This window comes from Isoptericola variabilis (assembly GCF_050311655.1).
GTDB lineage: Bacteria > Actinomycetota > Actinomycetes > Actinomycetales > Cellulomonadaceae > Isoptericola > Isoptericola variabilis.
Map to the genome: position 1 here is coordinate 1 of NZ_JBNOZM010000004.1, position 448,649 is coordinate 448,649.

419 protein-coding genes, 7 tRNA genes, 7 pseudogenes and 1 riboswitch (1 of these 434 running past the window's edge) are annotated in these 448,649 nt (G+C 74.2%); of the genes and pseudogenes, 261 read left to right on the top strand and 172 right to left on the bottom strand.

The genetic code is table 11. From position 1 onward, the window contains the following. Positions 1–972: 972 nt before the first annotated feature. The 4 genes from uraD to ACQP60_RS09785 all read left to right on the top strand — a co-directional run bounded on the left by uraD (position 973) and on the right by ACQP60_RS09785 (position 4,650). Positions 973–1,476: a 2-oxo-4-hydroxy-4-carboxy-5-ureidoimidazoline decarboxylase gene (gene uraD / locus ACQP60_RS09770; protein WP_429731430.1), complete on the top strand. Its 504-nt coding sequence runs from the start codon at positions 973–975 to the stop codon at positions 1,474–1,476. Next, positions 1,473–1,811: a hydroxyisourate hydrolase gene (gene uraH / locus ACQP60_RS09775; RefSeq protein ID WP_429731432.1), complete on the top strand. Its 339-nt coding sequence runs from the start codon at positions 1,473–1,475 to the stop codon at positions 1,809–1,811. The genes uraD and uraH overlap by 4 nt, the downstream gene beginning before the upstream one ends. A gap of 132 nt (positions 1,812–1,943) precedes the next feature. Next, positions 1,944–2,888 (top strand): factor-independent urate hydroxylase, encoded by a 945-nt coding sequence (gene pucL, locus ACQP60_RS09780; protein ID WP_429731435.1) that lies wholly within the window; start codon positions 1,944–1,946, stop codon positions 2,886–2,888. A 55-nt stretch (positions 2,889–2,943) separates the two neighbouring features. Further along, the gene (locus tag ACQP60_RS09785; RefSeq protein ID WP_429731437.1) at positions 2,944–4,650 is read left to right on the top strand and encodes a nucleobase:cation symporter-2 family protein; all 1,707 of its coding nucleotides are present in this window, start codon (positions 2,944–2,946) and stop codon (positions 4,648–4,650) included. An 80-nt stretch (positions 4,651–4,730) separates the two neighbouring features. On the opposite strand, the gene ACQP60_RS09790 is transcribed toward ACQP60_RS09785, so the two are convergent. Further along, on the bottom strand, positions 4,731–5,483 hold the full coding sequence (locus ACQP60_RS09790; RefSeq protein WP_429731440.1) for an IclR family transcriptional regulator: 753 nt from the start codon (positions 5,481–5,483) through the stop codon (positions 4,731–4,733). A gap of 109 nt (positions 5,484–5,592) precedes the next feature. Here ACQP60_RS09790 and ACQP60_RS09795 point away from each other — a divergent pair, with 109 nt between their 5' ends. The 15 genes and pseudogenes from ACQP60_RS09795 (at position 5,593) to ACQP60_RS09865 (ending at position 23,640) form a co-directional block, all read left to right on the top strand. Next, positions 5,593–7,071, top strand: a complete 1,479-nt coding sequence (locus ACQP60_RS09795; RefSeq protein ID WP_429731443.1) for an NAD-dependent malic enzyme — start codon at positions 5,593–5,595, stop codon at positions 7,069–7,071. Then, positions 7,068–8,324: a DUF6986 family protein gene (locus ACQP60_RS09800; RefSeq protein ID WP_429731445.1), complete on the top strand. Its 1,257-nt coding sequence runs from the start codon at positions 7,068–7,070 to the stop codon at positions 8,322–8,324. The genes ACQP60_RS09795 and ACQP60_RS09800 overlap by 4 nt, the downstream gene beginning before the upstream one ends. A 204-nt stretch (positions 8,325–8,528) precedes the next feature. Next, a complete protein-coding gene (locus ACQP60_RS09805) occupies positions 8,529–9,332 on the top strand; it encodes a hydroxypyruvate isomerase family protein (RefSeq protein WP_429732707.1) in 804 nt (267 codons plus the stop codon). Positions 9,333–9,369: 37 nt separating this feature from the next. Then, positions 9,370–10,257 (top strand): annotated as a pseudogene (locus ACQP60_RS09810) (2-hydroxy-3-oxopropionate reductase); the annotation flags it as partial. Between the two features lie 39 nt (positions 10,258–10,296). Further along, a complete protein-coding gene (gcl, locus tag ACQP60_RS09815; RefSeq protein ID WP_429731447.1) occupies positions 10,297–12,084 on the top strand; it encodes a glyoxylate carboligase in 1,788 nt (595 codons plus the stop codon). Positions 12,085–12,168: 84 nt separating this feature from the next. After that, complete coding sequence (locus ACQP60_RS09820; RefSeq protein WP_429731450.1) at positions 12,169–13,341, top strand: glycerate kinase; 1,173 nt, start codon at positions 12,169–12,171, stop codon at positions 13,339–13,341. Next, entirely contained in the window at positions 13,338–14,669 is a 1,332-nt protein-coding gene (gene allB / locus ACQP60_RS09825; protein ID WP_429731453.1) for an allantoinase AllB, read from the top strand. Before ACQP60_RS09820 ends, allB begins: the two co-directional genes overlap by 4 nt. Positions 14,670–14,729: 60 nt before the next feature. Further along, positions 14,730–15,206, top strand: coding sequence for a thioredoxin-dependent thiol peroxidase (gene bcp / locus ACQP60_RS09830; protein WP_429731455.1), 477 nt, complete (start codon positions 14,730–14,732; stop codon positions 15,204–15,206). Positions 15,207–15,327: 121 nt separating this feature from the next. Next, complete coding sequence (gene aceB, locus ACQP60_RS09835; protein ID WP_429731458.1) at positions 15,328–16,914, top strand: malate synthase A; 1,587 nt, start codon at positions 15,328–15,330, stop codon at positions 16,912–16,914. A gap of 173 nt (positions 16,915–17,087) precedes the next feature. Next, positions 17,088–17,384: an Asp-tRNA(Asn)/Glu-tRNA(Gln) amidotransferase subunit GatC gene (gene gatC, locus ACQP60_RS09840; protein WP_429731461.1), complete on the top strand. Its 297-nt coding sequence runs from the start codon at positions 17,088–17,090 to the stop codon at positions 17,382–17,384. 1 nt (position 17,385) lies between these two features. Then, entirely contained in the window at positions 17,386–18,891 is a 1,506-nt protein-coding gene (gene gatA, locus ACQP60_RS09845; RefSeq protein WP_429731464.1) for an Asp-tRNA(Asn)/Glu-tRNA(Gln) amidotransferase subunit GatA, read from the top strand. 23 nt (positions 18,892–18,914) lie between these two features. Further along, positions 18,915–20,420: an Asp-tRNA(Asn)/Glu-tRNA(Gln) amidotransferase subunit GatB gene (gene gatB, locus ACQP60_RS09850; RefSeq protein WP_429731467.1), complete on the top strand. Its 1,506-nt coding sequence runs from the start codon at positions 18,915–18,917 to the stop codon at positions 20,418–20,420. Beyond that, positions 20,420–21,004: a GNAT family N-acetyltransferase gene (locus tag ACQP60_RS09855; protein WP_429731470.1), complete on the top strand. Its 585-nt coding sequence runs from the start codon at positions 20,420–20,422 to the stop codon at positions 21,002–21,004. Before gatB ends, ACQP60_RS09855 begins: the two co-directional genes overlap by 1 nt. Positions 21,005–21,190: 186 nt before the next feature. Then, positions 21,191–22,030: a bifunctional allantoicase/(S)-ureidoglycine aminohydrolase gene (locus ACQP60_RS09860; protein WP_429731473.1), complete on the top strand. Its 840-nt coding sequence runs from the start codon at positions 21,191–21,193 to the stop codon at positions 22,028–22,030. A gap of 89 nt (positions 22,031–22,119) precedes the next feature. After that, entirely contained in the window at positions 22,120–23,640 is a 1,521-nt protein-coding gene (locus ACQP60_RS09865) for a peptide MFS transporter (RefSeq protein WP_429731476.1), read from the top strand. Between the two features lie 45 nt (positions 23,641–23,685). Here ACQP60_RS09865 and ACQP60_RS09870 read toward each other — a convergent pair whose 3' ends face one another. After that, positions 23,686–24,252 (bottom strand): DoxX family protein, encoded by a 567-nt coding sequence (locus ACQP60_RS09870; RefSeq protein ID WP_429731478.1) that lies wholly within the window; start codon positions 24,250–24,252, stop codon positions 23,686–23,688. Positions 24,253–24,524: 272 nt separating this feature from the next. On the opposite strand from ACQP60_RS09870, the gene ilvD (ACQP60_RS09875) reads away from it, so the two are divergent. The 8 genes from ilvD (ACQP60_RS09875) (at position 24,525) to ACQP60_RS09910 (ending at position 32,492) form a co-directional block, all read left to right on the top strand. Next, positions 24,525–26,387 carry a dihydroxy-acid dehydratase gene (gene ilvD, locus ACQP60_RS09875; protein WP_429731481.1) on the top strand — a complete coding sequence of 621 codons (1,863 nt, stop codon included), beginning with the start codon at positions 24,525–24,527 and terminating at the stop codon, positions 26,385–26,387. A 47-nt stretch (positions 26,388–26,434) separates the two neighbouring features. Beyond that, entirely contained in the window at positions 26,435–27,349 is a 915-nt protein-coding gene (locus ACQP60_RS09880) for a tryptophan 2,3-dioxygenase (RefSeq protein WP_429731484.1), read from the top strand. Beyond that, positions 27,346–28,341 (top strand): amidohydrolase family protein, encoded by a 996-nt coding sequence (locus ACQP60_RS09885; protein ID WP_429731487.1) that lies wholly within the window; start codon positions 27,346–27,348, stop codon positions 28,339–28,341. The genes ACQP60_RS09880 and ACQP60_RS09885 overlap by 4 nt, the downstream gene beginning before the upstream one ends. Beyond that, positions 28,338–29,576 carry a kynureninase gene (locus tag ACQP60_RS09890; protein ID WP_429731489.1) on the top strand — a complete coding sequence of 413 codons (1,239 nt, stop codon included), beginning with the start codon at positions 28,338–28,340 and terminating at the stop codon, positions 29,574–29,576. Before ACQP60_RS09885 ends, ACQP60_RS09890 begins: the two co-directional genes overlap by 4 nt. Next, positions 29,573–29,746 carry a hypothetical protein gene (locus ACQP60_RS09895; RefSeq protein WP_429731491.1) on the top strand — a complete coding sequence of 58 codons (174 nt, stop codon included), beginning with the start codon at positions 29,573–29,575 and terminating at the stop codon, positions 29,744–29,746. Before ACQP60_RS09890 ends, ACQP60_RS09895 begins: the two co-directional genes overlap by 4 nt. Continuing rightward, the gene (ilvD, locus tag ACQP60_RS09900) at positions 29,743–31,464 is read left to right on the top strand and encodes a dihydroxy-acid dehydratase (protein ID WP_429731494.1); all 1,722 of its coding nucleotides are present in this window, start codon (positions 29,743–29,745) and stop codon (positions 31,462–31,464) included. Before ACQP60_RS09895 ends, ilvD (ACQP60_RS09900) begins: the two co-directional genes overlap by 4 nt. Positions 31,465–31,535: 71 nt before the next feature. Continuing rightward, a complete protein-coding gene (locus ACQP60_RS09905) occupies positions 31,536–32,114 on the top strand; it encodes a pyridoxamine 5'-phosphate oxidase family protein (RefSeq protein WP_429731497.1) in 579 nt (192 codons plus the stop codon). A 54-nt stretch (positions 32,115–32,168) separates the two neighbouring features. Next, the gene (locus ACQP60_RS09910; RefSeq protein WP_429731500.1) at positions 32,169–32,492 is read left to right on the top strand and encodes a 4a-hydroxytetrahydrobiopterin dehydratase; all 324 of its coding nucleotides are present in this window, start codon (positions 32,169–32,171) and stop codon (positions 32,490–32,492) included. On the opposite strand, the gene pdxR is transcribed toward ACQP60_RS09910, so the two are convergent. Then, positions 32,431–33,918, bottom strand: coding sequence for a MocR-like pyridoxine biosynthesis transcription factor PdxR (gene pdxR, locus ACQP60_RS09915; protein ID WP_429731503.1), 1,488 nt, complete (start codon positions 33,916–33,918; stop codon positions 32,431–32,433). The two genes, ACQP60_RS09910 and pdxR, sit on opposite strands and share 62 nt — an antisense overlap. Positions 33,919–33,963: 45 nt before the next feature. Between pdxR and ACQP60_RS09920 the strand changes: the two genes are divergently transcribed. The 12 genes from ACQP60_RS09920 (at position 33,964) to ACQP60_RS09975 (ending at position 47,014) form a co-directional block, all read left to right on the top strand. Beyond that, positions 33,964–34,500, top strand: coding sequence for a carboxymuconolactone decarboxylase family protein (locus ACQP60_RS09920; protein ID WP_429731506.1), 537 nt, complete (start codon positions 33,964–33,966; stop codon positions 34,498–34,500). A gap of 114 nt (positions 34,501–34,614) precedes the next feature. Next, complete coding sequence (locus tag ACQP60_RS09925; RefSeq protein WP_429731509.1) at positions 34,615–35,952, top strand: VOC family protein; 1,338 nt, start codon at positions 34,615–34,617, stop codon at positions 35,950–35,952. Positions 35,953–36,084: 132 nt separating this feature from the next. Then, positions 36,085–37,104 (top strand): ABC transporter ATP-binding protein, encoded by a 1,020-nt coding sequence (locus tag ACQP60_RS09930; RefSeq protein WP_429731513.1) that lies wholly within the window; start codon positions 36,085–36,087, stop codon positions 37,102–37,104. Further along, entirely contained in the window at positions 37,101–38,189 is a 1,089-nt protein-coding gene (locus tag ACQP60_RS09935; protein WP_429731516.1) for an ABC transporter permease subunit, read from the top strand. The genes ACQP60_RS09930 and ACQP60_RS09935 overlap by 4 nt, the downstream gene beginning before the upstream one ends. A 288-nt stretch (positions 38,190–38,477) precedes the next feature. Next, a complete protein-coding gene (locus ACQP60_RS09940) occupies positions 38,478–40,316 on the top strand; it encodes an acetolactate synthase large subunit (protein WP_429731519.1) in 1,839 nt (612 codons plus the stop codon). 6 nt (positions 40,317–40,322) lie between these two features. After that, positions 40,323–40,844 carry an acetolactate synthase small subunit gene (ilvN, locus tag ACQP60_RS09945; RefSeq protein WP_429731522.1) on the top strand — a complete coding sequence of 174 codons (522 nt, stop codon included), beginning with the start codon at positions 40,323–40,325 and terminating at the stop codon, positions 40,842–40,844. Between the two features lie 86 nt (positions 40,845–40,930). After that, complete coding sequence (gene ilvC / locus ACQP60_RS09950; protein ID WP_429731525.1) at positions 40,931–41,959, top strand: ketol-acid reductoisomerase; 1,029 nt, start codon at positions 40,931–40,933, stop codon at positions 41,957–41,959. A 121-nt stretch (positions 41,960–42,080) separates the two neighbouring features. Next, positions 42,081–42,659, top strand: a complete 579-nt coding sequence (locus tag ACQP60_RS09955) for an ASCH domain-containing protein (protein WP_429731528.1) — start codon at positions 42,081–42,083, stop codon at positions 42,657–42,659. Between the two features lie 93 nt (positions 42,660–42,752). After that, the gene (locus tag ACQP60_RS09960) at positions 42,753–43,280 is read left to right on the top strand and encodes an ASCH domain-containing protein (protein ID WP_429731531.1); all 528 of its coding nucleotides are present in this window, start codon (positions 42,753–42,755) and stop codon (positions 43,278–43,280) included. A 100-nt stretch (positions 43,281–43,380) separates the two neighbouring features. Then, on the top strand, positions 43,381–44,424 hold the full coding sequence (locus ACQP60_RS09965) for a 3-isopropylmalate dehydrogenase (protein WP_429731534.1): 1,044 nt from the start codon (positions 43,381–43,383) through the stop codon (positions 44,422–44,424). Positions 44,425–44,642: 218 nt separating this feature from the next. Then, positions 44,643–45,800, top strand: a complete 1,158-nt coding sequence (locus ACQP60_RS09970) for a branched-chain amino acid aminotransferase (protein WP_429731537.1) — start codon at positions 44,643–44,645, stop codon at positions 45,798–45,800. 38 nt (positions 45,801–45,838) lie between these two features. Beyond that, positions 45,839–47,014: a winged helix DNA-binding domain-containing protein gene (locus tag ACQP60_RS09975; protein ID WP_429731540.1), complete on the top strand. Its 1,176-nt coding sequence runs from the start codon at positions 45,839–45,841 to the stop codon at positions 47,012–47,014. Here ACQP60_RS09975 and ACQP60_RS09980 read toward each other — a convergent pair. After that, positions 46,965–47,552 carry a DUF6069 family protein gene (locus tag ACQP60_RS09980; protein ID WP_429731543.1) on the bottom strand — a complete coding sequence of 196 codons (588 nt, stop codon included), beginning with the start codon at positions 47,550–47,552 and terminating at the stop codon, positions 46,965–46,967. The two genes, ACQP60_RS09975 and ACQP60_RS09980, sit on opposite strands and share 50 nt — an antisense overlap. Positions 47,553–47,826: 274 nt before the next feature. Between ACQP60_RS09980 and cimA the strand changes: the two genes are divergently transcribed. Further along, positions 47,827–49,476, top strand: coding sequence for a citramalate synthase (gene cimA / locus ACQP60_RS09985; protein ID WP_429731546.1), 1,650 nt, complete (start codon positions 47,827–47,829; stop codon positions 49,474–49,476). A gap of 24 nt (positions 49,477–49,500) precedes the next feature. Here cimA and ACQP60_RS09990 read toward each other — a convergent pair whose 3' ends face one another. Beyond that, positions 49,501–50,388 (bottom strand): MurR/RpiR family transcriptional regulator, encoded by an 888-nt coding sequence (locus tag ACQP60_RS09990; protein WP_429731549.1) that lies wholly within the window; start codon positions 50,386–50,388, stop codon positions 49,501–49,503. After that, on the bottom strand, positions 50,385–51,461 hold the full coding sequence (locus tag ACQP60_RS09995; RefSeq protein ID WP_429731552.1) for an N-acetylglucosamine kinase: 1,077 nt from the start codon (positions 51,459–51,461) through the stop codon (positions 50,385–50,387). Before ACQP60_RS09995 ends, ACQP60_RS09990 begins: the two co-directional genes overlap by 4 nt. Before the next feature lie 137 nt (positions 51,462–51,598). Here ACQP60_RS09995 and lplB point away from each other — a divergent pair, with 137 nt between their 5' ends. The 7 genes from lplB to murQ all read left to right on the top strand — a co-directional run bounded on the left by lplB (position 51,599) and on the right by murQ (position 59,939). Further along, positions 51,599–52,675 carry a lipoate-protein ligase small subunit gene (lplB, locus tag ACQP60_RS10000; protein WP_429731555.1) on the top strand — a complete coding sequence of 359 codons (1,077 nt, stop codon included), beginning with the start codon at positions 51,599–51,601 and terminating at the stop codon, positions 52,673–52,675. A 350-nt stretch (positions 52,676–53,025) separates the two neighbouring features. Then, entirely contained in the window at positions 53,026–54,330 is a 1,305-nt protein-coding gene (locus tag ACQP60_RS10005) for a sugar ABC transporter substrate-binding protein (protein WP_429731558.1), read from the top strand. 3 nt (positions 54,331–54,333) lie between these two features. After that, positions 54,334–55,305: a carbohydrate ABC transporter permease gene (locus ACQP60_RS10010; RefSeq protein ID WP_429731561.1), complete on the top strand. Its 972-nt coding sequence runs from the start codon at positions 54,334–54,336 to the stop codon at positions 55,303–55,305. Next, a complete protein-coding gene (locus tag ACQP60_RS10015) occupies positions 55,302–56,129 on the top strand; it encodes a carbohydrate ABC transporter permease (protein ID WP_429731564.1) in 828 nt (275 codons plus the stop codon). The genes ACQP60_RS10010 and ACQP60_RS10015 overlap by 4 nt, the downstream gene beginning before the upstream one ends. After that, complete coding sequence (locus ACQP60_RS10020; protein ID WP_429731567.1) at positions 56,126–57,703, top strand: glycoside hydrolase family 3 N-terminal domain-containing protein; 1,578 nt, start codon at positions 56,126–56,128, stop codon at positions 57,701–57,703. Before ACQP60_RS10015 ends, ACQP60_RS10020 begins: the two co-directional genes overlap by 4 nt. Beyond that, positions 57,700–58,968 (top strand): anhydro-N-acetylmuramic acid kinase, encoded by a 1,269-nt coding sequence (locus tag ACQP60_RS10025; RefSeq protein ID WP_429731570.1) that lies wholly within the window; start codon positions 57,700–57,702, stop codon positions 58,966–58,968. Before ACQP60_RS10020 ends, ACQP60_RS10025 begins: the two co-directional genes overlap by 4 nt. Beyond that, on the top strand, positions 58,965–59,939 hold the full coding sequence (gene murQ / locus ACQP60_RS10030) for an N-acetylmuramic acid 6-phosphate etherase (protein ID WP_429731573.1): 975 nt from the start codon (positions 58,965–58,967) through the stop codon (positions 59,937–59,939). Before ACQP60_RS10025 ends, murQ begins: the two co-directional genes overlap by 4 nt. 19 nt (positions 59,940–59,958) lie before the next feature. Here the strand turns inward: murQ and ACQP60_RS10035 are convergent, their stop codons facing one another. After that, entirely contained in the window at positions 59,959–60,732 is a 774-nt protein-coding gene (locus ACQP60_RS10035; RefSeq protein WP_429731575.1) for a YggS family pyridoxal phosphate-dependent enzyme, read from the bottom strand. Positions 60,733–60,841: 109 nt separating this feature from the next. Between ACQP60_RS10035 and ACQP60_RS10040 the strand changes: the two genes are divergently transcribed. Then, a complete protein-coding gene (locus tag ACQP60_RS10040) occupies positions 60,842–61,240 on the top strand; it encodes a YccF domain-containing protein (RefSeq protein WP_429731578.1) in 399 nt (132 codons plus the stop codon). Positions 61,241–61,249: 9 nt separating this feature from the next. On the opposite strand, the gene ybaK is transcribed toward ACQP60_RS10040, so the two are convergent. Beyond that, on the bottom strand, positions 61,250–61,750 hold the full coding sequence (gene ybaK / locus ACQP60_RS10045; RefSeq protein ID WP_429731581.1) for a Cys-tRNA(Pro) deacylase: 501 nt from the start codon (positions 61,748–61,750) through the stop codon (positions 61,250–61,252). 30 nt (positions 61,751–61,780) lie between these two features. Between ybaK and ACQP60_RS10050 the strand changes: the two genes are divergently transcribed. Next, complete coding sequence (locus ACQP60_RS10050) at positions 61,781–62,536, top strand: TSUP family transporter (RefSeq protein ID WP_429731584.1); 756 nt, start codon at positions 61,781–61,783, stop codon at positions 62,534–62,536. An 11-nt stretch (positions 62,537–62,547) separates the two neighbouring features. Here ACQP60_RS10050 and ACQP60_RS10055 read toward each other — a convergent pair whose 3' ends face one another. The 6 genes from ACQP60_RS10055 to ACQP60_RS10080 form a co-directional block, all read right to left on the bottom strand. Next, complete coding sequence (locus ACQP60_RS10055) at positions 62,548–63,024, bottom strand: hypothetical protein (protein WP_429731587.1); 477 nt, start codon at positions 63,022–63,024, stop codon at positions 62,548–62,550. Between the two features lie 88 nt (positions 63,025–63,112). Beyond that, on the bottom strand, positions 63,113–65,860 hold the full coding sequence (locus ACQP60_RS10060; RefSeq protein WP_429731589.1) for a DEAD/DEAH box helicase: 2,748 nt from the start codon (positions 65,858–65,860) through the stop codon (positions 63,113–63,115). A gap of 111 nt (positions 65,861–65,971) precedes the next feature. Continuing rightward, complete coding sequence (locus ACQP60_RS10065; RefSeq protein ID WP_429731592.1) at positions 65,972–66,715, bottom strand: lytic polysaccharide monooxygenase; 744 nt, start codon at positions 66,713–66,715, stop codon at positions 65,972–65,974. A 120-nt stretch (positions 66,716–66,835) separates the two neighbouring features. Next, entirely contained in the window at positions 66,836–67,573 is a 738-nt protein-coding gene (locus ACQP60_RS10070) for a lytic polysaccharide monooxygenase (RefSeq protein WP_429731595.1), read from the bottom strand. Positions 67,574–67,716: 143 nt separating this feature from the next. Beyond that, on the bottom strand, positions 67,717–68,463 hold the full coding sequence (locus ACQP60_RS10075) for a phosphotransferase (protein ID WP_429731598.1): 747 nt from the start codon (positions 68,461–68,463) through the stop codon (positions 67,717–67,719). A gap of 33 nt (positions 68,464–68,496) precedes the next feature. Further along, positions 68,497–69,504, bottom strand: a complete 1,008-nt coding sequence (locus ACQP60_RS10080) for an EamA family transporter (RefSeq protein WP_429731601.1) — start codon at positions 69,502–69,504, stop codon at positions 68,497–68,499. Between the two features lie 39 nt (positions 69,505–69,543). On the opposite strand from ACQP60_RS10080, the gene ACQP60_RS10085 reads away from it, so the two are divergent. Both ACQP60_RS10085 and ACQP60_RS10090 read left to right on the top strand, forming a co-directional pair. After that, complete coding sequence (locus ACQP60_RS10085; RefSeq protein ID WP_429731604.1) at positions 69,544–70,077, top strand: CGNR zinc finger domain-containing protein; 534 nt, start codon at positions 69,544–69,546, stop codon at positions 70,075–70,077. Positions 70,078–70,207: 130 nt separating this feature from the next. Further along, positions 70,208–70,660: a peptidoglycan-binding domain-containing protein gene (locus ACQP60_RS10090; RefSeq protein ID WP_429731607.1), complete on the top strand. Its 453-nt coding sequence runs from the start codon at positions 70,208–70,210 to the stop codon at positions 70,658–70,660. Here ACQP60_RS10090 and ACQP60_RS10095 read toward each other — a convergent pair. Further along, positions 70,638–71,576: a 3-methyladenine DNA glycosylase gene (locus tag ACQP60_RS10095; protein WP_429731610.1), complete on the bottom strand. Its 939-nt coding sequence runs from the start codon at positions 71,574–71,576 to the stop codon at positions 70,638–70,640. The two genes, ACQP60_RS10090 and ACQP60_RS10095, sit on opposite strands and share 23 nt — an antisense overlap. A 55-nt stretch (positions 71,577–71,631) precedes the next feature. Here ACQP60_RS10095 and ACQP60_RS10100 point away from each other — a divergent pair, with 55 nt between their 5' ends. Further along, positions 71,632–72,504, top strand: coding sequence for a PhzF family phenazine biosynthesis protein (locus ACQP60_RS10100; protein WP_429731613.1), 873 nt, complete (start codon positions 71,632–71,634; stop codon positions 72,502–72,504). A 21-nt stretch (positions 72,505–72,525) separates the two neighbouring features. On the opposite strand, the gene ACQP60_RS10105 is transcribed toward ACQP60_RS10100, so the two are convergent. The 4 genes from ACQP60_RS10105 to ACQP60_RS10120 form a co-directional block, all read right to left on the bottom strand. Further along, positions 72,526–73,431: a fructosamine kinase family protein gene (locus ACQP60_RS10105; RefSeq protein WP_429731616.1), complete on the bottom strand. Its 906-nt coding sequence runs from the start codon at positions 73,429–73,431 to the stop codon at positions 72,526–72,528. 76 nt (positions 73,432–73,507) lie between these two features. Further along, positions 73,508–73,708: a hypothetical protein gene (locus ACQP60_RS10110; RefSeq protein ID WP_429731619.1), complete on the bottom strand. Its 201-nt coding sequence runs from the start codon at positions 73,706–73,708 to the stop codon at positions 73,508–73,510. Continuing rightward, positions 73,705–74,178, bottom strand: a complete 474-nt coding sequence (locus ACQP60_RS10115) for a hypothetical protein (protein ID WP_429731622.1) — start codon at positions 74,176–74,178, stop codon at positions 73,705–73,707. Before ACQP60_RS10115 ends, ACQP60_RS10110 begins: the two co-directional genes overlap by 4 nt. Continuing rightward, positions 74,175–74,777, bottom strand: coding sequence for a TetR/AcrR family transcriptional regulator (locus ACQP60_RS10120; protein WP_429731625.1), 603 nt, complete (start codon positions 74,775–74,777; stop codon positions 74,175–74,177). The genes ACQP60_RS10115 and ACQP60_RS10120 overlap by 4 nt, the downstream gene beginning before the upstream one ends. A gap of 116 nt (positions 74,778–74,893) precedes the next feature. On the opposite strand from ACQP60_RS10120, the gene ACQP60_RS10125 reads away from it, so the two are divergent. Both ACQP60_RS10125 and ACQP60_RS10130 read left to right on the top strand, forming a co-directional pair. Beyond that, positions 74,894–75,904, top strand: coding sequence for a phosphodiester glycosidase family protein (locus ACQP60_RS10125; RefSeq protein WP_429731628.1), 1,011 nt, complete (start codon positions 74,894–74,896; stop codon positions 75,902–75,904). Between the two features lie 5 nt (positions 75,905–75,909). Further along, positions 75,910–76,878 (top strand): annotated as a pseudogene (locus ACQP60_RS10130) (glycosyltransferase family 2 protein); the annotation flags it as partial. A gap of 4 nt (positions 76,879–76,882) precedes the next feature. Here the strand turns inward: ACQP60_RS10130 and ACQP60_RS10135 are convergent. Continuing rightward, positions 76,883–78,106, bottom strand: coding sequence for a heparan-alpha-glucosaminide N-acetyltransferase domain-containing protein (locus ACQP60_RS10135; RefSeq protein ID WP_429731630.1), 1,224 nt, complete (start codon positions 78,104–78,106; stop codon positions 76,883–76,885). 91 nt (positions 78,107–78,197) lie between these two features. Here ACQP60_RS10135 and ACQP60_RS10140 point away from each other — a divergent pair, with 91 nt between their 5' ends. From ACQP60_RS10140 to ACQP60_RS10160, 5 genes are read left to right on the top strand one after another with little or no spacing between them, the layout of a single operon-like run. Next, the gene (locus ACQP60_RS10140) at positions 78,198–79,109 is read left to right on the top strand and encodes a class I SAM-dependent methyltransferase (protein ID WP_429731633.1); all 912 of its coding nucleotides are present in this window, start codon (positions 78,198–78,200) and stop codon (positions 79,107–79,109) included. Positions 79,110–79,135: 26 nt separating this feature from the next. Next, on the top strand, positions 79,136–79,390 hold the full coding sequence (locus ACQP60_RS10145; RefSeq protein WP_429731635.1) for a hypothetical protein: 255 nt from the start codon (positions 79,136–79,138) through the stop codon (positions 79,388–79,390). 7 nt (positions 79,391–79,397) lie between these two features. Then, on the top strand, positions 79,398–79,778 hold the full coding sequence (locus ACQP60_RS10150; protein WP_429731638.1) for a type II toxin-antitoxin system VapC family toxin: 381 nt from the start codon (positions 79,398–79,400) through the stop codon (positions 79,776–79,778). Between the two features lie 23 nt (positions 79,779–79,801). After that, positions 79,802–80,584, top strand: coding sequence for a fumarylacetoacetate hydrolase family protein (locus tag ACQP60_RS10155; protein WP_429731641.1), 783 nt, complete (start codon positions 79,802–79,804; stop codon positions 80,582–80,584). Between the two features lies 1 nt (position 80,585). Next, positions 80,586–81,176 carry an NUDIX hydrolase gene (locus ACQP60_RS10160; protein ID WP_429731645.1) on the top strand — a complete coding sequence of 197 codons (591 nt, stop codon included), beginning with the start codon at positions 80,586–80,588 and terminating at the stop codon, positions 81,174–81,176. Here ACQP60_RS10160 and ACQP60_RS10165 read toward each other — a convergent pair. Next, positions 81,149–81,853, bottom strand: coding sequence for a flavin reductase family protein (locus ACQP60_RS10165; protein ID WP_429731648.1), 705 nt, complete (start codon positions 81,851–81,853; stop codon positions 81,149–81,151). The genes ACQP60_RS10160 and ACQP60_RS10165 overlap by 28 nt on opposite strands. Before the next feature lie 80 nt (positions 81,854–81,933). Here ACQP60_RS10165 and gltX point away from each other — a divergent pair, with 80 nt between their 5' ends. The 3 genes from gltX (at position 81,934) to ACQP60_RS10180 (ending at position 85,587) form a co-directional block, all read left to right on the top strand. Then, positions 81,934–83,412 (top strand): glutamate--tRNA ligase, encoded by a 1,479-nt coding sequence (gltX, locus tag ACQP60_RS10170; protein WP_429731650.1) that lies wholly within the window; start codon positions 81,934–81,936, stop codon positions 83,410–83,412. After that, positions 83,409–84,149 carry an HAD family hydrolase gene (locus ACQP60_RS10175; RefSeq protein ID WP_429731653.1) on the top strand — a complete coding sequence of 247 codons (741 nt, stop codon included), beginning with the start codon at positions 83,409–83,411 and terminating at the stop codon, positions 84,147–84,149. Before gltX ends, ACQP60_RS10175 begins: the two co-directional genes overlap by 4 nt. 76 nt (positions 84,150–84,225) lie before the next feature. Further along, on the top strand, positions 84,226–85,587 hold the full coding sequence (locus tag ACQP60_RS10180) for a carboxylesterase family protein (RefSeq protein WP_429731656.1): 1,362 nt from the start codon (positions 84,226–84,228) through the stop codon (positions 85,585–85,587). Positions 85,588–85,644: 57 nt separating this feature from the next. On the opposite strand, the gene ACQP60_RS10185 is transcribed toward ACQP60_RS10180, so the two are convergent. Beyond that, positions 85,645–86,841: a YeiH family protein gene (locus tag ACQP60_RS10185; protein WP_429731658.1), complete on the bottom strand. Its 1,197-nt coding sequence runs from the start codon at positions 86,839–86,841 to the stop codon at positions 85,645–85,647. A gap of 69 nt (positions 86,842–86,910) precedes the next feature. Between ACQP60_RS10185 and ACQP60_RS10190 the strand changes: the two genes are divergently transcribed. Further along, positions 86,911–87,819: a LysR substrate-binding domain-containing protein gene (locus tag ACQP60_RS10190; RefSeq protein WP_429731661.1), complete on the top strand. Its 909-nt coding sequence runs from the start codon at positions 86,911–86,913 to the stop codon at positions 87,817–87,819. A gap of 9 nt (positions 87,820–87,828) precedes the next feature. Here ACQP60_RS10190 and ACQP60_RS10195 read toward each other — a convergent pair whose 3' ends face one another. Beyond that, positions 87,829–88,635, bottom strand: coding sequence for a class I SAM-dependent methyltransferase (locus tag ACQP60_RS10195; protein ID WP_429731664.1), 807 nt, complete (start codon positions 88,633–88,635; stop codon positions 87,829–87,831). 152 nt (positions 88,636–88,787) lie between these two features. Between ACQP60_RS10195 and ACQP60_RS10200 the strand changes: the two genes are divergently transcribed. From ACQP60_RS10200 to ACQP60_RS10210, 3 genes are all read left to right on the top strand, one after another. Then, positions 88,788–88,859, top strand: a tRNA-Gln gene (locus ACQP60_RS10200). Between the two features lie 79 nt (positions 88,860–88,938). Continuing rightward, positions 88,939–89,011, top strand: a tRNA-Glu gene (locus ACQP60_RS10205). A gap of 60 nt (positions 89,012–89,071) precedes the next feature. Then, a tRNA-Glu gene (locus ACQP60_RS10210) sits at positions 89,072–89,144 on the top strand. Between the two features lie 99 nt (positions 89,145–89,243). Here the strand turns inward: ACQP60_RS10210 and ACQP60_RS10215 are convergent. From ACQP60_RS10215 to ACQP60_RS10225, 3 genes are all read right to left on the bottom strand, one after another. After that, a complete protein-coding gene (locus tag ACQP60_RS10215; RefSeq protein ID WP_429731667.1) occupies positions 89,244–90,041 on the bottom strand; it encodes a PH domain-containing protein in 798 nt (265 codons plus the stop codon). 22 nt (positions 90,042–90,063) lie between these two features. Then, positions 90,064–90,231, bottom strand: coding sequence for a hypothetical protein (locus ACQP60_RS10220; protein ID WP_176168850.1), 168 nt, complete (start codon positions 90,229–90,231; stop codon positions 90,064–90,066). Positions 90,232–90,395: 164 nt separating this feature from the next. Next, positions 90,396–91,115, bottom strand: a complete 720-nt coding sequence (locus ACQP60_RS10225; protein ID WP_079574616.1) for an IclR family transcriptional regulator — start codon at positions 91,113–91,115, stop codon at positions 90,396–90,398. Positions 91,116–91,281: 166 nt separating this feature from the next. Here ACQP60_RS10225 and leuC point away from each other — a divergent pair, with 166 nt between their 5' ends. Both leuC and leuD read left to right on the top strand, forming a co-directional pair. After that, a complete protein-coding gene (leuC, locus tag ACQP60_RS10230; RefSeq protein ID WP_429731671.1) occupies positions 91,282–92,757 on the top strand; it encodes a 3-isopropylmalate dehydratase large subunit in 1,476 nt (491 codons plus the stop codon). 37 nt (positions 92,758–92,794) lie between these two features. Continuing rightward, complete coding sequence (gene leuD / locus ACQP60_RS10235; RefSeq protein ID WP_429731674.1) at positions 92,795–93,433, top strand: 3-isopropylmalate dehydratase small subunit; 639 nt, start codon at positions 92,795–92,797, stop codon at positions 93,431–93,433. Positions 93,434–93,469: 36 nt separating this feature from the next. On the opposite strand, the gene ACQP60_RS10240 is transcribed toward leuD, so the two are convergent. Next, positions 93,470–94,333, bottom strand: coding sequence for an LLM class flavin-dependent oxidoreductase (locus ACQP60_RS10240; protein WP_429731677.1), 864 nt, complete (start codon positions 94,331–94,333; stop codon positions 93,470–93,472). Positions 94,334–94,462: 129 nt separating this feature from the next. On the opposite strand from ACQP60_RS10240, the gene rnhA reads away from it, so the two are divergent. The 4 genes from rnhA to ACQP60_RS10260 all read left to right on the top strand — a co-directional run bounded on the left by rnhA (position 94,463) and on the right by ACQP60_RS10260 (position 98,215). Then, complete coding sequence (gene rnhA / locus ACQP60_RS10245) at positions 94,463–94,915, top strand: ribonuclease HI (RefSeq protein WP_429731680.1); 453 nt, start codon at positions 94,463–94,465, stop codon at positions 94,913–94,915. 52 nt (positions 94,916–94,967) lie between these two features. Then, positions 94,968–96,371 (top strand): dihydrolipoyl dehydrogenase, encoded by a 1,404-nt coding sequence (gene lpdA, locus ACQP60_RS10250; protein ID WP_429731683.1) that lies wholly within the window; start codon positions 94,968–94,970, stop codon positions 96,369–96,371. A 182-nt stretch (positions 96,372–96,553) separates the two neighbouring features. Continuing rightward, positions 96,554–97,345 carry a hypothetical protein gene (locus tag ACQP60_RS10255; protein WP_429731687.1) on the top strand — a complete coding sequence of 264 codons (792 nt, stop codon included), beginning with the start codon at positions 96,554–96,556 and terminating at the stop codon, positions 97,343–97,345. Positions 97,346–97,804: 459 nt separating this feature from the next. Further along, a complete protein-coding gene (locus ACQP60_RS10260; RefSeq protein ID WP_429731690.1) occupies positions 97,805–98,215 on the top strand; it encodes a hypothetical protein in 411 nt (136 codons plus the stop codon). 44 nt (positions 98,216–98,259) lie between these two features. Here the strand turns inward: ACQP60_RS10260 and ACQP60_RS10265 are convergent, their stop codons facing one another. Beyond that, entirely contained in the window at positions 98,260–100,044 is a 1,785-nt protein-coding gene (locus tag ACQP60_RS10265; RefSeq protein ID WP_429731693.1) for a SpoIVB peptidase S55 domain-containing protein, read from the bottom strand. A gap of 193 nt (positions 100,045–100,237) precedes the next feature. Here ACQP60_RS10265 and ACQP60_RS10270 point away from each other — a divergent pair, with 193 nt between their 5' ends. Continuing rightward, positions 100,238–100,708, top strand: coding sequence for a hypothetical protein (locus tag ACQP60_RS10270; RefSeq protein ID WP_429731696.1), 471 nt, complete (start codon positions 100,238–100,240; stop codon positions 100,706–100,708). 38 nt (positions 100,709–100,746) lie between these two features. On the opposite strand, the gene ACQP60_RS10275 is transcribed toward ACQP60_RS10270, so the two are convergent. The 3 genes from ACQP60_RS10275 to ACQP60_RS10285 all read right to left on the bottom strand — a co-directional run bounded on the left by ACQP60_RS10275 (position 100,747) and on the right by ACQP60_RS10285 (position 104,798). Next, positions 100,747–103,320 (bottom strand): DUF4268 domain-containing protein, encoded by a 2,574-nt coding sequence (locus tag ACQP60_RS10275; protein ID WP_429731699.1) that lies wholly within the window; start codon positions 103,318–103,320, stop codon positions 100,747–100,749. Between the two features lie 93 nt (positions 103,321–103,413). Next, complete coding sequence (locus tag ACQP60_RS10280; RefSeq protein ID WP_429731702.1) at positions 103,414–103,857, bottom strand: MarR family winged helix-turn-helix transcriptional regulator; 444 nt, start codon at positions 103,855–103,857, stop codon at positions 103,414–103,416. Next, a complete protein-coding gene (locus tag ACQP60_RS10285) occupies positions 103,854–104,798 on the bottom strand; it encodes an alpha/beta hydrolase family protein (protein WP_429731705.1) in 945 nt (314 codons plus the stop codon). Before ACQP60_RS10285 ends, ACQP60_RS10280 begins: the two co-directional genes overlap by 4 nt. 47 nt (positions 104,799–104,845) lie before the next feature. Here ACQP60_RS10285 and ACQP60_RS10290 point away from each other — a divergent pair. The 4 genes and pseudogenes from ACQP60_RS10290 to ACQP60_RS10305 all read left to right on the top strand — a co-directional run. After that, a pseudogene (locus ACQP60_RS10290) lies at positions 104,846–105,061 on the top strand (HNH endonuclease); the annotation flags it as partial. A gap of 66 nt (positions 105,062–105,127) precedes the next feature. Continuing rightward, on the top strand, positions 105,128–105,586 hold the full coding sequence (locus tag ACQP60_RS10295) for a very short patch repair endonuclease (RefSeq protein WP_429731708.1): 459 nt from the start codon (positions 105,128–105,130) through the stop codon (positions 105,584–105,586). Between the two features lie 26 nt (positions 105,587–105,612). Next, positions 105,613–106,362: a hypothetical protein gene (locus tag ACQP60_RS10300; RefSeq protein WP_429731711.1), complete on the top strand. Its 750-nt coding sequence runs from the start codon at positions 105,613–105,615 to the stop codon at positions 106,360–106,362. 4 nt (positions 106,363–106,366) lie between these two features. Beyond that, positions 106,367–107,125, top strand: coding sequence for a hypothetical protein (locus ACQP60_RS10305; protein ID WP_429731714.1), 759 nt, complete (start codon positions 106,367–106,369; stop codon positions 107,123–107,125). 18 nt (positions 107,126–107,143) lie between these two features. Here ACQP60_RS10305 and dcm read toward each other — a convergent pair whose 3' ends face one another. Next, positions 107,144–108,643: a DNA (cytosine-5-)-methyltransferase gene (gene dcm / locus ACQP60_RS10310; protein WP_429731717.1), complete on the bottom strand. Its 1,500-nt coding sequence runs from the start codon at positions 108,641–108,643 to the stop codon at positions 107,144–107,146. A gap of 451 nt (positions 108,644–109,094) precedes the next feature. Between dcm and ACQP60_RS10315 the strand changes: the two genes are divergently transcribed. After that, a complete protein-coding gene (locus ACQP60_RS10315) occupies positions 109,095–109,649 on the top strand; it encodes a DUF6999 family protein (RefSeq protein WP_429731720.1) in 555 nt (184 codons plus the stop codon). 38 nt (positions 109,650–109,687) lie between these two features. Next, complete coding sequence (locus tag ACQP60_RS10320; RefSeq protein ID WP_429731723.1) at positions 109,688–110,569, top strand: alpha/beta hydrolase; 882 nt, start codon at positions 109,688–109,690, stop codon at positions 110,567–110,569. A gap of 63 nt (positions 110,570–110,632) precedes the next feature. On the opposite strand, the gene ACQP60_RS10325 is transcribed toward ACQP60_RS10320, so the two are convergent. The 4 genes from ACQP60_RS10325 to ACQP60_RS10340 are packed head-to-tail and all read right to left on the bottom strand — an operon-like array spanning position 110,633 to position 115,469. Further along, positions 110,633–111,151: a gluconokinase gene (locus ACQP60_RS10325; RefSeq protein ID WP_429731725.1), complete on the bottom strand. Its 519-nt coding sequence runs from the start codon at positions 111,149–111,151 to the stop codon at positions 110,633–110,635. Between the two features lie 7 nt (positions 111,152–111,158). Continuing rightward, positions 111,159–112,097: an NAD(P)-dependent oxidoreductase gene (locus tag ACQP60_RS10330; RefSeq protein WP_429731728.1), complete on the bottom strand. Its 939-nt coding sequence runs from the start codon at positions 112,095–112,097 to the stop codon at positions 111,159–111,161. Further along, positions 112,094–114,409: an alpha-xylosidase gene (gene yicI, locus ACQP60_RS10335; protein ID WP_429731731.1), complete on the bottom strand. Its 2,316-nt coding sequence runs from the start codon at positions 114,407–114,409 to the stop codon at positions 112,094–112,096. The genes ACQP60_RS10330 and yicI overlap by 4 nt, the downstream gene beginning before the upstream one ends. 49 nt (positions 114,410–114,458) lie before the next feature. Beyond that, complete coding sequence (locus ACQP60_RS10340) at positions 114,459–115,469, bottom strand: LacI family DNA-binding transcriptional regulator (protein WP_429732709.1); 1,011 nt, start codon at positions 115,467–115,469, stop codon at positions 114,459–114,461. Between the two features lie 158 nt (positions 115,470–115,627). Here ACQP60_RS10340 and ACQP60_RS10345 point away from each other — a divergent pair, with 158 nt between their 5' ends. From ACQP60_RS10345 to ACQP60_RS10355, 3 genes are read left to right on the top strand one after another with little or no spacing between them, the layout of a single operon-like run. Further along, positions 115,628–116,833: a sugar ABC transporter substrate-binding protein gene (locus ACQP60_RS10345; protein WP_429731734.1), complete on the top strand. Its 1,206-nt coding sequence runs from the start codon at positions 115,628–115,630 to the stop codon at positions 116,831–116,833. Between the two features lie 46 nt (positions 116,834–116,879). Next, positions 116,880–117,830, top strand: coding sequence for a carbohydrate ABC transporter permease (locus ACQP60_RS10350; protein ID WP_429731738.1), 951 nt, complete (start codon positions 116,880–116,882; stop codon positions 117,828–117,830). 8 nt (positions 117,831–117,838) lie between these two features. After that, complete coding sequence (locus ACQP60_RS10355; RefSeq protein ID WP_429731741.1) at positions 117,839–118,660, top strand: carbohydrate ABC transporter permease; 822 nt, start codon at positions 117,839–117,841, stop codon at positions 118,658–118,660. A gap of 10 nt (positions 118,661–118,670) precedes the next feature. Here the strand turns inward: ACQP60_RS10355 and ACQP60_RS10360 are convergent, their stop codons facing one another. Continuing rightward, positions 118,671–119,099 carry a hypothetical protein gene (locus tag ACQP60_RS10360; protein WP_429731744.1) on the bottom strand — a complete coding sequence of 143 codons (429 nt, stop codon included), beginning with the start codon at positions 119,097–119,099 and terminating at the stop codon, positions 118,671–118,673. A gap of 566 nt (positions 119,100–119,665) precedes the next feature. Between ACQP60_RS10360 and ACQP60_RS10365 the strand changes: the two genes are divergently transcribed. After that, entirely contained in the window at positions 119,666–119,794 is a 129-nt protein-coding gene (locus tag ACQP60_RS10365; RefSeq protein WP_429731746.1) for a putative transporter small subunit, read from the top strand. Positions 119,795–119,863: 69 nt separating this feature from the next. Here ACQP60_RS10365 and ACQP60_RS10370 read toward each other — a convergent pair whose 3' ends face one another. The 7 genes from ACQP60_RS10370 to ACQP60_RS10400 all read right to left on the bottom strand — a co-directional run bounded on the left by ACQP60_RS10370 (position 119,864) and on the right by ACQP60_RS10400 (position 127,052). Then, complete coding sequence (locus tag ACQP60_RS10370) at positions 119,864–120,877, bottom strand: hypothetical protein (RefSeq protein ID WP_429731749.1); 1,014 nt, start codon at positions 120,875–120,877, stop codon at positions 119,864–119,866. After that, complete coding sequence (locus ACQP60_RS10375) at positions 120,874–121,476, bottom strand: DUF6318 family protein (protein WP_429731751.1); 603 nt, start codon at positions 121,474–121,476, stop codon at positions 120,874–120,876. The genes ACQP60_RS10370 and ACQP60_RS10375 overlap by 4 nt, the downstream gene beginning before the upstream one ends. A gap of 230 nt (positions 121,477–121,706) precedes the next feature. Then, on the bottom strand, positions 121,707–122,798 hold the full coding sequence (locus tag ACQP60_RS10380) for a glycoside hydrolase family 172 protein (RefSeq protein ID WP_429731754.1): 1,092 nt from the start codon (positions 122,796–122,798) through the stop codon (positions 121,707–121,709). 31 nt (positions 122,799–122,829) lie between these two features. After that, the gene (locus tag ACQP60_RS10385) at positions 122,830–123,726 is read right to left on the bottom strand and encodes a carbohydrate ABC transporter permease (RefSeq protein WP_429731757.1); all 897 of its coding nucleotides are present in this window, start codon (positions 123,724–123,726) and stop codon (positions 122,830–122,832) included. Continuing rightward, positions 123,723–124,646, bottom strand: a complete 924-nt coding sequence (locus tag ACQP60_RS10390; protein WP_429731760.1) for a carbohydrate ABC transporter permease — start codon at positions 124,644–124,646, stop codon at positions 123,723–123,725. The genes ACQP60_RS10385 and ACQP60_RS10390 overlap by 4 nt, the downstream gene beginning before the upstream one ends. After that, a complete protein-coding gene (locus tag ACQP60_RS10395; protein WP_429731763.1) occupies positions 124,639–125,952 on the bottom strand; it encodes an ABC transporter substrate-binding protein in 1,314 nt (437 codons plus the stop codon). Before ACQP60_RS10395 ends, ACQP60_RS10390 begins: the two co-directional genes overlap by 8 nt. A 74-nt stretch (positions 125,953–126,026) precedes the next feature. After that, positions 126,027–127,052, bottom strand: a complete 1,026-nt coding sequence (locus ACQP60_RS10400; protein WP_429731766.1) for a LacI family DNA-binding transcriptional regulator — start codon at positions 127,050–127,052, stop codon at positions 126,027–126,029. A 286-nt stretch (positions 127,053–127,338) separates the two neighbouring features. Here ACQP60_RS10400 and ACQP60_RS10405 point away from each other — a divergent pair, with 286 nt between their 5' ends. Next, complete coding sequence (locus tag ACQP60_RS10405) at positions 127,339–127,836, top strand: pyridoxamine 5'-phosphate oxidase family protein (RefSeq protein ID WP_429731769.1); 498 nt, start codon at positions 127,339–127,341, stop codon at positions 127,834–127,836. A 13-nt stretch (positions 127,837–127,849) separates the two neighbouring features. On the opposite strand, the gene ACQP60_RS10410 is transcribed toward ACQP60_RS10405, so the two are convergent. The 4 genes from ACQP60_RS10410 to ACQP60_RS10425 are packed head-to-tail and all read right to left on the bottom strand — an operon-like array spanning position 127,850 to position 130,550. Further along, complete coding sequence (locus ACQP60_RS10410; RefSeq protein ID WP_429731772.1) at positions 127,850–128,296, bottom strand: hypothetical protein; 447 nt, start codon at positions 128,294–128,296, stop codon at positions 127,850–127,852. Beyond that, positions 128,293–129,792 carry a glutamate/gamma-aminobutyrate antiporter GadC gene (gadC, locus tag ACQP60_RS10415; RefSeq protein WP_429731774.1) on the bottom strand — a complete coding sequence of 500 codons (1,500 nt, stop codon included), beginning with the start codon at positions 129,790–129,792 and terminating at the stop codon, positions 128,293–128,295. The genes ACQP60_RS10410 and gadC (ACQP60_RS10415) overlap by 4 nt, the downstream gene beginning before the upstream one ends. A gap of 19 nt (positions 129,793–129,811) precedes the next feature. Then, positions 129,812–130,105 (bottom strand): SHOCT domain-containing protein, encoded by a 294-nt coding sequence (locus ACQP60_RS10420; RefSeq protein WP_429731777.1) that lies wholly within the window; start codon positions 130,103–130,105, stop codon positions 129,812–129,814. A gap of 1 nt (position 130,106) precedes the next feature. Beyond that, complete coding sequence (locus ACQP60_RS10425) at positions 130,107–130,550, bottom strand: DUF6325 family protein (protein WP_429731780.1); 444 nt, start codon at positions 130,548–130,550, stop codon at positions 130,107–130,109. Positions 130,551–130,744: 194 nt separating this feature from the next. Here ACQP60_RS10425 and ACQP60_RS10430 point away from each other — a divergent pair, with 194 nt between their 5' ends. Then, positions 130,745–133,468 (top strand): cation-translocating P-type ATPase, encoded by a 2,724-nt coding sequence (locus ACQP60_RS10430; RefSeq protein WP_429731783.1) that lies wholly within the window; start codon positions 130,745–130,747, stop codon positions 133,466–133,468. A gap of 9 nt (positions 133,469–133,477) precedes the next feature. Here the strand turns inward: ACQP60_RS10430 and ACQP60_RS10435 are convergent, their stop codons facing one another. Beyond that, positions 133,478–135,100 carry an MFS transporter gene (locus ACQP60_RS10435; protein WP_429731785.1) on the bottom strand — a complete coding sequence of 541 codons (1,623 nt, stop codon included), beginning with the start codon at positions 135,098–135,100 and terminating at the stop codon, positions 133,478–133,480. A 153-nt stretch (positions 135,101–135,253) separates the two neighbouring features. On the opposite strand from ACQP60_RS10435, the gene ACQP60_RS10440 reads away from it, so the two are divergent. Beyond that, the gene (locus ACQP60_RS10440; protein WP_429731788.1) at positions 135,254–135,910 is read left to right on the top strand and encodes a hypothetical protein; all 657 of its coding nucleotides are present in this window, start codon (positions 135,254–135,256) and stop codon (positions 135,908–135,910) included. Here ACQP60_RS10440 and ACQP60_RS10445 read toward each other — a convergent pair. The 4 genes from ACQP60_RS10445 to ACQP60_RS10460 all read right to left on the bottom strand — a co-directional run bounded on the left by ACQP60_RS10445 (position 135,883) and on the right by ACQP60_RS10460 (position 141,498). Continuing rightward, entirely contained in the window at positions 135,883–138,645 is a 2,763-nt protein-coding gene (locus tag ACQP60_RS10445) for a winged helix-turn-helix domain-containing protein (RefSeq protein WP_429731790.1), read from the bottom strand. The genes ACQP60_RS10440 and ACQP60_RS10445 overlap by 28 nt on opposite strands. A gap of 142 nt (positions 138,646–138,787) precedes the next feature. Then, complete coding sequence (locus ACQP60_RS10450; protein ID WP_429731793.1) at positions 138,788–140,143, bottom strand: MFS transporter; 1,356 nt, start codon at positions 140,141–140,143, stop codon at positions 138,788–138,790. Positions 140,144–140,334: 191 nt separating this feature from the next. Continuing rightward, positions 140,335–140,958 (bottom strand): TetR/AcrR family transcriptional regulator, encoded by a 624-nt coding sequence (locus ACQP60_RS10455; protein ID WP_429731796.1) that lies wholly within the window; start codon positions 140,956–140,958, stop codon positions 140,335–140,337. Positions 140,959–140,991: 33 nt separating this feature from the next. Beyond that, the gene (locus ACQP60_RS10460) at positions 140,992–141,498 is read right to left on the bottom strand and encodes a GNAT family N-acetyltransferase (RefSeq protein WP_429731799.1); all 507 of its coding nucleotides are present in this window, start codon (positions 141,496–141,498) and stop codon (positions 140,992–140,994) included. Between the two features lie 103 nt (positions 141,499–141,601). Here ACQP60_RS10460 and ACQP60_RS10465 point away from each other — a divergent pair, with 103 nt between their 5' ends. Beyond that, complete coding sequence (locus tag ACQP60_RS10465) at positions 141,602–142,183, top strand: hypothetical protein (RefSeq protein ID WP_429731801.1); 582 nt, start codon at positions 141,602–141,604, stop codon at positions 142,181–142,183. A gap of 10 nt (positions 142,184–142,193) precedes the next feature. On the opposite strand, the gene ACQP60_RS10470 is transcribed toward ACQP60_RS10465, so the two are convergent. Then, positions 142,194–142,673, bottom strand: a complete 480-nt coding sequence (locus ACQP60_RS10470) for a pyridoxamine 5'-phosphate oxidase family protein (RefSeq protein WP_429731804.1) — start codon at positions 142,671–142,673, stop codon at positions 142,194–142,196. A gap of 146 nt (positions 142,674–142,819) precedes the next feature. On the opposite strand from ACQP60_RS10470, the gene ACQP60_RS10475 reads away from it, so the two are divergent. Next, positions 142,820–145,495 carry a right-handed parallel beta-helix repeat-containing protein gene (locus ACQP60_RS10475; RefSeq protein ID WP_429731807.1) on the top strand — a complete coding sequence of 892 codons (2,676 nt, stop codon included), beginning with the start codon at positions 142,820–142,822 and terminating at the stop codon, positions 145,493–145,495. On the opposite strand, the gene ACQP60_RS10480 is transcribed toward ACQP60_RS10475, so the two are convergent. Next, a complete protein-coding gene (locus ACQP60_RS10480) occupies positions 145,462–145,872 on the bottom strand; it encodes a VOC family protein (RefSeq protein WP_429731810.1) in 411 nt (136 codons plus the stop codon). The genes ACQP60_RS10475 and ACQP60_RS10480 overlap by 34 nt on opposite strands. A gap of 129 nt (positions 145,873–146,001) precedes the next feature. Between ACQP60_RS10480 and ACQP60_RS10485 the strand changes: the two genes are divergently transcribed. Further along, a complete protein-coding gene (locus ACQP60_RS10485) occupies positions 146,002–146,982 on the top strand; it encodes a helix-turn-helix transcriptional regulator (protein ID WP_429731813.1) in 981 nt (326 codons plus the stop codon). Between the two features lie 36 nt (positions 146,983–147,018). On the opposite strand, the gene ACQP60_RS10490 is transcribed toward ACQP60_RS10485, so the two are convergent. From ACQP60_RS10490 to ACQP60_RS10505, 4 genes are all read right to left on the bottom strand, one after another. Further along, a complete protein-coding gene (locus ACQP60_RS10490) occupies positions 147,019–149,508 on the bottom strand; it encodes an amylo-alpha-1,6-glucosidase (protein WP_429731816.1) in 2,490 nt (829 codons plus the stop codon). Positions 149,509–149,592: 84 nt separating this feature from the next. Next, positions 149,593–151,485 carry a right-handed parallel beta-helix repeat-containing protein gene (locus tag ACQP60_RS10495; protein ID WP_429731818.1) on the bottom strand — a complete coding sequence of 631 codons (1,893 nt, stop codon included), beginning with the start codon at positions 151,483–151,485 and terminating at the stop codon, positions 149,593–149,595. A 52-nt stretch (positions 151,486–151,537) separates the two neighbouring features. Then, positions 151,538–153,976, bottom strand: a complete 2,439-nt coding sequence (locus tag ACQP60_RS10500; protein ID WP_429731821.1) for a glycoside hydrolase family 95 protein — start codon at positions 153,974–153,976, stop codon at positions 151,538–151,540. Between the two features lie 306 nt (positions 153,977–154,282). Continuing rightward, entirely contained in the window at positions 154,283–155,020 is a 738-nt protein-coding gene (locus ACQP60_RS10505; protein WP_429731824.1) for a FadR/GntR family transcriptional regulator, read from the bottom strand. A 202-nt stretch (positions 155,021–155,222) separates the two neighbouring features. Here ACQP60_RS10505 and ACQP60_RS10510 point away from each other — a divergent pair, with 202 nt between their 5' ends. The 9 genes from ACQP60_RS10510 (at position 155,223) to ACQP60_RS10550 (ending at position 164,264) form a co-directional block, all read left to right on the top strand. After that, positions 155,223–156,377 carry a mandelate racemase/muconate lactonizing enzyme family protein gene (locus ACQP60_RS10510; RefSeq protein ID WP_429731827.1) on the top strand — a complete coding sequence of 385 codons (1,155 nt, stop codon included), beginning with the start codon at positions 155,223–155,225 and terminating at the stop codon, positions 156,375–156,377. Continuing rightward, positions 156,374–157,390 (top strand): hydroxyacid dehydrogenase, encoded by a 1,017-nt coding sequence (locus ACQP60_RS10515; RefSeq protein ID WP_429731830.1) that lies wholly within the window; start codon positions 156,374–156,376, stop codon positions 157,388–157,390. The genes ACQP60_RS10510 and ACQP60_RS10515 overlap by 4 nt, the downstream gene beginning before the upstream one ends. A gap of 47 nt (positions 157,391–157,437) precedes the next feature. Beyond that, the gene (locus tag ACQP60_RS10520; protein ID WP_429731833.1) at positions 157,438–158,898 is read left to right on the top strand and encodes a hypothetical protein; all 1,461 of its coding nucleotides are present in this window, start codon (positions 157,438–157,440) and stop codon (positions 158,896–158,898) included. An 88-nt stretch (positions 158,899–158,986) separates the two neighbouring features. Beyond that, on the top strand, positions 158,987–160,264 hold the full coding sequence (locus tag ACQP60_RS10525) for an ABC transporter substrate-binding protein (protein WP_429731836.1): 1,278 nt from the start codon (positions 158,987–158,989) through the stop codon (positions 160,262–160,264). A gap of 25 nt (positions 160,265–160,289) precedes the next feature. Then, complete coding sequence (locus ACQP60_RS10530) at positions 160,290–161,183, top strand: carbohydrate ABC transporter permease (protein ID WP_429731838.1); 894 nt, start codon at positions 160,290–160,292, stop codon at positions 161,181–161,183. Further along, positions 161,180–162,034 (top strand): carbohydrate ABC transporter permease, encoded by an 855-nt coding sequence (locus ACQP60_RS10535; RefSeq protein ID WP_429731841.1) that lies wholly within the window; start codon positions 161,180–161,182, stop codon positions 162,032–162,034. Before ACQP60_RS10530 ends, ACQP60_RS10535 begins: the two co-directional genes overlap by 4 nt. A gap of 41 nt (positions 162,035–162,075) precedes the next feature. Beyond that, a complete protein-coding gene (gene deoC, locus ACQP60_RS10540; RefSeq protein WP_429731844.1) occupies positions 162,076–162,780 on the top strand; it encodes a deoxyribose-phosphate aldolase in 705 nt (234 codons plus the stop codon). A gap of 51 nt (positions 162,781–162,831) precedes the next feature. Then, complete coding sequence (locus ACQP60_RS10545) at positions 162,832–163,770, top strand: ribokinase (RefSeq protein ID WP_429731847.1); 939 nt, start codon at positions 162,832–162,834, stop codon at positions 163,768–163,770. After that, positions 163,767–164,264 (top strand): RbsD/FucU domain-containing protein, encoded by a 498-nt coding sequence (locus ACQP60_RS10550; RefSeq protein WP_429731850.1) that lies wholly within the window; start codon positions 163,767–163,769, stop codon positions 164,262–164,264. Before ACQP60_RS10545 ends, ACQP60_RS10550 begins: the two co-directional genes overlap by 4 nt. 23 nt (positions 164,265–164,287) lie before the next feature. Here ACQP60_RS10550 and ACQP60_RS10555 read toward each other — a convergent pair whose 3' ends face one another. The 3 genes from ACQP60_RS10555 to ACQP60_RS10565 all read right to left on the bottom strand — a co-directional run bounded on the left by ACQP60_RS10555 (position 164,288) and on the right by ACQP60_RS10565 (position 166,894). After that, a complete protein-coding gene (locus ACQP60_RS10555; RefSeq protein WP_429731853.1) occupies positions 164,288–164,959 on the bottom strand; it encodes a DUF4287 domain-containing protein in 672 nt (223 codons plus the stop codon). Between the two features lie 220 nt (positions 164,960–165,179). Further along, positions 165,180–165,836, bottom strand: a complete 657-nt coding sequence (locus tag ACQP60_RS10560; RefSeq protein WP_429731856.1) for an NADPH-dependent F420 reductase — start codon at positions 165,834–165,836, stop codon at positions 165,180–165,182. Continuing rightward, positions 165,833–166,894: an LLM class flavin-dependent oxidoreductase gene (locus ACQP60_RS10565; protein ID WP_429731859.1), complete on the bottom strand. Its 1,062-nt coding sequence runs from the start codon at positions 166,892–166,894 to the stop codon at positions 165,833–165,835. Before ACQP60_RS10565 ends, ACQP60_RS10560 begins: the two co-directional genes overlap by 4 nt. Before the next feature lie 79 nt (positions 166,895–166,973). On the opposite strand from ACQP60_RS10565, the gene ACQP60_RS10570 reads away from it, so the two are divergent. Together ACQP60_RS10570 and ACQP60_RS10575 are read left to right on the top strand one after the other, a co-directional pair. Further along, positions 166,974–167,468, top strand: a complete 495-nt coding sequence (locus ACQP60_RS10570; protein WP_429731862.1) for a MarR family winged helix-turn-helix transcriptional regulator — start codon at positions 166,974–166,976, stop codon at positions 167,466–167,468. Between the two features lie 62 nt (positions 167,469–167,530). After that, positions 167,531–169,183, top strand: coding sequence for a DHA2 family efflux MFS transporter permease subunit (locus tag ACQP60_RS10575; RefSeq protein WP_429731864.1), 1,653 nt, complete (start codon positions 167,531–167,533; stop codon positions 169,181–169,183). Between the two features lie 108 nt (positions 169,184–169,291). On the opposite strand, the gene ACQP60_RS10580 is transcribed toward ACQP60_RS10575, so the two are convergent. Beyond that, positions 169,292–170,653 (bottom strand): MFS transporter, encoded by a 1,362-nt coding sequence (locus ACQP60_RS10580; RefSeq protein ID WP_429731867.1) that lies wholly within the window; start codon positions 170,651–170,653, stop codon positions 169,292–169,294. A 237-nt stretch (positions 170,654–170,890) separates the two neighbouring features. Here ACQP60_RS10580 and murA point away from each other — a divergent pair, with 237 nt between their 5' ends. The 3 genes from murA to ACQP60_RS10595 are packed head-to-tail and all read left to right on the top strand — an operon-like array spanning position 170,891 to position 174,051. Continuing rightward, on the top strand, positions 170,891–172,207 hold the full coding sequence (gene murA, locus ACQP60_RS10585) for a UDP-N-acetylglucosamine 1-carboxyvinyltransferase (RefSeq protein ID WP_429731870.1): 1,317 nt from the start codon (positions 170,891–170,893) through the stop codon (positions 172,205–172,207). Between the two features lie 39 nt (positions 172,208–172,246). Next, positions 172,247–173,005, top strand: coding sequence for a lysophospholipid acyltransferase family protein (locus ACQP60_RS10590; protein WP_429731873.1), 759 nt, complete (start codon positions 172,247–172,249; stop codon positions 173,003–173,005). Further along, positions 173,002–174,051 carry an NAD(P)H-dependent glycerol-3-phosphate dehydrogenase gene (locus ACQP60_RS10595; RefSeq protein WP_429731876.1) on the top strand — a complete coding sequence of 350 codons (1,050 nt, stop codon included), beginning with the start codon at positions 173,002–173,004 and terminating at the stop codon, positions 174,049–174,051. Before ACQP60_RS10590 ends, ACQP60_RS10595 begins: the two co-directional genes overlap by 4 nt. A 29-nt stretch (positions 174,052–174,080) precedes the next feature. Here ACQP60_RS10595 and ACQP60_RS10600 read toward each other — a convergent pair whose 3' ends face one another. Further along, entirely contained in the window at positions 174,081–174,779 is a 699-nt protein-coding gene (locus ACQP60_RS10600) for an AMIN-like domain-containing (lipo)protein (RefSeq protein ID WP_429731879.1), read from the bottom strand. Between the two features lie 112 nt (positions 174,780–174,891). Here ACQP60_RS10600 and ACQP60_RS10605 point away from each other — a divergent pair, with 112 nt between their 5' ends. Further along, positions 174,892–175,626 (top strand): HAD-IA family hydrolase, encoded by a 735-nt coding sequence (locus tag ACQP60_RS10605; RefSeq protein ID WP_429731881.1) that lies wholly within the window; start codon positions 174,892–174,894, stop codon positions 175,624–175,626. A gap of 16 nt (positions 175,627–175,642) precedes the next feature. On the opposite strand, the gene ACQP60_RS10610 is transcribed toward ACQP60_RS10605, so the two are convergent. The 3 genes from ACQP60_RS10610 to ACQP60_RS10620 all read right to left on the bottom strand — a co-directional run bounded on the left by ACQP60_RS10610 (position 175,643) and on the right by ACQP60_RS10620 (position 179,864). Continuing rightward, entirely contained in the window at positions 175,643–176,803 is a 1,161-nt protein-coding gene (locus tag ACQP60_RS10610) for a trans-sulfuration enzyme family protein (protein WP_429731884.1), read from the bottom strand. A gap of 101 nt (positions 176,804–176,904) precedes the next feature. After that, positions 176,905–178,500 carry a pyridoxal phosphate-dependent decarboxylase family protein gene (locus ACQP60_RS10615; protein WP_429731887.1) on the bottom strand — a complete coding sequence of 532 codons (1,596 nt, stop codon included), beginning with the start codon at positions 178,498–178,500 and terminating at the stop codon, positions 176,905–176,907. Continuing rightward, complete coding sequence (locus ACQP60_RS10620; RefSeq protein ID WP_429731890.1) at positions 178,497–179,864, bottom strand: MFS transporter; 1,368 nt, start codon at positions 179,862–179,864, stop codon at positions 178,497–178,499. The genes ACQP60_RS10615 and ACQP60_RS10620 overlap by 4 nt, the downstream gene beginning before the upstream one ends. 57 nt (positions 179,865–179,921) lie before the next feature. Here ACQP60_RS10620 and ACQP60_RS10625 point away from each other — a divergent pair, with 57 nt between their 5' ends. Both ACQP60_RS10625 and ACQP60_RS10630 read left to right on the top strand, forming a co-directional pair. Further along, the gene (locus tag ACQP60_RS10625; protein ID WP_429731893.1) at positions 179,922–180,881 is read left to right on the top strand and encodes an aldo/keto reductase; all 960 of its coding nucleotides are present in this window, start codon (positions 179,922–179,924) and stop codon (positions 180,879–180,881) included. A 51-nt stretch (positions 180,882–180,932) separates the two neighbouring features. Continuing rightward, a complete protein-coding gene (locus ACQP60_RS10630) occupies positions 180,933–181,565 on the top strand; it encodes a hypothetical protein (RefSeq protein WP_429731896.1) in 633 nt (210 codons plus the stop codon). 7 nt (positions 181,566–181,572) lie between these two features. Here ACQP60_RS10630 and ACQP60_RS10635 read toward each other — a convergent pair whose 3' ends face one another. The 4 genes from ACQP60_RS10635 to ACQP60_RS10650 are packed head-to-tail and all read right to left on the bottom strand — an operon-like array spanning position 181,573 to position 185,414. Continuing rightward, positions 181,573–182,781 (bottom strand): acyl-CoA dehydrogenase family protein, encoded by a 1,209-nt coding sequence (locus ACQP60_RS10635; protein ID WP_429731899.1) that lies wholly within the window; start codon positions 182,779–182,781, stop codon positions 181,573–181,575. 40 nt (positions 182,782–182,821) lie between these two features. Next, positions 182,822–183,883, bottom strand: a complete 1,062-nt coding sequence (locus ACQP60_RS10640) for a CNNM domain-containing protein (protein WP_429731902.1) — start codon at positions 183,881–183,883, stop codon at positions 182,822–182,824. Beyond that, a complete protein-coding gene (locus ACQP60_RS10645) occupies positions 183,880–185,280 on the bottom strand; it encodes a hemolysin family protein (protein ID WP_429731905.1) in 1,401 nt (466 codons plus the stop codon). Before ACQP60_RS10645 ends, ACQP60_RS10640 begins: the two co-directional genes overlap by 4 nt. Next, on the bottom strand, positions 185,277–185,414 hold the full coding sequence (locus ACQP60_RS10650) for a hypothetical protein (RefSeq protein ID WP_429731908.1): 138 nt from the start codon (positions 185,412–185,414) through the stop codon (positions 185,277–185,279). Before ACQP60_RS10650 ends, ACQP60_RS10645 begins: the two co-directional genes overlap by 4 nt. A 93-nt stretch (positions 185,415–185,507) precedes the next feature. On the opposite strand from ACQP60_RS10650, the gene ACQP60_RS10655 reads away from it, so the two are divergent. Both ACQP60_RS10655 and ACQP60_RS10660 read left to right on the top strand, forming a co-directional pair. Further along, positions 185,508–187,136, top strand: coding sequence for an AMP-binding protein (locus ACQP60_RS10655; RefSeq protein WP_429731911.1), 1,629 nt, complete (start codon positions 185,508–185,510; stop codon positions 187,134–187,136). Between the two features lie 43 nt (positions 187,137–187,179). Then, positions 187,180–188,361 (top strand): D-alanine--D-alanine ligase family protein, encoded by a 1,182-nt coding sequence (locus tag ACQP60_RS10660; RefSeq protein ID WP_429731913.1) that lies wholly within the window; start codon positions 187,180–187,182, stop codon positions 188,359–188,361. A gap of 19 nt (positions 188,362–188,380) precedes the next feature. On the opposite strand, the gene ACQP60_RS10665 is transcribed toward ACQP60_RS10660, so the two are convergent. After that, a complete protein-coding gene (locus tag ACQP60_RS10665; RefSeq protein WP_429731916.1) occupies positions 188,381–188,794 on the bottom strand; it encodes a VOC family protein in 414 nt (137 codons plus the stop codon). A gap of 75 nt (positions 188,795–188,869) precedes the next feature. Next, positions 188,870–189,355, bottom strand: a complete 486-nt coding sequence (locus ACQP60_RS10670) for a DUF3515 family protein (protein ID WP_429731919.1) — start codon at positions 189,353–189,355, stop codon at positions 188,870–188,872. A 52-nt stretch (positions 189,356–189,407) separates the two neighbouring features. On the opposite strand from ACQP60_RS10670, the gene ACQP60_RS10675 reads away from it, so the two are divergent. Further along, positions 189,408–190,427: a thiamine-phosphate kinase gene (locus ACQP60_RS10675; protein ID WP_429731922.1), complete on the top strand. Its 1,020-nt coding sequence runs from the start codon at positions 189,408–189,410 to the stop codon at positions 190,425–190,427. Positions 190,428–190,440: 13 nt separating this feature from the next. On the opposite strand, the gene ACQP60_RS10680 is transcribed toward ACQP60_RS10675, so the two are convergent. Together ACQP60_RS10680 and rpmB are read right to left on the bottom strand one after the other, a co-directional pair. Further along, on the bottom strand, positions 190,441–190,959 hold the full coding sequence (locus tag ACQP60_RS10680; protein ID WP_429731925.1) for a GNAT family N-acetyltransferase: 519 nt from the start codon (positions 190,957–190,959) through the stop codon (positions 190,441–190,443). A gap of 216 nt (positions 190,960–191,175) precedes the next feature. Continuing rightward, the gene (gene rpmB / locus ACQP60_RS10685) at positions 191,176–191,367 is read right to left on the bottom strand and encodes a 50S ribosomal protein L28 (RefSeq protein ID WP_069984843.1); all 192 of its coding nucleotides are present in this window, start codon (positions 191,365–191,367) and stop codon (positions 191,176–191,178) included. Positions 191,368–191,524: 157 nt separating this feature from the next. Between rpmB and ACQP60_RS10690 the strand changes: the two genes are divergently transcribed. Genes ACQP60_RS10690 through rsmD form a run of 3 tightly spaced genes read left to right on the top strand, consistent with a single transcriptional unit; the run spans position 191,525 to position 196,145 of the window. Beyond that, positions 191,525–193,261: a DAK2 domain-containing protein gene (locus tag ACQP60_RS10690; RefSeq protein ID WP_429731928.1), complete on the top strand. Its 1,737-nt coding sequence runs from the start codon at positions 191,525–191,527 to the stop codon at positions 193,259–193,261. Continuing rightward, positions 193,258–195,516 carry an ATP-dependent DNA helicase RecG gene (locus ACQP60_RS10695; protein WP_429731931.1) on the top strand — a complete coding sequence of 753 codons (2,259 nt, stop codon included), beginning with the start codon at positions 193,258–193,260 and terminating at the stop codon, positions 195,514–195,516. The genes ACQP60_RS10690 and ACQP60_RS10695 overlap by 4 nt, the downstream gene beginning before the upstream one ends. Positions 195,517–195,554: 38 nt before the next feature. Then, positions 195,555–196,145, top strand: coding sequence for a 16S rRNA (guanine(966)-N(2))-methyltransferase RsmD (gene rsmD, locus ACQP60_RS10700; protein WP_429731934.1), 591 nt, complete (start codon positions 195,555–195,557; stop codon positions 196,143–196,145). Here rsmD and ACQP60_RS10705 read toward each other — a convergent pair. Continuing rightward, positions 196,106–196,894: a GNAT family N-acetyltransferase gene (locus ACQP60_RS10705; RefSeq protein WP_429731937.1), complete on the bottom strand. Its 789-nt coding sequence runs from the start codon at positions 196,892–196,894 to the stop codon at positions 196,106–196,108. The two genes, rsmD and ACQP60_RS10705, sit on opposite strands and share 40 nt — an antisense overlap. A gap of 85 nt (positions 196,895–196,979) precedes the next feature. Here ACQP60_RS10705 and coaD point away from each other — a divergent pair, with 85 nt between their 5' ends. The 6 genes from coaD to mutM all read left to right on the top strand — a co-directional run bounded on the left by coaD (position 196,980) and on the right by mutM (position 200,705). Then, positions 196,980–197,465, top strand: coding sequence for a pantetheine-phosphate adenylyltransferase (coaD, locus tag ACQP60_RS10710; protein ID WP_429731940.1), 486 nt, complete (start codon positions 196,980–196,982; stop codon positions 197,463–197,465). A gap of 48 nt (positions 197,466–197,513) precedes the next feature. Beyond that, positions 197,514–198,083 carry a hypothetical protein gene (locus ACQP60_RS10715; RefSeq protein ID WP_429731943.1) on the top strand — a complete coding sequence of 190 codons (570 nt, stop codon included), beginning with the start codon at positions 197,514–197,516 and terminating at the stop codon, positions 198,081–198,083. Between the two features lie 203 nt (positions 198,084–198,286). Beyond that, positions 198,287–198,838 carry a YceD family protein gene (locus tag ACQP60_RS10720; protein ID WP_429731946.1) on the top strand — a complete coding sequence of 184 codons (552 nt, stop codon included), beginning with the start codon at positions 198,287–198,289 and terminating at the stop codon, positions 198,836–198,838. Positions 198,839–198,840: 2 nt separating this feature from the next. After that, the gene (rpmF, locus tag ACQP60_RS10725) at positions 198,841–199,035 is read left to right on the top strand and encodes a 50S ribosomal protein L32 (RefSeq protein ID WP_079574722.1); all 195 of its coding nucleotides are present in this window, start codon (positions 198,841–198,843) and stop codon (positions 199,033–199,035) included. Position 199,036: 1 nt separating this feature from the next. Further along, entirely contained in the window at positions 199,037–199,783 is a 747-nt protein-coding gene (gene rnc, locus ACQP60_RS10730) for a ribonuclease III (RefSeq protein ID WP_429731949.1), read from the top strand. Next, positions 199,776–200,705, top strand: a complete 930-nt coding sequence (mutM, locus tag ACQP60_RS10735; protein WP_429731952.1) for a bifunctional DNA-formamidopyrimidine glycosylase/DNA-(apurinic or apyrimidinic site) lyase — start codon at positions 199,776–199,778, stop codon at positions 200,703–200,705. Before rnc ends, mutM begins: the two co-directional genes overlap by 8 nt. Before the next feature lie 45 nt (positions 200,706–200,750). Here the strand turns inward: mutM and ACQP60_RS10740 are convergent, their stop codons facing one another. Further along, positions 200,751–201,698: an NAD(P)-dependent oxidoreductase gene (locus ACQP60_RS10740; RefSeq protein ID WP_429731955.1), complete on the bottom strand. Its 948-nt coding sequence runs from the start codon at positions 201,696–201,698 to the stop codon at positions 200,751–200,753. A gap of 138 nt (positions 201,699–201,836) precedes the next feature. On the opposite strand from ACQP60_RS10740, the gene gadC (ACQP60_RS10745) reads away from it, so the two are divergent. Genes gadC (ACQP60_RS10745) through ACQP60_RS10760 form a run of 4 tightly spaced genes read left to right on the top strand, consistent with a single transcriptional unit; the run spans position 201,837 to position 206,845 of the window. Then, entirely contained in the window at positions 201,837–203,333 is a 1,497-nt protein-coding gene (gene gadC, locus ACQP60_RS10745) for a glutamate/gamma-aminobutyrate antiporter GadC (protein ID WP_429731958.1), read from the top strand. 1 nt (position 203,334) lies between these two features. Then, on the top strand, positions 203,335–203,841 hold the full coding sequence (locus tag ACQP60_RS10750) for a hypothetical protein (protein ID WP_429731961.1): 507 nt from the start codon (positions 203,335–203,337) through the stop codon (positions 203,839–203,841). Further along, a complete protein-coding gene (locus ACQP60_RS10755; protein WP_429731964.1) occupies positions 203,838–205,208 on the top strand; it encodes a dipeptidase in 1,371 nt (456 codons plus the stop codon). The genes ACQP60_RS10750 and ACQP60_RS10755 overlap by 4 nt, the downstream gene beginning before the upstream one ends. Next, positions 205,205–206,845, top strand: a complete 1,641-nt coding sequence (locus ACQP60_RS10760; RefSeq protein ID WP_429731966.1) for a phytoene desaturase family protein — start codon at positions 205,205–205,207, stop codon at positions 206,843–206,845. The genes ACQP60_RS10755 and ACQP60_RS10760 overlap by 4 nt, the downstream gene beginning before the upstream one ends. On the opposite strand, the gene ACQP60_RS10765 is transcribed toward ACQP60_RS10760, so the two are convergent. From ACQP60_RS10765 to ACQP60_RS10790, 6 genes are all read right to left on the bottom strand, one after another. Then, the gene (locus tag ACQP60_RS10765) at positions 206,842–207,654 is read right to left on the bottom strand and encodes a hypothetical protein (RefSeq protein ID WP_429731969.1); all 813 of its coding nucleotides are present in this window, start codon (positions 207,652–207,654) and stop codon (positions 206,842–206,844) included. The two genes, ACQP60_RS10760 and ACQP60_RS10765, sit on opposite strands and share 4 nt — an antisense overlap. Continuing rightward, positions 207,651–208,568 (bottom strand): ABC transporter ATP-binding protein, encoded by a 918-nt coding sequence (locus ACQP60_RS10770; protein WP_429731972.1) that lies wholly within the window; start codon positions 208,566–208,568, stop codon positions 207,651–207,653. Before ACQP60_RS10770 ends, ACQP60_RS10765 begins: the two co-directional genes overlap by 4 nt. Positions 208,569–208,611: 43 nt before the next feature. Next, positions 208,612–210,372: a thiol reductant ABC exporter subunit CydC gene (gene cydC, locus ACQP60_RS10775; protein ID WP_429731975.1), complete on the bottom strand. Its 1,761-nt coding sequence runs from the start codon at positions 210,370–210,372 to the stop codon at positions 208,612–208,614. Beyond that, positions 210,369–212,156: a thiol reductant ABC exporter subunit CydD gene (gene cydD / locus ACQP60_RS10780; RefSeq protein ID WP_429731978.1), complete on the bottom strand. Its 1,788-nt coding sequence runs from the start codon at positions 212,154–212,156 to the stop codon at positions 210,369–210,371. Before cydD ends, cydC begins: the two co-directional genes overlap by 4 nt. An 88-nt stretch (positions 212,157–212,244) precedes the next feature. Further along, complete coding sequence (gene cydB, locus ACQP60_RS10785) at positions 212,245–213,294, bottom strand: cytochrome d ubiquinol oxidase subunit II (protein ID WP_429731981.1); 1,050 nt, start codon at positions 213,292–213,294, stop codon at positions 212,245–212,247. 28 nt (positions 213,295–213,322) lie between these two features. Continuing rightward, a complete protein-coding gene (locus ACQP60_RS10790) occupies positions 213,323–214,822 on the bottom strand; it encodes a cytochrome ubiquinol oxidase subunit I (protein WP_429731984.1) in 1,500 nt (499 codons plus the stop codon). Between the two features lie 451 nt (positions 214,823–215,273). Here ACQP60_RS10790 and ACQP60_RS10795 point away from each other — a divergent pair, with 451 nt between their 5' ends. Both ACQP60_RS10795 and ACQP60_RS10800 read left to right on the top strand, forming a co-directional pair. Beyond that, positions 215,274–218,789 (top strand): Rne/Rng family ribonuclease, encoded by a 3,516-nt coding sequence (locus ACQP60_RS10795; protein ID WP_429731987.1) that lies wholly within the window; start codon positions 215,274–215,276, stop codon positions 218,787–218,789. 112 nt (positions 218,790–218,901) lie between these two features. Further along, complete coding sequence (locus ACQP60_RS10800) at positions 218,902–219,480, top strand: thymidine kinase (RefSeq protein ID WP_429731990.1); 579 nt, start codon at positions 218,902–218,904, stop codon at positions 219,478–219,480. A gap of 22 nt (positions 219,481–219,502) precedes the next feature. Here the strand turns inward: ACQP60_RS10800 and ACQP60_RS10805 are convergent, their stop codons facing one another. The 3 genes from ACQP60_RS10805 to ACQP60_RS10815 all read right to left on the bottom strand — a co-directional run bounded on the left by ACQP60_RS10805 (position 219,503) and on the right by ACQP60_RS10815 (position 222,190). Continuing rightward, the gene (locus tag ACQP60_RS10805) at positions 219,503–220,606 is read right to left on the bottom strand and encodes a fatty acid desaturase family protein (RefSeq protein ID WP_429731992.1); all 1,104 of its coding nucleotides are present in this window, start codon (positions 220,604–220,606) and stop codon (positions 219,503–219,505) included. 91 nt (positions 220,607–220,697) lie between these two features. Continuing rightward, entirely contained in the window at positions 220,698–221,537 is an 840-nt protein-coding gene (locus ACQP60_RS10810; protein WP_429731995.1) for an inositol monophosphatase family protein, read from the bottom strand. A gap of 35 nt (positions 221,538–221,572) precedes the next feature. Beyond that, positions 221,573–222,190, bottom strand: coding sequence for a protein-L-isoaspartate O-methyltransferase family protein (locus ACQP60_RS10815; protein ID WP_429731998.1), 618 nt, complete (start codon positions 222,188–222,190; stop codon positions 221,573–221,575). A gap of 141 nt (positions 222,191–222,331) precedes the next feature. Here ACQP60_RS10815 and ACQP60_RS10820 point away from each other — a divergent pair, with 141 nt between their 5' ends. The 18 genes from ACQP60_RS10820 (at position 222,332) to ACQP60_RS10905 (ending at position 237,444) form a co-directional block, all read left to right on the top strand. After that, positions 222,332–222,541 carry a dodecin family protein gene (locus ACQP60_RS10820; RefSeq protein ID WP_429732001.1) on the top strand — a complete coding sequence of 70 codons (210 nt, stop codon included), beginning with the start codon at positions 222,332–222,334 and terminating at the stop codon, positions 222,539–222,541. Between the two features lie 234 nt (positions 222,542–222,775). Continuing rightward, on the top strand, positions 222,776–223,084 hold the full coding sequence (rplU, locus tag ACQP60_RS10825) for a 50S ribosomal protein L21 (protein WP_429732712.1): 309 nt from the start codon (positions 222,776–222,778) through the stop codon (positions 223,082–223,084). An 83-nt stretch (positions 223,085–223,167) separates the two neighbouring features. Next, positions 223,168–223,425: a 50S ribosomal protein L27 gene (gene rpmA, locus ACQP60_RS10830; RefSeq protein WP_429732004.1), complete on the top strand. Its 258-nt coding sequence runs from the start codon at positions 223,168–223,170 to the stop codon at positions 223,423–223,425. A gap of 94 nt (positions 223,426–223,519) precedes the next feature. After that, positions 223,520–225,037, top strand: a complete 1,518-nt coding sequence (obgE, locus tag ACQP60_RS10835) for a GTPase ObgE (protein ID WP_429732007.1) — start codon at positions 223,520–223,522, stop codon at positions 225,035–225,037. Between the two features lie 25 nt (positions 225,038–225,062). After that, positions 225,063–226,193 carry a glutamate 5-kinase gene (proB, locus tag ACQP60_RS10840; protein ID WP_429732010.1) on the top strand — a complete coding sequence of 377 codons (1,131 nt, stop codon included), beginning with the start codon at positions 225,063–225,065 and terminating at the stop codon, positions 226,191–226,193. Positions 226,194–226,278: 85 nt separating this feature from the next. Further along, positions 226,279–227,802, top strand: a complete 1,524-nt coding sequence (locus tag ACQP60_RS10845) for an alpha/beta hydrolase family protein (RefSeq protein ID WP_429732013.1) — start codon at positions 226,279–226,281, stop codon at positions 227,800–227,802. A 43-nt stretch (positions 227,803–227,845) separates the two neighbouring features. Next, positions 227,846–229,171, top strand: a complete 1,326-nt coding sequence (locus ACQP60_RS10850; protein WP_429732016.1) for a glutamate-5-semialdehyde dehydrogenase — start codon at positions 227,846–227,848, stop codon at positions 229,169–229,171. Between the two features lie 61 nt (positions 229,172–229,232). Next, on the top strand, positions 229,233–229,382 hold the full coding sequence (locus ACQP60_RS10855) for a hypothetical protein (RefSeq protein WP_380314886.1): 150 nt from the start codon (positions 229,233–229,235) through the stop codon (positions 229,380–229,382). A gap of 19 nt (positions 229,383–229,401) precedes the next feature. Further along, positions 229,402–230,019: a nicotinate-nucleotide adenylyltransferase gene (nadD, locus tag ACQP60_RS10860; protein ID WP_429732019.1), complete on the top strand. Its 618-nt coding sequence runs from the start codon at positions 229,402–229,404 to the stop codon at positions 230,017–230,019. After that, positions 230,012–231,136, top strand: coding sequence for a hypothetical protein (locus ACQP60_RS10865; RefSeq protein WP_429732022.1), 1,125 nt, complete (start codon positions 230,012–230,014; stop codon positions 231,134–231,136). Before nadD ends, ACQP60_RS10865 begins: the two co-directional genes overlap by 8 nt. Further along, positions 231,133–231,579 (top strand): ribosome silencing factor, encoded by a 447-nt coding sequence (rsfS, locus tag ACQP60_RS10870; RefSeq protein WP_429732025.1) that lies wholly within the window; start codon positions 231,133–231,135, stop codon positions 231,577–231,579. Before ACQP60_RS10865 ends, rsfS begins: the two co-directional genes overlap by 4 nt. Further along, positions 231,576–232,265: a histidine phosphatase family protein gene (locus ACQP60_RS10875; protein WP_429732028.1), complete on the top strand. Its 690-nt coding sequence runs from the start codon at positions 231,576–231,578 to the stop codon at positions 232,263–232,265. Before rsfS ends, ACQP60_RS10875 begins: the two co-directional genes overlap by 4 nt. A gap of 91 nt (positions 232,266–232,356) precedes the next feature. Continuing rightward, positions 232,357–232,429: transfer RNA gene (locus ACQP60_RS10880), tRNA-Ala, on the top strand. Positions 232,430–232,584: 155 nt separating this feature from the next. Next, positions 232,585–232,696, top strand: a riboswitch (TPP riboswitch). Next, positions 232,690–233,340: an ECF transporter S component gene (locus ACQP60_RS10885; protein WP_429732031.1), complete on the top strand. Its 651-nt coding sequence runs from the start codon at positions 232,690–232,692 to the stop codon at positions 233,338–233,340. (Overlaps the previous riboswitch by 7 nt.) After that, positions 233,291–234,808 carry an ATP-binding cassette domain-containing protein gene (locus ACQP60_RS10890; RefSeq protein ID WP_429732034.1) on the top strand — a complete coding sequence of 506 codons (1,518 nt, stop codon included), beginning with the start codon at positions 233,291–233,293 and terminating at the stop codon, positions 234,806–234,808. The genes ACQP60_RS10885 and ACQP60_RS10890 overlap by 50 nt, the downstream gene beginning before the upstream one ends. After that, a complete protein-coding gene (locus tag ACQP60_RS10895) occupies positions 234,805–235,500 on the top strand; it encodes an energy-coupling factor transporter transmembrane component T (RefSeq protein ID WP_429732037.1) in 696 nt (231 codons plus the stop codon). The genes ACQP60_RS10890 and ACQP60_RS10895 overlap by 4 nt, the downstream gene beginning before the upstream one ends. A 58-nt stretch (positions 235,501–235,558) precedes the next feature. After that, positions 235,559–236,167 carry a class I SAM-dependent methyltransferase gene (locus ACQP60_RS10900; protein ID WP_429732040.1) on the top strand — a complete coding sequence of 203 codons (609 nt, stop codon included), beginning with the start codon at positions 235,559–235,561 and terminating at the stop codon, positions 236,165–236,167. Between the two features lie 56 nt (positions 236,168–236,223). Further along, entirely contained in the window at positions 236,224–237,444 is a 1,221-nt protein-coding gene (locus tag ACQP60_RS10905; RefSeq protein ID WP_429732043.1) for an MFS transporter, read from the top strand. A gap of 10 nt (positions 237,445–237,454) precedes the next feature. On the opposite strand, the gene ACQP60_RS10910 is transcribed toward ACQP60_RS10905, so the two are convergent. After that, positions 237,455–238,225 carry an NAD(P)H-dependent oxidoreductase gene (locus ACQP60_RS10910; RefSeq protein WP_429732046.1) on the bottom strand — a complete coding sequence of 257 codons (771 nt, stop codon included), beginning with the start codon at positions 238,223–238,225 and terminating at the stop codon, positions 237,455–237,457. A gap of 121 nt (positions 238,226–238,346) precedes the next feature. Here ACQP60_RS10910 and ACQP60_RS10915 point away from each other — a divergent pair, with 121 nt between their 5' ends. Genes ACQP60_RS10915 through ACQP60_RS10930 form a run of 4 tightly spaced genes read left to right on the top strand, consistent with a single transcriptional unit; the run spans position 238,347 to position 243,448 of the window. Beyond that, positions 238,347–239,378, top strand: a complete 1,032-nt coding sequence (locus ACQP60_RS10915; protein WP_429732049.1) for a GlxA family transcriptional regulator — start codon at positions 238,347–238,349, stop codon at positions 239,376–239,378. Positions 239,379–239,410: 32 nt separating this feature from the next. Then, positions 239,411–240,658, top strand: a complete 1,248-nt coding sequence (locus ACQP60_RS10920; RefSeq protein ID WP_429732052.1) for an aspartate aminotransferase family protein — start codon at positions 239,411–239,413, stop codon at positions 240,656–240,658. A gap of 49 nt (positions 240,659–240,707) precedes the next feature. Further along, the gene (gene doeA / locus ACQP60_RS10925; protein ID WP_429732055.1) at positions 240,708–241,940 is read left to right on the top strand and encodes an ectoine hydrolase; all 1,233 of its coding nucleotides are present in this window, start codon (positions 240,708–240,710) and stop codon (positions 241,938–241,940) included. After that, positions 241,937–243,448 (top strand): aldehyde dehydrogenase family protein, encoded by a 1,512-nt coding sequence (locus tag ACQP60_RS10930; protein WP_429732058.1) that lies wholly within the window; start codon positions 241,937–241,939, stop codon positions 243,446–243,448. Before doeA ends, ACQP60_RS10930 begins: the two co-directional genes overlap by 4 nt. Here ACQP60_RS10930 and ACQP60_RS10935 read toward each other — a convergent pair. The 3 genes and pseudogenes from ACQP60_RS10935 to ACQP60_RS10945 all read right to left on the bottom strand — a co-directional run. Next, positions 243,391–245,217 (bottom strand): annotated as a pseudogene (locus ACQP60_RS10935) (rhamnogalacturonan lyase); the annotation flags it as partial. The gene ACQP60_RS10930 and the pseudogene ACQP60_RS10935 sit on opposite strands and share 58 nt — an antisense overlap. Before the next feature lie 105 nt (positions 245,218–245,322). Continuing rightward, a complete protein-coding gene (locus ACQP60_RS10940; protein ID WP_429732061.1) occupies positions 245,323–245,661 on the bottom strand; it encodes a cupin domain-containing protein in 339 nt (112 codons plus the stop codon). Between the two features lie 29 nt (positions 245,662–245,690). After that, positions 245,691–246,503 (bottom strand): HAD hydrolase family protein, encoded by an 813-nt coding sequence (locus tag ACQP60_RS10945; RefSeq protein ID WP_429732063.1) that lies wholly within the window; start codon positions 246,501–246,503, stop codon positions 245,691–245,693. Positions 246,504–246,632: 129 nt separating this feature from the next. Here ACQP60_RS10945 and ACQP60_RS10950 point away from each other — a divergent pair, with 129 nt between their 5' ends. Next, the gene (locus tag ACQP60_RS10950; RefSeq protein ID WP_429732065.1) at positions 246,633–247,271 is read left to right on the top strand and encodes a maleylpyruvate isomerase family mycothiol-dependent enzyme; all 639 of its coding nucleotides are present in this window, start codon (positions 246,633–246,635) and stop codon (positions 247,269–247,271) included. On the opposite strand, the gene ACQP60_RS10955 is transcribed toward ACQP60_RS10950, so the two are convergent. Continuing rightward, a complete protein-coding gene (locus ACQP60_RS10955) occupies positions 247,268–247,696 on the bottom strand; it encodes a VOC family protein (RefSeq protein ID WP_429732068.1) in 429 nt (142 codons plus the stop codon). The genes ACQP60_RS10950 and ACQP60_RS10955 overlap by 4 nt on opposite strands. 71 nt (positions 247,697–247,767) lie before the next feature. Here ACQP60_RS10955 and ACQP60_RS10960 point away from each other — a divergent pair, with 71 nt between their 5' ends. Then, positions 247,768–248,355: a TetR/AcrR family transcriptional regulator gene (locus tag ACQP60_RS10960; RefSeq protein ID WP_429732071.1), complete on the top strand. Its 588-nt coding sequence runs from the start codon at positions 247,768–247,770 to the stop codon at positions 248,353–248,355. Positions 248,356–248,385: 30 nt separating this feature from the next. Here the strand turns inward: ACQP60_RS10960 and ACQP60_RS10965 are convergent, their stop codons facing one another. The 3 genes from ACQP60_RS10965 to ACQP60_RS10975 form a co-directional block, all read right to left on the bottom strand. Continuing rightward, positions 248,386–250,014, bottom strand: a complete 1,629-nt coding sequence (locus ACQP60_RS10965) for a UxaA family hydrolase (protein ID WP_429732073.1) — start codon at positions 250,012–250,014, stop codon at positions 248,386–248,388. Further along, positions 250,011–251,045, bottom strand: coding sequence for a LacI family DNA-binding transcriptional regulator (locus tag ACQP60_RS10970; protein WP_429732076.1), 1,035 nt, complete (start codon positions 251,043–251,045; stop codon positions 250,011–250,013). The genes ACQP60_RS10965 and ACQP60_RS10970 overlap by 4 nt, the downstream gene beginning before the upstream one ends. Before the next feature lie 78 nt (positions 251,046–251,123). After that, complete coding sequence (locus ACQP60_RS10975; protein ID WP_429732079.1) at positions 251,124–251,834, bottom strand: rhamnogalacturonan acetylesterase; 711 nt, start codon at positions 251,832–251,834, stop codon at positions 251,124–251,126. 207 nt (positions 251,835–252,041) lie between these two features. Between ACQP60_RS10975 and ACQP60_RS10980 the strand changes: the two genes are divergently transcribed. The 3 genes from ACQP60_RS10980 to pntB are packed head-to-tail and all read left to right on the top strand — an operon-like array spanning position 252,042 to position 255,464. Then, complete coding sequence (locus tag ACQP60_RS10980; RefSeq protein ID WP_429732082.1) at positions 252,042–252,464, top strand: pyridoxamine 5'-phosphate oxidase family protein; 423 nt, start codon at positions 252,042–252,044, stop codon at positions 252,462–252,464. Between the two features lie 10 nt (positions 252,465–252,474). Beyond that, positions 252,475–254,043, top strand: coding sequence for a Re/Si-specific NAD(P)(+) transhydrogenase subunit alpha (locus ACQP60_RS10985; protein WP_429732085.1), 1,569 nt, complete (start codon positions 252,475–252,477; stop codon positions 254,041–254,043). Further along, complete coding sequence (gene pntB, locus ACQP60_RS10990) at positions 254,040–255,464, top strand: Re/Si-specific NAD(P)(+) transhydrogenase subunit beta (protein WP_429732088.1); 1,425 nt, start codon at positions 254,040–254,042, stop codon at positions 255,462–255,464. Before ACQP60_RS10985 ends, pntB begins: the two co-directional genes overlap by 4 nt. 42 nt (positions 255,465–255,506) lie before the next feature. Here pntB and mqo read toward each other — a convergent pair. The 6 genes and pseudogenes from mqo to ACQP60_RS11020 form a co-directional block, all read right to left on the bottom strand. After that, positions 255,507–257,066 (bottom strand): annotated as a pseudogene (mqo, locus tag ACQP60_RS10995) (malate dehydrogenase (quinone)); the annotation flags it as partial. A gap of 109 nt (positions 257,067–257,175) precedes the next feature. Beyond that, positions 257,176–257,892, bottom strand: coding sequence for a maleylpyruvate isomerase family mycothiol-dependent enzyme (locus ACQP60_RS11000; RefSeq protein ID WP_429732091.1), 717 nt, complete (start codon positions 257,890–257,892; stop codon positions 257,176–257,178). Then, entirely contained in the window at positions 257,889–258,584 is a 696-nt protein-coding gene (locus ACQP60_RS11005) for a pyridoxine/pyridoxamine 5'-phosphate oxidase (RefSeq protein ID WP_429732094.1), read from the bottom strand. Before ACQP60_RS11005 ends, ACQP60_RS11000 begins: the two co-directional genes overlap by 4 nt. Then, a complete protein-coding gene (locus tag ACQP60_RS11010) occupies positions 258,581–259,168 on the bottom strand; it encodes a TetR/AcrR family transcriptional regulator (protein ID WP_429732097.1) in 588 nt (195 codons plus the stop codon). The genes ACQP60_RS11005 and ACQP60_RS11010 overlap by 4 nt, the downstream gene beginning before the upstream one ends. Positions 259,169–259,201: 33 nt before the next feature. Then, on the bottom strand, positions 259,202–259,648 hold the full coding sequence (locus tag ACQP60_RS11015; RefSeq protein ID WP_429732100.1) for a DUF2809 domain-containing protein: 447 nt from the start codon (positions 259,646–259,648) through the stop codon (positions 259,202–259,204). Positions 259,649–259,660: 12 nt separating this feature from the next. Next, positions 259,661–260,896, bottom strand: coding sequence for a GNAT family N-acetyltransferase (locus ACQP60_RS11020; protein WP_429732103.1), 1,236 nt, complete (start codon positions 260,894–260,896; stop codon positions 259,661–259,663). Between the two features lie 61 nt (positions 260,897–260,957). On the opposite strand from ACQP60_RS11020, the gene ACQP60_RS11025 reads away from it, so the two are divergent. Next, a complete protein-coding gene (locus tag ACQP60_RS11025; protein ID WP_429732106.1) occupies positions 260,958–262,355 on the top strand; it encodes an MFS transporter in 1,398 nt (465 codons plus the stop codon). Here the strand turns inward: ACQP60_RS11025 and ACQP60_RS11030 are convergent. Next, the gene (locus ACQP60_RS11030; protein ID WP_429732108.1) at positions 262,339–262,803 is read right to left on the bottom strand and encodes a GNAT family N-acetyltransferase; all 465 of its coding nucleotides are present in this window, start codon (positions 262,801–262,803) and stop codon (positions 262,339–262,341) included. The genes ACQP60_RS11025 and ACQP60_RS11030 overlap by 17 nt on opposite strands. A gap of 37 nt (positions 262,804–262,840) precedes the next feature. On the opposite strand from ACQP60_RS11030, the gene ACQP60_RS11035 reads away from it, so the two are divergent. Both ACQP60_RS11035 and ACQP60_RS11040 read left to right on the top strand, forming a co-directional pair. Further along, the gene (locus ACQP60_RS11035) at positions 262,841–263,893 is read left to right on the top strand and encodes a DUF2804 domain-containing protein (protein ID WP_429732111.1); all 1,053 of its coding nucleotides are present in this window, start codon (positions 262,841–262,843) and stop codon (positions 263,891–263,893) included. 62 nt (positions 263,894–263,955) lie between these two features. Next, complete coding sequence (locus ACQP60_RS11040) at positions 263,956–264,528, top strand: hypothetical protein (RefSeq protein ID WP_429732114.1); 573 nt, start codon at positions 263,956–263,958, stop codon at positions 264,526–264,528. Here the strand turns inward: ACQP60_RS11040 and ACQP60_RS11045 are convergent. Then, on the bottom strand, positions 264,492–265,079 hold the full coding sequence (locus ACQP60_RS11045) for an HD domain-containing protein (RefSeq protein WP_429732116.1): 588 nt from the start codon (positions 265,077–265,079) through the stop codon (positions 264,492–264,494). The genes ACQP60_RS11040 and ACQP60_RS11045 overlap by 37 nt on opposite strands. Positions 265,080–265,169: 90 nt before the next feature. Between ACQP60_RS11045 and ACQP60_RS11050 the strand changes: the two genes are divergently transcribed. Then, positions 265,170–266,192, top strand: coding sequence for a Rossmann-fold NAD(P)-binding domain-containing protein (locus ACQP60_RS11050; protein WP_429732119.1), 1,023 nt, complete (start codon positions 265,170–265,172; stop codon positions 266,190–266,192). Between the two features lie 172 nt (positions 266,193–266,364). Continuing rightward, entirely contained in the window at positions 266,365–267,132 is a 768-nt protein-coding gene (locus ACQP60_RS11055) for an SDR family NAD(P)-dependent oxidoreductase (protein ID WP_429732122.1), read from the top strand. 90 nt (positions 267,133–267,222) lie between these two features. Here ACQP60_RS11055 and ACQP60_RS11060 read toward each other — a convergent pair whose 3' ends face one another. From ACQP60_RS11060 to ACQP60_RS11070, 3 genes are read right to left on the bottom strand one after another with little or no spacing between them, the layout of a single operon-like run. Further along, a complete protein-coding gene (locus ACQP60_RS11060) occupies positions 267,223–267,723 on the bottom strand; it encodes an SRPBCC family protein (RefSeq protein WP_429732125.1) in 501 nt (166 codons plus the stop codon). Next, positions 267,720–268,073 carry an ArsR/SmtB family transcription factor gene (locus ACQP60_RS11065; protein WP_429732128.1) on the bottom strand — a complete coding sequence of 118 codons (354 nt, stop codon included), beginning with the start codon at positions 268,071–268,073 and terminating at the stop codon, positions 267,720–267,722. Before ACQP60_RS11065 ends, ACQP60_RS11060 begins: the two co-directional genes overlap by 4 nt. Positions 268,074–268,124: 51 nt before the next feature. Further along, on the bottom strand, positions 268,125–268,970 hold the full coding sequence (locus ACQP60_RS11070; RefSeq protein WP_429732131.1) for a DUF2599 domain-containing protein: 846 nt from the start codon (positions 268,968–268,970) through the stop codon (positions 268,125–268,127). 81 nt (positions 268,971–269,051) lie between these two features. Here ACQP60_RS11070 and ACQP60_RS11075 point away from each other — a divergent pair, with 81 nt between their 5' ends. Further along, complete coding sequence (locus tag ACQP60_RS11075) at positions 269,052–269,924, top strand: siderophore-interacting protein (RefSeq protein ID WP_429732134.1); 873 nt, start codon at positions 269,052–269,054, stop codon at positions 269,922–269,924. A gap of 24 nt (positions 269,925–269,948) precedes the next feature. Here the strand turns inward: ACQP60_RS11075 and ACQP60_RS11080 are convergent, their stop codons facing one another. From ACQP60_RS11080 to ACQP60_RS11090, 3 genes are all read right to left on the bottom strand, one after another. Further along, positions 269,949–271,100 carry a M24 family metallopeptidase gene (locus ACQP60_RS11080; protein WP_429732137.1) on the bottom strand — a complete coding sequence of 384 codons (1,152 nt, stop codon included), beginning with the start codon at positions 271,098–271,100 and terminating at the stop codon, positions 269,949–269,951. Positions 271,101–271,140: 40 nt separating this feature from the next. Next, positions 271,141–272,064: an NADP-dependent oxidoreductase gene (locus tag ACQP60_RS11085; RefSeq protein ID WP_429732140.1), complete on the bottom strand. Its 924-nt coding sequence runs from the start codon at positions 272,062–272,064 to the stop codon at positions 271,141–271,143. Between the two features lie 74 nt (positions 272,065–272,138). Beyond that, a complete protein-coding gene (locus ACQP60_RS11090) occupies positions 272,139–272,849 on the bottom strand; it encodes a DUF981 domain-containing protein (RefSeq protein ID WP_429732715.1) in 711 nt (236 codons plus the stop codon). A 124-nt stretch (positions 272,850–272,973) separates the two neighbouring features. On the opposite strand from ACQP60_RS11090, the gene ACQP60_RS11095 reads away from it, so the two are divergent. Further along, the gene (locus tag ACQP60_RS11095) at positions 272,974–273,591 is read left to right on the top strand and encodes a TetR/AcrR family transcriptional regulator (protein ID WP_429732143.1); all 618 of its coding nucleotides are present in this window, start codon (positions 272,974–272,976) and stop codon (positions 273,589–273,591) included. A gap of 20 nt (positions 273,592–273,611) precedes the next feature. Here ACQP60_RS11095 and ACQP60_RS11100 read toward each other — a convergent pair whose 3' ends face one another. After that, entirely contained in the window at positions 273,612–274,595 is a 984-nt protein-coding gene (locus ACQP60_RS11100; protein ID WP_429732146.1) for a GlxA family transcriptional regulator, read from the bottom strand. Positions 274,596–274,719: 124 nt separating this feature from the next. Between ACQP60_RS11100 and ACQP60_RS11105 the strand changes: the two genes are divergently transcribed. Then, a complete protein-coding gene (locus ACQP60_RS11105) occupies positions 274,720–275,337 on the top strand; it encodes an isochorismatase family protein (protein WP_429732149.1) in 618 nt (205 codons plus the stop codon). A 9-nt stretch (positions 275,338–275,346) separates the two neighbouring features. Here the strand turns inward: ACQP60_RS11105 and ACQP60_RS11110 are convergent, their stop codons facing one another. Then, the gene (locus ACQP60_RS11110; RefSeq protein ID WP_429732151.1) at positions 275,347–276,564 is read right to left on the bottom strand and encodes an amidohydrolase; all 1,218 of its coding nucleotides are present in this window, start codon (positions 276,562–276,564) and stop codon (positions 275,347–275,349) included. Then, positions 276,561–277,793 carry a YncE family protein gene (locus tag ACQP60_RS11115; protein ID WP_429732154.1) on the bottom strand — a complete coding sequence of 411 codons (1,233 nt, stop codon included), beginning with the start codon at positions 277,791–277,793 and terminating at the stop codon, positions 276,561–276,563. Before ACQP60_RS11115 ends, ACQP60_RS11110 begins: the two co-directional genes overlap by 4 nt. 50 nt (positions 277,794–277,843) lie before the next feature. Here ACQP60_RS11115 and ACQP60_RS11120 point away from each other — a divergent pair, with 50 nt between their 5' ends. From ACQP60_RS11120 to ACQP60_RS11130, 3 genes are all read left to right on the top strand, one after another. After that, on the top strand, positions 277,844–278,488 hold the full coding sequence (locus tag ACQP60_RS11120; protein ID WP_429732157.1) for a GntR family transcriptional regulator: 645 nt from the start codon (positions 277,844–277,846) through the stop codon (positions 278,486–278,488). Between the two features lie 121 nt (positions 278,489–278,609). Continuing rightward, complete coding sequence (locus ACQP60_RS11125) at positions 278,610–279,779, top strand: sensor histidine kinase (protein WP_429732160.1); 1,170 nt, start codon at positions 278,610–278,612, stop codon at positions 279,777–279,779. Next, on the top strand, positions 279,776–280,405 hold the full coding sequence (locus ACQP60_RS11130; RefSeq protein WP_429732163.1) for a response regulator: 630 nt from the start codon (positions 279,776–279,778) through the stop codon (positions 280,403–280,405). The genes ACQP60_RS11125 and ACQP60_RS11130 overlap by 4 nt, the downstream gene beginning before the upstream one ends. 4 nt (positions 280,406–280,409) lie before the next feature. On the opposite strand, the gene ACQP60_RS11135 is transcribed toward ACQP60_RS11130, so the two are convergent. The 3 genes from ACQP60_RS11135 to ACQP60_RS11145 all read right to left on the bottom strand — a co-directional run bounded on the left by ACQP60_RS11135 (position 280,410) and on the right by ACQP60_RS11145 (position 284,029). Beyond that, positions 280,410–283,004, bottom strand: a complete 2,595-nt coding sequence (locus ACQP60_RS11135) for an ATP-dependent DNA ligase (RefSeq protein WP_429732165.1) — start codon at positions 283,002–283,004, stop codon at positions 280,410–280,412. 106 nt (positions 283,005–283,110) lie between these two features. Continuing rightward, on the bottom strand, positions 283,111–283,533 hold the full coding sequence (locus tag ACQP60_RS11140; protein ID WP_429732168.1) for a hypothetical protein: 423 nt from the start codon (positions 283,531–283,533) through the stop codon (positions 283,111–283,113). 73 nt (positions 283,534–283,606) lie between these two features. After that, a complete protein-coding gene (locus ACQP60_RS11145; protein ID WP_429732174.1) occupies positions 283,607–284,029 on the bottom strand; it encodes a VOC family protein in 423 nt (140 codons plus the stop codon). 49 nt (positions 284,030–284,078) lie between these two features. Here ACQP60_RS11145 and ACQP60_RS11150 point away from each other — a divergent pair, with 49 nt between their 5' ends. Next, positions 284,079–284,855 carry an SDR family NAD(P)-dependent oxidoreductase gene (locus tag ACQP60_RS11150; RefSeq protein ID WP_429732176.1) on the top strand — a complete coding sequence of 259 codons (777 nt, stop codon included), beginning with the start codon at positions 284,079–284,081 and terminating at the stop codon, positions 284,853–284,855. Positions 284,856–284,879: 24 nt separating this feature from the next. Beyond that, complete coding sequence (locus tag ACQP60_RS11155) at positions 284,880–285,164, top strand: glutaredoxin family protein (protein WP_429732179.1); 285 nt, start codon at positions 284,880–284,882, stop codon at positions 285,162–285,164. A gap of 4 nt (positions 285,165–285,168) precedes the next feature. Here ACQP60_RS11155 and ACQP60_RS11160 read toward each other — a convergent pair whose 3' ends face one another. Next, positions 285,169–286,020 carry an ABC transporter permease gene (locus tag ACQP60_RS11160; RefSeq protein ID WP_429732182.1) on the bottom strand — a complete coding sequence of 284 codons (852 nt, stop codon included), beginning with the start codon at positions 286,018–286,020 and terminating at the stop codon, positions 285,169–285,171. Further along, positions 286,017–286,967 carry an ABC transporter ATP-binding protein gene (locus ACQP60_RS11165; protein ID WP_429732185.1) on the bottom strand — a complete coding sequence of 317 codons (951 nt, stop codon included), beginning with the start codon at positions 286,965–286,967 and terminating at the stop codon, positions 286,017–286,019. Before ACQP60_RS11165 ends, ACQP60_RS11160 begins: the two co-directional genes overlap by 4 nt. A 112-nt stretch (positions 286,968–287,079) precedes the next feature. On the opposite strand from ACQP60_RS11165, the gene ACQP60_RS11170 reads away from it, so the two are divergent. The 3 genes from ACQP60_RS11170 to ACQP60_RS11180 are packed head-to-tail and all read left to right on the top strand — an operon-like array spanning position 287,080 to position 289,156. Continuing rightward, on the top strand, positions 287,080–288,210 hold the full coding sequence (locus ACQP60_RS11170) for a sensor histidine kinase (protein WP_429732188.1): 1,131 nt from the start codon (positions 287,080–287,082) through the stop codon (positions 288,208–288,210). After that, on the top strand, positions 288,207–288,881 hold the full coding sequence (locus ACQP60_RS11175) for a response regulator (RefSeq protein WP_429732191.1): 675 nt from the start codon (positions 288,207–288,209) through the stop codon (positions 288,879–288,881). Before ACQP60_RS11170 ends, ACQP60_RS11175 begins: the two co-directional genes overlap by 4 nt. 53 nt (positions 288,882–288,934) lie before the next feature. Beyond that, positions 288,935–289,156: an SCO4848 family membrane protein gene (locus tag ACQP60_RS11180; RefSeq protein ID WP_429732194.1), complete on the top strand. Its 222-nt coding sequence runs from the start codon at positions 288,935–288,937 to the stop codon at positions 289,154–289,156. 19 nt (positions 289,157–289,175) lie between these two features. Here ACQP60_RS11180 and ACQP60_RS11185 read toward each other — a convergent pair whose 3' ends face one another. Then, positions 289,176–289,481: a hypothetical protein gene (locus tag ACQP60_RS11185; protein WP_429732197.1), complete on the bottom strand. Its 306-nt coding sequence runs from the start codon at positions 289,479–289,481 to the stop codon at positions 289,176–289,178. Between the two features lie 80 nt (positions 289,482–289,561). On the opposite strand from ACQP60_RS11185, the gene ku reads away from it, so the two are divergent. Beyond that, positions 289,562–290,536 carry a non-homologous end joining protein Ku gene (ku, locus tag ACQP60_RS11190; RefSeq protein WP_429732199.1) on the top strand — a complete coding sequence of 325 codons (975 nt, stop codon included), beginning with the start codon at positions 289,562–289,564 and terminating at the stop codon, positions 290,534–290,536. Positions 290,537–290,560: 24 nt separating this feature from the next. Here the strand turns inward: ku and ACQP60_RS11195 are convergent, their stop codons facing one another. Next, positions 290,561–291,118: a TetR/AcrR family transcriptional regulator gene (locus ACQP60_RS11195; protein WP_429732202.1), complete on the bottom strand. Its 558-nt coding sequence runs from the start codon at positions 291,116–291,118 to the stop codon at positions 290,561–290,563. Positions 291,119–291,230: 112 nt separating this feature from the next. On the opposite strand from ACQP60_RS11195, the gene ACQP60_RS11200 reads away from it, so the two are divergent. From ACQP60_RS11200 to ACQP60_RS11240, 9 genes are all read left to right on the top strand, one after another. Beyond that, complete coding sequence (locus ACQP60_RS11200) at positions 291,231–292,808, top strand: MFS transporter (RefSeq protein ID WP_429732205.1); 1,578 nt, start codon at positions 291,231–291,233, stop codon at positions 292,806–292,808. Positions 292,809–292,917: 109 nt separating this feature from the next. Beyond that, on the top strand, positions 292,918–294,645 hold the full coding sequence (locus ACQP60_RS11205; RefSeq protein ID WP_429732208.1) for a metallophosphoesterase family protein: 1,728 nt from the start codon (positions 292,918–292,920) through the stop codon (positions 294,643–294,645). Between the two features lie 28 nt (positions 294,646–294,673). Further along, on the top strand, positions 294,674–295,399 hold the full coding sequence (locus tag ACQP60_RS11210) for a metal-dependent transcriptional regulator (RefSeq protein WP_429732211.1): 726 nt from the start codon (positions 294,674–294,676) through the stop codon (positions 295,397–295,399). A gap of 118 nt (positions 295,400–295,517) precedes the next feature. Next, positions 295,518–296,735, top strand: a complete 1,218-nt coding sequence (locus ACQP60_RS11215) for an MFS transporter (protein ID WP_429732213.1) — start codon at positions 295,518–295,520, stop codon at positions 296,733–296,735. A 62-nt stretch (positions 296,736–296,797) separates the two neighbouring features. Continuing rightward, complete coding sequence (locus ACQP60_RS11220) at positions 296,798–297,466, top strand: vitamin K epoxide reductase family protein (RefSeq protein WP_429732216.1); 669 nt, start codon at positions 296,798–296,800, stop codon at positions 297,464–297,466. A 43-nt stretch (positions 297,467–297,509) separates the two neighbouring features. Next, entirely contained in the window at positions 297,510–300,467 is a 2,958-nt protein-coding gene (leuS, locus tag ACQP60_RS11225) for a leucine--tRNA ligase (protein ID WP_429732219.1), read from the top strand. 1 nt (position 300,468) lies between these two features. Continuing rightward, the gene (locus ACQP60_RS11230) at positions 300,469–302,064 is read left to right on the top strand and encodes a DUF3375 domain-containing protein (RefSeq protein ID WP_429732222.1); all 1,596 of its coding nucleotides are present in this window, start codon (positions 300,469–300,471) and stop codon (positions 302,062–302,064) included. Continuing rightward, on the top strand, positions 302,061–302,858 hold the full coding sequence (locus ACQP60_RS11235) for a DUF4194 domain-containing protein (RefSeq protein WP_429732225.1): 798 nt from the start codon (positions 302,061–302,063) through the stop codon (positions 302,856–302,858). The genes ACQP60_RS11230 and ACQP60_RS11235 overlap by 4 nt, the downstream gene beginning before the upstream one ends. Next, entirely contained in the window at positions 302,855–306,292 is a 3,438-nt protein-coding gene (locus tag ACQP60_RS11240; protein WP_429732228.1) for an ATP-binding protein, read from the top strand. The genes ACQP60_RS11235 and ACQP60_RS11240 overlap by 4 nt, the downstream gene beginning before the upstream one ends. Positions 306,293–306,335: 43 nt before the next feature. Here ACQP60_RS11240 and ACQP60_RS11245 read toward each other — a convergent pair whose 3' ends face one another. Further along, complete coding sequence (locus ACQP60_RS11245; RefSeq protein WP_429732231.1) at positions 306,336–306,989, bottom strand: TetR/AcrR family transcriptional regulator; 654 nt, start codon at positions 306,987–306,989, stop codon at positions 306,336–306,338. A 195-nt stretch (positions 306,990–307,184) separates the two neighbouring features. Between ACQP60_RS11245 and ACQP60_RS11250 the strand changes: the two genes are divergently transcribed. Together ACQP60_RS11250 and ACQP60_RS11255 are read left to right on the top strand one after the other, a co-directional pair. Beyond that, positions 307,185–308,693: an MFS transporter gene (locus ACQP60_RS11250; protein WP_429732234.1), complete on the top strand. Its 1,509-nt coding sequence runs from the start codon at positions 307,185–307,187 to the stop codon at positions 308,691–308,693. A 9-nt stretch (positions 308,694–308,702) separates the two neighbouring features. Beyond that, complete coding sequence (locus tag ACQP60_RS11255; RefSeq protein ID WP_429732237.1) at positions 308,703–311,174, top strand: glycogen/starch/alpha-glucan phosphorylase; 2,472 nt, start codon at positions 308,703–308,705, stop codon at positions 311,172–311,174. 24 nt (positions 311,175–311,198) lie between these two features. Here ACQP60_RS11255 and ACQP60_RS11260 read toward each other — a convergent pair whose 3' ends face one another. After that, entirely contained in the window at positions 311,199–313,052 is a 1,854-nt protein-coding gene (locus tag ACQP60_RS11260; RefSeq protein ID WP_429732240.1) for a helicase HerA-like domain-containing protein, read from the bottom strand. Between the two features lie 148 nt (positions 313,053–313,200). Here ACQP60_RS11260 and aztD point away from each other — a divergent pair, with 148 nt between their 5' ends. The 5 genes from aztD (at position 313,201) to holA (ending at position 320,559) form a co-directional block, all read left to right on the top strand. Further along, positions 313,201–314,550 carry a zinc metallochaperone AztD gene (gene aztD / locus ACQP60_RS11265; protein WP_429732242.1) on the top strand — a complete coding sequence of 450 codons (1,350 nt, stop codon included), beginning with the start codon at positions 313,201–313,203 and terminating at the stop codon, positions 314,548–314,550. A 62-nt stretch (positions 314,551–314,612) separates the two neighbouring features. Then, complete coding sequence (locus ACQP60_RS11270) at positions 314,613–315,524, top strand: DegV family protein (RefSeq protein ID WP_429732245.1); 912 nt, start codon at positions 314,613–314,615, stop codon at positions 315,522–315,524. 82 nt (positions 315,525–315,606) lie between these two features. Then, on the top strand, positions 315,607–316,770 hold the full coding sequence (locus ACQP60_RS11275) for a ComEA family DNA-binding protein (RefSeq protein WP_429732248.1): 1,164 nt from the start codon (positions 315,607–315,609) through the stop codon (positions 316,768–316,770). A gap of 305 nt (positions 316,771–317,075) precedes the next feature. Beyond that, positions 317,076–319,391, top strand: coding sequence for a ComEC/Rec2 family competence protein (locus ACQP60_RS11280; protein ID WP_429732251.1), 2,316 nt, complete (start codon positions 317,076–317,078; stop codon positions 319,389–319,391). 139 nt (positions 319,392–319,530) lie between these two features. Further along, positions 319,531–320,559, top strand: a complete 1,029-nt coding sequence (holA, locus tag ACQP60_RS11285) for a DNA polymerase III subunit delta (RefSeq protein WP_429732254.1) — start codon at positions 319,531–319,533, stop codon at positions 320,557–320,559. 187 nt (positions 320,560–320,746) lie between these two features. On the opposite strand, the gene rpsT is transcribed toward holA, so the two are convergent. From rpsT to ACQP60_RS11310, 5 genes are all read right to left on the bottom strand, one after another. Next, positions 320,747–321,007, bottom strand: a complete 261-nt coding sequence (rpsT, locus tag ACQP60_RS11290) for a 30S ribosomal protein S20 (RefSeq protein ID WP_429732257.1) — start codon at positions 321,005–321,007, stop codon at positions 320,747–320,749. 227 nt (positions 321,008–321,234) lie between these two features. Then, on the bottom strand, positions 321,235–321,792 hold the full coding sequence (locus ACQP60_RS11295; RefSeq protein WP_429732260.1) for a type II toxin-antitoxin system PemK/MazF family toxin: 558 nt from the start codon (positions 321,790–321,792) through the stop codon (positions 321,235–321,237). Between the two features lie 35 nt (positions 321,793–321,827). Continuing rightward, positions 321,828–322,667, bottom strand: a complete 840-nt coding sequence (locus ACQP60_RS11300) for an alpha/beta fold hydrolase (RefSeq protein ID WP_429732263.1) — start codon at positions 322,665–322,667, stop codon at positions 321,828–321,830. A 53-nt stretch (positions 322,668–322,720) separates the two neighbouring features. Beyond that, positions 322,721–323,566: a maleylpyruvate isomerase N-terminal domain-containing protein gene (locus ACQP60_RS11305; RefSeq protein ID WP_429732266.1), complete on the bottom strand. Its 846-nt coding sequence runs from the start codon at positions 323,564–323,566 to the stop codon at positions 322,721–322,723. Between the two features lie 45 nt (positions 323,567–323,611). Continuing rightward, the gene (locus ACQP60_RS11310; RefSeq protein WP_429732269.1) at positions 323,612–324,166 is read right to left on the bottom strand and encodes a DJ-1/PfpI/YhbO family deglycase/protease; all 555 of its coding nucleotides are present in this window, start codon (positions 324,164–324,166) and stop codon (positions 323,612–323,614) included. A 155-nt stretch (positions 324,167–324,321) separates the two neighbouring features. Between ACQP60_RS11310 and lepA the strand changes: the two genes are divergently transcribed. Both lepA and hemW read left to right on the top strand, forming a co-directional pair. Next, the gene (gene lepA / locus ACQP60_RS11315) at positions 324,322–326,196 is read left to right on the top strand and encodes a translation elongation factor 4 (RefSeq protein WP_429732272.1); all 1,875 of its coding nucleotides are present in this window, start codon (positions 324,322–324,324) and stop codon (positions 326,194–326,196) included. Next, positions 326,196–327,464, top strand: a complete 1,269-nt coding sequence (gene hemW / locus ACQP60_RS11320; RefSeq protein ID WP_429732275.1) for a radical SAM family heme chaperone HemW — start codon at positions 326,196–326,198, stop codon at positions 327,462–327,464. The genes lepA and hemW overlap by 1 nt, the downstream gene beginning before the upstream one ends. A 27-nt stretch (positions 327,465–327,491) precedes the next feature. On the opposite strand, the gene ACQP60_RS11325 is transcribed toward hemW, so the two are convergent. Then, positions 327,492–327,989: a DUF4870 domain-containing protein gene (locus tag ACQP60_RS11325; RefSeq protein WP_429732278.1), complete on the bottom strand. Its 498-nt coding sequence runs from the start codon at positions 327,987–327,989 to the stop codon at positions 327,492–327,494. A 134-nt stretch (positions 327,990–328,123) separates the two neighbouring features. Here ACQP60_RS11325 and ACQP60_RS11330 point away from each other — a divergent pair, with 134 nt between their 5' ends. Next, positions 328,124–328,687 carry a DUF4282 domain-containing protein gene (locus ACQP60_RS11330; protein ID WP_429732281.1) on the top strand — a complete coding sequence of 188 codons (564 nt, stop codon included), beginning with the start codon at positions 328,124–328,126 and terminating at the stop codon, positions 328,685–328,687. Between the two features lie 18 nt (positions 328,688–328,705). Here the strand turns inward: ACQP60_RS11330 and ACQP60_RS11335 are convergent, their stop codons facing one another. The 4 genes from ACQP60_RS11335 to ACQP60_RS11350 form a co-directional block, all read right to left on the bottom strand. After that, positions 328,706–329,587 carry a DUF3097 domain-containing protein gene (locus tag ACQP60_RS11335; protein ID WP_429732284.1) on the bottom strand — a complete coding sequence of 294 codons (882 nt, stop codon included), beginning with the start codon at positions 329,585–329,587 and terminating at the stop codon, positions 328,706–328,708. A gap of 130 nt (positions 329,588–329,717) precedes the next feature. Beyond that, positions 329,718–329,921 (bottom strand): hypothetical protein, encoded by a 204-nt coding sequence (locus ACQP60_RS11340; RefSeq protein ID WP_429732287.1) that lies wholly within the window; start codon positions 329,919–329,921, stop codon positions 329,718–329,720. Positions 329,922–330,023: 102 nt separating this feature from the next. Further along, the gene (locus tag ACQP60_RS11345; RefSeq protein WP_429732290.1) at positions 330,024–332,867 is read right to left on the bottom strand and encodes a helix-turn-helix transcriptional regulator; all 2,844 of its coding nucleotides are present in this window, start codon (positions 332,865–332,867) and stop codon (positions 330,024–330,026) included. Positions 332,868–332,938: 71 nt separating this feature from the next. After that, positions 332,939–333,157: a hypothetical protein gene (locus ACQP60_RS11350; RefSeq protein WP_429732293.1), complete on the bottom strand. Its 219-nt coding sequence runs from the start codon at positions 333,155–333,157 to the stop codon at positions 332,939–332,941. A 307-nt stretch (positions 333,158–333,464) separates the two neighbouring features. Here ACQP60_RS11350 and hrcA point away from each other — a divergent pair, with 307 nt between their 5' ends. From hrcA to ACQP60_RS11415, 13 genes are all read left to right on the top strand, one after another. Further along, positions 333,465–334,562, top strand: a complete 1,098-nt coding sequence (gene hrcA / locus ACQP60_RS11355) for a heat-inducible transcriptional repressor HrcA (RefSeq protein ID WP_429732296.1) — start codon at positions 333,465–333,467, stop codon at positions 334,560–334,562. 73 nt (positions 334,563–334,635) lie between these two features. Next, positions 334,636–335,760 carry a molecular chaperone DnaJ gene (gene dnaJ, locus ACQP60_RS11360; RefSeq protein WP_429732299.1) on the top strand — a complete coding sequence of 375 codons (1,125 nt, stop codon included), beginning with the start codon at positions 334,636–334,638 and terminating at the stop codon, positions 335,758–335,760. Between the two features lie 102 nt (positions 335,761–335,862). Next, positions 335,863–336,642 carry a 16S rRNA (uracil(1498)-N(3))-methyltransferase gene (locus ACQP60_RS11365; RefSeq protein WP_429732302.1) on the top strand — a complete coding sequence of 260 codons (780 nt, stop codon included), beginning with the start codon at positions 335,863–335,865 and terminating at the stop codon, positions 336,640–336,642. Positions 336,643–336,699: 57 nt separating this feature from the next. Continuing rightward, positions 336,700–337,053, top strand: a complete 354-nt coding sequence (locus tag ACQP60_RS11370; protein ID WP_429732305.1) for a histidine triad nucleotide-binding protein — start codon at positions 336,700–336,702, stop codon at positions 337,051–337,053. 106 nt (positions 337,054–337,159) lie between these two features. Further along, complete coding sequence (locus tag ACQP60_RS11375) at positions 337,160–338,236, top strand: PhoH family protein (protein WP_429732308.1); 1,077 nt, start codon at positions 337,160–337,162, stop codon at positions 338,234–338,236. Continuing rightward, positions 338,233–338,685, top strand: coding sequence for an rRNA maturation RNase YbeY (gene ybeY / locus ACQP60_RS11380; protein ID WP_429732311.1), 453 nt, complete (start codon positions 338,233–338,235; stop codon positions 338,683–338,685). Before ACQP60_RS11375 ends, ybeY begins: the two co-directional genes overlap by 4 nt. A gap of 28 nt (positions 338,686–338,713) precedes the next feature. Next, positions 338,714–340,093: a hemolysin family protein gene (locus ACQP60_RS11385; protein ID WP_429732314.1), complete on the top strand. Its 1,380-nt coding sequence runs from the start codon at positions 338,714–338,716 to the stop codon at positions 340,091–340,093. Next, the gene (gene era / locus ACQP60_RS11390) at positions 340,090–341,079 is read left to right on the top strand and encodes a GTPase Era (protein ID WP_429732317.1); all 990 of its coding nucleotides are present in this window, start codon (positions 340,090–340,092) and stop codon (positions 341,077–341,079) included. Before ACQP60_RS11385 ends, era begins: the two co-directional genes overlap by 4 nt. Positions 341,080–341,170: 91 nt before the next feature. Continuing rightward, complete coding sequence (locus ACQP60_RS11395; protein ID WP_429732320.1) at positions 341,171–342,736, top strand: alpha/beta hydrolase family protein; 1,566 nt, start codon at positions 341,171–341,173, stop codon at positions 342,734–342,736. A 138-nt stretch (positions 342,737–342,874) separates the two neighbouring features. Continuing rightward, entirely contained in the window at positions 342,875–344,554 is a 1,680-nt protein-coding gene (locus tag ACQP60_RS11400) for a DUF7937 domain-containing protein (RefSeq protein ID WP_429732323.1), read from the top strand. A gap of 239 nt (positions 344,555–344,793) precedes the next feature. Further along, positions 344,794–346,575 carry a 2-isopropylmalate synthase gene (gene leuA / locus ACQP60_RS11405; RefSeq protein ID WP_429732326.1) on the top strand — a complete coding sequence of 594 codons (1,782 nt, stop codon included), beginning with the start codon at positions 344,794–344,796 and terminating at the stop codon, positions 346,573–346,575. A gap of 150 nt (positions 346,576–346,725) precedes the next feature. Next, complete coding sequence (gene recO, locus ACQP60_RS11410; RefSeq protein ID WP_429732329.1) at positions 346,726–347,457, top strand: DNA repair protein RecO; 732 nt, start codon at positions 346,726–346,728, stop codon at positions 347,455–347,457. A gap of 44 nt (positions 347,458–347,501) precedes the next feature. Further along, entirely contained in the window at positions 347,502–348,308 is an 807-nt protein-coding gene (locus ACQP60_RS11415) for an isoprenyl transferase (protein WP_429732332.1), read from the top strand. 68 nt (positions 348,309–348,376) lie between these two features. Here ACQP60_RS11415 and ACQP60_RS11420 read toward each other — a convergent pair whose 3' ends face one another. The 9 genes from ACQP60_RS11420 to ACQP60_RS11460 all read right to left on the bottom strand — a co-directional run bounded on the left by ACQP60_RS11420 (position 348,377) and on the right by ACQP60_RS11460 (position 356,316). Next, the gene (locus ACQP60_RS11420; protein ID WP_429732335.1) at positions 348,377–349,432 is read right to left on the bottom strand and encodes an iron-siderophore ABC transporter substrate-binding protein; all 1,056 of its coding nucleotides are present in this window, start codon (positions 349,430–349,432) and stop codon (positions 348,377–348,379) included. Between the two features lie 63 nt (positions 349,433–349,495). Further along, positions 349,496–350,386 carry an ABC transporter ATP-binding protein gene (locus tag ACQP60_RS11425; protein ID WP_429732338.1) on the bottom strand — a complete coding sequence of 297 codons (891 nt, stop codon included), beginning with the start codon at positions 350,384–350,386 and terminating at the stop codon, positions 349,496–349,498. After that, positions 350,383–351,465: a FecCD family ABC transporter permease gene (locus ACQP60_RS11430; RefSeq protein WP_429732340.1), complete on the bottom strand. Its 1,083-nt coding sequence runs from the start codon at positions 351,463–351,465 to the stop codon at positions 350,383–350,385. Before ACQP60_RS11430 ends, ACQP60_RS11425 begins: the two co-directional genes overlap by 4 nt. Before the next feature lies 1 nt (position 351,466). Next, positions 351,467–352,507, bottom strand: a complete 1,041-nt coding sequence (locus tag ACQP60_RS11435; protein ID WP_429732342.1) for a FecCD family ABC transporter permease — start codon at positions 352,505–352,507, stop codon at positions 351,467–351,469. Continuing rightward, positions 352,504–353,064, bottom strand: a complete 561-nt coding sequence (locus ACQP60_RS11440) for a DedA family protein (RefSeq protein WP_429732345.1) — start codon at positions 353,062–353,064, stop codon at positions 352,504–352,506. The genes ACQP60_RS11435 and ACQP60_RS11440 overlap by 4 nt, the downstream gene beginning before the upstream one ends. A 33-nt stretch (positions 353,065–353,097) precedes the next feature. Beyond that, positions 353,098–353,487, bottom strand: a complete 390-nt coding sequence (locus ACQP60_RS11445) for a Fur family transcriptional regulator (protein ID WP_429732717.1) — start codon at positions 353,485–353,487, stop codon at positions 353,098–353,100. 38 nt (positions 353,488–353,525) lie between these two features. Next, on the bottom strand, positions 353,526–354,467 hold the full coding sequence (locus ACQP60_RS11450; RefSeq protein ID WP_429732348.1) for a metal ABC transporter permease: 942 nt from the start codon (positions 354,465–354,467) through the stop codon (positions 353,526–353,528). Beyond that, complete coding sequence (locus ACQP60_RS11455; protein ID WP_429732351.1) at positions 354,464–355,330, bottom strand: metal ABC transporter ATP-binding protein; 867 nt, start codon at positions 355,328–355,330, stop codon at positions 354,464–354,466. Before ACQP60_RS11455 ends, ACQP60_RS11450 begins: the two co-directional genes overlap by 4 nt. Beyond that, entirely contained in the window at positions 355,327–356,316 is a 990-nt protein-coding gene (locus ACQP60_RS11460; RefSeq protein ID WP_429732354.1) for a metal ABC transporter substrate-binding protein, read from the bottom strand. Before ACQP60_RS11460 ends, ACQP60_RS11455 begins: the two co-directional genes overlap by 4 nt. Before the next feature lie 148 nt (positions 356,317–356,464). On the opposite strand from ACQP60_RS11460, the gene ACQP60_RS11465 reads away from it, so the two are divergent. The 4 genes from ACQP60_RS11465 to ACQP60_RS11480 all read left to right on the top strand — a co-directional run bounded on the left by ACQP60_RS11465 (position 356,465) and on the right by ACQP60_RS11480 (position 359,123). Next, the gene (locus ACQP60_RS11465; RefSeq protein WP_429732735.1) at positions 356,465–356,869 is read left to right on the top strand and encodes an alpha/beta hydrolase family protein; all 405 of its coding nucleotides are present in this window, start codon (positions 356,465–356,467) and stop codon (positions 356,867–356,869) included. Beyond that, a complete protein-coding gene (locus tag ACQP60_RS11470; RefSeq protein WP_429732720.1) occupies positions 356,848–357,219 on the top strand; it encodes an alpha/beta hydrolase in 372 nt (123 codons plus the stop codon). The genes ACQP60_RS11465 and ACQP60_RS11470 overlap by 22 nt, the downstream gene beginning before the upstream one ends. Before the next feature lie 20 nt (positions 357,220–357,239). Continuing rightward, positions 357,240–357,590: a YciI family protein gene (locus ACQP60_RS11475; protein WP_429732356.1), complete on the top strand. Its 351-nt coding sequence runs from the start codon at positions 357,240–357,242 to the stop codon at positions 357,588–357,590. Between the two features lie 141 nt (positions 357,591–357,731). Next, positions 357,732–359,123 carry a glycine--tRNA ligase gene (locus ACQP60_RS11480; protein WP_429732359.1) on the top strand — a complete coding sequence of 464 codons (1,392 nt, stop codon included), beginning with the start codon at positions 357,732–357,734 and terminating at the stop codon, positions 359,121–359,123. A gap of 82 nt (positions 359,124–359,205) precedes the next feature. Here ACQP60_RS11480 and ACQP60_RS11485 read toward each other — a convergent pair whose 3' ends face one another. From ACQP60_RS11485 to ACQP60_RS11495, 3 genes are all read right to left on the bottom strand, one after another. Beyond that, a complete protein-coding gene (locus tag ACQP60_RS11485; RefSeq protein WP_176168862.1) occupies positions 359,206–359,355 on the bottom strand; it encodes a hypothetical protein in 150 nt (49 codons plus the stop codon). Between the two features lie 111 nt (positions 359,356–359,466). Continuing rightward, a complete protein-coding gene (locus ACQP60_RS11490) occupies positions 359,467–360,381 on the bottom strand; it encodes an LLM class flavin-dependent oxidoreductase (RefSeq protein ID WP_429732363.1) in 915 nt (304 codons plus the stop codon). A 47-nt stretch (positions 360,382–360,428) separates the two neighbouring features. Next, entirely contained in the window at positions 360,429–361,379 is a 951-nt protein-coding gene (locus tag ACQP60_RS11495; RefSeq protein ID WP_429732366.1) for a LysR family transcriptional regulator, read from the bottom strand. Between the two features lie 144 nt (positions 361,380–361,523). Here ACQP60_RS11495 and ACQP60_RS11500 point away from each other — a divergent pair, with 144 nt between their 5' ends. From ACQP60_RS11500 to dusB, 8 genes are all read left to right on the top strand, one after another. After that, a complete protein-coding gene (locus ACQP60_RS11500) occupies positions 361,524–362,726 on the top strand; it encodes an NAD(P)/FAD-dependent oxidoreductase (RefSeq protein WP_429732369.1) in 1,203 nt (400 codons plus the stop codon). A 17-nt stretch (positions 362,727–362,743) separates the two neighbouring features. Continuing rightward, positions 362,744–364,087 (top strand): 2-oxoadipate dioxygenase/decarboxylase, encoded by a 1,344-nt coding sequence (hglS, locus tag ACQP60_RS11505; RefSeq protein WP_429732372.1) that lies wholly within the window; start codon positions 362,744–362,746, stop codon positions 364,085–364,087. Further along, on the top strand, positions 364,084–365,622 hold the full coding sequence (amaB, locus tag ACQP60_RS11510; protein WP_429732375.1) for an L-piperidine-6-carboxylate dehydrogenase: 1,539 nt from the start codon (positions 364,084–364,086) through the stop codon (positions 365,620–365,622). Before hglS ends, amaB begins: the two co-directional genes overlap by 4 nt. Positions 365,623–365,789: 167 nt before the next feature. Next, a complete protein-coding gene (locus ACQP60_RS11515) occupies positions 365,790–366,764 on the top strand; it encodes an ABC transporter ATP-binding protein (RefSeq protein WP_429732378.1) in 975 nt (324 codons plus the stop codon). Then, positions 366,761–367,570, top strand: a complete 810-nt coding sequence (locus ACQP60_RS11520) for an ABC transporter permease (RefSeq protein ID WP_429732380.1) — start codon at positions 366,761–366,763, stop codon at positions 367,568–367,570. Before ACQP60_RS11515 ends, ACQP60_RS11520 begins: the two co-directional genes overlap by 4 nt. A 56-nt stretch (positions 367,571–367,626) precedes the next feature. Continuing rightward, a complete protein-coding gene (locus ACQP60_RS11525) occupies positions 367,627–368,856 on the top strand; it encodes a sensor histidine kinase (protein ID WP_429732382.1) in 1,230 nt (409 codons plus the stop codon). Continuing rightward, a complete protein-coding gene (locus tag ACQP60_RS11530) occupies positions 368,853–369,458 on the top strand; it encodes a response regulator transcription factor (RefSeq protein WP_429732385.1) in 606 nt (201 codons plus the stop codon). The genes ACQP60_RS11525 and ACQP60_RS11530 overlap by 4 nt, the downstream gene beginning before the upstream one ends. A gap of 61 nt (positions 369,459–369,519) precedes the next feature. Then, entirely contained in the window at positions 369,520–370,761 is a 1,242-nt protein-coding gene (gene dusB, locus ACQP60_RS11535) for a tRNA dihydrouridine synthase DusB (protein ID WP_429732388.1), read from the top strand. Positions 370,762–370,781: 20 nt separating this feature from the next. Here the strand turns inward: dusB and ACQP60_RS11540 are convergent, their stop codons facing one another. Continuing rightward, positions 370,782–372,611 carry a glycoside hydrolase family 13 protein gene (locus tag ACQP60_RS11540; protein WP_429732391.1) on the bottom strand — a complete coding sequence of 610 codons (1,830 nt, stop codon included), beginning with the start codon at positions 372,609–372,611 and terminating at the stop codon, positions 370,782–370,784. Between the two features lie 119 nt (positions 372,612–372,730). Next, entirely contained in the window at positions 372,731–373,753 is a 1,023-nt protein-coding gene (locus ACQP60_RS11545; RefSeq protein WP_429732394.1) for a LacI family DNA-binding transcriptional regulator, read from the bottom strand. A 223-nt stretch (positions 373,754–373,976) separates the two neighbouring features. Here ACQP60_RS11545 and ACQP60_RS11550 point away from each other — a divergent pair, with 223 nt between their 5' ends. The 6 genes from ACQP60_RS11550 (at position 373,977) to ACQP60_RS11575 (ending at position 381,170) form a co-directional block, all read left to right on the top strand. After that, complete coding sequence (locus tag ACQP60_RS11550; protein WP_429732397.1) at positions 373,977–375,212, top strand: sugar ABC transporter substrate-binding protein; 1,236 nt, start codon at positions 373,977–373,979, stop codon at positions 375,210–375,212. Then, positions 375,212–376,789, top strand: coding sequence for an ABC transporter permease subunit (locus tag ACQP60_RS11555; RefSeq protein WP_429732399.1), 1,578 nt, complete (start codon positions 375,212–375,214; stop codon positions 376,787–376,789). The genes ACQP60_RS11550 and ACQP60_RS11555 overlap by 1 nt, the downstream gene beginning before the upstream one ends. After that, positions 376,789–377,673 carry a sugar ABC transporter permease gene (locus ACQP60_RS11560; RefSeq protein WP_429732402.1) on the top strand — a complete coding sequence of 295 codons (885 nt, stop codon included), beginning with the start codon at positions 376,789–376,791 and terminating at the stop codon, positions 377,671–377,673. The genes ACQP60_RS11555 and ACQP60_RS11560 overlap by 1 nt, the downstream gene beginning before the upstream one ends. Before the next feature lie 93 nt (positions 377,674–377,766). Beyond that, a complete protein-coding gene (locus ACQP60_RS11565) occupies positions 377,767–378,399 on the top strand; it encodes a hypothetical protein (RefSeq protein WP_429732405.1) in 633 nt (210 codons plus the stop codon). 54 nt (positions 378,400–378,453) lie between these two features. Further along, positions 378,454–380,361 (top strand): glycoside hydrolase family 13 protein, encoded by a 1,908-nt coding sequence (locus ACQP60_RS11570; RefSeq protein WP_429732406.1) that lies wholly within the window; start codon positions 378,454–378,456, stop codon positions 380,359–380,361. Between the two features lie 53 nt (positions 380,362–380,414). Then, positions 380,415–381,170 (top strand): metallophosphoesterase family protein, encoded by a 756-nt coding sequence (locus ACQP60_RS11575; protein WP_429732409.1) that lies wholly within the window; start codon positions 380,415–380,417, stop codon positions 381,168–381,170. On the opposite strand, the gene ACQP60_RS11580 is transcribed toward ACQP60_RS11575, so the two are convergent. Both ACQP60_RS11580 and ACQP60_RS11585 read right to left on the bottom strand, forming a co-directional pair. After that, on the bottom strand, positions 381,143–382,315 hold the full coding sequence (locus ACQP60_RS11580) for a serine hydrolase domain-containing protein (RefSeq protein ID WP_429732412.1): 1,173 nt from the start codon (positions 382,313–382,315) through the stop codon (positions 381,143–381,145). The two genes, ACQP60_RS11575 and ACQP60_RS11580, sit on opposite strands and share 28 nt — an antisense overlap. Next, positions 382,312–382,665, bottom strand: a complete 354-nt coding sequence (locus tag ACQP60_RS11585; RefSeq protein WP_429732415.1) for an antibiotic biosynthesis monooxygenase family protein — start codon at positions 382,663–382,665, stop codon at positions 382,312–382,314. Before ACQP60_RS11585 ends, ACQP60_RS11580 begins: the two co-directional genes overlap by 4 nt. A gap of 110 nt (positions 382,666–382,775) precedes the next feature. Here ACQP60_RS11585 and ACQP60_RS11590 point away from each other — a divergent pair, with 110 nt between their 5' ends. Together ACQP60_RS11590 and ACQP60_RS11595 are read left to right on the top strand one after the other, a co-directional pair. Then, complete coding sequence (locus ACQP60_RS11590) at positions 382,776–383,252, top strand: MarR family winged helix-turn-helix transcriptional regulator (RefSeq protein ID WP_429732418.1); 477 nt, start codon at positions 382,776–382,778, stop codon at positions 383,250–383,252. 48 nt (positions 383,253–383,300) lie between these two features. Then, entirely contained in the window at positions 383,301–384,593 is a 1,293-nt protein-coding gene (locus tag ACQP60_RS11595; protein WP_429732723.1) for a deoxyguanosinetriphosphate triphosphohydrolase, read from the top strand. Positions 384,594–384,603: 10 nt separating this feature from the next. On the opposite strand, the gene ACQP60_RS11600 is transcribed toward ACQP60_RS11595, so the two are convergent. Beyond that, the gene (locus ACQP60_RS11600) at positions 384,604–385,062 is read right to left on the bottom strand and encodes a VOC family protein (protein WP_429732421.1); all 459 of its coding nucleotides are present in this window, start codon (positions 385,060–385,062) and stop codon (positions 384,604–384,606) included. A gap of 92 nt (positions 385,063–385,154) precedes the next feature. On the opposite strand from ACQP60_RS11600, the gene ACQP60_RS11605 reads away from it, so the two are divergent. Further along, positions 385,155–386,078 carry a helix-turn-helix domain-containing protein gene (locus tag ACQP60_RS11605; RefSeq protein ID WP_429732423.1) on the top strand — a complete coding sequence of 308 codons (924 nt, stop codon included), beginning with the start codon at positions 385,155–385,157 and terminating at the stop codon, positions 386,076–386,078. A 21-nt stretch (positions 386,079–386,099) separates the two neighbouring features. Further along, complete coding sequence (gene dnaG, locus ACQP60_RS11610) at positions 386,100–388,055, top strand: DNA primase (RefSeq protein ID WP_429732426.1); 1,956 nt, start codon at positions 386,100–386,102, stop codon at positions 388,053–388,055. A gap of 15 nt (positions 388,056–388,070) precedes the next feature. Here dnaG and ACQP60_RS11615 read toward each other — a convergent pair whose 3' ends face one another. From ACQP60_RS11615 to ACQP60_RS11625, 3 genes are all read right to left on the bottom strand, one after another. After that, positions 388,071–388,607, bottom strand: coding sequence for a GNAT family N-acetyltransferase (locus tag ACQP60_RS11615; RefSeq protein ID WP_429732429.1), 537 nt, complete (start codon positions 388,605–388,607; stop codon positions 388,071–388,073). Positions 388,608–388,656: 49 nt separating this feature from the next. Next, a complete protein-coding gene (locus ACQP60_RS11620) occupies positions 388,657–389,433 on the bottom strand; it encodes an alpha/beta fold hydrolase (RefSeq protein ID WP_429732432.1) in 777 nt (258 codons plus the stop codon). A gap of 189 nt (positions 389,434–389,622) precedes the next feature. After that, positions 389,623–390,252, bottom strand: a complete 630-nt coding sequence (locus ACQP60_RS11625) for a TetR/AcrR family transcriptional regulator (RefSeq protein ID WP_429732435.1) — start codon at positions 390,250–390,252, stop codon at positions 389,623–389,625. A 69-nt stretch (positions 390,253–390,321) separates the two neighbouring features. Between ACQP60_RS11625 and ACQP60_RS11630 the strand changes: the two genes are divergently transcribed. Continuing rightward, entirely contained in the window at positions 390,322–391,509 is a 1,188-nt protein-coding gene (locus tag ACQP60_RS11630; RefSeq protein ID WP_429732437.1) for an FAD-dependent monooxygenase, read from the top strand. 4 nt (positions 391,510–391,513) lie between these two features. Here ACQP60_RS11630 and ACQP60_RS11635 read toward each other — a convergent pair whose 3' ends face one another. Further along, positions 391,514–392,962, bottom strand: coding sequence for an MDR family MFS transporter (locus ACQP60_RS11635; protein ID WP_429732440.1), 1,449 nt, complete (start codon positions 392,960–392,962; stop codon positions 391,514–391,516). Positions 392,963–393,052: 90 nt separating this feature from the next. After that, positions 393,053–393,865 (bottom strand): GntR family transcriptional regulator, encoded by an 813-nt coding sequence (locus ACQP60_RS11640; protein ID WP_429732444.1) that lies wholly within the window; start codon positions 393,863–393,865, stop codon positions 393,053–393,055. A gap of 144 nt (positions 393,866–394,009) precedes the next feature. Here ACQP60_RS11640 and ACQP60_RS11645 point away from each other — a divergent pair, with 144 nt between their 5' ends. From ACQP60_RS11645 to ACQP60_RS11675, 7 genes and pseudogenes are all read left to right on the top strand, one after another. After that, positions 394,010–395,440 (top strand): MFS transporter, encoded by a 1,431-nt coding sequence (locus ACQP60_RS11645; protein ID WP_429732446.1) that lies wholly within the window; start codon positions 394,010–394,012, stop codon positions 395,438–395,440. A gap of 53 nt (positions 395,441–395,493) precedes the next feature. Then, positions 395,494–396,465, top strand: coding sequence for a nucleoside hydrolase (locus ACQP60_RS11650; protein WP_429732448.1), 972 nt, complete (start codon positions 395,494–395,496; stop codon positions 396,463–396,465). Between the two features lie 43 nt (positions 396,466–396,508). Further along, complete coding sequence (locus tag ACQP60_RS11655) at positions 396,509–397,456, top strand: ribokinase (protein ID WP_429732451.1); 948 nt, start codon at positions 396,509–396,511, stop codon at positions 397,454–397,456. A gap of 402 nt (positions 397,457–397,858) precedes the next feature. After that, positions 397,859–398,866, top strand: coding sequence for a hypothetical protein (locus ACQP60_RS11660; RefSeq protein ID WP_429732454.1), 1,008 nt, complete (start codon positions 397,859–397,861; stop codon positions 398,864–398,866). A gap of 204 nt (positions 398,867–399,070) precedes the next feature. Further along, entirely contained in the window at positions 399,071–399,352 is a 282-nt protein-coding gene (locus ACQP60_RS11665) for a hypothetical protein (RefSeq protein WP_429732456.1), read from the top strand. Positions 399,353–399,532: 180 nt separating this feature from the next. Continuing rightward, positions 399,533–399,877, top strand: a pseudogene (locus tag ACQP60_RS11670) (tyrosine-type recombinase/integrase); the annotation flags it as partial. Positions 399,878–400,293: 416 nt separating this feature from the next. After that, a pseudogene (locus ACQP60_RS11675) lies at positions 400,294–400,704 on the top strand (tyrosine-type recombinase/integrase); the annotation flags it as partial. A gap of 75 nt (positions 400,705–400,779) precedes the next feature. Here the strand turns inward: ACQP60_RS11675 and ACQP60_RS11680 are convergent. Together ACQP60_RS11680 and ACQP60_RS11685 are read right to left on the bottom strand one after the other, a co-directional pair. Further along, a tRNA-Asn gene (locus ACQP60_RS11680) sits at positions 400,780–400,852 on the bottom strand. Positions 400,853–400,904: 52 nt separating this feature from the next. Beyond that, positions 400,905–401,417: a hypothetical protein gene (locus ACQP60_RS11685; RefSeq protein ID WP_429732458.1), complete on the bottom strand. Its 513-nt coding sequence runs from the start codon at positions 401,415–401,417 to the stop codon at positions 400,905–400,907. A 67-nt stretch (positions 401,418–401,484) separates the two neighbouring features. Between ACQP60_RS11685 and ACQP60_RS11690 the strand changes: the two genes are divergently transcribed. Next, positions 401,485–401,949, top strand: coding sequence for a hypothetical protein (locus ACQP60_RS11690; protein WP_429732460.1), 465 nt, complete (start codon positions 401,485–401,487; stop codon positions 401,947–401,949). Between the two features lie 42 nt (positions 401,950–401,991). Here ACQP60_RS11690 and ACQP60_RS11695 read toward each other — a convergent pair whose 3' ends face one another. Both ACQP60_RS11695 and ACQP60_RS11700 read right to left on the bottom strand, forming a co-directional pair. Beyond that, the gene (locus ACQP60_RS11695; protein ID WP_429732463.1) at positions 401,992–402,405 is read right to left on the bottom strand and encodes a PLD nuclease N-terminal domain-containing protein; all 414 of its coding nucleotides are present in this window, start codon (positions 402,403–402,405) and stop codon (positions 401,992–401,994) included. An 80-nt stretch (positions 402,406–402,485) separates the two neighbouring features. Then, positions 402,486–402,559 (bottom strand) — tRNA-Ile (locus ACQP60_RS11700). Positions 402,560–402,628: 69 nt separating this feature from the next. On the opposite strand from ACQP60_RS11700, the gene ACQP60_RS11705 reads away from it, so the two are divergent. Beyond that, on the top strand, positions 402,629–403,006 hold the full coding sequence (locus ACQP60_RS11705; protein ID WP_429732466.1) for a DUF488 domain-containing protein: 378 nt from the start codon (positions 402,629–402,631) through the stop codon (positions 403,004–403,006). Here ACQP60_RS11705 and ACQP60_RS11710 read toward each other — a convergent pair. Next, positions 402,970–404,151, bottom strand: a complete 1,182-nt coding sequence (locus tag ACQP60_RS11710) for an acyltransferase family protein (RefSeq protein WP_429732468.1) — start codon at positions 404,149–404,151, stop codon at positions 402,970–402,972. The genes ACQP60_RS11705 and ACQP60_RS11710 overlap by 37 nt on opposite strands. 81 nt (positions 404,152–404,232) lie before the next feature. Between ACQP60_RS11710 and def the strand changes: the two genes are divergently transcribed. Continuing rightward, on the top strand, positions 404,233–404,718 hold the full coding sequence (gene def, locus ACQP60_RS11715; protein WP_429732471.1) for a peptide deformylase: 486 nt from the start codon (positions 404,233–404,235) through the stop codon (positions 404,716–404,718). 171 nt (positions 404,719–404,889) lie between these two features. Then, positions 404,890–405,390: a DUF3145 domain-containing protein gene (locus ACQP60_RS11720; RefSeq protein WP_429732474.1), complete on the top strand. Its 501-nt coding sequence runs from the start codon at positions 404,890–404,892 to the stop codon at positions 405,388–405,390. Positions 405,391–405,460: 70 nt separating this feature from the next. Here the strand turns inward: ACQP60_RS11720 and ACQP60_RS11725 are convergent, their stop codons facing one another. The 6 genes from ACQP60_RS11725 to ACQP60_RS11750 form a co-directional block, all read right to left on the bottom strand. Next, positions 405,461–412,132: a choice-of-anchor G family protein gene (locus ACQP60_RS11725; RefSeq protein WP_429732477.1), complete on the bottom strand. Its 6,672-nt coding sequence runs from the start codon at positions 412,130–412,132 to the stop codon at positions 405,461–405,463. A 292-nt stretch (positions 412,133–412,424) separates the two neighbouring features. Next, positions 412,425–413,678, bottom strand: coding sequence for a beta-ketoacyl-[acyl-carrier-protein] synthase family protein (locus tag ACQP60_RS11730; RefSeq protein ID WP_429732480.1), 1,254 nt, complete (start codon positions 413,676–413,678; stop codon positions 412,425–412,427). 103 nt (positions 413,679–413,781) lie between these two features. Then, entirely contained in the window at positions 413,782–414,033 is a 252-nt protein-coding gene (locus ACQP60_RS11735) for an acyl carrier protein (RefSeq protein WP_079574895.1), read from the bottom strand. 137 nt (positions 414,034–414,170) lie between these two features. Then, positions 414,171–415,205: a beta-ketoacyl-ACP synthase III gene (locus tag ACQP60_RS11740; RefSeq protein WP_429732484.1), complete on the bottom strand. Its 1,035-nt coding sequence runs from the start codon at positions 415,203–415,205 to the stop codon at positions 414,171–414,173. Next, on the bottom strand, positions 415,202–416,182 hold the full coding sequence (locus ACQP60_RS11745) for an ACP S-malonyltransferase (RefSeq protein WP_429732487.1): 981 nt from the start codon (positions 416,180–416,182) through the stop codon (positions 415,202–415,204). Before ACQP60_RS11745 ends, ACQP60_RS11740 begins: the two co-directional genes overlap by 4 nt. A 126-nt stretch (positions 416,183–416,308) precedes the next feature. Then, complete coding sequence (locus ACQP60_RS11750) at positions 416,309–417,547, bottom strand: PucR family transcriptional regulator (RefSeq protein WP_429732490.1); 1,239 nt, start codon at positions 417,545–417,547, stop codon at positions 416,309–416,311. Positions 417,548–417,646: 99 nt separating this feature from the next. On the opposite strand from ACQP60_RS11750, the gene ACQP60_RS11755 reads away from it, so the two are divergent. Further along, positions 417,647–418,321, top strand: a complete 675-nt coding sequence (locus ACQP60_RS11755; RefSeq protein ID WP_429732492.1) for a hypothetical protein — start codon at positions 417,647–417,649, stop codon at positions 418,319–418,321. 96 nt (positions 418,322–418,417) lie between these two features. Here ACQP60_RS11755 and aceE read toward each other — a convergent pair whose 3' ends face one another. Then, complete coding sequence (gene aceE / locus ACQP60_RS11760) at positions 418,418–421,165, bottom strand: pyruvate dehydrogenase (acetyl-transferring), homodimeric type (protein ID WP_429732494.1); 2,748 nt, start codon at positions 421,163–421,165, stop codon at positions 418,418–418,420. A gap of 365 nt (positions 421,166–421,530) precedes the next feature. Here aceE and ACQP60_RS11765 point away from each other — a divergent pair, with 365 nt between their 5' ends. From ACQP60_RS11765 to ACQP60_RS11795, 7 genes are all read left to right on the top strand, one after another. Next, a complete protein-coding gene (locus ACQP60_RS11765; RefSeq protein WP_429732726.1) occupies positions 421,531–421,974 on the top strand; it encodes a DUF3052 domain-containing protein in 444 nt (147 codons plus the stop codon). Positions 421,975–421,989: 15 nt separating this feature from the next. Then, positions 421,990–422,466: a peroxiredoxin gene (locus ACQP60_RS11770; protein ID WP_429732497.1), complete on the top strand. Its 477-nt coding sequence runs from the start codon at positions 421,990–421,992 to the stop codon at positions 422,464–422,466. A 65-nt stretch (positions 422,467–422,531) separates the two neighbouring features. Continuing rightward, positions 422,532–422,608 (top strand) — tRNA-Val (locus tag ACQP60_RS11775). A gap of 156 nt (positions 422,609–422,764) precedes the next feature. Further along, positions 422,765–423,985, top strand: coding sequence for a tyrosine-type recombinase/integrase (locus ACQP60_RS11780; protein WP_429732499.1), 1,221 nt, complete (start codon positions 422,765–422,767; stop codon positions 423,983–423,985). 117 nt (positions 423,986–424,102) lie between these two features. Further along, entirely contained in the window at positions 424,103–424,330 is a 228-nt protein-coding gene (locus ACQP60_RS11785) for a helix-turn-helix domain-containing protein (protein ID WP_429732502.1), read from the top strand. A gap of 543 nt (positions 424,331–424,873) precedes the next feature. Then, positions 424,874–426,256: an MBL fold metallo-hydrolase RNA specificity domain-containing protein gene (locus ACQP60_RS11790; RefSeq protein WP_429732505.1), complete on the top strand. Its 1,383-nt coding sequence runs from the start codon at positions 424,874–424,876 to the stop codon at positions 426,254–426,256. Positions 426,257–426,338: 82 nt separating this feature from the next. Next, the gene (locus ACQP60_RS11795; protein WP_429732508.1) at positions 426,339–426,989 is read left to right on the top strand and encodes a response regulator; all 651 of its coding nucleotides are present in this window, start codon (positions 426,339–426,341) and stop codon (positions 426,987–426,989) included. A gap of 24 nt (positions 426,990–427,013) precedes the next feature. Here ACQP60_RS11795 and ACQP60_RS11800 read toward each other — a convergent pair whose 3' ends face one another. The 3 genes from ACQP60_RS11800 to ACQP60_RS11810 all read right to left on the bottom strand — a co-directional run bounded on the left by ACQP60_RS11800 (position 427,014) and on the right by ACQP60_RS11810 (position 430,230). Then, positions 427,014–428,621, bottom strand: a complete 1,608-nt coding sequence (locus ACQP60_RS11800) for a GAF domain-containing sensor histidine kinase (RefSeq protein ID WP_429732511.1) — start codon at positions 428,619–428,621, stop codon at positions 427,014–427,016. A 74-nt stretch (positions 428,622–428,695) separates the two neighbouring features. After that, the gene (locus ACQP60_RS11805) at positions 428,696–429,283 is read right to left on the bottom strand and encodes a DoxX family membrane protein (protein WP_429732514.1); all 588 of its coding nucleotides are present in this window, start codon (positions 429,281–429,283) and stop codon (positions 428,696–428,698) included. Continuing rightward, entirely contained in the window at positions 429,280–430,230 is a 951-nt protein-coding gene (locus ACQP60_RS11810; protein WP_429732729.1) for a universal stress protein, read from the bottom strand. Before ACQP60_RS11810 ends, ACQP60_RS11805 begins: the two co-directional genes overlap by 4 nt. Here ACQP60_RS11810 and ACQP60_RS11815 point away from each other — a divergent pair. Continuing rightward, positions 430,175–430,384: a hypothetical protein gene (locus ACQP60_RS11815; protein WP_429732738.1), complete on the top strand. Its 210-nt coding sequence runs from the start codon at positions 430,175–430,177 to the stop codon at positions 430,382–430,384. The genes ACQP60_RS11810 and ACQP60_RS11815 overlap by 56 nt on opposite strands. A gap of 199 nt (positions 430,385–430,583) precedes the next feature. Here ACQP60_RS11815 and ACQP60_RS11820 read toward each other — a convergent pair whose 3' ends face one another. Then, positions 430,584–431,540, bottom strand: coding sequence for an Acg family FMN-binding oxidoreductase (locus ACQP60_RS11820; RefSeq protein ID WP_429732517.1), 957 nt, complete (start codon positions 431,538–431,540; stop codon positions 430,584–430,586). A gap of 273 nt (positions 431,541–431,813) precedes the next feature. On the opposite strand from ACQP60_RS11820, the gene ACQP60_RS11825 reads away from it, so the two are divergent. From ACQP60_RS11825 to ACQP60_RS11835, 3 genes are read left to right on the top strand one after another with little or no spacing between them, the layout of a single operon-like run. Beyond that, on the top strand, positions 431,814–432,842 hold the full coding sequence (locus tag ACQP60_RS11825) for an Acg family FMN-binding oxidoreductase (protein ID WP_429732519.1): 1,029 nt from the start codon (positions 431,814–431,816) through the stop codon (positions 432,840–432,842). Beyond that, positions 432,839–433,765 carry a universal stress protein gene (locus ACQP60_RS11830; RefSeq protein WP_429732522.1) on the top strand — a complete coding sequence of 309 codons (927 nt, stop codon included), beginning with the start codon at positions 432,839–432,841 and terminating at the stop codon, positions 433,763–433,765. Before ACQP60_RS11825 ends, ACQP60_RS11830 begins: the two co-directional genes overlap by 4 nt. Then, positions 433,762–434,778: a zinc-dependent alcohol dehydrogenase family protein gene (locus ACQP60_RS11835; protein WP_429732525.1), complete on the top strand. Its 1,017-nt coding sequence runs from the start codon at positions 433,762–433,764 to the stop codon at positions 434,776–434,778. Before ACQP60_RS11830 ends, ACQP60_RS11835 begins: the two co-directional genes overlap by 4 nt. Before the next feature lie 8 nt (positions 434,779–434,786). On the opposite strand, the gene ACQP60_RS11840 is transcribed toward ACQP60_RS11835, so the two are convergent. After that, positions 434,787–435,311, bottom strand: coding sequence for a flavodoxin family protein (locus ACQP60_RS11840; protein WP_429732528.1), 525 nt, complete (start codon positions 435,309–435,311; stop codon positions 434,787–434,789). A 213-nt stretch (positions 435,312–435,524) separates the two neighbouring features. Between ACQP60_RS11840 and ACQP60_RS11845 the strand changes: the two genes are divergently transcribed. Beyond that, the gene (locus tag ACQP60_RS11845) at positions 435,525–436,136 is read left to right on the top strand and encodes a CBS domain-containing protein (protein WP_429732531.1); all 612 of its coding nucleotides are present in this window, start codon (positions 435,525–435,527) and stop codon (positions 436,134–436,136) included. Positions 436,137–436,425: 289 nt separating this feature from the next. Continuing rightward, on the top strand, positions 436,426–436,887 hold the full coding sequence (locus ACQP60_RS11850; protein ID WP_429732533.1) for a DUF305 domain-containing protein: 462 nt from the start codon (positions 436,426–436,428) through the stop codon (positions 436,885–436,887). Here ACQP60_RS11850 and ACQP60_RS11855 read toward each other — a convergent pair. Then, a complete protein-coding gene (locus ACQP60_RS11855; protein ID WP_429732535.1) occupies positions 436,877–437,806 on the bottom strand; it encodes a universal stress protein in 930 nt (309 codons plus the stop codon). The genes ACQP60_RS11850 and ACQP60_RS11855 overlap by 11 nt on opposite strands. Positions 437,807–437,825: 19 nt before the next feature. Then, entirely contained in the window at positions 437,826–438,356 is a 531-nt protein-coding gene (locus tag ACQP60_RS11860; protein WP_429732538.1) for a GyrI-like domain-containing protein, read from the bottom strand. Between the two features lie 227 nt (positions 438,357–438,583). Between ACQP60_RS11860 and ACQP60_RS11865 the strand changes: the two genes are divergently transcribed. Next, a complete protein-coding gene (locus ACQP60_RS11865) occupies positions 438,584–438,865 on the top strand; it encodes a dsRBD fold-containing protein (protein ID WP_429732541.1) in 282 nt (93 codons plus the stop codon). Positions 438,866–439,138: 273 nt separating this feature from the next. Beyond that, the gene (locus tag ACQP60_RS11870) at positions 439,139–439,561 is read left to right on the top strand and encodes a hypothetical protein (protein ID WP_429732544.1); all 423 of its coding nucleotides are present in this window, start codon (positions 439,139–439,141) and stop codon (positions 439,559–439,561) included. Between the two features lie 279 nt (positions 439,562–439,840). On the opposite strand, the gene ACQP60_RS11875 is transcribed toward ACQP60_RS11870, so the two are convergent. Beyond that, positions 439,841–440,518, bottom strand: coding sequence for a PAS and ANTAR domain-containing protein (locus ACQP60_RS11875; protein WP_429732547.1), 678 nt, complete (start codon positions 440,516–440,518; stop codon positions 439,841–439,843). Positions 440,519–440,842: 324 nt separating this feature from the next. On the opposite strand from ACQP60_RS11875, the gene ACQP60_RS11880 reads away from it, so the two are divergent. The 11 genes from ACQP60_RS11880 to ACQP60_RS11930 all read left to right on the top strand — a co-directional run. Next, the gene (locus ACQP60_RS11880; protein ID WP_429732550.1) at positions 440,843–441,628 is read left to right on the top strand and encodes a hypothetical protein; all 786 of its coding nucleotides are present in this window, start codon (positions 440,843–440,845) and stop codon (positions 441,626–441,628) included. Between the two features lie 23 nt (positions 441,629–441,651). Beyond that, on the top strand, positions 441,652–442,671 hold the full coding sequence (locus ACQP60_RS11885) for an SRPBCC family protein (protein WP_429732553.1): 1,020 nt from the start codon (positions 441,652–441,654) through the stop codon (positions 442,669–442,671). Between the two features lie 40 nt (positions 442,672–442,711). Beyond that, the gene (gvpJ, locus tag ACQP60_RS11890; protein ID WP_429732556.1) at positions 442,712–443,125 is read left to right on the top strand and encodes a gas vesicle protein GvpJ; all 414 of its coding nucleotides are present in this window, start codon (positions 442,712–442,714) and stop codon (positions 443,123–443,125) included. Continuing rightward, on the top strand, positions 443,122–443,886 hold the full coding sequence (locus ACQP60_RS11895; RefSeq protein ID WP_429732558.1) for a GvpL/GvpF family gas vesicle protein: 765 nt from the start codon (positions 443,122–443,124) through the stop codon (positions 443,884–443,886). Before gvpJ ends, ACQP60_RS11895 begins: the two co-directional genes overlap by 4 nt. Before the next feature lie 2 nt (positions 443,887–443,888). Then, positions 443,889–444,140: a gas vesicle protein GvpG gene (locus tag ACQP60_RS11900; RefSeq protein WP_429732561.1), complete on the top strand. Its 252-nt coding sequence runs from the start codon at positions 443,889–443,891 to the stop codon at positions 444,138–444,140. Further along, entirely contained in the window at positions 444,137–444,742 is a 606-nt protein-coding gene (gvpO, locus tag ACQP60_RS11905; RefSeq protein WP_429732564.1) for a gas vesicle protein GvpO, read from the top strand. Before ACQP60_RS11900 ends, gvpO begins: the two co-directional genes overlap by 4 nt. 47 nt (positions 444,743–444,789) lie before the next feature. Further along, entirely contained in the window at positions 444,790–445,221 is a 432-nt protein-coding gene (locus ACQP60_RS11910) for a gas vesicle protein (protein WP_429732567.1), read from the top strand. Continuing rightward, positions 445,218–446,156 (top strand): gas vesicle protein, encoded by a 939-nt coding sequence (locus tag ACQP60_RS11915; protein ID WP_429732570.1) that lies wholly within the window; start codon positions 445,218–445,220, stop codon positions 446,154–446,156. Before ACQP60_RS11910 ends, ACQP60_RS11915 begins: the two co-directional genes overlap by 4 nt. Beyond that, positions 446,153–446,488, top strand: coding sequence for a gas vesicle protein GvpK (gene gvpK / locus ACQP60_RS11920; RefSeq protein ID WP_429732573.1), 336 nt, complete (start codon positions 446,153–446,155; stop codon positions 446,486–446,488). Before ACQP60_RS11915 ends, gvpK begins: the two co-directional genes overlap by 4 nt. Then, on the top strand, positions 446,485–447,273 hold the full coding sequence (locus ACQP60_RS11925; RefSeq protein WP_429732576.1) for a GvpL/GvpF family gas vesicle protein: 789 nt from the start codon (positions 446,485–446,487) through the stop codon (positions 447,271–447,273). Before gvpK ends, ACQP60_RS11925 begins: the two co-directional genes overlap by 4 nt. Positions 447,274–447,355: 82 nt before the next feature. Further along, positions 447,356–448,649, top strand: partial view of an NAD-dependent epimerase/dehydratase family protein gene (locus ACQP60_RS11930; RefSeq protein WP_429732578.1) — the 5' portion only. It continues 293 nt past the right edge of the window; only the first 1,294 of its 1,587 coding nucleotides appear in the window; its start codon is at positions 447,356–447,358; the stop codon falls past the right edge of the window.

The following is a 448,649-nucleotide window of genomic DNA, read 5'->3' on the forward strand; positions in this document are numbered from 1 at the left end:
GGTGGGAGAGTAGGACGCCGCCGGACACCCATTCACGAAAGGCCCACCCCACCCCGGGGTGGGCCTTTCGCATACCCACCACCAGGCGCGCAGAGGCACCGACGCCGGGCGCGGGCGACGCACACCCCCTCGAGGCACGGACGACACCCTCGCCGGGCACCACGCACCTCACTGGTACCGGGCACTGCAGCCACCCGGGCACGGGCACCGCCGCTCGTCGGCCACACGACCGCCACGAGCTGAGGCGCGCCCACCTCGATCGCACCTGTATCGGCAGACAGACCGCTGCGATCCGAGGCCCGCCGACCTCGATGGGACCTGTATCGGCCAACCGACCGCTGCGACCTGAGGCGCGCCCCTTCGCTGCGCCCCGCCGACGGACATCGCACCTAGCAAGGCCCCGCTACCGCACCCCGCGCGGTCACGAGGACCAGGACCCCAGGCACAGTTTCGGGACCGCCGCGGCCGCACCCCATCGCCGGCGCCCGCCTTCCCGGAGCGCGCTGCGCGCGTCCCCGGCACGCGGCACGCGCGTTCCCTGATCCCGGCGCGGGCCGGCGCTGGCCTGGGGCTCGACATCGCGCCATCGCCCGGGCGCGCGCTGCCCGCACCTGCGCTCCGTGACGGGGCTCTGCCACCAGGCACACGCGACGGACTCGACCCACATGTGCACTCGCGGATGCGGTGTCCGGCCTGGCGCCGAGGGGCGGGCCCGTGCGGGACGCGCGGCCTCGAGCCGTGGGCAGCGCTCCGGATGCACTCTTCGCAGGGTCTTCACGTGCGGGTGTGGACGTGACCTCAGTGCGCTGACCTGGGGAGATGACGGGTTGCCTCGGGTGTGTTCGGCTGGAGCCGTGCGACGGGCCCGCACTGAGCGCAGACTCACTTGACATGGCACCGCGCCGAGGGCGAGACTTCACTGAACGGAAACCCGCTTCCGGTGGGCGGAATTCATCGAAGGAGGATCGCTCGATGGTGAGTGCAGGTCTCGAGGCCTTCAACGCGGCGGACGTCGATGCCGCTCGCGCTCGGGTGCTCTCGTGCGCCGACGTGACGCGATGGGCCGACGAGGTGGTCGCCGGGCGTCCGTACGCGGACATCGAGGCGGCACTCGCAGCGGCGCGCTCCGTGGCAGACCCCTGGAGCGAGGAGGAGATCGACTCCGCGCTCGCCCGCCACCCCCGTATCGGCGAGCGCGCCTCCGGGGACGATGCGGACGCGGCGCACTCGCGTCGGGAGCAGGCCGGGCTCGGCGACCTCAGCGGCTCCGTCGAGGAGCGGCTGCGGGCCGGCAACCGCGCCTACGAGGACCGGTTCGGCCACGTCTTCCTCATCCGGGCCGCGGGCCGCACCGCCGAGGAGATCCTCGCCTCGCTCGAGGAGCGCCTGGGGAACGATCCCGCCACCGAGCGACGCATCGCCGGCCAGCAGCTGCGGGAGATCGCCGTGCTGCGGCTGGAAGGAGAGCTCTCATGACCTCGCACATCACCACCCACGTGCTCGACGCCGTCTCCGGGCTGCCGGCGGCCGGCGTGGGCGTCTCCCTGTGGAGCGTCGACGCGGACAGCGCCACGCGCCTCGCCGACGCCACGACCGACGCCGACGGCCGGGTCAAGGACCTGGGCCCGGAGGCCCTCGAGCCGGGCACCTACCGCGTGACCTTCGCGACGGGCGACTACTTCGCGGCGCAGGGCGTCGCGACCTTCTACCCGTCGATCACCATCGACTTCACCGTCGAAGCCGGGCGCGACCACTATCACGTGCCCTGTCTGCTCAGCCCCTTCGCGTACTCCACGTACCGCGGGAGCTGACGGGTCGTCCCGACCCACCATCACAGGCCGCGGCACTGGCGCCGCGGCGTGCGTCATCGTCACCGGAGACGTATCGGGGGCCGCCATCGTGGGCGGTCCCGGGCAACGCAACAACAGATGAAGGAGTCAGCAATGACCGCCACCGCCACCGACGCCCAGGTCAGCACGGGCACGATCGTGCTGGGCGACAACCAGTACGGCAAGGCCGAGGTCCGCGTCATGAAGGTCGACCGCGACCAGGCGCGCCACCGCATCACCGAGCTCTCGGTGACCTCGCAGCTGCGGGGCGACTTCTCCGCCGCGCACATCGACGGCGACCAGGGGCGCGTCGTCCCGACGGACACCCAGAAGAACACGGTCTTCGCCCTCGCGAAGGACGGCATCGCGTCGCCCGAGGAGTTCGCGCTGCGCCTCGGCGAGCACTTCCTCTCGAGCTTCGACTGGATCGAGGGCGGCCGCTGGGAGGCCAAGGAGTACACCTGGGAGCACATCCCCTCGTCCCTCACCAACCACGTGACCGACGGCGAGCACGACCACGCGTTCGTCAAGGGCGGCACGGAGACCCGCACGACCGTGGTCCAGCGCGAGGGCGACGAGGTCTTCGTCGTCTCCGGCCTGGAGGACCTCAAGGTCCTCAAGTCCACGGGGTCCGAGTTCCACGGCTTCCCGAAGGACCGGTACACCACCCTGCAGGAGACCACCGACCGCATCCTCGCGACGTCGGTGACCGCCCGCTGGCGCTACACCTCGCTGGACATCGACTTCAACGCCGTCTACGACGACGTGCGTCGCATCCTGCTCGAGACGTTCGCCGACGTGCACTCGCTCGCGCTGCAGCAGACGCTCTACCAGATGGGTAAGCGGGTGCTCGAGGCGCACCCGGAGATCGGCGAGATCAAGTTCTCGATGCCGAACCTGCACCACTTCGTCGTGGACTTCGAGCCCTTCGGCCTGGAGAACCCGAACGAGGTCTTCTACGTCGCCGACCGCCCCTACGGGAAGATCGAGGCGGAGGTGAAGCGGGAGGGCGCCGACTCCGAGCCGCGCGCGTGGGCCACCGTCACGGGGTTCTGCTGATCCTGGTCCCTCGGAGCAGCGAGGCACCGTGCAGTCGGTTCGAAGGAGCATCGAGATGAGCACGACGACCATCGACGCGGCGGCCACGACCGGCACGTCGCAGCGCGGTCGACCGGAGGACGAGCGCTACCCGCTCGGCAAGACCTTCCTCTACGGCCTGCAGCACATCATGACGATGTACGGCGGCGTCATCGCGCCGCCGATCATCGTCGGGCAGGCGGCGGGACTGACCGGGGCGGAGATCGGCGTCCTGGTCTCGGCCGCGCTGCTCGTCAGCGGCCTGGCCACCGCGCTCCAGACGCTCGGCATCCGCTTCTTCGGGTCGCAGCTCCCGCTCGTCCAGGGCATCTCGTTCGCCACCGTGTCCACCATGGTCGCGGTGGCGAGCGGGGACGGCGGGCTCCCCGCCGTCTTCGGCGCCATCATCGTCGCCGCCGTCATCGGCCTGGCGATCAGCCCGTTCTTCGCGCAGGTCGTGCGGTTCTTCCCGCCGGTCGTGACGGGCACCATCATCACGATCATCGGCGTCTCGCTGCTGCCGACGGCGGCCGGCTGGATGATGGGCGGCGACGAGGAGGCGGCGGACTGGGGCTCGGTGCCCAACATCGCGCTGGCGCTCGGCACGCTGGTCGTGGTGCTGGCGCTCAGCCGGTTCCTGCAGGGCACGATCTCGCGGCTGTCCATCCTGTTCGGCATCATCCTCGGGACCGTGGCGGCGGTGCCGCTCGGCCTCGCGGACTTCTCGGGGGTCGGCGAGGGGGCGGCGTTCGCGCTGCCGACGCCGTTCGCGTTCGGCGCCCCGGTGTTCGAGATCGGCGCGATCATCTCGATGACGATCGTCATCCTCGTGATCATGACCGAGACGACGGCCGACCTCATCGCCATCGGCGAGGTGCTCGACACCAAGGTGGACGCGAAGCGGGTGGGCGACGGCCTGCGGGCCGACATGGCCGCGACCCTCGTCGCGCCGTTCCTCAACTCGTTCCCGGCGTCGGCGTTCGCGCAGAACGTCGGCCTGGTGGCGATCACCGGTATCCGCTCGCGGTTCGCTGTCGCGGCGGGCGGTGGGGTCCTGTTCGTGCTGGGGCTCTTCCCGGTGCTGGGGCAGGTCGTCGCGGCGATCCCGTCGCCCGTGCTGGGCGGCGCCGGCATCGTCCTGTTCGGGTCGGTGGCCGTGTCGGGGATCCGCACGCTGTCGCGCGTCGAGTACGAGGGCAACCTCAACCTCACGCTCGTCGCGGTGGCCCTCGGGTTCGGCATCATCCCGATCGCCGTGCCGGACTTCTACGACCAGTTCCCGACCTGGGTGGGCATGATCTTCCACTCCGGGATCGCGGCCGCCGCCGTCGTCGCCGTCCTGCTCAACCTCGTCTTCAACGAGATCCGCTGGGGCCGGCGGTCCAAGGACCCGTCGGTGTTCACCGCGGGCTCCTCGGCACGCCTCGTCGTGACGGAGGAGCAGGAGCAGCGCCGGGCGGAGTACTTCGCCCGGCTGGACGCCGAGCGTCAGGAGGAGCGTCGCCGCGCCCGCCTCAACGCGGACGTGCGGGCGCGGGTGCGCCACGGTCACGGCCGCCGGTCGGGCTGCGTGTCGGCGATCGACCTGGACGCCGACGGCGTGCCGGACGTGCTCCAGATCCGTGGAGGGGCGCGCGACGCGGTCGCGGCCCGCCGCCCCGACGCCGACCCGGCGGGGGAGCGCCCGACGGACAGCCACCCGGAGCTGGTGCCTGCGGGCGCCACCGAGCCGGGCGACGGGTGACCACGATGCCCGCCCCGGCACGACGCAGGGCGCGAGGCGGGGACCCCGCCTCGCGCCCCGCATCGGGTCGCCGCGCGCCGTCAGGCCGCGGAGAGCAGCTCCTTCGAGATGGTGTCGGCCACCTCGTGCAGCAGGGGGAGCGCGGCCTCGCCGAACTCGTAGGTCACGCGGGCCGCGGGCCCGGACACCGAGAGCGCGGTCGGGGTCGGCGCGTCCTTCACCGGGACGGCGAAGCACCGCACACCGATCTCCTGCTCGCCGTCGTCGACGGCGTAGCCCTGCTCGCGGATCGTGCCGATCTCCTTGAGGAGGTCGTCCACGTCCGTGATCGACAGGTCGGTGGCGGGCGGCATCCCGACGCGACCGACGATGTCGCGGATCGTCTGGTCCGGCAGCTCGGCGAGCACCATCTTGCCGACGCCGGTGCAGTGCGTGTAGACGCGCCGTCCCACCTCGGTGAACATCCGCATCGAGTGGGACGAGGACGCCTGGGCGACGTACACCACCATGTCGCGGTCGATCATCGCGAGGTTGGCGCTCTCGCCGAGCTCGCGGGCGAGGCGCTCGAGGTGCGGGCGGGCGCTGGCGCCGAGCTGGCGGCCGGCGCTCTCGCCGAGCCGGATCAAGCGGGGGCCCAGGGTGTAGCGGCGGTTCGGGAGCTGGCGGGCGTAGCCGCGGCCGACGAGCGTCCGCATCAGCCGGTGGATCGTGGGGAGCGGGAGACCGGCGGCGGCCGCCAGCTCGCTGAGCGCCGCGTCCCCACCGAGGTCGGTCATGATCTCGAGCAGGTCGATCGCCCGGTCCACCGACTGGACTCCGGTGCCGTTCGCCATGGGTCGTGTCCCCCTTCGCAAAGCCTCACGAACCGGTCCCGGTTCTAGAAACCATCCTTCCACATCTCGAAACTTCATGTCATCAGTGCCACGAAAGGAAACCCAGGCCATGGCGATGCCCAGCCCCAGCTACACGATCACCCTGCGCGTCGAGGCGCCCGCCTCGCAGCGCGCGACGAGCGAGATCGTCCACGAGATCGCGACGGCCGGCGGCTCGGTGATGGGCGTCGACATCGCCCAGTCGCACGCCGACACGATCGTCGTCGACGTCACCTGCGACACCGTGGACGCCGAGCACGGCGAGCGGATCGTCGAGGCCCTGGACGCCCTCGAGGGCGTGCGCGTGCTGAAGATGTCGGACTCGACCTTCCTCATGCACCTCGGCGGCAAGATCTCGGTCGCCCCCAAGGTGCCGCTCAAGACGCGCCGCGACCTCTCGCGGGCCTACACGCCGGGCGTCGCCCGCGTCTGCCTCGCGATCGCCGACCGCCCGGAGGACGCGCGCCGCCTCACCATCAAGCGCAACACGGTCGCCGTCGTCACCGACGGCACCGCCGTCCTCGGCCTCGGCGACATCGGCCCCGAGGCCGCCATGCCGGTGATGGAGGGCAAGGCGGCGCTCTTCAAGCAGTTCGCCGACGTCGACGCCTGGCCCCTCGCCCTCGACACGACGGACACCGAGGAGATCATCCGCACCGTCAAGGCGATCGCCCCCGGCTTCGGCGGCGTGAACCTCGAGGACATCTCCGCGCCCCGCTGCTTCGAGATCGAGAAGCGCCTGCGCGAGGAGCTGGACATCCCCGTCTTCCACGACGACCAGCACGGCACCGCCATCGTGGTGCTCGCGGCGCTCATCAACGCGCTCAAGGTCGTGAACAAGAAGATCGAGGACGTCCGCATCGCGGTCTCCGGCGTCGGTGCCGCGGGATCGGCCATCATCCGACTGCTGCTCGCCCAGGGCGCGAAGGACATCATCGGCTTCGACCGGCACGGGGCGCTCACGCCCGAGTCGGCGGGCGACGACGAGAACCGCACCTGGATCGTCGAGAACACCAACCCGTCCGGGTTCACCGGCACCCTCAAGGAGGGCCTCGTCGGGGCCGACGTCTTCGTCGGCGTCTCGGCCGGCAACATCCTCACGGGCGCGGACGTCGCGACGATGAACGAGGGCGCGATCGTGTTCGCCCTCGCCAACCCGACGCCCGAGGTCGACCCGATCGCCGCGGGCGAGACGGCCGCCGTCGTGGCGACGGGCCGCAGCGACTACCCGAACCAGATCAACAACGTGCTGGCGTTCCCGGGGCTGTTCCGCGGCCTGCTGGACGCGGGCGCCACGCAGATCACCGACGAGATGCTGCGCGTCGCGGCCGTCGCGATCTCGTCGGTGGTGAGCGAGGACGAGCTCAACTCCGCCTTCATCATCCCCGGCGTGTTCGACAGCCGGGTCGCCGAGGCCGTCGCGGACGCCGTCCGGGCCGAGGGGCTCAAGGAGGTCCCGGTCGCGGAGCACCGCGCCGACGACGCCGAGCACCTGGCCCAGCACCTGGGGCGCGCCCTGCACGCGGAGAGCGTGGCGGTGGCCCGATGAAGGCCTCGCTCGACCAGGCGGCGCTCGACGACGTCGAGCGCCGGCTCGCCGCGCACGACGCCCACCTCGAGCGGGCGTACCCGGGCGACGACGGCTCGCGCCAGCCCGTGCACACCGTGTACGTCCCCGCGCACCGGTACGTGGCCGGGCTCGCGCGGGACTGGGGGGCCCAGGCCCTCGCGGCCGTCGAGGCGCAGGGCACGGACGCGCTGCTGGACGCCGTCGGCGTGCGGGAGGACCTGCGCGAGGCCGTCGCGGCCCAGGTGGAGCGCAAGCTCGCCGCCGAGCCGATCGAGGACCTGCGCATCGACCTCGAGGACGGGTACGGCACGCACCCGGACGCCGAGGAGGACGAGGTGGCGGCCGCCGCGGCCGCCGCGCTGCGTGCCGAGCTCGACGCCGGGGGAGCGACGCCGTTCGTCGGCATCCGCTTCAAGTGCTTCGAGCGGCCGACGAGGGCCCGCGGCCTGCGCACGCTGGACGTGTTCGTCAGCACGCTCGCGGCGTCGGGGGACCTGCCGGACGGGCTCGTGCTGACCCTGCCGAAGGTGACCGGCGTCGTCCAGGTCGAGGCGATGGTCGCGGTCTGCGAGCGGCTCGAGGAGGCGAACGGCCTCCCGGCGGGGCGCCTGCGCTTCGAGGTGCAGGTCGAGACGCCGCAGTCGATCCTCGACTCCGCCGGCACCGCGACCGTCGCACGGATGATCCACGCGGGGGCCGGCCGGGTGAGCGGGCTGCACTACGGCACGTACGACTACTCGGCGTCGCTCGGCATCGCCGCGGCGTACCAGTCGATGGAGCACCCGGCGGCGGACCTCGCCAAGGAGGTCATGCAGCTCGCGGCCGCGGGGACCGGCGTCCGCCTGTCCGACGGCTCGACGAACGTGCTGCCGGTCGGCGACGACGCCCAGGTGCGCGCCGCGTGGGCGAACCACGGTCGCCTCGTGCGCCGCTCGCTCGAGCGCGGCTTCTACCAGGGCTGGGACCTGCACCCGGCCCAGCTCCCGAGCCGGTTCGCGGCGACGTACGCGTTCTACCGCGAGGGCTTCGAGTCGGCCGCCGAGCGGCTGTCGAACTACGTGAACGAGGTGGAGGGGGCGGTGCTCGACGAGCCGGCCACCGCCAAGGCGCTCGCCTGGTACCTCAAGCGTGGCGTCGACTGCGGCGCCCTGGGTGCCGACGAGATCCTCGAGCGCACCGGCCTGCGGCCCGCCGAGCTCACGGCGATCGTCACGCGTCCGCTCGGGGGCTGACGCCCGGGCATCCGCGCAGCGCACGGCCACGACGGCCCGGCAGGACGACGTCCTGCCGGGCCGTCGTCGTGTGCGCGGCGTCACGACCGCACTGCGGGACGGCCCCCGGCGGGGGTTGACCGAACCCGCGAACGCGGCGTAGCGTTTTCACAACAAGGAACCAATCTTCCATCTGGCGAAAGCGAGTCAGCGATGACGGACCAGATCCCCTACACCGTGAACTGCTCGATCCTCCTCACGGACCTGCCGCTCCTGGAGCGTCCGGCGGCCGCGAAGGCGGCCGGCTTCGACGGCGTCGAGTTCTGGTGGCCCTTCGCCACCCCGACGCCCGCGGCCGACGAGATCGACGCGTTCGTCGGGGCCCTGGCCGACGCCGGCGTGCAGCTCACCGGCCTGAACTTCGACGCCGGCAACATGCCGGGCGGCGACCGCGGCCTCGTCTCGTGGCCCGCGCGCTCGGCCGACCTGCGCGCGAACCTCGACGTCGTCGCCCGCATCGGCGAGCGCACCGGCTGCCGCGCGTTCAACGCGCTGTACGGCAACCGCGTCGACGGCGAGGACCCGGCCGCGCAGGACGCGCTCGGGGCCGAGAACCTCGCGCTGGCCGCCCGGGCGGTCGAGCGGATCGGCGGCACGGTGCTGCTGGAGCCGGTCTCCGGCACCCCCACCTACCCGCTGAAGACGTCGGCCGACGCCGTCGCCGTCCTCGACCGGGTGCGCGACGAGCACGGTGCGACCAACCTCGGCCTGCTGTTCGACGTCTACCACCTGTCGGTCAACGGCTCCGACGTCGACCTCGACCTCAAGACCTACGGCGACCGCATCGCCCACGTGCAGATCGCCGACGCCCCGGGCCGCGGCGCCCCGGGCAGCGGAGACCTGCCGATCCAGCGCTGGATCGGCGACCTCCGCGCCGCCGGCTACGCCGGCCCCGTCGGCCTCGAGTACAAGACGGCCGACGCCGACCCGTTCGCCTGGCTGCCCCGCGCCGAGCGCTCCGCGCGCTGAGCGCTCCGCACCGCAGCGACCCGCACCTTCCGAAAGGGACACGATCATGAGCACCATCGCCTTCATCGGCCTCGGCATCATGGGCAGCCCGATGGCCGTCCACCTCCAGAACGCCGGGCACTCCGTCGTCGGCTACAACCGCACGGCCGCCAAGGCCCAGCCCCTCGTCGAGGCGGGCGGCACCGCCGCCTCGTCCGTCGCGGAGGCCGTCAAGGCCGCGGACGTCGTGGCCGTCATGGTCCCGGACTCCCCTGACGTCGAGGGCGTCCTGGTCGGCGACGAGGGCGTCTTCGCCAACGCGCAGCCGGGCACGCTGATCATCGACTTCTCGTCCATCCGCCCCGACGTGACGGCCGAGCTGGCCGAGCAGGCGAAGGCCGCGGGCTTCCGCTACCTCGACGCGCCGGTCTCCGGTGGCGAGGCGGGTGCGAAGAACGCCGCGCTGTCCATCATGGTCGGCGGCTCCGCCGAGGACTTCGCCGCGGCGTCCGACGTGTTCGACGCGGTCGGCAAGACCGTCGTGCACGTGGGCCCCTCGGGCTCCGGCCAGACGGTCAAGGCCGCCAACCAGCTCATCGTCGCCGGCAACATCGCGCTGCTCGCCGAGGCCGTGATCTTCCTCGAGGCGTTCGGCGTCGACACCGAGGCGGCCGTCAAGGTCCTCGGCGGCGGCCTCGCCGGCTCCGCCGTGCTCAACCAGAAGGCCGAGAAGATGCTGGGCCGCGAGTTCGCCCCCGGCTTCCGCATCGACCTGCACCACAAGGACCTGGGCATCTTCACGTCCGCCGCCCGCGAGCAGGGCGTCGTCGCCCCCGTCGGGGCCGTCGTCGCGCAGCTCATGGCCGCGGCCCGCGCCGAGGGCGACGGGTCGCTGGACCACTCCGGCCTGTTCAACGCGATCGCGCGCCTGTCCGGTCGCGACTGACCGCCCCGAAACGACCCAGAAGACTCGAAGGAGAGCACCATGCCCCGCATGCGCGCGGTCGACGCCGCGGTCGCCATCCTGGCGAAGGAGGGTGCCACCGAGGCCTTCGGCCTCCCCGGCGCCGCCATCAACCCGTTCTACGACGCCATGCGCCAGCACGGCGGCATCCACCACGTGCTCGCCCGGCACGTCGAGGGCGCGTCGCACATGGCCGACGGCTACTCGCGCGCCGAGCGCGGCAACATCGGCATCTGCATCGGCACGTCGGGCCCGGCGGGCACCGACATGATCACCGGCCTGTACGCCGCGTGGGCCGACTCGATCCCGATGCTGTGCATCACGGGCCAGGCCCCGGTGGCCAAGCTCGACAAGGAGGACTTCCAGGCCGTCGACATCGCGTCGATCGCCGCACCGGTCACCAAGCTGGCGAAGACGGTCCTCGAGGCGTCGCAGGTGCCGGGCGTCTTCCAGCGCGCGTTCCAGCTGATGCGGTCCGGCCGTCCCGGCCCGGTGCTCATCGACCTGCCGATCGACGTGCAGATGACGGAGATCGAGTTCGACCCGGAGACCTACGAGCCGCTGCCCGTGGAGCGCCCGCAGGCCACCCGCGAGCAGGTCGCCAAGGCGATCGACATGCTGCTGGCCGCGGAGCGCCCGCTCATCGTGGCCGGCGGCGGCATCATCAACGCCGGCGCGGAGGCCGAGCTGGTCGAGCTCGCCGAGACGCTGGGCGTGCCGGTCGTCCCGACGCTCATGGGCTGGGGCGCGATCCCCGACGACCACCCGCTGACCGCGGGCATGGTCGGCATCCAGACGTCGCACCGCTACGGGAACGCGACGTTCCTGGAGTCGGACTTCGTGATCGGCATCGGCAACCGGTGGGCCAACCGCCACACCGGCGGCCTGACGACCTACACCGAGGGCCGCACCTTCGTGCACGTCGACATCGAGCCCACCCAGATCGGCCGTGTGTTCGCGCCCGACTACGGCGTGGTCTCCGACGCAGGCTCGTTCCTGCGCACCGCGCTCGAGGTCGCCGCCGAGCGCAAGGCCGCCGGCCAGGTGAAGGACTACTCCGCGTGGGCGGCGTCCGCGCAGGAGCGCAAGGGGAAGCTGCAGCGCAAGACGCACTTCACCGAGGTCCCGATCAAGCCGCAGCGCGTGTACGAGGAGATGAACAAGGCCTTCGGCCGCGACACGGTCTACGTCACCACGATCGGCCTGTCGCAGATCGCCGGCGCGCAGCTGCTGCACACCTACCACCCGCGGCACTGGATCAACGCCGGCCAGGCGGGCCCGCTGGGCTGGACGGGCCCGGCCGCGCTCGGCGTCTCGCGGGCGCTGCCCGCGGGCAACGTGGTCGCGCTGTCCGGCGACTACGACTTCCAGTTCATGCTGGAGGAGCTCGCGGTGGGCGCGCAGCACCACCTGCCCTACGTGCACGTCGTGGTGAACAACGCGTACCTGGGCCTGATCCGCCAGTCGCAGCGCGCGTTCGACATGGACTACCACGTGTCCCTGGCGTTCGAGAACATCAACATGTCGACCGGTGACGGCGAGCCGGAGGGCTACGGCGTGGATCACGTCAAGGTGGCCGAGGCGCTCGGCTGCAAGGCGATCCGCGTCACGGACCCGGAGGACCTGGGCGCCGCGTTCGCCAAGGCGCAGGCCATGACGGCGGAGTTCCGCGTCCCCGTGGTGGTCGAGGTCATCCTCGAGCGCGTGACCAACATCGCGATGGGCGCCGAGCTCAACGGCGTCAACGAGTTCGAGGACCTGGCCATCTCGGCCGAGGACTCGCCCACGGCGATCGCGCTGCTCGACTGAGCGCGACCGGCTGAGCAGTACCCGACGACGGCGACGGGAGAGACGATGACGACGAGCAGCGAGGGACGGGGAGGTGCGGCGACGATGACCACGACGACCACGACGGCCTCAAGGGCACGCGTGCTGCTCGCCCCGGACAAGTTCAAGGGTTCGCTGACCGCGGGGGAGGTGGCCGCCCACCTGGCGGCCGGCCTTCGGCGGGCCGTGCCCGGCGTCGTCACCTGCGAGCTCCCCGTGGCCGACGGCGGCGAGGGCACCCTCGAGGCGGCCCTCGCCGCCGGGTACGCCGCGGTGGACCTGGTGGCGACCGGTCCCCTCGGGGAGCCGGTCGCCACCCGGTACGCCCGGCGTGGTGGCACGGCCGTCGTCGAGATGGCGGCCGTGAGCGGGCTCGCGATGGTCGCCCCCGACCGGCAGACCGCGCTGGCGGCGACGTCGCGCGGTCTGGGCGAGGTCATCGCGCACGCCCTGGACGCCGGGGCGCGGGAGATCGTCGTCGGGGTGGGCGGCTCCGCCAGCACCGACGGGGGCGCGGGCATGCTGGCCGCGCTGGGCGCGCGGCTCGCGTCGGGAGCGGGGGACGTCGCCGACGGCGGCGGCCACCTGCACGAGCTGACCGACGTCGACCTCGCCGGCCTGCACCCGGCGCTCGCCGAGACGGAGATCGTGCTCGCGAGCGACGTGGACAACCCGCTGCTCGGCGAGCGCGGCGCGGCCGCGGTGTACGGGCCGCAGAAGGGGGCGGACCCGGCGACCGTGGCCGAGCTCGAGCTGGGCCTGGCGACGTGGGTCGACGTGCTCGCCACGGTCGGCGTGACCGGCGCCCGCGGGTACGCCGACGAGCCCGGCGCGGGCGCGGCCGGCGGCGTCGGCTTCGCCTGCCTGCTGCTCGGCGCCGAGCGCCGCCCCGGCGTCGAGGAGGTGCTGGCGCTCACGGGCTTCGCCGACCGGCTCGACGGTGTCGACCTGGTCGTCACGGGGGAGGGCAGCCTCGACCGGCAGTCGCTGCACGGCAAGACGCCGGTCGGGGTGGCTGCCGCCGCCGCGGCCGCCGGCGTCCCCACGGTCGCCGTGTGCGGACGCACCACCCTCAGCCCGGAGCAGGCGGCCGCCGCAGGCATCTCCGCCGTGCACGCCCTCACCGACGTCGAGCCGGACATCGCCCGCTGCATCGCCGAGGCCGGGCCCCTGCTCGAGACCCTCGCCGCGCGGCTGGCCGACCACCTGCCGGCCCTCAACACCTTGGAGAACGCATGACCCACGACCTCATCGTCCGCGCCGCCCGCGCCGTCACCCCTGAGGGGGAGCGCGCGGTCGAGGTGGGCGTGACCGACGGCCGGATCGCCGCCGTCGTGCCGCTCGGCACCGGACTCGCCGGCGCCGAGATGCTGGAGCTCGCCGAGGACGAGGTGCTGCTGCCCGGCCTCGTCGACTCGCACGTGCACGTCAACGAGCCCGGCCGCACCGAGTGGGAGGGCTTCGCCACCGCCACCCGCGCCGCGGCCGCCGGCGGGGTCACGACCATCGTCGACATGCCGCTCAACTCGCTGCCGCCCACCACCTCGGTCGCGAACCTCGAGGTGAAGAAGCAGCGGGCGGTGGACCAGGCGTTCGTCGACGTCGGCTTCTGGGGAGGCGCGGTGCCGGGCAACACGGCCGACCTGCGCCCCCTGCACGACGCGGGGGTGTTCGGTTTCAAGTGCTTCCTCGCCGACTCGGGCGTGCCCGAGTTCGGCCACCTGGAGGACGCGGAGCTGCGCGCCGACCTCGCGGAGCTCACGTCGTTCGGCGGGATGATGATCGTGCACGCGGAGGACCCGGGCACGCTCGAGGACGCCCCGCAGGAGCCGGGCCCCGCCTACAAGAGCTTCCTCGCCTCCCGCCCGGCCAAGGCCGAGTCGACGGCGATCGCCGCGCTGATCGACGCGGCCCGCGACACCGGCGCCCGCGCGCACGTGCTGCACCTGTCCGACGCGGACTCGCTCCCGATGATCGCGGCCGCCCGCGCCGAGGGCGTGCGCCTCACGGTCGAGACCTGCCCGCACTACCTGTCCCTGGACGCGGACCACGTGCCCGACGGCGCGACGGCCTACAAGTGCTGCCCGCCGATCCGCGAGCAGGACAACCAGGACCGCCTGTGGCAGGGCCTGCGCGAGGGCCTCATCGACGTCGTCGTCACCGACCACTCGCCCGCGACGGCCGAGCTCAAGCAGCCGGCCTCGGGCGACTTCGCCGAGGCGTGGGGCGGCGTCGCGTCGCTGCAGCTCGGCCTCGCCGTCGTCTGGACCGAGGCGCGCCGGCGCGAGGTCCCGCTCGCCGAGATCGTCGGCTGGATGTCCGCGGGCCCGGCCGCGCTGGTCGGCCTGGAGCGCAAGGGCGGCATCGCCGTCGGCAAGGACGCGGACCTCGCCGTCTTCGCGCCCGACGCGACCTTCGTCGTCGACCCGGCCCGCCTCCACCACAAGAACCCGGTCACGCCGTACGCCGGCCGTGATCTCACGGGTGTCGTGCGACGCACGCTGCTGCGCGGGCGTCCCGTGGGCGACGAGCCCACCGGCACCCTGCTGCGCCGCGGCGAGGCCTGAGCCCCAGGGCCGGCCCCCCGCGGTTCCCCGTCACCGAGAAGAACGAACAGGACCAGCACGATGACGCGACTCCAGCCGGGCGACACCGCCCCCGACTTCACCCTGCCCGACTCCGCCGGCACGCCGGTCTCCCTCGCGGACGTCCGAGCCGGCGCCGACAAGGGCGTGGTCGTGTACTTCTACCCGAAGGCGGGCACCCCCGGGTGCACCACGGAGGCCTGCGACTTCCGCGACAACCTCGCGTCGCTCGCAGGGGCCGGGTACGCCGTCGTCGGGGTCTCCGCGGACCCGGTCGAGGACATCCGCGCCTTCGTGGAGGCCGAGCACCTGACCTTCCCCCTGCTGAGCGACGCGGACCACGCCGTGGCGGACGCCTACGGCACCTGGGGCCCGAAGACGATCGGCGACCGGACGTTCGACGGGGTGCACCGCTGCACGTTCGTCGTCGAGCCGGACGGGACCCTGCGGTCCGCCGAGTACGACGTCGAGGCCACCGGGCACGTGGCCGCGCTGCGCGCGCAGCTCGTGGGTGCCTGAGCATCGGCGACCCGGTAGGGTCGGCCTGACAGGATTCCGCAAGGCGTAATACGAATTCCGCTGTGCAACGACCGCACGGCTGCAGCACACCCCCGTAGAACGAGAACAAGGAGGGACTGTCGTGGAGCTCCCCGACGGCCTGACCATCACCGCCGAGATCGGTGAGCGCGACACCGAGGTGCTCACCCCGGCTGCGCTCGACCTCATCGTGACCCTGCAGCGCGAGCTCGGCGCCCGTCGCCTCGAGCTCCTGGAGGCGCGGCAGCGTCGCCGCCAGGCGCTGGCCGACGGCGGCACGCTCGACTTCCTGCCGGAGACCGCGCACATCCGGGCCGACGACTCCTGGCAGGTCGCGGAGCCGGCCCCCGGGCTGGTCGACCGTCGCGTGGAGATCACCGGCCCGACCGACCGCAAGATGACCATCAACGCGCTCAACTCGGGCGCGAAGTGCTGGCTCGCGGACCAGGAGGACGCCAACACGCCGCAGTGGCGCAGCGTGGTCGGCGGCCAGCTCAACCTGCTCGACGCGATCAACCGCACCATCGACTTCACCAACGAGGCCGGCAAGCGCTACGAGCTGAAGCCGGACGACGAGCTCGCGACCATCATCATGCGCCCCCGCGGGTGGCACATGAACGAGAAGCACGTCCTCGTCGACGGCCAGGAGACCTCCGGCTCGCTGGTCGACTTCGCGCTCTACGTCGCGACGGCGGGCCTGCGGCAGATCGAGAAGGGCCTCGGGCCGTACTTCTACCTGCCGAAGATGGAGTCCCACCTCGAGGCGCGGCTGTGGAACGACGCGTTCGTCCTCGCGCAGGACGCGCTCGGCATCCCGCGCGGCACGATCCGCGCCACCGTGCTCATCGAGACCATCCCGGCCGCGTTCGAGATGGAGGAGATCCTCTACGAGCTGCGCGAGCACTCGGCCGGGCTCAACGCCGGCCGCTGGGACTACCTGTTCTCGGTGGTGAAGAACTTCCGGACCCGCGGGTCGGAGTTCCTGCTGCCCGACCGCAACCAGATCACCATGACGGTGCCGTTCATGCGGGCCTACACCGAGCTGCTGGTCCGCACCTGCCACAAGCGCGGCGCGCACGCGGTCGGCGGCATGGCCGCGTTCATCCCGAGCAAGGACGCCGCGGCCAACGAGCAGGCCTACGCCAAGGTGAGCGCGGACAAGGCGCGCGAGGCCGGCGACGGCTTCGACGGCTCCTGGGTGGCGCACCCCGGCATGGTCGCCACCTGCAAGGAGGCCTTCACCGCGGTGCTCGGCGACCGGCCGAACCAGATCGACCGCAAGCGCGAGGACGTGAGCGTCACGGCCGCCGACCTGCTGTCGGTCGACAAGACGCCCGGCACCGTCACCGAGGCCGGCCTGCGCAACAACGTCTCCGTCGGCATCCAGTACCTCCAGGCGTGGCTGGGCGGCCTCGGCGCCGTCGCCATCTTCGGCCTCATGGAGGACGCCGCGACCGCGGAGATCTCCCGGTCCCAGGTGTGGCAGTGGCTGCACAACGACGTCGTCCTCGCCGACACCGGCGAGAAGGTGACGCGAGAGCTCGTCGACCGCATCGTCGAGGAGGAGGTGGCGAAGCTCCCGGGCGGCGCCGCCGCCTACGACGAGGCGCGCGCCACGTTCATGGACGTGGCCGTCGCCGACGAGTACGTCGACTTCCTCACGACGGCCGCCTACGAGCGGATGGACTGAGGAAACCCGGCACGCTCGGCTGCGACGGGGGCGCCGAGCACCGCCGGACCGGAGACGGTCGGGACCACGTCCATGTGCGGCGTGGTCCCGGCCGTCTCGCCGTCTGCACCGTCGTCCCCAGCGTGACGTGGAGACAACCTCCCGGACATGTGCCGCCCACTAGACTGGCGGCCATGTCCACCATCTCCCGAGACGAGGTCGCGCGCGTCGCCGCCCTGGCCCGGATCGACCTGCGCGACGACGAGGTCGACCGGCTCGCCGGCGAGCTCGACGTCATCGTCGACTCCATCGCCCGCGTGCGCGAGGTCGCGACCCCCGACGTGCCGGCCACCAGCCACCCGCTGCCCCTGACGAACGTGTTCCGCGAGGACGTGCCCCAGCCGGCGCTGCCCGTGGCCGACGTGCTGGCCGCCGCGCCGGACGCGCAGGACGGGCGCTTCGCCGTCCCGCAGATCCTCGGGGAGGAGTGAGATGACGGACCTGACCCGCCTCAGCGCGGCGGAGCTCGCCGAGACCCTCGCGCGCAAGGAGGCCTCGAGCGTCGAGGCCACCCGCGCCCACCTCGACCGCATCGCTGCCGTCGACGGCGACGTGCACGCGTTCTTGCACGTGAGCTCCGACGACGCGCTGGCCACGGCCGCCGACGTCGACGCCCGCCGCGCCGCCGGCGAGGAGCTGCACCCGCTGGCCGGCGTGCCGATCGCCGTCAAGGACGTCGTCGTGACGAAGGGCCTGCCCTCCACGGCCGGCTCCAAGATCCTCGAGGGCTGGATCCCGCCGTACGACGCGACCCTCGTCGAGAAGATCCGCGCCGCGGGGCTGCCGATCCTCGGCAAGACGAACATGGACGAGTTCGCGATGGGCTCCTCCACGGAGCACTCCGCGTTCGGCAACACCCACAACCCGTGGGACCTCGACCGCATCCCCGGCGGCTCGGGCGGCGGCTCCGCCGCGGCCGTCGCGGCGTTCGAGGCCCCGCTCGCGATCGGCACCGACACCGGCGGCTCGATCCGCCAGCCCGGCGCCGTCACCGGCACCGTCGGCGTGAAGCCCACCTACGGCGGCGTGTCGCGCTACGGGCTCATCGCCATGGCCTCGTCGCTCGACCAGGCCGGCCCCGTCACCCGCACCGTGCTCGACTCGGCGCTGCTGCACGAGCTCATCGGCGGTCACGACCCCCGCGACTCGACGTCCATCCCCGAGCCGCTGCCGCCGCTGGTCGAGGCCGCGCGCCAGGGCGCGCTGGGCGACCTCTCCGGCCTCAAGGTCGGCGTGGTGACGCAGCTCCAGGGCGAGGGCTACCAGCCCGGCGTGCTCGCGCGGTTCCACGAGTCGCTCGAGCTGCTGACCAAGGCCGGGGCGGAGGTCGTCGAGGTCTCGTGCCCGAGCTTCGACTACGCGCTCGCCGCGTACTACCTGATCATGCCCGCCGAGGCGTCGAGCAACCTCGCCAAGTTCGACGGCATGCGCTTCGGCCTGCGGGTCGAGCCCACCGACGGCCCGGTCACCGCCGAGCGCGTCATGGCCGCGACCCGCGGCGCCGGCTTCGGCGACGAGGTCAAGCGCCGCGTCGTCCTCGGCACCTACGCCCTGTCGGCCGGCTACTACGACGCCTACTACGGCAGCGCGCAGAAGGTCCGCACGCTCATCCAGCGCGACTTCGACGCCGCGTTCGCGCAGGCGGACGTGCTGGTCTCCCCGACGGCGCCCACCACGGCGTTCAAGCTGGGGGAGAAGCTGGACGACCCGCTGGCGATGTACCTCAACGACGTCGCGACCATCCCGGCCAACCTCGCCGGCGTGCCGGGCATCTCGGTGCCCAACGGGCTGTCCGACGACGGCCTGCCCGTCGGGTTCCAGATCCTCGCGCCCGCGAAGGCGGACGACCGCCTCTACCGCGTCGGCGCCGCGCTCGAGTCGGCCCTCGAGTCCACCTGGGGCGCCCCGCTGCTCGACAGCGCGCCGCGACTGGGCTGACGGACGAGAAGGAGATCCTCACTGTGACCACCACGACCCCCGCTCTCGTCTCCTACGACGACGCCGTGCGCCGCTACGACCCGGTGATCGGCATCGAGGTGCACGTCGAGCTCGGCACCCGCACCAAGATGTTCTGCCCGGCCGAGCAGTCGTTCGGCGCCGAGCCGAACACCCAGACCACGCCGGTGTCCCTCGGCCTGCCGGGCGCGCTGCCCGTCGTCAACGGCACCGCCGTCGAGTACGCGATCCGCATCGGCCTGGCGCTCAACTGCCAGATCGCGGAGAGCTGCCGGTTCGCGCGGAAGAACTACTTCTACCCGGACGTGCCGAAGAACTTCCAGACGTCGCAGTACGACGAGCCGATCGCCTACGAGGGCTGGCTCGACGTCGAGCTCGAGGACGGCACGGTGCACCGCGTCGAGATCGAGCGCGCGCACATGGAGGAGGACGCCGGCAAGAACACGCACGTCGGCGGCTCCGCGGGCCGCATCCACGGCGCCGAGTACTCGCTGGTCGACTACAACCGCGCCGGCGTGCCGCTGGTCGAGATCGTCACCAAGCCGATCACCGGCGCGGGGGAGCGGGCCCCCGAGGTGGCCCGCGCCTACGTGCAGGCCCTGCGCGACATCTTCCGCGTGCTGGACGTGTCCGAGGCGCGCATGGAGCGCGGCAACGTCCGCGCCGACGTCAACCTGTCGCTGCGCGCGACCCCCGACTCGCCGCTCGGCACGCGCACGGAGACGAAGAACGTCAACTCCTTCCGCTCCGTGGAGCGCGCCGTGCGGTACGAGATCTCGCGCCAGGCGGCGATCCTCGACGCGGGCGAGACCGTGATCCAGGAGACGCGCCACTTCCACGAGGAGGACGGCTCGACGTCGCCCGGCCGCGTGAAGTCCGACGCCGAGGACTACCGGTACTTCCCGGAGCCCGACCTCGTGCCCGTCGCGCCGTCGCGCGAGTGGGTCGAGGAGATCCGCGCGACGCTGCCCGAGCTGCCGCAGGCCCGGCGCCGCCGCCTGCACGACGAGTGGGGCTTCGCGGACGCGGAGATGCGCGACGTCGTCAACGCGGGCGCGCTCGACCTCATCGAGGCCACGGTCGCCGCCGGCGCGACGCCCGCCGCGGCCCGCAAGTGGTGGATGGGCGAGCTGGCCCGCCGCGCCAAGCAGGACGAGGTGGAGCTCGCCGACCTCGCGATCACGCCCGCGCAGATCGGCGAGCTCCAGCGGCTCGTCGACTCCGGCCGCATCAACGACAAGATCGCCCGGCAGGTGCTCGACGGCGTGCTCGCCGGCGAGGGCGACCCGGAGGCGGTCGTCGTGGCCCGGGGCCTCGAGGTCGTGTCCGACGACGGCCCGCTGCTGGAGGCCATCGACGCGGCGCTCGCGGCCCAGCCCGACATCGTCGAGAAGGTGCGCGGCGGCAACCAGGGCCCGGTCGGCGCCATCATCGGCGCCGTGATGAAGGCGACGAAGGGGCAGGCGGACGCCAAGCGCGTCCGGGAGCTGGTGCTGGAGAGGATCGGCTGATGCGGTCGCCCGTCCTGCACGGGGAGCTCGTGCGCCTGCGCCCGATCGAGGCGCGGGACGCCGATCGGCTCTGGGCGTCGCTGCGCGACCCGGACGGCGGCCGGCTGACGGGGATGGGCACGAACGCCGCGTCGTCCCGCGCCGAGGTGGACGCCTGGGCCGCGAGCGCGGCCGACCTGCCCGGCCGGTACGACTGGGCGATCACGTCGGCGGCCGTGCGGGACGGGGAGCTCGTCAGCGACGACCTGCTCGGCGAGATCTCCCTCGACCGCGTGGACCTCGAGCTGCGGTCCGCGAACCTGCGCCTGCGGATGATGCCCGACTACCGGGGCCGCGGGTACGGGCGGGAGGCCATCGGCGAGGTGCTGAGCTTCGCGTTCGACGGCGCATCCGGCCCGGGGCTGCACCGCGTCAGCCTCGCGGTGATCAGCATCAACCCGCGGGCCCGCGCCCTGTACGACTCGCTCGGCTTCCGCGAGGAGGGGCGCCTGCGCGACGCCTTCCGCGACGGGCAGGGCTGGGCGGACGCCGTCGTCATGAGCATCCTCGAGGACGAGTTCCGCGCGGGGGCCGGCACGGACTGAGCCGCACCGGCCCCGCACGCCACGCCGGTGTCCCGCACGCGCGGGCGCCGGCGTCGTCGCGCCGGGGCACGATGGGTGGGCGGCTTGACCGTCGATCCGGCGACCGTTAATCTCGCAAAGCAGAATCTCAATTCCGATCCGCGGAAACCGGCATGGCCGCCGGACCGCCGAGCGAGGAGCGCGACGATGACCCAGCCAGGCCCGCAGACCACCCGCTACTACACCCCGCAGGGCGGGCTGCCCGGGCAGGAGGAGCTGCTCACGGACCGGGCGATCGTCACGGAGGCGTACACGGTCATCCCGCGCGGGGTGCTGCGCGACATCGTCACCTCCAACCTGCCCGGCTGGGACAAGACCCGCCTGTGGGTGCTGGCGCGCCCCGTCGAGGGCTTCGCGACCACGTTCGCGCAGTACGTCGTCGAGGTCTCCCCGGGCGGCGGCGCCGACCGCGGCGAGGTCGAGGACACCGTGCAGTCGGTCGTCTTCGTCACCGAGGGCACGCTGACCCTCACCGTGAGGGGCGAGGAGCACGTGCTCGAGCCCGGCGGCTACGCCTACCTCGCCGCCGGCGACGAGTGGTCGCTGCACAACCGCTCGGACGCCAAGGCCGCGTTCCAGTGGGTCCGCAAGGTCTACGAGCGCATCGACGGCTACGAGGCGAAGACGTTCGTCACCCGCGAGCAGGACATCGAGCCGCGCCCCATGCCGGACACCGACGGCGCCTGGGCCACGACGCGCTTCGTCGACCCCGACGACCTGGCGCACGACATGCACGTCAACATCGTGACGTTCCAGCCCGGCGGCTCCATCCCCTTCGCGGAGACGCACATCATGGAGCACGGCCTGTACGTGCTCGAGGGCAAGGCCGTCTACCGCCTCAACGGTGACTGGGTCGAGGTGCAGGAGGGCGACTTCATGTGGCTCCGCGCCTTCTGCCCGCAGGCCTGCTACGCCGGCGGCCCGAAGCCGTTCCGCTACCTCCTGTACAAGGACGTCAACCGTCAGGTGAAGCTCGACCGCCGCTGACCGCGGCACCACCTCGCGACCCGGCGACCGGGCGCCCCGACCCGGGGCGCCCGGTCGCCGTCGTCTCCCGCCGGTGCGAGAGTTTTTGCATGACCGAACAGGCAGCGGCGCCGTCGCACCCGGAGCACGAGGGCGACCGCGCGTTCTTCGGGCACCCGCGCGGCCTCATGACGCTGGCCGGCACGGAGCTGTGGGAGCGGTTCAGCTACTACGGGATGCGCGCCATCCTGCTGTACTACCTGACCGACACGGTGGCCAACGGCGGCCTCGGGATGGACGCCACCACCGGCGCCGCGTTCGTCTCGATCTACGGCACGTCGGTCTACCTGCTGTCGGTGGTCGGGGGCTGGCTCGCCGACCGGGTGATCGGGGCGCGGCGGGCCGTGCTCTACGGCGGCATCGTCATCGCGGCCGGGCACGCGTCCCTCACGCTGCCCACGTACGGCTTCTCGATGCTGGGGATCGGCCTGGTCGCGTTCGGCACCGGCCTGCTCAAGCCGAACGTGTCGTCGATGGTGGGGGAGCTGTACTCGCGCGACGACGAGCGTCGCGACCCGGCGTTCTCGATCTTCTACATGGGGATCAACCTCGGCTCGTTCTTCTCCCCGCTGATCGTGGGCGTCGTCGAGCAGGCGTGGGGGTACCACGCGGGCTTCGCGGTGGCCGCGATCGGGATGGCGTTCGCGCTCGTCTTCTTCGTCGGCGGCTACCGGTACCTCGGTGCCGCCGGGACGGACGTGCCGAACCCGATCGCGCCGGAGGACCGCCCCGCCGTCGTGCGGCTCGGGCTCTACGTGGTCGGCGCCATCGTCGTGGCGGCGGCGCTGGCCGCCCTCGTCGCCGGCGGGTGGGCCGTCGAGACGTTCATCGACGCCGTGTCGTACCTCGCCCTCGTGACCCCGGTCGTGCTGCTCGTCGTGATGTACCGGTCGAAGCGCGTGACGGCGGCCGAGCGGCCGCGCGTCGTCGCGTACGTGCCGCTCTTCGTCGCGGCGATGCTGTTCTGGATGATCTTCGAGCAGGCGGCGACGACGCTCGCGGCCTTCGCCGCCGACCGCACCCAGCTCGACCTGTTCGGCATCGACCTGTCGCCGGCGTTCTTCCAGTCGGTCAACCCGGCGTCGATCATCATCCTGGCGCCGGTGTTCGCCTGGATCTGGACGAAGACGGGGGACCGGCCGCCCACGGCGTACAAGTTCGTCATGGGGCTGACGCTCGCCGCGCTGTCGTTCCTGTTCCTCGCGGGGATGTCGGCCGTCTTCGCCGACGAGCTCGCCCCGCCGTGGGTGCTCATCAGCGTCTACGTGATCCAGACGCTCGGCGAGCTGTGCCTGTCGCCGGTGGGCATCGCGGCGACGACCCTGCTGGCGCCGCGCGCGTTCCGCGGCCAGGCGATGGCGCTGTGGTTCCTGTCGTCGGCGGCCGGCCAGGCGATCACCGCGCAGACGATCGAGGCGACCGAGGGCGTCTCGGACACCGCCTACTTCGGCGGGATCGGCGTCGTGGCCCTCGCGTTCGCGGGCATCCTGCTGCTGCTCGCGCCGTGGGTGACGCGGCACATCCGTCACGCCGACGAGCTGGAGCGTACCCACAGCGCCGGCGCGGCGTGACCGCGCCGGCGCCGGGGTGCGCCGCTCCTCCGGGGCGTCCCGGGCTCAGCGCAGCCAGCTCGCGCTGCCGGGCACGGGCGACGCCGCCCAGGCGCGGCCGAGCCCCCAGGTGTCGCCGGCGCGGGTGAGTGCGAGGGCCGCCAGCAGCGCGGTGTAGACGAGGTGCTGGTCGACGAGGGGGTTCTGCGAGCCCGCGGCGAACGGCCAGGTCGACAGCCAGAGGGAGAGCATGAGCAGCCCGCCCGCCACGGCGGCGACGCGCAGCCCGATGCCGAGCAGGAGCGCGAGCCCCGTGCCGAGCATCCCGAGCATGAACAGCCAGTCGACGGCGGGGCCGCTCAGCGCGGCGAACCCGCCGGCCAGCGGGCTCTCGATCGAGCCCAGGTAGCCCGCGGTGGGCGAGTTCCCGGCGATCCAGGCGCGCTCGCCCGGGGTGGCGTACCCGAGGCCGAAGGTCTTGTCGGCCACCGGCCAGAGGAAGACCACGGCCAGGAGGATGCGACACAGCGCGAGGGCGCGCCGGGCGCCGGGCCGGGTGACGACGCGTGCGGCGTCCTCCTCGTGGCTGGCGTGGTCGGTGACGGTCGTGCTGCCTGCGGCGGTCGCGGTCATGAGTGAGCTCCCTGATCGTGGTGCGCTGCGTGGTGCCTGCGATGTGCGTGCATGGGCATGGGACGGTGCGTCCGATTTGGACGGATTGCTGATGAACGGGGACAACCTGCCAAGGTCTCCCGGCGCGTCGCAACCATTTCGTGACCTTCGGATCGTTTCAGCAGGCAAACCGACCACTGGGCGGACGGATGCCCGCGATGCGGGACGGCGGGCGTAGCGTGCTCGTGCGCGTCGTCCGCGACGGCGCGGCAGATCTCGTCGAAGGAGCTGACATGAGCCGTCCCCTGCGCTCTCGGACGTCCACCCACGGCCGCAACATGGCCGGTGCCCGCGCGCTGTGGCGCGCCACCGGCATGGGAGCGGGTGACTTCGGCAAGCCGATCATCGCGATCGCGAACTCGTACACGCAGTTCGTCCCCGGCCACGTGCACCTCAAGGACATGGGCGACCTCGTGGCGTCCGCGATCCAGGAGGCGGGCGGCGTCGCGAAGGAGTTCAACACGATCGCCGTGGACGACGGCATCGCGATGGGCCACGGCGGGATGCTCTACTCGCTGCCCAGCCGCGACCTCATCGCGGACTCGGTCGAGTACATGGTCAACGCGCACTGCGCCGACGCGCTCGTGTGCATCTCCAACTGCGACAAGATCACGCCCGGCATGCTCAACGCCGCGCTGCGCCTCAACATCCCGGTGATCTTCGTGTCGGGCGGCCCGATGGAGGCCGGCAAGGCGATCGTGGCCGACGGCGTGGCGAAGACCCCGCTCAACCTCATCAACGCGATCAACTACTCGGCCGACGACAACGTCTCCGACGGCGCGCTCGCCCAGGTCGAGGAGAACGCCTGCCCGACCTGCGGGTCGTGCTCCGGCATGTTCACCGCGAACTCGATGAACTGCCTCACCGAGGCGCTCGGGCTGTCGCTGCCGGGCAACGGCTCCACGCTGGCCACGCACGCCGCCCGCAAGGAGCTCTTCCTCGAGGCCGGCCGCACCATCGTCGACCTGGCGAAGCGTTACTACGACGACGAGGACGACAGCGTCGCCCCCCGGTCGATCGCGACGAAGGCCGCGTTCTCGAACGCGATGGCGCTCGACGTCGCGATGGGCGGCTCCACCAACACGGTGCTGCACATCCTCGCCGCGGCGCAGGAGGGCGAGGTCGACTTCGACCTGTCCGACATCGAGCAGATCAGCCGCCGCGTGCCCTGCCTGAGCAAGGTGGCGCCGAACCACCCGAGCTTCCACATGGAGGACGTGCACCGGGCCGGCGGCATCCCCGCCCTGCTCGGCGAGCTCGACCGCGCCGGCCTGCTGGACCACGACGTGACGTCGGTGCACTCCCCGACGCTGCGCGGGTGGCTGGACGACTGGGACGTGCGCGGCGGCAAGGCGACCGAGCGGGCCGTCGAGCTGTTCCACGCGGCGCCCGGCGGCGTCCGCACCACGCAGGCGTTCTCGACGTCGAACGTCTGGGAGAGCCTCGACACGGACGCCGCGAACGGCTGCATCCGCGACCTCGAGCACGCGTACACCGTGGAGGGCGGCCTGGCCGTGCTGCGCGGCAACCTGGCCGAGGACGGCGCCGTCTTCAAGACGGCGGGCGTCGACCCCGACGTCTTCCACTTCGTGGGCAAGGCCCTCGTGTGCGAGTCGCAGGAGGACGCCGTCGAGAAGATCCTCACCAAGCAGGTGCAGCCGGGCCACGTGGTCGTGGTGCGCTACGAGGGCCCGTCCGGCGGCCCGGGCATGCAGGAGATGCTCTACCCGACGTCGTTCATCAAGGGCCGGGGGCTGGGCAAGGTCTGCGCGCTCATCACCGACGGCCGGTTCTCCGGCGGGTCGAGCGGCATCTCGGTGGGCCACGTCTCGCCCGAGGCGGCCGCGGGCGGCACGATCGGCCTGATCGAGGACGGCGACGAGATCGAGATCGACGTCGACACCCGCCTCATCCGGGTCAACGTGCCGGACGAGGTGCTCGCCGAGCGCCGGGCCAAGATGGAGGCGCGGGAGAACCCGTGGCAGCCGCTGAACCGCGACCGCTACGTCTCCCCTGCACTGCAGGCGTACGCCGCGATGGCGACGTCGGCCGACCGGGGGGCCGTGCGCGACGTGTCGCTCATCGCGCGCCGCTGACGGGCGTCACGGCCGCTCCTGAGACGGCGCGGACGTAGGCTCCGGGCATGGTCGACCAGCCCGGGCCCGCCGTCGCGCGCGCCGAGACGAACGAGCGCGAGCTCGAGCCGGAGATCGTCACCGACCTGCGGGAGCGGATGACCTACGGCTCGTACCTGCACCTGGACACGCTGCTCGCGGCGCAGGAGCCGATCAGCACCCCGGCGCACCACGACGAGATGCTGTTCATCGTGCAGCACCAGACGACGGAGCTGTGGCTCAAGCTGGTGCTGCACGAGCTCGTCTCCGCGCGCGACCTGCTCGCGGCCGACGAGCTCGGCGCGGCGCTCAAGCGCATCGCCCGCGTCAAGCACGTGCAGCGCACGCTCACCGAGCAGTGGTCGGTGCTGGCCACGCTCACGCCCAGCGAGTACGCGCAGTTCCGCGGCTTCCTCGGCAACGCGTCGGGGTTCCAGTCCTGGCAGTACCGCGCCGTCGAGTTCCTGCTCGGCAACAAGAACGCGCGCATGCTCGCCGTGTTCGACGCCGAGCCCGAGGCGCGCGCGGAGCTCGCGCGGCTGCTCGCCGAGCCCAGCGTGTACGACGAGTTCCTGCGCTACCTCGCCCGGCACGGCCACGACGTGCCGCGGCGCGTGCTCGACCGCGACGTCACGACCGCCCACACGCTCGACGACGACCTGGTGGAGGTGTTCCGCCGCATCTACGCCGACCCGGAGTCGGACTGGCCGGCGTACGAGACGTGCGAGGAGCTCGTCGACCTCGAGGACAACTTCCAGCTCTGGCGCTTCCGGCACATGAAGACCGTGCTGCGCATCATCGGCACGAAGCGCGGCACCGGCGGCTCCAGCGGGGTCGGGTTCCTGCAGCGGGCGCTCGACCTCACGTTCTTCCCCGAGCTCTTCGCCGTGCGCACCGAGCTGGGCGCGACGGCCGGACCCGGCGCTACGACGGGCCGCGCGTGACCGGCCCGCTGCGCGTGCCCCCGGGCGTCGCTGCGGTCCGGCTGCCCGCCGACGTCCCGCCGGAGGTGCGCCGCCGCCTCCAGGAGTCGGGCACCGTGCTCCCGCCGTTCACGGACGCGCACGTGCACCTCGGCCTCGTGGACCCCGCGCCGCTGCGGGCCCGCGGCGTAGCGGCGGTGCATGACCTGGGCTGGACGCCGCACGAGGTCGCGGCCATGGCGAGGGGCACGGCCGCCGGCCCGGCCCTCCCACGTGTCTCGTACGCGGGCGCGTTCCTCACCGCGCCGGGCGGGTACCCCGGCGACCGCGCGTGGGCGCCCCCGGGCGCGGTCGTGGCGGTCGCGGACCCGGCGTCGGCCGTCGCCGCCGTGGACCGGCAGCTCGCGGCGGGGGCCTCCTTCGTCAAGGTCGCCCTGAACTCGGAGGCCGGACCGACGCCCGACGAGGTCACGCTCGGCGCCGTCGTGGGGCGCGCTCACGAGCGGGGCCGCGCCGTCGTCGCGCACGCGGAGGGGCCGGGCCAGGCGGCACGCGCGTTCGCGGCGGGCGTCGACCGCCTGGCGCACGCGCCGTTCAGCGAGCCGCTCGACGACGACCTGCTCGTGGCCATGGCCGCGGGCGGGATCACGTGGCTCAGCACGCTCGACATCCACGGCTGGGGGGACCCGACGCCCGCGCACGAGGTCGCGCTCGACAACGTGCGCCGCTTCGTCGCCGCGGGCGGGCGCGTCCGCTACGGCACCGACCTCGGCAACGGCCCGCTGCCGGTGGGCCTGAACGTCCGGGAGCTGGCGGCACTCGCGGCGGCCGGTCTGGGACGGCGATCGCTGCTGGTGGCGCTCGTCGGCGACGAACCGCCCGCCGGCCTCGTGTCGTTCGTGCCGGGCCCGGCGCCTGCCCCGACCGACCCCGGCCCCGTCCACGCCGCCTGGCTCGCCCGGGCGACCGTCCTCGACCTCGCCGAGCTCACGAACCCCGAAGGAGCCGCATGACCACCGACGCCACCCGCCGCGACCGCGCCGCCGCGCTGGACGCCGCCGACCCGCTGGCCCCGTTCCGGTCGGCGTTCGTCGACTCCGACGAGGTGACCGCCTACCTCGACGGCAACTCCCTGGGCCGGCCCACCCGCGCGGCGGCGGAGCGCCTCGGCCGCTTCGCGACCGACGCCTGGGGCGCCCGCCTCATCCGCGGCTGGGACGAGGAGTGGTACGACCTGCCGCTGCGCCTCGGCGACCGGATCGGCGACGTCGCGCTGGGGGCGGCTCCGGGGCAGACGTTCGTCGGCGACTCCACGACCGTCATCCTCTACAAGCTGGTCCGTGCCGCGCTGTCGTCGCCGCGGGTCGCCGGGCGCGACGAGATCGTCCTCGACTCCGGCAACTTCCCGACGGACCGCTTCGTGCTGGAGGGCGTGGCGCGTGAGCACGGTGCCACGCTGCGCTGGATCGCTCCGGACCACGACGGCGGCGTCGCGCCCGAGCAGGTGTCCGCCGTCCTGTCCGAGCGGACGGCGCTCGTGGTGCTGAGCCACGTGGCCTACCGCTCCGGGTACGTGAGCGACGCAGCCGAGATCACGCGGCGCGCGCACGACGCTGGGGCGCTGGTGCTGTGGGACCTGTGCCACTCCGCCGGGGCGGTGCCCGTCGAGCTCGACGCGTGGGGCGCGGACCTCGCCGCCGGCTGCACCTACAAGTACCTCAACGGGGGACCGGGGGCGCCCGCGTTCGGCTACGTGCGCGCCGACCTCCAGGCCGAGCTCGTCCAGCCGATCCAGGGGTGGATGGGCAGCGACCAGCCGTTCGAGATGGGGCCCGCCTACGCGCCGCACGCCGGCGTGCGGCGGTTCCTGTCGGGCACCCCGGCGATCGTCGGGATGCTCGCGATGCAGGACATGCTCGACCTGATCGCCGACGCCGGGCTCGACGCCGTGCGCGCGAAGTCGGTGACGCTCACGAGGTTCGCCCTCGAGCTGGTGGACGACCTGCTGGTGCCGCTCGGCGTGCGCGTCGCGTCGCCGCGGGACGACGACCGGCTGGGGAGCCACGTCACCGTCGACCACGACGCGTTCGCCGACACCCTGCCGCTGCTGTGGGAGCGCGGCGTGATCCCCGACTTCCGCCGCCCGAACGGCCTGCGCCTCGGCCTCTCGCCGCTGTCGACGTCGTTCGACGAGGTGCGCGTGGGCGTCGAGGCGGTGCGGGACGCGCTGGTCGAGGTCACGGCGTGATCCTCGACGACCAGGACGCCCGGCCCGGCAGCGCGACGTCGGTGCTGCGCACGGTCGTGGGCCTGTACGCCCGCGACCTGGGCGGACGGCTGGCGGCCGCGGACCTCGTCGCGCTGCTCGGCGCGGCCGCCGCGCACGTGCGCGCCGTCGTCCCTACGCTCGGGGCATGAGCGCCGACGCCCCAGCCACCCCGGACCTCACCCCTGATCTGAAGCCCCGCTCCCGCCAGGTCACCGACGGCCTGGAGGCCACCGCCGCGCGCGGCATGCTGCGCGCCGTCGGCCTGGGCGACGACGACTTCGCGAAGCCGCAGATCGGCGTCGCGAGCTCGTGGAACGAGATCACGCCCTGCAACCTGTCGCTGGACCGGCTGTCCCAGGCGGTGAAGCACGGCGTGCACGCGGGCGGCGGCTACCCGCTGGAGTTCGGCACGATCTCCGTCTCCGACGGCATCTCCATGGGGCACGAGGGCATGCACTTCTCGCTCGTCTCCCGCGACGTCATCGCCGACTCCGTGGAGACGGTCATGCAGGCGGAGCGGCTCGACGGCTCGGTGCTCCTCGCCGGCTGCGACAAGTCGCTGCCGGGCATGCTCATGGCGGCCGCGCGGCTCGACCTCGCGAGCGTGTTCCTCTACGCCGGGTCGATCATGCCCGGCTGGGTGAAGCTGTCGGACGGCACGGAGAAGGACGTCACGATCATCGACGCGTTCGAGGCCGTGGGGGCCTGTGCCCGCGGGCTGATGAGCGAGGAGGACGTCGGCCGGATCGAGCGCGCGATCTGCCCCGGCGAGGGCGCGTGCGGCGGCATGTACACGGCGAACACGATGGCGTCGGCGGCCGAGGCGCTGGGCATGTCGCTGCCCGGCTCGGCCGCGCCGCCGTCCGCCGACCGGCGCCGCGACGCGTTCGCGCAGGCGTCCGGCGAGGCGGTCGTCGAGCTGCTGCGGCGCGGCATCACCGCGCGCCAGATCCTCACCAAGGAGGCCTTCGAGAACGCGATCGCCGTGGTGATGGCGTTCGGCGGGTCCACCAACGCCGTGCTGCACCTGCTCGCCATCGCGCACGAGGCCGAGGTGGAGCTCACCCTCGACGACTTCTCCCGCGTGGCCGACCGCGTGCCGCACCTGGGCGACCTCAAGCCGTTCGGCCGATACGTGATGAACGACGTCGACCGCATCGGTGGCGTGCCCGTGGTGATGAAGGCGCTGCTCGACGCCGGCCTCCTCCACGGCGACTGCCTCACGGTCACCGGGCGCACCGTCGCCGAGAACCTCGCAGACATCGCCCCGCCCGACCCGGACGGCAAGATCCTGCGCGCCCTCGACCGGCCCATCCACCCCACGGGCGGGATCACGATCCTGCACGGGTCCCTGGCCCCCGAGGGCGCGGTGGTCAAGTCGGCGGGCTTCGACTCCGACGTCTTCGAGGGCACCGCCCGCGTCTTCGAGCGGGAGCGGGCAGCGCTCGACGCGCTCGAGGACGGCACGATCGCCGCCGGCGACGTCGTCGTCATCCGCTACGAGGGCCCGAAGGGCGGCCCGGGGATGCGCGAGATGCTCGCCATCACCGGCGCGATCAAGGGCGCCGGCCTGGGCAAGGACGTGCTGCTCATCACCGACGGGCGGTTCTCCGGTGGCACCACCGGGCTGTGCGTCGGACACATCGCGCCCGAGGCCGTCGACGCCGGGCCCATCGCGTTCGTGCGCGACGGCGACCGCATCCGCCTCGACGTCGCGCACAAGACGCTCGAGCTGCTGGTCGACGACGCCGAGCTCGCCGCGCGCCGGGACGGCTGGGCGCCGCTCTCGCACGGCTACACCCGCGGCGTCCTGGCGAAGTACACGAAGCTGGTGCAGTCCGCGTCCACGGGAGCCGTGCTGGGCTGATCTGCTGGGCCGATCGCCCACCCCGTGATCGTCCCTCGCCACGCGGCGGGCGGACCAGGCAGGATCGACCCATGGGAAAGGTGCACGAGAACATCGACGGCCGGCTGCGGAGCTTCGTCGAGGCCCAGCACGTCTTCTTCGTCGCCACCGCACCGCTCGCCGGGGACGGGCACGTGAACGTCTCGCCCAAGGGCGTCGACGGGTCGTTCGTCGTGGTCGACGAGCGCACGGTGGCCTACCTCGACCTCACGGCGTCCGGGGCGGAGACGATCGCGCACCTGCGGGAGAACGGCCGGATCACGCTGATGTTCTGCGCCTTCGACGGCCCGCCGAACATCGTCCGGCTGCACGGTCGTGGCCGCGTCGTGACGATCTACGACGACGAGTACGCGGCGTGGGCGCCCCGGTTCCCCGAGCGGCGCGGCGCCCGCGCCGTGATCGTCGTCGACGTCGATCGCGTGTCGGACTCCTGCGGGTACGGCGTGCCCCTGCTGGACTACGTCGGCGAACGTGACCTGCTGCCGCAGTTCATGGACCGCAAGGGCGCCGAGGGTCAGGCCGACTACCGTCGGCAGAAGAACCGCACCAGCATCGACGGCCTCCCGGCGTTCGACGACGACCCCGTGCCCGCCGGGCGCGCCGGAGGCTAGCGACGCGCCGGCGACGGGCTCGCGAGCGCCGCGGCGGCGGGCGATGCTGGGGGCATGGACGACTCGATCACGCCGCGGGAGTTCGCTCACGCCGACGGTGTCGCCGACTGGAGCGCGGACGACGGTTCGGCCTGGGCGGTCTTCCGGTCGGGGTCGTTCGCGGCGGGTGCGCGCTTCGTGGACGCGATCGCGGAGATCGCCGACGCGGTGAACCACCACCCCGACGTGGACCTGCGCTACTCGACGGTCACCGTGCGGACCTCGTCCCACGACGCCGGCGGTCTGACGCGGCGCGACGTCGACCTGGCCCGGAGGATCAGCGACGCGGCCCGCGAGCTGGAGCTCCCGGTGGAGCCGCACCACCACCTGCGCCGCTGACGGCGTCGGAGACGGCGCCCACGAGCGCGGCCAGGGCGGCCTCGTAGCGGTGCCCGGCCGGGGCGCCGAACCCCACGACGACGTGCTGCGGCCCGGCCTCGGGTGCCGGGTCCGCGACCTGCGTCGCGTCGAGCTCCCCGAGCCCCGCCAGGCGCAGGCCGCGCGCCGCGGCGGCCCGGACGACCGCCCGCTCCTGGACGCCGTCGGGCAGCGCCAGCAGGCCGTGCAGGCCCGCGTCCATCCCCACGAGCCGGCAGCCCGGCAGCCGGGTGTCGACCACCTCCTGCAGGCGACGGCGCCGCGCGCGGTACACGCCGCGGCGGCTGCGCACCGTCCGGTCGTAGCCGTGGTCGTCGAGGAAGCGCGCGAGCGTGAGCTGACCGAGGCGGTCGGGCCGGACGCCGGACAGCCGGCGCTGGTGGGCGAGGTCCGGCACGAGCGCCGGGGGCACCGCGCCCCAGGCCAGCCCGACCCCGGGGGCGAGCGCCTTGCTCGCGGTGCCCGCGTAGACGACGCGGTCCGGGGCCAGGGCCTGGAGCGCCCCGACGGCGCGCCGGTCGTAGCGGAACTCGCCGTCGTAGTCGTCCTCGAGGACCAGCGCGCCGGTGGCGGCCGCCCACGCCACCAGGTCGCGCCGGCGCGGCGGGGCGAGGGCCACGCCCGTGGGGAACTGGTGCGCAGCGGTCACCAGGACGGCGTCGATCCCGGGGAGGGCGGCGAGGGCGACGACGTCCAGGCCGTCACCGTCCACCGGGACGGGGACGACGTCGAGGCCGGCGGCCGCGACGACCTCGCGGTGCGCGGCGTGCCCGTAGCGCTCGACGGCGACCCGCCGCGCCCCGCGGGCGGCGAGCGCCCGGCACACCAGCGCGAGGAGCTCGCCGAACCCGTGCGTCACGACCACGGCGCCCGCGTCGGTCCGCACGCCGCGCACCCGGGCCAGGTACGCGGCGAGAGCGCGCCGCAGCTCCGCGTCGCCGAGCGGGTCGCCGTATCCGAGGTGCACCGTCGCGGCGTCGGCCACCGCGCGGCGGGCGCTCGCGGCCCAGGCGGCGCGGGGGAAGGCCGACGCGTCCGGGATGCCGGGGCGGAGGTCGAGGAGGTCGGGCTCCGCGGGGGCGGGCGCCGCGACCGCGGGCGCCGCCGTCGTGCGGGACGCGACCCACGTGCCGGCCCCGACCCGCGAGTCGAGCCACCCCTCCGCGGCGAGCTGGGCGTACACCGCGGCGACGGTGCCGCGTGCGACGCCGAGGTCGGCCGCGAGCGCGCGGGTCGAGGGCAGGCGCGTGCCCGGCGCGAGCCGGCCGCCCGTCACGGCGTCCCGCAGCGCGTCCTCGAGGCCGCGGCCCGGCCGCGGCACCCCGAGCGCGAGGTGGAGGTCGAGGCCGGAGCTCCCGGCGGGAGGATTGGACCAGAAATCTGCCATCGGATTGCACTGTAACGCTGGGCCATCCGACCCTAGCGTCGAGACATGACCACCGACACGACGACTACCCCGACGACCACCTCGACGACGACCACCGCCAAGTACCCGTCCTTCGTCCGCATCCCGCGCCGCCTCGACGTGGACCGCCTCGCCCCCTCGTTCTCGGAGGCGATGGGACGCCTCGACGAGGCGGCCGCCGCGGACGCCGAGCGGGCCGGCGTGGACCCCGCGCTGCGCGAGCTCGTCCGCCTGCGCGCGTCCCAGCTCAACGGCTGCGCCTACTGCGTCGACATGCACTCCCGGGCCGCCGCCGACGTCGGCGTCGACGCGCAGCGGCTGCTGGCCCTGCCGGTGTGGCGCGAGTCGAGCTTCTTCACGGCCGCGGAGCGCGCCGCGCTCGAGCTGGCCGAGGCCGTCGTCCGCGTCTCGGCCGCCGAGGTCCCGGCCGCCGTGGTCGAGGGCCTCGTGGCCGAGGTCGGCCAGGAGGCCGCCGCGGCCGTGCTCGTCCTCGTCGTCACGGTGGTCGCGTGGAACGGCGTCGGGGCGACCGCCCGCTGCTGGTCGCCGGCGCGCCGGGCCTGACCGCGGCGTCCCCCCGGCACGACCGTCGGACACGGCCCGCCGCCGCGCGAGACGCGCGGCGGCGGGGCAGGGTGGAGCGAGGCGAGAGCCGGGACACCGACGGACGGGGAGGCCATGCCCGACGAGATCACCGCGGCCGGGTTCGAGGCCGCCGACAGGACCGGCGACTGGCGCGCGCTCGGCACCGGCGCGAGCGCGCTCTTCCGCACGCCCGCACCCGGCCAGGGCTCCGTCCTCCTCGAGCGGGTGGGCGTGCTCGCGGGCGCCGCGGACCACCACCCGGACGTCGACCTGCGGCCCGGCGGCGTCGTCGTCCGCGTGCAGTCGCACGACGTCGGCGGCCTGAGCGAGCGCGACGTCGCCCTGGCCGCTGAGGTGTCCGCCGCGGCGGCGGACCTCGGGCTGGCCGCCGACCCGGCCGCCTTGCAGGAGGTGGAGCTCACGATCGACGCCATGGACCGCGAGCGGGTGATGCCGTTCTGGGGCACGGTCCTCGGACACTCGCGCACCGACGAGGACCTCCGCGACCCGCACGGCCGGTGGCCGGGCATCTGGTTCCAGGCGATGGACGAGCCTCGCCCGCTGCGCAACCGGCTGCACCTCGACGTGTTCGTGCCCCACGACGTGCGGCAGTCGCGCGTCGACGCCGCGCTCGCGGCCGGCGGCCGCGTCACGACGGAGGAGTTCGTGCCGCAGTGGTGGACGCTCGCGGACGCGGAGGGGAACGAGGCGGACGTCATCGCCTGGGAGGGGTTCGAGGACGACCTGCCCGACGGCCTGCTGACGCCCGAGGAGTTCCGGGCGGCGGGCGGCGTGGAGGACTGGCGGGTGCTCCAGGGCGCCAGCGCGTACTACGTGACGGGCGGCTTCGACGCCGGGGTCGAGCTGGTCGCCCGGGCGTCGCGCGCGGCCGAGGAGGCGGGCGTGCCGCTGTTCGCCGACCTGCGCTACTCGGGCGTCACCCTGCGCGTCGGCCCGCCGGAGGACGGCTGGATCGACGCGGACCGGCTGGCGCTGGCGCAGCGGGCGCAGGCCGCGGCGCGCGACCTCGGCCTGCGGGCCGAGCCGGCCGTCCTGCGGGACCTGCAGCTCACGTTCGACGCGCTCGACGTCGATGCGGTGCGCCGGTTCTGGGCGGCGGCGCTCGGATATGCCGAGCGTGGGACCACGGACCTGTACGACCCCCTGCTGCGCGGGCCGTCGGTGTTCCTGCAGCAGATGAGCGAGCCGCGCGAGCAGCGCAACCGGGTCCACGTGGACGTGCTGGTCCCCGCCGACGTCGCGGACGCGCGCGTGGCCGCCGCGGTCGCGGCCGGCGGCACGGTGGTGCGGGAGGCGGAGGCGCCGTTCTGGCGCACGGTCGCGGACCCGGAGGGCAACGAGGTGGACATCGCGGTGATCCCGGGCCGCGCCGAGCATCGGTCGGGCCGGGTGGACGGCTCGGGCGGGTGAACTGCCCGGAGGAGGTCAATCCCGGGTAGCGGGGACCTTTCGCCCACGTCAAGGCTGCTCTATCCTCCCTGGCAGCGCCGTCGTCCGACGGGCGCGACCGACGGGCCGCGCCGCGGCCACGAGGAGGTGGCGGTGGCCGTGCTGGACGGTGCCCGGGGTGGGGGAGAGCTCGCGATCGAGACGCGCGGGCTCCGCAAGACGTACCGGAGCGTGCGGGGAAGGTCGGTCGGGGTGGAAGGCCTCGACCTGCGGGTGCCCGTGGGCGGCGTGCACGGCTTCCTCGGCCCCAACGGGTCGGGGAAGACGACGACGATCCGGATGCTCCTGGGCCTGGTCCGGCCCGACCGCGGCACGGCGACGATCTTCGGGCACGAGGTGCCGAAGCGCCTGCCCGAGGTGGTGGGCCGCGTGGGCGCCATCGTCGAGAGCCCCAAGTTCTTCCCCGGATTCAGCGCCCGCCGCAACCTGCGGCTGCTCGCCGACGCCATCGGCGCGCCCGCGGGCCGCGTGGACGCCGTCATCGACGAGGTCGGCCTCACCGGGCGGGCCAAGGACAAGTACAAGGGGTACTCGCTGGGCATGAAGCAGCGGCTCGCCATCGCCGCGACGCTGCTCAAGGACCCCGACCTGCTCATCTTCGACGAGCCCACCAACGGCCTCGACCCCGCGGGCATCCGCGAGATCCGGCAGACGATGCGGGGCCTCGCCGACCAGGGCAAGACGGTGCTGGTGTCCAGCCACATCCTCGCCGAGGTCGAGCAGATCGCCGACACGGTGTCGATCGTGGCCCGCGGGCGCCTCGTCGCCGCCGGCCGCGTGGCCGACCTCATCGGCGCCGGCTCGGCGACCGGCTCGGTGCGGCTGCGGGTCGCGCCGGCGGACCTCACCATCGCGACCAGCGTGCTGGAGACGAGCGGCCTGCTCGTGCGGCGCGAGCACGACGCGCTCGTCGTCGACGGCGCCGCCGACCCCGGCGCCGTGAACCGTGCCCTCGGCGAGCGCGGCGTGTGGGCGCGCGAGCTCACCCCGCTCCAGGCCGACCTCGAGTCGGTGTTCCTCGGCCTCACGGCCGGGGAGGTCCCGGGCGGCGGCGAACGCGGTCCGGCGACGCACGGGACGACGACGGGAACGACGACGGGGGTGGGCGCATGAGCCGGCTGCTGCGGGTCGAGCTGCGCCGGCTGTGGGCGCGCCAGGTCACGCGCTGGGCGTGCGTCGGGGCGCTGGCGCTGGTCGCGTTGTCCGGGGCGGCGACGTTCCTGTCGGCGCCCCCGCCCAGCGACCAGCAGGTGGCGGCCGCCGAGGAGATGTTCGCGGCCGACCAGGAGCAGTGGGAGAAGGACGGGGAGCAGCAGGTCGCCGACTGCGAGGCCGGGGCGGAGGCCGAGGGTCTCACCCCCGAGGAGTGGGGCTGCGACCAGATGGCCCCCCGCCTGGACTGGTACCTGCCGCCGACGCAGACGTTCGTCCCTGACGCGGCCCAGGACGAGATGTTCTTCGGAGAGTCCGAGGTCGACGCGCAGGACGACGCGACCCGGGCCGCCGTGCAGGAGATCCAGGGCTCGGTGTGGAACGGGTGGTCGGGCCTGGCGTCCCTCGACGACCTGGCGGTCCTGCTGCTCCTCCTCGTGCTGGTGGTCGGAGTGAGCTTCGTGACCGCCGAGATCAACAGCGGGTCGCTGGGGATGTGGCTCACGTTCGAGCCGCGCCGGCAGCGCGTGTACTGGTCGAAGGCGGTGGCCGCCGCGGTCGGCACGGTCCCGATCGTCCTGGTCGGGTTCGCGCTCCTGGTCGGCGCGTCGTACACGGTGTACGCCTCGTTCGGCACGCTCGGCGACCTCACCGGCGCGGTCTGGCTGGAGGTCGCCGCGTTCACCGGCCGCCTCCTTGCGGCCGGGGCCGTGCTGGCCGCGCTGGGCGTGGCCCTCGGCACGCTGCTCAAGCACGCCGCGGCCGCCGTCGGCCTGGTCGGCGTGGTCGCCTGGGCCTGCCTGGCCTTCGCCTACTCGTTCGGCGAGCTGCAGCGGTGGCTCCCGACGACGGCGCTCTCGGCCTGGCTGCAGGGCGGGCTCGTGTTCCAGACGGAGCGGTGCACGCCGAGCGCCGACGGCGTGTTCGAGTGCGTCCCGGTGGACCACGTCGTGACGACCGTGCAGGGCGGATCGACCGTGGCGGGGATCGCGGCCGTCGTCACGCTGCTCGCGGTGCTCGTGTTCCGGCGTCGCGACGCGAGCTGACCGCAGCCGTCGCGGTGCAGGTCGTGAGCCCGGTGCCCTCATGCTGTCCGCATGATGGGACACCGGGCTCACGACGTGACATCGGGGGACGGCGGGCGTAACGTTCGATCCGTGCAGACGATCCTCGTAGTACTTCTTCCCGGGCGCGCCGACTAGGCCCACGCACCAGGCTTCGTCAGCGCGCTCACCCCTCGTCAGTCCCGTCATCCCGGGACCGGGGGGTTTTTCATTGCAGCGACACCCCTCGCCAGACCCTTCGCCCGCAAGACCGACCGGCAGGAGAGACCGATGGTCCAGCCGAACCCGACCCCCGCCCAGGTGGCCGCCCGCACCGCGTCGCGCAGTGCTGACGGTGCCGCCGGCCGAACCGTGTCCGGTGAGGAGGTCACCGGCGCCGAGTCGATCGTCCGCTCGCTCGAGTCGGTCGGCGTCGAGAACGTCTTCGGCATCCCGGGCGGCGCGATCCTTCCGCTCTACGACCCGCTCATGGACTCGAAGCAGATCCGCCACGTGCTGGTGCGCCACGAGCAGGGCGGCGGGCACGCGGCCCAGGGCTACGCCCACGCGACCGGCAAGGTCGGCGTGACGATGGCGACCTCGGGCCCTGGCGCGACCAACCTCGTGACCCCGCTCGCCGACGCGCACATGGACTCCGTCCCGCTGGTCGCGATCACCGGTCAGGTGGCCGAGAACCTCATCGGCACCGACGGCTTCCAGGAGGCCGACATCGTCGGCATCACGATGCCGATCACCAAGCACTCCTACCTGGTGACGGACCCGGCCGACATCCCGCGGACCATCGCCGAGGCGTTCCACATCGCGTCGACCGGTCGTCCGGGCCCGGTGCTGGTGGACATCGCCAAGTCCGCGATGGCGGCCAGCACCACGTTCTCCTGGCCGCAGGAGCTGTCGCTGCCCGGCTACCACCCCGTGACGAAGCCGCACGCCAAGCAGATCCGCGAGGCCGCGAAGCTGCTGGCCACCGCGCGTCGTCCCGTGCTGTACGTGGGCGGCGGCGTCATCCGGTCCGGCGCGTCGGAGGCGCTGCGCCGGCTGGTCGACACGTCGGGCGCGGCCGTCGTCACCACGCTGACCGCCCGCGGCGCCGTGCCGGACAGCCACCCCCAGCACCTGGGCATGCCCGGGATGCACGGCACGGTCCCCGCCGTCGCGGCGCTGCAGAAGGCCGACCTCGTGGTGGCCCTCGGCGCCCGCTTCGACGACCGCGTGACCGGCCGGCTGTCGAGCTTCGCGCCGCACGCCGCCGTCGTGCACGCCGACATCGACCCCGCGGAGATCGGCAAGAACCGCCCGGTGGACGTGCCGATCGTCGGCGACCTGCGCGAGGTCATTGCCGACCTGGTGCCGGCCCTCGAGGCCGAGCACGCCAAGGTGGGCAAGCCCGACCTGGCGGCCTGGTGGCACCAGCTCGACACGTGGCGCGAGACCTACCCGCTGGGCTACTCGCCCACGGACGACGGCCACCTGTCGCCGCAGCACGTGATCTCCCGCCTGGGCGAGCTGGCCGGCCCGGACGCCATCTACGCCGCGGGCGTGGGGCAGCACCAGATGTGGGCGGCGCAGTTCATCCGCTACGAGCACCCGCGCACCTGGCTGAACTCCGCGGGCCTCGGCACGATGGGCTTCGCCGTCCCGGCCGCGATGGGCGCCAAAGTGGGCGAGCCCGACCGCGAGGTGTGGGCCATCGACGGCGACGGCTGCTTCCAGATGACCAACCAGGAGCTCGCGACCTGCGCGATCAACGACATCCCCATCAAGGTGGCGCTGATCAACAACAGCTCGCTCGGCATGGTGCGGCAGTGGCAGACGCTCTTCTACGACGAGCGCTACTCCAACACCGACCTGCACACCGGCCACGGCACCCGCCGCATTCCCGACTTCGTGAAGCTCGCGGACGCGTACGGCTGCGAGGGCATCCGCGTGGAGCGCGAGGACGAGGTCGACGCCGCGATCAAGCGGGCGCAGGAGATCGACGACCGGCCCGTGGTCATCGACTTCCAGGTCTCGCGCGACGCCATGGTGTGGCCGATGGTGGCCGCCGGCGTGCCGAACGACGACATCCAGTACGCGCGCGGCATCTCGCCGGCGTGGGACCGAGAGGACTGAGACCCCATGTCGCGACACACCCTGTCCGTGCTGGTCGAGAACAAGCCCGGCGTCCTCACCCGCGTCACCGCGCTGTTCGCGCGCCGGGCGTTCAACATCCACTCGCTCGCCGTCGGGCCCACGGAGCACGAGGAGATCTCGCGCATCACCGTGGTGGTCGACGTCGAGGAGCACCCGCTCGAGCACGTGACGAAGCAGCTCAACAAGCTGATCAACGTCATCAAGATCGTCGAGCTCGACCCCGAGTCGTCCGTGCAGCGCGAGCTCCTGCTCGTCAAGGTGCGGGCCGACCAGGCCACCCGTGCGGGCGTGCTCGAGGTCGTCGACCTCTTCCGCGCCCACGTCGTGGACGTCGTCCCCGACACGGTCGTCATCGAGGCGACCGGCACCGCCGCCAAGCTGTCCGCGCTGCTCAGCGCGCTCGAGCCGTACGGCGTCCGCGAGATCGTGAAGTCCGGCACGCTCGCCGTGGGCCGCGGCTCGCGGTCCATCACCGACCGAGCGCTGGAGCGCGTGCGCACGGCCTGACGCCGAGCGCGTACCGTCACCCCTGCCGGTGACCACCGACCGACCCTAGTTACGACACGCAGTACCGAGAACCGAGGAGCATCACCGTGGCTGAGCTGTTCTACGACGACGACGCCGACCTGTCCATCATCCAGCAGCGCAAGGTCGCCGTCATCGGCTACGGCAGCCAGGGCCACGCGCACGCGCTGAACCTGCGCGACTCGGGCGTCGACGTCCGCGTCGGCCTGCGCGACGGCTCGGCGTCGGTGAAGAAGGCCGAGGACGAGGGCCTGCGCGTGCTGTCCGTCGCCGACGCGGTCAAGGAGGCCGACGTCGTCGTCATCCTCGCGCCGGACCAGGTGCAGCGGCACGTGTACCGCGACGAGATCGCCCCGAACCTCAACGAGGGTGCGGCGCTCGTCTTCGGGCACGGCTTCAACATCCGCTTCGGCTACATCAAGCCCGAGGCCGGCCACGACGTGCTCATGGTCGCCCCCAAGGGCCCGGGCCACCTCGTGCGCCGCGAGTACGTCGACGGCCGCGGCGTCCCCGTGATCGTCGCCGTCGAGCAGGACGCGTCGGGCTCCGCCTGGGAGCTCGCCCTGTCCTACGCGAAGGGCATCGGTGGCCTGCGCGCCGGTGGCATCAAGACCACGTTCACCGAGGAGACCGAGACCGACCTCTTCGGCGAGCAGGCCGTGCTGTGCGGCGGCGCCTCGCAGCTGGTCCAGTACGGCTTCGAGACGCTGACCGAGGCGGGCTACCAGCCCGAGGTCGCCTACTTCGAGGTGCTGCACGAGCTGAAGCTGATCGTCGACCTCATGGTCGAGGGCGGCATCGCCAAGCAGCGCTGGTCCGTCTCCGACACGGCCGAGTACGGCGACTACGTCTCCGGCCCGCGCGTCATCGACCCGCACGTCAAGGAGAACATGAAGGCCGTCCTCGCGGACATCCAGAACGGCGCCTTCGCCGAGCGCTTCATCGCGGACCAGGACGCCGGCGCGCCCGAGTTCACCGCGCTGCGCGAGAAGGGCGAGGCGCACCCGATCGAGACCACCGGGCGCGAGCTCCGGAAGATGTTCTCGTGGATCAAGCCCGCTGACTCCGACTACACGGAGGGCAGCGCCGCTCGCTGACCCATCCCGTCAGCAGCGACGCGCGCGGCCGTCGTCCCCTACCCGGGGGCGGCGGCCGCACGTGCGTCCGGGACAAGGGCCGTGCAGGCCGTGCGCGTGGCCGCCGGGCAGGATGGCCGGCATGAGCGATGACAGGCCGCGCCCCGTGACCGTCGCACGGCAGGACCGCCCCGGTGGAGCGGTCCAGGACGAGGCCCTGGCCGAGCGCGTCGCGGAGTTCTGGGATGCCGCCCGCCGGACGGCGGGGCGCGTCGGCCGCGCCGCCGGGGCCGGGGAGCGGGTGGAGGAGTGGTCGGAGGACGCCGCGCCGCCGGACGCCTGGGCGTTCGGGGACTCGCCCCGGCTCGCCGACGAGCTCCTCGCCCTGGTGCTGGCGGGGCGCAAGACGGCGGCGGCCTCGCTGGTCGTCGAGTTCGAGGACGTCGGCGACCCGTTGCCCGTCGCCGGGGACCTGTCGATCGTCCTGGACGGCAGGGGCGAGCCGGGCGCCCTGATCCGCACGACGCAGGTCGAGATCGTGCCGTTCGCGGACGTCACGGCCGAGCACGCCTGGCTCGAGGGCGAGGGCGATCGCAGCATCGAGTCGTGGCGCGCGGAGCACCAGCGCGCCTGGCGCGGCTCGCTCGTGGCCCTGGGGCGAGAGCTGGACCCGTCGATGCTGGTGGTGTGCGAGCGCTTCACCGTGCTCTTCCCCGCATGAACGGGCGCGCGACCGTCCGGACGACGCCACGGGTCCCAGAGGGCCCGGGCCCGGTGCCAGCCGGGTGGGTCGTGACCTGGCAGGATGGCGGGCATGACCGACGACGCGAACCCCGGGCTGAACTCCGAGCAGGCCGACAGCATCACCGAGTTCTGGGACGTCGCGCGCCCGAGCGCCGGCCGGACCAGCCACGGGGGAGCCGTGGGGGAGCGGTCGGAGAACCTGGTGCCCCCGCCGGCCTGGTCGTTCGGGGACTCTCCCGAGCTGGCCGACGAGCTGTTGGGCCTCGTCCTGGACGGCGTCAAGACCGGCACCGCCGCCGCGGTCTGGGAGTACGAGGCCGCCGACGAGCCGCTGCCCCGCAAGGGCGACCTCTCGATCGTGCTCGACGGCGCGGGCGAGCCGCGCCTCCTCATCCGGACGACGCAGGTCGAGACCGTCCCGTTCGACGAGGTGACCGCCGAGCACGCCGCGGCGGAGGGGGAGGGCGACCGCTCCCTGGCCGACTGGCGCGAGGGGCACGAGCGCTACTGGCGCCGCACGCTGCCGCAGATCGGTCGCGAGTTTGACCTGTCGATGCCGGTGGTCTGCGAGCGGTTCAAGGTGCTCTACCGCGCGTGACCCCTTCCCGCGGGCCCATGACCTGCGAGGTCACGACCGTGCGTGTCCAGCAAATGAGATTCGTGTCCGCATCATGATTCGACGGGCTTAGGCTCGGCCCATGACGCGGAGCATCGACCTGGCAGTGGTGGCCGGCGACGGTATCGGCACGGAAGTCGTGGAGCAGGGCCTGGCGGTCCTCGAGGCGGCGGTGGCCGGTTCGGACGTCAAGATCTCCACCACGGAGTTCGACCTGGGCGCGCGCCGCTGGCACGCGACGGGCGAGACGCTCACCGACGCCGACCTCGACGCCATCAAGCAGCACGACGCGATCCTGCTGGGTGCCATCGGCGACCCGAGCGTGCCGTCGGGCGTCCTCGAGCGCGGGCTGCTGCTCAAGCTCCGGTTCTCGCTGGACCACTACGTGAACCTCCGCCCGGGCAAGCTGTACCCCGGCGTGACCAGCCCGCTGGCGAACCCCGGCGACGTCGACTTCGTCGTCGTGCGCGAGGGCACCGAGGGCCCGTACGTGGGCAACGGCGGCGCGCTGCGCGTCGGCACCCCGCACGAGATCGCGACCGAGGTCTCGGTCAACACGGCGTTCGGCGTGGAGCGCGTCGTGCGCGACGCCTTCGCCCGCGCGCAGGCCCGCCCGCGCAAGCACCTCACGCTGGTGCACAAGCACAACGTGCTCGTGCACGCCGGGCACCTGTGGCGCCGCACGGTCGAGGCCGTCAACGCCGAGTTCCCCGACGTCACCACGGACTACCTGCACGTGGACGCCGCCACGATCTTCCTCACCACGAACCCGTCGCGGTTCGACGTGATCGTCACCGACAACCTGTTCGGCGACATCCTCACGGACCAGGCCGCCGCCATCACCGGCGGCATCGGCCTCGCCGCGTCGGCGAACATCAACCCGGACCGCACGGCGCCGTCCATGTTCGAGCCGGTGCACGGCTCGGCGCCGGACATCGCCGGCCAGGGCAAGGCCGACCCGACCGCCACCGTGCTGTCGGTGTCGCTCCTGCTCGACCACCTCGGCCTCACCGAGGAGTCCGCCCGCGTGGAGGCGGCCGTCGCCGCCGACCTCGCGGAGCGCGGCGACCGAGTACGCACGACGGCCGAGGTCGGGCGCGACCTCGCCGCACGCGTCAACGGCTGACGGCGGTCCCACCGCCCTCGCCGGACGGCGCGGCGCCACCCGCGCCGCGCCGTCGGACGTGTCGTCCGAGCCACCGCCCGCCCCGGCCGTCATCCCCCTGTCGATCACCCGACGTCCCTCTCCGTCCGGGTGGCCGCTGTGGTCGGAGCGACGCCGGTGCCCACGAGGTGCACGGTCGTGGAAAACTACAGGGGTCACCCGGTGAAAGGCCCCCGATCATGACCACTTCCAGCACTTCTTCGTCCACGTCGAGCAGCACGCCGGGAATCCTCCCGGCCGAGCTCGAGGACCTCGTCGCCCTGTTCGACGTGCGCGCCACGGACAGCCCCACCCCGGACGCCGAGCGCGAGGCCGCGCTGCAGGCGCCGAAGTTCGGCACCGTGTTCACCGACCACATGGCGCGCATCAGCTGGCGCCGGGGCGACGGCTGGCTCGACCGCCGCGTCGAGAAGTACGGCCCGCTGCAGCTCGACCCCGCCACCGCCGTCCTGCACTACGCGCAGGAGATCTTCGAGGGGATGAAGGCGTACCGGCACGCCGACGGCTCCGTCTGGACGTTCCGCCCGGACGCCAACGCCGCCCGCTTCGCGCGCTCGGCGCACCGCCTGGCGCTGCCCGCCCTGTCGGTGGACGACTTCATCGGCTCCATCGCGGCCCTCGTGCGCACGGACATCGACTGGGTGCCCTCGGGCGAGGACTTCAGCCTCTACCTGCGGCCCTTCACGTTCGCGTCGGAGGCGTTCCTCGGCGTGCGTCCCACGAACGAGGCCGAGTACCTCGTCATCGCCTCGCCCGTCGGCCCGTACTTCGCCGGCGGCGTGAAGCCGGTGTCGATCTGGATCGACGAGCACTACCACCGCTCCGGTCCCGGCGGCACGGGCGACGCGAAGTACGGCGGCAACTACGCGTCGAGCCTGCTGCCGCAGCAGCTCGCGGCCGAGAAGGGCTTCGACCAGGTCTGCTACCTCGACGCGACGACCAACACCGCGCTCGAGGAGCTCGGCGGCATGAACGTCTTCGTCGTGATGGCGGACGGCTCCGTGCACACGCCGGAGCTCACCGGCTCGTTCCTCGAGGGCGTCACCCGCTCGTCCATCCTGCAGCTCGCCCAGGACCGCGGGCACCAGGCCGTGGAGCGCCGCGTGCCGCTCGCCGAGGTCGTCGCCGGCCTCCAGGACGGCACCGTGCGCGAGATCTTCGCCTGCGGCACGGCGGCGGTCATCACGCCCGTCGGCCGCCTCGCGGGCGACGAGTTCGACCTGCAGGTCTCCGGTGGCGAGCCGGGCGAGCTCACCATGGCGATCCGCGACGAGCTCACCGACATCCAGTACGGCCGGGCCGCAGACCGGCACGGCTGGATGCGCCGCCTCGCCTGAGCCCCCGGGACGCCCGACGGGGAGGAGCCGTCACCACGATGCCCACGCCGATCACGCTCGAGGAGCTGGGCCGCACCACGCTCGCGCGCCAGCAGCTGCTCGCCCGCTCCGACGACGACGTCCCCGCCGTCGTCGGGCGGGTGGGCGGCCTGCAGGCCCAGCACGCCGACATGCCGTACGTCGCGCTGTGGGCGCGGCGTGCCGGGCAGACCGTCGGCGCCCTCGAGGACGCCCTCACCGGCGGCGACGTGGTGAAGGCGACCGTCATGCGGTCCACGCTCCACGTGGTGCCGAGCGCGGACTGGCCCCTGCTCGACGCTGTCTCGGCGGAGCAGCGGCTGGCGGCGTGGCGGGCGAGCGCCCGGCGGGCCGGCGTCGACCTCGTGGGCCTCAACGCCGCCGTGCGGGCGTTCTGCGCCGAGCCGCGCACGCTCGACGAGGTCGAGGCGTTCGCGGCGGAGCAGTACCCGGGGGTCGACGCCGTCGCGGCGATCCCCGGGGGCGTGAGCCGCGCGTGGTGGCGACTCGCGAGCGCGGGCGGCGGCCTCGTGCACGTGCCGCCCAGCGGGCTGTGGGGCTCGCACGTCGCGGCCCGCTACCAGGACGGCGCACGCTGGCTCGCCGACCGGGTGCCGCACCCGCTGCCCGCGTTCCCGCCGGACGAGGCGCGGGCCCGCGCCGTCGAGACGTACCTGCGCGCCTTCGGGCCGGCGTCCGCCCGCGACGTCGCCCGCGGGGTGGGCATCCGCGGCGTCGGGGCGCTGAAGCGGGCCCTCGCGCTGCTGGAGCTGCGGACGTACGCCGCCCCCGACGGCCGCGAGCTGGTCGACCTGGCCGACGCCGACCTCGTGCCGGGGGACGTGCCCGCGCCCGTGCGGCTCCTGCCGCGCTGGGACCAGCTGCTCGTGGCGCTCGACGAGCGGTCCCGGATCGTCGACCCCGAGCACGCGGGCCTGGTCTACCGGCGCAATGCCGACGTGCTCCCCACACTCTGGGTGGACGGCCGGGTGGCCGGGACGTGGACCCTGGACGTCGACGCCCGCCGGGCCACCGTGCACCTCGAGCCGTTCGGCGGCGACGCGTGGGCGCGACACCGGGAGGAGCTGGAGGCGGAGGCCGCCGCGCTGCTCGACCTCGCCGCGGCCGACTCCCCGGAGCGGGAGATCACCTGGGCGGCCGAGGGCGCACGAGAGTCCGGCCGAGCACGCCGTTGAGCATCGCCGAGACCGCGACGCCCACGACGATCCACACGAGGGCGGTCACGACCGCCGAGGCCGCGTCGCCACCACCCGTGAACGCGAGGGCGGCGAGGATCACGGTGACCAGCGCGACCAGCCAGCCGAAGAACATCCGCGGCCGCGGAACGACGCGCACGAGGAGCTGGAGCACCACGGCCGCGAGCAGCGCGAACAGGGCGCCGGTCAGCGCCCACGCGAGCCCGGGGGCGTCGGGCACGAGGCGGGACGGGCCGAGCAGCCCGACGTCGAACGCGCTGTCGAAGACCACCGACGCGGCGAGCCCGAGGACGGCGCAGACCACGACGGTGACGGCGGCCCCGGACCAGTAGCGGCCCCGGTCCAGCTCCAGCAGACCGCGCGACGTCGGGGCCGGCGCGTCCCAGGCGTCCGCGGGCTCCGCCGTCGGCACGACGGACGGGGGCGGGGTGACGCCTGGACGCACGTCTCCCGGAGTCACGCCGGGCGTCGGTCCGGTGGGGCCGGCGGGTCCGCCCGGCGGGCGCGTGTCGGTCATCGGTGCTGCCTCCTGACCTCGGTGACGCTGCCAGCCGACCACACCGTCGGTTCGGTCGCACGGGCGGGACGTCGGAGGCCACGCCGTGGACGGCCTGTCCGGCCGGCTCGTGGGTGTGGCACCATGTGGCCCATGACACGCCTCGCGCACCAGCGTCGCTCGCTCATCATTCTCTAGCGCGTCCGGCCACCCGCCGGACGCGCAGACCTTCCGTACCCCGGGGGGTCTTTTTTGTTGACCAGCACGCTCAGCTTCTTGACCTGGGGAGTCCCGCATGACCGCCACCCCGTTCCACGTGTACGACACCACCCTGCGCGACGGCGCGCAGCAGGAGGGCATGAACCTCTCCGTGGCGGACAAGCTGGCCATCGCGCCGCTGCTGGACGAGCTCGGCGTGGGCTTCATCGAGGGCGGCTGGCCGGGAGCGATCCCCAAGGACACCGAGTTCTTCCGGCGGGCCGCGAAGGAGCTCGACCTGCGGCACGCCGTGCTCGCCGCGTTCGGCTCCACCCGCAAGGCGGGCACCCGCGCCTGGGACGACCCCCAGGTGCGCGCCCTGCTCGACTCCGAGGCGCCGGTCGTGACCCTCGTGTCGAAGTTCGACGTGCGGCACGTCGAGCGCGCCCTGCGCACCACGCCCGACGAGGGCCTGGCGATGATCGCCGACACCGTGGCCTTCCTCGTGGGCGAGGGGCGCCGCGTCGTGGTGGACGCCGAGCACTTCTTCGACGGCTACCGGTTCGAGCCGACGTTCGCCCGGACGGCCGTGGAGACGGCGTTCGAGGCCGGCGCCGAGGTGGTCACGCTGTGCGACACGAACGGCGGGATGCTGCCCCACTGGGTGACCGACGTCGTGACCGAGGTGCGCGAGTCGCTGGGCCTGCCGCACGGGCGCGACGCCGTCGCGGGGGACCGGCTGCTCGGCATGCACGCCCACAACGACTCGGGCTGCGCCGTCGCGAACACGCTGGCCGCGGTCGCCGCCGGGGCGTGGCACGTGCAGGGCACCGTGAACGGCTACGGCGAGCGCACGGGCAACGTGGACCTCGTCACCGTCGTCGCGAACCTCGAGCTCAAGCACGGGCTGCGCACGCTCGCGGGCGACGGCCTGGAGGAGGCGACGCGCATCGCGCACGCCGTCGCCGAGATCACGAACATCTCGCCGTACGCGCGCCAGCCCTACGTGGGGGCGAGCGCCTTCGCGCACAAGGCCGGCATCCACGCGAGCGCCATCAAGGTGGACCCGGACCTGTACCAGCACATCGACCCCACCGCCGTGGGCAACGACATGCGCATGCTCGTGTCGGACATGGCCGGTCGCGCGTCGATCGAGCTCAAGGGCCGCGAGCTCGGCTACGACCTCAGCGGGCAGGGCGAGCTGCTCACCCGCGTCACGACGCGGGTCAAGGACGCCGAGGCGCAGGGCTACACGTTCGACGCCGCCGACGCGTCCTTCGAGCTGCTGCTGCGTGAGGAGCTCCTCGGCACGCGGCAGGCGTACTTCCGCGTCGAGAGCTGGCGCACCATCGTCGAGACCGTCGCCGGAGGCCCCGGGCACGACGCAGGGAGCCGGGAGGCCGACGCGGTCGCGGAGGCGACGGTGAAGCTGCACGCCGGCGGGGAGCGCGTCGTCGCGACGGGCGAGGGCAACGGCCCCGTGAACGCCCTCGACCAGGCGCTGCGCAGCGCGCTGACGCGCGTGTACCCGCAGATGGAGAAGTTCGAGCTCATCGACTTCAAGGTGCGCATCCTCGACGCCCAGCAGGGCACCGACGCCACCACCCGCGTCCTGGTGGAGACCACGGACGGCCAGCACTCGTGGTCCACCGTGGGCGTGGGGCCGAACGTCATCGAGGCCGCGTGGGAGTCGCTCATCGACGCGTACGTGTACGGCCTGCTGCACGCGGGCGTCGAGCCGCGCTGACTCCCCGCCGACCCGCCGGGCCCGTCAGCGCGCCGCGCGGCTGCCGTTCGTCAGGCGGTGCGGCCGGACCGCCTCGTACGTCGCCTTGAGGGCGGCGGTGGTCCGGTCGTAGCGCCGCTGCGCCACGCGGACGAAGAGGAAGTCGACGACGGCGAGCTGGGCGATCCGGCTCGACATGGCGCCCGACCGGAACTGGGTCTCGCGGGCCGTCGTCGCGAGGACGACGTCGGCGAGCTCGGCCAGGGGTGAGGCGGGGAAGTTCGTCACGGCCACGGTGGTGGCGCCCGCGTCGCGCGCGAGCGTGAGCGCCTGGACGGTCTCCATCGTGGTGCCCGTGTGCGACACCGCGACGGCCACGCAGCCCTCGCCCAGCAGCGCCGCGGACTGGAGCTGGCCGTGCAGGTCGACGGGGGCGAAGCAGGCGATGCCGATGCGGGTGAGCTTCTGGCCGAGGTCCTGCGCCGTGAGGCCGCTGGACCCGGCGCCGTAGACGTCGACGCGGGGCGCCGAGGCCACGGCCTCGACGGCGTGCTCCAGGGCGTCGAGGTCGAGCATGCGCGCCGTCTCCTCGATCGTCCGCGCCTCGTGGAAGGCGATCTTCGACACGACGTCGGTGGCGGTGTCCGTGCGGTTGATCTCGCCCTCGGCGATGCCGGAGCGCTCCAGCTCGACGGCGCGGCGGCTGGTGGCCTGCGCGAGGTCGATGCGGAACTCGGGGTAGCCGGCGTAGCCGACGGCGCGGCAGAACCGGACGACCGTCGCCTGCGACGTCCCCGCGCGGGCGGCGAGCTCGGTGATGGTGGCGCCGACGACGCCGGGCGGGTCGTCGAGCACGACCGTGGCGATCCGCGCCTCCGCGGGTCGTAGCGTGGGCAGCGCCTGGCGGAGCCGGACGAGGACGTCACCGTTCATGCGCGGTTCTCCTTCCCGGCGGTCGCCGGAGACGTGGGGGCGATGGCACTGGTGGCACTACGGGCACTGGCGGCTCGGACGGTGAGCCAGGTGTCGTGGGGCTCCACGAGCTCGCCGTCGCGGGGGTCGACGAGGGAGCGGGCGAGGCGCAGCGCGCCGTCGAGCGGCGTCCCGTCGGCGGGGACGAGCCGGACGTCGGGCCGCAGGGCGGACAGGCGGGCCTTCAGGGGCGTGGTGACGGCCTCGCCGATCTGCAGCACGCCGCCCGTGGCGGCCGCGAGCGGCGGGATTCCGGGGCGCAGCGCGGCGGCGAGGCTCTCCGCGAGGTGGGTGCCGGCGTCGTGCAGGATGCCGTTCGCGACGAGGTCGCCCGCGCGGGCGGCGTCGGCGACGGCGGGCGTGAAGGACGCGAGGACGTGCGCGCGGTCGGGGCGCCCGTACAGCGCGGCGGGCCAGCCCTCGACCGGGCCGAACCGCTCGAGCGCGGCGGCGAGCAGCGTGGGGGAGGCGGGACCGGGGCGACCGTCGTGGGTGGCGACGGCGGCGCGCAGCCCGTGGGCGCCGATCCACGAGCCGGAGCCGAGGTCCCCGAGCAGGTGGCCCCAGCCGTCGGCGCGGTGCCACCGGCGGCGCAGGTCCGTGGCGAGGACGATGGCGCCGGTGCCGACGGCGGCCACGGCGCCGGGTCGGCCGCCGAGGGCGCCGAGGTGTGCGGCGAGCGCGTCCGCGGCGACGGCCGTGGACCGGGCACCCGCGGCCTGCAGCACGTCGTGCAGGGCGCCCGGGTCCGGCACGAGCGACGGGAGGCCGGTGACGGACACCGCGGCCGCGGCGACGCGCAGCCCGGGCCGCCGCACGGCGAGGGCGTCCGCCAGCTCGGCCACGACGTCGGCCGCGTCGCTCCCGGCGGCGCTGATGCGGACCGGGCGGCCGGTGAGGGAGATCGGGGTGCCGTCCGTGCCGTCGGTGCCGCCGGTGCCGTGCGCGGGCACGGCGACGAGGCGGGCGCCGCTGCCGCCGACGTCCACGGCGACGACGTGCTCGGGCGCGAGAGGGACGTCGTGGCCGGTCACGGGACCTAGTGTGGCAGCGATTTTCTCTGGCTGGGCGCCTCACAAAAAGAATCTCGCCCGCCGCGGGGTGGGAAGGGCGCGGTGCGGTGTGACCGACGCCGCCTCCGCGGCGGGCGCGGCGCGGCTACCGTGGAGACGTGCATGGTGAGTACAAGGTTCCCGGTGGCAAGCTCGTGACGGTCGACCTCGACGTGCGCGACGGGTTGCTCGCTGATGTCAGGCTCAGCGGCGACTTCTTCCTCGAGCCGGACGACGCCCTCGAGGTGATCGACTCCGCCCTCACGGGGCTGCCGCGCGAGACGTCCACGAGCGAGCTCGCACGGGCCGTCGACGACGGTCTGCGGATCGCCGAGCAGGACGGCCGCGTGGCGGGCGCGGTGACGATGGTGGGCTTCGACGCCTGGGCCGTCGCGGTCGCGGTGCGCCGCGCGCTGGGGCTCGCCACGACGTGGGACGACCACACCTTCGAGGTGCTGCGTCCGGGCCCGCTGCCCCCGGCGACGCTCGCCGCCCTGGACCAGGTGCTCACCGAGGAGCTCGCGGAGGGGCGCCGCGGGCCGACGCTGAGGTTCTGGGACTGGAACGAGCGCGCCGTCTTCATCGGGTCGTTCCAGTCGCTGCGCAACGAGGTGGACCCCGTGGGCGTGCGCGAGCACGACGTCACGGTCGTGCGCCGCATCTCCGGCGGCGGCGCCATGTTCATGGAGGCCGGCAACTGCGTGACGTTCTCGCTGGTCGTGCCGGCGTCGCTCGTCGACGGCCTGTCGTTCGAGCAGTCGTACGCGTTCCTCGACTCGTGGGTGCTGGGAGCGCTGCACGACGTCGGCGTCGAGGCGTACTTCTCCGGCATGAACGACGTCGCGTCGCCCGCGGGCAAGCTCGCGGGCTCGGCGCAGAAGCGCCTGGCCGGCGGCGCCGTGCTGCACCACATGACGATGGCCTACGACATCGACAACGCGAAGATGCTCGAGGTGCTGCGCATCGGCCGCGAGAAGCTCTCCGACAAGGGCACCGCCAGCGCGAACAAGCGGGTGGACCCGCTGCGGTCGCAGACCGGCATGTCGCGCGACGAGATCCTGGACGCGTTCGAGGCCCACTTCAAGGCCCATCACCGGACGGTGGACTCCGAGCTGCGGCCCGAGGAGCTGGCCCGGGCCGAGGAGCTGGTCCGGACGAAGTTCGCCGACCCGGCCTGGATCAACCGGGTGCCCTGAGCGACCCCGGCGCGCGCCCCGCGCGCCGCCCCGCACCGACCGCGACGCGCCGACGAGGTCACCGTCCCGTCACGGATTGGTGCGGGGGCTTTCCATATCCGCGCCCGGTCAGTTATCTTCCTCACGAGGTTACGCCCCGGAATTTCCTTTCAGGACGCCCGGTGCCGTGCCTCCGACGGGTATCGCCACGGCGATCAGCATGAACAGCGAGACGACGACGTCACGCCGGACGACGAGGACGTCGGCAGGACATGACCGCGAGAACGGCGCGCGACCGCGACAACGGCGGCGGCGCGCACCACGGAGGGCGGCCCAGCGGCCGCCGGGGGAGGACGAGGATGCGTCGAGACATGTGGACCCGCAGGAACGTGGGGGCCGTGGCCACCGCGGCGCTGGTGGCGCTCGGTGTCGCCGCGTGCGGCAGCGGAGGCTCCGGCGACGGGGGCGGCGACGGGACGGTCGACGGCGAGGGCAAGACCCTCGACGTCTGGATCATGCAGGGCACCAACCCCAGCGCCGACGACTTCTTCGACGAGGTCGGCACGGCGTTCAAGGAGGAGACGGGTGCCGAGCTGAACGTCGAGTTCGTCGAGTGGGCGGACGCCCACGACCGGTTCGTCACCTCGATCGCGGGCCAGACGACGCCCGACGTGGCGGAGACCGGCACCACCTGGACCCCGGAGTTCGCCGACGCGGGCGCGCTCGCGCCGCTGGACGACTACGTCGCGGACGCCGGGCTGGGCGACGACCTGGTGGAGGGCCTCGTCGAGGCCGGCACGTACGACGGGCAGCTGTACGGCATGCCCTGGTACGCCGGCGTCCGCTCGCTCGTGTACAACACGGAGATCTTCGAGGAGGCCGGCGTCGAGCCGCCCACGACCTGGGCGGAGATCGAGTCGGCGGCCAAGGCCATCAAGGAGAAGTTCCCGAAGAAGACCGCGATCGCGGTGCCCGGCGACGCCGAGTTCACGGTGTACCCGTGGGTGTGGGGCGCCGGCGGCGAGGTCGCGACGCTCGACGGCGACACCTGGACGTCGGGGCTCGACAGCCCGGAGGCGCAGGAGGGTCTGAGCTTCTGGACCGGGCTCGCCGCCGACGGCTACTCGTCGGCGGGCGCCACGACCTGGCGCGAGACCGACGTGCTCGACGCGTTCGCGCAGGGCGACGTCGGCATGGCGATCATGGGCTCCTGGACGCCGGGCGCCATCGTCGAGGCGAACAAGGACATGGACGGCAAGTTCGCGGCCGTCCCGATCCCCGGCAAGGACGGCGGGATGTCGCCGTCGGTGCTCGGCGGCTCGCACCTGTCCGTCTTCGAGACGGCGGAGGACAAGGACCTGGCGTTCGCGTTCGTGAAGCTCATGACGACCGGCGAGTTCGCCACCAAGTGGGGCGAGCAGGCCGGCTACTTCCCGGGGCAGACGTCGCTCCTGGACGAGACGCTGGAGAGCACCGACCCGCTGGTGGCCCCGTTCGCGAAGCAGTTCGTCGAGGGCGGCGCGTCCGTGCCGGTGTCGCCGAACTTCGGGGCCGTGCAGGCCAAGCTCACGACGAGCACGATGATGCAGTCGATCCTCTCCGGGAGCGAGGACGTCGCGACGGCCAGCACGAAGGCGGCCGACGAGATGACGTCGCTGCTCAACGGTGGCAGCTGACGCATGACGAGCACCCTCCCCGTCGCGGTCCCCGCCGGGCCCGGGCAGCAGCCCGGGCCCGGCGGGCGCCGCCCGCTCGGCAAGTCGCTCCTCGCGCGGGTGCGGCCCTGGATGCTGCTGACGCCCGCGCTGCTCGTGCTGGCGGTGCTGCTCCTGTGGCCGCTGGTGCGGGTCGCGCTGTTCTCCCTGCAGGACTACGGGCTGCGCGAGATCGTCTCCGGCGAGCCCAACTGGATCGGCCTCGCCAACTACGTCGAGGTGTTCACCTCCGAGCAGCTGTGGGCGGTGGTGCTGCCGAACACCGTGGCCTTCGCGGTGCTGTCGGTGTCCCTCACGGTGGTCTTCGGCACCGCCGTGGCGGTGCTGCTCGCCTCCCTCGGCCGCGTCTGGCGCACCATCGTGTCCAGCGCGATCATGGCGGCCTGGGCGATGCCCGCCGTCACCGGCACGTACGTGTGGGTCTGGATCTTCGACGCCGACCGCGGCGTGTTCAACCACGTGCTCCAGGCGCTGGGCCTGCAGGACGCGCCGGTCAACTGGTTCACCGACCGCTGGTCCTTCTACGCGATCGTGCTCCTCAACGTGGTGCACCACGGCTTCCCGTTCGTCGCCATCACCGTGCTCGCGGGCCTGCTCGGCGTGCCGAAGGAGCTGCTGGAGGCCGCGGAGATTGACGGCGCCGGCGCCTGGCGGCGGTTCTTCTCCGTGATCGTGCCGCAGCTCAAGCAGATCTTTGCCGTCGTGATCATCCTGTCGACCATCTGGGACTTCAAGGTCTTCGCGCAGGTGTACCTCATGCCCGGCGGAGCGGGCAGCAACCGCGAGGTGCTCAACCTCGGCGTCTGGTCGTACACCGAGTCGTTCGGGCAGAACCGGTACGGCTTCGGCGCCGCGATCGCGGTGCTGCTGACCCTGCTGCTGCTCGCCATCACGGTCGTGTACGTCCGCACGATCCTCAAGGAGGAGGAGCTGTGAGCCGGCCCCGGACCGCGACCCAGGTGGGCAAGGGGGTGGCCGTCGCGCTGCTCCTGCTGTTCACCCTCTTCCCGGCCTACTGGATGCTCGTCAGCGCGCTCGACGGCAAGGCCGGCCGCGGGTCGTCCTTCGTGCCCGCCGAGCCGACGCTCGAGCACTTCGAGTTCGTGCTCACCGACGGCGGCTTCGACGTATTCCTGCGCAACTCGCTGCTCGTGGCGCTCGGGACCGTGCTCGTCTCGTCGCTGCTCGCCCTGCTGGCGTCGGTGGCGGTGGCGCGGTTCCGCTTCAGGCTCCGCACGCAGGTGCTCATGCTGGTCCTGATCGTGCAGATGGTGCCGCTCGAGGCGCTCGTCATCCCGCTGTTCGTCCAGGTGCGCAACCTCGACCTGCTCGGCACGCTGACCGGCCTCGTCGTGGTGTACGTGGCACTCGCGCTGCCCTTCGGCATCTGGATGCTGCGCGGCTTCGTCGCCGCCGTGCCGGTGGAGCTCGAGGAGGCCGCGTACCTCGACGGCGCCACCTGGGGCCGGATGTTCCGTTCCATCCTGCTGCCGCTGGTCGCCCCCGGGCTCGTGGCCACGAGCATCTTCAGCTTCATCACGGCCTGGAACGAGTTCGTCTTCGCGATGACGCTGCTCGGCGGCGAGACGCAGAACTACACGGTGGCCATCGGGCTGCGGTCGTTCTTCGGCCAGCACTCCAACGACTGGGGCGCGATCATGGCCGCCTCGACGATCATCACGGTGCCCGTGATGATCTTCTTCATCCTCGTCCAGCGCCGGCTCGCGTCCGGGCTGACGTCCGGGGCGGTGAAGGGGTGAACGCCGTCCGGCGGGCCGTGCACGGGGTGCTGCTGCCCGGCTTCACCGGCACGACGCCGCCCGCCTGGCTGCTCGACGCCGCGCGCGACGGGCTCGCGGGCGTGGTGCTCTTCGCGCACAACACGCCCGACCTGGCGACGACGGCCGCGCTCACGACGGCCCTGCACGACGCCGCGCCCGACCTGCTCGTCGCGACCGACGAGGAGGGCGGCGACGTGTCGCGGCTGGAGGCCGCGACCGGGTCGTCGCTGCCGGGCGCCGCGGCTCTCGGGGCGGTCGACGACCCGGAGCTCACCGGGGCCGCGGGCGAGGCGCTGGGCCGCCTGCTCGCGGCGGCAGGCGTCGACCTCGACCTCGCGCCCGTGCTCGACGTCGACGCGCCCGGCAACCCGGTCATCGGCGTGCGGTCCTTCGGCATCGACCCGGCGCCGGTCGCGCGGCACGGCGTCGCGTTCGCCCGCGGCCTGCAGCGCGGCGGCGTCGGCACGTGCGCCAAGCACTTCCCGGGCCACGGGTCCACGACCGTCGACTCGCACCTCGAGCTCCCCGTCGTCGACGCCGACCTCGACACGCTGCGCGGTCGTGACCTCGTGCCGTTCGCGGCGGCCGTCGCCGAGGAGGCCGCCGACGCCCTCATGACGGCGCACGTCGTGGTGCCCGCGCTCGGGCCCGCGCCCGCGTCCCTCGAGCCCGCCGTCGCGGCGCTCGCCCGGGAGCTCGGCCACGCCGGGCCGATCGTCACCGACGCCCTCGACATGCGCGCCGTCTCCGACGGCGCGGACGTCGGCGAGGCGGCGGTGCGCGCGGTCGAGGGCGGCGCGGACCTGCTCTGCCTGGGCACGACGACGGGGCGGGACGACGAGGCGCTGTTCCGCTCCGCCGCCGACGCCCTCGTCGCCGCGCTCGACGCCGGACGGATCTCCCTCGACCGGCTCCACGCCTCCCGATGGCGCACGGACTCCCTGGTGCGCCGGCTGCGGGACCGGCGCGCGTCGGCGGGGGTCGTCGTCGACGGCGCCGCTGCGGCACGGGCGCAGCACGCGCTCGCCGCCGTGGGGGCCGAGGCGGCGCGCCGGGCCGTGCGCGCCGTCGGCCCGACGCCGGCGCCGGCGGGCGCGCCCGACGTCGTCGACCTGCGGCTGCGGCTCGATCACGCGGCGGGCCGCACCGCGCAGCACGTGCAGCGCGCGGTCGCCGCCCGGTGGCCGGGCGCCGTCGTGCACCCCGCGCTGGACGACGACGGCGTCGACGCGCTGCTGCGCGAGCTCGCCGACGCCGGCGGCACCGCACGGCCGCTGGTCGTCGTGACCCGTGAACCCGTCCCCGGCGGCGCCGAGCACGCCCGGCTGGCACGGCTGCAGCGGGCGCGCCCGGACCTGGCCGTCGTGCACACGGGCGTGCCGGCCGCGGGGGAGCGGTGGCTCGCCGCGCTCCCGGGCGGGCTGCCCGCGACCGTCCTGGCCTGCGGTACCGGCCGGGCCAACGCCGAGGCGGCCGCGGCGCTCCTCGCGGGAGCACCCGCGCACGACATGGCGCACGGCGGCGAGCCCGACGTCAGGGAGGGGGCACGATGATCGTCATCGGCATCTCGTCCGGCACCAGCGTCGACGCGATCGACGCGGCGGCCGCGGACCTCGACCTGCGCCCCGACGGCACGCTCTCCCTGCGCCCGCTGGGGCACGCCGAGTACGCCTGGCCCGACCACCTGCGCCGTCGCATCCTCGCGGCGCTGCCGCCCGCCACCGCGGACCTGGGCGAGGTGTGCCAGCTCGACACGCTCGTCGGGCAGGAGCTGGGCGCCGCCGCCCGACGCGCCGTCGACGACCTCGCGGGCGGGGACGCGGACCTCGTGGCGTCGCACGGGCAGACCCTGCACCACTGGGTGGTGGCGGGCCGCGCGCGCGGCACGCTCCAGCTCGGCAACCCGGCCTGGATCGCGGAGCGCGCCCGGCGACCGGTGGTCAGCGACTTCCGGGTCGCGGACGTCGCCGCGGGCGGGCAGGGCGCGCCGCTCGTGAGCGTGCTCGACGCGCTGTGGCTGGGCCACGACGGTCCCGCGGGCTCGGGGTACAGCGCGGCGCTCAACGTGGGCGGCATCGCCAACGTCACGGTGGTCGGCGCGCACGACGAGCCTGTCCTGGGTTGGGACACGGGGCCCGGCAACTGCCTGCTCGACGCCGCCGTGCAGCGGCTCACCGGGCAGCCGTTCGACCGCGACGGGGAGCTGGCCGCCCGCGGCGTCGTCGACCCGGAGGCGCTGGAGGCGCTGCTCGACGAGCCGTACTACGACCTCCCCGTGCCGCGGTCCACCGGCCGGGAGCTCTTCGACGGCGAGTACGTGGCGACGCGCCTCGCCGCCGCGGGGGTGCGCGCCGACCGGCTCGACACCGCCGACCTGGTCGCGACGCTCACCGAGCTCACGGCCGTCACCGTGGCGCGGTCGCTCGCGGACCACGCGCCGGGCGGGACGGTCGAGCGGGTCGTGATCTCGGGCGGCGGCGCCCGGAACCCGGTGCTGTGCGACCGGCTGCGCGCGCGGCTCCCCGCCGGCACCGCCCTGGTCACCGCGGACGACCTGGGGCTGCCGTCGGACGCCAAGGAGGCCTACCTCTTCGCGCTGCTCGGTTTCCTCGGCGTGCACGGGGTGCCGGGCACCGCGCCCGGCCCGCACCGCCGGCAGGCCACCGGCGCCCGCCGCCCGGTGGTGCTGGGGTCGCTCACCCCACCCACGCCGCTGCCCGTGGGCGCCGTCGGGGGCCCCGTGCGGCGCCTCGCGCTCACCACCGCGCCGAGCGTCCCGACCACTGCGCGCGACCTGACGAGAGGAAGCACCCGATGAGCGGAGCGACCGTGCCCGACCCTGCCGTGCCTCCGGGCGGCGACACCCCGGACGACCTGCTCGACGTCGCCCGCCTCGTGTCGCCGACGGAGGAGCGCAACCCGCGCACGACCGACATCGACCTGCTCCCGCCCGCCGACGTCGTCCGCCTCATCATGGACGAGGACGCCGGCGTCGCCAGCGTGGTGCGGGCGGAGCGCTTCCGCGTCACGCAGGCCGTGGAGCTCGCGGTCGAGGCGATCCGGTCCGGCGGACGCGTGCACTACGCGGGCGCGGGCACGTCCGGGCGGCTCGGCGTGCTCGACGCCGTCGAGCTGCTGCCCACGTACGGCGTCGGTTCCGAGTGGTTCGACGCGCACCTCGCCGGCGGTCCCGACGCGATGACCGTCTCGGTGGAGGGGGCGGAGGACGACGCCGAGGCCGCCCGCCGTGACCTGGACCACGTCGGCCCGCACGACCTCGTCGTCGGGCTGGCGGCCAGCGGCCGCACCCCGTACGTCGGCGGGGCGCTCGACCTGGCGCGCGAGCGCGGGGCGCGCACCGCGCTCGTCAGCGCCAACCCGTCCGCGCCGCTGGCCGACCGGGCGGACGTCGCGATCCTGCTCGACACCGGCCCCGAGGCCGTCACCGGCTCGACCCGGATGAAGGCCGCCACCGCGCAGAAGATCGTGCTCAACACGTTCTCGACCGCGACGATGATCCGGCTGGGCAAGACGTACTCGAACCTCATGGTCGACGTCCGTGCGTCCAACGCGAAGCTTCGCGCCCGCCTCGTGCGGCTGCTGAGCCAGGCGACCGGCCTCGAGCCGGAGGTCTGCGCGCCCGTGCTCGCCGACGCCGGCGGGGAGGTGCAGGTCGCGCTGGTCATGCTGCTGGCGGGGGTGGACGCGGCCGCCGCGCGCGCGGCGCTCGACGGCGGCGACGGCGTCCGCGGCGCGCTCGCCCGGCTGGGCGCCGCGCCGCCGCGCTGACCAGCCCGTCGGCCCCGGGCTACGCCGCCGGCGCGGGGCGCGCGCCGAAGACCGCGGTGCCGACGCGGACGACGGTCGCGCCCTCGGCGACGGCGAGCTCGAGGTCGCCGGTCATGCCCATGGACAGCTCGCGGGCGTCGGCGGTGCCCGGCGCCCCGCTCGCGAGGACGGCGTCGCGCACCGCGCGCAGCCGGGCGAAGCCGGCCCGCACGGGCGCCTCGTCGTGGTCGTCGCCCAGGGGCGCGCCGATCGTCATGAACCCCCTCATGCGCAGCCCGGGCAGGGTCGCGACGTCGGCGGCGAGCGCCGCCGCGTCGTCGGGCGCGACGCCGGACTTGCTCGCCTCGCCGGAGACGTTGACCTGCACCAGCACGTCCAGCGTGCGGCCGTCGCGCTCGCAGCGCGTGGACAGGGCGCGGGCCAGGGCGAGGGAGTCCACCGAATCGACGGCGGTGGCGGCGCCGAGCACCTGGTTGACCTTGTTCTTCTGCAGGTGCCCGATGAGGTGCGCCTCGACGCGTCCCGCGGCGACCAGGTCCACGAGGGCGGGCGCCTTCGCGACGAGCTCCTGGACGCGGTTCTCGCCGACCAGCACCGGTCGGTCGTCGCCGGCCGCGGCGGCGAGGTCGAGCGCGGCCCGCACGCCGGCGAGCACGGTCTCGGCGTCCTGGGTCTTGGTGGCCAGCAGGACGCGGACCTCCCGCGGGTCGCGACCCGCCGCGCGGGCGGCGGCCGCGACGCGGTCGTGGACGGCGGCCAGGCGTGCGGGGATCCCGGGACACTCGGTGGGCATGGTGGCCAGTCTACGAACGCGCGGGCCGGACTCGGACAGGCGCGGGCCAGGGTCGGGTCAGGGGGTTCCCGGGTGGTGCCGCGCTCGCGCGCCGGGCGAGGATGGTCGGGTGAAAGCCCTGCTCAACATCATCTGGCTCGTCTTCGGCGGCTTCTGGCTCGCGCTCGGCTACGCCGCGGCGGGCGTCCTGTGCTGCATCACGATCGTCGCGATCCCGTGGGGCATCGCGTCGTTCCGCATCGCGGGGTACGCGCTGTGGCCGTTCGGCCGCACGGTCGTGGACAAGCCGGGCGCCGGCGGCTGGTCGGTGCTGGGCAACATCATCTGGATCGTCTTCGCCGGCATCTGGCTGACCATCGGTCACATCACGACGGCGGTCGCCCAGGCGATCACGATCATCGGCATCCCGCTGGCGATCGCCAACCTCAAGATGATCCCGATCTCGCTGCTGCCGCTCGGCAAGGACATCGTGCCCAGCGACGCCCGGTACCCGACGTACCAGCACTGAGCCGCCGGGTCAGGAACGGGCGATCGGCGCGGTCGTCCCGCCGGTGAGGCGCAGCAGGTCGTCGGGGGCGAGGGAGACGTCCAGCCCGCGACGGCCGCCGGAGACGTAGACGACGTCGAAGCCCTCCGCGGACCCGTCGAGCACGGTCGCGTGCCGCTGCTTCTGCCCGATCGGCGAGATGCCGCCCACCACGTAGCCGGTGGCGCGCTGCGCGGCCGCCGGGTCCGCCATCACGGCCCGCTTGCCGCCGACCGCGCGCGCCAGCGCCTTGAGGTCGAGGCTGCCGTCCACCGGCACGATGCCGACGACGAGCCGTCCGTCGACGTCCGCGACCAGCGTCTTGAAGACCTGGGCCGGGTCGGCGCCGAGCGCCTCGGCCGCCTCCAGGCCGTAGCTGAGGTCGGAGGCCGGGTCGTGGTCGTAGGTGTGCAGCCCGTAGGCGACGCCGGCCCGGTCGAGCGCGACGACGGCGGGCGTCCCGTGCGAGGCGTGCAGCTTCTTCTTCGACACGGCTCGATTCTGCCCGAGTAGGGTGGTGCGGTGCTCCTCCTTCTCGTCCTCGCGATCCTGGTGGGAGGGGCTCTCCAACGGGTCACGGGCATGGGTTTCGGGCTCGTCGCCGGGCCGTTCATCGTGCTCCTGGTGGGTCCGCTCGAGGGCGTCCTGTTCGTGAACCTGGCCGGCGCGATCGCGTCCGCGCTCATCCTGGGCCGGGTCGCGCGGGACGTGGACTGGCGGCGGTACGCGTGGCTGGCCGTCACGTCGATCGCCGTCATGGTCCCCGCCGCCCTGCTGCTGCGCGACGCGAGCCGCGCGGCGCTCGAGGTCGCCGTCGGGGCCCTCGTCGTCGTCGCGATGACGCTGGCCGTCGTCACGACCCGGCTGCGTCGCGGCGGCCGTCACCCGGTGCGCCCCGAGGCCCGCACGCCGCTGGTCGTCACCGGCGTGGCGAGCGGTGTCGGGAGCGTGGCCGCGGGCATCGGCGGCCCGCCGGTGGCGATCTACTCCGTGCTCAGCGGCTGGGACCCGCGCGGGTTCGCCGCCACGGCGCAGCCGTTCTTCGCCACCAACGCGCTCGCCGCGCTGATCGCCAAGCTCACGCTCACCGACGCGTCCTTCCCGCCGTTCGCCGCCTGGCAGTGGCTCGTCGTCCTGGCCGCGATCGTGGCAGGCCTCGTCGTGGGGGACTGGCTCACGCCGCGCGTCCCCGCGGTCGCCGTCCGGCGCGGGCTCATCGTGCTCGCCTACGTCGGGGGCGCGGCGACCCTCGCCCAGGGGCTGGCGCACCTGGGCTGAGGCGGGTGGGCTCAGGCCGGCCGGTCGCCCTCGTCACGACGCGGGACGTCGGTGGACCCCTCCGCCGGGCCACCCGCGAGGTGCTCGGGAGCGTGCCGCCCGGGCGTACCGGGGGCGTCCCCTCGGTCGGGGTCCAGCTCGTCCGCGCGGCGCAGGCGCTCGTCGACGTCGGTTCGGCGCTCGTCGAGACTCGCGTCGCGGCGCCGGGCCTCCTCCTGCAGACGTGCCGCCTCGGCGGCCTTCTGGTCGGCCTCGGCCTGGGACATCCGGGCCTCGGCGTCGAGCTTCGCGGACGCTGCCTCGCGCTCCTGCACCGCGATCCGGTCGTGCTCCGCCTGTCGGCGCAGCTCGGCGGCCTCGTCGCGCCGTTCCTCGCGCCGGTGCGCCTCGACGGCCCGGGAGCGGCGGGCGAGGGCCACGGCAACGAGCACGAGCAGCACCACGACGACGACGGCGACGACGATCCAGACGATGGTCGTGGTGTCCATGGCGGACTCCTGACGTCGGGGGAGCCGGGGGCGGCACCCTGCGTCGATCACACGACCGACGCCGGATGCTTGCAACCGCCGCGGGCGCTCAGATCCGGCCGACGTCCACCACGGTGAGCGCGACGGCCCCGGCCTCGTCGCTGGCGGCCAGGTCGACGACGGCGGTGATCGCCCAGTCGTGGTCGCCGTCCGCGTCGTCGAGCACCTGCCGCACCCACCACGCGCCGGCGGGCACCTCGGCGACCTCGACGCCGTCGCGCGTGGTCGTGGTCGCGCCACCGGGCAGCTCGGCCCCCGGCTCGAGGATCGTCAGCAGGCCGGCCGCCCGCGCGGCGGGGCCGATGCCGACCGCGTCGTCGCCCTGCGCCTCGAACAGCGGGTCGAGCGCGGCGGCCCAGGCGTCGCCGTCCCAGCCGTGCGCGCCGTCGAGCGCGCCCAGCGCGTCGTAGTCCTCGCGGGCCGCGAGCTCGACGCGGCGAAACGTCGCGTTGCGCACCAGGCGGCGGAAGGCCCGCGGGTTGCCCGTCACGGGCCGGGCCGGCGCCTCCGCGCCGACCTCCGCGAGCTCGCCCTCGACGACGAGGTCGGCGTCGTCGTCGACCGGGTTCTGCAGCCGCTCCCACTCGTCGAGCAGCGACGAGTCGACGCCTCGCACCAGCTCACCGAGCCACTCGATGACCTCCTGCACCTCCTCGGTGCGGTGCTCCTCCGGCACCACCTGGCGCAGCGCGCGGTAGGCGTCCGCGAGGTAGCGCAGCACCACGCCCTCGGTGCGCTCCAGCCCGTACACGCTGACCAGCTCGGCGAACGTCATGGCCTGCTCGAGCATGTCCCGCACCACGGACTTCGGCGCGAGCTCGGCGTCGGCCACCCACGGGTTCGACCGCTTGTAGGTGGTGAACGCGGGCTCGAGCAGGTCGGCGAGCGGCTTCGGCCAGCTCACGTCCTCGAGCGCCTCCATGCGCTCCTCGTACTCCATGCCCTCTGCCTTCATCGCCGCGACGGCCTCGCCCTTCGCCTTGCTCTGCTGGGCGTAGAGGATCTGGCGCGGGTCGTCGAGGGTCGCCTCGATGACGGAGACGACGTCGAGCGCGTGCGTCGGACTCTCGACCTCCAGCAGGTCCATGGCCGCGAGCGCGAACGGTGACAGCGGGGCGTTGAGCGCGAAGTCGCGCGGCAGGTCGACGACGAGCCGCACGCTGGGCCGGTACCCGGCGGGGCGCGACGGGTCGGGCACGCGGACCTTCTCCACCACGCCCGCGACGCGCAGCGACCGGTAGATGCGGAACGTCTGGCGCACGTGCTTGGCCTGCTGCGCCTCGGTGTCGTGGTTGGCCGTGAGCAGGTGGCGCATGGCCTCGACGGGGTCGCCGTCCGCACCGCCGGCGCCGGCCCGTGCCAGCACGTTGAGCACCATGGCGTGGTTGACGTGGAACTGGCTGGTCAGCGGCTCGGGGTCGGCGTCCCGCAGCCGCTCGAACGTGGAGTCCGTCCAGTTCACGGCGCCGGCGGGCGCCTTCTTGCGCACCACCTTCTTGAGCTTCTTCGGGTCGTCGCCAGCCTTGGCGAGCAGCTTCCGGTTCTCGATGACGTGCTCGGGCGCCATGACGAGCACCTCGCCGACCGTGTCGAAGCCCGCACGCCCGGCCCGGCCGGCGATCTGGTGGAACTCGCGCGCGGTGAGGTGGCGCATGCGCTCGCCGTCGTACTTGACCAGCGACGTCATGAGGACGGTGCGGATGGGCACGTTGATGCCGACGCCGAGGGTGTCGGTGCCGCAGACCACCTTGAGGAGGCCGCGCTGCGTGAGCCGCTCCACGAGGCGGCGGTACTTCGGCAGCATCCCCGCGTGGTGCACGCCGATGCCCGCGCGCAGGAACTTGCTCAGCGTCTTGCCGAAGCCCGTGCCGAACCGGAACGCGCCGATCTCGGCGGCGATGGCGGCCTTCTCGTCCTTCGAGGCGAGGCTCGTGGACAGCAGCGCCTGCGCCCGCTCGACGGCGTCCTTCTGCGTGAAGTGCACGACGTAGACGGGGGCGCGGTGCGTGGTCACGAGCTCGGCGATGACGTCGGTGAGCGGCTCGACGACGTAGGAGAACGTCAGCGGCACCGGCCGCTCGGCGCCCGCGACCTCCGCGACGGGGCGGCCGCTGCGCTCGGCGAGGTCGTCGCGCAGCCGGGTGGTGTCGCCGAGCGTGGCGGACATCAGCAGGAACTGGGTGCGCGGCAGCTCCAGCAGGGGCACCTGCCACGCCCAGCCGCGCTGCTTGTCGCCGTAGAAGTGGAACTCGTCCATGACGACCTGGGCGATGGCGTCGTCGTCGGCGGTGCCGTCCGCGCCGACGCCGTCGTCGTCGGCCCCGCGCCGCAGGGCCAGGTTCGCGAGGATCTCCGCCGTGCAGCAGATGATCGGGGCGTCGGCGTTGACGGCGGAGTCGCCGGTCATCATGCCGACGTTGCGCGACCCGAACGCGGCGACGAGGTCGAAGAACTTCTCGCTCACCAGCGCCTTGAGCGGCGCGGTGTAGAACGTGCGCCCGCCGCGGCCCGACCGGCGGTTCGCGAGCGCCGCGAACTGCGCGCCCATCGCGACCATCGACTTTCCCGAGCCGGTGGGCGTCGCCAGCACCACGTGCGAGCCCGTCATGAGCTCGAGCAGCGCCTCCTCCTGGTGCGGGTACAGCGGCCGGCCGCCCGCGGCCGCCCACTCGCCGAAGGCCTCGAAGAGGACGTCGGGGTCCGGGGCGCCGCCCGTGGGGGCCGGCAGGTACGGCAGCAGCGTGCCGGCGGGGCGGGGGACGGTGGTCTCGGTCGGGGTGCCGGTCGGGGAAGTCATGGTCGGGCCATTCTTCCAGGCCGTGCCGAAAGCAACGAGCGTGCTGACTTGATCCTCATTCGGCCCGAATGAGGATCAAGTCAGCACGCACGATGACGCCCCGGGGGTGGGTCAGCAGGCGCCGAGGTCGGTCCAGACCGCCCACTCGCCGGCCGAGGACGACGGGGTGTCGCCCTGCGTCCACCACTTGGCCTGGTACGTGCGGCCGTCGTAGGAGACCTGGGTGCCGCCGGTGTACGCGGACGACCGGTTCCAGGCCGGTGCCTCGCAGTCACCGGGCTCGGTGGGCGGGTCGGTGGGGTCCGGGTCGGGCTGGCCGGTGCCGCCGACGTTCACGTCGACGCAGGCGTAGAACGCGTTGGCGGTGTCCGCGACGTTCCAGCGGGCGAAGATCGTGTGGTTGCCCTGCGGCAGGTTGTCGAGCGTGTGCGTCACGGTCGCGTCGGGCTGCTTGCCGCCGTCGTCGATGGTCTTGACCAGCTTGCCGTCGACGAAGTACTCCCACGTCGACGTGGCGTGGCGGGCCGTGAGCTTCCACTGCAGCGACACGCTGCTGCCGACCGTGGTGCGCGGCCAGGGCTTCGACTCGTCGTCGAGGACGGAGAAGCCGCTGCCGCCGGAGCACTGCATCGAGCCCTTGGGGGCCTCGACGCTCTGGGGCTCGTACTGGACGCCGCCGCAGTCGAACGAGACGGTGCGGGTGGCGCAGTGGTCCTGGCGGCTGGGCGGGCTGGTGATCCAGCCGTGCGCCGACGCGCTGGGCGCGACGGCGAGAGGCGCTGCGACGGTCAGGAGGCCGACCGCGGCGGCGAGCAGGGTGGAGCGAAGCGTGGTCTTGCGACGCGTGGTCTTCATCGACTCGTCTCCCTCGTTGGTGCTCGGTTGGTGTTGCGGGTGTTGCGGGTGTTGCGGGTCTGGCGGTGGCGGGCGCGGGGCCGCGCCCGCCACCGTCAGGACGTGGTGGGCGTCAGCGGGTCAGCAGGCGCCGAGGTCGGTCCAGACCGCCCACTGCCCGGCGGACGACGACGGGGTGTCGCCCTGCGTCCACCACTTGGCCTGGTACGCGCGGCCCTCGTAGGACACCTTCGTGCCGCCGGTGTAGGCGGACGACGGGTTCCAGGCCGCGTCCTCGCAGTCGCCCGGCTCGACCGGCGGGTCGGTCGGGTCCACCGGCGGGTCGGTCGGCTCGACCGTCCCGCCCTCGCCGACGGTGACGTCGACGCACGCGTAGAACGCGTTGACGGTGTCGGCCACGTTCCAGCGCGCGAGGATGGTGTGGTCGCCCTGCGGCAGGTTCTCGAGCGTGTGGCTCACGACGGCGTCGGGCTTGGCGCCCTTGTCGTCGAAGGTGCGGTGCAGGACGCCGTCGACGAAGTACTCCCACGTCGAGGTGGCGTGCTGCGCGGTGAGCTTCCACTTCATCGTGACGGAGCTGCCGATCTTCGTGCGGGGCCACGGCTTCGACTCGTCGTCGAGGATGGAGAAGCCGCTGCCGCCGGAGCACTGTGTCGAGCCCTTGGGCGCCTCGACGCTCTGCGGCTCGTACTTGATGCTGCCGCAGTCGAAGGACAGGGAACCGCTGGCGCACAGGTCCTGGCGGCTCGGCGGGTTGGTCACCCAGCCGTGGGCGGACGCCGCAGGCGCCGCGGCGAGCGGCGCCACGAGCGCGGCCAGCCCGACGGCCGCGGTGACGAGGGTGGAACGAAGACGCATCGGTGCTTCTCCCTGTGTTCGTGAGGAAACTGGACAAATTCGACGCTACGGCGTCGGTCCGGTCCGCACATCAGGGGAACCGCGTCATCTGACCGTGATCTGGGCGGCGGAGGGTACGGGGTTGCCCGTACGCCCGGGGGCTGTCAGCCGAGGTCCCACAGGCGCCGGTAGAAGGCGATCCGCCCGGCGTCGGGCGCGATGCCGTAGCCCTCGAAGAAGGCGGGCTCATAGCCGTCGCCGTAGTTCCACTCCAGGCTGTAGCTCGCCACGGCGAGGTCGGCCCAGCGGTCCGCGACGCCGAGCGCGTCGAGGTCGACGTGCGCGGTCCAGCGGCCGTCGTCGTCCAGGAGCGTGTTGGGGGCGCACGGGTCCCCGTGGCACACGACGAGCCGGTCGACGGCGGGCACGTCGCCGACGCGGGCGCGGGCGTCGGGGGAGAGGCGGGCGACCCGGTCGGCGACGCCCCACGAGAACGGGCAGCCGTCCGCGGGGAGCGCGCCGTGCATCGCGCGCAGGCCCGCGCCGATCGCGCGCGCGGCCGTCTCCGGTCGCGCGAGCCAGTGCGGGTCGACCGCCGACCGGCCCGGGAGGCCCGCCGTGAGCAGCCAGCCGCCCTCGTCGTCGTCGCCACGGTCCAGGACCCGCGGCACGGGGGTGTACCGGCCCGCCCAGGCGAGCCGTGCGGCCTCGGCGTCGAGGTCCAGCTCGGGCGTGCCCGCGGGGACCCACTTGACGTAGCGCTGGGCGCCGTCGGCCGCCGAGAGCCGGAACGTGAGGCCGCCGAGCACGTTGCGCCACACGGGCGTGACGTCGTCGTCGCCGGCGAGGAGGCACACCCGCTCGGGCACGACGACGGGCTCGGACGGGGCGGCTGCGAGGGTGCGGGACATGCCCCGATGGTCACATCCCCGCGACGTGCCGGGCTACGGCATTCCGGTGGGCTCGACCGTCGGGTGGGGTCCGACCGGCGGTGAGCTCTCGGGGGGCGTGCGGCGGGTCGCGGCCTCGCCCTGCTGCACGACGACGACACCCGCCAGCACCAGCAGCCCGCCGACGAGCTGGACGGGGCGGGGCAGCTCGCCCAGGAAGGCCCAGGCGAAGAACACGGCGCTGACCACCTCGAGGAGGCCGACGAACGACGCCGGCCGCGCGCCGAGGCGTCGCCCGGCCCCGACGCCGGTGACGTAGGCGACGCCGGCGGTCACCACGCCGAGGGCCGCGAGCACGGCCCAGGCGGGCACGACGGCGTCGGCGAGGGCCACGGGGTCGGCCGACGCGGTGAGCGGCATGAGGCCCACGGCGCCGAGCAGCCCCAGCAGGACGGCGCCGACGACGAGCCCGCCCGCCGCGAGGCTCAGGGGTGGCAGCCCGGTGTCGGTGCGGGCGTTGAGCAGGAAGTACGCGGAGACGCCCACCATCGCGCCCAGGGCCCACGCCACGCCGACGGGGTCGAGCCGGGCGCCGGCGAGGTCGAGCACGAGGACGAGGCCCGCGGCGGCGAGCGCGATGCCGGCGAGCGTCGTCCGGCCCGGGCGCTGCCCGTGCCGCAGCCACAGCCACGCGACGACGGCCGCCGGCGAGGAGTACTCGATGAGCAGCGCGGGCCCCACCTGCATGTGCTGCACGGCGGCGAAGTAGCAGAACTGCGTGGCCGCGACGCCGAGCGCGCCGTAGGCGAGCAGCAGACGCACGTTGCGGCGCACAGGGGACCAGTCGCCGCGCAGGGCGACGACGCCGAAGGGCAGGACGACGACCGCCCCGACCGCGACGCGCACCAGGACGACCGCGCCCGGGCTCCAGCCCGTGGCGAAGAGCCCGGCGGCGAGCGGGCCCGAGAGGCTGAACGTCACGGCGGAGACGACCGCGAGGGTGAGGCCCTTGCCGAGGCCGGTGCGCGCCGTCGTGCGCGCGTCATGTGCGACATCGCTCATGACGCATGACGCTAGGCCGCGATGGGATAACGTGTCAACGTGGTCTTCGCACATGACACGGTGAACTCCCTGCGCGCGGCCGTCGACCTCGTGAACGCCGAGGAGCCGCCGCTGACGCTGACGACGACGGCCGAGCTCGACGCGTTCCTCGTGCGGCACGGGTACACCGGCCGGCACGACGGTACCGAGACCGAGCTGGCCCGCGTGCGCGCGCTGGCGCCGCGCCTGCGAGGGCTGCTGCTGGCGAGCCGGGACGAGGCCGCCGAGCAGGTCAACCGCCTGCTCGAGCAGGCGGGGGCGGCGCCCCGGCTCGTGCGGCACGAAGGCCAGGACTGGCACGTCCACGCCGTCTCCCCGGACGCGCCGCTCGACGACCGCATCGTCGTCGAGACCGCCATGGCGATGATCGACGTGGTGCGCGCCGACGAGCACTCCCGCCTCGCCCTGTGCGCGGACGCCGACTGCCAGGGGCTCGTGCTCGACCTGTCGCGCAACCGTTCGCGGCGCTACTGCTCCACCGCGTGCACGAACCGGAACGCGCAGGCCGCGCTCCGGGCACGGCGCGCCGGCTGACGGCACGGGCGCGCCGCCGACGTCCCTGGTCGACGTATCTGGCCGCGCGCGCCGTGCTCCCTCCCCGCGAGGGCGCCAGGCTTTCCCGGGGCGACGACCCGCCCGGCCCGGCCCCACGAAGGAGGCGGCGATGTCCGTCACGACGAGCAAGGCCCTCGACCCCTGGCCGGTCGTCCGTCCCGGGGACCGGTTCCACCCGGTCGGCACGCTGCAGCACCTGCTCAACGAGCACGGCCACGACCTCGAGGTGGACGAGAAGTTCGGCCCGCTCACCGAGGCCGCGGTCCGCGCCTCGCAGCGCGACTTCGGCCTCGAGGTGGACGGCGTCGTCGGCCCGCGGACCTGGGGCGCGATCGTCGTCACCGTGCGCCTCGGGAGCCGTGGCCACGCCGTCCGCGGGGCGCAGTCCGAGCTCGACGTCCGCATCGACGTCGACCTCGTGGTCGACGGGGTCTTCGGGCCGAGGACGGAGGGCGCGGTGCGCGAGTTCCAGCGCGCGCTGTCGGCTTTCGGCGTCCTCGTCGACGGCGTCGTCGGGCCCGTGACCTGGCGCGCGCTCGTCAGCGGGATGGTCTCCGACTGACATCCGCCAGCAGCGCGTCGCACACCTCGACCAGGCGCGCGCGCAGCTCCTGCCCGCGCGCGGCGAACGCGCGCTGGCGGCGCACGTACTCGGCCTTGCCGTCCGGCGTCTCGATCGGGACGGCCTCGACGCCGTACGACGAGACGTCGTACGGCGCGGCCGCCATGTCGGTGTAGCGGACGTCGCGGGCGAGCTCGAACGCGTCCAGCAGCAGGTCGCCGGGGGCGGCGGGCCCGAGCTTGAGGGCCCACTTGTACAGGTCCATCCCGGCGTGCAGGCAGCCGGGCTGCTCCATGGCCGGCTGGCGCTCGCGGGTGGGGCGCAGCTGGTTGCGGTCGGCGGCCTCGGGCGTGAAGAAGCGGTAGGCGTCGAAGTGCGAGCAGCCGATGCGGTGCGACTCGACGACGGCGTCCGTGCCGTCGTGGCCCAACCGCAGCGGCAGCGGGTGGCGGTGGTCGCGCCCCGCCGCGCGGTCGCGGTAGACCATCGCCCACTCGTGCAGTCCGAAGCAGCCGAACGTGCCCGGGCGGCCGGCCGTCGCGGACACGAGCGCGCGCACGTAGCGGACGGTGTCGCCGCGGTCGGCGACGAAGGCGTCGACGTCGAGGGTCGCGCCCCTGCCGCCGTCGGGGAGGTGCATCTCGTGGTACCAGCGCCACCCGGCGTGCTCGGGGGCGTCCTCGAGCACCACGCCCGGGCCCGGGTGCCACCGGCGCAGGTGGCTCACGCGGGTCGGGTAGTAGGTGAACAGGAAGTCCTCGATCGCGTGCGCCTCGCCGCGGTCGCGGGCGGCGCGCCACACCGCTGTCAGCGCGTCCGCGCGGGCGGCGTGCGCCGCGGCCCGCGGCTCCCACGCGTGGCGGGGCACGACGACGTCGGCGGGGGCCGCCAGGTGGTCGAGGGTCGTCGTGCGCACCCCACCAGGGTACGAGCGCGGCGAGCACGCCCCGGTCCGAACTAGCCTGTGACTCGTGCCGCACACCCACGACTTCCGTCAGGTCGACGTCTTCGCCACCGGCCCGCTCTCCGGCAACCCGGTGGCCGTGGTGCACGACGCCGACGACCTCGACGACGCGCAGATGGCCGCGTTCGCGCGCTGGACCAACCTGTCCGAGACCACGTTCCTGCTGCGCCCCACCACGCCCGACGCGGACTACCGCCTGCGGATCTGGACGCCGGGCGGCGAGCTGCCCTTCGCCGGTCACCCCACGCTCGGCACCGCGCACGCGTGGCTCGAGGCGGGCGGCGCTCCCCGCTCGGCCGAGCACGTCGTGCAGGAGTGCGGCGTCGGGCTGGTCACGGTCCGGCGAGAGCGCGGCTCGGACGAGGGCTCGGGCGAGGACGGGGGCCGGCTCGCGTTCGCCGCGCCGCCGCTGCGCCGCTCCGGCGCCGTCGGCCCGGAGGACCTCGCGCAGCTCGCGCGCGGGCTGCGGGTGAGCGTGGCGGACATCGAGGACGCCGCCTGGGTCGACAACGGACCCGGCTGGGTCGCGGCCCGCCTGCGCGACGCCGCGGCCGTGCTCGCCGTCGAGCCGGACCTCGCCGCGTTCGGCGGCCTGAAGATCGGCGTCGTCGGCACCTACGCGCCGGGGGAGTCGGACGCCGCGGTCGAGGTGCGGGCGTTCGTCCCGGACATCGGCGTCGCCGAGGACCCGGTCACCGGCAGTCTCAACGCCGGGCTGGGGCAGTGGCTGGCGGGCGGTCTGCTGCCGCCGTCGTACATCGCCTCGCAGGGGACCGCCCTCGGACGCCGCGGCCGCGTGCACGTGCGCCGCGACGCCGACGGCGACGTATGGGTCGGGGGCGCCGCGGTCACCACGATCGCGGGCACCGTGACGCTCTGAGGACCGCGCCCCGACCGGGCGTCAGCCCCGGCGGCGGAACGGGGCGAGCGTGGCGCGCACCTGCTCGGCGGCGCCCCAGTCGTCGTCGAACTGCGCGACGACGGCGAGGTGCTGGCGCAGCTGGAGGATCGGCATGCGGTCGCGCCACCCCGCGTCGAGGCCGGTGAGCTCCGCGTACAGGTCGAAGAAGCCGCCGGCCTCGGGCGGCGGCGCCGTGGTCCAGAGGTGGGCCAGGTCGACCTCGGCCCACGTGTACGAGACGGCGGGATCGATCAGCGCGGGCTGTCCGTCGGCGGTCGCGAGCACGTTCTGCGTCCACAGGTCGCCGTGCGTGAGGCACGCGGGGCGGTCCGGGAGCAGCTCGGGGAGCCGGGCGCAGAGGTGCTCCAGGGCCGCGCGGTCGGCGGCGTCGAGGGCGGCGTCGACCCGCGGCTCGCCCAGCCACCGGAGCAGGCGGCTCCGGGCGAAGAAGGCGAACCCGTCGTCGTCCCACGTGTTGTCCTGCCGGCGGCGACCGAGCCAGTTGTCCCGGTGCCAGCCGAACCGGTCGTGGGTGGTGGCGTGCAGCCGGGCGAGCGCGTGCGCGAGCCGCTCCCAGAACGCCTCGTCCCGGGGGCGCGGGTGCAGCGCCTCGAGGACGAGCAGGCCCGGGTCGGCGAGGATCACCGCCGGCGTGGCGACGCCGCCGAGCTCCTGCAGCGCCGTCAGGCCCTCGGCCTCGGTCGTGAAGGCGTCGTCGGGCGGGGCGCCGTCGGAGCCCTCGACGAAACTCTCGACGAACCCCTTCACGAACACCGTGGAGCCGTCGGCGCGCCGTGCCAGGCCCGCGGTCGCGGCGAGGCCTCCGGTCGCCGGCTGGAGCGAGACGACGTCGGCGACGCGGGAGGCGTCCAGGCGTCGCCGCAGCAGCGTCAGCGGGTCGGTCACGGTCGGCTCCTCTCGTCGACGCGTGCATCCTGGCAGGTCGGGCGCGGCGGCGGCAGGGTGGTCCGCCGCCGGGATGCTAGCGGTGGCGGCGCTTGAACCACCGCACGTACGCGACGCGCTCGACCAGGGCGAAGACGACCACGGTGACGACGGCGGGAGTGCCGGTGACGCCGATCGCCGTCAGCAGGGCGATGAGGGCGATCTCCAGGCCGACGAGCACCGTCACCGCCACGGCGGTCTGTGCGCGCGCCGGTGCGGCGGCGGGGCGGCGGGTCACGCGGCCCGCCCCGTCCGCTCGCCGTGCGGGAAGGCGGCGCGCGTGGCCCGCCGCCACAGCAGCACCGCGACGACGGCGACGAGCGCGCCGAGCACGGCCTGCTCGCCCTTCATCCAGCCCGGGTAGCCGTCGTCGGGCGCCGCGACCAGGAGGACGACGCCGATCGGGGCGAGCGTCGCGACGAGGCGCATCCGCACGTAGGCGGCGCGGCTGCCGCGCGAGAGCGCGCCGGCGTATCGCGCGAAGGCGAAGCAGGCGACCGTGATCACGATGCCCCGCAGCCACATCACCCAGTTGGTCTCGGCGGGCGCGACGACGCTCAGCACGGCCGTGACGACGAGCGCCAGGAGCGAGACGACGCCGGTGGCGGCCCAGAGCCGTCGGATCGTCGCGACGGTGCGGTCGAGCGGTGCCCGGTCCAGCGGTGTCCCGGCGTGGTCCGGGGTGCTGCTCGGCGGGGTGGGGTTCACGAGACGGTCCTCTCGGGTGCGGTGGCGCGCGCGTAGAGCGCCACGATCTGGTCGATCTCCTGGGTGTCGACGTCGCGCCCGGGGGTGCAGCGCGACGCGAACTCGTCGATCGTGGCGCGCACGGAGCGGGCCATGACCTCGGGGTCGAACGCGGCGAGCTCGCCGGCGTGCTGGCCCTGCGAGAGCAGCACGGCCAGGAGCATCACCGAGGTGTCGGCCCCCTCCCGGACGCCCGGTCGGGCGCCGTGGCGCACGATCTGGACGACCGCGACGGCGGAGGCGGGGTTCCGGGCGAGGAACTCGAGGTTGGAGCGGATGTAGCCGGCGAGCTTGTCGGGATAGGTGGTCGCGGCCTCCAGCGCGGGGCGGATGACCTCCGCGGAGTCGGCCACGACCTGTTCGACGACGGCGCCCATCAGCGCCTCCTTCGACCGGAAGTGGTACGAGATCAGCCGCGTGCTGCTGAGCCCTGCCTTCTCGCGGATCCGGGCGAAGGTGGCGCCGGCGTAACCCTCGTCGGCCAGGACCGAGATCGTGGCCGAGATGATCTGCCGACGGCGTGCGTGCGTCGGCGCATACGTCCGACCGACAGGAACCATAGCACTCATCTTACCTAGGCGAGTAATTTCGTGCGTCCAGCCGACGCCCAGCGCTCCCGGCCGGCCCGCAGGGTGCCCCGACCCTCGTCGCAGGTCGGTCGCCTTCCATGGCGGGCATGAACGCACCCACCGAGCCCACCGGGCACCCCACAGATCCGCCGGGTCCGGCCGAGCCGACGGCCCGCCCGCGTCGCCCCCGTCGGCTCGTCGTCCTCGCGACCACGCTGGCGCTGCTGCTGCCCGTGGGCGGCGTCACCGCCTGGGCGGCGAACCGCTTCCTGATCGAGCACGTCCAGATCGACGACGTCTCCGCGTACGAGGCGGCGCAGTCGTCGGTGACGTCGAACGACGACGCTGCCGACGACGGGAACGACGGAACCGTGACCGCCGACGGGTACACCTCGGACGACACGACGATCTCGCTGGACACGGTCACGCAGGGCAGCGGCGACGACACCGTCACGTCCTACGTCGCCCACGTGGCGCTGGACGACGCGACGCAGCTGCGCTCGGCATTCGCGCAGGACAAGTTCGGCACCAACATCACCGAGCGCACCAGCGACATCGCGGCGGACCACGACGCGATCCTCGCCGTCAACGGCGACTACTACGGCTTCCGCGACACCGGCATCGTCATCCGCAACGGCGTCGTCTACCGCGACGAGGGCGCCCGCGAGGGCCTCGCCTTCTACACCGACAGCCGCGTCGAGGTGTACGACGAGACGGCCACCACGGCCGACGAGCTCGTCGCCGACGGTGTGTGGAACACGCTGTCGTTCGGGCCCGCGGTGGTCACCGACGGCCAGGTGGTCGACGGCATCGAGGACGTGGAGGTCGACACCAACGTGGGCAACCACTCCATCCAGGGCGAGCAGCCGCGCACCGCGATCGGGGTGGACGCCGACGGTGACCTGATCATCGTCGTCGTCGACGGCCGCGACACCGGCTACAGCCGCGGCGTGACCATGACCGAGCTGGCGCAGCTCATGATCGACCAGGGCGCCGTCACGGCCTACAACCTCGACGGCGGCGGCTCGTCGACGCTGTACTTCGACGGCGAGGTGGTCAACCGGCCGTCGAACGGCGGCGAACGCGGCACGTCCGACATCCTCTACGTGGCGCGGTGAGCGGGATGCCCGCCCCCGTCACGCCGCTCGTGATCGTGCCCGCCTACCGGCCCGACGACGCCCTGCCGGCGCTGCTACGCGGCCTCGCCGAGGTGGGGCTGACCGACGTGCTGGTCGTCGACGACGGCTCCGGCCCCGCGCACGACACCGTGTTCGACGAGGCGGCCCGGGTCGGCGCGGACGTGCTGCGGCACGACGTCAACCGCGGCAAAGGCGCCGCCCTGCGGACGGCGTTCGTCCACGCCCGCGACCGCCATCCCGGGCGCCACGTCGTCACCGCGGACGCCGACGGGCAGCACAGGGCCGCGAGCGTGCGCGCCGTCGCGGACCGGCTGTCCGCCGGGGGAGCGGACGTCGTCGTGGGGGAGCGGGACCTCCAGGGCGCGGGGGTCCCGTGGCGCAGCCGCGTGGGCAACGCGCTGAGCGGCGCCGCGATGCGCGCGGCGACGGGCCTGCCCGTGCGCGACAGCCAGACGGGCCTGCGCGGGTTCGCCGCAGCGACGCTCCCGTGGCTGCTGGAGGTGCCCGGCGATCGGTACGACTACGAGCTGCGCGTGCTTCTCGCGGCGTCGGCCCGCGGCGCGGTCGTGGCGGGGGTACCGGTGGAGACGGTCTACCTCGACCACAACGCCTCGTCCCACTTCCGCCCGGTGCGCGACTCGGTGGTCGTGATGGCGCCGTTGCTCGCGTTCGCGGCCTCGGGGTTGCTGGCGTTCGGGGTCGACGCGGCGGGGCTCCTCGCCCTGCAGGCGGCCACGGGCAGCCTGGCGCTCGCGGTCGTGGGTGCCCGGGTGCTCAGCGCCGGCGTCAACTACGGGGTGAACCGCGCGGTCGTCTTCGGGCGGGCGCGGCGGGCCCCGGTGCGCGGGTCCGCCGCCCGGTACGCCGCCCTGGCCCTGCTGCTCCTCGCCGCGAGCTACGGCCTGCTCGACGCGCTTCACGGCACGCTCGGCGTCCCGCTGCTGGCGGCGAAGATGCTCACTGATACGGCCCTGTTCGTGGCGAGCTGGACGGTGCAGCGGCAGGTGGTGTTCCCGCCGAGCGGTCCGCGACCCGACCCACCAGCCGCTCCAGCGGCCCCCGCCCGAGCAGGAACCGCCACGCGGTCGCCGTGGCGAGTGTGACCAGCACCATCGCGAGGAGCGGGCCGTTGGTCGTGGACCCCAGCAGGTCCCAGTGCCAGACGGCGACGATCTGCAGGGAGTACACGGTCAGCGCCATCGACCCGACCGCGGCGAGCGGGGCCAGCACCCAGCGACCCACCCGGCCGACGTACAGGCACAGCCCCACGACCGCCGCCGCGAACCCGCCCGACGCGAGCACCTCGATCGTCGTGTCGTCGTGGGGTCCGTCGAGGAACAGCCCGGCGACGCCGGGCCACGGGTCGCCCCAGCCGAAGGGTGCCGTGTCGACCGACTGGCGTGCCATGACCTGGGAGGTCAGCACCACCTCCTCACCGCCGGCGGCGCCGACCACCCAGCCGGACAGGAAGGAGAACGCGCCCCACGCGGCCAGCCCGCCCAGCAGGAGCCCGCGGCGCAGCCGGGGTGAGCGCAGGTCGCAGCGCCCGATCGCCATGCCCGCGAGCACGTAGGCCATCCAGACGATCGCCGGGTAGTGGCCGGTGAGGACGAAGTCCGTGACGGCGCCGGAGCCGTCGTGCGGCAGCCGCAGCCCGGCACGCAGCAGCGCCTCCGGCCCCCAGTACGCGAGCAGCGGCCCCACGAGGGCGACCACCCCGGCGAGCGCGAGGAGGCGCGGGGGCCGCCAGCGCAGGAACGGCAGCGCGAGCACGAAGTAGCAGGCGTAGAAGCCCAGGATGAGGGCGACGCGCGTGCCGAGGAGGTCGAGCAGCGCGACGACCACCAGCAGCATGGCGGCACGCACGAACAGTCGTAGGCGCGCCCGCCGCAGCGGGTCGCCGTCGAGCGTCCGCGGGCCGCCGGTGACGATCGCGACCGAGATGCCCGCCACCACGGCGAACAGGATCGAGGAGTGGCCGTGGGAGAGGTCGAGCAGCCACCAGGCGGGCCCGGCGTCGGGCGTCGTCACGCCGACGTGGGCGGTGAACATGCCCAGGACGGCGATCCCGCGGGCGACGTCCACGCCCGGGACGCGCCCCGGGCCGCCGCCGAGACGACGCAGGCCCGCACGCACGCCGGCACCGAGACGGGAGGTCGGCGCGCCGGTGGCCGCGGTCATGGCGCGATGATGCCACCGTCCGGTGACGCGCGTCGTCCCGGTGCGTGAGAACGTCACGGCTTGCAGGCCGCGCGGTCACTACGGTAGGAGCATGAGTGACCTCAGCGCGGAGCCCGCACCCCAGGGCGACCCCGAACCCGCCGGTGCCGACCTCAACGACGCGATCGAGGCACCCAGCACCCACCACACGGTGCCCAGCAAGGAGTCCGAGTCGTACACGCACGGGCACCACGAGTCCGTGCTGCGCTCGCACCGCTCCCGCACGGCCCAGAACTCGGCCGGCTTCCTGGTGCCGCACCTGCGCGACGACATGTCCCTGCTGGACGTCGGTTGCGGCCCCGGCACGGTGACCGCCGACTTCGCCCGGATCCTCGCGGGCGGCGAGGTCGTGGGCGTCGACGCCAGCCCCAAGGTGCTCGAGGCGGCGCGCGAGCACGCCGCGGCGCTGGGCTACGGGAACGTCCGGTTCCAGCAGGCGAACGCCTACGAGCTCCCGTTCGACGACGACTCGTTCGACGTCGTGTACGCGCACCAGCTGCTGCAGCACCTGTCCGACCCGGTCGCCGCGCTGCGCGAGATGAAGCGCGTCGCCAAGCCGGGCGGGATGGTCGCGGTGCGCGACGCCGACTACGCGGGCATGGCCTGGTACCCCGAGACCCCGGGCCTGACGGAGTGGAACGAGCTCTACCACGAGGTCACGCACGCCTACGGCTTCGAGCCCGACGCCGGCCGCCGCCTCATGTCGTGGGTGCAGGAGGCCGGGCTGGACGGCATCGTGCCGTCCGCGTCGTCGTGGTGCTACGCCACCCCCACCGACCGGCTGTGGTGGGGCGAGCTGTGGGCCGAGCGCTGCGTGGAGTCCAACTTCGCCGTGCAGGCCAAGGAGTCCGGGCTGGCCGACGACGTCGCGCTCGAGCAGATCGCGCAGGACTGGCAGGCGTGGGCGCAGGCGCCCGACGGCTGGTTCGCCATCCTGCACGGCGAGGTCCTCGCGCGGGCCTGACGACAGGCCCGATGTAGGCTTACATCATGAGCCATCGGACGCAGATCACCCTCGAGGACGCGCAGTATGCGCGCCTGCTCGCGGAGTCGCGGGCGTCCGGGCTGGGGCTGGCGGAGCTCGTGCGGCGTGCGGTGGACCGGGTCTACGGCGGCGCGGACGCCGACGAGTTCCTCCGCGCGCTCGACGAGAGCTTCGGCGCATGGGACGGCGACGACGTCGACGGCGCCGCGTACGTCGAGGCAACTCGGCCCGCCCGCGACGATCGGCTGGCCGAGTGGTGACGCCGGCGTGACCGTCCTCGTCGACACGTCGGTCTTCGTCGACCACCTGCGCGGGTGGGCGGAGGCGCGGGAAGCTCTCGCCGGGGCGCGCCGAGGCGGCCACCAGGTGGTGGCATCGGTGCTCACGCGAGCGGAGCTGCTCGGCGGGATGCGTGCGCTCGAGAAGGGGCGCACCCGCGCGCTGTTCCTCGCGGTCGGCTGGATCGACGTCGACCGCGAGATCGCCGACCGGGCCGGAGAGCTGGCGCGGGCGTACCGGCGCTCGCACCCCGGGATCGACCTGGTGGACTACGTGATCGCGGCGACGGCAGAGCTGTCCGGCGCGACGTTGCTCACCCGCAACGTAAAGCACTTCCCGATGATCGACGGGCTCGTCGCCCCCTACTGACACGCCCCGCGTAACCTGGGCGCGTGCGCATCGCGAGATTCACCACCGGAGACGACCCCCGCTTCGCCCTCGTGCAGCAGGAGGGTGACAAGACGTTCCTCGCCGTCCTCGGCGGCGACCCGCTCTACATGCCGGCCATGCCGACGGGGGAGCGGATCGAGCTGGGCGACGGCGTCCGGCTGCTCGCCCCGGTGATCCCGCGCTCCAAGGTGGTCGCCGTCGGCAAGAACTACGCCGACCACGCCAAGGAGATGGGCGGCGAGGTGCCCGCCACCCCGCTGCTGTTCTTCAAGCCGAACACCGCCGTGGTCGGCCCCGACGACCCGGTGGTGCTGCCCGAGTTCACGCGCGAGGTCAGCTACGAGGCCGAGCTCGCCGTCGTGATCTCCAAGGTCACCAAGGACGTGGAGCCCGAGAACGTGCGGTCGTACGTCCTCGGCTACACCGTGGCCAACGACGTCACGGCCCGCGACGCGCAGCGGACCGACGGCCAGTGGGCGCGGGCCAAGGGCTTCGACACCTCCTGCCCGCTGGGCCCGTGGATCGACACCGACCTGAACCCCGAGGACGTCGCCGTGCGCTCCCGCGTCAACGGCGAGCTCAAGCAGGACGGCCGCACGTCGGACATGGTCTTCGACGTGCCGTTCCTCGTGTCGTACATCAGCAAGGCGATGACTCTCCTGCCCGGCGACGTGATCCTCACCGGCACGCCCGCCGGCGTGGGCCGCATCGACCACGGCGACCGCGTGGAGTGCGAGGTCGAGGGGATCGGCGTCCTCGCCAACCCCGTGTTCCGGCGCGACTGAGGTGACCGCGACCGACGTCGCCGCCGTCGCCGACCTGCGCGCCGACGCCCGCGAGGTGCTGCGGAGCATGCCCGCGGCCGACGACGGTCAGCGTGCGCTGCGCGACCGGTTCGTCACGCACCTCGACGCCCGTCCGGACGGCGTGCTGCGCACCTGCCGCCCGGACCACGTCACCGCCTCCACGGTGGTGCTGTCCGCGGACGCCTCGCGCGTCCTGCTGACCCTGCACGCCAAGGCGGGCCGCTGGTTCCAGCTCGGCGGGCACCCCGAGCCCGGCGACGCCACGCTGCTCGCCGCGGCGCGGCGTGAGGCCACCGAGGAGTCCGGGCTGGACGTCGACCTGGACCCCGTGCCCGTGCACCTGGACGAGCACGCCGTGCCGTTCTGCGGGCCCGACGGCGACGCGCACCACCTGGACGTGCGCTTCGTCGCCGTCGCGCCCGACGGCGCCCGGCATGCCGTGAGCGACGAGTCCCTCGATGTGCGCTGGTGGCCGGTGGACGACCTGCCGAACCCGGACCTCGCCGAGCCGGTGGCGCTCGCCGTCGCGCGGGTGCGCGCTCGTCAGGAGGCGGTCCGCGGCTCGCGGTAGCGGTCCTCGTCGATGCCGGCGAGCCGGGAGGGGTGCACCTGGCCGCCCAGGCCGTAGAACCGCTGGAAGCTCATCACGAGCGGCCGCCACCGGTCCGGGTCGATCCGGTCGGCGTGGCCGTCCAGGCGGATCGCCGGGTCGACCCAGACGCGCGTCACCTCCGCCTCGACGGTGAGCTGCCGCGCCGCGCCCGGGTCGTCCCCGGGCCGGGCGCCGAGCGGCCGGACCTGCCGGACCACCGCTTCCAGGTGCACGAGGCACTCGGCCACGCGCTGCGGGCGCACGGTCGCCGACTCGAGCGGGGTCAGCCCGGCGGCGCCGAACTTGTCCGGCACGTGGACGTAGCCGGCGCGCGCCTTCCACGGCGAGACCTCGGGCCGCCCCGTCGTCAGGGCCAGGCGGTCCACGTGCGCCACGTTGGCCGGCGACGCGAGGTTCATCACGAGCTCCGGGTGCCGCCTCAGGTTCGCCGCCGTCTGGCTGCGGGCGCCGATGCCGAGCACCGCGCTGCGTCCCAGCCAGAACACGGACGACATGGGCATGAGGTTGGTCGTCCCGTCCTCGTTGGTCGAGCTCAGCAGCACGACCGGCGTGCCGAAGTACAGGATCGCGGGGTCGACGACGACGTGGTCGGTCGTGGCGTGCTGCGTGGGCGCGGTGGCCGCGGTGCTGGTCATGGGCACGACGCTAGGAGGGGCGGCCGCCGCCGTCCGGCGGGAATCGGACGCCGCGTCGGCGGACAACTAGGCTGGGGCCCGTGATCCCCGCTGCTGGTTCTTCCGCCGTCCGTGTCCGCTTCGCCCCGTCGCCGACGGGCATGTTCCACGTGGGCGGCGCCCGGTCGGCGCTGTTCAACTGGGCGGTCGCCAAGCACCAGGGCGGCACGTTCGTGCTGCGCGTCGAGGACACCGACGCCGCGCGCAACAAGCCCGAGTGGGTGGACGGCATCCTCAGCGCCCTCGCGTCCCTCGGCATGCACGCCGAGGACCCGACGTTCGAGGGCCCGTACTTCCAGTCGCAGAACGTCGCCAAGCACCGCGAGGCGTCGGCCCGCCTGTACGAGGCCGGGCGCGCGTACTACTGCGACTGCACCCGCGACGACGTCGCCGCCCGCACCGGCAACCCGCAGTCCGGCTACGACGGCTTCTGCCGCGACCGCGGCCTGGACTACGAGCCGGGCCGTGCGCTGCGCTTCCGCACCCCCGACGAGGGCGAGACGCAGGTCGTCGACCTCATCCGCGGCAACCCGACCTTCCCGAACTCCGCCATGGAGGACTTCGTCGTCGCGCGCGGCGACGGCTCGCCCGTCTTCCTGCTCGCCAACGTGGTGGACGACCTCGACGAGGGCATCACCCACGTCATCCGCGGCGAGGAGCACCTGCCGAACACGCCCAAGCAGCAGCTGCTGTGGGAGGCGCTCGGCGCGCAGCCGCCCACGTGGGCGCACCTGCCGGTGATCGTCAACGAGAAGCGCCAGAAGCTGTCCAAGCGCCGCGACAAGGTCGCGCTCGAGGACTACCTGGCGGAGGGCTACCTGCCCGACGCGATGGTCAACTACCTCATGCTGCTCGGCTGGGCTCCCGGCAACGACGAGGAGATCCTCCCGTTCGACGAGCTCGTCGAGCGGTTCCGCATCGAGGACGTCAACAGCGCGTCCGCGTTCTTCGACGTCAAGAAGCTGCTGTCGTTCAACGGCGAGTACATCCGGAAGATGTCCGTCGAGGACTTCATCGCCGCCGTCGACCCCTGGCTGCACGCGCCGAAGGCGCCGTGGACCGAGGAGCAGTACGACGCCGCCGCGTTCGCCAGGGTCGCGCCGCTCGCCCAGTCGCGCGTCGCCCTGCTCGCCGACATCACCGACAACGTCGACTTCCTCTTCCTCGACGAGCCGGTCGACGACGAGCGCTCCTGGGCCAAGGCGATGAAGGCCGGCGCCGCCGAGCTGCTCACGGACGCCCGCGCGGCGCTCGCGGACCTCGCGACGTGGGAGGCGGAGCCGCTCAAGGACCTCGTCACGGCGGTGGGGGAGCAGCACGGCCTCAAGCTCGGCAAGGCGCAGGCGCCCGTGCGCGTCGCCGTCACCGGCCGGACCATCGGACTGCCGCTGTTCGAGTCGCTCGAGGTGCTCGGCCGCGAGCGCACGCTCGCGCGCGTCGACGCCGCCCTGGCGCGCCTGGCCCGCGAGGCCGACGCCGCCCCGGCCACGCCCGCGGCGACCGACGGCGCGACCGCGTGAGGGCGCGCGTCGACGGCGTCCTGCTCGACGTCGACGACACGCTCGTCGACACCAAGGGCGGGTTCGCCAAGGCCCTGACCGCCGTCGCCGTCGAGTACCTGCCGCACGTGCCGGCGGACCGCTACCCCGAGCTGCTGGCGCACTGGCGCACCGACCCGGGCGGGTACTACAAGCGCTTCACGCGCGGCGAGACGGACGCCCTCACCCAGCGCCGCCTGCGCGCCGACCTGCTGCACCGCACCTTCGGGGGCGAGCCCGTCACGGAGGACTCATTCGCCGACTGGGACGCCCTGTTCTGGGGCACGTTCGAGCGGTCGTGGGCGGCGTTCGACGACTCCGCGGCCGTGCTCGAGGCGCTGCGGGGCGCGGGCGTGAAGGTCGGCGTCGTGACGAACGCGCACGTCGAGCTGCAGGAGCGCAAGCTGCGCGCCGCCGGGCTGGAGGGTGTCGCCGTGCTCGTGGGCGTCGACACGCTCGGCTACGGCAAGCCGCACCCCGACGTGTTCGTCGAGGGCGCCCGCCGCCTCGGCACCGACGTCGCGCGCACCGCGTACGTGGGCGACGAGCCCACCACCGACGCCCGCGCCGCGCACGACGCCGGCCTGGTCGGCGTCTGGCTCGACCGGCCGGGCGCCCGCCGGGACGACGAGCGCCACGTGGACGCCGACGCCCTGCGCGCCGACGGCATCGTCGTGCTGCCCGGCCTCGCCGGGCTGCCCTCCGCCCTCGGGCTCTGACCGGCAGGTTTCATCCTTCCGGGCGGACGCCCGCCGGGCCTAGCGTGGGACGTCGGTCCGACGAGGAGGTCAGGCCATGGGCGCACACGCGGTCCGGGGCAGGCTGGGCGCGCGTGCGCTCGCGGGGCTGGCGGCGGGCGCGCTGGCCGTCGCCGTCGTCGCGGCCGCGCCACCGGCGACAGCGGCGGTCGTGGACCGCGGCACCTACTCCGACACCTACGCCTACGAGTACGGCGAGTGCGGCTACCCGGTGCAGGTCGAGGGCGAGCGGTCCGGCCGGTACGTCGTCCGCCAGGACCGCGACACCGTGGCGCCGCTGCTCGGCGACGTCTACGAGTACACCGAGGTGCACACGCGTGCCGACACCGGTGAGCGGTTCGTCGTACGGGGGCACGGCACCACGCGGGACGTCGCGGTCACGGGGCTCGGGGACGGCCTGGTCCGCGTCCGGAGCCTCGACGCCGGCCAGCCCTTCGTCGTGTCGGACGTCGACGGGCGCGTCGTGGCGCGCGACCGCGGCGCGATCCGCTCCACGTACGTGCTCGACGCCGACGGGCAGTTCGTCGAGCTGCTGGACCAACGGGTCGCGGGGCCGCACCCGGGGTTCGACACGGGGATCTGCCGCGCGGCGGGCGAGCTGGTCGGCACGGGCTCCGGTGACCGGCTGACGGCCCGCCCGGCGGGGACGACGGCGTCGCCGCTCGGCTACCAGGAGTACCTGCCGCCCGGGTACGGGGACGAGCCGCGGCCGCTGCTCGTGGCCCTGCACGGCTACGACGAGGGCGGCGACGGGTCGGCCGCTGCCCTGCCGAACCTGCTCGCGACGGGCGTCCCGTGGCTGATCGACGTCGACGGCTGGCCGGCGGACCGCCCGTTCGTCGTCCTGGCGCCGCAGCACGACTTCCCGGCGCCGGACCCGGCCTTCGACGCGTGCGCGAACGTGGAGTGGTTCGGGTCGTGCAGCGCCCGCGTCCAGCACGACCTGGGTCACCCGGAGGGCACGTCCCCCTGCACGACGCCGGACGAGGTGCGCGGGTTCCTCGAGTACGCGCTGGAGGCCTACGACGTCGACCCGACCCGCGTCTTCCTCACCGGCCTGAGCTGCGGTGGGGTCGGCGTGTGGGAGTACCTGGCGCAGGGGGAGGGACCGGCGGTGCGGGGCGCGGTGCCGATCGCGACGGACGGGCGACCGTCGTGGGACGCGGCGGGCTGCGGCCTGGCGGACACCGCGACCTGGGTGTTCCACGGCGACGCGGACGACGTCATGGACCCCCGCGGTGCCACCGAGACCGCGGCGCACCTGCAGGGCTGCCCGACGCCGCCGGCGCGGGAGTCCCGGCTCACCGTCTACCCGGGCGTGGACCACGACTCCTGGTCGCGCACGTACGACCTCACGGCCGGCAACGACGTCTACGCCTGGATGCTCGCCCTGCCCTGATCCCCGACCTGTCAGGACCAGGAGCACAAGGACCTGCTCGTGGCCCTGACAACTCGCTCAGGGGGCGAGCAGGAGGACGGCGGTGAGCGCGGTTCCCGTGACGACGACCGTGCCGAGGGCGCCGAGCAGAAGCGGGCGGCGGGCGGTGCGGGCCAGGCGCGGCACGTCGACGCCGGTGCCGAGGGCGAACATCGCGGCGACGAACAGGATCGTCGTGAGCTGCTGCGCGGTGGCCGTGACGACGTCGGGCAGCAGGCCCGTGCTGCGCAGCAGGACCGCGGCGAGGAAGCCCAGCACGAACCCGGGGACGAGCGGGGCGCGTCGGCCGCGCGCCGCCGGGCGGCCCTCGGCTGCCCCGGGCACGACGTCGTCCCCGGGCGCCGCGGTGATCGTCGCGCGCCGCGAGAGCAGCGCGCCCGCGCCGGCGACCAGCGGCGCGAGCAACACGACGCGCGCCAGCTTGGTGACCGTGGCCGTGGCCAGCGCGGCGGCCGAGACGGTGCCCGCGGCGGCGACCACCTGGGCGACCTCCTGCACGCTCGCGCCGATCCAGAGCCCCGCCTGGTGGTCCGTGAGCCCGAGGGCGCCCGCCAGCGGCGGCAGCACGAAGATCGCGACCGTGCCGTAGACCGTGACGAGCGCGAGCGCGGCGGCGACGTCGTCGCGCAGCCGGGCAGCGCCGGCACCGCCGTCGGGGGCGGTGCGCGGGTCGCGCTCGAGCACGCTCGTCATCGCGGAGACGGCCGCGGCGCCGCAGATCGAGAACCCGGTGGCGACCAGCAGGGTGGTGGCGCGCGGCACCCGCAGCAGCCGCCCGAGACCGAGGATCGCGGCGAACGTGACCGTCACGGTGATCACGACGACGGCGATCCCCCGCCAGCCGAGCGCGAGCACGTCGGGGATCGAGAGCTGCAGGCCGAGCAGCACCACCCCGGCCCGGAGCACCGTGCGCGCCGTCCAGTCGGTGCCGGGCCCGACCCGCTCGGCGAACCGGGCGGCGCGGGCGCCCCGCGGCACGAACCGGCCCAGCACCGAGCCGAGCACCGCACCCGCCACGAGGGCCAGGACCAGGGGCGACAGCGCGCCGTTCGTCAGCGGGGTGAGGAGCCGGCTGACGCCGAGCAGGGCCACGGTGGCCACGGCGGCCAGCGCAAGACCCGGGCCGAGGGCGGACGTGCCGCGGGGGTTCCGGGGAGTCGGGGGAGCGGTCGGGACCTGGGCGGTGGGCTGATCGGTGGTGCGAGCGGTGGACACCTGACCAGGCTCGCGACCCCCAGCGCGACCCGGAAGCGCCAGGTGCCGATCGATCCATAGACTGACGCTATGGCAGAACGTCCTCCCCTGGCCGCCCTCGAGCTCCTCGTCGCCCTCGACGCCCACGGCTCGATCTCCGCCGCCGCGCGCGCCGCCGGGGTCTCCCAGCCGACGGCATCCGCCGGGCTGCACCGCCTCGAGCGTCGTCTCGGCCTGGAGCTGTTGTCCCGCGGGCCGCGCGGCACGGCGCTCACCCCCGTCGGGCGGCAGGTCGCGGAGGCGGCACGCGACGTCGTCGACGCCACCGACCGCTTCGAGGCCGCGGCCACCGCCCTGCGGTCCGCGCCCGTCCCCGGGCTGCGGGTGGCCGCGAGCCTCACGATCGCCGAGTACCTGGCGCCGCGGTGGCTGGCCGCGTTCGGGCGCGGGGAGCGGGAGCGGTCCGGCGCGGCGCCCGACGTCGAGCTCGTCGTGCGCAACTCGCGCGAGGTCATGGAGCTCGTGCTCGACGGCGCGGCCGAGCTCGGGTTCGTGGAGAGCCCGACCGTGCGGCGCGGGCTGCGCTCGCGCACCGTGGCCCACGACGAGCTCGTGGCCGTCGTCGCGCCCGCGCACCCGTGGGCGCGACGACGGTCCGTCAGCCCCGCGGGCCTGGCCGCGGGAGACCTCGTGCTGCGCGAGGCCGGCTCGGGCACCCGCGACGTCCTCGAGGACGCGCTCGGGCAGGCCGGGGTGCGCCTGCCCGCCCACGTCACGGCCCTGGGCTCGACGGCCGCCGTGAAGTCCGCCGTGCGTCACGGGGACGGCGTGACCGTCCTGTCCGCCCTCACCGTGGCGGACGACGTCGCCGCGGGCCACCTCGTGACCGTCCCCATCGCGCAGCTCGACCTGTCGCGCCGGCTGCGGGTGGTGTGGCGCGACGGCGCGTCGTTGTCCGCGCCCGCGCGGCGGCTGGCCGCAGTCGCGGGGGCGCGCTGACCGCCCCCGTCAGCGCCGGCGGGCGCGGTAGGCGGACGTCACGTACGGCAGGTCGATCTCGGCGCGACCGGCGAGGGCGGGGTGCGTGGCCTCCAGCGCGTCGACGTCGGCCAGGAGCGCGGCGCGCTCGTCGTCGGGCAGCGTGAGGAGGTAGCTGCGGGTCCCGGCGAGCACGCGCAGCGCGCCGGCGGGGAGACGGTCGGTCCAGCGGAACGTGGCAGCCTCCACGGACGTGAACCCGTCGCCGAACCCTGCCGGCGGGACGTGACCGGCGGCGGGCTCGAGCCGGTCGCCGCGGTGCAGGATCTCGCCGAACCGTGCGACCCAGTCGACCTCGGCGTCCCGGTCGTTCCAAACGACCCCGAGCGTGCCGCCGGGCCGCAGGACGCGGGCGACCTCGGCCGCCGCGGCGTCGGTGTCGAACCAGTGCCACGCCTGGCCGACGAGCACGGCATCGACGGAGGCGCTCGGGAGGGGGATGCGCTCGGCGGTGCCCTGGTGGGTGGTGACGCCGGGCAGCCGCGCGGCCAGCTCGCCGAGCATGGGCAGCGATGGGTCGACGGCGACGACGTCGGCCCCGGGCGCGGCGGCCACCACGACCTCCGTGAGCTTGCCCGTGCCGGCGGCGAGGTCAAGGACCCGGCGCGCGCCGGCGGGCAGGAGCCACTCGACCGTCTCGCGCGGGTAGGACGGCCTGACCTGGGCGTACACGTCGGCGTCCCGGTCGAACGACGCCGCGCGGTCGGCGTGGTCGTGGGGGTCGTGAGGGGAGGGAGCGGGCGCCGACGGCGGCGTCGGGGGAGTCGGGGAGGTCATGCGGCGAGCCTGCCACGGACGGCGGGCGAGCGTGACGCACGGCACCTCGCGCGCGTTTTGGCCGACGGCCGGACGTCCGGTAATGTTTTCCGACGTTGGGCCTGACGAGGGCGCTCCGACAGTGTCGGATTTGCCCGTGAGGTCCGATCCATTGGGGTATGGTGTAATTGGCAGCACGAGTGGTTCTGGTCCACTTAGTCTAGGTTCGAGTCCTGGTACCCCAGCGCAACGCTCTTCTTCCGCCCGTGGCGGTGTGTAGAGTGTGCTCGGCACGACGGCCCCTCGGGGTTCGACGAGTCATAGGCCCCCATCGTCTAGCGGCCTAGGACGCCGCCCTCTCACGGCGGTAACGCGGGTTCAAATCCCGCTGGGGGTACGCAGCTCGTCCATCTCGTATGGACGGTTGCACGGGCCTCACGGCTCGACGCAGTTCCAGGCCCCCATCGTCTAGCGGCCTAGGACGCCGCCCTCTCACGGCGGTAACGCGGGTTCAAATCCCGCTGGGGGTACACAGCAAAGGCAAGGCCCGGTCCACGCGGACCGGGCCTTCGTCGTTCCCGGGTTCTGCGGGCCTGACACCCGTCCGCCCGGTGCCCCCGGGGATGAGCTCAGAGGAACGGGTCGGGCACGGTCGCGCCGTCGCTGCGCGGGTGGTCGTAGCTCGCGCCGGTGGGTTTCCACGACACCGGGTGCGCCCCCGCGCTGGGCTGTGCCTCGGGCGGGCGGGGCGCGGGGCTCGACGGCGGCACGGCGATCGGCTGCGTCGTGGGACGGGGACCCTCGGACGTCTCGCGACCGGGCACGACGGTGGGCGCGCCGGGTGCGCCGTCGGGCGGCCGGGTGGGGCCGGCGCCCAGGTCGTCGTCGTCGTCCAGGCGCGGGCCGCCGGGCGTGAAGAGGGTGTCGCACAGGGTGCGGTAGGTGGAGTCCGGGCGCGGGACGTACTTGATGGTGCGCAGCGCCTGGTCCTGGCCGGCGGACTCCATGTCGAAGCGGCCGTAGCCGAGCACCTGGCCCGTGGGGCTGCGCGAGTACCCCATGTCGGTGACCTTCTTCATCGGCATCATCGCGACCTTGTGCACGACGAGCCCGTAGAGCAGCAGGAGGCGCTTGTCGGTCGCGACGAACCACTCGTAGCGCCACTCGAGCCACTTCCAGGCGAGGCGGCCGGCGACGACGAACCATGCCACCCACAGCCAGCCCACGGTGGAGCGCACGTCGACCGGCGTCGACATGACGATGGTGCCGATCAGCAGGAACGCGGCGGCCGTCGTGGCGATCGGCTCGAGGAGCAGCGCCCAGTGGTGCCGCGTCGCGACGATCACCCGCTCGTTCGGCAGCACGTACCGACGCAGGTGCGCGTGGGCGCGCACGGCCTCGCGCTGACGCCTCTCGTCGGTGGTCACAGGGTTCTCCGGCCGTCGGTCGTCAGTCGGTCAGGTTCGCGAAGAACTGCCCGAAGCTGGAGAACGCGTTGGTGATGAAGTCCCAGATCGCCGTGACGATGTTCGCCGCACGGTCAGGGCTGCTCACGATCGCGTAGATCAGGAAGATCACGACGATCCAGATCAGCAGTGTCTTGGCCTTCGCGGGCATCAGGTCCTCACGCCTCTCGGGTCGCAGGGCAGGGCTGCCCCGTCAGCCAGGAGCGTACTGACCTGGGCGGGGGCCCGACAGCACCGGGCCCGGCGCGCCGCGTGGAGTCGCGGCGGGCCGGGCCCGGTGTCGGAGCGGGTATCGGTGCTGGTGGGTCGCGCGGGTCACTCGCCGGCGCGGCGCAGCACCTCGGTCAGGCGGTTGGCGGCGGAGACGACGGCGGCGGAGTGCAGGCGGCCCGGCTGGCGGGTGAGGCGCTCGACCGGCCCGGAGACGGACACGGACGCCACGACCCGGCCGGACGGCCCGCGCACCGGCGCGGAGACGGACGCGACGCCGAGCTCGCGCTCGGAGACCGACTGCGCCCAGCCGCGGCGCCGGACGCCGGACAGAATCGTCGCGGTGAACACGGCCTCGCGCAGGCCGCGGTGCAGGCGGTCCGGCTCCTCCCAGGCGAGGAGGATCTGCGCCGCGGAGCCCGCGTGCATCGTGAGGGTGGCGCCCACGGGGATTGAGTCGCGCAGACCGACCGGCCGCTCGGCGGCGGCCACGCACACGCGATGGTCGCCCTGGCGGCGGTAGAGCTGTGCGCTCTCGCCCGTGTGGTCGCGCAGTGCCGTGAGCACGGGGTTGGCCGCGGCGAGCAGCCGGTCCTCGCCGGCCGCCGTCGCGAGCTCGTTGAGGCGCGGTCCGAGCACGAACCGGCCCTGCATGTCGCGGCCCACGAGACGGTGGTGCTCGAGGGCGACGGCGAGTCGATGCGCCGTGGGGCGGGCGAGCCCGGTCGAGGAGACCAGCTGCGCCAGAGTGGCGGGACCAGCCTCCAGAGCGCCCAGCACGGACGCGGCCTTGTCGAGTACGCCGACTCCGCTAGTATCGTCCATAGGACGATATTGACGTCTCAGTCACTGAGATTGCAAGTCGAGGACCGCATCTCACGGGACGGGACCGTCTCACGGTACGAGCCCGGCGGGTTCCGACCGACGGTATCCACCGAGTTCACAGCACACGCACGACGGCCGCGGGGACGCGGCGGACGAGGAGCACATGATGGCCGGCACGCTGGCAGAGAAGGTCTGGGAGGCGCACCTGGTGCGCCGTGGCAGCGACGGGGCGCCGGACCTCCTCTACATCGACCTGCACCTCGTGCACGAGGTGACGAGCCCGCAGGCGTTCGAGGGGCTGCGCCTGGCCGGGCGTCCCGTCCGCCGTCCCGATCTCACGATCGCGACCGAGGACCACAACACGCCGACGCTCGACATCGACCTGCCGATCGCGGACCTCACCAGCCGCACGCAGATCGACACGCTGCGCAACAACGCCAAGGAGTTCGGCGTCCGCATCCACTCGCTGGGTGATGCGGACCAGGGCATCGTCCACCAGGTGGGCCCGCAGCTCGGCCTGACGATGCCCGGGCTCACCGTGGTGTGCGGCGACTCGCACACCTCGACGCACGGCGCGTTCGGCGCGCTGGCCTTCGGCATCGGCACGTCCGAGGTCGAGCACGTGCTCGCCACCCAGACCCTGCCGCTGGCCCCGTTCAAGACGATGGCCATCACGGTGAACGGCGAGCTGCCCCCGGGCGCCACCAGCAAGGACATCATCCTGGCGATCATCGCCAAGATCGGCACCGGCGGCGGTCAGGGCTACGTGCTCGAGTACCGCGGCGAGGCCATCCGCAAGCTCTCGATGGAGGCGCGGATGACCATCTGCAACATGTCCATCGAGGCCGGCGCCCGTGCCGGCATGATCGCGCCCGACGAGACGACGTTCGAGTACCTCCAGGGTCGTCCGCACGCGCCCGAGGGCGAGGACTGGGACGCCGCGGTCGAGTACTGGAAGACGCTGCGCAGCGACGACGACGCCGAGTTCGACGCCGAGGTCGTGCTGGAGGCGGCGGACCTCGAGCCGTTCGTCACGTGGGGCACCAACCCCGGGCAGGGCCTGCCCCTGTCGGCGTCCGTCCCGGTGCCGTCCGAGATCGCCGACGCGGGCGACCGCGTCGCCGCCGAGCGCGCGCTGGAGTACATGGGCCTCGAGGGCGGCACCCCGCTGCGCGACATCAAGGTCGACACCGTCTTCATCGGCTCGTGCACCAACGGCCGCATCGAGGACCTGCGGTCGGTGGCCAAGGTGCTCCAGGGCCGGCAGAAGGCCGACGACGTGCGCGTGCTCGTCGTGCCCGCCTCGGCGCGCGTGCGCCTGCAGGCGGAGGCCGAGGGCCTCGACGTGATCTTCAAGGAGTTCGGCGCCGAGTGGCGCAACGCCGGCTGCTCCATGTGTCTCGGCATGAACCCCGACCAGCTCGCGCCGGGCGAGCGCGCCGCGTCGACGTCGAACCGCAACTTCGAGGGCCGCCAGGGCAAGGGCGGGCGCACGCACCTCGTGTCGCCGCTGGTCGCGGCCGCGACCGCCGTCCGCGGCACGCTGTCGTCGGTCGCCGACCTCGAGTTCGAGGGCGACGTCGACCTCACGACGTTCGACGGCACCCCGCTGGCGCCGCTGTCCGCGCCGTCCTTCGTCTGACCCCACCCCGTCGCAGAAGATCGTCCAGGAGTTCGTCATGGAGAAGTTCACCACCCACACGGGCGTCGGGGTGCCGCTGCGCCGCAGCAACGTCGACACCGACCAGATCATCCCCGCCGTCTACCTCAAGCGCGTGACCCGCACGGGCTTCGAGGACGCGCTGTTCGCCGCGTGGCGCGGCGACCCGTCGTTCGTCCTCAACCAGGACGCCTACAAGACGGGCTCCGTGCTCGTCGCGGGACCCGACTTCGGCACCGGCTCGTCCCGCGAGCACGCCGTCTGGGCGCTCAAGGACTACGGCTTCCGGGTCGTCCTCGCGCCCCGGTTCGCGGACATCTTCCGCGGCAACTCGGGCAAGCAGGGCCTCGTGGCCGGCGTCGTCGCGCAGGAGGACATCGAGATCCTCTGGAAGATCCTCGAGACGAAGCCGGGCACCGAGGTGACCGTGGACCTCGAGGCGCGCACCGCGCACGCCGACGACGTCACCGTCCCGTTCCAGATCGACGACTACACCCGCTGGCGCCTCATGGAGGGCCTCGACGACATCGGCCTCACGCTGCAGCACGAGGACGACATCAAGGCGTTCGAGGCGCAGCGCGCGGCCTGGCGCCCCAGGACGCTGCCGGCCAAGCACCTGCCGAGCGTCCCGATCGAGCCGGCGCGCCCGGTCGGCTGACCCGCTCGACCTGTCCACGTCAGGGCCCGTCCATCCTCAGAGGGTGGGCGGGCCCTGACGCACCCGCTCGAGCAGGCGCTCGGGCGTCGCCTCCGCCGGGTCCCACCAGGAGTCGACGAACCATGTCGCGCCGGCGTCGGCGAACGCGCGGGCCTGGTCGCGCGCCTCGTCCCTGTCGGACGAGAGCAGACCGGATGCGACGACGTCGAACGGGCCGGCGTCGGGCCCGCGCTGCTCGGCGATCCACGCGGTGAGCTCGCGGACCGCGTCGGGCCCGGCCTCCGCCTCCTCGGGCGTCGCGCCGCGCGCCTGCACGACGATCCCATCCCAGCGCAGCGTGCGCTGCAGGTTCTTCAGCGGCGGGTTCGTCGCGTCCCAGACGCCGACCGGCCAGACCGGGATGCGGCCGTGGACCGGGGGAGCGGCGAACCGGAACGGGCCGGTGCTCACCTGCGCGCCGTCGGCCTCGAACTCCTCGCCCGACCAGGACGTGCGCACCCACTCGAGCGTCTCGTCGAGGCGCTGGGCGCGCTCGCGCAGCGCCGTCGGCTGGCCGGGCACGGACGTGAAGCCGCGGTCGTCGAGCACGCCGACGCCCGCCGGGAGCACCAGGCGACCGCCCGAGAGGTGGTCGACCGTCAGCGCGCGCTGCGCCAGCTCCCACGCCCGGTGCCGCGGCACCGCGAAGACCATCGCGCCGAGCGTGATGCGCTCCGTCACGGCCGCCGCGCCCGCGAGGACGGCGAACGGGTCCCAGGCGGTGAGGGCGTCGCCGCCCCAGTCGCCCATGCTCATCCCGTCCCAGCTGAAGAAGCCGTCCCAGCCGTGCTCCTCGCACTCGCGCGCGAGCGCGACGTTCTGCTGCGGGGTGCCGAAGCTGCCGACGAAACCGAACCTCATGCGCGTCTCCTCCGTCATCGTGGGCGTCGTCCCGGGCGTCGTCCTGGACGTCGTCGTCGCGGGATCCCGACCGACGCTACGCGCGCCGTCCGACACGGCCAGGGGACGCCGGGAACGTAGGGTGTGCGGGTGCCTGACGAGAGCGAGAAGCCCCTGGTCGAGATGTGGACCGACGGTGCCTGCAAGGGCAACCCCGGCATCGGGGGCTGGGGTGCGCTGCTGCGGTCGGGAGAGCACACCAAGGAGCTCTACGGCGGCGAGACCGTCACGACGAACAACCGCATGGAGCTCACCGCCGTCGTCGAGGCCCTGCGGGCGCTCAAGCGGCCCAGCACCGTGGTGATCCACGTCGACTCGTCGTACGTGATGAACGGCATGCGCACCTGGATCGCGGGCTGGAAGAGCAACGGCTGGACCACCGCGGCCAAGAAGCCCGTGAAGAACGTGGACCTGTGGCAGGCGCTCGACGCCGAGGTCACCAAGCACGACGTGCGCTGGGTGTGGGTCAAGGGGCACGCCGGCGACCCGGGGAACGAGCGGGCCGACGAGCTCGCGAACCTGGGCGTCGACTCCGTGCGGTAGGTGCGACGGACGTCACGCCGCAACCGGTGGCGCGCGCGAATAGGCTGGACCCATGGCTTCCCACTACGACGTCGTCCTCCTCGGGGCTGGCCCCGGCGGCTATGTCGCCGCGATCCGTGCGGCACAGCTCGGCAAGTCCGTCGCCATCATCGAGGAGAAGTACTGGGGTGGTGTCTGCCTCAACGTGGGCTGCATCCCCTCCAAGGCGCTGCTGCGCAACGCGGAGCTCGCGCACATCTTCAACCACCAGGCCGACTTCTTCGGCATGTCCGGTGACGTGACGTTCGACTTCGGCAAGGCGTTCGACCGGTCCCGCGAGGTCGCGGACGGCCGTACCAAGGGCGTCCACTTCCTCATGAAGAAGAACAAGATCACCGAGTTCGACGGCCGCGGCACGTTCCGCGACGCGAACACGATCGAGGTCGCGCTGAACAAGGGCGGCACCGAGACGGTCACGTTCGACAACGCGATCATCGCCACCGGCTCGCAGGTCAAGCTGCTCCCGGGCGTCGAGCTGTCCGAGAACGTCGTGACCTACGAGAAGCAGATCATGACGCGCGAGCTGCCGAAGTCGATCGCCATCGTCGGCGCCGGCGCCATCGGCATGGAGTTCGCGTACGTCCTCAAGAACTACGGCGTGGACGTCACGATCATCGAGTTCCTCGACCGTGCCCTGCCGAACGAGGACGCGGACGTCTCCAAGGAGATCGCCAAGCAGTACAAGAAGCTCGGCATCACGCTCCTCACCTCGACCGCCGTCCAGACGATCAAGGACAACGGCTCGTCGGTGACCGTCTCCTACAAGGGCGTCAAGGACGACAAGCCCGGCGAGATCGTCGTCGACAAGGTCCTGTCCGCCGTCGGCTTCGCGCCGAACGTGGAGGGCTTCGGCCTCGAGAACACCGGCGTCCAGCTCACCGAGCGCGGCGCCATCGCCATCGACGACCACATGCGCACCAACGTGCCGCACATCTACGCCATCGGCGACGTCACCGCCAAGCTCATGCTGGCGCACGTCGCGGAGGCGCAGGGCGTCGTCGCCGCCGAGACCATCGCCGGCGCCGAGACCCAGACCCTCGGCGACTACCGCATGATGCCGCGCGCCACGTTCTGCTCCCCGCAGGTCGCGTCGTTCGGACTCACCGAGCAGCAGGCCAAGGACGAAGGCTACGACGTCAAGGTCGCCTCCTTCCCGTTCATGGCCAACGGCAAGGCCCACGGCCTCGGCGACCCCACCGGCTTCGTCAAGATCGTCGCCGACGCCAAGTACAACGAGCTGCTCGGCGCCCACATGATCGGCCCGGACGTCTCCGAGCTGCTGCCCGAGCTCACCCTCGCGCAGAAGTGGGACCTCACCGCCGACGAGGTCGCGCGCAACGTGCACACGCACCCGACGCTGTCCGAGGCGATCCAGGAGTCCATCCACGGCATCGTGGGGCACATGATCAACTTCTGACGGCCGCTCGTCCTACGACCGTCGGTCATACGAGGCCCGAACCCGCGGAGTCCCGCGGGTTCGGGCCTTACCTTTCTCCAGCAGGTGCGCAGGGTGATCTTCGGCCTCGGGAGTCGCGGCCAGCACGTCGGCGTACGAGCCTGGACGGCAGGTACGGGACCCGACAGAGAAGAAGGAGCCCCATGGACGTTCCGCATTACGTCGCCGACCGGATCCGCGCGGCGGTTCCCGAAGGTGCGAACGTGGTGCCGGGTTCGACGCCGGTCGTCGCATTCGGCGACGCGTCGACAGCGCGGGTCGCGACAGTCGGTTTGAACCCGAGCAGGATCGAGTTCGAGGTCAAGGGTGTCTGGCTCGACGGCGACCAGCGCCGCCTCGCGACGCACCGTTCGCTCGGGGTGGAAACTCTGGAGGACGCGTCCGATCACACTGTCGCCCAAGTCCTGGCGGACTGCTACGCCTACTTCGACACGGGGCGAAATCCGTACTGGCGGTGGTTCCGGCCGCTCGACAGGTTGCTCGAGGCCTCTCTCGGCGCGACGTACGAGCGGCGGATCGCATGCCACCTCGACCTGGTGCAGTGGGCGACCGACCCAGTCTGGGGGGAGCTGCGTGCACCTGTCCGCAAGGAACTGATCGAGCAGGACCGGGAGTTCCTCCGCCAGCAGCTCGCCAGCGAGAGCATCGGCCTAGTCCTGGCGAACGGCGGGAGAGTCATTGACGAGCTTCGCCGAAGCGGGGTCGACATGGAGACACACGGAGTCGTGGCCGATTCGAAGGGCCGCACAACCCAGATCCAGGTGGGGCACGTCGGCGAGGTCATCTACGTGGGATGGCGGGTGAACCTGCAGAGCTCACCTGGTGTGTCCCTCGAGCTTCGCGACACCATCTCCGCGCGCGTGGGGGACTTGGCGTCCCAGGGCGGATTCACCCTGAAGTCGACTTCCACACCGCGCCTCGGGGAACGCGACTGATGCCCTGTTGGTGCAGGCTTGTTGTCATGGCGTGAGACGAGCGCCTTGGGGCGGAGCTCCTGCTGGCATCGGCGGTCTCGCGCGCTGCCGCAGTCCGGAGCCAACTACTCATCTTCAGGATCGGGTCCGCGTGGTTGCCGAGATGGTCGAGCAGGTTATTGGCGTTCTTCGTCGGTCTTTGCGCTTGTACTCGTGGAGCCTCGGCTTCCGGTCGAGCCAGTACATGCTCCACTGGCCGGTTGTGGTGTTATCGCGCAGTCGGGCGGGATCGGGCCCAGTCGCCCTGACTCGCCCAGGGTGGGCGGGCTTGGATGACGAGCGGGGCCGGCGGCACGCGCAAGAACCGCCTGCCCTGCGACATGATGTCGACGACGGGCCACGTCGGGAGGAGCGATGGTGCCTTCCGCGGGTGACGGGCCGCCGACACCGGCGCGTCCGCGTCTCGGGATGCCGCCCTGGGTGACGGTGGCTGCGCTGGGCATCGTCGCGCTCACCGTCGTCGCCGCCGTCGTGAGGCCGGGCGTGACCGACCCGCCACCACAGGCGTGCCCGGCGATCGGCTACTCCAGCGTCCTCACGGTGACGCTCGAGGGAGACACGTCGGACGTGGCCGTCCTCCAGGTGCGCGACGGCGAGCAGTGGCAGCCCCCATATCCGCCGGACGCGGAGGTGCCCGCGATCCCGACGACGCACGACGGCGGCACGTGGACCTTCACGCTCTTCTCTCCGCCGAACCAGATCGCGCTCCGTGCGCTGGACGACGACGGGGACGTGCTCGCGCGGACCGAGGTCGACGTCGGCTGGGTGCGGGTCGGTGGAACGCCCGAGTGCGGCGGCCCGACCGAGGCTGAGGCCACCTGGGTGCTCTGACGGCTCACGCGCCGGACGCCGGGGCCCCCGACGCCGGGGCGCGCTCAGGAGATCACGCGGACCCGCACCTGCTTCTGCCCGCCGACGACGCGGGTCAGGACGTCGGACGTGCGTGTCCGCTCGTAGGCGGTCTTGCCGCCGCCGATGTCGAGGTTCATCCTCATCTCGTCGTTGCGGAGGTTGCCCTGCAGGAGCTTCTGGACCGAGGTGAACGACGTCGGGCCGGAGAACTCGTCCTGGAAGGAGTTGCCGCCCACGACGGTGACCACGCCCGTCTGGCCCTTGAGGCGCTGGGGGATCGAGAATTCCTCGCGGAAGACGGACCGCGTGATGCCGTCGGAGCCGACGAGCTGGGTCCGCAGCACGAGGGTCTTGCCGGCCCGGACCTTCGCGGTCTTGCCGGTGACGTCGACCCACTTGCCGCCCGTCCGCTGCTGGATCTTCACCACCCTGTATCGACGCCCGTTGTCGCCCACCTTGACGTCGTTGGCCACTCCGGTGAGCTTGACGTTCGAGATGGACGAGAGCGTGGCCACGACGGTCGCGAGGTCGAAGGCGCCCGTGGAGCCGACGTCGGCGGCCGCCTGGTAACGGTCGGCGTACCGCAAGGTGAACGGGCTGCCGCTGCGGGTGCCCGTGATCGTCCAGGCGTGGGTCTCCGACCCGCCGATGATGCCGTCCACGACACGGTCGTGGTTCGCGACACCGGCGAGGAGGGTGACGTCGCCGAGGGCGGACCGGTCCAGCACCTGCGTCGTGCCGGTGCGCGACCTGGAGTGGTAGGTCACCTTCGACCTGACGGGCGTCGCGGTGGGAGTCGCGCCGAAGGTGCCGGCGATCCCGGCGAGCCGGTCGTCGGTGACGGTCCCGCCGAGGTCGCCGAGGTTCGCCACCTTGAACGGCACGCCCAGCGGGTCCTCCTGGACGTAGACCGCGTCGGCGGCCGCCAGCCCGAGGCGGGTCGGGCCCGTGAAGGACAGCGGGTGCCCGAACGCGACCACCCGGTTTCCGCAGACCGACGTCGCGGTACCGATACCGGCGAGCGTGATGTCCCCGTGCGAGAGCACCGCGGCGACGTTGCCCCCGGCGGTCACGGTGTCGATGCCTGCGGCCGCGGTGCCGCTCGACCGGCCGATGCGGTAGGAGTCTGCCGTCACCAGCTCGCTGCCGCCCGCGGCCTTGACCGCCTTGCGGGCGCGCGCCGGGTCGATCCCGCCGACCCCCATCGGCATCGGCAGCTGCTGCAGGCCCTGGGAGGCCTCGGCCCGCGTCACGTCGGTCTCTGCCGCGATCCGCGTCGCCAGGCGGGTTCCCACCGCCACCTCGGGGGCTGCCTTGGCGGCGCCGAGGTAGCCCTGCATGTCCTCGTACGGCGTGATGCCCGCCACGGGCGAGCTCCCGAAGGCGAGCCCGTATGCGACCGCGCCGATCAGCCGCCCGTCCTCCGCGTAGACCGGCGACCCCGACATGCCCTGCCAGATGCCGCCCGCCGCGTCGATGGCCGGCGAGTGCAGCTCGGCGACGATCATGTCCAGGTCGGGGCCGATGCCGTCCGCCAGCACGCCGAGCACCTCGCCTGTGAACGGCTGCGGCGTGGTGCCCTTGCTCACCGTCAGCCCGTTGACCGGCGCCCCGCTCGCCACCTCGGCGACGGGGAACGGTGCCGCGCAGTCGGGGGTGGGGGCCGCCGTCGCCGACGGGCCGACCGCCACCAGCCCGGCCAGGACCAGCGCGCCGGCGGTGCCGGACGCCGTCAGCCCGGCCGCGCGACGGCCTGCTCCGGATCCGGGGAGCCGCCGCCGACGGCGTGCCGCAAGGTGACCTTCCATGGGGGGAGTGGGCGTCGTCGCCCGGCCGTCCCCTGCGGCAGATTTCGACATGGCCACAGCATCCTCGACCGCGCGGTCCGGCGTTCCGGTGGACACGGGTGAAATCGCGGGGCCCGCTCCCTTCGTGGCGCCCGCAAGAGCGGCTCGTCACGCGACATGATGACGACGAGGGGCCGCGTCAGGAGGGGGAGCAGTGCCGACCACGAGTGAGAGGCCGCCACGGGAGCGCACGCGCCGCCTGCGCCTGCCGCTCGGGGTGGCGGTGGCGGCGCTCGGCATCATCGCGCTCACCGTCGTCGCCGCCGTCGTGGGTCCGCGCGTGTCGACTCCGCAGCAGGCATGCCCGGCGATCGGCTACTCCAGCCTGCTCGAGGTGACGCTCGAGGGGGACACGTCCCAGGTGGCCGTCGTCCAGGTGTGCGACGGCGACCAGTGGCAGCCGCCGTACCCGCCGGACGCACAGGTGCCCGTGATCCCGACGTCGCACGACGGCGACACGTGGACCTTCACGCTCTTCTCCTCACCGCGCTCGATCACGCTGCGTGCGCTGAACGACGACGGCGACGTGCTCGCGCGGACGGAGGTCGACGTCGGCTGGGTGCGCGTCGGCGGGACGGCCGAGTGCGGGGGACCGATGGAAGCACACGCAGACTGGACGATGTGACCGCTAGGGAAGAGGTCTGGCCCTCGTCGTTCGGGGCCTCACAGGTATTGAGGAAAGACAGCCGCAAACCTCTCCGCCATCGTGACGAGCCACTGAGCGAGCTGCGGGGCCTGATCGGGGTCGCGGAAGTCCCCTACGCCCCGTGCGATGACCTTGCTCGCTTTCTTCGTCGGGAGTTCCAGCCACTCGAGTGGTGAACCCACGGCCTCCTCGATCTCGCCCCTGCGGGCATACAGTCCGGCGAAGAGCTTCTTGTCGTGCACGATGTACAGCTCGCAGTCAGCAGTCGGGGCCCGCGAGCTCACCGTCAGACTGATGTGCGCGCGTCCTGAACCGATGCTCACGTCCATCCAATAGCGCGGTGGCGCCTTGGGCCAGGACTGCACGAGGGTGCTGTTGGCCTCGCCGAGGTCGCGGACGAGCGCGAAGAAGCGTTGCTGCTGAGCGCTCAGGTCACTGTTCGCTGCAGCACCGACCGCCTGGCCATTGGCTCGCCAGCCACCCTGGTCGATGTCGAGCCCGACGAGGGCCGCCAGCTCCGTGGCAGCGATGAACTGGTCTGCGGAGGCCCGACCCGCGTCATCGAATGTCACGCCCTCAGATTTGAGGTACTCGATGGGGTCGTCCTTCCGCTCTGGCTCGTACCACCGGAAGCCAGGCGAGATGGTTCCCCCGGCCTGGAGGACTCGCCATGCGTTGGCCATCGGATGCGCACTAATGATGGCAGCGACGGGCTGAGGGTAGGTCCCCGCAACGATGGCGACCTCGCCGTAGGTGGTCCACCTGCCTGCCGGGATCTCCGCGACGATCGACGCAACCGTCGCCCTCGTGGTGGATGGTTCGGCTGCCGCGGCACCGACGACGGTCTCGTCCGGGCCGGGCCAGAGTTCGATGATCTTCTCCGCAAGAGCCGCGCTGCGCGCCAGGATCTCCTTCTGGCCCCACGTGGTGTGGGCCACAACCTCGCGGTTCAGCCGCAAGCCACTCTGAGCGAGCATCTGTCGCTTGGCCTCGAAGCCCTTGTTGCTGAGTTCGCTGTTGTATCCACTGAGGGTCAGATTGCCCAACGTGTGAACGATGCGTTCGTGCTCGTAGGTGATGTCGGAATCACCGGGGAGCCCCGCCGCGAAATCGTCCCGGACAGCCTCGGTGAGCGTCTGGGGCAGGACATGTTCGATCGTGAGCCTGGTCGGATCAATCGGCTCCTTGGAGCCGTACGACTCCTCGATCCACTGGAGGATGAGCTTCTTTTGTGCTGCCCGTCCCTGCCAGTAGAACGGGACCGTGGCGGCTGCCTCTCGAACCTGCCGGTCAGTGGCGAAGTACTTGCGACCTCGGGAGAGGTAGTCACGAAGAGCAGCGTCGACCGGTTGGTCGCCCGAGATCGCACCGACCGCCTGCAGGAGGGTGCGGTTGAGACTGGCCGTCGCCCGCCCGATGACGATACGGCGCACGAAATATGACTCGAGGTAGGTCAGGGCGCGGGCCACCTGCTCTGCGGTCGCTGTCCCCGTATCGCGCCGGTCGAGGAGTCGCATCACGACCGGGTACGCCGTCGTCGAACCCCAGGCCTTGATCCTGTGAAGACGCCGGCGAATCTCGGCGTCCTCCTCACGCAAGGGATCCAGGATGGTCGCGAGCACCTCGCCGAGCTTGGCGATACGGACGACCTCGTCTTCGATCCCCTGGGCCGTCCTCAGCTTTTCGAGCCGCTTCTGCTGGCCGACGTACGTGTCGGACTGCTTGGCACGTTCGTCGGTCTGGACGAGGTCCAGCCAGAAGAGGAGCTCCAGGTTGTCGGCGCTGAGCTTCTTCTCCAGCGGCAGCCACACGTTCTCGTAGACGAGGTCTGCCTTCTCACCGAGCCGCATGAACAGGTAGTTCTTGAGGAGGTCGGATTGGTTGAGCTGCAGACCGGTGTTGTTCAGCGACTCGAAGATGCGATGAGCGTTGTCACCGGGCTCTGCCGTGACGACAACGACGGCGAGGCCGCGGACGATCGCGTTCTCGATCTCTTCGAGGTCGTGGGGATCCTCCGGGTCATCGGCTGCCGCGATCTTGGCCCGGAAGTGGTTGTACGCCTCGCCCACCGCGTCGCCTCCACCGGCCTCCGGCGAAGCGTGCACCACGGCGAGATAGGAGGGGCGGTCAGCCTGTGTCGGAAGGACCTTTGACGGCTTGCCCTTGTCATACACATTGGCGAGATATTGCGCGTGCACGCCGTCAGCGCGCTCTCGGGCACCAGTCTCGATGAGATGGTCGCGGAGCGCCGCAAGGAGCAAGGTGAGTGTGGTCAACCGCTGCTGACCGTCGACGACGAGGAGCTTCGCGACGCCGACGACGGCGAAGTCCGGGCTGGCGGCGAGGACCAGCGACCCGATGAAGTGCGTCGCGGACGGGTCGGAGCGTCGCGCCTGAGCCAGCTCGACGATGTCGTTCCAGAGCTGGTCGAGCTGCTTCTTCCCCCACGCATACGTGCGTTGATACAGGGGGACCTGATACTGCTTCTTGCCCTCCAGCACTCCCGCGAAGTTCGTCTCCGTCGCCTTGACCACGCATGCCTCCGCGTTCTCAACAAGCCAGCCCTGGCGTGCACCGTATCGCTCGATCACAGGTCGCGTCTGTGCCGAGAGAGTCTCTGTGGCATCTGGCGGGCCCGTATGGTCTCCGCCTCCGTCCGACCGATCCCGAAGACTCTTTAGCGGCTAGGCAAGGGTACGTGTCACGTGCTCGAGCCAGCGGCTCACGGTGGCCAGCTCGTCGTCCGTGAAGCCGTCGGAAAGACGGTCGTTCAGCTCGGCGAGCGCGGTGCGGACGTCGTCCAGCGCCGCGGTCCCGGTGGGTGTGAGGTCCAGGCGGACGGTGCGGCGGTCGTCGGGGTCGGCACGACGTCGCACGAGGTCGGCGCGCTCCATGCGTGCGAGCAGTCCGCTGGCGCCGGCGGGGGAGGCCTGCAGTGCGGCGGTCACCTCGCCGATCGACGCGCCGGGGTGGTCGGCCAGGTGCAGCAGCACGCCGGCCGCGGGGGCGCCGAACCCCTGGCCACCGTTCCCGGCAGTGTGCGCGCCGCCGCGCCGCGCGATCCAGCGGCGCAGCTGGCGCTCCGCCGCGGTGGTGAGGAACACCAGCCGCGGCGGGCGGCGCGTCATCGTCGCGGCTTCCTGGCGCGGAAGCGGACGTTCCCGTCCTCCTGCGCCGGCGCAGCCTCGGCGCGGGCGTCGAGCCAGGCGAGGAGCTCGGGCCACAGCGTGTCGCGCAAGCCGCGGCGGAAGAAGCCCAGGTGCCCGATCGTCTCGACGCCACCGTCGGCGGGGCTCCACGTGCGGCGCTCGACCTGGGCGGCCGTCAGATGGTCGGTGATGGCATCGATCTGCGCGGGCGTGGCCCACGGGTCGTCGGTGAACCCGACGGCGAGGACGTCGCCCCTGACGCGCGCGGCGTCCGCGCCGGCGTGCATGGTGGGGTCGTCGAAGAAGTAGTGCGGCATGGTCGTCCAGCGGCTCCACTCGAGCATCGCGGCGGCGGTCATGTCCTCCCCGAGGCCCATGCGGCGGCCGGGGACGTAGCCCAGCAGCCGGGCTGTCGTGGGGCCGAGCACCCGCAGGATCAGCCGGACGCGCGCCCGCTCGGCGCGGTCGGGGATCGTCGATGTCGCGGCGACGTGCGACGCGACCGTGACGAACCCCGCCAGGCCTCGCGAGCCGTTCCCCAGCGCCAGGGCGTGCCCGCCGATGCTGTGCCCGATCGCCAGCTGCGGCACGTCGCCGAACCGCGGGCGAGCCCACGCCGCGACCGCGGGGACGTCGTCGGACATCCAGTCCCGCATGCGCAGGCCGCGATGCTCGCGCGGGCTGCCTGACCGGCCCGTGCCGCGGTAGTCGTACGTGACGGCCACGTAGCCGTTGGTAGCGAGGAACTCCGCGAACCCCGTGTACAGGCGCTCGGGCACCGCCGTCGCGGGGTGGATCACCACGACGCCGCGGGGCGGCTCGTCCGTCGGCTTCCGCACCGTGCCGACGACCCAGCCTCCCGCCGGGATCTGGATCCGCAGCTCCTCGGGCTCCACCGTCGCTGCGTCGTCACTTCGCATGCGAAGTACCTTAGCGGTCTGCAGACGGATGTCGGACCTTCGCGACGAACGGGATACTCCTGCGGGTGGACCTGCACCGGCTCTGGGACAGGGGTCTCTTGGCTGTGCACGAGTCGAGCCTCGAGGTCTTGCTTGCACCGAAACTCGCGACCGCCGACTACGGGGCGGCGCTGGGCGGCACCACGATGCGGCGCCCGGAGGACCCGGCCAAGTTCCCGTCCACAGCCGCACTCGAGCAGCAGCGCAGATGGGCCGGACTCTGAGGTTGCTCCCGTGACAACGAGCGCGAGCTACCCACAGCGCCTGCGCCGATCGCTTACGGTCGAGTCGTGACCGAGCGCTGGACGAGCACGGACGCGGGCAGGCACCTTGCAGGGCGGGTGAAAACTTCCACCGCGCCAGAGGTAGCCCTGCGGCGCGCGCTCCACGCCGCTGGGTTCCGGTTCCGGCTGCACCCGTCCATCGAGAAGGGGTGCACGCCGGACCTTGTGCTGCCCAGGCACGGCATCGCCGTGTTCGTCGACGGGTGCTTCTGGCACGGGTGCCCAGAGCACGGACGCCGCACGGCCTGGACCGGCCCGAACGCGGATCTGTGGGCGCAGAAGATGGAGCGGAACCGTCAGCGTGACGAGCGGTCGACCAGGCTGGCGCGGGACGCGGGCTGGATCGCCGTGCGCACGTGGGAGCACGAAGTCGTCCAGGACGTCGGTGCGGTGGTTGCGAGGATCGCCGCAGCGTCAACGGTGGGCATCATTCACCCGCGCGGTACGCCAGACCGGGACGAATAACACCATGCGGTCGGTAGCCTGCGGATATGTCCCGGACCAGTAGTTCCACCGCCTTCGACGCCTTCCGCATGGCCCTTGCCACCGACCCGGGCCTGCGCGGCGAGTTAGAGAGGGCTCTCGACCTCAACGTGAACCGGGTGAATCCATCGGACCCGGGCGGACGTTTCATCTCCGGCGGTGCGGTCGAGTGGATCCTCGCGGCGGCGGCGTACAAGGCGGGCGTCATTTCGATCCCCGGCGGGCACTCGGCGAAGGGGTTCGACCTGCGCGACCTGCTCGCCCAGGCGCGAGGCCTGTGGTCGGTCAAGAACCAGACGAGCGCAAACCGCAGCGAGTACCGGCTCACCAACGGGCTGGGCGGCGCGGGCAACGGCTTTACCGAGCCGACGGTGTTTCTGTCCCCGCACCTGCCCGGCGTCGTCTTCGTCGACCCGGCTGCCCACCCGGACACTGTGGCGAACGCCCGCAAGAAGCCGGATGCCTGGGTCATCGGCTTCCGGCACATCGCCCAGCACGCGCAGGACCACCCCGAATGCGTCGCCGCCTGCCGCCTGCCGGTAAACCCCGGCACCGGTACGCACGATCCGGGCATGGACTATACGCAGGAGCTCCTCGCCCCTGAGCACTTCCCGCGCCTGTCGACGCTGTTCCGTGAGGCCAAGCCTGCCTCCGGCTCGATCGTCACCGAACTGAAGGACCTGGTTGCGCTGAAGGAGTCCGGCGCGATCAGCGAGGACCAGTTCACGGCGCTCGTGACCAGCCTCACCAAAGGCTGACGGCGTGGAACTCCAGCAGATCGTCGAGCGGTACGCGGAGGCGATCCAGCATGTCGACGCCACCACGCAGGCGGTCGGGCAGAACCGCCGCACCGGCAGCGCGTACCTGCCCGGGTTCAAGACGCTCGACGAGGAGCCCGCGATGCGGGCGATCGACGATGCGTGGGAGCATCTGCACCCGGGCGAGCGTCGGGTCCACCGCCTGTCAGTCAAGTACCCGACCACGGCGGTACCTGCGACGACGAAGCTCGACCATGTGCTCACCACCGACGGCGCCGGGAAGGCCGAGGAAGAGTGGGGGATCGAGGTGAAGCGGCTGCAGTTCGTCGGCGACAACGGAGGCAACGGCGACCACGAGACTCAGAAGGTCCTGTCGCCGTATCTGAAGGACCGTGGGTTGCTCCACGACGCGCTGCGGCTGCGCGAGTATGGCTTCACCCGCCGTGTGGCTGTCGTCGCGTGGTCCTTCGACTATGACGCCACGACCCTGGCCCATGCGAGATACCTGCACACCGCTCCCGACGCGGTGGCCCGAATCGACAGGATCCAGCGGCTCGTGGACCGCAACGGGCCGCTGCATACCCGTCCGCTGATCGAGTTCGCCGACGCGATCCTCGGGCTGCGAAGCTTCCTGAAGGGACCCCGCGCTCAGGCTGGCTTCGACGCGTGGCGCCACCCTGCCGGTGGCAAGGGCGTCGTCTTCGGGTGGGAAATCCGTCGTCCCGACCGGGAGCCGGGCTACGACCCCCGGCATCCCTGGTAGGCGCGCAGTCCGTCCCGGTCAGCGGGCGGCGGTCACGTCTGCCGCCCTCGCCTGCCCGCGGAGCACGGCCTCCCGGATCTTCGTGCGGAGGTCGCCGCCGGTCTCGGCCATGGTCTTGCGGACAGCGTCGAGCACCCGCTGCCCGCGCACGTCATTCTCCAGTAGCCACGCGTCCCGTTCCACCTGGGCTGCCAGGGCCTGCGCCACGACGCCGGTGTTGACGCCGTTGCCTAGTTGCTTCCAGGTGGCGGCGTCCTTCTGGCCCGCCCAGGAGAACTCGTCGGGCAGCCCCTGGAGGCGTGCGCCTTCGACGACAGATAGGCGTCGCTCGAGTGGCCCGATGATCGGGGTCTGGGAGATCGCGACCAGGGCCGGCAGGTGCGTCAGCCGCTTGACCCGCAGGCCGGAGGGCCGAAGGGAGATGACGCACTCGCGCACCGACGTCTCCCACTGGGCCTGCCACTCGAACTTCTGCCGCGACTCGGGGAACTGGCGGGTGGTTCCGAGCCACCGCGCGGTCCAGTCCTTGTCGAATGCACGCATGCGGTCGTACATCTCGTAGTTCTTGGTTAGGTGACTGACCTTCCACGCCATTCCCGCCGCTTGCTTGAGTGCGCGCTGGCGCTCGTTCTCGTCAGCCGTCCACACGTTCGCCCAGATCGGAAACCCGGGGAGCTCCTTGGCCTCGCGGCCGTCACGGTCAGCCTCGTGCACGAGCATCGCCCGGGCCTTTTTGACCCACTCGTCCCAGTGGTCGATCCAGCGCCACTCGTCGGCGGACACGCGAGTCCCGGGGACGTCGTCACTGTCGATGAGCGGGAGGTCCGTCATCAGGTCCCACGCGCGGTCCATCCGCAGTTTGTCGAGCGAGATCGGCTCGACGTCCTCGAACGGATCCGGCAAGTTGCCTGTGCTCTTGGCCTCGCGCTGGCGGTATGTCTGGCTCGGCTCCTCAGGACGGATGCGCGTCGCTGCGATGAACACCCGGTCGCGGGTCTGAGGGTGCCCGCCATGCTCGGGCGCGATGCCGGCGGGGGAGAAGACAGCCGCCTTGTGGCTGACGCGGTAGCCCGCTTGGCGCAGCGACTTGATGATCACCTCCCACTCGTGGACGTGGCGGGGGCCCGCGAGGTTGCGCACGTTTTCCAGGAGGACGAGCGTGGGGCGGCGGTCCTCGACGATCCGCATGATGTCGAAGAAGAGCGTCCCCCTGGCCTCGTCCATGCCCTTCTGCGCGCCGGACTTGCTGAACGGTTGGCACGGGAACCCGGCGACGAGCACGTCATGATCCGGGACGTCGACCTCCTCACCCGCGGTGTCGAGCGTGATGTCGCCCCGGTCGTTTGAGCCGAGCGCGCTCTTGCCCCAGTTGGCCTCGTAGACCTTGCGGGCCGCGGGGTCGATCTCGACCGCGTAGGCGCACTCGCCGCCCATCGCGTCGAGCACCGCGTGGAATCCACCGATCCCTGCGAACAGGTCGATGTACTTGAAGGCCGGGGTGGGGGCGGCGTCGGTCATGAGGGAAGCTTAGCTCGTGCCTCAGACATTTCCTCCACCGACGACGCGGCCTGTGGATGAAGCGGGCAACATACTGCCTGGCCGTGTTCGTGTCGTGGTCGATGAGGGGCCAGACCGGTGCTGAACGTCACTCCACGAGCACCTCCCGGTTGCTCACGGGCTCGATCGTTACCAGCCCATGCCACCCGAAGCCCTTCGCCGCGAACCCTGGCCTCGGTGTCGAGCCATCCGATATCGAGAAGGGCACTCACTCGGCATCGTGCCGCAGGACGGGGCCGAATGGGGTCTCCTAGTCGTAGTCCTCCCCGGTCACTTGGGCGACCTTCGATCCCCGGTACGGGTCCGACGTGTCGGCCAGGGGGTCAGACCCGCACGAAGTCGTCACCAGTCAAGCGGCCTCGGCGAGGCCGACGACGGTTCCGGGTATCGGCTCGGGCGCGGACTGCGGCATGTGAGGGGCGCTCCCAGACGGCTGGAGACCAACCTGGTCAACTTCATCATCCGCAACACCCCGGCCGCCATCGAGCCGGTCACGCTGCGCCCGACGACGCTGTCCGGGCTGGGCGACAACGCCGTCGTCGAGCACAACGTCAACGTCTACGACGTGCTCATCGCGCTCGAGGGGATCGACATCACGGCGCCCGAGCGCCTGGACTTCGCCCAGCTCGACGTGCCTGAACTCGACCCCGAACGACGCCGTCGCCGGCTCTTGAGCTTCGACATCCAGACGGCCCTGTGCCTGATGAACATCCCGTTCTGCATCGCGCTGAGCCTCGAGGAGTTCCGTCGCGCGATCCACTCGCTGCGCTTCGACGACTCCTTCCTGAGCATCCTCGCCGTCCTGACCGACGACGAGACGTTCGAGCACTGGAAGATGGGCGCCCTGAGCCTGTGGATGGACACGAACGTGGACGTCCCGCAGCTCGTCTACCGGCACCCGCTGGTGTGCGAGTACGCCCACGCCCATCTGGTCTCGATCGCGCGGCAGCGAGACGAGGGGGAGTAGGGAGGGCGTGCTCCCGGGCGCGTTGCTAGCGTCGCCGCATGTTCGACGGCTTCCGGCTGGACCGGGTGGACCTGCCCGAGGTGACGCTGCGGGTGCGGCACGGGGGCACGGGCACGCCGGTGGTACTGCTGCACGGGCATCCGCGGACCCACACGACGTGGCACGCCGTCGCGCCGCTGCTCGCGGACGACCACACGGTCGTGTGCCCCGACCTCCGCGGCTACGGGAGGTCGACCCTGCCGCCCGACGCGCCCGACCACGCGCAGTCCAGCAAGCGCGCGATGGCGCGGGACGTCGTCGACCTGATGTCCGCCCTGGGTCACGACCGCTTCGCCGTGGTGGGCCACGACCGCGGCTCGCTGGTCGCGTTCCGCACCGCCATGGACCACCCGGAGCGGGTCACGCACCTCGTCGTCATGGACGGGCTGCCCGTCGTCGAGCACCTCGAACGCACCGACGCGCGGTTCGCCCGCGCCTGGTGGCACTGGTGGTTCCTCGCCCAGGACGAGAAGCCCGCCGAACGCGTCATCACCGCCGACCCCGACGCCTGGTACCGCACGCCCCCGCCCGAGGTCATCGGGCCCGGCAACCACGCCGACGTCTGGGCCGCGCTGCGGGACCCCGCCGTCGTGCACGGGATGTGCGAGGACTACCGCGCGGGGCTCGGCATCGACCGACGCCACGACGAGGACGACCGCGCCGCCGGGCGCCGGGTGGGGTGCCCGACGCTCCTGCTCGAGTCGACCGGGGACGACCTCGACATCCGCGGCGACCCGGCCGCCATCTGGGAGCCCTGGCTGGAGCTGCCGCTACGGCACCGCCTGATCCCGTCCGGCCACCACCAGGCCGAGGAGGCGCCGGCCGAGGTGGCCGCCGCCCTGCGGGAGTTCCTCGAGGGCACCGGCGCTCCTGCCGTCTGACAGCGGCGTCGGCGCCGGCCGGGCGCGACGTCGAGATGGCAGGTCTCCGCGTAGGGATGGCGATCAGGTCCGGCGGAGCCAGCCCATGACGACGTCGACGGCGCGGTCGGCGGACCGGTCGACGTCGACCACCACGCCGGTCTCGTCGGCGCGCAGCGGCTCGAGCGTGGCGAGCTGCGAGTCGAGGAGCGCCGGCGGCATGAAGTGGTCCGCTCGCGCGGCGATCCGCCGCGCGAGCAGGTCGCGGTCGCCGTGCAGGTGGACGAACGCGACGTCGCCTCCCGCGCCGGCCCGGAGCGTGTCGCGGTACGACCGCCGCAGGGCCGAGCAGGCCACGACCGTCGGTGCGCCGTCGTCGCCGTCGCGGAGCACCTCCGCGACACGGGCGAGCCAGGGACGACGGTCGTCGTCGGTCAGGGGAGTCCCGGCCGACATCTTCGCGACGTTCGACGGCGGGTGCAGGTCGTCGGCGTCCACGAACTGCAGGCCCAGGCGGGCGGCGAGCAGGCCGCCCACCGTCGACTTGCCGCACCCCGCCACCCCCATGACGACGACGCCGCGCACGTCGCCCCTGGTCGCCACGGCCACGTCAGTAGCCCGCGGCGTGGTCGACGACGCCCTCGAGCGCCTGGCCCGCGACGAAGCGGCCGAGGTTCTCCTCGACCCGCGCGCGCAGCAGCGGCGCGACCATCTCCGCGGTGTCCGCGGTGTGCGGGGTGATCAAAGCGGTCGGCAGGTCCCACAGCGGGTGGCCGTCGGGCAGGGGCTCCGGGTCGGTGACGTCGACCGCGGTTCCGCCCAGGTGGCCGGAGGCCAGCGCGGCCACGAGGGCGTCGGTGTCGACCAGCCCACCGCGCGCGATGTTCACCAGCACGGCGCCGGGCCTCATGGCGGCCAGCTCGGCGTCCCCGAGCAGCGCGCGCGTCTGCGTCGTGAGCGCCGCGGCCACCACGACGACGTCGGCGCGGGCGAGCTCGGCCTCGAGATGGTCCGTGGTGACGGTCCGCTCGGCGCCGTCCACCGGTTCCGCCCGACGGCGGACCACGACGTTGCGCGTGCCGAACGGCGCGAGCAGGTCGAGGAACGTCCGGGCGATGCCGCCGGCACCGAGCACGAGCACGTCGGCCCCGAACAGCGACGTGCCGGCCGACTCGCCCCAGGACCGGGCGCGGGCGCGCTCCGGCAGGTGCCGCAGCAGTGCCAGGGTTAGCGCGAGGGCGTGCTCCGCCACGGGGCGCGAGAACGCGCCCTTGGCGGACGTCCACGTGACGCCGTCCGCGGCGAAGAACCCGCCCTCCGCATAGGCGTCGACCCCGGCTGACGGCAACTGGACCCAGCGAGTGCCGGGCGCGGACGTCAGTGCCTCCCGCAGGTCGGCGAGGTCGCCGCCGAACCAGAGCAGTCCCTCCGTCTCCGGGCCCGGCGCGACCAGGCGCGCACCGGCCCGGGCGACGGCGTCCGGCAGCCAGCCGGGCCGCGGGTCCGGGCCCGCGACGCTGACGCCGGGGCCCGACGTCGTGCCGCTCACGCCGCGACCCGGGCGGCGCCGTCCGCGGCCTGCGCGCGGGCGCCGCCCACGACCTCGACCGACCAGCCCACCGCGAGCGACGACTCGACGATCACGTCGTCGCCGTCGCGCCGGACGGTGAACGCGACGGCCTCGCCGCCGACGCCGTCGACCTCGACGGTCCGCGACCAGCCGTCGGCGCCGGGGTGCACGAGGAGGGTCAGGCCGTCGAGGTGGTCGGCGTCGGGACGCTCCTCGTGGGCGCTCAGCGGGATGACACCGCCGGGGCGCACGTAGACGGGCAGCGAGTCGAAGCCGTGGTTCTCCCGCACCCAGCGGCCGCCGGCGACGCGCTCGCCCGTGAGGAGCCCGGCCCACTCGCCGTCGGGCAGGTAGAGGTCGACGTCGCCCTCCGCGTTGAACACCGGCGCCACGAGGAGGTCCGACCCGAGCATGTACTGGCGGTCCAGGTGGTGCACCGCCGGGTCGTGCGGGAACTCCAGCAGCATGGGCCGCATCATCGGCGTGCCCGACCGGTGGGCCTCGTGCCCGGCGGCGACGAGGTACGGCGCGAGCCGGTTCTTGAACCGCGCGAACTTCCTGGTCACGGCCACGGCGCTAGTCGGGTCGGACTCGTCCTCGCCGAACATCCACGGCACGCGGTACGACCCGCTGCCGTGCATGCGGCTGTGGCTGGAGAACAGGCCGAACGCCGTCCAGCGCTTGAACACCCCGGCGTCCGGGGTCATCTCGAAGCCGCCGATGTCGTGGCTCCAGTAGCCGAAACCGCTGTACGCGAGCGACAGGCCGCCGCGCAGCGACTCGGCCATCGACACGTACGACGCGGTGGAGTCGCCGCCCCAGTGCACCGGGAACTGCTGCCCGCCCGCGGTGGCCGACCGCGCGAACAGCACGGCCTCGCCCGCGCCGCGCTCCTCGGCGAGCACCTCGTGCACCGCCTCGTTGTAGAGGTGGGTGTAGTAGTTGTGCATCCGCTCCGGGTCGGAGCCGTCGAAGTACTCGACGTCCACCGGGATGCGCTCGCCGAAGTCCGTCTTGAAGGCGTCGACACCCTGGCGCACCAGGACGCGCAGCTTGTCCTTGTACCAGGAGGCCGCGTCCGGGTTCGTGAAGTCGACGAGCCCCATGCCGCCCTGCCAGCGGTCCCACTGCCACACCGACCCGTCACGACGCTTCACCAGGTAGCCGGCAGCCATGCCCTCGTCGAAGAGGGGGGACTGCTGGGCGATGTACGGGTTGATCCAGACGCATACCCGCAGGTCGCGGTCGTGCAACCGGGCCAGCATGCCCTCGGGGTCAGGGAAGGTCCGCTCGTCCCACTCGAAGTCGCACCAGTTGAACTCGCGCATCCAGAAGCAGTCGAAGTGGAACAGGCTCAGCGGGATGTCCCGCTCCGCCATCCCGTCGATGAACGAGTTGACCGTGGCCTCGTCGTAGTCGGTGGTGAAGCTCGTGGACAGCCACAGTCCGTAGCTCCAGGCCGGGATCTCGGCGGGGCGGCCCGTGAGGGCGGTGTAGCGCTCGAGGATCGTCTTCGGGTCGGGGCCGTAGACGACGAAGTAGTCGAGCGCCTCGCCGAGCACCGAGAACTGCACCCGCTCGACGGCCTCGGAGCCCACCTCGAACGAGACGTGCCCGGGGTCGTTGACGAACACGCCGTACCCGCCGGTGGTGAGGTAGAACGGCACGTTCTTGTACGCCTGCTCGCTGGAAGTGCCGCCGTCGTAGTTCCAGATGTCGACGGTCTGGCCGTTCTTCACCACCGGGCCGAAGCGCTCGCCCAGGCCGTACACGAGCTCGCCGACGCCGAGGTCGAGCTGGTCGAACACGTAGCTGGTGCGTCCCTCGCGGCGCAGCTCGATCGGGCCGTGGTCCACCGAGGCGTCGGGCGCGACGTCGGCCCATGCGACCGACTTGCCGCTCGACCCGGTGAGGCGGCGGCCCGCGGCATGGAACGACAGCTCCCAGGTCTTGCCGGCCGACAGCCGCACGCTGAGGTCGCCGGTGGTCAGCGTGCCCTCGCCGTCGACGACCTTCGCGTCGCCGGTCCCGTCCACGAGGTCCAGGTCGAAGCGGCGAGGCTCCGGCCGCCCCTTGTGGTGCACGTGCTGCACGCGCACGACGTTCTCCATCGGCGACGACACCGTCGTGGTGATGACCGGGTTGTTCAGGGTGTCGCCGCGGTGCCGCACGACCTTGGTCGGCGCGACCGAGCGCAGGCGCGCGCCCTCGGCGGCGACCCGGTCCACCTCGCGGGCGTAGTGGATCGCGACGCCGGGGCGGGCATGCCAGAAACCGTCGGTGAACTTCATGGGGGTGGGCCTTCCGTGGTGCGGGTGGTGCGGTGCCCGCCGGCGGGCGTCAGCGGGCGTCGGCGGTGGAGCCGACGAGCTGGAGCGAGCCGGGCAGGAGGTCGTGGGTGGGGGCGGCGGACGGGTCGCCCAGGCGGTCGACGAGGCCGTGCACGCTGCGGGTGCCGAGCTCGGCACCGGGCGCGACGACGGCGCTCACCGCCGGGTCCGCCGTCGCGAGGTCCGCGGCGGACGTCGCGAGCGCGAGGACCGAGACGTCGTCCGGGACGGCCCGGCCGGCCGCGACGAGCCCGTTCACGAACCCCGACAGCGCCGCCTCGTTGAGGACGAGGACGGCCGTGACGTCGGGGTGGTCGGCGGCCAGGGCGGTGGCGGCCTGTCGGCCCGAGCGCGGGTCCTGGCCACCGCGGACGACGAGCGGGTCGAGCCCTCGACGCGCCGCCTCGGCCAGGTATGCCTGCTCGGTGCGGACGACCGGCCCGTACCCCGACCACGCGGGGCCGGAGGGCCCGCCCGGTTCGCCGAGGAACAGGGCTACCCGGCGGTGGCCCAGCTCGGTGAGGTGGTCGAGCCCGGTGGCGACCATGCCGGCGAAGTCCATGTCGACGTACGACAGTCCGGTCGTGTCCTCGGTGCGGCCGATCAGCCCGAAGGGCACCTCCCGCTCGGTCAGCAGCGCGACGCGCGGGTCGTCGGCGGTGACCTCCATGAGCAGGACGCCGTCGACCAGGCCGCCGGACAGGTAGTCGTCGAGCTGCGCGACGTCGTCCACCGGCCAGAGCACGACGTTGAAGCCCCGCTCCGTGGCGGCGCTCGCGGCGGCGGTGACGATGCTCAGCGCGGTGCTGCCGAGGCGGTGCTGCAGGGCGGGGAAGACGAGCGCCACGATGTGGCTGCGGCGGCTCGCGAGGGCTCGGGCGAGCACGTTGCGGCGGTACCCGAGGTCGGCCATCGCGTCTTCGACGCGGGTGCGCGTCGCCGGCGCCACGCGTTTGGTCCCGTTGACGACGAACGAGACCGTCGTCAGGGAGACGCCGGCCCGGTCGGCCACGTCCTGCATGGTCACCAACGGGCACTCCTCGGGTCGGGAACAGGCTTGGGAACGGTCTTGCGGATCGATGATCACACAGCCGGACGAGATTGGTAAAGCGCTTTGACAGTCTCGCCGGGTCGTGCCTAACCTCGCCGTCACGTGAACCGAGCGAAGGAGCTACGACTGTGCGACGAACCCACACCGCCGTCGGTGCGGCGTCGGCCGCCGCCGTCGTCCTGGGCCTGTCCGCCTGCAGCGGCGGTGCCCGTGCGGACGAGGACACCCTGGTCGTGACCGACACGCTGTCCGACACCAGCGCGCCGGTGTACCAGGAGATCTACGACGCGTGCGCGGCCGAGGTCGGCATGAAGGTGCAGGCCAACCACGTGGCGGGCTCCGGGCTCATCGCGACCGTGCTGCAGCAGGCGTCGTCCGACACGCTCCCCGACGTCCTCATGCTCGACAACCCCGACGTGCAGCAGATCGCGTCGTCCGGCGCACTGAGCCCGCTGACCGACTACGGCATCACCGGCGAGGGATTCCCGCGGGGTGTCGTCGACGCGGGCACCTACGACGGCGACCTGTACGGCATCGCGCCCGTCGTCAACACGGTCGGCCTGTTCTACGACGTCGACGCGCTCGCGGAGGCGGGGATCGAGCCGCCCACCACCTGGGACGAGCTCCGTGCGGCCGCCGAGGCACTGACCGCCGACGGACGCTACGGCCTCGCGTTCAGCGCGGCCAACACGTTCGAGGGCACCTGGCAGTTCCTGCCGTACCTGTGGAGCAACGGGGCGGACGAGGACGATCTCACGTCGCCCGAGGCGGTCGAGGCGCTCTCCTTCGTCAACGGCCTCGTCCAGGACGGGTACGCGTCGTCGAGCGTCGTCAACTGGTCGCAGAACGACGTCAACGACCAGTTCATCGCGGGCAAGGCCGCCATGATGGTCAACGGCCCGTGGAACATGCCCGCGCTCGAGGCGGCCGAGGGGCTCCACTACGCCGCCGTGCCGCTGCCGGTCCCGGAGGCGGGGGACACGCTCGAGGCGCCGCTCGGCGGCGAGGCGTTCACCGTCCCGCGCACCGGGAACCCCGACAAGATGGCGAAGGCCGGCGACTTCGTCGCCTGCGTGACTCGCGGCGAGCACCAGCTCGCCATGGCCACCGGCCGCGGCGCCGTCCCGTCGGACACCGAGGTCGCCGCCGAGGCGGCCGCGGAGAACCCGGTCGTCGCGACGTTCGTCGACACCGTGCAGACCGCCCGGTCGCGCACCGCCCTGCTCGGGCCGGACTGGCCCGGCGCCGCCACCCAGATCTACACCGCCCAGCAGCTCGCGCTGACCGGGAGCGAGTCTCCCGCGGAAGCCCTCGAGCGGGCGACGGAGCACTGATGCGCACGCCCACGCCGCGCGCGTCGTCACCGAGGAAGGATCGACGATGACCACCACCCTCGCCGGCCCGGCGCCCGTCGTCGCGCCCGGACCCGGGGCCGCACGCCGGCGCAGCCGCGCCCGGCTGCGCGAGCGGACCGCCCAGTGGCTGTTCCTCGTGCCCGCGATCGCGTACGTGTTCGTGTTCTTCGGGTACCCGATCGTGAAGAACCTCGTGATGGGGTCGCAGGACTACACCGTGCGGACCTTCGTCTCGGGGGAGGCGCCGTGGGTCGGCCTCGACAACTACGCCGAGGTCGTCACGAGCAGCCTGTTCCGCACCACGGTGCTCAACACGGCGCTGTTCACCGTGGGCTCGATCGTCGGCCAGTTCGTCATCGGGCTGCTGTTCGCCCTCTTCTTCAAGCGACGGTTCCCGCTGGGGAACGTGCTGCGGTCACTGCTCCTGCTGCCCTGGCTGCTGCCGATGATCGCGGGCACCGCGGTGTGGAAGTGGATCCTCGACCAGGACGGCGGCGTCCTCAACGAGGCGCTGGGCTCGATCGGCATCGCGCCGGTCCACTGGCTCACCAGCCCCGACGTCGCGCTGATCGCCGTCGTCATGGTGAACGTCTGGGTGGGCATCCCGTTCAACATGACGCTCCTGTACTCCGGGCTGCAGAACATCCCCGACGAGCTCTACGAGGCCGGCGCGCTCGACGGCGCCACGGGCGCCAAAGCGTTCTGGCACATCACGTGGCCCAACCTGCGGCCCGTGGTCAGCGTCGTCCTCGTGCTCGGCGTGATCTACACGCTCAAGGTGCTCGACATCATCCTGGGTCTCACCGGCGGCGGACCCGCCAACGCGACCCAGACCCTGGCCACCGACTCCTACCGGCGCTCGTTCCAGGAGTTCTCCTTCGGCACCGGTGCGGCCGTCAGCAACATCCTCATCGTGGTGTCGCTGGTGTTCGCCGTCGTGTACCTGCGCGTCAACAAGCGCGCCGTGGATGAGTGAGGTTCATCGTGAATCAGACGACCACCGACGCCCGAAAGCTGCGGTACACGATCGTCGGGATCGTGCTCCTCGCGTTCATGCTGTTCCCCGTCTACTGGATGGTCAACGTGTCCCTCCAGGGCGGCGGCACCGCCGCGAACAGCTCGTTCTTCCCGACGAGCGTCACGTTCGACGGCTACCAGCGCGCGTGGGAGGACCAGACCGGCAACCTCGTCACCAGCATGATCGTGGCCCTCGGCGCCGTGCTGGTGTCCCTGGCGATCGCCACGCCCGCCGCCTACGCGCTGTCGCGGTTCCGCCTGCGGGGCATGGGGATCTTCCTCTTCGTGCTGCTGCTGGCGCAGATGATCCCCGGCATCGTCATCGCGAACTCCCTCTACACGCTGTTCAACGACCTGGGCCTGCTCAACACGTACGTCGGGCTGATCCTCGCCAACGCCACCCACGGCATCCCGTTCGCGATCCTCATCATGAGCGCGTTCATGCGGTCCATCCCGCCGGCTCTCACCGAGGCGGCGCGGGTCGACGGCGCGGGCCACTTCCGCGCGTTCTGGTCGATCATCGTGCCCGTGAGCAAGAACTCGCTCATCACGGCCGGGCTGTTCAGCTTCTTGTTCGCGTGGAGCGACTTCATGTTCGGGCTCACCCTCACCACCGGCGCGGACATCAAGCCCATCACCCTCGGCATCTACGACTACCTGCAGGGCAACGTGCAGAGCTGGGGTCCCGTCATGGCCAGCGCCGTCATCTCGTCGATCCCTGCCATCGTGCTGCTCGTCCTCGCGCAGCGGTACATCGCCGCCGGGGCGCTCGGTGGCGCGGTGAAGTGAGTCGGCCGCCTCAGCCGAGGGCCGCCGCCCAGAGCCCGTTGCTCGTGTAGAACGCGGCGACCTCCTCGAGGTCGACCGGCGGGACGTCGTCGGTGCCGACGGCGGCGGCCACCCACCAGTCCGCGCCGGGGAGGCCCGCCGACGCGTAGGCGCGCCGGCCCGGCTCGAGGTGGCGGCAGCCGGGCCGCGGCCGCGCGAGCACCTCGCCGTGCGCCGGCTCCCACAGCCGCAACGACCCGTCGCCCTCCTCGCCGAGGACGACGGCGTCGTGCCACCGCCACACGACGACGTCGCGCCCGTCCGTCGGCGTCGCGATCGCGACGAGGTGGCCGGGGGAGACGCGCTCAGTGCGCGGCGCGAGCATGGTCGGCGCGAACGCGACGACGGCGATGCCGCCGTGGCGCCAGACGTCGCACGTCTCCTCCGTGACGCGCAGCACGCGCGCGGTGCGGAGGGAGGGCGTCGCGACGGGCGCCTCGTTGCCGCTGTCGTCGGGTGTCAGGCCCGCGAGTCTGGCAGGGCGGTCCGTCGGGAGCGACGGGTTTCACGTGTGAGGTAGCTCGACTGGCATGCGTGGGAGTTCTGTGCCCATTTTCTGGTATAGACGTGACCCGACGGCCTTGTTCATCGGCCCATCGCGCCGTGCCCGTGGAACCTCGACGCATCGTCTCGTCGGCGCGCACTCGCGAGAGTTCCCCCTGGTCCCGTCACCGACCCGCCGGCCCGTGCGCGTGCTGGCACCCGCACGCCCCGACCGCGGCGGGACGCCATGCGCCCAGGTCAGGGCGCCGACGACCGGAGGGAGCTCCGTGCTGTCGACCCAGCCGGCACGGTACGCGCAGAACTGTGCGTGCTGCCCCGTCTGCCCGCGACGAGTCCCGCCCGCCTAGTTGTCGTTCCGCCGACCCGTCCCTCCGGACCTGCACCAGTGCTCCGGTTCCCTGACGAGAGAGTGGTCGACGACCCGCGACGGGGCGAGCCCGTCGCGGCAGGAGAGGGGATCCGATGACGTTCCTGCTGACGGTGTACGTGCTCGTCTGGCCGGTCGTCGTGGCCGGCGTGCTCTTCGTGGTCAGCCGCGCGTTCTACCGCGAGCTGCGTGAGGCCAAGGCCGAGGGGCGCAGCATCATCTAGCCCAGGTCACCGTGGCCGCCGCTCCTCGACGCCGTCGTCCGACGGCGTCGAGGAGCGCGTCCGCGAGGCTCAGCAGGTCGCGTTGCCCTCGAGGTCCTCGCAGACGAGCCGGGTGCGGGCCTCGGTGACGGTGGTGGGCTCGGTAGTCGACGTGGTGGTGATCGTGCCGGGGATGTCGGTCCAGTCGCTGGTGCCCTGGACGCGGAAGCGGCCCTGCCAGGTCGTGGTGAGGGTGACGGTGACGCCCGAGCGGTAGGTGTCACCCTCGGCGTCGACACCGGTGCCCGGGTCCTGGCCGGGCGTGCCGAGCCGCGTGTACGTATGCCCGACCCAGCTCTCGTCCGGGGTGGCGTCGCCCTGGTGCCATGGGCGGCCTGGGGACGTGGTCGTGAGCGTGCCGGTGGCCGAGTACGGGTCGTCGAAGTCCCAGGTGAACTCGGTCGGGTCCGCGCGGAGGACGACCGGCACACCGAGAAGGGTGACCGTACGGTCCTGGGGCGCGGCAGCCGTGTAGGCCGGGTAGTGCACGTTGACCACCATGGGCGGGTTGCCCTGCATGGTCGCTTCCGGTGCCTGGATCTTCATGGTCTTGAACTCGCGGAGCGCCTGTGCCGCGATGTCGGCGGGCGTGATGCACTGGTCGTCCGACAGCTGCTCGGCGTCGCCGTAGGAGCCGTCCTCCTGGACGCGCTGCACCCAGAGTGCGTCGAGGGCGTACTCGCCGTCCTCGCAGGGCATGGTGATCTCCACGACGTCCGTGCCCTCAGGGCACGCGCCCGGTGCCGTGACGATGCCGCTCAGGGCATCCAGGTTCTCGCCCAGCGTCCCGCACGTCACCGCGTCGGTGCGGGCGTAGCGATCCTTCGGCTTGTCGTTGGCGGGCTCACGACCGTCCGGGCCTTGCTTCCATGCGCTGCCAGTACCTTCCGTCTGGATTGAATCGCGTCCATCGTCGGCTGCGCCAGCGATCGAAACCGGGGGCTCGGTATTGGCCGAATGTGTCCGTGCTGAAGCCCCGATTGAACTTGTGAGCGCCAAGATGAGCCCGATGGTGACTGCGACTCCGGTTTCGGTTGCGGTCATGGCTTCGGCTGGTCCGCGATGCCAACGACCTGCCAGTTCCCATCAGCCTTGGCGATCTCAACGCGGTACTTGGTACGGGTCCGCGGATCCGCGAATACCTCATCACCCGACGGATCAGTTACCGACACCGCGGAGATGGTCGCATCGACGTCAATTGGCCAGATCCCGGTGGCGGCATCTTGTTCGTAGGTGTGTGTGACATCGGCGGCAACGTCTCCACCCGTCCAAGTCAGCTTTTCGGCGGCGATCTCCCTGGCTTGTTCCAGCCTGTTGGCGCAGAATTTGCAGCTCTTGAGCGACATCGCTTCGTACCCGGAGGTGTCACCGGTCGTCATGATGTAGCCGTCAAGCTCGAGGAAGTACACGGCGGCGGCTTCGGCGCCTGCAGGGCCGTCGTCGTCCATCTCCTTGGGCCGCTCGGGCGCGACGACCACGCCCTTGGACGTGGGTGACGGGGACGCCGAGGGCTCAGAGCTGGAGCCAGTGGCAGTGGGCTCTGGCGACGGCGTGGCGGGCGGGTCGTCGTCACAGCCGGCGACGAGGAGCACAGCGGCAGCGGCGATGGAGGTGGCGGCGAGAATGGCCCGGCTGCGGGTCATGACGGGGCTCCCTGTCGGCGGTGACGTCGCGGTCACTGTAGAGCAGATCGACATTCTGTTGCCCGGGTGTCTGTGGACAACCGCATCGGCGCAGGTGCTCGGAGGCGAGACCCCAAGGGCCCGACCGGGCGGCGCCCGGTCGGACCCAAGAGTCGGCAGCGTCTCCGGTGCGCGCGGCCGCTCGTCGCGGCGCGGGCCACGCACGAGTCGTGCGCGCCCGCGCCCCGGGATCAGCGGGGAGACCGCTGGGCCGCCGGCGGCAGGTCGGGGAACGGGCGGGTCGGCGCCGACTGGTACCAGTACGCCACGGTGGCGACGTCGTCGCTGCGCTCGAAGAGGCCGTGGTCCCAGGTGCCGATCTGCTGCACGGTGACGCGGAGCCGGTCGCGGAACAGGATCGGGTCCGGGACGTGCCACCGGTAGAGGCCGTGCATCGGCGGAGCGTCGTGCACGAACGGCGCCGCGCCGGTGGGGTCGCGCCGCAGGTACTGCGGGTAGCCGCAGTAGGGGGCGCTGAACGTGAGCACCTCGGGCTCCGGCGTCGTGCGCAGCTCGTCCTGGAAGGCCCAGGCGCCCCCGGCGTAGTCCTCCAGGCCCGTGGAGCACTGGGTCGGCAGGTCGGTGTCGTCGTCGAGGTAGAACTTCACCTCGCCCTCCCCCCACCAGAAGCGGTGCAGCGACGCGAGGGCGACGAACGTCCCGAGGTACCGGCCCGGGCCCTCGACGTCGTCCAGGATGACGTGGTCCTCGCCCAGCGCGGTCGTGCCGTTGGAGCGGCGCCACTGCGCGTGGAAGTACATGGCGTCGTCGCCGACGTCGTCGCCCACGGTGTAGTCGACCTGGTAGAAGACGTGCGGGATGGGGCCGCCGTGCTCGCTGGTCAGGGTGATCCGGGCGCCGGACCGGAACGGCATCTGGAAGTACGCGTTCATCCCGCCGGTCGGGGCGACGACGACCTGGTCGGAGGTGACCAGGGCGCGCTCGGCGAACCCGTTGCAGAAGAAGTCGCCGAGGGGGACCTCGACGGCGGGCAGCTCCGAGCCGTCCCAGTACATCCGAAGCACGAGGTCGCGCAGCACGTACGGCCCGGCGTCCGTGCGGTCGGGCACGGTGAACCACAGGTGCCGGATCACGCCGGGCCCCTCGATCTCGGCGAGGGTGAGGGTCTCCCCGGGGCCGATGGGCAGGTAGGCCGTGCCCTTGCGCCCCGGACCGAGGTCGGACGCCGTGGCCGCGGCGGCGCCGGGGGCGCCCGTCGGGTTCTCGGCGTTGATCGAGCGGCTGCGGACCGAGGGCGCGGCGGGGCGCCAGAGGGCGGTCATCGGGGGGAGTGTCCTTTCGGTGGTCACGGGGTCACTTGACGGCCCCGGCGGTGACGCCGCGGCTCAGGGTGCGCTGGAAGAAGACGAAGAACGCGAGGGTCGGGAGCAGCGAGAGCAGCGAGCCGGCGTTCAGCACGGTGATGTCGATGGAGTGCTGGCCGCGCAGCGTGGAGAGCGCGATGGGCACGGTCTGCGAGGCGGGGTCGGCGAGCAGCACGAGGGGGATGTAGAACTCGTTCCACGTCCAGATGAAGAAGAAGACGACGAGCACCCCCATGGTCGGCCGGAGGACCGGCGCGACGACCTGGGTGAGGATCCGCCAGCGGGAGGCGCCGTCGAGCGCCGCGGCCTCGAGCAGCGACGGCGGCACGGTCGACATCACCGACGAGAGCAGGTACGTCGCGTACGCGCCCTGCAGCACGGTGAACACGATGATCACGGACCAGATCGTGTTCAGCGTGCCGGTGGCCTGCGCGCCGTAGAACAACGGGTAGATCAGCGCCTCGTGGGGGAGCATCGTGGCGAGCAGCAGGACGGCGACCACCGAGGTCCGGCCGCGGATCCTGCCGATGCCGAGGGCGTACGCGGCCAGCAGCCCGATGGCGACGCCGGCGAACGACACGACCACCGAGACGACCACCGAGTTCGCGAGCGCCAGGGGGAAGTCCACCCGGCCGAGGTAGTCGGCGAACGCGTCGAGCGTGAACGACGTCGGCCAGGCCAGCGGTCCGTGCGTCGAGTAGTCCGCGCTGGACTTGAACGCGTTGAGCAGCAGCAGGAGGAACGGGGCCGCCGTGACGACCGCGCCCGCCGTGACGAGGACGAGGGTCGTCCAGGCGGCGGCTCCGCGCCGGTGGCGGCGGGACCGGGCACTGGTCGGGGGAGCGGTCGCCGGGGTCGCCGGCGTGGTCGGGGTCAGCGTGCTCATCGTCCTGCCTCGTTCCGGTCGGCCTTGCTCTGCCACACCAGGAGGGCGCTCGCGACCACGAAGATCGCCAGGGCCATCACCGTGGAGATCGTGGCCCCGTACCCGACGCGGGAGAGCTCGAAGAAGTTGCGGTACGCGTAGTAGGAGGGCACCACGGTGGAGCCCTCGGGGCCGCCGTTCGTGAGCAGCAGGATCGGGGCGAACACCTTGAGCGAGGCGACGGTGCCGGTCAGGACGACGACGAAGACCTCTGGCCGGATCTGCGGCAGCGTGATGGCCTGGAAGCGCCGGAACCAGCCGGCGCCGTCGAGCTCGGCAGCCTCGTACAGCTCGGGGTCCACGCGCTGCAGGGCCGCCATGAAGATGACCACGGGATAGCCGATCTGCAACCAGACGAGCATGAGCATCACCGAGTACAGCGCGACGTCGGGGTCGCCCAGCCAGTCGGGGGTGTGCGCGAACCCCATGCCCTGGAGAACCTTGGTCAGCACGCCGTCCTGAGTGTCCAGCACCCAGGCCCAGACGAACCCCGCGACCGCGATCGGGACGATCTGCGGCAGGTAGTAGGTGGCGCGCAGGACGGCGGCCGCCCGGCCGCCGAACCGTCGTCCGACGACGTCGAAGAGGGTCGCGGCGATGAGCAGGCCGAGCACGGTCGGCACGACGACGATGGCGACGACCATGTACAGGGAGTTGCCGAGCGAGTCCCAGAAGGTCGCGTCCGAGAGGAGCCGCCGGTAGTTGTCCAGGCCCTGGAAGGTCAGCTCGTCGAGCCCTCCGCGCCAGGAGGTGAAGCTGATCGCGACGTTCGCGGCGAACGGGACCGCGACGACGGCGAGGAAGCCGACGACGATCGGCGCGAGGTACCAGGCGTAGCTGCCCCGGCCCCTTCGGGGGCGCCGGGTGATGGTGTCACTCACTGGTCTGGAACTCCTTGCCCTCGTCGTAGAACTCCTGCAGCGACGCGAGGTACTCCTGCGCCGTCTCGTTGCCGTTGGCCATCGCCTGCATGTGGGTCTGGATGAAGTCGAGGAACCCGGGCAGCGGGTAGTCGGGGTAGAACGACATGACGTCGTCGTCCTTCAGCTCGTCGAAGCGAGCGGTGTAGTCGTGCACCTGGGGGTCGGTGATGGTCGACGTGTCGCCTGCCAGCGGCAGCCCGCCACCCTGCCCGATGAGGTTCTGCACCTCGGGCGAGAGGGTGATGTCGATCCAGTCGTAGGCGAGGTCCTTGTTGTCGGCGTGGGTCGGCACGCCCCACAGGTGGCCGGAGGATCCCATCGTGAGGTTCGCGCCGGGCATGGTGAAGTAGCCCCAGTCGAAGGACGCGTCGTTCGAGATGCGCTCGAACTCGCTGTTGTTCCACATGACCATGGCGGCGTCGCCCTGGAGGAAGTTCACCGTGGCCTGCTCGAACGTGAGTCCGGCGATGTCCGAGCCCACGTACCCCTCGTCGATCCACTCCTGGAACCGGAGCGCGGCCGAGCGCCACGGTTCGGCGGAGAAGTCGACGTCGCCCCGCAGGAACATGAAGTCGTCGATCTGCTGCCGCGTCGCCTCCGCGGACACCAGGGAGTACCAGAGCCACATCTGGTTGAACCCCTGGCTGGAGGACGCGGAGCTGGAGATCGGGGTGATGCCGGCCGCCAGGAGCTTGTCCATCGCGCCCTCGAGCTGGTCGAGCGTCTCGGGCGGCTCGGTGATCCCCACCTCGGCGAACTTCTCCTTGTTGTAGTAGAGGACGACGTACTCGCCGATGTTCGGGACGCCGTACCAGTCGCCGCTGCCGGCGTTGCCCAGGTCGTCGTAGCGGGCGAGCGACGCCATCGCACCGGTCACCTTCTCGTCCCAGCCGTGCTTCGCGACCTGGTCGGTGAGCGGGACGAGCAGGCCCTGGGCGGCCAGCAGCCCGCCGTCGGCGTTGCCCTTGTTGAACTCGATGACGTCCGGGACGTCGTCGCCGGCGAGCAGGATCTTGGCGTTCTGCCGGACGGCGTCGAAGCTCGTCGTCTGGAACTCGACCTCGACGTCGGGGTGGCGCTCCTCGAAGATCTCCACCGCCCGTTGCCAGCCCTTGTACTGGGCGGACGTGGGGCTCTCGTACTGGAGGATCGTGAACGTGTCGCCGGTGTTGTCGCCGCTTGGCGCGCCGGCGCACGCGGTGAGGGTCAGGGCGGTGCAGGCCGCGAGAGCGGAGCCGAGCGCCGCGATGCGGGCATGACGCATGGGCAGCCTCCTTGCTGAGGTGTCGTCGTCGATCAGGTCTGAGGGGTGGCGCTGAGGAGCGGGTGCGGCCCTCGTCAGGGCGCGGGTGGTGCCACGGACTCGCGCACGACCAGCGGGCAGGGCATCCGGCGGGTCTCGGGCTGGGTGTCCAACTCGCCCCGCACGCGGGCGATCGCACGACGTGCGGCCCAGGCGCCCATGTCGAAGTGCGGGAGCTGGACGGTGGTCAGGCCGGGCAGCATGGCGTCGGCCACGAACTGCTGGTTGTCGAACCCGACGACCGACAGGTCTCGCGGGACGTCGAGGCCCTCCTGCGCGGCGACCTGCACCACGGCCATGGCGATCTGGTCGGAGAAGCAGAAGAGCGCGGTGGGTCGGTCGGCCGAGCGGAGGATCTCGCGGACGACCGGCACCGCCGCGCGGGTGGATGTGTCGGGAGCCCGCCACACCAGGCCGGGGTCGGGCGTGATCCCGGCCGAGCGGAGCGCCTCCTCGTAGCCCTGCCGACGTAGTCGTGCCGCGACGTAGCGGTCACCGGAGACGGTGACGAGCACGATCCGGTGGTGCCCGGCGTCGAGCAGGTGCTCCGTGGCCAGGCGGCCACCCATCGCCTCGTCGGGCACGACGGCGTCCGCGGCCTGGCCGGGAGCCGGCCAGCCGTCGAGGACGACGGCGGGCATCTGGTGCGGGTGCTCCGGGAGAGCCACCTCGCGGTGGTAGTCGGCCGCCACGACCAGTGCCTCGACGTCGCGCTGGAGCATCGATCGTGCGGCGGGCTCGTCCAGGTCGCGGTCGCCGCCGGTGTCGATCACGACGAGGAGGTAGCCCTCCTGCCAGGCCGCGTGCTGGGCTCCGGCGATCATCTGCCCGCCGAACGGTACGGTCGCGACGCGGTCGGCGAGCAGGCCGAGCGTGTGGGACTTGCGGGTCCGCAGCCCTCGGGCCAGGAGGTTCGGCACATATCCGAGCTCCTCGGCGCGGGCGCGGACCTGCTCGGCGATCTCATGCCGGACGCGGCCGCGGTCGCGGTCGTTCAGCACGAGCGAGACCGTGGAGACGGAGACGCCGAGGTCGTCGGCGATGTCCTTCATCGTGAGCATGCGGTCTCCTGGCTGGGCGATGCGTCCAACGTTTGACGTCGAACGTTTGACGGACGCTAGGAACGTCAAACGCGTTGACGCAACAGCCCGGATGTGACCTGTATCACAGTGACATCCGGGATCCACGGCGGCCCGGCTCGGGGCGACGCCGACGGTCCCCGGCGGGCGCCGCGCTCGCGGTCGCGGTTCGATGGCGGGAGCACGCCGATGTCGAGGACTCGCGGCCCGCTCCGTCCCCGGGGTGAGGGCGGCGGCCGGCGCCGCGACCGACGGAGGGACGCACACGATGGAGCAGCAGGAGATCGACCGCGAGCTGGCGGACGCGAGGGAGCTCCTCGGCTCGCCGTCCGCCCTGCACCTGGCCTACACGGCGCAGGACGGCACCCCGCGGGTGGTCCCCGCGGGGTTCTGGTGGACCGGGCGGGAGCTGGTGGTCTCCACCGCCGAGACGGCGCCCAAGGTCGCCGCGCTGCGGGCCCGCCCGGACGTGGCCCTGTCCCTCGTCGACGGCGACTCGCCGTCGGGGGCGAAGTCGCTGTCGGTGCGCGGCCGCGCGGAGATCACGGTCGTCGACGGCCTCGTGCCGGAGTACCTCGCCGCCGCCGGCAAGGGCATGGCCGGGGCGGAGCTCGAGCAGTTCGAGCAGGCCTGCCGCGCGCTCTACGACCGCATGGCGCGCATCGCCGTCGTGCCGACCTGGGCCCGCTACTACGACTTCGGCACGGGCCGGATCCCGGCGTTCCTCCAGGAGCTCGCCGCGCGCGGGACGGCGGGGCAGGGGTGAACGGGCCCGCCCGTCACGGCGTCGTGAGGTCCTCCGTGGTCAGTCCGTCGGCGAACTCCTGGAACTCCGCGAGCTCGTCGGGGCAGTAGATCCCCATGATCAGCACCTGCCCGCGCACGGCCCGGCTGTCCGCGATCACGGGCCGTGCCCCCGGGCCGCCGGCCCCGTTGGCGAGCTGGGCGAGGTAGGCGGCACGGCTCAGCGCGTCGTTCGGGTTCGCGCACACCGCGCCGCCGTCGTCCGCGAGCACCCGCATCACCTGGTCCTGGGACGGCGTGCGGGCCCCGGCGGCGTCGAGCGCCGCGATGAGCTGCTCGGCCTTGGCCTCGGCGTCGCGGGTCTGCTCGCCCGACCGGTAGAAGATCAGTCCGAGGACGACGAGCGCGAGGACCACGACGGTCACCACCACGTACAGCGTCCGGCGCTCGCGGGGCGGCTGGGTCTCGTCGACGGTGCTCATGCCTCGCTCACCCCCGAGCCGTCAGGGGGCGCGCCCGCGACGTCGGTGCCCGCCTCGCCGCCGTCGTCGGGCTGCCGCCACGACGGCTTGCGGAACCGGTAGAACAGGTAGGGGACGAGGAGACCGAGCCCCAGCGCCCCGCCGCCCACGATGAGGAAGTACAGGCCGGCGTTGCCGCCCCCGAACTGGGACGGCGGAACGAAGCCCACCAGCAGGGCCGCGAGCGAGGCCGCGAACCCGACGCCGCACAGCGCCACGAGCATCGGCGCCCGGAAGCCGCGCGGATGGTCCGGGTACCGACGGCGGAGGCCGACGGCGGCGACGAACATGAGCAGGTACATGATCAGGTAGACCTGAGTGGTGATCACCGAGAAGATCCAGTAGGCACTGGAGACGTCGGGGATCAGCGCGTACATCAGGCCGATCGCCGTCGTCACGACGCCCTGCACGACCAGGATGTTCTGCTGCACGCCGTGCTTGTTCAGGCGCTGCAGGAACGGTGGCAGGTAGCCCTCCTGCCGCGAGATGAGCAGCAGGCCCTTGGACGGCCCGGCCAGCCACGTGAGCATCCCGCCCAGCGACGCGGTGACCAGCATGACGCCCACGATCGGGGTGAGCCACTGCGAGCCGAAGCTCGCGAACACCGCGTCGAAGGCCTGCATGACGCCGGCGGTGAGGGACAGCTCCTCGGCGGGCACCACCCAGCTGATCGCCAGCGCCGGGAGGATGAAGATCAGCAGCACCATCCCCATCGCGAGGAACATCGCCTTGGGGAACTCCTTGGCCGGGTTCTTCAGCGAGGAGACGTGCACGGCGTTCATCTCCATGCCGGAGTACGACAGGAAGTTGTTCACGATGAGCACGAGGCTCGCGAGGCCGGCCCACACGGGGAAGATGTGGTCGCTGGTCATCGGCGCCGCCGACTCGTTGCCCTGGCCGAGGAACACCATGCCCAGCGTCACGAGCACGACGCCGGGGATGAGGGTGCCGATGATGAGCCCGCCGCTCGCGAGGCCGGCCACGCCCTTGGTGCCGCGGGACGACACCCACACGCCGCTCCAGTACACGACGATGATGACGAGCGCGGTCCAGACGCCGCTGCTGGCCAGGGACGGGTTGAAGACGTACGCGAGGGTGCTCGCGACGAACCCGAGCAGGCTCGGGTAGTAGAAGATCGTCATCGCGAACTGGCACCACACGGCCAGGAAGCCCATCGGCTTGGAGATGCCGAGCGCGACCCAGTTGTAGACGCCGCCCTTCCAGCCCGAGGCGAGCTCGGCGGACACCAGCGACGTGGGCAGCAGGAAGACCACCGCGGGCAGCAGGTAGAGGAACACGCAGGCGAGCCCGTAGACCGCCATCGTCGGCGCGGCCCGCAGGCTGGCCACCGAGCTGGTCGTCATCATGGCGAGCGCGACCCACGAGATCCACGCCGTCGCCGGCGGCCTCGTCCTCGTGCCGGCCGCTGCGGGGCGCGGCGTGTCCGTGGCACTCATCGTCGTCTCCCGGTCCCGTTCAGGACCCGAGCAGCTTGGCCTTCTGGGCGGCGAACTCCTCGTCCGTGAGGACGCCGCTGTCACGGAGCCGGCCCAGCTTCTCCAGCTGTGCGATGACGTCGTCGCCGCCGGCCGCCGCCGGCGCCGGTGGCGGTGCGTACTGCTGAGGCGGCGGCGCGTACTGCTGCTGCGGCTCCGCGTACTGCTCCTGCGCGGCCCAGCGGCCGGCCTGACGTCGTGACACCCGGTTCGACACCGCGGTCGCGGTCCCCGCGACCACCGCGGTCCGGGCGACCCCTCGTAGCAGTCCCATCTCACTCCTCCTCGAGCTTGTCGAGCGCCGCGACGACGTCGTCGACCGGGATGCGGCCGCTGGAGACGACCTCCGCGCCCGCCTCGCGCATGGCGGCGACGAAGGGGCCCGCCCACGTGTTCTCGTACACGATCATCCCGACGGCGCTGCCTGGTTCCACGAGGGAGGCGCCGCGCGCCAGGTCGTCGTCGTCGAGCAGGCCCGACGTCGCCCCCTCGAACACCGCGAGGTCCAACTGCCCGTCGTCGTCGAGGTCCGTGAGCGCCACGCCCACGACGCCGGTCTCCGTCACCTTCGCCACCCGCAGGTCGAGGATCCGGATGATCCCGCGCTCCACGAGGTCCAGGAGCGCGGGCAGCCCCTTGCCCTGCAGCCTCGCGCCGGGGAACTCCAGGACGAGGTAGTCGATCGGTCCCACCTGCTGCTCGGTCTGCTGCTCGGTCATCGAGGTCCTCCTGCGACGGTGCCAGCATGTCGGTCGCGACCCGTGCGGCCGCGACGGACAGGCTGGCACCGTCGCGGGTGGTCGCACCCCACCCCGGGCGGGGTGGAGCGTCGCCACCCGGGTCGCCCGCAGCATCGGTCGGGACGACCACCACCAGTCGCGCCGCCCCGTCTCGCCGCCACCTGGAGCAGAGCATGACCTTCACCGACCCCGGACCGACCTCGGTCGATCCCGCCTCCGCCCAGGCGGGGGACGTCGCACGCGCGGTCGGCGTCGACCCCACCCACGGGCTGACGGCCGAGGAGGCGCGGGCGCGGCTCGCGTCGCACGGGCGCAACGAGCTCGCGGCCAAGGCCCGCGAGCCTGGATGGCGCGCGTTCCTGCGCCAGTACCAGGACTTCATGCAGGTCGTGCTGCTCGTCGCCGCCGTGGTGAACCAGGTGGTCACAGGCGATACCGGGACGACGGTCGTGCTCGCCGGCCTGACGGTCTTCAACGCCGTCATCGGGCTGCGGCAGGAGGCCAAGGCCGAGGAGAGCGTCCGGGCGCTGGCACAGATGATGCGGACGGTCTGCCGGGTACGGCGCGACGGCTTGGCGGTGGAGATCGACGCGGCTGAGCTGGTGCCTGGCGACGTCGTCCTCGTCGAGGCCGGCGACCGGGTCCCCGCCGACGGACGGCTGTGGGTCGCGGCCGCCCTCGAGATCGAGGAGGCCGCGCTGACGGGCGAGAGCCTGCCCGTCGCGAAGTCGGTCGACCCCGTGCCGGGCGAGGGGGTCCCGCTCGGCGACCGGGTCTGCATGGCGTTCATGAACACGGCGGTGACCCGGGGCCGCGGCGAACTGATCGTGACGGCGACCGGGATGGGCACCGAGATCGGGCACATCGCCGACATGCTGGCCGGCACCGAGTCCGCGCGGACGCCGCTGCAGCGCCAGCTCGACGCGCTGTCGCGGATCATCGCGTCGGTCGCAGGCGTCGCGCTCGTGCTCGTCGTCATGCTCGGCCTGGCTCAGGGCCAGCCGTTCGACACGCTGTTCGTCACCGGCGTCGCGCTCGCCGTGGCCGCGATCCCGACCGGCCTTCCCGCCGTGGTCACGGCGCTGCTGTCGATGGGCACGCGCGAGATCGCGCGCCGCAACGCGATCGTCAAGCGGCTGCCGGCGGTGGAGACCCTCGGCTCGACCTCGGCGATCTGCTCGGACAAGACCGGCACCCTGACGCTCAACAAGATGACCGCCCGCCAGCTCGTGGTCCCGGGCCACGGCCGCTTCACCGTGACCGGTGAGGGGTACTCCACCGCCGGCGAGATCCGCCACGTCGGGGGGCAGCGGATCGACCTCGACCCCTACCTGCTGCCCATGGTGCTGTGCGCGGACGCCGTGCTGGACGGTGAAGACATCGTCGGGGATCCCACGGAGGGTGCGCTCATCGTGCTCGGCGCGAAGGGCGGGCTCGACGTCGCGGGCACGCGGGCGGCCTTGCCCCGGGTCGCGGAGGTGCCGTTCGACTCCGCGTACAAGTTCATGGCGACGTTCCACGAGCTCGTCGCCGACGGGCGGGCGGTCGTGCGCTGCTACGTCAAGGGCGCGCCGGACGTGCTGATCGGCCGGTCCACCGCCGTCCTGCGCCCGGACGGGACGGTGACCGCCCTGACCGACGACGGGCGCCGGCGCGCGCTCGCCGCCAACGACGAGATCGCCGCCGCGGGCGAGCGCGTGATGGTGGTCGCCCGGCGAGACCTGGAGCCGGGGGCGCTCGAGGGCACCACGCCCGGCGACCTCGTCCGCCTCGTGGACGGGCTCACGCTGCTGGCGATGGTCGGCATCGTCGACCCGCCTCGCTCCGAGGCGAGGGCGGCGATCGCCGAGTGCCGCGGGGCCGGCATCCGCGTCCGGATGATCACCGGCGACCACGCCACGACCGCCGCCGCCATCGCCGCGGAGCTCGGCATCGAGGGGCGGGCCGTCACGGGCCGCGAGTTCGCGGCGACGAGCGACGAACGCCTGCTCCGCGACCTCGACGAGATCGGCGTGGTCGCCCGGGTCGCGCCGGAGGACAAGGTCCGCCTGGTCCGGCTCCTCCAGGAGCAGGGCGAGGTGGTCGCGATGACCGGGGACGGCGTGAACGACGCCCCCGCGCTCAAGACGGCCGACATCGGCGTCGCCATGGGCATCACCGGCACCGAGGTCTCCAAGGAGGCCGCCGTCATGGTGCTCACCGACGACAACTTCGCCACCATCGTCGGCGCCGTGGCCTACGGGCGGGCGCTCTACGACAACCTGGTCAAGTACCTGCGCTTCCAGATGTCGACGCTCGTCGCCTACATCGCGATCTTCCTCGGCGCCGGCACCCTCGGGATCGCGGACGGCGTGCCCCTGGACCCCCTGCAGATCTTGTGGCTCAACATGGTCGTGGACATCCCGCTCGCGATCGCGCTGGGTTTCGACCAGCCCGCGCGGGGGCTGATGTCGAGGGCGCCGCGGCCCGTGTCAGCGCCGGTGATCTCGCGCGGAGGGTGGGTCCGGCTCTGCGCGCAGGGGCTCGTCATGACCGTCGGCTCCCTGGTCGCCTACCAGATCGGCGACGGCCAGGGCGGTGCGGTCGTCGCGACGACGATGCTGCTGACCACGCTCTCGCTCTTCCACCTTGCCGGGGCGCTGCTCTCGCGGGACCCGGAGGGCACGATCTTCGACCGGGACGCCCTGCCCGGGGCGGTCCAGCTGCGCCGGTACGGCCTGGCGCTGCTCGCGATCGTCGCCGTGACGGGCATCGACCTGCTCGCGCGGATCTTCGGCACCACCGGCCTGTCGTTCGGGCAGTGGTGCGCCGCCGCCGGCCTCGCGCTCTCCCTCGTGGTGGTCGAGGAGCTGTGGAAGCTGGTGGCCCGGCGGCGTCGCCCCGCGGTCCGCGCCTGACGGACCCGGTCACCCGGAGGGCGTGCGGGCGCCGACCGTCCGCGTGGGCAGGAGGCGGGTCAGCAGCACCGCCACCGCGGCGAGCACGGACAGCACCGCCAGGCTGGTCCGCAGGCCGTCGACGCGCGCCGCCGTGTTCTCCTCGACGACGGCCTCGACCTGCTCGGGCGGCAGCCCGGCGTCGCCCAGCTCCTCCCGCAGCTGAGCGTCGGAAAGGAACGGGATCCCCGCGGCGAGCTGCACGGTGGCTCTCGCCGCCAGCTCGTCCGGCACGGCGGGATGGTCCTCGATCCCGGCCAGGAAGCTCGCGGTGAGCGCCGCGACGAGTACCGACCCCGCGAGCGCCGTCCCGAGGGACGCGCCGAGGTTGGTCGACGTGTTCTGGAGGCCTCCGACCTCGCCGCTGAGCCGGTCCGGCACGGCGGAGACGGTCACGGCGCCGAGCTGTGACGACAGCGCACCGACCCCGATCCCGGCGAGCAGGAGCGGCACCGACACGATCTCGGGCCCGGTGCCGACGTCGAGGGCGAGCACCAGCGACACGATGCCGGCCAGCAGCGCGACCAGGCCGATCGTGACGACGCGCCGCGGCGACGCCTCGGGCCAGAACCTCGGGACGGCGACCGCCGCGAGCAGCAGCGCCACCGACAGGGGCAGCAGGCGCAGCCCGGTCTCGAACGCGCTGAGCCCGAGGGCCACCGACAGGTAGAGCGGGATGGTGAAGAACAGACCCGCCTGGAGCAGGAACTGGAAAAGGAACATGACGAGGCCGCCTGCCAGCTGCGGGTTGCGCAGCAGCGCGACGTCGACCAGCGGCTCCAGCCCGCGCGCCGTCCGCCGTCCCTGCCACCCGAGGAACACGCGGATCACGACGAGGCCGACGACGATCAGCCACAGGGTCGCGGAGATGCCGGCGACCGCCGGGGCACCGGGCTTGGCGCGGACCCATCCCCACTCGCTCGAGCGGAGCACGCCGAACACCGCGACGCCTAGGCCCAGCGCTGACAGGACGACCCCCACGAGGTCGATCCGCGACCGGACGGCGGGCACGGAGTCGGCGATGCGGCGGGTGAGGGCCAGGATCGCCAGGACCACGACCACCTCGCCCGCGAACACGTACCGCCACGTCCAGAGCGTGGTGACCGCGCCGCCGATCAGAGGGCCGGCCGCCACCGCGATCGCTCCCGCGGAGGCGACGAGCCCGTAGGCGCGGGGGCGCCCTGCGGGCGGGAAGTTCGCGGCGACGAGCGCCACGATGGCGGGCATGATGAGTGCCGCGCCGAGCCCCTCGAGCACCGACCAGCCGAGCAGCAGGACGCCGAGGCTGGGCGCGAGGGAGGTCGTCAGCGAGCCGGCCCCGTAAATCACGCAGCCGACGGCGAACGCCCGGCGGCGCCCGATCATGGTGCCGATCTTGCCGCCCGTCATCATCATCGTGGCCATCACCAGCGTGTAGAGCGTGATGGCGGTCTGGACGCCCGTCACGGTGGTCCCGACGTCCTCGGCGACCTGCGCGATCGACACGTTCATGACCGAGCTGTCGAGGGTCATGAGGAACTGACCCGAGGCGAGGGTGAGCAGCACGAGCCCTCGGGTGCCGCCGGTGGGTCCGGCCGCCGGTCCCGTCGCCATCGTGGTCCTCTCCCGCCGTCGCCCGTACCGTCGTGCTCGGAGCATCCGTCGGGCGCGGGTGGGGGAGCGCCATCCGTCGGGGGGTGGTGCCGCCCCACCCGCCCTCGGGCCAGCCTGGCCCGGCACGACACGACCGCGGGGGAGGGGAGTCCGATGACCGATGCGCCGGGGGTGGGCACGGCGCACGGGCCCGACGACGACCTCCTGGAGTACGTGATGATCGCCGTTCCGGCGGTGGAGCTCCTGAGCGGCGTCGCGGCGACGGTCACCGGGCTGGTCCGGTCGGGGGTGCTCGGGCTGGTCGACGCGGTCCTGCTCCGCCGCGGGCCCGACCAGGCCTCGGCCACCGCCCACACCCTGCGGGACGTCGAGCAGCTGGCGCCGCTCGCGGCGCTCGAGCGCCCCCGGGTCCGGCTCAGCGCGCACGACGTCGCGCTCGCGGCGGTGGCGGTCGAGCCGGACGCGGCCGCGCTTCTGCTGCTCCTCGAGGACCGCTGGGCCGCGCCGCTGTCGGCCGCCGCCCGGGCGGTCGGGGGGCGGATCGTCGGGGGCGAGCGGCTGGCCCGCGTCCGCGTCCGCGCGGCCGGGTCGGTCACGGCGCCGCCCTCCTCGCACGACGCCGGGCCCGTCTCGGACACCGGGCGCCGAAGCGTCGCCGACCTGCTGGTCCGCGGGCCGGCGACGGCCGCGCGGCCCGAGCTCGCCGTCGACCCCGCAGCCCAGCTCCGCGCCCTCGCGGAGCTGGTGGAGCGGGGCGTCCTCACCCTCGACCAGTACGAGGCTCAGCGTCGCAGGGTGCTCGACGGCTGAGCGTGCCCTGGACTGATCAGGGCGCGCGCCAGCTCGACGGCCTCCGCGCGCGACCCGCAGTCGAGCTCGCGGTAGATGATCTTGAGGTGGAACTTGAGGGTGTTCACGGAGATGTACAGCTCGTCCGCGATCTCCCTCAGGGTGAGCCGGCTCGGCAGCATCCGCAGGATCCCGAGCTGACGGTCGGTCAGCGACCGGGTGCGCTCGCGCAGCGCCGCGCTCGAGAGCACCGACCCGCTCGCGGGGAGGCGGCGCAAGCGCGACAACCAGCCCGGCGGCAGGCGCCACGCCAGCCGCTCGATCGCCTCGACGACCTCGGGACCCGCGCTCGCGACGGTCTGCACCAGTCCGTGCGCGGAGGCCGTGCCGACGGCCTCCAGCAGGTGCGCCTCGGCCTCCGCCGGGCGCGCGGCGGTGCGGGCGAGCAGCAGGTCGAGGACCACGCGGTGTCGCGCGTTCCGGGGCTCGGCGTCCACGACCAGGCCGGCGACGGCCCCGGGCTCTCCTTCCGCGACGAGCACGAGCGCACCCTTGACGGGTGACCAGAACGGGTCGTCGACCTGCACCACCCAGCGTCGCGCCTCGTCCGTCGCACCCCGGGCCAGCGCGACGAGGCACCCTGTCCGGGCCAGGAGGCTCCGCCCGCCCGGACCGGTGACCTCGGTCCCCACGATCTCGGCCGCCTGGGCGAAGGCCTGTCCCGCGGCCTCCAGGTCCCCCTGGTCGAGGTGCGCCCGGGCCAGCTCCAGGCAGGCGAGGAGCCGGCAGTGCGGCAGCGGGTCGCAGTCCTCGCCGGCGAGGCGGGCGAGCAGCGGCAGGGCGGCGGCCCGGTCGCCGATCTCCCGGAGGGCGATGCCCTCGGCCGTCAGCAGCTCGGTGCGGAGCATGGTCGCGCTGGTCTGCTCGGACGCCTCCCGCGTGCCCGCGACGAGCCGCAGGGCGTCGACTGGGCGCCCGTCGAGCGCCGCGCCGAGCGCCCGCGTGCCCTCGAGCGCGAGCCGCCGCTCAGGTGCGGCGGCGATCGTGAGCGCGAGCTTGCGCACCTCGGCGCTGGCGTCGTCCCACCGCTCGGCGAGCGCGATCTCCCGGGCGACCAGGTTCCAGCCGTACCGCACCACCGGGTCGAGCAGCCAGGAGTCGCCCATGGTGGCGAGGCCCGCCCGGGCGAGCCCCGCGCCGCCGGCCCAGTCGCCGCGGATCGCCGCCACGACCGCCCGCAGCACCTCGAGCCGAGCGCGCACGGACGGCGCGGTCCTCACGTCGTCGGCGCCCGGTTCGACGTTGAGCGCCCGGGCGTCGAGCCCGTCGACGGTCTGCACGAAGCCCGGCCGGTCCACGTAGAGCCGGCACCAGGCGACGTCGGTCGCGGCGCCCGGGTCGGCGAGCGCGACGCTCGCGGGGATCGCGGCGAGCGTGCGCAGGACCGTGGACCGGCGACCGCTCTCGTAGAGGGCGGTGACGCAGGACGCGAGGAGCCGGAGCGCATCGCGGTGCTCCTGCGCCCGCAGCAGGTGCTCGAGGGCGTGCACCGGCTGGCCGTCCGCCTCGTACCACCGGGCCGCGAGCCGGTGGAGCTCTGCGATCCGCGCGGGATCCTGCCGGCGCAGCCGCGCGACCAGCGCCTCGCGGACCAGCCCGTGCAGCTCGTACGACCCCGCGGGCTCGATCCGGGCCACGAAGAGGCCGCGCTCCTCGGCGCGCGCCAGCAGGTCGGGGGCGTCCTCGCGGCCGGCCAGGGCCTGCGCGAGGCGCGGGTCGACGCGGTCGACGACGGCCGTGGCCGTGAGCGCCGCCACGACGTCCGACGCCTCGCCCCGCAGCACCTCGTGCCAGACGTAGTCCTCGAGGTAACGGGCGCCGTCGCCGCGGCGCACGGCGTCCGGGGCCGACCGGCCGTCGCCGGGGTCCTCGCCGGCCTGGACCTCGTCGGCCTGGACCTCGTCGTCCTGGATGTCGTCGGCCCGCGCAGCGGCCGTCCGGGCGGCGAGCGCGGCGAGCTGGATGCTCGCGGCCCACCCCTCCGCCTGGCGGGACATCTCGTCCACGCGGTCGGCCGGCATCGCGGGGGCGAGCCGGGCGAGCATCGCGGACGCCTCCGCGTCCGAGAAGCGGAGCTCGGGGAAGCGGACCTCGCCGAGCATTCCGCGCGCCCGCAGCCGGTCCACCGGGAGCTGCGGCACGCGGCGGCTCACCAGCACCACGTGCAGCCAGCCGGGGAGCCGCTGCACGAAGGTCCGCAACGACGCCGTCACGGGCTCGTCGTCGACCAGCTCCAGGTCGTCGACCACGAGCACGCGCGCGTCGTAGGGGCGCGCCTCGAGGTCGTCGAGCAGCACGGCGAGCGCGTCGTCGAGCGGTCGCTGCTGCCACAGCGCCCGGGCCGCGGGCTCGGAGCATCCCGGGGCGATCCCCTCGAGGGCGACGAGGATCCCCCGCCAGAGCTGGGCGGGGTCGCGGTCGTGCTCGTCGACGGACAGCCACGCGTGCGGGAGGGAGCTCCGCGCGGCCCAGTCGCGCACCAGCGAGGTCTTGCCGGAGCCGGCCGGCGCGACGACGAGCGTGAGCGGGGCCCGCACCGCGCCGTCCAGCAGCCGGACGAGCCGCGGCCGCGGCACGAGGTACTCGGGGCTGACGGCCGGGCGCAGCTTCGCCGGCGAGACCGACGACAGGAGGCTGCGGCGGCCCGCGTCCGGGGCGTCGAGGTCGAGCGCTCCCGGTTCCTGTGCACGTGTCATCGGTGGCTCCGCCCGAGTGCGCTCCTGCCGGTACGAGCCCGCGCGCGGTGCGGGCACGGCTGCACCCAGCGTCTCTCTTCCGCCCCGCGCGCGGCCACGCGACGACGAGATATCACCCGGCCCGGCCCGGTGGCGAGTCCTGTCAGCGACCGGCCCGGGCGGGCGCGAGCGACGCGAGCGCGGCGACCAGGGCGACGACGGCCGCGAACCAGTAGCCGGCGGCGAAGGTCTCGAAGCCCGGGTCCACCAGGGCCGCGGCGGCGACGCTGGACACGGCCGAGACGCCCGTCGCGGCGCCGAACTCGTGGAACGTGCTCAGCGCGCCGGAGGCCACGCCCGCCTCGTGCGGCCCCGCGGCGGAGAACAGGCTGCCCGCGGCGGCCACGAACACGGCGCCCACGCCGAACCCGGCGACGGTGATGCCCACCACCAGCACCGTCATCGAGAAGATCCCCGCCGCCGCGGCCAGCCCGACGGCGGCCACGAGCAGCCCGGCGACGGACACGGCGCGCACCCCGAGGCGGGGTAGCACCCGCCCGGCGACGGTCGATCCCAGGATCGTGCCGACCGCGACCGGCAGGAAGGTCAGCCCTGTGTCCAGAGGGCTGAACCCGTGCAGCTGCTGCAGCGTGAACGAGCCGAGGAAGAACACCGAGATCATCAGGGCCGTCGCGACGAAGATCAGGCCGAGCCCGCGCAGCACCGGCCGACGGGCGAGCAGGGCCGGGTCCACCAGGGGCGCGGCGGACGCGCGCAGGTGGCGCGCGAGCAGCACGTACCCGACGACGCCGACGAGCAGCGCGACGAGGGTCGGCGCGCTGAGCCACCCGTCGTCGCCGGCCGTGACGAGCCCGTACACGACGGCGGCGGTCGCGGCGGTGGCGAGGGCGGCGCCGAGGACGTCGAGCCGGCCGCCCGACCCGGGCCACGGCCGCACCCACCGGGACAGGGCCGCCAGGAGCAGCGCCCCGACCGGGACGTTCACCCAGAACACCCACGGCCACCCGGGACCCGAGGTCAGGACGCCGCCCACCAGCACGCCGACGGCGGCACCCGCGCCGCCGAGCGCCGACCAGACGCCGATGGCGCGCGACAGCTCGGGCCCGCTGAACGTGCGCACGATGACGGACAGCGCGGCGGGCGACATGGCCGCCGCGCCCATGCCCTGCAGGCCGCGGGCGACGAGCAGCAGCTCGGGGGACCGCGCCAGCCCGGCGAGCAGCGAGGCGACGGTGAACAACGTGAGGCCGGCGAGCACGACGCGGCGCGGCCCCAGGACGTCGGCGGCCTTGCCGCCCAGCAGCATCAGACCGCCGAAGACGAGGGCGTACACGCTCGCCACCCAGGTCAGGCCGGAGCGGTCGAGGCCGAGGTCGGCTCCCATCTCGGGGAGGGCGATCGCGACGACGGTGACGTCGACGATGAGCATCAGCTGGGCGACGCCGAGCAGCGCGAGGATGCGCCAGCGCCGGGGGTCGGGCGCGGCGTCGTCCTGCACGGATCGGTCCGGGGCGGTCGGCTCCGGAGTCGTCGGCTCAGGGGTCGTCTGTTCGGGCTTCTCTGGTGACGTCATGGCACGGTCCCTCGAGGTGTCGAGCACGGATAAGTCGAACATGCCTGTTCGAGTAAGTTAACTCGAACAGGCATGTTCGACAAGAGGGTCGTGCGGGTGATGTCCTCGCGGCGATCTCAGGCGCTGAGAGCGCCCAGCGTCGTGCCCCGGACGAGGGCGGGGGCCTCGTCCGCGGTGATCTCGCCCCGGTGCACGGCGGCTGAAGCGCCGTGGAGGATCGCCTGCACCATGCTGATCTGCCACTCGACCGGCTGGTCGTCGCGGAGCTCGCCGGCCGCGCGGCCGCGCTCGAGCAGGCCCCGGACGCGCTGCGCGGGGCCCTCGTGCGCGCGGCGCATCTCCTCGGGCGGCATCACCTGGGAGCCGGCGACGACCACCGCGCCGAACCGGTGGGTCAGGTGCCAGGTGGCCTCGAGCAGGCGGCCGAGGGCGTCACGCGGGTCGCCGTCGAGGTCCACCTGCGCCAGCGCCTCGTCGGTCTGCGCGATGGCGCGGTCCACGACCTCGCGCACGAGCGTGGCCCGCGAGTCGAAGTGCCCGTAGAGCGTGACCCGGCCGACGCCCGCGGCCTTGGCGATCTCGTTGATGCTCGCGTCCGGGTCGGTGGCCAGCACCCGGGTAGCCGCGGCCAGGATCGCCTCGACGTTCCGGACGGCGTCGGCGCGCTTGGCGCGGTCCCGGCCGCCCCTGGCCGGAGCTCCGGCAGTCGGCTGCGTCGTCTGGGCGGGCGTCGTGGCCACGGGCTCCTCCAAGGTTGTACAGGGGTGTCCAGGTTAGCGGTCTGGGCTGGTGAAGCGGTGGCAGTCGACCTCGACCGTGCCGCCCGGCACCGGCGCCCGGTGTGCGAACCGGCCCTCGTCGACCCAGCCCTGCCGCGCGTAGAAGCGACGAGCGGGCGCGTTCCCCGTCGCGACGGCGAGCCACGCGCGGGGGTGCCCGGCGGCCCGGATCGCCAGGTCGGCGTGGCGCAGCAGCGCGGCGCCGACATCGCCGCCACGGGCCGCGCGGCCGACGTAGAGCTGGTCCACCTCGTCCCCGGCGGTCATGACGAACCCGACGACGGCGCCGTCATGCACCGCGACGGTCGTGTCCGCGACGCGACCGCGGGCGCGCTCCGGGAACGACGCGGGGGTGCGTGCCGCGACGAGCGCGTCGGGCACGTGCCCCAGGTGCGCGTCCGCCCAGCCCGCGCGCCAGATCCGCGCGACGTCCTCCGCGTCGTCCACGGTCGCCGGCCGGAGCTCCACCGGGCCGGTCGCCCCCGTCGTCGTGCGCGACATCGTCGCCCACCCTTCCGCTAAGTCGAACAACTGTGTACAGTTTATCGCGCTCGATCGTCAGCGGTTCACCACAGCGGTTCGCACGCACGAGAGCGAGAAGACGATGACCCAGGACCAGGTGTCAGGCACGTCGGCGGCCGGGACCGACCGGCGTTCGGTTTTCGGCAGGGTGTGGCCGGCCGCGCTCGGGGTGCTGGTCGCCGCCGCGACCGCGTTCGGGCTCGCCGACGCCCGCGACGTCGCTCCCGTGCTCGCCGCCTCCGGCTTCGTCTACCTGGCGGCCGCCGCGCTCGGCCGACCGGCCGCCGCGTGGCCCGCGTTCGGCGTGACCTTCGTGCTCATCGGCGTCGCCAAGGTCACCGACCTCGACCCCACGCCCTGGATGATCGGCCTCGCCGTGGTGCTGGCCGTCGTCGGCCTCGCGGCCGGGCGCGGGCGCCCGGCGTGGTCCCTGCCGCTCCAGGCCGCGGCGATGCTCGTGCTCGGCGCCGCCGCGCTGGCCGCCGTCCGGCTGGGCCCCACCGCCGGCGGGCTCGTCGTCGCCGTCGGGCTGCTCGGGCACGCCGCCTGGGACGTCTACCACCACCGCACCGGACGCGTCGTGGCCCGGTCGCTCGCGGAGTTCTGTGGCGTGCTCGACGTGATCCTCGCCGTCGCGCTCGCGGTGCTCGTGCTGGCCGCATGAGCGGTGCGAGCTAGAGGTCGAGGACGACCTCGCGACGCACGTCGCGGTCGGGCTCGAGCACGAAGAACCGCGACACGACGGCGTGGTAGAGGCGCAGCTCGGCGGGCGCGACGACGCGGTCGACGGTCCAGGGGCCCAGGCCCTCGGCGCGCGAGCGGCGGTCGAAGATCGCGAGGCAGCGGTCGCGGTCCGCGTCCGGCACCTCGCCCGCGGTGGCCTCGGCGTACACGGCGCGCGGGCGGCCGTCGACGGGCACCGGCGTCTCGAAGACCACGATGCCGACGGCCGAGCGCGACGCCACGTTGGCCGAGTGCCGCGTGCCGAGGCGGGAGACCCACACGAGCTCCCGGCCCTCGCGCGCGAACCAGACCGGTGCGGGCCACGGGTTCCCGTCCGCGTCCGCGGTGGCCAGGACCAGGTATCGGCCGTCGTCGAGGACCTGCCGCGCGAGCGCGGCGTCGTCCGTCGTGCTGCCGGAGCGGGTCGTCATCGCGGGCCTCCTGGCGTCGTGGCGGTGGTGTGCTCCGCCCTGTGTACACCAGGGCCTCGAAGCCGGCACCTGCCGGCGGCCCTTGCGGCCGACCGTCCCGTCCGCCACTATGAACATGTCATATGTCTGATCATTGGGGATCTCACATGCATGCTGGCAGGACGTTCAGGGGACTGGCCGCGGTGGCCGCGGCCGCCGCGATGGCGGCGACGACGACCGGAGGTGCGGTCGCGGCGCCGCTCGCCTCGGCGGCGGGCCGGGGGCCCGTCGTCTACGTCGCGCCGGACGGCGACGACGCCGCGGCGGGGACGAAGGACGCGCCGCTGCGCACGATCGAGGCCGGGCGCGACGCGCTCGCCGGCCGCACCAGCGAGGCCCGGCCGGGCAGGGTCGAGATCCGTGGCGGCGAGTACGTGCTCGACGACGCGATCGACCTCGAGGGCGCCGCGAATTCCTGGGTCACGTACGAGGCGTACGGCGACGAGGACGTCCGCATCACCGGGGCGCACGAGCTGCCGGCGGACGGTTGGCAGCGGCTTTCCGACCTCACCACCGACGAGCTCGCCGACCCGGCGCTGTCGTCGAACGCCCGCCTCGACACACCGGAGCTGCGCGACGGCGTGTGGGTCTACGACCTGGGGGCCGCCGGCGTCGACCCGGGCACCCTCTACAAGAACGGGTTCAACTGGCTGCCGCAGCCGTTCGCCCCCGAGCTCGTGGTGGACGGCGAGACCCAGACGCTCGCCGAGTACCCGAACGGCGACGGGTGCACCGGCGCCGACGACGCGTGCTACCTGTACGGCAACGGGGCGAAGTGGAAGGTCGACGGGCAGGGCGACCTGACCCAGCCGGACCTGGTGGACCGGTTCGGCGAGGAGAACGACTGGGCGACCAGCGGCACGACGCCGCGGGCACAGTTCGAGGACAAGAAGCAGCAGCTCGACGACCCGGCCCAGCGTGACACCTGGTCGCAGGACGAGATGCGGGCGATGACGCCGCCGCTGTACGAGGTGGGCGGGCGCCTGCTCGACGGCGACCGCTACCAGCGGTGGGCGCCCGAGGCCGTGCCGACGATCGAGGACCGCGGCACGCGCGGGTTCGGGGAGTACTCCGACGTCCCGGTCCAGGCGGACCCGGCGTGGATCGACGGCATCGACAACACCCGCTACGAGACCGAGGGCTGGCTGTCGGGCTACCTCGGCAACAACTACGCGAACGACATGGTGCGGATGCTGTCGTGGAGCGGCACCACGATGTACGCGAAGTACCCGTCGATGTACTGGCCGCGCGACGACTACACGAAGGTCAAGGCGGTGAACGTGCTGTCCGAGCTGGACGCCGAGGGGGAGTACTACATCGACCGCTACGACGACAACGACGTCCTGTACTTCAAGCCCGCGGGCGACGCCGTCGACGGCAAGCAGATCACCCTGCGCGCCTTCGACGACAACCTGTTCCGCCTCGAGGGCACGACCGGCGTCACGATCCGCGGGCTGAGCCTGTCCGACTCGCTGGTCAGCGGCGTCCAGCTGCTCGACGCCGAGAAGACGCTGATCGACGGTGTGGAGGTCTCCAACGTCAGCATGGACGCCGTCCGGATCGGCGAGACCACGGAGTCGATCACCGCGCTGCCCGACTACGAGACCGTGCGCGGCGGTCACGACAACGTGGTGCGGAACTCGTACCTCCACGACCTGGGCGGGGGCGGCGTGCTGCTCGGCGGCGGCGACCGTCGCACCCTCGAGCGCGGGAACAATGTGGCCCGGAACAACGAGATCGCCCGCTTCTCCCAGCTCGCGACGTACACGCCGGCGGGGTACCTCTACGGGGTCGGGAACTCGTTCGAGAAGAACGACGTCCACGACGCCCCGCACATGGCCGTGCAGATCATGGGCAACGACATGAAGGTCAATGGCAACTACTTCGCCGACCTCGTGACGAACGCCGGCGACCAGGGCGTGGTGTACACCGGGCGCGACTACACGTACCTGGGAAACGAGGTGGCGTACAACCTCTTCGAGCGGATCGGCGGCTCGAACGACGCCTTCTACATGGACGACGGCGTCTCCGGCATGCGGTTCCACCACAACGTGGTGAAGGACGCGCACTCCGGCGTGTTCTTCCAGTCCGGGCACAGCAACACGGCTACGGACAACGTGTTCGTCGACGTCGACCGCACCGGGCACGACCAGCTGTACCACCGCAACGGCGAGCGCGGGCTGCCCGTCGCGAACGGCTGGGTGGTGCAGAGCCGCTTCAACGCGTTCCTCGACGTGCGCGAGGGGGAGAAGTACAGCGCCACCCCGGAGAACGTCGCCCGCTGGCACGCCCACTACACGGACGGGAAGGCGCGGTACTCCGACGGCACGAAGATCCTGTTCCCCGAGATCGACGACTGGTACGTACCCCGCGTCACCGCGACCGGCGTGGACTGCCGGGCGGCGGACTACGGCGTCGCCGAGGGCTGCGACCGCGCGACCGTCTGGGAGGACCCGGACTCGCTGTACGTGCCGGCGCGCAACGTCCTCGACCGGTCAGTGATCATCGGGGGCGGCGAGTACGAGTTCGGGCAGAGCTCGTTCGCCGACCCCGACGCCACCTACCGCCTGGACACGTGGAGCGACCGGATCAACACGAACCTCAGCAAGCCCGGTTCGGTCGAGGCCGCGGGTCTCGACCTGGCGACGCTGAAGTTCTCGCCGCGCGGCGAGGTGGCGCAGACGCTCGGCCGCGACTGGGTCGCGACCTGGAACCGGCTCGTCACGCTCGACGGCGTCGGGCGCCCGGGTCAGGATGTCAGGGAGGCGAGCACGTCGCGGTAGTGGCAGTTCTCCATGACTCCGAGCACGTTGCCGAACGGGTCGACCACGGCCGCGGTGACGAACCCGGGGCCGCGTTCGATCGGCTCTTGGTAGGCGACGGCGCCGAGCTCGAGCAGCCGTGTGAAGGTGCCGCGGACGTCGTCGACCGCCCAGTAGGCGACGGCGCCCGCGGCGCCGTCGGGCTGCGGGGGAGCGAAGAGCCGGTCCATGATCCCCAGCTCGTGCTGGTAGTCGCCGATGCGGAACTCCGCGTAGGCGAGCGCCCCGCCGGCCTCGCGGGCGAAGTAGGCGTCGGTGCCCAGCACCTCGGCGTACCAGTCGCGGGCGGCGGCGACGTCGTCGGCCAGGTAGGTGATGGTGGTCAGTCCGCGCAGCATGTCGGCTCCCGGTGCTCGGTGTGTGGGTCGGTGGGACAGTCGGTGCGATCGAGGCCTGCTGACCTCGTGAGCACCACTCTTCCGTCCAAAGTGCTCACCTGCTGATCACTTTGGTGGCAGTCTCGGAGCATGCGCGCCGACCGCCTCATCCAGGTGCTGCTGCACCTGCAGTCCCGCCCCCGCGTGACGGCGGCCGAGCTCGCCGACGCGCTCGAGGTCTCGGTGGCGACCGCCCGCCGGGACCTCGAGGCGCTGTCGGCCGCGGGCGTGCCCGTGTACCCGCAGGCGGGCCGCGGCGGCGGGTGGTCGCTGCTCGGCGGCTCGCGCACGGACCTCAGCGGCCTCACGGCGCCCGAGGCGCGGGCCCTGTTCCTGCTCGCCGGGCCGGGCGCGTCGTCGTCCGACCACGCCCGGGCGGCGCTGCGCAAGCTCGTGCGTGCGCTGCCCACCACCTTCCGGGCCGAGGCGGAGGCGGCCGCCGCGGCCGTGGTCGTGGACCGGGAGGGCTGGAGCGCCGCGGGGCGCGCCCGTCCGCCGGAGGTGGACGCGCTGCAGCGCGCCGTCGTCGAGCGACGCCGCGTGCGGATCGACTACACCGGCGCGACCGGGCGGTCCTCGCGCCGCGTCCTCGATCCGTGGGGTCTCGTCGACAAGGACGGCGCCTGGTACCTGATCGCCGGCACGGAGCGCGGACCGCGCACCTTCCGCGTCGACCGCATCGGTGCGCTGGACGTCACCGACGAGCCCGCCGTCGTGCCCGACAACGTCGACCTGCGGGCCGAGTGGGACCGCGTCGTCGGCGAGGTCGAGGTGAAACGGTCCGCGACGTGGGCCACCGTGCGGGTGGCGCCCGAGCACGTCCGCGTGCTGCGCGACCAGTTCGGGCGGCACACGGTCGTCGTCGACGACGGTGACCCCGCGGGCGGACCCGAAGGTCGCTCGACGGTGCGCGTCGCCGCGCCCACGCCGCTCGACGTCGCGCGGCACCTGGCCGGCTGGGGCGCCCAGGCGGACGTCGTCGGCCCGCCGGAGGTGCGGGCGGAGCTCGCCCGCCTCGGGGCGGAGCTGGTGGCGGCGCACGGCAGGACGACGGCCGGTGCCCGGCCGTGACGGGTGGCCACGACCGGGCTCCGGGGCGCTACGGCGTCACAGGCAGACGTGCGAGCTGCCCTCCCGCACGGTGGTGCGCAGGGTGGTGCCGGGTCGCGGCGTCACCTCCAGGCGCGCGGTCCCGGTGGCGTTGACGTCGAAGCACGCGCCGTCGCGGGTGAGTGCGAAGTCGCGTACGACGACGCGCCCGCCGGTCGACCGGAACACGGTCCGCCCGTCCCGCTCCAGCGCGGTGGCGCTCCGGCTCACCGTCGCGGCCCAGGTGTGCCCGCCCACGCGCACGTCGTCCACGGTGTTGCGGCCGGGCAGGGCGTGCGAGCCGAAGGTGACCGATCCGGGCCGCCCCCAGGCGTCCTCGGCGACGAGCTCGTGCACCGCCATCAGAGGCATCACGTTGGACCACGTGTAGTAGCGCCACGCGCTGTCCACCGCCGAGGCGTTGACGACCTGGCCGGGCTCGGGGTCGAAGTACTCGGGGAAGAACCCGTTCTCGTCCCAGCTGTCCAGGTACATGCTGGTGCTCTTCGTCGCCAGCTCGCCGGCGGCCTCGTCGAGCCCGTACCGCTTGAGGCCGTCGTAGACGGTGGCGTTCATCGGCGGCCAGACGGCGCCGCGCCACTGCTCGCAGGTGTTCTCCTCGCCCCAGCCCACGTAGTACGTGTACTGCGGGGACGACGTCGCGGAGACGTCGCCGTTGGCACAGTACTCCGCGTCGTCGCGGCTGATGCTCGGGATCGCGTACTCGCCCCAGAACTGCTCCGGGTCGAGCAGGTTCTCCTGGACGGTCCGCTCCGCGCGCTCGGGCGTGGCCAGACCCCCGAACAGCGGGTAGAAGATCGTCGGCGTGACGACGTTCCCCCAGGTGCCGTCGAGGTTGCGGTCGAGGTACATGCCGCGCTCGTCGTCCCAGAGGGTGTCGTTCGCGGCCTCCTTGGTGCGAGCCAGGACGGCGGCGAACCGGCGGGCGTCCTCGGGGCGGTCCAGCGCGGTGGCCAGCTCGGTCAGAGAGTCGGCCATCAGCGCGTAGTAGGAGGTCAGCGCGACGTCGGTGAGGTCGGTGTTGTCGCGCTCGTCGCCGCTGCCGCCCTCCTTGGCGATGCGGTCGGCGGCGAGGTAGACGGGCAGGTCGTCGAGGCCGAGGTGGTTGCCCACCTTGCTGGGGTCGCCGTCGTAGGGCGCCTCGAGCAGGCCGTCGTCGTTCACGTCCCACTCGGGCAGCTTGTCGAAGAAATCCACGAGCGCGGGGTACGCCTGCTCCACGAGGTCGCGGTCGCCCGTGGCGTCGTAGATCCGCTTGACTGCGTAGGCGTGCATCGGGCCGGCGTGCAGCTGGTCGTAGCGCGGCCCTCCCGAGGCGAACAGCACGCGCTCGTGCTGGCGGGCCAGGTCCGGGTCGACGGTGAGCGCGGTGATCGCGTCCCACGCGGAGTCCCAGCCGGTGAAGATCGAGTCGTTCTCCGACCCGCCACGGCCCCAGCCCCACACGAGGAAGCTCTGCCGCGACTGCTCATCGTAGTTCGCGTTGAGCGCCATGGCGCTGCGCATCGCGGTCGCCGCCCGCCCAGCCGGCCCGCTGCCGCTGAGCGTGCCGTCGTCGGCCTCCGCCCGGGCCCGCGCGAGGGTGCGGAGGATGCTGCCGTCCGTGGCACGGGTCGCCGGGGGCTCGTCCGCCACGCTCGTGGTGAACGTGACCGTCTCGCCCTCCTCGAGGTCGTACCGCAGCGCGGCCGCGGCGTCGCCGGCGGCGCCCTCCTCGCCCTCCATCGCGGCGACCAGGTCGTCCTCGGACGCGTAGGCCGCGGCGTCGTCGGGCGCCTGTGTCGGGAGCAGGGCGAAGTGCCCGACCTCCGCGGGGTCGTCGAGGCCGGCGCCGGTGGCGCGGACGCCGCCGTCGGCGACCTCGTAGGAGTTCTCCTCGTCCCACGGCGGCGCGGCCTCGAGGAAGACGGTCGCGTCGGCGTCGCGCGCGGTGACCGACCCGACGAGGGTGTTCGGCGCCGTCCGCGCGAACCGCAGGACGATCGTCTGCTTGTCGCGCTGCGTCTGGTCGTAGCGCGCCTGCAGGGTGGGCAGCTGCTCGCGGGCATCCGTCACCTGCTGCTCGGACCACTCGTCAGGGTGGGCGAGGATCTCGCGCAGCCCGCCCAGGCGGTCGGGGGTGATCGTGCGGTCGTCGCTGCTGATCTCCACCTCGTAGTAGGAACCGTCGACCGTCACGGGGCCGACGTGGGCGACGTTGTTCAGCAGGCCCTGGTTCTCCCGGACGAGCTTCCCGGCGGCGGTGAGCAGGTCGACGCGGAGGGCGAAGCGGCTCTCGCCCTCGCCGACGAGCAGCGCGCCGTTGTCGTCCCGCTCGACGTACCCGGGCAGGGCGAAGGGGCGCTGGAGCCCGACGTCGGCGTCGGGGGGTCCGTCTGCGCCGGTCGCGCCCCCGGCGGGGACGGCGGCGGTCGCGAGCAGCGCGGCCGCAGCGCCGAGGACGACGGGCGCGCGGAGCAGGGCTCGGGTGGGAGGGCGGTCGGTCATGGCTGCTCCTGGTCAGTGGGCGCTCACATGCGGGGCAAAGTGTGCGGCCGTGCCCGCCGCGAGGTGGGCACGGCCGCGGTGGGGTCAGTCGACGGGGTACGGGAAGTCGTCGGTGACGCCGATCTGGTCGTACTGCATCTGGGAGGCGTCGAAGCCGTCTTCCCAGTTGCCGTTGGTGACCTCGTTGCACTGGTAGGACTGGTAGGACTGGTCGGTGGTCTTGCCGATCTCGATGTTGGAGAACGTGAAGCCGCAGCCGCCTGCGTCCATGTGGATGCCGCGGGTGCCGCTGTCGGGCATGGCGCCGGCGGGGTCGGGGATGACGTCGCCGATGACCATCTGGTCGACGGTGTTCTGGATCGGGTGCGGCTCCTGGTTCTCGACGCCGTAGGTGTAGAAGGCGCCCATGTCGCCGGAGTCGAGGCCGACCTCGTCGATGCGGATGTACTTGAAGGTGTTGTTGTCGGTGTACTGGTCGCCGTCGACAACCTCGGGCCGGGACTCGAGGCTGATGCCGTAGCGGGCCGAGTGCTTGACGTTGACGTGCTCCACGACGTTGTCGCCGGTGTCCATGAGCTCGATGCCGGCGGCGTCACCCGGGACCAGCTCGCCCACGTGGTCGATGTACAGGTTGCGGAAGGTGTGGCCGTGGGAGAGGTCGCCCTCACCGGGCCAGCCGCCCTCGACCTTGACGCCGTCGGCGCCCAGGTTCTGCAGGAGCGAGTTCTCGACCGTGAGGCCGTCGTTGGCGAACAGGGCGTAGACGCCCGTGAACCCGGTGTCGCGGATGTGCATGCCGGTGAGAGTGATGTTGCTCGTGTTCTCGATCGTGATGGCGCCGAAGCGGTTGCGGGGCATCTCGATCTGCCGGTCGTACTGGGGGTACTTGTGGGGGTCGCCGGAGTCGCCCGCACTGACCCAGCCCGCGCGGTACCAGTCGACGAAGTCGGAGTACTGCACGCCGATCCCGTCGAACGTGATGTCATGCGCCCGCTTCTCGGCGTCGGCGCCCTTGACGTCGATGACGCGGTCCACGGTGGGCTTCATGATCGTGACGTCGGCGATGTCGCCGCGCGGCTTGTAGTACAAGTCGCCGGAGTCGCGGTCGATGTAGTACTCGCCGGCCTTGTCCAGGAGCGGCAGCGCGTTCTGGATGAAGTAGCGGGAGCCGCTGCGCGAGTTCATGAGCGCGTACCGCGGCCAGTACTTGAAGGTCGTGAAGTTCTTGCGGTAGTCGGCGCCGCCGATCGGGATGGTGTCGGTGAACCAGCTCCAGGAGCCGCCCGACCACACGGTGAGCTGGGCGTCCTTCAGCGGGTTGCTCTCCGGGGTGTCGTCCCAGGCGGGGTCCCAGTCGCCCTCCTTCCAGTAGAGCCACTCGCGGACGCCCTCCTTCTCCGGCTCGCCCAGCACGGAGAAGAGGTAGGGCGCCTGGGTGTCCTCCGACGTCCGGTTGGGGTGCCGGGCGAGCTCCGAGCGCTCGCCGTCCTCGAACAGCGTGTAGAACTGGTCGCCCGGGTCCACCTGGGTCTTGTAGATGCCGTCCTGGTAGGGCTCCCAGCCGGTCACGGGCTCGGCGCCGACCAGGTTGGCCTTGCCCGGGCCGTCGGCCGACCGGTAGATCACCTGGTGACCGCGGCTGCCCGAGTCCTTCTCGGTGAACTCGATCGTGTCGGTGACGGGGTAGTCGCCCGCGGCGAGGTTGACGGTGATGTCGCACCGCATCTTGGTGGCGTGGTTGAGCCCCAGGTCCTGGATGTGCTGGCGGGCCTTGTCGACGGTGGCCCACGGGTGCGCCTCGGTGCCGTCGCCCGCGGCGTCGTCGCCGTCGGGGGCGACGAAGAACTGCGGGCACTCGTCGATCCCTGCGGTGAGCGCCGCGCGGGGGTCGAAGGCCGTGGCCCCGATCCCGGCGGCGGCGACCGCGCTGAGCGCGACGACCGCGGCCGTGCCTGTCCTGATCCATCGTCTGGACATCGGTGTCCTCTTCTCGTGATTGGTGCGGGTGTGTGGCTGGTGGATGGGTGGCTCAGGCCGTCGGCTGCACGACGTAGGTGGCGCCGCGGCGCGTCTCGAACACGGCGAGGCCCTCCTCGGGGCGCTCGACGGCGACGGCGCCGTCCGGCCCGACGACGCGCACGGGCCCGTGGGTGCGCAGACGGACGGTGCGGCCGAGAAGCGAGCGCAGGCGCGCGTTCTCGAGCCGGCCCGCGGACCACGTCATCGTGATCTCGAACCCCCCGCGGGTGCGCAGGCCGCGCACGCGGCCCTCGGGCCAGGCCTCGGGGAGGCACGGCAGCAGCCAGACCTCGCCGGAATGGGACTGCAGGAGCATCTCGTTGATCGCCGACGTGCCGCCGAAGTTGCCGTCGATCTGGAACGGCGGGTGCAGGTCGAACAGGTTGGGCGCCGTCCGGCCGGGGGAGAGCAGCTGCGTGAGGTGCGCGTACGCGCCGTCGCGCTGCAGGAGGCGGGCGCGGATGTTCATCTTCCAGGCCAGGGACCAGCCGGCGGTCACGGCCGGGCCGCGCAGCTCGAGCGAGCGGTCCGCCGCGGCCGCGAGCTCCGGCGTCCGGCGCGGCGTGATCTGGTCGCTCGGGAAGACGCCCCACAGGTGGGAGACGTGGCGGCTGGTCTCGGTGGCCGCGTCCTCCCAGTCCACCAGCCACTCCTGGAGCTGGCCGAGGTAGCCGACCTGGTTCGGGGGCAGCTTGTCGCGCGCGGCGAGGGCGGCCACGGCGGTCTCGCGGTCGAGGCCGAGCTCCCGGGAGGCCTTGTCGAACGCGGTGAACAGATCCCGCAGGATCTGGCAGTCCATCGTCGGTCCGGCGCAGAGGCTGACGCCCTCGTCGTCGTCCTCGTGGTGCTTCAGCTCAGGGGAGTGGGACGGGCTCGTGACCAGGTAGCCGGTCGCGTCGTCGACGACGAGCGTGTCGAGGAAGAACTCGACCGCGCCGCGGAGCACCGGGAAGTACTCCCGCAGGGTGTCGAGGTCCCCCGTGTACTCGTAGTGCTCCCAGAAGAGCAGCGAGAGCCACGCGCCGCCGGTGGGCCACACCCCGTAGAAGGCGTGGTCGACGGGGGCGGTCCCGCGCCACAGGTCGGTGTTGTGGTGGGCCACCCAGCCCCGGGCGCCCCACATCTTCTGCGCCGTCCGCGCTCCCGACTCCGCGAGCTCCTCGATCATCGCGAACAGGGGCCGCCAGCACTCCGCGAGGTTCGACGGGCCGGCGGGCCAGTAGTTCATCTCGCAGTTGATGTTGAGCGTGTACTTCGACTGCCAGGCGGGCAGCATCTCCGCGTTCCAGAGCCCCTGCAGGTTGGCCGGCTGGCCCGGCGTCCGTGAGCTCGAGATCAGCAGGTAGCGGCCGAACTGGTAGTACAGCGCGGCGAGCTGCGGGTCGCCGCCGACGCGGAACGCCGCCACCCGCTCGTCGGTCGGCAGGTCCGCCGACGCCGAGGTGCCGAGGTCCAGGTCGACCCGCCCGAACAGCTCCTGGTGGTCGCGCACGTGCGCGCGGCGCAGCACGCCGAAGCCCTGGTTGCTCGCTCGCTCGAGGGGCGGCCCCGCCTGCTCGAGGGGGTCGCCGCCCACGTCGAGATAGCTGCGGTGGCTGGTGCCGATCGTGACGAGCAGCGTGACGGCGTCGGCGCCGCGGACCCGCAGCGATGACTCGTTGCACACCACGGAGCCGCCCTCGGCGACGGCGCGCGCCAGGACGACGAACCGCACCTCGCCCTCGAGCCCTTCGGCGTCCCCGGACCGGCCCTCGAGGGCGAGCGTCCGACCGTCGTGCGCCAGGGTCGTCGTCTCCTGGAGCGAGGAGAACGACGCGTCGACCGATACGGCGCCCGGGGTGTCCGCGCGCAGCCGCACGACGATCGCCTGGTCGGCGTGGCTGACGAACACCTCCCGCGTGTGCCGCACGCCGTCGGCGACGAACGTCGTGGTGGACACGGCGGTGGTGAGGTCGAGCGACCGGCGGTACTCCGCGACGTCGTCGGTCAGGCCCGGGAACGCCAGGTGCAGGTCGCCGACGGGCTGGTACTGCATCTGCTCGGTGGGGCGGCCCATGAAGCGCGCGTCGGCGAGCCGCTGGGCGTCGGCCCAGCGCTCCTCGGTCAGCAGCCGCCGGATCTCGGGGAGTGCCTCGGCGCCCGCGGGGTCGGCGTAGTCGTGCGGGCCGCCGGCCCAGACCGTGTCCTCGTTGAGCATCAGGGTCTCGGCGGCGACGCCGCCGAAGACCATGGCGCCGAGCCGGCCGTTGCCGACCGCGAGCGCCTCCAGCCACGCGGCCGCGGGCCGGTCGTACCAGAGCTCCAGGGGGTTGGGCCCGGCGTCGTCCGTGGCCGTGTCCATGGTGGCGGCCTCGGCCGTGCCGGCGCGGGCTCCGCCGGCCAGCACGACCGCTCCGGCCGCCGCGGCGCCGGTCGATCTCAGCAGGTCTCGTCGGGTGAACGAGGTCATCGCATCCACATCCCTCTCGTCGTCCGTCTCGTCGTCGAGGCCACGAAAGGTCGAACGGCTGCCCGTGCGGTCGGGCGTCGTCGCCTTCGGTACCGGAACTGCAGGGTGTCGCTGGGGTACTGCCGCGGATGGTGGAGGCCAGGGCAGCCCTGCCCCGCCGTCCTCGCGTCCCGACGTGCTCAGGGACGCGGTGCCACGATGGATCGAATGTAGTACATCACATGTAGTACAAGTCAACCGATCGAGAAAGGGCCCGGCGCTCCGAGCGGCAGCGGTGGCGTCCGGAGGGCCGGGCCTCGGGCCGTGCTATTCCTGGGGGCGGCGGCGCGCCCAGGACGACGTGATGTGGTCGCGCATCGCGGCCTCGGCACCGTCCGCGTCGCCGGCGACGAGGGCTTCGAGGATCCGGGTGTGACCCTCGTGCGTGGAGCGGACGTCGTCGACGCTGGGGCTGCCGCTGTACTGCGGCGAGTGCAGCGCCTTGCCCTGGACGCTGGAGACGATCGCGCGGCCGAACGCGTCGCGCGAGGCGCGGTGGATCAGCTCGTGGAACTCGAGGTCGACGCGCGCGTACGCGGTCGGATCATCGATCAGGTCCGCGAGCTCGTCGAGCTTGCCCGCGAGCGCGGCGCGCTGCTCGGCGTCGAGCAGGCCCGCCGCGCGCCGCGCCATCGCGCACTCCAGGGTGGTGCGGATCTCGATGAGGTTGTCGAGGTAGACGAGCCGGTCCTCGCGCTGGAAGAGCGCGTCCAGGACCAGTGGGTCGAGCAGGCTCCACTGGTCCTGGTCGAGCACGATCGTGCCCCACCCCTGGCGCGACGCGACGAGGCCCTTCTCCACGAGGGCGGTGGTGGCCTCGCGGATCACGGTGCGGCTGACCTCGTACTGCTCGCAGAGGGCGCCCGCTGGGGGGAGCGCGCTGCCCGGGGGATACTCGCCGACGACGATCGCCGTGACGAGGCTCTTCACCACCGCGGCGGCGAGCGGCGGGCGGTGTCGCTGGGGGCGGGGCACCGCTCCGGCGGTCGAGGGCGTCGTTGTCATGTCGTCCGGGCTCCGTTCTGCGTCGCGGCCTGCGCTGACGGCCACCCCGAGCGTAGCGGAGGGTTGCACACTCATCACTCGTATCATAAGTTATGAGTCAGCCGACTGGCTCGACGAGGCGCTGGCACCCCGCCGCTGCACCTCCCACGGCCCGGCCTCGAGACTCGCGCCGACGGCGGCGCGCGCGGAGTAGGAGCAGCGGATGCGCATCACGGGATACCGGACCCTCACCACCGTCCACCGATGGGGGCGGCCGGTGGGCGACGTCAACGGCGTCGTCGCGGACGGGGTGACCGAGGTGCCGGTCGTGCTCCTCGAGACGGACGCCGGCGTCACCGGTGTCGGGCTCGGGGCGAGCGGTGACCTCGACCTCGTCTTCGGCGCCCTCGAGGGGCAGGACCCGCGCGCGGTGACCGCGCTCTACGACCGGATGCTCGCGTTCGTCTTCAAGTCCGGTCACGCCGGCAGCACGTTCGGCACGATCGGCGCCTTCGACATGGCGCTCTGGGACCTCAAGGCCAAGCTCGCGGACGAGCCGCTGTGGCGCGCCCTCGGCGCGGCCGACCGCTTCGTGCCCGGCTACGCGTCCGGGCTGGAGTACGCGCTGCCCGACGACGCGCTCGTCGAGCTCTACGAGCCCTGGGCCGAGCGCGGCTTCACCGGCGCCAAGGTCAAGGGCGGCCTGGACGTCGACCGCGACGTCAAGCGCCTCGCGATCGTCCGCGACGTCCTGCGCGAGAACACCGACCACCCCGACCTCATGTACGACGTGAACGAGGCGTGGGGCCGCCACCAGGCGGTCCGGTTCGCCCGCCGGGTGGAGGACCAGGTCGACATCATGTGGATCGAGGAGCCGGTGCGCCGGTGGGACGTCGCGGGGCACCGGGCCGTCGCCTCGGAGCTGCGCGCCGCCGTCGCCACGGGGGAGAACCTCACCGGCCTGGAGCAGTACGGGCCGCTCCTCGACCGCGACGCCGTGGGCGTCGTGCAGGCGGGCAGCGTCTGGGGCATCACCCACTTCCTGCGGGTCTCCGTGCTGGCGCTCGGGCGGGACCTGCCCGTCAGCCCCGTGGGCTACAACGCCAACCCCGTCGCGCACGCGTCCGCCGCCGTGCCCAACCACCTGGTCACCGAGGTGCAGGACCTGACGTGGCCCGTAGGGCTCCGCGTGGACCAGGAGATCCAGGACGGCGGGATCGTGCTGGGCGACGCGCCCGGACTCGGCATCGAGGTCGACGAGGAGCTCATCGCCACCAATCGCGAGTCCGGCACCTGGGCCGTGCCGTCGGGCCCCCACGTGCGACCCGTCGACGCCGGCCTGCGCCTCGCGCGCCGCCGCGCGGGTGAGCAGACGTGAGCGCCTCCCCGCGGGCGGCGGGCCGGCTCCGCGCCGTCCTGGCCTTCGACCCGCCCGGGCTCGTGGAGCGGATCTTCGGGGCGGATGGCCTCGAGCGCCTGGGCGCCGTCGTCGACCTCGACCCGGAGGTGATCGTCGAGGACGCGTCGGAGGCCGCGCGCGACAGGCTCGCCGCGGCCGAGCTGCTGGTCGCCGGCTGGGGCGCGCCGCGCTTGCCGACGGATCTCCTGCCGCGGCTGCGTGCCATCGCCTACGCGGGAGGCGTCGCGCGCGCGTGCCTCGCCGACCCGGCGGCACTCGCGGCGCGCGGGGTGACGGCGTCGAACGCCCGGGCCGCCAACGCCGTACCGGTCGCCGAGTATGCGCTGGCGATGATCCTGCTCGCGAACAAGAAGGCGCACGCCGCCGAGCGGGCCTACCGCGAGCGCCGTGCGGCCCCGGGCGCCGAGCGGTTGCTCACCGGCACGGGCAACTACCGCCGCACCGTCGGGATAGTCGGGGCCTCGCAGGTGGGACGCCGCGTCGTCGAGCTGCTGTGGCCGTTCGACCTCGACGTGCTGCTGTACTCCCCGGAGCTGTCGCCGGGCCCGGTGCCCGGCCTGCCTGGTGCCCGCGCCGTCGGTCTCGACGAGGTCGCGGCACGCAGCGACGTCCTGTCGCTGCACCAACCGCTCACCCCCGGGACGGCGGGGCAGATCGACGCCCGGGTGCTCGGCCTGATGCCCGACGGTGCCACGCTGATCAACACCGCTCGCGGCGGCGTGGTCGACGGCGACGCGCTGCTCGCCGAGCTGCGCACGGGCCGGATCGACGCGGTGCTCGACGTCACCGACCCCGAGCCGCCCCCGGAGAACAGCGAGCTGTGGAGCCTGCCGAACGTGGTGCTCACCCCGCACCTCGCCGGTTCCACGGGGACCGAGCTGCGCCGGATCGGCGACTCGGTCGTGGCGGAGGTCGAGCGGTTCGCCCGTGGGCTGCCGTTCGCACACCCGGAGGAGCTGGTGGCGTCATGACGGCGGTGCGCGAGGATGCCACCCGCAGCAACGAGGCAGGAGGACGCATGGCCGCAGGGCAGGCAGGACCCGACGTCGCGGCGCTCGCGCGCTGGATGCGCACGTGGGTGGGCGACGAGGGGCAGATCCGCGGGTTCCACAACCACAGCGTGTGGGGCACCAACCCGGCGACGTTCGTCGACTTCACCAGCGGCCACCAGGCGTTCTCCGCCCCGGCCACCGCGGCGTTCGGCGAGGTCCTCGCGAGGTACCCCGACGACCGCGGGCTCGACCTCTGGCGCCGGATGATGCTGTTCCAGGCGCGGACGGTGCAGGACGACGGGCAGTTCCGCCACATCGGGTTCCAGGTGGGGGAGTCGGCCACCGCGGGCCTGATCCACAACATGGTGGGCTGCCTCGGCCTGTTGGAGGGGTTGCGGCACGCCGGGCACCTGCTGCCCGGCGAGGAGCGGGCCGAGGTGCTCGCGGCCGTCCGGCGCGACCTCGACGCGTGCCGCGTCTACGGCGGCGGCCGGCCGACCCCCGACGGCACCGTGAACCAGGAGTACGCGCGCGTCTGGGCGAAGCTGCGGTACGAGGAGCTGAGCGGCGACGACGTGTACGCCGCCGAGCTCGAGGACGACCTCGACGCGCTGGTGCGCCTCAGCCACGTGCGCGGCGTGCCCGACGACGGGTCGGTGGGCGTCTTCCGCCAGCCGACCGACCGTGAGGGCGGCGGCATCCTCGAGCCCGCCGAGTACTACGGGCTCATGGTGGTGCCGCTCGTGCTGGGCGCGCGCCGGTTCGGCCGGCCGGACCTCCTCGACGAGGCGGTCGCGATCTGCCGGCACGTCGCGCGGTCCGCGTGGACCGATGACGCAGGGTGCACGCGTTTCCATCGCTACTGGTACGTGCAGGGCGGTACGCGCCTGCTCTCGACCACGCCGATGCTCGTCGCGGGCATGGGGCTGAGCCTGTACGGCATCGAGGAGGTGCTCGCCGACGTCGACGTGCCCGAGCTGGGCGAGTTCCGCGACGCGTGCCTGCGCACCTACGCGCACTACCAGTCGCCCGCCGGCCCCTTCGTGTCGGCCACGGGCTGGCACCACGAGGCCGACGTCGCGCCGAGCACGGCGTGGCACGCGCACGACCTGCTCTTCCTGGCCCGCCACGCGCTGGCCCGGGGCGACGTCGACGCGTCGTTCTGGGACGAGGTGTTCGCGGATCGCGACCGGCAGGCGGTGATCGTCTCCGACCGGGCGTTCTGGGCCGAGGACGGCGTGCACTGGTGCATCCTCAGCCCGTACACGGCCGGGGACCTCAGCATATTCGGGCGCAAGGACCGCGACACGTTCGCGCGCTCCTTCTTCGCCTGGACGGACAAGGAGCCGCTGCCGGCGGAGCTCGAGTACCCCGACGCGCCGGCGTTCTTCGTCGCGGACGAGGGGATCTTCCGGATCGACGACTCGGACCGGCCCACGGACGTGACCGCGGTCGGCCCCGTCCCGTTCCGAGGTCGGCTCGACTAGGGACTGGTGGCGCGCCACCTCTCACATGTAGCATGTATGACAAGTGGCCTCGTGCTCGAGGTCCACGCACCCACCCAGGGAGACAACGATGTCAGCAAGGTTTCGGCGCGGGGCGATCGGCGCCTCCGCGCTCGGGCTCGTACCCGTCCTCGCCCTCACGGCCTGTAGCTCCGACGACGGCGGCGGCAGCTCGGGCGGCGGCGACCAGGTGCGGATGCTCGTGAACATCACCGACAACCTCACGCAGGCGAAGTGGGACGAGCTCGTCGCCCCCTTCGAGGAGGAGACGGGGATCGACGTCAAGATCGAGGGGCCGAGCGGCCAGTCGGTCGCCGAGACGTTCCCGACGCAGCTCGCGGCGGGCACGGCGCCCGACGTCATCCAGTCGATCTTCCCCACCGAGGACACGGCGCCCGAGATCCTCGACCTGTCGGACTACGACTGGGCGCAGGGCACCCCGATGGCCGACCTGTACTCCACGGACGGCGCCATCAACGTGGTGGGCGTGGGCATGCAGGCGCAGTCGCTGCTCTTCTACAACAAGGACCTCTTCGAGAAGGCCGGCATCAGCGAGCCCCCCGCCACGTGGGAGGAGATGGACGCCGCCCTGAAGGCCCTGCAGGACGAGGGCGTGAAGAAGCCGATCGGGTTCGCGTCCGAGTGGGCCACCGGCGTCCAGGTGCAGGAGATCTGGCACCCGCAGCAGAACCTCACCACCCCGGGGTGGCAGCAGGCCGTGGCCGGCGGGTCCTCGACCCTCGGCGACCAGTTCCAGCCGATGTTCGAGCACGTGGCCGACTGGATCGACGCCGGCTACACCACGGCCGACGACGTGGCCACGGACAGCGGCACCCAGGAGGCTAACTTCATCGCCGGCGACGTCGGGATCTACCCCATGGGCTCCTGGTTCACCACGACGCTCGCCGGGTCGCCGCCCGAGTTCGAGGTCGGGATCTTCGCGCCACCGGTCGACGACGCCGCCGACCAGCCCGCGCCGATGGGCGCCACGATGGCGTTCCCGTACATGGTCTGGAACGGGACGCAGGCGAAGGACGCCGCCACGCAGCTGGTGGAGTACCTCGTGACGGACGAGGACGCGATCGCCGCCCAGGCAGAGATGGACAACTTCAACCGCGAGGGCCTGGACACGAGCGCGAACCCGTACGCGGGCCAGGTCCAGGAGCTGCTCGACGCGGCGCCGTCGTTCGTCGTGCCCGGCAACCAGACGGTGGGCGACTTCGCCCTCCCGGTCGCCGGGTTCAACGAGAAGTTCACCGAGGTCGCGCAGGGGCTGTGGCAGGGCACGTTGCCCGCGGACGCCGCCGGCCAGCTCACGGCGTGGTACGACGCGGAGGCAGCGGGCTGACATGGCTCGAGCGAGGACGGCACGCGTGCTGGGAAGACGGGGCGCGCTGGGCCGGGGCCTGATGACGGTCCCGGCGGCGCTGATCTACATCGGCCTCATGGTGGTGCCGGTCGGGTACGCCGTCTACTACTCGTTCACCGAGTACAACGGCATCCCGAGCCAGACGCCGGAGTGGGTCGGGCTGAAGAACTACACGCGGATCTTCACCGACCCGACGGGCGACATGCACTCGTCGCTCTGGGTCACCGGGATCATCGCGGTGGTGGGGGCGTTCGCCGTCAACGCGATCGCGCTGGGGCTGGCGCTGCTGCTGCGGCGGACCACGCCGTTCACCGCGTTCGCGCGGGCCGTGATGTTCTACCCGCACGTGCTGTCCGCGCTCATCGTGGGCTTCCTGTGGCAGGCGATCCTCGGCCCGCAGGGCGCCGTGAACAACCTGCTCACCGGGTCCGGCCGGTCGGCCCTGCCGTTCCTATCGGACCCGGGCTGGGCGCTCGCGACGATGATCGCCGTCATCGTGTGGGCCCAGCTCGGCGTCCAGCTCGTGCTGTACCTCGCGGGCCTGCAGGCCGTGCCGGCGGACCTCCAGGAGGCGGCGACGCTCGACGGCGCCGGCCGCGTGCAGGTGTTCCAGCACGTCACGTGGCCGGCGCTCGCGCCCACCGTGACGGTGACGATCGTGACGTCGGTGCTGTCGCTGCTCAAGGTCTACGAGGTGGTGCTCGGCCTGACCAACGGCGGCCCCGGGGACGCCACGCAGACCTGGGCCTACGAGATCCTCGCCGTGTCCTTCGCCAACAACAAGGTGGGCCTGGCGTGCGCGCAGGCGATGCTGCTCATCGTCGTCGCCGGGATCCTGTCGTTCACGATCATCGCGCTGCGCAGGCGCGCCGAAGAGGGAGCGGAGGCGCTGTCATGAGCCTGACCGCCAGCCGGTCGGCGCGGTCGCGCACGACCCTGCGGAACGTGGCCGTCGCCGTCCTGTCGCTCGCGATGCTGGTGCCGCTGTACATCGTCGTCGTCAACGCGTTCAAGCCGCAGCAGGAGATCCTGCTGTCGCCGCTCGGGTTCGACCCGGCCACGGCCACGACCCAGTTCCTGCAGGACGCGTGGACCAACCCCAACTTCCCGGTGGTCTCGGGCTACGCGGTGACGCTGTTCCTCGTGGTGGCGTGCAACGTCGTCGCGATCGGGGCGTCCATCCCGACGGCCTACGTCATCGCCCGCACGCCTACGGTGCTGTTCCGGTTCCTGCTGATGTTCTTCGTCGCGGGCATGTTCATCCCGGCGCAGATCATCCTGGTGCCCGCGATCTTCGTGCTGAAGGCGCTGCACCTCATGGGGACGCTGCCGGGCCTGGTGCTCTTCATGTCGTCGACGATGATCCCGTTCACCCTGTTCATCTTCACCGGGTACATCCGCATGCTGCCGAGGTCCCTCGACGAGGCGGCGGCCATCGACGGCGCGAGCCAGCAGCGCGTGCTGTGGCGGATCGTGTTCCCGCTCATGAAGCCGATCGTCGCGACGGCGTTCATCCTCAACGCGCTGAGCGCGTGGAACGACTTCGTCAGCCCGCAGCTCATCCTCGGGCCCGGGTCGTCGTTCCGGACCATCACCACCGGCGTGTACGCGGCCGTGTCCTCGTACACCACCAACTACGAGATCGTCTTCCCCACCCTGCTGCTGGCGGTGGTGCCGATCCTGCTCATCTTCGTCGTCATGCAGCGGCACGTCATGAGCGGCCTGTCCGCCGGCGCGGTCAAGGGCTGACCCGAGCACCCCACCCGTCCCTCACCCTCCAGGAGGACCGCATGACAATCGACTTCACCGACCCGGCGCAGGTCGCCCGGGCGATCCAGTACACCAACGTGAACCCCGACCTCACGCGCGACGGCGTGACGAAGCACCTGGAGACGTGCGCGGCGTACGGCTTCGACGCCGCGATGATCGCGCCCTACTGGGTGCCGCTGGCGAAGGACGTGCTTGCGGGCACCGGCGTCAAGGTCGCCTCGACGCTGAACTTCCCGATGGCGAACGACACCCCCGAGATGCGGCTCGCGGCGCTGCGGGCGCTCGTCGCCACGGGGGTGGACGAGTTCGACTTCCCGCCGCACCCGGGCCTGCTGCTCGGCGGCGACGAGGACCTCTACGCCCGCGACATCGAGGACGTCGTCCGGCTCGCGCACGCCGAGGGCGTGGCCGTGAAGGTGATGCTCGAGTTCGGCTTCCTGCCCACCGACGACCTCAAGGTCCGCGCCACGCGGATCGCGTACGAGGCCGGCGTCGACTGGGTGAAGCAGTCCTCGGGCTGGGGCAAGGGCGGCCTGGAGGCCACCGAGCACGACGTCCGCCTGCTCGCCGAGAACGTCGAGCCGCCCTGCCGGGTGAAGGTCTCCGGCAAGGTCAACTCGCTGGAGAAGATGCAGCGCCTGTTCGAGGCGGGCGCCGAGCTGGTGGGCACCAGCTCCGGCCCGGCGATCGTCGACGGTCTCGTCGGCGACCCGGACGCCTACTGACCGGACCGGACGCGCGGCAGACCGCACGACGAAGCGACACGAAGGGGAGCGATGAGGCTCACGGTGGTGGGGAGCTACGCCAAGGCTCTCGTGATGACGGTCGACCGGCTGCCCGAGGCGGGGGAGACCCTGCTCGGGCGCGAGTACCGCGAGACGTACGGCGGCAAGGGCTCCGACATGGCCGTCCAGGCCGCCCGGCTCGGCGCCGACGTCGTGTACGTCGGGGCGGTGGGCGACGACGCGCACGGCGCGGAGTTCCGCGCCCTCATGGCAGCAGAGGGGGTCGACGACTCGCGCGTGACGGTCGACCCGACCGCGCCGACGGGCGTCGGGTTCATCGTCAAGGACACCGCCGGGCGCAACCTCATCGTCGTGGACAAGGGCGCCAACGACCGGCTCCTGCCGGAGGTCCTGGACCGCTCGGCCGACGCGCTGCGCGGGGCGGACGTCGTCCTCGCCCAGCTCGAGATCCCGCTGGGCTCCGCGCTGCACGCGCTCGCCGCCGCGCGGGAGGCCGGCGTCACGACCGTGCTCAACCCGGCGCCCGCCGTCGACCTGCGCGGGGCGGACCTCTCGGCCGTGGACGTGCTGACGCCGAACGAGCACGAGGCCCGGGTCGCGCTGGGCCTGTCGCCCGGCGACCCCGCGCCCGTCGAGGAGCTCGCCCGGCGGCTGCTCGCGCTCGGGCCGCGCTCCGTCGTCGTCACGCGCGGCGAGGACGGGGCGCTCGTGGCCGACCCCGCGGGCGCGACGCCGGTGGCGACCGCGGCGGTCGACGTCGTCGACTCCAACGGGGCGGGCGACAGCTTCAACGCGGCGCTCGCCGTCGCGCTCGGGGAGGGGCGCGACCTGCGGGACGCGGCCGCATTCGCCGGCGTCGTGGCGGCGCTCTGCTGCGAGCACTGGGAGACGGTGCCGTCCTACCGGACGCGCGCCGAGGTCGAGGACTTCCTCGCCACCACGAGAGCCACGACGAAGGAGAGAGCATGAGAAGCGGACGGGTCCTGCACCCCGGGCTGGCCGGGGCGCTCGCGACGCTGGGGCACACCGACGTCGTGCTGGTGACCGACGCCGGGTTCCCCATCCCGCGGGACGCGCACCGCGTCGACCTCGCGCTGACGCGCGGGCACCTCGACGTGCAGACGATCCTGCGGGTGCTGCTGGAGGAGATCTTCGTCGAGGAGGTGCACATGGCCGGCGAGGTGCGGACGCACCACCCTCGCCTCTATGGCGACGTGCAGGACCTCTTCACCGGTTCGGGCGCCACGTTCCGCGGCACCACCCACGGGGACCTCATCGAGCACTGGGCGCCGCGGGCCAAGGTCGTGGTGCGCTCCGGGTCGTTCGAACCGTGGGCGAACTTCGCGCTCGTCGCGTCGACCGCGCCGTTCGAGTGGTTCGCCGACGACGACGTGACGATCCTGCCGGAGTACGTCGAGCGGCGGCGGCTGATCGCCGAGGGCGTGCGACCCGAGCTCGGGTAGCACGCCCCCGGCGTCGACCGGAGTCAGGCGTCCGCGAGCGCCGCCAGCCAGTCGGACCAGTAGGCCTTCCAGGCCTCCGCCGCGGCGGCGGAACCGAGCCGCTCGTGCGTCACTGTGAGCCGCAGCCGGGTACCGGCCGGGTCCAGCGAGAACATCGCGACGCCGTGCTCGCCGTCGTCGTCGGACACCCCGAACCGCGGGCTCTTCACGCCCGGCCGCGACCGCGGCGCGAGGGTGAGGCCGGGCACGAGGTCGGCGCGGGCGGCGTCGTCGTCGAGCAGGGCGCGCAGCTCCGCCGGGTCGACGTCGAACAGCCGCGAGCGGCTCACCGAGAACGTGCCGTCCGGCCGCTGGCCGGGCACGCGCAGGCCGGTGATCCGCTCGTAGCCGACCGTGACGGACTGCGCCCACCAGCCGGGCACGCCGTGCTCGCCCGCGACCCAGGCGGCGATGGCGGTGTGGCCGGCGTCGCGGCCGGGCCCTGCGTCGACGAGCGTGACCCACTCGTCCCAGCCGTGGCCGGTGTTCTCGCGGATCGCCTCCTCGGAGACGTCGGGCTCCGAGACCCAGGCGCCCGGCGCGCCGGGCTGGGTGGTGGCTCCGGCGAGGAGGGTGCGGCGCGCGGCGCCGTACTTCTCGCCGGTGGCGGCCATGCGCGCGCGGACGCGCTTCTTGAACGACTCCTGCGTGGTCATGAGGACTCCTGCGTGCTCGCTCGGTGCGCCACCCGCGGCTCGCGCCCGCCGGCAGGCACCGGTGAACACGGTGTCCTGACCGCGTCGAGCACTCGAGGTCCCCTCTGCCCCCACCGCTCGCGCGGTCCCGGCGGCGCGAGCGCCGGTCCGGGGGTCGGGCGGGACGCGCCGCCCTGCCGACCAGCATAGGGTCCGGGGCCGCCGCGCGCCTGGGATGGCCTCAGGAGGTCGGGGCGACCAGGGCGCGCAGCTCGTCGCGGGGCAGGTTCGCGCCGAACGCCGGGGTGCCGGGCTGCAGGCGCGCGCCCGCGGCCAACGGCCCGGCGACGACCGGGTCGAAGCCGAGCCGGTCGACGAGGTCGGCGACCTGTCGCACGTCGTCGGGGTCGTCCCCGGCGACGGCGATCGCCCGGCGCCCCGGGTCCCCGGCGGGCCGCGCCCCGGCGTCGAGGTCGTGGTATCCCATGTGGTTGAACGCCTTGACGACCCGCGACGCGGCCAGGAAGTCCTGCACGAGCTCGCTCGTCGACGTCTCAGGGTCGCTGAGGTCGGCCCGGTGCCCGTCCACCTCCCACCAGTAGTTCATGGCGTCGACGACGAGCGTGCCGGCCAGCGCGTCCGCCGGCACGGTGCGGTACCGGCCCAGCGGCAGGGCGAGGACGACGACGTCGGACTTGGCCGCGGCCTCCTCGGCCGTGACGGCCTGCGAGCCCGGGGCGAGCACCTCGACGGTGAGCGCGATCCTCGCCGGGTCCCCGGAGCCCGCGACGAGCACGCGGTACCCGGCCGCCACGGCGAGGCGCGCCAGCACCGTGCCGACCTTGCCCGCCCCGAGGATGCCGATCGTGGCGGGCGCGCCGGGCGCCGGGGCAGTCATGCGGCGTCACCGTCCTGGGTGGCGGCGTGCTCGGCGACGAGCTCGCGCACCCGCGGCACCACCTGCGTGCCGTAGAGCTCCACGTTGCGCAGGCGGGCCTCGGCGGGCTGCGCGCCGGTGGTGTAGATCATGTCGAAGCGCCCCACACCGAGCGTGGTGACCGCGGACGCGATCTTGCGGGCCACGGTCTCCGGCGACCCGATGTACAGCGAGCCGTGCGCCACCTCGGCGTCGTACTCCTCGCGGCGGATCGCCGGCCACCCGCGGGAGGCGCCGATGCGGTCGCGCTGCAGCTTGTAGTGCGGCCAGAAGATCTCGACGGCCTCCTCGTCGGTGTCGGCCACGAACCCGGGGGAGTGCATGCCCACCGGGTGCGTCGTCGTGCCGAGCTGCGCGGTGGCGCGCCGGTACAGGTCGACGTACGGCGCGAACCGCGCGGGCTCGCCGCCGATGATCGCGAGCATGAGCGGCAGGCCGTAGTGCGCGGCGCGGACGACGGACTGCGGCGAGCCGCCCACGCCCACCCACGTCGACAGGTGGCCGGACTCGGTCTTGGGGAAGACGTCGGCGTCCCGCAGCGCCGGCCGCGTGGTGCCGTTCCAGGTGACCGGCTCCTCCTTCAGCAGCTCGGAGAAGAGGTGGATCTTCTCCTCGAAGAGGAGGTCGTAGTCGGCCAGGTCGTAGCCGAACAGCGGGAACGACTCGGTGAACGAGCCGCGCCCGAGGATGACCTCCGCGCGGCCGTCCGACAGCGCGTCGAGGGTGGCGAAGCGCTGGAAGACGCGCACCGGGTCGTCGGAGGAGAGCACCGTGACGCCCGAGGCGAGCCGGATGCGCTCGGTGCGCGACGCGATCGCGGCGAGCACGGTCTCCGGCGTCGAGATGGCGTACTCGGGGCGGTGGTGCTCGCCGAGCGCGACGACGTCGACGCCCACCCGGTCGGCGAGCACGGCCTCCTCGACGACCTGGCGGATCGCGGCGGCGTGGGAGACGAGCTCGCCGTCGGCGCCCACCGGGCGGTCGCCGAACGAGTCGAGCCCGAGCTGGAGCGTGGTCATGGTGTCCTCCTGCGGCGGTGTCGGTCGCCGGGGTAACCTCCGAATTGACGTGTCAATTCCCGAGGGTCTGGAGGCCGGCATGACGCAGCGCCGGGACGGCGCGCGGCGCTCGCCCACCAGCGACCAGCTGCGCACCTGGCGCGCGTTCGTCGAGACGACGAACGCGCTGCGCTCGCGCCTGTCCGCGCGGCTCCAGGCCGAGTCGGGGCTCTCGTCGTCCGACTACGCCGTCCTGCTCGCGTTGCACGACGCCGAGGGACACTGCCTGCGGTCCTCGGCGCTCGCGGACGCCGTCGGCTGGGAGCGCAGCCGGCTGTCGCACCAGGTGGGCCGCATGGAGCGGCGCGGCCTGGTCGCCCGCCAGGGGAGCCGGGCGGCCGGCGTCGCGCTCACCGACGACGGCGCGGCGACGTTCCGCCGCGGGTCCGTCGCGCACCTGCGGGTCGTCCGACAGCTCTTCGTGGACGCGCTCACCGACGAGCAGCTCGCCGCGGCCGGAGAGATCGCCGCCGCGCTGCGGGCCGCGCTCGACCGCCCCGCGCCGCCGTCGGAGCCGGCCCGGGCCGAGGACTGACCCGCCCTGACGCCGCACGGGCAGGCCGCGCGCGCGTCGGTGGCCCGTGCCACGCTCGTCGCATGTCCACCTCTCCCGGGCGCGCCCCGGTGACCCCGCTCGTCGACCTGCACGGCAGGTCCGCGTGGAGCGTGCTCCCGCCGCTCATCCTCGGCTTCTTCATGATCATGGTCGACACGACGATCGTGAACATCGCCATCCCCACCCTCACCGAGCAGTTCTCCGCCTCCCTCATCGAGGTGGGCTGGGTCAACAGCGCCTACCTGCTGTCGTACGCGGTGCTCATGCTCCTGGCGGGCCGGCTCGGCGACCGCTACGGGCAGAAGTCGGTCTTCATCGCCGGGCTGATCGTGTTCACGACGTTCTCGTTCCTGTGCGGCTTCTCCGGCAACATCGGGTCCGAGCCCGAGATCGGCTGGCTCATCGGCTTCAGGGTGGTCCAGGGCGTCGGCGCGGCGATGATGACGCCGCAGACGATGTCGATGATCACGCGCGTCTTCCCGCCCACCCAGCGCGGGGCGGCGATGGGGCTGTGGGGCGCGACGGCGGGCGTCGCGACGCTCGTCGGTCCGCTGCTCGGCGGCGTCTTCGTGGAGACGATCGGCTGGGAGTGGATCTTCTACGTCAACATCCCGGTGGGCGTGGCGGCGCTGTGGTTCTCGGTCGCGCGGCTGCCGCACCTGCCGTCGCACGGCACCACGATGGACCCGCTGGGCGTGGTGCTGTCCGTGCTGGGGCTCGCGGCCGTCGTCTTCGGCCTCCAGGAGGGCGAGAACTTCGACTGGGGCTACATCTGGGGGCCGTTCTCCGTGTGGTCGGTGGTGGGCCTCGGTGTCCTCGTGCTCGCGGTCTTCGTGTGGTGGCAGCATCGCCAGGGGCCGCGGGCGCTGCTGCCGCTGCGGCTGTTCCGGTCGCGGAACTTCTCGCTCGCGAACGTCGACGGCATGGTCGTGACGTTCGCGATGATCGGCATCTTCTTCCCGCTGACGATCTTCCTGCAGTCGATCCTGGGCCTGACGCCGATCAACGCGGCCCTCGTGATGATGCCCGGCTCGCTCGTGTCCGGCGTCGTCGCGCCGTTCGCGGGCCGGCTGTCCGACCGGGTGCCCGCCAAGTGGGTGGTCGCGGCGGGGTTCGCGGCCATCGCGGGCGCGGTGCTGTGGCTCGCCGCGGTGCTCGATCCCGACCTGTCGCCGTACGCGCTGCTGTGGCCGATGGCGCTGTTCGGCGTCGGCACCGGCCTCACGTTCTCGCCGCTGTCCAACCTGGCCACGTCCGGGCTGGACGCCCGCACGGCCGGCGCGGGCGCGGGCGCGTTCAACACCAACCGCCAGGTGGGCGGCGTCATCGGGTCCGCCGTCGTCGTCGCCACGCTCTCGGCGCGCCTCGGCGTCACGGTCCCCGCGGCCGCGCAGGACGTCGCGGCCCAGCTGCCGGAGCAGTACCGGCAGGCGTTCGTCGACGGCATCTCGCAGGCGAGCGGCAGCCTGGGCACGACGGCGGTCGGGTCCGTGCAGCTGCCCGACTCGGTGCCCGCCTCGGTCGCCGAGCAGGTCGGGGCGGCGGCCCAGCAGGCGTTCTTCGCCGGCTTCGCCGACGCCGCGGCGCAGACGCTGCTGCTCGTGGGCGTGGTCCTCGTCGTCGGCGTGCTCTGCGCGGCGGCGATGTCGCCCGTGCAGCACCGTGAGCACGAGGCGGCCTCGGCCGCGGCCTGAGACGGTTCGCGACGACCCCGGGACGGCCCCGGGGACGACGACGGCGCCGCTCCTCCGTGCGGGGGAGCGGCGCCGTCGTGCGTGCGTCGCGCGCGGGGGGAGCCGCCGTCAGGCGCGGATGTCCCCGCTGAAGTCGACGTCCCTGGTCTCCTTCTGCAGCCACAGGGCGACGAACGTGATCGCGGCCATCACCGTGAGGTAGACCCCCACCAGCACCGGGGAGCCCGCGGCCTCCCACAGCCACACCGCGACGAACGGGGCGACGGCAGCACCGAGGATCGACGCGAGGTTGTAGGACACCGACGCGCCCGTGTAGCGCACGTTCGCGGGGAACAGCTCGGGCAGCAGCGCCGCCATCGGGCCGAAGGTCAGGCCCATGAGGGTGAAGCCGAAGATGAGCAGCGACTGCACGCCGATCGTGCCGCCGGCGAAGAGGGGCACGAACAGCAGGCCGAAGACGGCGATGCCTCCGGTGACGACCAGCAGCATCGGACGGCGGCCGTACTTCTCGGCCAGCGGCCCGGACGCCAGCGTGAACAGGCCGAAGAACACGCAGCCCACGATGAGCATCCAGAGGAAGTCGATCTTCTCGTAGCCCAGGCCCGCGGGGGAGCCGTCGGTGGGCGAGGTGGCCGCGACGCCGTAGTTCAGCGTGAACGTCGTCATCAGGTAGAAGAGCCCGTACGTGGCGAGCATGATGAACGTGCCCGAGACGATCTTGCGCCACGAGGTGCGGAAGACCTCGGCCACCGGCACCTTCGCCACGGCCTCGGCCTCGACGACCTTGGTGAACGCGGGCGTCTCGATGAGCTTGAGGCGCACCCACAGGCCCACGATGACGAGCACCGAGCTGGCGAGGAAGGGCACGCGCCAGCCCCACGACGTGAACTGCGCGTCGGTGAGGGTCTGGGACAGGCCGATGAAGACGAGGTTGGCCAGGATGAAGCCGATCGGCGCGCCGAGCTGCGGGAACGTGCCCCAGATCGCGCGCTTGCCGGCCGGGGCGTTCTCGGTGGCCAGGAGGGCGGCGCCGCCCCACTCGCCGCCGAGGCCGAGGCCCTGGCAGAACCGGCACAGTACGAGGACGAGCGGCGCCAGCACGGCCCAGCCCGGGGTGGTGGCGGCCGGGATGACACCGATGACCACGGTGGCGATGCCCATCGTGAGCAGGGACGCGACGAGCGTCGTCTTGCGGCCGACCCGGTCGCCGAAGTGCCCGAACAGCACGGACCCGACGGGGCGGGCGACGAACGCGACGCCGAACGCGGCGAAGGACGCGAGGAGCGCCGTCGTGCCGTCCTGGTTCGGGAAGAAGAGCGCCGGGAACACGAGCGAGGCCGCGGTCGCGTACGCGTAGAAGTCGTAGAACTCGATGGACGTGCCGATGAGCGACGCGACGATGACGCGGCCGCGCGAGTTCACGGCCGGCGTCGGCGTGCTGGGGCCGCCTGACGTGACGGAGGTGGTCATGGTCGACGACCGTACGACCGGCATCCCGCATCATGAACAGATGTCTCAGGATATGAATGCGCCTGCGATGCGGGACGGTGCCCCCGGCGTGAAGGTGTGGTGAACGTGAATAAGCCCGCCGTGGCGCGTGTTGGCACCACCGGGCCGGGCGAGGCAGGATCGACGGCGCCGCTGGGACGACACGATCGAGGCATCCCGGCACCACTGCATCCGTAACGACGGGACGAACACGACGACATGAACGATCTGCTGCACGTCAACGGCGGGACTCCTCTCGAGGGCACGATCACGGTGCGCGGGGCGAAGAACTTCGTCTCCAAGGCGATGGTGGCGTCGCTGCTGGGTGAGTCGGCGAGCGTGCTGCGCAACGTGCCGCAGATCCGTGACGTGGGTGTGGTCACGGGCTTGCTGGAGCTGCACGGTGTGACGGTGAAGTCGGACCCGGACGCCGGGATCCTGGACCTGGACCCGTCGAACGTGGAGTCCGCGCACGTGGCGGACATCGACGCGCACGCGGGCTCGAGCCGGATCCCGATCCTGTTCTGCGGGCCGCTGCTGCACCGGCTGGGGGAGGCGTTCATCCCCGACCTGGGCGGCTGCCGGATCGGCGACCGGCCGATCAACTACCACCTGGACATCCTGCGCCAGTTCGGCGCGGTGGTGGACAAGATGCCGAATGGCATCCAGCTGCGCGCGCCGCGCCGTCTGCAGGGCACGAAGATCTCCCTGCCGTACCCGTCGGTGGGTGCCACGGAGCAGCTGCTGCTGACTGCGGTGCGTGCCGAGGGCATCACGGAGCTCACGGGCGCGGCGATCGAGCCGGAGATCATGGATCTCATCGCGGTGCTGCAGAAGATGGGCGCGATCATCTCGGTGGACACCGACCGGGTGATCCGGATCGAGGGCGTGGACCGCCTGGACGGGTACTCGCACACGGCGCTGGGCGACCGGATCGAGACGGCGTCGTGGGCGTCGGCGGCGCTGGCCACCGGCGGCGACGTGATGATCAAGGGCGCGACGCAGCCGGAGATGATGACGTTCCTCAACACGTTCCGGAAGGTCGGCGGCCGGTTCGACGTGCAGGAGGACGGGATCCGGTTCTGGCACCCGGGCGGTGACCTCGACCCGATCGTCCTGGAGACGGACGTGCACCCGGGGTTCATGACCGACTGGCAGCAGCCGCTCGTCGTGGCCCTCACGCAGGCCAAGGGGCTGTCGATCGTGCACGAGACGGTGTACGAGAACCGTTTCGGGTTCACGGACGCGCTGCGCAAGATGGGCGCGACGATCCAGGTGTACAAGGAGTGCCTGGGTGGTCGGGACTGCCGGTTCGGTCAGCGCAACTTCCACCACTCGGCCGTGATCTCGGGCCCGACGCCGCTGTCCGCGGCGGACATCGTGGTGCCGGACCTGCGTGGCGGGTTCTCGCACCTGATCGCGGCGCTGGCGGCGAAGGGGACGTCCACGGTGCGCGGGATCAGCCTGATCGACCGCGGGTACGAGTCCTTCCAGGACAAGCTCGTCGCGCTCGGCGCGGACGTCTCCCGCGGCTGACCGCCTGCCGGCCGGGGCCGGGAGGTAGGCTCTGGCCCCGTGCCGATTGCCCGTCCTGACTCCCGTGGTTACCGCCTCGTCGCGCGCATCGTGCGGCCCCTGCTGTTCTCGATGGTCCGTTACGACTGGGACGGCGGCGCGGAGAACCTGCCCCGCGAGGGCGGGTTCATCGCCGCCGCCAACCACGTCACCGAGTTCGACGCCCTGACGCTGGCGCACTACCTCTTCGACAAGGGGTTCGAGCCGCGGATCCTCGCGAAGCGCGGCCTGTTCACCGCGCCCGTAGTGGGGTCGGTGCTGCGCGCGACGCGGATGATCCCGGTGGACCGGGGGACGTCGGCCGCGGCGAAGTCGCTCGAGGACGCCGGCGCCCAGCTCGGCAGCGGCGCCTGCGTGGCGATCCTGCCGGAGGGCACCCTCACGCGGGACCCCGACCTGTGGCCGATGGAGGGCAAGACCGGTCTGGCCCGGATGGCGCTGGCCAGCCGCCTCCCGGTCGTGCCCGTCGCCCAGTGGGGTGCCCACAAGATCCTGCCGCGGTACGGGCGCCTCCTGCGGCCGTTCCCGCGCAAGCCCGTGACGATCGTCGCCGGCCCGCCGGTGGACCTGTCCGACCTGTACGACCGGCCGATCGACACGCAGACCCTGCGCGAGGCCACCAACCGCGTCATGGACGCCATCACCGTGCACCTCGCCGAGATCCGCGGCGAGGCGGCCCCGTCGGCCCGCTTCGACCTGCGCAAGCACCCCGAGTACGAACGCAAGCAGACCGTCTACCCGCCCGTGGAGCGCCCATGACCGACCCGACCGCCGCCCCGACGTCCGCGGGGCCGGGCGCGCCGACGCGCGTCGCCGTCCTGGGCTCCGGCTCCTGGGGGACGACGTTCGCGATGGTCCTTGCCGACGCGGGCTGCGACGTCCGGCTGTGGGGACGCGACGCCGCCGTCGCCGAGGAGGTGACGACCCGGCACACGCACCAGCGGTACCTGCCGGGCGTCGAGCTGCCCGCGATGACCGCCACCACCGACGCGGCCGCCGCGCTGGCCGGTGCGCAGATCGTCGTCGTGGCGGTGCCGTCGCAGGTGGCGCGCGCCACGCTGACCGGCCTGCGCGAGCTCGTGGAGCCCGACGCCGTGATCGTCTCGCTGATGAAGGGGGTGGAGCTCGGCTCGGACGAGCGCATGAGCCAGGTCATCGTCGAGGCGCTCGACGTGCCGATGTCGCGCGTGGCCGTGGTCTCCGGCCCGAACCTCGCGGCCGAGATCGCCCGCCGCCAGCCCGCGGCGACCGTGGTGGCGTGCACCGACGAGTCCGTGGCGCGGTTCGTCGCCGACGCCTGCTCGAGCTCCTACTTCCGCCCGTACACCAACGGCGACGTGGTCGGCGTCGAGCTGTGCGGCGCCGTGAAGAACGTCATCGCCCTGGCCGTCGGCATGGCGCAGGGGCGCGGCTTCGGCTCCAACACGGTCGCGACCGTCATCACCCGCGGGCTCGTGGAGATCACCCGGCTCGGGCTCGAGCTCGGCGCGGACGCCGCGACCTTCGCGGGGCTGGCCGGCATGGGCGACCTCGTCGCGACGTGCACCTCGCCCCTGTCGCGCAACAACACCCTCGGCCGCCACATCGGGGAGGGCATGTCGCTGGACGAGGCCGTCGCGGCCACCGGCACGACGGCGGAGGGCGCCAAGTCCTGCCGCTCCGTGCTGGACCTCGCCGCCAAGCACGGCGTCGACATGCCGATCACGGCCGGGGTCGTCGCGGTGCTCTACGAGGGCCTCCCGGTGGAGGAGATGGCCCGCGGCCTGCTCGCCCGCCCGCAGAAGTCCGAGGGCGTCGGGGGCTGACGCGTCCGGCCGCGGCGCCGTCCTCGCGGTCAGTCGTCGGTCGGGTGCCGCACGTCCACGACGACGCGCGCCGGGTCCTCCAGCGCGAACACGCGGAACGGCAGGCCGGGCTCGTCCACGCCCACGAACGCCGTCGTGTACCCCTCGAACCAGAACCGGTAGACGACCTCCTCGACGGCGTCCGTGCCCTCGGGGTCGAGCGTGGCGCCGTCGTACTCGGCGATGTCCGGGTCCTCGCCGGGCATCGCCATGCCCGACAGCCGCACCTGCAGCACGCCGTCGCCGTCGACCGCCACAGGCTCCCCGCTGCCGTCGTCGGCCGCCGCGTCCACGTACTGCACGCTCCAGCCGGGGGCGCCCGTGCCCTCCAGGTCGAGGACGACGCGGTCGAAGCCGTCGTGCCGCCCGACCCGGACGTCGGTGACCACCAGCGCGGCGTCGGCGCTGGGGTCGGCGGAGTCCGGAGCTGCGTCGGCGACGAACGGCTCGTCGGTCGAGGGGGCGTCGCCCGTGGCGTCGTCGTCGCTGTCGTCGCCGTCGTCGCGGGTGGCGGCGGAAGGCGACCCGGCAGGGTCGGACGACGCCGTCGTGCCGGAGCCCGTGCCGTCGATCTCGGTGCCGCTCCCGGGGCCGTCGCCGGCGCAGGCGGCGAGCGTGAGCGCGAGCAGTGCCGCCGAGGCCGTGCCGACGACGCAGCGAGGTGCAGGACGGGTCCCGGTGCTGGTCATGGCGCCTCCCGTGATCGTCCGCCGCGCGGCGGTGGCACGACCGTACGCAGGTGCGGACGTTCCTGCACCGCGGACCCGACGGCCGCGCACGGTCCACGGCTACGGTGGCGACATGCCTCCCACCTCCCGGACCGTCCTGGTGTTCGACGTGCTCGGCACGCTGGTCGACCAGGCGGGCAGCCTCGAGGCCCAGGTGCGGCAGCACGCCGGGCTCGACGCGGGTGCCGCCCGCAGCGCCGTCGCGACGTGGCTCGACCGGGTCGCCGAACGCGAGGGTGCGGTGGTCGAGGGCCGCCGTGGCTTCGCGCCGAGCGGCGCCCTGGACCGCGAGGTGCTCGCCGGTCTGGCCGCCGAGGGCGTGCTGCCGGCGTCCGCCGTCGACCGGCTGGCGACCGCCGCCGAGCGGCTGCGCCCCTGGCCGGACTCCGTGGCGGGGCTCGCGGCGCTGGCGGGCGACTTCACGGTGCTCGGCCTGTCCAACGCGGACCGCCGCACGCTCGCGGCGCTGCGCGCGAACGCCGGGCTGGGGTGGCACGAGGCGCTGTCGGCGCAGGACGTCGGCACCTACAAGCCCGCGCCGGAGCTCTACGCCGCCGCGGTCGCTGCTGCGGCCGTCGCTCCCGGACGCGGGGTGGCGACGACCGGCCCGGCGGGTCCGCCCGTCATGGTCGCCGCCCACGCCTGGGACCTGCGCGCGGCGGCCGCCGCGGGGATGCGCACCGCGTACGTGCCGCGCCCGCGGGGAGACGCCCCGCGGGCCGACGACGCGTTCGACCTGCACGCCGCCGACCTGGCGGACCTGCCTGCCCGGCTGCTTGCCGGGGGGCTGCGTCCGCCCGCCGGCTGACGTCAGGCGTCAGGCGTCAGCCGGCATCGGCGCCGACCCTGAGCGCCTGGTCCAGGTCCGCCCAGAGGTCCTCGACGTCCTCGACGCCCACGGACAGGCGCAGCAGGTCCTCGGGCACCGTGGGCGACTCGGTGGCGAACCGCCGGCGCCGCTCGAGCGTGGACTCGACGCCGCCGAGCGACGTGGCGGGCACCCACAGCCGCACGGCGGCCACGACGGCGTCGGCGGCGGCCGGGCCGCCGTGCGGGCGGACGCCGAGGATCGCGCCGAAGCCGTTCATGAGGCCGGCGGCGCGCTCGTGGCCGGGGTCGCCGGGCAGCGACGGGTGCCGCACCTCGGCCACGCCCGGGTGCTCCGCGAGACGGCGCGCGAGCTCGGCCGCCGACGCGTTCGCCCGCTCCACCCGCAGGTGCAGCGTGCGCAGCCCACGCAGGGCCAGCCACACCTCCATGGGGCCGGGGATGGCGCCGTGCAGCGTGCGGTAGGCCCGCAGGCCGGCGGCGATCTCGTCGTCGCGGGTGACGGCCGCGCCGAGCACGACGTCGGAGTGGCCCGCCAGGTACTTGGTCACGGAGTGCACGACGACGTCCGCGCCGAGGTCGAGCGGGCGCTGCCCGAGCGGTGTCGCGAACGTGTTGTCCACGACGGTGCGCACGCCGCGCTCGCGCGCGGCCGACAGGATCGCGGGGAGGTCCGCGACCTCCAGCATGGGGTTCGTGGGCGACTCGGCCAGCAGCACGTGGGCGCCGTCGAGCGCGGCCACGACCTGGTCGGTGTCGGCGATGTCGACCCGGCGCACGTCGACCCCGTGCCGGGCGGCGAGGTCGTCGAGGTAGCCCAGCGACACCTGGTACGCGTGGCGCGGCACGACGACGGCGCCGCCGTCGGGCACGTCGCCGACGGCCGCGATCACCGCCGCCATCCCCGAGCCGAAGACGACGCCGTGGCGCGCGCCCTCGAGCGCCGCCAGCGCCTCCTCGAACGGGTGCCACGTCTCGGTGTCCATCCGCGTGTACAGCAGCTCGCCGGGGCCGGTCACGCCCTGGTTCACGTAGGTGGAGCTCAGCACGACCGGCGGGTTCACCGGCCCGCCCTGGACGCGCGTCGGGCGGCCCGCCGTGACGGCGAGGGTGGCGGGGGACAGGGGCACCTGCGGTCCGTGCGGGTCGTGCGTCATGGCCGCAGGGTACGACGGCGCTCGGGGCCGGCGACGCCCCGTCCCACCGAGTTGTCAGGGCCAGGGGTGGGTATACGTGACCCTGGCCCTGACAACTCGGGTCAGACGGCGGGGCGCGGCTCGACGAGGCGGGCCAGCAGCTCGACCAGCAGCCGCTCGACCAGCGGCGCGGGCAGCGCCTCGACGAGCGCCAGCAGCGGCGCCATGGGCCCGACGCCGGGCCCGACGCCGGGCTCGGCGTCGGTGTCGGCGTCCGGGCCGCCGCCGACGCCGCCGAGCCCGATGCCGTCCAGGAGCGCCGCGGCCGTCGCGGAGTCGAGGGACGCGCCGGGGTCGAGGGGCGGGAGGGCGCCAAGCAGGGTGCCGGCGTCGGGCCGGGGGAGTCCGCGCACCTCGTCGGCGGCCGCGCGCAGCACGGGCACCAGCTCGCCCAGCACACCCTCGGTGACCGGCGTGACCGTGAGGTGCGTGGTGTGCGGCAGGCGCGTGCCGTCGGCCTGGTCCAGCCCGGGCTGCGCCTGGAGCACCCAGCCGCGCCGCGCGACGGCGTCGGCCCACAGGTGCGGGTCGACGCGGCGGGCCTCCGGGACGGACTCGTCGGTGGCGACCGCCAGCAGCGGCCCGACGGGGGAGCCGACGACGCGCAGCCCGTCGATCCCGGCTCCGTCGACGGCGTCGCGCAGCGCGAGGGTGGCTCGCCGGGCGCGCCCGGCGAGCGTCGCGAGCCCGTCCGTGCCGAGGGCCTGCAGGATCGCCCACGCGGCGGCGAGCGGCCCGCCCGACCGGGAGCCGAGCAGCGTCGGGTTCACCACGGGGTAGCCGGGCCAGCGGGTGGTGGCGAAGTACTGCGCCCGCTGCCGGTCGCGGTCGCGGTGCAGCAGCACGGACGCGCCCTTGGGGGCGAACGCGTACTTGTGCAGGTCGGCGCTCACGCTGGTCACGCCGGGCACGCGCAGGTCCCACGCGGGCAGCCCCGGCCAGAACGGCAGGGCGAAGCCGCCGATGCACGCGTCGACGTGCACGGGCACCCCCTGGGCGGCCGCGAGCGCGGCGACGTCGGCCACCGGGTCGGCGGCGGCGTGCGGGTAGGACGGCGCGGACACGACGACGAGCGCGACGTCGGACGCGCCCTCGAGGCCAGCGGTCAGGCGTGCGCCGAGCGTCGCGGCGTCGACGGCGCCCGCCGTCGGGCCGTCGGCGGTGACGGGCACGAGGTCGAGCTCCAGCCCGTAGAGGTGCGCGGCCTTCTGGAACGCGGCGTGCACCGTGACGGGAGCGACCAGCCTCGGTCGTGCCTCGCCCGGCCGCAGGCCGCGGGCGGCCAGCCACGTGTCCCGCGCCGACTGCACGGCGAGCAGACAGCTCTCCGTGCCGCCGCTGGTCACCGTGCCGACCGTGTCGGCATCGCCGCCGAGCAGGTCGCGCGAGAACGCGACGACGTCGCGCTCCAGGGCGGCCACCGAGCCGAACGTGGTGGGGTCGAGACCGTTGACCGGCTGCATCGCGCGGGCCGCGTCGCCGGCGAGCGCGTCGAGCTCCGGGACGCCCGGGTCGTACACGTAGCTGAGCACCCGGCCGCCGTGGGTGGGCGCGTCGCGGTGGCGCAGGGCGGCCAGCGCGGCGAGCACGGCGGCCGGGTCCTGGGCGAGGTCGAACGGGCCGTCGAGCGCGTCGGCGGGCGGGGCGGGGCGGTTCACGGGACCTCCTGGGTTCGAGGAGAGGCGTCGTCGACGTCGTGGCGGCGCAGCGGGTAGCGGCCGAGGGGCAGCAGGCTCGCGGCGACGAGCAGCGCGGGCAGGAGGCTGAACGACGCGACGATGCCGAGCACGGCGGCGGTGGGCTGGACGACGCTCTGCCCTCCCGTGGACTCCACGTAGCCGGTGGCGGCGAGCACCACCGTCAGCAGGGTGGTGCCGAGCGCCATGCCGGTCGTCTCGCCCGCGGTCCAGACGCCGCCGAAGGCGCCGGCCCGGTCGGTGCGGGTCTCGCGGGCGTCGTGCGCGATGACGTCGGGCAGCATCGCCATCGGCAGCGACTGCATGCCCGCGTACGCGGCGCCCGCCAGGGCCACGGGCCCGTACACCCAGGCGCCCGGCGCCCAGGCGAGGGGGAGCAGCGCGAGCGCCGCCACGGCGAACAGCGCCGACGCCAGCCGGAACGCGCGCTCCTTGCCGACCCGGCGCGCGATCACGCCCCACGCCGGGGTCACGACGAGCGCCGGCCCGACCAGGGCGACGAACAGGAACGTCACGGCGGCGGTGTCGTCCAGCACCCAGGTCGCGACGTACTGGGCGCCCGCGAGCATGGCGCCCGTGGCGAGCGCCTGCAGCACGAAGGTGCCGAGCAGCGTGCGGAACGGGCGGCTCGAGCGCAGCAGCGCGAGTCCCTCGCGGTAGTGCGCGGCGAGCCGGGCCCGCGCGGGGACGGGCCGGGGCGGGGCGGGCGGACCCGCGGACGCCTCGACCGTCGACGCGACGAGCAGCGCCGCCCCCAGCGCGAGGGACGCCGCCACGGCCATCAGCAGGTAGCCGAGGCGCTCGTCGTCGCCCCCGAGCACGCGCAGCGCGGGCCCGCCCCCGCCGAACAGCAGGATCGCGGCGGTGAGCACCACGACCCGCGCGGTGAGCAGGCGGGTGCGGGCGTCGTACGTGTCCGCGAGCTCGGCGGGCAGGGCGATGTACGGCACCTGGAACAGGCTGAACGCGGTCGCGGCCGCGAGGAACGCGAGCAGCACCCAGGTCGCGGCGCCCGCGGCCCCGAGGCCGGCCGGCACGGCGAACGTCAGGGTGAAGAACACCGGCAGGGCGAGCCCGCCCACCACCATGAGGCGACGACGACGGCCCGTGCGGGCGCGCTCGCGGTCGCTGGCCGCGCCGATCAGCGGGTCGATGACGACGTCCCACACCTTCGCCGCGGTGACCAGCAGCCCGGCGAGCCCGGCCGCGACCCCGAGGGTGTCGGTGAGGTAGAAGACCAGCACCAGCCCGGGCAGCGTCGCGAACCCGCCGGTGCCGACGGACCCGACGGCGTACCGGGCGACCGTGCCCCTGCGCAGCGTCATGACGCGGGATCGTAGCGGCCCGGGAATGCGGCGGGCCCCGCCGTCCTTGTGCCTGGTGTGACCCAGGCGACGAACTCTGCCCCGGCCGGCCAGGCGCTCGGCTCCCTCGACCTCGCCGGAGCGCCGCTCGTGCTCGGCGGCAACGTGTTCGGCTGGACGGCGGACGACGCGGCGTCCTTCGCGGTCCTCGACGCGTTCGCCGACGCCGGCGGCCGCATGGTCGACACCGCCGACGGCTACTCCGCGTGGGTGCCCGGCAACTCCGGCGGCGAGAGCGAGGCGACGATCGGGCGCTGGCTGGCGCGCACGGGCCGCCGCGACGACGTGCTGGTCGCGACCAAGGTGTCCACGCACCCGGAGTACCGCGGGCTGGCCGCGCCGACCGTGCGCGCGGCGGCGGAGGCGTCGCTGAAGCGACTCGGAACCGACCGCATCGACCTGTACTACGCGCACTTCGACGACGCCGACACGCCGATCGAGGAGACCGCCGCGGCATTCTCCGCGCTCGTGGACGACGGCCTCGTGCGCGAGATCGGCGTCTCCAACTACGCGCCCGAGCGGATCGACGAGTGGTTCGCCGCCGTCGCCGCCGGCGGGCTGCACCGCCCCGTGGCGCTGCAGCCGCACTACAACCTCGTGGAGCGCGGGTTCGAGGGCACCCTGCGCCCGGCCGCCGAGCGCCACGGGCTCGGGGTGCTGCCGTACTACGCGCTCGCCTCCGGCTTCCTCGCGGGCGGCTACCGCGACGGCGAGGCGCCCGACAGCCCGCGCGCCCAGGGCGCGGCGCGCTACCTCGACGACCGCGGGCGGCGCGTGCTGGCCGCGCTCGACGACGTCGCCGCCGCCCACGACGTGCCCGTCGCGACCGTGGCGCTGGCCTGGCTGCGCGAGCAGCCGACCGTCGTGGCGCCAGTCGCCAGCGCCCGGCACACGGGCCAGCTCGGCGCCCTGCTGCGCTCGATGTCCCTGGAGCTCACCCCCGACGAGCTCGCCCGGCTGGACGGCGCCTCGTCCTGAGCCCACACCCGAAGGCGTGGGACGCGGGCGGCCGTCGGTGAGAATGGGCGCATGCCCGAGCACACCGACCCGTCGCCGCACGCCCTCGAGGACGACCTGTTCGCGTCGGCGCGCCGTCTGCGCTGGACGACCGACGGCGTAGCGGCCCTGCTCTCGCTGGTGCCGGCCGTCGGGGCGGTCCTGCTGCTGCACTACGGCGCGCGCGAGTGGAACCTCGTGCGGTGGGAGTGCGCCGCCGCGAGCTGCGCCTCCGACGACGTCGCCTCGGTGACCCCGGTCCTGGGCGGCGGGCTCCTCCTGCTCGCCGCGCTGATGAGCCGGCGCGCCACCCGCCGGGCGTCGTTCGGGCTGGCCCTCGCGGCCGCGGCGGGCGCCCTCCTGTGGGGGTGGCACGACGCCGTCGCGCAGCACCTCGCGACCCCGGAGCAGGTGCACGTGCGGATCGTCCTCGGCTGGGTGGCCGTCGGGCTCGGCCTCGTCGCCGCGGTCGTCGGGCTGGCGCGGGGGCCGGTGCCGCCGCGCCCCGCCCCCGCGCCGTCCCCGGGGCCTTCGGACGCCACGTCTCCGGGTGGGCCGGCCGACGTCGTCGACCGGCTCGAACGCCTGGAGGCCCTGCACGCCGCCGGGTCCCTCACCGACGCCGAGTACGCCGGCGCCAAGGCGCGGGTGCTGTCCGGCGGCTGATCGGGGGTCAGTCCTCGAGCGGCCCGAGGATCGCCTGCGCCACGGTGGAGTGCGCCGACTCGTCGTCGCTGGGGTGGAAGATGCCGGCCAGCACGTCGCGGTAGAGGCGGCCGAGCTCGGAGCGGTTGAAGTACGTCGACCCGCCGGAGCAGCGGATCGCCTCGTCCACCACCTGCCGCGCCGTCTCCGTGACGCGCACCTTGAGGCCCGCCGTCGAGCGGAAGAAACCGGCACCTGATCCGGATCGCACGTCCACCTGCGCGTCGACTTCGCCCGCGACCATGTCCAGCTGCGGCCACAGGCCGTCCAGCGCAAGGGCGGCGGTGGCGATGCGCCAGCGGATGTCCGGGTCCTGCGCGTAGGCCTTGCCGGTCTTCATCGAGCGCCGCTTGTTCACCGTCTCGACGGCGAGCGCCAGCGCGCGGTCGGCGATGCCGAGGTACACGGACGCGAGCAGGATCTCGAACGACGTGAAGATGCCCAGCACGTACGGGTCGAGGCTGGGGCCGGGCGCGATGCGGCGCAGCACCCGCTCGGCGGGCGCGTGCGCGCCGTCGAGCACGGTGGTGCAGGACTGCGACGCCCGCATGCCGAGCGTGTCCCAGTCGTCCTTGATCTCGAAGCCGCCGCCGTCGCGGGTGACGAAGGCGTGCACGATGCGCGGGTCGTCGGGGTCGGTGGTGTCGTCGAGCCCCATGACGCCGAGGCGGGTCCAGCCGGGGGAGTTGGACGTGAAGATCTTCGTCCCGTGGAAGGAGTACCCGCCGTCGCCGTCGGGACGCGCCTCGGTACGCGAGCCGAGCAGCACGAGGTCGTTGCCCGCCTCGGAGTAGCCGAAGCCGAAGACCTCGCCGCGCGCCGTCTCCTCGAGCAGCCAGTCGAGGGTGTGGTCGCCGCGCTCGTGCAGGAACCGGGCGACACCCACCCAGACGTGGTGCATGTTCACCGCGAGAGCGGTGGCCGGCGCGGCGCCGGCGAGCCGCGCCTGCTCGCGCGCGGCCTCCCGCAGCGTCAGGCCGGCGCCGCCGAGGTGCTCGGGCACCATCGCCTGCAGGTAGCCCGCGGCCTTGAGGTCGGCGAGGTCGTCGGCGAAGAACGCGTTCTCGCGGTCGTACGTCGCCGCGCGGCCGCGAACGGTCTCCAGGAGCTCGTCGGTGAGGATCTGGCGGGGGGCGGAGAAGGGCGACGGCGCGGCGTCCGGCGAGGTCACAGGCATGACCTCACCGTACGCCGCGCCGCCGCCCGGCTGCGCGCGATCAGACGACGCCGGCGGCGGTCGCCTCCTCCGGCTGCGGCAGCAGCCGGCGCAGCACGTCCGCGAGCGTGACGACGCCGAGCGTACGCCCGTCGCGACGCACCAGCGCGAGCTGCTCGCCCGCCTCCCGCAGCAGCGAGATCGCGGCGTGCACGGTGGTCGACGCGTCGAGCACGAACGGCGCGCGCGCCACCGGCGCCACGGGGGCGTCGTCGGCGAGCACCAGGGTGTCGCGCACGTGCACGACGCCGGTCACCTCGCCGTCGGGCCCGTCGCCGTCCACCCCGTCCGTGCCGCCGTCGCGCAGCAGGATGCGCAGGTGGCCGGACGTCACGGACGCGGCGCGCACGTCGGCGGCGGTCGCGTCCGCGGCGACGGCGGTGGGGCGCGCCCCCGGCGGCACCAGCGCGTCGACGGTGAGCGTCTCGAGCTCGAGCGCCCCGGCGATCTGCGTGGAGTACGCGGCGTCGAGCGCGCCGACGTTCGCCGAGTGCTCCACGAGGTGGCGCAGCGTCGCCGGGTCGTGGCCCGCCTCGATGTGGTCCACCGGCTCCACGCCGACGGCCCGCAGGCAGCGGTTGGCCAGCGCGTTGAGCCAGCGCAGCACGGGCCGGGTGAGCCACATGAACGCCCGCATCGGCAGGGCGAGCAGCGTGGCGGACGCCTCGGGGTGCGCGATGGCCCACGACTTGGGCGCCATCTCACCGACCACGAGGTGCAGGAACGTCACGAGGATCAGCGCGAGCACGAAGCCCGCGACGTCGGCCACCCAGTACGGCGCGCCCCACGCCGCGAACAGCGGCGTGAGCCAGTGGTGCACCGCCGGCTTGGTCACCGCGCCGAGCGCCAGGGTGCACGCCGTGATGCCGAGCTGGGAGCCCGCCAGCAGCAGCGTGAGCTCCGACGAGCTGCGCAGCGCCGCCCGTGCGGACCGGCTGCGGGGTGCGGCGTCCTCCAGGCGGTGGCGGCGCGCCCCCAGCAGGGCGAACTCCACGGCCACGAAGAACGCGCTGAGCGCGATGATGACGACGGTCGCGGCGACGACCACCCAGGGGTTGCTCATCGGTCGTCCTCCGTCGACGTCGTGGCGCCCGCCTGGTCGGCGGCCTCCTGCGGGCCCTCGACCAGCCGCACGCGCACCAGGTGGGGCACGTGCCGCTCGACGGAGATCACGTCGACCTCGATCCGCCGGGCGACGGGCTCGTCGTGCACGAGGTCCGCCGGGTCGGGCGGCAGCTCGACGGTGACGGTGTCGCCCGCGCGGGGCAGCGCGCCGGTCTGGGCGATGAGCAGCCCGGCGACGGTCTCGTGGTCGCCGCGCGGCAGGTCGTGGCCGATGGCGCGCTCCGCCTCGTCGAGGTGGACGTCGCCGCCCATCACCCACGCGCCGTCCTCCTCGGCCGTCACGGTGACCGGCAGGGCGGGGTCGTGCTCGTCGGTGATCTCGCCGACGAGCTCCTCGGCGAGGTCCTCGAGCGTGAGGACGCCGGCGAAGCCGCCGTACTCGTCGACGACGACGGCGAGCTGGTTGCGGGTGCGCGTCAGCTCGGTGAGGGCGTCCGGCAGGCCCATGAGGGTGGGCAGCACGGTGACCGGGCGCATGAGCTCGGTGACGGGCGCGGCGTCGCCGAGGCCGGTCCGCAGCAGGTCGGTGAGCTGGACCACGCCGAGCGCGCGGTCCTCGTCGTCCACCACCGGGTAGCGGGAGTGGCCGCCGGCCATGAGCGTGCGCAGCTCGCCCACCGTGAGGGCGGGGTCGACGGTGCCGACGCGCGAGCGCGGGATCATGGCGTGCTCGACGTCGTGCTGCGGGAAGTCGAGGATGCGGTCCAGCAGCACCGACAGGTCGTCGGGCAGGTCGCCGCTCTCGCGGGAGTCCGCGACGATGTGCTCGAGGTCGCGGGCGGTGGCGGAGTGCTCGACGTCGTGCACCGGCTCGATGCGCAGCAGTCGCAGCAGGGCGTTCGACGCCTTGTCGAAGACGGCGATGAGCCAGCCGAGCACCGTGAGGTACGCCGTCGTCGAGCCGGCCAGGCGCAGCGCCGTGGGCTCCGGCCGCGCGATCGCGAGGTTCTTCGGGAACAGCTCGCCGAAGAGCATCTGCACCAGCGTCGAGACGACGAGGGCTGCGACCGTGCCGACGGCCACTCCGACGCCGGTCGGGACGCCGACGCCGCCGAGCAGGGTGCCCAGCGCGTCGCCCACCAGCGGCTCGGCCACGTACCCCACCAGCAGGCCGGTCACCGTGATGCCCAGCTGGGCGCCCGAGAGGACGAAGGACGTGCGGCGCGTGACGGCGAGCGCCCGCTGCGCGGTCGCGTCACCGGCCTCCGCGCGGGCGGCGAGCCGGGAGCGGTCCACGGTCATGTAGGCGAACTCCTGGGCGACGAAGTACGCCGTCGCCGCGGTGATCACGAGGATCACCAGGATGCCGAGGAGGAGGGAGAGGACGGCGGTCACCGGTGGCGCACCGCCTCGGGGTCGACGGGAGCCGGGGGCTGCGGGCCCGGACTATGACTGGGGTCGTCGGCGGGCGCGGCCGTGTCGTCGGCCGCGGGCGCCACGATGGTGTTCGTGTCGTTCGTGGTGTCCACGTTCGCCCCAACGACGCTCTCGCGCCATCGGTTCCCGGCGCTACGCTCCCTGCCACACGGTCGACGAGGACCGTGCCGCACGAAGGGACCGCCATGTCCGAGACCAGCGCCGACGCCGACGTCGACACCACCATCGACCGTTCCGTCATCCGCAGCCCGCACCCCGACGTCGAGATCCCCGACGTCAGCCTCTACGACTTCCTCTTCGCGTCGCTCGACGACGGCGACCGCGGTCGCGTGGCCCTCGTCGACGGCCCGAGCGGCGCCACGACCACGTACGGCGAGCTGCGCGACCGCGTGGACGCGATCGCCGGGGCGTTCGCCGCCCGGGGCCTGGGCCTGGGCGACGTGGTGGCCCTGCACAGCCCCAACGTGCCCGCGTTCGTCGCCGTCTTCCACGGCCTGCTGCGGGCCGGCATCACGGTGACGACGATCAACGCGCTCGCGTCCGGGCGCGAGGTCGCCAAGCAGCTCGGGTCGTCGGGGGCGAAGGCGCTCGTGACCGTGTCCGCGCTGCTGCCCGCGGCCGAGGCCGGCGCCGACGCGGTCGGGATGGCGGCCGCGGACGTCGTCGTGCTCGACGGCGCGGACGGGCACCCGTCGCTCGGCGAGCTCCTCGCGGGCGGCCACGCGGCGCCCGACGTCACCTTCGACCCGCGCACGCACCTCGCCGTGCTGCCGTACTCGTCGGGCACGACCGGGCTGCCGAAGGGCGTCATGCTCACCCACCGCAACCTCGTGGCGAACGTGCTGCAGACGGACGCGTACGTGCCGCTCGCCGCCGACGACGTCGTCCCTGCCGTCCTGCCGTTCTTCCACATCTACGGCATGACGGTGCTGATGAACGGCGCGATCTACCAGCGCTCCACGCTGGTCACGTTGCCGCGGTTCGACCTCGCCGAGTACCTGCGGGTCGTGGAGCAGCACCGCGCCACCGTGCTGTTCGTCGCGCCGCCCATCGCGCTGGCGCTCGCCAAGCACCCCGCGGCGGCCGACCGGGACCTGTCCAGCGTGCGGATCCTCATGTCGGGGGCCGCGCCGTTCGACGAGCACCTGGCGGAGGCCGTCGCCGGACGGCTGCCGGGCACCCGGGTGCTGCAGGGCTACGGGATGTCGGAGATGTCCCCGGTCTCGCACGTCATCCCCGTCGGCCGTAGGGACATCTCCCCGGGCACCGTCGGGCTGCTGGTGCCGAACATGCTCGCCCGCGTCGTCGACCCGGCGACGGGCGAGGCGATCGCGCAGCCCGAGCACGGCGTCAGCGCTCCCGGCGAGCTGCTGTGCGCCGGCCCGAACGTCATGGTCGGGTACCTCGCGGACGAGCAGGCCACCCGCGACACGCTCGAACCGGACGGTTTCCTGCACACCGGCGACATCGTGACGGTCGACGCCGGCGGCGCGTTCACCGTCGTCGACCGCCTCAAGGAGCTCATCAAGCACAAGGGCTACCAGGTGGCGCCCGCCGAGCTGGAGGCGCTGCTGCTCACGCACCCGGAGATCGCCGACGCGGCGGTGATCGGCGTGCCCGACCCGGAGTCGGGGGAGGTGCCGAAGGCGTTCGTCGTGCGGGTCGAGGGCAGCGCGCTGACGACGGTGGACGTGCAGGACTTCGTCGCCGAGCAGGTCGCCCCGTACAAGAAGGTCCGGGTCGTGGAGTTCGTCGACGCGGTGCCGAAGTCCGCCGCGGGCAAGATCCTGCGCAAGGAGCTCCGCGCCCGGTGATCCGGTCCGGGCGGCGGGGACGGGTCCGGTAGGTTGGGCGGCGATGTCCGACGCCACCACCGCTCCCTCGACGAGCCCCGTTCCCGCCGTCCCGACCGCGGGTGACGGCACCCCGCGCAAGACCCGCGTCGCCGTGCTGTTCGGCGGCCGCTCGGGCGAGCACGCCATCTCCGCGTCCACCGCGGCCGGGGTGCTGCGCGCGATCGACCGCGACCGCTACGACGTCGTGCCCGTGGGCATCACGCGCGAGGGCCGCTGGGTGATCGCCGCCGACGACCCGGAGCGGTGGCAGATCACCGACGGCCGCCTCCCGGAGGTGACCGCCGACTCGGGCGCCGAGGTCGTGCTCTCGCTCACCCAGGGCGAGCGCACGCTGCGCGTGCTGGAGCCGGGCCAGGTGCCCGCGCTGCTCGGCGAGGTCGACGTCGTCTTCCCGCTGCTGCACGGCCCGTTCGGCGAGGACGGCACGGTGCAGGGTCTGCTGGAGCTGTCGGACGTGCACTACGTCGGCGCGGGCGTGCTCGCCTCGGCGGTCGGCATGGACAAGCACTTCATGAAGCTCGTGCTCGCCGGGCAGGGCCTCGCCGTCGGCCCGTACGTCGTGATCCGGCCCCGGGACTGGGAGCGGGACCGCGCCGCGTGCGTCGCCGCCGTCGAGCCGCTCGGCCTGCCGCTGTTCGTCAAGCCCGCGCGCGCGGGCTCGTCGCTCGGGATCACGCGCGTGGACGACCTGGCCGACCTGCCCGCCGCCGTCGAGGCCGCGCGCCAGCACGACCCCAAGGTGGTCGTGGAGGCCGGGATCGACGGCCGCGAGATCGAGTGTGCCGTGCTCGGCGGGCACGACGGCGCGCGGGCGCGGGCGTCGCTGCCGGGCGAGATCGTCGTCGACCACGACAGCCACGCGTTCTACGACTTCGAGGCCAAGTACCTCGACGAGGCGCACGTCGACCTCCGCTGCCCGGCCGACCTGCCGCAGCCCGTCATCGACGAGATCCGCGAGGTCGCGGTGCGCACGTTCGAGGCCGTCGAGGCCGAGGGGCTGTCCCGCGTGGACGTCTTCGTCACCCCGGACGAGCGGGTGATCGTCAACGAGATCAACACCATGCCCGGGTTCACGCCGTTCTCGATGTACCCGCGCATGTGGGAGGCGTCGGGCGTGACCTACCCCGAGCTCGTCGACGAGCTCATCCAGCTCGCCCTGGAGCGGCCCACCGGCCTGCGCTGACCGCGTCCTGCCCGGCGCGTCAGGGCACGACCAGCGCGCCGAGCTCGCCCGGCGCGTGCGCGACCTCCCACAGGAACCTGTCGGGGTCGGTGAAGTACCCGGAGTAGCCGCCCCACTCCCGCCGCACGCCGTCGCGCACGGTCGGGGCACCTGCCCGCCGCGCGTCCTCGAGCACGGCGTCCACCGCGGCGGGGCCGGCGACGTTGTGCGCGAGGGTGAGCGGCGCGGTGCCGCCGCGCACGACCGGGCCGATCTCCTCCGTCGCGTGCTCCTCGTCCCACAGCGACAGCACGAGGTGCTGCCCCACCTGGAACATCAGCACCTCGCCGGGGGCCTCGAGGAGGGGTTCCCAGCCCAGGCCGTCCACGTAGAAGCGGCGCGTGGCGGCGAGGTCGGCGACGACGAGGGTGACGAGGCTCAGGCGCTGGTCCATCCCGTCACCGTGCCACGAGGCCCCGACACGCGCCTCGGCGAGCGTCTCGGCAGCCGCGTCAGCTGCCCTGTGCGGTCAGCTGCACTGGGCGGTCGGCGGCACGTTGCTCACGGCCTGCGCGAGGTCGCCGATGAACGACGTGGAGTGGCTCTCGGTGACCGACGGCGGCACGACGACCTCGACGGCGGGCTCGCGGCCGTAGGTGGTGAACCGCCAGGTCCCGTCGTCGCCGGCCTCGACGATCCAGTCGACGGCGCCGGCCGGTGCCTCGACCCGCTGGCAGTCGGGCGACGGCCCGGGGGGCGTCACGCCGCACCGGAGGGTCACGGCGGCCCCCGGCTCGCCCCAGGCGGCGGTGGCCTGGGCGTTGGTCTTCGCCTTGTCGAGGTCGCCCGCGAGCACGTCGGGCAGCGCCAGCATGACGGGCGCGCAGTCCGGGTTCGCGGCGTCTTCCGCGGGCGTGGCGCCGATCGTGGTGGCGCACGCCGCCAGCGGGAGGACGAGCGCGCCCAGCGCGGCGGCGCGGGCGGCACGGGACGACATCAGGGCACGACGGGACACGGCGCCCACGCTACCGGGCGGGACGAGCCCGCCGACCGCCTACAGTCGTCCCGTGACCGACGCCACCCGCCCCCTCGTGCGCGACCTGTCCGAGGAGGACCTGCTCGCCCGGATCTTCCCCCTGCTGCCCGCCGCGTCGGCGACCCTGCTCGGTCCGGGCGACGACGCGGCCGTGGTGGCGGCCCCCGACGCGCGGTTCGTCGTCACCACGGACGTGCTCGTCGAGGACCGGCACTTCCGCCGGCGCTGGTCGGGCGGGTACGACGTCGGGGCGCGGGCGGCGACGGCCAACCTCGCGGACGTCGCCGCGATGGGCGCCCGTCCGACCTCGCTGGTCGTCTCGCTCGTGGTGCCGGGGGACCTGCCGGTCGACTGGGTGACCGGGCTGGCGCGCGGGCTGGCGGACGTGTCCGCGCCGGTCGGGGCGGGCGTCGTCGGCGGGGACCTCTCGGGCGGCGAGACGGTGGTCGTGGCGGTCACGGCGCACGGCGACCTCGAGGGGCGCGCGCCGGTGACGCGGGCCGGCGCCCGACCGGGCGACGTGCTGGCCTACGCCGGGCACCGCGGTCTCTCGGCGGCGGGGCTCGCGCTGCTCGACGCCGGCGCGGCGCGCCCCGCGGACGCGACGGCGGTCGACGACGCGGGGGTCGGGGCCTGCGTGGCCGGCTACCTGCGCCCGGCGGCGCCCCTCGCCGCCGGGCCGGCGGCGGCTCGGAGCGGGGCGACCGCGATGCTCGACGTCTCGGACGGGCTGCTGCGCGACGCGGGCCGGCTGGCGCGCGCGAGCGGCGTGGGCGTCGACGTGGAGTCCGCCGCGCTGGCCACCGACGTCGCGCGGCTGCTGCCCGCCGCCCGGGCGCTGGGCCTCGGCGGCGACGACGCGGCCCTCGCGGCGCGGGGCTGGGCGCTCACCGGGGGAGAGGACCACGGCCTGCTCGCCGCGTTCCCGCCCGGCGTCGCGCTGCCGGAGGCCTTCCGGCGGGTGGGGACGGTGCGGCCCGGGCCGGCCGCCGTCACGGTCGACGGCGCGGAGCCCGCCGGCCCCGGCGGGTGGGACCACTTCGGCGGCTGACGGACCCAGCCGCTCAGCCGCGGCGGTAGCGGACCTCGGTGACGGGGGTGTCGCCGATGTCGTCCATGCGCTCGACGCCGTCCGCCTGGAAGCCGTGGCGGCGGTAGAAGTGCTGCGCGCGCTCGTTCTGCGCCAGCACCCAGAGCGACATCGGCACGCCGTCGGGGACGTCCGCGAGGACGGTCCGCATGAGGTCGCGGGCGACGCCACGCCCCCAGGACTCGGGGTCGAGATAGATCGCGTAGAGCTCGAGGTCGCCGTCCTCGGCGTCCTCGTCGCGCGAGGGGCCGTAGCTGGCGAAGCCCAGCAGGCGCCCGTCGCCCTCGGCGACGAGCGTCGTGCGGGTGCCCTCGTCGAGGATCTTCTGCCACTGGGCGGCGCGCTCGGTCGCGTCGAGGGAGTCGAGGTACTCGGCCGGCAGCACGCTCGCGTAGGCGCCCTTCCACGAGGTGAGGTGCACCTGAGCGATCCGCCCGGCGTCGGTCACGGCGGCGGGCCGGATCTCCACGTCGCTGTCGGTCTGCACGATCATCTGCCCAGGGTGCCACGCGGGCGGTGCCTCGGCCAAGGCCGTTTGGTGAATCCTTCACGAATTCTTTGCCGGTGGCCGCGGGCGACCGGTGCGCGGGGCGACCGGCGTCGTCGACCCCCCGTCACCCGTGCCTGGGGACGACGAGACGCCCGCCGGGAAGTTCCCGACGGGCGTCTCGTGAAGCGTCGATGCACCGGGCGTGCCCGGTGCGCAGGCTCAGGCCTGGCGCGTGACCTTGCCCGCCTTGAGGCAGGAGGTGCAGACGTTCACACGCTTGGGGGTGCCCGCGACCACGGCACGGACGCGCTGGATGTTCGGGTTCCAGCGGCGCTTCGTGCGGATGTGGGAGTGCGAGATGCTGTGCCCGAAGCCCGGGCCCTTGCCGCAGACGTCGCAGTTGGCAGCCACGGTCTCTCCTGAATCGTCGTGACACGACCCGCGCCAGGGCAGCAGGACGTGAAGCTTGGTGGTTGGGGGAGCCCGGAACCAGCCGGGCAACCACACGAGGATAGCCGATCACGGGAGTGCCCCTCAACGTGGGTTGTCTCACCGCTACGGTGGGGGCGTGCCCCAGCCCGAGCTCCTCGACGCCGCCGTCGTCCGCGCCTGGCTGAGCACCGCCGCTCGCGCCCTGGCCGAGGCCCGGGCCGAGATCGACCGCGTGAACGTCTTCCCGGTGGCCGACGGCGACACCGGGACCAACATGTATCTCACCATCCGCGACGCCGCGGCGGCCGTCCGCACCGCCCCGCCCGAGGCCGGCGGCGGTCGCCTGCTGCGGCTGGCCGCGCGGGCCGCGCTGCTCGGCGCGCGGGGGAACTCGGGGGTGATCCTCAGCGAGTGGCTGCGCGGCCTGACGGTCGCGGCCACGCGCGGCGACAGCCTCGCCATCGCGCTCGACGTCGCGGCCCGGACCGCGCGGCACGCCGTCGCGCACCCGGCGCCCGGCACCATCCTCACGGCGGCGGAGTCCGCCGCGGCGGCGGCCCGGCACGCCGAGGCCGGCGGGATGGTCGGGCCGGCCGGAGCCCCGGCGCGCCTGTCCACGACGGACGCCGCGTGCCGCGGCGCGCGGGAGGCGGCCCTGCGCAGCGTGGGCGCGCTGGAGCCGCTGCGTGCGGCCGGGGTCCTCGACGCCGGCGCGTGCGGGCTCGTGCTGGTGCTGCGGTCGCTGGCGGCGGCGCAGCGGGCCGTCGCGGAGGCGGGGCTCGAGGACGTGTCGGAGGCGGACGGCAGCATCGGCCCCGTGCTGCTGGACATCGACCTGCGCGGCCACGCCGCCCCCGTCGCCCGTGCCGCGGGCGACGCCGCGCCCGGCCGCGGCCCGGGGCCGGCCGGGTCTCCCGAGGCAGGCCTGCAGGCCCACGACCACGAGCACGGTGGGGACCCGGAGGACGACGTCGAGCTCATGTTCGTGCTGGAGCGCTCCGCCGCCGCCGCGAACTTCAGCCCCGGTGCGGTCGCGGACGCGCTGCGGGCGGACCTCGACGACGTCGGGAGCTCGGTCGTCGTGGTGGGCGGCGCGGCCGACGGCGCGGGCGGCGCCGACGACGCCGACCGCTCCCTGTGGCAGGCCCACGTGCACACCGCCGACCTCGGCGCGGCCCTGGACGTGGCGCGGCGCTGGGCCTCCCGGGGTGCCGTGTCGCGGGTCTCCGTGCGCCACCTCGCCGTGCCGCCCGACCGGTGGGCCGTGGTCGTGACGACCGCGGCGCCGGCGCTGGCCGCCGAGCTCGCGCGCGGGGGCGCCGTCGTGGTGCTGGACCTGGACGTGCCGCCGACGGCCGACGACCTGGCCGCCGCGGCCCTCGGGGCGGGCGCCCCGCACGTGCTCGTCCTCGCGCCCGAGGCGCTGCACGGGGCGACCACGGGTATCGACGCCGGCGCCGGGCCCGCGGACGGCCCGGGCTCGGCGCCGGAGGTCGTGCGCGTCGTCGCGCCCGGGGACGTGCACCTCGTGGCCGGCACCTCCGCGCTCGCCGCGGCGCTCGACGACCCCCGGGAGGGGGACGCGGACGTCGCCGCCGCCGTCGGGGCGGTGGTCGCCGGGCTGCGGGTCGACGGCGGGCCGGCGGCCACGGTCGGAGCGGTCCTCGAGCGGCTCGTGGCCGGCACGCCGGCGGCGATCGTCACCCTGCTGCCCGACGACGACGTGCCCGACGCCGCGGTCGAGGAGCTGGCGGCGCTCGCCGCCGCGGCCGCCGACGGCGCGGACGTCGTCGTGATGCGCACGGGCCGGCCCGGCGACCACGTGGCGATCGGCGTCGAGCCGCTCGACGACGCGGAGGAGGCGCGCGCATGACCGGGCGCGAGGGCGAGGCGCTCACGAAGGTGCTCGGCGCCCGCAGCGCGGGGCCGCTGGCCAAGCTGGGACTCGTCACCGTCGGCGACCTGCTGCGCCACTACCCGCGCCGGTACGGCGACCCCGGCACGCTCACGGACATGGACCGGCTGGCGCTCGGCGAGCACGTCACCGTGATGGCGCGGGTGGCGCGCGCGACCGTGCGGACCATGCGCTCGCGCGCGGGTGCCATGCTGTCGGCGGTCGTCACCGACGGCCGGCACGAGCTCGCGCTGACGTTCTTCGCCAAGCGTGCCGGCGCGCTGCGGCCGCACGAGGACAAGCTGCGGCCCGGGCGGGTGGGGCTGTTCACCGGGGTGGTCAGCGAGTACCGGGGCACGCGCCAGCTCACCCACCCGGACTACGTGCTCGTGGGCGTCGACGCGGACGACGCCGAGGCGGCGATGTTCGAGGCGAGCCGCCCGATCCCCATCTACCCCGCGTCGTCCTCGGTGCCCTCCTGGCGCATCCAGCGCGCCGTGCGCACGGTGCTCGACCCGCTCACGGCGGAGGACGTCGAGGACCCCGTGCCGGACGAGGTCCGTGCCCGGCACGGGCTGCCGAGCCGGCTCGACGCCCTGCGCGCGATCCACCACCCCGTCGACCAGCGCGCGTGGCAGCAGGCGCGCCACCGGTTCCGGTTCGAGGAGGCCTTCGTGCTGCAGGCCGCGCTCGCGCAGCGCCGGGCGCGCGCCGCGGAGCAGGAGGCCACCGCACGCCCCCTGCGCGGCCCCGGGGAGCCGAGCCTGCTCGCCGACTTCGACGCCGGCCTGCCGTTCACCCTGACCGACGGCCAGCGCGCGGTGGGCGAGGACCTGGCGCAGGAGCTCGCCCAGGCCCGGCCCATGCAGCGGCTGCTCCAGGGCGAGGTGGGCTCCGGCAAGACGGTCGTGGCGCTGCGGGCCATGCTCCAGGTGGTCGACGCCGGCGGCCAGGCCGCGCTCCTGGCGCCCACCGAGGTGCTCGCGGCGCAGCACGCCCGCACGCTGCGGTCCCTGCTCGGGCCGCTGGCCGAGGGCGGCCTGCTGGGCGGGGCCGCGCACGGCACCAGGGTCGCGCTGCTCACCGGCTCGCTCGGCGTGGCCGCCCGCAAGGAGGCGCTGCTGCAGGCGGCGAGCGGCGAGGCGGGGATCGTCGTGGGCACGCACGCGCTGCTGGGCGAGCAGGTGCAGTTCGCGGACCTGGGCCTGGTCGTCGTCGACGAGCAGCACCGGTTCGGCGTCGAGCAGCGGGACGCGCTGCGCGCCAAGGGGCGGGTGGCCCCGCACGTGCTCGTCATGACGGCCACGCCCATCCCCCGCACCGTCGCGATGACGGTCTTCGGGGACCTGGAGACGTCGTCGCTCACGCAGGTGCCCGCCGGGCGCGCGGGGATCACGTCGCACGTCGTGCCCGCGGGCAACCCGCGCTGGATGGAGCGCACGTGGGCGCGCGTGCGCGAGGAGGTCGACAAGGGGCACCGCGCGTACGTCGTGTGCCCGCGGATCCACCCCGACGACGACCTCCCCGCCGGCGGCGGCGCGGTGGCGAAGGACTTCGACGACGTCCCCGACCTGCTCGAGCTCATGGACGGCGACGCGTCCGGGGCGAGCGACCGCCCGCCCCTGCGCGCGGTGCTCGAGGTGGCGGACATGCTGCGCGAGACGCCGGCGCTCGCGGGCCTCGACGTCGGTGTGCTGCATGGCCAGATGCCGGCCGCGGACAAGGAGTCCGCCATGGCACGGTTCGCCGCCGGCGAGCTGCAGGTGCTGGTCTCCACGACGGTGATCGAGGTGGGCGTGGACGTGCCCGAGGCCACGGTCATGGTCGTCTTCGACGCCGACCGGTTCGGGCTGTCCCAGCTGCACCAGCTGCGCGGGCGGGTCGGCCGCGGCGCCGCGCCGGGGCTGTGCCTCCTCGTCTCGACGGCGCAGCCCGGCACGCCCGCGGCGACCCGGGTCGAGGCGCTCGCGGAGACCACCGACGGCTTCCGGCTCGCCACCCTGGACCTCGAGCTGCGCTCCGAGGGCGACGTGCTCGGGGCCGCGCAGTCCGGGCGGTCCAGCTCCCTGCGCCTGCTGCGCGTCGTGCAGGACGCCGACCTCATCGCCGACGCCCGGCGCGAGGCGAGCGACGTCGTCGAGGCCGACGTCGAGCTCGGCTTCCACCCTGCGTTGCGCGCCGCCATCGAGGCGCAGCTCGACGACGAGCAGGAGGAGTTCCTCGAGCGGGCGTGACGGTCGTCGACGACGACGCGTGACCTAGGCTCGGCGCCATGACGAGGATCGTGGCCGGCCGGTTCGGCGGGCGCTCGCTGCAGGTGCCGCCGAAGGGCACGCGACCCACCAGCGACCGGGTCCGCGAGGCGATCTTCTCCCGCCTGGACCACCTCGACGTGCTGGACGGCGCGCGGGTGCTCGACCTGTACGCGGGATCCGGCGCTCTCGGGCTCGAGGCCGCGAGCCGCGGCGCCGCCGACGTCGTCCTGGTGGACGCGAACCGGCGCGCGGCGGACGTCGCCCGCCGCAACGTCGCGGCCCTGGGCCTGCAGCGCGAGGTGCGCGTCGTCGCCGACTCCGCGGAACGGTTCGCGGCGGGTGCCGTCGCGTCGTCAGCCGGGTCCGGGTTCGACGTCGTCTTCCTCGACCCGCCCTACGACCTGGCCGAGGACGCGCTCGCGACCGTGCTCGCGCACGTCGCCGCGCCCGGGGTGCTGGCCGCGGGCGCCGTCGTCGTGGTGGAGCGGTCCACCCGCAGCCCGGAGCCGGCCTGGCCCGCCGGCCTGGAGCCGTTCGCCCGCAAGGACTACGGGGAGACGGCGGTGCACTACGCCGAGCCTGCCGGCCCGGGAGCCGACGGCGCGTAGCGCTCGGCCCCCGCGAGGGCTGCGACCGGCACGGTGGCGAGCGCGTTCGCGTCGGCCGGGTCGACGAGGGCGACCGACTCCCCGGCCGCCGCCTCGAGCAGCCGCCGGACGGCGGGATCGTCCGACACGGTGCCCTCGCACTCCCGCAGGTGCTCCAGGAGGAAGCCGCGCACGGCCGCGGCGGGCACCGCGTCCGCGCCCGGCTCCGTCCCGAGCGCCACCAGCAGCATGGCGGGCACCCGCGGCGACCCCGGGCCCCCGATGCCCGGCTGGAAGTAGGGCACGGCGAGCGCCCGCGCGCCGTGCCGCGCGTAGAAGCGCACGCGCGCCGCCGGGTCGCCGTGGCTCGGGTGGGCGGCATGGTGGCCGGGGTGCTCGACCTCCGCCAGCACGAGCACCGGGTGCAGCTCCTCGCGCCACCCCGCGAGCGACCGGTCCAGCAGCCGACCGCCGACGCCGCCGCCGCGGTGGCCGGGCGCCAGCGCGAGGTAGTCCACGAGCAGCACCTGCGTGGCCCGCGACCAGGAGGCCACGATCCCGGCGACGGCCTGCCCGTCCTGCTCCACGCCGTAGGCCGTGAGCTCGCCGGAGGCGAACCCGGCCCGCAGGTCGTCGGGTGACGTGAGCTCGTCGGGCGGGAACGACGGCGCCAGCACGTCCCGCCACAACGAGTCGAGCTGGGCCTCCTCGATCAGCGGCACCACGGCCGGTTCCGCGGGCGACGGGTGGGGTGCGGCGTCGTCGGTCATGCCCTCAGGGTCTCCCCGCGGCGGGGTGACGGCACCCCGACGACCCTCCCCGGGATCGCGTGGCCGCTGTACTAGCGTGACCGGCGTGAGCATCGCCGTCTGCCCCGGGTCGTTCGACCCGATCACGCTCGGCCACCTCGACATCGTGCGGCGCGCGCGCCGGATGTTCGACGTCGTGGTGGTCGGGGTGGCCCGCAACGCCAGCAAGAACGCGCTGCTGGACCCGGAGGCGCGGGTGGAGCTGGCCCGGACTGCGCTCGCGGCCGACCCGGAGACCGCCGACGTGCGGGTCGAGGTGGTGCCCGGGCTGCTGGTGGACTTCTGCCGGGAGGTCGGGGCGGTCGCGGTGGTCAAGGGCCTGCGCGGCGGCGCGGACTTCGACGCCGAGCTGCCGATGGCCCTCATGAACCGGCACCTGACCGGGATCGAGACGGTCTTCGTGCCGGGGGAACAGCGGTACGCGCACGTCGCGTCGTCGCTGGTCAAGGACATCGCGCGGTACGGCGGGCCGATCGACGACCTGGTGCCGGACGGCGTCGGGGACGCCGTGCGGGCGGCCCTCGGCAGATGACACGGGGCTGACGAGCAGGGCCGGACGAGCAGGACCAAGGAGCAGGGGATGAGCGAGACGACCGAGACCACGACCGGGGCCGGCCAGGGGGACAACCCGGCCGGCGGGCTGCTGGACATCCTGGAGGACCTGGCCGCGCTGGTCGAGAACGCGCGCTCCGTGCCGCTGTCGACCAACGTGAAGCTGGACCGCGACCAGGCGCTCGCGCTCGTGGACGAGCTGCGCGACGCGCTGCCCACGCAGGTGGCCCGCGCCGACGAGGTGCTCGCGGCCGCCCGCGACACCCTGGACGACGCGCACCGGCAGGCGGAGGAGATCGTGGCCGCCGCGCGCGCCCGCGCGATCGAGCTGGTGCAGTCCGAGCAGGTCGTGGTGCAGGCGCAGTCGCGGGCGGCGGAGCTGGTCGCGGAGGCCGAGGCGCGCGCGGCGGCGCTGCGCACCGACGCGGACGCGTACTGCGACGGGCGGCTGGCGGACTTCCAGCAGGACCTCGATGCGCTGTCGAACCAGGTGCGTGCCGGGCGGGAGAAGCTGGCCGAGCGCCTCGAGCAGGGGGCGCCCCGGGTGCGCTGGGACGCCGTCTCCGACCCGCGCTGGCCGCAGGAGCGGCGCTCCTGACCTGCGCCGGCGGGTGCACCGGGGGCGACGCGCGGCGTGAGAGACGCGTCACTCCCGGGCGTGCTGCGCGGCGGCGCCGCGATGGCCTAGACTAGGTCGCTGGCCCGAGTCCGGGCCGAACCCCCTTCCCGCCCGTCGGGTCCAGCCCTGCTCATCACTGTTCATCGGAGCCTGCCATCGCCACCGCGAAGCCCTCGCCGCTCGTGCTCGACACGCACGAGCTGTCTCGGCGACCCGGTTCGATGGAGGAGGTCGCGCGCGTCGTGCCCGCCCCCGCGGACATGGGGACCGCCGTCATCGGCGTGCCCGAGGGTGACGACCTGACCCTGGGCCTCCGGCTCGAGTCGGTCATGGAGGGGGTGCTGGTGTCCGGCGTCGTGCGCGGCACGGCGGTGGGGGAGTGCGTGCGCTGCCTCGACCCGGTCTCCCAGCAGGTGACGGTGCGCGTGCAGGAGCTCTTCGCCTACCCCGAGAGGGCGCAGGCGGCGGAGGAGTCCGGCGACGAGGACGCCGAGGACGAGGCCGTCCTGGTCGACGACCAGGCCGACATCGAGCCGGCGGTTCGGGATTCCCTCGTGACTGCACTACCATTTCAACCGCTGTGCCGTCCGGACTGCCCCGGCCTGTGCTCCGTCTGCGGGGCGCGGCTGGCGGACGACCCGGACCACCATCACGACCTCGTCGACCCCCGGTGGTCGGCGCTGCAGACCATGCTCGAGGAGTCGAGCGTGTCCGACGAGACGAAAGAGAGCTAGCCGTGGCTGTTCCGAAGCGCAAGATGTCGCGCAGCAACACCCGTGCGCGCCGTTCGCAGTGGAAGACCACCGCGGCGGTTCTCACGACGTGCCCGAGCTGCAAGGGGCAGAAGCTGTCCCACGCCGCGTGCCCCACCTGCGGTGCCTACAAGGGCCGCCAGTACGCCGAGGCGCTGCGCACCGAGCACGCGGGCTGACATGCCTGCATCCGGCAACCGGCCCCGGCCGGAGCCGACCGCTCTTCTCGAGAAGCTCGGGGTCCACCTGGACCCCGAGCTTCTCGTGCTTGCCCTGACGCACCGGTCGTTCGCGCACGAGGCGGGCGGCATCCCGACGAACGAGCGGCTCGAGTTCCTGGGCGACACCGTGCTGGGGCTGGTCGTGACCGAGGCGCTGTACCGGCGCCACCCCGACCAGTCCGAGGGCGAGCTGGCGAAGATGCGCGCGGCGACGGTGTCGCAGCGCGCCCTCGCCGCCATCGCGCGCCGCCTCGACCTCGGCGGCTACGTGCTGCTCGGCAAGGGCGAGATCCGCACCCGCGGCTTCGACAAGGACTCCATCCTGTCGGACACGGTGGAGGCCCTGATCGGCGCGACGTACCTGTCGCACGGGCTGGAGACCGCGCGCGAGCTGGTGCACCGCCTCGTGGACACGACGCTCGACGCGGCCGCCGGGCTGGGCGCCGGGCTCGACTGGAAGACGTCGCTGCAGGAGGCCGCCGCCGTGCGCGGTTTCGGCGCCCCCGTCTACGAGGTGACCGGCGAGGGCCCCGAGCACGCGCGCGTCTTCCACGCGCAGGTGACCGCCGGCCCGGTGCTGGGCCTCGGCACCGGCTCCGCGAAGAAGCACGCCGAGCAGGCCGCCGCCGAGGAGGCGTACCGCGCCCTGCAGCAGCTCCCGGTGCCCGGCGCCGACGCCGTTCCCGGAGACGCCGCCGGTGCCTGAGCTCCCCGAGGTCGAGACCGTCCGCGACGGCCTCGACCGGCTGGTCGTGGGCGCCGTGGTGCGTGACGTCGAGGTGTTCCGCGACTACTCGGTGCGCCGGCACGACGGCGGCCCGGCCGGGTTCGCGGACCAGCTCCGCGGCCGGCGCCTGGCCGCCGCCGTCCGGCGCGGCAAGTTCCTCTGGCTGCCCCTCGAGGGCGACGGGCCGGACCAGGGGGCAGCCCTGCTCGCGCACCTCGGCATGTCCGGCCAGCTGCTCGTGCGCGACCCCGCCGTCGCGGGCGACTGGGCGCACCCGCACCTGCGCGCCCGGCTGCATCTTTCCGGCGCCCCGAGCGGTGCCGAGTACCTCGACTTCGTCGACCAGCGCACGTTCGGTCACCTGTCCGTCGTCGACCTGGAGCCCACGTTCGACGGCGCCCCCGGCGGCCTGGGCAGCGACCTGCCCGCGGTCCCGGAGCCGGTGGCGCACATCGGCCGCGACCCGCTCGACCCGGCGTTCGACGTCGACGCGGTGATCGCCGCGATCCGGCGGCGGCGCACCGGGATCAAGCGGGCGCTGCTCGACCAGACGCTGCTGTCCGGGGTCGGGAACATCTACGCCGACGAGGCGCTGTGGCGCGCGAGGCTCCACTTCGCGCGGGCGACGGACCGGCTGCGGCCGATCGAGGTGCGCCGCGCCCTGGACGCGGCCGCCGAGGTGATGGCCGAGTCCCTGGCGCAGGGCGGCACGAGCTTCGACGCGCTGTACGTCAACGTCAACGGCGAGTCCGGGTACTTCGCCCGCGGCCTCGCCGCCTACGGGCGCGAGGGCGAGCCGTGCCCGCGCTGCGGCGCCCCGATCCGTCGCGACGCCTTCATGAACCGCTCGTCGTACACCTGCCCGGTCTGCCAGCCGCGGCCGCGGAACGGGCGCTGGTAGCTCCGTCGCCTGACGAGGATGTCGAGAGCCGGGATCTCGACGGACTCAATCGGCGGGACGCGCGACGACGTTGCGCAGCCCGGCCGCGCCGTCGGACAGCCAAGCCCGCACCTGCTCGGTGACGAAGCCGGCCGCGCCCTGCGGCCGCCCGCCCGCGACGTGCGGCGTGAGGATGAGGTGGGGGGCGTCCCACAGCGGCGAGCTCTCCGGCAGCGGCTCGGTCTCGGTGACGTCGAGCGCGGCGCCGGCGAGCGAGCCGTCGCGCAGGGCGGCGACCAGCGCCTCCTCGTCGACGGTGGCACCCCGCCCGGCGTTGACGAACCGGGCGTGGTCGGGCAGCAGGCCGATCACCCGCGCGTCGAGGGAGTGGTGCGTCGCCCCGGTCGCGGGCAGCAGCGAGATCAGGACGTCGGTGGTGGGGGCCACCTCCTCGATCGAGTCGACCACGGGGAAGCCGTACCGCTCGCCGGCCGACGACGCGACCCCGGTCACGCGCGCGCCCAGCGCCGCGAGGAGCGGCGCGAGGACGGCGGCGATGGAGCCGAAGCCCCAGATCGTCACGCGGGCGCCGTGCAGGGTGAACCACGACTCGTGGTTCGCCTGCTCCTTGCCGAGGTCACGGTCCCAGGAGTGCTCGTGCTGCGCCGCGAGCGTGCGGTCGAGGCGCCGCACGGAGGCGAGGACGAGCGCGAGCGTGTGCTCGGCGACGGTCGCGTCGTGCAGCGAGCGGCCCGAGGAGATGACGACGTCGGGCGCGAACCCCGCGGCGAGCGCCTGGTCGGGGCCGGCGTTGAGGGTCTGCACCCAGCGCAGGTTCGTCATCCGGCGCGCCGCGTCCTCCATGACCCACTGCGGGCTGGACCACGTGACGAGCGCGTCGGCGTCCGTGTGCTCCTCGGGCACCGGGTCGCGCATCACGTACCGCGCCACCTCCACGCCCGGGACGTCGATCGTCAGGTCGAAGGGCACGTTGCCCGGCACGAGGAGCTTCACGCCTGGGGACGCTATCAGCCCGTCGGCGGGTGGTGCCGGGGTGGTTCAGTGTCGTTCGCCGTGCGCCCTGTGACCTGCCCTCTTATCGTTCGAGAGGTCCGGCGTCCGCCGGGAGGCACGGGTGTCGAGGAGGTCGGCATGACGACGTCGGGGACGGGGACGGCGCCGCCGACCCGCGAGCAGGTGCGGAAGGCGATGACGGCGCGCACGCCGCGCAACTACATCACGTGGCTCACGCTCGCGTTCATGATCACGTCGTCGGTGGCGAGCCTGCGGGCCGCGCCGACGATGGCGGTCTACGGGCTCGCGGCGGTCTTCCTGTACGTGGTGCCGGCGCTGGTCTTCCTGCTGCCGACGTCGCTGGTCTCGGCGGAGCTGGCGTCCGGCTGGTCGGGCGGCGTGTACCGGTGGGTGGCGGAGGGGCTGTCGAAGCCGCTCGGCTTCCTGGCCGTGTGGTGCCAGTTCGCGATGACGATCTTCTACTACCCGAGCCTGCTGGGGTACGTGGCCAGCACGTTCGCCTACGTCATCAACCCGGCGCTGGCGTCCAACGGCGTGTACGTGGCGATCGTCATCGTCGTCATCTACTGGGCCGGCGTCTGGGTGTCGTCGCAGGGCACGAAGACCGTGGCGGGGCTGTCCAGCGCGGGGCTGATCATCGGCACGCTCATCCCGGCCGCGATCCTCGTGGTGCTGGGCATCGTGTTCCTCGGCCAGGGCAACACCTCGGCCGCGCCGATGGACTCGTCCCACCTGCTGCCGCAGTGGACGGGCATCGCGTCGCTGGTGCTCATCGTCAACAACTTCCTGTCCTACGCGGGCATGGAGATGAACTCCGTGCACGTGAACACGCTGAAGAACCCGGGCAAGGAGTTCCCGCGCGCCATGTTCCTGGCGATCGGGCTCGTGCTGGTGATCTTCATCCTCCCGGCGGTCGCGATCAGCTGGGTGATCCCGGCCGACCAGCTCTCCCTGACGGCGGGCGTCATGCAGGCGTTCGACGCGTTCTTCGCCAACTTCGGCGTGTCGTGGCTGACGCCGATCCTCGGCCTCATGCTCATCGCGGCGTCGATCGGCGGCATGCTCACCTGGCTCGCGGGGCCGTCGAAGGGCCTGCTGACGGTGGCGCGCGAGGAGGGCTACATGCCGCCCTTCCTCCAGCAGCTCAACAAGCACGGCGTGCAGCAGAACATCCTCGTGGCGCAGGGCGTGTTCACCACGGTGATCGCCCTGCTGTACGCGTTCATCCCCGACGTCTCCAGCGCGTACTGGATCCTGTCGGTGATCACCACGCAGGTGTACCTCATCATGTACCTGCTGCTGTTCGTCGCCGCGATGCGGCTGCGGCGCACGGCGCCCGACCACCCGCGCGGCTACCGCGCCCCGGCGCTCGGCCTCCTGTGCGTGGTCGGCTTCCTCGCCTCCGTGGCCGCGCTGGTCATCGGCTTCGTGCCGCCCGCGCAGTTCTCCAGCGGCTCGGTGGGGGTGTACATCCTCATCGTCGGCGGCGGCCTCGGCATCATCGGCCTGCTGATCCCGTGGCTGTTCCTCAGGCTCCGCAAGCCGTCGTGGCGCCAGCCGACGGAGGCCGCCGCGGACGCCGGCACCAACGTCACGACGGGCGAGGGGGAGTGACATGACCACCACCACGACGCCGTCGGCCCGCCCGGAGCCGGGCGCCCCGCGCCGCCACCGCTGGATCACGTACACGGCCGCCGCCGTCCTGATCCTGGTGCTGGGCGCGATCATGATGATCCAGTTCGCGGGCTACCAGGACCGGCAGGACGAGCGCGAGGCGGAGCAGAAGGCCGCCACGCTGCACGCCGCGTTCGCCGACATCGGCATCACCGCCTTCTCCGAGGAGACCATCGCCCGCGTGCTCGGGTCCGACGGCGGAGGGTTCTGCACCGACCCGGCCGCGCTCGTGGACGCCACCGCGAACCTCGGGTCCGCGAACGGCGCCGCCGGGCCGGGCCTGCGCCCCTCCGTGCTCGACGAGCGGCGGCTCGAGGGCGACCGCCTCGTCATCGAGACCTACTGCCCCGAGCAGCTCGACGCGTTCGACGCCTACGTCGACTCGCTGAACCTGGACGACACCACGACCCAGCCCACCGACGAGACCACCAGCGAGGAGACCCCATGACTTCCCCCGACGTCGCGGCCGTGCGCGCCGCCGTCGCCCCGCTGCTGCCGCGGGCACTCGACGACCTGCGCACCCTCGTCGCCATCCCGTCCGTGGCGGACGAACGGCTCTACCCGCGCGAGGAGTGCGAGCGCGCGGCGGACTGGGTCGTCGACGCGTTCCGGGCCGAGGGCATCGACGACGCCCGCCGTGAGCGCACCACCGACGGCTCGGACGTCGTCGTCGGGTACCGCCCCGGCCCGCCCGGCGCGCCGACCGTGCTGCTGTACGCCCACTACGACGTGCAGCCGCCGCTCGACGACGCCGCGTGGACCACGCCGCCGTTCGAGCTCACGGAGCGCGACGGCCGCTACTACGGCCGCGGCGCCGCGGACTGCAAGGGGAACGTCGTCACGCACCTCACCGCGCTGCGGGCGCTGCGCGCGCTCGGCGGCGACGACCTGCCCGTGGGCGTGCGCATCGTCATCGAGGGGTCGGAGGAGCAGGGCACCGGCGGACTGGACGGGTGGGTCGAGGCGAACCCGGGCGCCCTGGCCGCGGACGCGATGCTCATCCAGGACACGGGCAACGCGACGCTCGGCCTGCCCACCCTCACCGTGTCGCTGCGCGGGGCGACGAGCCTCGTCGTGCGCGTCGAGGCGCTCGAGGGGGAGATCCACTCCGGCATGTTCGGCGGGGCCGCGCCCGACGCCCTCGCGGCCCTGGTCGCGCTCCTGGCCACGCTGCGCGACGCCGACGGGAACACCACGATCGACGGCGTCGACGCCTCGGGCACCTGGCCGGGCGTCGGGTACGACGCCGACCAGTTCCGCGCCGACGCGGGCGCGCTGCCGGGCACGCGCCTGCTCGGCGACGGCACCGTGGCCGACATGCTGTGGGCGCGGCCGGTCGTGACGATCCTCGGCATCGACGCGCCGTCGGTCGTCGGGTCGGCGGCGGCGATCCAGCCGCGCGCCGCCGCCCGCCTCAACCTGCGCGTGCCGCCCGGCGCGGACGCCCGCGACCTCCAGGACAAGCTGGCGGCGCACCTCGAGGCCCACGCGCCGTGGGGCGTGCGCGTCACCGTGGAGCGCGACACCCCCGGGCAGCCGTTCGCCGCCCGCACCGACGGGCACGTCTTCGAGACCCTGTCCACGGCGCTCGCGGACGCCTACGGCAAGGCCACCGTGACCGCCGGGCAGGGCGGGTCCATCCCGCTGTGCAACATCCTCGCGGGCCAGTACCCCGACGCCGCGATCGTGCTGCTCGGCGTCGAGGAACCGGCCTGCCTCATCCACGCGCCGAACGAGAGCGTGCACCCGAGCGAGATCGAGAACCTCGCCGTCGGGGAGGCGCTGTTCCTGGCCCGCCTCGGCCGGGGCGCGTGACAGCAGCGACCCGCCCGGCCGCCGCCCGCTACGACGCCGTCGTGGTGGGCGGCGGGCACAACGGGCTGACGGCCGCCGCGTACCTGGCGCGGGCGGGGTGCAGCGTGCTCGTGCTCGAGCGCCTCGACCACGTGGGCGGCGCGGCCGTGTCGGCGCGGGTGTTCCCGGGCGTGGACGCGCGGCTGTCGCGCTACTCGTACCTGGTCTCGCTCCTGCCTCGCCGGATCGCCGAGGAGCTGGGCCTGTCCGTCACGCTGCGCCGCCGCCGCTACTCCTCGTACACGCCCGTGGGGGACGCCGGCCTCCTCGTCGACACCGGGGACGACGCCGCCACCCGCGCGTCGTTCGCGGCGATCGGCGCTGCGGAGGACCATGCGGCGTGGCAGCGCTGGTACGCCGCCACCGGCAGGCTGGCGCAGCGGCTCTTCCCGACGCTGACCGAGCCGCTGCCGTCCCGCGCGGAGGCCCGTGCCCTGGTGGACGACGCCGCGACCTGGCGCGACGTGGTCGAGCGCCCGCTGGGCGAGGCGCTGCGCGAGCGGTTCGCGTCCGACGTCGTGCGGGGCGTGGTCGCGACCGACGCGTTGATCGGCACGTTCGCGGACCTGGACGACCCCTCGCTGGTGCAGAACCGCTGCTACCTCTACCACGTGGTCGGCGGCGGCACGGGGGACTGGGACGTGCCGGTGGGCGGGATGGGCGCCGTGTCCGGGGCGCTGCGGGACGCGGCCCTCGCCGCCGGCGCCACGGTCGTGACGCGGGCCACGGTCGTCGCGGTCGACCCCGGGAGCGGGGCCGAGGCTCGGGTCGCCTGGACCGACGACGACGGACGCGACCGTGAGGTCGCGGCGGGCGCGGTGCTGTGCGGGGCGGCGCCCGACACGCTCGACCGCCTGCTCGCGGCGGGCGGGGCCGCGCCGTCGGGCCGCGCCACCTCACGGCCCCCCGAGGGCGCCCAGCTCAAGGTGAACCTGCTGCTGCGGCGCCTGCCGCGGCTGCGGGACGGCGTCGACCCGGCCGCCGCGTTCGGCGGCACGTTCCACGTCAACGAGTCGGCCGCGCAGCTCCGCGCCGCGCACGCGCAGGCGGCGTCGGGCCAGGTGCCCGACGTGCCGCCGTGCGAGATCTACTGCCACTCCCTGACGGACCCGTCGATCCTCGGGGCGGAGCTGCGCGCGTCCGGCGCCCAGACGCTCACGCTGTTCGGCCTGCACATGCCCGCGCGGCTGTTCCGCGGCGACGCGCTCGGCCCCGACGGCTCCCACGACGCCGCCCGGGAGCGGGCGCTCGTGGCCACGCTCGCGTCGCTCGACTCCGTGCTCGCGGAGCCGGTCGAGGACGTGCTGCTGCGCGACGCCGACGGCCGTCCGTGCGTCGAGGCCCGCACCCCCGTCGACCTGGAGGGCGACGTCGGGCTGCCGGGCGGGCACATCTTCCATCGCGACCTGTCGTGGCCGTGGGCGCCGGACGGCGCCGAGGACGGGCTCGACCGCCCGGGCTCCTGGGGCGTCGAGACCGTGCACCCGCGCGTCGTGCTGGCGGGCGCCGGCGCGCGGCGTGGCGGGGGAGTGAGCGGCGTCCCCGGCCGCGCCGCGGCGATGGCGGTGCTGGGCGGCGTCCCCGGTCGGCGCCGCTAGCGGATCTCGGTGCGCAGCAGCCCGCGCAGGCCGAACGCCAGCGGGACGCCGACCCACAGCAGCGTCGACGTGCCGAGCTGCGCCCACGTCTCGCCCGTCACCTGAGGGGCGGAGAAGGCCTGCAGCGTCGTCGCGAGGTCGAACCAGAGCCCGTGCGCGGCCCACCACGCGACGTACGACGCGGCGATGGCGGAGAGCATCGGCGCCACGAGCACGAAGCCGAGGTACGCGACCAGGGCCGGCGCCGACGACCGGATCAGCACCCCGAGGGCGAAACCCACCGACGCGGAGAGCACGGTGACCAGCAGGAACCGCGCGGCCTGGTCGGCGGTGAGGTCCCACGCCGCGGGCGCGTCGTGCAGGGCGCTCCCGACGACGATCCCGACGGCGGCCACGGCGACCCCGACGGCGGCGGTCGCGAGCGTGACGAGCAGCACCGCCAGGGCCTTCGCGCCGACCACACGCCCGCGCCGGGGGACCAGCGCGAAGGTGGTGAGCGCCCCGCGCTGGCTCCACTCCCCGGTGACCGCGAGGACCGCGACCATCGGCACCAGCAGCTGCAGCGGCATCACCTGGACGGAGACGAACGACCCGAACGACGCCGTGGCGCCCACCCCCCACAGCGTGCCCATCGCGACGATGCCGAGCACCACGAGCGCGATCGTGACGAGCAGCCAGGCGCCCGCCCGCGTGTCGCGGACCTTGCGCAGCTCGACGCCGACGAGCCGCCCCAGCGGGGGCGCCGTGGTGCCCCGGAGCGTCGGGAGGCCCGCGGCCTCGGTACGGGCGGCCTGGTCGACGGCGGTCATGCGGCGGCTCCGGTGCTCGCGCGCGGGGTGTCGCGCTGGGTGTCGGTGGTGAGCGCGAGGAACGTCTCCTCGAGGCTGGCGCCGTCCGCGGCGCGCAGCTCGGTGACGGCGATCCCGGCGGCGAAGGCCGCGGCGCCGGCGGCGCCGAGCCCGGCGTCGGTCGTCACGGCGCCGTCGGACGTGGGTGCGGCCGTGAACCCGGCGCCGGTCAGCGCGGCGGCAAGAGCGACGGGGTCGGCGGCGCGCACCAGCGTGCCGTGCCCGGCGAGGAGCTCGTCCTTGGTGCCCTGCGCCACGACGCGGCCGTTCCCGATGACGACGATGTCGTCTGCGATCATCTGGATCTCCGCGAGCAGGTGGGACGACAGCAGGACCGTGCCGCCGTCGTCGGCGAACGCTCGCAGCAGGTCGCGCATCCAGCGGATGCCGGCGGGGTCGAGGCCGTTGGCGGGCTCGTCGAGCACGAGCACCTGCGGCTCGCCGAGCAGGGCGGTCGCGACGCCGAGGCGCTGGCGCATGCCGAGCGAGTAGTCGCGCACGCGCCGGTGCGCCTCCGCCTCGGTGAGGGAGACGAGGTCGAGCACCGCGTCCACGCGCCGGGCGGGCAGGCCGAGGGTGCGCTGCGCGAGCGTCAGCGTCTCGAGGCCCGTGCGGCCGCCGTGCTGGGCCGACGCGTCGAGCAGCACGCCGACGTCGAGGCCCGGGTTCGGCAGGTCGGCGTAGCGCCTTCCCAGCACGCGCGCGGTGCCGGACGTCGGCTCGCCCAGCCCGGTGAGCACCCGCAGCGTCGTGGACTTGCCGGCCCCGTTCGGGCCGAGGAACCCGGTCACGCGGCCGGGGCGGGCGGTGAAGGAGACGTCGTCGACGGCGGTCACCCCGCGGTACCGCTTCGTCAGGGCGTCGATCGTGATCATGCGGCGACCCTACGGGCGCCGGGCCGCGGCCCGGCATCCGGCATCACCCTGGGTGGACCCTGGCTTCCCCGGTGCGTTCCTGGTCGGCCGCCCACGCGTAGCCCGGCTCGTCGTGCAGCAGCGCGGCGTGCGGGCCGCGGGCCACGACCTGCGCCGCACCGCCCGCGTCGTCGCCGGCGCCGGGGGAGGCGCCGAGCAGCAGCACCTCGTCGGCGACGGCGAGCGGCGTGAGGCGGTGCGACGCCACGACGACCGCGCGCCCCGTGTCGCGGGCGTGCGCCGCGAGGGTGGCGACCAGGGCGTCGGCGGTGGCGGCGTCGAGGTGCTCGGCCGGCTCGTCGACCAGCAGCACGCGGGCGGGGGCGAGCAGCGCCCGGGCGACCAGCAGCCGTCGGCGCTCGCCGCCGGAGACGTCGGCACCGTCCGGGCCGAGCAGGGTGTCCAGGCCGTCGGGCAGCCCGGTGATCCAGGCGTCCAGGCCGACGGCGGCGAGCGCGTCGCGCGCGTCGTCCGCGGTCACGTCCGGCCGGGCGACGCGCAGGTTCTCGAGCACCGTCGTGCCGAACAGGTGCCCGTCCTCGGCGACGAACAGGGTGCCGCCGTCGCCGGCCCGGACCTCGCCGGAGCGCGCCGGCAGCAGGCCGGCCGCCGTGAGCAGCAGCGTCGTCTTGCCCACGCCGGACGGTCCCGCCAGCGCGACGACGCCACCGGGCCGCAGCGCGAGGTCGACCCCCGCGACCACGGTGCGGCCGGCCCAGCCGGCATCGACCCCGGCGAGCTCCAGGAGCGTGCCGGACCCCGGGGCCACCGGGGCGGGCCGTGCGTCGGACAGGTCCGTGCCGTCGGGGAGGAGGGCGACGAGGCGCCGGGCGGCCTCCCTCGACCGGCGCAGCTGGACGGCGGCGGCAGGGAGCGTGGACGTCGCCTCGAAGACGGCGAGCGGCGTGAGCACGACGACGGCCAGCTCGACCGGTGTCAGCGTGCCCGCCGCGACCGCCGGCAGCCCGAGCAGCAGCGAGCACAGCACGGCGAGGGTCTGCGCGCCGGCGTCGATGGCGGCCGACGTGCCGGAGATGCGCGCGCCGTCGTCGGTGGAGCGGGTGAGCCGCGCGTCGGCGGCGCGCAGGCCTACCAGGCGGTCGTCGAGGCGCCCGGCGACGCGCAGCTGCTGGCCGTCCTCCAGCAGCTCGAGCGCGCGCCCGGTCACCTCCGCCCGGGCCGCGGCGCCGCGGCGCTCGACCGACGCGGCGGCGCGAGACGCCAGCCACGGCGCGAGCACGCCCGTGAGCAGCAGGCAGCCGAGCAGGGTGGCCCCGGCGGCGGGCAGGAACGCCCCGACGAGGATCACCGAGCCGAGCCCCACGCAGGCCGCCACCCCGGCGGGGATCAGCGCCCGCACGACGACGTCGCCCACCGCGTCGACGTCGGCGCCGACGCGGGCGAGCAGGTCGCCGCGGCGCAGCGCGATCACGCGGGTCACCGGCCCGCGGGCCAGCGCGTCGTAGAGGTTGGCGCGCAGGGCGGCCATGCCGCGCAGGGCGACGTCGTGAGAGGCGAGCCGTTCGAGGTAGCGCAGCACCCCGCGTCCGGTGCCGAAGGCGCGCACGGCCACGACGGCCACCGAGAGCTGCAGCACGGGCGGCATCTGCGACGCGCGGGCGATGAGCCACGCCGCTGCGGCGGCCAGGCCGACGGAGAAGCCGAGCGCCAGGGTGCCGAGCGCGACGGCGCGCGCGACGCGGGTCCAGCGCACCTCGAGCATCGGCAGCACGCGGCGCAGCGGGTCGGCGGTGCGGCGGTTCACGACGCCACCGCCTCGGCCGGCCCGACGGCGCGCGCCGCGACGTCCACCACCTGGTCCGCCAGTGCCAGGAGTGAGGCCCGGTGCGCGACGACGACGACCGTCCGCCCGGCGTCGCGCCAGGCGCGCACGGTGTCGAGCACCACCTGCTCGCCGCGGGCGTCGAGGTGCGCGGTGGGCTCGTCGAGCAGCACCAGGGGCGGTGGAGCGCCGTCGTCGGGGGCACTGTCCGAGGCCTCGCCGTCGAGCAGCGCGGCCGCGAGCGCCACGCGCTGCCGCTGGCCCACGCTGAGACCGGTGCCGCCGAGGCCGACCGGGGTGTCCCACCCCTGCGGCAGGCCCGCGACGACGTCGTCGAGGCCGGTGGTCCGCGCGGCTGCGGCCAGGACGTCGTCGCGCACCGGGCGGCCGTCGGTGACGGCGTCGCGCACGGTGCCGGGGGCCAGGGTGGGGCGCTGCGGCACCCACGAGACCTGCGGCCACCAGGTGGTCGGGTCGACGTCGGCGAGATCGATGGGGACCTGGTCGACGGGCGTCGCCCCGCCCGAGGGCTCGACGAGGACCCGACCCTCGTCCGGGCGCAGCAGCCCCAGCAGGACGAGCGCGGTCGTCGACTTGCCCGCGCCGCTGGGCCCGCGCAGCGCGACGACCCGGCCGCCGCCGGGGCGGCCGGTGCCCAGCGGCACCCGCGCGGTGAGCCCGGCGGGGGCGAGGACGCCGCGGTCGCCGGCGCGCACGCCGACGCCGTCGAGCACGAGGGTGGCTCCGGCGAGGGGCGGTGCGGACGCGGTGCCCGCGGCCGGGACCGGCCGCTCCAGGAGGGCGAAGGCCCGCTCGGCGGCGGCGAGGCCGTCGGTCGACGCGTGGAACTCGGCGCCGACGCGGCGCAGCGGCAGGTACACCTCGGGGGCGAGCACGAGCACGGCGATGGCGGGCACGAGGGCGATCATCCCCTCGACGAGGCGCAGGCCGACGCCGACGGCGACGATCGCGACGGACAGCGTGGTGAGCAGCTCCAGCACCATCCCCGACAGGAACGCGATCCGCAGCGTGCCCATCGTGGCACGGCGCGACGCGTCGCCGAGTGCCCGCACGCGGGCGCCGGGGCCGATCTCGCGGCCGAAGGCCCGCAGGGTCGGCAGCCCGGCCAGCAGGTCGAGCACCTGCGAGCCCAGGCGCTCGATGGTGCGCAGCCGACGCTCGGAGGCGCCGGCGGTCATGACGCCGACCAGCCACATGAAGAGCGGCACGAGCGGCAGCGTCACGACGCAGATCAGCGCGGAGACCCAGTCGAGCCCGAGCACGACCAGCACCAGCGCGGGGGTGAGGATCGCCGTGAGCAGCAGCTGCGGCAGGTAGCGCACGAGGTAGGGGCCCAGGTCGTCCAGGCCGCGCGTCGCGAGCGTCGCCGTGGCGGCGGCGCCCTCGCCGTCGGCGCCGTCCTTGGCCGGTCGCGGGCCCAGGGCCACCGCGTGCGCGACGACCTGCTCGCGCAGCTCGGCGACGACGTCGGCCGCCGCCTTCTGCGCGTACCGTTCCTGCGCCCAGGCGATGACGGCGCGTGCGGCGATCGCCGCGGCGAGCGCCCCGAGCCACGGCGCGACGTCGGCGACGGCGAGCGGCGCGCCCGCGCTGCCCGCCGTCACGGCCGGGCCGAGGGTGTGCGCGATGGCGAACGCCTGGAGGACGACGGCGCCCGCGGCGGCGACGCCGAGCGCCGCCGTCAGGGCGACGTACCACCGGGCCGAGCGCGCACGCCGCAGCAGGCGGGGGTCGAGGGGCTTCACGGGAGCGGGCCAGGGATCGGCACAGTGGTCGGCACGGAGGTCGGCACGGAGGTCGGCACGGAGGTCAGTATCGACGACGGGCCGCGCGTCAGAACGCCGCGTCCTTGATCTTCTGCCACGTCAGCCCCGCCGGGGCGGGGATGTCCTTGCTGGACAGCCGGCGCCGGAACACCCAGTACGTCCACGCCTGGTAGGCGATGACGAGCGGGGTGAGCACCACCGCCACCCACGACATCACGGTGAGGGTGTAGGGCGTCGAGGCCGCCTCCGCCACCGTGAGGGCCTCGCCGCCGTCGAGGGCGGGGATGACGTCGGGGTACATGGAGCCGAAGATCAGGACGACGGCGCTGGCGATGGCGACGGCCGAGAGCGTGAACGCCCAGCCCTCCCGCCGCGCCCGGGCGGCCACGACCACGCCGACGAGCGCGAGGGCCGCGACCGCGACGGCCGCCCACGTCCAGGTGGTCGAGAAGGCGACCTGGGCCCAGATCGCCCAGCCGCCCGCGACGACGAGCGCCACCACGGACAGGGCCGACGCGAGCCGGCCGGCGCGCTCGCGCACGTCGCCGTCGGTCTTGAGGGCGACGAACACGCTGCCGTGCAGCAGGAACAGCACGAGCGTCGTGAGGCCGCCGAGCAGGGCGAACGGGTTGAGCAGCGCCCAGAACCCGCCCACGTACTGGTGGTCGGAGTCGAGCAGCAGGCCCCGCACCAGGTTGCCGAACGCGACGCCCCACATGATCGAGGGGACCCACGACCCGAACTGGATGGCGAGGTCGCAGCGCCGTGCCCAGCGGGTGTCGGAGATCTTGCCGCGGTACTCGAACGCGACGCCGCGGGCGATGAGGCCCAGCAGGATGATCAGCAGCGGCAGGTAGAAGCCGGAGAACATCGTGGCGTACCACTCGGGGAAGGCGGCGAAGGTGGCGCCGCCCGCGGTGAGCAGCCACACCTCGTTGCCGTCCCACACCGGGCCGATCGTGTTGATGAGTACCCGGCGCTCGGAGTCGCGCTGCTCCTTGCCGCCGCGCGGCAGGATCGACAGCAGCATGCCGACGCCGAAGTCGAAGCCCTCGAGCACGAGGTAGCCGGTCCACAGGACGGCGATGATGACGAACCAGAGGATCGCGAGGTCCACGGGGTCTCCCAGTCTCAGTCTCGGGCGCTCAGTACGCGAACGACAGCGGGCGGTCGGCGTCGTCGGGGTCCTGCGCCTCCGGCGACTCGTCGCGGACGACGTCCGGGACCCCCTCGACCGTGTACCGGTGCATGAGGCGGTACCAGACGACGGCGAGCACCGCGTAGACGAGCGTGAGCACGATCATCGACGTGAGGATCACGCCCGCCGGCACCGCCGTGGACACGCCCCGCTCGGTGAGCAGCCGCACCTGGTCGATGCCCGTCGGGTTGGGCGCCACCACCCAGGGCTGGCGGCCCACCTCCGTGAAGATCCATCCGAACGAGCAGGCGAGGAACGGCATGGGGATCGCGAGGATGCCCAGCCTGCCCAGCCAGACGTTGTCGCTCACCCTGCCCTTGCGGGTGGCCCACAGCGCGGTGAGCGCGAGCGCCAGGGAGAACACCGCCAGCCCGATCATCAGGCGGAACGACCAGTAGGTGATGGCCAGCGGCGGGGTGTAGACGACGGGCTCGCCCGACGCGGTGACGTCGCCGTAGCGCTCCGTGTACTGCTCCTGGACGTCGTAGACGCCGGGCAGGTAGGACTCGGGGCCGGAGAAGTGGCCGGTGCCGAGGAAGCTGGTGACGCCCGGCACCGAGATGAGGTGGTCCACGTCCTCGCACCCGGCGTACAGGGGGCCGACGGCGAGGATGGAGAACTCGGCGGCCTCGGTGCCCTCGCACAGGGCCTCGGCCGACGACATCTTGCCGGGCTGCTGCTCGTACATGAGCTTGCCCTGGAGGTCGCCGGACCAGATCACGCCGGTGCCGGCGATGATCATGGTCCACACGCCGACGAGGACCGCGGGCCGGTAGACGGTGCGCGCCTTCTCCACGTTCTCGGGCTTCTTGCTGCGCACGAGCCGCACCATCCACCAGGTGGCGATGCCGCAGACGAAGGTGCCGGCGGTGAGGAACGCTGCGGTGATGGTGTGCGGGAAGGCGGCCCACAGCGTGTTGTTCGTCAGCACGGCGCCGATGGACTCCATCTCGGCGCGGCCGGTCTCCTCGTTGTAGATCGTGCCCACGGGGTGCTGCATCCACGAGTTCGCGGCGAGGATGAAGAACGCCGAGAGGTTGGTCGCCAGCGCGAACAACCAGATGGCCGCGAGGTGCACCTTCTTCGACACGCGGTCCCAGCCGAAGATCCACAGGCCGAGGAAGACGGACTCGACGAAGAAGGCGGCCAGGGCCTCCATCGCCAGCGGGGCGCCGAAGACGTCGCCCACGAAGCGGGAGTACTCGCTCCACGCCATCCCGAACTGGAACTCCTGCCAGATGCCGGTCACCACGCCCAGCGCGAAGTTGATCAGCAGGAGCTTGCCGAAGAACTTGGTCAGCCGGAGCCACCGCTCCTTCTTGGTGACGACCCACGCCGTCTGCATCCCGGCGACCAGCGGCGCGAGGCCGATCGTCAGCGGGACGAAGATGAAGTGGTAGACGGTCGTGATGGCGAACTGCCAGCGGGCCAGTGCGAGGGCGTCCACGGGGTTCTCCTTGCTCGTTCGTCCGACCGGTCTCTCGACCGTAGGACCACCGGTGTGCGGGCGCACGACCAGCGCGGTCGTCATCACGGGACGGGGTTCGTGAAGACTTTCACGATCTAAGTCGTGAAGGTCTTCACAAGTCAAGCCGGGGTGGCTCGGGCGCGCGACGTGCGGCGTCGGGTCACGCGGTGGGGCGCGCAGGATGCGATACTGGTCCGAAGCCGTCCGGGCCCACATCCCGGGGCGGCCCACGAGCTCGCAGCACTCGCGATCCGCACGCGATGCCGCCGCCAGGCACGAGGCCGGGCGGCGGGCGTCCGCGAAGAGCGCGGTGCCGCAGCCGGAACCGAGACTTCCGTCGGCCGGCGCGCTGAGCAGCGCGCCCGTCCGACGACGACCACCGGTGGCCCGCACGTGTGGGGGCGGGGCCGCCGGAGCTGGAGCGCCTTCCGTGACGTCCGACAACCCGACCGACGCACAGCCCGCCGAGCAGGGCCGCAAGCCCGCCCGTCGTCGCGCCACCCGGCCCGCCGCAGCCCCCCAGGGCGCGCGGGCCGAGCAGCCGGCCGCGACCCCCGCGCCCGCTACCGCGTCCTCGCTCGCCGACCTCGTGCTGCCCGAGCGTGCCGACGCCCGCCCGGAGACCGGGGCGGACGCCCCCGCCGCCGGCGCCTCGTCGCTCGCCGACATCGTCCTGCCCGAGGGGCCCGCCGGACGGGCCGCCGAGGACGCGGCCGAGAAGCCCGCGCGCACCCGCCGTCGCGCCACCCGCACCGCCGGCGCGCAGCGCGTCACTGAGCCCGCCACCGAGCCCGCCGGCGAGCCCGTCGCCGCGGAGCCGGCCGCCGAGGCGCCTGCCGCCGACGCCGAGGGCGCCCCGGCCAAGGGCCGCGGCGCGTCGGGCACCACCCGTACCCGCGCGCGCCGCACCGCGACCGCGAAGTCCGAGAACGCCGCCGCCGAACCCGCGGAGGACGCCGCGGCCGCGACGCCGGCCGACGCCGAGGGCGCCCCCGCGGCGAAGGCCCCGGCGAAGAAGACGAGCAAGAAGGCCGCCACGCGCAAGGCCGCCGACAAGACCTCGGACACGGCGTCGGGCAAGGCTGCGGACAAGGCCGCGCCGAAGTCCGGCGAGGCGTCGGCCGAGAGCGCCGCCGAGCAGACGGCGCCGCGCTCGCCCGCCGCGACGGGCGGCGGGTCGGTCACCCCGCGCCTCGCGACGACGGCCGTGCTGTTCCAGGCCCCGGACCTGTCGACGGCGCGCCGGTCGCGTCGGGCGCAGGCGCCCGCCGGCCCGCCGCGCCCGCACGACGCCCCGGCGGACGCCGAGAACGCTGCCCCCGTCGAGGACACGACCCGCGCGGCGGCGACGAGCGCCCCTGCCGCCGACACCGCGCAGGGCGAGCCCACCCGCTCCCGGTCGCGGCGCGCCACGCGCGGCACCCGCGCAGCGAAGAGCACCGAGACCGCCGAGCAGACGACGCCGGACGCCGCCGACGAGACGCCCGCCGCTGGCGCGGCGCAGGTCGCGGAGCCCGTCGGGTCCCCGGCCGAGACGTCGGCGGAGCCGGTCGTCGACGTCGAGCTCAGCGAGGACGAGGCGGCCGCGGTCGAGGAGGTCGGCGCGATCGAGTCCGAGCTCGTGGCGGAGGGCATCGAGCTCGTCGACCTGGGCCCGGAGGACCTGAGCGAGGAGGACGGCGAGGACGACGAGATCCGTCCGCGCCGCCGTCGTCGCCGGGGCGGGCGCGGCCGTCGTGGCGGTCGCCGCCCCGAGGGCGAGTCCGGCTCCGACGCCGACCTCGATGAGGACGGCTCCGACGAGGGCGGCGCCGAGGACGACGAGTCGACCGAGGGCGACGGCGAGCAGGCCGACGACCGCGGCGAGGACCGGTCGGGCGAGCAGGCGGACGACCAGGGCGAGGACGACGGCGGGGAGTCCGCCTCGAGCCGCCGCCGGCGTCGTCGTCGCCGCGGCACCCGCCAGGAGCGGGCCGAGGCCGCTGTGGCGCGTACCCGCGACCGCGACGAGGTCACGGCGCTCAAGGGCTCGACGCGCCTCGAGGCGAAGCGTCAGCGCCGCCGCGAGGGGCGCGACGCCGGACGCCGCCGCCAGATCATCACCGAGGCCGAGTTCCTCGCGCGCCGCGAGTCGGTGACGCGGTCGATGGTCGTGCGCGAGCGCGACGGCCGCACGCAGATCGCCGTGCTCGAGGACGGCGTGCTCGTGGAGCACTACGTCTCGCAGCAGTCGCAGGCGTCGATGGTCGGCAACGTCTACCTCGGCCGCGTGCAGAACGTGCTGCCCAGCATGGAGGCCGCGTTCGTCGACGTCGGCAAGGGGCGCAACGCCGTCCTGTACGCCGGCGAGGTGAACTGGGACGCCGCGGGCCTCGAGGGCCAGCCGCGCCGCATCGAGGAGGCCCTCAAGTCGGGCGACTCCGTGCTGGTCCAGGTCACCAAGGACCCGATCGGGCACAAGGGCGCCCGCCTGACCTCGCAGGTCACGCTGGCCGGCCGCTACCTGGTGTTCGTGCCCGGCGGCGGCATGACCGGCATCAGCCGCAAGCTCCCCGACACGGAGCGCAGCCGGCTCAAGAAGATCCTGCGCGACGTCGTCCCCGAGGGCGCCGGCGTCATCGTGCGCACCGCCGCGGAGGGGGCGAGCGAGGCCGAGCTGCGCGCCGACGTCGAGCGCCTCGAGTCGCAGTGGGCCGCGATCCAGAAGAAGGCGAAGTCCGCCAGCGCCCCGGCGCTGCTGCAGGGCGAGCCGGATCTCGCGATCCGCGTCGTCCGCGACATCTTCAACGACGACTTCTCGTCGCTGCAGATCCAGGGCCAGGGCGCCTGGGACGAGATCGCCCAGTACGTCGAGGAGCTCGCCCCCGACCTGCGCGACCGCGTGACGAAGTGGACGGAGAGCACCGACGTGTTCGCCGTGCACCGCGTGGACGAGCAGCTCGCCAAGGGCATGGACCGCAAGGTCTGGCTGCCGTCCGGCGGCTCGCTGGTCATCGACCGCACCGAGGCCATGACGGTCATCGACGTCAACACGGGCAAGTTCACCGGCGCGGGCGGCACCCTCGAGGAGACCGTCACGCGGAACAACCTCGAGGCGGCCGAGGAGATCGTGCGCCAGCTGCGGCTGCGCGACATCGGCGGCATCGTCGTCATCGACTTCATCGACATGGTGCTCGAGTCGAACCGCGACCTGGTGCTGCGCCGGCTGGTCGAGTGCCTGGGTCGGGACCGGACCAAGCACCAGGTGGCCGAGGTCACCTCGCTCGGCCTCGTGCAGATGACGCGCAAGCGCGTGGGCCAGGGCCTGGTCGAGGCGTTCTCCGAGACCTGCGAGCACTGCAAGGGCCGCGGGTTCATCGTGCACAGCGAGCCGATCGAGAAGAACGGTGCCCACCAGCACCACGACGGCGACCAGGGCGAGGGCTCGAAGCGGTCGCGCCGCAAGCGTGGCGGCAAGCAGGCCGAGACCGCGCCGGCGCCCGCGGCCGAGGTGCCGACCCTGCCCGAGGACCGCTCCGAGGCGCGCGAGGCGGTCAAGGCCACGCTCGCGACCATCGCCGCCGCCGCGGCGCACGCCCACGAGCACGAGGTGAAGGACGGCGCGGCCCAGGACACGGCGAAGGACGCCGCCCCGGTGGCGGACGCGCCCGCCGCGCAGGCCCCTGCCTCGCCGGCGCCGCTGGTCCTGCCGGAGCCCGTCGAGCCGCCGGCCGTGACGCCCGTCGCGCCGGAGACGCTCATCTCGCTGCCCGAGCGGAAGCCCGTGGCGGACGCGGCCGCGGCCGAGCCAGCGGACACGGCGGCCGCCGAGCCCGAGGCGACCGCGCCTGTCGAGAAGCCCGCGAAGAAGGCTCCGCGCCGCGCGCGCAAAGGAGCCGGGGCCCCGAAGTCTGCTCAGTCGGGTGCTGGGGAGGCTGCGGCCGCGGGAGTGACCGGCACCGAATGACGAGCGCGGAGTGACCTGAGCCGACCACCGGGTCGGGTCGAGGGCCCGGGGGTGACGTCTGGACGTCGCCCCCGGGCCCTGTCGTGTGGTCGGGGCGTGTCATGCTCGGGCCATGACGGTGGACGACCGCAGCGCTGGGCGGCTCGAGGTGATCGCCGGCCCGATGTTCGCCGGCAAGACGGAGGAGCTGGTGCGCCGCGTGCACCGGGCGCAGGTGGCGCGCCGCGGCGTGCTCGTCGTCGCGCACGAGCTGGACACGCGCAGCGGGCCGGGCAGGGTCGCCTCGCACTCGGGGCTCGAGGTGCCGTCCCGCAGCGTCCGGGAGTCCGCCCGGATCCCGGCGCTCGTGACGGAGGACGTCGAGCTCGTGGCGGTCGACGAGGCGCAGTTCTTCGGCCCCGACCTGGTGGACGTCGCGACGGCGCTCGCCGACGCGGGCCTCGTCGTCGTGGTGGCGGGGCTGTCGGTGACGTTCGACGGTCGTGCGTTCGCCCCGCTGCCCCAGCTCATGGCGGTCGCGGAGTCGGTCACCAAGCTCACCGCGGTGTGCGCGGTCTGCGGGCGGGACGCGGCGTTCCACGTCCGGCTCGAGGCGACACCGGCCGGCGACGACGCGCTGGCCCCGACGTCGGGGCACGTGGGCGGGTCCGAGTCGTACGAGGCTCGCTGCCGGCAGCACCGCGCCCGCTGACGGCGGGCGCGCCGCCGGACGCTCAGCGGCGTCCGAGCCGCTGGCGCAGCGGGCAGTCGAACGGGTCGCGGGCGGCGAGCCCGACCTCGTTGAGGTAGCGCACCACGATGGCGTAGGAGCGCAGCAGCGACGTCTCGGTGTACGGCAGCCCGAGCCGCGCGCAGTGCGCACGGACGATGACTCGCGCCCGCGCCAGGTGCGGCCGGGGCATGCTCGGGAACAGGTGGTGCTCGACCTGGAGGTTGAGCCCGCCCATGAGGACGCTCATCCAGGCGCCGCCGCGCACGTTGCGGGAGGTGAGCACCTGCTTCGCCAGGAAGTCGATCCGGCTGCCCGCGGGGATCATCGTCATGCCCTTGTGGTTCGGCGCGAAGGTCGCGCCCATGTAGACGCCGAACACGGCGAGCTGCACGCCGAGGAAGGCGAGGCCGAGGCCGAGGGGAAGCCACCAGAGGACCACGGCGACGTACACGGCGAGGCGCACCAGGACGGTGAGGAGCTCGCGCCGCCGCGACGCGTGGTCCTCGGGCGGGCCGGTGAGCAGCGACCGGACGGCCGTCACGTGCAGGTTGATCCCCTCGAGGGTGAGGAGGGGGAAGAAGAGCCACCCCTGCCGGCGGGTGATCGCGCCCAGCAAACCGTGGTGGTCGGCCGCCGCCTCCCGCGTGAAGGAGATGACGCCGGGCGCGACGTCGGGGTCCTTGCCCACCTGGTTGGGGTTCGCGTGGTGGCGGGTGTGCTTCGTCATCCACCACGAGTAGCTGATGCCGACGACGGCGTTCGCGAGGATGCGGCCGACACGGTCGTTGAGCGGCCCGGACGCGAAGACCTGGCGGTGCGCCGTCTCGTGCGTGAGGAAGGCCAGCTGCGTGAGCACGACCCCCAGCGCGGCGGCGACCAGGAGCTGGAACCACGAGTCGCCCAGCAGGACGAACCCGGTCGCCACGCCGCCGAGCGCGAGGAGGAGGACCAGCCCGTTGACGAGGTAGTAGCCGTACGCCCGGCGCAGCAGCCCGGCCTCGCGGACCTCCTGGGACAGCGCGGCGTACGTGCTGGTGACGCGGGTCGCGGCGTCGCCGCCGCGGACGATGGTGGCCTGGGGAGCGGCCGGGACGACTGGGGGCATGCGTGCCTCGCAGGGTCGGGGTCGGCTTCCCAGCCGCGTGGTGAGCAGACGCTCGATCGTGCGGATGTCTCGAGCCTACGGACCCGTAGGTTCACGACAAGGGGGTTGTCCCCCCGAGTGCGCGCAGCCGGGCGAGCACGTCGCGCGACGTCGCGGCGTCGGCCGCCGCGACGAGGCCGCGGCCTCCGCGCACGGGTCCGCCGTCGAGATCGGTGACCACGCACCCGGCCGCCTCGCACAGGGCGGCGCCGGGCAGGAAGTGGACGCTGCCGTCGACCGCGGCCCCCGTGACGTAGGCGGCCTGCCGGCCCGCGGCCACCCAGGCGAGCGCGAGCGACGTGGACGCGACCCGCACGGCCCAGGCCGCGCGCAGCCCGGCGTCGGCGACGAGGGCGGGCGCCCCGCCGCCGTTGTCGACGTCCACGTTGACGAGGCGGCTCACGGAGGTGGGGGAGGCGTCGGTGTCGACCGCCGCGCCCCGCACGCGGGTGCGCGTCCCGTCGGACCAGACCACCTCGCCGGTGAGGGGGTCGGCGACGGCCGCGGCCAGGACGCGCTCCACGCCGTCGCGGCGCTCCGCGAGCGCGACGTTGACGCCGAACGCCGGGACGCCGGCGGCGAAGTTGAGCGTGCCGCACAGCGGGTCGACGAACCAGCGCCGCGCGGTGTCGCCGCCCGACGCGCCCAGCTCCTCGCCGACGACGGCGTCGCCCGGCCGCGCCGCGGCGAGGACCGCGCGGACCGCCCGCTCGGCAGCCACGTCCGTGTCGGTGGCGAAGTCCAGCCCCGCCTTCGCGTGGCGGGTCACGGGGCGTCGGAAGGCGGCCGCCACCTCGGCCGCGCCGGCGAGGGCGGCGCGGACCGCGACCTGGGCGTCCGACGGACCGACGGGCGGGGGCGTCGCGGGGGAACGCGGTGGGGTGGCCGTCATGACCGGCATCCTGGCACGTCGGGGCGGGCGACGGCTCAGTCCACGACGAGCGGTACGAACGAGTAGGTCCCGTGCTCGGAGATGCGCACCGTGCCGTCCTCGTCACGGGTCACCAGCACCATCACGTGCCGCACGGGGATCACCATCCGCCCGCCGCGGGCGACCTGGTCCACCAGCTCCTCGGGGAGTCGTGTGGGCGCGGCGGACACCAGCACCCGGTCCCAGCCGCCGGGCCGGGGGGCGCCGAGCCGGCCGGGGTCCGCCCGTGCCACCCGGGCCCACGGCATACCGGCACGCCGCACGTTGGCCGCGCCCCAGGCGGCCAGGTCGGCGTGCCGCTCCAGGCCCAGCACCGAGCCCGCAGGCCCGACGAGCCGCGCGAGCAGCGCCGTCGTCCAGCCCGAGCCGGAGCCGACGTCGAGCACGTCCGCGCCCGTCGGGACGTCGAGGAGGCGGAGCATCGCCGCCACGGTCGACGGCTGCGAGCACGTCTGGCCGTGCCCGATCTCGACGGGGCTGTCGGCCTCCGCCCACCGCGCGGCCGCGCGGGGCAGGAATCCCCGCCGGTCGACGTCGCGAAGCGCCGCGGTCACCGCGTCGTCGACACCCCCGGCCCCCGTCGGCAGGTCGGTACGCCCCGTCCGTCCGGTCATCCCTCCATCGTCGCCCCGGAGGGTCCCGGACACCGGGCGAGCGATTCCGGGCGGGCGCCACCGGGCGAGCAGCCCCGGCCGGGCCGACCATCGAAGGAGCGGCCGGCGACGGACGCCGGCCGCCCGAGATCGGAGGACGACATGGCAGGCACGGTCGCGCGCGTCACGGAGATCACGGCCCGGTCGGACACGAGCTTCGAGGACGCGATCCGCGTCGGCCTCGAGCGGGCGGGCCAGACGGTCCGCCACATCACCGGGGCGTGGGTCAAGGAGCAGAAGGTCGAGGTGTCGGACGGCGCGATCGTCGCGTGGCAGGTGGACCTGCAGGTGACGTTCGTGCTCGAGGGGTGAGCCCGGCCCCCTGAGCCAGGCCCGTGAGGTGGGGCACGTCACGGCCGTCGACCGCGGAGGACGTTTGAACCGATCGGCGCCGTGACGTAGTCTTGGACGTCGGCGCGCCCGTGGCGTGCCAGTCCCGTGTGCCCAGGACGCACCGCACTCGACCGCCGCGGCGGGCCGAGTTGCAGACCAAGTCGGTGACGAACGTCGTGCGGCATGCCCAGACCAGGAGAGATGAGCAGCAACGTGGTGTACGCGATCGTCAAGGCCGGTGGCCGTCAGGAGAAGGTGTCCGTCGGGGACATCGTCGTCATGGACCGAGTCAAGGCCCAGGCCGGTGACACGGTGGAGCTGCCCGCTCTGCTTCTGGTGGACGGGGAGAAGGTGACCACCGACGCCGCGAAGCTGGCGAAGGTCAAGGTCACCGCCGAGGTCGTGCGGGACGAGAAGGGCCCGAAGATCACGATCCTCAAGTACAAGAACAAGACCGGCTACCGCAAGCGCCAGGGTCACCGCCAGCCGCTGACCCGCCTCAAGGTCACCGGCATCAAGTGACCCCCGCCGGGCCGAGCGCGACACCTCGCAGCACGGCCCGCGGCACGGATCCCCTCGTTCTTCGCAGAAAGCAGGTCTGACAGATGGCACACAAGAAGGGCGCGAGCTCCTCGCGCAACGGTCGTGACTCGAACGCCAAGTCGCTCGGCGTCAAGCGCTACGGCGGCCAGGCCGTCAAGGCCGGCGAGATCATCGTCCGCCAGCGTGGCACCCACTTCCACCCCGGCGAGAACGTCGGCCGTGGCGGCGACGACACGCTGTTCGCGCTGACCGCCGGCTCGGTGGCCTTCGCGACGCGTCGCGGCCGCAAGGTCGTCGACATCGTCGCGGCCGAGGTCTGAGCCGCACACACTTCCCCGACTCCCACCCGAGTCGACGACGAGGGGCGCACCGTCGCGGTGCGCCCCTCGTCGCTTTGCCTGAGAGGATCTGACCATGGCCAGCTTCGTCGATCGCGTGGTGCTGCACGCCGTGGGCGGTGACGGCGGCCACGGCGTCGCGTCGATCCGCCGCGAGAAGTTCAAGCCCCTCGCCGGGCCCGACGGCGGCAACGGCGGCGACGGCGGCACGGTGAAGCTCGTCGTGGACCCGCAGGTGACGACGCTGCTCGAGTACCACCACTCGCCGCACCGGCGTGCCACCAACGGCACGCAGGGCATGGGCGACGACCGCGACGGCGCCAACGGCGGCGACCTCGTGCTGGGCGTGCCGGACGGCACGGTGGTCAAGGATCGCGACGGCAACCTGCTGGCCGACCTCGTGGGTGCGGGGGCGGAGTACGTCGTCGCGCAGGGCGGCCGCGGCGGCCTCGGCAACCGCGCGCTCGCTTCCCCGAAGCGCAAGGCGCCGGGCTTCGCCCTCCTCGGGGAGCCGGGCGAGGAGCGGGACGTCGTCCTCGAACTGAAGACGATCGCCGACGTTGCGCTCGTCGGGTACCCGAGCGCCGGCAAGTCCTCGCTGGTCGCGGCCATCTCCGCCGCGCGCCCCAAGATCGCGGACTACCCGTTCACGACCCTCGTGCCGAACCTCGGCGTCGTGCAGGCGGGGGAGACCCGCTACACGGTGGCCGACGTGCCGGGCCTCATCCCCGGCGCGAGCGAGGGCAAGGGCCTCGGCCTGGAGTTCCTGCGGCACGTGGAGCGCACCGCCGTCCTGGTGCACGTGCTCGACTGCGCCACCCTCGAGCCCGGTCGCGACCCGCTCAGCGACCTCGACGTCATCGAGGCCGAGCTGGCCGCGTACGCCGGCGACCTCGAGATCGAGGGCGGCCGGGTGCCGCTCACGGAACGCCCGCGCCTCGTCGTGCTCAACAAGATCGACGTGCCCGAGGCGCGCGAGCTCGCCGAGTTGGTGCGCCCCGACCTCGAGGCGCGCGGCCTGCGGGTGTTCGAGGTGTCCACGGCGAGCCACGAGGGCCTGCGCCCGCTCACCTTCGCCCTGGGCGAGCTGGTCGAGCGCGCCCGCGCCGCCGCGCCCGCGCCGGAGCCGACGCGTGTCGTCCTGCGCCCGCGGGCCGTCGACGAGTCGGGCTTCACGGTCACGGCGAAGAAGGACCACGAGGGCGTCTACTACGAGGTGCGCGGCTCCAAGCCGGAGCGCTGGGTGCGCCAGACGGACTTCAACAACGACGAGGCCGTCGGGTTCCTCGCCGACCGGCTCGCCAAGCTGGGCGTCGAGGACAGGCTGCTCAAGGCCGGCGCCGTCGCGGGCGACGAGGTGCGCATCGGCGACCCGAGCAACGCCGTCGTCTTCGACTGGGAGCCCACGCTCACCACCGGGCCGGAGCTGCTCGGCGCGCGCGGCACGGACCTGCGCCTCGACGAGAGCGCGCGGCCGACCCGCGGCGAGAAGCGTCGCGAGCACCAGGAGCGCATGGACGCCAAGACCGAGGCGCGCCGCGAGCTGTGGACCGAGCGCCAGTCGGGTCACTGGACGGACCCCGACGACGCCTGACCCGCGCTCCGGCGACAATGCACGGGTGAACGCCGCCAGCTCCCGCGCCAGCCTGCCCACGGCACACCGGATCGTCGTCAAGATCGGCTCGTCGTCGCTCACCGGCCCGGACGGTCACCTCGACCTGGCGGCGCTGCGGGCGCTCGTCGACGTGCTGGCCGCGCGAGCGGCGGCCGGCGCCCAGGTCGTGCTGGTCTCCTCGGGCGCGATCGCCGCCGGCATCGGCCCGCTCGGCCTGAGCTCCCGGCCCCGGGACGTCGCGACCATGCAGGCCGCGGCGATGCTGGGCCAGGGGCAGCTGGTGGCGCGGTACACCGAGGCGTTCGCCGCGCACGGGCTGCAGATCGGGCAGGTGCTGCTCACCGCGGAGGACACGGTGCGCCGGTCGCGGTACCGCAACGCGCAGCGCTCGCTGGAGCGGCTGCTCGCGCTCGGCGTCGTGCCGGTCGTCAACGAGAACGACGCCGTGACCACCGACGAGCTCACCTTCGGCGACAACGACCGCCTCGCGGCCCTCGTCTCGCACCTCGTGCGCGCGGACGCGATGGTGCTGCTCACCGACGTCGACGGCCTGCACGACGCGCCGCCGTCGCGCCCGGGCGCCCGGCGCATCGCGCACGTCGCGGACCTCGCCGACCTCGAGGGGGTCGAGGTGACGGCCCGCGGCAGCGCCGTGGGCACCGGCGGGATGGTCACCAAGCTCGAGTCGGCCCGGATCGCAACCGGCGCCGGCGTGCCGGTCGTGCTCACCAGCGCGCGGAACGTCGCGGCCGCGCTGGCGGGCGAGGACGTCGGCACCTTCTTCGCGGTCACCGGCCGGCGCACGACGGCGCGGCGGCTGTGGATCGCGCACGCCGCGCAGTCCCACGGCCGCCTCCACCTCGACGACGGCGCGGCGCGGGCGGTGCTCGGCGGTCGCGCGTCGCTGCTGCCCGCGGGCGTCACGCGCGTCGAGGGCACGTTCGAGGCGGGCGACCCCGTGGAGCTGGTCGCCCCCGACGGCGCGGTCGTGGCGCGCGGGCTCGTCGCGTTCGACTCCGGCGAGCTGCCGGGCCTGCTCGGCCGGTCGACGTTCGACCTGCGGGCCGAGCTCGGGGAGGGGTACGACCGGGAGGTCGTGCACCGCGACGACCTGGTGCTCGAGCACCGCCGATGAGCTCGCGCCGATGAGTTCGCCGGGCCGGCGTCGTCCGTAGGTGCAGCGGCGCGCGTCGGCGCGCCACCGGACCCAGGAGGTCGGCATGCGCCGTCCGCACCACGTCACCGCGGTCACCACCGCCCTCGTCACCGCGGTCACCACCGCCCTCGTCACCGCATGCGTCACCGTCCTCGTCACCGGGGTCACGGCGCTCGCCGTCGGCCCGCCGGCGTCCGCCGCGGCCTCCGCCCCGTCGCCTGCGTCATCGGTCGAGCCGTCCGCGTGCGCGCCGACGGGCCCGGGCGTGACGGAGTACTGCGGCGAGCTGGCGGGCGCCCGCTACCGCGTCCAGGTCCCCGACGACTGGAACGGCACGCTGGTCCTGTTCAGCCACGGCCACTACCCGTCGGAGTTCTTCGGCGGCTTCCCCGTGCCGCACCTGCTGGGCAACCAGGAGCTCAGCGCGGGCATGCTCACCGAGCACGGCTACGCCGTCGCCGCCTCGCTCTTCCAGGGCGACGGCCTGGACTTCACGGTCCCGACGGCGGTGGCCGACCAGTCCCGCCTCCTCGACTGGTTCGAGACGCACGTGGCGGAGCCGGACCGCACGATCACGTACGGGCAGTCGATGGGCGCGGTCACCGCGATCAAGCACGCGGAGACGGAGCCCGAGCGGATCGACGGCGTGCTCACCGTGGGCGGCGCCCTCGACTGGGTGGGCCACCTCGACACGATCCTCGACATCAACGCCGCGACACGTGCCCTCCTGACCGACGGCACCGACGGCCAGGGGAACCCGATCGAGCTCGTCGAGGCGGTCGACGGCGAGGCCAGCCGTGACGCGCTCGTGGCCGCGCTCACCGCGGCCCAGGAGACCCCCGAGGGGCGCGCGCGGATCGCCCTCATCGCGTCCCTGGGCACCGTCTCCGGCTGGTACTGGATGAACGAGCCCGAGCCCCGCACCCCGGAGGATCGGGCGCGCGGCCAGGCCCAGTGGCTGATCGTCGCGTACACGCTCGGCCTCGGCCCCGCCGCGCGCGACGACCTCGAGGCGAAGCTCGGCGGCAACCCGAGCAGCACCGGCCTGGACCACCTGCGCGCGCGTCTCGCCCGGTCGGGCGCCGCGCCGGAGGTCGTCGCGGCGTACGCGCGGGCCGGTCTCGACCTGCGGGCCGACCTGGCGACGCTCGAGGCCGTGGAGCCGATCGAGGCCGACCCGGGCGCCCGGGCGGCGATGGTCGCGCACCGCCCGGAGGGCACGACGCCGTCGCCCGTCCTCACGCTGCACACGACGGGCGACGGCGGGGCCCCGCCGTCGGGCGAGCGCTCGTTCGCGCACCGGGTGCGCGAGGTGGGCGACCCGGCGCGGCTGCGGAGCCTGTACGTCGAGCGCGGCGCACACCTGTCCGTGAGCCTGGCGGAGGAGCTCGTCGCGCTGCGGGCGCTGGAGCGGCGGATCGACACGGGGCGGTGGCCCACCCTGGCGTCGCGGGCGCTGAACCGGGCGGCGGACGCCCTGGGCCCGGACTACCGCGCCACCTTCGAGGTCGTCACCCTGCAGACCTTCGACCACGCCCCGGCGTTCACCCGGTTCACGCCTCCGCCCGCACCTCGTCCCTCCTGGTGAGAGGGGCCTGCCGCCGCGCGCGCCGCCGTCGTACCCTCGGGGGATGACCACGACCCTCACGGAGGACCTGACGGCGGGCGGCGCGGGAGGCAGCGCCGGCGACGACGTCACCGCCGCCGTGCGCGACGTCGCCCGGCGGGCCCAGCTCGCGTCGCGGACGCTCGCGACCGCCACCCGTGCCACGAAGGACGCCGCGCTGCACGCGCTGGCGGACGCGCTCGAGGCCGCGGCGGACGAGATCGTCACGGCGAACGTCGACGACCTCGCGCGCGGGCGGGAGCGCGGCCTGAGCGACGGCCTGCTCGACCGGCTGGCGCTCACGCCGGCGCGGATCGGCGCCATCGCCGATGCCCTGCGCGAGCTCGCGGGGCTGCCGGACCCGGTGGGCGAGGTGGTGCGCGGCCAGACGCTGCCGAACGGGCTGCGCCTGCGCCAGCTGCGGGTGCCGATGGGCGTGGTCGGGATGATCTACGAGGCACGGCCCAACGTCACGGTGGACGCCGCGGGTCTGGCGCTGAAGTCGGGCAACGCCGTGATCCTGCGCGGCGGCAGCGCGGCGGCGTCGTCCAACGCGGTGATCGTCGACGTGCTGCGCCGCGCGCTCCAGGGCCAGAGGCTGCCCGCCGACCTCGTGCAGACCATCGACGCCCACGGCCGCCCTGGCGGCGTCGCGCTCATGCAGGCGCGCGGGCTGGTGGACGTGCTCGTCCCGCGCGGCGGGGCCGACCTCATCCGCACGGTCGTCGAGTCGTCCACCGTGCCGGTCATCGAGACCGGGGTCGGCAACGTGCACGTGTACGTGGACGCCACGGCCGACGTCGCGAACGCCGTCGAGATCGTGATGAACGCGAAGACGCAGCGGGTCGGGGTGTGCAACGCGGCCGAGACGCTGCTGGTGCACGCGGACGCCGCCGAGGCGTTCCTCCCCGCGGCGCTCGCGGCGCTCGGCGGGGCGGGCGTCGTGCTGCACGGCGACGCGCGCACGGTCGCCCTGGCGCCCGAGTCGGTCGAGGTGCTCCCCGCGACCGACGCCGACTGGGCCACCGAGTACCTCGCCCTGGAGCTCGCCGTCCGGGTCGTCGACTCGCTCGACGACGCGATCGAGCACATCCGCACCTGGTCGTCGGGGCACACCGAGGCGATCCTCACCCGGGACCTGGCGGCGTCCGAGCGCTTCGTCGCGGAGGTCGACTCGGCCGCCGTGATGGTGAACGCGTCCACGCGCTTCACCGACGGCGGCGAGCTGGGCCTGGGCGCCGAGATCGGCATCTCCACGCAGAAGCTGCACGCGCGCGGGCCGATGGGGCTGGCCGAGCTGACGACCACCAAGTGGGTCGTGCACGGCGACGGCCACGTCCGGCCCGCGTGAGAGACTGACCCCCGACCCTGCCCGTCGCGACCCGTCGCACACCCACGCACAGGAGGAACCCGTGCTGCACACCGCCGTCCAGGTGGCCCAGGAGGCCGCCGAGCACGCCGAGACCATCTCCCCGATCGCGATGGGTCTCCTCGCGTTCGGTGGCCTGGTCGCCGCGCTCGTGGTGACGTACGCCTTCCGCAACGTGTCCAACCGCCACTGACGACCGCCGTCCGGCCAGCGTGAACGAGCCGTCGTCGCAGCCGCGCCGTCCGCGCCTGGGCGTGATGGGCGGCACCTTCGACCCCATCCACCACGGGCACCTGGTCGCTGCCAGCGAGGCGGCGGCGCTGCTCGACCTCGACGAGGTCGTGTTCGTCCCCACGGGAAAGCCGACCTTCAAGCAGCACCAGAAGGTGTCGCCGGCCGAGCACCGCTACCTCATGACGGTGATCGCGACGGCGTCGAACCCCCGGTTCACGGTGAGCCGGGTCGACATCGACCGTCCGGGCCTCACGTACACCGTCGACACCCTGCGGGACCTGCACGAGCAGCGACCTGACGCCGACCTGTTCTTCATCAGCGGCGCCGATGCGATCGAGCAGATCCTGACCTGGAAGGATGCCGCGCTCCTGTGGGAGATGGCACACTTCGTGGCTGTCACGCGGCCGGGGCACCAGCTCATGGTGGACGGCCTGCCCCACGACGGGGTCACGACGCTGGAGGTCCCGGCGCTGGCGATCTCGTCGAGCGACTGCCGTCGCCGGGCGCAGGCCGGCCAACCGGTGTGGTACCTGGTGCCGGACGGCGTGGTCCAGTACATCGCCAAGCACGGTCTGTATCGAGGTCTCGATGAGTGACAACAACCCGTCCCGCCCGCTGACCCGCCGCGAGATCCGCGAGCGGGAGCAGGCGGCCGCCGCCGCGCAGGCGAGCGCCGGACAGCAGGTGCCTTCCGCGCCGGACTACGGCGCGCCCGCCGCGGCGCGGTCGCCGTTCGGCCCGCCCGCCGGCCAGGCGCCGGCTCCGCGGTTCTCGGCGCCGGCCGCCGGTGCGCCGTCGCGCCGCTCGCTCCGGGAGCAGAGCCCCGCGCCCGCTGCCCCGGCCCCTGCGCCGATGGTGCGGCCGCCGTCCACCTCGGCCGGCGTGCGCGGGCTGGACGAGACCGGCCGCCTGGCCCCGATCCAGCGGCCCACCGGCGAGATGTCCCGCGCCGTCGCCCCGACGCCCGCCGTGCGTCCCGCCCCGGCGCCCGGTGCCCCGGCCGCGCCGCCCGCGCGCACCTCGACCCGCCGCGACCAGGGCGCGGCCCCGGGCGCCTCCGGCGGCCTCGGGATGCCGCCGCTGGCCGCCCCGTCGAGCCCGCCGGCGAGCGCCGCGCCCCCGGTGGCCAGCCCGCCGGCCACCGTCGCGCCGCGCCCCGACGGCCCCACCCGCCGTTCACCGTTCGCGACGACGGGCACCGCGTCGCCGTTCGGCACGTCGTCCTCGTCGCTGTCGGCACCCTCGTCGGCATCGTCGACGGCCGCCGCGGCGCCGACCGCCATGCCGCCCACCGCCACGCCGTCCGCCGCCACCACGTCGGCGGCCCCGCCGCTGCCGTGGGCGAGCCCCACGACCGAGCGACCGGCGTCCGTGCCGCCGTCGCGCCCCGCACCGGGGGCCGCGCAGCCCGCCGCCGCCCCGGAGCGTCCCGCCGCGTCCCCGTTCGACGCCCTGGTGGCGTCGGAGCAGCCTGTCCGGGCACGCTCGGCCGCGCCGCAGGTCGACGAGGACGACGACGAGGACTGGGACGAGCCCGAGGCGTCGTATACGTGGCTGCACTACATCGTCCTCGTGGTCGTCGCGTTCGTGCTCGGCCTGCTGGTCTGGAAGCTGCTGCTCTCGGGCTCGGACGACCAGAAGTTCGCCGTCGACGGCGCCGCTCCCGCGGCCGCCGTCTCCCTCACGTACGAGAACCCCGGAGCCGCCGCATGACCGCCAGCCCCCGCGCCGTCGAGCTGGCGGTCGTCGCCGCCCGGGCCGCCTCGGACCGCAAGGCGCAGGAGATCATCGCGCTGGACGTGAGCGAGCAGCTGGTGCTCACCGACGTGTTCCTCATCGCCTCCGGCACGAACGAGCGCCAGGTCTCGGCCATCGTGGACGCCGTCGAGGAGGCGATGTTCCGCGCCGGGTCCAAGCCGATCCGCCGCGAGGGCAAGGCGCAGGCGCGGTGGGTGCTGATCGACTTCGGCGAGGTCGTCGTCCACGTGCAGCACGCCGAGGACCGCGTGTACTACGCGCTCGAGCGGCTGTGGAAGGACTGCCCGGCGGTGGAGCTGCCGGAGGACGCGCGCGGCGGCGACGGCGCGGCGGCGGCGGCCGAGTACGGGGACGGCGGCGGGGACGGCGCGATCCGTCTCGCGGGCGACGAGCGGTGACGGCCGGCACCGTCGTCCTGCTGCGGCACGCCCGCACCGCCTACAACGCGTCGCTGCGGCTGCAGGGGCAGATCGACATCCCGCTCGACGAGGTGGGTCGGTGGCAGGCGGCGGAGGGCGGCGCGGCGCTCGCGTCGTCGCACCGCGCGACGCGCATCGTGTCGTCCGACCTGGGGCGCGCCGTCGAGACGGCGTCCGCGTACGCCGACGCCCTCGGCGGGGCGCCGGTCGTCACGGACGAGCGCCTGCGCGAGCGCGGGTTCGGCGCCTGGGAGGGGCTGACGGGCGCGGAGCTGCGGGAGCGCTGGCCCGAGGAGTACGCGGCCTGGCGCCTCGGCGCCGAGCCGGCGGGCGCGGGTGCCGAGACGAAGGCGGAGGTCGCGCGGCGCGTGGCCGAGTCCGTGGCCGAGCACGCCGCCGACCTGGACGACGACGCCACCCTGGTCGTCGTGTCGCACGGTGCCGCGATCTCGCTCGCGGTGACGGCGCTGCTCGGGCTCGACCCGAGCACCTGGCGCGGGCTGGCGGGGATGCACAACGTGCACTGGTCGCACCTGCACCGTGCGGGGGAGGGGGCCGTCCCGGCCTGGCGTCTCGTGGCGCACAACGTGGGCGCGGGGTACCCCCTGGACCGCTGGCAGGCGGGGCCGGACTGGAATTTGGAACCTGGCCCGAAGTCTGCCTAAGATATCGACGTTCCCGAGGGGCGCAAGCCCGGAGGAACACACCGAATCAGACGAATCGCCTGGCCGTCCGCGGTCGCGAGAGTCGGTTCTCGGGGCTGTGGCGCAGCTGGTAGCGCACCTGCATGGCATGCAGGGGGTCAGGGGTTCGAGTCCCCTCAGCTCCACCCCGACGAGAAGGCCCGGAACCACACGGTTCCGGGCCTTCTTGCATGTCCGGCCCGCGTGACCAGGTTTCACGGTGCGGGACGGTCTTGCGCGCTCCCCGTGGTCGCCTAGGGTCGGACCTGCGGCCGCGTCGTCGGCCGTTCACATCTGAAGACACCCATGACAGGGGAGCGCCGTCGAAGGGGCGCTGAGAGTGCGGGCACAGCCGCAGACCCTTGGAACCTGCTCCGGTTAGCACCGGCGAAGGGAGTTACCTGGAATGTCCGCGCCTGTTTCTCTGCGCAGCGCGTCCCTGCGGTACCGCACCGTGGACCTCGTCACCGTGGCCATGCTCGGCGTCGCCGTCGGCGTCGTCTTCTGGGGCTGGACCCAGCTCTACCACCTGTTGTCCGCCGGGCTGAGCGTCGCGTTCCCGCCCGCCACCGGGCTCCTCGGCGGCGGCTGGCTGCTCGGCGGCGTGCTGGGCGGGCTGATCGTCCGCAAGCCCGGCGCCGCGCTGCTCACCGAGGTCGTCGCCGCGAGCGTCGAGGCGCTGCTCGGCGCCGGCTGGGGTTTCTCCGCGATCGTCTCCGGCGTCGTCCAGGGGTTCGGCGCCGAGCTCGTGCTCGCCCTGTTCCTCTACCGCCGCTTCGGCACCGTCGTCGCCGCGCTGGCGGGTGCGGCGGCGGGCGCGTGCGGCGCCGTCTACGAGTGGTTCGCCTACTACCCGGACTGGGCGTGGGGCTTCCGGCTGGCCTATCTCGGCCTGTTCGCGCTGTCCGGCGCGCTGCTCGCGGGCCTCGGCGGCGCCGCGCTCGTGCGTGCCCTCGCGCGGGCGGGCGTGCTCGACGCCTTCGGGCCGGGGCGCGACCTTGCCGACCGTGCTGCCGATCGTGCTGCGGGCCGCGCCGTCGACCGCACGCCGGCCTGACGCCGTGGCGCGCGACGACGTCCGGGCGCGCGTCCGGGGGCTGCGCTGGCGGCCCACGGGGCGCGCGACCCCGACGGTCGACGGCCTCGACCTCGCCGTCGGTGCGGGGGAGCGGGTGGGCCTGGTCGGCCCCAGCGGGGCGGGCAAGTCGACCGTGCTGCACGCCCTGGCGGGCGTGCTGGGCGACCCGCTGCCGGGCGAGCTGTCCGGCACCGTCCACGTGGCCGGAGAGGTCGGGTACGTCCCGCAGGACCCGGACTCCGCGGTCGTCGCGTCCCGGATCGGGCGTGACGTCGCGTTCGGGCCCGAGAACGCCGGCCTGCCGCGGGCGGAGATCTGGCGCCGGACGGGCGAGGCCCTGGACCGGGTGGGGCTGCGCTACCCGACGAGCCGGCCGACGTCGGCGCTCTCGGGCGGCGAGCTGCAGCGGCTCGCGCTCGCCGGGGCGCTCGCGCGGGCGCCCGGCCTGCTGCTCCTCGACGAGCCGACGGCCATGCTCGACCACGCGGCGGCGGCCGAGGTGCGCGCCGCCGTCGTCGGCGCGCTGGCGGGCTCGGGCACGTCCCTCCTCGTGGTCGACCACCACGTCGGGCCGTGGCTCGAGCACCTGGACCGCGTCGTCGTGCTCGGTCCGGGCGGCCGGATCACGCACGACGTCGCCCCCGCCGCGCTGCGCGACGACGCGGGGCTCCGGGACGAGCTGACTCGCGCCGGCGTCTGGCTGCCCGGGGTGCCGCCGCCCGCCCCGCTCGACGTGCCCGCGCCCCTCGTGGTGCCGGACGCGCCCGGGCCCGACGTCGTCGTCGAGGGGCTCCGCGTCGACCTGGTGACCCGCGGCCTGCGCGGGCGCACCACCACGCGCGCGCTCGACGGCGTGGGCGCGCGGCTGCCGGCCGGGCGGCTCACGGCCGTGACGGGGCCGTCGGGGGCGGGGAAGTCCACCCTCGTGGCCGCCGTCGCGGGGCACCTGCGGCCGACGGCCGGCGAGGTCCGCGGCACGCCCGGTCGCGCGGCGCCCTCGCGCGACCTCGCCCGGTCGTGCGGGTGGGTGCCGCAGCACCCGGAGCACGGGCTGCTGGCCCTGCGCGTGCGGGACGAGGTCGAGCTCACGGGCCGGCGCCTCGGCGTCCAGGTCGACGCGGACGAGGTGCTCGCGCTGCTGCGCCTCGACCACCTCGCCCACGCGCACCCGTTCCGGCTGTCCGGCGGCGAGCAGCGCCGGCTCGCCCTCGCCGCCGCGCTCGCCCACAGGCCGGGGCTCGTGCTGCTCGACGAGCCGACCGTCGGGCAGGACCGGCAGACCTGGGCCGCCGTGGCCGGGTGGGCCGTCGCCGCCGCCCGGCACGGGGCCACGGTCGCGGCGAGCACCCACGACGCGCACCTCACCGCCCTCGCCGACCACCGGGTCGAGCTCGGGCGGCCGTCGTCCGACGGCGCGGCACGGCCGGGGCGGGTGGTGGCGGCATGACCGGCGTGCTGGCGCGGGTGAACGCCCTCGTCCTGGTGGCCCTGGGGCTGCTCGGCCTGGTCGCCTCGCTAGGCGTGCGGGACGTCGCGAGCGCGGCGGTCGGGCTCGGGGCCTGCCTGGCGTTCGGTCTGGTGCTGCTGCCGCGCGGGGCGGGGTCGCCCGCCCGCTACGTCGCGGTGCTGGTCGCGGTCGCGTCCGTGACGTGGTCGACCTGGCTGCTCGGCGGCCACGACCCGGTGGTCGCCGGCGTCGCCGGGGTCCGCATCGCGGTGCTCGCGCTGCCGGGGGTAGCGCTCGCGCCGCTGGTCGACCCGAGCGGGCTGGCCGACCAGCTCGGCCAGCGGCTGCGCCTGCCCGCCCGGTTCGTCGTCGGGGTGGGGGCGGCGCTGCAGCGGTTCGAGCGGCTCGGCACCGTCTGGGAGCAGGCCGCACGGGCCCGGCGCTCGCGCGGCGTCGGGCCCGGCCGGGGGCCCCTCTCGCGGGCGCGGCACGCGGCATCGGTGACGTTCGCGGTGCTCGCGTCCACGCTGCGCGACGCGACCGCCATGTCCGTCGCGATGGACGCCCGGGGCTTCGCCCACGCCTACCGTCGGACCTGGGCGGACCCGGCGCCGTGGACGCGGACCGACACGGCCGTGCTCGCCGCAGGCGCGCTGGCCGCCGCGCTGCCGTTCGCCGCGCTCCTCGGGTAGCCGCCGCGCGGTGACGCACGGCCACCGGGCGCAGAATGGGCGTCGGGAGGTGCCCGCAATGGCACGCCAGCCGCACGACTTCGACGCCCTGTACGCCGGCGCCGACCCGCCGCCGTGGGAGATCGGGCGCCCGCAGCCCGCGCTCCTGGCGCTCGTGCGCCGGTCGGTGGTCGCAGACCCGGTGCTCGACGTCGGGTGCGGCACGGGCGTCCTGGCGCTCGCCGTCGCCCGGGCGGGCCACCGCGTCGTGGGTGTGGACGCCGCGGCGCACGCGATCTCCCGGGCCCGGGAGCGTGCCGCGGAGTCGATCGTCGTGCCGCCCGGCGAGGTGCGCTTCGAGGTCGCGGACGTCCGCCGGCTCGACCGCCTGGACCTGCGGCCGCGGACCGTCCTCGACTCGGGGCTGCTGCACAGCCTCGACGACGCCGGCCGCACGGCCTACGTGGCGGGGCTGGCGGCGATCTGCCCGCCCGACGCGCTCGTCGCGGTGCTCGCCATGTCCGTGGCCGCCGGGCTGGGCTGGGGCACGACCGGCGACCGGCTGCGCGAGGCGTTCGAGGGGCCCGCCTGGTCGGCCACCGCGGTGTCGTACGCCGAGATCGCCGCGCGCCCCGCGGGCGAGGAGCAGCACCTGCCCGCGCTGCTCCTCACGACGCGGCGCACGTGACGAGACGTTCGTGAACGGACCGGCCCGGGTCGGCTCGCGTGCGATAGGAAGGGGTGGTGCCGTCCCCGCCGCTCTTCCCGTTCCGCAGCGTCGTCCTGGGGGCGTTCCTCCCCACCCTGGTGCTGGAGATCGGCATCGGCGCGCTGCTGCCGGTCGTGGCGGTGACCGCCACCGGCCGCGGCGCGACCCTCACGGTCGCCGGGCTCGTGGCCGCGCTGCTGCCGCTCGGCAAGATCGCGTTCGACCTGCCGGCCGGCGCGCTCTCGCAGCGCCTCGGCGACCGGGTGGCGATGCTGGTCGCCGGCAGCGTCGCCGTCGTCGCCTTCACGACGATCGCGCTGTCGTCGGCGCTGTGGGGTCTGGCCGCGGGCGTGCTCGCGCTCGGCGCGGCGAACGCCGTCTTCAACCTGGCCCGCCAGGCGTACCTCACCGAGATCACGCCGCCGCTGCGACGGGCGCGCGTGATGTCGACGCTCGCCGGGGTGCACCGCATCGGCCTGTTCCTGGGCCCGTTCGCGGGGGCCGCGGTGATCGCGGCCACGTCGCTGCACGGCGCGTTCTGGCTGGGCACCGGGTCGGCTCTCGTCGCGGTGCTGGTCATCGCGCTGGTGCGGCCGGAGCCGCGGGCCGACGCCCCGCTGCCGCGCCCCGCCGGCCGCCCCCGCGTGTCCATCGCCGCGGTCGCGCGCGAGCACCGGCAGCTGTTCGCGACCCTCGGCGTCGCCATCCTGCTCGTGAGCGCCGTGCGCGGTGCGCGGCAGACCGTCATCCCGCTGTGGGGCGAGCACCTGGGTCTCGACGCCGAGGTGACGTCCCTCGTCTTCGGCGTCTCCGGCGCCCTGGACATGCTGCTGTTCTACCCGGCGGGCAAGGTGATGGACCGGTTCGGCCGGTTGTGGGTGGCCGTCCCGTCCATGCTCACGATGGCGGTGGGGCTGGCGGTGCTGCCGTTCGCGCACACCGCCGGCGCGCTCGCGGTGGTCGCCGCCCTGCTCGGCGTGGGCAACGGCATGGGCTCGGGCATCGTCATGACGCTGGGGGCCGACGTCGCGCCCGCCGCCGTGCGGCCCACGTTCCTCAGCGTGTGGCGGCTCTTCCAGGACACGGGCGACGCGCTGGGGCCGCTGATCCTCGCGGCGGGGGCGGCGCTGGGCTCGCTCGCCGCCGGGGTGTGGGCCACCGCCACGCTGGGCGGCGCGTCCGCGGCGGCCCTCGCGCGCTGGGTGCCGCGGTACTCGCCGCTCGCGAACCTGGTGCCGCCCCGGCGGCGGACCTGACGCCGGTGCCTCACGCGCGCAGGTGCACGCCCAGCCCGCGGCGGCCGGGCGCCACCGCGTCGCACAGCTCCCCGCGCGCGTCGTAGTCCCCGCCGTCCTGGTGCCGGTAGGGCACGAAGGGCCCGTCCGGCAGCGCGAGCAGCCGGCGGCGCAGTCCCTCGGCGGCCGCGGTGAAGCCGGCGTCGTCCAGGCGGTTCGCGCCGGGCACGAGCACCGGCTCGGCGACCCGCATGCCCGTGTACCAGAACGTGCCGTGCAGCAGCGGGAACAGCACCTCGGAGAGGTCGCCGTGCAGCCCGCGCGGGCCCAGCCCGGTGCCCGCCCCGACCGTCACCACGGCGAGCGCGCGTCGCCCGGCGAGCCCGCCGTCGCCGTACCGGCGCGTGCGGCCGGCGTCGTCGCGCACGTTGTACGCGTAGCCCTGCACGAGCACCCGGTCGAGCCAGCCCTTGAGGATCGCGGGCGTGCCGTGCCACCACAGGGGGAACTGCACGACGACCGTGTCGGCCCGGGCGAGCTTGTCGTGCTCGGCCCGGATGTCGGGCGCGAGCGTGCCGCCGCGCAGCGCGCGCTCCGAGGCGGCCGCGACATCGAGCCGGTCGCCGTCGCCCACGGCGCCGCCGAAGTCGGCGGCCGTCACCACGGGGTTCCAGCCCATCGCGTACAGGTCGGACTCGACCACCTCGTGCCCGGCCCCGCGCAGCGCGCGGACCCCCTCGTCCCGCAGCCGCGCCGTGAGCGACCGCGGTTCCGGGTGAGCCAGCACCCACAGCACCCGCATCGCACCGTCCTTCCGTCGTCCTTCGTCCTGGCGGGCGCCGCTCGGCCGCCCCCTCCAGGGTGCGGGGGAAGGGCACCGGACGACCACTGGCCGGAAGGTCATGATGTGCAAGGATCGGGCCATGCCCTCCCGAGCGCCCGCTCGAACGTCCCCGCCCCGTCGGCACCTCGTCGCGGTGCTGGTGCGCGACGGCGTGATGCCGCTCGAGCTCGGTGCGGTGCACCAGCTCTTCGGCGTCGTGCGCGGCGCCGACGGCGAACGGCTCTACGACGTGCGCACGTGCGCCGCGGTCCCGGGCCGCGTGCCCACCGACGCCGACTTCTCGATCGACGTGCCGCACGGCCCGGACGTGCTCGCGCTCGCCGACACCGTCGTCGTGCCGGCGTCGCACGCGCTGGACGACGGCGGCGAGGACGGCGACGTCACCCCCGACCTGCTGGCGAGCGTCCGCCCGGACGCGCGCGTCGCGTCCATCTGCACCGGGGCGTTCGCGCTCGCCCGCGCCGGGCTGCTCGACGGCCGCCGCGCGACGACGCACTGGCTGTCGGCCGACCGGTTCCGGCGCGCCTTCCCCCAGGTCGACCTGCACCCGGACGTCCTGTTCACCGAGGACGGCCGGGTCTTCACGTCGGCCGGCGAGGCGGCCGGCATCGACCTGTGCCTGCACCTCATCCGCTCCGACCACGGGGCGGCGGTGGCGAACGACGTCGCGCGCCGCACGGTGGTGCCGCCGTTCCGCGACGGCGGCCAGGCGCAGTACGTCGACGCGCCGGTGCCCGAGCCGACCGGCGACCACACCGGCGCCGCGCGCGCGTGGGCCCTCGCGCACCTCGACGAACCGCTCGCGCTGGACGACCTCGCCCGGCACGCGGCGACGAGCACCCGCACCTTCACCCGCCGGTTCCGCAAGGAGACCGGCCTCTCGCCCGGGGCCTGGCTGCTGCAGCAGCGCCTCCTGCGGGCGCGTGACCTGCTGGAACGCTCCGACCTCCCCGTGGACGCCGTCGCCCGCCGTGCCGGGTTCGGCACCGGCGCGTCGCTGCGGCAGCACTTCGCGCGGGCGCTGGGCGTCTCGCCCGCCGCCTACCGCGCGACCTTCGGCCGCGGCCCGCGACATCAGAACATGACGGAAGCCGCCCCGCGAGTTCCTTGACGGGGCGGGCCTCGGGCACCTACATCTGGTTGATGGAGGTCTTCGAGAAGTGGGAATCCGAGATCCGGGGGTACAGCCGCACGTACCCCACGGTGTTCGCCTCGGCGTCGAACGCGCGGCAGGTGGACGAGGCCGGCCGTAGCTACGTCGACTTCTTCGCCGGCGCGGGCGTGCTGAACTTCGGGCACAACAACCCGCGCATGAAACGCGCCATGATCGAGTTCCTCGAGGCCGACGGCGTCGCGCACAGCCTCGACATGGCGACCACCACGAAACGCGACTTCATCACGAAGTTCGTCTCCACCGTGCTCGAGCCGCGCGGCATGACGATGCGCCTGCAGTTCATGGGGCCGACGGGCAGCAACGCCGTCGAGGCGGCGCTCAAGCTCGCCCGCAAGGTCACCGGTCGGCGCGAGGTGGTCGCGTTCACGCACGGGTTCCACGGCATGACCCTCGGGTCGCTCGCGCTCACCGGCAACGACGTCTTCCGCCGAGCCGCCGGGGTGCCGCTGGAGAACGTGCACCGGCTGCCCTTCGAGACCGCCCCCGGGGGCGGTCTCGCGTCGCTCGAGGCCTACCGGGCCCAGCTCGCCGACGTGTCGAGCGGGCTGCTGCCGCCCGCCGCGTTCGTCGTCGAGACGATCCAGGCCGAGGGCGGCGTCAACGTCGCGAGCGCCGCGTGGCTGCACGCCGTGCAGCGGCTCGCCCGCGACGTCGGGGCGCTGTTCGTCATCGACGAGATCCAGGTGGGCTGCGGCCGCACCGGCAGCTACTTCAGCTTCGACGGCATGGGGCTCGACCCGGACGTCGTGTGCCTGGCCAAGGGGATCGGCGGCTACGGGACGCCGCTGGCGATGAACCTCAACCGGCCCGAGCTGGACGCGCAGTGGGCGCCGGGGGAGCACACCGGCACCTTCCGCGGCCAGGGCCTGTCGTTCGTGGCCGGGCGCGAGGCCCTGACCTACTTCGACGACGACGAGCTCATGACCCAGGTGCACGGCAAGGCGGAGCGCATGGTGTCCGTGCTGGAGGGGCTGGCCGCCGAGGCCCCCGACCGCGGGTTCGCCGTCCGCGGCCGCGGCATGATCCAGGGCCTCGACGTGGGCGACGGCGCGTTCGCCAAGGCCGTCGCCGCGGAGTGCTTCGCCCGCGGGCTGCTCATCGGCCCGTGCGGCAGCGGCGGGCGCGTGCTCAAGCTCATCCCGCCCCTGACCATCCCCGACGACGACCTCGACGAGGGCCTGGAGATCCTCGCGGGGGCGGTGCGCGACACCCTCTAGCGCCTCGAGCAACCCCGCGGGGGCGCGTCGACAGCAGAAGGAGGCCGGCATGCGGCAGCGCGACGACATGACGTTCCCGTTCGAGGAGTACGCGAGACGCCTCGGCGACCTGCGCCGCCGCATGGCGGAGCGGATGCTGGACGCGGTGGTCATCACCGACCCCGAGAACCTCATGTACCTCACGGACTACCAGACCACGGGGTACTCCTTCTTCCAGGCGCTGGTCGTGCCGCTCGAGGACGAGCCGTTCATGATCACGCGCGCCATGGAGGAGTCGAACGTGCACGCGCGCACGTGGGTGGAGCTGACCCGGCCCTACCCGGACACCGGCGACGCGATCCAGAGCCTCGTGCAGTCCCTGCGCGAGTTCGGCCTCGACACCAAGGACGTCGGGTACGAGCGCAACAGCTACTACTTCCCGGCCTACCACCAGGACTACATCCACAACTCCTTCAAGGACGGCCGCCTGCTCGACTGCTTCGGCATCGTGGAGGAGGGGCGCGTGACGAAGTCCGACGCCGAGATCGCCGTCATGCGGCGGGCCGCGCGCGCCACGGAGGTCGGGATGGCCGCGGGCATCGAGGCCGTCGCCGCCGGCGTGACCGAGAACGAGATCGCGGCGGAGATCGCGTCGGCGATGTTCCGCTCCGGGGGCGAGTTCCCCGCGGTGATGCCCTACGTCACCTCGGGCCCGCGCAGCATGATCGGCCACGCCACCTGGGAGGGCCGCACCGTGCAGCCGGGGGAGCACGTCTTCCTCGAGGTCGGCGGCTGCTTCCGGAGGTACCACACCGCGATGATGCGGACCGTGGTGCTCGGCGACCTGTCGCGCAGCATGCTCGTGGCGCAGGAGCGGATGAAGCTGGCGCTCGCCGAGGTCAAGGCGGCCATGCGCCCCGGTCTCACGGTGTCCGACGCCGACACGATCGTGCGGAACATCATCTCCGACAACGGCGTCGGGGCGCGGCTGGTGACCAGGTCGGGGTACTCCATCGGCATCGCGTTCCCGCCCAGCTGGGACGAGGGCTACATCGTCAGCCTCAACCAGGGCGACCCGCGCGTGCTGCGGGAGGGGATGACGTTCCACATCATCCCCTGGATGTGGGGGGTCGACGGCGACAAGACCGTCGGCATCTCCGACACGGTCCGGGTGACCGCCGACGGCTGCGAGTCGTTCTTCACCCTGGACGAGGACTTCGCCTGCAAGCCCGGGCACGCCGCCGCGACGGAGCCCGAGGCCCTGACGCTCGTCGAGGACACGATCGAGGAGGAGACCGCATGACGATGCTCATCGCGACGGACCCCAGCACGGGCGAGGTGGTCCGCGAGGTCCCGGCAGCGACGCCGGGCGAGGTGGACGCGACGCTGGCGGCCGTCGAGGAGGCGCGCGCGCCGTGGCGGGACCTGGGGCTGGACGGGCGCGCCGAGGTGCTGCACGCGGTGGCGGCCGACCTGCGCGCCCGCGCCGACGAGCTCGCACCCCTGATGACGCAGGAGATGGGCAAGCCGATCACCGAGGCGCTCGGCGAGGTCGAGAAGGCGGCCTGGTGCGCGGAGCACTACGCGGAGCACGCCGCGGCCTACCTGGAGACCGAGGAGATCGCCTCGGACGCGACGCGCAGCTACGTGCAGCACCTGCCGCTCGGCACGGTGCTCGGCGTCCTGCCGTGGAACGCGCCCTTCTGGCTGGCCCTGCGCTTCGCGGCGCCGGCGCTGATGGCGGGCAACACCGGCGTGCTCAAGCACGACCCGCACGTGCCCGGGTGCGCGGAGGCGATCGGCGACGTCTTCGCGCGGGCGCTGTCCGCGACGGGCGCGCCCCCGGGGGCGTTCCGCAACCTGCCGCTGGCCACGGAGGACGTCGCCGCCGTCATCCGCGACCGGCGCGTCCAGGCCGTGTCGTTCACCGGGTCGTCGCGCGGTGGGTCGGCCGTGGCGAGCGTCGCGGCCGCGGAGATCAAGCCGGCCGTGCTGGAGCTGGGCGGCTCCGACCCGAGCATCGTGCTGGCCGACGCCGACCTGGACGCCGCGGCCGACACCCTCGCCCTGTCGCGCATCATCAACGCCGGCCAGTCGTGCATCGCCGCCAAGCGCATCGTCGTCGAGGACGCCGTGCACGACGCCCTGGTCGACCGGCTCGCCGGCCGGCTCGCCGCGCTGAAGGTGGGCGACCCGCGCGACCCCGCCACGCAGGTGGGTCCGATCGCCCGCGCGGACCTGCGGGAGAACCTGCACCGCCAGGTCACGCAGACGGCGGCGGCCGGTGCGCGCCTCCTGCTCGGCGGCGAGCTGCCCGACGGCCCGGGGTGGTTCTACCCGCCCACCCTGCTCGACGACGTCGCGGACGACATGACGGCGGCGTGCGAGGAGACGTTCGGGCCGGTCATGGCGGTGCTGAGGGCGGCCGACGCCGACGAGGCTCTCGAGACCGCGAACCGGACGGAGTACGGCCTCGCGGCGAGCGTCTGGACGACGGCGGAGCGCGGCGAGGCGATGGCCCGGCAGATCGCCGCCGGACAGGTCTCGGTGAACGGCATCGTCAAGACCGACCCCCGGCTGCCCAGCGGCGGGGTGAAGCGCTCCGGCTACGGGCGTGAGCTGGGCCCGCACGGCATCAAGGAGTTCGTCAACGTGCAGCAGGTGTGGGTCGGCCCGGCTCACTCCACCGTCGCGAAGCTCGGGTGCGGCGGCTGGTTGTACGCCGTGTTCTGCCACGCGACCGCCAGCCGGTACTGCCGGTCCTCCATGAGCGACGGGTGCGCGATGTCGGTCGGGATGTCCGTGGAGTAGATCCGCAGCGCGCTGGAGTCGGTCGTACGGAAGACGACCTCCTCCCGCCAGTCGCCGAGGATGTCGGCCTGGAGCGCGGGCGTCGCCTTGGTGCCGTTGTTCGAGGCGACCCCCTCGCCCGTGAGGAGCCGGGTGTCGCTGCTCGCGCCGTACTTGTCGATGCGGGTGTCGTCCAGCAGCTCGCGCTGCCCGTCGCCGTCCCACCAGATCACGAAGTTGGTGGAGCCCGGCTTACGACCCACCTCGGAGCCGTCGGTCGCGCTGCGCAGCCCGGAGACCTTGGACGACCAGACCTCGGCGCCGGGGTTGTCCGCGGTGATGTCAGCGGCCACGCCGCGCCCGTTGTCGGAGCCGGCGGCCGGCGCGCTGGACAGGATCCTGCCGGTCGCGGCGTCCGCCACCCAGTGCGCCGGGTCGGTGCCCGACTCCGACGGCTTGAACACCTCGAGGCCGGGGTTCGACGGCACGAGGTCGCTCACGTGGTACGCGTCGCCGTGGTGGGTGCCGTTCTGCCACAGCCCGTACCCGTTGTCGTCGATCGCCATCGAGCCGTAGAGGATCTCGTCGCGGCCGTCGTCGTCCACGTCCGCGATCGACAGCTGGTGGTTGCCGCGGCCGGTCCACTCGGGGCCGTTGGTGGACGAGCTGGAGTCGAACGTCCAGCGGCGGGTGAGCGCGCCGTCGCGGAAGTCCCACGCGGAGACGGCGGTCTTGGCGTAGTAGCCGCGGCCCATGACGATGCTCGGCCGGGACCCGTCGAGGTAGGCCGTGCCGGCGAGGAAGCGGTCCACGCGGTTGCCGTACGTGTCGCCCCAGTCGCCGACGTTGCCGCGGGCGGGGCGGAAGTCGACGGTGTCGAGCGCGGCGCCGTCGGTGCCCCGGAAGACGGTGAGGAACTCCGGACCGCTGAGCACGTACCCGCTCGAGTTGCGGTGGTCGGCGGAGGCGTCGCCGATCACCTGGCCGGTGCCGGAGACGGTGCCGTCGCCGGTCTTCACCGCGACCTCCGCGGCGCCGTCGCCGTCGTAGTCGTAGACCTGGAACTGCGTGTAGTGCGCGCCCGCGCGGATGTTGCGGCCGAGGTCGACGCGCCACAGCCGCTCGCCGTCGAGCTCGTAGGCGTCGAGGTAGACGTTGCCGGTGACGCCGGACTGCGAGTTGTCCTTGGCGTTGCTCGGGTCCCACTTGAGGACGATCTCGTACTCGCCGTCGCCGTCGAGGTCGCCCACCGACGCGTCGTTCGCGGAGTAGGTGTACCCGTCGCCGGCGGGCGGCACGTCGAGCGGGACGTCGAGCGAGCTCGCCCGGGCGCCCGCCACGGGGGAGAGGGTGAGCGAGTCGCCGGCGACCTGCCCGACGGCGCCCTCGGCGGCCCGTGCGGACAGCGCGGCCACGGCGCGTGCGGACCCGTCGCCGACGGCGACCACGGCGTACCGGGCGTCGGCGGGGGCGCCGCGGTCGAGGAACGACGTCGCGCCGGTCACCGGGGGCCCGGGCACGCGGGCGCCGTCGCGGTAGACGTGGAAGGCCGCGTCGTCGCCGTCGGCGGCGAGGAGCCGCCAGCTCACGCGGTTGCCGTCGGGGGTGGGCGTACTGATCACCGCCCGCCCTCCCGGCGACGGGTCGACGGCCGCCGCCGGCACGGCGGGCGCCGCGGGCGGGTCGCCGGCGGCGAGGGCGGGGGAGGCGAGGGCGAGCACGCAGACCGCGCCCACGGCGGTGGTGAGCGTGGTGGCGGCTGCGGTCGTGCGGAGTCTCGGCAGCATCATTGCTCCGTTCCGGTTGAGACGATTCACACCGTGCTCGACCAGGCTGCCAGAAACCGGTTGCTCACGTCACCCCCGGGTCTCACGACGTGGGACGCGGGGTGCGGCTCAGGGCTCCTCGGCCCGGGGGACGCTGGTCACCGTGGTGAGCAGGAAGACGGAGTCCTCGAGCGCCAGCACGGCGTGCCGCTCGTGGGTCAGCACGCGCAGCTGCCCGCCGCCCACCTCCTCGTCCCCCTCGGGGGCGGTGACCCGCACCCGCCCGTGCAGCACGAGGATGGACGCGGCGGGCGGGGAGTTGTGCTCGCCCAGCTCGACGCCCGCGACCAGGGCGATCACGGTCTGGCGCAGCGGGCCGTCGTGCACCACGATCTCGGCGCTGCGCCCGTTCTCGGCCGCGCGGGCCTTCTCGAGCTGGTGGATGGTGCGGGCGTCCAGGTTGGCCATCAGGGCTCCGTCGGTCGGCGGCGCGGGCGTCAGTACCCGTCGGTCGGGATGCTATCGCCGTCGACCATCCCCAGCCGGGCGAACGCCTCCGCCACGCCGCCGCGCGCGGGGCCGGGCACGACCAGGTCCGCCTCGGCGAGGACGGCGGGCGGGGCGCCCTCGACGGCGACGGCGGTGCCCGCGTACTGGAGCATCTCGACGTCGTTGTAACCGTCGCCGATGCCGACCGCCTGCGCGGCGGGAAGCCCCAGGTGCTCCATCACGGCCGCCATCCCGACGGCCTTGTGCACCCCGGCCAGGTGGATCTCCCCGGCGTTGTCGCCGGTGTCCGCGTACGACGAGGGGAGGATGCCGACCTCCGGGCCGAGCTCGGTGCGCAGCGCCGCGATCGGGACGGGGGAGTCGAAGTAGCTGATCTTCGCGTAGCGGACGCCCGCGAGGTCGCCCGGCATGCGCAGCACGTCGAGGATCTCGCGCGGCGCGGCGTCGCCCCGGCGCTCGAGGCGCGCGTCCAGCCCGACCGGTCCGTAGACGGCGTCGGGGGTCTCCAGCAGGTACGCGACGTCGTGGGCGTCGAGCACGTGCCGCACGCGCGTGGCGAGGTCGTCGGGGAAGCGGAGGTCGGCCACGACCTCGCCGTCGAGCCGCACGAAGGCGCCCGCCGTCGCCACCACGCCGTCGAAGCCCGCGGCCAGCAGCGCCGGCGGCAGCATCGACTCGGGGCGACCGGTGCACAGCAGCACCCGGTGGCCGGCCCGTCGCGCGGCGCGGACGGCCTCCTCGTGCGCGGGCGGCACGGCGCCGTGGTCCGCGTAGGTGCCGTCCACGTCCAGGAACGCCACGCGCGCCCCGTCACTCATCGAACCCGACACGGGCGCAGTCCTCCAGGTCTTCGGCGTCGTCGTGGGCACCGTCGAGCCTAACCGTGTCCCGGGGCCTGCCCCGTCGGTGTCCCGTGGTTGGCTGTCCACGTGACGACGAGCACCCCGCGCGCCGAGACCTGGTCCATGATCCACGCCGAGCGCGAGGCCCTCGCGGACGAGCTCGCCGGGATCGACGACGCGGGGTGGGCGGGGCCCTCGCTGTGCGGCGAGTGGACGGTGGAGGACGTCGTCGCCCACCTCACGGCCGGAGCGAGCACCGGCCGGTGGGCGTGGCTGCGCAGCATCGTCGGGGCGCGGTTCGACGCCGACCTGCACAACGCGCGGCGTCTGGCGGAGCACCGCGGCGCGACGCCCCCCGAGACGCTCGAGCGCTTCCGCGCCGTCGCGACCAGCACGGTCGCGCCGAGCGGGCACACGGCCGCGTGGCTGGGCGAGGTCGTCGTGCACGGCCAGGACGTCCGCACGCCGCTCGGCCTGTCGCGGACGCCGCCCGTCGCCGCGACCACCGCGGTGGCGCGCTTCTTCGTGCGCCGCGACTTCACCGTCTCGGGCCGGTCCGTGGCTAGCGGGCTCCGGCTCGAGGCGACCGACGGCCCGTTCGCGCACGGCGACGGTCCCGTGGTCCGCGGCAGCACCCTCGCGCTCGTCATGGTGCTGGCGGGCCGGCGGGTGTTCTGCGACGCGCTGACGGGCGAGGGGCTGGCGCGGGTCCGCGAACGGGTCTAGGCGCCCTGGGCCGCGTCGCCGGCCCCGGCGTAGAGCGCGGCGAACTCCGCGGACGGCGGGATCGGCGTGACGACGTCGACGAGCGCGCCGTCCGGCCCGGCGACGACGAAGTGCCGCTGGCCGAACGCCTCGTCGCGGAGCGGCAGCAGCACGTCGTGGCCGCCCGCCGCGAGGACGCGGGCGTGCACGGCGTCGACGTCGTCGACCTCGACGGTGACGAGGAGGCCGGCCGCGCGGGCGCCGCGGGCCGGCTCGGGGATCGTCTCGTGGTCCGCGTCGACGACGGCGAGCTCCGCCGCGCCGGAGCGCAGGCTGACGTACCAGTCGGAGGAGAACGTCGGCGTCATGCCGAGCAGGTCCGCGTAGAAGCGCGCCGCGCCCGGGACGTCGGAGACGGCGAGGACGGGGTACAGGCTGGTGATCATCGGGGCTCCCGGAAGGTATACGTACGGCGTGTACGTATCTATACATTCACGGCGTCGGTAACCTGTCAACCATGCCGAGGAGATCCAGGGCCGAGAGCGAGGCGACGGCGGCCGCGATCCTCGCCGCGGCGCGCGGGCTGTACGCGGAGCGGGGGTACGCCGCCGTGGCGGTCGAGGAGGTCGCCGCGGCGTGCGGTGTCACCCGCGGCGCCGTCTACCACCACTACGGCAGCCGTGCCGGGCTGTTCGCCGCCGTGCACGCGGCCGTGACGGCCGACGTCGGCGCGCAGATCGAGGGCGCGACCGACGGCCTGGACGACCCGTGGCAGAGCCTCGAGGCGGGCTGCCGGGCGTTCCTGGCGGCCGTCGTCGCCGACGACGCACGGCAGGTCGTGCTCGTCGACGGGCCCGCCGTGCTCGGCTGGGCACGCTGGCGCGAGGACGACGCCGCGACCTCGGGGCGGCTGCTCGACGAGGTGCTCGGCGAGCTCGCGGACGCCGGACGGGTGCGCGCGGCCGACGTGCCCGCCACGTCCGCCCTGCTGTCCGGAGCCATGAACGAGGCGGCCCTGTGGGTGGCTGCCTCGCCCGACCGCGACCGCGCGCTCGACCGGGCGTGGTCGGCGCTGCGGCGTCTGCTGCGGGGGATCGAGGCCTGAGCGCCCAGCCGGCCGTGGGCGACCGTCGCGTCAGGTGACCGCGCCGAGCTGCCAGGGCACGAACTCGTCCGCGCCCAGGTCGAGCTCCTCCGAGACGGTCTGCTCGCCGGACGCGACGGCGAGGATCTTCTCGAACAGCTCCTCGCCCACCTCCTCGACGCTCAGCCCGGTCTCGAGGATCCGGCCGGCGTCGAGGTCCATGTCCTCGCTCATGCGGCGGTAGGTGTCGGAGTTGGTGGCGACCTTGATCGACGGCGACGGCTTGCAGCCCAGGACGCTGCCCCGGCCGGTGGTGAAGACGACGACGTTCGCGCCGCCCGCGACGATGCCGGTCACCGACACGGGGTCGTAGCCGGGCGTGTCCATGAAGGTCATGCCGCGCTCGGTGACGGGCTCGGCGTACTCGTGCACGGCGACGAGGTCGGCGGTGCCCGCCTTGGCCACGGCGCCGAGCGACTTCTCGAGGATGGTCGTGAGGCCGCCGGCCTTGTTGCCGGGGGACGGGTTGTTGTCCAGCGTGCCGCCGCCGGCCGCCGCGTAGCCCTGCCACCAGTCGATGCGGTCGAGCAGCCGCTGCCCGACCTCGCGCGAGACGGCGCGGCGCAGCAGCAGGTGCTCGGCGCCGAACACCTCGGGCGTCTCCGCGAGGATCGACGTGCCGCCCTGCGCGACGAGCAGGTCGGAGGCGTGGCCGAGCGCCGGGTTGGCGGTGATGCCGGAGAACCCGTCGGAGCCGCCGCAGTTGAGCCCGAGCACGAGCTCCGACGCGGGCGCCTCCTCGCGCCGCAGCGCGTCGATCGCGGGGAGCATCTCGGTGATCGCGGCGACGCCCGCGCGCACGGTGGCACGGATGCCGCCGGTGTCCTGGATCGTGAGCGTGCGCACGGGCAGGTCGTCGCGCAGGGCCAGCCCGTCGAGCACGGAGGCGGCGGGGAGCATCTCGCACCCGAGCCCGACGACGAGCAGCCCGGCCATGTTCGCGTGCGAGGCGTACCCGCGCAGCGTGCGCAGCGTGACCTGCGCGCCCTCCGACGTCGGGACGAGGCCGCAGCCGGTGTCGTGGGTCAGCGCGACGACGCCGTCGACGTGGGGGTAGGCGTCGAGGACCGGGCCGCGGAACTGGTCGGCGATCATCCGCGCGGTGGACGCCGAGCAGTTCACGGACGTGAGGATGCCCACGTAGTTGCGAGTGCCCCAGCGGCCGTCCGAGCGGCGGTAGCCCTGGAACGTGCGGCGCGTCGTGGGCTCGGGGAGCGTGGTGCGCGCCGTGCCGAACTCGTACTCGCGGGCGCCGTCGGTGGTCGGGTCGTCGAAGCCGAGGTTGTGCGTGTGCACGTGGTCTCCCGGCGCGACGTCTCTCGTCGCACGGCCGATGGGCTGCCCGTACTTGCGCACCTCCGCGCCCACGGCGACGGGGCGGACGGCGAGCTTGTGGCCGCGCGGGAGCGTCGAACGGGTGGTCGCCTCGGTCCCGTCGGGAAGGCGCACGGTGGTGCCGGCGGGCACCTGGCGGGTCGTGACGGCCACGTCGTCGGCCGGGCGCAGCAGCAGCGCGACGTCGGCGAGGTCGACGACGTCGGGCAGAGGAGGCTCGGCCGGCGCGCCGGGCGTGGGGGTCGCCGCGAGCGGCAGCAGCGGGTGGTGCGGGGCGGTGCTCATCGGATCGCGACCTCGGGATCTGTGACGGAGGGACGGGAGCTGGCGGTGCTGTCGGGCACGAGGGGAGCGGGCGCGGTGGACGCGCGCACCACGAGCTCGACGGGGAGGCGGCGGTGCTCGGGTGCGTCGTCGGTCAGCAGGTCGACGGCGGTGCGGCCGGCGCGGGCCAGCGGCACGGCGACCGTGGTGAGCGCGGGGGTCACGAGCGACGCGGCGGCGACGTCGTCGAACCCGACGACCGAGACGTCCGCGGGCGTGGCCACCTCGCGCGCGTGCAGCCGGGCCAGGACGCCCAGCGCGACGAGGTCGTTGAAGCAGAGCACCGCCGTGGCGCCCGCGGCGAGCGCGAGGTCCGCGGCCTGGACGCCGCCGCCGTGCGTGGGGCGGAAGCTGCCGAGGTCGAGCACGGGGCGCCCGGCGTCCCCGGTCGTCGACACGGCGTCCAGCGCCGACCGGCGCTCGGCGTCCGACCACGAGGTGCGCGGCCCGCCGGCGTACGCGACGACGGCGTGCCCGAGGGCGCGCAGGTGGTCGAGCGCCTGGCGCACGCCGTCGGCGATGTCGAAGGAGACGGAGGGGACGTCGGGCGCCTCGCGGTTGACGAGCGCGACCGGACCGGCCGCCGATGCCAGGAGCGCCCGGAGGCGGTCGGCGGGCAGGCGCGGGGAGCAGAGCACGAGGCCGTCCACCCGGTCGCCGAGCCGCGTGATGACGTCGGGCTCGACGGTGACGTCCTCGTCGGTGTCGGCGACGAGGACCTCGCGGCCCGTCTCCCGCGCCCGCGCCTGCACGCCCTTGGCGACCGCGGCGAAGAACGGGTTGGCGAGGTCGGGCACGACCAGCCCGACCGTGCCGGTGCTCCCGGTGGTCAGCGCGCGGGCCGCGGGGTGGGGCCGGTACCCGAGCCGCTCCGCGGCCCGGGTCACCTGCGCGCGGTTGGCCGCCGACACGTGCGGCGCGTCGCTCATGGCTCGCGACGCGGTGGCGAGCGAGACGCCCGCCTCGCGCGCGACGTCGCGGAGCGTGACCACGCGGACCTCCCGGCTGCTGGCCGTCGGAACTGGAGCCTGGAACCTGGAACCGGTTCCAGCGCGTTTCAGCCTACCCGATCAGGCGGGCTCCTCGTCGAGCCATCGGAACCACTCCTCGGGGACGTCCTCGTCCAGGCGCCGCACCTCGTGGCCGCCGAGGACGCCCGCGGTGAGGAGGCCGGTGGCGACGAGACGGGCGACGGCCCCCGCGCCGGGCGGGTTGAAGTGCGTGTCGTCGCGGCGACCGTCGTCGGCGTGGAAGAAGTAGTGCAGCGTGCGCTCGGGGCCGAGGTCGTGCCACAGCGCGAGCGAGTCGCGCTGGACGTCCACGAGCGGCACGTCCTCGCGCGCGGCGAGGGCCCGCATCGCGTCCGGGTACTCGCCGTGGTCGGAGACGGCCCGGCCCGCGTCGTCGAACCGGCGCCGCTCGACCGACGTCGCGAGCACGGGCTGAGCGCCCGCGGCCCGCGCGACCTCGACGAACCGGGCGAGGTGCTCGGTGTACGAGGTCCACGGCTCGGTGTGCCGCTCGGGGTCCGTGACCTTCGCGTCGTTGTGGCCGAACTGGATCACCAGCACGTCGTCGGCCCGCAGGTCGCGGGCCACGGCGTCGAGCCGACCCTGGGTGATGAAGCTGCGCGTGCTGCGGCCGTTGCGCGCATGATTGGCGACGGCGACCGCCTCGTCGAGGTAGTACGGCAGCGCCATGCCCCAGCCGGTCTCGGGCGCGGCGGCGCGGGACTTCGGGCCGGCGGTCGAGTCGCCGGCGAGGTGGACGGTGCGGGTCATGCGGTCCTCCGAGGATCGGCCTGGACGGTCAGGGTGGCAAGCGCTTGCCGGTCACCCTAGCGGCGGCGGACACGACCAGAACGCGTGCATCCGCGCACGTCCAGGGCGTAGCGTCGGCGCCGAACGACAGAATGTGCCGTGCGTCACGAAGTCCGTGCCCGAAGTCAGTGCCCGATGCCAGTGCCCGAAGTCAGCGAGGAGTCAGCGATGCCCCGTCCGCCGTTCCCGGCCCCCGTGCTCGACCTGCTGCGCCGCCCCCAGCCGGCCGTGATCGGCGTCGTCCGCCCCGACGGCAGCCCGGTCACCGCGGCGACGTGGTACCTGCTGGAGGAGGACGGCGCGGGCGGCTGGCACGTGCTGGTCAACCTCGACGCGACGCGCAAGCGGGTCCAGCACCTGCGGGCGAACCCGCACGTCAGCCTCACCGTGCTGGACGACGACTGGTACACGCACGCCACGCTGCTCGGCCGCGTCACCGCGTGGCGCGACGACGTCGACCTCGCCGACACCGACCGCATCGCCCGCCACTACACGGGCGACCCGTACGGGGTGCGCGACCGCGCCCGCGTCACGGCGGTGGTCGAGGTGGACCGCTGGACGGCGTGGGGCAGCCTGCGCGACGCCGGCTGAGGAGGCGGCCATGCGTATCGGCGCTCCACGGACGGCGGGCGCGGACCCGCGCCTCGTCGCCGTCACCCCCGACGCGGCGCGCCGTCTCGCCGACCTCGGCCACGACGTCGTGGTCGAGCCCGGGGTCGGCGACGGCGCGCGCCTGCCCGCGCACGACTACGTCGCGGCGGGCGCCCGCGTCGCGGACCGAGCGGACGTGTGGGCGGCGGACGTCGTGGTCACGCTGCACGCGCCGGGCCTCGCGGAGCTCGACCTCATGCGGCCCGGCGCGACGCTCGTCGCCCAGCTGGCCCCGGCGACGAGCCCCGACCTGCTGGCGACGCTCGCCTCCCGCGGCGTGACGGCGCTGGCCCTCGACGCGGTGCCGCGCATCTCGCGCGCGCAGGCGCTCGACGTGCTGTCCGCCCTGTCCAACGTGGCCGGCTACCGCGCGGTGGTCGAGGCGGCCGAGGAGTTCGGCGGCATGTTCGCCGGCCAGGTGACGGCGGCGGGGAGCACGCCGCCCGCGCGGGTGTTCGTCATCGGTGCGGGCGTGGCCGGCCTGGCCGCGATCGGCACCGCGGTGAGCCTGGGCGCCGAGGTGCACGCGTTCGACGTACGGCCCGAGGCGGCCGAGCAGATCGAGTCGCTGGGCGCCCGCGTGGTCCGCGCGGACGACGCCGTCCAGGAGGTCAGCGCCGACGGGTACGCGAGCGCGCAGAGCGCGGACCAGGAGGCGGCCGCCTTGCGCGCGTACGCGGAGCAGTCGGCGCAGGCCGACGTCGTCGTCACGACCGCCCTGGTGCGCGGCACTGCACCGACGACGATCACGCGCGCGATGCTCGACGCGATGCGCCCGGGCTCGGTGGTGGTGGACCTGGCGGCGCCCGGCGGCGGGAACTGCGAGGCGACGGTACCGGGGGAGCGGGTGGTCACCGGCCGCGGCGTCGTCGTGCTCGGGTACACCGACCTGGCCGCGCGCCTGCCGCAGCACAGCTCGCGGCTGCTCGGCACCGTGGTGGTCAACCTTCTCACGCTGCTCACGCCGGCCAAGGACGGCCGCGTGGTGCTCGACCTCGACGACCCGGTGGTCCGCGGCATGACCGTGACCCACGAGGGAGCGGTGACGTGGCCGCCCCCGCCCGTCGCGGTGTCCGCGGCGCCGCCACCGCCGGCCCCCGAGCCCGCACCGCCCGAGCCGGCCGCCGTCGACCCCGAGGCAGAGCGCCGCCGTCGCGCGACCCGCCGTACGGTGCTCGGCGCCCTCGGCGCCGTCGCCGCGGGGCTGATCGTCGCGGCGTCCCCGCCGGACGCCGTCGGCCATCTCACGGTCTTCGCGCTGGCGGTCGTCGTGGGCTTCTACGTCATCTCGAACGTCACGCACGCCCTGCACACCCCGCTCATGGCCCAGACCAACGCCATCAGCGGCATCATCATGGTCGGCGCGCTGCTCCAGATCGGCGACTCGTCGCCGCTCGTCACGACGCTCGCCGTCCTCGCCGCGGCGCTCGCGAGCGTCAACGTGTTCGGCGGGTTCCTCGTGACGCGCCGGATGCTCGGCATGTTCCGTCGTGAGACCCCGGGCGGGGAGGCGTCATGACGGTGACGTCGGTCGCGCAGGCCGCGTACGTGATCGCGGGGCTCCTGTTCGTGCTGTCCCTGGCGGGGCTGTCCGCCCAGGAGTCCGCGCGCCGCGGCACGGTGCTCGGGATGCTCGGCATGGGGCTGGCGATCGTCGCGACGATCGCGCTGGCCCTCGACCGGTCGCAGCGCCCGTGGCCCGTGACCGCCGGCCTGATCCTGGCGGTGCTCGTCGTGGGCACGGCGGTGGGGTCGTGGCGGGCGCGGCGCGTCGAGATGACGCAGATGCCGGAGCTCATCGCCCTGCTGCACTCGTTCGTGGGGCTCTCGGCGGTGCTGGTGGGCTACGGATCGTTCCTCGCGGAGCCGGTGGGTGCCGCGGCGGCGGGCGGCGACACCGTGCACCGCGTCGAGGTGTTCCTCGGCGTGCTCATCGGCGCGGTGACGTTCACGGGCTCGGTCGTGGCGTTCGGCAAGCTCTCCGGGCGGCTGCCGTCGGCGCCGCTGACGCTGCCCGGACGGCACGCGCTCAACCTGCTGGCGCTGGTCGCCTCCGCGGGCCTGATGGTGTGGTTCGTCGCGGCGGACGACGTCGGGGCCGCGCTGGTGCCGCTCCTGCTCATGACGCTCGTCGCGCTGGCGCTCGGCTGGCACCTCGTCGCAGCGATCGGCGGGGGCGACATGCCGGTCGTCGTGTCGATGCTCAACTCGTACTCCGGCTGGGCCGCCGCGGCGGCCGGGTTCACGCTCGGCAACGACCTGCTCATCATCACCGGCGCCCTGGTCGGCGCCTCCGGCGCGATCCTCAGCTACCTCATGTGCCAGGCGATGAACCGGTCGTTCTGGTCCGTCATCCTCGGGGGCTTCGGCGCGGCGTCGTCGGGCGGCCCGGCCGGCGGATCAGGCCAGGAGGCGGGGGAGGTGCGCGAGACGTCGCCCGACGAGGTGGCCGCGCTGCTCGCCGCGGCGCGCTCCGTCGTCGTCGTGCCCGGGTACGGCATGGCGGTGGCGAAGGCGCAGCACCCGGTGGCGGACCTCGCCGAGCGGCTGCGGGCGCGCGGCGTGACCGTCCGGTTCGGGGTGCACCCCGTGGCCGGGCGGCTGCCGGGCCACATGAACGTGCTGCTGGCGGAGGCGCGCGTGCCCTACGACCTGGTGCTCGAGATGGACGAGGTCAACCCCGACCTGCCGGACACCGACGTCGTGCTCGTCATCGGCGCGAACGACACCGTGAACCCGGCGGCCCAGGACGACCCGTCGTCGCCGATCGCGGGGATGCCCGTGATCGAGGCGTGGAAGGCGCGCGACGTCGTGGTGTTCAAGCGGTCGCTCGCCACCGGCTACGCGGGCGTGCAGAACCCGCTGTTCTTCCGGGACAACACCCGGATGCTCTTCGGCGACGCCAGGGAGCAGGTGGACAAGATCGTCCAGGCTCTCTGACGCCGCCGAGGAGGGGCGAGCGCGGGGCTCAGGAGGTGCGGCTCAGAGGCGCGAGTCCGCCTGCGACTCGTAGACCGCCGCGTCCAGGACGCCGTCGGCGTGCAGGTAGGCCGGCGACTCGGGGACCGGCGTCGCGTCGATCGTGCTGGCGTCGGCGGGCACGCCGTCGAGGCTGGGCATGACCGAGGCGAGCTCGGGGCGCCACTTGGTGAAGCGGAACGGGAAGCACTTCTCGAGCAGGTCGACCATCGCGGAGGCGGCAGTCGAGGCGCCCGGGGAGGCGCCCAGCAGGCCGGCGATGGAGCCCTCGGCGCCGGTGACGATCTCGGTGCCGAACTGGAGCACGCCCTTGCCGTCGGCGTCGCGCTTGATGACCTGCACGCGCTGGCCGGCCGTCAGCTTCTCCCAGTCCTTGGGGTGGGCGGTCGGCATGAACTGCTGCAGCGCCTGGAACTTGGTCTCGGGCGCGGCCATGAGCTGGCCGACGAGGTACTGCGTGAGGTCGAGGTTCTTGAGGCCGGCGCCGAGCATCGACGTGACGTTGTTGGCGCGCAGCGACGTGATCAGGCCCAGGTACTTGCCCTTCTTGAGGTACTTGGGGCTGAAGCCGGCGTAGGGGCCGAACATGAGGTAGGTCTTGCCGTCGACCACGCGGGTGTCGAGGTGCGGCACGGACATCGGCGGGGCGCCGACGTCGGCCTTGCCGTACACCTTGGCCTGGTGCTGCGCCACGAGCTCCGGGTTGTCCGTGCGCAGGAACTCGCCCGAGATCGGGAAGCCGCCGAAGCCCTTGATCTCGGGGATGCCGGCCGACTGGAGGAGGGGGAGCGCGCCGCCGCCGGCGCCGACGAAGACGAACTTCGCGGTGACGGTGCTGGTGCGGTTCCGCGCGTTCCAGGAGCGGTCCTTGACGCGCAGGCGCCAGCGGCCGTCCTTGGTGCGCTTGAGGCTCTTGACCTCGTGCTGCAGCTTGAGCTCGGCGCCGTTCGCGACCAGCCCGTCGACGAGCTGGCGCGTGAGGTTGCCGAAGTCGACGTCGGTGCCCGACGTCGCCCGGGTGGCGGCGATCGGCTCGTCGGCGTCGCGCTCGGTGGTCAGCAGCGGCGCCCAGCGGCCGATGGTGGCGCGGTCGGTGCTGTACTCGAGGTCGCGGAACAGGGGGTGCACGCGCAGCGTCTCGTACCGGCGGCGCAGGTAGTCCACGTTCTTCTCGCCGCGCACGAACGTCATGTGCGGGGTGTTGCTGAGGAACGAGTCGTCCTTGATGCGGCCCGTGGCGAGCAGGTGCTGCCACAGCTCGCGCGAGATCTCGAACTGCTCGTTGATCGCCACCGCCTTGGTGATGTCGATCGAGCCGTCCTTGCGCTCGGGCGTGTAGTTGAGCTCGCAGAGCGCGGCGTGCCCGGTGCCCGCGTTGTTCCACGGGTTCGAGGACTCCTGCGCCACGTCGTCCAGGCGCTCGTAGATCCGGATGGACCACGACGGCTCGAGCTGCTGGAGCAGCGTGCCGAGCGTGGCGCTCATGATTCCGCCGCCGATGAGGACGACGTCGACGTCGGCCCCGGTGGGGGCCCCAGCAGTCGTAGCACTCGAAGTCACCGGCTCACCATACGCCGCGCGTGAAAACTGTCACAAAGAATGAGAGCAACCTCACACGGGCCTCTGACCTGCAGTGACGCAGGTCACAGCGGCCGCCGGGCGCCGCCGCAGGTCAGGGCTTCGGGGCCGCCGAGGGCGGCCACGGGCCGAGCTCGGGCAGCGGGACGGGCGAGCCGTCCCGGAACGCCGAGACGGGTCCCGAGGGCGTGCGCCCGGCGAGCCAGGCCGCGACGTCGCGGGCGTCGCCGACGAGCTCGAGTCCCGCCCCGCCGTCCGGCAGGCGGACGGCGAGGAAGTCGCGCAGGTGCGCGCAGAACGCGGCGTCCCACGTGCCGTACCCGAGGGCGCGGTCGCCGAGCCCGGCCGTCGCGTCGACGGCGTGGATCCGTGCCTCGCGCCACCAGGCGAGCAGCGCCTCGGCGAGGACGCCGTCCCGGTAGGCGACGGGCGCCGACCAGAGGGCGTCGTCGGGTGCGGGCCAGGCCGCGGCGAGCCGGGCGCGCGACGCCTCGAGGGTCGCCGCGTGCTCGGCCGGCGTGCGAGCCGCGCCCGCCTCGATGGCCGCGTCGCGCCCGGCCCGCCCGCCGTCGTACGGCTCGATCTTCTCCCCGCGCGCGGCGTACTCCGCCTGCCGTGCGAGCGCGGCGCCCACGTTCGCGACGTGCGAGAGCACGTGGCCGCGGCTCCAGCCGTCGAGCGGCGACGGGTCGGCGCCCGCGTCCTCCGGCAGGGTGCGCACGACGTCGATCAGGCCGGCGAGCGCGGCGTCGGCGTCGGTCAGCGCGTGGGCGACGACGTCGCGGGCGGTCGGGTCGGTCACGGGGTTCACGGCCACAACAGCTCCTTGGTCCAGGCGGGGTCGTTCCGGGGGTTGGTGTCGGTCGTGCGCGGGTCGGTGCGGTAGCGGAGGCGGGACTGGCCCCTGTCGTCGCTCGCCGCCCAGAACTCGACGGTGGCGGGGGTCAGCACCCAGGCGGTCCAGGAGGGAGCGACGGCGTCGGGGTGCTCACGCGCCTCGTCGAGGCGGCCGGCGAAGGCGTCCCGGTACTGCTGCGGGGAGGCGAGCGGCTCGCTCTGGTGGCCGACGAGCCCCGCGGCGCGGGAGCCGTCCGGCCGGGCGCGGAAGTCCGCCGCCCCGGCGTCGGGGCCCGCCGACGAGGCGCGGCCGGTGATCCGGACCTGCCGGCCCAGGTCGCGCCAGAACACGGTGAGCGCCGCGTGCGGGTTCTCGGCCAGGTCGCGGCCCTTGGGGCTGGACGCGTGCCCCGCGAACCACCAGCCGTCGGCGGTGACGTCCTTGATCACCAGCGTGCGTGCGTGCACCCGGCCCTCGGCGTCGGCCGTCGAGAGCGTCGCCGCGTGCGGGGCGCCCACGCCGGCGGCGAGCGCGTCGTCGAACCACTGCGCGAAGAGCTCCTGCGGCGTCGCGGGGGCGGTGTCGAGGTCGTCCAGGTCGACGCCGAACGGCGGCAGCCCGGGCGGGAAGGTCGGCAGCGCGCGCAGGCGCTCGCGGAAGGTCACGCGGTCTCCTCGGTGGGGTCGGTGCCGTCGGGACGGTCGGTCAGCAGGGTCACGAAGCCGCGCACGGCGGCCCGCATCGCGTCGGGGTCGCCGGTCGCGCGGGCGAGCACGTAGCCGCCCTGCACGATCGCGACGGCGGCGTGCGCGCGGTCGCGGGCGGCGTCGTCGGGCAGCCCGGTCTCGCGCAGGGTCGCGGCCACGACGTCGAGCAGGCGGACGAAGTAGGCGGTGACGACGTCGCGCAGGCCGTCGTCGTCCATGACGGCCTGGTCGCTGGTGAGGCGGCCGATCTTGCAGCCGGCGAGGGCGTCGCGCGGGCGCTCGAGGTAGGCGACGACGCGGCCGAGGGCCGGCGTCGTGCCCTCGAGGTCGCGGCGCGCCGCGGCGAGCGCGCTCTCCACGGTGGCGCCGACCGCGGCCGCGGCGAGGTCGTGCTTGGTGGGGAAGTGGTGGTAGAGGCTGCCCTGCCCCACGCCGCTGGCCGCGAGGACCTGGCGCGGGCTCGTGGCGCCCACCCCCCGGGCGGCGAACATCTCCTGCGCGGCGGCGACGAGGCGGTCGCGCGCATCGGTCGGCGTGCTCATGCCCGCCACCATACCTACCTCTAGGTATGGCGGCTACCCTGCACGCGCGGTCGAGCGCGTGACGGCCCGCGCGACCGCGACGCCGGCGACCGCGCCGACGGCCGCCCCCACCGCGGACCAGAGCAGGACCGGCGGGGCGAAGGCGGCGTCGAGCACCGGGGAGAGGGCGGGCCACCGCCCGGCGAGCGCCTGCGGCAGCGGGGTCAGGCGCAGGAGCTCCGCCGCCGCGCAGAGCGCGAAGGCGACGACGCCGGCCGTGAGCGGGCGCGTCCGCGGACGGGCGACCAGGACGAGGACGGCGACGAGGGCTGCGGCCAGCACGTCGCCGAGCGGGTCGCCGACCGGCTCCGCGAGCCGGTGCTCGGCCAGCCGCCCCACGCGCGCGACGACGACCGCCAGCAGGAGCAGCGCGAACCGGGGCGCGAGCGCGCGGGCCAGGGCGCGGGCCAGGGAGTCGCGGCGGGGCGAGCGGCCGGGCACGGGCGGAGCGCCTCAGAAGTAGTCGCGCACGTGCACCTGGCGGCCGCCCCACAGGGCGTCCCAGACGGCGTCGTGCGCGGCGGGCCCCGAGGCGCCGCCCGCGAGCCGGGCGTTGGCCGTCGACTGCGCGCCCGCCCACGTCGCGGCCAGCCCGGCGGACGTGAACGTGAGGCGGTCGCCCGCGGCGTCGTCGGGCGCGACGTGCACGGCGCCGTCGGCGGCCTCGAGCGTCCACGCGCCCTCGAGGTCTGGCGTCCTCGGGTCGACGACGGCGAACGGCACGCGGGCCGTCACCGGCGCCACGCGCGCGGCGCCGAGCGCGCCGGGCACGTCGAGCAGGCGCAGCATGTACGGGCGCGGCGCCGACGTGGCCGCGTGGTCGGGCAGCACCAGGCGCGAGACGTCGATGCCCGACCAGCCGCCCGACGTGCAGACCTGCACCCCGCCCGCGACCGACGCGAACGACGCGAGCACCCGCCACAGCGCCCGGGCCGCGTCGGGGGTGAGCGCGACGAGGTCGTCGACCTCGATGGTGTTGGTGCGGTCGTAGCCCTGACCGCGCGACCAGCTCGCGAAGCCCAGCACCTCCTCGTCCGCACCCGCGCCGCGCACCGCGAGGCTGACGCCGGTGTACTCGGCCTCGGGCCCGACCATCGCGTCGGGCTCCATGACGAACGGCGTCTCGCCGCGCGAGAGCGGACCGTTCTGCGCGGACGCCCACTGCTCGTACACCCGCCGGACGGCGGGGACGTCGGCGGTGGTGGCGCGCCGGGCGCGCACCCCCTCGGCGGGCCGGGGCACGGCCGCGAGCGCCGCCATCGGGATCCGCACGTCCTCGAACGCGCCGACCACCTCGTAGCCCAGCCCGCGGTAGATGCCCGCCGACGACGGGTAGAGCGTCGAGACGACGTCGCCGAGCGCGCGGGCCTCCGCGAGCGCGGCCTCCATCAGCGGGCGGAGCAGCCCGGAGCCCCGGTGCTCCGCGGCGACGGTGACGCCCGCGAAGCCGGCGGTGGGCAGCCGGGCGCCGTGGAACCACGACGTGAACGACCGGACGCCCAGCCCGGCGACGACCTCTCCCGCGTCCGTCGCGACCCAGGGCCGGATGTTCGGCAGGGGCCAGGCGGCGGGGTCGGGGTCGGGGAGCGGTGTCGTCGGCACGCCGAACGCCTCCGCGCCGAGGCGGCGGGCGGCGGGGACGTCGGCGATGGTGCTGCGCCGGAACTCTGGGCTCGTGTCGCTGCTCACGACGGCGACGCTAGCGGCCCGCGACCGGCGCGTCACCGACATTGCGCCGTACCGTGATCCGGTGAGCACCCCGCCCGCACCCGACGCGGCCCAGGCCCGCCTGCGCAGCCGCGTCCTGGTGGTCGCGATCCTGGCCTCGTTCGTGTCGTTCCTCGACGGCACGGTCGTCAACGTGGCGCTGCCCGCCATCGGCGACGAGCTCGGCGGCACCGGGGAGGCACGGCTCGGCCTGCAGCAGTGGGTGGTGGACGGCTACCTCGTCACGCTCGGCTCGCTCATCCTGCTCGCGGGGTCCCTGTCGGACCTGTACGGGCGGCGCCGGGTGCTCGTCGCGGGGCTGGTGGGGTTCGCCGCGGCGTCGGTGCTGTGCGCCCTCGCTCCGACCGGCCCGGTGCTCGTGGGTGCCCGGCTGCTGCAGGGCGTGGCCGGCGCGCTGCTGGTGCCGAGCTCCCTGGCGCTCATCATCTCGACGTTCGACGGCGAGGCGCAGGGCCGGGCCATCGGGCGCTGGACGGCGTGGACCGGGACGGCGATGATCGTCGGCCCGTTCGTCGGCGGCGGCCTGGTGGACCTGCTGTCGTGGCGCTGGGTGTTCTGGATCAACCTGCCGGTCGTCGTCGTGACGCTGGTGCTGCTGCGGCCCGTGCCCGAGGTGCGGCAGACCACCGGCCGCCGGCTCGACGTGCCGGGCGCGGTGCTGGCCGCCACCGGCCTCGCGGCGGGCGTGTACGGGCTCATCGAGCGGACCTGGGCCGCCGTCGCCGTCGGCGCGGTGCTGCTGGTCGCGTTCGTGGTCTACGAGCGGCGGGCGCGCGACCCGATGATGCCGCCGCGCCTGTTCGCCGCGCGCAACTTCGCGTGGGGCAACGTGGCGACGTTCGCCGTCTACGGCGCGCTGTCGCTCGGCGGGTTCGTGCTCGGCCTGTTCCTCCAGCAGGTGGCGGGCTGGTCGGCCACCGCCGCCGGGGTCGCGCAGCTGCCGTCGACCCTCGCGATGCTCGCGCTGTCGACGCGGTTCGGCACCCTCGCCGCCCGGTACGGGGCGCGCTGGTTCATGACGGTCGGACCGGTGGTCGCGGGCGTCGGCTACCTGCTGCTCCTCACGATGGACGCGAGCGCGAGCTACCTCACCCAGGTGCTGCCGGGGCTGCTGGTGTTCGGCCTGGGGCTGTCCATCACGGTCGCCCCGCTGACCGCCGCGATCCTCGGCGCGGCCCCGCCCGCGGACGCGGGCATCGCGTCGGCCGTGAACAACGCGGTGTCGCGCGTGGCCGGGCTGCTGACCGTCGCGTTCGCCGGCGTCATCCTCGGCGGGGTGCTCGACGTCGCGTCGTTCCACCGCGCGCTGCTGGTCACCGCGGGCCTGCTCGTGCTCGGCGGGCTGGTCAGCATGGTCGGCATCCGGGACGTGCGTCGTCCGGCCGCCCCGGAGGGCGCCGGGGTCACAGGGGCAGCTTGAAGCCCTCGTGCGACTGCGCGTAGCCGAGCGAGCGGTAGAAGCGGTGCGCGTCCGGGCGCTGCTTGTCCGACGTGAGCTGGGCGAGCACGCAGCCGCGCTCGCGGCCGCGGGCGTGCGCGTGCTCCATGAGCGCGCGGCCGAGCCCCTGCCCGCGCAGCGACGCGTCGACCCGCACCGCCTCGACGAGCAGGCGCGTGGCGCCGTTGCGTGAGATCCCGGGCACGAACGTCAGCTGCATGCAGCCGACCACCGCGCCGTCCAGCTCGGCGACGACGAGCTCGTCGTTCGGGCTGGCCTCGATCGCCTCGAAGCCCGCGACGTGCGCGGTGCCGAACTCGCCGGTCCGGGCGGCCGCGACGGCGTCGTCGGCGATGAGCTCGACGACGCGCGGCAGGTCGTCGCGGGTCGCGAGGCGGAAGGTGACGGCCGGGGCGGGGGAGTCGGGCACGCCCGGACGCTAGCAGGCGCGGCACTAGCCTCGCCCCGTGACCGAACATCCGACCGAGCCTCAGACCGGGTCCCCGACCGAGCGCGAGATCGCCTCCGACGTCGTCCTCTGCCTCCCGGGCGGGCGCCTGAACCCCGACGCGGTCGGCTGGTCGCGTGCCCCGGTGCACGACACGTCCGGCATCGGGCGCGGCCTGCGCGGGCTCGGACGGAACAAGCGGTGGGAGTACTGGGCGGTCGTGACGCCGGAGCACGTCGTCGCGCTCACGACGTCCGCGCTGGACTACGCCGCGCTGCACCAGGTGTGGGTCTGGGACCGGGCGTCCGGCGAGGAGGTCGACGCCGTCGCAATCGCCCCGCTGAGCGGGTCGGCCACGCTGCCCGGCCGCCTCGGCGACGGCCCCGTGCGGTCGCGCACGCGCGCGGTGGCGATCGCCGTCGACGAGGGCCCCGGCGGCACCCGCCTGCGGGCCCGGACGTCGCGCGTGGACCTCGACGTGACGGTCGCCCGGCCCGAGGGGCACGAGCTGTTGGGCGTGGTCGTGCCCTGGTCCGACCGACGGTTCCAGTACACGGTGAAGGACGTCGGGCGGCCCGCGGCCGGTGCGCTGCGGGTCGACGGCGTCGCGCACGAGGTGGCCGCCGGCGCGTGGGCCGTGCTCGACCACGGGCGGGGCCGGTGGCCGTACCGCGCCGCGTGGCAGTGGGGCGTCGGCTTCGGCCACGGCGTCGACGCCGCCGGCGTGCGGCACGAGGTGGCCGTGCAGCTCGGCGGGACGTGGACGCGCCAGGGCCCGACGACGGAGAACGGCGTCTTCGTGGACGGACGCCTGCACAAGCTCCACGACGAGCTCGACTGGACGTTCGACCGCGGCGACCACACGGCGCCGTGGCGGGTGCGCGGCGAGCGGCTCGACCTCGCCTTCGTGCCCGCCCACGACCGCGTGAGCCGCACCCAGCTCGGCGTCGTCGCCTCGTCCACCCACCAGTGCTTCGGCACGTGGTCCGGCCGGGTCACGACCGACGACGGCGGGCGCCTCGACATGGACGGCCTCGACGGCTGGGCGGAGGACGTCGCGCAGCGCTGGTGATCGTGGGTGCCGGCCGGCGGCCGGGCTATCGTGCCGCCGTGGTGTCGGACCGTGAGCGTTGCGTGGACCTCCTCGAGCGGGGGGACTGGTACGGCCTGTACCGGGCCGCGATGTCGTGGCGGGTCGCCGGCGGAGGCTCCTGGACGGCCGAGGCGTGGCTCATGGACGTCTGCTCGGCGCTGCTGCACGGGCAGCCCCGCACCGCGGTCCGGTGCTGCGACATGGCGCTGACCACCTGGGTGGAGCGACCCGGCGACCGGCTCGTGCTGCGGTACGTGCGCGGCCTGCTGGTCGCCCGGCACCTGGGCGACCCGGCCCGGGCGGTCGACGACCTCGACGCCGCGACCGCCGGGCCGTCGTGGCTCGCCGCGCTCGCCGTCGAGGAGGTGGCGCACGCGCGGGAGGCGGCGGCGCGCTCGCGGGTGCGGGTGCCCCGCGCGGAGCCGAGCCCACGGTTCACCGGAGCCCACCGCTCGGCGGTCGCGCCGCCCGAGCACCCGCTGCCGGACGACGGCGCCATGCCCCCGACGTGGGCCCTGGTGCTGCCCCGGCTGCGTCCGGAGGGCGAGGCCGCGGCGGGGGCCGGCGCCGGCGGCGCTCAGCGCACCCGGTCGGCTCCGCCCGCGGCGACGTAGCCGGCCACGACGGACCCGGGCTTGCGCGCGGCCTGCTCGCGGAGGCAGGCGCTGAACGTCTCGCGGAAGTCGAGCCGCGGCCACCGGGCCTCGAGGTCGGTGCGGAACTCCGCGGGCCAGTGCTCCAGGCCGCGGCCGCTGACGTCGGCGCCGGTGGACCGGGCGAGCAGGTACCCCTCGGGGCGCTCGCGGGCCGGGACGTCGTCGTCGTCGAGCATGTGGTCGACGACGGCGCGCGCCGCCCGGTCGCGACGGTCCACCGGCCATCCCGCGCCGGCGGTGACGGCCCACGCGACGTTGCCGCCCGCGACCTCGAACGGCTCGGCGTGCGCGTCGAACGCGGCCGTGAGGCCGGTGTCGTGCAGGAGGCCCGCGACGGCGAGCACCTCGTCGTCGACGGGGAGGTCGAGCCGTCGCCCGAGGTCGGCCGCCAGCAGGGTGGAGCGCACGGCGTGGTGCACGAGCGCCGCGGGGGAGAAGCGCTCGAGCACGTCGAACGCCGCCCGGACGGGCACGGATCGGGGCAGCCCGTCGGGCAGCTGGTCGGTCATGGCACCGGAGGCTAGCGCGTCGAGGTGCCTGACCTTCTGCCGCGGGCAGAAGACGGGACGCGCGGCGCCGGGGTGCGCCAGGGTGGGGACATGAGGCTGCTGGTGCTGGGTGGGTCGGTGTTCCTGTCGAAGGCGGTCGCGGCGGACGCCGTGGCGCGCGGGCACGAGGTGGTGGCGGCGAACCGCGGCCGGTCGGGGACGGTACCGGACGGCGTGCGGCACGTGCCGCTGGACCGCGTCGACCCGTTCCCGGAGGCCCTGGCCGCGGAGGGCTTCGACGCCGTCGTGGACGTGTCGCGCACGCCGTCGCACGTGCGCCGCGCGGTGGCCGCCCTGCCGGGCGCGCACTGGGTGTTCGTGTCGACCATCAACGTCTATGCCGACGACTCCGACCCGGGCGGGCCCGGCGTCGGGCGCCTGCGCGAGCCCCGGCCCGACGACGTCGACGGGGCGGAGGACCCGGAGGCGTACGGGGCGATGAAGGTCGCCTGCGAGGACGCCGTCCGCGAGGGGGCGGCGTCGTCGGCCGTGGTGCGCCCCGGCCTCATCGTGGGGCCGGGGGACCCGACCGGCCGGTTCACGTACTGGCCAGCCCGCCTGGCAGGGGTGTCGGGTCGCGACGGCGAGGTGCTGGCTCCCGGCGACCCGGCGGCCCCGATACAGGTGATCGACGTGCGCGACCTCGCCGCCTGGGTGGTCGACCTGGCGGAGCGACGCACCGAGGGGACCTTCGACGCCGTCGGCCCCGTGACCCCGATCGGCGACCTGCTCGACGCCGTGGCCCGCGGCGTGGGTGCGGAGCCCCGCTGGGCCTGGACGGACGACGCCCGGCTTCAGGCCGCCGACGTGCGGCCGTGGGCGGGCGAGCGGGCCCTCCCGCTGTGGCTGCCGCGGCCCGAGCACGACGGGCTCCCGGCGCACGACGCCGCGCCGGCGCTCGCCGCCGGGTTGGCACCACGACCCGTCGAGGAGACCGCCCGCGACACGCTCGCGTGGCTGCGCGCGACGCCCGACGCCGTCGTCACGGGGCTCACCGCCGAGGATGAGGCGCAGGTCCTGGCCGGGCTGGGGGCGGACCCCGGCCACCCGGAGGGTTCTGACGCAGAGGTGTAATGCGTCACTTTCGGCCTCGAGCGGGCCCGTCGCGCCGGCGGCCGGGCTTACGGTCGAAGGGTCAGCGCCCCTTCCCTCACGAGGGCGACGGGGCGGTCGTTCGTCCCTCCGGGCCGTCGTCACGCGTTCGCGTCACCCCGCCCGCCGGGGCGCGGTGCGAAGGAGATCGGACATGGCCACAGGCGGCACCTTCCAGGGCCGGGTAGCCCTCGTCACGGGCGGCGGGTCGGGCATCGGCGAGGCGGTGAGCAAGGAGCTCGCGGCGCACGGCGCGAAGGTCGTGGTCACCGACATCCGGCTGGACGCCGCGCAGCGCGTCGCCGACGAGATCGCGGCCGCCGGCGGCGAGGCCGCGGCGTTCGAGCAGAACACCGCGGTGAAGGAGGACTCGGCCAGGGCCGTCGAGTTCGCGAGGGCCACGTTCGGCGGGCTCCACTACGCCGTGAACAACGCGGGCATCGGCGGCAAGCAGGCCCCCGCCGGGGAGACGGACCTGGACGACTGGGACCGCGTCATCGACATCAACCTCAACGGCGTGCTCTACGGCATGCGCGCGCAGATCCCCGCGATGCTCGAGACCGGTGCGGGCGAGAGCGCCATCGTCAACATGGCGTCGATCCACGGCACGGTCGCGGCGCTCGGCAACGGCGCGTACACGGCCGCCAAGCACGGCGTCGTCGGCGTCACGAAGAACGCCGCCGCGGAGTACGGCCCGCAGGGGCTGCGCATCAACGCCGTCGGCCCGGCGTACATCAAGACGCCGCTGGTCGAGTCGAGCCTCCCGGACGAGGCGCGCGAGGCGCTCGTCGCGAAGCACCCGCTCGGCCGCCTGGGCGAGCCCGAGGAGGTCGCACGCGTCGTGCGCTTCCTGCTGTCCGACGACGCGTCGTTCGTCACCGGCGCGTACTGGCTCATCGACGGCGGCTACACCGCCGTCTGACCCGTCCGCGACTGCCGAACAGGCGGTTGCCACCGGTATCGCGCCGATGCGAGGTCGATACCGGTGGCAACCGCCTGTTCGGCGCTCGGGTCAACGGGAGGCGAGGGCCGCGGCGAGCTCGTCGACGAGGTCGAAGCCCTCCTGCATGCCGCCCTCCATGCCGGACTCGACGATCGCGTCGCGCACCTCCTTGCTCGGCGCGCGGGTGACGAGCGTCAGGGTGGTGGCGCCGTCCTCCTCCACGAACGTGTAGGTGTTCAGCGTGGCGGCGGAGTCGCCGTCGGGCATGCCCTCGAAGACCTCCGTGTGCACCAGGCGCTCCGGCGGGACCACCTCGGTGAACTCGCCGTGGAACGCGACCTCGAAGCCGCCGTCGGCCTGCATCGCGTACCGGTAGGTGCCGCCCGGGCGCGGGTCGATCTCGACGCTCGTGACCTTCCCTCGCCTGCCGGCCCACCAGCGGGCGATCAGCTCGGGCTCGGTGAACACGCGCCAGACGGCGGCCGCAGGGGCGGCGAACCGGCGCACGACCTGGATGTCGGTGTCGTTCGGCAGCGTCAGGACGGCGGTGCCGGTGGTGGTGCTGGTCATGATCGTTCTCCTGGGTTCTCCGGTGTGTCTTCCAGGGCGTCGAGCAGCTCGTCGACGAGCTCGAACCGCTCCTCCCACAGGCGCTCGTACCGACCGACCCACGCGTGGATCTCCTGCAGGGGCCGGGCGTCCGTGCGGTAGAGGCGACGACGGCCGTCGTCGCGGACCTCGACCAGCCCGACCTTCCGCAGCACCCTGAGGTGCTTGGAGACCACCGGCTGGGCGACGTGGAGCAGCTCGGCGAGCTCGCCGACGCCGCGCTCCTGCTGCGCCAGCGCGTCGAGGATCTCGCGGCGCCGGGGCTCGGCCACCGCGTTGAACGCATCCGTCGTCGTCGCTGCGCGTGCCATGGGACCAACCTATGCCTATATCGGAATGTGTCAAGACGACGGTCGAGGACGTCAGGTCGGGTTGCAGCGCGCGGCCATCGTCGCGACGAGCCCGACGTCCGGCCGCCACGGCTCGAGGTTCCACGAGTCCTTGTCCGGCGCGCCGATCGCATGGCACTCGAGCTGGTCGTGCATCGTCGCGGTGCCGACCTCAGGGTCGGCCGCCACCAGCTCGGCCCAGACCAGGTCGGTGCCCGCCTGCCCGGCCTCTCGCGCCCACGCCGTCGGCACGACGGCGAGGGACCGGCCGCCCTCGCGGTCGCCCCAGTCGGTCCGCTCGACGGCGGACGTGCCGAGGGTGGTGGTGACGTCGTCGTCGGGGCGTCCCGACGCGGCGTCCGCGAGGGGGCGGACCTCCAGGTGCGTGGCGTCCGCGGCGACGAGGCGCGCCCCCTGGGGTGGGGACAGCCCGCCGACCGCGGTGCCCTCCGTGTCGGCAGTGCCGGCGGCCTTGCCCGTGCGCACCGTGACGCTGCCGTCGACGCGGGGCTCGAACGAGCCGCCCGAGGTCAGGGCGAGCACCACGGGGTCGCCAGTGTCGTCAGTGCCGTCAGCGTCGTCGGCATCGTCGGCATCGGCGGCATCGTCGAACACGGACCGCTCGAGGGTCACGGTGGCCGTGCCCGCCTGCGCGTCGGGAGTGACGCGCACGTGCGGGTCGTCGAGCGTCGCGCCGGGGACGGAGACCTCCAGCGTCACGTCGCCCGCGATCACCTCGACGCGCAAGGGTTCGTCGTCCATCGCGCTCGGCGGCGCGCTCGGCGTCCCTGTCGGCGCCGGAGAGGACGGCGCGCAGGCGCCGGTGACGAGGAGCGCGACGAGCGCGGGGAGCGCTCGCGACCGGAGGGAGAAGTGCACGCCCTCAGTCTCGGGCACTGGGCGGGCCACGCGTCGGACGGGGTCTGGTCAACTGAGTGAGGTTCGCCTAACCTTACCGAGGTGAGCACGCGAACGCTGTCGAAGCCGGTCGACCCGCACGTCCTCGTCGCCGAGGTCGTCACGACGAAGCGCCTGGGCCCGCACCTGCAACGGGTCACGCTCGGCATCGACGACATCGACCGCCTGACGCTCGTGGGGGACGACCAGTGGTTCCGCCTCTTCCTGCCCCGCGCGGGCCAGGACACCCTGAAGCTCCCGACGCGCACGTCGAACCTCGGGTGGTACGCGCAGTACCTCGCGACCCCGCGTGCCCGCCGCCCGCTGGTGCGCAACTACACGATCCGCGCGGCGCGGCCCGAGCTGCGCGAGATCGACGTCGACTTCGTGCTGCACGGGCACGACGACGCGGCCCCCGCGGGACCGGACGGCGGCCACGACCCCCTCGGTCCGGGCGCGGGCTTCGCGCTGAGCGCCCGCCCGGGCGACCGCGTCGGCATCCTCGACCAGGGCACGTACCACCACCGGCAGGCCGTGTGCGACTGGCGGCTGCTCGTCGCCGACGAGAGCGGGCTGCCCGCCGTCGCCGGCATCTGCGAGGCGCTGCCCGACGACGCGCGCGGCGTCGCGGTCGTCGAGGTGCCCACCGCCGACGACCGCCAGGACTTCCGCGTGCCGGACGGCGTGGACCTGCGGTGGGTCGAGCGCGACCGCGCCGCCGCCGACGACCCGGCCCTCGGCGAGGTGCCCGGTCGGGCCGCGCTCGCGGTGGTACGAGGCGCCGAGCTGCCCGCCGGCACCGGCTACGCGCTCGTCGCCGGCGAGCAGGCGCTCGCCGCCGGCGTGCGGCGGCACCTGGTGCACGAGCGGCAGTGGCCGAAGGCGGCCGTCGACTTCGTCGGCTACTGGCGGCACGGCAAGGCCTCGCCCAGCTGACCTGCTGGATGGGTGGTCTGCGGGTTACGCGACGACGACCACCTCGTGCGGCGAGGTGTTGAGCCGCGCGCCCGAGTCCGGGGTGTCCGGCAGGCCGGGCACGCCGGACGGGAAGGCGACGACGATGTCCTCGATGCGCACGCCGAACTCGCCCGGCAGGTAGATCCCCGGCTCGACGGAGAAGCACATCCCAGCCTCGATCGGCGTCTCCTCGCCCTCCACCATGTACGGCGGCTCGTGCGTCGTCAGGCCGATGCCGTGGCCCGTGCGGTGCACGAAGAACTCGCCGAACCCGGCGTCGGCGATGACGGCGCGCGAGGCCCGGTCGACGTCCTGGCAGGTCGCGCCGGGGCGGACGGCGTCGACGCCCGCCTGCTGCGCGGTGCGCACGACGTCGTGCACCTCCTGCTCGCGGGCGGTGAGCGCGCCGACGTGCACGGTGCGGGTGGTGTCGGAGCCGTAGCCGTCGGCGAGCCCGCCGAAGTCCATGACCACCATGTCGCCCTCGCGGATCACGCGGTCGCCGGCCTCGTGGTGCGGGTCGGCGCCGTTCTCGCCCGCGCACACGAGGGTGAAGTCCACCTGCTCGTGGCCGTGCTCGCGCAGCAGGGCGTCCAGGTCGTCGGACACCTCGCGCTCGGCGCGGCCGGCGAACCGGCGGGTGACGATCTCGGCGAAGACGGCGTCCGCGCCGGCGCCCGCGGCGGCGAGGCGGGCCACCTCCTCCGGGGACTTGGCGGCGCGCAGCATCGGCAGCGCGTCCGTGACGGCGGTGTACGACGACGCGGGCAGCGCGCGCTGGAGGCCGAGCACGTGCAGCGCCCACGCCGCGTCGCTGATGGCGTACCGGCCGTCCGGGCGCAGGAGCCGGCCCGCGACCTCGTGCTCGTCCTCGCCGTCCGACCAGGCGACCGCCTCGATGCCGCCGACGGCGCCGACCTCGAGGTCGTGGGCCTCGAGCTTCGGCACGACGGCGACGGCGTCGCCACCGCCGTCGTCGGACGCGGGGATGGCGAGCAGCGTGAGCCGCTCCGTGTCCGCGGCGGGGGTGTAACCGAGGAAGTAGCGCAGGTCGGGACCGGGGGTCACCAGCACCCCGGCGAGCCCGGCGGCGGCCGCCTGGGCGGCGGCGCGGCGGCGGCGGTCGGCATACACGGCGGGGGCGAAGGGCGTCATGTGCCCAGGGTGCCGCGTGCGGCCCCGACCTGCACCACGGTCAGACGCGCACCACGATCTTGCCGCGCCCGTGGCCGGTCTCGGAGGCACGGTGGGCGTCGGCGGCGTCGGCGAGGTCGAAGACCTGGCCCACCTCGACGGCGACCTTGCCGGCGTCGATCAGCGCGCCCAGCGCCTCGAGGTCGGTGCTCGACGGGCGCACCCACACGTAGTGGCCGCCGTGCTCCGTGCGCGCGGTGGCGTCCGTGATGGACGTGACCGTGCCTCCCGGAGCCAGCAGCGCGGCGCTGGTGGCGACGGCGTCGCCGCCCGCGTAGTCGAGCGCGACGTCGACGCCGTCCGGGGCGAGGGCGCGGACGCGGTCCGCGAGCCCGTCGCCGTACGTCACGGGCTCGGCGCCGAGGCCGCGCAGGAAGTCGTGGTTCGCCTCGCTCGCGGTGCCGATGACGCGGGCGCCGAGGCTGCGCGCGATCTGCACGGCGAAGGAGCCGACGCCGCCGGCGGCCGCGTGCACGAGCACGGTCTGGCCCTCGCGGACGCCAGAGCGCAGGATCGACTGGTAGGCCGTGAGCCCCGCGAGCGGGACGGCCGCCGCCTCCTCGAACGTCAGCGACGCGGGCTTGCGCGCCAGCGTGCGCACGGGCGCCGCGACGAGCTCGGCGAACGTGCCGCCGTGCACCCAGTCCTTGCGGACGTACCCGTACACCTCGTCGCCCACCTCGTACTCCGGGGTGTCGAGGCCGACCTGCTCGACGACGCCTGCGACGTCCCAGCCGGGGACGACGGGGAACTGCGTGTCGAACAGGCTGTCCAGGTAGCCCTGGCGGACCTTCCAGTCGACGGGGTTGACCGACGCGGCGCGCACGCGCACGACGACGACGTCGGCCCCGGGGCGCGGGTCGGGCTGGTCGGTGAGCTCGAGGACGCCGGCGCCGCCGAAGCGGGAGTAGGTGATGGCTCGCATGCCCGGCACAACAGAGGCCGGGCCGCGAGACTTCCCGCGACCCGGCCCGTGCCCTGGGGGCATCGGTTCTGGCGTCAGCCCATCGTGTTGACGATCAGCCCGATGTGCGTGAAGAAGTTCATCGCGCCGAACAGCAGGAACGCGATGCCGGCGAGGCCCCACGCCCAGCCGATGACGACGCGCAGGCCGCGGCCGGCGCCGTCGCGCAGGGCGAGCGGGAAGAGGATCGCGCCGAGGCCGACGAGCGCGATGAGGCCCGACATGAAGATGGCCTCGACCAGCGGGTACGCGGCGAAGGCGCCCGAGATCGGCTCCTGCGGCGGGGCGGCGAAGAGCTGGTACGTCACGCCGGCGATCGCGATGGCGACGAGGCCGAGGCCCATGCCGAGCACGAAGACCGAGACCGGGCGGGCGACGGCGCGCAGGTGGTCGGTGGCGTCCTCGCGGGCCAGCGCCTCCTTGCCGCGCGTCCACAGGTAGAACGCCGCCGCGAGCTGCAGCACGCCGAACGCGAGGCTGGTCTCGCCGAAGATGATGTTGTCGAAGGGGAAGCCGCCCGCGGCGAGGGGCCACGTGAGCGTCATGTGCAGGCCGGTGGCGGTGAGGATCAGGCCGAGCACGCCGAACGCGAGCGCCCAGCCCTCCGTCACGACCTTCCGCGGCGCGCGGACCAGGTCGCGCCCCAGCCACACGAGCAGGATCAGGCCGGCGCCCACGGCGACGGACATCACGGTGTTGTAGGTGGGCATCTGCGCCCAGTCGATCACGAGGCCCTCCGCGGCCATCAGGTTCACAGCTCGTTCATCTCCTCGGTTCGCGCCGCCCGGCGGCGGTCTGTAGATCGACTAAACCATACGTGCGTATAGGTTATTCCGGCACCGTCGCGGCACCGCGCCTACGATGGGCGGCGTGACGGAGGACGACCGGCCGCGGCGGCGCCGCATGGTCCAGGGGCGGGGCGCCGACAAGCAGCGCCGGATGGTCGAGGCCGCGGCGACGCTGCTCATCGACGAGGGGTTCGACGCCGTCACGCACCGCCGCGTCGCCGAGGCGGCGGGCCTGCCCCAGGGCTCGGCGTCGTACTACTTCCCGTCCAGCGCGGCGCTCGTCGCGGCCGCCGTGGAGGCCGCCGAGGACGTCCGCGGCACCGCCGCGGTGGCCGCGGCCGAGGCGCTGCCGCACCGGCGGAGGTCCGCGGCGACGACGGCGCGGCTCCTGATCGAGGTCCTGTACGCGCCGCACGTCGACGACGCCGTCGTGTCCCGGCGGCTCGACCCGATGATGACCGCGATGCGCGACCCCGCGCTGCAGCCGATCATGCGGCGCTCGCGTCCCCGCCTGCTCGACGCCGCCCGCACGGTGCTGCGGGCCTCCGGGTTCGAGGCGGCCTGCGCGGACCCGCGCGACGTCGACCTCGTGGCGCACCTGGTCGACGCGGCCCTGCTCACGGCGGCGGCGTCGGGCACGGCCGGGGTGCTGGACCGTGCGGCGGGGACGGTCGCGCGGCTGCTCGAGCGGTGGCGCTGACCGCGGTCCCCCCGCCGGTGTCAGACCGCGAGGCGGAACCGGGCGCGGTACTGCGCCGGCGTGGTGTCGAGCCGGCGGCGGAACGCCCGGGCGAGGGTGTCGGTCGTGCCGAAGCCGCAGGCGGTCGCCACGCGCTCCAGGGTGTCGTCGGTGGTCTCGAGGCGCTGGCGCGCCACCTCGACGCGGACCGACTCGACATAGGCCGCCGGCGTGGTGCCCAGCTCCGTCTTGAACAGCCGGGTGAGCTGGCGCTCGCTCACGTGCGCCTGCTCGGCGAGGTCCGCGACCGTCAGCGGGGCGGCGACGTTCCGCAGCACGTGGTGGCGCAGGTCGTCCACGCGCCGGCTGGTCGCCCGGGGGTCGGTCGAGACCGAGAACTGGCTCTGCCCGCCCGGCCGCTTGAGGTACATCACGAGCTGCCGGGCCACGCGCAGGGCGAGCTCCTGGCCGTGGTCGTCGGCCACCAGCGCCAGCGTCAGGTCGAGGCACGCCGTGAGCCCGGCGCCGGTCCACACGTCGCCGTCGCGCACGAAGATCGGGTCGGCGTCGACGCGGACGCCCGGGTGCTCGGCGGCGAGCTGCCGCGCGGTGGACCAGTGGGTCGTGACGCGGCGCCCCTCCAGCAGGCCCGCCTCGGCGAGGACGTGCGCCCCGACGCAGACCGACGCCACCCGGCGTGCGCCGTCGGCGAGCGCCTGCACGCGCGGCACCAGCGCCGGGTCCACGACGGCGCGGACGCGCCGGTCGGCGTCGAGGCGGACGGCGCCCGGCACGACCAGGGTGTCGACGCGTCGGCCGGCCAGGTCGTCGAACGTGGCGTCGGGCAGGACGCGGACGCCCGCCGACGTGGTGACCGGGGCGGCGGTCTCGGCGGCCAGCACCACCTCGTAGCCGGTCGGGCCGTCGAGCTCGCGCGCCAGCAGCGCGAAGACCTCGGCCGGCCCGGTGACGTCGAGCAGGTCGACCCCGTCGAAGAGGGTGACCACCACGAGGCGTTCAATCATGGGGATCCGATCATGGGGATGTCTGAATCTGCGGGTTGCATGACATTGCCGACACGATAGCCCCGTTCGTAGCGTGGAGGTGCGCCGCGACGGCGCCCCGACCTCGTCCTCGGAAGGACCCCAGATGACCGGCACGACCAGCACGACCCTGCGCGAGCTCAGCGGCGCCGACCCGACGCCCGCGGACCTCGCCGACGCGACCGTGATCCTCGTCGACTACCAGAACACCTACACGCGCGGCGTCATGGAGCTGGACGGCTGGGCGCCCGCGCTCGACGCCGCCGCGGACCTGCTGGCCCGCGCCCGGGCGGCCGGCGCCACGGTGATCCACGTGCAGCACGACGGCGGTGCCGGCTCGCCCTACGACCTGGCCACCGACCTGGGCCGGATCCACCCGCGCGTCGCCCCCGCGCCCGGCGAGGCCGTGGTGACGAAGACCGCCCCGGACGCGTTCCGGGGCACCGACCTCGGGGATCTGGTGGACGCGGCCGGCCACGTCGACGTCGTGGTCGTCGGCTTCATGACGCACATGTGCGTCGCGTTCACGTCCCAGGGCGCGGCCCTGCGCGGCAACCGGCCCACCGTCGTCGCCGAGGCGTGCGCCACCCGGTCGCTCGCGAGCGCCGTCGCGCCGGTGCCCGCGGAACAGCTCCACCGGGCGGCGCTCGCGACGGTCGCCGACGCGTACGGCGTCGTCGTGGCCACGGCCCACGACCTCGCCGGTCAGGACCGCGCGGCCTGACGCGCTCCGTCAGACCAGCGCCTCGCCGTCGCGGGCGACCACCCGGCCGCCCGCGACGACGAGCGTCCGGCGCGGCGCGCGGACGACGGCGTCGGGCACGTTCTCGGCGTCGACGAGCACGACGTCCGCCGGCGAGCCCGCCACGAGGTCGTGCACCTCGCGGCCGACGAACCGGGCGGCGTCCGTCGACGCGACCCGGGCCGCGGTGACGAGCTCCTCGTCGTACCGCAGGCCCGACAGGCGCGCGAGCTGCGTGGTGAGGGTCAGCAGGTCGCCGGTGCCGTACGGGGACCACAGGTCACGGATGCCGTCGGTGCCCAGGCCCACCGCCACGCCCGCGTCGCGCAGCGCGAGCAGGGGCAGGGGAGCGGCGCCGATCGGCGCCACGGTGGTCATGGTGATGCCGGCCTCGCCCATCGCGGCGACCAGGTCGGCCTGTCGCGCGGCGGGGAGCTGGCCGACGGCGAAGCCGTGCGCCACGTTGACCCTGCCCTGGAGCCCCGCGCGCAGGGTGCGGTCGACCATGAGCTCGATCTGGAACGCGCCCAGCTCGCCGCCGTCGTGCAGGTGCACGTCGATCCCGACGCCGCGCCGCTCGGCGATCTCGAACAGCCCGTCGAGCTGGCCCACCGGGTCGCGGTCGATCGACGCCGGGTCGAGGCCGCCGACGTGCTCCGCGCCGGCGGCGGCCGCCCGGTCCAGGAGCTCCAGGACGCCGGGGCGGCGCAGCACGCCGTCCTGCGGGAAGGCGACGATCTCGGCGTGCACGGCGCCGCCGAGGGCGGCGACCGCCTCCCGGACCACCTCGATGCCGCGAAGGCCGACACCGAGGTCGACGTCCACGTGCGTGCGCACCGCCGTCGTGCCGGTGCGGACCGACTCGCGCAGCACCGCCAGCGTGACGTCCACGCCGGGGATGCCGAGTTCGTCGCGGTGCGCGCGCTCGTGCGCGATGCGTGCCTGGACGCCCGGCTCGCCGCCGTAGCTCACCCACGGCTTCCCCCACCACGACTTGTCGACGTGCGCGTGCGCGTTGACCAGCCCGGGCAGGGCGAGCAGGCCGCGTCCGTCGATCTCCCCCTCGGCGCCGGTCGGCGCGGCCGTCCGGTCGTGCGGCACGACGGCGGTGATCACGCCGTCCGCCACGTGCAGGTCGGCGGCGTCGCCGCCCCACGGGCGCACGTCGCGGATCACGGAGACGACGGGGGTGCTGGTGGTGCCGGTCACGGGCGGTCCTCCTGGTAGGGGACGACCGACTGCGGTCGCCCGGGGATGGTGATCTCGTAGCTCTCGTCGGCGCCGTCGAGCGCCGCCGCGAGCGGGACGACGGTGGCGCCGTCCCAGGCCTCCTGCTGGGTGTAGCCGCCGGCGAGGACGCCGTACGCCTCGTCGTCGGGTCCGTGCCACACGGCCACGGTCTCGTGGCGGCGGTCGGTGGGCAGGACGACGTCGGTGCCGTCCGGGCCGACCACCTCGATGCTCGGTCCCGACCCGGCGTTGCCGAACGGGCCGTTGCCGGCGATCACGAGGGTGCCGTCGTCGGCGCGGGCGACGCCGTGCTGGTGGGAGTCGGCGGTCAGGTCGGTGGTCGTGACGTCGCCGCTGTCCGGGTCGACGCGCGCCAGCACGCGGCCCTGGTACGGCAGCAGCAGGTCGCCGTCGCCGTCGAGCACGGCGTAGTGCGGCTTCTCGAACGACGCGAGGCCGCCCTCGCGGCCGAACGGCGCCACCTCGATCGCGCGGGCGCGCCCGCGCTCCGGGTCGACGACCGTGACGGTGAACCCGTCGTGGTCGACCGTGTACACCTCGTCGCCGTCGTCGCTCACGAGGACGTCGAACGGGCGCAGGCCCACCGGCACGGACGAGACCATCTCGCCGGTGTCGGCGTCCAGGGTCTCGAGGAACGCCGCGTCGCCCGTGCTCACCGCGACGTGCACGCGCTCGCCGTCGGGGGAGACGGCCAGGCCGAGGCCGCCGCGGCGGTACTCGCCGAACGCGACGCGGGTCGTCCCGTGCTCGTACGAGAACAGGTCGGTGCGCTCGCGGGCGTCGAGGTCGACGACGGCGACTCCCTCGGCGGTCGAGACGTACGCGCGGCGCGAGTCCTCGTCCACCGCGACGTCCCACGGCGCGGCGCCCACCGTGATCTCGTCGACGACGGCGCTGCCGCGGCGGACGGACGGGTCGACCACCGCGAGCGTGTCGCGCTCGGCCTGCGTGGCCAGCAGCAGCTCGGCGGGCGCGCGCTCGGTCGACGGCGAAGGCGACGGCGGGGCAGCGGGCGACGCGCCCGGCCGCGGTGCGTCGTTCGGTGCCGAGCTCTCCGCCGGGCTCCGGGGCGGCGCCGTCGTGCCGGCGGGCTGCGGGGCCGCGCAGGCGCCGAGGGCGAGCAGGGCGGTGGCGGCCGCGAGGGCCCCTGCGGCGCGGGCCGGGCGGCGCGTGCGGGGCGCGATCACGCCAAGATGGTATGCCATATTCTCCTCCGGGTGGCTGGCAGGATGTGCGCATGTCCTCCGAGCTCTCGGCCCCCTTCGAGCCCGAGTCCGTGCGGGTGGCGCGCGTCGTCCGCGAGCAGATCGTGGACGGCTCCCGGGAGCCCGGCAGCCGCCTGGTCGAGCGCGACCTGGCCGCCGAGCTGGGCGTGAGCCGTATCCCCGTGCGGGACGCGCTGCGCACGCTCGTCGCCGAGGGCCTCGTGACCCCGCGGCCGCGCACGTGGGCGGTGGTCCGGGAGTTCAGCGACGCCGACGTCGACCACCTGCACGAGGTGCGGGAGGCGACCGACCCGCTGCAGTTCCGCCTCGCGGCGACGCGCCGGACGCCCGAGCAGCTCGCCGGCCTGACCGAGGCGTGGGCGCGGGAGGACGCCGCCGCCCGCGCGGGCGACGGCCCGGCGGCCCGGCGCGCCGGGGCCGACTTCCACGAGCGCGTCGTCGAGGCCGCCGGGAACCCGGTGCTCCTCGAGCTGCATCGCGTGATCGCCAGCCGGGTGCGCTGGCTGCTCGCGCAGCACGTCGACCTGCAGGCGATCGCCGACGAGCACCGCGAGCTCCTCGACGCCGTCCGCGACGGGGACGGCGAGGCCGCCGCACGCCTGGCGGGCGCGCACCTCGGCACGAGCAGGGCGGCGGCCCAGGAGCGCCGGGCCTGAGGGACGGGACATCCGCCCAGGTTCGTCGCCGGCCTCCCCGTGCCGCATCGGGCCTCCGGGGCGGGAGCGCTCATCCGAACGGATGAGGTGCGGCGCCGCCTCGCCCGGCTAGCGTGCCTGTGTGCCCGGATCCCTCACCCGCGGCGTGCACCTCGCGTTCGCCGCGCTGGTCGCGACGTCCGCCGCCCGCTACCTCACCAACCACGGCCTCGACGGCCGGTGGTGGCTGGTCGTGGTGCTCGTCGCGGTGGTCGCCGCCGCCTACGCCGTGCTGGCGGTGCTCGCGCGGCGCCCGCTCCCGAGGGGCCGACGCCTCGCCGTCGACGCCGTCCTCGGCGTCCTGCTCCTGGCGTGGGGAGCCCTGGTGCTGGTGGCGCCGAGCTTCGCCTGGTCCGCCATCCCCCTGTTCTTCGTCTGCCGCACGCTGGTGCCCGTGCCCGCGGCGCACGTGCTGGTCGGTGCCGTCGCGGTCGTCACCGGCGTCGCGCTGTTCGACCTGTCCGGTCGCAGCGACTGGGCGGCCGCCGTCGCGCCGCTCGTGGTGGCCGTGCTGCTCAGCCTCGCGTACGACGCGATCGTGCGGCAGGCGGGGGAGCGCGTCCGGCTGCAGCGCGAGGTCGCCGTGCTGGCCGAGCGGGAGCGCGTGGCGCGCGAGATCCACGACACCGTGGCCCAGTCCCTGTCCTCCGCGGTGCTGCGGCTGGAGGCCGCCGACCAGCGCTGGGACGCCGACCCCGTCGCCGCGCGCGACGACGCCCGGCAGGCCGCCGTCGCCGTGCGCGCCAGCCTCGGGCAGACACGCGACCTCGTGCACGACCTCGTCGACCCGTCGCCCGCGGCCGGTGGCGTGGCCCCGGCCGACGTGGAGGCCGCGATCCGGACGGCGGCGCGCCGCCACGTCCCGGACGCCGAGCTCACCGTGGTGGGCGAGCCCGTGCCCGTGGGCGCGGAGACCGCGCACGCCCTCGCGCGCATCGCCCAGAGCGCGGTGGCGAACGTGCACCGGCACGCCGGCCCCGCGCGGCTCGGGCTCACCCTCACCTATCTGCCCGACGCCGTCGCGCTCGACGTGTTCGACGACGGCCGCGGGTTCGACGTCGACGAGGTCGCGTTGCGCGCCGTCGGGCCGGAGGGCGGGTTCGGGCTGCGGGCCATGCGGCAGCGGGTGGAGCAGCTCGGTGGCACGATCACGGTGGAGAGCGCGCCGGGGGAGGGGACCGTCGTCGGGGTGCAGCTGCCCGTCACGGCCGGCTCCGCGACGACGGGGCCCGAGGACCAGGAGGACGCATGAGCGACACGATCACCGTGCTGCTCGTGGACGACCACCACGTGGTGCGCGCCGGGCTGCGCGCCCTGCTCGACTCGCAGCCGGACATCACCGTCGTCGGGGAGGCGGGCACCGCCGACGAGGCCCTCGACGCCGTGGGTCGCCTCGCGCCCGCGCTCGTCGTCATGGACCTCGAGCTGGGGGCGGCCGACGACGGCGTCGCGGCCACCCGCCGCATCCGGGCCGCCCACCCCGACGTGCCGGTGCTCGTGTTCAGCGCGTACGACACCGACGCCGACGTGGTGCGCGTCGTCGACGCGGGCGCCATCGGGTACGTCCTCAAGGACGCCCCGCCCGCCGAGATCTTCTCCGCGGTGCGCGGCGCCGTCGTCGGGCGCAGCGTGCTGTCCCCGCCCGTGGCGTCCCGCCTGATGCAGCAGGCGCAGAACCCCGGCAGCGCGCTCACGCCGCGCGAGGCGGAGCTGCTCACGCTGCTCGCGCAGGGGCTGAGCAACCGGGAGCTCGGGCGCCGGCTGTTCATCTCCGAGGCGACCGTGAAGACCCACCTCGCGCACGTGTACGCCAAGCTCGGCGTCGAGTCGCGGGCGGCCGCCGTCGCGCACGCGCTGCGCGGGCAGACGGTGCGCTGACGACTCAGCTCTCGACGCCGACCTGGTCCGGGCGCTTGTCGTCGCGCCACCCGCGCCACACCGAGTGCCGCAGCCGCGGACCCTCGTCGTCCGCGCCGTCCGTCGCGCCCAGGTCGGCGGGGTCGCTCGTCCAGTCGCCGTACGAGACCTCGGCCACGCGCTCGGGCGCGGCCCAGCGGGCGTGCACCGCCTCGGTGCGCGGGACGCCGTCGAGCGGCGCGTCGTCCACGGGCCGCAGGTGCCGCACCACGTCGCGCCGCTCCGCCTCCTTGAAGCCCGTACCGACCTTGCCGACGTAGCGCAGCGCCCCGTCGTCGTCCGGCACGGCCAGCAGCAGCGAGCCGGCCACGCGTGCGTCCTCGCGGCCCGTGCCCGCGTGAAGCGGGCGCCAGCCGACGACCACCACCTCCTGGGTGCGGGCATGCTTGATCTTGAGCCAGTCGCGGGAGCGGCGGCCGGGCGTGTACGCGGAGCCGCGCCGCTTCGCCACGACCCCCTCGAGCCGCATGAGTCGGCTCGTCTCCAGCGCCTCGTCGAGCGTCCCGTCCAGGGCGTCGGGCACGTGCACCGGGCGGCGCGGCGTCACGACGCGCGCCAGCTCCTCGCGGCGCTCGGTGTACGGCCGGTCGGTCACGGCTCGCCCGCCCACGACCAGCGCGTCGAACAGCACCAGGTCGACCCCGACCGCGCGGCGCGCCTTCTCGACGTCGCGCGGTCGGGTGAGGCCTGCCCGCTGCTGCAGGCGGCGGAACGACGGCCGCCCGTCGGCGTCGAGGGCGACGATCTCGCCGTCCAGCGCCAGCGGCAGGTCGTCGTCGGACACCATCTCCGCGAGCGCCCTCAGCTCCGGGAACGTCACCGTGAGGTCCTGGCCCGAGCGCGACGTGAGCCGCACCGTGCGCTCGTCGTCGTGCTCGCCGCTACCCGCGCCGGGCAGCACCTCCACCACGGCGCGGAAGCCGTCCCACTTCACCTCGAACGCCCAGTCGTCCGGGTCCAGCCGCGCCAGCTCGCCCGGCGGCGCCGTGGTGGCGAGCATCGGCCGCGGCGCCTCGGTCGGCGCGTCGTCGGCCGGCCTGTCGTCGGGTGCGCGACGGCCGGTGCGGTCGGCGATCGGGGCGTCCCCGCCGGCGCCCTCGTCAGGACCGGAGGCGCCGTCGTCCTCGTCGCCGGGCTGCGCCTTGGTGCGGTGGATCAGCCACGAGTTCTGGTCGTCGCCACCGCGCCCGCCGGTGCGGATGAGGGCGAGACGTCGTGAGCCGCGGCGCTCGCTGTGCAGGACGGCGATCACCTCGTCCTCGCGCCACTTCTCCAGGTCGTAGGTGCCGGCGTCCCAGATGGTCACCTCGCCGCCGCCGTACTCGCCGGCCGGGATGGTGCCCTCGAACGACCCGTACTCCAGCGGGTGGTCCTCGGTCTGCACGGCGAGGTGGTTCTGCTTCGGGTCGGTGGGCTCGCCCTTCGGCAGCGCCCAGCTCACCAGGACGCCCTCGTGCTCCAGCCGGAAGTCCCAGTGCAGGCGGCGGGCGTGGTGCTCCTGGATGACGAAGGTCGGGGCGCCGTCGCGGGCGTCCGGGCTCTCCGGGCCGAACGGCTCCGGCGTCTTCTCGGGGTCGCGCTTGGCGCGGTACGTCTCGAGCCGCTCGGCCGGGGTGCGCTCGAAGGTCGCCATGCGCTCCGGCGTGGGCTCGAGCTGGGCCAGGTGCCCGGCCGCCAGCGGTTCCAGGAGGTCGCCGTCGCGGTCCAGGCGCTCGACCACCTCGGTGAAGGTGAGGTGGCGCAGGTCCGGGTCGTCGAGCTCCTCCCAGGTGCGCGGGGCGGCGACCGTGGGCTCGTCGCGGCCGCGCAGCGAGTACGGCGCGATCGTGGTCTTGGCGCCGTTGTTCTGCGACCAGTCCACGAGCACCTTGCCCGCGCGCAGCGACTTCTTCATGTCGCTGACCACGAGGTCCGGGTGCTCGGACTCCAGGTGCCGCGCGAGCTCGTGCGCCACCGCGGAGACGGCGTCGGCGGTGAGGGAGTCGTCGTGCCCGACGAGCGCCGCGTACAGGTGGATCCCCTTGGAGCCGCTGGTCACGGGCAGCGGGTCGAGGTCCATGCCGCGCAGGATGTCGCGGGCCAGCCGCGCGACCTCGGCGCACTCGGCCAGGCCCGCGCCGGGCCCGGGGTCGAGGTCCAGCACCAGCCGGTCGGGCGGCATCGGCGTGCCCGTGCGGCCGAACCGCCACTGCGGCACGTGGATCTCCAGCGTCGCCGTCTGCCCCAGCCAGGTCAGCGTGGCGAGGTCGTTGACCAGCACGTAGTCGTTGGTCGACGTGCGGTGCTTGATCGACCGCCGCGGCACCCAGGACGGCGTCGAGGCGTCCAGGTTCTTCTGGAAGAACATCTGCCCCGCGACGCCGTCCGGCCACCGCTTGCGCGTCGCCGGCCGGTACGACGCGTGCCGCAGCAGCGCCGGCGCCACCTGCGCCAGGTACTGCAGCACCTCGCCCTTCGTCGTCCCCGTGGCCGGGTAGTACACCTTGTCCAGGTTCGTCAGCTGCAGCCGGCGGTCGTCGACCGTGACGGTCTGCGGCTTGCTCGACGACGTGCGTGCCATGGCGCCATCGTCGCCCGAGCGGCGGGTGCGCGCGTCTCGGACGGCGGGAGGACCTACGCCTCCCTGAACTCGCTGTCGTCGGTGCCGTCGACCGTGGGCGGAGCGGTCACGGCCGGGGGGAGGGCGTCGGCTGCCAGCCCGGCGTGCGGATCTCGGCGGCGAGCGCCTTGACGCGCCGTCCGGCGGCGCCCCAGCCGACGACAGGCTCGGCGTGGACGACCTTGCGGCGGGCGACCACCTCGACGATCCAGGGCTTGCCGAACGCGACCCGGGCGAGGACGAACGCCGGGAGGAGCAAGAGCAGCACCAGGGCCTCACCGAGTACGACGAGCCCGACGACGACCGCCGGCAGCAGGAGCACGACCGCGACGCCGACGAGGATCACGGCGACGACGGGAAGCTCACCGTCGAGGTCGGGAAGGCTCCAGGAGGGGACGTCCACGACGTCCAGCTCGCGGACGCGTGGCCGCCACGGGAGCACGCGGCGACGAACCCGGACGGAGTCCCCGTCCACGGTGACGATCTTCACGGCGCGAGACTAACGAGGCTCCGCACGTGCCGGCGCCGACGGCACGACGGGGGTCGACGGTGGGGACTCAGGACTACTGCCGCCGCTGCAACAGCTTGATCTGGTGCCCCTCCGGGTCGAGCACCCACGCGTACCGCAGCCGCCCGTCGGGGCCGTCCATGGGCGCGCGCAGCGAGCGCCCGCCGGCGGCGACGGCCCGCGCGTGCAGGGCGTCCACGTCCGACACCCACAGCGCGACCTCCGCGGAGCGGTCCCGCGGCGGCACCACGCCCAGGTCGGCGACGTCGTTCGCGACGTCCACCGCGTCGAAGCCGACGCGCACGCCGGCGCCCTCGACCTCGAGCTTCGACGGCGTCCCGGTGGGCGGGAAGCGGAACGCGCGCCGCAGGCCGAGCGCCTCGAAGAACAGTGCGCACCGCTCGACGTCGGAGCAGAAGAGGTTGACCTGGACTCCCGTGATCTCGCCGACCTCGCCGTCGGCCCTCGTGTCGCTCATGGAGCGACCGTAGGGGCGGGACGGACCGCGCGCGTGGCAGGGTGTGCGCGTGACCGACGCGTACCTGTCCTCCCTGTTCTCCCTCGACGGCCGGACCGCCCTGGTCACCGGCGGAAGCTCGGGCATCGGCCGCGCGATCGCGGGGGCGCTCGCCCGCGCCGGCGCGCGCGTCGTGGTGATCGCCCGGCGCGAGGCGGAGCTGGACGCCACCGTGGCCGACCTGCGCGCGGACGGGTGCACCGCGGACCGGGTCGGCGCCGACCTCTCGACGCGCGACGGCGTCCGGGACGCCGCGGAGCGGGCCGCCGCCGTCTTCGGCGAGCCGGACGTGGTGGTCAGCTCCGCCGGCATCAACCTGCGCCCGCCGCTGGGCGAGACCGACGACGCGACCTGGGACGCGACGATGGCGGTCAATCTCGAGGCGCCGTACCTGCTCGGCCAGCGGTTCGGACCCGGGATGGCGGAGCGCGGGTACGGCCGCCTGATCCACGTGTCGTCGCAGCAGGCGCACCGGGCGTTCGTGCAGTCCGGCGTGTACGGGGTGTCCAAGGGCGGCCTGGAGTCGCTGGCGCGCTCGCAGGCCGAGGCGTGGTCGTCCCGCGGCGTCACCGCGAACACTCTGGTGCCGGGCTTCGTCCTCACCCCGCTGAACGCCCGGCTGCAGAGCGACCCGGCGCGGGTCGAGGCGCTCGCGGCCCGCACGATGGTCGGCCGCAACGGGCTGCCCGACGACTTCGCCGGCGCCGCCGTCTTCCTCGCGAGCCCGGCGTCCGCGTATGTGACCGGACAGTCACTCTTCGTGGACGGCGGATTCTCCGTCCACTAACCCTAGGGGGGTATGGTGCTGCGCATGACCGACCACACCTCGACGTCCGACCAGCTCCGGCGCCCGCAGACCCTCACGATGTACGGGGCCGCGTGGTGCGGCGACTGCCGCCGCGCCAAGCGCGTGCTCGACACCCGCGGTGTCGAGTACGTGAACGTGGACCTCGTCGCCGACCCCACACGGGCCGACGACGCCGAGGCGATCAGCGGCCGCAAGAACATCCCCGTCGTGGTGTTCCCCGACGGCGAGTTCTTCGTCGAGCCCACGGACGCCGAGCTCACCGCGAAGCTGGACGCGGTCGGTCTCTGACGGCTCACTCCCAGCGGAACCAGAGGGCCGCCGCGACACCCGCGACGACGGTGCTCGCGGCGAGCCCGACCAGCGAGGACCCGGGGACGGCGACGCCGGCCCAGGCGGCGCCGAGGGCGTCGACGGCGGCGCCGAACGGGAGCCAGCCGCCCAGCGTGGCGAGCGCGTCGGGCAGGTTCTCACGGGCGCCGAACATCCCGCCGAGCGCGCCGATCGCGAAGAACGCGACGAGCCCGATCGCCACCGCGGAGCCCGGCGTCGGCGCGACCGCCGCCACGAGCATCCCGACGGCGAACATCGCGGCGACCGTCAGCGCGAGCACGCCCGTCGCCACCCACGGGTCCGCGGGCGGCGTCGCGCCCAGCCAGGCGAGAGCCACGGCCAGCGCCAGCGCGACTCCCGCGAGGATCTGCGCCGCGCCGACGAACGCCTGCGCGCCCAGCACCATGGCCGGCGAGGCGGGGGTCACGCCGAGGCGCTTGAGCACCCCGGTGCGCCGGTAGTACGCGAGGAAGCTCGGCATGTTGATCACGCCGACCAGCGCCACCACCATCGTCAGCGTCAGCGGGAGCACGGAGAGGTCCAGGGCCGTGCGACCACCGGTCCCGGGGATCACCTCGGCCAGGCCGGGGGACAGGCCGTTCATCACGAGGATCAGCACCGGCATGCCGAGCGGGACGACGAGGCCCGCGGTGTCGCGCGCGACCATCCGCGCCTCGGCGACCGTCAGCGCCCACCAGGCACCGGCGCCGGGGCGCACGGGGTGCGGCGGCGCCCCCGGCTCGGGCAGCTCCAGCACGCGGGGCAGGCCGTCGCGCGTCCGGTCGGCAGGCGTGGTGGGGCGGGCGGCGGTCATGAGTCCTCCAGGGGGCTTCCGGTGAGGGCGAGGAACGCGTCGTCGAGGGTGGGCAGCCGCAGCCGGGTCTCGGTCGCGACGACGCCCGCGGCGGCGAGGGCGGCGCCCACCTGCTGCAGCAGGTCGTCGTGACCGGTGCCGGTGAAGGTGCCGGTGACGGTGAGCCGGGGGCCAACCGCGTCGACGTGCTCGACGACGGGCAGCCGGGCCAGGAGGTCGGCGGCGGCCGGGTCGTCGGTACGCAGGGTGACGGTGGGCCGCAGGCCCGCCCGGTCGACCAGCTCGGCGGCGGTGCCGCCCGCGACGACGCGGCCGGCGTCGAGGATCGTCAGGTGGTCGCACAGCCGCTCCACCTCCTCCATGAGGTGGCTGACGAGCAGGACGGTGACACCGTCGGCCCGCAGGTCCTCGACGAGCGACCACATGCTGCGCCGCGCCTCGGGGTCGAGGCCGGTGGTGAGCTCGTCGAGGATGACGGCGCGCGGTGCGCCCACGAGGGCGAGGGCGACCGAGACCCGTTGCTGCTGCCCGCCCGACAGCTTCTCGAAGCGGACGTCGCGCGAGGGCCCCAGGCCGACGCGCTCGACCAGCCGGTCGGGGTCGAGGCCGCGGGGGTAGAACGACCGGTAGAGGCGGACCAGCTCGCGGACGGTGAGCGCGCCGTGCAGGGACGCGCCCTGCAGCTGGACGCCGAGAACGCCGCGCACCCGCCCGCGGTCCGCGCGCGGGTCGAGGCCGAGCACCCGCACCCGACCTTCGTCTGGAACCCGCGCGCCGGCCAGGAGCTCCACCGTCGTGGACTTGCCGGCGCCGTTGCGGCCGAGCACGCCGGCCACCTCGCCGGGGCCGACGGACAGGCTCACGTCGTCGAGGGCGACCACCGGAGGGCCACCCCGTCGGCGGGAGCGGTACGTCTTGCGCAGGTGCTGCGCCACGAGTGCGGTCATGGCGGCGACGCTACGGACGGGCCCGCAGCCGCCGCGCGTGCCGCCGGTCACGACCTCGACCCATGACTTCCGGCACTCCTCGCTGCCGTGCCCCGCCGGATAGCGTGGTGCCGTGCGCCGGCTGGGACCCGAGGAGACGTCCGGGCTGACGACCCTCGTCGTCTGCCTGGCGATCGTCGTGCCCGTGCCGTTCGTGGCCGACCCGGAGCGGATGCTCGTGCCGCTCGCCGTGTGGGTGCTGCTGGCGGTGGCGTGGCTCGCCGCGACCGTCGCCACGGCTGTCCTCCCGCCGCGCGGACGCGCGGCTCTGGTCTTGCTCACGGCGCAGACGGTCCTCGCCGCTGCGCTGGTGATCACGGTGCCGGGGATCGGCTGGCTGCCGATCCTCCTGGTGTTCGGCGCGGCGCTGAGCACCTACGTGGTGTCCCTGCGGGGCAGCGTCGTCGTCATCGCCGCGAACACCGCCGCGCTCCTGGTCGCCTTCCTCCTGGCGCCCGGGCAGCCGCGGGCGTTCGAGATCGTGCTCTCGCTCGGGCTCTACCTGCTGCTGCAGGTGGCGAGCGCGGCGATCAGCATCGCGCTGCAGCGCGAGCAGCGGATGCGCACGGAGCTCACGGTCGCGCACGCCGAGCTTGCCGCCGCGGCCGTGCTCGGCGAGGAGGCCACCCGGGCGTCCGAGCGGCTGCGCATCTCGCGCGAGCTGCACGACCTCATCGGGCACCAGCTCACCGTGCTCACGCTGGAGCTCGAGTCCGCCGCGCACCTGCCCGGGGACCGCGCGGCCGAGCACGTGGAGCGCGCCCGCACCGTGGCGCGCGACCTGCTCGGCGACGTGCGCGCCACGGTGGGCGAGCTGCGCCGACGCGCCCCCGACCTGCGCGAGGCCCTGGCCGCCGTCGCCTCCGCCGTGCCCTCCCCGCGGGTCGAGGTCGACGTCGCCGAGGACGTCGTCGCGGACGAGGAGCAGACGGCGGCCCTGGTGCGCGTCACCCAGGAGGTCGTGACCAACGCCGTGCGGCACGCGGAGATGGCGACGGTGCTGCGGATCGAGGTCGCGGCGGACGACCACGGCGCGCTCACCCTCGTCGCCCGCGACGACGGCCTCGCGTCGGAGCCGGTCCGGATCGGGCACGGGCTCGCGGGCATCGTCGAGCGGGCCGAAGCCCTGGGCGGTGGCGCGACGTTCGACGCATCGGCGGGGTTCACGGTCCGGGCGCGCCTCGCCGCGCGGGCGGCGTCGTGACGGCGGCCCCCGCAGCGGCCGGGGCCCGGGACCGCGTGCGCCTCGTCCTCGCCGACGACCAGACGCTCGTGCGGCACGGCATCCGCAGCCTGCTGGAGATCGCCGGCGGCATCGACGTGGTCGCGGAGGCGGAGGACGGCGCGTCCGCGGTGGACGCGGTGCGGGAGCATGGGCCCGACGTGCTGCTGCTCGACCTGCGGATGCCCGGGCGTGACGGGATCTGGGCGCTCGAGACGCTCCGCGACGCGGGGGTGGAGGTCGCCGTCCTCGTCCTGACGACGTTCGACGACGACGCGCTCGTGCTGCGCGCGCTGCAGGCCGGGGCGCGCGGCTACCTGCTCAAGGACGTCACGCTGGAACGGCTCGCGGACGCGGTGCGGACCCTGGCCGCGGGGGACACCCTGGTGCAGCCCGCGGTGACGGCGCGGCTGCTGCGGGCGGTCCGCTCGGGGCCCGCGCCGGCCGAGGAGGTGCCGGCGGAGCTCACCGGGCGGGAGCGGGAGGTGCTGCGCCTCATGGCCCAGGGCTGGTCCAACCGGCAGATCGCGGACGCCCTGTACCTGGCGGAGGGCACCGTGAAGAACCACGTGTCGAACGTGCTGCTCAAGCTCGGCGCCAAGGACCGCACCCGCGCGGTGCTCCTGGCGCTGCAGGGCGGCCTGCTGGCCTGAGGGTTTCGTCGCAGGTTTCTTCGTCGGGAGGATCGTGGCCGATACTCGACGCCGTGGAGATCCCCGTCGTCTGGTCCGTCGTCCTGCTCGTCGCCGCCCTGTGGAACCTGGCCGTGTGGCCGTCGTTCTGGCGCCGCGTGACCAAGGACCCGCGGGCCCGCGACGCCGCCGGCCGCCCCACGCGGTTCTTCACCGTGCACGCCGTGCTCGTGGGCGTCTCGATGGTGCTCGCCCTGCTCGTCGGTGTCGTGGGCGTGCTCGGCCTGGTGGGCTGACCGGTCGGCTGACGGCGGCTCAGTCGATCCCCGGACCGACCGGGATCGTGAGGAGGAGCGCCAGCAGGACCAGCGCCACCGCGGCCCAGCAGGCGAGGGCCCACGTCACGCCCGCGCGCAGCGGGCTGCCCACCGTCGTCCGGCGCACGATCACGACGCGCGAGACCGCCAGTGTCACCAGCCCCGCGACGAGCGACCACGAGCCGAGCACCGTCAGGCACGTGAACGGTACGAGCACGCCGAGCACGGCGCCCAGGAACCGCGCCGCGTCCGCCCGGCCGTCCGCGGGACCGGGAAGGCCCGTGGTGACCCCGTCCGCCGTCATGCGCCCAGGATGCCGGTGGCCCCGCACGCCCCGCAACGCCGGCGCTGGCGCGTATCCGCAGGTCGCGTGACGATGGTCGTATGAGGGCGATCTGGAAGGGCGCCGTGACGTTCGGTCTCGTCAACGTGCCGGTCAAGCTGTACAGCGCGACCGAGGACCACGACGTGCCGCTGCACCAGGTGCACGACGCCGACGGCGGGCGCATCCGCTACCGGCGCGTGTGCGAGCTGGACGGCGAGGAGGTGCCGTACCAGCACATCGACCGCGCGTACGACGACGGCGAGCGGACCGTGGTGCTCACCAAGGACGACTTCGCGGCGCTGCCGGCCGAGGCGAACCGGGAGATCGAGGTCGTCGAGTTCGTGCCGAGCGACCAGATCGACCCGATCATGCTCGACCGCACCTACTACCTGGAGCCGGACTCCAAGAGCCCCAAGGCGTACGTGCTGCTGCGCCGCACGCTGGAGGAGACGGACCGCACGGCGATCGTGAAGTTCGCGCTGCGCCAGCGCACCCGGCTGGCGGCGATGCGCGTGCGCGACGAGGTCCTGGTCATGCAGACCCTGCTGTGGGCGGACGAGGTGCGCGAGGCCGCCTTCCCGTCCCTCGACGGCTCGGTGACCGTCTCCGACAAGGAGCTCGCGATGTCGGGCCAGCTCGTCGCGAGCTACGAGGCGGACTTCGCGCCCGAGGAGTACGAGGACGAGTACCAGGTGCAGCTGCGCCAGCTCATCGACGCCAAGATCGAGCAGGGCGACGCGCTCGACACGTCCGAGACCTTCGGCGAGCAGCCCGAGAAGGAGGACGCCGACGTCATCGACCTCATGGAGGCGTTGCGCCGGAGCGTCTCGGGGTCGAAGGGCGGCTCGAAGTCCGGCTCGAAGTCCGGCCCGAGCTCCGGCGCGAAGTCGGGTTCGAGGGGCGACGCCGAGGAGAAGGCCACCGCGAAGAAGAAGGCCCCGGCGAAGAAGCCGGCGGCGAAGAAGGCTCCCGCCAAGAAGGCGCCGGCCAAGAAGACGTCAGCGAAGAAGGCGCCGGAGCGCAAGACGGGCTGAGCGCAAGTCGGGTGAGATGCCGGGTCAGGCCGAGGAGCCACCGGCCGGGGTGCGGGCGGCGGCGATGTCGCGCACGAGGGTCAGCAGCTCGTCGATCTCCTGGTCGTCCGGGCCCGTCGCGCCGACGGAGGCGAGGGTGTACAGCCCCTCGCCCATGAGGGAGACGGCGCGCGCGAGGACCGGGTCGCCCAGCTCGTCCTGGACGGCGGCCGTCCAGGCGGTCTGGGCGTCGTCGAGGACGGCGCGGGCGCGCGGGGAGGCGGCCTGCGCGACCCGCGAGGCGGCGAGGTAGACGACCTCGAACTCGCCGCCGATGACGGTCGAGGTGCGCAGCAGGTAGTCGGTCGCGCCCTCGGGGGCGGTGCGCATGGCCTCGACGTCGGCGGCGGTGAGGACGGCCAGGTGGTCGAGCAGCCCCTCGACGAGGGCGTCCTTGGACGGGAAGTGGTAGAGCAGCCCGCCCTTCGAGACGCCGGCCCGCTCGGCCACGGCGTCGAGGGTGGCGGAGCGCTCCCCGGACTCGACGAGGAGCTCGGCGAACGCGCGCAGGACCTTGGCTCGGGCGGCGGGGGCAGGAGGCATGTCGACAGCCTAGTGGCGAGGTGTTACTGTACCGGCTGGACGGTGCGGAAGTTCGACATCACCGTGTCGCCCCGGCCGTCCGCAGCGTGTGAAAGGCACCACAGGTTCAGTCATGTCTCAGACCCAGGTGACGACGCACCCCGCTCCCTCTGTCACGGACACGGCCACGCGCCGCGACACCCCCGCGCGCCCCGTGCGCCCCGCCGGCGCCGGGCGCCGCTGGGCGGCCCTCGCCGTGCTGATGCTGCCGGTGCTGCTCGTCTCGATCGACAACACGGTCCTCAGCTTCGCCCTGCCGCAGATCTCGGAGGCCCTGGCCCCCGGCGGCACGCAGCTGCTGTGGATCGTCGACGTGTACCCGCTCGTGCTCGCGGGTCTTCTCGTGCCGATGGGCTCCGTCGCGGACCGCGTCGGACGTCGCCGCCTGCTCCTGATCGGGGCCGTCGGCTTCGCCGTCGTGTCCGCCGTCGCGGCCTTCGCGCCGACCGCCGGGGCGCTGATCGCCGCGCGCGCAGGCCTCGGCTTCTTCGGCGCGATGCTCATGCCGTCGACGCTGTCGCTGCTGCGCAACGTCTTCACCGACCGCGACGAGCGCCGTCTCGCCATCGCGATCTGGGCCGCGGGCTTCGCCGCGGGATCGGCCGTGGGCCCGATCGTCGGCGGCCTGCTGCTCGAGCACTTCTGGTGGGGCTCCGTGTTCCTCCTCGCGGTGCCCGTGCTGGCCCTGCTGCTCGTGCTCGCGCCGATCTTCGTGCCGGAGTCGCGCGACCCGGCACCCGGCCCGATCGACCCGGTGTCGATCGTCCTGGTCATGGCCGCGATGACCCCGGTCGTGTTCGGCATCAAGACGCTCGCCAAGGGCGCGCTGCCCTCTCTCGGGATCGCCGCGATCGCCGTCGGGCTGCTCATGGGCGTGCTCTTCGTGCGTCGCCAGCTGCGCCGCCGGAACCCGATGCTCGACGTGCGGCTGTTCGCCGTGCCCGCGTTCACCGGCAGCGTGCTGGTGAACCTGCTCTCGGTGTTCTCGCTGGTCGGCTTCCTGTTCTTCGTGTCGCAGGACCTCCAGCTCGTCATCGGGCTGTCGCCGGTCCAGGCGGGCCTCGTGCTGCTGCCGGGCACCGTGGCGATGGTCGTCGCGGGACTCGCGGTGGTGAAGGTCGTGCGCCGCGTGCGGCCGTCGCACGTCGTCGCCGCCGGGCTGGCGCTGTCCGCCGTGGGCTACCTCGTCACGGCGGTCGTCGCCGGGCGGGGCGAGGCCGGCTGGCTCGGGCTCGCGTTCGTCGTCCTGGCGATCGGCGTCGGCTCGGCCGAGACGGTGTCGAACGACCTCATCGTCTCGACGGTGCCCGCGGCCAAGGCCGGCGCGGCCTCCGCGATCTCCGAGACCGCGTACGAGGTCGGTGCCGTGCTGGGCACCGCCGTCCTCGGCGGGATCCTCACCGGCTCGTACCACGCGAACGTCGTGGTGCCGTCGGGCGTGCCCGCCGCGGACGCCGCGTCGGCGGCCGAGACCCTCGGCGGCGCCACGAGCGTGGCGGCCGACCTTCCGGCCGGCCAGGCCGAGGCCCTGCTGGACTCCGCGCACGCGGCGTTCGGCAGCGGCGTCGTGGTGACGTCCGCGATCGGCTTCGTCGCGGTGCTCGTCGCCGCGGGGATCGCGCTGACGACCCTGCGCGACGCACGCTCCTGACGCGCGCCCCTGACGCGTGCCGTCCGTGAGGGCGGCGTCACACCCGCGACGGCGGCGCCACCGGCGAGGACGGTGGCGCCGCCGTCCGCGTTCGGCGAGGGTGGAGCCGATGAGCGACCAGCACGACGAGCCGACCTCGGCGGACATCCCGGCGGACACCCCGGCGGACACCGAGACGCCGCACGGCGAACGGACGAGACGCGCGCGCCGGACGCCTCCGCGCTGGGCGCGCTGGACCCTCGCGGGGGTGGCCGCGGCCGTGGCCTGCCTCGTCTTCGGGGTCAGCACCGCGACGGCGGAGCTCGGCTTCGGGCCCCACGAGGCCGTCTACTCGGTGACGAACGACAGCCTCGTCGTGGTCGACCTCGGCCCGCTGGGGACGCTGGAGATCGACTCGCCCCTCCCGCTCGGGCTGGGCGTGGACGTGGTGGTCAAGGAGATCCCCGCCGACCTGACGATGGTGGGCGCGGCCAACACCCTCACGGCCCTGAGCGAGGACCTCGAGAGCTACCTGCAGTTCTTCTCCAGCCCGGACGTCGCGGTGCGCAGCGTCGCCCTCGCGCTGGTGGAGAACGCGCTGTGGCGGTCGTTGGCCGCCGCGGTCGTGCTGGTCGCGGCCGGGTTCGCGGTGCGCTGGCTGCTGGGCCCCGGCCGACGGCGTGAGCTCGCCGACGCGATGGCCCCGCGGACGGGCGAGATCACCGCGGGGGTGGCCGTCGTGGCGCTCGTCGTGACGACGGTGTCCTCCGGCGCCGTCGGCAGCACCGCCCAGGGGCAGCCCGCGTCGCCGGTGTTCGCCGGGACGGCGCTCGAGGGTGCACGGATCACCGGCCGCCTCGCCGGCGTGATCGACACCTACGGCGGACAGCTGGTCAAGCTGTACCAGGACAACGAGGACTTCTACGCGGCGGCGAACGACGACCTGTCGGCGGCGTGGGACGCCCGGCTCGCGTCCGAGACGGCGGCGTCCGTGACGGAGGCCGGCACCCGGTTCGCGTCCCCGGGCCCGGCCGAGCCCACCGCGCCGGTCGCGCCGCCGCGCGCCGCGCCCAGCGGCAGCCCCGACGACGAGCTGGTCACCTTCGTCGTCATCTCCGACCTGCACTGCAACACCGGCATGACGCCGCTGATCCGCACGACCGTCGAGCGCTCCGGCGCGGACGTCGTGCTCAACGCGGGCGACACCACCATGAACGGCACGTCGGTGGAGAAGGTCTGCGTCGACTCGTTCGCCTCGGCCGTGCCGCGCGGCGTGCCCATGGTGGTGGCGGACGGCAACCACGACTCGCAGATCACCTCCGACCAGGAGGCCGCGCACGGTCAGAAGATCCTCGACGGCGACGTGATCGAGGTCGAGGGGGTGCAGATCCTCGGCGACCGGGACGCGCTCGAGACGCGCGTCGGCGTGGGCACGAACGTCGCGCGCGAACGGACCCCCGAGCAGCAGGCGGAGGAACTCGCCACGACCGCGTGCGAGGCGCGCGACGGCGTCGACCTGCTCCTGATCCACACGCCGCCCGTCGGCCTCGACGCCCTCGAGACGGGGTGCGTGCCCTTCCAGGTCTCCGGTCACACGCACAGCCGGTCGGGGCCGGAGCAGGTGGGCCGGGGCATCCGGTACGTCAACGGCTCCACCGCCGGGGCCGCGCCCAACCAGCCGACGGTCGGGCCGCTGCACGGCACGGCCGAGATGACCGTGCTGCGCTTCGACCCCGCGACGCGGCGGATGCTCGACGTGCAGGTGGTGAGCGTCACGCCCGACGGCACGGCGACCGTGGGCGAGCGGGAGCCCGTGCCCGACGTCGTCCCGCCCGCCGACGAGGCGCTCGGGTCGTAGGGGCGGGTGCCCCCGATAGGCTCGGACCGTGCCCGAACCCACCTCACCCACTCCGGCGTTGCCCCCGCAGGCCGTCGACCCGGACGAGCTCACCCCCGTCGCCCAGGACTACCTCAAGGCGGTCTGGTCGGCGCAGGAGTGGTCGGACGAGAAGGTCACCACCGGGCTGCTGGCCGACCGGCTGGGCGTGGGGCCGTCCACCGTCTCCGAGACGGTGCGGCGTCTGACGACGCAGGGGCTGCTGGGGCACGAGCCCTACGGCGGCGTCTGGCTCACCGAGCTCGGACGGCGCTACGCGCTGGTGATGGTGCGGCGGCACCGGCTGCTGGAGACGTGGCTCGTGCGGGACCTCGGGTACGCGTGGGACGAGGTGCACGACGAGGCCGAGGTGCTGGAGCACGCCGTCTCCGACCGGCTGGTCGAGCGCATCTCCGCCCGGCTCGGGCACCCGGAGCGGGACCCGCACGGCGACCCGATCCCCTTCGCGGACGGCCGGGTGGTGCGCCCGGAGGCGGTGCCCCTCGTGGACCTCGAGGCAGGTGCCGGGGGAGTGGTCGCCCGGATCTCCGACGCCGACCCGGAGGCGCTGCGGTACCTGGCCGACCTCGGCATCGACCTGGACCTCCCGGTGCGGCTGACGTCGCGGCGGGAGTTCGCGGGGACGGTCGGCGTGGCGTGGGAGGCCGACGGGCGCGAGGTCGGCGTGGATCTCGGGCTGCTGGCGGCGTCGCGCATCTGGGTGGTCCCCGCGTAGGCTGTCCCGGTTCCCCGACGACGTGAGCGCTGGACGGCGCACCGCCGTCGACGCCTCGTCTCGAAACGATTCGCGCGCGGTTCCCGGACCCGCCCGACCCGATCCCGAGGAGAGGCGAGTGACCTCGACGACCACGCCCGCGAGCGCCGGCACGGCCCGCACCGGGCGAGCGCCCCGCCCCGAGCACGTCGGGGCCGCGCTGTTCGCGCTCGCCGTCGGCGGGTTCACGATCGGCACCACCGAGTTCGCCACGATGGGCCTGCTGCCGCAGATCGGCGCGGACCTGGGCGTCAGCGACCCGGTGGTGGGCCACGCGATCACGGCGTACGCGGTCGGCGTCGTCGTCGGCGCCCCGCTGCTCACCGTCGCGGCGGCGCGCATGTCCCGCAAGCGGCTGCTGCTCGCCCTCATGGGTTTCTACACCGTGGCCAACGTGCTGTCGGCGGCCGCGCCGTCGATCGAGTGGCTGGTCGCCGGGCGGTTCCTCGCCGGGCTCCCGCACGGCGCCTTCTTCGGCGTCGGGGCCGCGGTCGGCGCGGCGGTGGCCGGGCCGGGCCGGCGCGGCCACGCCGTCTCGATGATGATGACCGGCCTGACGATCGCGAACGTCGTCGGGGTGCCGCTGTCCACCGCCGTGGGGCAGAACCTCGGCTGGCGCGCCGCGTTCGTCGTCATCGGGGTGCTCGGCGCCGCCACCCTCCTCGGCATCTGGCGCTTCGTGCCCGAGCGCGGGCCCGTGGACTCCAGCGTCCGGCAGGAGCTGGGCACGCTGCGCAACGGCCCGCTGTGGATCTCGTTCGCGGCCGGGGCCATCGGCTTCGGCGGGCTGTTCGCCGTCTACACGTACGTCGCGCCGACGGTCATCAAGGTGGCGGGCATGTCCGAGAGCGCCGTGCCCTGGGTGCTCGCCGTGTTCGGCGTCGGCATGACCGTCGGCACGCTGCTCGGCGGAAAGCTGGTGGACCGGAACGTGCTGCGCACGGTGATCGGCGGGTTCGTCGCGACCGCGCTGTCGCTGGTGCTGTTCGCGCTGGTCGGGACGTCGCCCGTGCCCGCCGTCGTCGCGCTGTTCCTGCTGGCCGTCACGTCGCAGACCCTCGGCCTGGCGATGCAGACGCGGCTCATGGACCTCTCGCCCCGCGCGCAGTCCCTCGGCGCGGCCCTGTGCCACTCCGCCCTCAACATCGGCAACGCGAGCGGTGCCTTCTTCGGCGGGCTCGTCATCGCCGCGGGCTACGGGTACCTCGCACCGGCATGGGTCGGCCTCGCGCTCACCCTCGTCGGCCTGGTGATGGTGCTGGCCTTCGGCCGGCAGCGCGTGACGCACGCCGGCTGACCTGCACCGGGCCCCTGCCGCCGCGGGGCCGCCCCTCAGGAACGTGCGGTACGGTCGCGCCCGTGAGCCCGAGCGTGCGCGACGCGACCCAGGACGACCTCCCCGACGACGCCGCGGGGGAGGCCGTGCCCGGGCCCGGCCCGCGTGGCCTGACCGCCCGCGCCTACGGCGTGCTGCTGACGGTGCTGGGCGGCATCGGCTTCGGCGCGGCGTCGTGGCTGGCCATCGAGGAGTACCTCAAGCTGCTCGACCCGAACCGGGTGACGAGCTGCAGCTTCAACGTCTTCCTCGACTGCGGCGTCGCGATGGCGTCCTGGCAGGGCACGCTGCTCGGCTTCCCGAACCCCTACATCGGGGTCGCGGCGTTCCCCGTGGTGATCACCACGGGAGTGGTGCTGCTGGCCGGGGCCCGGCTGCCCCGGTGGTACCACCTCTCGCTCCTGACGGTCACGGCCCTCGCCCAGCTGCTGATCTTCTTCCTCATGTGGTCGAGCTTCTACGCGCTGGTGCGGCTGTGCCCCGCCTGCATGGTCGTCTGGACGATCGTGTGGCCGCTGCTCTGGTTCCAGGTCGTGCACGCCGTGCAGGAGGGTCAGGTGCGCGCGAGCGACGGGCTGCGCCGCGCCGTGGTGCGCAACCGCGGCCTGGTGCTCCTCATCGGCTACGTCGTCGCCGTGGGCTGGCTGCTGCTGGCCGTCGGCGGGCCGCTCGTCGAGTCGTTCGGGGTGTGAATATCCGGCCGGGGCGGGCAGCCCCGGCCGGTAGACTCGCCGGGTGAGCACGCCCGACACCGCACCGACCCGATCCGAGGCTCCGACCGAGTCTTCCCACGAGCCCGGCTTCCGCTACACGCCCGCCCTCGCGCAGCAGATCGAGGAGCGCTGGCAGGACCTGTGGGAGGAGCGGGGCACCTTCTGGGCGGCGAACCCGTCGGGGGCGCTCACGGACGGCGACGGCCGGAACGCGGCCGGCGAGCCGTTCTTCATCATGGACATGTTCCCGTACCCGTCGGGGGCGGGGCTGCACGTCGGGCACCCGCTGGGGTACATCGCCACGGACGTCGTCGGCCGCTTCCGCATGATGTGCGGCGACAACGTGCTGCACGCGCTGGGCTACGACGCGTTCGGCCTGCCTGCCGAGCAGTACGCGGTGCAGACGGGCCAGCACCCGCGCACCACCACCGAGCAGAACATCGTCACCATGAAGCGCCAGCTGCGCCGCATGGGCCTGGCGCACGACTCGCGGCGCACGTTCGCCACGATCGACCCCGAGTACGTGCGCTGGACGCAGTGGATCTTCCTGCAGATCTTCGACTCCTGGTACGACGCCGAGGCCGAGGCGCCCGGCGGCGGCAAGGGCCGTGCCCGCCGCATCAGCGAGCTGGAGGCCGAGTACGCCGCGGGCACCCGCGTGCTGCCCGACGGCCGCGCCTGGTCCGACCTGACGGACCTGGAGCGGCGCGACGTGATCGACGCACAGCGCCTGGCCTACGTCGACGAGTCGCCCGTGAACTGGGCGCCCGGCCTGGGCACCGTGCTGGCGAACGAGGAGGTCACCTCCGACGGGCGCTCCGAGCGCGGCAACATGCCCGTCTTCCAGAAGTCCCTGCGGCAGTGGAAGATGCGGATCACCGCCTACGCGGACCGTCTGACCGACGACCTGGAGCTCATCGACTGGCCCGAGAAGGTGAAGTCGATGCAGCGCAACTGGATCGGCCGCTCCACGGGGGCGAACGTCCGGTTCGACGTCGTCGGCAGCCAGGACTACGACGCCGCCGGCGCCGGCGCGCAGGTCGAGGTGTTCACCACCCGCCCGGACACGCTGTTCGGCGCGACCTTCATGGTCGTGGCGCCCGAGCACCCGCTGCTGGACGAGGTGCCCGCGGCCTGGCCCGACGGCACCCGCGACGTGTGGACCGGCGGGCACGCGACGCCGGTCGAGGCCGTCGCCGCGTACCGGCGCGAGGCCGCCGCGAAGACCGCCGTCGAGCGGCAGGCCGACGCCGGGAAGAAGACCGGCGTGTTCACCGGGCACCTGGCGATCAACCCGGTCAACGGTGCGACCGTCCCCGTCTTCACGGCCGACTACGTGCTGATGGGCTACGGCACCGGCGCGATCATGGCCGTGCCCGGAGGCGACCAGCGCGACTTCGACTTCGCCGAGGCGTTCGAGCTGCCCGTGATCCGCACGGTCGAGCCCGCGGGCGGGCTGCCGGACGACTTCGCCGGCGCGTACACGGGCGACGGCGTCGCGGTGAACTCGTCGAACGACGAGATCAGCCTGGACGGCCTGGGCGTGGCCGAGGCCAAGGAGAAGATCGTCGCGTGGCTGAGCGCCCGCGGCGCCGGCGAGGGCACGACGACCTACCGCCTGCGCGACTGGCTGTTCAGCCGCCAGCGCTACTGGGGCGAGCCGTTCCCGATCCTGTGGGACGAGGACGACCGGCCGGTCGCGATCCCGGCCGACATGCTGCCCGTCGACCTGCCCGACGTGCCGGACTACGCCCCGCGCACGTTCGACCCCGACGACGCGGACTCCTCGCCCGAGGCCCCGCTGGGCCGCAACGACGAGTGGGTGCACGTCACCCTGGACCTGGGCGACGGACCGAAGACCTACCGCCGGGACACCAACACCATGCCCAACTGGGCCGGGTCGTGCTGGTACTACCTGCGCTACCTGGACCCGACGGACTCGACCGACGGCCCCGCGAAGGGCACCGCCGTCGTCGACCCGGAGCTCGAGTCGTACTGGATGGGGCCGAAGCACAACGCGACGTCCGGCCCGGCCGGCGGCGTCGACCTGTACGTCGGCGGCGTGGAGCACGCCGTGCTGCACCTGCTGTACGCGCGCTTCTGGCACAAGGTGCTGCTCGACCTGGGCTACGTGTCCTCGCTGGAGCCGTTCGGCAAGCTGTTCAACCAGGGCTACATCCAGGCGTACGCCTACACCGACGCGCGCGGCGCCTACGTGCCCGCCGCCGAGGTCGAGGGCGACGAGCAGTCCGGCTTCACGTACCGCGGCGAGCCCGTGAACCGCGAGTACGGGAAGATGGGCAAGTCGCTGAAGAACGTCGTCACGCCGGACGAGATGTACGAGCAGTACGGCGCCGACACGTTCCGCGTGTACGAGATGTCGATGGGCCCGCTGGACCTCTCCCGGCCGTGGGAGACGCGCGCCGTCGTCGGCTCGCAGCGCTTCCTGCAGCGGCTGTGGCGCAACGTCGTGGACGAGGAGACGGGCGCGCTGGTCGTGACCGACGACGAGCCCGACACCGCCACGCTGCGGGCGATGCACCGCGCGATCGCGGACGTCCGCGTCGAGATGGAGCACATGCGGCCCAACACGGCGATCGCGAAGCTCATCACGTACAACAACCACCTCACGTCGCTGGACCGGGTGCCGCGCGCGGCGGTCGAGCCGCTGGTGCTCATGGTCGCGCCGATCGCCCCGCACATCGCCGAGGAGCTGTGGCAGCGGCTCGGGCACGACGGCTCGCTGGCGCGCGAGCCGTTCCCGACCGCCGACGAGCAGTACCTCGTCGAGGACACCGTGACGTGCGTCGTGCAGGTCAAGGGCAAGGTGCGCGGCCGCCTCGAGGTGGCGCCGTCCATCTCGGACGCCGACCTGGAGGCCGCCGCCCTGGCGGAGCCGAACGTGGTCCGTGCCATCGACGGGGCGCCGGTGCGCAAGGTGATCGTGCGCGCGCCGAAGCTCGTCAACATCGTCGTCTGAGTTGGCGACCGTCCGCCTCGAGGGCGCCCTGGCACGCAGCCGGGGCGCCTTCGGCACGCCCTCTCTCGCCCTCCTGCACCGCAAGGAGGGGCCGCTGGTCGTCGCCCTGCTGTCGCTGATCTTCACGCCCGGGCGCGCCACCGTGCCGACCGAGCAGATGCACGTGGAGGTCGAGGACCTGCTCGCCGAGGCGCGCGCCGCCGGCCACGACGTGCCCGACGACGCCGCCCGTGCGCTGTGCTCGCGCTGGGTGGCGGGCCGTTGGCTGGTGCGGGCGCTCGACGACGACGGCGTCGAGCAGTACCAGGTGAGCTCGCACGCGGCGGAGGCGCTCGCGTTCGTCGACCGCACCCAGGGCGCGCGGGCCCTCGTGAGCGAGTCGCGCATCCGCACGCTGCTCGTGGCGCTGGACGGGCTCGCGCGCGACGCCCGGCCCGACCGCGAGTCGCAGCAGCGCGCCCTGCGGGAGCAGATCGCGCGCGCCCGCGACGAGATCGCCGAGGCGGAGGCCGAGCTGGCGCGCCTCGAGGCCGGCGGGCCCGTGGTGCAGCCGCCCACGGACCGGCTGGTCGAGCAGTTCGACAACGTGGCCGCGCTGGTGCGCGAGCTGCCCGCCGACTTCGCCCGCGTGGCCGAGTCGATCGCGGAGCTGCAGCGCAGCATCGTCACCGGTCTGCGTCAGGACGAACGTCCCACCGGCGAGGTGCTGGGCGCCTATCTGGAGGCCTCCGACTCGCTCATGGAGCGCACGCCGGAGGGCCGCGCCTTCGCGGGCGCGATGGAGCTGCTGCGCGACCCGCAGCTGCTCGGCAAGGTCGACGAGCGGGTCCGGGCGGTGCTGGCGCACCCCTTCGCCGCGGACCTTCCCGCGGACCGCAGGGAGACCGTGCGCGCGCTGTACTCCCAGCTGCTGGCCGCCGTCGACGGCGTGCTCGACGCGCAGGCGCGCGCCTCGCGGACCATCACGCAGCAGCTCACGGTGCACAACCCGTTGCGCGACCGCGAGCTGGACGCCGCGCTGCGCGAGGCGACCGCGGCGATGGCGGAGTGGTTCCCGACGTCAGGGCGTGCGGCGCGCGTCGATCCCCTGCGCTGGCTCGAGCGGGCGCGCCTCGGCCGTTTCCGCGCCCAACTGCACGACCTGCGCCCCGACACGCCGCCCGACGCCCTGGCCGACCTCGACGACCCCGGGCACGACACCGGCGGCGAGCCCGGCCAGGTCCTCGGCGGGCTGCGCGGCATGGGCGGGCCGCGCTACGAGGAGACCACCGCGCACGCGGCACGGGTGCTGCGCGAGCGGGGCGGCGCCACGGCGGACGAGGTGTTCGCCGCCGGACCGGCCGAGCTGCGCCGGCCCGTGGAGCTGCTGGGCTACCTCGAGCTGGCCGCGCCGGACGCGCTCGACGCGGCGATCGGGGACGGCGACGGGATCGGCGACGTGCCGGCGGCCCGGCTGCGCCGTGTGACGGCGGTGCGCGCCGACGGCAGCACGCGCGACCTGGTGCTGCCGCGCGTGGGTCTCACCGCAGCGGGCGTGGTGCCCGGCCTGCCCGGCGACGAGCCCCATGACGTGCCCGACGACGAGGAGGACGCATGACCGACACGACGGCCGAGCCGGTGGAGCACGTGGCCGAGACCGACACCGTGGCGGCCGAGACGCCGTTCGTCGAGATGCCCGCGCTGGCGGACGACGACGCCGCGCTGTTCGCCGGGGACACGGGCGTGCTGCCGTACGAGGCGCGGCGCGCGCTGGCCCTCGTGCTGCAGCGGCGGTACCTGTCCGCGGCGGCGCACCCGGCCGAGTGGAAGGCGCTGCTGGCGCACCAGAACGTGCTCGCCTCCCGCTGCCACGACCTGTTCGTGGAGCTCGTCGTCGACCGCGACTACGAGATCGCGTACAAGCGGCAGGTCCGCGAGGCGGGCCTGAGCATCCCGGTGCTGCTCAAGGACGAGCCGTACAAGCGGGTCGAGACGCTGCTCATGCTGTTCGCGCGCAACCGCTTCCGGCAGGAGCAGGGCGCGGGGGAGCGGGCCGCGCACGTGGACGCGGAGGAGCTCGTCGACTACGCGCTCGGCTTCCTCGCCACGGACGAGACCAACCTGGCCGCGCGCCGGCGCGAGGTCGACAACGCGATCGCGACGCTCGTGCGTGAGCACGTGCTGGACGAGGTCGCCGAGGGCCGCTACCGCGTGCAGCCGGTCGTGGAGATCCTGCTGCCCGTGGAGCGCCTGCGGGAGCTGACGGCGTGGCTGCGCTCGCCGTCGGCCGGGTCGGCAGCGTCGGGCGAGCCGGCCGAGGCGGGGGACGACGAGACCGACGCGGTGGAGACGACGGGCGCGGCCGACGAGGCCGACGTCGTCGAAGAAGACAACGAGGAGCCGCGCGCATGACCATCACGAGCGACCCGGCGGAGCAGGTCGCCGCGCCCCGCATGCAGCAGTCGCTGTTCGGCCTCATCCCGACGGCGTCAGACGGGCGCCAGTGGACGGCGCGCTCGATGCAGCTGGTGAGCTGGGGCGGCTACCACGGCTACCACGAGGTGCGGTTCGCGGGCACGACGACGCTGCTCACGGGCGCGTCCGGGTCCGGCAAGTCGACGCTGCTGGACGCGTACATCGCGCTGATGATGAGCCACACGACGCCGTTCAACGGGGCGTCGAACACGGCCACGAGCGGGCGGGCGCGCGGGCAGGAGCAGCGCAACGTCGTCTCCTACGCCCGCGGCAAGCTCGACGAGGAGCGCACGGCCGGGTCCGCGCGGGCCAAGGACCGGGTGCTGCGCGGCGAGACGTCGGACACCTGGTCGGCGATCGCGATGACCTGGTCCTCGCAGGCGGGCGAGCGGTTCACGGCGCTGCGCGCCTGGTACGTGCCGCGCGGCGCGCAGCGCACGGACGAGACGACGGCGGTGCGCGCCGTCGTCGACGCGGACTTCAGCCTGCGCGACCTCGAGCCGCTCGCGGCCCAGCGGTTCGGCAAGGCCGGGCTCACGGCGGCCGGGCTGACGTCGTTCGACACGGACAAGGCGTTCGCGACCCGCCTGCACGCAGCGCTCGGCATCGGCGCCGCGGGCGACGGCGAGAAGGCCATGCAGCTGCTCGGCCGCATCCAGGCCGGCCAGCAGATCACCACCGTGGACTCGCTCTACAAGGCGATGGTGCTCGAGGAGCCCGAGACGATCCGGGTGGCCGAGCGCGCCGTCGAGCACTTCGACGAGCTCAGCGAGGTGCGCGCCGAGATGGACACGGCGCAGCGGCAGGTCGACGTGCTGCGCCCGATGCTGGAGCACCGGGCGGCGATCGACGACGCCGCCGCGCGCCGTCGGCTCGTGGACGCGCTCGGGCCCGACGGCGGCGCCGGCGGGACCGGGCCAGGCGCGGAGTCTGCCCGGACCACGCCGTTCACCGCCTGGCGCGACCGCCTCCAGCTCGACCTGCTGCGCGCGGCCGAGGCGGAGAACCGTGCCCAGCACAAGGCCGCGGCCGAGCGGGTCGCGGTGGCCGAGGAGCGGCTCGCGGCCGCCCAGGGCGAGCTCGAGCAGGTGCGCGCCGACCAGCGTCGGAACGGCGGCGACGCCATCGAGGCCGCGGAGCGCGACGTGCGCACGGCCGAGCAGCGCCTGGCCGAGGTGCGTCGCGCCCGCGCCGAGCTCGAGGGCCACCTGGCGCCGCTGGAGCGCGAGGTGTCCTCGCGGCGCGAGCTCGACGCCCTGCACGGCGACGCCCGCCGGTACCTCGACGAGCGCGACACGCACACCGACGCGCTGTCCGAGGCCGTCGTCGAGGCCGCAGCGCGCGAGAAGGAGGCGATGCGGTCCCTCGCGGAGCTGGAGCGCGAGGAGGCCTCCCTCAAGGCGCGGCGCGGCAACGTGCCGCGCGAGCTGCACGAGGCGCGCGAGGCGCTGGCGCGGGCCGCCGGCCTGCGGCCCGACGACGTGCCGTTCGTCGGCGAGCTGCTCGAGGTGCGCGGTGAGTACGAGCCCTGGCGCGAGGCGATCGGGCTCGCCCTCGGGGGCTTCGCCGTCACCGTGCTGGTCGACGAGGCACGGCTGGACGCGTTCCGGTCCGCCATCGACTCCGTGCGCTCCCCGGTGCGCCTGCGCTTCGAGGGCGTGCCGACCGGGCTCGCCCTGCACGAGGAGGCCGACCGCTCGCTGCTGCCCGGCCGGCTCGAGGTCAAGGCGGGGCCGTTCGGAGGCTGGCTCGCCGGGCGCCTGGCGGAGCGGTTCGCCTACATGTGCGTGGACGACCCGAGCGAGCTCGCCCGTCACGCCGAACTGAACGAGCCCGCGCTCACGCGGTCGGGCCAGACGTCGGAGGGCCGACGGGGTGCGCACGGCGGCCAGGGCCGGTCGTCGGTGCTGGGCTTCAGCAACCACCGGCGGCTCGAGCAGCTCGCCGAGCAGATCGGCGCGGCGCACCAGGAGCTGCGGCAGGCGTCCGAGGCGCTCGCGGGCGCTCGGCTGCGGCAGAAGGGCGAGGCCGACCACTTCGTCGCGTACAGCCACGCGCTGCGGGCCGCCTGGGACGACGTCGACGTGCGCGGCGCCGAGGAGCGGCTCGCCGAGCGGCGGGACCGGCTCGAGGCGCTGGTCGCCGGCTCGGACGTGCTGCGCGCGCTCAAGGCGGACGAGGATGCGCTGCGGGCCCGGGTCGACGAGCTGTACCGGGAGCGGGCCGCCGCGCAGCAGCGGGTCACCGAGCTCGGCGCCACGTGGGAGCAGCTCAGCGACCAGGTCGACCAGGTCGCGGACGCCGTCGACCGCGCCGACGACGAGGGGATCGAGCCGACGCCGGAGCAGGAGCGGTGGCTGGCCGAGCTCATGGCGCAGGTCGGCTGGTCGGGGGTCGCGGGCACGTCGGGCAGCGGCCTGGCGGACCTCACCACCGCCGTGACCGCCGTCGTGCGCGAGCTGCACCACGCGCGCGACGCCGCGCAGGAGTCCGAGCGCGCCGCGCGGGCGGCCCTCGCGGCCCTGTTCGAGCGGTTCAACGACACCTGGCCCGACCCGAACCGCAGCGCGGACCCCGACGGCGCGTACGCCGACTTCCTGCGGATCTACGAGGACCTGGAGTACCAGCAGCTGTACCGACTGCGCGACCGGTGGTCGGCGCACCTGCGCCAGATGTCCGGCGACCAGCTCACCCGGCTCAACAACGGCATCGCGCAGGCGGTCGCGGAGATCCGCGACCGCATGGAGCCCGTGAACGCGATCCTCGCGACGCTCCCGTTCCGCGACGACGCGCACCGGCTGCGCATCACCGCCACTCCGGTCGAGGCCTCGGACGTCGTCTCCTTCCGGCGCCGGCTGCGCGAGCTGGCCACCGCCCCCGCGGGGGACGTCCCGCTCGCCGAGCACGAGCGCCGGTACGAGCGGATGCGCAGGCTGATCGACCGCATCCGTCCCGACAGCCCCGAGCGCCGGCGCCTCGTGGACGTGCGCGAGCACGTGCGGGTGAGCGCCGAGTGCGTGGACCTCGCGGGCAACCACGTGAGCGTCTACGACCACATCGCCGGCAAGTCCGGCGGGGAGTCGCAGGAGCTCGTCGCGTTCATCGTCGGCGCGGCCCTGCGCTACCAGCTCGGCGACGCCGGCGCCGAGCGGCCTCGGTACGCCCCCGTCTTCCTCGACGAGGCGTTCATCAAGGCCGACGCCCGGTTCGCCGGCCGCGCGGTCGGGGCGTGGCGCGGGCTGGGCTTCCAGCTGATCGTCGGCGCCCCGCTCGACAAGGTCAGTGCGCTGGAGCCGCACGCCGACGTCGTGCTCCAGGCCATCAAGGACGCCGGTGGCAGGTCGCGGCTCGTGACGCTCGTGGGGGAGTGAGGCTCCGGCCGGCCGTGCGCGGCCGACGTCGGGCACGGGGCCGTCAGGGCGCCCCTCGCGTCGACGTGGTGGGTGCGGTCGCGAGGGGGAGGAGGACCTCGCGCAGCAGCCGCTCGACGTAGGCGGGGGTCAGCTCGGCGCCCTCGACCACCTTGCGGTACGAGATGAGCGCCGGCACCACCGCGCTCACGAGGTCGAGGTCGCGGTCGGCCGGCACCTCGCCGCGGTCGCGCGCGCGCTCGAGGACCGTGCGCATCTGCTGGATCTTGGGCCGGACGAAGCTCGCGTGGAACTGTCGCGCGAGCTCGGGGTCGTGGCGGACCTCCGCCATGAGGCCCGGGACGAGGCGGTCGGTCGCGGCCGACTTGCGGGCGCGCCGCAGGTGCTCGAGCGCCAGCAGGTCGCCCTCGAGCGATCCGGTGTCCGGGATGTCGGCGGGGTCGAGGTCGTTCCCGAGCCCGCACGTCACGGCGTCGACGGCGAGGTCCGACTTGGTGGTCCAGCGGCGGTAGAGCGTGGCCTTGCTGGCGCCCGCACGCCCGGCAACGGCGTCCATGGTCATCCCGCCGTAGCCGACCTCGGCGAGGAGCTCGCGCGCGGCGTCGAGGATCGCGACGTCGCGGGAGGCGTCGCGCGGCCGCCCGCCGCGCACGGCGGGGGAGGCGGGTGCGTCGACGGCGTCGTCGGCGGCCTTCATGGTGGTCCTTCCGTCCGTCGGTTCGGGGTGGGACGAGCATGTCACCCCGACGGCCGTGTTCGCCGTCGGTGAACACGACGTCATTTCCGGTACTCAGCGGTTTCGAAACTAACGAGTACCGCTTACGGTCGATCGTACCCGCGCCGGCACGTCCCGGGCCCGGGCCCTTCTTCCGTCTCCTGGGGAGCACCCTCCATGACCATTCCTCCGGCGCCCTCGCGCGCCACGGACCCCCGCCGCTGGCTGGTCCTGGCGACCGTCGCCATCGCCCAGCTCATGGTCGTGCTCGACGCGACCATCGTGAACATCGCCCTGCCGTCGGCTCAGGCCGAGCTCGGCTTCAGCGACAACGACCGCCAGTGGGTCGTGACCGCCTACGCGCTCGCGTTCGGCAGCCTGCTGCTGCTCGGCGGCCGCCTCTCCGACCTCCTCGGCCGCCGCCGCACGTTCCTCGTCGGGCTCGTCGGCTTCGCCGTCGCGTCCGCGCTCGGGGGCGCGGCGCAGAGCTTCGAGATGCTCGTGGCGGCCCGTGCGCTGCAGGGCGTCTTCGCCGCCGTCCTCGCGCCGTCGGCGCTCTCCGTGCTGACCACCACCTTCACCGAGCCCGCCGAGCGCGGCCGCGCGTTCGGCGTCTTCGGCGCGATCGCCGGCGTGGGCGGGGCCGTCGGCCTCCTCCTCGGCGGGTTCCTCACCCAGAACCTCGACTGGCGCTGGAACCTCTACGTGAACCTCGTGTTCGCGGCGGTCGCCGTGGCCGCCGGGCTCCTGCTGCTGCCCCGCGGCGAGCAGGGCCGCCGGCAGCGGCTGGACGCGCCGGGCGTCCTGCTGGGGTCGGGCGGCCTGTTCCTCCTGGTGTACGGCTTCTCCCAGGCGGAGCCGCAGGGCTGGGGCTCGCCGTGGACGTGGGGCTCCCTCGCGGGCTCCGTCGCCCTGCTCGTGGCCTTCGTCGGATGGCAGGCACGCGCCGCGCAGCCGCTCCTGCCGCTGTCGATCGTGCGCGACCGCGACCGGTCGGGCTCGTACGTCGCGATCTTCGTGGCCGGCGTCGGGATGTTCGGCGTCTCGCTCTTCCTCACCTACTACCTGCAGGCGACGCTGGGCTACGACCCGATGCGCACGGGCGTCGCCTTCCTGCCGATGGTGCTCGCCCTCGTCGCCACGGCCCAGGTGTCCAACAACCTCTCGCTGCCCCGTCTCGGCGCGAAGGTCCTGGTCCCGGTCGGGCTCGCGATCTGCATGATGGCGATGCTCTGGCTCTCGCGGCTCGACGTCGACAGCACCTACGCCACCGGCGTCCTGCCGGCCCTCGTGCTCTTCGGGGTCGGCATGGGCAGCGTGATGCCGCCGTCGGTCCAGACGGCCACCGTCGGGGTGCAGGGGCCGTACGCGGGCGTCGCGTCCGCCATGGTCTCCACCTCCCAGCAGGTGGGCGGAGCGGTCGGGACGGCCGTGCTCAACACGCTCGCCGCCACCGCCGCGACGACCTACGTGGCCGGGCACCTCCCGTCGACGCCCGACGTCGTCGCTCAGGCCGCGGTGCACAGCTACGACCTCGCCTTCACCTGGTCCGCCGGGATCTTCCTGGTCGGCGCGCTCCTCACCGGCGCACTGTTCCGGAGCAAGAGGGTGCGCGAGCGCCGGGCGGCGCCCCTCGCCGCCCCGGCCGTCCCGCACGCAGGGACGGCGGCCGCGGCCCGTGTGTAGTGTCGGGACGTGACCGAGACCACGCCTCTGATCACCAGCCCGGAGCCGACCGTCGAGGGGTTCGTGCGCGAGTACCTGCACGAGCTGAACTTCACCCAGGGCACGATCCTGGAGCGGGCGACGGCCAACGACCGCTACCTCGCGCTCGCGCGCACGGTGCGGACGTACCTGATGTCCCGGTGGATGCAGACCACGGTGAGCCAGTACCGCACGCAGGCCAAGGCCGTGGCCTACCTGTCCGCGGAGTACCTGCTGGGCCGCCAGCTCGACAACGCGCTCATCGCGACGGGGCTGGAGGAGGTGGCCGCCGAGGCGCTGGCCAGCCTCGGCCTCGACCTCGACGAGCTGCGGGAGGTGGAGGTGGAGCCCGGCCTCGGCAACGGCGGGCTCGGGCGGCTCGCCGCGTGCTTCGTCGACTCGCTGGCGACGATGAGCGTGCCCGCCATCGGTTACGGCATCCGGTACGAGTACGGCATCTTCCGGCAGACGTTCGTCGACGGACGCCAGGTCGAGGAGCCGGACACGTGGCTCGACAACGGCGACCCGTGGGAGTTCGCGCACCCCGAGCACGAGGTCACGGTCGGCTTCGGCGGCCACACGGAGCGCTACACCGACGACGACGGACGCGAGCGGACGCGCTGGGTGCCGGGCTGGCAGGTGCTCGGCGTCCCGTACAACTCGATGGTGCCGGGCTACCGCAACGGCCGCGTCAACACGCTCCGGCTGTGGAGCGCGCGGGCCACGCACGCGTTCGACCTCAAGATCTTCAACTACGGCGACTACGCGGAGGCCGTGCGGTCGCAGACGTTCGCGGAGAACATCTCCAAGGTGCTGTACCCGGAGGACTCCACGCCGCAGGGCAAGGAGCTGCGGCTGCAGCAGCAGTACTTCTTCGTCGCCTGCTCGATCCGTGACTTCCTCGACCAGCTCCTGCCGCCGGACTTCGACCTGCACGACCTGCCGGACCGGATCGTCTTCCAGCTCAACGATACCCACCCCGTCATCGCGATCCCGGAGCTCATGCGGATCCTCGTGGACGAGCGCGGGTTCGAGTGGGACGACGCCTGGCAGGTGACGCAGCGCTGCTTCGCCTACACGTGCCACACGCTGTTGCCGGAGGCGCTGGAGGTGTGGCCGGTCGAGCTCGTCGGGCGCCTGCTGCCCCGGCACCTGGAGATCATCTATCGCATCAACGACGAGTTCCTCGCCCAGGTGCGCGAGCGCTCGGGCGGCAACGAGCTGCTGGTGCGGCGCATGTCGATCATCGCCGAGCACCCCGAGCGGTCGGTGCGGATGGCGTACCTCGCGACCGTCGGCGGGTCGAAGGTGAACGGCGTCGCCGAGCTGCACTCGCAGCTGCTGCGCGACAAGGTGCTCGCCGACTTCGCCGACTTCTGGCCCGAGAAGTTCACCAACGTCACCAACGGCGTCACCCCGCGCCGGTTCGTGAAGCTGGCGAACCCGGGGCTGTCGGGGTTGATCACGGAGGCCATCGGCGACGGCTGGGTCACCGACCTCGACCGGCTGCGCGAGCTCGAGCCCCTCGCCGACGACGCCGAGTTCCGCCGCCGGTTCCGGGAGGTCAAGGCCGCGAACAAGGACCGGCTGGTGGGGTTCCTCGAGGCGCGCGACGGCATCGTGATCGACCCGGCCACGATGCTCGACGTCATGGTCAAGCGGCTGCACGAGTACAAGCGCCAGCTGCTCAAGCTGCTGCACGTCGTGACGCTCTACGACCGCATCACGTCCGGGGAGCTGGAGCTCGGCGACGTCACGCCGCGCACCGTCGTCTTCGGCGCGAAGGCCGCCCCCGGCTACGTGATGGCGAAGGAGATCATCGCGCTCATCAACCACGTGGGCGCCGTGGTCGCCGCGCACCCCGACGTGTCCCGGGTGCTGCGGGTCGCCTTCCCGGCGAACTACAACGTCACGGTCGCGGAGACGCTGATCCCGGCGGCCGACCTGTCGGAGCAGATCTCCCTGGCGGGCAAGGAGGCGTCCGGCACGGGCAACATGAAGTTCGCGCTCAACGGTGCGCTCACCATCGGCACCGATGACGGCGCGAACGTCGAGATCCGGCAGCTCGTGGGGGACGACAACTTCTTCCTGTTCGGGCTCACCGAGCCCGAGGCGAGCGCGGTGGCGGAGGCCGGGTACCGACCCTCGACGTACTACGAGGAGAACCCGTCGCTGCGCCGGGCCCTGGACCTGGTCGCGCGGGGCACGTTCTCCGGCGGCGACGCGTCGGTCTTCGAGCCGATCGTGTCCAACCTGCTCAGCGAGGACCGGTTCATGGTGCTCGCGGACTACCAGGCGTACCTCGACGCGCAGGAGCGGGTGGAGCGCGCCTACGCCGACCCGGACGCCTGGAGCCGGTCGGCCGTGCTCAACGTGGCCCGCTCGGGGTTCTTCTCCTCCGACCGCTCCGTGCGCGACTACCTCGACCGCATCTGGCACGCGGCGCCCCTGACGGGCGGCTGACCGGGACCGGCGCCGGGCCGCGGGTCAGCGCCGTCGGCGCGTGCCGAACATGCTGCGGGTGATCTCGCGGGCCAGGGTCGTGCCGACCGTGGTGAGGATGGCGTCCATCGGGCTGCGGGCGCGCGACGTCGAGCCGGAGCGCGAGGCCTTCTGCGCCTTCCGGGCGTCGGCTTCCGCCTCCTTGCGCGCCCGCGCGGCCTCCTTCTCGAGCTCGGCGGCGCGTTCCGCCGCCTCGTGGGTGGCGGCGTCCTGCGCGGCGCGGGCCCGCAGCAGCTCGTACGCCGACTCGCGGTCGACGGAGGCCCCGTAGCGGGCCTGGCCGGGAGAGGCGGCGACGGCGGCGTCGAGCACCTGCTGCGGCGCGGGGTCCATCGAGGCCTGCGGGGCGCGCACGCGCGTCCAGGCGACCGGCGTGGGCGCGCCCTTCTCGTCCAGCAGCGTGACGACGGCCTCGCCCGTGCCGAGCGACTGCAGCAGCCGCTCGAGGTCGTAGGGCGAGGTGGGGAACGTGCGGGCGGCCGCGCGCAGGGCCTTCGCGTCGTCGGGCGTGAAGGCGCGCAGCGCGTGCTGCACGCGGTTGCCGAGCTGGGCGAGGACGTCGGCGGGCACGTCCTTGGGGGACTGGGTGACGAAGAAGACGCCCACGCCCTTGCTGCGGATGAGCCGCACCGTCTGGACCACCTGCTGGAGGAACTCCTTGGAGGCGCCCGTGAACAGCAGGTGCGCCTCGTCGAAGAAGAACACGAGGCGCGGCTTGTCGGGGTCGCCCACCTCGGGCAGCTCCTGGAACAGCTCGGCCAGCAGCCACATGAGGAACGTGGAGAACAATGCCGGGCGGTCCTGCACGCCCGGCAGCTCGAGGGCGGAGATCAGCCCGCGTCCGTCCGGGGCCGTGCGCAGGAGGTCGGCGGTCTCGAACGCGGGCTCGCCGAAGAACACGTCGCCGCCCTGCGCCTGCAGCCCCACGATCTCGCGCAGGATGACACCGGCGGTGGCGGCCGAGACGCCGCCGATCCCCTTGAGCTCCTGCTTGCCCTCGTCGGAGGTGAGGTACGCGATGGTGGCCTGCAGGTCCTTGAGGTCGAGCAGGGCGAGCTGCTGCGTGTCGGCCCAGTGGAAGATCAGCTCCAGGCTGGAGGACTGCGTGGCGTTGAGGCCGAGCACCTTGCTCAGCAGCAGCGGGCCGAAGTCGGTGACGGTCGTGCGGATCGGCACGCCCGTCCCCAGGCCGCCGAGCGAGTAGAACTCCACGGGGAACGACGTGGGCGTCCACGCCTGCCCGACGCTCGCCGCCCGCTCGGCGACCTTGGGGTTGTCCGGGCCCTCGACGGCCAGCCCGGACAGGTCGCCCTTGATGTCGGCGAGGAACACCGGGACGCCCTGCGCCGACAGGCCCTCCGCCATGCCCTGCAGGGTCTTCGTCTTGCCGGTGCCCGTGGCGCCCGCGACCAGCCCGTGGCGGTTGAGCGTCGCGAGCGGGAAGCCGATCTGCACGGTCGGGTCAGGTGCCGGGTCGCCGCCGAGCGGCCCGGACAGCAGCGCCCCGAGCGGCAGCGTCGGGGCGTCGGAGGCGTAGCCCGCGCGCACCTCGTCGGCGTACGACGACGGTGCCGCGGGCTCGGCGTCGGGCGTCGCGGCGCCGGCGTCGTCCGGCGGGGGAGCGGCGTCGGTCGTGAGGGCTCCCGTCGCCGCCGCGTCGTCGGCGGGTCGCGGCGATCCGGGGTCCGGCGGTGCTTCCCTGCTCGCGGCCTCCGCCGCCTCGAGCGCCGCCTGGGCGGCCGCAGCCTTCGCCTCCGCCGCCTCGGCGGCGGCCTGCGCGGCGGCCGCGCGCAGGGCGGCGAGGTCGGCGTCGTCGGTGGGCGGTGTCCCCTCGGCCATGGCTCGCACGCTAGCGCGCGCCCGCACCGGGTGCGCGGCGAGCATGGCCGATCAGATTGAGAACCGTTCTCACATCTGCTTCACTGGGCGCGCACATGAGAAGCGTTCTCAAGTGCTCCCGTCGTGCTGCCCTGACCTGGAGAGAGACATGCCCACCCCCACCCGAACGACCCTCGCCCGCGGCGTGCGCCGCGGGCCGGCCCTGGGCCTCCTCGCCCTGGCCGTTCCCGCCGTCCTCGCCGGCTGCGCCTCCGGCGAGCCCGCCGGGACCGACGCCCGGACGGCCCCGGCCGAGACGACGGCGCAGGCCACCGAGGCCGCCGCCGCGACCGCCCGCCTCGCCCTCACCTACGACGGCGGCGTCGTCGTCCTCGACGCGCAGACGCTGGAGCAGGTCGCCGACCTGCCGCTCGAGGGCTTCACCCGCCTCAACCCCGCCGGCGACGGCCGCCACCTGCTCGCCTCCACCACCGGGGGGTTCCGGGCCCTGGACCTCGGGGCGTGGGCGGAGGCGCACGGCGACCACCACCACTACTGGACGTCCGAGCCGCGCCTCACGGACGTCACCTACGCCGCCGAGGAGCCCGGCCACGTCGTCGTGCACGGCGGCCGCACCGTGCTGTTCGACGACGGGACCGGCCAGGTCCGCGTGCTCGACTCGGCCCACGTGGCCGAGGGCGAGGCCCCGGTCCGGGAGCTCACGACGCCGTCGGCGCACCACGGCGTCGCGGTCCAGCTCGGGGACGACACGCTCCTCGTCACCGAGGGCACGGAGGAGGCGCGCTCGGGCGTGCGCGTCCTGGACGCCGACGGCGAGGAGATCGCGGCGAGCGACGAGTGCCCGGGCGTGCACGGCGAGGCGGTCGCGGCCGGCGAGGCCGTCGTCGTGGGCTGCGAGGACGGCGTCCTCGTCTACGCGGACGGCGAGCTCACCAAGGTGCAGGCGCCCGACGCCTACGGGCGCATCGGCAACCAGGCCGGCTCCGAGGAGTCGCCGATCGTGCTCGGCGACTACAAGACGGACCCCGACGCCGAGCTGGAACGGCCCACGCGCATCTCGCTCGTCGACACGCGCACCGGCGAGCTGACGCTGGTGGACCTGCCCTCGAGCTACACGTTCCGGTCCCTCGCCCGCGGCGACGACGGCGAGGCGCTCGTGCTGGGTACGGACGGTGCGCTGCACGTCGTCGACCCGGAGAGCGGCGAGCTCGAGTCGTCCATCCCCGTGATCGACGCCTGGGAGGAGCCCGCCGAGTGGCAGGAGCCGCGCCCGGCCGTGCTGGCGCTCGACGGCTCGGTGTACGTCACCGACCCGGTGACGAGGTCCGTGCACGCGGTCGACGTGGAGACCGGCGAGGTCTGGAAGTCCGTGCAGCTCGACGTCGCACCGAACGAGATCTCGGGCGTCTCCGGTGACGTGGAGGTGCACGGCACCGACGAGCACGGCGACGAGGCGCACGGCGACGAGGCGCACGACGAGGCTCACGACCACGAGTGACGGCCCCGGGCGACGGCGACGCCGCCCGGGGCGACCCGGGCGGCGTCGGTAGACTCCCGCCGATGCCCCTCGACCTGCCCCTCCAGCCCGGCTCCGTCCGCGTCGTCACCGACTCGACCGCGTGCCTGCCCCCCGCCGGCGACGGCGTGGTCGCGCCCGTCGTCGTCCCGCTGCGCGTCGTCGCGGGGGAGGAGTCGTGGCGCGAGGGCGTGGACATCACGCCGGAGGAGGTGGCCGCGCGCATCGCCGCGGGCGAGCGGCTGAGCACGTCGCAGCCCGCGCCGACCGAGTTCGCCGCCGCGTACCGCGACCTCGCCGCCGACGGCGCGCGGGCGGTCGTCGGCGTGCACCTGTCGGGGGCGCTGTCCGGCACCGTCGAGGTCGCTGCGGGCGCGGGGCAGCGCGCCATGATCCCGGTGCAGGCCGTCGACTCCCGGACGGTCGCCATGGCCCTCGGGTTCGCCGCGCTGGAGGCGGCCCGGTGCGCCGCCGAGGGGCACGACGCCGCGACGGTCGCCGGCCGCGCACGACAGGTCGCGGAGTCGAGCACGACGGTGTTCCTGGTGGACTCGCTGGATCACCTGCGCCGCGGCGGGCGGCTGTCCGCCCCGGCGGCGGCGCTCGGCACCGCCCTCGGCGTGCGGCCCATCCTCGGCATGCGCGACGGCGTGATCGAGATGACACAGCGTGTCCGGACGCGTCGTGCGGCGACCGACCGGCTGGTCGAGCTCGCGGTGCGGCGCGCGGCGACGTGCGAGGACGTGGGCGTGGCCGTGCACCACCTCGGCGTGCCCGAGCGGGCCGACGAGCTCGCGGCCCGGCTCGCCGCGGAGACCGGGGTCGAGCCGGTCGTCACACCCGTGAGCGCGGTGCTCGGGGCGCACGTCGGGCCGGGTGCCCTCGCGGTCGTCGTCGCCGAGCTCGGCGGTCGCCCCGGCGACCAGGGCGGACGCCGCGACGGCAGCGTGCGCTGAGGAGCCTGCCCCCAGGGACCGGTCGTCCACAGGGTGCGGCGCGCGGCGCCGGTCGGGCCGGCGGCGACCCTAGCGTCGCCGCGTGACCACCACGCTGCCCCCTGATCACGGCGACGCCGACGCACCACCGCCCGACCCCCTCGCGCTCGCCGACGCTCGGCCGAGCGACGCACGGCCCGGCGGATCCGAGGAGGGACCGGACCGGGCGCTCGGCGAGGCCGCGGCGCGGCTCCAGGCCTGGCGCGTCCTGCGTGCGGATGCCGACGCGCCGCCGAGCGCCGGGCGGGGACCCTGGGACGGCCGCGAGGGCGGCCGGCTTCCGGAGGCGTGGCCCGCGGTCGACCTGGCTGGCGGCCAGGACGGGGCGGGCCGGCCGACGCCGGACGGCGAGGACGAGCTCGCCGACCGCCTGCGCGCCCGCCGGTCGGCGCGGCACGTCGCCGCCGCGTACACGGCGGCGCACGGGCACCCCGTCGACGGGCACGACGACGGCGGCGGACCACGGCGCTGGTCGATCGGGCTCCGGGCGGCGGTCGTGGCCTCCGTCGCCGTCCTGCTCGTGGCCGTCGTGGTCGCGGTGGTCGCGACCGCGCGGCCCGACGACGTCATCACGCTCGCCGGTGCGAGCGCGTCGTCAGCGGCCTCGCAGGCCTCCGTGGGTCCGTCCGCCGCTCCGTCCGGCGCCTCGGAGCCCGCGGGCGGCACGACCGCCGCGACGGGCTCGTTCCCGGAGGGAGCCGGCGGCGCGGGACGTCCTCCGGGGACCTCCGAGGCGGCACCGGCCCCCGGCACGGTGGTGGTCCACGTGGTGGGCGAGGTGCGCGAGCCCGGCCTGGTCACGGTCCCGGCGGGCGCACGGGTCGCGGACGCCCTGGCCGCCGCCGGCGGCACCACCCGGCGGGCCGACGCCGCGGGCCTCAACCTGGCGCGCGCCGTGGTCGACGGTGAGCAGATCCGCGTGCCGAGGCCCGGGGAGACGGTCCCGGCGCCGGGCGCCGTGCCGGACGGGGCCGACGGGAGCGCGACGGGAGGCGCGCCGGGCACGTCGCCGGGCGGAGCCGTGAGCCTCAACTCCGCGACGGCGGCGGACCTCGAGGTGCTGCCCGGCATCGGCCCGGCGCTGGCCGGGCGGATCGTCGCCTGGCGCGAGGAGAACGGTCCGTTCACCAGCGTCGACGAGCTGGACGAGGTGTCCGGCATCGGCCCGTCTGTGCTCGCGCAGGTCCGCGACCTGGTGACGCTGTGACGAGCCCGCCATCCGGTGTCGCCGCCGGTGCCGCTGTCAGTGGCCCCGCCGTCGCCCCGCGCGCGGTGGCGGCCGCCCCTGACGGCCGTGGGACGCCGTCCCCTCCGTCCCGGCGCGTCGACCTGCGGCTGGTACCGGCCGCCCTGGGCGCGTGGGTGGCGGCGTGGGCGCTCACCGGGCCCCTCGTCGGGTGGGCGGGCGCAGTGGCCGTCGGCGCGGTGCTCGGCAGCGTCGGCGTCGGAGTGGTGGCCGTCCTCGCGTCGCGGCCCGCGCGCCCGTCCCGGGCCCAAGAGTGCCCCCGGTCGGTGCCACGAGACCCGCCGCGGGTGGGTGCCGCCCGGCTCGCGACGAGGCACGTCGTCGTCGCGTTGGCGTGCCTCGCGGCCGTGTCGCTCGCGGTGCACGCCCAGGTGGCGCGGCAGGCGCCCGTGCGCTCGTTGGCCGGTCAGGGCGCGCACGCCGAGCTGGTGGGTCGGGTCGTGTCGGAGCCGCGGCCCGCCGTCTTCGGCGACGGCGAGCGCTGGCAGCTGGCCGTGCAGCACGTGACGGCGCGGGGGACCGCGTCGTCCGCGTCGGGCCTCGTCGAGGTCACCGCGGACGGTTCGGCGCCGCGCTACGGGGCGACCGTCGCGGTCTCCGGGGTGCTGCGCCCCGTCGACGGGGGCGACGGGCCGCTCGCCCGACTGACGGCAGCGGGGTCCGTGACCGAGCGCGCGCCGCCCTCGGCCCTGCCGCGCGTGACCCACGCGATGCGGTCGGCGCTGCTGGACGTCACCGAGCCCCTGTCCGCCCAGGCCCGCGGGCTCGTGCCGGGCGTCGCGGTCGGCGACACGAGCCGCGTGCCGGAGGCCGTCGACGAGGCGATGCGGGTCACGAGCCTCACCCACGTCACCGCGGTCTCCGGCGGACACTTCGCGATCGTGGTGGCGGCGCTCACGGCCCTGTGCGCGCTGGCCCGGGCGCCGCGACCGGTGCGCGTCGCCGTGGTCGCGGTCGCAGCGGGGGCCTTCGTCCTGCTCGTCCGGCCCGAGCCCAGCGTGCTCCGGGCGGCGTGGACGTGCGCCGCCGCGCTCCTCGCGCTGGCGCTGGGCCGGCCGTCGTCGGGCCCACCGGCGCTCGCCGCGGCGGCCACGGTGCTGCTCGCCGTCGACCCCTGGCTCGCACGGTCCTACGGCTTCGTGCTGTCGTGCGCGGCGACCGCGGGGCTCGTGCTCCTGGCGGGCCCGCTCGCCCGGCGGCTCGCGCCGTGGACGGGCCGCCCGCTCGCGTTCGCGCTCGCGGTGCCGTGGGCCGCGCAGGCCGCGTGCGGCCCGGTGCTCCTGCTGCTCGACCCGCACGTGCCAGTGATGTCGGTGCCGGCGAACCTGCTCGCGACTCCCGCCCTGGTCCCGGCCACCGTGCTCGGCCTCGTGGCCACCCTGCTCGCCCTGTGGGCGCCGGGGGTCGCGCTGCCCGTCGCGTGGCTCGCGGGCCTCGCGACGGGCTGGATCGCCGGCGTCGCCCGGACCTTCGCCGCCGTGCCGGGCGCGCGCCTGCCCTGGCCCGCGGGACCGCTCGGGGTGGCGGCGCTGACGCTGCTCACGGTCGCCACCCTCGCGCTCGTGCTGCGACGGCCGCCCGGCGAGGGCTGGCGCCGCGAGTGGCGGGAGGTCGCGCCCCGGGCCGTGCGCCGGGTGCGGCGGCGGGTCCGGCGCGCGGCGGTGCGCCACGGGCGCGCGCGGACGGCCATGGTCGCCGGCATCGCCGGCGCGGCGCTGCTGGCCGTCCTCGTCGTCGCGGTGCCGCGGCTCGCCGGCGCCGGCCACACCGTCCCCGAGGACTGGCAGGTGGCCGCGTGCGACGTCGGGCAGGGCGACTCGCTCGCGGTGCGCACCGGCCCGTCGTCGGCGGTCGTGGTGGACGTCGGCCCCGACGGCGAGGCGGCCGGCCGGTGCCTCGACCGGCTCGGGGTGACGACGGTGGACCTGCTCGTGCTCAGCCACTTCCACGCCGACCACGTGGGCGGGCTGGCCGCCGTGCTGCGGGGCCGCACGGTCACGTCCGCGCTCGTGTCGCCGCTCGACGAGCCGGCCGGCCAGGCGGAGCGGGCCAGGTCGCAGCTGGCGGCCGCGGGCGTGACCGTCCGCGCGGCGGCCGTCGGGGACGGCGGATCGGCGGGCTCGTCGACCTGGCAGGTGCTGGCCGCGTCGGGCGGCTCCCGTGCGGCCGGGTCGGGCGGCAGGGGCGACAGCGGATCGGACGAGGGCGGGGGCGCGAACGACGCCAGCGTGGCGCTCGAGCTGCGCACGGCCGGCGGGCTCGACGTCGTCGCGCTCGGCGACCTGGAGGAGGGTGGGCAGGACGCGCTCGCCGCCGACCTCGCCGCGACCGGGCGTGCGGCCGACGTCGACGTGGTGAAGATGGCCCACCACGGGTCGCGGTCGCAGTCCGCCGCGCTCGCGGAACGCCTGTCGCCCCGCGTCACGCTCGTGAGCGTGGGCGCCGGCAACACCTACGGGCACCCGACCGACGACGCGCTCGCCCTCTACGGGTCCGTGGGGTCCGCACTCGTGCGCACCGACCAGTGCGGCACCGCGGCGCTCGTGGTCCGCGGCGACGAGATCGGCCTGGCCTGCGGCTGACGGTGGGCGCGTCCCGGCGTCGTCTCGGCGTCGTCTCCACCGGTGCGTGGTCCCGGGCGGGGCCGAGGGGAGGTGGAGGGCGCGGGCCGGGGAGGGCGGGCGTGCCGGGGGCGTCGGCGGTTCGTGGCAGGCTGGGGCCGTGCCCGCCGCCTCCACGTCCCGACAGTCCCGTCCCGCCCGCAAGGGCAGGTCCTCGGCGAACAGCCGGTCGTGGGACGACCCCACGCTGGCCCCGGTGGTCCTGGTGCGCGGGCCGGAGGGGCTCCTCGCCGAGCGGGCGGTGGACGGCATCGTCGGCCTGGCGCGCGAGCGCGACGCGACCACCGAGAAGGCGGAGCTCGACGGCGGTACCTACGCTGCCGGCCAGCTCGCCGTCGCGGCCAGCCCGTCGCTGTTCGGTGAGCCGAGCGTGGTCGTCGTGCGGGGCGCCGAGGCCGCCACGGAGGACCTCGTCGCGGACGTGGTCGCGTACGTCGCGGCACCGGACCCGGAGACGGTCGTCGTGGTGGTGCACGGCGGCGGGCAGCGCGGCAAGAAGATGCTCGACGCGATCGTCGCGAGCGGCGCCCCCGTGCTCGAGTGCGAGCCGATCACCAAGGACGCGGACAAGGTCCAGTTCGTCACGGCCGAGTTCCGTGCCGCTCGCCGCCGGGCGGACGCGGCGGCCGTCCGAGCTCTCGTCGACGCGCTGGGCACGGACCTGCGCGAGCTCGCGTCCGCCTGCTCCCAGCTCGTCGCGGACACGACAGGCACCATCAGCGAGACCGTCGTCGACCGGTACTACGGCGGCCGGGTCGAGGCGACGGGGTTCAAGGTCGCGGACGCCGCCGTCGCGGGCGACACGGGCGGCGCGGTCGCGCTCCTGCGCCACGCCCTGGCGACGGGCGCCGACCCCGTGCCGATCGTCGCCGCCCTCGCGCTCCGCCTGCGGACCCTGGCGCGGGTCGCGGCCATCCGCGGCGGCGCGGCCACCGCGCGCCAGCTCGGCCTCCAGGACTGGCAGGTGCGCAACGCCCAGCGGGACCTCGCCCGCTGGACTCCCGAGGGTCTCGCGACCGCCATCGGCGCCGTCGCCCAGGCCGACGCCGACGTCAAGGGCGGCGGCCGCGACCCCGTCTACGCCGTCGAGAAGGCCGTGCTGACGATCGCTCGGTCCCGCCGCGGCTGACCCAGACCGCCGTGGGCGGGACTGGGCCTCACCTCGGGCACGACACAGGCCCGAGCTCCCGCTCACGACAGAGGCCGGAGACGCGCGAAGGGCGCCGCACCCGCTGGGTGCGGCGCCCTTCGGAGCCTTGCTGTCCGGTCCGACGTGAGAGGCGTCGGGCGGACGGAGCGCGACGACTACAGGCGACTCAGAGAGCCTCGACCTGCTTCGCGATGGCCGACTTGCGGTTCGCGGCCTGGTTGGCGTGGATGACGCCCTTCGAGACGGCCTTGTCGAGCTTGCGGGACGCGGCCTGCAGCGCGGTGGTCGCGGCCTCCTTGTCGCCCGCGGCGACGGCCTCGCGCACCTTGCGCACGTAGGTCTTCAGCTCAGACTTGACGGCCTTGTTGCGCAGGCGCGCCTTCTCGTTCGTCTTGATGCGCTTGATCTGGGACTTGATGTTTGCCACGTGTGGACTTCCTGGTGTGTTCGCCTGCCGGCGAGCGGATAGGTCGTAGAGGGCGGCCACAGCTCCGGGACTGGGGTGGGGAACCCGTGGAGAGGAACTGCGGCTGTGCCCGCCGACCTGGGCGGACACGCAAACATCAACGATAGCAGAGGGGTTGGCAGGGCAGAACCGCGTGCGCGGGGCCGTCCTGTGAGATGCGCCGGAGATCCGGGGGCCGGACGCCCGGATCAGCGTCTGGCGTCCGCCATCGCCCGGGCGACCCGGTCGAACGTCCGACGGTCCATGACGGCGCCCTCGCGGCGCACGGCCCGCGGGTCCACCCGGATCACCCGGTTGAGGCGCACCTCGCTCGGTCGCTTCCGCGAGTCCCACGCCCCGGTGCCGACGTCCATCCACAGCCGTCCGTGGCGGGCTTCCTGCGCGGCGTCGCGGTCGTGGTCCTTGCTGGTCAGCTGCAGTGCCAGGAGCCAGGCGCCGTCGCGGCCCACGAGCAGCACCGGCCGGTCCTTGCCCTGGCTGTGGTCCTCCTCGTACGGCACCCACGTCCACACGACCTCGCCCGGGTCGGGCTCGCCGTCCAGGCTCGGGGAGTACACCGGGCGCACCGTGCCCGTGTAGTCGCCGGGGTAGCCGGCGGCCCGGGCGGGCGCCGACGCGCCGCGCCTTGTACTCGAGGGCCGCGTGGTCGCGGTGGAGCGCGAGGGGGTGCGCGTGGTACCGCGCGACGACGGGCGCGTCGCCGAGCGCAGCACGTCCACCAGCAGGTTCAGCCATCGGTTCGCCACGGCGGACAGCCTACGTGCGGCTCGCGGCGTGCCGCCTACTCCAGCACGAAGCGCGCCAGCCGGTCGGCCATCGCCTCCGGGTCCCACGAGTGGTCGGCGCCAGGGACGGTCTCGGCGGTGCCGTCGGGCACCGTCCCGGCCAGCCGGCGCGCCGCCTCGGGCATCCCGGGAAAGGTCCGCGTGCCGGTCATCGCCAGCAGCGGCACGTCGATGCCCGACAGCCCGCCGTCCTCCAGGGCGCGCGTCGCCCAGGCCAGGGCCTGCGCGTCGGCCCGCTGCGAGACGACGGACGCCGCGACGGCGGGCCAGTCCGGGGACGCCTTGGCCCCGGCGAGCCACTCGGGCGGCATGTCCTTCATGAAGTGCTCGGTGGCGCCCTCGAGGTCGTCGGCGTCGATCCGCCGCTCGATCTCGGCGGTCCAGGCGGCCGTCTCGTCGGCGCCGGACTCCAGCGGGGCCTCCCACAGCGCGAGCCCGAGGACGGGGAGGCCGCGGTCCGCCGCCCGCAGCGAGATCGCGCAGCCCGAGGAGTGCCCGCAGAGCACGGCCGGTCCGCCCGCGACGTCGAGCACCGCAGCGACGGCGTCCAGCTCGCGGTCCAGGCCGAGGCGCCCGGTGGCGGGGGAGTCGCCGCGGCCGAGCCGGTCGAAGACGACGGTCGTGACGCCCTCCTGCGCCAGGAGCTCGGCCGTGCGGGTCGTCACCGGGTCGACGGCTCGGAACGGCCCGGCGCCCGCGACGAACACGACCGCGGGGCCCGAGCCGCGCAGGTCGTAGGTCACGCGGTCGCCGCTCGCGGTGCTCACGGTGGCGGTGGTGACCGTGGCCGTCGTGACGTCCGCGGCTGCGGGGGAGGTGGCGGTCTCGTCGCTCATGCCGGGTGGACCGTGGGCCCTGTCGCGACTCATCGGTCGGGCTGTCGGAATGGTCAGGGCACGAGCGGCCCGGCGAGCACGCGCCGCGCCGCGTCACGGTCGCCCCCGACGACGGCGCCGGCCTCCTCGGGAGTGAGCCGTCCCCAGAGCAGCAGGTCGAGCCGCTGGGCCGTCGCGGTGAGCGTCGCGTCGGGCACCGACTCGCGGTCCTCGGCAGGCCCGATCGTCCACGACCAGCCGAGGTCGGACGCGACGACGCGGATCCGGTCGGTCAGCGGTGCCATCCGACCGAGCCGCACCTGCCGCGGCTGGAACACGGTCACGACCTCGTCGACGCCGTCGCCCCACACCTCGGGGGCGACGCCGACCGCGTCCAGCGCGTCCGGGCCGGACGCCAGCCGCGCGGCGTGCAGGTCGTGCAGGTGGACGAGCGTCTCGTGGGTCTGCCGTCGCCACCAGAACGACGCCGGTCCGTCGCCGACCAGCGTCCGAGCCGCGCCGTCCGGGCCCGCGGCGTCGAGCGTCGCGCGCAGGTCTGCGGCGTGCCGGGCGTAGAGCTCGGCGAGGGTGTGCCGAGCGCCGGGCCCCGCGAGGTCGGGCGCGGGCAGGTCCTCGTCGCGGGAGGGGTCGCCCACGGCCATGCCCGCCGCCCAGTGGTGCACGCCCGCGAGGTGCAGCACCAGCTCGGCCGCGCGCCAGTCGCCGCAGGCCGGCACGAGCGCGTCGGGCGCGACGTCGGGCACCGCGGCGGCGAACTCGCCCTGGAGGCGGGCGAGCAGCGCCAGGCGGTCGGGTTCCGGCCCGCCGTCGGTGCGTCGTCCCGTGCGCGGGTCGACGGCGGGGCGGGGGTGCACCGTGTCAGGCGAGGTGCCGGACGAGGTAGCGGGCGACGGCGGCATGTCGCCGAGGCTAGCGTCGCCGCGGCGCAGCGGGGAGGTGATTCCTCAGGCGCTCAGGGCGGCGTCGACCTCGCGGAGGAAGTCGTCCAGGTCGTCGGGGGTCCGCGAGGTCACGAGCGGGAAGCCGGCGCCGTCGTCGCGCACCACGGACCGGTCCACCCAGCGGCCCCCGGCGTTCCGCACGTCCGTCGCCAGCGAGGGATACGAGGTGAGCGTCGCGCCGCCGACGCACCCGGCCTCGACCACCGCCCACGGGCCGTGGCAGATGGCGGCGACCGGCCGGCCCGAGTGCGCGAAGGTGGCGACGAGCCCGACGGCGGCCTCCTGCAGGCGCAGCGTGTCCGCGTTGATCGTGCCGCCCGGCACCAGCAGCAGGTCGACGCCCTCGGGGTCGACGGCGTCGTACGTCGTGTCGGCGGGCACGGGGCGGCCCGGGTCCTTGTCTCCGACGAGGGTGCGCACGTCGCCGGGCTCGTTCGAGGCGACGACGACCTCCGCGCCCGCGGCGCGCAGGTGCTCGAGCGGCACGACCAGCTCGTCCTGCTCGACGCCGTAGCTGGTCACGATCGCCAGCACTCGCTTCCCGGTCAGCTCGGCCATCCTGGGCTCCTTCCGTCGTGTCGGTCGGTGGCCCTCGACGGTAGGCAGCGACGACGCCTGCCCGCACGCCGACCTCGGCACGGACCCATGGGACAATGGCCGGGCCTCGTCACCACCGACGACACCCACCAGCGACCCTGACGGAGCGAATCGCGTTGCCCATCCCCGGACCCGCGCTGCGTGCGCGCATCGAGCCGAACGCCACGGCGCCCGAGCTCATCCGCAACTTCTGCATCATCGCGCACATCGACCACGGCAAGTCGACGCTCGCCGACCGCATGCTGCAGCTCACCGGCGTCGTCGAGCCGCGGGCCATGCGGGCGCAGTACCTCGACCGGATGGACATCGAGCGCGAGCGCGGCATCACCATCAAGTCGCAGGCCGTGCGGATGCCCTGGCAGCTGGGCGACCAGGCCCACGCGCTCAACATGATCGACACCCCGGGGCACGTCGACTTCACGTACGAGGTCTCCCGGTCGCTCGCGGCCTGCGAGGGCGCCGTCCTGCTCGTCGACGCCGCCCAGGGCATCGAGGCCCAGACCCTCGCCAACCTCTACCTGGCGATGGAGAACGACCTCGAGATCATCCCGGTCCTCAACAAGATCGACCTGCCGGCGGCGCAGCCGGAGAAGTACGCCGAGGAGATCGCGGGCCTGGTCGGTGGTGACCCGGAGGACGTCCTCAAGGTCAGCGGCAAGACCGGCGAGGGCGTCGAGGCGCTGCTCGACCGGATCGTCGAGCGCATCCCGGCCCCCGTCGGCGACGCGGACGCCCCGGCCCGCGCGATGATCTTCGACTCGGTCTACGACACCTACCGCGGCGTGGTCACGTACGTGCGGGTCGTGGACGGCAACCTCAACCCGCGCGAGCGCATCGCCATGATGTCGACGCGCGCCACGCACGAGCTGCTCGAGATCGGCGTCATCTCGCCCGAGGCCATCCCCACCAAGGGGCTCGGCGTCGGCGAGGTCGGCTATCTCATCACGGGCGTCAAGGACGTGCGTCAGTCGAAGGTCGGCGACACGGTCACCAACATGGCCAAGCCGGCCGACGAGCCGCTCGGCGGGTACAGCGACCCGAAGCCGATGGTGTTCTCCGGCCTCTACCCGGTGGACGGCACGGACTACCCGGCGCTGCGCGACGCCCTCGACAAGCTCAAGCTCAACGACGCCGCGCTCAACTACGAGCCGGAGACGTCGGTGGCGCTCGGCTTCGGCTTCCGCGTGGGCTTCCTCGGCCTGCTGCACCTGGAGATCGTGCGCGAGCGGCTCGAGCGCGAGTTCGACCTCGACCTCATCTCCACCGCGCCGAACGTCGTCTACGACGTCACGCTCGACGACGGCACCGAGGTGAAGGTGACCAACCCGTCGGAGTTCCCGGGCGGCAAGATCAAGGAGGTCCGCGAGCCCGTCGTGCGCGCGACCATCCTCGCCCCGAGCGAGTTCGTGGGCACGGTCATGGGCCTGTGCAACGACCGTCGTGGCCAGATGCTCGGCATGGACTACCTGTCGGAGGACCGCGTCGAGCTGCGCTTCACGCTGCCGCTCGCCGAGATCGTCTTCGACTTCTTCGACCAGCTCAAGTCCCGCACCCGCGGCTACGCGTCGCTGGACTACGAGCCCTCGGGCGACCAGGCGGCCGACCTGGTCAAGGTCGACATCCTGCTGCAGGGCGACCAGGTGGACGCGTTCAGCGCCATCGTGCACAAGGACAAGGCGTACGACTACGGCGTCATGATGACGGCGAAGCTCAAGGAGATCATCCCGCGCCAGCAGTTCGAGGTGCCGATCCAGGCCGCCGTCGGTGCCCGTGTCATCGCCCGCGAGACGGTGCGCGCGATGCGCAAGGACGTGCTCGCCAAGTGCTACGGCGGCGACATCAGCCGTAAGCGCAAGCTGCTGGAGAAGCAGAAGGAGGGCAAGAAGCGCATGAAGAACATCGGGTCCGTCGAGGTCCCGAAGGACGCCTTCATCGCCGCGCTCTCCTCGGACGGCGGTGGCGGCAAGGACGCCAAGGACAAGAAGAAGTAGTGCCCGCGCTGCCTGACGGGGTTCCCGTCCCGGCGGACGGCGCGCTGCCGGGCTGGGTGCGGCCGGCCGACGGGAGCGCGGCGACCCGCCCGTTCGGCGTGTACGTGCACGTGCCGTTCTGCTCGGTGCGCTGCGGGTACTGCGACTTCAACACGTACACGGCGTCCGAGCTGGGCGGCGGCGCCGACCAGGCCGCGTACGCGACGACGGCGCTGCGCGAGGTCGGCCTCGCGCACCGCGTGCTCGACGACGCGGGCCTGGGGTCGCGCCCCGTGTCCACGGTGTTCTTCGGCGGGGGCACGCCCACGATGCTGCCCGCCGCGGACCTCGCGCGGATGCTGCGCGGCGTCGACGACGCGTGGGGGCTCGCGGACGGCGCCGAGGTCACCACGGAGGCCAACCCGGACTCGGTGACCCCCGACTCCCTGCGCCTGCTCGCCGACGCCGGCTTCACGCGGGTCTCGGTCGGGATGCAGTCCGCGGTGCCGCACGTGCTCGCGACCCTGGAGCGCACCCACGACCCGCGCCGCGTGCCCGACGTCGTGGCCTGGGCGCGGGACGCCGGGCTCGACGTCTCGCTCGACCTCATCTACGGCACGCCAGGGGAGTCCCTCGACGACTGGCGGGCGTCGCTCGAGGCGGTGCTGGCCACCGGCGTCGACCACGTGTCGGCGTACGCGCTCGTCGTCGAGCCGGGCACCAAGATGCACGCGCAGGTGCGCCGCGGCGAGCTCGCGCTGCCGGACGAGGACGACCAGGCCGCGAAGTACGAGCTGGCCGACGACCTGCTCACCGAGGCAGGCCTCGGCTGGTACGAGGTGAGCAACTGGGCCCGCGGGCCGGAGCACGCCTGCCGGCACAACCTCGCCTACTGGCGCGGCAACGACTGGTGGGGGATCGGCCCGGGCGCGCACTCGTACGTCGCGGCCCCGTCGTCGGCTCGGCCTGCCGAGACCCACGCCGGGGTGCGCTGGTGGAACGTCAAGCACCCGCGGCGCTACGCCGCCCTCCTGGAGTCCGGCGCGTCGCCGGGTGCGGGCCGCGAGCTGCTCACGCCGGCCGAGGCCCAGCTCGAGCGCGTGCTGCTCGGGGTGCGGGTCCGCGAGGGGCTGGACGTCGCGGCGCTCGACCCGTCGCGCCGCTCGGCGGTGGCCGGGCTCGTCGCGCGCGGGCTGCTCGACGGCGTCGCCGCGGTCCGCGGGCGCGTCGTCCTGACCCGCCGGGGCCGCCTCCTCGCGGACTCCGTCGTCCGCGAGCTCACCCCCTGAACCGCCCCCGACGGTGAGACGGGCGGATCAGGAGATGATCCGGATGTTGATCGGGTAGCGGTACGCCTCGTGGCGGTTCACCGCGACGGCGGCGAGGATCGCGAACACGATCGACGAGATCCACACGGCCGCCCAGAGCACGAAGCCGATGATGACGAAGAACAGGATCACCGAGACCACGTAGCCGATGAGCAGCGTGATCTGGAAGTTCAGGGACTCCTTGGCCTGGTCGGCGACGTACGCGCTGCGGTCGCGCAGGAACAGCCAGACCAGCAGCGGCACGAGGAACGGCAGGATCCCGGCGCTCAGGAGCGCCAGGATCGGCGGGCCGATGTGGGCGACCATGGCCCACGTGCGCTCGTCCGACGGCGAGAGCGGCTGGGGCCCGTACCCGTACGGCGGGTGGCCGGGAGGCGGCCCGCCGTAGGGCGGCTGACCCGGGGGCGTCCCGCCGTAGGGCGGTTCACCCGGCGGAGGTCCCGCCGGTGGCTGCTGCGGCGGGGGTCCGTACGGCGGGGTGCTCATGGGGTCATTCTCGCGCATCCGTGGTGGTCACGTGCGGTGGCGGAGCGGTTCGGGTGCGGCCAGAGTGGGCGGAGGCGCCGACCCCGCCGGGTGCGTCGCCCGGACCACGTCGCCAGGACCACTCTGGAGGAACGATGAGCGAGAACACGCCGCAGCAGCCCGGCGACCCGCAGCAGCCGGGGTACCAGCCCCCGCCCGGACGGCCGGCCCCGCAGCCGCCGTCCGCGCAGCAGCCGCCCGCCGGCCCGCCCCCGCACGGCGGGCAGCCGCCCTACGGCGACCAGCCGTACGCCCAGTCGCAGCAGCCGTACGAGGGGCAGATGCCGGACCCGGGCCTCTACCCGGGCTCCGAGTACCCGCCGGACCGGTCGGGGGGACCGATCACGCCCCACGGGGAGGGCAGCGGCTTCCTCGGGGCGCTGTTCGACTACTCCTTCAGCCGGTACATCACGCCCAGCGTGGTGAAGGTCGTCTACATCATCGTCACGGTGCTGGTGGCGCTGGCGTGGCTCTCCGGCCTCGTCGCGACGTTCTCCCAGTCGGTCTGGGGCGGGATCCTCTACCTCGTGTTCGGGTGGATCATCGCGCTCGTGTACCTGGCGCTCGCCCGCATCACGCTGGAGTTCTTCGTGGCCGTCATCTCCGTGTCGGAGAAGGTCAACGCCTACGCGGAACGGGACGGCATCCGCACCCGCTGAGCGTCGCGGGAGCCAGGGTCACGCCGTGACGAAGTCGATCAGCTCCTCGACCCGGCCCAGCAGGGCCGGGTCGAGGTCGCGGTAGTCCCGCACGGTCGCGAGGATCCGTTGCCACGCGCGCCCGACGTCCTCGGTGGACGATGCCGGCCAGCCCAGCTCGCGCAGGATCCCGCGCTTCCACTCCGTGCCCCGCTCGATCGTGGGCCACGACGCCAGCCCCAGCCGCTCCGCCTTCACGGCCTGCCACACGTCGACGTACGGGTGGCCGAGGACCAGCACGGTGCCGCGGGGCACGCGCCGCAGGGCGTCGTCGGCGAAGCGCCGCTCCTTCGAGCCGGGCACCAGGTGGTCCACCAGCACGCCCACCCGCCGCTCCGGCGTCGGGGCGAACTCGTCGAGGGCGTCCGCGAGGTTGTCCACGCCGTCGAGCAGCTCGACCACCACTCCCTCGACGCGCAGGTCGTCGCCCCACACCTTCTCGACCAGCTCGGCGTCGTGCTTGCCCTCCACCCAGATGCGCGACCCGCGGGCCACCCGGGCGCGCTGGTCGTGCACGGCCACGGAGCCCGACGCCGTCCGGGTGGGCCGCGCGGGGGCGCGGGTGGTCACGGGCGCGGTGAGCTCCACCGGCTGCCCGTCCACCCAGAAGCCCGGACCGAGCGGGAACGACCGCGTGCGCCCGCGCCGGTCCTCCAGCACCACGAGGTGGACGCCGCCCGACTTCTCCACGCGCACCACGGCGCCCACCCAGCCGGTGGTGACCTCCTCGACCACGAGCCCGTGGTCGGCCGCGCGCGGCCGGGACACCGGCCGGCGGCGGTGGTGGGCGGAGCCGTCCGGCGCGCCCGGGGCGCGGGAGCCGGAGGAGGACAGGACGTCGGAGCCGTAGCGGTCGTGCACGGCCGTGAGCCTACGGTCGCGGCCGCGGGGGAGCGGGTCCCGACACGCGCCGCGCGCCGCCCGGTCGGAACCGGACGGCGCGCGGGCGGTGGTGCGGGGTGTCCCTGCCGCACGGGTCGGCGTGCTCCGCTCACGCGGGGCGCGGTCGGTGCAGCGGCGCCACCGCGGGGCGGCGGCGGGGCTCCGTCGGCGTCGACGGCTCCGGGCCCGCGCCAGCGTCCCGGAGCGCGCGGCGCGAGGCGCGGAGCTCGCGCGCCAGGCGGCGCAGCGCGACCTCGCGCTCGAGCTCCTCCTGACGGAGCTCGACGAGCATGTCGTACACGTGCGGATCCATGATGTCCTCCAGCCGGGGTGTGGTGTCACGGCTAGGGAGCAGGTCGGACGACGGTCCGTACACGACTGCTCAGGGCATGTGTACAGGTGTGTCGGGCGAACGTCAGGAGCGCGCCTCGCGCGCCAGGACCGCCGCCTCCGTCCGGCTGGACACGCCGAGCTTGCGCAGGATGGCCGAGACGTGCACCGACGCCGTCTTGCGGCTGATGAACAGCCGCTCGGCGATCTGCCCGTTGGTCAGGCCCTCGGCGACGAGGGCGAGCACCTGACGCTCGCGGTCGGTCAGCGCGCGGTCGGGCTGCCGCGCGCGGGTGGCGCCGCGGGCGAGGCCCGCGCCGTCGAGCAGCGCACGCGCCTGGTCGGCGACCAGCCCGCACCCGATCGCGTCGGCCGCCTCGACCGCGGCGTCGAGCCGCTCGCGCGCCGCGGCGCGGTCGCCCGCCTCCAGCAGCGAGGCGCCGTCGCGGTACAGCGCGTACGGCCGCAGGTGGGCGGGCCCGTCCGCCGCGACGACCGCCTCCCACGACCCGTCGCCCAGCTCGGCGGCGAACAGCGCCGCCCAGGTGGGGAAGGTCGGCCACACGGCGCACGACGCGAGCGCCTCGCGGTACGGCGCGACGTCGACCTCGCGCCCGGCCCTGCGGGCGCGGTCGAGCACGCGTGCGGCGACCGCGAGCACCGTGAGGCGGTAGTGCGGCGAGAGGGACTCCCGGTCGAGCGCGATCGGGATCAGGTCCAGCGCGTCGTCGAGGTCGTCGCGCAGGAGCGCGAGCTCGGCGAGCGTGGAGGCGACCCGCGCGCGGATCTGCTCCTCCATCCGGCCGTACCGCACCCAGGCGCTGCGCTGGGCACGGGTGCGCGCCTGCGCCGTCTCGACGTCGCCGCGCCACATGGTCAGCCACGCCCACCGCTCGCCGAGGTACACGGCGTAGTCGCTGGGGTCGATGAGCGGCACGGACCGCTCGTACCACCCCTCGGCGTCGGCCCACCGGCCCAGGCCGATCCAGGCCTCGGCCACGTTCCCCTCGACCATCGCGCGGGTGGCCCAGCCCGCGCCGAGCGTCCGCGCGATCCGTGCCCCGGTCTCTGCGAGCCGCTCGGCCTTCTCGAAGCGGCCGAGCTTGAGCCAGACGTCCGACGCGTTGGTGTAGTAGTGGCACTGCGCACGCCAGTCGTCGCCCGCCAGCTCGTGGGAGCGTTCCAGCTCCTCGAGGGCGTCGATGTCGCCGGAGTTGAGCCGGCTCATCGCCCGCAGGTTGTGCACCAGGGAGGCGTTCCGCTCGTCGCCCGCCGCGGCCGCGGCCTCGAGGGCCCGGTCGGCGGCGACGATCGCCTCGTCGTCCCGGTGGTCCATCATCGCGTTGCGCGTCTTCAGCCGCAGCAGGGTGGCCCGGCCCCCGTGGTCGTCCGCCGGCAGCAGCGCCAGCGCCTCGTCCAGCACATCGTCCGAGCCCGGGTCGCCCGCCTTGCCGAGGATGTGCGCCAGCGTGGACAGGGCCATCGCGCGCCCGGCGGGGTCGTCCGCCGGCCACTCGGCGACGGCCTCCCGGGCCAGGGCGTCGGCGCGGTCCACCTGGACGGCGTCCAGGAGGGTCTCGGAGACGTGCCGGAGCACGGCGGCACGGTGCAGCCCGACGACCTGCTCGGCGTCGGGGACGAGATCCCACAGCTCGAGCGCCCGCTCGCCCGCGGCGACGGCCGTGGAGGTGGCGCCGTCGGGCTCGGCCGCGGTGACGACCTCCACGGCAGCGGCGAGGGCCTTGTCGGGCACGCGGGCCCGCCACCAGTGGTCGGCTGCGGCGGCGATGCGCGGGAGGGTCCGTTCGCCCGCCTCCAGCGCGCCGGCGCAGGCGGCGTGCAGGCGCCGGGCCTCCCCGGGCAGCAGCTCGGCGGCGACGGCCTCCTGCATGAGCGCGTGCCGGAAGCGGTAGCCGTCGGCGTCGGCGACCAGCACGTGCGCCTCGACCGCCTCGCGCGCGGCGTCCTCGGCGTCGTCGAGCCCCGCGGGCCCCAGCATCGCCGTGAGCAGCTCGTGGGGCGCGCGGTGCCCCGCGGCGGCGACGGCGCGGCAGAACGTGCGGGCGGTGTCGCTCAGGCTCGAGTAGCGCAGGAGCAGCAGGTCCCGCAGGGAGTCCGGCATCGCCGCTCCCGCGAAGTCCGCGAGCTCCTCCGCGTAGAACGGCACGCCCTCGGTGCGCTCGACGAGCTGGACGAGGACCGGGCCCGGCACGGCGGCGGCCCGGCCACCTGCCGGCTCCCGGGCAGTGACGAGAGCCGTGAGGAGGAGGGTCGCGTCCGCGTCGCCGAGCCGTGGCAGGTCGACGCGGGTCACGAGGCGCGCGCGGTCCAGCTCGGCGAGCGTGGTCCGCAGGGGGTGGCGTCGCCCGACGTCGTCGCTGCGGTACGTGGCGACGACGAGCAGCGTCGTGCGCGGGGCGGAGCGCGCGAGCCGGGCGAGCACGGTGCGTGTCACGTCGTCGGACCAGTGCAGGTCCTCGAGCACGACGACGAGAGGACGCTCCGCGGCCAGGGCGGTCACGAGGTCCGCGAGCACCTCGGGGAGCCGCCCCGAGTCGACGTCGCGCCGTACGGTCACGAGGCGGGGCGCGAGGACGCCGAGCGCGTCGGCGGCGGGGCCGGCGGCGGCGAGGGCCGCCTCGGGCCCGAGCGCGTCCACGACGTCCGCCAGGACGCCCGTCAGCGCCGCGAACGGCAGCGGCCCGGAGCCCGAGTCCGCGCACTGCCCGCGCAGGACGAGCGGGGCGCCGTCGCCGTCGCCGACCTCCGCGAGGAACTCCGCCACGAGGCGGGTCTTGCCGATGCCCGCCTCGCCGCCGACGACGACCACGCCGCCGGAGCCGTCGCGGGCGTTCGCGTATGCCTCGCGCAGGGTGGCCAGCTCGGCGGAGCGGCCGACGAGCGGCGACGACGAGGTTCCGGTGGGCACGCCGCCATCGTGCCAGGCCGGAGCGGCCGCCGCCGCACCCGCGAGGGCCGTCGGGCGGCCGGGGGCGGCGGTCACTGCGGCCAGGGCCGGACCAGGCCCGCGGGCAGCTCCCACGGGCGGCGGGTCGCGCGGCGGCGGCGCGTGCTCGCCCGACGGCGCAGGCGTCGCGCCTGCTGGGAGGCCGCTCGGGCATGCCGGGCGGCGGCACGTGCCGCCGCCTCGTGGCGCACCGCCTCCTCGAGGTCCGCCTGGCGGGCGCGGAACTCGTCGTAGTACAGGTACTCGTTCATCACCGGTCTCCTTCTCCGCTCGGCGCCGTCCCGTTCGGGCGGCCGCCGGTGATCCCACCATCGGTCGCTGAGGTACCGGGCCGGATCGGTCAGGTGCCGGATCTTCGCGGCGCGGGGTACCTCAGACCGCCGTCGGGGTACCTCAGGCAGGGCCGGCGCGGGTCCCGGGGCAGGTCGGCGCGGGATCCGGCCGCGGCTCCGGCGTGTCGGGCCCGGCTCCCGCGGACCTCCTGCCAGCCCGCGTAGGATGGCACTCGGGACAGGAGAGTGCTAAGGACCACCACCCCCATCCGACCCGAGGAGGACCGTGAGCGAGGAACGCCGCCTGGCCGTGCTCCGCGCGATCGTGGAGGACTACGTCCACACGCGCGAGCCCGTGGGGTCGCGCGTGCTCACGGAGCGGCACGGCCTCGGGGTCTCGCCGGCCACGATCCGCAACGACATGGCGGCGCTGGAGGAGGCCGGGTACATCGCCCAGCCGCACACGTCCGCCGGCCGCATCCCGACCGACAAGGGGTACCGCCTCTTCGTCGACCGGCTCGCAGAGGTGCGTCCCCTCACCAGCCCGCAGCGGCGGGCGATCGAGACCTTCCTGTCCGAGGCGATCGACCTGGACGACGTGCTCGGCCGTGCCGGGCGGCTCATCGCCCAGCTCACGGGCCAGGTGGCCGTCGTCCAGTACCCGTCCCTGCGGCTGTCCGGGCTGCGGCACCTGGAGCTCGTCCCCGTCGGCGGGGCGCGGCTGCTGGTCGTCGTGATCACGGACACGGGGAGGGTGGAGCAGCGCTTCCTCGACGTCGGCGTGGGCGGTGCGGAGCCCGCCGTCGTGGCCGTGGACGCCCCGGCGGGGCCGGCCCCCGACCCCGGCGCCCTCGACGAGGGCACGCTGAGCGAGCTGCGCGCCCGCCTCAACGCGGCCGCGGCGGGCAAGGGCCTCGCGGACCTGCCCGACGCGTTCGCCCGCGTCGTGGCCGGGGTGGACGCCACCCTGGCCCCCCTGGCGCGCGGCATCGCCGACCTCGTGGTCGACACCCTCGGCGCGCAGCGCGAGGAGCGCATCGTGCTGGCGGGCACCGCGAACCTCGCCCGCGCGGAGATGCGGTTCGAGCAGGGGTTGAGCCCCGTGCTCGAGGCGCTCGAGGAGCAGGTCGTGCTCCTCGGCCTGCTCACCGAGCTGGCCTCCGAGCCCGGTGGCCGGGTGGGCGGCGGGGTGGGTGTCCGCATCGGGCACGAGAACCGCCTCGACGGCCTCACCGAGACCTCCGTCGTCGCCTCCGGTTACGGCAGCGACGGCGACACCGTGGCGATCCTGGGGTCCATCGGCCCCACCCGGATGGACTATCCGGGCACGATCGCCTCCGTCCGCGCCGTCGCTCGCTACTTGTCCCGGGTGCTGCCCAGCTGACCGCCGCGGCGGCACCCCCCGAACCAGCCGACCTGACCGTGCACGTCACCGACACGTCACCGAAGAGAGACCTGTGACCGACTACTACGAGATCCTGGGCGTCCCCCGCGACGCCTCGGCCGAGCAGATCAAGAAGTCGTACCGCAAGCTCGCGCGCGAGCTGCACCCCGACGTCGCCGGCGAGGCCGGCGAGGAACGCTTCAAGGACGTCGCCCGCGCGTACGAGGTGCTGTCCAACCCGGACAAGCGCCAGCAGTACGACATGGGCGTGGACCCCAGCTCGCCGTCGGGCGGCGCCGGCGCCGGGTTCGGCAACGGCTTCGGCTTCCAGGACATCTTCGAGACGTTCTTCGGCGGCGGCGGCCAGCCCGCCGGGCCGGTGCCGCGCGCCCGGCGTGGCCAGGACGCCCTCGTGCGGATGGACATCGACCTGGCGGAGGCCGCGTTCGGCGCCAAGCGCGAGCTGCAGGTGGACACCGCCGTCGTGTGCGGCACCTGCGGCGGCAACGGCTGCCGGCCCGGCACCGACCTCAAGACCTGCGACGTCTGCCACGGGCGCGGCAACGTGCAGCGCGTGGCCCGCTCGTTCCTCGGCCAGGTCATGACGACCGCGCCGTGCGCCGCCTGCCAGGGCTTCGGCACCGTCATCCCCGAGCCGTGCGCGGACTGCTCCGGCGAGGGGCGCGTCCGCTCGCGCCGCACGCTCACGGTCAACGTGCCCGCCGGCGTCGACACGGGCACGCGCATCAAGCTCACCTCGCAGGGCGAGGTCGGCCCCGGCGGCGGCCCCGCCGGCGACCTCTACGTGGAGATCCGCGAGAAGCCGCACGACACGTTCGTGCGCCGCGGCGACGACCTGCACTGCACGCTCCAGGTGCCGATGACGGCGGCCGCGCTCGGCACCGTGCTCGACCTGGAGACGTTGGACGGCGAGCAGGAGATCGACCTGCGGCCGGGCACGCAGCCGGGGCAGGTCGTGACGCTCAAGGGCCTGGGCGTGGGGCACCTGCACGCCGGCGGGCGGGGCGACCTCAACGTCCACGTCGAGGTCCAGGTGCCGACCGGCCTCGACGACGAGCAGACCGAGCTGCTGCGCTCGCTCGCCACGCTGCGCGGCGAGGAGCGGCCCGAGCCCCGGCTCGCGGCGGCGCACCCGGGTGTGTTCTCGCGGCTGCGCGACAAGCTGAGCGGCCGCTGACGTGAGCGCGAGGAGCCCTCGCGGAGGGACACCCAGGGGTGTGGTGTGCCGGAGCGAGGCGCCGCAGGGCTCGCGTGTCGAGGGCATGGCCGAGGGCAGCGCGTGAGCGCCCCCGTCTTCCTCGCGGAGGGCGGCGCGCTCGACGCGCTCGCCCCGGGCGACGTCTACGTGCTCGACGGCGCGGAGGGGCGGCACGCGGGCGTCGTGCAGCGCCGCGGCCCGGGCGAGCGCCTCGACGTGGTCGACGGCGCGGGCACGCGCCTGCGGTGCGTGGTCGACGCCGTCGCGGACGGCGAGGTGCGCCTGCGCGTCGACGAGGTGGTCTCGGAGGAGGCACCCGGCGTGGTGCTGACCCTGGTCCAGGCCCTGGCCAAGGGGGACCGCGACGAGCTGGCCGTCGAGGCCGCGGTCGAGGTCGGCGTGGACGCGGTGGTGCCGTGGCAGGCCGACCGGTCCGTCGTCGTGTGGCGCGGGCAGCGGGCGGCGAAGTCGCGCGCCAAGTGGGTGGCGACGGTGCGCTCGGCGGTGAAGCAGGCGCGCCGCGCCTGCCTGCCGTCCGTGGCGGAGCCCGTCACCTCCCGCCAGCTCGCCGGGCGGGTGCGGGAGGTCGTCGCGGGCGGAGGCGCCGCCGTCGTGCTGCACGAGGACGCCACGACGCCGCTCGCGGACGTCGTCCTCCCGTCGCCGGCGGCCGGGCCCGCCGAGGCGCCGGCGCTGCTCGTCGTCGTCGGGCCGGAGGGCGGGATCTCCGACGCGGAGGTCGCCGCGCTCGAGGAGGCGGGCGCCGTGACCGCGCGCCTCGGGCCGCACGTGCTGCGCACGTCCACGGCCGGCCCGGTCGCCGTGGCGCTGCTCAGCGAGCGCCTCGGGCGCTGGGCCTGACCGGACAGCCCTGCCCGACCCCGGCAGGCGGTCCCGGCGCGCGGTAACGTCCGGGGCATGACGAGCGCGCCCAGCACCGACTGCCTGTTCTGCAAGATCGTCGCCGGCGACCTGCCGGCGGACGTGGTCGCCAGCACCGACCGCGTGATCGCGTTCCGCGACATCGACCCGAAGGCGCCCGTGCACGTGCTGGTGGTGCCGAAGGAGCACCACGGCGACGTCGCGACGCTCGCCAAGGCGGACCCGGCCCTGCTGGCCGAGGTGGTGGCGATGGCCGACCGGGTGGCCGGCGACCTCGCCGACGGCCAGTACCGGTTCGTCTTCAACTCCGGCCCCCGCGCCGGGCAGAGCGTGTTCCACGTGCACGGCCACGTGCTCGCCGGCGCCCAGCTGGGCTGGACGCCCGCCTGAAATCGGCTGTGCCGCCCGCGGCCGGTCGATAGACTCGAGACCTCAGAACGTCCCGTACCGACCCTCGCACCGTCTTCCGAAGGAGGGCCCCGGCGGCAGCCGGCCCATGACATCGACACCCCACACCGCCCCCGGCGCCCACGCCGAACGGTCCACCGAGCACCGCATCGTGGTGCCCCCGCACGTGCCGATGGTGGCGCTGCTCGGCAGCAGGGACTCCGTGCTGCGAGCGGTGGAGGACGGCTTCCCCGGCGTCGACGTGCACGCCCGCGGCAACGAGATCGTCGTCAGCGGGCCCGCCGGAGAGGTCGCCCTGGTCTCGCGGCTCCTCGACGAGCTCGTCGAGGTGGTCGAGTCGGGCACGCCGCTGACCCCCGAGGTCGTGGCGCGGTCCGTGCAGATGCTCACGGCCGCGTCCGTGCAGCGCCCGGCCGAGGTCCTGACCTTCAACATCCTGTCCAGCCGCGGCCGCACGATCCGGCCCAAGACGGTGGGGCAGAAGCGCTACGTCGAGGCGATCGACGCCAACACGATCACGTTCGGCATCGGCCCGGCGGGCACCGGCAAGACGTACCTCGCGATGGCCAAGGCCGTCCAGGCGCTGCAGGCCAAGCGCGTCAACCGCATCGTGCTCACTCGCCCGGCCGTCGAGGCGGGGGAGAAGCTCGGCTACCTGCCCGGCTCCCTGAGCGACAAGATCGACCCGTACCTGCGCCCGCTGTACGACGCGCTGCACGACATGATGGACCCCGACGCGATCCCGCGGCTCATCGAGGCGGGCACGATCGAGGTGGCGCCGCTGGCCTACATGCGGGGCCGCTCGCTCAACGACTCGTTCATCATCCTCGACGAGGCGCAGAACACGTCCGCCGAGCAGATGAAGATGTTCCTCACGCGCCTGGGCTTCGGCTCCACGATGGTCATCACGGGGGACGCCACGCAGGTGGACCTGCCCGGCGGCACGACGTCGGGCCTGCGGGTGGTCGAGGACATCCTCACCGGGGTCGACGACGTCGAGTTCTGCCGGCTGACCTCGGCGGACGTCGTGCGGCACAAGCTGGTCAGCGACATCATCGACGCGTACGCGCGCTGGGACGTCGCGACGGCGCGCCCGGACCAGGGCAGGCAGGGACAGGGACGGCAGGGCCGCGGCCCGCACGAGCGAGGGGCACGCCGACAGTGAGCATCGAGGTAGCCAACGAGTCGGGCGTCGAGGTGGACGAGGCGGAGTTCGCCGCGCTCGGCCGGTTCGTGCTGGACACGCTGCACGTGCACCCGCGCAGCGAGCTGTCGATCATGTTCGTCGACACGGCCGTGATGACCGAGCTGCACGTGCAGTGGATGGACGAGCCGGGCCCCACCGACGTGCTGTCGTTCCCCATGGACGAGCTGCGCCCCGGGCGCGAGGGCGAGGAGACGCCGCCGGGCACGCTCGGCGACGTCGTGCTGTGCCCGGAGGTGGCCGCGCAGCAGGCGAAGGTCGCGGGGCACTCCACGGCCGAGGAGCTGCTGCTGCTCACCACGCACGGCATCCTGCACCTGCTCGGGTACGACCACGCGGAGCCGGAGGAGGAGAAGGAGATGTTCGCGCTGCAGCGCCGTCTCCTGCTCACCTTCCTCGCCGGCCGGTGACGGCGACGACGGACCGGGCGGTGGCCTGATGGACGGACCGGAGCTGCTGCTGGCGCTCGTGGCGGCGGTCGCGCTCGCCCTGGCGGGCATGCTGTCCGCCGGCGAGGCCGCGGTGCTGCGGATCACGCGCACCTCCGTGGCGGACGCCCTGATCGAGGCGGAGACGTCGGAGGACCTCACGGCCACGGCCCGCCGTACCCGGCTGGCCCGGCTGCGCGCCGTGCAGGGGCTCGTCGTCGACCCGCCCGCGGCGGTCGCCGCCTTCGCGCTGGTCCGGGTGTTCGCCGAGACCGTGGCGCTCGCGGCCGCGACGCTGATGATCGCGGACTGGTTCGACGAGTGGTGGCAGGTGCTGCTCGTCGCCGGCGTGGTGGGTCTCGTGGCGGGCGTCGTCTTCGTGCGGCTCAGCCCGCGCGCGCTCGGCCTGCGCCGGCCGCTGCCCGTGCTCGTCGCGCTCGCCGGGCCGCTGTCCGCGGTGCACCGTGCCGCCGCGTGGCTCACCGACCGCACCTCGGAGCGCGCCGCGGCGAGGGGCCCCGAGCGCGACGGCGAGCACGACCCGGGCGAGGACGCGCTGCGCGAGGTCGCCGAGCGGGTCCGCGACAACGAGGCGATCGAGGACGCCGAGCGCGAGCTCATCCGCTCCGTCGTCGAGCTGGGCGGCACGCTGACGCGCGAGGTCATGGTGCCGCGCACGGACATGGTGACGGTCGCCGCGACGACGCCGCTGCGCAAGGCCATGAGGCTCTTCCTCCGGTCGGGGTACTCGCGCGTGCCGGTCGTCGGCGAGGAGGTGGACGACCTCGTCGGCGTCGCCTACCTCAAGGACGTCGCGCGCGTGCTCGAGAACGAGCCCGCGGCCGCGGACCGGCCCGTGGTGGAGGTCGCCCGGGACGCCGTCTTCGTGCCGGAGTCGAAGCCCGCGGACGAGCTGCTCCGGGAGATGCAGGCCTCCCGCTCGCACATCGCCGTCGTGGTCGACGAGTACGGCGGCATCGCGGGGCTCGTCACGGTGGAGGATGTCATCGAGGAGCTCGTCGGCGAGCTCACGGACGAGCACGACACCGCCCCGGAGCTCGAGCCGGAGGACCTGGGCGACGGCACGTTCCTCGTCTCCGCGCGGATGCCCGTCGACGAGCTCGGCGAGCTGTTCGACCTGCGGCTCGACGACGACGACGTGGACACCGCGGGCGGCCTGCTCGCCAAGGCCCTCGGCAAGGTGCCGCTCACGGGCGCGACCGCCGACGTCGGCGGGCTGCACCTCGTGGCCGACCGCGTCGAGGGACGGCGCAAGCAGCTCGCGACGCTCCGGGTGGGCCGCGCGACCCCCGCCTCGCACGACCAGGACGACCCAGCAGCGGGTGGCGAGCACGCCACGCCGCCAGACCAGAAGGAAGCACACGCATGACCACCGAGCGCCACCATCCCTCCGTCGTCACCCCGCACGACGAGCCGGACACCCACCGGTCGGGCTTCGCCTGCCTCGTAGGTCGCCCCAACGTGGGCAAGTCGACGCTCACCAACGCGCTGGTGGGGGAGAAGGTCGCGATCATGTCCGCGCGCCCCCAGACCACGCGGCACACGATCCGCGGCATCGTGCACCGGGACGACGCCCAGCTGGTCCTCGTCGACACGCCGGGTCTGCACCGCCCGCGCACGCTGCTCGGCGAGCGCCTCAACGCGCTCGTGCAGGACACGCTCGGCGAGGTCGACGTCATCGCGTTCTGCCTGCCCGCGGACCAGAAGATCGGCCCCGGCGACCGGTACATCGCCTCCCAGCTGGCTCCCCTGATGGAGGGGCGGCGGGCGGTGCCCGTCGTCGCCGTCGTGACCAAGTCCGACCTGGTCGACCGCGGCCGGCTGATGGAGCACCTCCTGGCGGTCGACGAGCTCGCCCGCTCCATCGACCGCGACTGGTCCGCCATCGTGCCCGTCTCGGCCCGCGACGGCTACCAGGTGGACGAGCTGACCGACGTCCTCGTCGCGCACCTGCCCGCCGGGCCCGAGCTCTACCCGGGCGGCGAGCTCACCGACGAGCCGGAGCAGGTCATGGTCGCCGAGCTGGTGCGCGAGGCCGCCCTGGAGGGCGTCCGCGACGAGCTGCCGCACTCGCTCGCCGTCGTCGTCGAGGAGATCCTCGAGCGCGAGGGCACCGGCGACCCCGACCGGGGGAAGCCGCCGCTGCTCGACGTGCGCGTCAACCTGTTCGTGGAGCGCGAGAGCCAGAAGGCGATCGTCATCGGCAAGGGCGGCTCGCGGCTGCGGGAGGTCGGCACCACGGCCCGCAAGGGCATCGAGAAGCTGCTCGGCACGCGCGTGTACCTCGACCTGCACGTCAAGGTGGCCAAGGACTGGCAGCGCGACCCCAAGCAGCTCCAGCGCCTCGGGTTCTGACCTGCGGTCCGAGCCGGCCCGGGGGACGTCCCCCGAGGTCGCGGGGGAAAACCTGGCCGCCCCGGCGGAGGGCGCCGAGTAGCATCGCTGCGTGGTGTTCCGGACTATTGCGACGACGGCGGCGATCCTGGTGGGCCTGGCACTGACCGGGGCGGTGGCCGGCCCGCAGTGGGACCCGGTCCCCGTCACGGACCACCTCGAGCCCGCCACCGACGACACGGCGATCGGCGGCGTCGCCCCGGACGCGCAGATCGGTGAGGTCGGCGAGTTCGAGGTCCGCGAGACCGCCGTGACGGTCCCGCTCGACGGCGCCGTCGTCGGCGGGCTGCTGCGCCAGCCGCTGGGCGGCGACGGCGAGCTGCTGGCCGACCGGCCCGGCGTCGTCTACGTGCACGGCGCGGGCACGGGCAAGGCCTCCGAGGCGTTCACCGAGTCGGCCACCGCGCTCGCGAGCGCCGGTGTCGTCACCCTCGTGCCGGACAAGCGGCTCGACACCTACACCACACGCGACCGGGACTACGTCGCGATGGCCGCCGACTACCAGCACTCGGTCGACCTGCTGCGCACGATCGACGGGGTCGACCCGGAGCAGGTCGGCGTGTACGGGGAGTCCGAGGGCACCTGGATCGTGCCGATCATGCAGGCCCAGGACCCGACGATCGCGTACACGGTCCTCGTGTCGGCACCGGTGGTGCCGCCGCGCCAGCAGGCCGCGTTCGCGGTGGACAGCTACCTGCGCAACACCGGCGTGCCCCAGCAGGTCTTCCGCGCCATCCCGCGAGCGGTCGGCATGCAGCTGCCCGGCGGCGGCTTCGAGTACGCCGACTTCGACGTGCGCCCGTGGCTCGAGCGGCAGACCGCCCCCGTCCTCGTCGTCTACGGCACCGCCGACCCGTCCATGCCGGTCGAGCAGGGCGCGCGCCAGGTCATCGCCGACACCGCGGTGAACGGCGACGACGCTCCTGTGACGGTGCGTTACTACGCGGGAGCGAACCACGGGATCAACGTGCCGCTGGACGGGGGGATGCACCTGCACCCCGACTTCGCGCGCGACGTCGCCACCTGGATCCAGGGCATGCCCGGCACCGCCGACGCGCCGCCCCGGGTCGCCGGGGACACGCCGAACCAGCTCTACCTCGCCTCGGCCGTCCCGCAGCCGCGGTGGTGGGGCAACGGGGACATCGTGGTGGGCGGGGTGATCGCGGGCGCCGGGCTGCTCGTGCTCGGCCCGCTGGTGTGGGGCGTGCACGCCCTGGTGCGGCGCGCCGTCCTGCGCCGGTCGTCGACGACCGCGCCGCGCCTCGCCCGCGGGCTGCGGTCGTCGCTGCTGGGGCTCGGCCTCGGGTCGGTGGCGACGATGGTCGCGCTCGTCGTGTACCTCCTGGCGGTCGCGCGCCTCGCCCTGGACTACCAGCGGGACGACCTCGTCGTGCAGGGCGGCTGGATCGTCGTGCGGCTCCTCGGGGTCGCGACCGCCGTCGCGGCCGCGCTGGTGATCCGGCGGGTGGTCGACGCCCGGACGGAGCGCCGGGCGGGGGCCGACGTCGCCGTGGCCCGTGGGTGGCCCGCCGTGCTGACGTTCTGGTGCACCCTCGCGGGGTCGCTCGCGTTCCTGGTGACGCTCGCGTACTGGGGCGTGTACCAGCTGGGTATCTGAGCGCGGCGTGCGGGAACGGTGACGGTGTGACCGACCCGTCCGCGCGGGAGACGACGTGGGCGCCCGGCGTCGGGTAGAAACAGGTGCGGGGGCACCGTGCCCCGGCCCCCTTCGGATCCCAGCCCAGGAGACGCACGCATGACCGACCCCGACACCCTCGACGCCCCCGAGCAGGAGCGCTCGCCGTTCGGCGGGGTGACGGTCCGCGAGCTCGTGCGCGACGTGGTGGCCGCGTTCGCGCTGCTCGTCGCGCTCCCGCTCCCGTGGGACCACGCCCACCGCGGCAGCGACCGGCTCGAGATCGTGCTCGCGACCGTCCTCGCGGTGCTCGCGATCGCGGCCCCGTACCTCCGTCGCGGCGGCGTCGGCCCCTCCTCGTGGGACGTCCTGACGTCGCGCCGCACGGTGACGCTCGCCTGCGTGCCCTACGCCGTCGTCGCCGTCGTGTACCTGGTGCTGGACGCCCTCGCCCCGGCCGACGCCGCGGGCGGGGTCGGAGCAGGGCTCGCCGTCGGCCTCGCGGGCGCGGCGCTCGCGGCCGCGCCCCGGTGGGCGCACGCGCCCGCCGTCGTCGCGGGGGTGGTGGCGCTCGGCACCCTCGCCACCCCGGTCGCGGCGCTCGTGCAGGGCGCGCCCTGGGCGGTGTGGGTCGTCGGGCTCCTCAACGCCCTCGTGGTGCTGGGCGTGCTCTGGTTCACCGTCGGCACCTACCTGCGCTCGGGCGACCTCGCCTCCGGCTACGTGCTGCTGGCGCTGGGCGGGGCGGTCGCGCTCGAGCTCGTGCTCTTCGCGGGCGGCAACGTGGACCCGTGGTTCGAGAGCGTGCACGAGCAGCGGCTGGGCCTCCTGCTCCTGCCCGTGGTCGCGGGGGTCGCCGCACGCCGCATCGTCGACGACGCCGCGGCGACGGTGGACGAGCCCGACGACGCGCGCGCGGCGCGCTGGGTGGCCGTCGCGCTCCGCGCTCTCGGCCTGGTCGCGCTGGTCGCGGCGTTCGTGGCGCTCGTCGCGCTGGTGCTGATCGTGTTCGACGGAGTGAGCGTCGGCCGGGTCCTGCGGCTGGTCGTCGGCGCGCTGATGGTCGCGGTCGCGGTCGCGGCGCGGCGGTCGCTCGCGCGGGACCCGCGTGCGGGGCACACCACCGCCGTGGGCGCCACGTGCATCGTCGTGGTGCTCGGCCTGGTGATCGTCGTCGCGCGCGCCGGCCTCGGCACGCAGTCGAACGTGGAGGAGCTGCTGGTCGCGTTCGGCCTGCCGGCCATCGCGCTCGCCGTCCTGCTCGTGCCGCCGTCGGTCCGCGCGCTCGTCGCGTCGGCCCCCGAGACCACCGAGCCCGAGCCGGCGCGGACGCCCGAGCGCGCGGCCCCCGAGCCCGCGACCTCCACGGTGGACGCCGCCGCGCAGACGGCCGCACCGTCCGGGGCCGCGCAGCCCGGCGCCGCGGCGTCGGCACCCGCGACCGACACCGGGGCGCAGCCTGCCGCGGCGCCCGCGGTGTCGCGGCCCGCGGCGCGGCCGATGGACGCCACCCAGCAGATGGAGCCCGTGCGGGTCGCGCAGGCGCCGGACTCCACGCAGGTGCTCCCGCCCGTCCAGGCGGCGCCCGCGCAGACGGCTCCCGTGCAGGCCCCGGGCTGGACCGCGGCCCAGGCGATGGACCCGTCGACGCCGCTCGCGGACCTCGCGCGGATCTCGGCGGAGGCGCCGCACCTGCGCTCGTACGTGGCCGCGAACCCCTCGACCTACCCGGCGCTGCTGGACTGGCTGGGCGCCCTCGGCGACCCCGCCGTGGACGCCGCGCTGCGCTCCCGGCGCTAGGTCAATACGCTGCGGCGAGGCGGGCGTCCGGTCAGATCCTGGACGCCCCAGGCGACGCCCTGACGAAGGTGTACGGTGGCAGCGTGCAGCGCACGGTGAGCCTTCTCCTTCGGTGCCGCGGCGGGGCCCTCTAAGGCCGGACCCCCGTCGCGGAGGTTGTGGCGCGCCGGCCGACTGGTCATGACCGACCACCCCACCCGGGCGGCGGTCACCGAGCCCCCACCGAAGGACGCGACACCATGCAGAACCATCACCCCCAGGGCATCGCCGGCGCCAACCCCCAGCGCCCCTCCGGGATGCCGTACACGCGCTACCTCCCGTTCCACGAGCAGATCGCCGTCGACCTGCCGGACCGGACCTGGCCCGACAAGCGCATCACGAAGGCGCCGCGCTGGTGCGCCGTCGACCTGCGCGACGGCAACCAGGCGCTGATCGAGCCGATGGACGCCGAGCGCAAGCTGCGCATGTTCGACCTGCTCGTGCAGATGGGCTACAAGGAGATCGAGGTCGGCTTCCCGTCCGCGTCGCAGACGGACTTCGACTTCGTCCGCCAGCTCATCGACACCGGGCGCATCCCCGACGACGTGGTCATCCAGGTGCTGACGCAGTGCCGCGACCACCTCATCGAGCGCACCTACGACGCCATCCGCGGCGCCAAGCAGGCGATCGTGCACATCTACAACTCGACGTCGATCCTGCAGCGCGAGGTCGTCTTCCGCAGCGACATGGACGGCATCGTCGACATCGCCCTGCAGGGCGCGCGGCTGTGCCGCAAGCTCGAGGAGACCATCCCCGAGACGACGGTCTACTACGAGTACTCGCCCGAGTCGTACACCGGCACGGAGCTCGAGTTCGCCGCCCGTATCTGCAACGAGGTGCTGGAGGTGCTGGAGCCCACGGCCGAGCGCCCGGTGATCGTCAACCTGCCGGCCACGGTCGAGATGGCCACCCCGAACGTCTACGCCGACTCGATCGAGTGGATGAACCGGAACCTGGCCTTCCGCGAGCACGTGGTGCTGTCCCTGCACCCGCACAACGACCGTGGCACCGCCGTCGCGGCCGCGGAGCTCGGCTACCAGGCCGGCGCCGACCGCATCGAGGGCTGCCTGTTCGGCAACGGCGAGCGCACCGGCAACGTCGACCTGGTGACCCTCGGCATGAACCTGTTCAGCCAGGGCATCGACCCGCAGATCGACTTCACCGTCGGGGGCGGCATCGACGGCATCCGGCGCACGGTCGAGCACTGCAACCAGATCCCCGTGCACGAGCGGCACCCCTACGTCGGCGACCTCGTCTTCACCGCGTTCTCCGGCTCCCACCAGGACGCGATCAAGAAGGGCTTCGAGCACATGGCGGCCCGCGCGGAGGCGGAGGGCAAGCCGGTCGACGAGCTCACCTGGGGCGTGCCGTACCTGCCGATCGACCCGAAGGACGTGGGCCGGTCGTACGAGGCCGTCATCCGCGTCAACTCGCAGTCCGGCAAGGGCGGCATCGCCTACCTGCTGTCCACCGAGCACTCGCTGGACCTGCCGCGTCGCCTGCAGATCGAGTTCTCGGGCGTCGTGCAGCGGTTCACCGACGCCGAGGGCAGCGAGGTCACCGGCTCGGACATCTGGCGGATCTTCAGCGACGAGTACCTGCCCGTCGAGGCCGGTGACCCGCGCGGCCTGGAGCCGTGGGGCCGCCTGCGGCTGCGCGAGACCCGCACGACGTCGGCCGAGGGCGGCGCCACCGCGCTCGCTGTCGACGTGCTGGACCAGGGCGTGGAGCACACGCTGGAGGGCACCGGCAACGGGCCGCTCGCCGCGTTCGTCGACGCGATCTCGAAGGTCGGCGTGGACGTGCGGGTGCTGGACTACGCGGAGCACGCCCTGTCCGAGGGCGGCGACGCCACCGCCGCGGCGTACGTCGAGTGCCAGGTGGGCGACGACGTCCTGTGGGGCGTCGGCATCGACCCGTCCATCACGACGGCGTCCCTCAAGGCGATCGTCTCCGCCGTGAACCGCGCCGCCCGCGCCTGACCCGTCCCGCGAGCTGTCAGAGCCACGTCGGGCCCAGTCCCGACGTGGCTCTGACCGTTCTGGGTCCCCGCGAGTTGTCAGAGGCAGGAGGGGCCCTACGCCGTCGTGGCTCTGACACCTTTCGTGGGTGGGGGCTGAGAGAATGGGCCCGTGCCCCTGTACCGAGACGACGCGATCGTGCTGCGCACCCACAAGCTGGGCGAGGCCGACCGGATCGTCACGTTCCTCACCCGCGAGCACGGCAAGGTGCGCGGGGTCGGACGCGGGGTGCGGCGCACGTCGTCGCGCTTCGGGGCGCGCCTGGAGCCGTTCATGGTCGTGGACGTGCAGCTGCACACCGGGCGCAACCTCGACACCGTGACGCAGGTGGAGACGGTGGGGCCGTACGCCCGCGCCATCTGCGAGGACTACGCGCTGTACACGTCCGGGGCGGCGATGCTCGAGGCCGCCGACCGCCTGGTCGCCGCGGAGCACGAGCCCGCCGTGCAGCAGTACTGGCTGCTCGCCGGCGCGCTGCGCGCGCTCGCCGAGGGCGCGCACGCGCCCGGGCTGGTGCTCGACTCCTACCTGCTGCGCGGCCTCGCCGTCGCCGGCTGGGCGCCGTCGTTCACCGACTGCGCCCGCTGCGGCGAGCCCGGCCCGCACCACGCGTTCTCCGTCGGACAGGGCGGGGCCGTGTGCTCCCGCTGCCGGCCGCCCGGCTCCACCGCCCCCGCCCCGGAGACGTTCGCGCTGCTCGGCGCCCTGCTCGGCGGGGACTGGGAGACGGCCGACGCCTCCGAGGCGCGCCACCGCACCGAGGCCTCGGGCCTCGTCGCCGCCTACTCCCAGTACTACCTGGAGCGCACGCTGCGCTCGTTGCGCATGATCGAGCGCGCCTGACCCGCGGGCCCGACCCCGTGTACTGATCGAGAGAGAGAGGCCTGATGCCCCGCACCTCCGACGCCCGGCCGCGCGAGTACGCCGAGCCCTACCCGCACCCCTCGGGCGCGACGCCGCCGAACATCCCGGCGCAGTTCGTGCCGAACCACGTCGCGATCGTCATGGACGGCAACGGACGGTGGGCCAACGCGCGCGGGCTGCCGCGCGTGGAGGGGCACAAGCAGGGGGAGAAGTCCCTGCTCGACGTCGTGGCGGGGGCCGTGCAGATCGGCGTCAAGCACGTGTCGGCGTACGCGTTCAGCACGGAGAACTGGAAGCGGTCGCCGGACGAGGTGAAGTTCCTCATGAACTTCAACCGCGACGTCATCCGGCGGCGTCGCGACGAGATGTCGTCGTGGGGCGTGCGCATCCGCTGGGCCGGCCGCCGGCCGAAGCTGTGGGGGTCGGTGATCAAGGAGCTGCAGGTCGCGGAGGAGATGACCCGGGAGAACGACCGCTGCACGCTGACGATGTGCGTCAACTACGGCGGGCGGGCGGAGATCGCCGACGCCGCGGCCGCCATCGCCCGCGACGCGGCGGCGGGGAGGCTGAACCCGGCGCGCGTCTCGGAGAAGACGGTCCAGAAGTACCTCGACGAGCCCGACCTGCCGGACGTCGACCTGTTCCTGCGCTCGTCGGGGGAGCAGCGCACCTCGAACTTCATGATCTGGCAGGCCGCGTACGCGGAGATGGTGTTCCTGCCGGAGCCGTGGCCCGACGTCGACCGGCGGCACCTGTGGCGCGCGGTGGAGGAGTTTGCCCGCCGCGACCGGCGCTACGGCGGCGCCGTCGACACCCCCGACGCCGGCTGACCGCACGACGAACCCCCGCCCGGTGGCCGGGCGGGGGTTCGTCGTGGTGTCGTGGGTCGGGGCGGCGGTCAGTCGCCGAGCACCTCGGCCATCGAGTCGACGAGGGCCGGGAAGCCGTCCTCCCAGTACACGGAGAGCGCGGTGGGCGGCGACACGGCCGACACCTCGGGCGGGCCGACGACCTTCACGACCTTCCCGGCCTTGACGGCGGGGATCGCCTGGAGGTCCTTGTTGTCGTCGAAGGCCTGCGCGGCCTCGTCGCTGTAGGCGTAGGCGACGACGAAGTCGGAGTCGAGCTTGTCGAGCTCCTCGTAGGACAGGTCGTAGTAGAAGCTGCCGTTCGAGCTGTCGAGCTCGCTCACCGACGGGGCGTTCTTCACGCCCAGGCCCTCGAGGAAGGTGGTGCGCGGGTCCAGCGGGGTGTACACCGACACGATGCCCTTGCTCGGGTCGTCGACGATGGCCGCGAACGTCTTGCCGGCGAACTCGGGGTGCGCGGCGGCCTTCTCGGCGACGAACGCGTCGATGTCGCCCAGGATCTCGTCGCCGGCGTCGGAGCGGCCGAGCGCCTGGGCGGTGATCGAGATCGTGTCCTGCCACGTGGTGGTCCACGGGGCGTCCGGGTAGGCGACGACGGGGGCGATGTCGCTCAGCACGTCGTACTGCTCCTGGGTGAGCCCGGAGTAGGGCGCGACGATGAGGTCCGGCTCCGCCTTGACGAACTCCTCGTAGGGCACGGTGGAACCGCCGTCGGGGTCGGACAGGATGGCGGGCTTCTCCACGCCCTCCTCGTCGTAGGCCTCCTCGACCCAGGGCAGCAGCGCGTCCTCGCCGACGGTGAAGATCTGCTCCGCCACGGCGACGGGGTAGACGCCCGACGCGATGGCTGCCTCGGTGGAGCCCCAGCCCCAGGTGGCGACCCGCTGCGGCGCCTTCTCGATCACCGTCTCGCCGAGCGCGTGCTCGATCGTGATCGGGAACTCGTCGGTGGGCTCGGACCGGACGTTGCCCGAGGCGGCCGGCTGCTCGCTCTCGGGGGCGTCGTCGGACGCGCAGCCGGCGAGGGTCAGGGCGGCCGTCGCCGCGAGGGCGGCGGCAGCGGCGAGAGGGCGGCGAAGACGCACGGGTTCTCCTCGGTGTGCTCGCGCCGGCGGCGCGAGAGGAACATTAGGTGAGGAGAGCCTAACCTATCCTAGAGTGCCGTCGTGCGTCCGGCCGAGGGGGACGACGAGTGGCGTTCCCGACACCGGGTCCGGCACCACCTGGGCCCGCAGGCCGAACGCGGCGTGCACGGAGGCGGCGGTGAGGACGTCGCCGGGGCGGCCCTCGGCCACCACCTGCCCGGCACTCATCACCACCAGGTGGTCGGCGTACCGGGCGGCGAGGTTGAGCTCGTGCAGCACCATGACGACGGTGGTGCCGCGGGTGCGGTTCAGCTCGGTGAGCAGGTCGAGCAGGTCCACCTGGTGCGCGAGGTCGAGGTAGGTCGTGGGCTCGTCGAGCAGCACGACGTCGGTCTCCTGCGCGAGCACCATCGCGATCCACACCCGCTGGCGCTGGCCGCCCGACAGCTCGGCGACGGGCCGGTCGGCGAGGTCGGCGACCCCGGTGGCCTCGAGGGCGCGGAGCACCGCGCCGTCGTCGGTGGAGCTGTGCCGCCCGAACCACCCCTGGTGCGGGTACCGGCCGCGGGCCACGAGCTCGGCGACGCGGACGCCGTCGGGGGCGATCGACGACTGCGGCAGCACGCCGACCTGCCTCGCGAGCTCCTTGCGCGACAGGGTGCCGACGTCCTCGCCGCCCAGCGTGACGCGGCCGCCGTCGAGCGGGTGCAGGCGGGCCAGGCCGCGCAGCAGGGTCGACTTGCCGCAGGCGTTGGGGCCGACGATCGCCGTCACGCGGCCGGCGGGGAGCTCCAGGTCGAGCCCGTCGATCACGCGGCGGCCGTCGTAGCCGAGGCTGACGCCGTGGGCGCGCAGCGTGACGTCGGGCGCGGCGGCGCGGGTCGCGTCGTGGTCGGGGGCCGGCGTCGAGCCGGGACGCGCGGACGGCGCGGCGGGCCGGTGCACGTCGGTCATGCGAGCCTCTTCCTTCGGTCGGTGGCCAGCAGCCACAGCAGGTAGGGGGCGCCGATGAGGCCGGTGACGATGCCGGTGGGCGCCTCGAGCCCGAACAGCAGGTGCTGGCCGACGACGTCCGCGGCGAGCACGAGGAGGGCCCCGGTGAGCACCGACACCGCGAGCGCGGCGCCGCCGTCGGACAGCAGCCGGCGCGCGATGGCGGGGGCGACGAGGGCCACGAACGCGAGCGGGCCGACGAACGACGTCGCGACCCCCACGAGGCCGACGGCCAGCAGCAGCGACGTCACGCGTGCGGCGTCGACGGGGACGCCGAGGGCGCGCGCGTTGTCGTCGCCGAGCGCGAGCGGCCGCTGCCACCGCGAGACCGCGGCGATGCCGGCGCCGAGCACGAGGGCCGAGGCGGCGAACGTCACGAGGTCGGCGCCGCGGACGTCCGCCACGCTGCCGACCGTCCACACGAGCGCGGACTGGGCGGCGCGGATCTCGACGCTCGCCAGCAGCCAGGCCAGCAGCGACGAGCACAGGTAGGCGAACCCGACGCCGACCAGGACGAAGCGGATCGAGTGCAGGCCCTGGCGCCACGCGAACACCCAGATGGCGAGGGCGACGAGGAGCGCGCCCAGGAACGCCGCCCCGGACACGGCCAGCCCGGTGAGCCCGAGCACGAGCATCGCGGTGACGGCCCCGAGGCTCGCGCCGCTGGCGATGCCGAGGATGTCGGGGCTCGCGAGCGGGTTGCGCAGGGTGGTCTGGAACATGGCGCCGGCGAGCCCGAAGGACGCGCCTGCGAGGACGGCCGTCTCGATGCGGGGCAGGCGCAGCCGGTGCACGACGAACACGTCGGCGTCCGACCCGACGCCGAACAGCGCCGCCAGGGCGCGGCCGGGCGCGAGCGCCGCCTCGCCGAGCGTGAGCGCGAGGGTCGCGAACGCCACGAGCAGGACGACGAGCGACGCGACCACGAGGGTGAGCCGGCGCCGCCGGCGGCGGCGCAGGGCGACGACGGGGTCGGCGGGGCCGGCGAGGCCGTCAGGGGTGTCCGGGTCCGCGGGGCGGGCGGTGAGGTCGGCGGTCATCTCACACCCCCGCCACGGTCCGGCCGCGGGCCACGGCCACGAGGACGGGCGCGCCGATCGCGGCGGCGACGACGCCGGCCTCGAGCTCGGAGTGCGGCAGCACCAGGCGGCCGATGACGTCGGCCCCCAGCAGCATCACCGGGCCGAGGACGGCGGTCAGGGGCACGATCCAGCGGTAGTCCGTGCCGACCAGGCGGCGGGCGGCGTGCGGCACCGCCAGCCCGACGAGGGCGATCGGGCCGGCCAGCGCGGTGGCCGTGCCGGCGAGCAGGATGACGGCGACCGCCGTGAGCCCCCGCGTCACCCCGACGCGCTGGCCGAGCGCGGACGCGACGTCGTCGCCGAGCGCGAGCATGGAGAGCCGGTGCGCGAGCGCCCCCGCGAGCACGATGCCGACGACGACGAACGGCCACAGGACGGCGAGGGTCTCCGTGCCGCGCCCGGTGAGGGAGCCCACCGCCCAGAAGCGGTACATGTTGAAGGCCTCGGGATCGCGCAGCAGCACCAGGGTGATCAGCGGCGTGATGAGCGCGGTGACGGTCGCGCCGACGAGAGCGAGCTTGACCGGCTGCCCGGCGCCGATCGAGAACACGAGCAGCGCGGCCGCCGCGGTGCCCGCGAACGCGAACCAGACGAACCCGAGCGGGGAGACCACGCCGAACATCGAGGTGGCGATCACGACGGCGAGCGACGCCCCCGAGTTGAGGCCGAGCAGGCCCGGGTCCGCGATGGGGTTGCGCGTGACGCCCTGGACGAGGGTGCCGGCGATGCCGAGGGCGGCGCCGGCGGCGAGCCCGATCAGCGTGCGCGGCACGCGCTGGTCCCGCACGACGTCGTGGTCGACGTTCCCCGCGACCGGGTGGGTGAGCGCCTGCCAGACGGTCGCGACGTCGATGTCGCGCACGCCCAGCGCGAGGCTCGCCAGCACGACGACCGCCAGCAGCGCGAGGGCGGCCAGGACCATCAGGAGGCGACCACGGGCGCGCCGGGCGACGAGCGCCGACGCGGGCCGCGTGGCGGGGGCGACGGTGGCGGCGCTCACGACGCGTCCTCGGTCGCGGGGGCGACCGCGGGCTCGGACGACGACGCCGCACGGCGCGTCAGGCGGTAGACCACCCAGGAGACCAGGGCCACGGCGCCGAGTCCGACCGCGACCAGCGTGACGGGGTGGCGCAGGCCCACCGCGATCGCCGCGTTCACGGCGGCCGTGCCGATCGTCGTCCAGATGCCCGCCCACACCGCGCAGCCGGCGAGCAGGGCCACGAGGTAGCGCCCGAAGGGCATGCGCAGGTAGCCGGCGGCGAGGTTGACGAGGGTCTGCACCCCGACGGTGAAGAACGACAGCGTCACCGCGGGCGGGCCCCAGCGGTTCACCCGCTCGACGACGGCCACGGCGCCCGGGCGGGCCAGCGCGTCGGCGACCCGGCCCCGGGACGTGCCGCGGGCCACGCCGCGCCCGGCCCAGTAGGTGGCCTGCGCGCGCACGAGGACGATCCCGAACGCCGCCGCGTACACGACCCAGAACGGCACGCCGGGGATCGTGTACACGCCGGCGGGTTCCTCGGCGGCCGCGGCGAGCGCGGGGGTGGTCAGGTGCACGGCCTCATTGTGCCCGACTGAGGTATGCCTGTCCTAATTCGACGACTCGTCCGCCCGGCAGGCGGCGCAGGTTCCCCACAGCTCCACGGTGTGCTCGATGTCGGCGAAACCGTGCGCGGCGCCGACCGACGCGGACCACTGCTCGACCGTCGGGCCGTCGATCTCGACCGCCCGGCCGCAGGCCCGGCAGACCAGGTGATGGTGGTGCTCGCGCCGGGCGCAGCGGCGGTACAGGCTCTCGCCGTCCTCGCTGCGCAGGACGTCGACGTCGCCGCCGTCGGCCAGGGCCTGCAGCGTCCGGTACACGGTGGCGAGGCCGACCGTGTCGCCGCGGGAGCGCAGCAGCTCGTGGAGCTGCTGCGCGCTGCGGAACTCGTCGGTGTCGCCGAGGGCGTCCGCCACGGCCGCCCGTTGCCGCGTCATCCGCGGCGGTGCGGCGGTAGGGGTGCGGGTGGTGTCGTTCACGGCGTGCACTCCTCCTGAGGTGCGCCCCGGCCGGCGCCGGCGGGGGAGACGGCGACGTCGTCGGGGATGTCGGGATGCGGGTCGACGGGCGCGCTGCGACGCGCGAGCAGCGGGTGCAGCGCAGCGACCACGACGTAGACGGCGATCGCGAGCACCACGATGAGCGCGCCAGGCGAGACGTTGTGCCAGTAGGTGATGGACAGCCCCGTGACGCAGACGACGACGCCGACGACCGACGCCACGAGCATGGTGCGGCGGAACGACCGGGTGACGAGCTGGCCGATCGCGACCGGCACGATCATGAGCGCCGAGACGAGGAGCAGGCCGACCACCCGCATCGCGACCGTCACGGTGAGGGCGGCGAGCACGGCCACCGCCATGTTCAGGGCCCACACGGGCAGCCCCGAGGACGTGGCGAACTCCTCGTCGTGGCTCACCGAGAACAGCGCCGCGCGCAGCCCCAGGCCGACGAGCAGGATGAGGCCGCACAGGGCCACGGTGACCCAGACGTCGGACAGCGTGACCGACGAGATGGAGCCGAACAGGTAGGCCATGAGGCTGCCGGACGAGCCGCCCGCCAGGCCGATGAGCAGCACGCCGCCCGCGATGCCGCCGTAGAACAGGATGGCGAGCGCCAGGTCGCCCGACGTGCGGCCGCGGCGGCGCACCACCTCGATGAGGACCGAGCCGGCGACGGCGGCGAGCACCGCGCCGGGGACCGCGAGGACGTCGTCGGGCACCAGGCCCATCGCCGCGCCGACCAGCCAGCCGAGCGCGACACCGGTGAGCGCGACGTGCCCGATGCCGTCGCCCAGCAGGGCGAGGCGCTTCTGCACCAGGTAGGTGCCGACGACGGGGGCGCTGACGCCGACGAGCAGGGCCGCGACGAGCGCCCGCTGCATGAACGGGTCGGTGACCATCTCCCACAGGCCGCTCATCGCGCCACCTCCTCGTCGGTGTCGTCGGGTCGCTCGAACGGCCCCTCCGCGAGGCGCACGTTCTCGGGGTGCTGCACGGTGCGGGGGTGCGCGTGCGGGTGCACGTGCTCGTGGGCGTCGCCGCCGTGCCCGGGCTGCGGCGTCGGCGGGGCGCCGTCGTGCACCACGCGCCCGTGCCGCAGCACGACGCAGCGCTGCACCAGCGGGGCGAGCTCGCCGAGCTCGTGCAGCACGACGAGCACCGTCATGCCCTCGGCCACGAGTCGCGTCATCGTGGCGGCGAACGCCTCCTGGCTGGGTCGGTCGACGCCCGCGACGGGCTCGTCCAGCACGAGGAGCTCGGGCCTGCGGACCAGGGCGCGGGCGATGAGCACGCGCTGCTGCTGACCGCCGGAGAGCTGGTGGGTGGCGTACCGGGCGCGGTCGGCGAGGCCGACGAGGTCGAGCGCCTCGCGGACCTGGGCTCGCCAGCCCCGCGGGAGGCGGAGGCGCCGGCCGTGCAGCAGGCCGGAGGCCACGACCTCGGCGGCCGTCGACGGGACGCCGGCGGCCGCGCTGACCCGCTGCGGCACGTAGCCGACACGGCCCCACGGGACGCCGTTGCCGAGCGGGTGGCCGAACAGGTGCACGCTGCCGGCGGTGGCCGGCAGCACGCCGACGAGGGTGCGCACCAGGGTGGACTTGCCGGAGCCGTTGGCGCCCAGCAGCGCGACGACCTCCCCGCGCCGGACGGTGAGGTCGACCCCGCGCAGCACGGGGCTGGCGCCCAGGCGCACGTGCACGTCGCGGGCCTCGATGGCGGGGACGGCGTCGTCGCGAGGGGTGGTCGTGCCGCTCGGCGAGTCGGTGGCGAGCGTGGTCATGAGCACTGCAGCCCTTCGGTGAGCGCGGCCAGGTTGTCCTGCATGACCGAGACGTAGTCGTCCCCGGCCTCGGCCGCGTCCTTCGAGAGGCCCTCCAGCGGATCGAGGACGGCGGTCGTGACGCCGATGTCGTTCGCGAGCGTCTCGGCCACCTTGGGGCTGGTCAGCGTCTCGGTGAAGATCGTGCTGACGTCGTTCTCCTCGACGATGGCACCGACCTCGCGCAGCCGCGCGGGGGACGGCTCGGACTCCGGGTCGAGGCCGACGATCCCCACCTGCTCCAGGTCGTAGCGCTCCGCGAGGTAGCCGAACGCCTCGTGCGACGTCACGAGGGTGCGCGACGCGCACTGCTCTAGGCCGGCGGAGAACTCGCCGTCCAGGTCCTTGAGCTGCTTCTCCAGGGTGCGCGCGTTCTCGGCGTACGTGGCCGCGTGCTCCGGGTCCGCCTCGCCGAGCGACGCGGCGACGGCGTGGCCGACGTCGATCACGCGCGTCGGGTCGAGCCAGAAGTGGGGGTCCGTCGCGCCCTCGGCGGCGTGGTCGTGGCCGTCGCCCTCGTCGGCGTGCTCGTCCAGCTCCTCCTCGAGGTGGTCGGCCGCCGCGTCCTCGCCGGTCGGGGTCCCGGGGTGCTTCTCGAGCGTCACGACGTCGGTGGTGTCGACGACGTGCTCCGGCGCCTGCGTCTCGACCGCCTCGTCGACCGCCGTCTGGAAGCCGGAGGAGTAGACGACGAGGTCCGCCGTCCCGATCTCGCGCACCTGGGCGGGGGAGAGCTCGAGGTCGTGCGGCTCCGCGGCCGGCGGCGTGAGGTTGGAGACGGTGACGAGGTCGCCGCCCACCTGCTCGGCCACGTACTGCAGCGGGTAGAACGAGGCCAGCACCTCGAGCGTGCCGTCGGCGGTGCCGTCGTCGGTGGAGCAGCCCGCGAGCACGGCGGGCAGGGCGAGGGCGGGCAGGGCGGCGAGGGCCGCGCGTCGGCGAAGCATGAGAACGATTCTCAGGTAGTTGAGAACGGTTGTCAAACAAGGGTCCGTGCGCGCGGTCGCGGCCCGATCTCACCCGCGCCCGCGCGTCACGGGCCACGGGGCAGGACGTCCCATCCCCAGACGGCGTCGTGCCGGGAGGAGGGCGGCCGTGGCGTTGCAGTGGCGGGTGCGCCTGCTCGGGGCGGCGATCAACCGGGCGGTCGTCCCGTACGCCCGGATGTCGGACGCCACGCGCCACAGGCTCAACTCCCGCTCCGGGCCGCGCTGGGTGGGCCACGTCCTCAACGGCCGCCCGGACCCCGTGGCGAGCGTGGACGAGCTCGTGGTCCCCGGGCCGGCGGGCGGGATCCCCGCGCTCACCTACCGCCCGGTGGGGGTCGACGGGCGTCTCCCGCTGCTCGTCGTGCTGCACGGCGGCGGGTTCGTCTTCGGGCACCCCACCAGGACCGCCTGGCTGTCGAGCCACCTCGCGACGAGCGTCGGCGCGGGCCTCACGTCCGCGCCCAGGGTCTGGCGCAGGGCGCGTACGACCTGCGCCCCGGGGCGCCGATGATGATCCCGCAGGCGCCCTGGCCCTTCGGGCGGTCCACCGACGCCCCGGACACGGTCGCCGCCTACCTCGGTGCGGCGGGCGACCCGGAGGACGCGCTGGTGTCGCCGCAGCTCGCCGACCACGCCGGGCTGCCCGCGGCGTTCGTGCTCACCGCCGACCACGACTACCTGCGCGAGGACGGGGAGCGCTACGCCGCGGCGCTGCGCGCGGCGGACGTGCGCGTGGACCACCTGCACCTGGTCGACAGCCCGCACGGGGTCTTCTCGTTCCCGGGCTGGTGCGCGGCGGCCGAACCCGCGCTCGACCGCCTGACGGCGTTCCTGCGTCGCGAGCTCGCGGTGCTGCCGTAGACCCGTCGCGAGGAGGGCCGATGCGGTTCGACGAGCTGGTGCTGGTCCGGCTGGTGCGGCCGGACGACTGGGCGCCGCTTCCCGAGGACGACGCGGCAGCCGTCCAGGACGCGCACCTGGCGGCCGTCGCCGACCTGCACGACCGCGGGCTGCTGCTCGCGGCGGGCCCGGCCGACGGCGACGACGAGCGGGTGCGCGGGTTCGCCGTCATGGTCTGCGGTCTCGAGGAGGCTCAGGAGCTGTGGGCCCAGGACCCGGCGGTCCTCGCGGGCCGGTTCGTCGCCGAGTGCACGACTTGGCTGGTGCCGGCCGGGACCGTCGTCGCGGGGCCGGGCTCCTTGCCGCGGTCGGCGGCCGAGGCCGAGGGCTGATGCCCGCCCGGGGTGCCGGGCGGCCCCGGTAGGCTGGGGGCACCGCAGCCGGTCGACGTCGGACTCCGACGTGCCGACCGGGCGGCGTTCCCCGCACCGGCCCCACGAGCCACGTGGCGGCCCGACACCCAGGAGTGATCCGTGGCAGCACCGTCCCCGACCGCCAAGCTCGACGCCGTCGTCTCCCTCGCCAAGCGGCGAGGTTTCGTGTTCCAGTCCGGCGAGATCTACGGCGGTACGCGCTCCGCGTGGGACTACGGGCCCCTCGGCGTGGAGCTGAAGGAGAACATCAAGCAGCAGTGGTGGCGCGCGATGACGCGCCGCGACGACGTCGTGGGCCTCGACTCCGCCGTCATCCTGCCCACCCCGGTGTGGCACGCGTCCGGCCACCTCGGCGCGTTCAACGACCCGCTGACCGAGTGCCTCAGCTGCCACAAGCGGTTCCGCGAGGACCACATGATCGAGGAGTTCGAGGAGAAGAAGGGCCGCGCGCCCGAGGGCGGCCTCGCCGAGATCGCCTGCCCCAACTGCGGCACCCGCGGGCAGTGGACCGAGCCCCGCGACTTCAACATGATGCTCAAGACGTACCTCGGCCCGGTCGAGGACGAGTCCGGCGTGCACTACCTGCGCCCGGAGACGGCGCAGGGCATCTTCGTGAACTTCTCGAACGTGGCCGCGGCGTCGCGCAAGAAGCCACCGTTCGGCATCGCGCAGATCGGCAAGTCGTTCCGCAACGAGATCACGCCGGGCAACTTCATCTTCCGCACCCGCGAGTTCGAGCAGATGGAGATGGAGTTCTTCGTCGCCCCGGGCACGGACGCCGAGTGGCACCAGTACTGGATCGACACCCGCATGGCCTGGTACACGGACCTCGGCATCGACCCCGAGAACCTGCGCCTGTACGAGCACCCGGCCGAGAAGCTGTCGCACTACTCCACCCGCACGGTGGACATCGAGTACCGCTTCGGCTTCGCGGGCGGCGAGTGGGGCGAGCTCGAGGGCATCGCGAACCGCACCGACTTCGACCTCAAGACGCACTCGGAGCACTCCGGCAAGGACCTGTCGTTCTTCGACCAGACGACGAACGAGCGCTGGCTGCCGTACGTCATCGAGCCGGCCGCGGGCCTGACCCGCTCGCTCATGGCGTTCCTCGTCGAGGCGTACGCCGAGGACGAGGCGCCCAACACCAAGGGCGGCGTCGACAAGCGCACCGTGCTGCGCCTCGACCCGCGCCTCGCGCCCGTCAAGGCCGCCGTCCTGCCGCTGTCGCGCAACGAGGCCCTGTCGCCCAAGGCCCGCGACCTCGCCGCGGAGCTGCGCCAGAACTGGAACGTCGACTTCGACGACGCGGGCGCCATCGGCCGCCGCTACCGCCGCCAGGACGAGATCGGCACGCCGTTCTGCGTCACCGTCGACTTCGACACCCTGGACGACGACGCGGTGACCATCCGTCACCGCGACACCATGGCGCAGGAGCGCGTGGCGCTGCCCAAGGTCACCGCCTACCTCGCGGAGCACCTCGCGGCGTTCTGACGTCCTCCCTCGGCACGACGGGGCCCGGGTCCGCAGCTGCGGACCCGGGCCCCGTCGGCGTTCCCGGTGCGGCGCTCTGCGTTCAGGTACGGCTCCTGCGGAGCAGGCCGAGCACCAGGCTCACGACCAGCACGATGACTCCGATCCAGATGAGGAACTGGCCGATGTTGGTCGCGACGCCGAGGATCACGAGGACGACCCCGACGATGATGAGGATGAGCCATGCGGGCATGGGGACCTCCAGTCTCCGCGCGCCGTCCGGGTGACGGCGTGCGGACCGAAGATGGCACGGTTGCCGGTTGCACGCACGATGTCGGGTACGTCCTGGATGCCCGTCACGCGCTCAGGCGTCGCCGACCTGCCTGAGCGCGCCGGCGACGCAGGTCACGGCGACGTCGTCCCACGGCTGCGGCGTGACGAGCACGAGGTGGGTGACGCCCCAGCCGGCGGCGGTCTCGGCCTTCGCCGCGAGGTCGTCGGCCGTGGTGCCGGGCTGCAGCCGCGCGCTCAGCGTGCGGTCGATCGCCGTCACGTCGCGCCCGACGGCGGCGCAGTGCTCGGCCAGGACGGCGAGCTTGTGGCGGACGGTGACCCCGTCGTCGGGCAGGTCGAAGACGTTGCACGCGTCGGCGTGCTCGGCCACGAGGCGCAGGGTGCGGCGCTCGCCGGCGCCGCCCACCAGGATCGGCGGCCCGCCCGGGGTGGCCGGCGCGGGGCGGCAGCGCGGGCGCTCCAGCCGCAGCCCGCCGCTGCCCGTGAACGGCGACTCGTCGCCCGCCCACATCTGCCGCGCGAGGCGCAGCACGTCCTCCAGCCGGTCCAGACGGGCGCGCGTGCCGGGCAGGTCCAGCCCCATGTCCGCGGCCTCCCGCGCCTCGTGCCCGGCGCCGACACCGAACCAGGCCCGGCCGCCGCTGAGCACGTCGAGCGTCGTCACCGCCTTGACGAGCAGCGCCGGGGCGCGGAACGTCGCGGCGCTGACCATCGTGCCGAGCCGGATCCGGGACGTGCGCGCGGCGAGGTACCCGAGCGTCGTGTAGGCCTCGAGCTGGTCGTCGTGCTCCGGCGGCAGGGTCGGGTCGGCCTGCACGAGGTGGTCGGGCACCCACAGCGTGTCGACGCCGGCGTCCTCGGCGCGACGCGCGACGTCGGCTAGGGCGGTGGGCAGGGCGGTGGGCCGTGACCGCTCGGGCCGTGACCGCTCGGGCCGTGTCTGCTCGGGCCACGACTGGTCGGTGACGTTGATGCTGATCCGCACGGGAGTGCTCCTTGGTCGACGACGGCGTCAGGCCGCGGGGCGGGCGCTCACCACGCGGACCGGGGCGCGGCGTCGTCGTGGGTGAGGCTGCCGTGCACCACCGCCTCGATCACCCGGGTCAGGGCGTCGACGGCGGGGCGGTGCGGCGCGGACGCCGGCTCCAGCAGCACGATCTCGCGCTCCACGAGGTCGCGCAACGTGCTGGTGCGCAGCTCGCCCGCCGGTCGCAGCGTGCGCATCATCGGCGTCGCGAGCGCCACCCCCAGACCCTGGGCGACGAGCGCCAGCGTGGTGGAGGTGTCGTTGACCTCGTGCGCGGCGCGCGGCTCGAAGCCGGCGGCCCGGCACGCGTGCCGCACGGCGGCGCCGTAGTGGGTGGGCAACGGCGGCAGGATCCACGGCACGTCGGCCAGGTCGGCGAGCGCGAGCCGGTCGGGCAGGTCCGACGTCGGCGCGGACACGACGCCGAACCGCTCGGTGCGCAGCGGGCGCAGCGTCGTGCCGGGCACGCGGGGGATCGGGGCCCCCGGGTAGTCCAGGCCGAGCCCCAGGTCGACGTCGCCGCGGCGCACCGCGGCGGCGACGTCGTCCACGGTGAGCTCGTACCCCTCGAGCGTGACCCGGGGGTGCAGCGCCGCCAGCCCGGAGACGAGGCGGGGGAGCATGCTCGCCGCCACGGTGGCGAACGCGCCCACCCGCACCGTGCCGACCGTGTCGGCCGTCGCCGCGCGCGCCGCCAGCACGGCGTCCCGCTGCGAGACCAGCAGCCCCTCGGCCCGCGCGGCCAGCACGGCGCCCGCCTCGGTGAGCGCCACCCCGCGGCCGTGCGGGCGCACCACCTCCGTACCCAGGTGGCGCGCGAGCACCGCGAGCTGCTGCGACACCGCCCCGGTCGTGTATCCCAGCGCGGTCGCGGCGGCCGTCATCGTGCCGTGCTCGGCCAGTGCCCGCAGCGCCCGCAGCGCGGGCCAGGGCAGGTCGTGCGAGGACGTGTCCACGTCGTCACCTCCGCCACCATCGTGCGCCCTTCGGCGCCCGCTCACCGTATAGCGCGCCTGAACGGTGGGCGTCACGAACCTTCGATGGTCCTGGACGCTCCAGGTCGGCACGATGAGACCGGGTCGCCGAGCGAGGGAGGTCGGGTGGAGCACAGCGCGCCGGGAGCGGACGGACTGCCGGGGACGGCGGACGTCGTCGTGGTCGGCGGCGGGGTGATGGGGACGTCCGTGGCGTTCCACCTCGCCGAGGCAGGGGCGCACGTCGTGCTCCTCGAGGCCGGGGAGCTCGGCCGCGGGAGCTCGGGCAAGCCGAAGGGCGGCGTGCGGGCGCAGTTCTCCGACCCGGCCAACGTCGCGCTGGGCCACCGCAGCCTCGAGCTCTTCGAGGACTTCCGGCGCCGGCCCGGCGGCGACATCGGGCTGCGGCAGACCGGATACCTCTTCGCGCTGCCCACCGACGACGACGTCGCGCTGTTCGGGCGGTCCGTCGCGATGCAGAACGACCTCGGCGTGGACAGCCGCCTCATCACCGTCGCCGAGGCCCGCCGCCTCAACCCCTACCTGTCCGCGACGGCGTACGCCGGCGCCGCGTTCGCGCCCCGGGACGGCTGGGCGCACCCCGCGGCCGTGGTCGCCGGCTACGCGGACGGCGCGCGCCGGCACGGGGCGAGCGTCGTCGCCGGCGCGCGCGTGACCGCGGTCGACCCCGCGCCGGACGGCCGGGTCGCGGTGGTCACCTCGCGCGGGTCCGTCGTCGCGCCTGCCGTCGTCGTGTGCGCCGGCGCCTGGTCCCGGGCGATCGGCACTCTCGTGGACGTCGACCTGCCCGTGGACCCCGTGCGACGCCAGATCGCGTTCACCGGCCCGCTGGAGCCCGCGCCGCCGACGCTCCCGTTCACCATCGACTTCGGCACCACGTTCTACCTGCACAACGCCGACGCCCGCGGCACCCTGCTGCTGGGCGCCTCCGAGCCGGACACCCCGGTCGGCTTCGACGCCGCCTACGACCCGGCGTGGGAGCCGTGGCTGCGCGACCTGGCCGCACGGGCCACCCCGGCGCTCGCCGACGCCCCGCTGACCGGCGGCTGGGCGGGGTTGTACGAGCTCACGCCCGACCACGACGCGCTGATCGGCGAGGCGCCGACGGGCCCCGGCGGCGCGCGCGTCCTGTACGCCTGCGGGTTCTCCGGGCACGGCTTCTTGCAGGCGCCCGCCGTGGGCGAGGCCGTCACCGACCTCTACCTGGGCCGGGCGGGCACCCCCGCGGCACGCGGCGTCGACGTGTCCGCGTTCGACGCCGGGCGGTTCGGTGCGCGACGGTCGCGCACCGAGGCGAACATCATCTGAGAGAGGACGCACGCACCGTGACGACCGACGCCTACCAGGACGCCTTCCACGAACCGTGGCAGCTGAGGGCCGCGTTCGCGCGCTCGCTGTCCGACATGTACGGGCGGGAGGTGCCCGCCTACACGACGCTGCTCGAGGTGTCCCACGACGTCAACGCCGACGTCGTCCGCGCCCGCGGCGCCGACGCCGAGCGGCTGGGCTCCATCGACCGCGTCACCGCCGAGCGGCACGGCGCGATCCGCGTGGGCACGCCTGCGGAGCTGCAGCAGGTCGCGCGGATCTTCGGCGCGATGGGCATGCACCCCGTGGGCTTCTACGACCTGCGCGACGCGTCGTCGTCCTCCGTGCCCGTCATCTCCACCGCGTTCCGGCCGACCGACCGCGCCGAGCTGGCGCGCAACCCGTTCCGCGTCTTCACCTCCATGCTCGTGCCGTCCGACCGCCGGTTCTTCAGCGCCGACCTGCAGGCGCGGCTCGAGACCTTCCTGAGCGGTCGGTCGCTGTTCGGCCCCGAGCTGCTGGCGCTCGCGGACCGCGCGGAGGCCGACGGTGGCCTGGGCGCCGCCGACGCGGCCGACTTCCTGCGCCTCGCGACCGCCGCGTTCGAGCTGGGGCGCGAGCCGGTCGACCAGGCCTGGTACCGGGAGCTGGAGGCCGTCTCGGCCGTGGCGGCCGACATCGGCGGCGTGCCGTCCACGCACATCAACCACCTCACCCCGCGCGTGCTCGACATCGACGACCTGTACGCCCGCATGGCGGCGCGCGGGATCACGATGATCGACGCCATCCAGGGCCCGCCGCTGTGGGAGGGGCCGGACGTGCTGCTCCGGCAGACCTCGTTCCGGGCGCTCGCGGAGCCGCGCACGTTCCGCACGCCGGACGGCGACGTCGTGCAGGACTCCCTGCGCGTGCGGTTCGGCGAGGTCGAGGCGCGCGGGATCGCGCTCACGCGGGCCGGCCGGGCGCGGTACGACGCCGCCGTCGTCGAGGGGGCGACGCCCGAGGTGTGGCGCCGCACCTTCCCGGACACCGAGGCCGAGCTCGCCCGGCAGGGCCTGGGCTACTTCACCTACGAGGTCGGCGACGACGGGACCCTGACCCGCGAGCCGATCGTCTACGAGGACTTCCTGCCCCGCTCGGCGGCCGGCATCTTCCAGTCCAACCTCACGGAGGAGGGCTCCAAGGACGCCAGCCAGACGGGCGAGGAGCGCGACGCCGACTGGATGGCCGGCGCCGTCGGGCGCGAGCTGTTCGACCCCTTCGACCTGTACGCCGCGCAGGTGGCGGCGTCGCGCGACCGCGCGGCGCAGCGCCTCGGCGTCGACCCCCACCACCTTGAGACCCAGGGAGCGGAAGCATGACCACCCAGACCTCCACCACACTCACGACCGAGCTGCGCGACGCCGCGCTCGCCGCCCTGACCCGGATCGGGGCGGACGTCCCGGCGGCGTCGGACGTCGGGCTGCCCGTCGTCTCGCCGCTGAGCGGCGAGACGCTGCTGACGCTCCCCGAGGCGGGCGCCGCCGACGTCGACGCGGCCGTGACGTCCGCCGCGGAGGCCTTCCGCACCTGGCGATCCGTGCCCGGGCCGGTGCGCGGCGGCGTCGTGCGGCGCCTCGGCGAGCTGCTCACCGAGCACAAGGCGGACCTGGCCGAGCTGGTGACCATCGAGGCGGGCAAGATCACCTCCGAGGCGCTGGGCGAGGTGCAGGAGATGATCGACGTCTGCGACTACGCCGTCGGCCTGTCGCGGTCCCTCGGCGGGCGCACGATGCCGTCCGAGCGCCCCGGCCACCGGCTCATGGAGCAGTGGCACCCGCTCGGCGTCGTGGGCGTCGTCAGCGCCTTCAACTTCCCGGTCGCGGTGTGGTCGTGGAACACCGCCGTCGCTCTGGTCTGCGGCGACACCGTCGTGTGGAAGCCGAGCGAGAAGACGCCGCTGAGCGCGCTCGCGTCGAACGCGCTGCTGCGGCGGGCGCTCGCGGAGGCGGGCTTCCCCGAGGCCGTGAGCCAGGTGGTGCTCGGCGCCCGCGAGGCGGGGGAGGCGCTCGTCGCGGACCCCCGCGTCGCGCTGCTGTCCGCCACCGGGTCGGAGCGGATGGGCCAGCAGGTGGCGCCCGTCGTCGCCGGGCGCGGCGGCCGGTACCTGCTGGAGCTCGGCGGCAACAACGCGGCCGTCGTCGCGCCGTCGGCGGACCTCGACCTCGCCGTGCGGGGCATCGTGTTCGCCGCGGCAGGGACGGCCGGGCAGCGGTGCACGTCGCTGCGGCGGCTCATCGTGCACTCCTCCGTCGTGGACGACCTCGTGGGGCGCCTCGAGACGGTCTACGCCGGGCTGCCGGTCGGTGACCCGCGCGCCGACGGCACGCTCGTCGGGCCGCTCACCGACGCCGGCGCACGCGAGCGGATGCTCGCGGCGCTCCAGGAGGCGCGCGCCGACGGCGGCACGGTCGTCGTCGGGGGAGAGGCGGTGGACGTCGACGGCGCGCCGGGCGCGGCCTACGTCGCGCCCGCGCTGGTGCGGATGCCGGGGCAGACGGACGTCGTGCGCCGGGAGACCTTCGCCCCGATCCTCTACGTGCTCACCTACGACACGCTCGAGGAGGCCATCGCGCTGCACAACGACGTCCCGCAGGGGCTGAGCAGCGCCATCTTCACCCTCGACGTCCGCGAGGCGGAGACGTTCCTGTCCGAGGTCGGCTCCGACTGCGGCATCGTCAACGTCAACATCGGCACGTCCGGGGCGGAGATCGGCGGCGCCTTCGGCGGCGAGAAGTCCACCGGCGGCGGCCGCGAGTCGGGCTCCGACTCGTGGAAGCAGTACATGCGCCGCGTCACCAACACCGTGAACTACTCCACCGAGCTGCCCCTGGCCCAGGGCGTGAACTTCGGCTGACCGGAGTGTTGTGAGCGCGATTTCGGGGACTATTCGAGGGCGAATAGTCCCCGAAATCGCGCTCACAACACTCCGAGGCGGGTGGGCATGACAGCATGACAGGTGTCATGGCCACGTCGTGACAGGCGACCCTGCAGGTCAGGGCGCCGCGCGACGACGATCGAGGCATGACCTCGACGAGCACCACACCGCCCGCGCCGCCGGCGCTCAGCCTGCGCGGGCTGCGCAAGGAGTTCCCCTCGCCGGCCGGGCCCGTCCGCGCGGTCGACGGCATCGACCTGGAGATCGCCCCCGGCGAGGTGGTGGCCTTCCTCGGCCCCAACGGCGCCGGCAAGACCAGCACGATCGACATGGTGCTCGGCCTCAGCGCCCCCACCGCGGGCACGGTGCAGGTCTTCGGCGCCGACCCCGCCGACGCGATCGCCGCCGGCCGCGTGGCCGCCGTCATGCAGACGGGCGGGCTGCTGCGCGACATCACCGTGGGCGAGACCGTCGCCCTCACCGCGGCGCTGTTCGGCCGCGACGGGTCCCCGGCGCCGTACCTGGAGCGGGCCGGCATCGCCGACCTCGCCGACCGCATGGTGGGCAAGTGCTCCGGCGGGCAGCAGCAGCGGCTCCGCTTCGCGATGGCGCTGGTCAGCGAGCCCGACCTGCTGCTCCTCGACGAGCCCACCACCGGCATGGACGTGGAGGGCCGCCGCGAGTTCTGGTCGGCCATCCGCGCCGACGCCGCGGCCGGCCGCACCGTCGTCTTCGCCACGCACTACCTGGAGGAGGCCGATGCGTACGCCGACCGCGTCGTGCTGGTCAGCCGGGGCCGCGTGGTCGCCGACGGCTCCACCGCGGAGGTGCGCAGCCTCGCGTCCGGCCGCACGGTGAGCGCCCGGATCGACGACGACGGCGAGCGCGCCGCCGTCGTCGCCCGGCTGCGCGACCTGCCCGTCGTCGACGCCATCGACCACCGCGGCTCGCGGCTCGTCGTGCGCACCCCCGACTCCGACGTCGTCGCCCGCTACCTGCTCACGCAGACCGGCGCCCGCGACCTCGAGGTCGCCTCCGAGAACCTCGAGGACGCGTTCGTCGCCCTCACCACCACCGCGGCGCCCGGCGCCGCCCGGACCACCGACGGAGCCACCCGATGAGCGCCACCACCTCGACCGCCGGCGCGGCGCCGGTCGCCCCGACGACCCCTGCCGCGCGGCCACGCATCCGCACCTCGGCGGCGGTGCGCACCTACCTCGCCCTCGAGCTGCGCCGTGCGCTGCGCAACCGGCGCACCCTGATCTTCTCGACGGTCATGCCGCCGGTGCTCTTCCTGATCTTCGGGCTGCAGGGCGACTACGCGAACCAGAGCACGGGGAACGGCAACGTCACCGGGTGGATCGCCGTCTCGATGGCGCTGTACGGGGCCATGGTGACCGCGACCGGCGGCGGGGCGAGCGTGTCCGTGGAGCGCGCCCAGGGCTGGACCCGGCAGCTGCGCCTGACCCCGCTGCGGCCCGCCGCGTACGTCGCGGTCAAGGTCGCGGGCTCGATGGTGCTGGGCGCGGTCTCCGTCGCTCTCACGCTCGTCGTCGCGGCGTGCACCGGGGCCCAGATGTCGGCGGGGGCCTGGGCGCTGTGCGCGCTGCTGGCCTGGGTGGGCTCCCTGGTGTTCGCGGCGTTCGGCCTGTTCATGGGCTATCTCCTGCCCGCGGAGAACGTCATGCAGATCCTCGGCCCGCTGCTCGCCCTGCTGTCGTTCGCCGGCGGCCTGTTCGTCCCGCTCGGCGACGGCTGGTGGGCCACCGTGGCGCAGTTCTTCCCCACCTACGGGCTGGCCGAGCTGGTGCACGCGCCGCTCGGGGGCGACCTCGGGCCCGCGGCCGTCGTGAACGTGGTGGCCTGGGCCGCGATCTTCGCCGCGGGCGCCGCCTGGCGGTTCCGCAAGGACACGGCGCGGGTGTGAGCAGCCGTGCCGGACCTCCTGCCCGCCGCCCGCCGGGGCGTGGCACGGTGGGGGACGTGACCCCGACGTCCCCCGCCGTGCCGTCCGCCGGGCCCGCGAGCAGCGCCACGGTCGACCGCGCCGCTGCGGCCGCGCCCGGCGCCCCGCCCTGGGCGCGGCGCCGCATGGGGCTCTTCGTCTCGGTCGTGTGGGTCGTCTTTCTCGCCGAGCCCTTCACGGCGTCGCTCGACGCCGAGACCCTGGCGCTGCGCGTCGTCGGGGTGCTCGGGGTGCTCGGCGTGGGCGGGGTCTTCGCCGGGACGGTGCTGACCCTCCAGCGCCGGGGCCGGGTGCCGCGCCGCGCCGCCGTCGTCCTGATCGGGGTCCAGACGGCGTGCGTCGCCCTGTCGTGCCTCGCCGCGCAGGAGCACGGCCTCGTCGGGCTCGTCTTCGTCTGCGTCACGGCGATCTACTCGCTCGGGGGGCGGGCCCCGCTGTGGATCCTCGCGGCGAGCATCGTCGTCATGCTCGTGCTGCCGCGGGTGCTGCCGGGCTGGGCGACGGAGGACGGCAACGCGCTGGCGGTGGTGCTGGCGAGCGCCGCCGTCTACGGGTTCACCCAGGTCATCGACCGCAACCGGCGCCTGATCGCCGCGCAGCAGGAGCTCGCCGACCTCGCCGTCGCCCGCGAGCGCGAGCGCATCGCCCGCGACATGCACGACGTGCTCGGCCACTCGCTCACCGTCATCTCCGTCAAGGCGGAGCTCGCTGCGAAGCTGCTGCGCGCCGGCGCGCCCGACCGGCCCGAGACCGCGCCCGAGGCGCGCGCGGCGGACGAGGTGGCCGACATCCAGGACCTGGCCCGCGGGGCGCTCGCCGACGTGCGCGGCATGGTCGCCGGGTCACGACGGATCACCCTCGCGGGCGAGCTGGCCGCCGCCCGGTCCGCGTTCGACGCGGCGGGCGTCGCGGCCGACCTCCCCGGCGCCGTCGACGCCGTCCCCGCCGACCGGCGCGAGCTGTTCGCGTGGGTGCTGCGGGAGGGCACCACCAACGTGCTGCGGCACGCGGGCGCGTCGCGCGCGGTCGTCACGCTCGCCGCCGGCTCGCTCGCCGTGGAGGACGACGGCCGCGGCCACCCGGGGCCACGGGACGACGGCGGCGGGCACGGGCTGACCGGCCTCGCAGCTCGCGCCCGGCAGGCCGGCGCGGTGCTGGAGACGGGCCCGAGCCCGCTCGGCGGCTTCCGCCTCGCCGTGACCGCGCGCGACGGCGCCCCGGCGCCCGGTGCCAGGATCGACCCGTGATCCGACTGCTGCTCGCCGACGACCAGGCCCTCGTGCGCGGCGCCCTCGCCGCCCTCCTCGACCTCGAGGCCGACCTCGAGGTCGTGGCCCAGGTGGGGCGTGGCGACGAGGTGCTGGACGCCGCCCGCGAGCACGCCGCCGACGTCGCCCTGCTGGACGTCGAGATGCCCGGCCTCGACGGCATCGCGGCCGCCGCGGCGCTGCGCCGCGAGCTCCCCGCCTGCCGCTCCCTGGTCGTCACGACGTTCGGGCGGCCCGGCTACCTGCGTCGCGCGCTCGACGCCGGCGCGAGCGGGTTCGTCGTCAAGGACACGCCCGCCGAGCAGCTCGCCGACGCCGTCCGCCGCGTCCACGCCGGGCTGCGCGCCGTCGACCCGGAGCTCGCCGTCGCGTCCCTCGCCGTCGGCGCGAGCCCCCTCACCGAGCGCGAGCGGCACGTGCTCGCGCTCGCGGCCGACGGCGGCACGGTGGCGCAGGTGGCGGCGGACGCGTTCCTCTCCGAGGGGACGGTGCGGAACTACCTGTCGGCCGCCATCGGCAAGACGGGCGCCCGCACGCGGGCCGAGGCCGTGCGGATCGCGCAGGACAACGGCTGGCTCTGACCCGGCGGGTGTTGCGGGCGTGACGAATCTGACCGTGGGTGCGCATCGACGGTTTGCGACAATGGAGGACGTGACCTCCACCCTCGATCCCGTCAGCACGCCGGCGCCCGGACCCGGCGTCCCCGCCGACGCGGCGCGCGTCCTGCCGCCGTTGCAGATCGGGCCGATCACCGTGGACACCCCGGTGGTGCTGGCCCCGATGGCCGGCGTCACCAACCGGGCCTTCCGCACGCTGTGCCGCGAGGCCGGCGCGTCGCAGGGCTACGACCCCGGGCTGTACGTCGCGGAGATGGTCACCAGCCGCGCCCTCGTGGAGCGCAACGTCGAGGCGCTGCGCATCGTGACCTTCGGCGACGACGAGACGCCCCGCTCCGCGCAGGTGTACGGCGTCGACCCCGCGACGGTCGGCGCAGCGGTGAAGATCATCGCCGGCGAGGACCGGGCCGACCACGTGGACCTCAACTTCGGCTGCCCCGTGCCCAAGGTGACGCGCAAGGGCGGCGGTGCCGCGCTGCCGTGGAAGCGGCAGCTGTTCACCGACATCGTGCGCGCCGCGGTGACGGCGGCCGAGCCGCACGGCGTCCCCGTCACGGTCAAGATGCGGGTGGGGATCGACGACGAGCACCACACGTTCCTCGAGGCGGGGCAGATCGCGGAGTCCCTGGGCGTGGCGGCGGTCGCGCTGCACGGGCGCACCGCGGCCCAGCACTACTCCGGCACCGCCGACTGGTCCCAGATCGCTCGCCTCAAGGAGGCCGTGCGCACGGTCCCGGTGCTCGGCAACGGCGACATCTGGTCTGCCGAGGACGCGCTGCGCATGGTCCGCGAGACCGGCGCCGACGGCGTCGTCGTCGGGCGCGGCTGCCAGGGCCGCCCGTGGCTGTTCGCCGACCTCGCCGCCGCCTTCCACGGCACGACGACGCGCGTGCGCCCCGGCCTGCGCGAGGTCGCCGACACGATCTACCGCCACGGCGAGCTGATGATCGACTACTTCGACGGCGACGAGGGCAAGGGCATGCGCGACCTGCGCAAGCACATGGCCTGGTACCTCAAGGGCTACGTCGTCGGCGGGGACGCTCGGCACGCGCTCGCGATGGTCTCGACGCTGGCCGAGCTGCGCGAGCGGCTCGACGCCCTCGACCTGGAGCAGGGCTACCCGGGCGAGGACGCCGAGGGGCCGCGCGGCCGCGCCGGCTCGCCGAAGCAGCCGCACCTGCCGTACGGCTGGCTCGAGTCGCGCGACCTCGACGCGGCGTTCGAGGCCAAGCTCCGCGAGGCGGAGCTCAGCGTCAGCGGCGGCTGACAACGACCTCGGCTCAGGGGTCAGGCGCGCAGCCAGACCGTGGTGTCGGCGGGCACGCGCGTCTGCGGGTGGGCGGAGCGGTCGGTCATGACCGGGCCGGAGGCGAGCAGCACCTCGGCGCCACGGGGCAGCAGCACCGGCTCCGTGCCGAGGTTCGCCAGCACGACGACGTCCCGGTTGCGCAGCGCGACGACGTGCGGCGAGTCGGCCCAGGCGTCCAGCCACGCGAGCGCCCCCTGGCCGAGCCCCTCGGCCTTGCGCAGCGCGAGGGCGGCCCGGTAGGTCTCGAACGTCGAGCCGGGGACGCCGTACTGCACGTCGGCGGCGTAGCGTGCGAACGACTCGGGCTGGGGGAGCCACGGCTCGCCGGCCGGCCCGAAGCCGTACCCGGGGGCGTCGGCCGCCCAGGGCAGCGGCACGCGGCAGCCGTCGCGACCGGCCTCGGCGCCGCCCGTGCGGAAGTGCCCCGGGTCCTGGCGCACCTCGTTGGGCAGGGACGTGTGCTCGGGCAGGCCGAGCTCCTCGCCCTGGAAGAGGTACGCGGATCCCGGCAGGCCGAGCATGAGCAGGCTGGCGGCGCGGGCGCGGCGCAGGCCGAGCTCCTCGTCGGGCTGCGGGTCGGTGGCGAAGACGCCGTTGACCTTCCGCGACGGGTCGGCGGAGCCGAGCCGCGACGGGTGGCGCACGACGTCGTGGTTGGACAGGACCCAGGTGGTGGGCGCGCCGACCTCGTCGTTGGCGCGGTACGACGCCTCGACGACGGTGCGCAGGGCGGCGGCGTCCCACCCGGTGGTGAGGAACGAGAAGTTGAACGCCTGGTGCATCTCGTCCGGGCGCACGTAGCGGGCGAGGCGGCTCAGGGGCTCCACCCACGCCTCGGCGACGAGACAGCGGTCGCCGTCGTACTCGGCGAGCACGCGGTGCCAGGCGCGGTAGATCTCGTGGACGCCGTCCTGGTCGAACATCGGGCCCTGGTTGCCGGCGCCGGTGGAGCCGTCCTCGGGGGCACCGGGGTCCACGTCACCGGTGCTCTCGTCGGCCGTGTCGTCGGCCGAGCCGGCGACCATCTCGACGTGCCCGTCCCAGTCGGGCAGGCCGTCGGCCTTGATCATGCCGTGCGCGACGTCGACGCGGAACCCGTCGACGCCCCGGTCGAGCCAGAAGCGCAGCACGTCCTCGAACTCCGCGCGCACCTCGGGGTTCGTCCAGTCGAGGTCGGGCTGCGTCGAGTCGAACAGGTGCAGGTACCACTGTCCCGGGGTGCCGTCGGGCTCGGTGACGCGCGTCCAGGCGGGGCCGCCGAAGATCGACTGCCAGTTGTTGGGCTCCTGCGAGCCGTCGGCCCCGCGGCCGTCGCGGAACAGGTACCGCGCCCGCTCCGGGGAGCCGGGGGCGGCGGCGAGCGCCTGCTGGAACCAGGCGTGCTGGTCGGAGGTGTGGTTCGGCACGAGGTCGACGATCACGCGGATGCCGCGGGCGTGGGCGCCGGCGAGCAGGTCGTCGAAGTCGGCCAGGGTGCCGAACAGCGGGTCGACGTCGCGGTAGTCGGCGACGTCGTAGCCCGCGTCGTTCTGCGGGGAGCGGTAGAACGGGGACAGCCAGACGGCGTCGACGCCGAGCGTCTCGAGGTGGTCCAGGCGGGCGGTGACGCCCGGGATGTCACCGATGCCGTCGCCGTTCGCGTCGGCGAACGACCGCGGGTAGACCTGGTAGATCACGGCGTCGCGCCACCACTGCCGCGCGGCGCCGCTCCCGGCGTGCACGACGGCGCCGGTGCGGAGCAGGTCGGCCGTGTCGCCGCCCGTGCGGTGGGCCGGGGGAGCGGCGGGTGCGGACGGGGTGGAGGTCATCGCTGGCTTCCTCACCTGATCGGGGTCTGGGGTCGGCACGGTCGGGTCGATCCGTGTCAGACCGTCGAGTGTAAGCGTTGCTGCAAGAGTTGCAGCAACCGCCCCCGGAATGCGACCCCTCAGGCCTTCGGCGCGGCCCCCGTGGAGCCCCGCACGACCAGCTCCGGCGCGAACAGCAGCTCGGTGCGGGTGGCCTGCTCGCCCTGGATCTCGGTGAGGAGCGCGCTCACCGTGGCCCGGGCCATGGCCTCGACGGGCTGGCGCACCGTGGTCAGCGGCGGCTCGGTGAACGCGATGAGCGGCGCGTCGTCGTACCCGACCACCGAGACGTCGTCGGGCACGGACAGGCCGCGCGACCGCGCGGCGCGCACGGCACCGAGCGCCATGAGGTCGGAGGCGCAGACGACGGCCGTGTGCCCGGCGTCGAGGAGCTCGGCGGCCGCGGCCTGCCCGCCCTCGAGGGTGTACAGGCTGGAGCGGACGTGCTCCCGGGCGGCGGTCTCGTCGTCGGCCAGGCCGTGCCGGACGAGCGCGGCGAGGAACGCGGCGAGCTTGCGGCGCGAGGGGACGTAGCGCTCCGGGCCGATCGCGAGGCCGATCCGGCGGTGGCCGAGGGTGACCAGGTGCTGCACCGCGACGTCCACGCTGGCGGCGTCGTCGGGCGAGACGAACGGTGCGTCGATCCCCGGCGCGTAGCCGTTGACCAGCACGATCGGCACGCCCTGGCTGCGCAGCATCGAGTAGCGGGTGTGGTCGGCGCGGGTGTCGGCGTGCAGCCCGGAGACGAAGACGATCCCGTCGACCGAGTGGTCCACGAGGGTGCTGACGTACTCGTCCTCGGTGGTGCCGCCCGGCGCCTGCGTGCACAGGAGCGGCGTGTAGCCGCGCTGGGCGAGGATCGACTCGATCGCCTGCGCGAAGGCGGGGAACACGGGGTTCGTCAGCTCGGGGACGATGAGGCCGACGAGGCCGGCGGACCGGCCGCGGAGCACCGACGGGCGCTCGTACCCGAGGACGTCGAGGGCGGCGAGCACGGCCTGCCGGGTGGAGCTGGCGACGCCGGGCTTGCCGTTCAGCACGCGCGACACGGTGGCCGTCGACACGCCTGCCTGCTCCGCCAGGTCGCTCAGTCGGGTTCGCACCCGAGGAATCGTAGGGGACACGGGACCTCCTCGTCCTGGGGTGGGACGCCGGCGGGTCGGCCGCCGGTCGCCTGCGCGTCGCCTCCTGGTTGCCGCGCGTTGCTGAAAAGTTATCGCAAGATCTTGCATACGGCTGCAACGGTCCGTACGTTGTGGGCATCAAGGGCCCCGCGACGAACGCGTCGCGTGGGTCGTCCACCGATGACAGCTGGGAGTTACCACGATGCGAAGGAGCATCCTTCTCGCCTCGGCCCTGGCCACCACCCTGGCCCTGACGGCGTGCGGCAGCGGCGAGCCGAGCGGCGACGCGAGCGCCGACGCGGACGCGAGCGCCACGCCCTCGGCCTCGGGCTCGCTGACGGTCTGGGTCGACGAGACCCGCGAGGCCGCCGTGACGACGGCCGCCGAGGCCTACGAGGCGGAGTCCGGCGTCGACGTCGAGATCGTCCAGAAGAACTTCGAGGACATCCGCGCCGACTTCCTCGCCCAGGTGCCCACCGGCGAGGGCCCGGACATCACCGTCGGCGCCCACGACTGGCTCGGCGAGTTCACCGCGAACGGCGTGGTCGCGCCGATCGAGCTCGGCGACTCCGCGGGCGACTTCATCCCGGTGTCGGTGCAGGCGTTCACGCAGGACGGTCAGGTCTACGGCCTGCCCTACGCGATCGAGAACATCGCGCTCATCCGCAACACGGAGCTCGCCCCCGAGGCGCCGAAGACCTACGACGACATGGTCGCGGCGGGGAAGAAGGCCGGCACCAAGTTCCCGTTCCTCATCCAGTCGGACGGCGACAAGGGCGACCCGTACACGTACTACCCGTTCCAGACGTCGTTCGGCGCCCCGGTCTTCGAGCAGAACGACGACGGCTCGTACCGCCCGGAGCTCGCCCTCGGCGGCGAGAACGGCGAGGCCTTCGCCACGTGGCTCGGCGAGCAGGGCGAGGAGGGCAACCTCAGCACCGACATCTCGTACGACATCGCGGTCGAGGCGTTCGCCAAGGGCCAGTCGCCGTTCGTCATCGGCGGGCCGTGGATGCTCGAGCAGTTCAAGGACCTCGACCTCGCCGTCGACCCCATCCCGGCGCCGGGGGACCAGCCCGCGCAGCCGTTCGTGGGCGTCCAGGGCTTCTACGTGAGCGCGCAGAGCAAGAACGCGCTGCTCGCGAACGACTTCCTCGTCAACTACATGTCGACGCCCGAGGCGCAGACCGCGCTGTTCGAGGCCGGCGGCCGCCCGCCGGCGCTGGTCGAGGCCGCGGACGCCGCGTCCGAGGACCCGCTGGTCGCGGGCTTCCGTGAGGTCGGCGCGTCGGCCGTGCCGATGCCGTCGATCCCGGAGATGGGCTCGGTCTGGTCCTTCTGGGGCGTCACCGAGGCGAGCATCATCTCGGGCAAGGCCGACGACCCGGTCAAGGCCTGGAACAAGATGGTCTCCGACATCGAGGGTGCGCTCGGCTGATGTCGCGTGCCCGCTACAAGGGCGCCGTGGCCGGCTCCGGGACCTTCTCCGGAGCCGGCTTCGCCGTCAAGCTCGTGCTCATCGCGCTCGTGGACGCGCTCGGCGTCTTCGGCGTGCTCGCCGCGTGGCGTGCCGGGTCGTGGGGGATCCTCGCGGCCATGGTGGCGCTGCTGGTCGCCGCGAACTGGGTGTACTTCACCAAGCGTGCGCTGCCGCTGAAGTACATCCTGCCGGGGCTGGCGTTCCTGCTCGTCTACCAGGTGTACGTCGTCGGCTACACCGGCTACGTCGCGTTCACCAACTACGGCGACGGCCACAACTCCACCAAGGAGCAGGCGATCGACGCCCTCCTGGTGCAGAACGAGCGCCGCGTCGAGGGGTCGCCGGCCCTGCCGCTGACGGTCGTGGAGGACGGCGACGGCGAGCTCGGCTTCGCGGTCGTCGAGGACGGCGTCGCGGAGGTCGGCACCGCCGAGGAGCCGCTCGCGGCCGCGCCCGACGCCACGCTCGACGGCGGCGCCGTGACGGCGGTGCCGGGCTGGACGGTGCTGGACCGCGCGACGGTGCTGCAGCGGCAGGAGGAGGTCACCACCCTGCGGGTGCCGGTGTCCGACGACGCCGCCGACGGCTCGGTGCGCACGCAGGACGCCCGGACGGGCTACGTCTTCCAGCCGGTGCTGGAGTACGACGAGGCCGCCGACACGATGACCGACACGTCGACGGGCGTGGTGTACACGCCGAACGACGAGGGGCAGTTCGCCTCCGCCGACGGCGAGACGCTGCCGGTCGGCTGGCGGGTCACGGTGGGCTTCGAGAACTTCGCGACGGCGTTCGGCGACGAGCGGTACGCGGGCCCCTTCGTCAAGATCCTGCTGTGGACGTTCGCGTTCGCGGTGCTGTCGGTGGTCACGACGTTCGCGCTGGGCATGTTCCTGGCGATGGTCTTCAACGACACGCGGCTGCGCGGGCGCAGGATCTACCGGACGCTGATGATCCTGCCGTACGCGATGCCGGGGTTCCTCGCGGCCCTGCTGTGGTCCGGCATGCTCAACAAGAGCTTCGGCGTGATCAACCAGGTGCTGCTGGGCGGCGCCGCGATCCCGTGGCTCACCGACCCGTGGCTGGCCAAGCTGTCGGTGCTCGGGGTGAACCTGTGGCTCGGCTTCCCCTACATGTTCCTCATCTGCACCGGGGCGCTGCAGTCGCTGCCCGGCGACGTGTACGAGGCCGCGCGGATCGACGGCGCCGGGAAGTGGCGCACGTGGCGGTCGATCACGATGCCGCTGCTGCTCGTGGCCACCGCGCCGCTGCTCATCTCGAGCTTCGCCTTCAACTTCAACAACTTCACGCTGATCAAGATGCTGACGGGCGGCGGGCCACGGTTCGACGACGCGTCGGTGCCCCTGGGGCACACGGACATCCTCATCTCGATGGTCTACAACGTGTCCGGGCTCGACGGCTCGGCCCCGCGCGACTACGGCCTGGCCAGCGCGCTGTCCATCGTGATCTTCGTGGTGGTCGGGGTCATCTCCGCCGTCGCGTTCCGCCAGACCCGCAAGCTCGAGGAGATGGTCTGATGACGACGGCGACCGAACAGGTGCTGCGGCACCGGATGAAGCCGGGCCGCTGGGCCCGGGAGCTGGGCTGGCGGCACGTCGTCGGCGTGCTCGCGGTCCTGTACGCCGTCTTCCCGATCGTCTACGTGGTGTCCGCCTCGCTGTCGCCGAGCGGCACCCTCACGGGGTCGAACGAGCTGTTCGCCCAGGTGAGCGGCGTGAACTATGCCGACCTGGGGAACACGAAGTTCTGGACCTGGATGGGTAACACGCTGGTCATCGGGGTCGCGACCGCCGTCGGCACCGTGCTCATGGGCGCGGCCGCGGCGTACGCGTTCTCGCGCTTCCGGTTCGCCGGTCGCCGGCTGGGGCTGACGTCGCTGCTGATCATCCAGATGTTCCCGCAGATGCTCGCGTTCGTCGCGATCTTCCTGCTGCTCATCTCCCTCGGCGAGGTGGTCCCCGCGCTGGGCCTCAACTCGAAGCTGGCGCTCATCTGCGTCTACCTCGGCGGCGCCCTCGGCGTGAACACGTTCCTCATGTACGGGTTCTTCAACACCGTGCCGCGGGAGCTCGACGAGGCGGCCAAGATCGACGGCGCCACGCACGCGCAGGTGTACTGGACCATCATCCTGCGGCTCGTGACGCCGATCCTCGCCGTGGTGGCACTCCTGAGCTTCATCAGCACGTTCGGCGAGTTCATCATCGCCCGCGTGGTGCTCCAGTCGGAGTCCAACTGGACGCTGGCGGTGGGGCTGTACGGCTGGGTGTCGTCGCTGCTCGAGGCCAACTGGGGCCTCTTCGCCGCGGGGGCCGTCCTCTCGGCGATCCCCGTGCTCGCGCTGTTCCTCTTCCTGCAGAAGTACATCGTGGGCGGCCTGACGGCGGGCTCCGTCAAGGGCTGAGCCGCGCACCGCACGGCGGCCGCCGCACGGACCCGGGAAATCCGCCCGGGATCCTTGTGGCGGTCGCCACACCAGGGTCCTAGCCTGATCGTCATGACCGACGACACGCGCTCCTACGCCCCGGACCTCGCACGGCTCACCGACGCCGCCGACGACTCGTTCTCCGTGCGCCGCGCGTACGGCGAGCCCTACGAGCACCAGGGGCAGCTGATCATCCCCGTCGCCAAGGTGTGGGGCGGGATCGGCACCGGCTCCGGGGGCGGCGCGGGCAACGGCTCCGCCAACGGCGCCGGCACCGGGTCGGGCAGCGGCTCCGGCCGCGGCACCGGCCAGGGCAAGGGGGACGGCAGCGCGCCGGGCTGGCGCCGGTCGTTCAGCATCGGCTCGGGCACCTCGGACGCCGACGCCGCCGAGGGCGCGGACGCCGCGACGGGCGAGAGCCCGCGCGGCGGCGGGTCCGCGCACGGCGACGCCTCCGGCGAGGCGCAGGGCGACGCCAAGGGCGAGCTGCAGGGCGAGGCCCACGGCGAGGGGCACGGCGAGGGCGGCGGCGGTGGCGGCGGCTACGGGCTGCGCGTCAAGCCGCTGGGCGTGTACGTGGTCTCGGCCGAGGGCACGCGCTACCAGCCGGTGCTGGACCTCAACAGGGTGATCCTCGGCGGGCAGGTCGTCGGGATCGCCATCGCGCTCGCCGCCGGGTGGGCGATCGGGCGGCGCCGCCGCTGACCGTCGTCCCGCGTCGGTCCGGCGGCCAGCCCTCCGGACCGACGAGAGGACGACATGACCACCCACGCCACCCCGACCACCACCACCCGCACCCCCGTCTGCACGCTTCTGGACGCGCCGCACCACGACGGCTCCGCGCTGTACGCCCCGGCCACGACGCCGGCGCTCGGCGACGAGGTGACGGTGCGCGTGCGCGTGCCGAAGGGGTCGGCCGTGCGCGACGTCCGCCTCCGGACCGTGCGCGACGGCGAGCCCCGCCTGCTGCCGGCCCGTCGGGACGGCGGCGACGCGCACGAGGACTGGTACGCGGCCGACGTCGTCGTGCACCACCCGGTGACGTCCTACCGCTTCTTCCTCGACGTGCCGGGCGGCTACCGCTGGCTCGACGGGCGCGGCGTGCACGACCGCGAGGTGCCCGACGCGGCGAGCTTCCGCCTCTCCACCCACGCCCCCGCGCCTGCGTGGCTGCGCGACGGGCTCGCCTACCAGGTGTTCCCCGACCGGTTCGCGCGCTCGGCCGCGGCCGACGGGCGCCCGACGCCCGCGTGGGCCGTGCGCGCCGGGTGGGACGACGAGCCCGCCGGCTCCGGACCGCTGGCCGGCACGCAGCTCTTCGGCGGCGACCTCGACGGCGTGGTCGAGCACCTCGACCACCTGCAGGCGCTGGGCGTGCGCACCCTGTACCTCACGCCCGTCTTCCCGGGCCGGTCGAACCACCGCTACGACGCCGCGACCTTCGACCACGTCGACCCGCTGCTCGGCGGCGACGCGGCGTACGCGCGGCTGGCCCGCGCCGTGCACGCGCGGGGGATGCGGCTCATGGGCGACGTGACGACCAACCACACCGGCGACGGGCACGAGTGGTTCGCCCGGGCGCTGGCGGACCCGGCCTCGCCCGAGCGCGACCTGTACCTGTGGGACGACGGCGGGCCGGACGTCGTGCGGCCGGACGGCGGGGACGCGTACGTCGGCTGGCTCGGGCACGGCTCGCTGCCGAAGCTCGACTGGGCGTCGGACGAGACGTGGCGTCGCATGGTCACCGGGGACGACGCCGTGATCGCGCGGTACCTGCGCGAGCCGTTCGCCCTCGACGGGTGGCGCGTCGACGTGGCGAACATGACGGGGCGGCGGGGCAGCGCGGACCGCACGCATGCCGTCGCGCGGGCGCTGCGCGCGCGCATCCTTGCCGAGCGGCCCGACGGCGCGCTGGTCGCGGAGCACTTCCACGACGCCGCCGCGGACCTGGCCGGCGACGGCTGGCACGCGACCATGAACTACGCGGGCTTCACCCGCCCCGCCTGGTCGTGGCTGGTGCCGGAGGGGTCGGACGTGCCGTTCCTCGACCTGCCCGTGCCGGTGCCGCGCCGCCCGGCGGCCGCGATGGTGGAGACGATGCGCGAGGTCGCGGCCCTGGTGCCCTGGGGCGTGACGGCCACGCAGTGGAACATGCTGAGCTCGCACGACACCCCGCGGCTGCGCTCGATCGTCGGCTCCCGCGAGCTGGTCGAGGTCGCGGCGACGCTCCTGTTCACGTACCCCGGCGCGCCGGTCGTGTTCGCGGGGGACGAGGTCGGCGCCACCGGCACGAACGGCGAGCACGCCCGCACCACGATGGCGTGGGACCAGGCCGCGCGCGGCGGCCCGCGGTGGGACACCGCCACGCTGGACGTCTACCGGCGCCTGTCCGCGCTGCGCTCGTCGTCGGCCGCGCTGCGCGACGGCGGGATGCGCTGGGTCGCGGTGCACGACGACGCCGTGGCCTACCTGCGCGAGACGCCGGACGAGCGGGTGCTCGTGGTGCTGGCCCGGGCGTCGTGGCCGGGGGTGCGGCTGCCGCGGCACCTGCTCGCGCCCGGCGCCGACCCGGAGGTGCTGTACGGCGGCCTCGGCGTCCGCGTCACCACCGACGGCCTCGACGTCGCCGGCGACGGGCCGGGCGTCGCCGTCGTCCGCCTGGTGTGACCCGCCGATCGGCCGCCTGTTCGGCACCGGGGGCGGCGTGGCAGCATCGGGGCGTGACCCGAGACCTGGAACGCATCGCGATCATCTCCGACGTCCACGGCAACCTCGGTGCGCTGGAGGCCGTGCTCGCGGACATCGCGGCGCGGGGCATCACCCGCGTGATCAACCTCGGCGACGACGCAGGGAAGGGGCCGCGCGGCAGCGCCGTCGTCGACCGGGTGCGCGAGGCCTGCGAGGTGAACGTCCGCGGCAACTGGGACGACTTCCTGCGCACGATCGGCGACGGTGACGACGACGGGCTGGTGTGGTGGCGCGACGAGCTGCGCCCCGACCAGCTCGAGTGGCTCGGCACCAAGCCGCTGAGCCACGACCTGCTGCTGTCCGGACGCCGGGTGCGACTGTTCCACGCGTCGGCCACGAGCGTGCACACGCGGGTGCACTTCCACCACACGCCGGAGGAGTTCGCGGGCATGTTCGCCGCGACGGAGCTCACCGGGCCGGGTCCGGAGCCCACCGTCGTGGGGTACGGCGACGTGCACGACGCCTACCTCGAGACGTACCGCGGGCGTGCCCTGTTCAACACCGGCAGCGTGGGCAACCCGCTGGACGACCCGACCCCGGTGTACGCGATCCTCGAGGGCGTCGCGGACTCCCCGGAGCCGGGGCCGTTCGGCATCCAGCACGTGCGGGTGCCCTACGACGTCGAGGCCGAGCTCGCCGTCGCGCGGGAGGCAGGCATGCCCCTGTACGCGGAGTGGGCGCAGGAGCTGCGGACGGCCGTCTACCGGGGCGCGGTCGCCTCCGCCTGACGCGCGGCGTCGAGGACGGCGCCGACGAGGGGCCCGTTCTCGGGCGCCGCGCCCCCGCCCGCGCCGAACCGCGATCGTGCGTAGCCGTACGCCACCCCCGAGCCCGGGTCGGCGAAGCCCAGCGCGCCCGCCGCGCCCGAGTGCCCGAACGCCCCGGCCGGGGCGTGGCCGAACCGCGAGGCGATGCGCTCGAACCCGGCGCCGAAGTGGTCGGGCTCGCCGGTCACGAGGTCGCGCCCGGTCTGCCGCGGCGCCGCCAGGCGGTGCACGGTGGCGGGCGCGAGGAGCGGCGCCCGGCTCGCGGAGCCGCTGATCGCCGCCGCGTAGAGGGCGGCGATCCCGCGCGCCGAGCCGAACCCGCCCGAGGACGACGGGCCGCCCGCGTGCACCCGCGGGTCCGAGGCGAGGGCGACGACGTCGGTGGGCACCGCGGCGTGCTGGTTGAACGCGAGGTCCATGAGGCTCGCGCGCTCGAGCGGCACGGCGGTGGTGGAGCCCGCGGGCGCGCCGGTGGCGCGGACGACGGGCACGAAACGGTCCCGCGCCGTCTCCGGCAGGCCGAGGTGCAGGTCGAGGCCGAACGGGGCGCGCACGCGCTCGGCGTACAGCTGCGCCAGCGTCGCGCCCGTCGCGCGGCGCACGACCTCCGCGACGAGGGCCCCGATGACCAGCGCGTGGTAGCCGTACCCGCTGCCGGGCCGCCACCAGGGGCGCTGCCCGGCGAGCCGGTCGGCGAGCGCGGCGTCGTCGGCGAGCTCGTCGACGGTGAAGCCGCCGGGCACGGCGACGAGGCCCGCGCCGTGGGACCAGAGCGTGCCGACGGTGACGTCGGCCTTGCCGGCCGCGGCGAACTCGGGCCAGTAGTGGGCGACCGGGCGCGCGAGGTCGACCGCGCCGTCCTGCACCGCGAGCGCCCCGACCAGGTGCGCGATCCCCTTGGCGACGGAGAACAGCCCGGTCACCGTGTCGGCGGAGGTGTCGGGGGCCCAGAGGTCGACGACGGTGCGGCCGTGGTGCCGGACGGCGAGCTGCGCGCCGGCGGGCTCCGGGTGGGCGGCGAGCGTACGGGCGAACGCGTCGCGCACCGGCTCGAAGCCGGGGGCGACGGTGCCGTGCACGACGGCGCCCGCGGCGACGGCGGTCATCGGACGGCCTCCGGCGCGTCGGCGCCGGGGTCGGTCGCCGGGCCGGACTCGGCGGCCAGCAGCTCGGCGATGGGGGCGAAGAACGCGGCGACCGCGGGGGAGTCCGCGCCGCGGCGTCGCGACTCGGCGAGGTCCTCGGGGCGGGCCCAGCGCACGACGTCGACCCAGGTCTCGTCGTCGAGCCGGACGAGCTCGGCGCCGAGGAAGCCCGGGCGGTGCGTGGCGAACGCTGCCACCATCCCGGCCCGGGCGGCGAGCAGCTCGCCGGCGCGCGCCGCCGGGACGCGGAACCGGGTGAGCTCGACGGTCACCGTGGCGGCGCCGTCCGGGCGGCCGGTGGGGAGGGTCATGAGGGTCTCCGTTCGTGGGACGTACGATGTGGTCGCGAGGTGGTCACCGATTCATATCGTCAACATAGGTGACTATATTCCCGCATTGCCACCGGAGGAGGAGATCCCGCATGGACGACCCCCGCGCGTCGCGCGCCGCGGCGAAGGCGGAGCACCCGGACCTCGGCGTGCTCGCGGGCCGGCTGCTGTTCGCCGTCCAGGGCGCGCTGTTCGGCCGGCTGGCCGCCGAGGGCTTCGACGACCTGCGGCCGCAGCACGGCGCCGTGCTGGCCTGGCTGGACGCCGACGGCAGCCGGGCGACCGACCTCGCGCGCCGCTCCGGCCAGCACAAGCAGGTGGTCGGCAAGCTGGTCGACGAGCTGGAGGCGCTGGGCTACGTCGAGCGGCGCCCGGACCCCGACGACCGCCGCGCCAAGCTCGTCGTGCCGACCGCCCGCGGGCGCCGCCAGATGGCCCGCTCCGACGCGATCGTCGCCGACCTCGAGGGCGAGCTCGGCGCCGCCGTCGGGTCCGAGGCGTACGCGCGGTTCGACGCCGGGCTGCGCGCGGTCGTCGAGGCCGCCGGGACCGTCGGCGGGCCTCGCTAGGCTGCCCCCGTGCAGACGTTCGAGCAGGGCGCTTTCGACGCCGACGTGCTGGGCCCGGCGGCGCGCCCGGACACGGGCGAGGAGTGGCTCGGGTCGTACACCGACGCGGACACCGAGCGCTGGTATCCGGAGCCGCCCAAGTCGAAGCACCGCACGGCGTTCGAGCGCGACCGGGCCCGCGTCGTGCACTCCTCCGGGCTGCGCCGCCTCGGCGCGAAGACGCAGGTGCTGGGGCCGGGCAGCGACGACTTCGTCCGCACGCGGCTCACGCACTCGCTCGAGGTGGCCCAGGTGGGGCGGGAGATGGGGCGCGCGCTCGGCTGCGACCCCGACCTCGTGGACACCGCCTGCCTCACGCACGACCTCGGCCACCCGCCGTTCGGGCACAACGGCGAGCGGGCGCTCGCGGAGGTCGCGGCGGGCATCGGCGGCTTCGAGGGCAACGCCCAGACGCTGCGGCTGCTCACGCGGCTGGAGCCCAAGATCTTCGCCGGCGACGGGTCGCCCCGCGGGCTCAACCTCACCCGCGCCAGCCTGGACGCCAGCGTGAAGTACCCGTGGGCGTTCGGCGCCGGTCCGGCCCGACCCGACGGCGCGCCGACGCCCAAGTTCGGCGTCTACCCCGACGACCGGCCCGTCTTCGAGTGGCTGCGCCGCGGCGCGCCGCGCGGCCGTGCGCGGTGCATGGAGGCGCAGGTCATGGACCTCGCCGACGACATCAGCTACTCGGTGCACGACGTCGAGGACGCGGTCGTGGGCGGCCGGCTCGACCTGCGGGTGCTCGACGACGCGGACGAGCGGGCGCGCGTCGCCGCGCACGTGCGCGCCTGGTACGGCAGCTGGCACGAGCCCGACGCGATCGACGCGGCGTTGTGCCGGCTGCGGGACACCGGCTACCTGGTGACGGACTTCGACGGCTCGCGCCGGGCCCTCGCCCGGCTCAAGGACGCGACCAGCCAGCTCATCGGCCGGTTCAGCGGGGCGGCGCAGGACGCGACGCGGGAGGTGTTCGGCGACGGCCCGCTCACCCGCTACGTGGCCCGGCTCGTCGTGCCGCAGGAGACGGCGGACGAGATCCTCGCCCTCAAGGGCGTCGCCGTGGCCTACGTCATGGCGCCGCGCGAGTCCGAGCCGGTCTACGGCGCCCAGCGCGAGATCGTCGGCGAGCTCGTCGACGTCCTGGCGGACCGCGCCCCCGACGTCCTGGAGGCGCCGTTCGCCGCCGACTGGCGGAACGCGGCCGACGACGACGCGCGGCTGCGCGTCGTCGTCGACCAGGTCGCGTCGCTCACCGACGTCTCGGCCCTGCAGTGGCACGACCGCCTGGTGCGGAACGCCTGACGGGCGGCCCTCAGGCCTGCTGCTGGGCCATCCAGGCGTCGCTGGCGCGCTGCACGTCGGCGGCGGTGACGTCGTCGGCCACCTGGGCGAAGAACCACCGGTGCCCGGCAGGGCAGCGCACGGCCGCCTGGCGGAACCCCGGGAACCAGTCGCCGGGCTCCTGCGTGCTCGTCGCCCCCGCGGCGACCGCGCGGGCGTGCGAGGCGTCGGCGTCGTCGACGTAGAGCGTGAACGAGCCGGTGGTGGCGCCGTCGGGCTCGGGCGCCACCGCTCCCTCGGCGGGGAAGGCGGCCGCCACGGTGAACGTCGAGCTCCCCGCGCGGGTCGAGATCCGCAGGTCGGAGTGGATGATCGCGTCCCCCGCGGTGATCGTGTCGATCACCTCGGCGCCGAGGCCGGCGACGTAGAAGTCGATGGCGGCGCGCGGGTCGGCGACCGTGAGGTTCGGGTGCAGCGGTGACAGGTCCATGGCTCTCCCTCCAGCGTGCGTCCGGGCGGTCCCGGTGTTCGCTCCCCATGCTGGTGTCGGTGGGTGGGGGCAGTCTTGGAGGAATGCGACAGGTGTTCGAACGACGTCCGGCCGACGGCGGCCCGCGGAGCCCGACGGCGACCACCCGCGGGCTGGTCGACCCGGCCGCGGCACGCGGCGGGTTCGCGCTCGTGCGCCTGGACCCGGCCCCCGACCTGGCGGACCTCGTGGAGCGGCACTGGATCGTCCGGTGGGACCTGCCGCCCGGGGCGGAGTTCACCCAGGTCGTGATCCCGCACCCGAACGCCAACGTGGTCGCCGAGGCGGACGGGTTCGCCGTCCACGGGATCCCCGGCGGCCTGTTCTCGCGGACCCTGCGGGGGACGGGCGCGGTGCTGGGCACCAAGCTGCGCCCCGGCGGGCTCCGGGTGCTCCTCCCGGGTCGGGACGCACTGCGCCCCGGCCTGGTGGTGCCGGCCGCCGCCGCGCTCACGGGCACGCCCGGACCGACACCGCGGGACGTCGAGGACGCCGGACGCCGTGCGGTGGGCGCCGCACGGGCCGGCGACGACGCGGCGGCGGTCGCGGCCGTCACCCCGGTGCTGCGGGCCGCGGCCGCGCGGCGCCGCACGCCGCGCGCCGCCGTCGCCCTCGACCGGGTCGCCCGCGTGCTCGGCGCGGTGGTCACGGGGGAGCTGGGCCCGGACGCCGGCGTCACGGACCTCGCCGACCTGGTGGGCACGACGCCCCGCTCGCTGCAGCGGCTCTTCGCCCAGTGGGTCGGCGTCAGCCCCAAGTGGGTCCTCCAGCGGCACCGGGTCCACCTCGCCGCCGACCTGCTCGCGGCGGACCCCGGGATGCCGCTCGCCGACCTCGCCGCCGCCGTCGGCTACTACGACCAGGCGCACCTCGGCGTCGACTTCGCGCGCGCCCTCGGCACCACGCCCGCCGTCTACGCGCGGCGGTGCGCCGCGTCACGGGCGGCCGCCGACCTGGTCACGTCGGGGCGCGCATAGACCCTGCATAGACTGAGCGCCGTGGCGGGACTGATCAAGCGCGAGGACGTGGAGGCGGTACGCGAGCGCGCACGGATCGAGGAGATCGTCTCCGCCCACGTCACCCTCAAGCCCGCCGGCGTCGGCTCCCTCAAGGGCCTGTGCCCCTTCCACGACGAGCGCACGCCGTCGTTCCACGTGCGGCCGGGCGTCGGGCGCTGGCACTGCTTCGGCTGCGGCGAGGGCGGCGACGTCATCTCGTTCGTCCAGAAGATCGACGGGATGGGGTTCACCGACGCCGTCGAGTACCTGGCCGACCGGGCCGGCGTGCAGCTGCGCTACGAGGACTCCCGCACCGGCGCCGCCGCCGACCGGGGGCCGCGCGAGGAGCCCGGCAGGCGGCAGCGCCTGATCGAGGCGCACCGGGTGGCCGCCGAGTTCTACTCCGAGCAGCTCTTCGGCCCGGGCGCGCAGGCCGGGCGCGCGTTCCTCGCGGAGCGCAGCTTCGACCGCGCCGACGCCGAGCGCTTCGGCGTCGGGTACGCCCCGACCGGCTGGGACGCGCTGCTGCGCCACCTGCAGGGGCGGGGTTTCACGCAGGCGGAGCTCGTCGCCTCGGGGCTCGTCAGCCAGGGGCAGCGCGGCATCTACGACCGGTTCCGCGGACGACTCGTCTGGCCGATCCGCGACGTGACCGGTGCGGTGATCGGGTTCGGTGCGCGCCGCCTGTACGACGAGGACCAGGGCCCCAAGTACCTCAACACCCCGGAGACGTCGCTCTACAAGAAGTCCCAGGTGCTGTACGGGATCGACCTGGCCAAGAAGGCCATCGCGCAGGGCAAGCGCGTCGTGATCGTCGAGGGCTACACGGACGTCATGGCGGCGCACCTGTCCGGGGTGGACTCCGCGGTCGCGACCTGCGGCACCGCGTTCGGCGGCGACCACGCGAAGGTGGTGCGCCGCCTGCTCGGCGACACCACGGCGGGCGGCGGCCTGCAGCTCGCGTCGGGGGCCTCGCTGGGCGGCGAGGTGATCTTCACGTTCGACGGCGACGCCGCCGGGCAGAAGGCTGCCGTGCGCGCGTTCGGCGAGGACCAGCGCTTCCACGCCCAGACCTTCGTCGCCGTCGAGCCCGGCGGCATGGACCCGTGCGAGCTGCGCATGGCCCGCGGCCCCGAGGCGGTGCGGGCCCTGGTCGACGGGCGTCAGCCGCTGTTCGAGTTCGTCATCCGCACCACCCTCGACACGTTCGACCTCGACACCGTCGAGGGGCGGGTCGGGGCCCTGCGCGCGGCCGCGCCGCTGGTCGCGGGGATCCGCGACCGGTCGATGCAGCTCGGGTACTCCCGGTCGCTCGCGCGCTGGATCGGCATCGACACCGAGGACGTCCGCCGCGAGGTGGCGCGGGCCGCGTCGACGCCGTCGCGCGGCTCGCGCCAGGACCAGCGGCAGGACCAGCGTCGCGACGCGCGCCCCGAGGCCGAGGCCGCCCCGGTCACGCCGGTGCTCGCCGCGCCCGACCCGCGCGACCCGGTGGCCCGGTTGGAGCGGCAGGCGCTGATCGTCGTCCTGCAGTACCCGCAGCACGTGCCGGCGTCGTTCGACGAGCTCGGCGAGGACGCGTTCGGGGTCCCGGCCTGGCGCGCGGTGCACGACGCCGTGCGCGCCGCGGGAGGGGTCGCGGCGGGCCGCGAGGTGGGCGGCGGCCGGTGGGTGGAGAGCGTCACCGAGCAGGCGCCCGAGACGGTCGCCCCGCTCGTTACCGAGCTCGCCGTCGCGCCGGTGCCCGAGGACCGCGAGTCCGTCATCGGGGCGTACGTGGCCGACGTCGTGCGCGCCCTCGTGGATCTCGGCCTCACGCGCCGCATCGCGGACGCGAAGAGCCGCCTGCAGCGTCTCGACCAGGAGAAGGACCCCGAGGCCTACCAGCAGGCCTTCACGGACCTGCTCGCCATCGAGCAGCAGCGGCGCGCCCTGCGGGAGCGCGGCGAGTCCTGAGCCCGCCGCAGGTCGTCACAGGGCCCGCGTGAGGAACAGCGAGTCGCCGTGGGCGGCGTCCGGCTCCACCCGGCCCGACTCGACGAAGCCGGTCTTCGCCAGTACCCGGAGCGAGGCCGCGTTCCAGGCGCGGACGGTGGCCCACAGGCGGCGGTGGCCGGACTCGCGCGCCCAGCCGACGACGGCCCCGACGGCCTCGGTGGCGTACCCCGCGCCCCGGGCGCGCCGGAGCAGCTCGTAGGCCACCTCCGGCTCGTGGGGGCCGACGGCTCCGTCGATCAGCCCGCAGTACCCGACGACGTCGCCCTCCTGCCGGCGCTCCAGGGCCAGGAGCCCGGTCCCCGGCGCGCGGGAGCCGTCGCGGATCCAGGCCTCCATCTCGTCGAGGGTGGGGCGGCCCGCCTCGTCGAGGCGGCGGTGCGGCGGGACGCGTGGGTCCCGCTCGGCCCACAGCTCGCGCTGGACGGGCGCCTCCTCGACGCGCCAGGGACGCAGCAGCAAGCGCTCGGTCTCGAGCTCGGTCTCCGGCCCCCGCGCCGACAGGACTCCCATCCGCCGACCCTAGCGGCCGGCGGACCGGGGCCCGGGTGCGTGCGTCAGCTCAGCGCAGGTGTCGCTCGAAGAACCGCCCCGCGTCCTCGCCGGCGAACGCGGGGACCCCGGTGTGGCCGCCGAGGTTGGCCTGCAGCGTCTTCTCCGTCGAGCCGAACGCGTCGAACAGGTCCAGGGCCGCCTGGCGGTCGTTGCCCTCGTCGTCCCACTGGAGAAGCACGTGCACGGGGATCGTGACGCGTCGGGCCTCCTCGAACGTGGCCCGGGGCACGTAGCTCCCGGCGAAGAGCCCGGCGGCGACGATCCGCGGCTCGACCACCGCGAGCCGGACGCCGACGGCGATCACGCCGCCGGAGAACCCGACGGGCCCGTCGATCTCGGGCAGCGCGAGGAGCGCGTCCAGGGCGGACCGCCACTCCGGGACGGCGTGGTCGACCAGGGGGAGGACCAGCCGGTCGACGACGTCGTCGGTGACGGGCTCGCCGGCGGCCAGCGCCCGGCGCAGGTCCGCGCGGGCCTGGTCGGCGCCGGGGAGAGGAGGGCGCTCGCCGCTGCCGGGGCCCTCCAGGGCGACCGTCGCGATGCCGGCGGAGGCGGTGTGCCGCGCCCGGTCCGCCAGCCGGGGATACATCCGGTCCATACCGAGCCCGCCGGGCTGGCCCAGCAGGACGAGGGGGGCGGGTTCCGACGGCGTGGCGGACGGCGGCGTCCAGAGGATGCCGGGGATCCCCGGGGCGTCGCCGAGGGTGAAGCGGCGCTCGAGGACGCCGTCGTCGAGCTGCTGCTCGGTGGTGAAGGTCAGGGTGGAGCTGGGTGCGGTGTGCACGGTCGTGCCTCTCGGGAGTGCTCGGTGGACGGCGCTCCCGGGCGACCTACCGCCCGACCATGACTCCGCGGGGGAGCACCTGTGTCGCTACGTTCACGGGTACCACCTCCAAGCTCTGTCTCGCACGGCCGCCGCGAGGCTAGCAGCGGCCGCGGCGCGTCCTCAACGAGTTTTCGGCCACGGTCCCGGTCAGCAGGCCGGCGCGAGGCTGCCGTGCACCATCGCCCGGGCGAGGCGTCGGGTGGTGGCGGCGTCGACGGGGACCGCGCCGGTGACCAGCGTGAGCAGCGCCCCGCCGTACAGCAGGACCAGGGTGGGCACGGCCGCCGGGTCGACGTCGAGGCCGGTGTCCGCGTGCATCGCGGCGGTGAGGTCCGACGCCTGGGTCGCCAGGCCGGCGAGGGCCTGGGCGAGCGCGGGCCGGCGACGAGCCTCGAGCTGGAGCTCCGCGATCGCGAGGTAGCGGTCGCGGTGCCGCGTCGCGGCGTCGAGCAGCGAGGCGGCGAGGAGGTCGGTCATCCGCTCGAGCGTCGCGGCGCGGCCGTCGTCGCCGGCGAGCCGGCCGGCACCCCACGGCTCGGCCGTCACGGACGCCTCGGTGGCGGCGCGGGCGTCGGCGAGGTGCAGCTCCACGATGCGCCGTGCCGTGGCGACCAGCAGCTCCTCGCGGCCCCGGAAGTAGTTCGCCGCGGTCCCGGCGGGGAGGCCGGCGGCGCGCTCGACCGAGCGGTGGCTGAGGCCGTGGACGCCCGCGTCGACGAGCAGGCCGATGGCGGCGTCGGTCAGCGCGCGGCGTCGCTCGGGGTTCGTCCGGGGCACGTGCGCCAGTATGGCAAGATCGATACCACTACGCACGTGGTGGTATCGGCACGGAGGATCGAGGACGGCATGACGGGGACGGCGATCGTGGTCGGCGGCGGCATCGGCGGGCTCGCGTCCGCCGTCGCGCTGGCCGAGGCGGGCTGGGGCACGACCGTGCTCGAGCGGGCGCGCGAGCTGGGCGAGGTCGGCGCCGGGGTGGCGCTCACGCCGAACGCGGTCGCCGCGCTGGGCGGCCTCGGGTTCGACGACGAGGCGGTGGCCGGCCTCGGCCCGCGCACCTGGGCCACGGGCACGTGGGACGCCCGGGGCCGACCGATCCTGCGCCTGCCCGACGACCCCGGCCTGCGCGCGACCACGGCCCTGCGCGGCGTCCACCGGGCGCGCCTGCACGGCGCGCTGCTGGACCGGGCCCGCGCGCTCGGTGTCGACGTCGTCACCGACGCCCGCGTCACGACCGTCGTCGCGGGCGCCCCGGGCGGCGAGCGCGCCGTCGTGCACCACGCGGACCGCGCGGGGGCGGAGCGGGCGCGGGAGGCCGAGCTCGTCGTCGGCGCGGACGGCGTGCGCAGCGCGGTGCGGGCCGCGCTGTTCCCGGGCCGGCGGCCCGTGTACTCGGGGTTCTCCAGCTGGCGCGCGGTGGTGCCGGGCCTCGACGCGGGACCGGGCCTGGCGCAGTACTGGGGCCCGCACGCCGAGTTCGGCACGATGCCCGTGTCCGACGGCGCGACCTACTGGTACGGGTACGTGCGGATGCCCGCGGGCACGCGCCTGGACGACGAGCACGCGGCCGCCACCGCGCGGTTCGCGGACTGGGCCGACGAGGTCCGCCGGGTGATCGCCGCGACGCCGCCCGGCGCCGTGATCCGGCACGACGTGCTGCACCTGCCCGGCGGGCTGGCGCGCTACGTGCGGGGCCGCGTCGTGATGGTCGGCGACGCGGCGCACGCGACGGTCCCGACGATGGGCCAGGGCGCGGCCACCGCCCTCGAGGACGGCGTGTGCGTGGGCCGGATCGTGGCGGCCCGCGTCGCGTCGGGACAGCCGCTGGGCGAGGCGCTCGCGGCGTACGACGCCGCCCGTCGGCCGCGGTGCCGGGCCCTCGCCCGTGCGTCAGTGGCCAGCGGCCGGTTCGGCTCCCACCTGGGGCCGCGCGGGCAGGCGCTGCGCAACGCGGTGATGCGGCGCGTGCCGGCCGCCGCCGTCACGCGAGGTGCGCGCGCCGTCATGGGCTGGACGCCGCCCGCCCTGCCGTGAGCGGTCAGGCGGCCGCCTCGGCGCGGGCGCGGCGCTCGCGGGCCTCCTGCAGGTCGGCGGGCATGAGCGTGGCGAGCACGACGAGCACGACGGCCACGCCCACCAGGAGCACGAAGACGAGGTGGATCGCGGACATCAGCCCCGGGCCCACGGGCGTGCCGTCCGGGCCGAGGGTCGTGCGCGCGTTGACGATCGCGCCGCAGACGGCCACGCCCACCGCGGAGCCGAGCGACCGGGCGAACATGTTGGTGCCGGTCACCGCGCCGCGCTCGGTGAACGACGCCTGCGACTGCGCGGCGATGAGCGTCGGCACGGCGGTGAGGCCCATGCCCGCGCCGATGACGAAGCAGGCTCCCGCGACGGCGAGCACCGACGTCCCGGAGGCGAGCAGCAGCGTGAGCGACGTGCCGACCACCACGAGCGACGTCCCGATCACGGCCGTGTACCGGAAGCCGATCCGGAGGTAGAAGCGGCCCGCGTTGGACGCCGACAGCGGCCAGCCGACGGTCATCGCGGCGAGCGCGAAACCCGCGACGAGCGGGCCGGTGCCCAGCACGCCCTGGGCGTAGATCGGCACGTACGTGGACAGGCCGAGCACCACGACGCCCACGAGCAGCGAGACCGTGGTCGAGACGCCCACCACCCGGCGGCGCAGGATGGCGAGGTCCACGATCGGGTGCCTGGTACGGCGCGCCTGCACGGCGAAGGCGGCTAGCAGCAGCACCGCGACGGAGAAGACCACGACCGAGGGCAGCGAGCCCCAGCCCCAGCGCGTGCCGCCCTCGAGCAGGCCGAGCAGCAGCATCGTGCTGCCGCCCGCGAGGAGCGTGGCGCCGAGGTAGTCGATCGGCTCTCGCTCACCCGTGCGCGGGGCCTCGTGGTAGCGGCGCGCGAGCATCCCGGCGGCGAGCGCGCACAGCGGGACGTTCACCCAGAAGATCCAGCGCCAGCTCGTGAACTGCGAGAACACGCCGCCCAGCGTCGGTCCGACGACGGCCGAGATCGCCCACACGGACGCGAGGTAGCCCTGGGTCTTCGCCCGCTCCTCCAGGGTGTAGATGTCCGCGGCGATCGTCATCGACACCGGCATGACGGCCCCCGCGCCGAGCCCCTGCAGCACCCGCCCGGCGATCAGCACGCCCATCGTGGGCGCGGCGCCGGCGAGCACCGACCCGGCGAAGAACAGCGCCACGCCGGCGAGCATCAGGCGCTTGCGACCGAGCACGTCGGCCAGCCGCCCGAACACCGGGGTGCTCACGGCCTGGGCGAGCAGGTAGGTGGAGAACAGCCAGGGGAGCTGGTCGAAGCCGCCCAGCTCGCGCGCGATCGTCGCCGACGCGGTGGCGATGATCGTCGAGTCGAGCGCGACGAGCGCCGTCGACAGCATCAGGGACAGCAGGATGGGGCCGCGCTCGGAGCGCAGGCCGACGGAGGCATGACCGGTCGTGGGCACGTGAGGCACAAGCCCGTCGCCCGGGGCGGGTATTCCCGCCGGGCCACGCCGGGCCACGCCGGGCCACGCCGGGCCACGTCGTGTCGCGGCTCAGGAGGTGACGGTCTGCAGCACCCGCAGGTGCCCGGCGCGCGGCGGCACGATCACCTTCGCGAGGTAGAGCGGGCGACCCCCGTGCCGGGCGGTCTGCGTGAGCACGAGCACCGGGTCGTCGGCCGCGACGTCCAGCAGCGCGCCGCGGGTGTCGCCCGGCACGCCGGCGACGATCTCGCACTCGCCGGCCGAGAGCACCGGGCCGAGCAGGTCGGACAGCCCGGCCAGCAGGGTGCCGTCGCCCTCCACGGCGCGGGGGAGCGCGTCGGCGACGGTGCGCGAGACGTCGTCCAGCTCGCGGCCCGCGGGCAGGTGCTCCTGCACGAGGGCGACGGGCTCGCCGTCGCGCAGCAGGACGGTCTCGGCGAACCAGGTGCTCGCGTCGTCGCGCAGGCCGAGGGCCTTCGAGACGAAGTCGGTGGTGGGCTGGGTGCGGACGTCGACGCGCCGGACCTCGACACCGGTCCCGCCGTCGGCTCTGCCGTCTGCGTCGACGTCCGAGAACACCTGCTCGTAGGGTCGCACCCGCTCGAGTCCCACGCGGGGGAGCGCCGTGGCGACGAACCGCCCGATGCCGCGGCGGGTCCGGATGAGGCCGTCCTCCTCCAGGAGCATGAGCGCCTCGCGGACCACCGTGCGCGAGACCCCCAGCGCGGTGCCGAGGTCCGTCTCGTTGGGGAGGACGGAGCCCAGCGGGAACACGGCGCGCCGGATGCCGTCGGCCAGCCGCGAGTACACCGCGACCCGCATGGGCTGCCCGGGAGGGACGGTGACGGGGCGGGTCAGGAGCTCGGCGACGGGCTGGTCCACGCGTGCCTCCGGGGCGTCGGTGCGGGTCGGTGCGGGGTGCGGCCCCATTCAAGCACGTCAGAAGCGTGGTGCTTAGACGTCATACGAGGTCGTATGATGTCCGACGGATCCCGCGGAGCCGCGGGCCGGACGAAGGAGTCATTCGTGCACACACCCACCGCCTCGCCCGACGTCGCGTCGCCGGACGCGACCATGACCGGACTGGCCGGCCGCCGGGCCGCCGTCCTCGTCGCCTCGCTCCTGGTGGCCGTCGTGGCCTTCCAGCTGGGCGCCAGCATGGTCACGCCCGCCCTGCCCGCGATCGCCCGGACGCTCGGCGTCGGCGCCGACGACGTCGCGGGCGTCTCGTCCTACTTCTTCCTCGCGGGTGCCGTCGCGGGCGTCGTCCTCAGCCGCTGGAGCGACTACGTCGGCCGGCGCCGGATCATGCTCCTGACGCTGGGCATCATGCTCACCGGCACCGTCGTGTGCCTGGTCGCCACGAGCCTGCCGCTGCTGCTCGCCGGCCGGGTCATGCAGGGCACGTCGAGCGCGATCTTCCAGCTCTCCTACATCATCCTCAGCGAGCGACTCGCCCCGCGGGTCTTCGGGACGGCGCTCGGCGTCGTCACGGCGATCAACGGGGGTGTGGGCGGCGTCGACGGGTACGTGGGCGGACTGCTCACCGACCGGTTCGGCTACCGGTCGGTGTTCCTCGTGATCGCCGTCGTGGGCGTGCTCGCGGTGCTGTGCGTGCTGCGCACCGTGCCCCGCGCCGGAGGCCCGGCGACGACCGGCTCCATGGACTGGTGGGGCGCCGCCGCGCTGTCGCTGACCCTGGTGTGCGTCACCCTCCTGGTCAAGGCCGGCCCGGCCGACGGCTGGACGGCTCCCGGCACGCTCGGGCTGCTCGCCGGCACGGTGGTGTCCGCCGTCGCGTTCTGGCAGATCGAGCGCCGCCGCCGCTCGCCCCTGTTCCCGCTGGCGCAGCTGCGCTCGCGCGAGGTGTGGCCGCTCGTCGTCACCACGCTCCTCACGCTCTCCAGCGTGTTCGCGGTCATCAACTTCACCGTCGTCATGCTCAGCCAGGACGCCGAGGTCGGCTTCGGGATGTCCGCGTCGACGTCGGCGCTGCTCTTCCTGTCGCCGCCGGCGCTCATCGGGCTCTTCGCCGCGCCGCTCTCGGGCTGGCTCGCCGGACGACGGGGCTGGGTCGTCGTGCTGCGCTGGGGCCTCGTCGCCTGCCTCGCGCTGCTCGTCGTCATCGCACTGTCGCCCACGCGCCAGTGGGTCGTCGTCGCGGCCGTGGCCTGCCTCGGCATCGCGTACAACGGCCTCGTCATGACGACGGCGAACGGGCTGGGCGTGCTGCAGTCGCCGCCCGACGCGCCCGGCGCCCTGCCCGGCCTCAACAGCTCCGCGTTCGGCATCGGCGCCGGCCTCGGCATCGGGCTCGTCGCCCCGTTCGTCGCCGAGGGCGGCCTGGGCGGCTACACCACCGCGCTCTGGATCTCCGCCGGCATCACGGCCCTGGCGCTCGGCACGAGCCTGCTGCTCGTCGCCCGGCCCGCCGCCCGCGCCGGTGGTCAGGCGTGACGTCGCCCGTGCGCGACACTGGACCCCGTTCCCACCACACCGAAGGACCCGCAGTGACCACGACCGTCCCCGCCAGCCCGGCACCGCTCTACCTCGACTGCGACACCGGCGTCGACGACTCGCTCGCCCTCGCCTACCTCCTCGCCTCCCCGGAGATCGACCTCGTCGGGGTGGGGAGCGTCCACGGCAACGTCGACGCGGCGCAGGGCGCGGTGAACACCCTCGACCTGCTGGCGCTCGCCGGCCGTGCCGACGTGCCCGTCGCCGTGGGGGCCCGTGACCCCCTGGCGGGCGCCTACGACGGCGGCGTGCCGCACATCCACGGACGCAACGGGGTCGGCGACGTCGCCCTCCCCGCGTCCGGCCGCGCGCCGGCCGCCGAGTCCGCCGTGGAGCTCCTCCTGCGGCTCTCGCACGAGCACGCCGGCCGGCTGCGCGTCGTCGCCGTCGGTCCGCTCACCAACCTTGCCCTCGCGCTGCGCGCGGACCCCACGCTGCCGGAGCGGGTCCTCGACGTGACGGTCATGGGCGGCGCCGCCCTGCACCCGGGCAACGTGTCCCCGGTCGGCGAGGCCAACATCGCGAACGACCCCGAGGCGGCCGCCGAGGTGCTCGCCGCCGGCTGGGACGTCACGCTCGTGCCGCTCGACGTCACCATGGCGAACCTCCTCGAGGAGACCGACCGCAAGGCGCTGCTCGAGGCGGGCACCGCGCTGGCCCCGTGGCTCGGGGAGGTGCTGGACCTGTACTTCGGGTTCCACGTGCCGACCTTCGGCCGCCGCTGCTCGGCCCTGCACGACCCGCTCGCCGCGGCGATCGCGGTGGGCGGGGTGAGCCCGACCCTGGCGCCGCGCGTGCCCGTCGTGGTCGACGCCACCGACGGCCCGGGCCGCGGCCAGACGGTGTGCGACCTGCGCGGCCGGTACGCGGGCTACCCCGACGTGCCCGGCGCCCGCACCCGCGTCGTCCTCGCCACGGACCGTCCGCTCGCACCGCACCTCCTCGAGCGCCTGCTCACGCTCTGATCCGCCGCCGACCGCCGACGCCCACCGAGAGCCCGGAGAGACCATGCCCGAAGCACCGACGCCGTCCGCCCCCGCCCCGCACGCCTCGTCCGTGGTGGTCGTGGGCTCCGTCAACGCCGACCTGCTGACGCGCACCGAGGTGCACCCGGCGCCGGGGGAGACGGTGCTGGGCCGCGACCTGCGGGTGCTGCCTGGCGGGAAGGGCGCCAACCAGGCGGTGGCGGCCGCGCGGCTCGGTGCGCGGGTCACGTTCGTCGGCGCGGTCGGCGACGACGAGTTCGCCGACGCCGCCACGTCGGGGCTGCGGGAGGCCGGCGTCGACCTCGATCGGCTGGCGGTCGTGCCGGGAGGCACCGGGGTCGCGGTGGTGACCGTCGCCGCGGACGGGGAGAACTCGATCGTCGTGATCCCCGGGGCGAACGGCGCGGTGGGGCCGGACACGGTGCGCCGGCACGCCGACCTGCTCGCCGCGGCCGACGTCGTCGTGCTCCAGGGTGAGATCCCGCGCGACGGGATCGAGACCGCCGCCGGACTGGCCGGCGGGCGGGTGGTCGTGAACCTGGCACCGGTGATCGACGTCGACCCCGAGGTGCTGCGCCGCGCCGACCCGCTGGTGGTCAACGAGCACGAGGCGCACGGCGCGCTCGAGCTCCTGGGCGGCGCCGGCGCCGCCGGCGAGGGCCTTGCGGACCAGGACGTCGTCGCGCGGCTCCGGGCCGCCGGCGTGCCGTCCGTCGTGCTCACCCGTGGGGCGCAGGGTGCCCTGGTGGCAGGCGCCGACGACGACTGCGTCGCGGTGCCCTCGCCGCGCGTGGAGGCCGTCGACACGACCGGGGCGGGCGACGCGTTCGTCGGCGCGCTGGCGGCCGAGCTCGCGCGGGGGAGCGCTCTGGCGGACGCCGCCCGCCTCGCCGTCCGCGTCGGCGCGTTCGCCGTGCGCGGCTCGGGCGCGCAGCCGTCGTACCCGTGGGCGGGTGACGACCTGCCCTGAACCGGGCGGCCCGTGGCGCCTTGGCGGCGTCGCGGGCCGGCACGACGAAGGCCCCTGTCCTGCGCTGCAGGTCAGGGGCCTTTCTCGATGCTCCCGCGGTTGGACTTGAACCAACGACCGTCCGATTAACAGTTGCAGGACGCCCATCCGGCCCCGTCGGGCGTGGTCCGTGATTGGCGCGGGATCGTGCGGAAAGCGAGGTGTCAGCGTCCGGCTCCGGGTGGCTCGGTTCGCGCTAGGGACGGCATCGTTCCCTAGCGCGAACCTAGCCCGCGTCAGACCCCCCACCCCCTGCCGATTCGGTTTACAGCAACCCGGACGGGACGCTGTCCGGCTCTGTGAGCAATCGCCACCCGGGCTGAAAATCGGAAAGGGGCATTCCGGTCAGACCGAGCGCTTCGCGTGCGAGCCCCGTTCCAGGAGAGCGCCGGAGCAGGTCTCGATGTCGGCGGTCGGCTGTATCGTCGCGGCCGCCAGGGATATCGGGACGTGGGGGATGCGGTGCCGGATAGTCGGGAGTGGGCGTCGATCATCATCGTCGTTGCGATCGTCGGTGTGGGGCTCGCAGTCCCGGGCGTTCGCAACGCATTCCGGGGCCAAACATGGCGACGCGTCATCGTGACCGCGTTGCATCCACGCCTCGCGGTGCTCTGGTTGACCTACCTGGTCTATGCCACGGCCGTCTTCATCGGCGCCTCCGAGATCGGTTGGTGGGAGCCGTCGATGACGTGGACGAGCATCCTGCTTGTGATGTTCGGCGGCATTCCCCTCGTCACCAAGTTCGTGTCGCTACGAACGTCGCGCGACGTGCACCCTGTGCGCGACGTGGTCCGCGACACGTTCGGATTGGCCGCCATTCTTGGGGCGTACGCCTACCTCCTGCCCATGCCACTGGGCTGGGAGATCGTCATTCAGCTGGCGCTACTCGTGTTCGGCATCGCGGCCGCCGTTGACGCACGTGCCCAGCGCCCGTTCCTGCTGGTCGTGGTCCTGGTACTCGTCGTGGGATTCCTGCGAACGACGGAACTTCTCTCCGGGGGCATGGCCGCGGACGGTTGGTTGGAGCTCGCCCGGGTGTGCGCGCTGCCCTTCTGGTACCCGATCGCGTTGCTACCGCTGCTGTGGGGTACGGGGTACTACGCGGCGGTTGAGGCTGCAGCGTGCCACGTCGCGGTGTCCCGCCATCCTCAGAGGTCGAAGCGTCGATGGATGGTCACGCTCGCTGTCGGGTTGCGGTTGCGACTCGCGCGCGCCCGAGACTTCGTCCACCCATGGCCAGGGTTGCTGGCCGACACCCGTACACGTGCGGAGCGTAGAGAAGTGCTCGCCGCGTACCGCCGGTCGACTGCCCGCCGCCCTTCACAGACTCTGGTGTTCGGGAAGATCGCGGACCAGACTCGGGGAGCATGACGGGTGCCAACGGTGGGCCTACGGGCGGTGTGGTGGACGGGGCGTCGAGTGCCAACAACGTGCCTACGTTGCGGGCGTTGAACATGAAGGTGTCGGCGGAGGTGCGGGCTCAGCGTGCTTGGGGCGGCCCGGATGGCTGGGGCGACGTGGGGTCAGGTCGCGGAGGTCACGGGGTATCACGACCAAGCGTCGGCGCACCGGGCGGTGAAGAACTACTTCGGCACGACGCCGCACCCGGACGCGGCCCTGGCGCGGGAGATGTGGCGCGACCGGCTGGAAGTGTTGTGGCGGCAGGTGTTGAAGGATGCGGAGCAGCTGCGTCCGGGGGCGGTGCGGGCCGGGGTGGCGGTGGTTCAGCGGGCGGCGGCCCTGGACGGGCTGGACGCGCCGCAGCAGTTCGAGATTGCTCCGATGGGCGACGCGGCCCGGTACGGGGGCGACGGCCCCGACGCCGCGCGGCCGTCGACGGCGGGTTGTGGCCCCTGACCTGGCGGAGGTCTACCAGCAGGCAATGACTGCCATCGGTGCGGGCCGCAGCGCCCGGCAGGAACTTGCCCGCATCTACGACGTCGAGCCGCCCACCGTCTCCGACTGGCTAGGCAAGGCGAGAGACGCCGGATATGACATCCCGAAGAACCGAGCACCACGACCGAAGAAAGCAGCACGATGAGCACGAACTCCGCTGGGGTCCACCTGCGACTGTCCGTGGGGGTGGTTGATCGAGGTCCCGGCGGCCGCGGGGGGCAAGCGTCGCCAGTTCACGAAGTCCGGCTCAAGTCGAAGACGGAGGCCCGCCGCGCCCGAACGGAGGCGTTGGTGGAGTACCGCGCCGGGCAGGTCGACGTTGACCGCCGGATCACCACGGGGGACTACCTGACTCGGTGGCTGGACGGGAAGGAAGCCGCCGGGTCGATCCGGCCGTCGACGGTCCGTGGGTATCGGGACGTCATCACCAAGTACGTGGCCCCGACCATCGGGACGGTTCGGCTCGCGGACCTGACGGCCGGGCACCTGGACCGCATGTACTCGCAAATTCGCCGCGATCACCCGAACGTCACTCCGGCGACGATTCAACGTGTGCACCGCACGCTGCGGTCCGCGATCCGTACGGCGGTCAAGCGTGGCGAGGTGAAGCACGACGTCACGGCGCACGTCGAGCTGCCGCAGCATCGCCGTCCGAAGGTCCGCCCGTGGGAGCCCGCCGAGTACGCGGCATTCATCGGCTCGGAGGCGGTCCGGGGGCACCGGCTCCGTCCAGCGTTCGTCCTCGCTGCGATGGGCGGGCTGCGGCGTGGCGAGGTGGTCGCGCTGCGGTGGGATGACGTCGACCTGGACCGGGCCGTCCTCACGGTGCGGCGGCAGGCAACCCAGGTGGGGGACACGATCCGTGTCCGACCCCGAAGACGGCGGCGGGCACGGACCGCACCGTCGACCTGGACCGGCAGACGGTCGCCATGCTCCGCGAGCAGCGCACCGCCCAGGCTCGCGAGCGCCTGGCGTTCGGGCCCGCGTACGAGGACAACGGGCTGGTGTTCGCGTGGGAAGACGGGCGCATGTATTGGCCCGACTACCCGGGCAAGACGTTCACCCGGCTCATCGGTCAGGTGACCTACGCGGGGGAGCCGCTGCGGCGCGTGAAGTTCCACGACCTGCGGCACCTACAGGCGTCGCTCATGCTCGCGGCGGGGGTGCCCATGGCGGTAGTGTCCAAGCGGCTCGGGCACTCGAACACGGCGGTCACGAGCGACACCTACTCGCACTTGCTCGGGGGTGTCGGAGCGTCGGCAGCGGAGGCTGCGGCGGCCCTCATTCCGGCGGCTTCGGACGGCCGACCCTAGCGAGTCCCTAGCGTCCAGGCGCGAAAACGACTCTGCGGCCCCACCCCGAGAGGTGAAGCCGCAGGTCAGAAGGTGCTCCCGCGGTTGGACTTGAACCAACGACCGTCCGATTAACAGTCGGATGCTCTGCCAGCTGAGCTACGCGGGATCGCGTGGTCGTCCGGCCGGTGGCCTTCGAACCGGGAAGAACAATACCAGGCTCACACGGGTAGTCCGGACGCCCCTCGCACCCTGGACTCCGTGGCGTCCACCACTCGGGCGACGCGCGGGTCGTCGAGATCGACCCCCGGCCCGGCGACGGCCTGGGAGAAGAACTGGCCGTCGGCGGTCCGACGGACGGCGACCTTGACGTCGCCGCCGGGCACGGCCACCGTCTCGGCCAGCACCACCGACCACTGGACCCGCTCGCGCAGGGCCTGGGGGAACGACGTGCGCTCGGCGTCCACGAGCCGCAGCACGGTGTCCGGGGCGGAATCCACCCACTCGATCGACAGCTCGGAGCGCTCGGGGTCGAACACGCCGCGGTCGACGTCGCACCACGGCCGCCGGGCCACGACGTCGCCCGCCCCGGGCCCGACGACGACCAGGTCCGCAGTCGTCGCCACGGCCCAGCGCTCGTCGTGGAGCTCGGCGGCCGCGAGGATCCGCTCGCCGCGGGCCAGCGGGAGAGCACGGCGGTGGTCGTCGGGAAGGGGGGAGCGGCGGAACCACATGGCGTCACCGTACCGAGGGGCGCCGTGGTGCGGTGCGCGGAACCCTTCGAGCCGACACCATCGGTCGATGACCGTCCACACCCACGAGGACACCCCTGCCTCCGAGCGTCGAGCCACGGCGGTCCGGCTCGTCGTCGTGATGGTGGCGACCGTGGTCGCCGCGCCCGTGCTGGCGTTCACGGTCGTCGCCGGAGCGGTGAGCGGCGGGATCGGCTTCGTCGTCGTGCCGCTGCCGCTCGTGGCGGCCGCCTGGGTGGGATCGGAGGCCATGCTCCCGGCCGGTCGCGCGGCACGCAGGGCAGGCGCCGCCGGTCCTGTGGTCGGTCTCGCCGCCTGGGCCGCCACGCTGAGCCCGGGGGCGTCGACGCCGGTCGGGCCCGTGCTCGCGGCCGCGGGCGCCGGGGTGGTCGCCGCGGCTGTCGCGGCGCTTCCGTTGCGAGCGGCCTGGCGCGTGGCCGGGGCGACGGTCCTGGTCGGGCTCGCGCTGGCCGCCTGGCTGACGTACGGCGTCGCGGACCCGTCGGCGGGGTGAGGGGGCGTGCGCGGTGATCTTCGGGCGGGGGAACGCTCGGGGTCAGCCCGCGGCGCCGCGCTCGTCGTCCTGGGCCGGAGGGTGCGCCGACCCGGCAGCCTGTTCGCGCTCTCGCTTGAGCCGCGCCTGCTCCAGGAGCCAGCGCATCTCGGCGTCGTCGTCCGGGTCGGCGGAGGCGGAGTCGTCGGTCTCCCACGTGCGCCGCCGCCCCGGGTACTGCGCGGGCGGCACCGGCCCTGCGGGGTATCCCGTCCGCGGTGCGGGCCGTCGGTGGGCGCGGGCGCGCCGGCTCACGACGAGCCACGCGATCGACCCCGCGAACGGGAGCAGCAGGATGATGAGGATCCAGAAGCCCTTCTGGATGCCGCCGCCGTCCTCCTCGTCGGACTGGACGACGTCCACGAGGGCGTAGACGACGAGCGCGAGGTAGGCCAGCATCGGCAGCACGCGGAGCATGGCCCCGGAGCGTAGCGGGTCCGGGCGTGGGGCCAAACCCCCTGCGACCTGGTGAGACATGGCACGCAGGGCGCCGTCGGTGCCCCGTGCAGGACTTGAACCCGCGACCGAGAGATTATGAGTCTCCTGCTCTGACCAGCTGAGCTAACGGGGCGCGCGGCGAGCATACCGGCGCGGACGTCCCGGGCGTGCGGCGGGCCGCGCGCCGCGGTGTCATGGGGGAGTGACCATCAGCGTCAAGCGCGTGTACGACGACCCGTCGCCGGACGACGGTGCCCGGGTGCTCGTGGACCGGCTCTGGCCGCGGGGGATCTCCAAGGAGCACGCGCACCTGGACCGGTGGTGCAAGGAGGTGGCGCCGTCGACGGACCTGCGGCACTGGTTCCACCACGACCCGGAGCGGTTCGAGGAGTTCGAGCGACGCTACCGGGCGGAGCTCGCGGACAACCCCGAGGTGGCCGAGCTGGCCGCGCTGGGTGCCGGCGACCGGCGACTGACGCTGCTCTACTCGGCGCGCGACACGGAGCACAACCAGGCGTTGGTGCTGCGCGACGTGCTGGACGCCTACCTGGAGGACGCGCCCTCCGGCTCGGGGGCCTGAGCCGCGCGCACCTCTCGCCTGCCGCGGCCGAGCGCCCGTCCGGCCAGCTCCAGGTCGCGCGCGACGGCACGGCGCAGGCGCGGCCCGAAGGGTCGCTCCACGAACCGGTGCACGAGGTACGCGACGGCGAGCATGACGACGGTGACGAGCGCGAACGTGGCCCCCGCGGGCAGGTACGGGCTGGTCTTGCCGATCATCCACTGGCCCCACGAGGAGTGGAGCAAGTACAGCGGGTAGGTCAGCGCGCCCACGACGGTGAGCCACCGCCACGACAGCCGGTCGAGGCGCGTGAGCGCGACGGCGGCGACGAGGGCGAAGCAGGCCAGGATGGCGATCCAGTACGTCTGCGGGCCGATCGTGACGTCCGTGCTGGTGGCGATCCGCAGCGACTGGCTGCGGCCCGACATCACGCCGGCGAGGGCGACGTTGAGGGCCAGCACGAGCCACAGCACCGGGGACCGGCGCTCCTGGGTGAGCAGGAAGAGCACCATGCCGCCGGCGAAGAGCGGGGCGTCGGTGCCGACCAGCACCGTGGCGCCCAGGGTGCTGCCGGACTGGACGGCGACGGCGGCCACGACCGGCCAGACCGCGGCGAACGCGACGAGCCGGTTGCGCGTCATCCCGAGCGCCAGGAGCACCCCGACCAGCACGTAGAAGCGCAGCTCGGCCCACAGGGTCCAGTACACGGACTCGACGTCCTGGACGCCGAAGGCCCGCTGGACCATCGTGAGGTTGGCCGCCGTCTCGGGGATCCCGACGTCCTTGTGCCCCGGCGCGACCACGACGAGCAAGAGGACGACGGCCGCCACGGAGAGCCAGTAGGCGGGGAACAGGCGACCGACGCGGGACGCCGTGAACGACCGCACGTCGCGCCCCCACGCCGACATGAGGATGACGAAGCCGCTGATCACGAAGAACAGCTGGACCCCGAACGAGCCGAACGCGGCGACCGGCTGGAGGTTCGGGAACGAGTCCTCCGTCCGGGCGCCCCAGGCGGAGTGGTTCACGGCCACGTAGTGGTACGCGAGCACCGCCATCGCAGCCAGGAACCGCAGCCCGTCGAGGGCGGCCAAGCGTGGGCGGCCCGCGGCGGGGGCGGCCGCCCGCCCGGGGTCGAGGGCAGGCGTCGTGGTTGACCCGGTCATCCGTTGCAGCATCGTCGGGCACGTTATCAAACCGTGATAAACGGCGCTCCCAGCCGCTCACGACGTGGGAGAATGCGGGCCATGGCGATGCGAGAGATCCGGGTGCTGCCCGACCCCGTGCTGCGCACACCCTGCGACGAGATCACCACCGTGGACGACCGTGTCCGCTCCCTCGTGGAGGACCTCGTCGAGACCGTCGACGCCGACGGCCGGGCGGGGCTCGCGGCCAACCAGATCGGCGTGAGCCTGCGGGCGTTCTCCTGGAACGTCGACGACGAGATCGGCTACGTGCTCAACCCCCGGATCGTGGACCTCTCGGAGGAGACCCAGGACGGCGACGAGGGCTGCCTGTCCGTGCCGGGGCTGTGGTACCCGACCACCCGTGCGTGGTACGCCCGCGTCGTCGGTCAGGACCTCGACGGCAACGAGCTCGTGGTCGAGGGCACCGGGCTCATGGCGCGCTGCCTCCAGCACGAGTGCGACCACCTGGACGGCAAGCTCTACCTGGACCGCCTCGAGCGCACCGCGCGCAAGAAGGCCATGCGGGAGCTGCGCGAACGCCTCTGAGTTCCTCAAGAGGTGCTCAAGAGGGCGCATGAAGTCTGCGTTTCCTCTCGCACCTCGGCTCGGCATCGGGCAGGATGTGTCAAGACGACACACCGTCGGAGCTCGCCGACCAGCAGGCCTACCGGTTCGAGGACGTAGGGGAAGACGGACCTCGGAACCAGGGAGGACAACATGGCTGGTGCGATCACCCGCGGTGTGCTGTTCGTGCACTCGGCACCCCGTGCGCTCTGCCCTCACCTCGAGTGGGCGGCAGGCAACGTGCTCGGAGGACGCGTGTCGCTGGACTGGACTGCCCAGCCGGCGGGGCGCGGACTTTACCGTGCCGAGTACTCGTGGCAGGGCGCCCAGGGAACGGGCGCCCGGCTGGCCTCTGCCCTGCGGGGCTGGGACCACCTGCGCTACGAGGTGACGGAGGAGGCCAGCCACGGCGCCGACGGCGCGCGCTGGTCGCACACCCCCGACCTCGGCATCTTCCACGCCATGACCGACGTGCACGGCAACGTCGTCGTCCCGGAGGACCGGGTCCGGGCCGCGATGGAGTCCGCCCACGACGGCCGCGGCGTGCGCGAGGCGCTCGACCTCGCCCTCGGCACCGCCTGGGACGACGAGCTCGAGCCCTTCCGCTACGCCGGCGCCGGCGCCCCCGTGCGCTGGCTGCACCGGGTGGGCTGAGCACGGCCTGACACGACAACGCCCCGCCACCTCCTGCGAGGTGGCGGGGCGTCGTCGTGCCCGCGGCCGGTCAGCCCTTCGACGTCGCTCGTCGCCGCGTCGTCGCCACGGTCGTCGCACCGGCGGTGAGGAGCAGCAGTGCGAGCAGGCTCAGCGCGAGCAGGTCCCCTGGGCCCGTACGGGGCAGGGTGCCGGCACCTGGCGTGGTGGGTCCGGCGCCGGGCGTGGTGGGTCCGGTGTCCGGCGCGCCGGGGGCGCCGCCGGACTCGGGGTCGAGCCCGGCGTCTGTGAGGACCACGCGGAACGTCGCCGCGGCGGAGTCGCCCACCTCGACGCTCGTGGCGGTGCCGGTGTGGATACCGAGCTCGAAGTCCGCAGGGACGTCGAACGTCCACGTCGCAACCCCGTCGGCGTCCGCCACCGTGACCGGGAGGTTCACCGGTTCGGACGCGACGACGGCCCGCACCTGCTCGCCGGGTTCGAACCCGGAGGCCTGGAACGTCTGGACGTCGCCACGGCCGACCACGTCCTCGGAGAACCAGGCGCGCAGCTCGCGCTCGCCGGGTGCCGTCCCGGGGTCCGTGACGGTCAGCGGGGCCTCGGCGGTCGTGCCGTCGGGGCCCGTGCCGACCACGGCGTAGTCGCCGGGCTCGGTGTCGTCCGGTACCGGCAGCTCGACCGTGCCGCTCCCGTCGTCACCGGGCACGCACTCGACCGGGTCGCCGACCGGCGCCCCGTCCGGCCCCACGAGCTGGACGCTCACGGTGCCGTCGCCGAACCCGTCGCAGGTGACCGTCACGGTGTCGCCGGGGGCCGCCGTGCCCGGGTCGACCTCGATGGTCGGCTCCTGCGGCGCGCCGACGGTGACGACCAGGGCCGCCTCCACCGTGCCGCCGTCGGAGGTGGTCGCGACGACCGTGTGCTCGCCGGGTGCGGCGTCGTCCGGCACCGGGAGGACGACCGTGAAGGTGCCGTCCGGACCGACGACGACGTCGATCGCGTCGCCCACCGGCGCGCCCGCGGCGTCCTCGAGCTGCACCGTGACGTCGTCGCCCGGGACGAACCCACCGCCGGACACGGTCGTCGTGCCGCCGGCCGGGACGCTGCCGGGGTCGGCGGTGAGCGTCGGCCGCTCGGGCCCGGTCACGACGAGCGGGGCCTCCGCCGTGGCGCCGGAGGCGTCGGTCGCGACGACGGCGAGGTCGCCCGGGGTGGTGTCGGCCGGGACCGGGACGTCGACCTCGATGGTGCCGTCGTCCCCGGCAGTGGTGGTGACGGGGTCGCCGACCGGGTCGCCGTCGGCGTCGACGAGCTGGACGCTCACCTCGCCTCCGGGGGTGAAGCCCTCGCCGGTGACGGTGGTGGTGCCGCCGGCGGGCACGGTGCCGGGGTCGACGGCGATGGTCGGTGCCGCGGTGACCGCGAGCGGGGCCTCGGCGGCGGCGCCCGTGGAGTCGGTGGCGACGACGGTGAGGTCCCCCGGGGTGGTGTCGGCCGGGACCGGGAGGTCGACGCTGATGGTGCCGTCGTCCTCGGCGGTGGTGGTGACGGGGTTTCCGACCGGGTTGCCGGTGTCGTCGGTGAGCTGGACGGTGACGTCCTCGCCGGGGGTGAAGCCCTCGCCGGTGACGGTGGTGGTGCCGCCGGCGGGCACGGTGCCGGGGTCCACGGCAACAGTCGGGGCCGCGGTGACCTCGAGCGGGGCCTCGGCGGCGGCGCCCGTGGAGTCGGTGGCGACGACGGTGAGGTCCCCCGGGGTGGTGTCGGCGGGGACGGGGAGGTCGACGCTGATGGTGCCGTCGTCCTCGGCGGTGGTGGTGACGGGGTCGCCGACCGGGTCGCCGGTGTCGTCGGTGAGCTGGACGGTGACGTCCTCGCCGGGGGTGAAGCCCCCGCCGGTGACGGTCGTGGTGCCGCCGGCCGGGACGCTGGTCGGGTCGGCCACGATCGTCGGGGCAGCGGTGACCGCGAGCGGTGCCTGGGCCGTCGCTCCGCTGACGTCCTGCGCCACCACGGAGTGGTCACCGGGGACGGCGTCGGCCGGGACGGGGACGTCGACCTCGAAGCCGCCGTCGTCGCCTGCCGTCACCGTGATCGGGTCGCCGAGCGGCTCCCCGTCAGGGTCGGTGAGCTGCACGGCGACGTCCGACCCCGGCGTGAACCCGGTGCCCGTCACCGTGGTGCTGCCGCCTGCGGGCACGGTGCTCGGGTCGGCCACGAGGGCCGGGGCGGCGGTGACCGTCAGCGGAGCCTCGGCGGTGGCGCCCGTGACGTCGGTGGCGACGGCCGTGTGGTCGCCCGGGGTGGCGTCGGCCGCGACGGGCAGGTCCACCTCGATCGTGCCGTCGTCCCCGGCGGTGGTGGTGACGGGGTCGCCGACCGGGTTGCCGGTGCCGTCGGTGAGCTGGACGGTGACGTCCTCGCCGGGGGTGAAGCCCTCGCCGGTGACGGTCGTGGTGCCGCCCGCCGGGACGATGTCGGGGTCGACGGTGATCGTCGGGGCAGCGGTGACCTCGAGCGGGGCCTCCGCGGCGGCGCCGGAGGGGTCCGTGGCGACGACGGTGAGGTCCCCCGGGGTGGCGTCGGCCGGGACGGGGAGGTCGACCTGGATCGTGCCGTCGTCCCCGGCGGTCGTCGTGACGGGGTCGCCGACCGGGTTGCCGGTGTCGTCGGTGAGCTGGACGGTGACGTCGGCGCCGGGGGTGAAGCCCCCGCCGGTCACCGTGGTGGAGCCTCCGGCGGGCACGGTGCCAGGGTCGACGGCGATGGTCGGGGCGGCGGTGACCGTGAGCGGGGCCTCGGCCGTGGCCCCGGTGACGTCGGTGGCGACGACGACGTGGTCGCCGGGCGGTGTGCCGGCCGTCGTCGGTACGGCTGCCTCGATCGTGCCCGTGCCGGTGGCGGTCGTGGTGACCGGGTCGCCGACGGGGGCGCCGTCGGCGTCGGTGAGCTGGACGGTGACGTCGGCGCCGGGGGTGAAGCCCGCGCCCGTGACGGTGGTGGTGCCGCCTGCCGGGACGGTGCCGGGGTCGGCGACGATCGTCGGGGCGGCGGTGACCGTCAGGGGTGCGTCGGCGGTGGCGCCCGTGACGTCGGTGGCGACGGCCGTGTGGTCGCCCGGGGTGGTGCTCGCGGGAACCGGGAGGTCGACCTCGATGGCGCCGCCGTCGTCGGCGGTGGTGGTGACGGGGTCGCCGACCGGGTCGCCGGTGTCGTCGGTGAGCTGGACGGTGACGTCGGCGCCGGGGGTGAAGCCGTCGCCGGTCACGGTGGTGGTGCCGCCTGCCGGGACGGTGCCGGGGTCGACGGCGACGGTCGGTGCCGCGGTGACCGCGAGCGGGGCGTCGGCGGTCGCGCCGGAGGAGTCGGTGGCCACGACGGTGTGATCGCCCGGCACGGCGTCGGCCGGGACGGTGAGCTCGACCTCGATCGTGCCCGCGTCGGTGGCGGTCGTGGTGACCGGGTCGCCGACCGTCTCGCCGTCCTCGTCCGTGAGCTGCACGGTCACGTCCTCGCCCGGCGTGAAGCCCCCGCCGGTGACGGTCGTGGTGCCGCCGGCCGGGACGGTGCCCGGGTCGACGGCGACGGAGGGCGGGCCGGTGACGGCGAGCGGGGCCTCGGCCGTGGCGCCCGTGGCGTCGGTGGCGACGACGGTGGTGGGGCCGCTCGGCGTGCCCGAGGGCACGGTCAGAGGAGTGCTGACCTCGCCGCCCGGCCCGGCCACCACGGTCACCGGGGAACCCACCGGGTCGCCCGCGGCGTCGGTGAGCTGCACCGTCACCTCGCCTCCGGGCGTGAAGCCGTCGCCGGTGACGGTCGTGGTGCCGCCGGCGGGCACGGTGCCGGGGTCGACGGCGATGGTCGGGGCGGCGGTGACCTCGAGCGGGGCCTCGGCGGTGGCGCCCGTGGAGTCGGTGGCGACGACGGTGAGGTCCCCCGGGGTGGTGTCGGCGGGGACGGGGAGGTCGACGCTGATGGTGCCGTCGTCCTCGGCGGTGGTGGTGACGGGGTCGCCGACCGGGTTGCCGGTGTCGTCGGTGAGCTGGACGGTGACGTCGGCGCCGGGGGTGAAGCCCCCGCCGGTGACGGTCGTGGTGCCGCCGGCCGGGACGGTGCCGGGGTCGACGGTGATGGTCGGTGCCGCGGTGACCTCGAGCGGGGCCTCGGCGGTGAGGCCGGAGACGTCGGTCGCGACGACCGCGTACGACCCCGGGGCCGTGCCCGGAGCCGTCGGAAGGGCGACCTCGACGGCTCCCGCGTCCGTGGCCGTCGTCGTGACCGGCTCGCCGACCGGGGTGCCGCCGGGGCCCGTGAGCTGGACGGTGACCTCCCCGCCCGGGGTGAAGCCCGTGCCCGTGACGGTGGTGGCGCCGCCGGCCGGGACGGTGCCCGGGTCGGCGGTGACGGCGGGGTCGATGACCGTGAGGTCCGCGGCGGCGGTGGCCCCCGTGACGTCCGTGGCGACCACGGAGTAGTCGCCCGTCGCGGCATCGGCGGGCACCGTGACGGGGACGACGATGGCGCCCACGTCGGTGGCCGTGGTGGTGATCGGGTCGCCGACGGGCTCGCCGCTCTCGTCCGTGAGCTGGACGGAGACCTCGGAGTCGGGGGTGAAGCCGGTCCCGGTCACGGTCGTGGTCGCGCCCGGCGTCACGGTCGTCGGGTCGAGCGTGATCGCGGGGGCCGCGGTCAGGGTGAGGTCCGCCTCCGCGGTCGCGCCGGTCGCCTCGTCCGTGGCGACCACCGTGTACGCGCCCGGGGCGGTGCCCGCGCCCGTGGGCAGGGGGACCTCGACGGCGCCCGCGTCGTCGGCGGTCGTGGTGACAGGGGCGCCGACGGGGTCACCGTCGGCGTCGGTGAGCTGGACGGTGACGTCGGCGCCGGGGGTGAAGCTCTCGCCGGTGATCGTGGTGCTGCCGCCGGCCGGGACGGTGCCGGGGTCGGCGGCGATGCTCGGCGCGGCGGTGACCGTGAGCGGGGCGGACGGGACGACGCCGGACGGGTCGCCGGTCGCCGTCACCGTGTAGTCGGCCGGCGAGGTGCCCGCACCGACCGGCAGCGGAACGCTGAAGGCTCCGTCGCCGTCGGTCGTGACGGGGACCGGGGCGCCGACGGGGTTGCCCGTGGTCGCGTCGGTGAGCTGGACGGTCAGCGACGTCGCTGGCGCGAAGCCCGCGCCGGTGATGGTCGTTTGGGCACCGGCCTGGACCGTCGCCGGGTCGGCCGCGATCGTGGGCGCCTCCGCCGTGCGGACGGTCGCCGACGCGAGGTTGACGGTGGCGAGGTCGTCGGCGGTACCGAGGGACAGCAGGCGCAGCGACAGGGCGCGCTCGGTGAACGACGCGGTACCCGACGGGTCGTGGTCCGGAAGGTCGCCGGGCTGCTCCTGCACGTTGCCGGTCAGCGAGACCACGCCGGTGAGGACGTCGAGGACGGGGCCGACCACGTCGGTCGCGAGCGAGCCCGTGATGCCGTCGAGCGTCGTCTCCAGCGTGTCGACGAGAGCGAACACCGCTCCGACCGGCGCGACGAGGGTGTTGACGACGTCCGACGCGAGGTCGTCGAGACTGGTGCCGATCACCCCGAGGACGACGTCGAGCAGCTGTTCCGTGCCCGGAACCGTGGTGACGTCCGCGGTGGCGGAGCCGTCGTCGATGGCGGACAGCGGGGCGTCCAGGCTGATTCCGGCGACGGTCGTGTAGGGACCCGTGGGCAGGAGCCGGGCGCCGATGCTGATGTCGAGGGAGACGGCGGTGCTCTCCACGGCGGTGCGGACGCCGTCGGCGACGTCCTGGACGATCGACGTGATGGCGCTGGTCACGGCATCGGAGATCGCGGCGATCACGTCGCCGTTGAGGATCTCGTAGTTCGCCGGCAGCGCGTTGAGGTCCGGGAGGTCGGGGTCGTCCGCGAGCAGCTGCTCGAGGTCCACGCGCACCTGACCCGTCTGCAGGTTGACCTGCACCGCGCCGTCACCGACGAAGCCCGACGGGAGCACGGACTGCAGGTCGGGGACGTCGACGTCGACGTTCGTGGTGGCCTGCGTGAGCGGCGACGCGTCGATGAGGCCGAGGGCCCCCTCGGCGGCGGTGGTCAACGTCCCCGTGAGCCCTGCCAGCGAGGCCTGGACCGGGGTGATCGCGTCCTCGAGCTGGGTGTACACGCCGCTCACCAGCGGGCTGGCCAGGTCGATGGTGGCGCCGGCGATCTGGTAGTCGCCCGCGGGGGCGGATCCGGGCTGCGCCTGGGCGGTGGCGGACAGCGCGCCGAGCGTGAGGTCGAGCTGGGAGACCGTCGTGTCGCGCAGCGCCTCGGGCACCAGAGGTGTGAGGGTGAGCTGCGCGTCGGCGGGGAACTCCTCCGAGCCGCCCACCGAGATGGCGCCCTGGTCGGTGACGGCGCCCGAGGCCGCGGACGCCCCGCTTGCGTCCGCGGAGGCGTACTGGTTCACGGCGCCGAGCTGCACGATCCCCCCGGGACCGAAGAGCTGGAGCGTGCCCGTGAGGTCGACTCCGAGCGTGTTGAGCACGTCGGCGGCGAGCGGGTTGGTCTCGGGTGACGTCCCCGAGGGGTAGGCCGCGTCGGCGCCCGCGACGGCGGCGATCGCGTCGAGGTCGACGTTGTCGAGCACGACGTCGCCCCCGAGGAACTTGCCCAGGGACTCCGCCACGTCGGTCGGGGCGGCCGACGCGCTCGGGGCGCCCGCGAAGGCGAGCGCCCCGAGCACGGCGGCCGAGGTCACCGCGGCGGTGGCGTGCCGCAGAGCATCGTGGCGGTCTCGTCGTCCGGATCGGGGCGGGGGAGCCGCCCCGATCCCGTCAGCTGTCGAACGACCCTGGCTCGAATGACGGCGTGAACGTCCCACTGGTCTCCCCCTTGGACCGGCCCGCGGCTCACCGACCTTGGTGGCCTCGGGCGCCAACCTAGGTTGCTCGGGTCATTCGGGCAGGCCGAGGGAGGCACTTCACCGGGTGAAATCTCCCGGCATCAGCGACAACCCTCGCGAACCGTGCGAGGGGGGTGGAACGGGCGTCTCAGGCGCTCGTCACCGTGAGGGCGACGTTGTGCCCGCCGAAGCCGAACGAGTTGTTGAGCGCGACGATGTCGCCGTCGGGCAGCTTCTCCGGGGTGTCGCGCACCAGCGGCACCTGGAGCTCCGGGTCGGGGTTCGCCACGTTGATCGTGGGCGGGGCGAGGCGCTCGTGCACCGCCTTGACGGTGAACAGCGTCTCGAGCGCGCCGGCGCCACCCAGCAGGTGACCGGTCATGGACTTGGTGGCCGAGAGGCGCACGTGGTCGGCCTCGCCGCCCATGAGGGTGCGGATCGACGCGGTCTCGGTGAGGTCGCCGACCTTGGTGGACGTCGCGTGCGCGTTGACGTGCACGACGTCGCGGGAGGTGACGCCCGCGTCCTCGAGCGAGCGGCGCATGGCGGAGACCTGCCCCGTGCCCTCGGGGTCGGGGGAGGTGATGTGGTAGGCGTCGGCGGACAGGCCGACGCCGGCGATCTTCGCGTAGACGCGGGCACCGCGGGCCGCCGCGTGCTCGGCGCTCTCCAGCACCACGATCGCGGCGCCCTCGCCGATGACGAAGCCGTCCCGGTCGACGTCGTACGGGCGCGAGGCGCCCTGCGGGTCGTTGTTGCGCAGCGAGAGCGTGCGCGACGCGGCGAAGGCCGCGATCGGCATCGGGTGGATCGTCGCCTCGGTGCCGCCGCACACGACGACGTCGGCGCGGCCGGCGCGGATCATGTCCACGCCGTAGCCGATCGCCTCGGCGCCCGACGCGCAGGCGGACACCAGGGCGTGGGCGCCGGCCTTGGCGCCGAACTCGAGCGACACGTACGCGGCGGGGGAGTTCGGCATGAGCATCGGCACCGTCATCGGGAGCATGCGGCGCGCGCCGCGCTCCTTGAGCGTGTCCCAGCCGTCCAGGGTGGTCCAGATGCCGCCGATGCCGGAGGAGACGACCGCGCCGAGACGCTCACCGTCGACCTCGGGGGCGCCGGCGTCCTGCCAGGCCTCGCGGGCGGCGACCATCGCGTACTGCGTGGACGGGTCCATGCGCTTGGTCTCGGGCCGAGAGAGGACCTGGTCGGGGGTGACCTTGATCGTGGCGGCGAACGTGACGGGGATCCCGTACGTCTCCGCCCAGTCGTTGTCGAGGGTGCGCGCGCCCGACTCTCCCGCGAGGGCGGCAGCCCAGGTGCTGGGGGCGTCGCCACCGAGGGGGGTGGTGGCGCCGAGGCCGGTGACGACGACGTCGCGCGAGGCGGGTGCGGCAGTCATGGGTGGGTCACTCCTGAGGTGAGAGCGGGAACGGGTGGTTCAACGTGCCGGGCGGGCCGGGGTCACCGGCCCGCCCGCGCGGCGGGGCGGGCGCCCCGCGACGTCACGCGGCCTGCGCACCCTCGATGTACGAGACGGCGTCGCCGACCGTGGTGAGGTTCTTGACCTCGTCGTCGGGGATGCGGACGCCGAACTTGTCCTCGGCGTGGGTCACGATCGTCATCATCGACAGCGAGTCGATGTCGAGGTCGTCCGTGAACGACTTCTCCGACACGACCGCGTCCGTGGGCAGACCGGTCTCCTCGGCGACGATCTCGGCGAGGCCCTCGAGGATCTCCTGGGAGGTGTAAGCCATGGGGTGCGTCTCTCCTTGAAACGGGGTACCGGCCGTCCGGCACCGTGGGGTGTTGCGGTGCGATTGTCCCGCACCGCGGGGGTCGCTCACGACCCCGGGCGACCGAGAACCGTCGATCGTCGGGGTCGCACCAGAGGCTAGGGCAGCACCACGACCTGGGCCGCGTAGACGAGGCCCGCGCCGAAGCCGATCTGCAGGGCCAGGTCGCCGGAGCGGGCCTGTCCCTCGGCGAGGAGCCGCTCGGTGGCGAGCGGGATCGACGCGGCGGACGTGTTGCCGGTGTCGGCGATGTCGCGCGCGACGACGACGCCGTCCGGCAGATGGAGCTGCTTGACGAGCTGGTCGATGATGCGCATGTTCGCCTGGTGCGGCACGAAGACCTGGACGTCCTCGGGCTCGACGCCCGCCTCCGCCATCGCCTTCGCCGCGATCGGGGCCATCTGGAAGCTGGCCCACTTGAACACGGTCGGGCCGTCCTGGCGCAGCGTCGGCCAGCCGGCCGTCGGCTCCGTGCGCAGGTCCTGCCAGCCGCGCGTCTGCGAGATCGCCTGCGACTTCGCGCCGTCCGAGCCCCAGACGGTCGGGCCGATGCCCGGGGTGTCCGAGGGCCCGACGACGGCCGCGCCCGCGCCGTCGCCCAGGAGGAACGAGATGGAGCGGTCGGTCGGGTCGACGAAGTCGGACATCTTCTCGGCGCCGATGACCAGCACGTGCCGGGCGGCGCCGGAGCGCACGAGCGCGTCCGCCTGGCCGATCCCGTACGCGTAGCCGGCGCAGGCGGCCGAGACGTCGTAGGCCGCGGCCGGGGTGGCGCCCAGGCGCTCGGCGAGCACCGCGGCGCCCGCAGGCGTCTGGTGGAAGTACGTCACCGTCGACAGGATCACCACGTCCACGTCCGCGCCGGTGAGGCCGGCGGCGTCGAGCGCCTTGCGCGCCGCCGCCTCGGCCAGGTCGAGCACGTCGACGTCCGCGGCGGCGTACCGCCGGGTGACGATGCCGGTGCGCTGGCGGATCCACTCGTCCGAGGAGTCGATCGGGCCGGCGACGTCGTCGTTCGTGACGACGCGCTCGCCCCGCTCGCCGGCGATCGCGAGGATCCGGGAGAAGCGGACCGGCTCGGCCTGGCGCAGCGCGCGGCGCTGTCCGGCCTGGGACCGGACGGCCTGGCTCACGCGGGGGTCCCGGCGCCCGCGGCGACCGAGTGGCGGGCGATGAGGTCGCGTGCCGCCTCGACGTCGTCGGGGGACTTCACCGCGACGGACTCGACGCCCTTGAGCGCGCGCTTGGCCAGGCCCGTGAGGACGCCGCCCGGGGCGAGCTCGAGGATGCCGGTGACGCCACGGTCGGCGAGCGTCGCCTGGCACAGGTCCCAGCGCACCGGCGCGGTGACCTGCGCGGAGAGGCGCGCGAGCACGTCCTTCGCGGTCCCGTGCCCGTGCGAGCCCTCCGCGAGCGTGTCGTAGGACGCGCCGTCGGCGTCGGACAGCAGCGGCAGGCGCGGGTCGGTCGCGAGCCAGCCGGTGGCGACCTGCTCGAACGCGACCCGCGCGGTCTCCATGAACGGCGTGTGGAACGCGCCCGCGACCTGGAGCGGGATGACCCGGGCGCGCGTCGGCGGCTCGGCGGCCAGCGCGGCGAGGCGCTCCAGGTCACCGGCGGCGACGACCTGGCCGCCGCCGTTGACGTTGGCCGGGAACAGTCCGGCGGCCTCGATCGAGGCCAGGACCTCCTCGGGGTCACCGCCGACGACGGCGCTCATCCCGGACGGAGCGGCCGCGGCGGCCTCCGCCATCGCGCGGGCGCGGTGCGAGACCAGGCCGACGGCGCCGGCGTCGTCGAGCGCGCCCGCGACCGCCGCGGCGCTGAGCTCGCCGACCGAGTGGCCCGCGGTGACGTCCACGACCTCCGTCGTGGGGCGCCCGTCGAGGATCGCGCGCAGGGCGAGCAGCGACGACGAGACGATGAGCGGCTGGGCCACGGCGGTGTCGCGGATCGTGTCCGCGTCCGACGTCGTCCCGTGCTGGGCGAGGTCGGTCCCGGCGGCGGCCGAGAAGGAGTCGAGCAGGTCGGCGGTGCCGGGCAGCTCCAGCCAGGGGCTGAGCATCCCGGGGGTCTGAGAGCCCTGTCCAGGGCAGACGACGGCGAGCACCTGCCCACGGTGTCACCCCGCGCCCGGGGCGCGTCGTCGCGACGCGCACGAACCTGGCGGAGAGCGATTGTGGGAATCCTCCAAGGCGGCGGGTGCCGCGAGGGCCCGTGACCGCACCCGCCGGGCTCAGACGGCGCCCGGGTCCCCCTCGAGCTGCCCCAGGGCCAGGGCGATCTGCAGGACGAACGACTCCCGCGCGTCGAGCGGGTCCCAGCCGGTGATCTCGGAGACCTTGCGCAGCCGGTAGCGCACGGTGTTCGGGTGCACGTACAGGCGGCGTGCCGCGGCCTCGAGCGACCGACCGGTGCCGAGGTACGCCGACAGGGTCTCGAGCACGGAGCCCGACGCCTCCTGCAGGGGCCGGTACGCCTGGGCCACGAGGGTGCGGCGCGCGGTGACGTCGCCGGTGAGCACCCGCTCCGGCAGGATCTCGTCGGCCAGCACGGGGCGCGGCGCCTGCGGCCACGCGGGGGCGGCGGCGAGCCCCGCGAGGGCCGCGGCGGCCGACGCCGCGGCGTCGGAGACGTCGGGCACGACGGCGCCGATCACCACCGGCCCGGGGCCGAACCGGTCCAGGAGCGACGTGGCCGCGGCGACGAGGTCGCCCTCACCGCCCAGCACGAGCACCAGCCGGTCGCCGTGGATGCCGACCAGGGCGTCGCCCGCGGCGCGGCGCGCGAGCCGCCGCAGCTCGGCCGTGCGGACGTCGTCGAGCCGCGTCGTCGCCTCCCCGACGACGACGAGGGCTTGGCCGCGGCCGCTCCAGCCGAGTGCGGACACGCGGGAGCGGAGCGCGTCGCCGCCGTCGCCGCGCACCAGCGCGTCCACGACCAGGGCCTCGAGGCGGGCGTCCCACGCGCCGCGGACCTCGGCGGCGCGGGCGTACACCTCGGCGGCCGAGAACGCGATCTCGCGCGAGTAGCGCAGCACCGCCTCCCGCAGCTCGCGCTCGTAGCCGGGGGCCGCGATCTCGTCCGAGTGCTGCTCCACGACGTCGACCATGAGGCGGACGAGCTGCAGCGTGTGCTGCAGGGAGATGGAGCGGGTGAGCTCCGGCGGCGCGGCGGCGAACATCTCGCCCACGCCGTGCGGGGTGGGCGTGGGCTCGGCGAACCAGCTCACGAACGCGTTGATCCCGGACTGCGCGACCAGCGCCACGTAGGAGCGGTCCTCCGCCGGCAGCTGCCGGTACCAGTGCACCTCCTCCTCGAGGCGGCGCATCGCGGTCGAGGTGAGCAGCCCCATGCCCTCGCGCACGCGCTGCACGTTCTCGCCCCGGGAGACGTGGGCGTCGTCCGCCGCGGTGGCGCCCTGGGGGCCGGCGGTGCCGTCGGTCGCGGGGGTCGTGGTGCCGCTGCTCGTCATGGGTCGAGGATACGGGCGCGGTTGTGGGGAGTGCACAAACGGCGTCGAGGGCCGCGCGACTCCGAGCCTCGGCGGGAGCCATTGGATAGTGTCGGTGGCATGGCCCTCATGCCCCGGCTGCGGCAGCTGCTGCGCCGCCCGTTCTCCGCCTCCACGGTGGCGGCGCGGCGGCCCTCGCCCTCGCAGGAGCACGGTGACACGGTGTCCGAGGACGCCCTGCGGGCCATCCTCACCGACGACCCCAACGACGCGGCCGCCTTCCACGCCCTCGCGGAGATCGTCCGCCGGCGCGCGGCCGAGTCGCCGAACGCGGAGGACCCGCTCACCGCCCCGGCCGACGAGGCCGCGCAGCAGCGCGCCGCCGACCTGGCCGTGTGGTCGCTCGCGGAGGAGCTCGCCGGGCACCCCCGCGGGTGGCGCCCGTTGCTCGAGCTCGGGCGCCTCTCCGTCGCCGACGACCCGGAGGGCGCGGCTCGCCGCCTCGCCACCGCGGCCGAGCGCGACGCGGGCGGCGAGGCGCTGGCCGAGGGCCTCGCGATCCTGCGCGACGCCGGCATGCCGACCGAGGCGCTGGGCCTCGGCATCGGGCACTGGCGCGCCCGCGAGCACACGCCCGAGGTGGGGCGGCAGCTCGTGCTCGCCGCCCTCGAGGCGGGACGCATCGGCGAGGCGCGCCAGCACCTCGAGTCGCTCGCCCTGCACCCCGGCACCGCGGACCTGCGGGCGGAGCTGGGCCGCGTCGTCGCCGCCCGGGAGCAGACCTCGGCCACCTGAGCGCGGACCCGAGGGGCGACCTCGTGACGACAGCAGGAAGCCCCGCCCGCCGGATCGACCGGCGGGCGGGGCTTCGTCGTGCGTGCTACCTCGGCGTCAGCTGTCGCCGCCCGCGACGCCGGACGTGCCGGCGTTGACGTCGAGCAGGCGGTACTTCTCGACCGCCTTGGCGACGACGTCGGCCGGGACCTCGCCACGACGGGCGAGCTGCTGCAGCGTCTTCACGACCATCGACGGCCCGTCGATGAGGAAGTAGCGCCGCGCGGCCGCACGGGTGTCGGAGAAGCCGAAGCCGTCCGCCCCGAGCACCGCGTAGTCGCCCGGCACCCACGCGCGGATCTGGTCCGGCACCAGGTGGTCGTAGTCGCTGGTGGCGACGAACGGCCCCTGGGCGCCCGACAGCTTCTGCGTCACGTACGGGGTGCGCGGCTCGGCGGCCGGGTCGACCAGCGCGTCCTTCTCCGCGGCGAGCGCGTCACGACGCAGCTCGTTCCAGGAGGTCACCGACCACACGTCGGCCGACACGCCCCAGTCCTCGGCGAGGAGCTGCTGCGCCTCGAGCGCCCACGGCACGCCCACGCCGGAGGCGAGGAGCTGGGCCTTGGGGCCCTCGACGTCGGACGTCGAGATCCGGTGGATGCCGCGCAGGATGCCCTCGACGTCCACGTCCTCCGGCTCCGCCGGCTGGATCATCGGCTCGTTGTACACCGTGAGGTAGTACATGACGTTCTGGTCGCGCCCGTCGGACCCGTCGCCGTACATGCGCTCGATGCCGTCACGCATGATGTGGCGGATCTCGTAGCCGTACGCCGGGTCGTACTGCACCATCGCCGTGTTGGTGCCGGCGATGAGCGGCGAGTGCCCGTCGGCGTGCTGCAGGCCCTCACCCGTCAGGGTGGTGCGACCGGCGGTGGCGCCGATGATGAAGCCGCGGGCGAGCTGGTCGCCCGCCGCCCAGAACTGGTCGCCGGTCCGCTGGAAGCCGAACATCGAGTAGAAGATGTAGACCGGCACCATGGCCTCGCCGTGCGTCGCGTACGACGTGCCGACGGACTGGAAGGCGGCGGCGGAGCCGGCCTCGTTGATGCCGGTGTGCATGATCTGCCCGGCCTCGGACTCCTTGTAGCTCAGCATGAGCTCACGGTCCACGGCGAGGTAGTTCTGCCCCTGCGTGTTGAAGATCTTCGCGCTGGGGAAGATCGCGTCCAGACCGAACGTGCGGGCCTCGTCGGGGATGATCGGCACGATGCGCTTGCCGAACTCCTTGTCCTTGATGAGGTCCTTGAGCAGGCGGACGAACGCCATCGTGCTGGCGACGTGCTGGGTGCCCGAACCCTTCTTGAGGATCTCGTAGGCCTTCGGCTCCGGCAGCGTCAGCGGCTTCGGCGTCGAGCGGCGCTCGGGCAGGAAGCCGCCCAGGTGCCGGCGGCGCTCCAGCATGTACTGGATCGCCTCGTCGTCCATGCCCGGGTGGTAGTACGGGGGCAGGTACGGGTCGGCGTCGATCTGCTCGTCCGTCAGCGGGATGTGCAGGTTGTCGCGCAGCGCCTTGAGGTCGGAGTTCTTGACCTTCTTCATCTGGTGCGTGGCGTTGCGGCCGGCGAAGCTCGAGCCGAGGGCGTAGCCCTTGACCGTCTGCGCGAGGATGACCGTCGGCTGGCCCGTGTGGGCGCGGGCCGCGGAGTACGCCGCGTAGATCTTGCGGTAGTCGTGACCGCCGCGCTTCATGTTCCAGATGTCGTCGTCGGTCATGTTCTCGACGAGGGCCTTCGTCCGCGGGTCGCGGCCGAAGAAGTGCTCGCGGATGAACGCGCCGGACTCCGCGCGGTACGTCTGGTAGTCGCCGTCGGGCGTCGCGTTCATGAGGTTGACCAGCGCGCGGTCCTTGTCGGCGTTGAGCAGGGCGTCCCACTCGCGGCCCCAGATCACCTTGATGACGTTCCAGCCGGCGCCCTTGAACTGGGCCTCCAGCTCCTGGATGATCTTGCCGTTCCCGCGGACCGGGCCGTCGAGGCGCTGCAGGTTGCAGTTCACGACGAACGTCAGGTTGTCGAGCCCCTGGTGGGCCGCGAGCTGGAGCATGCCGCGCGACTCCGGCTCGTCCATCTCGCCGTCGCCGAGGAACGCCCAGACGTCCTGCTGGCTGGTGTCCTTGATGCCGCGGTTGTGCAGGTACTTGTTCGTCCACGCCTGGTAGATCGCCGACGCCGGGCCGAGGCCCATGGAGACCGTCGGGAACTCCCAGAAGTCCGGCAGCATGCGCGGGTGCGGGTACGAGGGCAGGCCGCCGCCGGCGTGCGACTTCTCCTGGCGGAACCCGTCGAGCGTCTCCGCCGACATGCGGCCCTCGAGGAAGCTGCGGGCGTACTGGCCGGGGGAGGAGTGCCCCTGGAAGTACACCTGGTCGCCGCCGCCGGGGTGGTCCTTGCCGCGGAAGAAGTGGTTGAGGCCCACCTCGTAGAGCGTCGCCACCGACGCGTACGAGGAGATGTGGCCGCCAACCGAGATCTCGGGGCGCTGGGCGCGCGTCACCATGACGGCGGCGTTCCAGCGGATCCACGAGCGGTAGCGCCGCTCCATCGCCTCGTCGCCCGGGAAGTACGGCTCGTCGTGCACGGCGATCGTGTTGACGTAGGGCGTCGCCAGCGTCGCGGGGATGTGCACGTTGCGCTCCCGCGCGCGACGCAGCAGGTTGAGCATGACGTAGCGGGCCCGCGGGCCGCCCTTGTCGTCGATCAGGCCGTCGAACGACTCGACCCACTCGCCGGTCTCGGCGGGGTCGATGTCCGGGACGGCGCTGAGCAGGCCGTTGATCAACGGTCCGGTCTCGTCGTACGAAGCCACCAGCAACCTCTCTCTTCTTCGGACGGGCAGCACGTGGTCGCCGCCGCGGTCCGTGTCAGGCATCCCGTCGTGAGGGCACCGCGACGCGTGGTCGCGACGGTGCGGACCACGAACGGGTGGTCATCACTCATTGTGTCCCCAGACGGGCCGGGGGAACACCATCGGGCGGTCAAGGATCCGTGATCTACGTCATGCCGACCCCGCGGATGTTGCCGAGATCACTCCCCGGGCCCGGCGATCGCCAGGTGATACCCCGGGTACTGGCAAACGGTGGGACGAAGGGGTTGCCGGGCGCCGCCGCGTCCGGTGGACTACGTTGGCGCACACGAGTGACGACCGCCCGCGCGCGGTCCGCGCGGCTGAGCATGACGTCCGACGGAGAGGAACGAAGGTCCAAAGTGGGTAAGCAGGCGGAATCCCCGGCAGCACGCTTCGGGTTCACCACCGGCCAGGTGGTGCAGGAGTTCGGGTGGGGAGACGACGTCGACGACGCGCTGCGGGCCGACATCGAGGCCCTGGTCGGCGGCGAGCTCGTCGACGAGGACTACGACGACGTGACCGACGGCGTGATCGCGTGGTGGCGGGACGACGACGGCGACCTCACGGACCTGCTCGTCGACGTCCTGACGGTGCTCGACGACGGCGGCCTCATCTGGCTGCTAACGCCGAAGCCGGGGCGCGACGGTCATGTGGCGCACGACGAGATCCAGGAGGCCGCGACCACCGCCGGCCTGCACGCCACGAGCACGTTCGCCGTCGCGCCCGACTGGTCGGCCACGAAGCTGGCCAACCGCGGCCGCGGGCGCTGACCCGGTGACCCGCCTGTGACGGTCTCAGCCCCCGAGGTGCGCTGGCGCGCGGGAGACCCCGCGCCCGACTTCACGCTGCCCGACACGCACGGCACCCCCGTGCACCTCGCGGACCTGCGCGGCGAGCCGGTGCTGCTGGTGTTCTTCCCGTTCGCGTTCTCCGGCATCTGCACCGGCGAGCTGTGCGAGCTGCGCGACAACATCGAGGACTTCGAGGCGGCCGGGGTGCGGCTGCTCGGAGTCTCCACCGACCCGGTGTTCACGCTCAAGGCCTGGCACGAGCAGGAGGGCTTCGGCTTCGACCTGCTCAGCGACTTCTGGCCCCACGGCGCCGTCGCCGACGCCTACGGGGTCTTCGACCCCACCAGCGGCCACGCGCTGCGCGGCACCTTCCTCGTCGACGCCGACGGGATCGTGCGATGGTCGATGGTCAACCCGCGCGGGCAGCGGCGCGACCTCGAGGCCTACCGCGAGGCGCTCGCCGAGATCTGACCGACGCGGCCAGCGCGGCGTCCGGCGAGGTGGTCTCCGCCGGGTATTCTTTGCTGCGCTGTCCAGGGCCTGTAGCTCAGCTGGTCAGAGCGCCACGCTTACACCGTGGATGTCGGGGGTTCGAGTCCCTCCGGGCCCACCATCCTTGATTTTGCGGTCCTGACCTGCACCTTTGCTCCGACCGCTCGTGGACGCGAGTGGACAGTTCTACCCCCACAGGGCCATTCCTACCCCCACCAGACCCCCACAGGGTTCTGGTGCCGACGGCACACCTTCCTCGCTGAGGGAGGTGAATGACGTGGCTCGACCAACGTCGCGAAGGCCGTTCGGCGAGCTCGAGGCGCGCCGCAGCCGGAGCACCGGCAAGGTGACCGGCTGGCGTGCGCGGTACTGGGGACCAGACCTCGGTCGACACACGCGGACCTTCGGCGACCGGATGGCGGCCGAGGCGTGGCTGGCCGACGAGCGCCGGCTCATCGAGCGCGGCGAGTGGCTTCCGCCGAATGGGCGCGACGCCGTCGTCGAGCGCCTCACGCTGAGCGAGTGGTCCGCCGAGTACATCGAGGGCCGCACGTTGGCGCCGGGCACGCTGCGGGACTACTCGCGGATTCTGCGGGTCCACATCGACCCGACGATCGGCACCAAGTACCTCGACGAGGTCACTGTCGCCGACGTCGCGGCCTGGCACGCGCGACTCAAGAAGGACCTGCGAGCGCGTGCCCGGAAGGCGAACCGGACGACCGACGGCTCGGGAGAGGCCGCACAGACCTACAAGTTCCTGTCGGCGGTGTTCAAGGCGGCTATCGCCCGCGGGCTCATCGACGCCTCGCCCGCACGCGTGGTCGCCGGCGGCCGGCACAAGCGACAGCGGCAGCCGGTGCTGCTCAGCGCGGCAGAGGTCCAGGCGCTCGCCCAAGCCCTGCCCGAGCACCTGCGGGCGCTGGCCGACCTGCTGAGCTGGACGGGGCTGCGGATCGGCGAGGCCCGGGCGCTGCGGCGGCGGGACGTGGACCTTCGGGACCCGGCGTCGGCGTCCGTCAGCGTGGCGCAGAACGTCTCGCAGGGCGGCAAGGGCATCAACGCCGTCGTCGGGCGGGTGAAGACCGAGGCCGGGTACCGGACCGTCGCGATCCCGGAGGAGCTGGCGCTCGTCCTGAAGGCCCACATCGAGCGGTTCGCCCAGCCCGGTCGCGACGGGCTGCTGTTCCCCGGCAGGTCCGGGGGAGTGCTGCCGGAAGGCACCTGGCGGTACGCATGGATCCGCGCCCGGGAGAAGGCGGGGCTGCCGGATGTGCGCACGCACGACCTGCGGCATACCAGTCTGACCATGGCGGCCCGAGCGGGCGCAACCACCGCCGAGCTGATGCACCGCGCCGGGCACTCCGAGGCACGGGTCGCGATGATCTACCAGCACGCCGCCGCCGACCGCGACCGCATGATCGCCGAGCGCATGGCGGCCATGGCTCGCGAGGACGAGCTGGCCGCGCGGCGTGCACGCGGCGCGGCGTCGGGGCGATGAGGCCGCATTGCTGGGGAGCGTCGTCGTGCTGTCGGAGCCGGAGTCCACGCGTGGCAACGAGTGCACACCTGAGTCGTGAGAGGCGGTGCGAGCGCACCGCCCAGGAAGGAGCAGACCATGCGATCGGCAGAGGTACAGAGGCGGGCACGCGGCCACGGGAGACTCGTCGCCCTCGCCGCCGCGGCAGAGGAGTTCAGCGTCTCGGTGAAGACGATCCGCCGTCGCATCGCGGACGGCACCGTCACCGGCTACCGCGTCGGCAGGCTCATCCGCGTCGACCTCGACGAGTTGCGCGAGCGACTCGCGGTGGCCATCCCGGCCTCGAGGGGGCGGTTCGGGGCGTGACAGTTGGGCAGCGCGGCCGTGGATGTCCGCGCGTCTCGACGTCATGCCCGCCTGCGATCCCGCATCCCTGCGCGCGATCGAGTCCTCGCGGACACGGAGCGCCCTCGGGACGCGAAACAGTAAACACGCAGGTCCCACGGTGGTGTGGAGTCCGCACCACCGTGGGATCCCCGCAAATCGCGGTGCCGGGAGGTTCCGCGGAGAGGCTCCCGTGCCGTGCCGCAGCGCCGCGACTGGGGTGCCGAGTCGGCATGATGGTTCGCTCCATGCGCGGATCGTCCCTCGAGTGCGTTACCGAAAACGTACGGGGTAGCGACCCCGTACGCACCCCGCGAGCAGACGTCTATGCAGGTCAGCGTGCGTACGGGGAGAAGTCAGCGCGGACGTTCCTCGAGGTTCGGCAGCCCGAGCACGCGCCCGACGGAAGCTAGGACCAGGGCCAGATGGCCCACTGCGACCCGGACGCCCTGAGGACCTTCAGCACTTCCGCTCGGGCAGGCGGGGGGCGAACGCTGGAACGCCGAGGCAAGCTGAGGAGCACTCATGAGCGAGCGTGCGCCCGTCGCACTGACGTTTCTCGGTGCCGCCGGAACGGTCACGGGGAGCCGCTTCCTGCTTGAGCGTGGCGATCGGCGGCTCCTGGTCGACTGCGGCCTCTACCAAGGTGAGCGACAGTGGCGGCGGAAGAACTGGGATCCCTTCCCCGCCACGCCAGAGACGATCGACGGCGTCGTCCTCACGCACTGTCACCTGGATCACTGCGGGTACATACCGGTGCTCGTCCGGGACGGGTACCGAGGCTCGATCTGGATGACCGAGGGCACCGCCGCGCTCACCGCGATCGTGCTGCGCGACAGCGGGAACCTGCAGGAGCGGGACGCCGCCCTCGCACATGCCTCGGGCTGGTCCCACCACGACCCGCCGCTTCCGCTGTACACGGTGGCGGACGCCGAGCGAGCGATCGGCCGGTTCGAGGCGGTGCCGTTCGACGTCGACGTCGACCTGAGCGAGGAGTTCGGCATCAGGCTCGTCCGAGCCGGCCACGTGCTGGGCTCGGCCAGCGTGCTGGCCCGCGTCGGGGAGTCGCGGGTCCTGTTCTCCGGAGACCTTGGCCGTACGCAGCATCCGGTGCTGCGCTCGCGCGGCGAGCCGCCGTCGGCACGGACCGTGGTGATCGAGTCCACCTATGGCGACCGCGAGCACGTCGACCCAGTGCGATCGCACGCGGCGTTCGCTGACGCCGTCCGGCGCACGATCCGCCGCGGCGGAGTGGTGCTCGTGCCCGCGTTCGCCGTCGACCGCACGGAGCTGGTGCTGCACGCGTTGTCCACGATGATCCGCGAGGGGCAGATCCCCCCGGTCCCGGTGTACGTCGACAGCCCGATGGCGCTCGCGGCCCTCGACGTCTACGGGCGGGCGGAGGTCGCAGGCGAGCTGCGCCCCGGGTCGTCGAGCCTGGTCGATCTCCCGTCGTTGCACGCGGCGCGCACCCCGGAGGAGTCGAAGGCTCTCAACTCGACGGCGCAGCCCTGCGTCATCGTCTCCGCGTCGGGCATGGCATCGGGCGGACGCGTCGTCCACCACCTGCGCCATCTGCTCCCGGACCGCCGGAACTGCGTCGTGCTGACGGGCTACCAGGCGGCCGGCACCCGAGGCCGGATGCTGCACGACGGCGCCCGCGAGCTGAAGATGATGGGCCGGTACGTGCCGGTGCGGGCGGAGGTCGTCGAGGACGAGGAATTCTCCGTCCACGCCGACGCGGGCGAGCTCGTCGGCTGGGTGAAGCAGATGCGCGAGCCGCCCGACGTGGTCTACGTCGTGCACGGCGAGCTCCACGCGTCGACCGCGTTGGCGGACCGGATCCGCGACGAGGTCGGTTGTGTCGCCGTCGTGCCCCGGCTCGGCGAGCGGGTCCTGGTGGACTGACGGAAAGCGCCCTGGCGTCGTCCCCGCAGGCGATTCGTCGGCAGCGTTGGTGGCCGTCGTGGCACGGGGGTAGAACGGGGTCATGGGGCCGGTGCGGGTGTATCTCCTCGACGACCACGAGCTGGTGCGCCGCGGGCTGGAAGGGCTGTTCGAGGCGGAGGGCGGCTTCGAGGTCGTCGGCGAGTCGGGCTCGGCCCGCGAGGCGCTCCAGCAGATCCCGCGGTGCCGGCCGGACGTGGCGCTGCTCGACGTCCGGCTGCAGGACGGCTCCGGGATCGAGGTGTGCCGGGAGCTGCACTCCACGATGCCAGAGCTGCGTGCCCTGATGCTGACGTCGTACGACGACGACGAGGCCCTGTTCTCGGCCATCATGGCGGGGGCCTCCGGCTATCTGCTGAAGGTGATCACCGGCTCGGACGTGATCGACGCGGTGCGTCGCGTCGCGGCGGGGCAGTCGTTGATCGACCCGGCGTTGACGTCGCGTGTGCTGGAGCGGCTCCGTGCGGGTCCCGCAGAGGCACCGGCCCTGGCGGCCCTCAGCGACCAGGAGCACAAGGTGCTGACCCTCATCGCCGAGGGGATGACCAACCGGCAGATCGGGGCTCGGATGTTCCTGTCGGAGAAGACCGTGAAGAACTACGTCTCGAACATCCTGACCAAGCTCGACCTCGAGTCCAGGACGCAGGCCGCGGTGCTCGCGACGAGGCTGCTCGGAGGTACCCGCGAGCGGTGAACCGCGCCCTGACGCGCCCATCCGTCACGACGGACGGGGCGGAGGCGTGGCGATCGGGACGCGCCAGGTCAGGACGCTGCCGCGCGGCTCGCCGGCAGTGATCTCGAAGGTGCCGTCGAGCTCGGCGGCGCGCTCGGCGAGGTTGACCAGGCCGCTGCGCGCCTCGGCCGGGTCGAAGCCCACCCCGTCGTCGCTGACGGTGCAGACGAGCTCACCCGGCGTCGCGGCGACGCTCACGCGCACGGTGCTGGCCGACGCGTGCCGAGACGCGTTCGAGAGGCCCTCACGCAGCACAGCGACGACGTGATGACGCAGGGCCGGATCGACCAGCGTGTCCACGGGCCCTTCGATCCGGAGCACGGGCTCGGAATCGAGGACGCGTCCGTACTCGGCCACGACGGCCTGGATCTTCGCGCGCATCGAGTGCTGCTGGCGTTCCGACGGGCGCAGGTCCGCGATCGACTGGCGGACCTCGCGGATCGTGGCGTCGAGATCGTTCGTCACCGTGCGCAGCCGCTCCCGGACCCCAGGGGGGGACTGCCGCTCGACGGCCTGCAGCTGCAGGCCGAGCGCGAAGAGGCGCTGGGTGACGCCGTCGTGCAGGTCGCGCGCGATCCGGTTGCGCTCGGCGAGCACGGCGATCTCCTGCTGCATGGCTCGGGTGTGGCGGCGTTCCAGGACCAGGGACGCCTGGCCGGCGAAGTTGGCCACGAAGTCGAAGTCCTCGCCGAGATGTTCCGCGTACGCACGTCGGGGGAGCACGATGACGAGGGCACCGCGGGTCATCGTGTCGAGGGAGAGTCGGGTCATGATGGCGCTGCCGTCGCCGGGAAGCTCGGCCCAGCGGGTCTGGCTGCTGGCCATCGCGAGCATGAGGGCCGGGTGCAGGTCGGCGAGCGTGCGACGGGGGTCGCGGCTCAGGTCCCCGGCCGCGGCGCGGACGGTGAACGTGCCGAGGGCGTCGGGCGCGGCGTCGGGGGCGATCGCCAACGCCGTCGTGCCCTCCGACGCACGCAGTGCCGCGCGGAGGACGGCATCGACGGCCTGCTCGGTGTCCGCCGCCCGCAGCACCTCCGACGGGGTCGTCGCCGCGGCCTCGAGCCAGCGTGCGCGGCGCTCAGCGGTCATGAGGAGCCTGGCATGGTCGATCGCGAGGCCCGCGAGGCCCGCCAGCGCGGTGACGGCGTGCTCGTCGTCGGCGGTGAACGCGGGGCCAGTCGTCTTGTCCGTGAGGTAGAGGTTGCCGAAGACGTGACCGCGCACCTTCACGGGCAGGCCGAGGAAGGTCTTCATGGGCGGATGCCCGGGCGGGAAGCCCGACGACGACGGGTGTCGCGACAGGTCGTCGAGCCGGAGCGCCTCCTGGTGGACGATGAGGTGCCCCAGCAGGCCGCGGCCCGTGGGCAGGTGCCCGATCCGTGCGCGCTCCTCGTCGGTGACGCCCTCGGTGACGAACTCGACGAGGTGGCGGCGGGACCGCCCGATGACGCCGAGGGCGCCGTAGCGTGCCCCGGACAGCGTGCACGCGGCTCGCACCACGCCGAGCAGCAGGTCGCGCAGGTCGAAGTCTGCGGCGACACCGCTGACCGCCTGCAGGACGGCGTCCTGCACCTCGGCCGAGGTCTTGTCCACCTCTCGAGGGTAGGGCGCCCGGGGTTCGACGGCGCTCCCGGGCGACGGCCGTGGGCCGGCGCCCGGAGGCGTCCTCACACCAGGACGGGCCAGCGCCGTACCAGCGCCGTGCTCTGCCACCAGCCGCCGAGGCCGAGAGTGCGTCCGGCGTCGCCGAGGGCGAGCGCGACCAGGACGAGCGCGTAGATGAGGTGGTCGTCCATGAACGGGTTGTTCGCCGGCGGCAGGACGGCCGACCACATGAGGACGAGCATGAGCGCGCCTGCCACGGCGGCGATGCGCATCCCGATCCCGAGGATCAGCGCGAGCCCGATGCCGAGCAGCCCGATCATGAAGACCCAGTCGACCCACGCCTGGCCCGCGAGGCCCTGGTAGAAGTCGGCGAAGGGTCCGGCGGTCGCGTTGCCCAGGAAGCCCGCGGTGGGCTGACCACCGTCGAGCCAGGCGCCCTCGGCCGGGGTCTCGTGGCCGAGGCCGAAGAGCTTGTCGAGGAACGCCCACAGGAAGACCCACCCGAGGCAGATCCGGATGACGGCGCCCACGTACCGCAGGGCCGTGCGCTGCCCGGGCGAGATCTCGGCGGAGGTCTCGACGGTGGTGTCCGACCGTGCGACGGCCGGAGACGACGCACCGGCGTCGTGACGGTACTCGAACGTGCTCATGATGACGTGCCTCCAGTTGACAGGCCACCGAGGGGTTCGGCGGCGACGGGTGGGGAGAGCGGACTGTCGGAGGGGGAGGCCTGCGCCTGCGCCGTGACGGCGGGCTCGCGGGATGCCTCCATGGGCGGACGGGGCGGGACGACCTCGACGGGGCACCGCGCGTGCTGGAGCACGGCGCGCGTCACGCTGCCGAGCACGGCGGAGATCATGCGCGAGCCGAGAGCACCGTGCCCGTGGCGGCCCATGACCATGAGGTCGGCGCCGGCCGAGTGCCGCACCAGGGTGTCGGGGATGTTGGCGTACTCGAGGTGGAGCTCGAACGGCACGTCGGGGTGGTCGTGCGCGGCCGCGTCGACGAGTCCGTCGATGATGCCGCGTGCCTGGATGCCCCACTCCTCCTGGACCGACCACTCGTCGACCAGGTAGCTGTAGAACGGGTCCAGACGCCAGCAGTGCACGATCTCCAGGCGGGCGTCCCGCTCCTCGGCGACGGCGAACGCGTGCTCGAGCACGTCGGCCGAGCACCGCGACCCGTCGACGGCGGCGACCACGCGGTGCGCGTCGGCCTCCTGCACCCAGTCGTGGGGCACGCTCACCACGGGGCAGACGGCGCGGGACACCACGCCGAAGGTCGTGCTGCCGGAGAACATCCGCTCCAACATCGACGTCGAGCGGTGCCCGAGAACGACGAGGCGGGCGCGCTCCGCGGCGGCGACGAGGAGGTCGATTGCCGGCCCGAGCGCGACCTGGAGGCGGACGGGGACCGTGCCGTTCGAAAGGTCCTCCACGACCTCCTTGGCCTCCGCGAGGAGCTGGTGCCCGACGTCGACCAGCGGCTCGCCGCTGATGAGCGGGAGCATCGGCCCGACCGGGACGATCTCGTGGACGGCGTTGATCAACCAGAGAGGGCAGCTCTCGCGCTCCGCCCGTCGGACCGCGTACGCCAAGGCGCGCGAGGCCTCCGCCGACCCGTCGATCCCGACGACGATCGGGCGGTCCGGCGCGGGGCCGCCTGCCGTGCTGCTCTCCGAGGCGTGGACCTCCGGTGTGCTGCCGGGAGTGGTGTCGGTCGTGGTGCCCATCGTGCGCTCCGTTCCGTGACGTGGTCGCGGGTGTCGTTGCTGCTTCCACGGTTCTCCGTCCCGCGCTCGGCCGGCAGTGCCATGTGCCACCTGACGAGGGGGCCGTTGGGCACCGGTGCCCGTCGAGAGACCATTCGCCCGAGCCCGTCACCGGGTGACCAAGGACCCTGTCGGCCTGGGTCGAGTGGTCCTGTCGCTCACAGCCAGGGCGCGGAGCGTCAGGCGTCGGGGGCGACCGAGTCCTCGACGGTGCGGCGCAGGGTGCGACGTGGCGTGGTCCCGTACCCGAGGCGCATGAGCATCTGCGGCGGGGCGTCGAGCGAGAGCGCCTGGCGCAGGTCGTGGCGGGTGGTCGGGTTCTCCAGGACCGTGGTCGCGAACGACGCACGCACGAAGTAGGTGGTGGCCACCAGCAGCAGGCGCTCGAGCGCCTGGCCGGCAGCGATCCAGTCACGGGGCGTGTCCCCGGCAGTCAGGAGGACCGCCATCGTCGATCGCTGCTCGAACTGCGCGTTGCCGGCACTGGCGAGGAACCGGCGTACGGGGGAGCGGTCGTCGAACGTCCAGGGGCCGAGCATCTCCTGCGGGATGCCGTCGGGGCGGTCAGGCGCGACGGCGGTCCACGCCTTCTCCTCGCCTCGGGCGGCCGGATCCTCAGCGGCCAGGGCCTCGGCGCGCCGCACCAGCGACATCACCTGGTCGCGCGCCGGCTCCGAGGGCTGGATCAGGCGGAGCACGGCGCCCTCGTCGTGGGCGGCGATCTGGATGGCCTGGAGGACGTCCGCGTCCAGCGGCTGGTCGTCGAAGGGGCTGCGCGTCGTGACGCGGCGGGTGATCGCCACCGCGAGCTCGAGCTCGTCGATGTCGGGGCCCGGGCCCGGCCGCAGCCCGATCTCCGCCACCAGCAGGTGATCGTCGGGGTCGGGAAGCACCGTCACCACGGGCAGCAGCGACTCACGACGGGCGGCCAGCCGGGCGTTGAGGACGAATGCCCCGCAGCTGATGAGCATCTCCCGGCCCTGCGGATCGGAGTGGCGCAGCTGCCGGGACGGATCCGCGCGCACGACGACGCGGTTGCCGTGCACGCGCACCTGCCACGGCTGCGTGTTGTGCACGCTCGGTGCACGCCCGGCCGCCCTGAGGATCCGCTCGATCCGGGCATCAAGGAGCTCCATGAGATCACCTCCCTGCAGCGGGCCGTCTGCGATGGCCGAGATGCGAGCGCCAACCCAAGCCTTCTGGTGTGGCGCCGCTGGGGAGCAGCGGCGCCACGACCACAGCAGACCGCGAGCAGCATGCGTCCAGGTAGGGCAGGACGTCCTCCCAACCGGGTCCATCGGTCCTGGACCTTCGCCTCTGGCCCGCCACGCGCACCGCCGGCACGGTGGACATGGGGACGTGATCGCACGGTCGACCCGTGCCAGGGATGGTTCCGGAGGTGATTCCTCGTGGGGACGACGAACGAGCGCATCGCGCGGATCATCGGCGCAGGCACCCGAGCGCCGAGCGTGCACAACACGCAGCCGTGGTCGGTTCAGATCCACGACGAGCGCCACCTGACCGTGCGTGCCGACCCGTCGCGGCAACTGCGCCACTGCGACCCGCAGGGCCGGGAGATGCTCATCAGCTGCGGAGCATTCCTGATGAACCTCCGGGTGGCTGCAGCGCACGAGGGACTGGACGCCCACTTCCAGCTCGCACCCGATCGGCGCGATCCGTGGCTGGCCGCTCGCGTCACCCTGAACCCCTTGGCCGCGCCGGGCTTCTTCGACGCGAGCCTGTACGCCGCAATCATGACGCGCCGCACGGCGCGGGGAGCGGCGGCGGTCCGGCCGCTGGATCCTGCGGACAAGGAGCTGCTGCGCCGCGCCGTGGACATGGAGCATGCCGGCGTCGTGTTCCTCGACCCCCGCGACGCCACCCGCGGTCATCTGGTGTCGACCATGCGCCGGGCCGAGGCGCTCGCGGTGCGCGACCGTGCGCCGCTGGCCGAGGAGCGGTCGTGGCTCGGGGTGTCGCGCGAGCGCACTGACGGCGTTCCCGTGGTGGCGATGGGCGGATGGTTCGACGAGCCGATCGTCGACGCGCACGCGGTGGTGCGTGACGACGCCGACGGCGCGCGGACCTTCGAGGGCAACGCCACCGTCGCGATCATCACGACGCTCGGCGACGGTCCGTGCAACTGGCTTGTCGCTGGGCAGGCGCTGGAGCGCATGCTCCTCGTCGCCGCGACCCGTGGCATCCAGGCATCCTTCGCGACGCGTGTGCTGGAGAACCCCGCGACGCGCTCGGAGCTGGAGGACGCGTTCCATCTGGAGTCCCGCGCGCAGTTGCTGCTTCGCTTGCGCTACGGCGCGGGCGCGCCGTTCACGCCGCGCCGCGACGTCGACCAGGTGACCGGACCTGCCCCGGTCGGGTACGGGTACGCCGCGACTCCTGCCCGAGGACGGCAGCCCGCCGAAAGGAGCCCAGCATGATCGACAACACGATCGGGGGAGGCGATCCCGGAGCCGGCCGCGACACCTGGACGAGAGGCGTGGTGGTCGGCGTCGACGGCTCGGCCGAGGGCTATCGTGCCTTCGACTGGGCCCTGGCCGTCGCGGACCGGCACCACTCCCTGCTTACCGTCTCGCACGCCGAGCCGCTCCCGGTGGGGCCGACCGTGCCGTTGCCGACCTACGACCGCGCGCCCTTGCACGACAGGGGAGACGAGATCCTGCGCACCGCTCTCGCGCGTGCGGGGAACCGGCCACCAGGGGCGAAGGACGTCGAGGTCTCGGTCAGCATCGGTACCCCCGCCGCCGTGCTGACGGCGCTCTCCGAGGACGTCGACCTCGTGGTCGTGGGACGCCGTGGGTCGGGCGGGTCGGCCCATGCGCTGGGATCGGTGTCCGCCGCGACCGCCGCCCGCGCCCGCGGGTCTGTCGCGGTGATCCCCGCCAGCACGGAGGGCACCCGACCGAAGCGTGTCGTCGTCGGGGTGAGCTTCGAGCACGACCTCACCACGGCCCTGACCCTGGCGTTCTCCGAAGCGCGGCAGTGCGCTGCCCCGGTGAAGCTGGTGCACGCCGTCCAGCCGTTGACGCCACTCGCCTCCCAGAGCGGCTCGGCCGGGACCGACGAGCTCTACCGCGAGCTGCAGTCGCTCCTGGACCTGTGGACCGCTCGGTACCCGTCGGTCACCGCCACGGCAGAGGCCCGCCGGGGTGAACCCGCCGAGGTGCTGCTCGCCCAGGTGACCGCCGCCGACGTGCTCGTGGTCGGGGGACGCCGCCACTCGCGACTCGTGGGCAGGCTCCTGGGCTCGGTCCCGGACATCCTGCTCGCCGACGCGACCGGCGCGGTCGTCGTCGCCCACGCGTCACGGCTGGACCCGGGACCGCACTCGGAACTGTCATGAGCAACGACGAGACGGAGCTGCGCATGAACGCCTGGACGGCCGGCGACGTGCCGGGAGAGATCCAGATGTGCGATTTCGAGAAGCCATGGCCCGCCCCGGACGAGGTCCTCGTGCGGGTCGAGGCGTGCGGGGTGTGCCGGACCGACCTTCATTTCGTCGACCGCGACCTGCCCGTCCACCGCCGTCGGGTCGTGCCGGGACACCAGGTCGTGGGCACCGTGGAGGTGCCCGGACCCGCGGTACGGACCCTGGCCCCGGGCGACCGCGTGGGCATCGCGTGGCTCCGGCGCACCTGCGGGGTGTGCCGATGGTGCCGGGAGGGGCGGGAGAACCTGTGTCCCGACTCGGAGTACACCGGTTGGGACGCCGACGGCGGGTTCGCCGAGTACACCACCGTCCCGGAGGCCTACGCGTACTCCCTGCCGCCGTCCGTCGACGCGGTGGCGACCGCCCCGCTCCTGTGTGCGGGGATCATCGGCTACCGCGCGCTCACCCGCGCGAACCTGCCGCCCGGCGGCCGGCTGGGCATCTACGGCTTCGGCTCGAGCGCCCATCTCACGGCGCAGATCGCACTCGCCCAGGGGGCCCGGCTGTCGGTCATGACCCGTGGCGAGGCCGGCCGGGAGCTCGCGCGTGACCTGGGCGCGGACTTCGTCGGCGGTGCCACGGACGCACCGCCGACGAGGCACCATGCCGCCATCGTCTTCGCACCCGCCGGTGAGCTGGTACCCCACGCGCTGCAGGCCACCGAGGCCGGGGGAACGGTCGTGCTGGCCGGGATCCACATGAGCGACGTCCCCGCGATGGCCTACCAGGAGAACCTGTTCCACGAGCGGGACCTGCGGACGGTCACGGCGAACACCCGTGCCGACGGCGCGGCCCTCCTGCGGCTCGCCACCACGCTGGGTTTCGCCCCCGTCGTGACGACCTTTCCGTTCTCTCGCGCGGACCAGGCGCTCCGAGCCCTGCGGACGGGCGCCGCCGCCGGTTCGCTCGTTATCACGCTGGGTTGATCGGCACGCTAGGTCCTGCTCCACGCCTCGGCCGCCGCCCGTCCGAGGGTCTCGCCCCAGGCTCTGGCGCGCGTCAGCTCCTCGGGCAGGAGCGGGCCCTCGGTGTCGGCGACGTAGAAGGACGCGGGCTCGGCGATCGTCCGGTGGCCGTGACGGTGCAGGGCTCGGGCGGCCGCGTGGGCGGCGGATCCGGGCAGGTGCTGGACGGCCCTGGCCCGAGTGTCGAAGGTCGCGTAGACCCGGTCGGCGTGGTCGGCCGGCAGGAGGGAGATCCACTCGCGGATGCCCACCGACTCGTGCGGGGCGCTGCCGCCGCGCTCCTGCGCGTCCCGGCGGGTGCGTTCGCGGCTCATGCTGAAGGCGTGGGTGGGCCCGCCGACGACGACGAGGGTCTCGTCGTCCGACGCCTCGACCGGCGCGTCCGCGACGGACACGACCCGCACCCTGGTGTGCCGGGCGACGCCGTCGGCGACGGCGCGGGCGACGGCCTCGGTGTTGCCGAAGCTCGTCTCGAACACGATGAGCGCAGACATGGTGATCACGGTCCTCCGATCGGGTGCTTCCTCCGTGACCAGCAGAACGCTCCGACGGGCATGTCCGGAAGTGGCGGTCGTCGCGAGCGGGCCGAGACCAAGGTCCCCACGACTCCGGGCCGGTGGCCCCTGCCTGCGGCCCTCGGGGCGCGAGCATGCTGGCGAGACGGACGGCACCTCGCGACGCCGTCCCCGGACGTCAGGGAGGACCGAGTGCTGGCCGCCGACATCATGACCACTGCCGTGGACACGATCGATCCGGACGCCCCGGCGGACGATGCCCTGCGCATCCTGGGAACGCACGCGATCACCGCGCTGCCCGTCGTCGACGACCGCGGCCGCCTCGTGGGGATCGTCAGCGAGGGCGACCTGCTGGCCGGAGGCGTCGCCCGTGATCCACGGTCGACGCTGCGCCGGGACGACGGGGAGGCCGCCGCACTGCCGCTCCCTGTCGTACGGGTCGGCGACCTCATGACCCGACCGGTGGTCACGGCCGTGCCGAACCAGGACGTCGCGAGCCTCGTCGGTGCGATGCTCGCCCGTGGCATCCACTCCGTCCCGGTCGTCCTCGGTGCGCGCGTGGTCGGCATGGTCAGCCGCAGCGACGTCGTGCGGGCGCTGGCGCGCACCGACGCGCAGATCGCCGCCGACGTCACGGCACAGCTCCGGGGCGCGGGCCTCGACCGCTGCGCGTGCGTCGTCCGCGAGGGCACGGTGCGACTCACGGGCGGTTCCCCCGCGGACCGGCGACTGGCGGTGTCGCTCGCCCAGGTGGTTCCGGGGGCGCGGGCGGTGGTGGCGGTCGACCCGACCGCCGGTGGGTAGGGTGCGCGCTCGGCGCGAGCGCATCGCCGGCAGGCGGGACCTTCGGATCCGAACCGTCGATCGTTCGGCCCTGCCGAGCTGAGAGGACCTGCCACCACGCTGGAAGCGTCCGAGGAGGCGCATGATGCGACGTCCCATCGCGTGGGTTGCCGTGGCCACCGTGGTCGCCCTGGCGGCTGCGGTCGGCGTTCTGATGACGGGTGCGATCCTTCGTGTGTCCGGCGGAGGGCACGTGCCCATGACGCTCGGGTGGTCGGACAGCACACCCGGGTGGGACAGCATGCCGGGGATGAGAGGTGCCGGGGCGCAGGGTGCTGCGATCGGTGACCTGGAGAGCGAGTACCTGGTGGACATGGTCGCCCATCACCAGGAGGCGATCGTCGCGGCCGGGGAGCTCGCTCGGTCCGACCGCCCGGAGATGCGCGCCCTCGGGGCGTCGATCGTCGCGACGCAGACGGCGCAGGCCCGCCAGATGCGGGAGTGGCTCCGCGAGTGGTACCCCGACCACCCGGTCACGAGCTATCGGCCGATGATGCGTGACCTGTCGGGGCTGTCCGGGGACGATCTGGACCGAGCGTTCCTCCAGGACATGATCGGCCACCACATGGTCGCCGTGATGATGTCGCAGCAGCTGCTGCGGCACGGCGTCGAGCACGCGCAGGTCGCCGCGCTGGCGCGCGACGTGCGGGACGGGCAGCGCGCCGAGATCCTGCTGATGCGCTCCTGGCTCGCGTCGTGGTTCAGCTCTTGAGCACCTCGCCGAACCGCTCGAGGACGAGCGGTGCGTGCTTCGGGACCCCGGTCAGCGGCACGACCTCGACAGGTGCTCCGGGGTGCCCGAGGATCGCCCGGCTGGTGGGCCCGAGGCGTCCGGGGTGCTCGACGTCGCGTCGCCGCCGGGCCAGGAGGAGCACGTCAGCGCGCACTGCGGCGTCTACCAGCTCCTGCGCCGGCCGACCCGGGACCACGGAGATCTCGACCTCGACGTCCGGGAAGCTGGCCTGCCAGTCGGCCACCGTCTGCTCGAGGAGCCTGGTGGCGGCGATCACCCATTCGCCGGTGATGGAGCGTTCGTGGTCGAGGGCCGCGTACGGGTCGGGCACCTTCCAGACGTGCATCACCTGCAGCAGCGCGTGCCGGGCGGCAGCGAGGGGGAACGCGTACGCGAGAACCTCGCTCGACCTGGGCTCGACGCCGACGAGGACGCGGCCGTGCTCGGTGGGCTGCCAGTCCCCGTCGATCACCGCGACCGGGACCGAGGCACGGGCGGCCACGCCGGCCGTGGTGGTGCCGACGTACACCCTGTCGAGACCATGCCGGGTCTCCCGGCCGAGCACGACCAGGCTGCCTGCCGCGGCGGCCACCGTGAGCTCGACGACGCGGCGTCCCTGCCGCAGCACGCCGTCGACGGTGAGGTCGGGTGCCAGGGCACGGGTGCGGTCGACCGCGTCGTCGAGGACCTTCCGTGCCACGCCCACGAGCGCGTCGCGCGGGTAGTCCATGTACGGCATGGAGCCGCCGACCGGCAGCGCTGCGGGGGCGACGTGCACGACCGTCAGTCGTGTCCGGCGCCGTCGCGCCTCGTGGATCGCGTACCGGACCGCGCCGTCGCTGCGGTCCGTCCCGTCCACGGCCACGACGACCGGTGCAGGGTGTGCGGTGGTGTTCATGGTCTCGTCCTTCCTGGTGCTACGACGACCGGGCCGCGGTGACGGCGGGGCCGGTGACGGCGACGACGACGCGCGTGCGCCAGGTCGCGGGGTCCGGGTCGGACTCCGGCCCGGCCTCGTAGAGCTCCCACGACTCGCCGAGGGGGCGCAGATGGTGCTGCGTGATCCACGAGTCCAGCCGGGCGTAGGTCGCAGGGAGGTCGTCGTAGGGGCCGGCATGGACGGTCTCGACCACGCGGGTGGCCGGCAGCGGCTCGGCGACGACGACACCGGCGTCGGGCCCGAGCCCCGGCACGTCCTGGACCTCGGGGAGATCGACGACGTCGTCGACGGGAAACCCGACCTCGACGTCGAGGTCGTCCCCGGGCCGGTCGCGGTAGCGCCCGTAGGGCGGGCCCGCCGGCCGGGCGCCGAGCCGGTCCAGGAGCTCGGCGACGTGGGGGAGAAGAGTGGAGAGCACCGTGGTGAGCTCGTCGGGGTGGGCGATCCGCCGCACTCCGACGGCGGCCTCCCCAGGATGGTCGATCAGCCTGATCTCTCGGTCGTCCACCGTCGTCCTCCCTCGTCCTGCCGCTTGCCGAGGCCGGCGTCGTGCGCGACAACTCCACGGTCGCAACGCGCGACGTCGGACGACAGGGCCGTTGGTCACGACCCGGTGGGCCGCACTCCCTCGTGCGGTCCGGTCGGACGGCACTGTGCCCGTGACACCGACGGACGGACGATCGGGGCAAGGAGCCTGCGCGCAGGTGCGTCGGCCTCGTCACGAAGGAGACCGCCATGACGCACACCTGGAAGGCCGAGATCCAGCTCTTCGACGCCGACGACCCGGGGGCCGACGGTGTCGTCACGGCGGCCCACGCCCTCCTGACGACGTCGGCCGGGACGCGGGTCGAGGGGCGTGGCTACGCACGCCGCAGCCCGCGGGACGTCGGCGTGACGGAGATCGGCGAGGAGCTCGCCGTGAGCCGTGCCCTGCGTGACGTGGCCGACCGCCTTCTGAGCGCGACCGAGGACGACATCGCGGAGATCGAGCACCGCGACGTCCAGCTGCGGCGATAACTCCTCGGGACGGGACGGGGACGTGAGATCGGTCAGGGCGCGGGGCCGTCGACTCAGCACGCTGCTCGTGGTGATGGGTGCGGTCGGCCTCGGCATGCGTCTGCTGCACGCCTGTCGGCACTGGGGTGCCACGGCCGACGAGATCGTGGGGGACCTGCCCGGTGACGACCTCGTCCCCGAACCGGCCGAGTCCACGACTCTCGGGACCACGGTTGCAGCGCCTGCGGCGACGATCTGGTCGTGGCTCGTCCAGATCGGGCAGGACCGCGGGGGATGTACAGCGACGACTGGGCCGCGAACCTGGTGGGTCTCGACATCCACAGCACGAACGAGGTGCGACCGCCGTGGCAGCGCCTGTCGCCGGGGGACCGGGTCGTCGTCGTGCCGGAACGGTACGCAGGCATGCCATCCGGCTACGCGTTCCGCGTCGCGCACGTCGACCCGCCACGGACTCTCGTGCTCCGGCAGAGTCCCCCGGAGCATCCGTGGAACGGTGTCTGGTCCTTCCACGTCCTCCCATGCCCCGACGGGACCAGCCGGCTCCTTGCGCGCTCGCGCACCGAGACGCCGGACAGCCGCGCGTTACGCCTCGCCACACGCCTCGGCGAGCCGGTGACCCTGGTGATGACCCGACGCATGCTCCGGGGGATCCGACTGCGCGCCGAGCGGGCGAGCGTGCGGAACAGCGTCCCATAGCACCGCCTGGCGTCAGACCGGCGCCGATAGAGGAAGGTCTTCAAGGGCGCGTCGCCGAGGTCAGCGATCTGGCCGTCCCGTGGCGCCGCGCGCTGTCTCAGCATCGGGGTGTCTCGGACTTCGTGGCCTTGATCGTTGGGGATGCCCGGACTCGCACCGCGGAGCGTGCGACCGTGGCACCGCAGATCCATGCCCCCGAGCTCACCGTCGTGCCGTCGCTGGACCCCCCCACTGGATGGATGCGGGAGGGAGGCTGCCCTCGCCTCTTCGGCCTACGGCTCACGGCCCCGCCGAGCCGGCCGCAGTCCGCGGGTCGGCGAGGAACGCCGTCAGCTCGTCTCGGGTGGGGAACGTCGTGACCCCGGGCCGGGAGAACGTCTCCAGGAGCCGGTCGGCGAGCTCACGCACTGGGATGTTGCTGTCGTTGGACGCGGCACGCAGGCGGTCGAACGCCTCGTCCTCGTCGAGCGACAGCCCGACGACCAGCACGCCCTTGGCCTGGTCGATCGTGGACCTGCTCCGAGCGGCGGCTTGGATCGACGCGGTCGCCTCGCGCTGGGCGAGCCGGCGGCTCGCCTCGGTCACGTCGATGAAGTAACCGAAGAGCTCGACGATCTGCCCGGTCTCCGGGTCCGCCTTCCCCTGGCCTGTCACGGCCAGAGTCCGGGTGGTGCCCTGCGCGTCGAGGATGCGGTGCACCGAGCTGAACGGCTCGCCTGTCGCGGCAGCCTTCTTGAGGACGCTGTCCACCCGCGCACGGTCGTCCGGGTGCTTGTGCGCGAGCATCAGGTCGGTGGTCGGCACGATCTCTCCGGGCCGGAATCCGTGCATCTCGAAGATCTCGTCCGTCCACGCCCACTTCCCGGTGGCGAGGTCGAGCCGGTACCGCCCGAGCGGGGGCCGGCTCCCGGGCGCGAGCGCGGCCTCGAGATCTTCCTGCTGCTGCTCGTCGCTCACGGACCGGCCTCCTCGTCGCCACACCGCCACGGTCCTTCGTGTGAACCCTCGGGGTGCCGGGTGGTGGATCCCGACGTCGCGGGGAGCGACCGGTGGGAGTTCGACGCTGAGACTCTGGTGCGGTACTGCACCGCGGTGCAGTACCGCCCGACCAGCATGAGTTCGGTCAGCGGCGCTCGCAACCCCCTCGGCGCCGGGGACCCGTCGTCGACCGTCCCGTTCCGTGCGGGGGGCAACGATCCGGCGAGCAGGTTCCGCGTGTGCCACCTTGGTCGAACCAGTCGAGCAGCGAGCTGGCCACCACCAACCACCCCTGGGGTTGCGATGGACGAGAAGCTCAAGCTCGCGGGAATTCTCCTCGGCGGATATCTCCTCGGCAGGACCAAGAAGCTGAGGACGGCCGTTCTTCTGAGCGCCGCCGTGGCAGGTAACCGGCTGCGGGACGAGTCCGCGCGCGGTGCGTTGTTCGACAGTCTGGGCGGGTTGCGCGATTTCGCGTCCTCGCCGGAAATCAAGCGGCTCACGAGCGACGTGACCGGCCGGCTCGTCGACGCCGGCAAGGTCGCCGCGGTCGCAGCGGTGACCAGCCGCGTCGACGACCTCACCTCCCGGCTCGAGGCCGGCGGGAGGGGCGCGAAGGACGACGAGCCCGCCGACGAGTCCGACGAGGTCGATGACGAGCCGCCGGAGGACGAGGCGGCTCCCGAGGAGGACCAGCCGGACGAGGCCGACGACCAGTCCGAGGACCAGCCCGCCGAGGCCGAGGACGACGCCGGCGAGGGCGCCGACGACTCCGCCGACGAGCCCGCCGAGGACTCCGAGGAGCAGCCCGAGAAGAAGACGCCGGCCCGGCGCAAGAGCTCCACGTCCGGGCGGGGCGCGACGTCGAAGAGCAGCTCCTCCGGTTCGGGCTCCACGCGCTCGCGCACAGCGTCCGGGGGCCGGTCGTCGTCGGGCACGAGCCGCACGTCGTCGAGGTCCGGCTCGTCCGGTGCGAAGTCGTCGGCATCGAAGTCGTCGGGCTCGCGCTCGTCGGGCTCGAAGTCCTCGGGCTCGCGCACGTCGGGCTCGAAGTCCTCGGGCTCCCGATCCTCGCGCACGTCGTCCTGAACTCGAGCGGACTGGAGAGAGCCATGAGCGAGAATGCCAAGTCCCCCGCGTCCGACGGGTTCGGCGGTCTGAAGGAGTCCGTCGGCGGCCTCGCGCGGGCGTTCGGCGACCGCGCGGTCAGCGCCGTCAGCGACAAGGTCGGCTCGGTCACGGACCGCCTGACCGACTACGCACAGAACCCCGGCAGCTCCGCGGTCGGCGAGGGCGCCAAGACCCTCGCCGAGGGCGGGTCGCCGCTCAAGGCGGGCGCGAAGTCCGCCATGACGGCGGTGAAGGACAAGGTGTCCGACGTCTTCGGCGGCGGCGGGGGCGACGGCGGCGGCAGCGGCGGCGGCCACCGGTTCATCAACATCGTCGAGGCGATCGACGTCGGTGCCCCCGTTGACGTCGTGTACGACGCATGGACCGAGTACGACAGCTGGCCCGACTTCATGAAGAAGGTCGAGAAGGCGCAGCTGGACGAGGACGAGGGCACCGTCTCCTTCGAGGGCAAGGTGTTCTGGTCGAACCGGCGCTGGGAGGCGACGATCGTCGACCAGATCGCCACCCGGCGGATCGTGTGGGACTCGACCGGCGACAAGGGGACGTTGAGCGGCGCGGTGACCTTCCACCCGTTGGCGGACGACCTGACCCGCATCGTCGTCGTCGTCGAGTACCGGCCGCGCGGCTTCATGGAGAAGGTCGCCAACGTGTGGCGGCCCGTCGGGCGACGGCTGCGGCTGGAGCTCAAGTTCTTCGTCCATCACGTCATGACCGACGTCGTGCTGCACCCCGACGACCTGGAGGGCTACCGGGCCGAGATCCAGGACGAGGAGATCGTCCGCTCGCACGAGGACGTCGTCGCCGAGCAGGACCAAGGCGACGAGGACGGTGCCGAGGAGGACGAGGGCGAACCGGAGGAGGACGAGGGCGAGCCGGAGGAGGACGAGGGCGAGCCGGAGGAGGACGAGGGCGAGCCGGAGGAAGGCGACCAAGAGCCCGAGGAAGAGTCCGAGGAGGAGCCCGAGGAAGAGCCGACGCCCAGGCGTCGCAGGTCTCGCTGAGGCGGGGCGCGACTGACCGAGCACGTAGTGAGGAGGGGACATGAGTGAGGTCGCTACCCGCCGCTCGAGCGGCTATCTGGACCGCCCACAGTCGTCGTCGCTGGCCGACGTCGTCAACATCATCCTCGACAAGGGCCTGGTGATCGACGCGTTCGTCCGGGTTTCCGTCGTCGGGATCGAGCTGATCACGATCGACGCCCGCATCGTCATCGCCAGCGTGGACACGTACCTGCGCTTCGCCGAGGCCACGAACCGTCTCGACCTGGAGCAGACCGGGGGCCGCGAGCTGCCCGAGCTGATCGACGACCTCTCGGAGAGTGGCTCCAAGGGCAAGACCAAGGGCATGGTCTCGGGCGCCAAGGAGGCGCTGACCGGGGGCAAGGACGACGAGGGCGACGACGACAAGAGGTCACAGCGCTCCCGCCGTCGCAGCAGCCGCCAGGAGGCCTCGTGACGGTGCGCACCGAGGAGGGGCCCGCCGTGGGCGCGCACGGCCTGTACCTGTACGGGCTGGTCCTCGGGGACGCCCGGCTGCCGTCCGGGCTGGCCGGGATCGGCGGCGCGCCCGTGCGCACCGAGGCACTGGGGCGCCTGCGGGCGGTCGTCTCGGACGCCCCGGCCGATCGGGAGGTCGGGCTGCCCGACGACGTTCGCGACCACGCCCGCGTGCTCGACGCGGTCGCGGACGTCGTCACGGTGCTCCCCGTGCGGTTCGGCACGCTGGCGACCGCCGCCACGCTCGAGGAGGCCGTGCCGGCGGACCGTCAGGACCGGCACGCCGCGGACCTCCGCGTGCTCGAGGGGGCGGTCCAGCTGACCGTCTCCGCGCGGTACCGGGAGGAGGCCGTCATGGCGGAGCTCGTCGCCGAGGACGACGAGATCCGGCACCTGCGCGAGCGGACGAGGGGGCGGGACGAGCTGGCCACGTACGGCGAGCGGATCCGGCTCGGCAAGCTGGTCGTCGCCGGGTTCGACGCCCGGCGTCCCGCGGACGCCCAGCGGCTCGCGGAGGCCGTGGCCCCGTTCGCGCGAGCGACCGTCGCCCACGAGGTGACGCGGACGGGCGACGTCGCCGAGCTTGCCCTCCTCGTGTCGCGCGAGGACGTGGCCGCGCTCGAGGACGCGCTGGAGACGCTCGCCGCCCAGGTCGCCGCCCGCATGACCGTGCGACTGGTGGGCCCGCAGGCGGCCTACGACTTCGCCGAGGAGGTGTGACCGTGGGTCTCCTGACCGCACTCGTCACGCTGCCGCTCACGCCGGTGCGCGGCGTCGTGTGGGTGGCCGAGCAGGTCCGTTCCGAGGCCGAGCGCGAGCTGTACGACCCGGGCACGATCCGCCGGCGCCTCGACGACGTCGCCCGCGCCCGGGAGGCGGGCACGATCGACGACGCCGAGGCGGACGCGATCGAGCGCGAGCTGGTCGCCCGGCTCCTGGAGTCGAGCCGACGACGCCGAGGAGGTGGAGCATGAGCCCGGCACGCAAGGCGCACGACGTCCCGACACGGCGCCGCCCGCCCGCGACGCACGATCGGGCCGCGCGGCGCGAGCGGTCCGAGAACGAGCCGCCCGAGGACGAGCCGCCCGAGGACGAGCCGCCCGAGGACGAGCCGCCCGACGACGCCGACGACGAGACGCGCGACGACGTCGACGACGAGGCGCGCGAGGAGCCCGACGCCGACGAGCCCGACGCCGACGAGCCCGACGCCGACGAACCCGGCGACGAAGGCCCGGAGGAAGACCCAGGCGAGGACGACGCCCCGGACGAACCGGCCGAGGACGACGAGTCGCCGGACGACTCCGAGCCCCCGCCCGCCGGGGGGCTGGACGCGCAGGACGCGGCCCGGCACGCCGTCCGGCACCTGCGGGAGCTCACGAACCACCGGCCGGAAGGCGTGGTGGGCGTCGCCCGCGACGACGAGGGCTGGGTGGTGACGGTCGAGGTGCTGGAGGACGCGCACGTGCCCAGCACGTCGGACGTCCTCGCGGAGTACGAGGTGCGGCTCGACGCGGACGGCGGCCTGCGGGGCGTGATGCGCGGTCGACGGTACGTCCGCGGGCAGACGGAGCGCTGACCGCCGTCCGCCACCAGGTGTCCTGAGGAGAACCCGGAGGGAGCAGCATGACCGTGGTCCCCGGCTCGGACGGCCCCATGGAACCGCAGCGCGCGCGTGAGGGCACCCTCATGCAGGTGGTCGAGACGCTGCTCGACAAGGGGCTGGTGATCAACGCCGACATCATGGTGTCGGTCGCGGGGGTGGAGCTGCTGGGCATCCGCATCCGCGCGGCGCTCGCGTCGTTCGACACGGCCGCGCGGTACGGCCTGGAGTTCCCGGCCGGGACGGACCGGGACACCGTGGCGTGGCAGCAGGCGATCGAGCCGAAGGAGACGTGCCCGAGCTGCGGCAAGACCGCCCCGACCAAGCAGCTCCTCGAGGAGTACTGCCCGTGGTGCGGGTGGCAGAGCGCGCTGGCGGAGCGCGGCGACGCGCCGCGGCCCGAGGTCGAGGGCACCGCGGTCGACGGCGACGAGCAGGTCGGGGGCGGGCGATGACCGACGTCCTCGCCCGCACTACGCCGTCCCTCCGCGCGGCGGTCGACGACGGCCCCGCCCTGCAGCCCACCCGCGACCTGCACGCCACCCTGCCCGACCTTCTGGACGCGCTGCTGACGAAGGGGGTGTACCTCGACCTCGACCTCATCATCACCGTGGCGGACATCCCGCTCGTCGGCGTGAACCTCCGGGCCGCCGTCGCCGGCATCGAGACCATGCTCGAGCACGGGATGATGCGGGGCTGGGACGAGCAGACCCGGGCGTGGGTGCGGCAGTCCCTGGCCCGACGCGTGCCCCTCGAGGCCGACGAGGAGGTCGTCGCCCGCATGGCGGGCGGTCACCGCCAGGACGACCCCGCGACCGTCTGGCGCCCGGGGACCGTGTACCTCACGACGCGGCGCCTCTTCGTCTGGCGCGCGGACCCGCGCGAGCTGCTGTGGCAGACCGGGCTGGACGACGTGAAGGGTGTCCAGGTGCGCACCGAGGCCACGCTCGGCGGCGAGGAGCGCGAACGCCTGGCGGTCACGACACCCACCGGCACGACCCTGCTGTCCGCCGCCGCGCCGGGCCGGCTGGCGACCCTGCTGCGCCGTGGCGGCGCCGAGGGCGCAGCGCGTCCGTCGCCCGGCCGCCAGGCCCCGGTCTGGTACCGCGAGGACCGTGCCGGCCCGTCGGTCTGGCGTGGCGGCACCGGCACCGTCGGCCCGGACGGGCTGACCTGGCAGGGGGCCGGCGACGCGCGGCCCGCGGTCCGTCTGCGCGAGGTCCGGGACGTCCGGGCGCAGGCCGGCCGGTCGCCCGTGGGCCGACGGGTGCTGCACGTGACGGGCGAGGCGGGCACCGTGCGCTTGGCGACGCGCGACGAGGACTGGGCCCGGGCCCTGGCGGCGTCCGTCCACGCCCCCGCTCAGACTCCCGAAGGAGGCGAGACGTGACGCTGACGATCGACGAGCACAGCCTCAAGAACGGCGTCCTCACCCTGGTGGTGACGCTGGTCGAGGTGATCCAGGAGGCCCTGGAGGGCCAGGCGATCCGCCGGCTCGAGGGAGGCGAGCTCACCGAGGAGGAGCAGGAGCGGCTCGGGCAGGCACTGCTCGACCTCGACGACGCGCTCGAGTCCATCAAGGCCGACCACGGCCTCACCGCCTCGGTCGCCGACCTGCGCCGCGGCCTCGACGACGTCGTGGACGACGTCGTCGACAAGCTCCTGAACCCCGAGCGCTGGGCCGAGGGGGAGGCCGGAGCCGGGCAGCGGGGGCTCGCGTGAGCGCCGGGACGGGCGACGCGGCCGCGGCCGGGGGGCTGTACCTGTACGCGGTGGCCCGCGGTGCGCCGGACGATCTCGGCACGGGCATCGACGGCGCCCCGCTGGAGCGGGTCACGGCCCACGGGCTAACGGCCGTCGTGCACCGGCACGGCGCGGCGCCGTACTCCGGCGCGGACGACGACGTGCGCCGCTGGGTCGTGGAGCACAGCGAGGTCGTGGAACGGTTGTGGCAGGCGGACGTGGTGCTGCCGATGAGCTTCAACGTGATCGTCGCGGGAACTCCCGACGAGCCGGCGAGCCGGCGGCTCGACGCGTGGCTCGGCGAGCACGCCGACCGCCTCCATGCGCGCCTCGAGCGGCTCGCGGGCCGCGGGGAGCTGCAGGTGGAGATCGGGCTGGACCAGCACCGGGCGGCCGCGGGCGACGCGCGCGTCGAGGAGCTGCACGCCGACCTCGACGGCCGGCCGCCCGGCGTCCGGCGTCTGCTGACGAAGCGGCTGGCGCAGCTCGAGCGGGAGGTGACCGACGCGCTCGCCGACGGGCTCCACCCCTCCCTGCGCCGCCGCCTGGCGGCGACCGCGGAGGAGGTGACGGAGACCCGCCGCGTGCACCCGCCGCCGGGGGTCGTGCCCGTGCTGGCCGTCGCCCTCCTGGTGCCGCTGGACGGCGTCGAGCGTGTGGGGCACGAGCTCGCGCGCGTCCGCGACGAGGAACCCGCCGCCCGCATCCGCTTCGTCGGGCCGTGGCCGCCCTACTCGTTCGCCGAGCTCGCGCCGACCACGTGAGAAGCAACAGACGCGACAGGCCCTCACCTGGCACGACGGCGCTCGCCTGCGGGCACGGGCCGCCGGTGTCACGGTGTGCGTCATGCGGGTCGTCGTGGTGGGGCAGACCGGGAACGTCGGGACGGCGCTGCTGCGCGCGCTGGCGGACGAGCCGGAGGTGACGTCGCTGCTTGGCGTGGCGCGACGGCTGCCGGACCGGACGGCCGAGCCGTACCGGCGCGCGGAGTGGGCGGTCGCAGACCTCGCGGGCGACGAGGGTGAGGTCGTCGAGCGCCTCACGGGGCTGTTCCGCGGCGCGGACGCCGTCGTCCACCTCGCGTGGCTGATCCAGCCGAACCGCGACCGGGACCTGCTGCGCACGGTCAACGTGGAGGGCACACGCCGGGTGGGCCGCGCGGTCGTCGCCGCCGGCGTGCCGCACCTGGTCGCCGCGTCGTCCGTGGGCGCGTACTCGCCCGTGGACGATGACGTACCCCGCGCCGAGGACTGGCCCGCCGACGGCGTCCCGACCTCGCACTACAGCGTCGACAAGGCCGCGCAGGAGGACGTGCTGGACGAGCTCGAGCGCACGCACCCGGAGGTCATGGTCGCGCGGCTGCGCACGGCGCTGGTCTTCCAGGGCGACGCGGGCGCGGAGGTGACGCGGCTGTTCGTCGGGCGGGTGCTGCCGGTGGGCCTGCTGCGGCTCGGCCGGCCGCCGCTGCTGCCGCTGCCCGCCGGGTTGCGGCTCCAGGCCGTGCACGCCTACGACGCCGCGGACGCCTACCGTCGCGTGCTGGTGCGTCGCGCGGGCGGCGCGTTCAACGTGGCCGCCGGGGACCTGCTGCGCGGCGTCGACGTCGCGCGGCTCGTGGACCACGGACGCCTCGTCGAGGTGCCACCCGCGGCGGTGCGTGCGGCGGTGTCGCTCGGCCACGCGGCGCGCGTCGTCGCCGCCGACCCGGGCTGGGTGGACATGGCCATGAGCGCGCCCGTGATGGACACGACGCGGGCGGTCACGGAGCTCGGCTGGCGGGCGCGGACGCCGGCGGGCGACGCGCTCCAGGAGGTCGTGGCGGGGATGGCCGAGGGGCGAGGGCTGGGCTCCGCGCCGCTGCGACCGTCGGCCACCCGGCCCGCCGGTGCGTCCACGCTGCCGCTGCGGGGGCCGCACCCGGCGGTGCCGCCGCAGGTCGACCGGGAGCTCCTCGGCCTGTACCTGTCCGACCACCTCACCGGCGCCACGGCGGGCCTCGGCCGGATCGAGCGGATGGTGGGCGACTACGCGGACCTGCCGCTGCACGCCGAGCTGGTCGAGGTGGCGGAGCAGATCCGGGCCGAGCGCGAGCTGTACGTGCGGCTCCTGCGGGAGCTCGGCCTCCCGCGGCGGCGCCACC

What these genes read in the sequence shown, in the direction of transcription:
- leuA (WP_429732326.1), top strand. Translation starts at nt 344,794, where the DNA reads ATGCAGAACCATCACCCCCAGGGCATCGCCGGCGCCAACCCCCAGCGC.
- ACQP60_RS11185 (WP_429732197.1), bottom strand. Translation starts at nt 289,481, where the DNA reads ATGACGGCGGACGGGGTCACCACGGGCCTTCCCGGTCCCGCGGACGGC.
- ACQP60_RS11160 (WP_429732182.1), bottom strand. Translation starts at nt 286,020, where the DNA reads ATGACCGCCGCCCGCCCCACCACGCCTGCCGACCGGACGCGCGACGGC.
- murQ (WP_429731573.1), top strand. Translation starts at nt 58,965, where the DNA reads ATGAGCGGAGCGACCGTGCCCGACCCTGCCGTGCCTCCGGGCGGCGAC.
- ACQP60_RS10080 (WP_429731601.1), bottom strand. Translation starts at nt 69,504, where the DNA reads ATGAGCGATGTCGCACATGACGCGCGCACGACGGCGCGCACCGGCCTC.
- ACQP60_RS11515 (WP_429732378.1), top strand. Translation starts at nt 365,790, where the DNA reads ATGACCTCGACGAGCACCACACCGCCCGCGCCGCCGGCGCTCAGCCTG.
- pdxR (WP_429731503.1), bottom strand. Translation starts at nt 33,918, where the DNA reads ATGGCAGATTTCTGGTCCAATCCTCCCGCCGGGAGCTCCGGCCTCGAC.
- ACQP60_RS11885 (WP_429732553.1), top strand. Translation starts at nt 441,652, where the DNA reads ATGAGCGAGAATGCCAAGTCCCCCGCGTCCGACGGGTTCGGCGGTCTG.
- yicI (WP_429731731.1), bottom strand. Translation starts at nt 114,409, where the DNA reads ATGAAGTTCACCGACGGTTTCTGGCATGCCCGCCCCGGCGTCGCGATC.
- ACQP60_RS11090 (WP_429732715.1), bottom strand. Translation starts at nt 272,849, where the DNA reads ATGGCCGCGGAGGGCCTCGTGATCGACTGGGCGCAGATGCCCACCTAC.
- ACQP60_RS11455 (WP_429732351.1), bottom strand. Translation starts at nt 355,330, where the DNA reads ATGACCACGCTCGCCACCGACTCGCCGAGCGGCACGACCACCCCTCGC.
- ACQP60_RS10755 (WP_429731964.1), top strand. Translation starts at nt 203,838, where the DNA reads ATGACTTCCCCCGACGTCGCGGCCGTGCGCGCCGCCGTCGCCCCGCTG.
- ACQP60_RS10445 (WP_429731790.1), bottom strand. Translation starts at nt 138,645, where the DNA reads ATGACACGTGCACAGGAACCGGGAGCGCTCGACCTCGACGCCCCGGAC.
- ACQP60_RS11915 (WP_429732570.1), top strand. Translation starts at nt 445,218, where the DNA reads ATGACCGACGTCCTCGCCCGCACTACGCCGTCCCTCCGCGCGGCGGTC.
- ACQP60_RS10285 (WP_429731705.1), bottom strand. Translation starts at nt 104,798, where the DNA reads ATGCGAAGTGACGACGCAGCGACGGTGGAGCCCGAGGAGCTGCGGATC.
- ACQP60_RS10010 (WP_429731561.1), top strand. Translation starts at nt 54,334, where the DNA reads ATGACGAGCACCCTCCCCGTCGCGGTCCCCGCCGGGCCCGGGCAGCAG.
- ACQP60_RS10610 (WP_429731884.1), bottom strand. Translation starts at nt 176,803, where the DNA reads ATGACGCACGACCCGCACGGACCGCAGGTGCCCCTGTCCCCCGCCACC.
- ACQP60_RS11060 (WP_429732125.1), bottom strand. Translation starts at nt 267,723, where the DNA reads ATGACCAGCACCACCACCGGCACCGCCGTCCTGACGCTGCCGAACGAC.
- ACQP60_RS10595 (WP_429731876.1), top strand. Translation starts at nt 173,002, where the DNA reads ATGACCGACCCGACCGCCGCCCCGACGTCCGCGGGGCCGGGCGCGCCG.
- ACQP60_RS10145 (WP_429731635.1), top strand. Translation starts at nt 79,136, where the DNA reads ATGAGCCATCGGACGCAGATCACCCTCGAGGACGCGCAGTATGCGCGC.
- ACQP60_RS11300 (WP_429732263.1), bottom strand. Translation starts at nt 322,667, where the DNA reads ATGAGCGACGAGACCGCCACCTCCCCCGCAGCCGCGGACGTCACGACG.
- ACQP60_RS10750 (WP_429731961.1), top strand. Translation starts at nt 203,335, where the DNA reads ATGACCACCACCACGACGCCGTCGGCCCGCCCGGAGCCGGGCGCCCCG.
- ACQP60_RS10660 (WP_429731913.1), top strand. Translation starts at nt 187,180, where the DNA reads ATGTCCGACGCCACCACCGCTCCCTCGACGAGCCCCGTTCCCGCCGTC.
- ACQP60_RS11245 (WP_429732231.1), bottom strand. Translation starts at nt 306,989, where the DNA reads ATGAAGGCCGCCGACGACGCCGTCGACGCACCCGCCTCCCCCGCCGTG.
- ACQP60_RS11730 (WP_429732480.1), bottom strand. Translation starts at nt 413,678, where the DNA reads ATGACTGCCGCACCCGCCTCGCGCGACGTCGTCGTCACCGGCCTCGGC.
- ACQP60_RS11820 (WP_429732517.1), bottom strand. Translation starts at nt 431,540, where the DNA reads ATGGAGCTCCTTGATGCCCGGATCGAGCGGATCCTCAGGGCGGCCGGG.
- ACQP60_RS10810 (WP_429731995.1), bottom strand. Translation starts at nt 221,537, where the DNA reads ATGACGGCCACCCCACCGCGTTCCCCCGCGACGCCCCCGCCCGTCGGT.
- ACQP60_RS10600 (WP_429731879.1), bottom strand. Translation starts at nt 174,779, where the DNA reads ATGACCAGCACCGGGACCCGTCCTGCACCTCGCTGCGTCGTCGGCACG.
- ku (WP_429732199.1), top strand. Translation starts at nt 289,562, where the DNA reads ATGAGGGCGATCTGGAAGGGCGCCGTGACGTTCGGTCTCGTCAACGTG.
- ACQP60_RS10525 (WP_429731836.1), top strand. Translation starts at nt 158,987, where the DNA reads ATGTCAGCAAGGTTTCGGCGCGGGGCGATCGGCGCCTCCGCGCTCGGG.
- ACQP60_RS10065 (WP_429731592.1), bottom strand. Translation starts at nt 66,715, where the DNA reads ATGAAGACCACGCGTCGCAAGACCACGCTTCGCTCCACCCTGCTCGCC.
- obgE (WP_429732007.1), top strand. Translation starts at nt 223,520, where the DNA reads ATGGCCAGCTTCGTCGATCGCGTGGTGCTGCACGCCGTGGGCGGTGAC.
- ACQP60_RS10420 (WP_429731777.1), bottom strand. Translation starts at nt 130,105, where the DNA reads ATGGGACTGCTACGAGGGGTCGCCCGGACCGCGGTGGTCGCGGGGACC.
- ACQP60_RS10005 (WP_429731558.1), top strand. Translation starts at nt 53,026, where the DNA reads ATGTGGACCCGCAGGAACGTGGGGGCCGTGGCCACCGCGGCGCTGGTG.
- murA (WP_429731870.1), top strand. Translation starts at nt 170,891, where the DNA reads ATGAACGATCTGCTGCACGTCAACGGCGGGACTCCTCTCGAGGGCACG.
- ACQP60_RS11570 (WP_429732406.1), top strand. Translation starts at nt 378,454, where the DNA reads ATGACCACCCACGCCACCCCGACCACCACCACCCGCACCCCCGTCTGC.
- ACQP60_RS11415 (WP_429732332.1), top strand. Translation starts at nt 347,502, where the DNA reads ATGCCCCGCACCTCCGACGCCCGGCCGCGCGAGTACGCCGAGCCCTAC.
- deoC (WP_429731844.1), top strand. Translation starts at nt 162,076, where the DNA reads ATGACAATCGACTTCACCGACCCGGCGCAGGTCGCCCGGGCGATCCAG.
- ACQP60_RS11805 (WP_429732514.1), bottom strand. Translation starts at nt 429,283, where the DNA reads ATGAGCACGTTCGAGTACCGTCACGACGCCGGTGCGTCGTCTCCGGCC.
- ACQP60_RS10300 (WP_429731711.1), top strand. Translation starts at nt 105,613, where the DNA reads ATGTCCCGGACCAGTAGTTCCACCGCCTTCGACGCCTTCCGCATGGCC.
- ACQP60_RS10975 (WP_429732079.1), bottom strand. Translation starts at nt 251,834, where the DNA reads ATGACCCGCACCGTCCACCTCGCCGGCGACTCGACCGCCGGCCCGAAG.
- ACQP60_RS11145 (WP_429732174.1), bottom strand. Translation starts at nt 284,029, where the DNA reads ATGAGCGACACGAGGGCCGACGGCGAGGTCGGCGAGATCACGGGAGTC.
- gadC (WP_429731958.1), top strand. Translation starts at nt 201,837, where the DNA reads ATGACGACGTCGGGGACGGGGACGGCGCCGCCGACCCGCGAGCAGGTG.
- ACQP60_RS10055 (WP_429731587.1), bottom strand. Translation starts at nt 63,024, where the DNA reads ATGGACACCACGACCATCGTCTGGATCGTCGTCGCCGTCGTCGTCGTG.
- ACQP60_RS10220 (WP_176168850.1), bottom strand. Translation starts at nt 90,231, where the DNA reads ATGCCCGCGAAGGCCAAGACACTGCTGATCTGGATCGTCGTGATCTTC.
- ACQP60_RS11100 (WP_429732146.1), bottom strand. Translation starts at nt 274,595, where the DNA reads ATGATTGAACGCCTCGTGGTGGTCACCCTCTTCGACGGGGTCGACCTG.
- ACQP60_RS10535 (WP_429731841.1), top strand. Translation starts at nt 161,180, where the DNA reads ATGAGCCTGACCGCCAGCCGGTCGGCGCGGTCGCGCACGACCCTGCGG.
- ACQP60_RS10320 (WP_429731723.1), top strand. Translation starts at nt 109,688, where the DNA reads ATGTTCGACGGCTTCCGGCTGGACCGGGTGGACCTGCCCGAGGTGACG.
- rsmD (WP_429731934.1), top strand. Translation starts at nt 195,555, where the DNA reads ATGACGAGGATCGTGGCCGGCCGGTTCGGCGGGCGCTCGCTGCAGGTG.
- ACQP60_RS10400 (WP_429731766.1), bottom strand. Translation starts at nt 127,052, where the DNA reads ATGCTCACGATGAAGGACATCGCCGACGACCTCGGCGTCTCCGTCTCC.
- ACQP60_RS10435 (WP_429731785.1), bottom strand. Translation starts at nt 135,100, where the DNA reads ATGGCGACGGGACCGGCGGCCGGACCCACCGGCGGCACCCGAGGGCTC.
- ACQP60_RS10165 (WP_429731648.1), bottom strand. Translation starts at nt 81,853, where the DNA reads ATGACCAGCACCGCGGCCACCGCGCCCACGCAGCACGCCACGACCGAC.
- ACQP60_RS10640 (WP_429731902.1), bottom strand. Translation starts at nt 183,883, where the DNA reads ATGAGCAACCCCTGGGTGGTCGTCGCCGCGACCGTCGTCATCATCGCG.
- ACQP60_RS09785 (WP_429731437.1), top strand. Translation starts at nt 2,944, where the DNA reads ATGAGCACGACGACCATCGACGCGGCGGCCACGACCGGCACGTCGCAG.
- ACQP60_RS10180 (WP_429731656.1), top strand. Translation starts at nt 84,226, where the DNA reads ATGGGCGCACACGCGGTCCGGGGCAGGCTGGGCGCGCGTGCGCTCGCG.
- ACQP60_RS10385 (WP_429731757.1), bottom strand. Translation starts at nt 123,726, where the DNA reads ATGAGCACGCTGACCCCGACCACGCCGGCGACCCCGGCGACCGCTCCC.
- ACQP60_RS10195 (WP_429731664.1), bottom strand. Translation starts at nt 88,635, where the DNA reads ATGACCTCCCCGACTCCCCCGACGCCGCCGTCGGCGCCCGCTCCCTCC.
- ACQP60_RS10430 (WP_429731783.1), top strand. Translation starts at nt 130,745, where the DNA reads ATGACCTTCACCGACCCCGGACCGACCTCGGTCGATCCCGCCTCCGCC.
- ACQP60_RS10845 (WP_429732013.1), top strand. Translation starts at nt 226,279, where the DNA reads ATGCGCCGTCCGCACCACGTCACCGCGGTCACCACCGCCCTCGTCACC.
- ACQP60_RS11720 (WP_429732474.1), top strand. Translation starts at nt 404,890, where the DNA reads ATGGCTGGTGCGATCACCCGCGGTGTGCTGTTCGTGCACTCGGCACCC.
- ACQP60_RS10280 (WP_429731702.1), bottom strand. Translation starts at nt 103,857, where the DNA reads ATGACGCGCCGCCCGCCGCGGCTGGTGTTCCTCACCACCGCGGCGGAG.
- ACQP60_RS11155 (WP_429732179.1), top strand. Translation starts at nt 284,880, where the DNA reads ATGACCGACCACACCTCGACGTCCGACCAGCTCCGGCGCCCGCAGACC.
- ACQP60_RS11765 (WP_429732726.1), top strand. Translation starts at nt 421,531, where the DNA reads ATGACGTCCGACGGAGAGGAACGAAGGTCCAAAGTGGGTAAGCAGGCG.
- amaB (WP_429732375.1), top strand. Translation starts at nt 364,084, where the DNA reads ATGACCACCCAGACCTCCACCACACTCACGACCGAGCTGCGCGACGCC.
- ACQP60_RS11045 (WP_429732116.1), bottom strand. Translation starts at nt 265,079, where the DNA reads ATGACCGACCAGCTGCCCGACGGGCTGCCCCGATCCGTGCCCGTCCGG.
- ACQP60_RS09860 (WP_429731473.1), top strand. Translation starts at nt 21,191, where the DNA reads ATGACCCAGCCAGGCCCGCAGACCACCCGCTACTACACCCCGCAGGGC.
- ACQP60_RS10955 (WP_429732068.1), bottom strand. Translation starts at nt 247,696, where the DNA reads ATGATCACCAGCCTGTACCCCGTCCTCGCCGTCTCCGACGTCCCGGGC.
- ACQP60_RS10545 (WP_429731847.1), top strand. Translation starts at nt 162,832, where the DNA reads ATGAGGCTCACGGTGGTGGGGAGCTACGCCAAGGCTCTCGTGATGACG.
- ACQP60_RS11550 (WP_429732397.1), top strand. Translation starts at nt 373,977, where the DNA reads ATGCGAAGGAGCATCCTTCTCGCCTCGGCCCTGGCCACCACCCTGGCC.
- ACQP60_RS11785 (WP_429732502.1), top strand. Translation starts at nt 424,103, where the DNA reads ATGCGATCGGCAGAGGTACAGAGGCGGGCACGCGGCCACGGGAGACTC.
- gatC (WP_429731461.1), top strand. Translation starts at nt 17,088, where the DNA reads ATGTCCACCATCTCCCGAGACGAGGTCGCGCGCGTCGCCGCCCTGGCC.
- gcl (WP_429731447.1), top strand. Translation starts at nt 10,297, where the DNA reads ATGCCCCGCATGCGCGCGGTCGACGCCGCGGTCGCCATCCTGGCGAAG.
- ACQP60_RS09820 (WP_429731450.1), top strand. Translation starts at nt 12,169, where the DNA reads ATGACCACGACGACCACGACGGCCTCAAGGGCACGCGTGCTGCTCGCC.
- ilvD (WP_429731481.1), top strand. Translation starts at nt 24,525, where the DNA reads ATGAGCCGTCCCCTGCGCTCTCGGACGTCCACCCACGGCCGCAACATG.
- ACQP60_RS10405 (WP_429731769.1), top strand. Translation starts at nt 127,339, where the DNA reads ATGGAGCAGCAGGAGATCGACCGCGAGCTGGCGGACGCGAGGGAGCTC.
- ACQP60_RS10565 (WP_429731859.1), bottom strand. Translation starts at nt 166,894, where the DNA reads ATGACCACGCTCCAGCTCGGGCTCGACTCGTTCGGCGACCGCCCGGTG.
- ACQP60_RS10865 (WP_429732022.1), top strand. Translation starts at nt 230,012, where the DNA reads ATGAGTGACAACAACCCGTCCCGCCCGCTGACCCGCCGCGAGATCCGC.
- ACQP60_RS09865 (WP_429731476.1), top strand. Translation starts at nt 22,120, where the DNA reads ATGACCGAACAGGCAGCGGCGCCGTCGCACCCGGAGCACGAGGGCGAC.
- allB (WP_429731453.1), top strand. Translation starts at nt 13,338, where the DNA reads ATGACCCACGACCTCATCGTCCGCGCCGCCCGCGCCGTCACCCCTGAG.
- uraD (WP_429731430.1), top strand. Translation starts at nt 973, where the DNA reads ATGGTGAGTGCAGGTCTCGAGGCCTTCAACGCGGCGGACGTCGATGCC.
- pntB (WP_429732088.1), top strand. Translation starts at nt 254,040, where the DNA reads ATGACGGTGACGTCGGTCGCGCAGGCCGCGTACGTGATCGCGGGGCTC.
- ACQP60_RS10120 (WP_429731625.1), bottom strand. Translation starts at nt 74,777, where the DNA reads ATGGTTCCTGTCGGTCGGACGTATGCGCCGACGCACGCACGCCGTCGG.
- ACQP60_RS10620 (WP_429731890.1), bottom strand. Translation starts at nt 179,864, where the DNA reads ATGACGCTGCGCAGGGGCACGGTCGCCCGGTACGCCGTCGGGTCCGTC.
- era (WP_429732317.1), top strand. Translation starts at nt 340,090, where the DNA reads ATGACCACCGAGCGCCACCATCCCTCCGTCGTCACCCCGCACGACGAG.
- ACQP60_RS09975 (WP_429731540.1), top strand. Translation starts at nt 45,839, where the DNA reads ATGCCCACGCCGATCACGCTCGAGGAGCTGGGCCGCACCACGCTCGCG.
- ACQP60_RS10340 (WP_429732709.1), bottom strand. Translation starts at nt 115,469, where the DNA reads ATGCAGGACGTGGCCGACCGGGCCGGCGTCTCCCTGACGACGGTCTCG.
- ACQP60_RS11270 (WP_429732245.1), top strand. Translation starts at nt 314,613, where the DNA reads ATGCCCCTCGACCTGCCCCTCCAGCCCGGCTCCGTCCGCGTCGTCACC.
- ACQP60_RS11485 (WP_176168862.1), bottom strand. Translation starts at nt 359,355, where the DNA reads ATGCCCGCATGGCTCATCCTCATCATCGTCGGGGTCGTCCTCGTGATC.
- ACQP60_RS11655 (WP_429732451.1), top strand. Translation starts at nt 396,509, where the DNA reads ATGCCCGAAGCACCGACGCCGTCCGCCCCCGCCCCGCACGCCTCGTCC.
- ACQP60_RS10520 (WP_429731833.1), top strand. Translation starts at nt 157,438, where the DNA reads ATGGCCGCAGGGCAGGCAGGACCCGACGTCGCGGCGCTCGCGCGCTGG.
- ilvN (WP_429731522.1), top strand. Translation starts at nt 40,323, where the DNA reads ATGTCGCGACACACCCTGTCCGTGCTGGTCGAGAACAAGCCCGGCGTC.
- ACQP60_RS11205 (WP_429732208.1), top strand. Translation starts at nt 292,918, where the DNA reads ATGAGCGACCAGCACGACGAGCCGACCTCGGCGGACATCCCGGCGGAC.
- ACQP60_RS11400 (WP_429732323.1), top strand. Translation starts at nt 342,875, where the DNA reads ATGACCGACCCCGACACCCTCGACGCCCCCGAGCAGGAGCGCTCGCCG.
- ACQP60_RS09800 (WP_429731445.1), top strand. Translation starts at nt 7,068, where the DNA reads ATGAAGGCCTCGCTCGACCAGGCGGCGCTCGACGACGTCGAGCGCCGG.
- uraH (WP_429731432.1), top strand. Translation starts at nt 1,473, where the DNA reads ATGACCTCGCACATCACCACCCACGTGCTCGACGCCGTCTCCGGGCTG.
- ACQP60_RS10475 (WP_429731807.1), top strand. Translation starts at nt 142,820, where the DNA reads ATGCATGCTGGCAGGACGTTCAGGGGACTGGCCGCGGTGGCCGCGGCC.
- ACQP60_RS11520 (WP_429732380.1), top strand. Translation starts at nt 366,761, where the DNA reads ATGAGCGCCACCACCTCGACCGCCGGCGCGGCGCCGGTCGCCCCGACG.
- ACQP60_RS09790 (WP_429731440.1), bottom strand. Translation starts at nt 5,483, where the DNA reads ATGGCGAACGGCACCGGAGTCCAGTCGGTGGACCGGGCGATCGACCTG.
- ACQP60_RS10125 (WP_429731628.1), top strand. Translation starts at nt 74,894, where the DNA reads ATGAACGCACCCACCGAGCCCACCGGGCACCCCACAGATCCGCCGGGT.
- ACQP60_RS11850 (WP_429732533.1), top strand. Translation starts at nt 436,426, where the DNA reads ATGAGAGGTGCCGGGGCGCAGGGTGCTGCGATCGGTGACCTGGAGAGC.
- rsfS (WP_429732025.1), top strand. Translation starts at nt 231,133, where the DNA reads ATGACCGCCAGCCCCCGCGCCGTCGAGCTGGCGGTCGTCGCCGCCCGG.
- ACQP60_RS09940 (WP_429731519.1), top strand. Translation starts at nt 38,478, where the DNA reads ATGGTCCAGCCGAACCCGACCCCCGCCCAGGTGGCCGCCCGCACCGCG.
- ACQP60_RS10495 (WP_429731818.1), bottom strand. Translation starts at nt 151,485, where the DNA reads ATGTCCAGACGATGGATCAGGACAGGCACGGCCGCGGTCGTCGCGCTC.
- ACQP60_RS11690 (WP_429732460.1), top strand. Translation starts at nt 401,485, where the DNA reads ATGACCGTCCACACCCACGAGGACACCCCTGCCTCCGAGCGTCGAGCC.
- ACQP60_RS10135 (WP_429731630.1), bottom strand. Translation starts at nt 78,106, where the DNA reads ATGACCGCGGCCACCGGCGCGCCGACCTCCCGTCTCGGTGCCGGCGTG.
- dcm (WP_429731717.1), bottom strand. Translation starts at nt 108,643, where the DNA reads ATGACCGACGCCGCCCCCACCCCGGCCTTCAAGTACATCGACCTGTTC.
- ACQP60_RS11580 (WP_429732412.1), bottom strand. Translation starts at nt 382,315, where the DNA reads ATGACCGCCGTCGCCGCGGGCGCCGTCGTGCACGGCACCGTCGCCCCC.
- ACQP60_RS11710 (WP_429732468.1), bottom strand. Translation starts at nt 404,151, where the DNA reads ATGACCGGGTCAACCACGACGCCTGCCCTCGACCCCGGGCGGGCGGCC.
- ACQP60_RS10805 (WP_429731992.1), bottom strand. Translation starts at nt 220,606, where the DNA reads ATGCCCCCAGTCGTCCCGGCCGCTCCCCAGGCCACCATCGTCCGCGGC.
- ACQP60_RS11695 (WP_429732463.1), bottom strand. Translation starts at nt 402,405, where the DNA reads ATGCTCCGCGTGCTGCCGATGCTGGCCTACCTCGCGCTCGTCGTCTAC.
- ACQP60_RS11880 (WP_429732550.1), top strand. Translation starts at nt 440,843, where the DNA reads ATGGACGAGAAGCTCAAGCTCGCGGGAATTCTCCTCGGCGGATATCTC.
- rpmA (WP_429732004.1), top strand. Translation starts at nt 223,168, where the DNA reads ATGGCACACAAGAAGGGCGCGAGCTCCTCGCGCAACGGTCGTGACTCG.
- ilvD (WP_429731494.1), top strand. Translation starts at nt 29,743, where the DNA reads ATGAGCGCCGACGCCCCAGCCACCCCGGACCTCACCCCTGATCTGAAG.
- ACQP60_RS10895 (WP_429732037.1), top strand. Translation starts at nt 234,805, where the DNA reads ATGACCGGCGTGCTGGCGCGGGTGAACGCCCTCGTCCTGGTGGCCCTG.
- ACQP60_RS09890 (WP_429731489.1), top strand. Translation starts at nt 28,338, where the DNA reads ATGACCACCGACGCCACCCGCCGCGACCGCGCCGCCGCGCTGGACGCC.
- ACQP60_RS11260 (WP_429732240.1), bottom strand. Translation starts at nt 313,052, where the DNA reads ATGGCCGAGGGGACACCGCCCACCGACGACGCCGACCTCGCCGCCCTG.
- ACQP60_RS09990 (WP_429731549.1), bottom strand. Translation starts at nt 50,388, where the DNA reads ATGAACGGTGACGTCCTCGTCCGGCTCCGCCAGGCGCTGCCCACGCTA.
- gadC (WP_429731774.1), bottom strand. Translation starts at nt 129,792, where the DNA reads ATGAGTGCCACGGACACGCCGCGCCCCGCAGCGGCCGGCACGAGGACG.
- ACQP60_RS11375 (WP_429732308.1), top strand. Translation starts at nt 337,160, where the DNA reads ATGACATCGACACCCCACACCGCCCCCGGCGCCCACGCCGAACGGTCC.
- ACQP60_RS09880 (WP_429731484.1), top strand. Translation starts at nt 26,435, where the DNA reads ATGGTCGACCAGCCCGGGCCCGCCGTCGCGCGCGCCGAGACGAACGAG.
- doeA (WP_429732055.1), top strand. Translation starts at nt 240,708, where the DNA reads ATGCGGCAGCGCGACGACATGACGTTCCCGTTCGAGGAGTACGCGAGA.
- ACQP60_RS11450 (WP_429732348.1), bottom strand. Translation starts at nt 354,467, where the DNA reads ATGAGCGGCCTGTGGGAGATGGTCACCGACCCGTTCATGCAGCGGGCG.
- ACQP60_RS10440 (WP_429731788.1), top strand. Translation starts at nt 135,254, where the DNA reads ATGACCGATGCGCCGGGGGTGGGCACGGCGCACGGGCCCGACGACGAC.
- ACQP60_RS10915 (WP_429732049.1), top strand. Translation starts at nt 238,347, where the DNA reads ATGCCCTCCCGAGCGCCCGCTCGAACGTCCCCGCCCCGTCGGCACCTC.
- ACQP60_RS11755 (WP_429732492.1), top strand. Translation starts at nt 417,647, where the DNA reads ATGGCCCTCATGCCCCGGCTGCGGCAGCTGCTGCGCCGCCCGTTCTCC.
- ACQP60_RS10485 (WP_429731813.1), top strand. Translation starts at nt 146,002, where the DNA reads ATGCGCGCCGACCGCCTCATCCAGGTGCTGCTGCACCTGCAGTCCCGC.
- ACQP60_RS10960 (WP_429732071.1), top strand. Translation starts at nt 247,768, where the DNA reads ATGCCGAGGAGATCCAGGGCCGAGAGCGAGGCGACGGCGGCCGCGATC.
- ACQP60_RS10695 (WP_429731931.1), top strand. Translation starts at nt 193,258, where the DNA reads ATGACCGGGCGCGAGGGCGAGGCGCTCACGAAGGTGCTCGGCGCCCGC.
- lpdA (WP_429731683.1), top strand. Translation starts at nt 94,968, where the DNA reads ATGGCTTCCCACTACGACGTCGTCCTCCTCGGGGCTGGCCCCGGCGGC.
- ACQP60_RS11350 (WP_429732293.1), bottom strand. Translation starts at nt 333,157, where the DNA reads ATGAACGAGTACCTGTACTACGACGAGTTCCGCGCCCGCCAGGCGGAC.
- ACQP60_RS10980 (WP_429732082.1), top strand. Translation starts at nt 252,042, where the DNA reads ATGCCCCGTCCGCCGTTCCCGGCCCCCGTGCTCGACCTGCTGCGCCGC.
- ACQP60_RS09920 (WP_429731506.1), top strand. Translation starts at nt 33,964, where the DNA reads ATGACCACCGACACGACGACTACCCCGACGACCACCTCGACGACGACC.
- ACQP60_RS10490 (WP_429731816.1), bottom strand. Translation starts at nt 149,508, where the DNA reads ATGACCGACCGCCCTCCCACCCGAGCCCTGCTCCGCGCGCCCGTCGTC.
- ACQP60_RS10090 (WP_429731607.1), top strand. Translation starts at nt 70,208, where the DNA reads ATGTCCGTCACGACGAGCAAGGCCCTCGACCCCTGGCCGGTCGTCCGT.
- aztD (WP_429732242.1), top strand. Translation starts at nt 313,201, where the DNA reads ATGCCCACCCCCACCCGAACGACCCTCGCCCGCGGCGTGCGCCGCGGG.
- ACQP60_RS09965 (WP_429731534.1), top strand. Translation starts at nt 43,381, where the DNA reads ATGACGCGGAGCATCGACCTGGCAGTGGTGGCCGGCGACGGTATCGGC.
- ACQP60_RS10060 (WP_429731589.1), bottom strand. Translation starts at nt 65,860, where the DNA reads ATGACTTCCCCGACCGGCACCCCGACCGAGACCACCGTCCCCCGCCCC.
- ACQP60_RS11085 (WP_429732140.1), bottom strand. Translation starts at nt 272,064, where the DNA reads ATGCGAGCCATCACCTACTCCCGCTTCGGCGGCGCCGGCGTCCTCGAG.
- ACQP60_RS10985 (WP_429732085.1), top strand. Translation starts at nt 252,475, where the DNA reads ATGCGTATCGGCGCTCCACGGACGGCGGGCGCGGACCCGCGCCTCGTC.
- ACQP60_RS11865 (WP_429732541.1), top strand. Translation starts at nt 438,584, where the DNA reads ATGACGCACACCTGGAAGGCCGAGATCCAGCTCTTCGACGCCGACGAC.
- rnc (WP_429731949.1), top strand. Translation starts at nt 199,037, where the DNA reads ATGCCTGCATCCGGCAACCGGCCCCGGCCGGAGCCGACCGCTCTTCTC.
- ACQP60_RS11540 (WP_429732391.1), bottom strand. Translation starts at nt 372,611, where the DNA reads ATGACCTCCACCCCGTCCGCACCCGCCGCTCCCCCGGCCCACCGCACG.
- ACQP60_RS10705 (WP_429731937.1), bottom strand. Translation starts at nt 196,894, where the DNA reads ATGACCGACGACGCCGCACCCCACCCGTCGCCCGCGGAACCGGCCGTG.
- ACQP60_RS10900 (WP_429732040.1), top strand. Translation starts at nt 235,559, where the DNA reads ATGGCACGCCAGCCGCACGACTTCGACGCCCTGTACGCCGGCGCCGAC.
- ACQP60_RS10570 (WP_429731862.1), top strand. Translation starts at nt 166,974, where the DNA reads ATGACGCAGCGCCGGGACGGCGCGCGGCGCTCGCCCACCAGCGACCAG.
- ACQP60_RS11630 (WP_429732437.1), top strand. Translation starts at nt 390,322, where the DNA reads ATGACGGGGACGGCGATCGTGGTCGGCGGCGGCATCGGCGGGCTCGCG.
- ACQP60_RS10035 (WP_429731575.1), bottom strand. Translation starts at nt 60,732, where the DNA reads ATGCCCACCGAGTGTCCCGGGATCCCCGCACGCCTGGCCGCCGTCCAC.
- ACQP60_RS10560 (WP_429731856.1), bottom strand. Translation starts at nt 165,836, where the DNA reads ATGACTGCCCCGGCGCCCGGCGCGCCCGCCACGATCGGCATCCTCGGG.
- ACQP60_RS10500 (WP_429731821.1), bottom strand. Translation starts at nt 153,976, where the DNA reads ATGACCTCGTTCACCCGACGAGACCTGCTGAGATCGACCGGCGCCGCG.
- ACQP60_RS10395 (WP_429731763.1), bottom strand. Translation starts at nt 125,952, where the DNA reads ATGCGTCATGCCCGCATCGCGGCGCTCGGCTCCGCTCTCGCGGCCTGC.
- ACQP60_RS11565 (WP_429732405.1), top strand. Translation starts at nt 377,767, where the DNA reads ATGACCGACGACACGCGCTCCTACGCCCCGGACCTCGCACGGCTCACC.
- ACQP60_RS10930 (WP_429732058.1), top strand. Translation starts at nt 241,937, where the DNA reads ATGACGATGCTCATCGCGACGGACCCCAGCACGGGCGAGGTGGTCCGC.
- ACQP60_RS09855 (WP_429731470.1), top strand. Translation starts at nt 20,420, where the DNA reads ATGCGGTCGCCCGTCCTGCACGGGGAGCTCGTGCGCCTGCGCCCGATC.
- ACQP60_RS10580 (WP_429731867.1), bottom strand. Translation starts at nt 170,653, where the DNA reads ATGACCACCTCCGTCACGTCAGGCGGCCCCAGCACGCCGACGCCGGCC.
- ACQP60_RS11830 (WP_429732522.1), top strand. Translation starts at nt 432,839, where the DNA reads ATGATCGACAACACGATCGGGGGAGGCGATCCCGGAGCCGGCCGCGAC.
- ACQP60_RS10255 (WP_429731687.1), top strand. Translation starts at nt 96,554, where the DNA reads ATGGACGTTCCGCATTACGTCGCCGACCGGATCCGCGCGGCGGTTCCC.
- ACQP60_RS10680 (WP_429731925.1), bottom strand. Translation starts at nt 190,959, where the DNA reads ATGATCGTGCAGACCGACAGCGACGTGGAGATCCGGCCCGCCGCCGTG.
- ACQP60_RS11165 (WP_429732185.1), bottom strand. Translation starts at nt 286,967, where the DNA reads ATGACCGCACTCGTGGCGCAGCACCTGCGCAAGACGTACCGCTCCCGC.
- ACQP60_RS11430 (WP_429732340.1), bottom strand. Translation starts at nt 351,465, where the DNA reads ATGACCGCCGACCTCACCGCCCGCCCCGCGGACCCGGACACCCCTGAC.
- ACQP60_RS10350 (WP_429731738.1), top strand. Translation starts at nt 116,880, where the DNA reads ATGACCACCACCCTCGCCGGCCCGGCGCCCGTCGTCGCGCCCGGACCC.
- ACQP60_RS10815 (WP_429731998.1), bottom strand. Translation starts at nt 222,190, where the DNA reads ATGACCGGACGGACGGGGCGTACCGACCTGCCGACGGGGGCCGGGGGT.
- ACQP60_RS11460 (WP_429732354.1), bottom strand. Translation starts at nt 356,316, where the DNA reads ATGCTTCGCCGACGCGCGGCCCTCGCCGCCCTGCCCGCCCTCGCCCTG.
- ACQP60_RS10425 (WP_429731780.1), bottom strand. Translation starts at nt 130,550, where the DNA reads ATGACCGAGCAGCAGACCGAGCAGCAGGTGGGACCGATCGACTACCTC.
- ACQP60_RS11370 (WP_429732305.1), top strand. Translation starts at nt 336,700, where the DNA reads ATGACGAGCGCGCCCAGCACCGACTGCCTGTTCTGCAAGATCGTCGCC.
- ACQP60_RS11080 (WP_429732137.1), bottom strand. Translation starts at nt 271,100, where the DNA reads ATGACGCCCTTCGCCCCCGCCGTGTATGCCGACCGCCGCCGCCGCGCC.
- ACQP60_RS11750 (WP_429732490.1), bottom strand. Translation starts at nt 417,547, where the DNA reads ATGACGAGCAGCGGCACCACGACCCCCGCGACCGACGGCACCGCCGGC.
- ACQP60_RS10365 (WP_429731746.1), top strand. Translation starts at nt 119,666, where the DNA reads ATGACGTTCCTGCTGACGGTGTACGTGCTCGTCTGGCCGGTCGTCGTG.
- ACQP60_RS11385 (WP_429732314.1), top strand. Translation starts at nt 338,714, where the DNA reads ATGGACGGACCGGAGCTGCTGCTGGCGCTCGTGGCGGCGGTCGCGCTC.
- ACQP60_RS09910 (WP_429731500.1), top strand. Translation starts at nt 32,169, where the DNA reads ATGGACGACTCGATCACGCCGCGGGAGTTCGCTCACGCCGACGGTGTC.
- ACQP60_RS10140 (WP_429731633.1), top strand. Translation starts at nt 78,198, where the DNA reads ATGAGTGACCTCAGCGCGGAGCCCGCACCCCAGGGCGACCCCGAACCC.
- ACQP60_RS09980 (WP_429731543.1), bottom strand. Translation starts at nt 47,552, where the DNA reads ATGACCGACACGCGCCCGCCGGGCGGACCCGCCGGCCCCACCGGACCG.
- gatA (WP_429731464.1), top strand. Translation starts at nt 17,386, where the DNA reads ATGACGGACCTGACCCGCCTCAGCGCGGCGGAGCTCGCCGAGACCCTC.
- ACQP60_RS10850 (WP_429732016.1), top strand. Translation starts at nt 227,846, where the DNA reads ATGACCACGACCCTCACGGAGGACCTGACGGCGGGCGGCGCGGGAGGC.
- ACQP60_RS11600 (WP_429732421.1), bottom strand. Translation starts at nt 385,062, where the DNA reads ATGGACCTGTCACCGCTGCACCCGAACCTCACGGTCGCCGACCCGCGC.
- ACQP60_RS09870 (WP_429731478.1), bottom strand. Translation starts at nt 24,252, where the DNA reads ATGACCGCGACCGCCGCAGGCAGCACGACCGTCACCGACCACGCCAGC.
- pucL (WP_429731435.1), top strand. Translation starts at nt 1,944, where the DNA reads ATGACCGCCACCGCCACCGACGCCCAGGTCAGCACGGGCACGATCGTG.
- ACQP60_RS11325 (WP_429732278.1), bottom strand. Translation starts at nt 327,989, where the DNA reads ATGAGCACCCCGCCGTACGGACCCCCGCCGCAGCAGCCACCGGCGGGA.
- ACQP60_RS11120 (WP_429732157.1), top strand. Translation starts at nt 277,844, where the DNA reads ATGTCCTCCGAGCTCTCGGCCCCCTTCGAGCCCGAGTCCGTGCGGGTG.
- ACQP60_RS10240 (WP_429731677.1), bottom strand. Translation starts at nt 94,333, where the DNA reads ATGAGGTTCGGTTTCGTCGGCAGCTTCGGCACCCCGCAGCAGAACGTC.
- ACQP60_RS11735 (WP_079574895.1), bottom strand. Translation starts at nt 414,033, where the DNA reads ATGGCTTACACCTCCCAGGAGATCCTCGAGGGCCTCGCCGAGATCGTC.
- ACQP60_RS11685 (WP_429732458.1), bottom strand. Translation starts at nt 401,417, where the DNA reads ATGTGGTTCCGCCGCTCCCCCCTTCCCGACGACCACCGCCGTGCTCTC.
- ACQP60_RS11790 (WP_429732505.1), top strand. Translation starts at nt 424,874, where the DNA reads ATGAGCGAGCGTGCGCCCGTCGCACTGACGTTTCTCGGTGCCGCCGGA.
- ACQP60_RS11590 (WP_429732418.1), top strand. Translation starts at nt 382,776, where the DNA reads ATGGACGACCCCCGCGCGTCGCGCGCCGCGGCGAAGGCGGAGCACCCG.
- ACQP60_RS10465 (WP_429731801.1), top strand. Translation starts at nt 141,602, where the DNA reads ATGACCCAGGACCAGGTGTCAGGCACGTCGGCGGCCGGGACCGACCGG.
- ACQP60_RS10505 (WP_429731824.1), bottom strand. Translation starts at nt 155,020, where the DNA reads ATGACAACGACGCCCTCGACCGCCGGAGCGGTGCCCCGCCCCCAGCGA.
- ACQP60_RS10575 (WP_429731864.1), top strand. Translation starts at nt 167,531, where the DNA reads ATGTCCACCTCTCCCGGGCGCGCCCCGGTGACCCCGCTCGTCGACCTG.
- ACQP60_RS11305 (WP_429732266.1), bottom strand. Translation starts at nt 323,566, where the DNA reads ATGCCGCCGTCGCCCGCTACCTCGTCCGGCACCTCGCCTGACACGGTG.
- ACQP60_RS09960 (WP_429731531.1), top strand. Translation starts at nt 42,753, where the DNA reads ATGACCGACGACGCGAACCCCGGGCTGAACTCCGAGCAGGCCGACAGC.
- ACQP60_RS11330 (WP_429732281.1), top strand. Translation starts at nt 328,124, where the DNA reads ATGAGCGAGAACACGCCGCAGCAGCCCGGCGACCCGCAGCAGCCGGGG.
- ACQP60_RS11200 (WP_429732205.1), top strand. Translation starts at nt 291,231, where the DNA reads ATGTCTCAGACCCAGGTGACGACGCACCCCGCTCCCTCTGTCACGGAC.
- ACQP60_RS10940 (WP_429732061.1), bottom strand. Translation starts at nt 245,661, where the DNA reads ATGGCCAACCTGGACGCCCGCACCATCCACCAGCTCGAGAAGGCCCGC.
- ACQP60_RS10070 (WP_429731595.1), bottom strand. Translation starts at nt 67,573, where the DNA reads ATGCGTCTTCGTTCCACCCTCGTCACCGCGGCCGTCGGGCTGGCCGCG.
- ACQP60_RS10665 (WP_429731916.1), bottom strand. Translation starts at nt 188,794, where the DNA reads ATGGACCAGCGCCTGAGCCTCGTCACCCTCGTCGTCGCCGACCTCGCC.
- ACQP60_RS11585 (WP_429732415.1), bottom strand. Translation starts at nt 382,665, where the DNA reads ATGACCCTCCCCACCGGCCGCCCGGACGGCGCCGCCACGGTGACCGTC.
- ACQP60_RS10380 (WP_429731754.1), bottom strand. Translation starts at nt 122,798, where the DNA reads ATGACCGCCCTCTGGCGCCCCGCCGCGCCCTCGGTCCGCAGCCGCTCG.
- ACQP60_RS10765 (WP_429731969.1), bottom strand. Translation starts at nt 207,654, where the DNA reads ATGACCGCCGTCGACCAGGCCGCCCGTACCGAGGCCGCGGGCCTCCCG.
- ACQP60_RS11105 (WP_429732149.1), top strand. Translation starts at nt 274,720, where the DNA reads ATGACCGGCACGACCAGCACGACCCTGCGCGAGCTCAGCGGCGCCGAC.
- ACQP60_RS11560 (WP_429732402.1), top strand. Translation starts at nt 376,789, where the DNA reads ATGACGACGGCGACCGAACAGGTGCTGCGGCACCGGATGAAGCCGGGC.
- ACQP60_RS11135 (WP_429732165.1), bottom strand. Translation starts at nt 283,004, where the DNA reads ATGGCACGCACGTCGTCGAGCAAGCCGCAGACCGTCACGGTCGACGAC.
- ACQP60_RS10410 (WP_429731772.1), bottom strand. Translation starts at nt 128,296, where the DNA reads ATGAGCACCGTCGACGAGACCCAGCCGCCCCGCGAGCGCCGGACGCTG.
- ACQP60_RS09925 (WP_429731509.1), top strand. Translation starts at nt 34,615, where the DNA reads ATGCCCGACGAGATCACCGCGGCCGGGTTCGAGGCCGCCGACAGGACC.
- ACQP60_RS10025 (WP_429731570.1), top strand. Translation starts at nt 57,700, where the DNA reads ATGATCGTCATCGGCATCTCGTCCGGCACCAGCGTCGACGCGATCGAC.
- ACQP60_RS11240 (WP_429732228.1), top strand. Translation starts at nt 302,855, where the DNA reads ATGACCATCACGAGCGACCCGGCGGAGCAGGTCGCCGCGCCCCGCATG.
- ACQP60_RS09955 (WP_429731528.1), top strand. Translation starts at nt 42,081, where the DNA reads ATGAGCGATGACAGGCCGCGCCCCGTGACCGTCGCACGGCAGGACCGC.
- ACQP60_RS11010 (WP_429732097.1), bottom strand. Translation starts at nt 259,168, where the DNA reads ATGAGCACGCCGACCGATGCGCGCGACCGCCTCGTCGCCGCCGCGCAG.
- ACQP60_RS10885 (WP_429732031.1), top strand. Translation starts at nt 232,690, where the DNA reads ATGTCCGCGCCTGTTTCTCTGCGCAGCGCGTCCCTGCGGTACCGCACC.
- ACQP60_RS10920 (WP_429732052.1), top strand. Translation starts at nt 239,411, where the DNA reads ATGGAGGTCTTCGAGAAGTGGGAATCCGAGATCCGGGGGTACAGCCGC.
- ACQP60_RS11615 (WP_429732429.1), bottom strand. Translation starts at nt 388,607, where the DNA reads ATGGGAGTCCTGTCGGCGCGGGGGCCGGAGACCGAGCTCGAGACCGAG.
- ACQP60_RS11425 (WP_429732338.1), bottom strand. Translation starts at nt 350,386, where the DNA reads ATGACCGACGTGCACCGGCCCGCCGCGCCGTCCGCGCGTCCCGGCTCG.
- ACQP60_RS11235 (WP_429732225.1), top strand. Translation starts at nt 302,061, where the DNA reads ATGACCGACACGACGGCCGAGCCGGTGGAGCACGTGGCCGAGACCGAC.
- ACQP60_RS09970 (WP_429731537.1), top strand. Translation starts at nt 44,643, where the DNA reads ATGACCACTTCCAGCACTTCTTCGTCCACGTCGAGCAGCACGCCGGGA.
- ACQP60_RS11250 (WP_429732234.1), top strand. Translation starts at nt 307,185, where the DNA reads ATGACCATTCCTCCGGCGCCCTCGCGCGCCACGGACCCCCGCCGCTGG.
- ACQP60_RS10225 (WP_079574616.1), bottom strand. Translation starts at nt 91,115, where the DNA reads ATGGACGATACTAGCGGAGTCGGCGTACTCGACAAGGCCGCGTCCGTG.
- ACQP60_RS10550 (WP_429731850.1), top strand. Translation starts at nt 163,767, where the DNA reads ATGAGAAGCGGACGGGTCCTGCACCCCGGGCTGGCCGGGGCGCTCGCG.
- ACQP60_RS09935 (WP_429731516.1), top strand. Translation starts at nt 37,101, where the DNA reads ATGAGCCGGCTGCTGCGGGTCGAGCTGCGCCGGCTGTGGGCGCGCCAG.
- ACQP60_RS09795 (WP_429731443.1), top strand. Translation starts at nt 5,593, where the DNA reads ATGGCGATGCCCAGCCCCAGCTACACGATCACCCTGCGCGTCGAGGCG.
- cimA (WP_429731546.1), top strand. Translation starts at nt 47,827, where the DNA reads ATGACCGCCACCCCGTTCCACGTGTACGACACCACCCTGCGCGACGGC.
- ACQP60_RS11065 (WP_429732128.1), bottom strand. Translation starts at nt 268,073, where the DNA reads ATGGCACGCGCAGCGACGACGACGGATGCGTTCAACGCGGTGGCCGAG.
- ACQP60_RS11475 (WP_429732356.1), top strand. Translation starts at nt 357,240, where the DNA reads ATGCGGTTCGACGAGCTGGTGCTGGTCCGGCTGGTGCGGCCGGACGAC.
- ACQP60_RS10965 (WP_429732073.1), bottom strand. Translation starts at nt 250,014, where the DNA reads ATGAGCACCGCCCCGCACCACCCGCTGCTGCCGCTCGCGGCGACCCCC.
- ACQP60_RS11050 (WP_429732119.1), top strand. Translation starts at nt 265,170, where the DNA reads ATGAGGCTGCTGGTGCTGGGTGGGTCGGTGTTCCTGTCGAAGGCGGTC.
- ACQP60_RS10480 (WP_429731810.1), bottom strand. Translation starts at nt 145,872, where the DNA reads ATGCTGCGCGGACTGACCACCATCACCTACCTGGCCGACGACGTCGCC.
- ACQP60_RS10375 (WP_429731751.1), bottom strand. Translation starts at nt 121,476, where the DNA reads ATGACCCGCAGCCGGGCCATTCTCGCCGCCACCTCCATCGCCGCTGCC.
- def (WP_429732471.1), top strand. Translation starts at nt 404,233, where the DNA reads ATGGCGATGCGAGAGATCCGGGTGCTGCCCGACCCCGTGCTGCGCACA.
- ACQP60_RS11855 (WP_429732535.1), bottom strand. Translation starts at nt 437,806, where the DNA reads ATGAACACCACCGCACACCCTGCACCGGTCGTCGTGGCCGTGGACGGG.
- ACQP60_RS10820 (WP_429732001.1), top strand. Translation starts at nt 222,332, where the DNA reads ATGGCAGGCACGGTCGCGCGCGTCACGGAGATCACGGCCCGGTCGGAC.
- ACQP60_RS11195 (WP_429732202.1), bottom strand. Translation starts at nt 291,118, where the DNA reads ATGCCTCCTGCCCCCGCCGCCCGAGCCAAGGTCCTGCGCGCGTTCGCC.
- ACQP60_RS10075 (WP_429731598.1), bottom strand. Translation starts at nt 68,463, where the DNA reads ATGTCCCGCACCCTCGCAGCCGCCCCGTCCGAGCCCGTCGTCGTGCCC.
- leuD (WP_429731674.1), top strand. Translation starts at nt 92,795, where the DNA reads ATGGAGAAGTTCACCACCCACACGGGCGTCGGGGTGCCGCTGCGCCGC.
- ACQP60_RS11130 (WP_429732163.1), top strand. Translation starts at nt 279,776, where the DNA reads ATGAGCGACACGATCACCGTGCTGCTCGTGGACGACCACCACGTGGTG.
- ACQP60_RS11055 (WP_429732122.1), top strand. Translation starts at nt 266,365, where the DNA reads ATGGCCACAGGCGGCACCTTCCAGGGCCGGGTAGCCCTCGTCACGGGC.
- ACQP60_RS10770 (WP_429731972.1), bottom strand. Translation starts at nt 208,568, where the DNA reads ATGATCACGATCGACGCCCTGACGAAGCGGTACCGCGGGGTGACCGCC.
- ACQP60_RS11555 (WP_429732399.1), top strand. Translation starts at nt 375,212, where the DNA reads ATGTCGCGTGCCCGCTACAAGGGCGCCGTGGCCGGCTCCGGGACCTTC.
- ACQP60_RS10715 (WP_429731943.1), top strand. Translation starts at nt 197,514, where the DNA reads ATGAGCGAGACGACCGAGACCACGACCGGGGCCGGCCAGGGGGACAAC.
- ACQP60_RS10510 (WP_429731827.1), top strand. Translation starts at nt 155,223, where the DNA reads ATGCGCATCACGGGATACCGGACCCTCACCACCGTCCACCGATGGGGG.
- ACQP60_RS10655 (WP_429731911.1), top strand. Translation starts at nt 185,508, where the DNA reads ATGTCCGAGACCAGCGCCGACGCCGACGTCGACACCACCATCGACCGT.
- ACQP60_RS10555 (WP_429731853.1), bottom strand. Translation starts at nt 164,959, where the DNA reads ATGACCACGCAGGAGTCGTTCAAGAAGCGCGTCCGCGCGCGCATGGCC.
- ACQP60_RS10470 (WP_429731804.1), bottom strand. Translation starts at nt 142,673, where the DNA reads ATGACGACCCGCTCCGGCAGCACGACGGACGACGCCGCGCTCGCGCGG.
- dusB (WP_429732388.1), top strand. Translation starts at nt 369,520, where the DNA reads ATGGAGGACGTGACCTCCACCCTCGATCCCGTCAGCACGCCGGCGCCC.
- ACQP60_RS11910 (WP_429732567.1), top strand. Translation starts at nt 444,790, where the DNA reads ATGACCGTGGTCCCCGGCTCGGACGGCCCCATGGAACCGCAGCGCGCG.
- ACQP60_RS11795 (WP_429732508.1), top strand. Translation starts at nt 426,339, where the DNA reads ATGGGGCCGGTGCGGGTGTATCTCCTCGACGACCACGAGCTGGTGCGC.
- leuC (WP_429731671.1), top strand. Translation starts at nt 91,282, where the DNA reads ATGGCCGGCACGCTGGCAGAGAAGGTCTGGGAGGCGCACCTGGTGCGC.
- ACQP60_RS10370 (WP_429731749.1), bottom strand. Translation starts at nt 120,877, where the DNA reads ATGACCGCAACCGAAACCGGAGTCGCAGTCACCATCGGGCTCATCTTG.
- ACQP60_RS11445 (WP_429732717.1), bottom strand. Translation starts at nt 353,487, where the DNA reads ATGACGCGGCAACGGGCGGCCGTGGCGGACGCCCTCGGCGACACCGAC.
- ACQP60_RS10910 (WP_429732046.1), bottom strand. Translation starts at nt 238,225, where the DNA reads ATGCGGGTGCTGTGGGTGCTGGCTCACCCGGAACCGCGGTCGCTCACG.
- bcp (WP_429731455.1), top strand. Translation starts at nt 14,730, where the DNA reads ATGACGCGACTCCAGCCGGGCGACACCGCCCCCGACTTCACCCTGCCC.
- gvpO (WP_429732564.1), top strand. Translation starts at nt 444,137, where the DNA reads ATGAGCCCGGCACGCAAGGCGCACGACGTCCCGACACGGCGCCGCCCG.
- gvpJ (WP_429732556.1), top strand. Translation starts at nt 442,712, where the DNA reads ATGAGTGAGGTCGCTACCCGCCGCTCGAGCGGCTATCTGGACCGCCCA.
- ACQP60_RS11870 (WP_429732544.1), top strand. Translation starts at nt 439,139, where the DNA reads ATGTACAGCGACGACTGGGCCGCGAACCTGGTGGGTCTCGACATCCAC.
- ACQP60_RS11310 (WP_429732269.1), bottom strand. Translation starts at nt 324,166, where the DNA reads ATGGCCGAGCTGACCGGGAAGCGAGTGCTGGCGATCGTGACCAGCTAC.
- ACQP60_RS09905 (WP_429731497.1), top strand. Translation starts at nt 31,536, where the DNA reads ATGGGAAAGGTGCACGAGAACATCGACGGCCGGCTGCGGAGCTTCGTC.
- ACQP60_RS10265 (WP_429731693.1), bottom strand. Translation starts at nt 100,044, where the DNA reads ATGGAAGGTCACCTTGCGGCACGCCGTCGGCGGCGGCTCCCCGGATCC.
- ACQP60_RS10605 (WP_429731881.1), top strand. Translation starts at nt 174,892, where the DNA reads ATGCCTCCCACCTCCCGGACCGTCCTGGTGTTCGACGTGCTCGGCACG.
- ACQP60_RS10635 (WP_429731899.1), bottom strand. Translation starts at nt 182,781, where the DNA reads ATGCCTGTGACCTCGCCGGACGCCGCGCCGTCGCCCTTCTCCGCCCCC.
- ACQP60_RS11840 (WP_429732528.1), bottom strand. Translation starts at nt 435,311, where the DNA reads ATGTCTGCGCTCATCGTGTTCGAGACGAGCTTCGGCAACACCGAGGCC.
- ACQP60_RS10190 (WP_429731661.1), top strand. Translation starts at nt 86,911, where the DNA reads ATGGCAGAACGTCCTCCCCTGGCCGCCCTCGAGCTCCTCGTCGCCCTC.
- ACQP60_RS10800 (WP_429731990.1), top strand. Translation starts at nt 218,902, where the DNA reads ATGACGGTGGACGACCGCAGCGCTGGGCGGCTCGAGGTGATCGCCGGC.
- ACQP60_RS10630 (WP_429731896.1), top strand. Translation starts at nt 180,933, where the DNA reads ATGCCCGAGCACACCGACCCGTCGCCGCACGCCCTCGAGGACGACCTG.
- ACQP60_RS11835 (WP_429732525.1), top strand. Translation starts at nt 433,762, where the DNA reads ATGAGCAACGACGAGACGGAGCTGCGCATGAACGCCTGGACGGCCGGC.
- ACQP60_RS11340 (WP_429732287.1), bottom strand. Translation starts at nt 329,921, where the DNA reads ATGGATCCGCACGTGTACGACATGCTCGTCGAGCTCCGTCAGGAGGAG.
- ACQP60_RS10460 (WP_429731799.1), bottom strand. Translation starts at nt 141,498, where the DNA reads ATGTCGCGCACGACGACGGGGGCGACCGGCCCGGTGGAGCTCCGGCCG.